Raw genomic sequence first — 461,373 nt, 5'->3', positions numbered from 1 at the left:
ACAGTCGGCACTAAGCTAAAAGTTACGCCGCAAATCAATGAAGGCGATTCCGTATTAATGGAAATTGAGCAAGAGGTGTCCAGTGTCGATTCTACGGCAACCTCATCCACTCTCGGCCCTACATTTAATACCCGTACTATTCAAAACGCCGTCCTGGTAAAAAGCGGTGAAACCGTGGTATTGGGCGGATTGATGGATGACTCAAGTAAACAAGAGGTTTCGAAAGTTCCCTTACTGGGTGATATCCCCCTCATTGGGCAACTTTTTCGCTATACCTCAAATGAAAAAAATAAACGCAACTTGATGGTGTTCATCCGACCAACCATCATCAGAGATGATGAAGTCTACCATTCGCTTTCGAGGGATAAATATACTGGCTTCAAGGAGATGCAACAAAACAGGAGTAGCAAGCAAAACGGTAGCCTGATTGATGTCGATGCCATTGAATCATTAGATGACCACGCATTTGACTCCTCTGTGGCCACACCAGCTAAGTCAAACAGCAAAAATCCGTTCCATAACGGCAGTGCAAAATGACAGCCTTTACGTGGAAAAAAGCACAGCGGTACGGTATTGCCGTACAGCAGGAAGAGCTGATTTATGCTGAAAATACCTCGCTTGAATCTATGCTGAACGTAGCCGCAACAGCGCCTGAATGTAGCCGGTTTACCCGGCTCTCTGCGCAACAGTTTGAGGAAAAACTCGAGCACCTGTATCAACAGAACAGCGGCACTGCCCAGTTGATCGCAGAAGATATGAATAACCTTGATGATCTCAACATTCTTTCTGAGGAGATCCAGTCCAATGAAGATCTGCTTAACGAACAATCCGATGCGCCGGTCATACGACTAATTAATGCCGTACTCAGTGAAGCAATCAAGGAACATGCATCCGATATTCATATCGAAGTATTTGAGAAAACGATGGGGATCCGCTTTCGCGTCGATGGCGTTCTGCGTCCAGTGGTTCAGCCTAATAAAAAGCTGGCGGCCCTGCTGATCTCACGTATCAAAGTGATGGCCAAGCTGGATATTGCCGAAAAGCGCCTCCCACAGGATGGCCGCATAACGTTAAAAATAGGCCAGCGGAATGTGGATGTGCGTGTCTCTACGCTCCCCTCACAGCATGGCGAACGTGTCGTTTTGCGTCTGCTGGATAAAACCAGCCTGCGGTTATCAATCGATAAGCTGGATATGTCAGCAGAAGACACATGCAGCCTGAAAGATCTGATTGCCCTCCCCCACGGCATTATTCTGGTCACCGGCCCAACGGGTTCAGGAAAAAGTACCACGCTATACGCCATCCTTTCCGCACTGAATAGCCCGGAGCGTAACGTCCTCACCGTTGAAGATCCGATTGAATATGAACTGGAAGGGATAGGTCAAACACAGGTCAATAGTCGCGTAGATATGTCTTTTGCCCGTGGGCTACGCGCCATTTTACGTCAGGATCCTGATGTCGTAATGGTAGGTGAAATTCGCGACGCCGAAACAGCGCAGATTGCTGTTCAGGCGTCGTTGACCGGACATCTGGTTCTTTCGACACTCCATACAAACAGCGCCAGCGGTGCCGTAACACGATTGCGGGATATGGGGGTGGAATCGTTTCTGCTTTCTTCATCACTTGTCGGGGTTATTGCCCAGCGTCTGGTAAGACGACTGTGTAACCACTGCAAAATACCGCGCCCCGCCACCCACCAGCAACAGCAACTCCTGCTGGCTCAAGGGATCAATACCTCTCAGGTCTGGCATGCCGGGGGCTGCGAGGCATGCAGGCATAGCGGCTATCAGGGGCGACTGGCAATTCACGAGCTGTTACTTGTTACGCCTGAACTGCGCGAAGCCATTCACACAGAGACCAACGAACAGCATCTGGAGCAAATTCAGCGTCGTCACCATCGTAGTTTGCTGGCAAACGGTCTCCGCGTCGCCGCAGAAGGCATTACATCGCTGGAGGAGGTGCTAAGAGTGACATCGGAAGGGCAAACACCGACGGAGCAGCCTGAATGAAATATTGCTGGACCGCAACAGATGTGAAGGGAAATCGTATTACGGGCGTTAGCGAGGCCGCAAGCGAACGGGACATGGTGGCGCAACTGCGTAGCCAGGCCCTATTGCCGCAAACGATAAAACCCCAACGACGCGGGCTCCCCCTGAAGACCCTCCCTGCACGAGTCAGTCACAGTGAATTAACGCTTTTTACGCGTCAGATTGCAACGCTAATCGCCGCAGCATTACCGCTGGATGAAGCCCTCGACGTGGTTCGGCAACAAAAAGAAAATAAGAAACTTGCCGATGTGATTACGACTCTTCGGCAGTCCATTCTTGAAGGACAATCACTGTCAACTGCGATGCAGGCGTATCCCCGCCTGTTTGATGCCGTCTTTTGTACGCTCGTTAAAGCGGGCGAAACGGTGGGTCAGTTAGGCGCGGTTCTGGAAAGACTGGCGGATTTTAACGAAGCGCGCCAGCGAATGCGCAGCAAGCTTACGCAGGCTTTAATCTATCCTTCCCTGCTCACTACGGTCGCTATTCTGGTGGTTATTATTTTGCTCACCACCGTGGTGCCTAAAGTCGCAGCGCAGTTTATCCACCTCAAACACGCATTGCCGCTCACCACTCGGATCCTGCTCGCGATCAGCAATTTTTTGTCGGCATATGGCCCTTGGATCCTGCTCACCCTCATTGGCGGTGGATGCCTGTTTTCTTTCTGGCTTAAACAAAAGGGAAACCGGCATCGATTTCACCGTTGGTTAATTCAATTTCGCTTAACGTCGCCTTTAGTATGCGCCATCAATAGCGCTCGCTACTTACGCGCCCTGAGCATTCTTAACAGCAGCGGCGTTCCTCTTTTACAAGCTATGTCGCTTTCCGCTGAGGGGGTGAGTAATCAGGAAATACGCCAGCGTCTGGGTGAGGCGGCTGAGAGCGTTCGCCAGGGCAACAGCGTTAGCCAGTCGCTGGAGAAGACGAAGATTTTTCCCGCGATGATGCTCTACATGATCGCCTCCGGGGAAAAAAGCGGTCAGCTTGGAGAACTCATGCAGCGGGCAACAGAAAATCAGGAAATCCAGCTACAAAACCGCATCGCACTGACGCTGGCAATTTTTGAACCTGCGTTGATCGTTGTGATGGCGATGATCGTTTTGTTCATTGTCGTTTCGGTTATGCAGCCAATTTTACAACTTAACTCATTAATGAACTAAGGAAAGGTTATGGAACAACAGACACGAGCCACAGAGCGTGGCTTTACCCTCATGGAATTGATGGTGGTCATTGTGATTTTGGGGGTTCTGGCAAGCCTGGTCGTGCCGAATCTGATGGGCAACAAAGATCGCGCGGACAGACAAAAGGCGGTCAGCGACATTGTCGCGCTCGAAAATGCGCTGGACATGTACAAGCTGGACAACCATCGCTACCCCACGACGGAACAAGGTCTGGAAGCACTCATCACCGCGCCGGAGCTCTCTCCCAAGGCCGAGAATTACAATACTGACGGTTATATCCGACGTCTGCCTGCAGACCCCTGGGGGAACGACTATATCCTGATAAGCCCCGGCGAACATGGCGCTATTGATATCAGCTCCGTAGGGCCAGATGGAGAAGCTGGAACGGCGGATGACATTAACAACTGGGATAATAACAAAAAATCGCAATAAACATGACGCATCAGAAAGGATTCACGTTGCTGGAAGTGATGCTGGTTGTGGTCATTATCGCCATCTCAGCTACGGGCATTATCGCCATGCAAAGTGACCGGCTGGGATCAGGCGGAAAGCTACTACAGCGGATCGACACCTTCAGGCAGACGGTGAAATACGCGTCAGACCTGGCGTTGCTGGAAAAGCATGTGGTCGGTTTGCGGTTGACCACTGAAGGCTGGACTTTTTACCTGCCGCAAAAGGATTCAACCCACAAATGGAACTGGCAAGAACTGGCCGACAGCGACAGTTTACCGCTTTACGGTGACTGGGCTGCGCCAGCGAAACCTGAAGTAACGCCTTCAGCAGAAAATGCAAATCCACAAATTATGATCTTACCCGATGGTCAACTGACGCCTTTTACCGTGATGTTCAGAGATGAAGACGGTGCAAAATTCGTGACTCTGCGGTGTGACGGATCGCTACCGCTGGATATCACTCGCCTTGAGGATGCGCAATGAAGCAACAAAGCGGAATGCTCCTGCTTGAGGTATTGCTGGCAATGGCAATATTTGCGACCGCTGTCATAGGGCTGATTAGCAGTATGCAATGGCAACTCTCTGCTCTCGACACGCTGAAGCAAGAAACTCTGGCACTCTGGGCTGCGGACAACGCCTTGATTGGAACCATTAACGACCAGACCACCTCGGGAAAAGGTCAGACAATACTGCTGAACGAGACTTTCTCCTGGCAGTTGTCGGGTAGCCTGCAAAACCAGTCAGCCATTAATCAAAAGCAAGCCAGCGTAACCTCCGCCAGCGGACGGACGCTTAATCTGTACTCCTGGACGCCAGAAAACGGAGACAAAAAATGAGTAAGATGCCGCGGGGCTTCACGTTACTGGAAGTGATGCTGGCAATTGCCATTTTCTCGACGCTCAGTTTTTTGGCCTCAATGGTTTTTTCCCAGGCCTCAGAGCAGCATCAGCGTGCGAAAAAGACAGCCGATAATTTTGATGCTATTCAGCATACGATGCTGCTGTTTGAAAACGATTTGATGCAGTACGTTCCGCGAAAAAACCGTCAGACGAATCAGCCTTTTTTCAGCGAAAAAGATGGCGCAATTTTCACTACCCAGACACGAGACCCAGCCATGCCTTTCGAGGCCGCTTTCATTCTCACTACCGTCCACTGGTATGTGGACAACGGCACGTTATACCGCGCGATGAGACGCTCGCCCGATGGCAAAAAGGAGGCACCGCCACAAGCGTTACTCTCCGACATCGCTCATCTGTCCGCAACAATGGCTCTCGCTGAGGGCGACAGTGCATCCACAACGGCTAAAATAACGCTGGAGCGTGAAAACGGAGAGATTCTTACTCGTCTTTTTATTCTGCCCGGCTGGTTCCCGGAGAAACAGAAATCCAGCCCGACTTCAGGGGCGGCTACAGGGACAGCTAAATGAGTAATCAAAGGGGATCGGCGTTACTGATCGTGTTGATGATTCTGGCGCTGATGGCCGCGCTGGCATCAGAAATGACGATCAGCTTTCAGACTCAGTTGCAGCGCAGCCGACGCACAAATGACAGTATCCAGGGGAAATATGCGCTGCTGTATGCCGAAGCGCAAGCCACTGCACAAACGTTGCAGAATGCCAAGGATAAGCTTAGCCAATTTGATGAGCTCCCCCAGTTTGCAGAACTTCGCGACAACACAACGGTAAGCTGGCAAACCAGCGATCTACAACATTGCTTCAATCTGAACGCATTAGCAGATGTGCCGACGGACCCGATGACCACTCTGCCCTATAAAATCGAGGTGTTCGCAGCCCTGTTGGAAAAAATCGGCGTGGAAAAGTATCGCGCAGACGAGATCGCTCAATCCGGCGCAGATTACATTGATGCTGACGTGACGCACCGTGTCAAAGGCGCTGAAGATGAGTATTACAAGTCCAGCCAACCGGGTTTTCTTACAGCAGGACAGATGATCTTTTTACCTGCCGAAATACGCAAGCTCAAAGGAATGACCGACGCTATTTATCAAAAATTATCCCCTTTTATCTGCGCGACATTCAGCAATGAACTCGCCATAAATATTAATACTCTTACTGAGCAGCAGGCCCCTCTATTAGCTGCGCTATTTCTCAATAACCTCAGTGACTCAGATGCAAAAACACTACTGAAGAAACGCCCTGAGGGTGGCTGGAAAACGGTAGATGCCTTTCTCTATCAGGCACAACAAGATTACAGCGCCGCCAAACCCCTGACGGATTCGCTTAAAAAACAGTTAACCGCCAATAGCACCTTTTTTTTGACCACATCTACAGCCCACGAGGGTGACCTTACTTCCGGTATGCGCACATTTTTCTTTTATGATGAAAAAAATAAAACAATTAAAATCTATTTACGCCAACTTACGGATGGCAGTAGCGAAGAGTAAAGCAGTTTCAGTGTCCTCACCAAAACTGCTTATCCGCCTGCAAAAACAGCCGTCAGCCCCCGTGGAATGGGTGGAATATACTGAAGGTGGCGGAGATGAAATCCAGCATCTGTCCATGGAACAGTTAGCGGAGCTTGGTACACTTCCAGCGGCGCAGTCCGCACATCTGCTTCTTTCCGCCAGTATGGCGACATGTAAAACAATCGTCATACCGGATGAAGAGTATGAACTGACTGACCAAAAGCTTCACTGGCTCGCTGATGAAACGCTCGACGAAGGGGCGCCCTCATTGCACTGGACATTACTGTCCCGTCAGGGGTCTCGTCTCACTGTTGCAGGCATTGATGCCGACTGGCTTGAGTCTCAGCTCCGAACCCTTGCCGATGCAGGTATTAACACTGCATGTGTCACGTTTGACGCCTGTTGCCTGCCGGCATGCGACAATGGCTGGACGGTATTAAGAGAGGGCGATCGGTGGTTGCTCAGAACACAGGAAAATTATCTCTCCTGCCTGACGGAGGCGTGGCTTACCCACCTGCTTACGCATTTCGGCCCTCCGCAGTTGGTAAACTACGGTTCGTTACCACTGGCCTGTTCCGGTACAGAGAGTCAACCTGAACGCCATATTCTGACTCTCTACCCAAACGGCAATGTACCTAATCTTCTACACGATAAGATTCGCGCCCCTTCTCCACGCTCGCCCAGGACCGCGCTCCTGAAGCGCGTCGCGCTATTCAGCATCATGCTGGCTGCGGGTGTCGCACTGCTTACCCGCTCTATTACCTACTGGCAACTCCATAGCCTGGAGAAGCAGCTCAGTCAGGATCTGGTACAGCAGTGGCAGCGATACATTCCTGAGAACAGACACAGTAGCAATTTGCGAACCTATCTGCCGAAACAGTTACAACAACATATCCCTGCCCCCTATTTGTTCTTGCAGCAGTTGCAGTCAAAGCTGTCAGCATTCCCGGGATTGGCGCTGGAAGGACTTAACTATGATCCGGCGAGTAAATCTTTGCAGCTTTTCATCTACGCCAGTGATGAAAGCCAGGTACAGGCATTCATCAAAGCGCGCATCTATGGCTTGCCATTAAAAGTCGAAAAACATGAACAGGGAATGTGGACACTTCGAAATGATTAAACGTGCTCAGATCTGGTTTCATCATAAAAATACGCATGAGCAACGCATCTTTATAACGTTGTTCGGATGCTGCCTGTTGGCCATTTTTTGGTTTGGCGCCTGGCAGCCTTTAGGTCAGGCTATCGATACAATGCAATCCCGGGACGAAAAGTTACAGCTCGACATACAGTGGCTTCACAAACAGGCTTCAGCAGCCGGTCTTCTTCCACAGCGGACGCAATCGGACTCCCTGGAAACGCTGGTGAAGCGCAGTCTTAAAAAATCGGGACTTAACGCAACACTCCAGCCGGCTCACGGTGGTGGACTCAATATCAGCGCCGCCACCATCAAGATGGACACCTTCGTACGCTGGTTGGCAGTGTTACAGAGCGAATATGGTCTGCACATCGTGGCGCTTGAGTTTCACGCCAGTAAAGACGATGCCGACAGTATTACGCTGACACGACTGACGATTGGAGCGAAAAAAAATGGATAACGGATTAGCAATATTGTTCCTTGTCGTTGGACTACTGGCGGGCAGCACCATGGGAATGCTCACCTGGCGCCTGCCTCTGATGGTGCTCCCCCCCACCCCCGCAGACGGAGCGCTCTCCCCTTTTAATTTATGGCTGCCTGGTTCGCATTGCTGCCACTGCCAAACCCCGCTGGCGTGGTATGACAACATTCCCCTACTGAGTTGGCTATGTCTGAAGGGGAAGTGTCGTCATTGTGGTCTTCCTGTCTCGAAACGCTATCCTTTGCTCGAAGCGCTCTGTGCTGTTATGGCCGTTTTCTGTTACGCCCTGCACCCCAACGAAATCCTGCTGGCGCTGGCGCTCTTTATCTATTTTTGGTTTGCGCTCGCACTCAGCGTAATCGACCTGCAGCATTATCTTCTGCCTGACAAACTCACGCTGCCATTGCTGTGGCTCGGGCTGTTATTCAACGCCAGTTTCGGTGTTATACCCGGCAAAGACGCCATCATTGGAGCCGTTGCGGGATATATGATTTTGTGGTTGATCTACTGGTTAGTCAGGTTGTTATGGCATAAAGAGGGGATCGGCTACGGGGACTTCAAAATGCTGGCCGCTGCCGGGGCCTGGAGCGGTTGGCAAAGTATACCAATGATCCTTTACGCAGCTTCAATCACAGGGATTATGTATGGTCTTCTGTTATGGGCAAAAAAAGGACGTCGCGGTGCGCTGATTCCTTTCGGCCCGGCACTGGCCGTAAGTGGGTGGGGTTACTTTTGTTGGATAAGTTGGTGAACTCAACAGGAAGGATTAACTCCTTCCTGTATTAACGACTCTGCTTCTACTCTTCTTCGCGAATTTGCGCCTGCAGATAATTCTGGATCCCCAGTTTATCGATAAGATCCAGCTCGGTCTCCAGCCAGTCGATATGGCCTTCCTCATCCGCCAGAATTTCAATCATCATGTCACGGCTGACGTAATCAAATACGCTGTCGGCATAGGCGATTGCTTCACGCAGGTCTTTTGCACCTTCCAGCTCAAGAGCCAGATCCGAACGCAGCATCTCTTCAACATCTTCACCGATGCCAAGTTTGCCCAGGTCCTGGAGATTGGGAATACCTTCAAGAAAGAGAATACGCTCAATGTACTTATCGGCGTGTTTCATCTCGTCGATAGATTCATGATATTCAACGTCATTCAGACGTTTGAAACCCCAGTTTTTGAACATTCTCGCATGAAGAAAATACTGGTTGATGGCGACAAGCTCGTTTCCCAATAATTTATTGAGATAATTTATTACCTTAACATCACCTTTCATTATATAGTCCCTCCGCTTCCACTCTTAGAGAGTAGATGGGGCTAGCGGGATGTCAAAAAAAAGAGTGTGACTCAGGCGATCTCTTTAAATTCTGGCATTTGCATTAATTCTTCCTGCATCACTTCGCGCGCGGCCCGAATACATTTACCACATTGATTTCCAACAGGAATAAACTTGCGTAACTGCTGAAATGACTGTGGGTGAAACTGGCGTACCGCCTGACGAATTTTTTTATCACTGATGCCGTTACATAAACAAATGTACATATATGCTCCCAACCATGAACACCATTATGATAAATGATTATTGTTCTCAACACAAATCAAACCTTAAAAATGCCGCCGACACATCCGTAAAGAAATGATAGTATTAATTTCAACATGTTAGATCAGAATATATGCTTATTCCTGTTGATTACTTCATAACGGCGGTACGCCAAAGCTAGAAAGTGCAGAACCTCGGTATTTGGGCTATATCCCAGTATATTCGATTCAGCCGGCTATAGATTAAGCGTTGCCGTTCTCCAATAAATAGAATCGGGCAGCCCGTTGTTACTACACTATTTTTGATAGATTTATTGCTATAACAGACAGAACTTTTCACAGGTTATGTGGAAGCAGGAGGCAATTACTCCTCTAAACAACCAATTCGACCAGAATCGGACCGACGGTATTGGTAGAAAGAGCGAGACTTCCTGACTCAACACTAACGATAATCTTATCACCCACTACCAGATTCGTTGAAAACCCCATCGTTGTGTTGAATAGGACCAAAGTTCAACCATACCAAATCACTGCTTGTGATCATGCCGGGCTAAACCCACCATTGGCTTTTCCAGTAGAACAATTGTCCCTGTCATAAATGACAGTAGAATCATAATCGACAGAATTAAGGCATTAGCATCCTTTTACGCTACTCAGATATTCGGTCTTCGGGCGTTATTCTTCTTGATATGTCACCACAACAAGCAGATCTAAAAGTTATTAATATTTGATTCGTTCAGTAAGAGTTACTCAAATATTATGGCTATTGTCCCTACAAAACTGGCGACAAAAAATCGATAACTTTGTATTTTTAGAGGTTCTGTAAAAAAGGGATGATAAAATCATCCCTTTGCGGTAACAACATCTGAACATATATTAAAATATCTATTCAGACTTACTTCAGCATATCGCTGCTAATTGTAACTTCTTGTAATACCGTTTCTTTACTATAGTCATCTTCAACTAATGTTACGGTATCACCCGCTTTCGGCGTAGAGTAGTAATAGAATTCGGCAACGGTATTTTCACCATTATCTGCAGACCAGTTGTGCCCATAATAGCTGAGGCCTTTTTCTGAATGCCCCATATACTTTTTGTTTGTTTTATAGTTTTGATATACAACAAACTTGCGGGTATTAAACGCTTCTTTCGTCAGTTTAATTTGTGCATGTCTGTTACCTGGCGCAGCTGTGACGGTGAAAGAAATCACACCGTCTGGCAATTCGCTTCCTGCTTTCGTAAACGGTGCAAAAACTTCGCTAAAGGCGTATTTCGCAGCCTGCTGTTCGGTCAGACCGCTGTGCTCAGGGGAAACCTGCCTGGCGACGCCAGGCTGATCGCGCATCATAGACCATATGCCAATCATGCCCAGACCACGATCAGTGGCATCCTGCATCACCAGTTTCGCATCAGACATATAAAACACTTCGCCCTGAACGTCGTTGTAACCGATCATCGGCGTCGTACCCATCATGGCGTTAATTTCCGCATCGCTCTTGTCAGTGAAAATCTGCTTCATCTGGCTATGGAGGTTTTCAATGGCGGATGTCGCACACTTGCCATGAATGTTTTGGCCTTCAGTACCATCAGACTGGCAAATGCTGTTACCGTAATCCATCGCCATGACGTTGACACCAGCCAGTTCAACGCCCTTGGCTTTCGCATCTTCAAGTACATAAAGACCTTCAGCCGTCAGGCCCGTCGGCAGAATAGGCAAGGTGTACCAAATTCCGACGCTACGACCTTCTGCTTTCCAGGTGTCCTGAACAGCCTTCACCGCTTCATTACGACGGTTTATGGATTCATGATCCGCAACCCAGGTGCCTTCAATATCGAAGTCCAGCACGTTAAGATTCAGGTTGTCTACGATATCGTAATAATGCTGCTTCAGGTCATTCACATTCTTACAAGACGCTGCCAGTGGGGAGTTATTCGCTCCGCCAATGGAAACCATGATGTCGCCACCTGCTTCACGCAGCGCTTTAATTTTGCTGTACTGAGCGTAGTCGTTAACGTTATATGCGGTACCCCATGTCGGCAGGCAGGTATCAGCATCTTTACTGACCACGAAAGCCATGGTGAAGTGGGTGACATTCTGGTTCTGCGCAAGGCTTGCCAGATCCGGCTGTGAGTTGAGGGTAAAATCGACATATGGGGCATAGACATGCGCAGGCCATGGTGACTTCGGCGTGCCTACTTTTTCTTTGGTGCCGGTCCAGTCGATAAACACGCGCCATGGATTGGTATCAGATGGGGAGACTTTCTGTACTTTGGACTGCGAAACGTAATTACCACCGTTATAGCGGATCAGCGTGCCGCTTTCATATACAGTGGAGGAATTATATTCTGGAGCTTTATTCAACTGGTCCTGAGTATAAGAGACAACAGCGCCCAGTGGTTTCCATGGACGACCATTTGTGCCAGTTGGGTTTTGATTAGCTGGAAGAGAAGGATCATCCCCTACGGTATAAAACAGGGCTTCATATTCCTGGCCATTTTTCTGAACTTTATCGCCTTTATTATAGACGGTCGAGGACGCCCATTGCGTGACAACGGCATAAGCCTCCCATGGATTTTCCTGACCAGGAGCAAAACCATAAGCGCTTTGCGCGACAGGCGTTTTATACGTCGCATTATTATAAATAACAATATCACCAGCATTATAAGCGATACTATTGTCATATGCTGGGTAAGTTACCGTACCGCCACCCGTATCGCAGGTTGTTGGATTACCATATTTCGTTATTTCATCAGCGGTCGCTGCTCGCTCGTAGCGCCATGGGTTATTCGCTTCGTCGCCCGCGGCGTTTCCCGGACAATCCGATGCACCTACCCACCACGCATTGCTATACACGCCGCTGTCGAAAATCACTTCATACGTACTGCCGCCTTCCTGACCGCTCCATGCTTCCAGGGCAAATGCTGGCAAGGCAGCACATGTCAGCCCCATACAAAATAAGGCTTTTGTTGCGAGATTTAATTGCATTATTAAACATTCCTGTTGTTATAAATCCATCAATTTATTACATATGTATGTAATAACGCATAAGGTAGATATAACAACAAACAAGTTCAATTAATAAAATACAAATCGCAATGCTTTAAGAAATGAACAAACTTATCCTACCAGATAAATTATTTATATATTGAGATTAACTAATATTTCTGAAATCTTTAAATAAACACAAATAAAAAAGCCCCGAAATATATTCGGGGCTTTTAAACTAACTACGTTAAATAAACGTAATATTAGCTCATTACTTTAGCAACAACGCCCGCACCTACAGTACGGCCGCCTTCACGGATTGCGAAACGCAGACCGTCGTCCATCGCGATCGGGTGGATCAGGGTAACAACCATTTTGATGTTGTCGCCCGGCATTACCATCTCTACGCCTTCCGGCAGTTCGATGGTGCCAGTCACGTCAGTAGTACGGAAGTAGAACTGCGGACGGTAGCCTTTGAAGAACGGAGTATGACGGCCGCCTTCGTCTTTGGACAGGATGTACACTTCAGATTCGAACTTGGTGTGCGGCTTGATAGAGCCCGGCTTAGCCAGTACCTGACCACGTTCGATTTCTTCACGTTTGATACCACGCAGCAGAACACCAACGTTCTCACCAGCACGGCCTTCGTCCAGCAGTTTGCGGAACATTTCAACGCCAGTACAGGTAGACTTAGCAGTCTCTTTGATACCAACGATTTCAACTTCTTCACCAACTTTGATGATACCGCGTTCTACACGACCGGTAACAACGGTACCACGACCGGAGATGGAGAATACGTCTTCGATAGGCAGCAGGAACGGCTTGTCAATCGCACGCTCTGGTTCCGGGATGTAAGAGTCCAGGAAGCCAGCCAGTTCGATGATTTTCGCTTCCCACTCTGCTTCGCCTTCCAGCGCTTTCAGAGCAGAACCACGAACGATCGGAGTGTCGTCGCCCGGGAAATCGTACTGAGACAGAAGTTCACGAACTTCCATTTCTACCAGTTCCAGCAGCTCTTCGTCATCAACCATGTCGCATTTGTTCAGGAACACGATGATGTACGGAACGCCTACCTGACGACCCAGCAGGATGTGCTCACGAGTCTGCGGCATCGGGCCGTCAGTCGCAGCAACAACCAGGATCGCGCCGTCCATCTGCGCAGCACCGGTGATCATGTTTTTAACATAGTCGGCGTGGCCCGGGCAGTCTACGTGTGCGTAGTGGCGAGTCGGGGTGTCATATTCAACGTGAGAAGTGTTGATGGTGATACCACGAGCTTTTTCTTCCGGCGCGTTATCGATCTGGTCGAATGCACGAGCAGCACCGCCGTAGGTTTTAGCCAGTACGGTGGTGATTGCAGCGGTCAGGGTAGTTTTACCGTGGTCAACGTGGCCGATGGTGCCGACGTTAACGTGCGGTTTTGTACGTTCAAATTTTTCTTTAGACACGGCTATATTCCTTACTATAGTGCTCTCCCCTATGGAGAGAGCACGGGACTTAGGTTTTAATCCTGTGGCTTATTTACCACGGGCTTCAATAACGGCCTGAGCAACGTTGTTCGGCGCATCGTCGTACTTCAGGAACTCCATGGAGTAAGAAGCACGGCCTTTGGTCAGAGAACGCAGCTGGGTTGCATATCCGAACATTTCAGACAGCGGAACTTCAGCATGGATAACAACGCCAGTGACGTTGGATTCCTGACCACGAAGCATACCACGACGGCGGCTCAAGTCACCGATAACGTCACCGGTGTTCTCTTCCGGAGTCTCTACTTCAACCTTCATGATAGGCTCAAGCAGAACTGGTTTCGCTTTCTTAAAGCCATCTTTGAAGGCGATAGAAGCGGCCAGTTTAAACGCCAGCTCAGAGGAGTCAACGTCATGGTAAGAACCGAAGTGCAGACGCACGCCCAGATCAACAACCGGGTAACCAGCCAGCGGGCCAGATTTCAGCTGTTCCTGGATGCCTTTATCAACGGCCGGGATGTATTCGCCAGGAATTACACCACCTTTGATGTCGTTGATGAACTCGTAGCCTTTCGGGTTTGAACCCGGCTCCAGCGGGTACATGTCGATAACAACATGACCGTACTGACCGCGACCACCAGACTGCTTAGCGTGTTTACCTTCGATATCGGTAACTTTCGCGCGAATCGCTTCGCGGTAAGCAACCTGAGGTTTACCGACGTTCGCTTCAACGTTGAATTCACGCTTCATACGGTCAACGATGATGTCGAGGTGCAGCTCACCCATACCAGCGATAATAGTCTGATTAGATTCTTCGTCAGTCCATACGCGGAAAGACGGGTCTTCTTTAGCCAGACGGCCCAGAGCCAGACCCATTTTTTCCTGGTCAGCTTTGGTTTTCGGTTCTACCGCGATGGAGATTACCGGCTCAGGGAATTCCATACGTTCCAGAATGATCGGGTGATCCGGGTCACACAGAGTGTCACCAGTGGTCACGTCTTTCAGACCGATTGCAGCAGCGATATCGCCCGCGCGAACTTCTTTGATCTCTTCACGTTTGTTGGCGTGCATCTGAACGATACGGCCAAAACGCTCACGTGCAGTTTTCACGGAGTTCAGGATGGTATCACCGGAGTTAACCACACCAGAGTACACACGGAAGAAGGTCAGGTTACCCACGAACGGGTCGGTAGCGATTTTGAATGCCAGAGCAGCAAACGGCTCATCATCGCTAGCGTGACGCTCAGCCGGAGTATCTTTACCGTCGTCCAGAATACCGTTGATCGCAGGTACGTCGACTGGGGATGGCAGGTAATCAATTACCGCATCCAGCATCGCCTGAACACCTTTGTTCTTAAATGCAGAACCACAGGTTACCAGGATGATTTCGTTGTTCAGAACGCGCTGACGCAGAGCTTTTTTGATCTCTTCTTCAGTCAGTTCTTCACCACCCAGGTATTTCTCCATCAGCTCTTCTGACGCTTCCGCTGCGGACTCGATCAGGTTCTGGTGCCATTCGTCAGCCAGTTCCTGCATGTCAGCCGGGATATCTTCATAAGTGAAGGTTACGCCTGCATCTTCTTCGTTCCAGTTGATGGCTTTCATTTTCACCAGGTCAACAACACCGGTGAACGCTTCTTCAGCGCCAATCGCCAGCTGCAGCGGAACAGGGTTCGCGCCCAGACGGGTTTTGATCTGACCAACAACTTTCAGGAAGTTCGCACCCATACGGTCCATTTTGTTAACGAACGCAATGCGCGGAACTTTATATTTGTTTGCCTGACGCCATACGGTTTCAGACTGAGGCTGAACACCACCAACTGCGCAGTAAACCATTACTGCACCATCAAGCACACGCATGGAACGTTCTACTTCGATAGTGAAGTCAACGTGCCCCGGGGTGTCGATGATGTTTACGCGATGCGGTTCATACTGCTTAGCCATACCAGACCAGAATGCAGTAGTCGCTGCGGAGGTGATAGTAATACCACGCTCCTGCTCCTGCTCCATCCAGTCCATGGTGGCTGCGCCGTCATGAACTTCACCGATTTTATGGTTTACACCGGTGTAGAACAGAATACGTTCGGTAGTAGTGGTTTTACCGGCGTCGATGTGCGCACTGATACCGATGTTACGGTAGCGCGCGATGGGTGTTGTACGAGCCATTTGATTCCTCGTTTATCTTTTAGGCGTTCAATTTAAGTAGCCCAAAGCGGGCTGCTTACTGGAAGCGCCCGCCTGGTGACTAAAACTCCGAAGGGATTACCAACGGTAGTGTGCGAACGCCTTGTTGGCTTCTGCCATACGGTGAACGTCTTCACGTTTCTTAACTGCAGTACCTTTGTTTTCTGCAGCATCAGAAAGTTCGTTCGCCAGGCGCAGAGCCATGGATTTATCACCGCGTTTACGAGCAGCTTCAACGATCCAACGCATTGCCAGGGCATTACGACGGACCGGACGGACTTCAACTGGTACCTGATAAGTAGAACCACCAACGCGGCGAGACTTAACTTCGACAGTCGGGCGCACGTTTTCGAGAGCTACTTCGAAAGCTTCCAGTTCGTTTTTACCAGAACGCTGAGCCAGGGTCTCCAGCGCGCTGTATACGATAGTTTCGGCAGTAGATTTTTTACCATCTACCATCAGGATATTTACAAATTTAGCCAGCAGTTCTGATCCGAACTTCGGATCCGGCAGAATTTTACGCTGACCAATGACGCGACGACGTGGCATGGAAATACTCCGTTGTTAATTCAGGATTGTCCAAAACTCTAAGAGTTTAGTTTGACATTAATATAAAACGTTTGGCCTTACTTAACGGAGAACCATTAAGCCTTAGGACGTTTCACGCCATACTTGGAGCGTGATTGCTTACGGTCTTTAACGCCGGAGCAGTCAAGCGCACCACGAACGGTGTGGTAACGAACACCCGGGAGGTCTTTTACACGACCGCCACGGATCAGGATCACGGAGTGCTCCTGCAGGTTGTGACCTTCACCACCGATGTAGGAAGTCACTTCAAAACCGTTAGTCAGACGAACACGGCAAACTTTACGCAGTGCGGAGTTCGGTTTTTTAGGGGTGGTAGTATATACACGAGTACATACGCCACGTTTCTGCGGGCATGCTTCCAGCGCAGGCACGTTGCTTTTTGCAACTTTGCGTGCACGTGGTTTGCGTACCAGCTGGTTAACTGTTGCCATTAAATAGCTCCTGGTTTTAGCTTTTGCTTCGTAAACACGTAATAAAACGACCTCATACAATATGAGGACGCAGAATTTTAGGTCGGTGTCGAAAAGGTGTCAAGAAATATACAACGATCCCGCAATTACCAGGACATCTGGTTGGGATGCTTCACCGTAAGTCTGACGAAGTCAGTATAGCTAACCCTGACGACACTGTCTGAAATTTGACCATCTAACCCGCGAGCTTTAATGTCTTCTTCCAGTACAGAGACCTTAATGGAGGCATTTTGCAGACTTTCAAGGAAACGGCTTCCTTCTATTGCGGCAGTCACGCCATCCTGGAGCAGTAAAAGCTCATCGTCTTTTTCAATCAGGCGAAGAAGAGAGGAGAAATCAGTAAGCCACGCGGAGCGGTGTAGTGTGTGCAGCATGAGAGTCTCAAAACCTTAAAATGACATCATAATTACCTAGCTCACGGCGCAAATCTTCAGGTTCCAACGGCGTGGCATCAACCACAAAATTAACACCCTGCTGAAGACCCCGCTCACGTAATGAGGCGGCACAAAGCCAACATTGATCGATATCGTACAACTCCAACAGCTTAAACGTTGCGATATAGTTGCGAGCCAGAACGACATCCGGTTGTTGACCCTGGAGGATCTGGAACACGCCATCGCCGATAAAAAACACGCCGAGACCTTCCGTTAGCGCAGATGTCGCCAGTAAGGCATCTAACCCTTCACGGCCGGATGCGCTGCCGTGCGGCACGGTAGAAAAGACAAAAGCAACCCGTTTCATTAAAACTGCACCACGCGATCGCAGGTCAGGGACGCCTCAGCCAGCGAACCCAGCCCGCTGAGATTGAAACCTGATTGTAGATTAGCACCTGCCAGCCCAAGCCGCTTTGCTTCAACTTCATCAACAACGCCGCGGCGCAACGCCGCTGCAACGCAGATATTTAGCGTCACGCCATGTTGTTGGTTCAGCTGTTGCCAGGCTCGTACCAGATCATACTCATCGCTGGCGGGCGAAGTCAGGAAGTTGGCGTTATACACACCTTCACGATAGAAAAATACGCTGCTTAACTCATGCCCTTCCTTAAGTAGCGCGTGGGCAAATTGCAACGCGCTACTCGCCTGCTGTGTACCATAAGCAGGTCCCGTCACCATGATGGTAAAGCGCATTACTTGTCTTGCCCCTGGAAATCGCCGCTTTTGAACTGGCGAATATAGAGGTAGACCGTGTGCTTGGAGATATTCAGCCGATCGGCGACCTGGTTAATCGCATCTTTAATATCGAAGATACCTTTCTCATACAGATTCAGGACAATCTGGCGGTTTTTCGCATTGTTGGATACATTGCGATCGGCATTCACTTCTTCGATCGTGAATTCCAGCGTCTGGGTGACCAGATCTTCGACTGAAGAAGCAAAGTTCACGGCAGAGCCCACTTCCGGGGTTTCCGGTGGGATAAAGGTATTCATTATCTGCGAGAATGGCACATCGAGGTTCATGTTGATGCACAGCAGACCAATCACGCGATGCTCTCGGTTACGAATGGCAATCGTCACCGACTTCATCAAGACACCGCTTTTCGCACGTGTGAAGTAACACTTCGACACGCTGCTATCCGCACCCGTCATATCATGCAGCATACGCAAAGCAAGGTCGGTTATCGGTGAACCAATTTTACGGCCCGTGTGTTCACCGTTCGCAATGCGGATAGCCGAGCATTTCAAATCCTGCAAAGAGTGCAATACGATTTCACAATGGGAACCAATGAGCATCGCCAACCCGTCCACTACCGCTTCATAGGATTTAAGGATATCGAAGTCAGTTTGATCGAAAGGACGTTGATCCAGTAAATCTAGCTCACTGGTTTCGTTGGTTAAAAGCGACCTGGACATGAAAAAAAGCACTCCTTTTCAGGAGCCTGTCGTTATGTTGTCAGGGCAGGCTCATCACTATTATAGGGGCATCTAAAGTAATACAGCGCACAAGGCGCTTTCCAGTATTAATTATATCCTGTCGATAATAAAAAACCGCCGCCCTGTGGGCGGCGGTTATTGTTCGCTTACTTTTTGCTGCTATCTGCAGCTTTATCGGCCGGTGCAGCATCTGGCTGTGCCTCGGCTTTCGGTGCCGGTTTGATGTCTAACAGTTCAACATCAAAGACCAGCGTAGAGTTGGCCGGAATACCCGGAACGCCGGTTTTGCCGTAAGCCAGATCCGGTGGGATAACCAACTGAATTTTACCGCCTTTCTTGATGTTTTTCAGACCTTCAGTCCAGCCAGGGATAACACCATCAAGACGGAAAGAGAGCGGCTCGCCACGGGTGTAGGAGTTGTCAAACTCTTTACCATCAATCAGCGTACCTTTGTAGTTTACAACCACGGTATCGCTGTCTTTCGGCGCAGCGCCGGTACCTTCTTTCTCTACTTTGTAGATCAAGCCGGTGGAAGAGGTTTTAACGCCTTTCTCTTTAGCAAATTTCTCGCGGTAAACTTTACCTTTGGCTTCATTGTCAGCCGCGTCTTTTTCCATTTTCGCCTGAGCGGAGCTCTTCACGCGCGCTTCAAACGCCTGCAGAGTTTGTTCGATTTCCTGGTCAGAGAGCTTGCTCTTGTCAGCAAACGCATCCTGAACGCCAGCGATCAGCTGATCTTTATCCAGTTTGATGCCCAGCTTTTCCTGCTCTTTCAGGGAGTTTTCCATATAACGACCCAGTGACGCGCCCAGCGCGTAAGCGGATTTTTGGTCGTCATTCTTGAATGCTGCTTTGCTGTCAGCAGTAGCGGCTGGTTTCGCAGCATCAGCAGCGAAGGTGATCGGGGCATGCAGAGCAACAGCCATTGTGGTCGCCAGCAGCGTTACTTTAAACAGTGATTTCATCCATATCTCCAGGGCCGGGGCATCTCACCCCAGGGTTATCTAACATAAAAATGTACTATAAAGCGTTGCAGAACAAATCAACATACAGGCACGCCCTATTATCACCACTTTTCAGACTCTTTTTGTTTAAATTAGTTTCGTTGCCGAAGATTGAGTGCTGTGCAAACAGGCAAAGTTAAGTAGAATTCGCCGCAGTCCGCGATCTGCCGGAGAAAAAAGAAAGAGGTGAATCATGCAGGATACAACATTGGAAACTCGCCTGGCCGAGCTGGAAAGCCGCCTGGCATTTCAGGAAATCACCATTGAAGAGCTCAACGTGACGGTAACTGCGCATGAACTGGAAATGGCTAAACTACGCGATCATCTGCGTCTGCTGACTGAGAAGCTGAAAGCCACGCAGCCGTCCCACATCGCGTCGCAGTCCGAAGAGACCCCACCGCCGCATTATTAAGACGTAAAAAAAGCGGGGATATCCCGCTTTTTTGTGCCCGATGGCGCGAACGCTTAGCAGGCCTACTCACATATACCCAAAGGATTTCAAATCACAGCAAGGCGGCAAGCTTGAGGAAGTCCCGGGAGCATAGATAACTATGTGACCGGGATTTGAAAGCGCAGCCAACACCGCTGTGGGTTGAAAGACGAAGGGTATTAGTGGCAACCGCAGCCGCCGTTACCTTTACCGCCACCGCCGCAGCAGCCTTCGCCACCGTGCTCGTGACCATGGTCGTGGCCGTGACCACCGCAGCAACCATCGTGACCGTGGTCATGATCGTGGTCGTGACCGTGCGCGCCGTGAACGTGGCCATGAGCCAGTTCTTCTTCGGTCGCTTCACGAATCGCTACAACTTCTACGTTGAATTTCAGGTTCTGGCCAGCAAGCATGTGGTTACCGTCAACCACAACGTGGTCGTCTTCCACTTCGGTAATTTCTACCGGTACTGGACCCTGGTCAGTTTCAGCCAGGAAACGCATGCCAACCTGCAGTTCGTCAACGCCCATGAAGACGTCTTTAGGAACGCGCTGCACCAGGTTTTCGTCGTACTGACCGTAAGCGTCGTTTGCGCCAACAGCAACGTCGAATTTGTCGCCAACTTCATGACCGTCCAGCGCTGTTTCCAGGCCAGAAATCAGGGAACCGTGACCATGCAGGTAGTCCAGCGGTGCACTCACCGGAGACTCATCAACCAACACACCGTCTTCTGTACGTACCTGATAGGCCAGGCTGACCACCAGGTCCTTTGCTACTTTCATGATATCTCCTGAGCATGGAAAGAATAGTGGCGCAGATTGTAGCGGAATTCTGCACCCGTGTACCCTCTAGCTTAAAAAAAGCTGCGCCATATCGCTAGTCCGGATGAAAAATCCCGATCACTTGCTCTTCTTTGCGAACATGTTCGCGCGCCTCTTTATCGGCTTCCCGCATCTGATGCCCGCACTTAACACACTCAACAATATCGATATTATTTTCGCGCCACATCGCCAGCGTATCCTGCGCCTGGCAGGACGGACATTTTGCGCCTGCAATAAAACGTTTACGAATTGCCATGATTACCTCTACTCAAATTCATCCCAGCCATCCAGCTGACGCCGCTCTTGCTGCATCTCACGTTGGAAAATTTCCTCCAGTTCACGCCGGGCTTCCCTGGCTCGCGAGATTTGTACCGTGTCTGTATGCATGGGAATCAATTCCCGCAACATGCGCATATCGAGCCGCCGAAAATGCAACTGAGCGCGCTGAGCCTGGTGCGGATGCATCCCCAACGTGACCAGCGTTTTACGCCCCAACTCCAGCGCACTGGAGAACGTTTCGCGGGAAAACTGCGTCACCCCGGCCTGTAATAACTCATGCGCCTCTACACGTCCGCGCGCTCGCGCAAGAATATGCAAATGCGGAAAGTATTGTTGGCAAAGCTCCACCAGTTTCATGGTGTCTTCGGGTTCATTACAGGTAATGACGATGGATTGCGCCGCCTCTGCCCCCGCAGAACGCAACAGATCCACTTGGGTGGCATCTCCGTAATAGACCTTATAGCCATATTTGCGCATCAGATTCACAGCGCTGATATCTCGCTCCAGGACGGTAATACGCATTTTATTGGCCATCAGTAAGCGACCAATAACCTGACCAAAGCGTCCAAACCCCACGACAATGACCTGCGGTTTATCATCCTCCACCCAGGGTTTTTCATCTTCTTCATCCGGGCCGTTAAACTGGCGGGAGAGCCATTTATCAATCAGCTTCATCACCAGCGGCGTGGTCATCATCGACAACGTGACGGTCACCAGCAGTAGCGCCATTTGATCGCCCTGAAACAATCGTTGCGAGGATGCCGTTGAAAACAGCACGAAAGCGAATTCACCGCCCTGGCTTAACACGCCGGCAAACTGCATTCGTTCAGAGCTTCTCATGCCGTTCAGTCGTGCCAGCACATACAGCACCAGCATCTTCACGACCACCAGCACGATTACGCTCGCCGCTACCCACAGAATATGGGTATAGAGCACGCCGAGATTGAGCGACATGCCGACGGAGATAAAAAACAGTCCGAGCAACAGGCCTTTAAAGGGATCGATTGCCGTTTCCAACTCATGGCGGTATTCGCTTTCCGCCAGCAGCACGCCCGCGATAAACGTTCCCAGCGCCATCGACAATCCCAGCGCATCCATAAATAGCGCGGAACCCAGTACCAGCAGCAGCGTAGCGGCGGTGAACACTTCCCGCACGCCAGAACCCGCAATGAAGCGGAAAACAGGGCGCAGCAAATAGCGTCCGCCAATCAACATGCCGGCGAAAGCCAACACCTTCATGCCCACTTTGATCCAGTCAAAATGTTCATCGGCAGACCCCGCCAGCAGTGGAACCAGCGCCAGTGCGGGGATCACTGCCAAATCCTGGAACAGCAGCACCGAAAAACCCAGTTGCCCGGATTCGCTGCGGTTCATGCCTTTTTCGCGCATCAACTGTAGCGCCATGGCGGTCGATGACATCGCCAGACCAATGCCGCCGACCACTGCCGCTTGCCAGGAGAATGCGGTCAGCATCAGCAAGCCAGCCAGTACCACTGCGCTCAACATCACCTGCGCGGCACCGACGCCAAAAATTGAACGCCGCAATTGCCATAACTTGGCCGGGTTAAGTTCCAGCCCAATGATGAACATCAAAAAGACGACGCCCAGTTCGGAAAAGTGCAGGATTTCATCTACATCGCTAATGAATCCTAATCCCCACGGGCCGATAGCGATCCCCGCCAGCAAGTATCCTAACACCGGGCCAATACCCAGCCGCGATGCCAGCGGCACCGCAGCGACCGCCGCGAAGAGGAACAACACTCCCGCGGTCAATAAATCAGAACCTTCCATCAGCGGCCTCCCACAGGAATCGGATTCGCCAGCCAGTCACCGTACGCTTTAGCATGGCTGTCCAGCTCCTGCTTCGTTTGCCGCCTTGCCCAGTAAACGATGATTGGGCTCATCCAGTGCATGCGGCACATACCGGCCGTTAGCTCAAAAGGGCGCAGTACATCGCTCATCGGATAACGGTTCAGCGCGTCATAACGGTACGCGCTTTCCGGTTCACCGGTGGTGATGACACTTCGCCAGTACTTTCCCGCCAGTTGATTCCCTCCGGGACCGCTGGCAAATCCGCGGCTCAGTACACGGTCAAGCCACTCCTTTAACAGCGCCGGGCAGCTATAGGTGTAGAGAGGATGCTGAAAAACAATCACATCATGCTCGCGCAACAGCGCCTGCTCATGCGGAATGTCGATGAAAAAATCAGGATAGTGCGCGTAAAGATCGTGCACGGTCACATTACTGAGCTGCATGGCCGGTTTAAGCAGAACCCGGTTCGCGACCGAGTCCTGAGATTCCGGATGGGCATACAGCAGCAACACTTTCGCTGGCTGGAACATCATCCCCCTCCCGGTTTTGTCTTTTGTCTATTTTCGACGTTTTGGGCTACCATGGCGCCTCAGTGCGGCAAACGGCCCACACATTACATTATCATAATGATAAATTAACATAGTCTGAACATACGGCGCCTTATGATTGTTTTCTCATCGTTACAAATTCGTCGCGGCGTGCGCGTCTTGCTGGACAATGCCACGGCCACCATTAATCCAGGGCAGAAAGTTGGTCTGGTGGGCAAAAATGGCTGCGGTAAATCTACTCTGCTGGCATTGCTGAAAAATGAACTCAGCGCTGACGCCGGAGGATTTACCTATCCGGGAAACTGGCAACTCGCCTGGGTGAATCAGGAAACGCCAGCGTTGCCACAGCCCGCGCTGGAGTACGTGATTGACGGCGACCGCGAGTATCGTCAACTGGAAGCGCAGTTGAACGATGCCAACGAACGTAACGATGGACACGCCATTGCCACCGTCCATGGCAAGCTGGATGCCATTGACGCCTGGACCATACGCTCACGTGCGGCAAGCCTGCTGCATGGCCTCGGCTTCTCCAATGAACAGCTTGAACGTCCGGTCAGCGATTTTTCCGGCGGCTGGCGTATGCGTCTTAACCTGGCGCAGGCGCTGATTTGCCGTTCAGACCTGCTGCTGCTTGATGAACCGACCAACCACCTCGATCTTGACGCGGTGATCTGGCTGGAAAGATGGCTGAAAAGCTATCAGGGCACGCTGATTCTGATTTCCCATGACCGCGACTTCCTCGACCCGGTGGTGGACAAAATTATTCATATCGAACAGCAAACCATGTTCGAGTACACCGGCAACTACAGCGCGTTTGAAATCCAGCGCGCCACCCGCCTCGCGCAGCAACAGGCGATGTACGAAAGTCAGCAGGAGCGTGTGGCGCACCTGCAAAGCTATATCGATCGTTTCCGCGCTAAAGCAACCAAAGCAAAGCAAGCGCAGAGCCGTATCAAAATGCTGGAACGTATGGAGCTCATTGCCCCGGCGCACGTGGACAACCCGTTCCACTTCAGCTTCCGTCAACCGGAAAGCCTGCCAAACCCGCTATTGAAGATGGAAAAGGTCAGCGCTGGCTATGGCGATCGCGTCATTCTCGATTCGATCAAACTGAATCTGGTGCCGGGTTCACGCATTGGCCTGCTCGGTCGTAACGGTGCGGGTAAATCAACCCTGATTAAGCTGCTGGCGGGTGAACTGGCCCCCATCAGCGGTGAAATCGGTCTCGCCAAAGGCATTAAACTGGGTTACTTCGCGCAGCATCAGCTGGAGTTTTTACGTGCCGATGAATCCCCCATCCAACACCTGGCGCGCATGGCGCCGCAGGAACTGGAGCAGAAACTGCGCGACTACCTCGGCGGATTCGGCTTTCAGGGCGATAAAGTCAGCGAACAGACCGCCCGCTTCTCCGGTGGTGAAAAGGCGCGCCTGGTGCTGGCATTGATCGTCTGGCAGCGCCCGAACCTGCTGCTGCTTGATGAACCGACTAACCACCTGGATTTGGATATGCGTCAGGCGCTGACCGAAGCGCTGATCGATTTCGAAGGCGCGCTGGTCGTGGTCTCGCACGACCGTCATCTGATTCGCTCCACTACCGACGACCTCTATCTGGTGCACGACAAGAAAGTCGAGCCGTTTGACGGCGATCTGGAAGATTATCAACAGTGGCTGAGCGATGTGCAGAAACAGGAAAACCAGAGCGACGAACCGGCGAAGGAGAGCGTGAACAGCGCCCAGGCGCGTAAGGATCAGAAGCGTCGCGAAGCTGAACTCCGCACCCTGACGCAGCCGCTGCGCAAAGAGATCACCCGTCTGGAAAAAGAGATGGAGAAACTACAGGCGCAGTTGGCGCAGGCGGAAGAGAAACTCGGTGATAGCGAACTCTACGATCAAAGTCGCAAAGCCGAACTCACTGCCTGTTTGCAGCAGCAAGCGAATGCAAAATCCGGGCTGGAAGAGTGTGAAATGGCCTGGCTGGATGCGCAGGAACAACTCGAACAGATGCTGGCCGACTAACGATGGGAAGACGATGATGAATCAGCTGACGACCAACGATATTACCTTCCGCAAGCTGAGCATCTTCATGACCTTTATGGAGAAGGGTAACATCGCCCGCACCGCCGAGGCGCTGAACATCAGCGGCGTTAGCGTTCACCGGGCGTTACACACGCTGGAAGAGAACGTTCGTTGCCCGCTGTTCGTTCACAAAGGGCGTAATCTTATCGCCCAGCCCGCAGCGTGGACATTGCTGGAGTACTGCCAGGAAGTCACCCAATTGATGGAACGCGGGCTGGAAGAGGCGCGCAAAACGGCAGGCGTGGGTCAGGGCCGTTTACGCGTTGGCACGCTCTACTCACTGACGCTGGAGACGGTACCGCACCTGATTATGGGCATGAAGCTGCGCCGCCCGGATCTGGAGCTGGATCTCACCATGGGCTCCAACGAAGCGCTGCTGAAGATGCTGGAAGACGGCGTGCTGGACGCCATCCTCATCTCCATTTCCGAAAGCGAAATCGACCGCAACAGCCTCGAAGTGCTGCCCCTGTTCCACGACGATATCTACCTCGCCGCACCGATGTCAGCTACGCTGGACGCCACCATGAAGGCGGACCTGCGCCACTATCGCAATGAGAAATTTGTCTCGCTGGCGGAAGGATTTGCCACCTACGCCGGTTTTCAGGAAGCATTTCATATCGCCGGGTTTGAGCCTGAAATCGTTACCCGCGTCAACGACATCTTCTCCATGCTCAGTCTGGTACAGGCAGGGGTGGGTTTCTGTTTAATGCCGGGGCGAATGAAGAAAATGTATGAGAATACCGTGAAGCTGCAAAAACTGGCTGAGCCCTATCAGATGCAGCAGCTTATCGCGATTGTCTTTGCCCGCAACCGCGAGCGCGACCCAAGCCTGTTAGCGCTGGCCGCCGAAAGACGCATGTACGCCAGGACGCTGAACCAGAACGTCTGAATCGCCGGATGGCGACGCTTCGCGTCTTATCCGGCCTACATCAGATGCGAGCCGTAGGCCCGATAAGCGCAGCGCCATCAGGCAATCACATCACGCACGAAGGCGTTTCGCCAGATGCACGGCAACATCGACGCCGCTGCGCTCCAGAGAAATAGACTCCCCTTCCCACGCGGCCTGACGCGTCAGGCAGGTCAGTACGCCACCGGGCGGCATTTCAATCGCCAGCCGCGCTTCACGTTCGTTAGCGGAAATCACCGCCTCCTGCCAACGCACCGTGCGCGCCATATTCATCGCCAGGTCATCAGCAATACGCTCCGGCTGCCACAGCACGCGTCCGGTACTGCCGCTCAGGTAGGCATAGCGCGGACGGGAAAGCATCACGCGGCTAAACGCTTCAACCAGCTTGTGCGCGGGCTCGGCCAGCAGTTCACAGTGCGACGGCACGCTCACCGCCAGACGAGAAGCCTTACTGGCCCCTTTGGCCATCGCGCGTTTTGCCACTTCCGCCATCGCTTCATCGGTACCCGCAATCACAATCTGCGTTTCGGCATTCAGGTTGGCAATATAGGTTTCGCTGCCTGCCACCAGGCTTTCCACCTGATTTAACGTTAGCCCCATAATCGCCGTCAGGCCGTAACCATGTGGGTATGCTTGCTCCATTAAGTCACCGCGCAGCGCCACCAGCGTCAGCGCATCGGCAAAATCGAGCGCACCGGCAACCACCGCCGCCGGGTACGCGCCAATGGAGAGTCCACTGAGGATATCAGGCGCGACACCACGACGTTCAAGCTCACGCGCCCAGGCAACGCCGGCAATCAGCAGAGACAGTTGAACGGCTCGGGTATGTTTCAACGCTTCAGGGCTATCCAGCGTATCCACCTCGGCCCCCAGCACTTCACGCGCCTGAGCGAGCTCCGCCCCCGGAAGGTTTTGCAGCATACCTTCGTGCTGTGTCCCCTGCCCCGGGAAGGTAAACAGAATTTTCATGACTCCTCCCTGCCCCACGGATCGCGCACCAGTTGCGGCCCCTTTGAGGTTTTTAACAGCGCTTTTCCATCACGCAGCCATTCATTGAGGGCAAAGCCGCCGCGCGGAGTATCCACTTGAGTATCTGCCCGGCACAGTTCGCCCGTCAGCTGCTGCTGCCACTTCTCCAGCGCTTGTCGGGAGAGCGGCTGAGGCGCGCGGATCAGCAGATCCAGATCGCTTGCCGCATGGATCACCGGGATCCCGGTCGCCAGCGCATAGCCGGTACTCCCGGTAATGCCCCACGTCCACGGCCACGACTGCTGGGCCAATAATAAAGCCACCTGAAGCGGCGGCTGAGAGATAAAGGGCGAACGCAGCAGCGTCTGCGGGTCCACCAGCGATTCCGGCGAGCAGACGCGAACGACCGCCTCCGCTTTCACCCAACCGGCGGCGCGCTGGTCGCGCTTCATCCCGCGGACGCCCACGGGAATACGCCCCTGCGCATCAACATCACGCCGCACGACCACCGGCAGACCGCTATGCCAGACGGTATCCACCCAGGATTCCGTGACATCCTCGAGCGCGTCGCGTGCGTTCAGCCAGATAAGATCGTGTGGACGTAATGTTGTGCTCATGATTTAGATTCCTGAAGTCAGCGAGATAAACAGCGGCAGCGACAGGATACACAGTACAGAGCTCAACAGCAGCACGGCTTCTGCATCTGGAGACTGCACGCCAAAGCGGTTACCGAACACCACGCCGAAGAAGCCCGCGGACAGTGCAATCATCAGGATGGCAGTGATAGCCACGGAACCATGCAGGCCGAAAATCAGCACGATACTCCAGGCAATAGCCGGTTGAATCAGCAACTTAGCGATGGTGGAAGTAATCACCACGGTATTGATTTGCAGTTTACGCGCAGAGAGGATAACACCGGTCAGGAACAGCGCCGCCGCAGTAGCAGACAGACCCAGCGGTTTGATCGCCGCCAGCACCAGCTCCGGCATTTTAATACCAATGGCGGAAAGGATAACCCCCAACAGCGGGCCCATTACGATTGGCTTTTTAATCGAACGCCACATCAGTACTGGCAGCATAGAGAGCGTAGAACCGGAATTACCGCCTTCCGCACGCGCTTTTTCGCGTTCGAGGATCAGCAGGCAGAACGGTGTCATCAGCACGGAGCCGCAGGCGATGGAAACGGCAACGGAAAGCGAGGTGGAAGAGGTTTCACCCAGCACGCTACCCAGAATCGGCAGACCCAGCGCGGCATAGTTTGGCAACGCAACGGTCAGGGTCAGCACGGCGGCATCCTGTGGAGATTTCTTGAAAACTTTGGTCGCCATAAAGTAGATAGCGGCATAGGTAATCCACATCGCCAGCGTCAACACCACAATCAGCGGTGACTGAGCCACGATACCGGCCCACGGCGTTTGTACCGTGGCGCTAAACAGCGCTGCGGGTAACGCAAAGTCCATCACAAAGATGTTGAGCAGGGAGACATTTTTGTTGTCGACCATTTTGGCCTTCCCGGCCCAGAATCCCAGCAACATAATGACGAAAATCGGAGCAAGAGCATGAACAATTACGTAAGTCATATTTCACCTGTAATCTTAAAAGAAGTAGCACTGACGCGATGATTGTTATTTTTCAGATGCAGCGACCCACGCGGGTGCAGTCACTGCACCCGCGGAGCCGTACATCCGGCAGGTCTCTTTTTTTACTTACCAGCTTGCTCGCATGCGTTCGCGTACGAGGGCAGAGCTGCGGCGATTGTCGGCACCCAGACGGCTTTTAAGCGTAGGGTCCTGACGCGCGTCGTTGATGGCCTGTTGCAGGGTATTTTTCACCAGCGCCAGGTCTTGTGCGGATGGGGCATCCGGGTTGCTGATATCCAGCAGATTTTCCAGCAGGCCCAGGGTGGCGTAGTTGCTGATGTCATAGGCCATCGGCGGAATGGTTGCCGCCAGTTTTTCCAGCGCCTCAACGGTACGCAGGGTAATGCGCGCCGCGGACTCTTTGCCCATCGCGTGAATCAGTACGCCTTTATCGTTGAAGGCGATCAGACGGTTTGCCTGGTAGCCGTGCGCCAGAAACGCACCGGACATCGCTTTACCGACGATAAGACCAATCACCGGGTGGCCTGCCAGACGCGCATTGGCATACGCCGCAGCCGCGCCAGCCAGCGCCTGATGAATGCCAAAGCCTTCTTCACGACGACCATAGGCCTGGCTGGCGACGTCAATCACCGCTACGATCGGGCGCTTCACGGCACTGTTGGCATCGGCGGCGATGGTTTCACTGACGACTTTCGCAAGCCACCAGCCTTCCAGCAGACCGACTTCACCTTTGGTGGCGCGCGGATAGTGGTTATGGGCATCCGGAACGACGGCGATAAAGCGCACGTTTTCACCGTTCAGCTCGCCATCAGCGGCCTGTACGGACGCGCACAGCCCTGCAATACGTTTGGCGCCTGGCGCCAGCGTTTCCAGCCATAATTCGCCACGGCTAATTACGTTACTCATCATTTCACCTCCCGGGCGAAGAGCGCTCTAATCTGTTCTGAATCGGCCTGTTTGCGGGTATCAAAATGGCTCAGGCGGTCGAGATACCAGTCGTAATTATCGGTGCGATGTTTTGCCGGAACGCCTTTCGCCAGCGCCTCGTTCATGGCGGCTTTCACCGCGTTCACACCGTCGTTGACCAGTGCTTCTACCAGCCCGCTTTCGTAGCGAACTTCACCACCGGTCATGCTCCAGATGAACGGACGGTCGCGGGAGTCATACTCTTCAATCCCGGCTTCTTGTTCGATTACCTGCGGGCCGTTCAGGCCGAGACGCGCTTCGCGGGTCACAATCAGATAGCTACACAGCGCCGCCGCGATGGACATCCCGCCGAAGCAGCCCACAGTACCGGCCACAATGCCAACCACCGGGGTGTAACGACGCAGATCCACAATCGCCGCATGAATATCGGCAATCGCCGCCAGACCGAGGTTCGCTTCTTGTAAACGAACCCCGCCGGTTTCCAGGCTCAGTACCGCCTGAGTAGGAATGCCGTTACGGTTATCTTCCGCCGCCAGCTCCAGCGCCGCTGCCATTTTGGCACCGGACACTTCGCCCATGCTGCCGCCCTGGAACGCGCCTTCAATCGCTACAACAACGGCCGGTTTACCATTGATGGTGCCTTTTGCCACCACCATGCCGTCATCGGCCTGTGGAACAATGCCCTGTGCACCGAGCCACGGCGACATCACGCCTTCAAATGGGTCGAGCAGTTCACGGTAGCTGCCTTCATCCAGCAGCGCATGCGCACGCTGGCGTGCTTTTAATTCGATAAAACTGCGGTCATCACGCATAGCTCACCTCTTCAAAAACCTGTTCGATACGGATGCGCGCCACGCCCGGCGTCGCGCCGAAGTCATGGATGGTCAGTTTGCCCGCAGGCAGGCTGCTGACCGTCTGCAGACGGTTGAACAGCGCTTCCCAGCGGCGGGTGCTGTTATCGACAGAAGTGGTGATATCAATGGTTAACGTCTGGCCCTGGTCGGCGGTGAATAACACCTCCATATCCCCGGAGCCCACAACGCCTGCCAGCGCTTTGCCGCTTAAGGTGCGGCTGGCCGGTACGGTTAACGTAATGTGTTCCATAACATCCTCTTAATGCTTTAAATACGGCGATTCGACGTGATTTCGACGCGATCGAGAAATAGCGTGGCGGCGAGCAGGTCAGCCGCGCCGCCCGGCGAGGCGTTTAGCGCCAGCATCTGGCTATCCAGTTCCGCTAATGCCGCCTGACCCGCCGGGTGCGCGCTGCCGCCTGCATTCAACACGGCGCGCGCGCCCTCCTGCATGGCATCAAGCCCTTCCAGCCCGGCACGAGAAAGTACGCAGGTATCGGTCAGCGAGGTCATGATGGCCATCAGCGCATCCAGCCTCGCGTGCGTCTCGCTACTACCGCGCAGGCGGCTTAAACGCAGCTGCGGCAGCGCGCGCTGCATCACGTGCGGAAACGCCTGCTGAGCTTCTTCACGAGCGCCCGGTACACGATAACGATGCGTTGCGCGAAGCCCTTTGCTGAACACCTTCGGCGCTGCGTCATCCGGCAGCTTCGCCAGTTCCGCTGCGGTAGCGGCTATCTGCTGCGCGCCACCGGCACCACCGTGCATCGCAACGGCGCTCACCAACAACCCCAGCGCCCAAATCGCGCCGCGGTGGGTATTCACGCCGTGGGTCGCGGCCATCATCTGCTGCTCGCCCTCACGGCCGAGTCGCCCTATGGTTTGTCTGAGCGCAATATCCGCTGGACGCTGCCAGCTTTGCTGCGCCAGCGCCTGAAACGTAGGGGTCAGGCTATGTGCGGAGCGCTCCATTAGCGAAAGCGTAAGATCGTGGTGCGCACCGTTCCCCCGACTGTCCACCAGACCGGGTTTCGGGCTTAATCGTGCTTCGTCAATCAGACACTGCGTGGCGGTTCGCGCCAGCCACTCGGCACCGCCTTCAACCTGAATCTGGGGCAGAAGTTTCATTACCAGCTCCGGAATTTCGCAGGTGGGTTGTAAAGACCGCCGGACCATTCCACCAGGTCCGCGACGCTACCGGCTGCCAGCAGCGAACGGGTGGCATCGGTACGACGAATGCCCATATCTTCCGGATAGACCACCTTGCCGCTCTGACGCAGCTCGGCAACGCGCTTAGCGTCAACGCCCAGCCCGATATCGGTGATCCCTGCTACCGCAGCCACCATCGCACGGCGCTCTTCAAGATCTTTGGCGCGGTAGAGGTAGGCGATACCTTCTTCGGTCAGCACGTGGGTTACGTCATCGCCGTAGATCATTACCGGTGCCAGCGGCATACCGGAGGCTTTCGCCACGTCAACCGCGTCCAGTTTTTCGACGAAGGTTGGCTTCACGCCCGCCTGGAAGGTTTCGACCATTTGCACCACCAGTTTTTTACCGCGCTGCATTGGGTCGGGTTCGGTGATCATATTCAGCCAGGCTGGCGTTGCATGACGACGACCGTGCGGGTCGTGACCCATGTTTGGCGCGCCGCCGAAGCCAGAAAGACGGCCGCGGGTCACGGTGGAGGAGTTGGCGTAGCCATCAACCTGCAGGGTGGAGCCAATAAACATATCTACCGCGTACTGGCCAGCCAACTGGCAGAAGGCGCGGTTAGAACGCATCGAGCCGTCGGAACCGGTAAAGAAGATGTCTGGGCGGGCGCGGATATACTCTTCCATCCCCAACTCGCCGCCGAAGCAGTGCACGCTTTCTACCCAGCCGCTCTCAATTGCCGGAATCAGCGTTGGATGCGGGTTCAGCGTCCAGTGTTTACAGATTTTGCCTTTCAGACCGAGCTGTTCACCGTAGGTTGGCAGCAACAGTTCAATCGCCGCGGTGTTGAAGCCGATACCGTGGTTCAGCGACTGTACCTGATGTTCCGCGTAGATGCCTTTAATCGCCATCATCGCCATCAGGATGTGTTCCTGTTTGATCAGGCGCGGGTCGCGGGTAAACAGCGGTTCGATAAAGAACGGTTTGTCGGCGACAACCACGTAGTCAATCCAGGAACCCGGAATATCCACGCGCGGCAGGTCGCATTCGTCGTCCACCAGCTCGTTCACCTGTGCGATGACGATACCGTCGTGGAACGCGGCGGCTTCCACCAGCGCCGGGGTATCTTCGGTACTCGGCCCGGTGTAGAGGTTACCTTTACGGTCAGCTTTATAACCGGCAATCAGCGCCACGTTCGGGGCCAGGTCAACATAAAGACGGGAATAGAGTTCGATGTAGGTGTGGATGGCGCCGATTTCCAGTTGGCCATCTTCCAGTAGCTGCGAAATACGCAGGCTTTGGGTACCGGAGAAGGAGAAGTCCAGCTTGCGGGCGATGCCTTTTTCAAAGATATCCAGATGCTCGCTACGCCCGACGCTTGGCATAATCATATGCAGGTCGTGCACAATCTGCGGATTGACTTCAGCCAGCATGCGGGACAGGAAATCTGCCTGCTTCTGGTTATTCCCTTCTAATACCACGCGGTCACCCGGCGCGATCAGTTTTTCCAGCATCGCGGTCAGGTCTGCGGTCGGCAGCACCTTACCCTGCACCGGAACGGAAGCCAGACGGCGCTGTTTTTCCGTGCGGCGGGTGTTCCAGACTCGTGCTGGCGTTTGCCCAGATAACATTATTAACCTCCTGATTCAGCTAATCATTTTGATTGCTTAACACTGGAAAGAGTGTGCACCCTGGTGAGAAAGTCATCAATTAAGCGTAGGAAAGAATCATTAGCTTGAGAGTAATAATTGAAGTAACCATTTGTGACGATGATCAATTCACGCCGGGAGGGAGGAGGAAGCGGGTAACGCAACCCGCTTGCGGAAAACTAGCTTTGTGCCGCCAGGCGCTGGCGGATCTGTTCGAAGTGCTCACGGTTAAACAACTTCCCGTTGAGAAAACGGGTTTTCAGCTCTCCTTCCTGCTCTTGCACCCAGGTTTGTTCATCATGCAGACGCAATTCTCCTTGCTCATCACGTACTACGCGAAGCAAACCTCGGGCCGAGCGCTTTAAGCCGTTATCGGTTTTCGGCTCTTTAAAAATCGTCCGACCCTTGCCGTCGACTTCGCCCCACGTTGCCTTCATCGCAAAACCGAAGGTGTCACGCGTGTTGTACTGATAGGTAAAAGAACCCACGCCAAACACCACATTTGAACTGGCAAATCCTTTCGCTTCCAGGCGGCGCAGGATCTCATTCGCCCGCTCAAGGGTGATGGAATCGCCATAAATTAGCCCCACATGTGGGTCGAGCACCTTGTAGCCTTTGGCGTTAACCGTGCCGCCAAATATCTCCCACAGCACCTCCACAGAGCCTTTCTCCTGTGCCGTACGATCGGCTCGTGTATCCTCATCCGCGCCAGTACCGCACAGGATCTCAACCGGATTACCGCTGTCCGGGCGGAAAACCACCCGTCCCTCGCGCGCCAGAATGATGTTCTTCAGCTCGCGGGTGTACTCCGTCAGTACCTGCCAGTAATCCCACGTATCAGAGACAATCGACACAAATCCCTGCGGGTAGAGATCGGCAATCAGGCGGCGGAAGGTTTCAATCTCATGCTCACGCTCCCCCATACACATCACGCTGTGCTCGGTCGCCGGAATGCTGGCGCCGATAAAATAGGGCTCGCCGTCGGTATAATAATCCCGGGCGTAGAGAAGCGACGGAATGCTGTCAGTGCCTTTAAAACTCAACAAGTGGCCGCTGCCCGCCTGCATGGTATCCTGCAATCCGGCCATACCGCGAAATGAAAAGTCATGGCACTGGAAGTCGAGGTGCGTCAGGTCGCTACAGGTTTTCTGTGCCCAGCGCGCGCAAATTTTACGATAGTGATGAGCAATGGTGGCGTTTGTTGACGCCTTCCACAGTTCTGCCGACAGCACGGTCTCCAGGTAATTCACCAGCCAGAAAAACTCAGGTTGGGTGTTGATGATAGTTAAAACGGGCACCGCCATCGGCACCTTGCTGCCTTCATCCAGCGCTTTGATGTGCAACGGCAGATAGCCCAACTGATGCAGGGCGCGGATATGATCAACCGCTACCGCATCTTTGCCGAGATAGCTGTCCATGACCTGTTTGTATTCGCTGACCACCTCGTCTTCCGGACGGGCAAAGAATGCCTCGTTAAACAAATCAACCAGAAACCACTGCAGAAAACCTTGCAGGCCAAAAAACACCAGTTTGCCATCCGCCAACGGCGAGGAGAAAAAGCGATCGCTGCGCGGGGTAAAGTTGGAATACACGCGGCTGGTTCCTTGCGGATACTGTACGCGGTGAGAAACTTTGTAGCCGTCGATAGCCAGAATCGGGTTCATTTTCATAATCAGTATCTCCCTCAGGCGCGGTAAATCGCGTCAATGTCGATAAGCTCAAGCTGCGGATGTTCCAGCGTCGGGGCAGCGAAAGAGGTGGTGGTGTAGATAGCATCAATACCGTTCGCAAACAGGTGTTCAACGCCCTTAGAGAAAATACCGTGGGTGATATACAGGTTGACGCTACGGGCACCTGCATCACGGAGTACCTGCGCAGAACCAATGAACGTACCGCCAGCGTCACACAGGTCGTCAACAATCAGCATATCCCGGCCCCTGACGTCTCCGGCGACTAAAGCAAACCCCGTCAGCTTGCCGCTTGCCACATCGCGTTTTTTGCTCAGGACGGCGTACTCCGCTACACCGACCGCTCTGGCAACGGCATCAATTTTCTTCAGCGATCCGGCATCAGGGGCGACCAGCATTAGCGCTTTTTGCCGGAACTGCCGCTGCAAGGTCGCGCTGTGCAGAAGGCAAGTCTCTTGTGAAATCGCCACAAAATTATTGATAGCTGCCGCCGCCGCGTCACTGTGCGGATCGAGCACCTTCACCCTATCGAATTGCAGCGTATTAAGCTGGCTGGCAAAGACTTTCAGCGCAAAGCTATCACCCGCCACCATATGGCGATCCTGACGAGCCCACGGTAACCAGGGAAGTTCGAGATGACTGACCAGCACATCCGTTTGATGGCGAACCGCTTCCACCAGTTGCGCCAACAGCATAAAGTCGTTCATATCGCGCATCGCCGTCGCACGAATGCGCATCAGGCGAGCAAAGGGTGGTAATGCTTCAGTAACCTTCAACCAGACGGCGCCATCAGGAAAAACACCGTGTGTCACTCCGTAGCCCTGGTCATCCAATGTTAGTGTCAGTTTTATGTTCATCACGCTCACCCCTTAATTGTGTCCCTTCGACACAATTAATAATGTCCTTAGGACACATATAAAGCAAGCAAAAATGCATTATTTTTAGGCCATCGCATAACCAACTGATAAATAATAAGAAAAAACGAACCTTGCCCCCCGGTATTGGGCTGGTACACTTGTGGGCGTTGCAAATCATCGTGAGTACCTTATGACCACCGAAGCCGACTACCTGAATCAATACGATGCCCGCCGCTTTCCCACACCACTGGTGACGGTCGATAGCGTGCTGTTTACCCTGCATCAACAGGCGCTGTGCGTATTACTGGTTGAACGAGCAAACCAGCCGCAAAAAGGGCGTTGGGGATTACCAGGTGGCTTCATTGATATCGCGCGCGATGACTCCACTCGCGCCACAGCGCTGCGCAAGCTCACTGAAAAAACAGGAGTTTTGCCTTCGTGGCTGGAACAACTGGATACTTTTTCCGGCCCGGATCGCGACCCGCGCGGCTGGAGTCTGACAGTCGCCTGGTTTGCGCTAATCGCCTGGGTAGACTGTGCGCCGCACATCGCCAGCGTCAGCAATGCCCGTTGGGTGCCGGTTGATGAGCTGAAAAATTATTCACTCGCGTTCGACCACGGAGACATCATTACGGCGGCCCTGCATCGCTTGCGGCAAAAAACAATGTACTCGCTACTGCCCGTATACTGCTTGCCGGAGACATTTACCCATGGGCAACTGCTCGAAGCCACCGAGGTGATCCTCGGTCAGTCGATCCAGCGTAAAAGTCTGATTCGCCGCTTTGAAGCGTCAGGAATGTTTGAAGATACCGGAGAAAGCGTGGCAACAGGGACGCGTAAAGCTCGCCTGTGGCGACGAAAGCCCGACGTCGATTTTCATTTTTTCTCGCGTAACCTGCTGACTGACTAGCGACAAAATCACATATTGGCTAACCCGCAAGCGCTGCGCGCGGTATAGTTATTCTTTCCGATTATTAATTGCTCTGGTGTTATGGTTGAAATCACGTCCACAGAAATGATCCCACCTACTGATGATTCGCGAGAATTCCGCCCTATGCGCGGTATCAGTAACCGCCATTTGCAGACAATGCTGCCGCGTTTAATTCGCCGCAAGGTGAAGTTCGACGCCCATTGGCAGCGTCTGGAATTACCCGACGGTGACTTTGTCGATCTGGCATGGAGTGAAGATCCGCAACAGGCGAAGCACAAACCGCGCCTGGTGGTTTTTCACGGTCTGGAAGGCAGTCTGAACAGCCCGTACGCACATGGCCTGATTGAAGCAGCGCAAAAGCGCGGCTGGCTGGGCGTGGTGATGCATTTTCGCGGCTGCAGCGGCGAACCAAATCGTCTCAACCGTATTTATCATTCTGGTGAAACAGAAGATGGCACCTGGTTTTTACATTGGCTGGAACGCGAGCTTGGTCGTGTGCCGACCGCGGCGGTCGGCTATTCACTCGGCGGGAACATGCTTGCCTGCCTGCTGGCCAAAGAAGGCAACGATATTCCCATTGATGCAGCGGTTATTGTCTCTGCGCCTTTCGTGCTGGAAGCCTGTAGTTACCATATGGAGAAGGGGTTCTCACGCGTCTACCAGCGCTATCTGCTCAATCTGTTGAAAGCTAACGCCTCGCGTAAGCTACAGGCCTATCCGGGTTCGTTGCCGGTGAGTCTGACCCAGTTGAAATCCCTGCGTCGCATTCGAGATTTTGACGATCTCATCACTGCCAAAATCCACGGTTTTGCCGATGCTATAGACTATTACCGCCAGTGTAGCGCCATGCCATTGCTTAATCAGATCGCCAAACCGACGCTGATTATCCATGCCAAGGACGATCCGTTTATGGATCATCACGTGATCCCTGAACCGGAAAACCTGCCCTCACAGGTGGAGTATCAGTTGACTGAACACGGCGGACACGTCGGATTTATTGGCGGCACAGTGCGCCGCCCTGAGATGTGGCTGGAATCCAGAATTCCCGACTGGCTGACAACGTATCTGGAGGCGTCATCATGATTATCCCCTGGCAAGACATCTCCCCGGACGCGCTGGACAATCTGATTGAAAGCTTTGTCTTGCGCGAAGGTACCGATTATGGTGAACATGAACGTTCGCTCGAACAAAAAGTCGCCGACGTCAAACGCCAACTACAATCAGGTGAAGCCGTCCTGGTGTGGTCCGAACTGCATGAAACGGTCAACATCATGCCGAGGAAGCAGATTCACGAGTAATTCGTAGCCGACGGCTGACTATAATAAAAAATCAACCTATTCATGGAGTTGTTATGTCTGCCAAACATCCGGTGATTGCGGTAACAGGATCCAGCGGCGCGGGGACCACCACCACCAGCCTCGCGTTTCGTAAAATTTTCGCGCAGCTAAATCTGCGCGCCGCCGAGGTGGAAGGTGACAGTTTTCATCGCTATACCCGTCCGGAAATGGATATGGCGATTCGCAAAGCGCGCGATGCCGGGCGACATATCAGTTATTTCGGGCCCGAAGCCAATGACTTTGGTCTGCTGGAACAAACCTTCATTGAATACGGCCAGACGGGAAAAGGTCAGTCGCGTAAATATCTGCACACCTACGATGAAGCCGTACCGTGGAACCAGGTCCCGGGAACGTTTACCCCCTGGCAGCCATTGCCTGAACCGACGGATGTCCTGTTCTATGAAGGGCTACACGGCGGCGTCGTCACCCCACAGCAAAATGTGGCCCGGCATGTCGACCTTCTGGTCGGTGTGGTGCCGATCGTTAACCTGGAATGGATCCAGAAACTGACCCGCGATACCAGCGAGCGTGGACACTCGCGTGAAGCGGTGATGGACTCGGTTGTGCGTTCAATGGACGATTACATCAATTACATCACGCCGCAGTTTTCCCGTACGCACATTAACTTTCAGCGCGTACCCACCGTCGATACCTCAAACCCCTTTGCCGCCAGGAGCATTCCGTCGCTGGATGAAAGCTTTGTGGTCATTCATTTTCGTAATCTGGAAGGGATCGACTTTCCGTGGCTTCTGGCCATGCTGCAAGGCTCATTCATTTCCCACATCAATACATTAGTCGTACCTGGCGGCAAAATGGGTCTGGCGATGGAATTGATTATGCTGCCGCTGGTCCAGCGATTGATGGAAGGTAAAAAGATAGAGTGAGGTACGGGATGTGCCCGACGGCGCTACGCTTATCGGGCCTACGAATCGGTATCGTCCTGTAGGCCCGATAAGGCCAAGCTGCCATCCGGCTTCACGTATTACGCAGCAACCACTTCATAGGAGTGGGTAATATTCACCGCCTTTTCCAGCATCAATGCCACAGAGCAATATTTTTCCGCCGAGAGATCAACAGCACGGGAGACCGACGCCTCTTTCAGATCGTTGCCGGTGACGATGAAATGCAGATTAATGTGGGTAAACAAACGCGGCGCTTCTTCACGGCGCTCAGAGGTGAGTTTCACTTCGCAGTTGGTCACATCCTGACGCCCTTTTTGCAGGATCGACACCACATCGATCGCGCTACAACCGCCTGCCGCCATTAATACCATTTCCATCGGGCTCGGCGCTTTATCACCGGAGTTACCGTCCATCAAAATTTGGTGGCCAGAGGCGGACTCACCGAGGAAGGTTAACCCCTCAACCCACTTTACACGCGCTTGCATAATTCGTAACTCCAATGTTTCAATTTTCCTGACAGATTACGCGTACATAACAATTCTCGCAACGGAAGGCGACCTGCGTCATGCTGAAGCGAGACACCAGGAGACACACGGCGAAAGCTATGCTAAAACAGTCGGGATGCTACAGTAATACATTGACGTACTGCATGTATGCAGAGGACATCACATTACAGGCTGCAGTATATTTTTAGTAGCCCCCTTCCCAGGTAGCGGGAAGCACATTTTTGCAAACCCAGAGGCAGCGTCGTTTTCTGGCTCTGGAGACAGCTTATAACAGAGGATAACCGCGCATGGTGCTTGGCAAACCGCAAACAGACCCGACTCTCGAATGGTTCTTGTCTCATTGCCATATTCATAAGTACCCATCGAAGAGCACGCTGATTCACCAGGGTGAAAAAGCGGAAACGTTGTATTACATCGTTAAAGGCTCAGTGGCAGTGCTGATCAAAGATGAAGAAGGGAAAGAAATGATCCTTTCTTATCTGAATCAGGGCGATTTTATTGGTGAATTAGGCCTCTTCGAAGAAGGCCAGGAACGTAGCGCTTGGGTACGGGCCAAAACCGCATGTGAAGTCGCTGAAATTTCCTACAAAAAATTTCGCCAATTAATCCAGGTCAACCCGGATATTCTGATGCGCCTGTCTTCTCAGATGGCTCGTCGCCTGCAGGTCACGTCTGAAAAAGTAGGCAACCTTGCCTTCCTCGACGTCACCGGTCGTATTGCCCAGACTCTGCTGAATCTGGCAAAACAGCCTGACGCGATGACTCACCCGGACGGTATGCAGATTAAAATCACCCGCCAGGAAATCGGCCAGATCGTTGGCTGCTCCCGTGAGACCGTTGGTCGTATTCTGAAGATGCTGGAAGATCAGAACCTGATCTCCGCTCACGGTAAGACCATTGTCGTTTACGGCACACGTTAATCCCATCGAAATGGCGCGTTACCCGGTAGCGCGCCATTTTTGTTTGTTCCGATGTGGCGAAGACTGATTTATCACCCCGAGATCAACTACGCACTACGGCAGACGCTGGTGCTGTGTTTACCTGTGGCCGTCGGTCTTATCATTGGTCAGCTTCATCTGGGGCTTCTGTTTTCCCTCGTCCCTGCCTGTTGCAACATTGCCGGTCTTGATACCCCGCATAAACGCTTTTTTAAACGTTTAGTTATTGGCGCATCGCTGTTTGCCGGTTGCAGCCTGATCATGCAGTTACTGCTGGCGCAAGAGATACCACTGCCGCTCATCCTCACCGGCCTGACGCTAATTCTTGGCGTAACCGCCGAGCTAAGCCCGTTGCATGCGCGACTGCTGCCAGCCTCACTCATCGCGGCAATTTTCACGCTAAGCCTTGCCGGGAACATGCCCGTCTGGGAGCCATTGCTGATCTATGCACTGGGTACGTTGTGGTACGGTCTGTTCAACTGGTTCTGGTTCTGGATGTGGCGTGAGCAGCCACTGCGTGAATCGCTTAGCCTGCTGTACCGCGAATTAGCCGATTACTGTGAGGCCAAGTACAGTCTGCTGACCCAGCATGCCGATCCAGAAAAAGCGCTGCCTCCGCTACTGGTTCGTCAACAAAAAGCGGTGGATTTGATTACCCAGTGCTACCAGCAAATGCACATGCTGTCGGCGCATCACAATAATGAATACAAGCGACTGTTGCGTGCCTTTCAGGAAGCGCTCGATTTGCAGGAACATATTTCAGTTAGCCTGCATCAGCCGGAAGAGGTGCAAAAGCTGGTCGAGCGAAGCCACGCGGAACAGGTGATTCGCTGGAACGCGCGCACCGTCGCCGCCCGCCTGCGCGTCCTGGCCGATGATATCTTGTATCACCGCTTACCGACCCGTTTCTCAATGGAAAAGCAAATTGGCTCGCTGGAGAAAATCGCCAACCAGCATCCGGATAATCCGGTAGGACAGTTTTGCTACTGGCACTTCAGCCGTATCGCCCGCGTGCTACGGACCCAGCGCCCGCTGTATGCCCGAGATTTGATGGCGGACAAACAGCGGCGGTTGCCGTTGATCCCGGCGCTGAAAAACTATCTGTCGTTGAAATCCCCGGCGCTGCGTAACGCCGGGCGCATTAGCGTCATGCTGAGTATCGCCAGCCTGATGGGCAGCGCCTTACATCTGCCTAAACCTTACTGGATTTTGATGACGATCCTGTTCGTCACGCAAAATGGCTATGGGGCGACCCGGGTGCGTATTTTGCATCGTTCGGTGGGTACGCTCGTCGGACTGGTGATTGCCGGCGTCACATTGCACTTTCATATTCAGGAAGGTTTCACGCTGGCAGGCATGTTGCTGATCACGTTAGGCAGCTATCTGATCATTCGCAAAAACTACGGCTGGGCCACCGTCGGCTTTACGGTTACGGCGGTATACACCCTGCAACTGCTGACGCTGAACGGGGAACAATTTATCGTGCCGCGGTTTGTCGACACGGTGATTGGCTGCTTAATCGCCTTTGGCGGCACGCTCTGGCTGTGGCCACAGTGGCAGAGTGGTCTGTTGCGTAAGAACGCCCACGATGCGTTAGAAGCCGACCAGGAGGCTATTCGCCTGATCCTCAGCAACGATCCGCAGGCCACGCCGCTGGCGTATCAACGCATGCGGGTCAACCAGGCGCATAACACGCTGTTTAACTCACTGAATCAGGCAATGCAGGAGCCGGGATTCAACGCGCACTATCTGGCGGATATGAAACTGTGGGTCACGCACAGCCAGTTTATTGTTGAACACATCAACGCGATGACCACACTGGCAAGGGAACATACGATGCTGACGCCGGATTTGGCGCAGCGGTATCTGGAGTCCTGCGAAATTGCGCTCCAGCGCTGTCAGCAGCGGCTGGAGTATGACGGACCGGGAAGCTCGGGCGATGTGAATATTCTCGAAGCGCCTGAAATGCTGTCCCACGGTCCATTAAGCACCCTGGAGCAGCATCTGCAGCGAATCTTGGGGCATCTGAACACCATGCACACCATTTCGTCGGTAGCATGGCGTCAACGACCCCACCACGGGATCTGGCTTAGCCGTCGGTTGCGGGACATGAAAGGTTAAGATCGGCTGCCGGATGCGCTACGCTTATCCGGCCTACGAATCACACCTTACCCTGTAGGCCGGATAAGGCGCTCGCGCCGCCATCCGGCAATCAGGCAATCAGGCAATCAACCAATCAGCCCACCACCTTCGCTACCGCCTGCGCGAAACGCAGCATCCCTTCCTCGATATCCGCGTCTTCCACCACCAGCGACGGCGCGAAACGCATCACGTCCGGCCCGGCATTCAGCACCATCACCCCTTCGTGCGCGGCGGCGTAGAGGAAATCGCGCGCCCGGCCTTTAAACTGCGGCTTCAGCTCGGTGCCAATCAGCAGCCCCATGCCGCGAATATCGCTGAAAATATCGAACTGCTGATTAATTTTCTGCAAATGATGCACAAACGTCTGACGTTTGCCCTGAATACCTTCCAGCACTTCCGGGGTGTTGATGATATCAAACGCGGCATCTGCAACCGCACAGGCCAGCGGATTACCGCCGTAAGTGGAACCGTGCGAACCCACGTGGAACGCGGAGGCAATTTCCTGAGTGGTCAGCATGGCGCTCACCGGGAAACCGCCGCCGAGCGCCTTGGCGCTGGTGAGGATATCCGGCGTCACGCCGTAGTGCATATAGGCAAATAAATCGCCGGTACGCCCCATCCCACACTGCACCTCATCAAAGACCAGCAGCGCCTGGTGCTGGTCGCAAAGTTCACGCAGACCTTGCAGGAATTCCGGGGTTGCCGCAGTGACGCCGCCTTCTCCCTGAATGGGCTCCACCACCACCGCGCAGGTGTGATCGTCCATCACCGCTTTTACCGCATGCAGATCGTTAAACGGCACATGGATGATATCCGCTGGTTTTGGTCCAAAGCCGTCGGAATATTTCGGTTGCCCACCAACAGATACGGTAAACAGCGAACGACCGTGAAACGCATTATGAAAGGCGATGATTTTGGTTTTGAACGGGCTGTGGCGTACGCAGGCATAATGACGCGCCAGCTTAAAGGCGGTTTCATTGGCTTCGGTACCGGAGTTCATGAACAGCACGCGTTCAGCAAAGGTCGCATCAATGATTTTACGACCTAAGCGCAACGCTGGTTCGTTGGTGAAAACGTTACTGGTGTGCCACAGGGTTTCACCCTGGGTTTTTAACGCCTCAACCAGCGCCGGATGGCAATGCCCTAACGCGGTAACTGCAATGCCGCCCGCAAAATCAACATACTCTTTGCCCTGTTGATCCCAGACTCGACTCCCTTTTCCTTTTACCGGGATAAACTCAGCCGGTGCATAAATCGGCAGAATTACTTCATCGAATGTCGCGCGCGTAATCGCAGTTTGTTCAGTTGCCATGTCATTACCACCCTGTTAAGCAGAAATGCTAGTGAAATTATAATCACAAAATATGAATAAAAAATCACTGAATAGCAACCACAAATCACCGTTGGAGGAAATTATCCAGCAGCTGATGCCCCTGTTCGCTGAGAATACTCTCCGGGTGAAACTGCACACCTTCCAGATCCCACTCGCGGTGGCGAATGCCCATTATCTCTTGTGTTTCACTCCAGGCCGTCACTTCAAAGCAGTCAGGAAGCGTTTCGGGGGCAACCACCAGAGAATGGTAGCGTGTCACGGTTAATGGGTTGGCGAGTCCCTGAAAAACCCCCTGCCCGTTATGCGTAATCGGCGAGGTTTTACCATGCATCACTTTTGCTGCCCGAACCACGGTCGCGCCAAACGCCTGCGCCATCGCCTGGTGACCAAGACATACACCCAGCAGGGGAATTTTGCCCGCAAAATGGCGAATAACATCCAGCGAGATACCGGCATCATCCGGCGTGCATGGGCCGGGGGAAATCACGATTTTTTGCGGATTCAGCGCGTCGATTTGCGACAGCGTCAGCTCGTCGTTACGCCTGACGAGGACATCAGCACCCAGTTCGCAGAAGTATTGGTACAGGTTCCAGGTAAAAGAATCATAGTTATCGATAAGCAGGATCATGGCGGCTCCGGTACATAAGAACCGCGCTATTCTACTCAGTTTCCGGGGCTTCGCTTACCACTTTACGAAATATCGCCCGCAGAGCGGTCAGGTCGCCCATCGCCCCGCTCTGGTTCGCCTGGTTCCACTCCTCAACCTGAATGTCATCCCAGCTCAGCATATACCCGGCATGGATCGCTAGCTGTTCGAAGAAAATACGCTGCGCGAGACCGCTACCAATACGAAACGGATGCAGCACATTGATTTCGCAATAATAGTGTGCAAGGCGGTCGACGAATTTTTCTTCCGGCAATCCCACCAGCCAGGACTCCTCTTCCAGGTCCTGCATCAACGCATTACCCTCTTTCTCGATATAGGCGAAATGGCAAAAGCGAGTATCACCCTGGTAGATATCAACTTCCCGCAGTTGTCCCGCCCAGTCGAAAAGATCCTGGTATAACTGGCGATGAATGGCGCACAGGTGTGGCAGGCCACGCTTTAAAGGCCCCAACTCAACCGTCGCGGCGCGCAGTGCTGTTAATTCGTATGCCGCTTGTGCCAGACGCTGGGCCTGATGAATCCCCAGGCGGTTACGCATCACATTCAGACCGGGGTACAGATAAGGGTCGCGTCCATCACCGAATTTATCGCTCATAGTGCCTCCTCAACTCGTCCAGACGCGCCAGGGCGTCTTCCGCACTCAGAGTAACCCGTGGAATATCCACGCCTTCCAGTCGTCGACTTCCCTGGAAATTGACATTACGCCGTTGCTCCCAGAGCCTGGACTTTTGTTTATCGGTGAGTTTTTTCACGTGACCTCCCTGAATGTAAGCGGCACTTGCCACAAGTATAAGCAGCAATTTCGGGTTACGCAGAGAAGGGAGAGAACGCGGGCAGGAACTGCCCGCGCAAAATACGATTACGGCAGGACTTTAGCAGAAAGGATAACAATCGGTTTTGACGGGACATTCTGGTAAGGGCCAACATCATGGGTCTGTACCTGAGAGATCTTATCTGCAACATCCATACCTTTCACAACTTTACCGAACACAGCATAGCCAAAGTCGCGTTGGCCATGATCGAGAAAAGCGTTGTCTGCAATGTTGATAAAGAACTGGCTGGTCGCGCTGTCTTTATCCGCTGTACGCGCCATCGCAATCGTACCGCGGGTGTTACGCAGACCGTTATCGGCTTCATTCTTGATTGGCGGGTTAGGTTTCTTCTGCTGCATCTGCTCGGTGAAGCCGCCGCCCTGTACCATAAAGCCTGGGATCACACGGTGGAACGTGGTGTTGTTATAAAAACCACTGTTCACATAATCGACAAAGTTTTGCACTGAAACCGGGGCTTTCTGGCTGTTCAGCTCCAGCTCGATGTTACCAGCTGAGGTGGTCAGCAGGACATGTGGGTCACCTTTTGCTGCCAGTGCTGCAGGAGAGAGCGCGGAAAGAGCGAGAACAGCTGCAACAGCCGCCAGAGTCGATTTGAGCATGAGAAGTCCTTAACAAGAGCAGAAATGAAGCAAGTGAAGTGATTCTAAAGAGCCTTCAAGGACAAGGCCATCCCTTTACTTAATTTTACGTATCTGAAACAAATGTAACTGCATAACCGGAATACTCATTGTGATCTAGCTCACATACAAAAATGTAACGGAGCAAGTTATTGCCATTAAACATTTAAATACGTCACTAAAACGCCTAAAATCTGCCCGCTCACGGCGCAATCAATGCGTCTTACACTTCTATACAGGCCAGTCATGACTAACAGCAATCGCATTAAGCTCACATGGATTAGCTTTCTCTCCTACGCCCTGACAGGCGCGTTGGTAATTGTCACCGGGATGGTGATGGGAAATATCGCAGATTACTTCCATTTGCCCGTTTCCAGTATGAGTAACACCTTCACCTTCCTGAATGCCGGCATCCTGATTTCTATCTTTTTGAATGCCTGGCTGATGGAAATTGTGCCCCTGAAAACCCAGTTGCGCTTTGGCTTTATCCTGATGGTTCTGGCGGTCGCCGGACTGATGCTCAGCCATAGCCTGGCCTTGTTCTCAGCAGCAATGTTTGTACTGGGGCTGGTGAGCGGTATCACCATGTCGATTGGTACGTTCCTGGTCACGCAGATGTATGAAGGTCGCCAGCGCGGTTCCCGCCTGCTGTTTACGGACTCCTTCTTCAGCATGGCTGGCATGATCTTCCCGATGGTGGCGGCATTTCTGCTAGCGCGCAGCATCGAATGGTACTGGGTTTATGCCTGCATCGGCCTGGTATATGTTGCCATTTTCCTGTTGACCTTCGGTTGCGAATTCCCGGCGCTGGGCAAACACGCGCAGCAGTCAGACGCACCGGTAGTAAAAGAAAAATGGGGCATTGGCGTACTGTTCCTGTCCATTGCGGCTCTGTGCTACATCCTCGGCCAGCTTGGTTTTATCTCGTGGGTGCCGGAATATGCCAAAAGCCTGGGCATGAGCCTGGGTGATGCGGGTAAACTGGTCAGCGACTTCTGGATGTCTTACATGGTTGGTATGTGGGCGTTTAGCTTTATTCTGCGTTTCTTCGATTTGCAGCGCATCCTGACGGTACTGGCGGGTTTGGCCACCGTCCTGATGTATCTGTTTATCACCGGTACGCCGGAGCATATGCCGTGGTTCATTCTGACGCTGGGCTTCTTCTCCAGCGCGATTTATACCACCATTATTACCCTCGGTTCCCAGCAGACGAAGGTCGCCTCACCTAAACTGGTTAACTTCATTCTGACCTGCGGCACCATCGGTACCATGCTTACTTTCGTCGTCACTGGCCCGATCGTCGCTCATAGCGGTCCAATGGCGGCACTGCAAACAGCTAACGGCTTGTATGCCGTTGTGTTTGTGATGTGCTTTATCCTTGGGTTTGTTACGCGCCATCGCCAGCATAACGCGCCGGCCACGCATTAATCACTCTGCCGGATGGTGTCCTCACCATCTGGCACATCCCTGGCATCCCTTCCTCCATTGGTGATGTAGGCCAATTCATACAAAAACCCCTTAATTTGTGCGCTTTTTATACAAACACGAAAAGCCAGTCAATTCCGTAACTTATAAAAATGTAGGTAAATCAGTTATATACCTCTTAAGGAGTATATGAGGGCGAATTTGATTTGTATCAATAAGCGGGGTAGCTGAATCGTTAAGGTAGGCGGTAATAGAAAAGAAATCGAGGCAAAAATGAGCAAAGTCAGACTCGCTATTATCGGTAATGGTATGGTCGGCCATCGCTTTATTGAGGATCTTCTTGATAAATCCGACGCTGCCAATTTTGATATTACCGTCTTCTGTGAAGAACCCCGCAAAGCGTACGACCGCGTACACCTGTCTTCCTACTTCTCCCACCACACCGCCGAAGAGCTTTCTCTGGTGCGTGAAGGATTCTACGAGAAGCACGGCGTTAAGGTATTAGTCGGCGAGCGCGCAATTACCATCAACCGCCAGGAGAAGGTGATCCACTCCAGCGCGGGTCGTACGGTTTATTACGATAAGCTGATCATGGCGACTGGCTCTTATCCGTGGATCCCGCCGATTAAAGGTTCGGAAACCCAGGACTGCTTCGTTTACCGCACCATTGAAGACCTCAACGCCATTGAGTCTTGCGCGCGCCGTAGCAAACGCGGTGCTGTCGTCGGCGGTGGCCTGCTGGGCCTGGAAGCCGCCGGTGCGCTGAAAAACCTCGGCGTTGAAACCCACGTGATTGAATTCGCTCCGATGCTGATGGCTGAACAGCTGGATCATATGGGTGGCGAGCAGTTACGTCGCAAAATTGAAAGCATGGGCGTGCGTGTGCACACCAGCAAAAACACGAAAGAGATTGTCCAGGAAGGCGTCGACGCGCGCAAAACCATGCGTTTTGCCGATGGTAGCGAACTGGAAGTCGACTTTATCGTTTTCTCTACCGGTATTCGTCCACGCGACAAACTGGCTACCCAGTGCGGTCTGGACGTCGCTCCGCGCGGTGGGATCGTGATTAACGACACCTGCCAGACTTCTGACCCGGACATCTATGCCATCGGCGAATGCGCCAGCTGGAACAACCGTGTATATGGTCTGGTGGCTCCCGGCTACAAAATGGCGCAGGTCGCCGTTGACCATATCCTCGAAACCGAAAATGCCTTTGAAGGCGCAGATTTAAGCGCCAAGCTGAAGCTACTCGGCGTTGACGTTGGCGGGATTGGCGACGCACATGGCCGCACACCGGGTGCGCGCAGCTACGTTTACCTCGACGAGAGCAAAGAAGTCTACAAACGCCTCATTGTCAGCAAAGATAACAAAACGCTGCTCGGCGCGGTTCTGGTGGGCGACACCAGCGATTACGGCAATCTGCTGCAACTGGTGCTGAACGCTATCGAACTGCCGGAAAACCCGGACTCGTTGATCCTGCCAGCACACGCGGGCAGCGGTAAACCCTCTATCGGTGTCGATAAACTGCCGGACAGCGCGCAGATTTGTTCCTGCTTCGACGTCACCAAAGGCATGCTGGTTGCTGCTATCAATAAAGGTTGCCACACCGTTGCGGCGCTGAAAGCTGAAACCAAAGCCGGTACCGGCTGCGGCGGGTGTATCCCGCTGGTAACGCAGGTCCTGAACGCTGAACTGGCGAAACAGGGTATTGAAGTTAACAACAACCTGTGTGAACACTTCCCGTACTCGCGTCAGGAACTGTTCCATCTCATTCGCGTAGAAGGCATTAAAACCTTCGAAGAGTTGCTGGCAAAACACGGGAAAGGCTACGGCTGTGAAGTGTGTAAACCTACCGTCGGTTCCCTGCTGGCCTCGTGCTGGAATGAGTACATTCTCAAACCTCAGCACACGCCGCTGCAAGACACCAACGACAACTTCCTGGCGAATATCCAGAAAGACGGCACCTACTCCGTGATCCCGCGCTCCGCTGGCGGTGAAATCACACCGGAAGGCCTGGTGGCCGTGGGACGTATCGCACGTGAATTTAACCTGTATACCAAAATCACCGGTTCTCAGCGTATTGGCCTGTTCGGCGCGCAGAAAGATGACCTGCCGGAAATCTGGCGTCAGTTGATTGAAGCCGGTTTCGAAACCGGTCATGCCTATGCTAAAGCGTTGCGTATGGCGAAAACCTGCGTGGGCAGCACCTGGTGCCGCTACGGCGTGGGCGATAGCGTCGGTTTCGGCGTCGAGCTGGAAAACCGCTACAAAGGCATTCGTACGCCGCATAAGATGAAGTTCGGTGTCTCTGGCTGTACCCGTGAATGCGCGGAAGCCCAGGGCAAAGACGTGGGTATCATCGCCACTGAAAAAGGCTGGAACCTGTACGTTTGCGGTAACGGCGGGATGAAACCTCGTCACGCCGATCTGCTGGCGGCAGATATCGATCGTGAAACGCTGCTGAAGTATCTCGATCGCTTCATGATGTTCTACATCCGCACTGCCGACAAACTGACCCGTACCGCACCGTGGTTAGACAACCTGGAAGGCGGCATTGAGTATCTGAAATCGGTCATCATCGACGACAAGCTGGGCCTGAACGAGCATCTGGAAGAAGAGATGGCCCGTCTGCGTGAAGCGGTGGTATGCGAGTGGACAGAAACCGTTAACACCCCATCCGCGCAGGTTCGCTTCAAGCACTTCATCAACAGCGACAAACGCGATCCGAACGTCCAGGTGGTGCCTGAACGTGAACAACATCGTCCGGCAACGCCTTATGAGCGTATCCCGGTGACTCTGGTGGAGGAGAACGCATGAGCCAGTGGCAAAACATCTGCAAAATCGATGACATTCTGCCTGCAACAGGCGTCTGCGCCCTGTTAGGTACTGAACAGGTCGCAATTTTCCGCCCGTATCACAGTGACCAGGTGTTTGCGATCAGCAACATCGATCCGTTCTTTGAGTCCAGCGTGCTTTCTCGTGGCTTGATCGCTGAGCATCAGGGCGAACTGTGGGTCGCCAGCCCGCTGAAAAAACAGCGCTTTCGTTTAAGCGACGGACTGTGCATGGAAGACGAACAGTTCTCCGTGAAACATTACGAAGCGCGCGTGAAAGACGGCATGGTGCAGTTGCGCGGTTAATAAACTTTTGGGAGGCGCAACGCCTCCCCTTTTTTGACGTATTTGTAGGTCTTTTATTGGTAGGCCTGATAAGCGTAGCGCCATCAGGCAATTGCAAAAGCACATTGCCGGATGGCGGCATAAATGCCTTATCCGGCCTACGGTTAAGATTTTTTTTATTTTTTTGTACTTCAAGGATAATCAAATGTTTACTGACACTATTAATAAGTGTGCGGCTAATGCTGCGCGCATCGCACGCCTGTCGGCTAATAATCCGCTCGGATTCTGGGTCAGTTCGGCAATGGCAGGGGCCTATGTCGGTCTCGGCATCATTCTTATTTTCACCCTCGGCAATCTGCTCGACCCGTCCGTACGTCCTCTGGTAATGGGTGCAACCTTTGGTATCGCCTTAACGCTGGTCATTATCGCGGGTTCTGAACTGTTTACCGGTCACACCATGTTCCTGACGCTCGGCGTCAAAGCGGGTACCATCAGCCACGGTCAAATGTGGGCAATTTTACCGCAAACCTGGCTGGGTAATCTGGTCGGTTCCGTGTTTGTCGCTCTGCTTTACGGTTGGGGTGGCGGCAGCTTGTTGCCGGTAGATACCAGCATCGTCCATTCGGTTGCACTGGCGAAAACTACCGCGCCTGCGACGGTACTGTTCTTCAAGGGCGCGCTGTGTAACTGGTTGGTTTGTCTGGCAATCTGGATGGCAATCCGTACCGAAGGCGCAGCGAAATTCCTCGCTATCTGGTGGTGTCTGCTGGCGTTTATTGCTTCCGGCTACGAACACTCGGTTGCCAACATGACGCTGTTTGCCCTCTCCTGGTTCGGCCACCACAGCGAAGCCTATACCCTGGCCGGAATTGGTCATAACCTGCTGTGGGTGACACTCGGTAATACTTTGTCCGGTGTCGTATTCATGGGATTGGGTTATTGGTATGCTACGCCAAAATCGGAGCGTCCGGCTCCGGCAAAAATCAATCAGCCAGAGGCTGCTGCCAATAATTAAGGGGTAATGTCGTGGATCATTTGCCTATATTTTGTCAACTACGTGACCGTGACTGCTTGATCGTCGGCGGTGGTGATGTCGCAGAACGCAAAGCGCGGTTATTGCTGGAAGCGGGCGCCCGTTTAACGGTTAATGCGCTGGCGTTTATTCCGCAGTTCACCGTATGGGCAAATGAAGGCATGCTGACGCTTGTTGAGGGGCCGTTCGATGAATCCCTGCTCGATCCTTGCTGGCTGGTTATCGCCGCCACCGATGACGATGCCGTCAACCAAAGCGTCAGCACCGCCGCAGAATCACGCCGTATTTTCTGCAACGTGGTCGATGCGCCAAAAGCAGCCAGTTTTATCATGCCCTCCATTATCGACCGCTCGCCGCTGATGGTGGCGGTCTCGTCTGGCGGCACTTCGCCGGTGCTGGCCCGTCTGCTGCGTGAAAGACTCGAATCCATACTGCCTCAGCATCTTGGCCAGGTCGCACAGTATGCGGGCAAGCTGCGTTCCCGGGTTAAAAACCAGTTTGCCAGTATGGGTGAACGTCGCCGCTTCTGGGAAAAATTGTTCATTAATGACCGCCTGGCGCAGTCGCTGGCAAACAACGATCGGAAAGCTGTCGAGGAAACCACCGAGCAGTTGCTCAGCGAACCACTGGATCACCGTGGTGAAGTGGTGCTGGTTGGCGCCGGTCCTGGCGATGCCGGACTACTAACGCTGAAAGGGCTGCAGCAGATCCAGCAAGCCGACGTAGTGGTTTATGACCGTCTGGTTTCCGACGATATTATGAACCTCGTGCGCCGCGATGCGGACCGGGTATTCGTCGGTAAACGCGCGGGTTACCACTGCGTACCGCAGGAAGAAATCAACCAGATCCTGCTGCGTGAAGCGCAACAAGGCAAGCGCGTGGTACGACTAAAAGGTGGCGACCCGTTCATCTTTGGACGCGGTGGCGAAGAGCTGGAAACGCTTTGCCACGCCGGTATTCCATTCTCCGTTGTGCCGGGTATAACCGCGGCTTCCGGTTGCTCCGCTTATTCTGGTATTCCACTGACCCATCGCGATTACGCGCAAAGTGTTCGTCTGGTTACCGGACACCTGAAAACCGGCGGCGAGCTGGACTGGGAAAATCTGGCGGCAGAGAAACAGACGCTGGTGTTCTATATGGGACTGAATCAGGCGGCCACAATTCAGGAAAAACTGATCGAATTTGGCATGCAGGCCAATATGCCGGTTGCGCTGGTAGAAAACGGTACCTCCGTGAAGCAACGCGTCGTCAACGGTGTGCTGACGCAGCTCGGGGAATTAGCGCAACAGGTTGAAAGCCCAGCACTGATTATCGTCGGTCGCGTGGTTGGACTACGCGATAAGCTGAACTGGTTCTCGAATCATTAATTGAATGTAAATACATGCCCTGATATTCAGGGCATGTATTTATCATCCAGCAGAAATAAATAATAAACGAAATACGCTACATGCTCACTTCAGCAAACCAATTATTAATTAAAATATAACCGCCCAGTAATCCAATTCATTAATTATATAATTTACATAAAGCTTGTTATGTCCTTATCCGGACTACTTAAATTTTATTTAAGTTGATATCTTAACCGTCGAGAAATGGATTTCATCCATTTTAAAAATAGGTATCTTACAAGGATTTTAACATGCTGAAATTTGCAAAAATCACCATTGTCGCTGGGGTTCTGGCTACACTGACCGCATGTACGGGTCATATTGAAAACAAAAAAAACAACTGCAGCTACGATTATTTCCTGCATCCAGCAATTTCAATTTCTAAAATTATTGGTGGCTGTGGTCCGGCTGCAGACCAGTAATAGATGCTATTGCGCAGATACAAAAAAACCGGGGATTCCCCGGTTTTTTTGCAACGCAGAAAATATTACGGTCTGGCGACAAAACCAATCGCTTCGTAAACGGCTTTCAGCGTAACAGACGCGCGTGCGCTGGCTTTTTCCGCACCGTCTTTCATTACTTTCTGCAGGAAAGCTTCATCGTTACGGAAACGGTGATAACGTTCCTGAAGCTCGGTCAGCATGCCGGAAACGGCCTCCGCGACTTCACCTTTCAGATGACCATACATTTTGCCTTCGAAGTGCTGTTCCAGCTCAGGAATACTCTGGCCGGTGACGGCAGAAAGGATATCCAGCAGGTTCGAAACGCCCGCTTTTTCTTTCACGTCGTAACGAACAACAGGCGGCTCTTCCGAGTCAGTCATCGCTCGTTTGATTTTTTTGACCACAGATTTAGGATCTTCCAGCAGACCGATCACGTTGTTGCGGTTGTCATCCGACTTGGACATTTTTTTCGTCGGCTCCAGCAGCGACATCACGCGCGCGCCGGATTTAGGGATGAACGGTTCCGGTACTTTGAAGATGTCGCCATACAGCGCGTTGAAGCGCTGAGCGATATCGCGGCTCAGTTCAAGATGCTGTTTCTGATCTTCGCCAACCGGTACCTGATTGGTCTGATACAGCAGAATGTCTGCCGCCATCAGCACCGGATAATCAAACAGACCGGCGTTGATGTTCTCTGCGTAACGTGCAGATTTATCTTTGAACTGGGTCATACGGCTCAGCTCGCCGAAATAGGTGTAGCAGTTCAGCGCCCAGCCTAACTGTGCGTGTTCCGGTACGTGCGACTGAACGAAAATGGTGCTTTTTTCAGGATCGATCCCGCATGCCAGATACAGCGCCAGCGTATCCAGCGTTGCTTTACGCAGTTGCTGAGCATCCTGACGAACGGTAATGGCATGTTGGTCAACGATGCAGTAGATGCAATGGTAGTCATCCTGCATGTTCACCCACTGACGCAGCGCACCCATATAGTTGCCAATGGTCAATTCACCTGAGGGCTGTGCGCCACTAAAAACGATGGGCTTAGTCATTTTTCGATTCCTGATTTTCGCTATGCGGAAGCCCGAGAGCGGGCAATAGTTCATTAATGCGGTTGTACATGACATCGGGCTCGCTCAATGCGATAGACTCACCGTAGTTGTAGCCATACGTCAGACCAACGGACGGACAACCAGCAGCCTTAGCCGCCTGAATATCATTACGAGAATCCCCTACGAAGAGCATTTGCTCAGGCTTGATGCCAAGCTTACTTGCCACCAGCAGCAGCGGATCCGGGTGTGGTTTTTTATTCTGCACGTCGTCACCACCGATGACCACGCTGAAGTATTTGGCGATATCTAACGCCTCGAGCAATGGCGCGACAAACGGGGTTGGTTTGTTGGTCACCAGACCCAGCGGCAAACCTTTAGCATGCAACGCGCCCAGCGTGTCGGCAACATCAGGGAACAGGAATGTCCCCTCTTCTGCGACATCGCCGTAGTACCTGTCGAACAGCTTACGCAAAATACGTACCTGTTCCTCGGCAGGAATATCATCATCAATGGGGGGTTTACCCATCGTTTTACGTAATGTCGCGCGCTCCTGACGAGACCATGCCAGCGCGCGCTCCATCAGTACATCTGCACCATTACCAATCCAGGTGATTACACGTTCTTCACCAGCAACCGGCAGTTCCAGCGCATACAGCGCCATATCCACCGCTGCGGCTAATCCCGGCGCGCTGTCGACCAGCGTGCCGTCGAGGTCAAAAGCGGCGCCCCGAATATCCTGAAACTTATCCATGACTTACCTTCGCCAGTTCATTGCGCATTTCATCAATGACTTTTTTGTAGTCTGGTTGGTCGAAAATAGCGGAGCCTGCAACAAACATATCTGCACCCGCCGCCGCGATTTCACCGATGTTGTTCACCTTGACGCCACCATCAACTTCCAGGCGGATGTCATAGCCAGATTCATCAATACGACGACGCACTTCACGCAGCTTATCCAGCGTTTGCGGGATGAAAGACTGTCCGCCAAAGCCTGGGTTAACGGACATCAGCAGGATCACATCCAGCTTATCCATGACGTAGTCCAGGTAGCTCAAAGGCGTTGCCGGGTTAAAAACCAGGCCCGCTTTACAGCCATGCTCTTTGATCAGCTGCAAGGTACGATCAACGTGCTCGGAGGCTTCTGGATGGAAAGTAATGATGCTGGCGCCAGCGGCGGCGAAGTCAGGGACAATACGATCGACCGGTTTCACCATCAGGTGAACATCAATCGGGGCGGTGATGCCATATTTACGCAGCGATTTCAGAACCATCGGTCCGATGGTCAGGTTCGGTACGTAGTGATTGTCCATGACGTCGAAGTGTACTACATCGGCACCGGCAGTCAGCGCTCTCGCGGTGTCTTCGCCCAGGCGGGCAAAATCAGCCGACAGAATTGAGGGGGCGATCAAATACTGTTTCATCCGCTTCTCCTTGAGAATTATTTTTTCGCAGGCGTTGCGACTCCTGGTTTATACAGCGCCAGCAGTTCGTTCACCTTTTTACGCGTGCCGCCATTGCTGCTGATGCTGCGCCGCACTTTGACCTGAAAATGTTTCGCTGCCCGGTACCACTCACGAGTATCAGGCGTGTCATGGTTCGAAATTAACACCGGAATCTGCTTACTGACCAGCTTTTCTGCCATCTCGGCCAAATGCGCCTGCTCTTTCGGGCTAAAGCTGTTGGTATGATACGCGGTGAAATTTGCCGTCGCCGAAAGCGGTGCATAAGGCGGGTCACAATAGACTACGGAGTTGATATCCGCACGGTCCATGCACTCTTCATAGGAAAGGCAATGGAACTCCGCATTCTGCGCTTTTTCAGCAAAATGGTATAACTCGGTTTCCGGGAAATAAGGTTTTTTATAACGACCAAACGGTACGTTAAACTCACCGCGCAGGTTATAACGGCACAACCCGTTGTAACCAAAGCGGTTCAGATACAGGAATAGCACTGCGCGGCGGAACGGGTCCTGGCAGGTATTAAATTCGTCCCGGAACTGGTAGTACACCTCAGCCTGATTAGTTTCAGGCATAAACAGCTCGCGCGAAGCCTGCACGTACTCATCGGTACGGGTCTTCACGATGTTATAGAGACTGATGAGGTCGCTGTTGATATCGGCAAGAATATAACGAGAAAAGTCGGTGTTGAGAAACACCGACCCGGCCCCTACGAAGGGTTCAATCAGACACTCACCCTGGGGTAAATGCCGTTTGATATCATCAAGCAGGGGGTATTTTCCCCCTGCCCATTTCAAAAAAGCGCGATTTTTTTTCATGCTGACTAACTAATTACACCTTCTCCGGCTGTGGAGAAAGCTCCGACAGCATCCTGCGCTTTAGTCTTTGTCCCGCAATTGGGCGAAACAGCAAACCATTGCAGAACATATCCTATCTTACTTCAAATCGGCCTGAACCTGGTGCAGCGGTTTTGCCCACGGATTTTTCGCCTGAATATCGGCGGGTAACGTAGACACTGCACGTTTCGCATCTTCTTTAGACGCATACACGCCCGTCACCAGAACATACCACGGTTGACCGTTACGCGTCGTCTGATACACCACGTAGTTCTTCAGGTTTTCTTTCTTCGCCCAACCGTTCAGGTTGTCGTAGTTAGAAGAACTGCTGAGCTGCAGCGTGTAATGGCCGGACGGCGCAGATTTTAACGCGCCAACATTTCCTGTACTTTTCGCTCCGCCAGCCACAGGCGTTGCCGTCGCGGTTGGCGCAGGTGTTGCAGTTTGTGCAGGCGTCGTCGTCGCGGTTGCTTTCGGTTCTGCTGTCGCTTTTGGCGCAGCGGTTACCACAGGCGCTTTAGTTGTAGTCGTCGGCGCAGTCGCGGCTGGTTTTGCCTGAGCAACAGGTTTAGGCTCTGTCGTCGTCGCTTTCACCGTGGTCTGCGGTTTGCTCTTCGGCTCAATGACGGCCTGTTTACGTTCCTGGTGCGTAGCAGCAGGACGTTCAACCGTTTCCGTTTTGGCAGTCTGGCGCGCAGCAGTACCATTACGAACTGGTGCGACGGTCGCAGGTTCGGTCGGCAGCGTAGAGTTCACCACGACGTTGTTAACCTGCTCCTGACCTTGCGGTTGCGTCAGCGCATTGTTCAGATCGCCCTGCACTTCAACACGCTGCTGACCTTCAGTTGCCGCAGGCGTCTGGCCTTGAGTTGGGGTAGAGGAAATCGGCGGCAGGGAAACATCCTGCTGGGTATTGCCCGCAGTCTGCTCAGCGCCCGTTGCAGGCGTATTCGTGTTCGCCTGATCCGTCGCATTGCTGCCAGAAAGATCGATGCTCTTCTCGCCAGACGCCGTCTGTTCACTGGAAGAAGATGAGGGGGCTTTCAGCGCAGAACCAATACCGATGATCAACAGCAGCAGCACCAGCACGCCCACACCCATCATCATATACTGACGAGAGGCAGGTTTACTGACCGCTTTCTTACGCTTGCGCGGACGACGTTCTACACGCTCTTCATCCACCGCATCGTCATCAGATTCATAGTCTTCTTCGATGTCCCGCTCTTCTTCACGCTCTTTACGTGCGCGCGCAGGACGGCGATCGTCAGCATCCAGATCAACATCATCAAAATTGATTTGCGGCTCATTATCGCGTTCAGACGATTGACGAGAACGACCAGTACGACGATCGCTGGGATCGGGTTTCAGCTCGTCTTCTGGTTTGAATTCATCCATTTAACACCCCACTCAAAGGTTAATGCTTACAACTTTGCACGTAACCTGAAGCTAAAAGACCTACGTTTCGCAACGTACGTCGGACCTTTCTTGTTGTTACGCCTGCTGGCAATCAGCAATAGCGTTAAGAACCACCTCGTGCGACACTCCGCCGCGCACTTCACTCTTCCCTATTGCCCGCGGAAGCACTAAACGAATTTCTCCCGCTAACACTTTTTTATCTCGCAGCATATGCGGTAAATAGGCCTCGGTGGACATTTCACGTGGCCCATTAACCGGTAAGCCTGCTCGCTGTAGCAGCGTAATGATGCGCTGCGTATCCGCAGAGCTAAACTGACCCAGACGTTCTGACGTACGAGCAGCCATTACCATACCTGCTGCGACAGCTTCACCATGTAACCAATTGCCATAACCCATTTCAGCTTCGATCGCATGGCCGAACGTGTGTCCCAGATTCAGTAAAGCACGTAAGCCCATTTCGCGCTCGTCTGCTGCGACAACTTCTGCTTTCAGCTCACAACAACGGCGAATACAGTACGCCATTGCCGGACCGTCCAGACGCAATAACGCGTCCAGATTGTCTTCCAGCCAGTTGAAAAACTCACCGTCAAGAATGATGCCGTATTTGATGACTTCCGCCAGCCCCGATGCCAGCTCACGCGCAGGAAGCGTTTTCAGACAATCGAGATCCACCACCACGGAGGCTGGTTGGTAAAACGCGCCAATCATGTTTTTACCGAGGGGATGGTTTACGGCGGTTTTGCCGCCGACGGAGGAGTCGACCTGCGACAACAGAGTTGTCGGGACTTGAATGAAACGAACACCGCGCTGGTAGCTGGCTGCCGCGAAACCGGTCAGATCGCCAATCACGCCGCCGCCAAGTGCGACTAACGTGGTATCGCGACCGTGCGGTTTTTGCAGTAACGCGGTGAAAACCGTATCCAGAACCGTCAGGCTTTTATACTGTTCGCCATCGGGAAGGATAACGCTATCAACGTTAACACCCGCCTGTTCAAGTACGCCGCGAACCTTATCGAGATACAGGGGAGCCAGGGTTTCGTTGGTCACCAACATAACCTGATCGCCCGATTTCAGCGGTAAGAATGAAGCTGGCTCATTGAACAAACCAGCCGCGATAGTGATAGGGTAACTACGTTCCCCGAGAGTGACTGTGATCCTCTCCATTACGCGACATCCACCTTAGTTACTTGTACCCGCAGACGAGTGTGTATTCGGCCAGAATTAGTTGCTTTCCAACATATGAATAATCTGGTTTGCTACGACTTTTGCGCTCTGATCGTCGGTGCGAATGGTCACGTCGGCAATCTCTTCGTACAGAGGATTGCGTTCGTCAGCCAACGCTTCCAGAACTTCACGAGGCGGTGATTCTACCTGCAGCAGCGGGCGTTTCTTGTCACGTTGAGTACGCGCAAGTTGTTTCTCAATTGTCGTTTCAAGATAGACCACGACGCCACGCGCGGAGAGACGGTTACGTGTTTCACGTGATTTTACAGAGCCACCGCCAGTTGCCAGCACAATACCCTGTTTTTCCGTCAACTCGTTGATGACTTTTTCTTCGCGATCACGGAAGCCGTCTTCACCTTCTACATCGAAGACCCAGCCCACATCAGCTCCGGTTCGTTTCTCAATCTCTTGATCAGAATCGTAAAATTCCATATTGAGTTGTTGAGCTAACTGCCGCCCAATAGTGCTTTTTCCGGCACCCATAGGCCCAACCAGAAAGATATTGCGTTTCTCTGCCATTTTTTCGGTACTACTAAGACTATTCGTTAATGGTAAACCCGCTTCGCAGACACCCAGCGCAGCAGGACATGAACTGAAACCTCATAAGATATTGCGAGAGTCAGACTGAAAATTATCTCAATACTCAAGCGGGTTTGGCAACTGAATAAATCACCAAACCCTACGCATTTCTGGTCGTGGCAGGCATGCAGCCCTGCAAACATCAGACATGGCGACGTATCGCGTAGTCCAATGACGGCAAAATAAGCCTATGACACACCACCAGAAAGGCAAAGCGTATTCATTGCCGCATAAGTAAAGAAAAGTACCGACGCTCAAATCGGTACTCCTTGTATGCTAAATACACCCCCACGTCAAATCCCTGAAACGTGTTCAGTGCAAAAACAACGGTTTTTCATGCATAAGTTATTCCGTTGACACCAGTCTGGGCGTAATAAAGACCACTAACTCACGACGCTCATCTTCTTTTCCATCGTGACGAAAAAGAGAGCCAAGCCAGGGGATGTCGCCTAACAACGGCACGCTGTCAGCCGCAGATTTATTTTTATGTGAAAAAATGCCGCCCAACGCAATCGTCTCTCCGCTTTTTACCTCAACCTGCGTTTCAATTTCCTGCTTATCGATAGCCAGAACTTCACCATCAGCTTGTTGTAGCACCTGCCCGGGGACATTCTGGCTGATATGCAGTTTCAGCCTGATTCGCCCTTTCTGCAAAACAGTGGGCGTAACCTCCATCCCCAGTACCGCTTCTTTAAACTCGACGGATGTCGCCCCGCTTTCTCCGCTGGAGACCTGATACGGGATCTCGCTGCCCTGCTTAATACTGGCAGGTTGCAGGTGAGAAGCCAGTAATCGCGGACTGGCGATGATATCAAGCTGCTGTTTTTGCTCCAGTGCCGACAGCTCCAGTTCCAGTAACCGACCGTTAATACGACCAATATTAAATCCCACACGGGATGTTGCTGTGGGCACCGAAAGATCGCTGGCAAGCGTAGTGACATTCCCCACCGCCCCCGGTTGTTGCCCGTCGGCCAGCGACCATTTAACCCCCAGCTCGCGCAAACTTTTTTCATTAATCGTGACGATATGCGCCGCCAGTTCGACCTGTTCAACGGGTAAATCCATTTGCGCCACCCACTTTTCCAGCGCGTTAAGCACAACGCTATTATCACGCAGCAGTAAGCGGTTGGTTCGTTTATCAACCGTCATACTGCCTTTAGCGCTCAGCAACTTCTCTCCGGCTTTTGCCAGCTCGGCGGCGTCAGCGTATTGCAAAATGATGCTGCGATGTTCCAGAGGCAGACTGGCCTGCATTCGTGCCTGCTCATTTTCCTGGTGGGCCGCATTTTCACTCTGCCATTGCATAGAATGCACATGCAGAATGTTGCCCTCCTGGCGTAGCACTAATCCGGCGCTTTTCACGACCGTTTGCAACGCCTGCTTCCAGGGCACATCTGTCAGATGCAGTGACAGCACCCCGCCGACATCCGGTGAAACCACCAGGTTTTTCTTTTCTTGTTCCGCCAGGGCCTGCAAAACCTGCACAACAGGCACATCATCCACCACCAGCGTTACGTTTTGCGGTTTTCCCGCCTGCCCGCTGAACACCGCGACCAGCAGCATCATGGCTATCCATCTCATCCATCGCTTCATTTACCGCTCCCTGTCGTTGCCACTGCCATTGAGCAGGCTCGCAGCTTTTCTCTGTGTTGAGAGTTAAGCTTTCAGCCGTTATCTGCGAAATCGTCCAGCCGTTTTTCAGGACGTCATTTCGCTCAACTCGCCGCCATTTGTGCTGCCCATCCTGCACGATGCCGATCGGTCGCTCACCCACGCTCACCATTCCCTGATAACGCCACGTGGACCACTCAGCTATCTGGCAAGGGTCCTCCGGCGGTAAGAAGGGATTACGCATACCGGTCAGGATCAGCACACTGATGCATGCCAACAGCCAGCGTTCAACCGTCATTCAGATGTTCCAGTTGTAGCGTTAACAGCAGGTCAGCGCCTTCTACACTGAGAGAAAAACGGCTGACGTTCATCCCTTGTTCCGCCAGTTGGACAAACACCGGCGGGATAGCCTCCCACGCAGGCCTCAGCGTCATCTCCCCGCCCTGAATGGCGGGTTGCCAGTGGACAAGACGTACAAGGGGCGTCTGAAACAGCAACGGAGAGAATGGAATAGACATCTCTTCAGCCTCTCCTGACGATGACGCCAGCAGATACAGGTTTCGCCATTGCGTCTGAATGGCAGCACGTTGCTGGTTTAGCGCCTCTTGTTGCATATCCCGCTGCCTGGCGGCGGGGTAAAGACATAGCGCGACCATCATAAGCAGCCCTAAAATCCAGCCGCATGCGCACATAACACGAAAGCGCAGCGACTGCGCGAGCCAGGCATCACAGAGCGTTATCATGCGTGTCACTCCGCGTCAGACGATAGTGGAATTGCCAACGCCCTTGGGCATCCTGCTGCGTTTCGCCGGGACGATTTAGCGTAAACAACGGCTGCTGGCGTAATTGCGTTTCCAGCGCCTTAAGGGCGGCAAAGTTCAGCGTATTTCCCGTCAGTTCCAGCGTCCCTTGCTGCCAGGTCATTTTGGTTAACCACGCCTGCTCCGGGAGTAATTCCGCCAGTTGTTGCAGAATCTTTTGCCAGCTTTGGGTCTGGTCACGCTGTTTGTTTCGCGCTTGTACCTGTTGCCATTGTTGCAGGCGCTGCTGCAAACGAGGCTTTAGCGCCGTCAGCGCCGCAATGCGCTTATTTTCAGCCTCTACCAGCAGGAGTTCGACCCGGTTTTCCACGCTAAAAACGCTGTTATAGATTAACGTCACGCCAATGCTCAGCAGTAGAGCAGCGCTAAAGAAGACGCCCCAGAAACGCAAACAGGTATACCGCCGAGTCTGACGCCAGGGCAGAAGATTGATGGTCGCTATCATCAATACGATCCTCCCATGGCCAGTCCTAATGCAATGGTAAAGCGGTGGCTGTGTGGTGGAATTGGCGGCTGGCGAACGGACACGACGTTTAAAGGATCGAATCCGCTGGGGTCGCATAGCGCAATAGCTGTCGGGGAAAGAGATAACGTTGCGGCGAGTTCGTCGAGACGGCCAATATCGCACGTCAATTTTCGCCCCCATGACGAGCGGGTCGCCCATAGCCACTGGGTCTCATCACGCCATACCAGACACTGTTGATGTTCGGGTAAATAAGGAATAAATCGTTGCAAGGCGCTGGCGTCCGGCGTAATCGCTTTAACCTGTACTTTCAGCGCTTGTATTAACGTCAGCAGCGTTGAAATCTCTTTGCTTTGCGCGGCAGTGACGTTAAACGCCGGGCTCAACGTGTCTTCGCTATAATCAAAATGCAGCGCATCCTGCGACATATCCAGTTCACGTGCCATCAAACCGGACAACCATGCGGTTTGCTCTGGCTCTCGCAAGGTCATTGCCGGACGAGGAAACTTTTTTTGTAACGTCCTGTTGGCGGGAAAGGAGAGATAAATATGATGTCGGCGAGGAAGCTCACGGCTCCACGGCAGTAGCGTTGCGACAAGCTGTTCTGGCTCACGAATGTGACCATCAACGATAACCTGAGGTGCCAACGGCATACGCCACCAGCGCTGTAGAAACCAACCGGTCGCGTCGCGAACGACAGCGACAGCCAGCGCTTCATGTTGCTGAATATGCAGACCAATTTTCCAGATATTAAAAGCCATTGCTGATGATCTCCGTATCACCCGTTGCTTTAACGGGTATATCAATGCGTCTGGCTTGCCTTTATACTACCGCGCGTTTGTTTATAAACTGCCCAAATGCCACTAAATGGGAAATCTCCAGTGAAGTTCGTAAAGTATTTATTAATCCTTGCAGTATGTTGCATCCTGCTGGGAGCAGGCTCGATTTATGGCCTCTATCGCTATATTGAGCCGCAATTACCTGACGTCGCGACGCTCAAAGATGTGCGTTTACAGATCCCGATGCAGGTTTACAGCGCTGACGGCGAGCTGATCGCGCAATATGGCGAGAAACGTCGAATCCCGGTCACGCTGGATCAGATGCCGCCAGTGATGGTCAAAGCTTTTATCGCCACAGAAGACAGCCGCTTTTATGAGCACCACGGGGTCGACCCGGTGGGGATCTTCCGTGCAGCCAGCGTCGCATTGTTCTCCGGTCACGCCTCACAAGGGGCGAGTACCATTACCCAACAGTTGGCGAGAAACTTCTTCCTGAGTCCGGAACGTACGCTGATGCGTAAGATCAAAGAAGTTTTCCTGGCGATCCGCATTGAACAACTGCTGAGTAAAGATGAAATCCTCGAGCTGTATCTGAACAAGATCTACCTGGGATATCGCGCCTATGGCGTGGGGGCGGCCGCGCAGGTCTATTTCGGCAAGACGGTCGATCAGCTCAGCTTAAGTGAGATTGCGGTGATTGCCGGTCTGCCAAAAGCGCCGTCAACCTTCAACCCCCTCTATTCGATGGATCGGGCCACCGCGCGACGTAACGTCGTGCTGTCGCGTATGCTGAGTGAAAATTACATTACGCAGGCCCAGTACGATCAGGCGCGCGGCGAGGCCATTGACGCCAACTATCACGCGCCGGAAATCGCCTTCTCTGCGCCGTATCTGTCTGAGATGGTGCGCCAGGAGATGTATAACCGCTATGGCGAGAAAGCCTATGAAGACGGGTATCGCATCACCACCACCATTACGCGCAAAGTGCAGCAGGCGGCCCAGCAGGCAGTACGTAACAACGTGATGGATTACGACATGCGCCACGGCTACCGCGGCCCGTCAAACGTGCTGTGGAAAGTGGGCGAAACCAGTTGGGACAGCAAGAAAATCACCGATACGCTGAAAGCGCTGCCAACATATGGACCACTGCTGCCGGCGGTTGTCACCAGCGCCAATCCGCAGGAAGCTATTGCCGCGCTGGCGGATGGCACATCAGTGTCATTACGGATGGATGGCATGCGCTGGGCGCGTCCTTACCGCTCGGATACTCAGCAAGGCCCGACGCCGCGTAAAGTGACAGATGTGGTACAGACCGGGCAGCAAATCTGGGTGCGCCAGGTTGGCGATGCCTGGTGGCTGGCGCAAGTGCCGGATGTTAACTCCGCACTGGTTTCTATTAATCCGCAAAACGGCGCGGTGTTGGCGCTGGTAGGGGGTTTTGACTTCAACCAGAGCAAGTTTAACCGTGCGACCCAGGCGCTACGCCAGGTAGGTTCCAACATCAAACCATTCCTCTATACCGCCGCAATGGATAAAGGTCTGACGCTGGCGAGCATGCTCAACGATGTGCCGATCTCCCGCTGGGATGCCGGTGCCGGTTCCGACTGGCAGCCGAAGAACTCACCGCCGCAGTATGCTGGTCCTATCCGTTTACGTCAGGGGCTGGGCCAGTCGAAAAACGTGGTGATGGTACGCGCCATGCGTGCTATGGGCGTGGATTACGCAGCAGAGTATCTGCAACGTTTCGGCTTCCCGGCACAGAACATAGTGCACACCGAGTCGCTGGCGCTGGGTTCCGCCTCGTTCACACCATTGCAGGTGGCGCGCGGTTACGCGGTGATGGCGAACGGCGGCTTCCTGGTCGATCCGTATTTCATCAGTAAGATCGAAAGCGATATGGGCGGCGTTATCTTCGAAGCGAAGCCAAAAATTGCCTGCCCGGATTGTGATATCCCGGTGATTTATGGCGATACTCAGAAATCTAACGTGCTGGAAAACAGTAATGTAGAAGATGTCGCCGTCTCGCAGGAGCAGCAGAATGCCGCCGTGCCTATGCCACAGCTTGAGCAGGCCAACCAGGCGTTGGTCGCGCAGAGTGGAACGCAGGAGTACGCTCCGCACGTGATCAACACGCCGCTGGCGTTCCTGATTAAAAGCGCGCTGAACACCAATATCTTTGGGGAACCAGGCTGGATGGGAACCGGCTGGCGTGCGGGCCGCGACCTGAAACGTCACGATATCGGCGGAAAAACCGGGACTACCAACAGTTCTAAAGATGCGTGGTTCTCCGGTTACGGACCAGGCGTAGTGACATCAGTATGGATCGGCTTTGACGATCATCGCCGCAATCTGGGTCACACGACAGTTTCCGGGGCGATCAAAGATCAAATCTCCGGCTATGAAGGCGGCGCGAAGAGCGCGCAGCCTGCGTGGGATGCTTACATGAAATCCGTGCTGGATGGTGTGCCCGAGCAGCCGCTGACGCCGCCGCCGGGTATCGTGACGGTCAATATCGATCGCAGTACCGGTCAACTGGCGAGCGGCGGTAACAGCCGCGAAGAGTATTTCATTGAAGGTACTCAGCCAACGCAACAGGCGGTACACGAGGTGGGGACAACCATTATCGATAATGGTGAGACACACGAACTGTTCTGATCAAAAAAGGCGCTTCGGCGCCTTTTTTATTGTTTGTGTATTAGTGGGATAGATATTAAAGCCGTCCCTGCCCTTTCAGCCATTCACGTACGAGGAACAACGCGCTCACATTACGCGCTTCGTGGAAATCAGGGTCTTCCAGCAAATCCATCATATGCGCGAGCGGCCAGCGTACCTGCGGTAATGGCTCAGGTTCATCCCCTTCCAGCGATTCAGGATAAAGGTCCTCTGCCACCACAATGTTCATTTTGCTGGAGAAATAAGACGGCGCCATGCTGAGTTTCTTCAAAAACGTCAGATCTTTCGCGCCAAATCCCACCTCTTCTTTCAGTTCCCGATTCGCCGCCTCAAATACGCTTTCACCGGGATCGATTAATCCTTTGGAAAAACCCAGTTCGTAGGACTCGGTCCCGACCGCGTATTCGCGGATAAGGATCAGGTGGTCATCCACAATCGGCACAATCATTACCGCTTCACGCGTGGAGGGCCGCATACGTTCATAAACGCGGCGTACGCCGTTGCTGAACTCAAGGTCCACGCTTTCGACCTTAAACAGCCGGGATTGGGCGACGGTTTCCACTTTCAAAATCGTGGGTTTTTGTAATGATTTGCTCATTGTGAGGGTCTTTGCTGTGAAATCTGGGGTCATTGTGCGATATACCGCACGGTTTCGGCAACGTGAATTGCCGTTTATTTACATTTATGTAACGTACTAAAAGTTAATCCCTATTTCAAATTAAAAGTCAATAGGTTGAAATAACTCCAGGAATTTGCTGATATTCCATTTTTAGTGATTTTGCTATGATTCGCATTTACTGGGCTGCGCTTTAAGATGCTCAAGTTCAACTCCACACTTGCCGATAGCCAACTAAAGAATCACGAATATTGAACAGGGTGCAACTGACCACGCCTGACAGACTAAGTAAGATGGGGAAAGCATGAGCACCATTCTGATTTTTTTAGCTGCTTTGCTGGCCTGCTCATTGCTTGCAGGGTGGCGACTCAGAACGAAATCCAGACAGAAAAATTTACCTTTGAGCAACGTCTTTTCAGACGCCTCTAAGCGTAAGCTTACGCCTGAAGAACGCAGCGCTGTCGAAAACTATCTCGAAAACCTGAGTCAAATTCAGCAAGTACCTGGTCCAACTGGCGCCAGTTCTGCGCCAGTATCGTTAACACTGAATGCCCAAAGTAACAGCGTTATTGTGCTTACGCACGCGATTACACGTTACGGTATTACCACCGACGATCCTAACAAATGGCGCTATTATCTTGATTCCGTTGAGGTGCATTTGCCGCCTTTTTGGGAACAATACATCAATGACGAAAACAGCGTTGAGTTGATTCACACCAATACGTTACCGCTGGTTATTTCGCTAAACGGCCACACCCTGCAGGAATATATGCAGGAAGCGCGTGGCTATGCGTTACAGCATACCGCCTCTACCCAGGCGTCCATTCGCGGTGAAGAAAGCGAACAAATCGAACTGCTGAATATTCGTCAGGAAACCCATGAAGAATATGCGCTCAGCCGCCCTTCTGGATTACGCGAAGCGTTACTGATCGCCGCATCATTCCTGCTGTTCTTTTTATGTTTAATCATCCCGGATACGTTTGTTCCGTGGGCAGTCGGTGGCGCGGTGCTGTTGCTCGGTGCAGGTCTGTGGGGGCTGTTCGCTCCGCCATCTAAAACCGCCCTGCGAGAAATTCATTGTCTGCGCGGGACGCCGCGTCGCTGGGGTTTGTTTGGCGAGAACGACCAGGAGCAAATTAACAATATTTCTCTGGGTATTATTGATCTGATCTATCCCCCTCACTGGCAGCCTTACATTGCGCAGGATCTTGGTCAGCAAACGGATATCGATATTTATCTCGATCGCCACGTTGTACGCCAGGGGCGTTTTTTATCCCTGCACGACGAGGTTAAAAATTTCCCGTTGCAACACTGGCTACGCAATGCCGTTATCGCTGGCGGTTCGCTGTTAGTGCTGCTGATGCTGCTGTTCTGGATCCCGTTGGATATGCCGATAAAATTCACCCTTTCCTGGATGAAAGGCGCACAGACTATCGAAGCCACCAGCGTGAAACAGCTTGAGAACGCGGGCGTCCGCGTGGGGGACACACTACACCTGAGCGGCACAGGTATGTGTAACATTCATACCCAGGGGAGCTGGAATACACAGCCCGCCACGCCGTTCATGCCTTTTGATTGCACGCAAATTATCTGGAATGACGCGCGCGCGCTACCGCTTCCGGAATCCGATCTGGTGAACAAAGCCACCGCGCTCACGCAGGCCGTAAGCCGTCAGTTGCACCCCAAACCAGATGATGATTCCCGCGTCAGCGCGTCGTTACGTTCGGCAATCCAAAAGTCCGGCATGGTGTTACTGGATGATTTTGGTGAAATTGTCCTGAAAACAGCCGATCTGTGCGCAGCCAAAGATGAATGCGTGCGCTTAAAAAATGCGCTGGTTAACCTCGGTAACAGTAAAGACTGGGCCGCTCTGGTGAAACGCGCTAACGCCGGAAAACTGGATGGCGTAAATGTGCTGCTGCGTCCGGTAAGCGCCGAGTCGCTGGATAATCTGGTCAATACCTCTACGGCGCCGTTTATTTCACGCGAGACGGCGCGAGCGGCCCAGGCGCTGAATAGCCCTGCCCCCGGCGGTTTTCTGATTATCAGCGACGAGGGCAGCGATCTGGTCGATCAGCCGTGGCCGTCAACCTCCCTGTATGACTACCCGCCGCACGAACAGTGGAACGCCTTCCAGCGTCTGGCCCAGATGCTAATGCAAACACCGTTTCGCGCGGAGGGGATCGTCACCAATATCTCTACCGACGCCAACGGTACCCAGCACATTGGCCTGCACCGAATCCCGGATCGTTCAGGATTATGGCGCTACCTTGGCACGACGCTGCTGATGCTCTCCATGCTCGGATGCGCTATCTATAACAGCGTTCAGGCATTCAGACGCTACCAGCGCCATCGCTCGCGCATCGCAGAAATTCAAAGCTATTACGAAAGTTGCCTCAACCCAACGCTGATTGACGACCCGGAAAGCCTGATTCGATAACACGCTCGCGCGCCAGGATATGCTACCCTGTCGCGCATCATGTTTTCTTCTGGGGGGGTTCCATGCATATCAATATTGCCTGGCAGGATGTCGACACCGTGTTGTTAGATATGGACGGCACGCTGCTCGATCTGGCATTCGATAACTATTTCTGGCAAAAACTGGTGCCGGAAACCTATGGCGCAAAGCAGGGTATCTCTCCCCAGGAAGCCCAGGACTATATTCGCCAGCAGTATCATGCCGTGCAGCATACGCTAAACTGGTACTGCCTGGATTACTGGAGCGAGCGCCTGGATCTGGATATTTGCGCTATGACAACGGCACAGGGACCACGCGCTGTTTTGCGTGAAGATACCGTACCGTTTCTTGATGCCTTAAAAGCCAGCGGCAAGCGCCGTATTTTGCTCACCAACGCGCATCCGCATAACCTCGCGGTGAAGCTGGAGCATACCGGTCTGGCCTCGCACCTTGATTTATTACTTTCCACCCACACATTTGGTTATCCCAAAGAGGATCAGCGGTTATGGCACGCTGTGGCTGAAGAAACGGGAATGAGTGCAGAGAAGACGCTGTTTATTGACGATAGCGAACCCATTCTCGACGCCGCTGCTCTGTTCGGCATTCGTTACTGCCTCGGCGTAACCAATCCCGACTCAGGTATTGCGGAAAAACAGTACGCACGCCATCCGTCATTGAATGACTACCGCCGACTGATCCCCTCACTGATGTGAAGGAGACGCCATGAAAGAAAAGCCCTCTGCTGAAGTCAGGCTGGATAAATGGCTATGGGCTGCGCGCTTTTATAAAACGCGTGCGCTGGCCCGTGAAATGGTTGAAGGCGGTAAGGTGCATTACAACGGCCAACGTAGTAAGCCGAGCAAGATTGTCGAGCTGAACGCCACCCTCACCCTGCGCCAGGGAAATGACGAGCGGACGGTCATTATCAAGGCCATTACCGAGCAGCGTCGCCCGGCCACGGAAGCCGTTACGCTGTATGAAGAAACCGCGGAAAGCGTGGAAAAACGCGAAAAAATGGCGCTGGCGCGTAAACTTAACGCGTTAACCATGCCGCACCCGGACAGACGACCGGACAAGAAAGAACGCCGCGACCTGTTACGATTTAAACACGGCGACAGCGAGTGACTGTCACCTGCAAGAGAGATGATTATGCCGCAACATGACCAATTACATCGTTATCTGTTTGAAAACTTTGCCGTGCGCGGCGAGCTGGTGACCGTTTCGGAAACCCTGCAACAGATCCTCGAAAACCATACCTATCCGCAGCCGGTCAAAAACGTGCTGGCTGAACTGCTGGTCGCCACCAGCCTGCTTACCGCTACGCTGAAGTTTGCTGGTGATATCACCGTACAGTTGCAGGGCGATGGTCCGCTGAGCCTGGCCGTCATCAACGGCAACAACAATCAGCAGATGCGCGGCGTGGCCCGCATGCAGGGTGATATTCCTGAAGGCGCGGATCTGAAAACGCTGGTAGGCAACGGCTACCTGGTGATTACCATTACGCCGGAAGAAGGCGAGCGTTATCAGGGTGTGGTCGGTCTGGAAGGCGACACGCTGGCCGCCTGTCTGGAAGATTACTTCATGCGTTCTGAACAGCTGCCGACACGGCTGTTTATCCGAACTGGCGACGTCGATGGCAAACCCGCCGCTGGTGGGATGCTGCTGCAGGTGATGCCGGCGCAAAACGCGCAGGCAGATGATTTTGATCACCTGACCGCCCTGACCGAAACCATCAAAACTGAAGAGCTGTTGACGCTGCCAGCCAACGAAGTACTGTGGCGTTTGTACCACGAAGAAGAAGTTACCCTCTACGATCCGCAGGACGTTGAGTTCAAATGCACCTGTTCACGCGAACGCTGCGCAGGCGCACTGAAAACGCTGCCGGACGAAGAAGTGGACAGCATTCTGGCGGAAGAAGGCGAGATCGATATGCACTGCGATTACTGCGGTAGCCACTATCTGTTTAACGCAATGGATATTGCCGAGATCCGCAGCAACGCTTCCCCGGCAGACCCACAGGTCCATTAAGTTTATCAGCCCGGTAGTGTGCTCTGCCGGGCTAACTCCCGCTTACTCAGCGCAATAATGCCTCTTTAGCCGTTCGCCAAGAATCACGATAACACGCCACACTCTGGGCGCTGAATCCAGTGACTGATTCGCTACCGCCTGCCGCAGGCCAATAGATTCCATGTCCCAGCGAGTAGTTTGTGAACGTTCAACACTAACCATGTCGTCATTCAGCATCAACAGAAAGCCTCATATCGCATCAACTTCACAATTTTGAATATTGACTGACCTTTTTCGGGCCATGACGACGGGAAGTGAATCGATATTGTTTATGTATGAGTTACGTATTTTTCTTACATGAATGCGATTACACTCACAAGATTTCCGCCAAAAACACTCTCCATTAACGTTTTAAGAACATTTTCCACAACAAAAAAGGGTTTCCTGCCATAATATCTGCCTCTTTGTGACAGGAGTCGCAGCGCATTCGGTCACCTGTGATTTTGCCCGATGCGTAAATCTATGAGCCTTGTCGCGGTTAGCAATCCCAAAAAAACCTTACTATTCCAGGTAATACATATTGGCTAAGGAGCAGTGAAATGCGTGTGAACAACAGTTTAACCCCGCAAGATCTCAAGGCTTATGGTATCAATGACGTTCAGGATATCGTTTACAATCCAGACTACGACACGCTTTTCCAGGAAGAACTTGATCCTTCCCTTCAAGGTTATGAGCGTGGTGTGTTGACGAATCTGGGCGCCGTTGCAGTTGATACCGGTATCTTTACCGGACGTTCGCCAAAGGATAAGTACATTGTCCGTGACGACACGACGCGTGATACGCTGTGGTGGTCCGACAAAGGTAAGGGTAAGAACGACAACAAACCGCTTTCCCCGGAAACCTGGCAACATCTGAAAGGGTTAGTCACCCAGCAACTTTCCGGCAAGCGCCTGTTTATTATTGATGCTTTCTGTGGCGCAAACGCCGATACCCGTCTTTCCGTGCGCTTCATTACCGAAGTTGCCTGGCAGGCGCATTTTGTCAAAAACATGTTCATCCGCCCAAGCGACGAAGAACTGGTTGATTTTAAACCTGATTTTATCGTGATGAACGGCGCTAAATGCACCAACCCGCAATGGAAAGAGCAGGGTCTGAACTCAGAAAACTTTGTGGCATTCAACCTGACTGAACGTATTCAGTTGATTGGTGGTACCTGGTACGGCGGCGAGATGAAAAAAGGTATGTTCTCCGTCATGAACTACCTGCTGCCGCTGAAGGGCATCGCCTCCATGCACTGCTCGGCAAACGTCGGGGAAAAAGGTGATGTGGCGGTCTTCTTTGGCTTGTCCGGTACCGGTAAAACCACGCTGTCCACCGACCCTAAACGCCGCCTGATCGGCGATGATGAACACGGTTGGGATGATGATGGCGTGTTTAACTTCGAAGGCGGTTGCTACGCTAAGACCATCAAGCTGTGTAAAGATGCCGAGCCGGAAATCTACAACGCGATCCGTCGTGACGCGCTGCTGGAAAACGTCACCGTGCGCGAAGATGGTTCTATCGACTTCGACGACGGTTCCAAAACCGAAAACACCCGAGTTTCCTACCCGATTTATCACATCGAGAATATCGTTAAGCCGGTGTCAAAAGCGGGTCATGCCACCAAAGTGATCTTCCTGACCGCTGACGCGTTTGGCGTGCTGCCACCAGTGTCTCGCCTGACGGCAGATCAAACGCAGTACCACTTCCTGTCTGGCTTCACTGCCAAACTGGCCGGTACCGAACGTGGCGTCACTGAACCTACCCCAACCTTCTCTGCCTGCTTTGGCGCAGCATTCCTGACGCTGCACCCAACGCAGTACGCTGAGGTGCTGGTAAAACGTATGCAGGCGGCAGGTGCGCAGGCGTATCTGGTTAACACCGGCTGGAACGGTACCGGTAAGCGTATCTCCATCAAAGATACCCGCGCGATTATCGACGCCATTCTGAACGGTTCACTGGACGACGCAGAAACATTCCGTCTGCCGATGTTCGACCTGGCTATTCCAACCGAACTGCCGGGCGTGGATACTCGCATTCTCGATCCGCGTAACACCTACGCGTCACCGGAGCAGTGGCAGGAAAAAGCCAACGCACTGGCGAAACTGTTTATCGAGAATTTCGAGAAGTACACCGATACCCCAGCAGGTGAAGCACTGGTTAGCGCCGGGCCGAAGCTGTAATTGACGTTGCCGGATGGCGGTTTCGCCTTATCCGGCCTGCAACAACAAAAAGGGAGGCATTTCGCCTCCCTTTCTTATGCGTCTTTTGTGGTGCCCTGCGCACGAGTGAAGGGAACCGGAAGCCAGGCGCGAATCGACAACCCACCCCGCTCGCTGGTGCCAATTTCCAGCATACCGTTATGGTTATCGATAATACGCTGCACAATCGCCAGCCCCAGGCCCGTACCGCTGGTACTACGCGCGCTGTCGCCGCGGACAAACGGCTGGAACAGATGTTTACGCTGTTCCGGCTTGATACCCGGACCATCATCTTCCACCTGGAACCAGGCGCGATGCTGCTCCATACCGCTACTGACCTTAATCCAACCGTTACCATAGCGGGCGGCATTCACCACCATATTGGCAACCGCACGCTTGATCGACAGCGGATGCATCTTCACCTGAATGTTGCCCGGCAGCAGCGCAGTCTCAATTTCCCGCTCATAGCCGCTTTCCGCCGCGACCACTTCGCCTAACACCGAGTTCAGATCCGCCATCTCCATCGGCATCTCCTGACCGGTACGCAGGTAGTCGATAAACTGCTCGATAATAGCGTTACACTCTTCGATGTCCTTATTGATGGACTCTGCGAGATAACCGTCTTCCTCGCCCATCATTTCCGTCGCCAGACGGATACGCGTCAGTGGAGTACGTAGATCGTGACTCACCCCCGCCATCAGCAGCGTACGGTCATCGGCCAGTTGCTTCACGCCTGCCGCCATATGGTTAAAGGCACGGGTAACGGAACGCACCTCAGAAGCGCCATACTCACGCAACGGCGGCGGAATAATACCCTTCCCCACCTGCAACGCCGCATGTTCAAGATCCACCAGCGGTCGGTTCTGAATACGAATAAACAGCCATGCGCCGCCGATGGCCAGCAGCATGATCGCCAACGTATAGCGGAACAGCGGCGAAAAATCACCCTGATGGATTTCAGTCAGCGGCACACGTACCCAGATATTGGGCGACAGCCAGGTTTTCAGCCACACGACCGGCGAGCTTTTGTTGACCTCAACGCGGACTTCGGTCGGGCCACCCAACTGCTGCGCCATCTGATGGCTTAAGAATTCATAGTGTTGCGCCCAACGCAGTCCGGCCTCTTCAGCGGCCTCGTTGGAATAGAGGGAAATACCCAACTCACGATAAATTTCCCGGCGGAACGCGGGCGGCACCACCAGTTGCGTACCGTCCTCCAGTTGCAGTTTATCGGTCATCAGCATACGAACTTCGTAAGCCAGGACCTTATTAAACTGCTGGAGGCTCGGCAAAATCGCGAAGTTCAGCACGACCAGGTAAGTCGTCACCAGGCTGGCAAACAGCAAGGTGACGATGAGCAATAATGTGCGGGCAAACGAACTTCGTGGCGAGAAGCGCATTCGCCTCATGCTTTAGAACCGTCCGGAACAAAAACGTAGCCCAGGCCCCATACGGTCTGGATATAACGCGGATGCGCCGGATCTTCTTCCACCATACGGCGCAGACGAGAAATCTGTACGTCGATGGAACGTTCCATCGCCGAGTATTCACGACCACGAGCTAGGTTCATCAGTTTGTCGCGAGACAGCGGCTCACGCGGGTGGCTTACCAGCGCTTTCAGTACCGCAAATTCCCCGCTGGTGAGCGGCATCGGTTCATCTTCGCGGAACATTTCACGCGTACCGAGGTTCAGTTTGAACTTACCAAAGGCAATAACCGCTTCTTCCTGAGAAGGTGCGCCCGGCAGTTCGTTCGCCTGACGACGCAGTACGGCACGAATACGCGCCAGCAGTTCACGCGGGTTAAACGGTTTCGGAATGTAATCGTCAGCGCCGATTTCCAGCCCTACGATACGATCAACTTCTTCACCCTTCGCGGTCACCATAATGATCGGCATCGGGTTGCTTTGGCTGCGCAGGCGACGGCAAATAGACAGGCCGTCTTCACCCGGCAGCATTAAATCCAGCACCATCAGGTGGAAGGACTCACGGGTCAGCAGACGATCCATCTGCTCAGCGTTTGCGACGCTTCGAACCTGGAAGCCCTGCTCGGTCAGATAACGTTCCAGAAGCGCACGTAAGCGCATGTCGTCATCGACCACCAGAATCTTATAGTTCTCTTGCATTGTTATTACTCCCAAAGGTTCGCAACAATTAAGTGTATATTCTTAAGAAAGCTCACGTGAGTCACCAGCGAATTCTGGTATGAATTCCAGGCTAAATTGTTACAAAGCATATTAAACAGCAGCTTAAGTATACAATGTTTCTCGCAATACATTATTTATTCTGTTGATATGCTCACGTAATACTAATTGTGCGCATCATCACAGAGTCGAAGGTAAAACAATAAGATGAAAACGCCCCTGATAACCCGTGAAGGGTATGAAAAACTCAAACAAGAGCTGAATTATCTCTGGCGTGAAGAGCGCCCGGAAGTCACCAAAAAGGTCACCTGGGCCGCAAGTCTGGGCGACCGCAGCGAAAATGCCGACTACCAGTATAATAAAAAGCGCCTGCGCGAAATCGACCGCCGCGTTCGTTATTTGACCAAGTGCATGGAAAATCTGAAAATCGTCGATTACTCCCCGCAACAGGAAGGCAAAGTCTTCTTTGGCGCATGGGTCGAGATTGAAAATGACGATGGCGACATCCGCAAATTCCGCATTGTCGGCTACGATGAGATCTTCGGCCGTAAAGATTACATCTCTATCGATTCGCCAATGGCGCGGGCGCTGCTGAAAAAAGAGGTCGGCGATCTCGCGGTAGTAAACACCCCAGGCGGCGAAGCCAGTTGGTACGTAAACGAGATCGAATACGTGAAGTGAGACCGGAACAATCCGAAGCCCCCGTAGATGACTGGCATTTTTGCCAGTCAATCCGTATAACTATCCCCTGATTTTTTATCCTATAGACGAAGCTATCCATGATGAATGATTCTTTCTGCCGCATTATCGCAGGTGAAATTCAGGCTCGTGCTGAACAGGTAGAAGCTGCCGTTCGCCTGCTTGATGAAGGGAACACCGTGCCGTTTATCGCACGTTATCGTAAGGAAATCACCGGCGGTCTGGACGATACGCAATTGCGTAATCTGGAGACCCGTCTGGGATATCTGCGTGAACTGGAAGACCGCCGTCAGGCGATCCTGAAATCTATCGGCGAGCAAGGCAAACTGACCGACGATCTGGCGAATGCGATCAACGGTACGTTAAGTAAGACCGAACTCGAAGATCTCTATCTGCCGTACAAACCCAAGCGCCGCACCCGTGGGCAAATCGCCATTGAAGCCGGGCTGGAGCCGCTGGCTGACTTGCTGTGGAACGAACCCTCCCACGACCCGGAAACGGAAGCCGCCAAATACCTCAACGCCGAAAACGGCGTGGCGGACACCAGAGCCGCTCTCGACGGCGCGCGCTACATTCTGATGGAGCGTTTCGCAGAAGACGCCGCGCTGCTGGCAAAAGTTCGTGATTACCTGTGGAAAAACGCGCATTTGGTTTCTACCGTGGTCAGCGGTAAAGAAGAGGAAGGGGCGAAGTTCCGTGACTACTTCGACCACCACGAACCGATTTCTACCGTGCCATCCCACCGCGCGCTGGCCATGTTTCGTGGTCGTAACGAAGGCATGTTACAGCTTTCATTGAATGCCGATCCGCAATTCGATGAGCCGCCAAAAGAGAGCCACGGCGAGCAGATTATCCAGGAACATCTGGGACTGCGCCTGAATAACGCACCTGCCGACAGCTGGCGTAAAGGCGTGGTGAGCTGGACGTGGCGCATCAAAGTGCTGATGCACCTTGAAACCGAGCTGATGGGTACCGTGCGCGAACGTGCGGAAGATGAAGCGATTAACGTCTTTGCCCGCAACCTGCATGACCTGCTGATGGCCGCCCCAGCCGGACTGCGCGCCACAATGGGCCTCGATCCGGGTCTGCGTACCGGGGTAAAAGTGGCTGTGGTTGATGGTACCGGCAAACTGGTCGCTACCGATACCATTTACCCACATACCGGTCAGGCCGCCAAAGCCGCCGTCGCCGTTGCGGCGTTGTGTGAAAAATACAACGTTGAGCTGGTGGCGATTGGTAATGGTACGGCGTCGCGCGAAACCGAGCGTTTCTTCCTCGACGTACAGCAACAGTTCCCGCAAGTCACCGCGCAGAAAGTAATCGTCAGCGAAGCCGGCGCGTCAGTGTACTCCGCTTCTGAGCTGGCGGCGCTGGAGTTCCCGGACCTTGATGTTTCGCTGCGTGGGGCGGTGTCTATCGCCCGTCGTCTGCAGGATCCGCTGGCTGAGCTGGTGAAAATCGATCCGAAATCTATCGGCGTAGGCCAGTATCAGCACGACGTAAGCCAGACGCAGCTGGCGCGTAAGCTGGATGCGGTAGTGGAAGACTGCGTAAACGCCGTCGGCGTGGATCTGAACACCGCCTCCGTACCGCTGCTGACCCGCGTGGCGGGCCTGACGCGCATGATGGCGCAGAACATCGTGGCCTGGCGTGACGAGAACGGCCAGTTCCAGAACCGTCAGCAACTGCTCAAAGTCAGCCGTCTGGGCCCTAAAGCCTTTGAACAGTGCGCGGGCTTCTTGCGTATCAATCACGGCGATAATCCGCTGGATGCCTCCACCGTTCACCCGGAAGCCTATCCGATTGTGGAACGCATTCTGGCCGCCACCGAGCAATCGCTGCGCGATCTGATGGGCAACAGCAGCGAACTGCGCAATCTGAAAGCCGCCGATTTTACTGACGAGCGCTTCGGGGTACCGACCGTCACCGACATCATCAAAGAGCTGGAAAAACCGGGTCGCGACCCGCGCCCTGAATTCAAAACCGCACAGTTTGCTGATGGCGTAGAAACCATGAACGATCTGCAACCGGGGATGATTCTGGAAGGGGCCGTCACCAACGTCACCAACTTCGGCGCGTTTGTCGATATCGGCGTACACCAGGACGGTCTGGTGCATATCTCTTCACTGTCGAATAAGTTCGTCGAAGATCCCCACACCGTGGTGAAAGCGGGCGATATTGTGAAGGTGAAAGTGCTGGAAGTGGACCTGCAGCGTAAGCGTATCGCGCTGACTATGCGTCTGGATGAGCAGCCAGGTGAAACCAACGCGCGTCGCAGTGGTGGAAATAACGATCGTACTCAGGGCAATCGCCCGGCTCCAAAAGCCGCGAAACCTCGTGGCCGTGACGCTCAGCCTGCGGGCAACAGCGCCATGATGGATGCGCTGGCAGCGGCAATGGGTAAAAAGCGCTAAGTTTAAACCATGTGCCGGATAGCGGTGTAAATACCGTATCCGGCATATTTACTATATTATCTTCTCTCTTCCTCATTATATTTATCACTTCATTAACAGATGAAACCTTAATTAAACATTAAGGATTTCAATAATTGCTAGCGCGAATCATTCGTCCCCAACCAGAATAAATATTGAGGAATATCAAAATTGGCTCAAATTATTATCTAATTGTACATTCCGTCACACTTATTCTATTGATGATAGAAACCATTCTCATTATCATTGGTTTGTTGATTATTTACTCTTTCCTTACGTTGGCTAATCATCTGGTCTCATGCCGCCCTGTCGCCCCATGAGGTAATCACCCAGTTAGCGAGATATAAGTAGGTCCCTATGCAATTCACTCCTGACAGTGCGTGGAAAATTACCGGTTTTGCCCGTGAAATCAGCCCGGCTTATCGTCAGAAACTGTTGTCACTTGGCATGCTACCCGGCTCATCCTTCAACGTGGTTCGCGTCGCCCCGCTCGGCGATCCTATCCATATTGAAACGCGTCGCGTAAGTCTGGTATTGCGTAAAAAGGATTTGGCGTTATTAGAAGTGGAAGCGGTGTCCTGTTAATACAGTGAGTCTATAAAAATGAAAAAACTAACCATTGGTTTAATTGGTAATCCTAATTCCGGCAAGACAACCTTATTCAACCAGCTCACCGGCGCGCGTCAGCGTGTAGGCAACTGGGCTGGCGTTACCGTTGAGCGTAAAGAAGGTCATTTCGCCACGACGGACCATCAGGTCACGCTGGTCGACTTACCCGGCACCTATTCACTGACGACAATCTCGTCGCAGACCTCTCTTGATGAGCAAATCGCCTGCCACTACATTTTAAGCGGCGACGCGGATCTGTTGATCAACGTGGTCGATGCCTCAAACCTTGAGCGCAACCTCTACCTGACGTTGCAACTGCTTGAGCTGGGTATTCCCTGTATCGTCGCTCTGAACATGCTGGATATTGCTGAGAAACAGCAAATCCGTATCGATATCGACGCCCTCTCCGCCCGTCTTGGCTGCCCAGTGGTTCCGCTGGTCTCCACCCGCGCCCGCGGCATTGAAGCGTTGAAGCTGGCGATCGATCGCTACAAGGAAAACGACACCGTCGAACTGGTGCATTATGCCCAGCCGTTGTTGCAGGAAGCGGATTCCCTCGCCGATGCGATGGCCAAAGATATGCCGCTTAAACAACGCCGCTGGCTGGGCCTGCAGATGTTGGAAGGCGATATCTACAGCCGTGCCTACGCCGGTGAGGCCGCGCAAAACCTCGATGCCGCCATTGCGCGTCTGAGTGAAACAATGGACGATCCCGCGCTGCATATCGCCGATGCGCGTTACCAATGCATCGCCGCAATCTGCGATACCGTCAGTAATACCCTGACGGCAGAGCCGAGCCGTTTCACCACCGCGGTGGATAAAATCGTCCTTAACCGCTTTCTCGGGCTGCCGATTTTCCTGTTCGTGATGTACCTGATGTTCCTGCTCGCCATTAACATTGGCGGCGCACTGCAGCCGTTATTCGATGTGGGTTCCGTGGCGCTGTTTATTCATGGTATTCAATGGATTGGCTATACGCTGCACTTCCCGGACTGGCTCACTATCTTCCTGGCGCAAGGTCTTGGCGGCGGGATTAACACCGTGCTGCCGTTGGTGCCGCAAATCGGCATGATGTACCTGTTCCTCTCCTTCCTTGAAGACTCCGGTTACATGGCGCGCGCTGCGTTTGTAATGGACCGCCTGATGCAGGCGCTGGGACTGCCGGGTAAATCGTTTGTCCCGCTGATCGTCGGCTTTGGCTGCAACGTACCGTCGGTGATGGGCGCCCGTACGCTGGATGCACCACGTGAACGTCTGATGACCATCATGATGGCACCGTTTATGTCCTGCGGCGCACGTCTGGCGATTTTCGCCGTCTTTGCCGCAGCTTTCTTTGGTCAGAACGGTGCGCTGGCGGTCTTCTCGTTATACGTACTGGGTATCATCATGGCGGTGCTGACCGGTCTGATGCTCAAACACACCATCATGCGTGGCGAAGCAACACCGTTCGTCATGGAGCTGCCGGTGTACCATGTGCCGCACATCAAGAGCCTGATTATTCAGACCTGGCAACGTCTGAAAGGCTTCGTGCTGCGTGCCGGTAAAGTGATTATCATCGTCAGTATTTTCCTCAGCGCCTTTAACAGCTTCTCGCTAAGCGGGAAAATCGTCGATAACATCAACGACTCTGCTCTGGCTTCCGTCAGCCGCGTCATCACCCCGGTCTTCAAGCCGATTGGCGTCCACGAAGATAACTGGCAGGCAACCGTCGGTCTGTTCACCGGTGCGATGGCAAAAGAGGTGGTTGTCGGTACGCTGAACACGCTTTACACCGCAGAAAACATTCAGGAAGAAGAATTCAATCCGGCAGATTTCCACCTCGGTGACGAGCTGTTCAGTGCGGTGGATGAAACCTGGCAAAGCCTGAAAGACACCTTCAGCCTGAGCGTTCTGGCCAACCCTATTGAAGCCAGCAAAGGCGACGGCGAGATGGCTACAGGCGCAATGGGCGTGATGGGCGAGAAATTTGGCAGCGCCGCCGCCGCGTACAGTTACCTGATTTTCGTGCTGCTGTATGTCCCGTGCATTTCAGTGATGGGTGCTATCGCACGTGAATCCAGCCGTGGCTGGATGGGCTTCTCGATCCTGTGGGGCCTGAACATCGCCTATTCACTGTCGACGCTGTTTTATCAGACCGTCAGTTACAAAGCGCATCCGACTTACAGTCTGGTCTGCATCTTAGCCGTCATCCTGTTTAACATCGTGTTGCTGGGTCTGCTGCGCCGTGCCCGCAGCCGAGTGGATCTCTCACTGCTGTCAACCAACAGAACGGCTAGCTCCTGCTGTTCCAGTACCACTGGCGATTGCCACTAAGGTCGTCAACGATGGCATCGCTTATTCAGGTTCGTGATTTACTGGCGCTGCGGGGGCGCATGGAGGCAAAGCAAATTAGCCACACGCTGCATACCCCGCAGCCAATGATTGACGCCATGCTGAATCAGTTAGAAAAGATGGGCAAAGCGGTGCGGATTCAGGAAGATGCCGATGGGTGTCTGTCCGGAAGCTGCAAGAGTTGCCCGGAAGGTAAAGCCTGCCTGCGCGAGTGGTGGGCTTTGCGCTAGTTTGCCGCTCCTGCCGGATGGCGCTACGCTTATCCGGCCTACAAATGGCAGCAAACATCCAGGCCATATTTTGGCTGCGGGCCATAAGAAACTCCCGTTGGTGATCCCCATACTTTTTTATCATGGCACCGTCAGCCCATATCCATATTCACTCTGCTGGCTGGGCGAATTTGACGACCCGGAGGCAGCCAGACCACTTTATGCCACAGCATTTCCATTGGTCGATATCACCGTTGTGCCCGATGACGAGATCATGCAGCACCGCCGGATGGCGCTATTGGAGCTCATCCAAAAACATATTCGTAAACGCGATTTGATAGGGTTAGTTGAAAAACTCGTCATCCTGCTTGTTAAAGGACATGCTAATGACAACCAGTTGAAAGCCCTGTTTAATTACCTGATGCAGGCCGGGGACACCGCACGTTTTAGCGAATTTATTCACCAGGTCGCCGAACGTTTACCTCAACACAAGGAAAAGTTGATGACTATTACCGAAAGATTACGTCAGGAAGGGCACCTTAATGGTCTTCAGGAAGGTCACAGGAAAGGGTTACGACAGGGGTTACGACAGGGTTTGCAACAAGGCAAACGAGAGGAAGCTCTGCGCATTGCAACAACCATGTTGGCAGATGGCACAGACCCGCTGACCATCTGCAGAATCACCGGCCTGACCGCTGAGGATCTGGCTACGTGCAGCCATTAATCACCAGCCCGGCAGTATGATTCCACCGGGCAAAACAGCGGATTTATAGCCGCTGTTTTAACGCCACCAGCACTGAGCAGAACTCCGTCGGATGTGAGATAAACGGCGCATGCGCCGCTTTGGCAAACACCAACGACTCGCTTTGCGGCCACAGGGTATCCAGCATCGGGACGACTTTACGTGGAACCAAACCATCAAGATAACCGTACATCCGCAGAAAAGGTATATCCACAGAACATAACGGCTCACGCAGATCGACCGTTTTCAGAATCTCCAGCCCGCCGTTGAGCACATCGACGTCCGGCATGGGTAATGCCAGCACCGTTTTCTTCAGCGCTCGCGCATCCTGACGCGCGGTTTCCGTACCCATCGTTTGCAAGGCCAGAAAACGTTCCACCGTACGCTGGAAATCTTCGCTCAACTGTTGCTGGAAACCGGCCAGTACTTCCGGTTTAATGCCCGGCCATTCGTCGCGCGCGCTAAAACAAGGTGAGGATGCCACGGTAACCAGCGCCTGAACACGCTCAGGATGCGTTAACGCCACCTGACTGGCGACCAGCCCCCCGAGACTCCAGCCGAGCCAGATGGCTTTCTCCGGCGCCTGTTTTAATACCCGCCCGGCCATCTCTTCCAGCGACATTGCGCCGAACCCCTGGCTGCGACCAAATCCCGGCAAGTCGACAAGATGCAGCGTGAAATGCGAGCTCAGTTCCTCACTTATGCAATGCCATACTTCCGCGTTCAGTCCCCATCCGTGCAGCAGCACAAGATGGCAATTTCCCGAACCCTGGGTCTGCCACCAGATGTCATTCATCAGTTATTGTTCTCTTTTAGCCTGAAAGGATGCATCTATGCTAACAGTACCAGGATTGTGCTGGCTATGCCGAATGCCGTTGACGTTGGGGCACTGGGGGATCTGTTCGGTTTGCACGCGGGCAACGCGTCAGCCTCTCTGCCGGTGTCCTCAATGTGGACTACCCGCCGCACATCCTTCGCTTCCCTGCGGTCGTTGCCTGCAAAAACCCCCGCCGTGGCAGCGTCTGATCGCCGTCAGCGACTATATTCCTCCGCTGAGCGGACTTATCCACCAGTTTAAGTTTTCACGCCGCAGCGAAATGGCCAGTGCTCTTTCACGTTTACTGTTGCTGGAGGTATTACAGGCCCGGCGCGTCAGCGCTCTTCCTCTGCCGGACATGATCGTTAGCGTCCCGCTCTGGCAACGCCGACACTGGCGCAGAGGATTTAATCAGAGTGATTTACTGTGTCGCCCTTTGGCGCGCTGGCTTGGATGCGACTGGGACAGGCAGGCCATCACACGGGTTCGGGCCACCGCCACACAACACTATCTCAGCGCCAGATTACGCAAACGTAACCTGAAAAATGCCTTTCGCCTTGAATTGCCGGTGCAGGGACTCCATATGGTTATTGTGGATGATGTCGTCACTACCGGAAGTACCGTCGCGGAAATCGCGCAGCTGCTTTTACGCAACGGCGCGGCGACTGTCCAGGTATGGTGCCTGTGTCGAACCTTGTAGAGCCTCGATGATGGGCGTATTATAACCAAGTAAAATAGTCAACTATTAGGCCATTACTATGATCCATATTTCCGATGCTGCACAAGCGCACTTTGCCAAACTGCTGGCAAATCAGGAAGAAGGGACACAAATTCGCGTATTTGTGATTAATCCCGGCACGCCTAACGCTGAATGCGGCGTTTCTTATTGCCCGCCCGACGCCGTGGAAGCAACCGACACCGCCATTAAATTTGACCTGCTGACCGCATATGTTGATGAACTGAGCGCACCGTATCTGGAAGATGCAGAAATCGATTTCGTTACCGACCAGTTAGGCTCCCAGCTGACGCTGAAAGCGCCAAACGCCAAAATGCGTAAAGTTGCCGATGATGCGCCGCTGATGGAACGCGTAGAGTACATGCTGCAATCGCAGATCAACCCACAGCTGGCAGGCCATGGCGGCCGCGTCTCTCTGATGGAGATCACCGATGAAGGCTACGCCATTCTGCAATTTGGCGGCGGCTGTAACGGCTGTTCAATGGTAGATGTAACGCTGAAAGAAGGTATCGAGAAACAGCTGCTGGCTGAATTCCCTGAACTGAAAGGCGTTCGCGATTTAACCGAACACCAGCGCGGTGAGCACTCTTACTACTAACGACCAGACCTACAAGGCCCGATCAGGCGCATCCGCGTCGCCATCGGGCATTGATGCCGGATGGCAGCATAAACGCTTTATCCGGCCTGCATCCTTACATTTCTCTGCATGTCCCCTGCAACAACACCGCTATAATTTGACCCGCCTCTCATAATTTAAATTTTGCCTGCTCAGGTGATTTTCAAGCGCCGCATGTTACCCGTATCATTCATATCAGCACCTAACACACCCATAACAACCAGCTAAACTAATTAGTTTTGACGGTAATCAGCATTGGTGCTGTGAATACTCGGTTCCCGGTCGGGACAATCGGAATTTGTCATCTAAACACTGACGTTACCCATAACAAAGTAAAGGCCAGGTAAATCATGCCATTAGTCATCGTTGCTATCGGTGTAATCTTGTTACTTCTCCTGATGATCCGTTTCAAAATGAACGGCTTCATCGCTCTCGTCCTGGTGGCGCTTGCTGTCGGATTGATGCAAGGGATGCCGCTGGATAAAGTCATCGGTTCTATTAAGGCCGGCGTCGGCGGAACCCTTGGCAGCCTCGCCCTGATTATGGGTTTTGGCGCCATGTTGGGCAAAATGCTGGCGGACTGCGGCGGCGCACAGCGCATCGCCACCACGCTGATTGCTAAATTCGGCAAAAAACATATTCAGTGGGCGGTAGTATTAACCGGTTTCACCGTCGGTTTTGCCCTGTTCTACGAAGTCGGCTTCGTACTGATGCTGCCGCTGGTGTTCACGATTGCCGCGGCGGCAAACATCCCGCTGCTGTACGTTGGTGTCCCGATGGCTGCTGCGCTGTCCGTCACGCACGGTTTCCTGCCGCCTCACCCGGGTCCGACTGCTATCGCCACCATTTTCCACGCAGATATGGGTAAAACCCTGCTGTTTGGTACGATTCTGGCCATCCCGACCGTTATTCTCGCCGGTCCGGTGTACGCGCGCTTCCTGAAAGGCATCGATAAGCCAATCCCGGAAGGTTTGTACAGCGCAAAAACCTTCACCGAAGAAGAGATGCCAGGCTTTGGCGTCAGCGTCTGGACCTCTTTGGTTCCGGTTATCCTGATGGCAATGCGCGCCGTCGCGGAGATGATTCTGCCTAAAGGTCATGCTTTCCTGACAGTTGCAGAATTCCTTGGCGACCCGGTCATGGCTACGCTTATCGCGGTGCTGATTGCGATGTTCACGTTTGGTCTGAACCGTGGACGTTCGATGGATCAGATTAACGACACGCTGGTGTCCTCAATCAAAATCATCGCGATGATGTTGTTGATCATCGGTGGTGGCGGTGCCTTCAAACAGGTTCTGGTTGATAGCGGCGTGGACAAATACATCGCTTCAATGATGCACGGTTCGAACGTTTCTCCGCTGCTGATGGCATGGTCTATCGCTGCGGTACTGCGTATCGCGCTGGGTTCCGCAACCGTTGCAGCTATCACCGCAGGTGGGATAGTGGCGCCGCTGATTGCGACGACCGGCGTAAGCCCTGAGCTGATGGTTATTGCAGTCGGTTCCGGCTCCGTCATTTTCTCCCACGTGAACGATCCTGGCTTCTGGCTGTTCAAGGAGTATTTCAACCTGACTATCGGTGAGACCATCAAGTCATGGTCAATGCTGGAGACCATTATCTCCGTCTGCGGTCTGGTAGGTTGTCTGCTGCTGGGCATGGTGGTCTGATAAAACGGTGCCGGGTGGCGCTTCGCTTACCCGGCCTACCGCAGTCATTGTAGGCCGGATAAGACGCATTCTGCGTCGCCATCCGGCAAACTAACACTATTTCTTCTTCGCAGCGGCTTTTCGGCGCTTATCCAAATCCTTAATCAGCTTGTTCACCCCGTCATCGGCAAACATCTGCTCCAACGTAGCGGTGAGCTTACGCCGCCAGTTTTTGTACTGGTCGCTGGTCCCCGGGATGTTGACCGGATCCGCCATTCCTAACCAGTCCTCCGGTTGCAGCCCCAGCAGCGCACTGTTGCTGTCAGCGATGTAGCGTTGCATGCCACGATTAAGCATCGGCGTCATCGACATCAGCGAGGCCTTGTGGCCCGCGCGTTTTGGCAGACAGCCATATTTGTGCAGCGCGTCCAGCAGCCCTTGTTTCGCCAACTCCCGGTCCTGATATAACCCTCGTAGCACAACCTCATCCGGGTACAGACCCAGCGCTCTACCCAGCGTCAGATCGCCGCTATCCCAATAACCTTTAAGCGTAGGAAGGTCATGCGTCGCCGCGACTGCCATTGATTGTTCCGGGTACGCTTTCGGCGCACGGAAGTTTTTCTCATGGTCATTCTCAAAATAAAGCACTTTGTAGGAGTACACGCCGCTATCGCGCAGCTTGCTGACGATCTCTACCGGCACAGTACCCAGATCTTCACCAATCACCATGCAGTGATGACGTTTACTTTCCAGCGCCAGAATTGAAAGCAGGTCGTCGACCGGATAATGCACGTAGGCGCCGTGATCGGCCGTTTCACCGTAAGGGATCCACCACAGACGCAGCATCGACATAACATGATCGATACGCAATGCGCCGCAGTTCTGCATATTGGCGCGCAGCAGCTCGATAAAAGGTTCGTAAGCGCGGGCTGTGATGATGTGCGGATCCATCGGCGGCAGCCCCCAGTTCTGACCCAGCGGACCGAGAATATCCGGCGGCGCGCCAACCGAGGCTTTCAGGCAGTACAGCTCACGGTCGCACCAGGTTTCCGCCCCCCCTTCTGCCACGCCGACCGCCAGGTCGCGATACAGCCCGACAGGCATCGCAAAACACTGACTCGTTTCCCAGCAGTCAGCGAACTGGGTATACGCCAGCCACTGAAGCCACAGGTAGAAGTCCACGTCATCACGATGCGCTTCGCAGAACTGTTTAACCTCTGGCGAGTCCACCGACTGGAAAGCCTCTGGCCACACCGGCCAGCCCCAGCGCAATGCGTCTTCTTTCACCTGATGCGCATGCAGGGCGTCAAAGGCCGCCTGCCAGTACAGGCTATCGCCTTCCTGAGCCACAAACTGGCGAAATGCCGCCATCTGCTCATCATCACGCGCAGAGAAGCTTTTCCACGCCATACGTAGAGCCGTCATCTTCAGTGCGGTAACGGTAGAGTAATCCACCCATACGGCATCTCGCGCCTTTTGCAGGGCTTGCTGAGTCGTGGGTTTCTGCCACCAGGCCTGTGCCTCTTTACTGTGGTGGAAATCGTCTACTGCGTTGACATCAATATAAATAATATTCAGCCAGCGACGTGACGACGGGCTGTATGGACTTGCACTTTCCGGGTTCGCCGGATACAGCGCATGAATAGGATTCAGGCCGATAAACGCGCCGCCGCGTTGTGCCACATCCACCAACATGGCGCGGAGATCGCCAAAGTCGCCAATCCCCCAGTTTTTTTCTGAACGTAGGGTGTAAAGCTGAACGCATGCCCCCCACAGCTTCTGCCCGGCCAACAACGCCTGCGGTTCGTAACAGCGCTTCGGCGCCACGATGATACGGCAATGCGTACGCAACTCCCCCTGGGTCAGGGTAAGCGTGTGATATCCCTCCGGCAGTTTCGCCGGCAGGTTGAAAGATTTACCGCCAACGGCATGCCCTTTGTACTGCACACCCTCTTCGGTGGTTAGCAGCCAGGTAAACTCTCCACTTCCCTCAACCGCCAACGGCATTTTTTTGCCCGCGGTATAAACCATGACGTTCGGCACCGGGGTCACCGCCACCTTCGTGGCGGCGGTGGTGCGATGCATGGCGTCAAGCAAACGCCGCTTGGTTTCGGCGCCAATAGACTGCGGTTTACCGTGGGCATTAATGTAATGTGGGCTGATCCCCGCCGCCAGCGCGGCATTATCCAGACGTTTGCTTTCCATCGCGCTTCCTTAACGTTTCGCCTGCCAGATACGAGCTTGATAATCGCGAATGGAGCGATCCGAACTGAACATGCCGCAACGTGCGGTATTCAGAATCGCCGCCCGGGTCCAGGCGTCCTGGTCACGGTACAACACGTCAACCTGCTTCTGGGCTGCAACGTAGGCCGCGAAGTCCGCCATGACCAGATACGGATCACCGCCCTGCTTACCAATACTGTGCAGCATCTGGTCAAAGGCATGTTTATCGCCGTCGCTGAATTTTCCGCTTTCCAACTCCTTCAGAACAGCATCCAGCACCTTATCTTTCTTACGCCATTTCACCGGGTCATAGCCTTTCGCTTTCAGGGCTTTCACCTCTTCCACGGTATGACCAAAGATAAAGATATTTTCGTCGCCCACCTTCTCGGCGATTTCGACGTTGGCGCCATCCAGCGTACCGACGGTTAACGCGCCGTTCAGCGCCAGTTTCATGTTACCGGTGCCGGAAGCCTCTTTGCCCGCGGTTGAGATCTGCTCAGAGATATCCGCCGCCGGAATCAGCATTTCCGCCGCCGAGACACAATAATCCGGCAGGAAGACGACTTTCAGCTTGTCGCCGATTTTCGGGTCGTTATTGATGGTTTCCGCCACCTTGTTGATAGCGAAGATAATATTTTTCGCCAGGTAGTAACCCGGAGCGGCTTTCGCGCCAAACAGGAAGACGCGCGGTACGCGATCCGCCTGCGGGTTTTCACGAATTTCTTTGTACAGCGCCAGAATATGCAGCAAGTTCAGATGCTGACGCTTGTACTCATGCAGACGTTTGATCTGAATATCAAAGATTGCCTGCGGATTGATTTCAATACCTGTCCGTACCTTCACAAACTCTGCCAGGCGCTTTTTATTCGCCAGCTTAATGTCACGATAAGTCTGACGGAACTTCGCGTCGTCGGCGTATTTTTCCAGGCTAATCAACTGGTCGAGGTCGTTGGCCCACTCTTTTTTCAGCGATTTATCCAGCAGCGCGGCAAGCGCCGGGTTGCACTGTTTGATCCAGCGACGCGGGGTAATCCCGTTGGTGACGTTATGGAATTTGTTAGGCCAGAGCTGGTGATATTCCGGGAACAGATCTTTCACCACCAGATCGGAGTGCAGCGCCGCCACGCCGTTAACTGCAAAACCGCTGACCACGCACATATTGGCCATACGTACCTGTTTATTATGCACCACCGCCAGTTTCGCCCACACTTCAGCATTACCCGGCCAGGTTTTATCGACCAGTTTCTTAAAGCGGTCGTTAATCTCTTTGATGATTTGCATATGGCGCGGCAGTAGCGCTTTCACCAACTTCTCATCCCAGCACTCCAGCGCCTCCGGCATCAGGGTATGGTTGGTGTACGCAAAGGTTTTGCTGGTAATGGCCCACGCATCGTCCCAGCTCATCTGGTGCTCATCAATCAGCACACGCAGCAGCTCAGGGATCGCGATGGTCGGGTGAGTATCGTTCAACTGAATCACTTCAAAATCGGCCAGCTCATGCAGTTTACGCCCGGCCAGATGATGGCGGCGCAGAATGTCGGCTACGGAGCAGGCGCACTGGAAGTACTGCTGCATCAGGCGCAGCTTTTTACCCGCGGTGTGGTTGTCGTTCGGGTACAGCACTTTGGTCAGTTTTTCGGCGTCGATGCCCTGCTGCTCTGCGCGCAGGAAATCGCCGTCATTAAATTTAGTCAGGTTAAACGGATGCGCGTGGCTGGCCTGCCACAGACGCAGCGGTTGCGCCACGCCGTTACGGTAGCCGAGAACCGGCAGATCCCAGGCCTGACCGGTGATGACAAATCCCGGCTCCCAGTGTCCCTCTTTGGTGACTTTACCGCCAATGCCTACCTGCACATCTAACGCCTCGTTGTGACGGAACCACGGATAGCTACCGCGATGCCAGTCATCCGGGGCTTCCATCTGCTGACCGTCGGCAAAAGACTGGCGGAACAGGCCGTACTGGTAGTTGAGACCATAGCCCATCGCCGACTGGCCGACCGTCGCCATCGAATCCAGGAAGCAGGCCGCCAGACGCCCCAATCCACCGTTACCTAACGCCGGATCGATCTCTTCTTCCAGCAGATCGGTCAGGTTGACGTCGTGCGCTTTCAGTTCATCGCTCACCGCCTGATACCAGCCCAGATTGAGTAAATTGTTGCCGGTCAGACGACCAATCAAAAATTCCATCGAGATGTAGTTAACATGGCGCTGATTTTTTGCCGGCTTCACCGCAGGCTGGGCGCTGAGTAACTCAGCCAACGCCCCACTCACTGCCTGCCACCACTGGCGCGACGTCATTTCGTGAGCCGACAGTAAACCGAAACGCTGCCACTGACGCGTCAGGGCTGCCTGAAATTGATCTTTGTTGAAGGTTGGCTGTGACATAGGGATTCCAGGTCCTTAGGTAATAAAACAACGTTATCGCTAGTTTGCCAGGCTCGTTGTTGACCTTCCTCATCCTGGCACGGATTAGGGAGGGAGGAGGAGCGGGGATGAGCATAAAAGTGTGATCGCCGCCACTTAAAGCAGAGAGGCATTGCCGGTCAATACGTAGTTTTCCCCCGCATCCCCCTGAAATGCATCACGGTTTTCGCATTAACCTAAAGAGATTAGCCAGACAATATCAAACAGTAAGATGATATTTAGAAAAAATATGTAAACAGAGAAATAGTTTCTCACCTGAAATACGCATTCTGCTTGAGTTATTTCACATGAAAGTTTTAAGTCGAGCACAAAACTCATCGTCTTTTTATTAAACGTTACAGTAACAACATAAAAAAGTGGAATCTTTCCGCTGGGTGAAAGTCACGCTGGATCCAGTCGCCACGCCTGTTGCGACTCTTTAAAGAAATTATTGCAATAGATGTATAGATTTGTGACATAGTGCAAAATCAGACACACAAAAAGCCCGCTTAGCTTGCATAAAATACCAATCTGGCCGACCTTATATCTATTAATTACGAAGCGCAAAAAAAATCATTCTTCCCCATTTTCACACAGTGAAGTGACTAACTTATGTTGATTCCGTCTAAATTAAGTCGTCCGGTTCGTCTCGACCATACGGTGGTTCGTGAGCGCCTGTTGGCTAAACTTTCCGGCGCGAACAATTTCAGGCTCGCCCTGATCACAAGTCCTGCTGGTTATGGAAAAACAACGCTTGTTTCACAATGGGCGGCGGGGAAGACCGAGTTAGGTTGGTACTCTCTGGATGAAGGCGATAACCAGCAGGAGCGCTTTGCCAGCTATCTGATTGCCGCGATCCAGCAGGCGACCGGTGGGCATTGCACCACCAGCGAAGCGCTGGTGCAAAAACGCCAGTATGCCAGCCTGACGTCACTGTTTGCGCAGCTATTTATTGAACTGGCCGAGTGGCATCGTCCACTCTACCTGGTGGTGGATGATTATCATCTAATCTCCAATCCGGCCATACACGAAGCAATGCGCTTTTTCCTGCGTCATCAGCCTGAAAATCTCACACTGGTCGTGCTGTCGCGTAATCTGCCGCAGTTGGGCATTGCCAACCTGCGGGTGCGCGATCAGTTGCTGGAAATCGGCAGCCAACAACTGGCCTTTAACCATCAGGAAGCGAAACAATTTTTCGATCGGCGTTTATCCTCCCCGATTGAAGCGGCTGAAAGCAGCCGGATGTGCGATGACGTTGCTGGCTGGGCCACAGCGTTACAACTGATTGCCCTTTCCGCCCGCCAGAACAATAACTCTGCGCACCAGTCTGCACGACGCCTCGCTGGGATCAACGCCAGCCATTTATCCGACTACCTGGTAGATGAAGTGCTGGATAGCGTTGACCTCGGCACCCGTCACTTTCTGCTCAAAAGCGCCATCCTGCGTTCGATGAACGATGCGCTGATCGTTCGGGTCACCGGCGAAGAAAACGGGCAAATGCGACTTGAGGAAATTGAGCGTCAGGGGTTATTTCTGCAGCGAATGGATGACGTCGGCGAGTGGTTCAGCTATCACCCGCTGTTTGGCAGCTTTTTACGCCAGCGTTGTCAGTGGGAACTGGCGAGCGAGCTGCCTGAAATACACCGCGCGGCCGCAGAAAGCTGGATGGCGCAGGGTTTCCCTAGCGAAGCTATCCACCACGCTCTGGCGGCAGGCGACGCCCATATGCTGCGCGATATCCTACTTAATCATGCGTGGGGCCTGTTTAACCACAGCGAACTGGCGCTATTGGAAGAGTCGCTGAAAGCCCTGCCGTGGGAAAGCCTACTGGAAAATCCGCGTCTGGTTCTGCTGCAAGCCTGGCTGATGCAAAGCCAGCACCGCTACAGCGAGGTTAATACCCTGCTGGCCCGTGCGGAACAAGAGATGAAAGGCGACATGGAGCCGACGCTGCACGCTGAATTTAACGCGCTGCGTGCGCAGGTAGCGATTAACGACGGTAACCCTGACGAAGCAGAACGTCTGGCAAAACTGGCGCTGGATGAATTACCCATCGCCTGGTTCTATAGCCGTATCGTTGCCACCTCGGTGCATGGTGAAGTCCTGCATTGTAAGGGGGATCTTACGCGTTCACTGGCGTTGATGCAGCAAACCGAGCAGATGGCGCGCCATCATGATGTCTGGCATTACGCGCTGTGGAGTCTGATCCAGCAAAGCGAAATTTTATTTGCCCAGGGCTTTTTGCAGGCCGCCTGGGAGACGCAGGAAAAAGCGTTCCAGCTGATCAAAGAGCAGCACCTGGAACAGCTGCCGATGCATGAGTTCCTGGTACGTATCCGCGCGCAGTTACTGTGGGCATGGGCACGTTTGGACGAAGCTGAAGCGTCTGCCCGCATGGGCATTGAGTTGCTTTCCACATTCCAGCCGCAGCAACAGCTACAGTGCCTGGCGCTGCTGATTCAGTGTTCGCTGGCCCGGGGCGATTTAGACAACGCGCGTAGCCTGCTCAACCGTCTGGAAAACTTATTGGGCAACGGTCGCTATCACAGCGACTGGATCTCAAACGCCGATAAAGTCCGGGTGATTTACTGGCAAATGGTGGGTGACAAAAACTCGGCCGCCAACTGGCTACGCCACACGCCGAAGCCGGAGTTCGCTAATAACCACTTCCTGCAAAGTCAGTGGCGCAACATCGCCCGCGCGCAGATCCTGCTGGGTGAGTTTGAACCGGCGGAAATCGTACTGGAAGAGTTAAATGAAAATGCGCGTAACCTGCGCCTGATGAGCGATCTGAACCGTAACCTGTTGCTACTTAATCAGTTGTACTGGCAGGCAGGACGCAAAAATGACGCGCAGCGCGTCTTACTCGAAGCGCTGCAACTGGCGAACCGTACCGGATTTATCAGCCACTTTGTTATCGAAGGTGAGGCGATGGCGCAGCAGTTGCGCCAACTGATTCAGCTCAATACGCTGCCAGAACTCGACCAGCACCGCGCCCAGCGCGTTTTGCGGGAGATTAACCAGCACCACCGCCACAAATTCGCCCACTTTGATGAAGGATTCGTTGAGCGACTGCTTACCCATCCGGAAGTGCCGGAGCTTATCCGCACCAGCCCGCTGACCCAGCGCGAATGGCAGGTTCTGGGACTGATTTATTCAGGTTACAGCAACGAGCAGATCGCCGGTGAGCTGGCCGTTGCAGCCACGACCATTAAGACGCACATCCGCAATTTGTACCAAAAACTCGGCGTCGCCCACCGCCAGGATGCGGTGCAGCATGCGCAGAAACTGCTGAAGATGATGGGCTATGGGGTATAGTTAATGCCTGATGCGCTACGCTTATCAGGCCTGGAGTTCACTTAACACAGCTCTAACTGAATATGGTGGTCGGCAATAACCTGCATCACGCCAGCAGGCGGCAACGTGTCGGTATAAACCGCATCCACCATGCTAATGCTGCCCATATTCACCATCGCGTTACGTCCGAACTTCGAGTGATCCACTACCAGCATGACGTGACGTGAATTCTCAATGATCGCGCGTTTGGTGCGCACTTCGTGATAATCAAATTCCAGCAGGGAGCCATCGCTGTCGATACCGCTGATCCCCAGGATGCCGAAGTCCAGACGGAACTGGGAAATAAAGTCGAGGGTCGCTTCGCCCATAATGCCGCCGTCACGGCTACGCAGTTCGCCCCCGGCCAGAATAATGCGGAAATCCTCTTTCGCCATCAGCGTGTTTGCCACATTGAGATTATTGGTCACAATGCGTAAGTTGCTGTGATTAAGCAGCGCATGCGCCACCGCTTCCGGTGTGGTGCCGATATCAATAAACAGCGTTGAACCGTTAGGGATCTGCGTGGCAACTTTGCGCGCAATGCGCTCTTTTTCCGCCGTCTGCGTCGCTTTACGGTCATGCCATGGTGTATTGACCGAGCTGGATGGCAACGCCGCGCCGCCGTGGTGACGCAAAATCATATTTTGATCGGCCAGGTCATTCAGATCCCGGCGAATCGTCTGCGGGCTGACGGAGAAATGCTCCACCAGCTCCTCGGTACTGACGTATCCCTGTTTTTTTACCAGCTCAATGATCGCGTCATGTCGTTGTGTTTGCTTCATTATTGTTCCCTGGAATTTTGCCGGATGCGCTGATGCTTACCCGGCCTACAAATTGGTCCAAACGCACACCGCCTTCCGGCACCACAAAACTTGAGTCAAGTTCGTTTTCGCACATGAATAGTATCGGCAAACGCCATTGCCAGACCCACGGCCAGCCCGGCGATATGTGCGCCGTTCGCCATCGACATGCCGAACAGATCAAACCAGCCGGCAACAATCCAGATCAAGGCAAAGATAATCAAACCACGCTGCAGGAAAATACCGCTTTGCGGATCGCGCTCGCCGCGCAACCACACGTAGCCCATCAGCGCATATACCACGCCAGACAGCCCGCCAAACCACGGGCCGCTAAATTTCTGCTGAACATAACCGCTCAGCAAGGCGCTGATCACAGTAATGACAATCAGCTTTCCGCTGCCCAGGCGCTTTTCAACCGCGCCGCCGAGATACCACCACCACAGCAGGTTGAACAAAATGTGCATGAGCGAGAAATGCATAAACGCGTGGGTGAAATAACGCCAAAACTCAAATTTCAGCGAAGGATCGAACGGCCAGGCCAGCCAGAGCATTACCGCCTGGTCGCCCAGCACATTCATCGCGATAAACACCAACACACACGCCGCCATTACCGCCCAGGTCACCGGGCCGGCACGTTCGCGCAATGTAGCCAGAAACGGATAACGTTGATAGCGCAGACCGCTGTCGGTATGACCTGACTGCCAACTGGCCGCGAGGTAACGCGGATCGCCCGGGTTATCGAGAAATCGCGCCAGTTCAGCACGCACGCGTTCAGCCTGGGACTCATCCGCCAGCCAGACATCCGTTTGCTGATGTTGTTGAATCGTCAGAATAACGCCCTGCGTCGCCATATAATCAACAAATGCCTGCGCCACGCGGGGGTTAGCAAAAGAGGTAATCATCAACATTATTGCTGTCGCTTATTCCACACAAAAGAGGACAGTATATATATCCTGTCCGTTTCAGGCTGCATCTTTGTTAGCTTACGAACCGTATGTCACTTCTGCAGGAAAATGTCGATGCCAGGCGTCGAAGCCGCCGTCAACGCTGTAAACCGCATCATAGCCCTGCTGAAGAAGATACTGCGCCGCGCCTTTACTGCTGTTGCCGTGGTAACACATCACCATCACGGCAGTATCAAAATCATGCTCACGCATAAACGTCCCCAACGTGTCGTTCGTCAGATGAAAGGCCTGCGGCGCGTGGCCCATCGCATAGCTTTGCGGATCGCGGATGTCCACCAGCACCGCCATTCCGTGCAGGAGTTTCTGATGGGCTTCTTCGACATTAATACACTCAAACTGATCCATGGCGTTCTCTTGTTAAGTTCTACTTATATTCTGGCAGGTAACCAATATTACCCTCCAGTGTACGTTGCCTGCGCAGGTAAACGCCATAATGTTATATGTATCACTGTAAATTGTTTATCCAATGTTACCAATGGCGCAATTCTTTGCTATTATGCTCGATAACGAACATTAATGAGCTATAACGAAAGTGCGAGAGGCCAGCATGGAAACCAAAGATCTGATTGTGATAGGTGGAGGCATCAACGGTGCCGGTATCGCGGCAGATGCCGCTGGACGCGGTTTATCCGTGCTGATGCTGGAGGCGCAGGATTTAGCCTGCGCCACCTCCTCCGCCAGCTCCAAACTCATCCACGGTGGCCTGCGCTACCTGGAACACTACGAATTCCGCCTGGTGAGCGAGGCGCTGGCAGAACGTGAAGTGCTGTTGAAAATGGCACCGCATATCGCCTTCCCGATGCGCTTTCGTCTGCCCCATCGCCCGCATCTGCGTCCGGCATGGATGATCCGTATTGGTTTGTTTATGTACGATCATCTGGGCAAACGCACCAGTTTGCCGGGTTCTACTGGTTTGCGTTTTGGCGCGGATTCCGTAATGAAACCTGAGATTGTGCGCGGTTTCGAATATTCTGACTGCTGGGTAGACGATGCGCGTCTGGTTTTGGCAAACGCCCAAATGGTCGTGCGCAAAGGCGGAGAAGTATTAACCCGCACCCGTGCCACCTCCGCTCGCCGTGAAAACGGCCTGTGGATCGTTGAAGCCGAAGATATCGATACCGGCAAAAAACACACCTGGCAGGCGCGCGGTCTGGTCAATGCCACCGGTCCGTGGGTGAAAGAGTTCTTTGATGACGGCATGCATCTGCCTTCGCCGTACGGTATTCGTCTGATTAAAGGTAGCCACATCGTGGTGCCGCGCGTACATACCCAGAAGCAAGCGTATATTCTGCAAAATGAAGATAAACGTATTGTGTTTGTTATCCCATGGATGGACGAATTCTCGATCATCGGGACGACTGACGTCGAATACAAAGGCGACCCGAAAGCAGTGAAAATTGATGAGAGCGAAATCAATTACCTGTTGAAGGTCTACAACGCGCACTTTAAGAAACAGCTTGGCCGTGACGATATCGTCTGGACTTACTCGGGCGTGCGTCCGCTGTGCGATGACGAGTCCGACTCGCCGCAGGCTATTACCCGTGATTACACGCTGGATATCCACGACGAAAACGGCAAAGCGCCGCTGCTGTCGGTCTTTGGCGGTAAGCTGACAACCTACCGTAAGCTGGCCGAGCACGCGATGGAAAAACTGTCGTCGTACTATCAGGGCATTGGCCCGGCATGGACCAAAGAGTGCATCCTGCCTGGCGGTGATATTGGCGGCGATCGCGAAGATTACGCGGCAAAACTGCGCCGTCGCTATCCGTTCCTGACCGAATCGCTGGCGCGCCACTATTCGCGTACCTATGGCAGCAATACTGAATGGATTATCGGCGACGCCACATCAATTGCCGAGTTAGGCGAAGACTTCGGCCATGAGTTCTATGAGGCCGAGCTGAAGTATCTGGTTGAGCATGAGTGGGTGCGTCGCGCAGAAGATGCGCTGTGGCGTCGTACGAAAGAAGGCATGTGGCTGAATGCCGAACAGCAGTCCCGCATGACCCAATGGCTGACGGAGTATGTCGAGAAGCACCAGCTGTCGCTGGCCTCCTGATAAAAATGCCGGATGGCGGCTAACGCCTTATCCGGCCTGCAAGAGTGCATAAACATAGGCCGGGCAAGCGAAGCGCCCCCGGCCTCGGATGTTACAACCGCACCGAATCAATATGCCAGATGTTCTCGGCATACTCTTTGATCGTCCTGTCCGAAGAGAAGTACCCCATATTGGCGATGTTTATCATCGACTTCGTGGTCCACTCTTCCGGATGGCGATACAGCTCATCAACCTTATCCTGGCAATCGACATAGCTGCGATAATCCGCCAGCACCTGATAGTGGTCGCCAAAGTTAATCAGCGAATCGACCAGATCACGATAACGTCCAGGCTCCTCAGGGCTGAACACGCCGCTGCCAATCTGCGTCAGCACCTGATGCAACTCTTCATCTTTCTCGTAATACTCACGCGGCTTGTAGCCCTGAATGCGTAAAGCCTCAACCTCTTCCGCCGTATTACCAAAGATAAAGATATTCTCCGCACCCACATGTTCCAGCATCTCAACGTTGGCGCCATCCAGCGTCCCGATGGTCAGCGCGCCGTTGAGCGCAAATTTCATATTACTGGTTCCGGAGGCTTCGGTCCCGGCCAGAGAAATCTGCTCAGACAAGTCGGCAGCAGGAATAATCACCTGCGCCAGACTGACGCTGTAGTTGGGGATAAACACGACCTTCAATTTATCGCCAATCTGCGGATCGTTGTTGATCACCTTCGCGACATCGTTGATCAAATGAATGATGTGCTTCGCCATGTAATAGGCTGAAGCCGCTTTACCCGCGAAGATATTCACGCGCGGCACCCACTCGGCGTCTGGATCGGCTTTGATGCGGTTGTAGCGGGTGATCACATGCAGCACATTCATTAGCTGACGTTTGTACTCGTGAATACGCTTGATCTGCACATCAAACAGCGATTTCGGGTTCACTACCACGTTCAACTGCTGGGCGATGAGCGTTGCCAGTCGCTTTTTGTTCTCCAGCTTCGCACGACGCACAGCCTGATTCACTAACGGGAAATCACAGTGCTGCTCAAGCTCGCTGAGCTGGCTGAGATCGGTACGCCAGGTGCGGCCAATGTTCTCATCCAGTACGTCAGAAAGCGATGGGTTCGCCAGCGCCAGCCAGCGACGCGGCGTCACACCGTTGGTCACGTTGCAGAAGCGGGTCGGGAAAATCTTCGCAAAGTCAGCAAACAACGACTGCACCATCAGGTTGGAGTGCAGTTCAGACACGCCATTAACCTTGTGGCTCACCACCACCGCCAGCCATGCCATACGCACACGACGACCGTTAGATTCATCGATAATCGACGTCCGTCCCAGCAGAGCGGTATCGTTCGGATACTGCTCCTGCAGCGTCTTCAGGAAGTAGTCGTTAATCTCAAAAATGATTTGCAAATGGCGCGGCAGGATTTTGCCCAGCATATCCACCGGCCAGGTCTCCAGCGCTTCGCTCATCAAGGTGTGGTTGGTATACGAGAAGACCTGACAGCACACCTCAAACGCGTCGTCCCAACTGAACTTGTGTTCATCGATCAGCAGACGCATCAGCTCAGGGATCGACAGCACCGGGTGGGTGTCGTTAAGGTGAATAGCAATTTTATCGGCCAGGTTGTCGTAGGTTTTATGCAGTTGATAATGGCGGTTCAGGATGTCCTGCACCGTTGAGGAGACGAGGAAATACTCCTGGCGCAACCGCAGCTCGCGTCCCGAATAGGTAGAGTCATCCGGATACAGTACGCGGGAGACGTTCTCGGAGTGGTTTTTATCTTCCACCGCCGCAAAGTAGTCGCCCTGGTTAAATTTACCGAGGTTGATTTCGCTACTGGCCTGGGCATTCCACAGGCGCAGCGTGTTGGTGGCGTCAGTGTCATAACCGGGGATAATCTGGTCGTAGGCCACTGCGAGGATCTCTTCGGTCTCAATCCAACGCGTTTTCTTGCCTTCCATCTGCACGCGGCCGCCAAAGCGCACTTTGTAGCGCGTGTTGTGGCGTTTGAATTCCCACGGGTTACCGTATTCCAGCCAATAGTCCGGGGACTCTTTTTGTCGACCATCGACAATGTTTTGTTTAAACATGCCATAGTCATAACGGATACCGTAGCCACGTCCGGGCAGACCCAGCGTTGCCAGTGAGTCGAGGAAGCAGGCTGCCAGGCGTCCGAGGCCACCGTTACCGAGACCGGGGTCATTCTCTTCGTCGATCAGATCTTCCAGATCTAATCCCATCCCTTCCAGCGCACTTTTAACATCGTCGTAAATCCCCAACGATAACAGCGCATTGGAAAGCGTGCGCCCAATCAGAAACTCCATTGACAGATAATAAACCTGACGGGTTTCCTGGGATAATTGCGCACGGTTAGAACGCAGCCAGCGCTCCACGAGACGATCGCGCACCGCGAATAACGTGGCGTTCAGCCACTCATGTTTGTTGGCAATGACCGGGTCCTTACCAATCGTGAACATCAGTTTGTAGGCAATAGAATGCTTAAGTGCCTCGACGCTGAGTGTGGGCGATGCATAAGTAAATGGAGCGTTCATATAGGTGATTCCTGGATATCTATTTCAAGCGGTAGTAAAGCTCGCGGTAAGACTTCGCCGCGACTTGCCAGCTAAAATCCATGGTCATGGCCTGGCGTTGTACAAACCGCCAAAGCGAAGGCCGGGACCACAATACGAAAGCACGCCGGATCGCGCGTAGCAGCGACCAGGCATTACTGTCTTCAAAGACAAACCCACTGGCGATACCGTCCGCCAGGTTTTCCAGCGAACTGTCAGAGACCGTATCCGCCAGCCCACCGGTACGCCGCACCAGCGGCAGCGTGCCATACTTCAGCCCATACAACTGCGTTAAGCCGCACGGTTCAAAACGGCTGGGTACCAGAATGACGTCGGCCCCGCCCATGATGCGGTGCGAGAAGGCTTCGTGATAACCAATTTGCACCCCTACCTGTCCGGGATGTTCCGCCGCAGCGGCCAGGAAGCCTTCCTGTAATACTGGATCGCCCGCGCCAAGCAGCGCCAGTTGCCCCCCCTGCTCTAACAGACCCGGCAGAGCCTCCAACACCAGATCCAGCCCTTTCTGACTGGTCAGACGGCTCACGACAGCAAACAGCGGCACTTTATCGTTAACCTTAAGTCCCATCGCAATTTGTAGCTGACGTTTGTTCTCCGCCTTCTCATCCAGCGTGTCGCGTGTATAACGCGAGGCCAGTAGCAGATCGGTTTCCGGGCTCCAGATTTTTTCATCCACGCCGTTCAGCACGCCGGAAAGTCGCCCTTCCCGATGACGCTGTTGCAACAGGCCTTCCATGCCGTAGGCAAACTGCGGCTCGGTAATCTCCCGCGCGTAGGTCGGACTCACCGCCGTGATGTGGTCGGCGTAGTACAACCCGGCCTTCAGGAACGAAATCTGCCCGTTAAACTCCAGCCCGTGCACATTAAAGAACGACCATGGCAATTGGATGTCATCCATATGCTTTGCATAAAACATGCCTTGATACGCCAGGTTGTGGACGGTGAACACCGATTTCGCCGGATGGCCGCGGGCCGCCAGATACGCCGGGGCCAGACCGGCATGCCAGTCGTGCGCATGCACCACATCCGGGCGCCAGAATGGGTCAAGCCCGCAGGCCATTTCACATCCGGCCCAGCCGAGCAACGCAAAACGCAGGACGTTATCGGTATAAGCGAACAGGTTGGTGTCGTGATACGGACTACCCGGACGGTCATAGAGATGCGGCGCGTCCACGAGGTAAATGCCGACGCCGTTGTAATGCCCGAACAGCAGCGTAATTCTGCCTGCAAAGGTATCGCGACGCGTCACCACCTGAGCATCAGGAATGCCGCGACGGATATCCGGAAACGCCGGGAGCAGCACGCGGGCATCTACACCGTCGGCAATTTGCGCGGCCGGTAACGCCCCAAGAACATCCGCCAGTCCCCCGGTTTTTAGCAGGGGGAACATCTCTGAACATACGTGTAAAACCTGCATTATCGCTCCTGTTTGATTTGCAGTTTGCGCAGCATTTCACGCGTGACCAGCACAATGCCTTCTTCTGAGCGGTAGAAGCGACGAGCATCCTCTTCCGCATTTTCACCAATCACCATGCCTTCAGGGATAACGCAGGCGCGGTCAATGATACAACGACGTAACCGGCATGAACGTCCTACCCATACTTCAGGCAACAACACTGCCGAATCAATGTTACAGAATGAATTCACCCGCACTCGCGGGAACAGAACGGACTGCACCACCACCGAACCAGAAATAATACAGCCGCCGGAGACCAGCGAGTTCAGCGTCATTCCGTGGCTACCGGAACGGTCCTGCACAAATTTCGCCGGCGGCAGAGATTCCATATGCGTACGGATTGGCCAGTCCTGGTCGTACATATCCAGTTCAGGCGTTACCGAGGCCAGATCGAGGTTGGCCTTCCAGTAAGCTTCCAGCGTTCCCACATCGCGCCAGTACGGCTCGGATTCCGGGTCAGACTGTACGCAGGACAACGGGAAGGGATGTGCATACGCCATGCCAGCTTCGGTTATTTTTGGGATGATGTCTTTACCGAAATCGTGACTGGAGTTTTCATCGAGGTCATCTTCCGCCAGTAATTCATACAGGTAATCGGCGTTAAAAACGTAGATCCCCATGCTGGCAAGAGATTTGGTCGGGTCGCCCGGCATGGCTGGCGGGTTGGCAGGTTTTTCAACGAACTCGATAATTTTGTCGCTGTCGTCCACGTCCATCACACCAAACGCGCTGGCCTCTTCGATAGGCACCGGCATACAGGCCACGGTGCAACGCGCGCCCTTCTCGACGTGGTCGATCAGCATACGCGAGTAGTCCTGCTTATAAATATGATCGCCTGCGAGGATCACCACATATTCCGCTTTGTAGCGGCGAATGATGTCCAGGTTTTGGGTTACCGCATCCGCCGTGCCGCGATACCAGTTTTCACCCTGCATTCTCTGCTGCGCAGGCAGCAGATCGACAAACTCGTTCATCTCTTCGCTAAAGAACGACCAGCCGCGCTGAATATGCTGTACCAGCGTGTGCGACTGGTATTGCGTGATCACGCCGATACGGCGGATGCCGGAGTTAATACAGTTGGATAAAGCAAAATCGATAATGCGGAATTTACCGCCAAAGTGCACGGCCGGCTTGGCACGTTTATTGGTCAAATCTTTCAGGCGGGTACCGCGGCCACCGGCCAGGATCAGGGCAACAGATTTTAATGGCAGCTGGCGCGCCAACATAACACGATCGTTCTTCTCTAAACTCACCATGACTAACTCCTTTTTTATCCTCTATGGAACACACACAGTCCGTGCGCAGGTCCCTGCCAGACAGCCGTAAGCACCGGATTGTCCTCTCCGGCAAATGGGGGAATAGCTCGCCATTCCCCTTCAGGTAAAACGATATCTGTCACCTCAAGCGTGGCGTTTATTGCAATCAGGAAACGGTCGGAAAGCAGGATTTGCATCTGCCTCGGGCCGTTTTGCCACTCATCCGCACTTAAGGGTTGTGCGTACTTATTCAGCCAATGAACATTGCCATCGCCCTCTTCCCACCAGCAATCGCCCGTTAATGCGGGGATTTGCTGGCGAAGATGAATCAACGCGGCGGTAAAGGTGGTTAGCCCACCGTTTGCCTGCTGCCAGTCCAGCCAGGTTAAGGCGTTATCCTGACAGTAAGCGTTATTGTTGCCGTGCTGGCTATGGCCATGCTCGTCACCGGCCAGCAGCATCGGCGTCCCTTGAGAAAGCAACAGCGTGCTCAACAGCGCATGAATGCTGTCGCGCCGCCGTTCAATCAGGTCCAGCGTGCCGCCTAACCCTTCTTTACCATGATTATCACTGTAGTTATTGCTAGTGCCGTCGCGATTTTCCTCACCATTCGCTTCATTGTGCTTATTTGTGAAGCACACACAGTCACGTAGGGTAAAACCATCGTGCGCGGTCACCAGATTGACCGTGGCGCTGGGTTTGCGGCCATTGCGTTTAAACACGTCGCTGGAGGCGGCAAAACGCCCGGCGAATTCTCCCAAAGAGAGATTACGCTGGAGCCAGAAACGTCGCGTCGCATCGCGAAAATGGTCATTCCACTCGGCAAACGGCGGTGGAAAGTTCCCCACCTGATACCCGCCTTCACCGATATCCCACGGTTCCGCAATCAGTTTGACGCGTGAGAGCAGCGGACAGTTTTGGATTGCAGTGAACAACGGCGCATCCTGACGAAACGTAGGCGTACGCCCCATAACGGACGCTAAATCAAAACGAAAACCATCCACGTGGCAAGTTTCAACCCAGTAACGCAGGCATTCACACGCATACTCGACCACGCCGGGATGGCTCAGATTGAGGGTGTTCCCACAACCGGTCCAGTTGTAGTAATCGCCATCATCCCTGATCCAATAATAGCTACGGTTATCGATTCCGCGCAGTGAGAAGACGGGTCCTTCAAGATCCAGCTCGGCGCTGTGGTTCAAAACGATGTCGAGAATGACCTCAATCCCCGCTTTGTGCAGCGCTTTCACCGCATCACGGAACTCATCCAACGCGCTCTCCGGCGAGCAGGCGTAAGCCGGATGCAGCGCAAACATAGCGACCGGGTTGTAGCCCCAGTAGTTCGACAAGCCCAGCCGCTGCAGACGCGGTTCGCTGGCGAAATGCGCCACCGGTAGCAGCTCAAGCGCAGTAATGCCCAGGCGTTTGAAATAGTCGATCATCACCGGATGACCCAGCGCTTTATAGGTTCCGCGAAGCTCTTCCGGCAGCTCAGGATGCAGATACGTCAGTCCTTTCACATGCGCTTCGTAAATCACGGTATTGCCCCACGGCGTACGCGGCGGGGCATCGTCTTCCCAGTCATAATGGTCAGACACCACCACGCCCTTCAGCGCGATGGCGGCATTATCATGATGATCAGGTTCATTTAGCCCGCCGTGCAGCAGCGGGTTATCTTTTAACTCGCCATCCACCCGGCGCGCATAAGGATCGAGCAACAGTTTCGCCGGGTTAAACCGGTGGCCTTGCTCTGGTTGCCACGGACCATGTACGCGATAGCCATAGCGCAGGCCCGGACGGGCGTTGGCCAGATAACCGTGCCAAATATCGCCGCTACGCCCCGGCAGGTCATAGCGGAGTTCACAGCCTTGCTCATCGAAAACGCATAATTCAACGCGTTCGGCGTGGGCCGAGAAAAGCGTGAAATTGACGCCATGGCCGTCATACGTTGCACCATGCGGGGTGGCGTTGCCGGTTGCCAGATGCGTCATTCCCCCTCCCGAACCAGCCAGATCGTCGCCAACGGCGGCAACGTCAGGCTCAGTGAGTGCTGGCGGCCATGACTGGCGATTTCATCGCTATGCACCGCGCCGCCGTTACCGGTATTGCTACCGTGGTAATGCATCGAATCGGTATTGAGGATTTCACGCCATTTGCCCGGCTGATTGATACCGAAGCGATAGCCGTGGCGAGGTACTGGCGTAAAATTGCTGATAACGATAATTTCGTTGCCGGCCTTGTCACGACGAACAAAAATCAGCACCGAACGTTCTTTATCGTCAACCACCAGCCATTCAAAACCATAGCTGTCAAAGTCGAGTTCATGCAGCGCCTTGTGATGGCGATAAGTATGGTTCAGGTCACGCACCAGACGTTGCACCCCGTGGTGCCAGTTATCGCCGCCTTCCAGTAAGTGCCAGTCCAGACTGACGTCGTGATTCCATTCACGTCCCTGAGCAAACTCGTTGCCCATAAACAGCAGTTTCTTACCCGGGAAGGCCCACATCCAGCCGTAGTAAGCGCGCAGGTTGGCAAACTTCTGCCATGCGTCTCCCGGCATGCGGTCGAGAATGGATTTTTTACCGTGCACCACTTCATCGTGCGACAGCGGCAGAACAAAGTTTTCGGTGTAGTTGTACAGCATGCCGAAGGTCAGCTTGTCGTGATGATACTGACGATAAACCGGATCCAGTTTCATGTAGTCCAGCGTGTCGTGCATCCAGCCGAGGTTCCACTTATACCAGAACCCTAAACCGCCCATGTCCTGCGGTCTTGATACGCCGGCAAAGTCGGTTGACTCTTCCGCCATGCTTACGGCGCCGGGCACCTGCTCGCCAAGAATACGATTGGTATTGCGTAAAAATTCAATCGCTTCGAGGTTCTCACGACCACCAAATTCATTCGGGACCCATTCCCCTTCTTTACGGCTGTAGTCGCGATAAATCATCGATGCCACGGCATCCACGCGCAGCGCGTCAATCCCAAAACGTTCAATCCAGTACAGGGCGTTACCCACCAGATAGTTGCTGACCTCACGGCGGCCGTAGTTGTAGATCAGCGTATTCCAGTCCTGGTGATACCCTTCACGCGGGTCACTGTGCTCATACAACCTGGTGCCATCAAACTCTGCCAGACCAAAATCATCCGACGGGAAATGGCCCGGAACCCAGTCCAGAATGACGTTCAGCCCCGCCTGATGCGCGGCATTCACAAAATAGCGGAAATCATCACGCGTCCCGAAACGACGGGTCGGCGCATACATGCCGGTTGGCTGGTAGCCCCAACTGCCGTCGAACGGATGCTCGTTAATCGGCAACAGCTCGAGATGAGTAAAGCCCATCCACTTGGCGTAAGGAATCAGTTGATCCGCCAGTTCGCGGTAGCTCAGCCAGAAGTTGTTATCAGTATGACGACGCCATGACCCCAGATGCACCTCGTAGATAGAGATCGGCGCATCAAACTGGTTGGCTTTTTTGCGCTCCTCGCTTTGCACCACTTTTTCGGGCAGGCCGCAGATAAGCGACGCGGTCTCCGGGCGCATCTGCGCTTCGAAGGCGTAAGGGTCAGCTTTAATGCGCAACTTACCGTTAGCATCGATCATCTCGTACTTATACAGCTGACCATGCTGTGCGCCGGGGATAAACAGCTCCCAGATACCGCTCTCTTTACGCAGACGCATCGGGTGGCGACGGCCATCCCAGTAGTTGAACTGCCCGACCACCGAAACACGTTGGGCGTTGGGCGCCCAGACTGAGAAACGCGTACCGGTTACGCCATCCATGGTATCCGCATGCGCGCCCAGCGTTTCGTAAGGACGCAGGTGCGTACCTTCAGATAGCAGCCAGGCATCCATATCCTGGATTAGCGGACCAAAACGATAAGGGTCATCAATAAGATTCTGCTGGCCATGCCAGACAACGGCTAACTGATAACGAAAGAAATTTTTACGGCGGGGAAGTACAGCACAGAAAAAACCGCGAGAGTCGAGGCAGTCCAGCTTGCCGACTTTACGTCCGGTTTTGGGTTCGATCACCCACACTTCTGTGGCGTCTGGAAGTAAGGCGCGGACTTCAAGTCCCGCGTCAGTTTGATGCATACCGAGTACGGAAAAAGGATCCGCAAAATGGCCTGCAATTAGCGCATTAATCACGTCTCTATCGATACGAACGGACATGGTTGTCATCCTGTTTTATGGTGTCACGCCTTCCAACTGATTTTCGACATCAGGTAGTGACACTTTTTTTGACCTGAACGGCGCAGCACAATTGTGCATCCTCTCTGCGTCGTCCCACCTTCAGGCAACAACTTAATACCTCCGGTACTAAGTCACCCTTAAAGAATAGCCAATGCTTTATCTTACTCCTGGTAAAAAATGAAACATCTGCGCTTACTCCTGTATTACGCAAAAAAAGGGGTGATTTCTCACCCCTTGATCGTTAACAAATTATTACGCCAACTGGCGCAGCATACGGCGCAATGGCTCCGCAGCACCCCACAGCAACTGATCGCCCACGGTAAAGGCTGACAGGAACTCCGGTCCCATATTCAGCTTACGCAGACGGCCTACTGGCGTGGTCAGCGTACCGGTAACGGCCGCCGGGGTTAACTCACGCATGGTGATCTCCCGATCGTTTGGCACCACTTTGGCCCACGGATTGTGCGCCGCCAGCAGCTCTTCCACGGTCGGAATAGACACATCTTTTTTCAGTTTAATGGTGAACGCCTGACTGTGGCAGCGCAGCGCGCCGACGCGCACGCACAGGCCATCAACCGGGATCACGGCAGAGGTGTTGAGAATTTTGTTGGTTTCCGCCTGTCCCTTCCACTCTTCACGGCTCTGACCGTTATCGAGCTGTTTGTCGATCCACGGAATCAGGCTCCCGGCCAGCGGTACGCCAAAGTTATCAACCGGCAGTTCACCGCTGCGGGACAGGGTCGTCACTTTACGTTCGATATCGAGAATAGCAGAAGAAGGGGTCGCCAGTTCATCGGCCACATGGCCATACAGATGGCCCATCTGGGACAGCAGTTCACGCATGTGGCGCGCGCCGCCGCCGGAAGCCGCCTGATAGGTCGCCACGGAAACCCAGTCGACCAGGTCATTGGCAAACAGGCCGCCGAGGGACATCAGCATCAGGCTAACGGTACAGTTACCGCCGACAAAAGTCTTAATACCTTTGTTCATACCGTCGGTAATCACATCCTGGTTAACCGGATCGAGAATGATGATGGCATCGTCTTTCATGCGCAGCGAGGAGGCCGCGTCAATCCAGTAACCCTGCCAACCGCTTTCACGAAGCTTTGGATAGATTTCGTTGGTATAATCGCCGCCCTGACAGGTCACGATGATATCGAGCGCCTTCAGCGCGTCCAGATCAAAAGCGTCCTGAAGCGTGCCGGTCGCGGTTCCACCGAACGTCGGTGCCGCCTGCCCGAGCTGGGAAGTAGAAAAGAAAACAGGGCGAATGGCGTCGAAGTCACGCTCCTCAACCATGCGTTGCATGAGAACAGAGCCGACCATACCGCGCCAGCCGATAAAACCAACATTTTTCATAGCGTTTTTTTCCTGCGAAGATGTGTGCTGTGTATGTATGCCAGTGTCCTGGTGGCATATCCTTCACCATACAAAATGCAGCCAAAGTCGCAAGTGAAATTAATCAATGATAGCGAAGCCATCAGTAATGCGACTTATCCCGCTGCGCAAGCAAGCAGAAAGTCCGCGGTAATTATCAGGGAATTTGAGTTATGAATGAAATCATTTCAGCGGCAGTTTTATTGATCCTGATTATGGATCCGCTCGGAAATCTGCCCATTTTCATGTCCGTATTGAAACATACCGAACCAAAACGCCGCCGCGCGATTATGATTCGCGAGCTGTTCATTGCGCTGTTGGTGATGCTGATATTCCTGTTTGCGGGCGAGAAAATTCTGGCATTTCTTAACCTGCGTGCAGAAACCGTCTCGATCTCCGGGGGCATCATTTTGTTCCTGATCGCCATTAAGATGATTTTCCCCAGCGCCACCGGCAACAGCACCGGCCTTCCGGCAGGCGAAGAGCCATTTATCGTACCGCTGGCAATCCCGCTGGTGGCCGGGCCGACAATCCTGGCCTCGTTGATGCTGTTATCACATCAGTACCCAAATCAGATGGGGCATCTGGTGATTGCGCTGCTGATAGCCTGGGGCGGGACATTTGTGATTTTGCTGCAGTCGTCGCTGTTTTTACGCCTGCTGGGCGAGAAAGGGGTGAACGCGCTGGAACGTCTGATGGGATTGATTCTGGTGATGATGGCGACCCAGATGTTCCTCGATGGCGTACGGATGTGGATGAAGGGGTGACCGTTTTGAAGCTGGAGAGCATGGCATTTCAGAGAACGATTCCGTTCACGTTATGTTCATTGCTTCTCTGTGATCTCGTCACCAGTGAACGTGCAAGGGAGGCGGCGGTGAGCCTCCCTTGCACGTTCACGGGCATCAGCGCTTCAGAGAAATGACACCACTGAGGTGAACGGAACCCTGAGCAATAATCACATGTTCACCCTACATGCTTAACTGAACGGCATTGCACTGTAATACCAGGTATTCCTTATGCTTTTAAACCGCTGAGAAAACGTATTTTCATTTCTGCGAAGCGCCTTCCGGAATACCCTCTTGTCAGCATCGCGGATAAGCATTATCTTCTCGCTGCACCTGCAAAATCAGGTGCCAGGATTGGTCCCCTGATTACCTCATTCGCGATAAAATTCACTTTTGTCGTGCGACCAGCTACACCTCAATGGTGGGCTGGACGGTGGCGTCACAAGACGCACCGGTATCCAATGAGGCCGGTAGGACCAACTCCGTTCAGCCCGCCACCCAAAGGTTGGTCCCTTCGGTGGTGGTAAATTTCACTCATTGGAGGCTGCCCTATGGCGACTACCCCTCTCTTTTCACACTCTTTATTTACCCTGCCCTTTAGCCATGCCACGGACTTCACCGAACTGGCGGATAACTGCGAGCGTTTTGTCGAAGGGCTGGTTGAATGTCATGACCCGGTTGAAAAACTGGCGATTTGTGCACGTCTGTCGGCCTGTCTCGCGTTATTGCAACCGACCTTAACGGAGCCTGTACCGCAGCATCTACAGGCCAGTCTGACGGTAGAAACATTCCCGACCCGTTTTCCCCTTTTCGAGCCTGAGCCAGATCAGATGGGGCGTTACTGCCAGCTTTTAACGCATTTGCTGATGAGCAAAACGCTTTCTGATGATATGGAGCGGGTGGCGGGTGATTTGCTGCAGGATTTGGTGGGGTATTTCGCCGACACACTGAAAGCGCCGCGTTGGTTGAAAACCGAGGATGGTGTGATGGTGCTGTAAAAAAGCCGGGTGGCGGCTTCGCCTGACCCGGCCTACGATGTGGATATGTGCTCGTTTCCAGGCCCGGTAAGCGCAGCGCCACCGGGCAACAAGACTCAGCTCAACAGTTGGAAGGCAATCATACCGACAATCGCGCCGACCGTACCGAGGATGGTTTCCATCATCGTCCAGGTCTTCAGCGTTTGCGCTTCGGTCGCGCCGGTGAATTTCCCGAACAGCCAGAAACCAGCGTCGTTAACGTGGCTGACGACGATTGAGCCGCCTGCGATACAGATAGACAGCGCCGCCATCTGCGCGCCGGAGTAGTTCAGTTGCTCAATCACCGGCATGACCAGACCGACCGCCGTTAAGCAGGCCACGGTCGCGGACCCCTGAATGATACGTACCGCCGCCGCCAGCACGAAGCAGGTAATGGCAATAGGCAGCCCCATACCGGTTAACGCTTCACCCAGGGCCGGGCCAACGCCGGAATCAACCAGCACCTGCTTGAACACGCCGCCCGCACCAATCACCAGCAGAATAATCCCCGCTGGTTGCAGCGCGTGACCACAAATCTCCATCACCCGATCTTTTGCCATGCCCTGGCGCACTGCCAGGCCGTAAATCGCCACCAGACAGGCAACCAGAATCGCGGTAAACGGGTGACCGATAAACTCGAACCATTCATAGGTTGAAGAACCGACCGGCACAAAGCGCGCGGCGATGGTTTTCAGGCCAACCAGTACTAACGGCAGCAGGATCAGCGCCAGACTGAAGCCAAAGGAGGGCATTTTGCCTTCGCCCAGATGCGGCTCGGTAATGTCTTCTGGTACATGCAGTTCAACGTAACGGCTGATGAAATTGCCCCACAGCGGCCCGGCAATAATCATGCCCGGAATGGCTGCGCACAGGCCAATCAGGATCATCCAGCCAAAGTCAGCGTGCATTTGGGATGCCAGCAGCATCGGCGCAGGTCCCGGCAGCAGGAACGCCGCAGCGGCCGCCACCCCCGCAAACAGCGGAATAACCAGCTTCACCAGGTTCGTTCCGGTGTGACGCGCCATTGAGAACGCCACGCTTATCAGCAGCACAATCGCCACTTCAAAGAACAGCGGTAGCGCGCAAATCAGGCCGGCCAGGCCAATCGCATAATGCGCGCGGCTGTGACCGAAAGATTTCAGCATCTTGACGGCAATCTGATCGACCGCGCCGGTCTCGTGCAAAATCTTGCCAAACATCGCTCCCAGCGCCACCACAATCGCCAGGAAGCCGAGCGTGCCTCCCATCCCTTTTTCCATGGTCGCCGCGATTTTATCAAGCGGCATACCGGAAAAGAGACCTGCACCAATAGACACCACCATCAAAGCAACAAAGGCATGCATACGCGCCTTCATCACCAAAAACAGCAGTAATAAAACAGACCCTACTGCTGTTAAAACAAGCGTTAATGTAGTCACTACTTACTGCCCTGGTTAATCACTTCAATGGTGCTAGCTACCACACCGTCCAGCGGCTGATCGATATCAACCACCAGAACATCTTTTTCATTCGCATCCGGTTCTTCCAGCGCTTCGAACTGGGTTACCAGCATTTGCGTTTTGAAGAAGTGCCCTTTACGTGCCTTCAGGCGGCTTTCGATTACGTCAAAATCGCCCTTCAGGTAAATGAATGAGAGGTTCGGGTTACCGTCACGCAGCTGATCGCGATAGACTTTTTTTAGCGCAGAACAGACGATCAGCGACACCTTATTGGTACGCTGCATCGCAAAAGCGGCGTCATTCAGCGCCTGTAACCACGGTTTACGGTCGTCATCGTTGAGTGGCTCACCGGAAGCCATTTTCATGATGTTGCTGCGCGGATGGAGAAAATCGCCATCAAGAAACGCGGCCTGCAGTTGATGCGCCACTTCACTTGCGACAGCAGATTTACCGCTGCCTGATACGCCCATCAGAACGTAAACGTGGTGATCATGATTAGTCGTGCTCAAAGCGTTGCCCCCACTGGTACAAGAATCAGGAAATTGTTACGGGTAACTGTTATCGGTAACATTGTCCAGCCGGATAAATAGAGAAGCAATATCCATTCGTGCCCGAAGTGAATAAGTGTGAGCTACTTCAAAGTTGTTGGCTTAAATAGATCCACCCGGTGACAAGGTGAAACCTAAATCTAACATTTTAGGTGTGACTGCTTCACCTCGGATGCGCGCCAGCAGGCGTTCTGCGCCAATGCTGCCCATTCGTTCACGCGGCGTGAGCACACTCGCCAGACGCGGCTCCATTACCTGACCGATATCATGGCCGTGGAAACCGGCAATCGCCATATCGTCAGGGATTCTCAGCCCTAAACGCTGACATTCAAAGGCCGCCCCTACCGCCAGGTCATCGTTGGTACAGAACACACCATCCAGTTGCGGATATTCACGCCGCGCCTGACGGATAAGTTCAATACCGGATGAGTAAGATGAAGACTGCTCCACCATCACGCTGTACGGCACCAGATTGGCATCGCGCATAGCCTGTTCGTAGCCCCTCTGTTTGATGATAGTACGTTCATCAAGACGCGCGCCAAGATAAGCAACATGACGGTGTCCACGGGCGATGATAGCGGCGGTCATCTGACGTGCGGCCTCGAAGTTATCAAAACCGACGGCGATATCCAGACACGGGGACTGACTGTCCATCAGCTCGACGACCGGGATACCCGCGACTTCGATCATTTTCAGCGTACGGGGTGTATGGCTACGTTCAGTGAGGATCAGACCATCGATATTCCACGACAGCATCGACTCCAGACGCTCTTGCTCCATTTCGGGCTTATAGCCGTAGTGCGCCAGCATGGTTTGATAACCATGCGCGTCGGTGACGGCCTCAATGCCGCGTAACACTTCCGCAAAAACCTGGTTGGTGAGAGAAGGTAACAGCACGCCGATAGCGCGACTGGTGGCGTTAGACAGGATATCAGGTGCGCGATTGGGAATATAACCCAGCTCATCAAGTGCAGCGGCAATTTTGCCCCGCAGCGCCACGGAGACCTGCTCCGGGTTACGCAAAAAGCGACTGACCGTCATTTTGGTCACGCCCACGCGGTCGGCTACATCCTGAAGTACGGGTCTTTTCTTTTTCATCGTCCTGAAGCGTTAAAAAGGGATAGATTTGCCCAGTTTACCACGGACGTGCGGAATTAATGACAAACGATGAAAAGCCGGATGTCGACGCTTTCGCGTCTTATCCGGCCTACAAAGGGCTACAGCACGTTAGACTGGCGGCAGGTCAAACAGTAACACTTCGCTGTCGCTATCGGCATGAATCGAAATTGCCTGCTCATCCCAGATTGCCAGACCATCGCTGGTGGTGGCTTTAGTTCCGTTAATGGTGATATTGCCTTTTACCACCTGGATCCAGACGCGGCGCTCGGCGGCAATCTGATGCACCGACTGCTCATCTTTGAGCAGCGCCCAGCGGTACAACTCCATATCCTGGTACACTTTCAGCGAACCTTCGCGGGCATCCGGCGACAGCACCAGCTGTTTGCCCTGCACCGCATCGAAACGGCGCTGTTCATAGCGTGGCGTAATCCCGTTTTCCTGGGGCATGATCCAGATTTGATACAGGTGTAGTTTCTCAGTATTGCTCGGGTTGTACTCCGAGTGACGGATCCCCGTCCCGGCGCTCATAATCTGGAATTCACCGGCCGGAACCTGCTCTTTGTTGCCCATGCTGTCCTGATGCTCCACCACGCCTTCCAGTACGTAGGTCAGGATTTCCATGTCTTTATGGGGGTGAGTGCCAAAGCCCTGACCTGCGTCGATCACGTCATCGTTAATCACGCGCAGTGCCGAGAATCCCATAAAGTTCGGGTCATAGTAGTTGGCAAAAGAAAAGGTATGCCAGGAATCGAGCCAGCCATGATTCGCATGACCACGGTCGTTCGCTTTGCGTAAATAGATCATTATGTTCACCCCCAGATGTTTTCGATGGAGTAAGTGTGGACCCAATCCGTCTGGGATCATAGAGGGTGAAAATTGACTCCTCTGTTCAAAAAATATGAACAAACTCAGAGGAGTCGGTAAGGGCTATTTGGCGAGGGTTATCGTCGCGGGAGACGCCTGTTCAAAGGCCCGTTCGAGGATTTCCAGGTTGGTAAGAACTTCAGATTCCTTGACGTAATTAGGCGTACCGACGGTCAGCGTCTGGTACAGCGCATCATAGACGCGACCGTAGTCCCCCACTTCCGGTTTCACCTCTTCTTTCACCGTAACGCCATCATCATTGACATACTCCAGCACACCAACAGAATCGTCAGCGGCGAAACCGGGTTCGCCGGGCATAATATTGGCCTTCAGGCTGGTTTCCTGCTGGTCAATGCCGTACTTCACGAACGAACCTTTGGTGCCGTGAACGATAAACTTCGGATAATCGATTTTCACCAGATGGCTGGTTTTCACAATGGCTTTCAGGTCACCGTAGAACAATTGCGCTTCAAAGGTATCATCCGGGTTCGCTTTGTTGCGCAGACTGCGAATGTCATAGGCTACATGGTCGGGACGCCCGAACAGCGAGATAATCTGATCCATGGTGTGTACGCCCAGACCATAGAATGCGCCGTCCTGTGGCAGGCCCGGTTTGGTTTCCGCCACCGGTCGGTAGTAGTCAAAATGGCTTTCAACTTCCACTATTTCGCCCAGTTTGCCGCTCTCGATCGCTTTTTTAGCAGTGAGAAAACAGGAGTCAAAACGACGATTCTGATACGGCGTGACGGTCAGCCCCTTATTTCGCGCCAGTTCGAACAACACTTTTGCTTCCGCCAGCGTCGGCGTGAACGGTTTCTCAACCAGCACGCTTTTACCCGCCTCCAGCGCGCGTTTGGCATATTCAAAATGGCTATCAGCATGTGTACAGACGATCACCAGTTTTACCTGCGGATCGCCCAGCACCTCATCCAGATCGCTGGTGAAGTGAATGTGGGAATAGATCGGCGCCTGCTCTTCCGGTTTAGCGTGACGACGGAAAATATGCGCGACATGCCAGGTATCTTTACGATTCAGAACGTAAGGGAGATGGTAACGGGTGGTGCTTTTACCGAATCCAATAAATGCGCAGTGTAAGGTCATGAGACGATCCTTTTGAAGGTGATTGTTTACACCATAGCGCAAAGCGTGAGGAGACTGAATGTTGGATTCTTTGCCGGGGACAAAATGGCAAGTAAGCCAGGCTGAAACAAAACCCAAAAAAAAGCCAGCAAAAGCTGGCTAAAATAATACTGGAAGCAATGTGAGCAATGTCGTGCTTTCAGGTTCTCCGTAGAGGTTCCCCTGAACGCAGAGCAATAATAATCATTCTCATTCGCACTTGTCTACTTCTTTTTGCAAAAAAATGCAGTTGACGGAATTTTCTTTCTCAGCGAGTGTAATTGCTCAATTAACCCTGCAGGAGATAAGGAATGAGTGAGATAGTGATACGCCACGCTGAACCGAAAGATTACGACGCCATTCGTCAGATTCACGCCCAGCCGGAGGTGTACCACAACACGCTACAGGTTCCTCATCCTTCCATGGAGATGTGGCAAACGCGACTTGCCGATCAGCCGGGGATCAAACAGTTGGTGGCCAGCATCGATGATATCGTCGTGGGACATCTTTCCATTGCAGTTGCCCAGCGCCCGCGCCGCAGCCACGTCGCTGATTTCGGTATTTGCGTTGACGCTCGTTGGCAAAACCGCGGCGTCGCCAGCGCGCTGATCCGCACCATGATCGATATGTGCGACAACTGGCTGCGCGTTGACCGCATTGAGCTAACGGTATTTGTTGATAATGAGCCCGCCGTGGCGGTCTATAAGAAGTACGGCTTTGAAATCGAAGGCACCGGTAAGAGATACGGCCTGCGCAACGGTGAGTATGTTGATGCGTACTTTATGGCGCGCGTGAAATAAATTTAAGGGCGAGCCTTATCGCCCTGCTTATTGAAAGGACGCAATAGTGAAAAAGTACCTTCCCCTGGTGTTGCTGGCTACACTCCCACCAGCCTTCGCCGCTACCGTACAAAATCTCGATTCCGTACCCAGTGCCATTCAACATTCGGAAGGTAAACAGATTTTTGCTGAACAAATGGCGGGAGCAACACCTGCGAAAGGATTTGGCGAACTTCCGCAGGGATTATCCGAGAACCAGTGGATTGCCTGGGTTGCACCGAATGAGGATCCTGACAACCTGATCCTCACGGGTGCCAAAGCCTGGGGCAAGGACGGCAAATATATTGGCGTGGCCTGTTTCGCTGACAATCAGGCCGATGCCGGGCAGGCAAGGAAATATGCGGATAACAACTGTCCGGAAAACTATAGTAACGGGCGCGCCAATAAATTATATCTCGGTGTTTTTTCCTGGCAGAACCAACGGCTAGTGCCGATTGCCCGCTCGGAAAAACCGTTAAATCAACTCTCAGAGTGGAATAAAGCCGCCGAAAAAGAGAGCGATGATGAGTCCATCAGACCGCTGGCTTATTATACAAAATTGGACCTGGCACCGTACCGGATCGCACCCGAGACTCTGGCGTTCGGGGTTCGCGGCGGATACTCTGAGGCATATTCCGGCGGTGGCGCATTTTATGAAGTGCTGGAGCTTTATGCGATCAAAGACAACAGAATGATCAACGTGTATTCCGACCTTGTTTATCAATATACGGACATCGCCGGAGACTGGAATAAAGACGGCACAAGGCAGCACGACATCAGCGAAAGCAAGTACATTCTCAAAATGCGCTCGGTAAAGACGCACGGATTTTATGATTTAGAGCGCGTTAACCTGCAGGATAAAAGCAGCCAAATATTCCGCTGGTCTGAATCACTGCAGCGATATGCGCCATAATTACCCCATCAGGCCCACACCGTTCAGAACGCTGTAGGCCATTGATATGGATAAAAAATATCGACCAATACTCCATCTATAACTCCAAATTATTGAATATATAAATTCTCATCTTACACATTATTTATATTCAGATTCCCCACAAAAAAACTCACTTAAAGTGAAAACTACCCGACAAGCCCTCTTCCATCGAAGAGGGCCGATCTGCTTAGTATCCCGCCGTTAAGTCATCCACGGAACGCGGGTCGGACGCGCCATACAGGGCGCCATCCGGCCCAACCATAATACTTTGCGTGCTGCCCATCGCCTCTTTCAGCGCCACTTTCTGTCCTTTTTGCTCCAGCAACTTGAGCGTGTCCGGGCTGAAGCCCTTCTCGACGCGAAGCTCATCCGGCAACCACTGATGATGGAAGCGCGGCGCGTTGGTCGCTTCGGCGACGTTCATTCCGAAATCAATGCTGTTCACTACCATTTGCAGCACAGTAGTGATGATTCGACTCCCGCCAGGGCTGCCGGTCACCAGCCAGGTTTTCCCGTCTTTTACCACGATAGTCGGCGACATCGACGACAGCGGACGCTTCTTCGGCCCGACCGCGTTGGCATCGCCGCCCACCAGTCCGTATACGTTCGGTACGCCCGGCTTGGCAGAGAAATCGTCCATTTCATTATTGAGCAGAATACCGGTATTACCCGCCACAATCCCGGTGCCGAAGGTTGTATTCAAGGTATAGGTCACCGCCACGGCATTGCCGTCTTTATCCACCACCGAGAAGTGGGTGGTCTGGTTGCTTTCATACGGGGCGAGCTTGCCCGGTTTTATCTGGCTGGAAGGTTTGGCCTTGTTGATATCAATTTGATCGGCCAGCGTTTTCGCATAGGCTTTGTTGGTCAGCGCCTGCCACGGCACTTTCACAAAGTCCGGGTCACCCAGATACTCTGAACGGTCGGCATAGGCGTATTTTTCCGCTTCCGCCATGATTTGCATGGCATCGGCGCTGCCAAAGCCGTACTTCTTCATGTCGAAGTTTTCAAGAATATTGAGAATTTGCACGATGTGAATACCGCCCGAGGATGGCGGCGGCATGGAGAAGACCTGATACCCGCGATAGTCACCACTGATGGGCGTACGCTCAACGGCTTTATAGCTGGCTAAATCCTCTTTGGTCATCAGACCGCCGTTCTTCAACATTTCCCCGGCAATCTGGTCGGCAATCGCCCCTTTATAAAATGCTTCCGGGCCGTTTTCGGCAATCATTTCCAGGCTTTTCGCCAGATTTTTCTGGACCAGCTTATCGCCCTTCTTCAGCGGCTCGCCGTCTTTCCAGAAAATGGCTTTGCTGTTCTCATGATTAGGGATCACTTCGCTGCCGTAAGTTTTTAAGTCGTCGGCCAGCGCATCGTTAACCACAAAACCCTCTTCCGCCAGCTTCATCGCCGGACGCACTACTTTATTCAGCGGCATCGTGCCGTATTTCTCCAGCGCCAGCGAGAAACCCGCCACGGTACCCGGCGTACCGGATGCCAGATGCGACGTCAGCGACTTTTTCGCATCGGCGTTACCCTGATCGTCGAGGAACATATCACGGGTCGCCGCAGCAGGCGCCATTTCACGAAAATCAATCGCCGTAGTGTTACCGTCTTTGGTGCGCAGCAGCATAAAACCACCGCCGCCCAGGTTCCCCGCCTGAGGATGCGTCACCGCCAGCGCGTAACCAACGGCGACGGCGGCATCAACGGCATTGCCCCCCTGTTTGAGGATATCCACCCCGACCTGGGTGGCTAACGCATCCACCGAGGCCACCATTCCCTGCTGCGCACGCACGGGATGGAACACATCTTCCTCGACACCGTAGGATACCGGCGGTGGCGCTGCCGGCGCGGCAGCAACGCTAAAACAACTTCCTGAGAGCAGAGCAGCAATGGCTACCCGGCGTAAAAACGTCGGTTTTATCATCGTTATTCTCCAGATGTATGGGGTCGGCCCCCACTAAGCCTGGTGCATAACTCTGAAATAATCATCGTAACGGCGAGAAAGGAGTAAACTTAAGCGATCCCCGAGAGGAGAAAAGCGATGAAACGACTCTTACTTTTAGCCATGCTATTGCCGTTTGCAGGCTTTGCACAGCCCATCAACACCATGAATAACCCGAATCAACCGGGTTACCAGATCCCGAGCCAGCAGCGTATGCAAACCCAAATGCAAACGCAGCAAATTCAGCAAAAAGGGATGCTCAACCAGCAGTTGCAAACGCAAACCCGCATGCAGCAACAGCATATGGAAAACCAAATCAACACCAATTCCCAGCGAGTCCTTCAGTCCCAGCCTGGAGAGTTGAATTCGGGTCAACAGCAGATGCTGCCCAACAGCAACGGTGGCATGTTGAACGGAACCCGCAACCCGGACAGTTCGCTGAATAAACAGCAACATATGCTGTCGGAGAAAAAGAACGGCGACATGCTGAAGCCCTCCAGCACGCCGCAGCCTAACGTTCCGTTAAAAACGATTGGGCCTTAATAGGGTTGAAAATCCGGTCCTATGGTATCAATCGCATCGGTACAGATGCAGTCCACTCCCCAGCGCAGCAGCTCTGCCGCGCGCTGGGGTCGGTTGACGGTATAAACCAAAATACGTAGCCCCGCGTCGCGCAACGCATCCACGCGCGTTTCATCCAGCAACTTATGATTAAAATGAATCGAGACGCAGCCGAGCCGGGTAGTGAGTTCGCGCCAGTCGTCACGCCATTCATCAAGCAGTAAACCGCGCGGCAGTTCTGGAACCGCCTGCTGCGCCGCTTCAAGCGCGTCAATTTCAAAAGACGACAACAGCGGCGGCGTCATTCCCGCCCACAGTTCACGCGCGGCCAGCGCCACGACTTTGCCGGTTAGCGTTCCGGTGCCGGTTGTGGGTTTAATTTCAATATTCGCTATCATGCCGTGCTGACGGCAGCGCGCGGCCACTTGCGAGAGCAGCGGCAGCGGTTCGCCTTTAAACTCGCCGCTAAACCAACCGCCTGCGTCCACGCGTAATAGATCCTGCCAGTTCAGTTCACCCGCCACGCCCCAGCCGTTACTGGTCCGTTCGAGATTGTCGTCGTGCAGCAAAAAGATCTCGCCGTCTTTCGACAACTTAGCGTCAAACTCAATCATGGTATGCCCGTATCGCGCCCCCACGTCGATCGCCGCCAGGGTGTTTTCCGGAGCCAGCTTACCGCCGCCGCGATGGGCGACAATGTGGGGATAAGGCCAGTTACTCATACGCGTTGTCCTGTTTCGCCATCAAAAAGATGCAAATGATTTTCTGGCAGATGCAGCCAAAGCGTGCTGCCTGCCGTCGGGCGATGCTGATGCGCCAGTCGCACCACCAGCTTTTGCTCGCCCCAGCGCCCGTGCGCGAGGTTATCCGCGCCCAGCATTTCCAGCGTGTCGACAACCAACGGCACACCGCCATCGGCCTGCGAGCTTAACGCAATATGCTCCGGGCGGATACCCAGCGTCATGTTACGCCCAATACACTCCCGGACGCTCCTGGCGATGGGCAAGGCCATGCCGTCATCCAGTTCAAAATGCGCACCCGAAGCGCTAATACGCCCATCCAGCAGGTTCATCGCCGGGCTGCCGATAAAGCTCGCCACAAAGCGGCTGGCAGGTTTCTCGTACACTTCAACCGGCGTACCGATCTGCTCGGCAATGCCTTTGTTCATCACCATCACCCGCTGGGCGAGGGTCATCGCTTCAACCTGATCGTGCGTCACATACAGCGAGGTGGTTTTCAGTCGGCGATGCAGATGTTGTAACTCCAGACGCATCTGGACGCGCAGCTTGGCATCGAGGTTAGAAAGCGGCTCATCGAACAGGAATACCGCCGGATCGCGAACAATCGCCCGTCCCATCGCCACGCGCTGACGCTGGCCGCCGGAAAGTTCGCGTGGGCGACGTTTGAGCAGTTCACCCAGTTCGAGAATACGTGCCGCCTCTTTCACCCGCTCGGCAATATGCTCCTTACCCATTCCACGGATCTTCAGCCCCCAGGCCATGTTTTCTTCTACGCTCATATGCGGGTAGAGGGCATAGTTCTGGAACACCATCGCAATGCCGCGATCTTTCGGCTCCATCTCGGTGACGCGCTTATTATCGATCCAGATATCGCCGCCGCTGACCCGCTCCAGCCCGGCCACCATCCGCAGCAACGTAGACTTGCCGCAGCCGGATGGCCCGACCATCACAATAAACTCCCCGTCCGCAACGTCCAGCGTCAGCGGTTTAATCACCTGGGTTTTGCCATCCCAGCTTTTGGTTACTGCCTGTAGTTTTAAACCAGCCATTTTATTTCTCACTGTCCACTAAACCACGCACGAAGGCACGCTGCATGGCTAACACGATGATTACCGGAGGGATGAGCGTCAGCAGCATGGCTGCCATCACCTGATTCCATTGGGTGGTACCTTCGCCGGTGGCGATCATGCCTTTGATGCCCGCTACCGCAGTGCCCAGGTTGACATCGGTAATAATTAACAACGGCCACAAATACTGGTTCCAGCCGTAGATAAAGGTGATCACGAACAGCGCCGCCAGATTGGTTTTTGACAGCGGAAGCACGATATCGCGGAAAAAACGCATCGGTGACGCGCCGTCAATACGCGCCGCTTCAACCAGCTCATCCGGTAGCGTCATAAAAAACTGACGGAACAGGAAGGTCGCGGTAGCCGATGCCATCAGCGGCAGCGTCAGACCCGCGTAGCTGTCGAGCATTTTCAGGTTGGCGATCACTTCCACCGTTGGGAAAATACGCACCTCAACCGGCAGCATCAGGGTGATAAAAATCATCCAAAAGAACAGGTTGCGCAGCGGAAAACGGAACCAGACGATGGCGAACGCGGAGAGCATAGAGACGGTGATTTTCCCCACCGTAATACTGAACGCCATGATGAAACTGTTGAGCATCATCAACCAGAACGGCGCGCTGTTGACGCCCACGCCGTTGACCCAGATGTATTTCATGTTTTCCAGCAACTGCGTGCCGGGAACAAGCGTCATCGGCGTTTCAAATACCGCTTTGTTGTCCAGCGTCGCCGCGACAAACGCGACGTACAGCGGGAACAGGATCACCATGATCCCCATAATCAGCATGGCATGGCTAAATATTGTCAGCCCACGACGGTTCTCAATCATTGGTAACGCACCTTACTTTCCACATAGCGGAACTGCACCACTGTCAAAATAATGACCAGGAACATCAGCACCACCGACTGCGCGGCTGACGCAGAGAGATCCAGGCCGACAAAGCCTTCACGATAGATCTTATAAATCAACGTCGTGGTCGCCTGTACCGGCCCACCTGCCGTGGCGGCGTCGATCACCGGGAAGGTGTCAAAGAAGGCATACACCAGATTCACCACCAGCAAAAAGAAACTGACCGGCGCAATCAGCGGCAATGCCAGCTTAAAGAAGCGGCGAATCGGCCCCGCGCCATCAATCGCGGCGGCTTCGATCAGCGATCGGGGAATAGATTGCAGTGCGGCAAAGAAGAACAGGAAGTTGTAACTAATCTGCTTCCAGACAGACGCGAATACCACCAGAAACATTGCCTGGCCGCTGTTTTGCGCGTGGTTCCAGTCATAGCCAAACTCACCGAGAAAATGGGTAATCAGCCCGCGACCCGGGTTGAACAGGAAGATCCACAGTACGGCGGCGACGGCGGGCGCAACGGCGTAGGGCAACAGCATCAACGTCTGGTAAAAACGGCTACCGCGCACGACATAATTCACCAGCGCAGCAAAAAACAGCGACACCAGCAGGCCGCTTACCGTAACCAGCGTACTGAACTTTATCGTCGTCCAGAACGAATCAAGGTAGTACGGGTCATGGAACAGCGCGACAAAGTTTTCCAGTCCGACAAACTGGCTGGAAAGGCCAAAAGGATCAACGCTTTGTAGCGAGTACCATAGCGCTTCACCAGCGGGCCAGATAAAGAAAATAACGGTGATAACCAACTGCGGGGCCACCAGTAAATAGGGAAGCCAGCGCGAGCGGAACACCGGACGGGATGAGGACATGAAGGTTCTTTTCCTGGAAGGTGCCGGATGGCGGTGCAAGCACCTTATCCGGCCTACAAAAGCTGTAGGCCTGATAAGCGCAGCGCCATCAGGCACTTATACACTTAAGATTTGGTCGATTGCTCAAAGCGGCGCAGTAACTGATTGCCACGCTCAACCGCGGCATCCAACGCCTGCTGTGGGGTTTTCTTTCCGGTCCACACGCTTTCCAGCTCTTCATCCACGATGGTACGGATCTGCGGCATGTTGCCCAGACGCAGCCCTTTAGTGAACGGCAACGGCGGTTTGTTCAGCATCTGACGAGTGGCGATATCGGCCCCGGGGTTCTTATCATAGAAGCCCTGCTCGCGAGTCAGATCGTACGCGGCGGTGGTGATCGGCAGATAGCCGGTCTTCTGATGCCATTCGGCAGCAATCTCTGGTTTTGCGAGGAAGTTAAGGAATTGCGCCACGCCTTCGTAGGTGGCTTTGTCTTTGCCCTGCATCACCCACAGACTGGCTCCACCGATAATCGCGTTCTGCGGTGCGCCCTTCACATCGGCATCGTACGGCATCATGCCGACGCCATAGTTGAATTTGGCGTAGTGGCGGATGTCGGCCAGAGAACCTGAAGAAGCGGTGGTAATGGCGCAATCCCCGTTGTAGAACTTCTCGGTGGATTCATCTTTACGTCCAAAGTAGCTGAAGTCGCCCTTTTTATTCAGCTCTTCCAGTAGTGCAATGTGTTTCACCTGCTCCGGTTTATTGAACTCCAGCACCGCATCAGTACCGTCAAAACCGTTGTTTTTGGTGGCGACCGGCAGGCCGTTCCAGGCGCTGAAGTTTTCAATCTGGATCCAGCCCTGCCAACCGCTGGCATAGCCACACTTCATACCTGCGGCTTTGAGCTTCGCGGTGTATTCCGCCAGATCCTGCCAGGTTTTTGGCGGCTGCTCAGGATCTAAACCGGCTTTTTTAAAGGCGTCTTTGTTGTAATACAGCACCGGCGTGGAGCTGTTAAAGGGCTGGGAGAGCAGATGTCCGCTTTTCGAGTCAGTGTAATAACCGGAAACCGTCGGCACGAACTGAGATTCATCAAAGTTAATACCGGCCTCTTTGAATACTTCATAGACCGGTTTAATGGCTTTCGAGGCCATCATCGTTGCCGTCCCCACTTCATAAACCTGCAGCAGCGCAGGCGCGTTTCCGGTACGGAAGGCGGCAATACCTGCGCTCAGGCTTTGCTCATAGTTGCCTTTATACTGTGGCACAATTTTGTAGTCGGGATTGGCGGCATTAAAACGTTGCGCCAGTGAATCAACTTCTTTACCCAGTTCGCCTTCCATTGAGTGCCAGAACGGGATGGTGGTGACTGCCAGCGCCTGACCTGCAAATGCCAGGCTAAGTGCCAGTCCTAAAGCTGTATGTCGTAACGATATCATCGGTTATCTCTCTTGTTGTGCCGGATGCGCGATATCACGCGTTTTATGCTCGCGGGGGTAACATGACATGCTCGAATGACAGAAAAATAACTTTTTTATTACAAAAAAAAGATAGTAAGGCGACAAACAGATGGCAAGGCGGTGAAAGCGGAGTGACAGGAAAATGCGGGGTGGAGCACAACAAAGCCGGGGAGGTGCCTTACCCGGCCCATAAAAAGATTTGCCGTACAGATGAGATCACTCAGGCTGTGCGAACGTAAACTCCAGCGCCAGACCCAGGACCTGCATACCGTGGATATTATCTTCCGGCGATATCGCCACCAGACTTTCCAGAAATTTGAGCCGTCGCGACTGGGCGTTAATGATGAGCTTTCCTCGTAACGCAGGAAGCTTCAGCGAAGTGATGGGATAAACCACACGGCCAACGACTTCAACCGGCAGCTTGCGTAAGTCGACCTGCTGTAGCACACCAACAGAAGAGTACAGCAATGCAACAGGCGTAACGGCAAGCAACGGCGCGCTACTGATACTCACGAAATCCAGAAGTAGCTCGGGGCGCAGATAGTGCAGTCCATTAAAAGAGACCGTGACACCGTCTATTGCGGGCATGGGCAGCACGTCAGTTTGACGCGGTAAATCATTCATTCAATTACCATTGACTCAAGATATACATCAAGCCGTTGATTATGCAGCAAATAACCTATACTTGCTGGGACAAGGCTCGCAATACCTGCAGATTTAGCTAGCGACGTTACCTGACACGCTGCCCATTTACTCCGGTAACGTTAATCCCGACGCCAGCGTCGCTCAAATTCATTCTGTAAACGCTGCTGTTCCCGCCGCTCACGTTCACGTTGGATATCTGATTTTTCATCTTCCCAGCCAGGGCATACCGAGCTGGTGAATACTTCGCAGGGCGAGCTGGATTGTGCCAACGGGTTGTTCGGTTTCTCTTCCCAGATAGACGGATCGCGCGGGTCGAACGTTTGCGGTTCCAGTGCCTGAACACCAGATGCAAACGCCAATAACAGAGTTCCAATCATCATGCAGGTACCTGAACGTATCATCCTTTCTCCATGTTCATGTTATTATTGATAACCATTCTCAATAATAACATAACGCGATAAAAAGGGGCCATCAGGCCCCTTAACTCTTAAGAGAAATCTTAACCGCCCAGATAAGCGCTACGCACCGCTTCATTCGCCAGTAGCGCATCACCGGTGTCTTCCAGTACCACATGACCGTTTTCCAGCACGTAGCCGCGGTCGGCGAGCTTCAGCGCCTGGTTAGCGTTCTGCTCGACGAGGAAGATGGTCATCCCCTGCTCGCGCAGCTGCTCGATGGTGTTAAAGATCTGCTGGATGATAATCGGCGCCAGACCCAGCGACGGCTCATCAAGCAACAATAGCCGGGGCTGGCTCATCAGCGCACGGCCTATCGCCAGCATCTGCTGTTCACCGCCGGACATGGTACCCGCACGCTGAATGCGACGCTCATGCAGGCGCGGAAACAGGTCATACACCCATTTGATACGTTCCTGAAACTGGTCCTTCTCGGCAAAGAAACCGCCCATCGCCAGGTTCTCTTCCACCGTCATGCGCGAAAACACACGACGCCCTTCCGGGACGATCGCCACCGCTTCACGCATGATTTTAGCCGTTTGCCAGTCGGTAATGTCTTTACCATCAAAGACAATGCGTCCGCTGGTCGCGCGTGGGTCGCCGCATAACGTACCGAGCAGGGTGGTTTTCCCCGCGCCGTTGGCACCGATAAGCGTTACGATCTCACCCTGATTGATATACAGGCTAACCTCGTGCAGCGCCTGAATTTTGCCGTAGTGGGCACTGACTTTATCGAACGATAACATCGCCTTATCCATAGTATGCCTCGCCACCATTATGCTTCACCTAAATAGGCGCGGATCACGTCCGGGTTATTACGAATCTGTTCCGGCGTCCCGTTCGCCAGCGGCGTGCCCTGGTTTACCACGTAAATACGGTCGGAAATGCCCATCACCAGTTTCATATCGTGCTCAATCAACAGAATGGTAGTGTTGTGATGATTGCGCAGCTCGGCAATCAGCTCGTCCAGCTCTTTGGTCTCTTTCGGGTTGAGGCCAGCGGCAGGCTCGTCAAGCATCAGGATCTCCGGTTGCGTCACCATGCAGCGGGCGATCTCCAGACGACGCTGGTCACCGTAGGCGAGGTTACTGGCCTGGCGGTTGGCATGCTCCAGCAAACCAATACGCGCAAGCCAAGTGGCGGCGCGATCCAGGGCTTCACTCTGCGCGCGACGGAACGACGGCGTTTTTAACAGGCCGGAAAAGACACCGGTTTTCAATTGCTGATGTTGCGCCACCAGCAAGTTTTCAATCACCGTCATTTCGCGAAACAGGCGTACGTGCTGGAAAGTACGCACCACGCCCATACGCGCGATTTGCTGACCCGGCAGCCCTTCCAGATGCTGGTCACGCAGCTTAATCGTCCCACCCGTCGGTTTATAAAAACCGGTCAGGCAGTTAAAGACCGTGGTTTTTCCCGCGCCGTTCGGCCCGATTAACGAGACGATTTCCTGCGGTCTCAGTTCCAGCTCAACGTTGTTCACCGCCAGCAGACCGCCGAAGCGCATCATCAGGCCGTTAACGGATAATAATGGCTGACTCATGCCTGCTCTCCTTTTGCTTCCCCGTTTTTCAGCTTCAACTGCGGACGGGTCATCGGTAACAAGCCCTGCGGACGCCAGATCATCATCAGTACCATCAAACCACCCAGCATTAACATGCTGTATTCATTGAAATCACGCATCAGTTCGCGTGACACCACCAGCAGGATAGCTGCGAGAATGACCGCAAACTGCGAGCCCATTCCACCCAGTACCACAATCGCCAACACAAAGGCCGACTCGGCAAAGGTGAACGATTCCGGGCTGACAAAACCCTGCCGCGCGGCAAACAGCGTGCCGGCAAAACCCGCGAACGCGGCGCTGATGGTAAAGGCGGTCAGCTTGATGCGTGTAGGATTTAAGCCCAGCGAACGGCAGGCGATTTCATCTTCACGCAGCGCTTCCCACGCACGTCCCAGCGGCATGCGCAGCAGACGGTTGATGACAAACAGCGAGAACACCACCAGCAGCAGCGCCACCAGATAGAGGAAAATCACGCGATCGGACGGGTCATACTTCACGTTAAAGAAGTTGCTGAAGGTATCCCAGCCGCCTTCACGCGCGCTGCGGCTGAACTCAAGACCGAAAAAAGTAGGTTTCGGGATCTGGCTAATACCGTTCGGGCCGCCGGTGATTTCGGTGTTGTTGAGCAGCAGGATACGGACGATTTCGCCGAAGCCTAAGGTCACAATAGCCAGATAATCACCGCGCAGACGCAGGACCGGGAAGCCGAGCAGGAACCCCGCAGCGGCAGAAACCAGCCCCGCCAGCGGCAGACAGGTCCAGAAACCGAGGCCGTAATAGTGGTTCAGCAGCGCAAAGGTGTAAGCGCCGATGGCATAGAAGCCGCCGTAGCCCAGCACCAGCAGGCCGGAAAGCCCCACCACCACGTTTAAGCCGAGGCCGAGGATGATATAAATCATCGTCAGCGTGGCGATATCGACCGTGCCGCGCGAGACCATAAACGGCCATGCCACGGCAATCACCAGCAGCGCCACCAGAAACAGTTTCTGTTTAACAGTGGAGCCGTCAATCGCTGGCAGAATAAACTTCGGCCCGGAGACGCTCTTCAGACCTTTCTGGAACGCCGGACGCAACAGTTGGAAAAGAAACACGACGCCAGTGCCGATAAACACCCACTGCCAGCGGATATCCGCAGCGGTGTCCACCACCAGTTTGGTGCCGTCCAGCTCTAACTGGACGCCCATGAAGACGCCCGCCAGGATGAAGAACATGGCGGCAGAGAGCAGCGCCATTGCAAAATGCATCGGTTTCATACTTTCTCTACCTCCGGACGACCCAGAATACCGGTCGGCATCACCAGCAGTACCAGAATCAGCAACGCGAACGACACCACGTCTTTGTATTCGGTACTCAGATAAGCAGAAGAAAGCGCTTCGGCAACGCCCAAAATCAGGCCGCCAATCATCGCGCCAGGAATGCTGCCAATGCCGCCCAGTACCGCCGCGGTAAAGGCTTTCATCCCGGCCATAAAGCCGATGTAAGGGTTAATTACGCCATAGAACTGACCGAGCAGCACGCCCGCAACCGCCGCCATTGCCGCACCGATCACAAAGGTCAGCGCAATCACACGGTCGGTGTTAATGCCGAGCAGGCTGGCCATTTTCAGATCTTCCGCACAGGCGCGGCAGGCACGTCCCATACGCGAATAGCGGATAAACAGCGTCAGTGCCAGCATCGCGAGGAAGGTTACAATCCAGATAACCAACTGCATAGTGGTGATAGATGCAGAGAAGTTATCACTACTGCCGACAGTCCACTGGCCGTTAAACAGGCTGGGCAGCGCCACGTCGCGTGAACCTTCCGTCAGGCTGACGTAGTTTTGCAGGAAGATGGACATCCCGATAGCGGAAATTAGCGCGATCAAGCGCTTGGAGCTGCGCACGGGCCGATACGCCACCCGTTCAATACTCCAGCCGTAGGCGCTGGCAATCACAATCGCGCCGACGAAGCCCGCCGCGACCAGTAGCCAACTGGAATCAATCCCCATCATCATTAGCGCAGCGATGATCATAAAGGAGACATAGCTGCCGATCATATACACCTCGCCATGGGCGAAATTGATCATGCCAATAATGCCGTACACCATCGTATAACCGATGGCGATCAGCGCGTAGGTGCTTCCCAGCGTGACGCCGTTAAACATCTGCTGCAAGAAATAGAGGAACTGCTCGGACATAAGGTAACCTTTCTTAACCCGCCCGTTTTGCACGGGCGGTGGGATAACTCGTCTTCAGGTATTACTTCGCGACGGTTGATGAACCATCTGCGTGCCACTGAAAGACACCAAACTCAAATCCCTTCAAATCGCCTTTTTCGTCCCATTTCAGCGGCCCAATCACGGTATCAGCCCCGTGTGCTTTCAGATCTTTCACCAGATCCAGCGGCTCTTTGCTTCCGCTGCGATCCATTGCGCTCGCCAGTGACTGGACGGCTGCATAAGTGATCCACACGTATGGTCCGGTTGGATCTTTCTTGTCAGCTTTGAGCGCATCGACAATCGCTTTATTCGCCGGATCCTGGTCATAACGTTTTGGCATCGTCACCAGCATGCCTTCTGCGGCATCACCGGCGATGTTAGACAGAGAGGCATTACCCACACCCTCTGGCCCCATAAACTGCGTTTTCAGGCCAACGGATCGCGCCTGGCGCAGCATTTGCCCCATTTCCGGGTAGTAGCCGCCGTAATAGACGAAGTCGATATTTTCTTTCTTCAGACGGGCAATCAGCGCAGAGAAATCTTTTTCCCCGGCGGTGATCCCATCAAAGAAGACGATGTTGGCTTTGCCCGCTTTCAGGCTGTCCTGCACCGAACGCGCCAGGCCTTCGCCGTATTGCTGTTTATCATGGATGATGGCGATGCGCTGCGGCTTCACCTTCTCCAGAATGTATTTCGCGGCGGTTGGTCCCTGAGAGGAGTCCAGACCCGCAGTACGCATAATGTGTGCGTAACCGCGCTGGGTCAGTTCCGGGTTAGTGGCGCCCGGGGAAATCATCAGGATCCCTTCGTCTTCATAGATGTCTGACGCTGGCTGAGTCGAAGATGAGCACAGGTGGCCAATAACATACTGAATACCGTCATTGACGATTTTGTTTGCTACGGCAACGGCCTGTTTTGGATCGCAAGCATCGTCATATTCCACGGCCACCAGCTTGTCGCCTTTGATCCCGCCTTTGGCATTGATATCTTTAATGGCCTGACGTGCGCCATTAAATTCCATATCACCCCACTGCGCGACCGGACCCGACATCGCCCCGACAACAGCCACCTTGATATCTTCTGCCATGACAGCATGCGACATTGCCAGTGCTATCACCCCTGCGATGATTGTTTTCGCATTCCGTTTCATTAACTGAATCCCCATTCGTGACGTAATTAATATTTTGTATTTATGTGGTTAAAAAGCAGACTGTGCTTTTTTTGAACTGCACTATTTTTACCAGTCTCATTAATGGGTTAGCGCAGTTTTTTAAGCAAAATCAGACTAAAATCTCTATATTTCAGTCGATTAAGAAAAGATAATATTCTGCTTTTCACTATAGATAAACAAAAAAAAGCACGTTTGTCAGCATAAAATAACGGTACAAAGAGCGGAATAAAATGCTGCATTCCAGGGTATTATCCTGCCTGTTTTTCAATCTCTAATGTTTCAAACTGTCATTACCGTTGTCGCAAAACTATTAACCTGGTTAATCGCATAAAAAAGAGAAAGCATCCGGGCGAATTATTTCGGTACACTGATCTCATCTTTTGTGATTTGGACATGCTACTAATGAAGCTGACCATCGTTCGTTTAAACAACTTTAGCGCCCAGGATCTGATTGATCTGGGCAAAATCTGGCCGGAATATTCCGCCTCATCATTAAGCGTAGATGAAACGCACCGGATCTACGCCGCGCGTTTTAACGAGCGTCTGTTAGGCGCAGTACGTGTCACCCTGAGCGGCACACAAGGTGCTCTGGATTCGTTGCGCGTACGTGAAATCACCCGTCGTCGCGGCGTCGGGCAGTATTTGATCGAAGAGGTGATCCGTGAAAACCCAAGTGTGAGTTCATGGTGGATGGCAGATGTAGGCGTTGAAGACCGCAGCGTGATGGCCGCGTTTATGCAGGCGTTAGGCTTTACAGCCCAGGCAGATGGCTGGGAAAAAAGATAAAAAAGCCGGATGGCGCTGACGCTTATCCGGCCTACATGCTGGGAGCAAAAGATAAAAAAACCACCTCGCAATTTTCCAGGTATGTAGGCCGGGTAAGGCGAAGCCGCCACCCGGCACTCAATTACTTGGCGTCTGTCGCCGTCCCATTAGCATGCCAGTCAAACACGCCGAATTCGAAGCCTTTCAGATCGCCCTTCTCGTCCCAGGACAGCGGCCCCATTACGGTTTCTACTGAGTTTGCTTTCAGGTACTTGGCAATTTCAGCCGGATCGTCAGACTGGTTCAGACCGGCCTGCAAGGATTGCAGCGCGGCGTAAGTGGTCCACACGAATGCGCCACTCGGATCCTGTTTCTTGGCCTTGATAGCATCCACAATCGGTTTGTTCGCTGGCACCTGGTCGTAGTTCTTCGGCTTGGTTACCAGTAAGCCTTCCGCAGACTCACCCGCAATGTTAGACAGCGACACGTTCGCTACCCCTTCCGGACCCATAAACTGGGTTTTCAGACCTGCGGCACGAGACTGACGCAGGATCTGCCCCATTTCCGGGTGATAACCACCGTAGTAAACGAAATCGATATTCTCTTTCTTCAGGCGCGCCACCAGCGTCGAGAAGTCTTTTTCACCGGCGGTAATACCGTCAAAGAACACCACGTTGGCGTTGCCTTTCTTCAGGCCGTCCTGCACCGCACGCGCCAGACCTTCGCCGTACTGCTGCTTATCGTGAATGATGGCAATGCGTTGCGGCTTCACTTTTTCCAGAATGTATTTGGCGGCAGTTGGCCCCTGATCGGAATCCAGGCCGGTGGTACGCATCACCAGCTTATAACCACGCGCGGTCAGCTCCGGCGCCGTCGCTGCCGGGGTAATCATCAGAATGCCTTCATCTTCATAGATATCTGACGCGGGCTGGGTAGAAGATGAGCACAGATGGCCGATAACGTATTTAATCCCGTCGTTGACCACTTTGTTCGCGACCGCTACCGCTTGTTTCGGGTCACAGGCATCGTCATATTTCACCACGACCAGTTTGTCACCTTTTACCCCGCCCTTGGCGTTGATATCCGCAATCGCCTGCTCTGCGCCAGTAAACTCCTGATCGCCATACTGCGCTACCGGACCGGACATTGCGCCGACAACGGCCACTTTAATATCCTTAGCAAACGCCATATTGCTCAAAGACAGGGCGATACATCCTGCCAATAACGCTTTACCCTTCATATTCATCCTGACAATCCCCATTATTGTGGTTATTACGTGTGTTGTGATGTTGTTGTTCAGCACTTTATTTCGATTATTGGATAGCCACCCGTGCTTTAGCAGCATACTCTGCTAAAACATACCCGATTTTTATTATTTTGGAATAGCTAAATTTGACATGCAGATAACAACTTGATGACAAAAAGCATAAACGTCAGGAGATAGAGGGAGAGATAAAAACAAAAAACCCCGGATTTTCATCCAGGGTTTATCAGCATTTCCAGGTTTACTGGAAGATTACGCTTCGATCGCCGCGCGCAGTTTTTTCATGGCGTTCTTTTCAAGCTGACGAACACGTTCAGCGGAAACGCCGTAGCGATCGGCCAGTTCCTGCAACGTTGACTTGTTGTCTTCGTCCAGCCAACGGGCGCGGATGATATCCTGGCTACGTTCGTCCAGACCTTCCATTGCGTGAGTCAGTTTGTTCGCGGCCTGATCTTCCCAGTTATCTTCTTCAATGCCATCGGCAAAGTTAGAGGATTTATCCTGCAGATACAGAACCGGCGCCATCGGCTGGCTGTCAGACTCGTCGTCTGAAGACATATCAAACGTCATGTCCTGCGCCGCCATACGGGATTCCATTTCGCGCACGTCTTTGCTGGAAACACCCAGCTCACGAGCCACCATTTCAACTTCGTCCTGGTTGAACCAACCCAGACGCTGCTTGGTTTTACGCAAGTTAAAGAACAGCTTACGCTGTGCTTTAGTGGTCGCGACTTTCACGATACGCCAGTTACGCAGAACGTATTCATGGATCTCAGCTTTGATCCAGTGCACGGCGAAAGAAACCAGGCGCACACCCACTTCCGGGTTGAAACGGCGCACGGCTTTCATCAGGCCGATATTACCTTCCTGAATCAGATCCGCCTGCGGCAGGCCATAGCCCGCGTAGTTACGAGCAATATGAACAACAAAGCGCAGGTGAGACAGGATCAGCGTTTTAGCTGCTTCCAGATCGCCCTGGTAATGCAGCTTTTCAGCCAGCGCCCGCTCCTCGTCAGCCGACAACATCGGCCACGCGTTCGCAGCCCGGATGTAAGACTCCAGGTTACCAACAGGGGCTAAAGCTAAATTTTGCATTTCTTTGGTCATTCAAATCCTCTCAATCTTTTCATCTGGCGCGTTGGCAAAAACTAATTAACAAAAACCAGTAGCAACAACCATGCCAGAGCTTATGAGCAACGAGAATATCATTCAATCTTTTATCAGACAGTGATTTTATCCACAAGTTCCATGTCGTAATGTGTATAGATTACGCACAAAATGTGACATCACAATGAATACGCCGGGAAGAGATAACAGGGACTCTTTCCCTGCAGAGCGAACTACTCAGTGCAGGGAAAGATTATACCAGAGATTTTTTAATCGGGGGTAAAGTGGCGTAAATGTTGAACCGTGGCAAGCCAGGCTGCCACCCAGCCGATCATTGAGCACACCAGCAGTAACAACAGGCACTCGTCGAATGATAAACCATTGATATCAAACTTAGTTCCAAAGACCTGCGCCACTTCAGTCACCGCTGACGACAGACGCATCACCAAAATCTCTGACAAAATCAGTGAAAGAAATGCGCCGGAAAAACCGAGCAGCGCGCCGCCGTAAAGGAATGGGCGCAGGATAAATCCGTCCGTCGCGCCAATCAGCTTCTGCACGTTAATGGTATCGCGACGCGCAAAAATACTCAGGCGCACGCTGTTACCAATGACGAGGAAGACCGCCGCCACCATCAGCACGCCAATCATCGCGGATACGCGCCCCACGAGTCCCGTCAGCGCCGCCAGACGAGCAAACCAGCTGTCATCCATTCGCACTTCATCAATACCGTTGATTTGTGCAATACGGTCGCGCAGGGTGTTCAGCGACTCCGTCCCCTGGAAGTCCAGTTTCGGGATAACTACCGCTACGGCAGGAAGCGGGTTCTCTTCCAGCATGTCCAGCGCGCCGCCAAAACCGGACCAGTTACGGAATTCGCCCAGCGCATCTTCGCGGGAAAGATAATTTACTTTCTCAACGCCCTGTTCGGCCTGCAACTGACCAACCACCCGCGCCGCCGCGTCATCATCCAGCGTTTTTTGCAGATAGACGGTGATTTGCGGCGAAGGATAATACTGGCTTGCCGCCTGGTTTACGTTTTTATAAACCATGTAGCACACGCTGGGCAGCGTCAGGGAGATGGCGATCACCATTACCGTGAGGAAGGTCGCCAACGGCTTACTTTTCAAGTCCTGCAACGCGCCATGGAACGCATAGCGCACCTGCTCGTTAAAAACGTTGGTTTTACGTGAGTTCGGTTTTGGTGCGGCTTTCGCTCGTTTTGGCGCATTGCGACCACCGTCACCCGGCGCGCCGCCTGATTTACGAAAACGATCCAGTCGGCCACCGAACTGTTTGATTTGATTGATAGCGTCACGTCTATTCATGCGCCAGGCCTCCATGCAGGTGTCCATCACTCAGGACCAGCTGGCGGTAGGAGCGACGGGAGATCAGTCCAATGTCATGCGTGGCCATTAATACCGTGACCCCGACGCGGTTAAACTCTTCGAACAGGCGAAGGATCCCTTCCGACAGCGCGTCATCCAGGTTCCCCGTCGGTTCATCCGCCAGCAGTACCGCAGGTTTATTCACCACCGCGCGGGCGATACCCACGCGCTGTTGTTCACCGCCAGAGAGCTGAATCGGGAAGTTTTTCGCTTTGTCCAACAGCCCGACCTTATCCAGTGCCGCTGACACGCGACGACGAATATCGTCACCGCTGGCGCCCGCGATGATCAGCGGGATTGCCACGTTGTCAAATACGGTTCTGTCCATCAACAGGTGGTGATCCTGAAAAATCATGCCAATCTGACGACGCAGAAACGGCACTTCACGGTTTTTCAAACGGCTGATGTCATGCCCGCTGAAGTAGATTTTCCCGGCGCTGGGCCGTTCAATTCCACAGATCAGCTTCAGCAGGGTACTTTTACCCGCACCAGAGTGGCCGGTCAGAAACGCCATCTCGCCAGGCTGCATATGGAAGGTCACTCCCTGCAGCGCTTGTCTCCCACCGAGATAGGCCTTGCTGACATGTTCAAAGCGAATCATTGTTAATCCTCTCGGGCAAAAAGTGCCTCTATAAAATCGTCCGCTTTAAACGGACGTAAATCCTCGATACGTTCGCCCACACCAATATAGCGGATAGGGATGCCAAACTGATCGGCAACCGAGAAGATGACCCCACCCTTCGCCGTACCGTCCAGCTTGGTCAGGGTGATACCGGTTAAGCCCACCGCTTCATGGAACAGTTTGGCCTGGCTTATCGCATTCTGCCCGGTACTGGCGTCGATAGTCAGCATAACTTCATGCGGTGCCTCTTCGTCGAGCTTCTTCATAACGCGAACGATTTTTTTCAGTTCTTCCATCAGGTGCGATTTGTTCTGCAAACGCCCTGCGGTATCAGCGATCAGCACGTCTACGTTACGTGCCTTCGCGGCCTGGATGGCATCAAAGATAACGGAGGCGGAATCCGCACCGGTATGCTGTGCAATCACCGGAATATTGTTACGCTGACCCCAGACCTGTAACTGCTCTACCGCTGCCGCACGGAAGGTATCGCCCGCCGCCAGCATCACCGTTTTACCCTGCTGCTCAAACTGACGCGCCAGCTTACCAATGGTAGTCGTTTTACCCACGCCGTTTACGCCAACCATTAAGATAACAAATGGCGTTTTACCCTCGACGTTCAGCGGCTCATCAACCTTCGCCAGGATCTCGCCCATCTCATCTTTCAGCAGGCCATACAGCGCTTCTGCATCTTTGAGCTGCTTGCGGCTGGCGCCTTCCGTCAGATTCGCAATAATCTTACGGGTCGTTTCTACGCCCACATCCGCAATCAGCAACTGCTCTTCCAGCTCTTCAAACAGATCATCGTCGATCTTTTTACCGCGAAACAGACTGATAAATCCGGAACCGAGGTTTTCTTTTGTTTTCAGCAGACTGCGTTTCAGACGCGCAAAGAAACCTTCTTTAGTTGGTTTTTCCTGCTCCTGGACCGCCTCTTCTTCTACCGGTTTTTCAACGGCAGGTTCTTCAACCGGCACCACCATGACGGCTTCTTCCGCCGCCTCGGCAGCCAGGGCCTGCGCTTCCAGTTCTTCGTCTGTCAGTTGCGGTTCGTTTTCGGCTTCTTCTTCAACCGCCTCGACGATTTCGACAGTTTCCGCTTCAGCCTGCCACTCTTCGGCAGAAACATCTGCGGTTTTCACCTCTTCCGGCAGCGGCAATTCTTCGCGTTCGATAACCGCCGCAGCAGGGGTTTCCACTTCAGGTTCAACAGTGGATTCAGCAACCGCCTCAGCCTCCGGCTGCGGTTGCCCGGCAACAGGCGCTGCTTCCGGCTGCAGTTTTTCGATTTCAGCAACTTGTTCCGTGACTTCAACAACTTCAGCAGCAAAGGCTTGTGTTTGTGACTCGCTACGGGTTTCCTCGGCGCGCGGCTGTTCGTCAACGACGGTAGTTTCTTCAGCAACCGGTTGTTGTTCTTCGTTTTTTAGTTCTGTCTCGTTTTCCGGTGCCTGCTCTTTTTGACCAAAGCCCAGCCAGGAAAAAAAGCCACGTTTTTTCTCTTTCGCCATTTGCGACTACACTCCCCCGCTGTTGCTTCATGGCACAGCGTCAACGCTATGTACATAGCAGCTAAAAAAATGATGAAATAGTCTATCACTTATACCCAATGAATTTCGAGTTACGTCAAGGCGGCAAGCGCACGAATCCCGATGAGCTTACTTTTAGTAAGTGATTCGGGTGAGTAAGTGCAGCCAACGAAGAGGTAACTTGAAAGGCGACGGGTTAACTTAACTCACATCACCGCCTGGCATGACATGCTATAGGCGGATTGAGCAATAATAGAAATGAAAAAACCGAATCACTCTGGTAGCGGCCAGATCCGCATTATTGGCGGGCAATGGCGTGGCCGTAAACTCCCGGTTCCGGACAGCCCCGGCCTGCGCCCGACCACTGACCGCGTACGCGAAACCTTATTTAACTGGTTGGCCCCGGTAATGGTCGATGCACATTGCCTGGACTGCTTCGCTGGCAGCGGCGCGTTGGGGCTGGAAGCTCTCTCTCGCTATGCGGCAAATGCGACGCTTCTGGAGATGGATCGCGCGGTATCGCAGCAGTTGCAAAAGAATCTTGCTACGCTGAAGGCAAATCATGCCCGCGTCGTCAACACCAATACGCTGGCGTTTCTCGCCCAACCTGGTACGCCGCATAACGTGGTGTTCGTTGATCCGCCGTTTCGCAAAGGATTACTGGAAGAAACTTTAACGCTTCTGGAAACCCATGGTTGGCTGGCAGATGAAGCGTATATTTACGTTGAGAGCGAAGTCGAAAACGGCCTGCCGCCGGTTCCGGTAAACTGGTCGCTATACCGTGAAAAAGTGGCAGGACAGGTCGCCTACCGCCTGTATCAACGTGAAGCACAAGGAGAGCACGATGCTAATTAATCTGGGACGTCTGTTGATGCTCTGCGTCTGGGCATTTTTATTACTGAATATTTTCCAACCCTTCCCACGCCCGCTTAACATCTTCGTTAACGTCGCGCTGATCTTTATGGTGCTGATGCACGGCATGCAATTGGCTCTGCTAAAAAGCACCATGCCAAAAGATGGCCCGCAGATGACCAGCGGGGAGAAAATCCGCATTTTCCTGTTCGGCGTCTTTGAGCTGCTGGTCTGGCAGAAGAAGATTAAGAACCAGTTGAAGAAGTAACTGTGATGTTTTCGCCCGGCGGCGCGTTGCGAGCCGGGGCGACAAAATTTGTAGGCCGGATAAGGCGTAACCGCCATCCGGCATCAGTCAGATGAAACCTTAGCGTTCAGCCGTAAAATCAATAAAACGCGAACCTTTATAACTCAGCGTGCCCTTGTCTCCGACCGTTAGCGCATGGTACTGCCGGGCATCCAGGCGAAACGTCTGCTCCAGACCGCCGCTTTGCGGCTTAAAGCTGGCTTCATAGCGCATGCTGGTTCCTGCCGGGCTCACTTCCTGTTGACGGGATCGCCGATCGTTAAGTGGTTTTTCCCGCTTATTACTCACTACCACCTGCTTTTGCACCAGCGGTGCTGCATCGTTATCCGCTTTTTCACGCCGCTGCTGGACAAAGCGAAACGACGCGGCGACAACAATTAAGACAATGATAACAATGAAAAAAAGTGGCGGTTTGCTCATAGTATTAACCCATCAGAAAATGCGGAAATAAGCATACATTGCCTGTTATGGTGTTGTCATCTGGCAGTGTCGACCTCTACACTGAACAATAGAGCCGTAAGCACCCCGCTTACGAAAAAATAACGAATTCAAGGAACTAAGATGCTTTGGTCGTTTATCGCTGTCTGCCTTTCCGCATGGTTGTTCGTGGATGCTTCCTATCGTGGGCCCGCCTGGCAACGCTGGGTCTTTAAACCCCTCACTTTACTCCTGCTGGCACTGCTGGCCTGGCAGGCGCCAATGTTTAACGCCATCAGCTATCTGGTGCTGGCAGGGCTGCTTGCCTCACTGCTGGGCGATGCGCTGACGCTGTTGCCGCGCCAACGTCTGCTCTACGCCGTGGGGGCGTTTTTCCTCTCGCACCTGCTGTATACCATCTACTTCGCCAGCCAAATGACGCTGTCGTTCTTCTGGCCTTTGCCATTGGTATTGGTAGTGCTGGGGGCGTTGCTGATCGCCATCATCTGGACACGGCTGGAAGAGCTGCGTTTAGCCATCTGTACTTTTATCGGCATCACGCTGATGATGGTCTGGATGGCGGGCGAACTGTGGTTCTTCCGTCCCACTGGCCCCGCGCTGTCGGCATTCCTCGGTGCCTCATTATTGTTCATCGGCAATTTTGTCTGGCTGGGTAGCCATTATCGCCGCCGCTTCCGCGCCGATAACGCCATTGCCGCCGCCTGCTACTTCGCCGGACATTTCCTGATTGTTCGTTCGTTGTATCTCTAATATCGCTTGACTCTGGAGTCGACTCCAGAGTGTATCCTTCGGTTAATACGAAATGATTATTAACCGGAGGATGCCATGTCGACGCCCGATGCCCCTGGCAAAAAAGCCCCACAATTTTCTTCTTTCAAGCCAGTGCCAGCCCCACAAAAGGCGGACGACTGCTGCTGCGAAGGAAGTTGCTCCACCCCAACCACCGTATCCGAAAGCGTAATGGGGACCCGTTATTCCTGGAAAGTGGCAGGAATGGACTGTGCCGCCTGCGCCCGAAAAGTGGAAAATGCGGTCCGCCAGGTGAGCGGCGTCAACCAGGTCCAGGTGCTGTTCGCCACCGAAAAACTGGTCGTCGACGCGGGTTATGATATCCGTCAGCAAATTGAAAGCGCGGTACAAAAGGCAGGTTATACCCTGCGCGATGAACAAGCGCCGGAAGCCGCCCCTGAATCACGTCTGAAAGAGAACCTGCCGCTGATTTCGCTGATAATCATGATGGCGATTAGCTGGGGGCTGGAGCAGTTCAATCATCCTTTCGGCCAGATAGCGTTTATCGCCACCACGCTGGTCGGCCTGTATCCCATTGCCCGCCAGGCCCTGCGTCTGATGAAAACCGGCAGCTACTTCGCCATTGAAACGTTGATGAGCGTGGCCGCGATTGGCGCACTGTTTATCGGCGCGACGGCGGAAGCCGCCATGGTGCTACTGCTGTTTTTAATTGGCGAGCGCCTGGAAGGGTGGGCCGCCAGCCGCGCCCGCAAAGGTGTTAGCGCATTGATGGCACTCAAGCCAGAAACCGCCACGCGCCTGCGTAATGGCGAACGTGAAGAGGTCGCAATCAATACCCTCCAGCCTGGCGATGTTATTGAAGTTGCCGCCGGTGGACGTTTACCCGCCGACGGTAAGCTGGTCTCCGGTTTTGCCAGCTTTGATGAAAGCGCCCTGACCGGCGAATCGATCCCGGTTGAACGCGCCACCGGCGAGAAAGTCCCGGCGGGCGCCACCAGCGTGGATCGTCTGGTTACGCTGGAAGTGCTCTCCGAGCCGGGCGCCAGCGCTATCGATCGCATTCTGAAGCTGATTGAAGAAGCGGAAGAACGCCGCGCCCCCATTGAGCGCTTTATTGACCGTTTCAGCCGAATTTATACCCCCGCTATTATGGCGGTTGCGCTGCTGGTTACCCTCGTCCCGCCGCTGCTGTTTGCCGCCTCGTGGCAGGAGTGGATTTATAAAGGACTGACGCTGTTGCTGATTGGCTGCCCGTGCGCGCTGGTTATCTCAACTCCCGCAGCGATTACCTCTGGTCTTGCCGCCGCGGCGCGTCGTGGCGCATTAATCAAAGGCGGCGCCGCGCTGGAACAGTTGGGCAGAGTCACGCAGGTGGCGTTTGATAAAACCGGCACCCTGACCATCGGTAAACCGCGCGTGACGGCGATTCATCCGGCAAGCGGTATAAATGAGGCTGAACTGCTGGCGCTGGCAGCGGCGGTAGAGCAAGGCGCGACGCACCCACTGGCGCAGACGATTGTTCGGGAAGCGCAAACGCGCGAGCTGACTATTCCTGTCGCGAAAGAACAGCGGGCGCTGGTTGGTTCCGGAATAGAAGCGCTGGTCAACGGCGAGCGCGTGCTGATTTGCGCCGCCGGTAAGCAGCCTGCCGATGCCTTTGCCGGACAGATAAGCGAGCTGGAAAGCGCGGGCCAGACGGTGGTGCTGGTGCTACGTAACGATACCGTTCTCGGTGTACTGGGCCTACAGGATACGTTGCGCGACGACGCCCGCACTGCCATCAGCGAGCTCAATCAGATCGGCGTGAAAGGGGTGATCCTGACCGGTGATAACCCACGCGCGGCAGCAGCCATTGCCGGGGAGCTGGGTCTGGAATTCAAAGCGGGGTTATTGCCGGAGGATAAGGTGCGAGCCGTTACCTCTCTCAACCAACAGTCGCCGCTGGCAATGGTCGGCGACGGCATCAACGACGCCCCGGCGATGAAAGCGGCGACCATCGGCATTGCCATGGGTAGCGGAACCGACGTCGCCCTGGAAACCGCCGATGCCGCCCTGACCCACAACCGTCTGCGTGGCCTGGTGCAAATGATTCAACTGGCGCGCGCCACCCATGCCAATATTCGCCAGAACATTGCGATTGCGCTGGGTTTGAAGGGGATTTTCCTCGTCACCACGCTGCTCGGGATAACCGGACTGTGGCTGGCGGTGCTGGCTGATACGGGGGCGACGGTGCTGGTGACCGCGAACGCGTTGCGGTTGTTGCGTAAAGGATAATGAGTGTGTCGGATGCGGCGTTGCCTTATCCGGCCTACAGGTTACACCGTCTTTGTAGGCCGGATGGCGCTTCGCTTAATGACCTTTGCGCACTAAATAGCGGTACGGCAGCGAGTCGGTCTCTTTGGCTACCAGTTCATGCTCCATAAAGGTACAGAAGCCGGGAATGTCGCGGGTTGTCGCCGGATCGTCGGCGACAATCAGCAGCGTTTCACCCGCCTGCATACCGCGCACGGTTTTACGCACCATCATTACAGGTTCCGGGCAGCGTAGTCCCTGGGCATCAAGCGTATGGTCGGGAGAGGTAAACAGATCGCTCATCGTAGTCTCATTCATGCAAAAACGGCGTTATTTTACGCTCTGTTGTGGCGTAAGCCAATCAGGTTAACGATTGCGTGAAAAACAACCATTGCAATGTGCTCTTAAAGCAGTATCATGCGACGGTTTTTTATTGGGTTCCCTCACCCCATCCAACAAAAAGGTCACAATATGACTCCGTTTACACAATCTCAGCGCGTAAAAGCGTTGTTTTGGCTATCGCTATTTCATCTGCTGGTGATCACCTCCAGCAACTATCTGGTACAGCTACCGATCTCCATTTTTGGTTTCCATACCACATGGGGCGCTTTTAGCTTTCCGTTTATTTTCCTCGCGACCGACCTGACCGTGCGTATTTTTGGCGCGCCGTTGGCACGACGTATCATCTTTGCGGTGATGATCCCCGCGCTGCTGATCTCCTATGTTGTTTCATCACTGTTCTATATGGGATCGTGGCAGGGATTCGGCGCGCTGCTGCACTTTAACCTGTTTGTCGCCCGTATCGCCGCCGCCAGCTTTATGGCTTACGCGCTGGGACAAATTCTGGATGTGCATGTCTTTAACCGCCTGCGTCAGAGCCGTCGCTGGTGGCTGGCGCCGACGGCTTCCACGCTGTTTGGCAACATCAGCGATACGTTGGCCTTTTTCTTTATCGCTTTCTGGCGCAGCCCGGATGCCTTTATGGCCGAGCACTGGATGGAAATCGCGCTGGTCGACTACTGCTTCAAGGTACTGATCAGCATTATTTTCTTCCTGCCGATGTACGGCGTGCTGCTGAATATGTTACTGAAAAGGTTGGCAGATAAATCTGAAATATCTGCATTGCAGACGAGTTAAAGGTTCATTTTCCGAGTTGTGATAATATGGTCGAATGAGCCGTTATGGCCGTTTATCGAAAGGAAGAAGTCAATGCGCAATCTGGTTAAATATGTCGGTATTGGCCTGCTGGTTATGGGGCTTGCGGCCTGTGATAATAGCGATACAAAAGCGCCAGCAGAAGGTGCTGCCGCAGAGAGTAGCGCCACCGGACAACCGGTCAGCCTGCTGGACGGCAAACTCAGTTTTTCCCTGCCAGCGGATATGACCGATCAGAGCGGCAAGCTGGGCACCCAGGCAAACAATATGCACGTATATTCTGACGCAACCGGCCAGAAAGCGGTGATTGTGATTGTCGGCGACAATACCAACGAAGATCTTGCCGTACTGGCAAAACGTCTGGAAGATCAGCAGCGTAGCCGCGACCCGCAGTTGCAGGTCGTCACCAATAAATCTATTGAGCTGAAAGGCCACACGCTGCAACAGTTAGACAGCATCATCTCGGCCAAAGGCCAGACCGCATACTCTTCCGTAGTGCTGGGTAAAGTGGACAACCAACTGCTGACGCTGCAAATCACGCTGCCTGCTGACGATCAGCAAAAAGCGCAAACGACCGCAGAAAACATCATTAACACGCTGGTTATCCAGTAACGGTTAAGACGATGACTCGGCCTCCGGTGACGCCACCTGAGGCCGTTTTTTTAGCCGCCAGGTCAGCAATAACGCCACCGCCACCAGCCCGGCCGCCGCCAGGTAGATAACCGGTACGCCCGCCCACGTCATGACCAGCCCGGCCAGCGGCCCGGTAACGCCCAACGATAAATCCATAAACACCGTATAGGTCGCCAGCGCGGCGCCCTGATTTTGCTGCGGGACGGCTTTTACCGCCACCACGCCCAGCGCCGGAAAGACCAACGAGAACCCGGCACCTGCCAGCAGAACGCCGATTTTAGCCATCCACGGCATGGAGGCCATGCCCACCAGCAACAGTCCAACAATCTCGACGCTAAAGCAGATCATCGCGACATTGAGCCCACCTAACCGGTTGATACCATTTGGGAATAACAAGCGAGTACCCACAAATGTACAGCTAAAAAGCGTCAGCGCAAAAGCTGCGCCGTCCCAGCCTTTAGCATCATAAAACAGCGTGATAAAGGTGGCGATCACACCAAATCCGGCGGAGGCCAGCGCCAGCGCCATCCCGTACAACCAAACGCGCCCGAGCACAGCGCGAAACGGTAACGGCTTGCCTTTGCTGGCCTTCACCGCCGGTCGAGGGAGCGCCAAAAGTATCGCCAGCAGCGCCACGCCCATCACGGTCAGCGCCAGTCCCTGTAAGCCACCCCAGGCGTAACACAGAACGCCCAGCGGAGCGCCTATCGCCATCGCGCCATAGGTCACGATGCCGTTCCACGAAATCACCCGTCCGATGTGCATTGAGCCAACAACCCCTACGCCCCATAGCGTAGAGCCGGTACCGGCAAAGCTTTGCCCGATGCCCAGAATCACCCGCCCGATGCATAACAGCAACAAACTTACCAGCGGCCAATCTTGGGTTGATCCTGCCAGCAGGTAACCCAGGCCACTTAAAAAGCAGCCGCACAGTCCGAATACCACGATTTTTTTCGGCCCCAGCAGATCGGCATAGCGACCGGCATGAGGTCGGCTCAGCAGCGTGGCGAAATACTGCAGGCTGATGACCAGTCCCGCCCAGAAGGCGCTAAATCCCATCACATCATGGACATAGCCGGGCAATACCGCGAGCGGCAGGCCGATGGTCAGATAGCTGGCGAAGTTAAACATCACCACCGAAACAATGCGCAGATTAAGGCGCAAACCGCTTAACGTCGGTTCAGCGACGGGTTCGGGCATGGAAGGTCACCACATTTTCACAACAGTGTTTCATTTCTACCATGTTGCAGACCATAAATCAGCAGCCAGTTTAGGAATAACAGACGCAAGCCAACCGCTACACTTAATGCAAAAACGCAAACAGGAAGAAAACATGACAACCGCTCAGCCCGATAAAACGGGTATGCATATTCTGCTCAAACTGGCCGCTTTGGTGGTGATCCTCGCGGGCATCCATGCCGCGGCGGATATCATTGTGCAACTGTTGCTGGCGCTCTTTTTTGCCATCGTATTGAACCCGCTGGTCACCTGGTTTATTCGCCGAGGGGTGCGTCGCCCGGTAGCCATTACGTTAGTGGTCGTGGTAATGCTGATTGTTCTTACGGCGCTGGTTGGCGTGCTGGCATCGTCGATCACTGAGTTCATGGCCATGCTGCCAAAATACAATAAGGAACTGACGCGCAAAGTTCTGTATCTGCAAGAAATGGTCCCCTTTCTGAACCTGCATATGTCCCCGGAGCGCATGTTGCAGCGTATGGACTCCGACAAACTGATGACCTTCACCACCACGCTAATGACGAGTCTTTCCGGCGCCATGGCCAGCGTCGTCCTGCTGGTAATGACGGTCGTCTTTATGCTGTTTGAAGTGCGCCACGTTCCCTATAAGCTGCGCTTCGCGTTAAACAATCCGCAGATTCATATTGCGGGGCTGCATCGGGCGCTGAAGGGCGTTTCACACTATCTGGCGCTGAAAACGTTGCTCAGCTTATGGACCGGCGCCATTGTCTGGCTGGGGCTGGCGTTGATGGGGATTCAGTTTGCTCTGATGTGGGGCGTGCTGGCATTCCTGCTAAACTACGTGCCCAACATTGGCTCGGTCATTTCCGCCGTCCCGCCCATGATTCAGGCGCTGCTGTTCAACGGCATTTACGAATGCGTGCTGGTTGGCGCGCTGTTTCTGGTCGTGCATATGGTGATTGGTAATATTCTCGAACCCCGTATGATGGGGCACCGCCTGGGATTATCGACGCTGATCGTCTTTCTCTCCCTGTTGGTATGGGGATGGCTGCTCGGCCCGGTCGGCATGTTACTCTCCGTGCCGTTAACCAGCGTGTGTAAAATCTGGATGGAAACCACCAAAGGCGGCAGCAAACTGGCAATTTTGCTCGGACCAGGCAGGCCCAAAAGTCGATTACCGGGATAAACTTGCAAATGGCACGTGAAGAATGATACACAACCCCATTATTACTAAAGGTTAGTCCTGATATGTATCAGCTCGTTCTTGGGAAAGTTTCTGTTTTAAGCGCTGGCGAACTGCCTGCCGCGATGAAAGAGCAAGCGCCGCAAGGTGCTCGCCGGGCACGCTGGCTGGCAGGCCGTGTGCTGCTTTCCCATGCCCTTTCGCCATTGCCGGACATTGTCTACGGCGAGCAAGGAAAACCCGCCTTTCCCGCTGACACGCCGCTGTGGTTCAATCTCAGCCATAGCGGCGATGACATCGTCCTGCTGCTCAGCGACGAAGGGGAAGTCGGCTGCGATATTGAAGTTATTCGCCCCCGCGATAACTGGCAGTCGCTGGCAAATACGGTATTCAGTCTTGGGGAACATGCTGAAGTTGAAGCCGAACGCCCGGAGCAACAGCTGGCGGCGTTCTGGCGCATCTGGACGCGCAAAGAAGCCATAGTAAAACAGCGTGGCGGCAGCGCCTGGCAAATCGTCAGCGTCGATAGCACCGCGCTGACCTCCTCACTCTCCGTCAGCCAGTGCCAGATCGATACCCTGAGCCTGGCGGTGTGCACCCCCACGCCATTTACCCTGACCGCCGACGCCGTGCAGCGTCTGGAAGCCTTAGCGTAAATTTTCCGGGAAGTTTTTCGGCAACTCACTCGCCGCGCAGGCAATCACGTCGTCATTATCTGCCCCGCAGTCGCGCACGAAGGTGATGGTCGCGAACTCATCAATCACCTCGGTTGGATACGCCGGACCCGCATCGCGATACGACATCATCAGCGGAATATGATCATTCTGGAAGCACACCGTTTTTTCCGGATTGTTGATCACCCAGCGCGGGAAAAAGATGGTGCCGTGAAAGAGTTTGTCGCCCAGGTTTACGATCAGGCTGACGTCGGTCCCGGTCGGTTCGGTCCAGGAAATTTTATAAACACTCGCCCCTACCCGCACAATATACGCCCGCTGATCTTTCACCCAACGATTACCCACAATACCGCTGTGGATGCGGTAATCCAGCGTGGTCTCATTTTTTACGTAAATCTCGTAATTCCAGCCATTATCGTAGGTATAGACCAGATGTTTGCCGACAAATCCGCTCAAATCATGTTTATCAAAAGCGCTCATATTCGTTCTCCTCTTACTTGATGCGAGGATCTTAACGCTTCAAAAATTGGATGAATAATGCTATGTTTACATCATATTCATTCAATTTTTAGATAAGTTATGCACAAAACAACCCTTGAGCAATGGGCCCTGTTGGAGAAAGTGGTGGAACTTGGCAGCTTTGCGAAAGCCGCGGAAGAGACCAACCGTAGCCAGTCATCGGTAAGCTACAATCTGGCGCTATTGCAGGAGCGACTCGGCGTGACGCTACTGACGCCGGAAGGCCGCAGGGCGGTGTTAACCCCGGCGGGCGAGCTGTTGCTAGCTCAGGTCAAACCGTTACTGAAGGCCTTTTTATGGGTGGAGACCCGGGCAGCAACGCTGCAAAACGGCACACGAACACGGCTGGATTTGCTGGTCGATAGCATCTTCCCACGCAGACGCCTGTTCGCAATCCTCAAACAGTTTCAGCAGGCGTGGCCGCAAACGCAGGTGCGGCTGACCGAGGTACTGGAAAATGCAGACGACAGGCTGGCAGCGCATGCCGATGCGGACGTAATGGTCCTGACCCGGCGTCAGGATGTGACCGGGCGTGGTGAATGGCTGATGAACATTGACTTCGTGGCCGTTGCCCATCGCGATCACCCACTCTGCACGCTGAATGCGCCGCTGGATGAAGACGCATTACGCGCGTGGCCACTGATTCGCATTGCCGATCGCGACAACCCGCAGCAACCGGTTCGCGATGCCTGGACCTTCTCTACCATTGATGCCGCGATTGATGCAGTGATGTATCAAGTCGGTTACGGCTGGCTGCCTGAGGAGCGTATTCAGACGCAATTGGCCCAGGGGCTTTTACGTCCGCTGCCGTTAAGCCATGGCGCTCGCCGCGCCACGCCGCTGCATCTGATCGTTAAAGATACTCTCGCGCCGCTGGATGAGCAGGTGAGCACGCTACTGCGTTTATTGCGGGAGCATTAACCTTTTCCCCAGAGGCCGAACGTGTGTTACAAAATACGCTAATTCCCGCATTCTCTGTGCGTCAACGCGCCACATGAAAGGTTAATTGCAGATGCAACGAGTCACCATTACCCTCGATGACGATTTACTGGAAACGCTCGACGGCCTGAGCCAGCGCCGTGGCTACAACAACCGTTCCGAAGCGATCCGCGATATTCTGCGCGGGGCGCTGGCGCAAGAAACCACCCAGGAGCACGGCACCCAGGGCTTCGCGGTACTCTCGTATGTTTATGAGCATGAGAAGCGCGACCTGGCGAGCCGTATTGTTTCCACCCAGCACCACCACCATGATTTATCGGTCGCCACATTACATGTGCATATCAACCATGACGACTGCCTGGAAATCGCCGTGCTGAAAGGCGACATGGGCGATGTACAGCATTTTGCCGATGACGTCATTTCCCAGCGCGGCGTGCGCCACGGTCATTTGCAGTGCCTGCCGAAAGAAGAGTGATTGCCTGTTTCGTTGCCGGATGGCGGCTGCGCCTTATCCGGCCTACGTCCGTTACCGTCTGTAGGCCGGGCAAGCGAAGCGCCCCCGGCAATGATGATTACGCCATTGTGCCGATCGTCTTGCGAAAACGCAGCAGCGCTATCAGGAAGAACGCCCCGCCAATCGCCAGCAGCGTCAGGAACTGCGGCCAGACGATGCTAAACCCGGCCCCGCGATAAAGTATCGCCTGCGCGAGGCTGACAAAGTGGGTGGTCGGCATGGTCAACATAATGTCCTGCACCGCCTGCGGCATGCTTTCACGCGGCGTGGAACCGCCGGAGAGCATCTGTAACGGCAGTAGCACCAGAATCATCAGCAGCCCCAGTTGCGGCATGGAACGCGCCAGCGTACCCATAAAAATGCCGATCGAGGTGGTGGCGAACAGGCTCAGCGCCACGCCCAGCATAAACAGCGGTATCGAGCCTTCAATTGGCACCCCGAGCACGCCTTTTACCATCAGCATCAGCGACAGACCGGAAACCACCAGCACCACCAGTCCCATCGACCAGATTTTCGCCATCATTATCTCAAACGGTGTCACCGGCATCACCAGCAGGTGCTCAATGGTCCCATGTTCGCGCTCGCGGATCAGCGCCGACCCGGTAAGCACAATCGCCAGCATAGTGATGTTGTTGATGATCGCCATTACCGCGCCAAAGCGGGCTGGCTCCAGATTGGGGTTAAAGCGCATGCGCATTTCAAGCGCCACCGGCGGCTCATTATTGTCGCGGTAACGCGCCACAAAACTGTTCACTTCACCGCTAATGATATTCTGGATATAGCTGTTGCCGGTGAAGGCCTGGCTCATCCGCGTGGCATCGACGTTAACCTGGATATCCGGCTGTCGCCCGGCCAGCACATCACGCTGAAAATCAGGCGGAATGTTCACGGCGAAGGTGTAGCGACCGGCATCCAGCCCGGCATCCATCTCATCGGCGGTGATCATCTCCGGCGGCAAAAACCACGGGCGATAAAAGCTGTTCACAATCCGGTTCGACAACTGCGACTGGTCCATATCCGCGATGGCAATCGGCGCCAGATGCAACGACCCCGGCAGGACAGTTGCGGAGGAGTAAACCGAAATCGTGAAGGCGAAAACGATCAGCGTCAGCATCGCTTTGTCACCCAGCAGACTGCGTAACTCTTTGATGCCAAGGTTATAAATATTGCGTAATCGGCGCATCACCCCTCCTGTTTTTTCAGCAGTAATACGCTCAGACCAACCACTACCGGAATAGCGATTGCCAGCGGGATAAATAGCTGCCAAAGATCCGCCAGATCCAGCGCCTTAGAGAACGTCCCGCGCGCAATGGTCAGAAAATGGCTGGTCGGATAAATTTCACCAATCCAGCGTCCCGGCCCTTCCAACGAGGCCACCGGATCGATCATCCCGGAAAACTGCGTCGCCGGGATCAGCGTAATAATCGCCGTACCAAAAATGGCCGCGATCTGGCTTTTCATAAACGTAGAGATTAACAAGCCCAGCCCGGTAGCAATGGTGACGTACAACAGCGCGGCCAGCGTCAGCGTTAAAAAGCTGCCCTTATGCGGGACGCCGAAGACAAACACCGACAGCGCACATAACAGCAGGAAGTTCAGCATTCCCAGCACGATGTAAGGCAACTGTTTGCCGAGCAAAAACTCGCTGCGGGTGGTGGGCGTAACGTACAGGTTGATAATCGAACCCAGCTCTTTTTCGCGCACCACACTGAGTGCGCTGAGCATGGAAGGAATCATCATCAACAGCAGCGGGATGACCGCCGGAACAATCGCCGGCAGGCTCTTCACATCCGGGTTGTAACGATAGCGCGTCTCGATGGTCATCAGCCCGTTTTGCCCGCTGGCATTGGGCTGACGCGCCATCACATCCTGCAGCCAGCTCTGGTGCATCGCCTGTACATAGCCTCTGACCGTTTCTGCGCGGCTCGGCATCGCCCCATCAACCCAGACGCCAATCTTCACCGGCGTTCCACGCGCGATGTCGCGGCCAAAATTGGGCGGGATTTCAATGGCTACCGCCACCTCGCCCGAACGCATCCGTTTGTCCAGTTCGTCATAACTGGTGAGCGGCGGCTGCTCGATAAAATAGCGCGACCCCGCCAGATTCAACGTCCACGCCTGGCTACTGACGGTCTGGTCACGATCGAGCACCGAAAAACGCAGGTTTTCCACATCCATACTGATGCCGTAGCCCATAATCAGCATCAGGATCACCGTCCCCATCAGCGCCAGCGTGGAGCGCACCGGATCGCGTCGCAGCTCCAGCGCTTCACGCCGGCTGTAGCTGAATAAACGCCGCAGGCTAAAGCCCTGGCGTGGCGGCTGATTATTTTCATGCACCACCGGCGCATCCGCTTGCGAAAGCGTCGTCTCCGGCGCCGGGCCTGCGGCCTCCTGTAACCAGGAGATAAACGCCTCTTCCAGACTGGCGGCACCGCGCTGCTTCACCAGTTCCTGCGGCGTGCCGCTGGCCAGCACTTTTCCGGCGTGCATCAGCGACATGCGATCGCAGCGCTCCGCTTCGTTCATAAAGTGGGTGGAGATAAAAATGGTCACTTTATCCTGCCGCGACAAATCGACCATCAATTGCCAGAACATGTCCCTCGCCACCGGATCGACCCCGGAGGTCGGCTCATCAAGAATGAGCATTTCCGGGCGATGAATCACCGCCACCGCCAGCGACAGGCGTTGACGGATCCCCAACGGCAGCGCGCCGGGCAACGCGTCTTCGACATCGGTCAGGCTAAAGCGCTCGCTCATCTCTTGTACGCGCTCAGGGATTTCTGCCTCAGGGATATGGAACAGCCGCGCGTGTAGTTCGAGGTTTTGCCGCACGGTCAGCTCGCTGTAGAGCGAGAACGCCTGTGACATATAGCCTACCCGGCGGCGGGTATCGATATTCTTCGGATCAACCGCTTGCCCAAACAGCCATGCCTCGCCTTCGCTTGCGGGCAGCAGTCCGGTGAGCATCTTCATGGTGGTAGATTTGCCGCAGCCATTGGAGCCGAGAAAACCGAAGATTTCCCCGCGCGGAATGCGAAAGTTAACGTGGTCAACGGCGACGAACTTGCCGAAGCGCATGGTCAAATCTTTCGCCTCAATGGCAATCTCTTCCCGCTCAGCGTGATACGGCGGGATCACCACCGGTTTGTGCGCCTGACGCTGGGCTTCAGGTAACAGCGCGATAAACGCCTGCTCCAGCGTGTCGCTGGCGGTTTTTTCGCGTAGCTGCTGCGCGCTCCCGGTGGCTAACACTTCCCCGGCGTTCATCGCCACCAGCCAGTCAAAGCGCTCGGCTTCTTCCATGTAGGCGGTCGCAACCAGCACGCTCATGTTGGTCTGGCGCTGGCGAATACTGTCAATCAGATCCCAGAACTGAGCGCGGGACAGGGGGTCGACCCCGGTGGTGGGTTCATCGAGAATTAATAGCTCCGGGTCGTGGATCAACGCGCAGCACAGCCCCAGCTTTTGTTTCATCCCCCCCGAGAGTTTCCCGGCAGGACGATCGCGAAACGGCGCCAGGCCGGTACTGTTCAGTAGCTCGGTAATCCGCGCTTCGCGCTCCGCTTTATCATGACCAAACAGGCGGGCAAAGAAATCGACGTTCTCATATACCGACAGCGTGTGGTACAGGTTTTTCCCCAGCCCCTGCGGCATCCAGGCAATGCGCGGGCAGACATCCCGGCGGTGCTGCGGGTCGCGCATATCGCCGCCCAGCACCATCACGTTGCCGTGTTCAATGACCCGCGCGCCGGAGATGAGCGACAACAAGCTCGATTTCCCCACGCCATCCGGGCCAATCAACCCCACCATGCAACGGGCGGGAATATCCAGCGTGATATTGTTCAGCGCGACCGTTTTCCCGTAATGCTGACTCACGCCGTCAAGGTGCGCCACGGGAGGAACAGGAACCAGCGCCAGATGCGTCATTGCGGCAACCTCACCATCAGGTCGTCAGGCCAGGCGCGATTTTCATCGACACGCACCCACGCCATGCCCGGCAGACCGGTTTTCACGTACTCGAGATGCTGCTGCAACAGCTCTGGCGGGATACGCGCTTTGACGCGGAACATCAGCTTCAGCCGTTCATCGCTGGTTTCCACCGTTTTCGGCGTGAACTGCGCGACGCTGGCCACAAAGCTGATGGTCGCCGGAATGCGCAGATCCGGCGCGGCATCCAGCACCAGTCGTGCTTCGCCGCCAATCTTCAGTAAACCAGCCTGTTCGGTAGGTAAGAAGAACGTCATGTAGACATCGCTGAGATCGACCATATTCAGCACGCGCCCACCCGCGGAAAGCACCTCGCCTGGTTCGGCTACGCGATACTGTACGCGACCGTCGCGCGGAGCTTTCAGCTCGCTGTCATCAATATCAGCGGCAATGCGACGTTCGGTAGCCTGTGCGGCCTCTACGCGGGTCTGCGCCTGAATGATGCTGGTACGAGCGGCTTCAATCGCCGCTTTGGCCGCAGAGACCTGCGCCTTTGCCGACTCCAGCGCGGCACGTGCGCTTTCTGCCGCGGCCCGATCGTCATCCAGCTGTTGCTCGGACACCGCCCCTCGCTGGGATAGCGAACGGGAACGCACGTGACGTTTAGAGACCGACTGCAGTTCCGCCTCACGCTGTTTTACCACCGACTGCGCGGCGCGCATTTCACTTTGCCGCTGTTCCAGCAACGCCCGCGCCGCCGCCACCGCGCTTTCGGCTTCTTTGATTTGCGCGATCGCCTCCAGCCGCTGTTCCTGCAGCACGCGGGTATCCATTTTCGCCAGCACCTCGCCCTGACGGACAAACTGCCCTTCCGAAACGAGGATGGTATCAATACGCCCGGCAATCTTAGTGGCAATATCCACTTCGGTGGCTTCAATTCTGCCGTTGCTGGCTGCAAACCCCTCCGGTATTCCCGCAGGGCGCAGCATCCACCAGGCTATCGCGGCCACCACCACTAGAACACCCGCTCCCCACCACATCAGATGACGCTTAAACTTATCCATATTCGACCCGCCGTAATCCCTGTTATCAAACGTTGCGTGTCACAAAGCCCACTGAACAGCTATTCAGCGGGAGATTCCATCCGGGATGAGAAGGAATGAAAAACAATGGCCATTGAGCGAGCAGGCGTTAAGGCAACGCGCGCCGCGAAGGAAGTGAATGACGAAAATGCTGTGAAATCGGGTAGTAATGTTGTCATCATCAGCGTTCCTGGCCGGAAATGAAACACGCATACTCATAACTGCTGTCTATTGAATACTAACACCTGGATTCAATATGTCTATTCGGTTGTAGTGGGGATATCGCCGCCGACAAAGCATGTCCGGTGATCCGCTCACCGGACACGTTCTGAGTTTAATAAGCCTGCTGGTAAAGCCGCAACGCATCATCTTCATTAAGCGTAACGGGATTATTGCCCAGCAAGCGGGTCTGCTGCATGGCATCCTGCGCCAATATCGCCAGACCGTCTGCGGGAACACCAACGTCACGCAGCCTGTTGGGCGCCCCGGTTGCCGCAATAATGCTTACCATCCCGGCAATAAACGACTGGGCATCGATATCCACGTTTCCTGTCACCTGCGCCCCAATGATGGGAGCCAGCTCGGCATAAAGTGGGGCCGTTACCGCCACGTTAAACTGCAGCACCGGAACCAACATTAGCGCATTCGACAAGCCGTGCGGGATATGGTGTCTGGCACCCAAGGGATAAGCCAGCGCATGCACCGCCGCCACCGGAGAGTTAGCGAAAGCCTGTCCCGCCAGCATCGCGCCCAGCAGCACATTTTCTCGCGCTTCACGGTTGTGCCCGTCACGACATGCGGTCACCAGATGGCGACTGATTAAACGTAACGCTTCGCGGGCCAGCGCGTCCGAGAGTGGGTTTTTCTTATGCTTGCCGGTATAGGCCTCAATCGCATGCACCATCGCATCTATCCCGGCGGCGGCAGTATGGACAGGAGGAAGTCCCAGGGTCAGTTGCGCATCCAATAGCACCAAATCGCCATACAGTTGCGGGGAGACAATGCCCATTTTGCTGTCATCGTTGGTCGTCAAAATTGCAATATTGGTAACTTCAGACCCGGTGCCGGCGGTGGTAGGAATGTTAACCAGCGGTAGGCGTTTCCCGGCGACCTTGTCGATGCCGTAAAGCTCCGGCAGGTCTTGTTCAGAGTTGATTAATACAGCCACCAGCTTTGCGACATCGAGCGAGGAACCGCCGCCCAGACCAATAACCATTTCGCAGTTACCATCGCGGGCAACCTGTAAAGCTTCGCGAACGAGGCGCTCGTGTGGATCGGGTTGGACCCGATCATACAGCGTCACCTGAAACCCTGCGTTGCGCAGACTGTGCAGAACCGGCGGCAAAACCCCAGCCTTGACCAGACCGGGATCGGTCACCAGCAATACACGACGTGCGCTAAACCGATGCTGAAGAATTTCCCCTAACCGTGACGCACCCGCCCACTCGACGATGATTTCCGCTACCGTGGTAAACGCAAAATCCTTCATGGCTTTGTTCATTGAGGTATTCCTTGCAGTGAAAATGGACAGCTTTTAGCAATGCGGTTCATCAGGAGGAATGTGAAAGCTTTTCACCTCTTTACGCTCCAACATCGGGGCAATAATGCCAGTGCCAATTCGTTGAAAATGTTCCGTTTTCCGGTGAAGTTCGAGCCCCTCTGCGCAACGATAGGTTTCAAGAATCACAAAGCGATCGCCGTCTTCCGTGGAACGGAAAAACTCATACGATATATTTTCAGGCTCCTGACGCGTTGCCTCTGCCAGCATTCTGAGCGCGTCGTTAACTTTGTGACCCATCGTCGGTTGGGCAAAATAATGTGCAACGACAAACAGCTGCGTGTTTTCCATTTTTGGCTCCCGGTGGTTTAACGTAGCAAATTCACATCCCATAACGCGCTGTCGCTGCTTGATACAGCTATCGCGCCGTGCAACAGCGCCGTCCGGGCATGTTCCTCATTGCAGACAAACCCGGAGGCCACAATCGGCGGCAACACATTACGATCGGCCTGCGGCAGCAACGGCAGCATCTGCGCAGGCATCAGTTGCACATAATCGGGTTCGCTTTGCTCCACGGCTTTCAGGCTGCGTAGCCAGGTAGAGCGGTCGGTGACGAAGATTTTCTGCATGGTGATCAACCCGCATTTTTTCGCGCGCTGTACGGTTTGCAGACGCGTGGAAAGCAACCCCATCGCCCCCGTTTCGGCCACATAATCAATGCCGCCTTTATCCTGGGACAGCCCATTACAACTGTCGATATTCACGATGACGTACTTTCCCGCCTTCGACAGCAGTTCGATCACCGGCTGGAGCTTAATCAGATCGATATTGGCAATGATGCAGACTTCAGCTGTGCTGGACAGTGCGGTTTTCAGTTGCTCAATGCCGTAAATCGCCATGATGACGGGCTGGCGTGCCAGGAGCACGCCAAGGTTTTTTATCATGATTGACCTGCCTGATGTGCGTAAAGCTGAGCGCTTAAGCCCAGCTTGCCCGGGTTAAGGATATTTTGCGGATCCAGCGCTTTTTTAATATCAGCCAGAACCGACAGCGATTCACCTAAAGAAGCCTGCATGTAGGGGGAACGGAGCAGCCCGATGCCATGGTGATGGCTAAGGGAAGTCTTGTGTTTAATCAGCACCGCATTTGCCGCGTCCCATGCCGCACGATACCAGGCCGCACGCTGCTCGACGGGCACATCGCCACGCAGTGAGAAGTAAAGACATGCGCCGTCGACGTAGGCATGGGACTGATGCGCTGACCCCGCCAGCGTGCCCGGTACGGCGTTGATCGCTGCCACCACATCATCATAAACCGCGCTGAGATCGCGCCAACGCCCCACCATTTCCAGCGTATCCGCCACCAGGCCGGGGCTTTTCTTAAAGCCTTCGGCGCTTTTTCCCGTCAGATACCGGGTATCCAGCCAGCGCTCAAAGATAGATTCACCGTCAAGTTCTTCTCCGCTCTGCTGACAAATACGTTCACTGATCGCCAGCACCGCGTCGACAATGTCGGGTTCTCCCTCATCCGCAATCAACAGGACGTTGGTCTCGGGCAGGCCAAACTGCACGCCGCTTTCCAGGTTATCGTACAAGCGCAGTGCCGCTGGATTAGCGCCATGCTGTAAGATTTCGCGACACGCCTCCAGCCCACTGGCGAAGCTGGAAAAACCCCAGGCGATAGCGCGGCCATAATCCGGCAGACGATGTAGCTTCAAACGCACACGTACTATCACGCCCAGCGTACCTTCCGAACCGATAAACATTTGCTGTAAATCAGGTCCGATAGCGCTGCGTGCATAACCGCCAACGGTGATTAAGCGCCCATCGGCCAGCACCACATCCATGCCAAAAACCATATCTTCAATTTTTCCGTAGCGGGTAGAAAGCTGTCCCGCACCGCGACAGGCGACCCAACCGCCGACGGTACTGATCCCAAACGATGACGGCCAGTGCCCCATGGTCATGCCATACTCTTTTTGGATAGTTTGCTCGAAAATATCGCCAAACATGCCGGCTTCTACCTCAACAATCTGGCTTTGTGGGTCAAAATCGAGCAATTTGTTGAGTTCGCAAACGTCGAGCACAATCCCTCCGCGCAGCGGCAATGCGGCTCCGGTAACGTTACTTCGCCCGGCAGAAACTGTAACCGGAATAGCGGATTCACTGGCGAGGCGCATTATGTCCTGAATCTGTTCTACGGTAGAAACGCGTACAATCACGCCTTTTGAGGTGGCAGGCGTGCCCTGGGTTTCCGCAATCATTGAACCGGCCCACCAGTCGCGGGTCCAGGTAATCACATCGGACTCCGACGTCAGCACCTCATCAGCAATCACCCGCAGCCGGTCAAACGTCGCTTCGCTAATCGCAACGGGATCTACCTGCATTCCTCTTGCGCCATTGCTGCTGGTGATCTCTGTTGCCCATGCGGGGCGAGTATGTGCGCCAATGGTATAGTTTCCACGGTTATAACCACGTTTAATCGCTTCTTTACTGATCATTCTGATGTCCCCATAAGCATTGATTTTTCATGTTTAATTGCGGCCTGATAGCTGGCTACCTGTTTTGCCACCTGTTCAGGCTGTAACCGGAGTTCTTGTTGCAGTATTTCCCCAACGCGTTCTGCGGCAATGGCTGACGCATCGCGTGCCATCAGGCGCGCGCGAATTCGACGCGACAGCACATCATCAACGGTGCTGGCAAGCTCATGGCGTACGGCATACACCACTTCCGCTTCGGTGTAGGGAAGCCCTTCCACGATAGGTTTAACCCGCGAGGGATCGGCCTGAATAATGTCACTGACAAAATGCGCTTCGGTGCCATAGCGCTCGCCCAGATGCGCAGACAGGCCGCCAGAGGCCAGAATGGCCTGTGGGTCATAGCCAGCCGCGCCCAGCAAATACGCAGTTTTCGTTGAGCAGGCTTTTTTACGGCCCAGTATTTTGCTGGCCGCATCAATGGTTTCTTCCGCCATGTGGCGCGATGTCGTCAGTTTGCCGCCGACAATGGTAATCAGTCCGTCCGCTGCAACCCTGATCTCATGGTTACGCTTCATCTCAACGGTTTTACCGCCCGCGGTACCGACAAGCGGGCGGCAACCAGCGATACTTCCCACCACATCTTCCGGACGCAGATCCGTTTTCAGCGCCGAGTTTGCGCCTTCCAGCAGAAAGTCCAGTTCAGTACGATTGCAGTGAATATCGTTCAAATCGCCCTGATAGTCTTCATCCGTGGTGCCCAGATAGGAGACGTTGCCCCAGCGCGTAATGGTCGCGCGCCGACTGCGTCCGGCCACCGGAATGGTCACCGTGCAATCATTGCGAATTTTCATCCACGGGATGGCGACATGAACCCCCTTCGCCGGACGGATATTCAGCGGCGATGATTCCCCTTTTTTCAGCCCACTCCAGTCACGCAACCAGACGCCCGTCGCCATAATGACCACCCGCGCTTTGACCCGGATTTCCCTGCCATCGGCATACACGATGCCCCCATTGACCTTGCCATGCTGGTCGCGTGTGGTTTCGATGACTTCGGCATGGTTTGTTACCGTCGCCCCATGAAACGCCGCCGTCCGCACCAGGGCCAGCGTTAACCTGGCGTCATCAACACGGGCATCGAAATACATAAAGCCGCCGGAGAGTTGCTCTTCTTTCAGCGTTGGGCAGTGCGATAACACTTCCGCCGGCGTTAATTTTTGGTGAAGAATACCTTCCCGCCATCCCCCGGCGAGATCGTAGGTCCAGAGCAGACTTTCAAACGCAGAGGACATGCGTTTATCAAACACGCCATTCTTATCGAGTACCGGAAATAAAAAGGGCAGCCGCTGCACCAGATGGCGAGCATTGCGGCGCATGCGCTGGCGCTCGAGCAAAGAATGACGTACCAGTCCGAGGTTCCCTTGCTCGATGTAACGCAGGCCGCCGTGCACCATTTTTGATGACCTGGATGACGTCCCCGAGGCAAAATCACTCTTCTCAATTAACGCGACCCGATAGCCGCGCAAGCTGGCATCCAGCGCCGCATAGGCCCCCGTCACTCCGCCGCCGACAATCAGAATGTCGTAGGTTTCGCTTTCCAGTCGGTCCAGTTGCTCAGGACGCTGAAGACGCAACGGTTCGGCGCCGTACATATCACTGCGTGTTTTGTTTGGCTTTCGCGAAGGGAAAAACTTCATGAGTCGGCGTGCTCCTGATTAGCGGTAGTGAGGCTGCTGGCGGTTTCCATTTCGAGCGCAATACGCATCTCCCAGCGGTTGATTTTTTGTTCGCGAAGGTCATGACTGATTTTGGGTTCAAACAGACGCGCCGTTTTCAGCGTGGCGCAGGCATCAGACAACGAATCCCACAGCAGCCCATCGGCTCCCGCCAGAAACGCCGCGCCGCGTAAGCTGGCCCTCGCCGTTTCGGCCATCCGCCGTACGGGGATCCCGCTAACATCGGCCTGGATTTGCAATAACGTGTCGCTATTGGACAACCCGCCGCCTACCACCAGCTCTTGCGTTGCGATGCCGGTTGCCGCTTCATTGGCGCGCATACAGGCGGCTACCGAATGCGCAATGCCTTCCAGAATGGCGTAGGCCACCTGCGGACGTGTGGTCGAGATTGAAATACCGTTAAGCGAGGCGCGGGCATGCGGCTGCAAATGAGGAACACGCAGCCCCGTTAATGCTGGAATGAAACTCACGCCGCCAGAATCATTGGCCTGCGCAGCCAGCTCGCTGATTTGCTCGGGTGAGTCGAACCAGCGCAGCTTTTCGCACACCCAGTTCAGGGCCGAACCGGTCGTCGGGACGAATGTTTCTACAGAGAAGTGCGAGCGTCCTTTTTGTCGGCGCGCGGTCATGGTGAGCGTACTTTCACAGCTTTTTTTCAATGTCGGCACCGTCGGCCCCATCATTAAATCAACAAAGCTGCCGGTCCCATGCATACACAACGCCTGCCCGCGCTCAGTGCAACCCAGCCCAATAGCCCCCGCAAACTGATCCCCGGCACAAGCCCGGATCGGGACGCTGATCCCGAGGATATCTTCACGCGTAGAGCCAAAATCATCGGTATCATCGTGCAATTCAGGCAGCAATGACGTCGGGAACTTCAGAGTCTGCAGCCATGGCAAATGGTACTGATGCTCGTTGAGGCAATACGCGCCCGCAGAGGTGGCGTTGGTGGGGGTGGTGACACATTTTTTTTCTTCCGCCAGATGCCAGAGCAACCAACTGTCAACGGTGCCAAAAACCAGGGTTCCGGCCTGGTGCGCCCTCTTCACTGCCGGTGTATTGGCGATATGGTATGACGCCCAGAGGTAAGGTGAACGTATCCCAACCGGTCGTCCAATTACTGGCAGCAGTTTCGCATCCCATTCGGGGGCAAGTCGCGCCAACTCATCCGTAAAACGCGCATCCTGCCAGACCATCGCAGGTGCCAGCGCCTTGCCAGTGATTGCATCCCAGAGCACCGCCGTTGAACGTTGCGTCGCAATCGCCAGCGCCACAATACGCATCTTGCTGTGCTGCGCATTGGCAATCGCTGTACGACACACCGCAATAGTGGCCTGCAAAATTTCATCAGCATCTTGTTCAACAACGCCATGGCGCTGGCTACTGACCTGAAGCGGCTGGTATTCAAGACAGTGGACCTGGCTATTTCGCCCCACCACTGCCGCACGCGTACCTGATGTACCTTCATCAATAGCCAGAATGACATCTTCATATTCAATCATTTTGTACTCCTGTTTGATTCCGGGGCCATCGACTCGGGATAGGGTGAATGGGGTGATTCAAACTGCGGGGCGCCAGGCTCGTTATCCGGCTGAATCGTGGTGCGAGTGGGATCCCATGGGATCACAAAGCAGACGATGCTGGCGAACAACGGCACGGCGGACATGATCAGGAAGGTCGTTTGCAGGCCGTAGAGATCACGGAAAACGGGGAAGATAAACAGACCGAGCGCCGCACCTATTGCCCCGAGCGCACCGACCACGCCATTTGCGCCAGCCCGCAGTTCACTGCGAAAAGAGAGGGATGAAAGGCTTTTCCCGTTTGCACCGGGTCCACCTGAGTGACAAAGAATAAACAACGCGGGAACCAGCAAAGAGGCCCACAGCGGCATACTGTCGCTGAACAGTCCCAGCGTGAGCAGTACGAGAAAAGCCACGGCAAAACCGATCGCCGAAGAGCGGCGCAAGCCAAGACGACGACCGATTACAGGAGACAAGAAACCACCAACAATACCAAATACGTTAAAAAATAGTGAACACAAGGTTGCGTACACAAAGTTTTTACCGAACATCGCGGCACTAATAACCGGCAAATACCAGCCGACGCCAAAATACTGGATTGACTGGCAGATCTGAACCGTAGAAGCCAGAATCGTACGCGGTAAATATACGCCACGGAATATTAGCAGTACATTTCTCGCTCCTTTTTCTGCTTGCCCAATGACAGGTTTTTGCTCCGCTTTTGACGCCAGAATAAAATTATCACCGTATATTTTATTCATAGCGATCACAGCATCAGAAAGCCGTGATTTTCTCGCCAACCATACCGGACTTTCTACTAAATAACGGAACTGGAAAAAAAGTACGATGAGTCCACATAACGCTGTCACGGCAATAGAATAACGCCAGATAGCATCCCCAACATCCCAGGAATAAAACATCAGCGCTAATGCCAGATTTAAACAAACCGCAACATACCAGACCCCTTGCCAGGTGTTTAAACGGCTTTTTAGTTTCACTGGCGTGAACTCTGCCAGCATCGCCATGGCCACGGCAAAATCCATCCCGTAAGACACGCCAACAAAGAAGCGGCCCACGATTATGGTGCTGAAACTGGAGGATGACATCACTAACAGCGCACCAATCACCGCCATTATTTTGGCGATTATCAGCGGTGGTACACGCCCCCAGCGATCGGCAATCCAGCCGCCAATAGGATTAAATAATATGGCAACCCACGATGAAAATGAGGTAAGTAACGCAACTTCAGTTGCGCTCAGATTTAAATTGCGGGTCATTGGATTTAATCCAGCACTAAGAGCTGAATTTGAAAAAGCATCAAGGAACAGGCCACCTAATGCCAACCACCAAATAACACCGGCTCTGCCACTGATTTTTCCGCGAGAGTCGATGCAATTGATAACATCATCAACGCCACGGATTTTTATCGGATTTGAGAATGAGCATGCGGACATGGCTTTCCCCTTCATGATATTCGGAAGAAGGTCGCCATTAGCTAAAAAAATGCAATAAGAGACCATCTTAATTTCACAGATAGTCTCTTATCTAAAATCTGTATTTTTCCACTCTAGAAGGTAAGGGAAAGCGTGTCAAAGCGACTTTTTGCCCCGTCGTTGATTCTGTGACTTGTAGCACATATGTTAATAAATCATTGCAAAAACAGGTCGCCATGAGCCAGTTTTCCGTTCTCAGCGGATGGGAGCGCCGCTGTGAGTGTACGTAGTCGATGCGCTGGTGGCTGATTTACGCTGAACGATCGCAGATCTTCCTGTGCAACGTTATTGCAATATTCATCAAAAATGGGTTTTGAATACGAAATTCGCTTTTACTCTAAACTCCACCACCAAAACAAAAGCATTAAAATTCATATAGATAACTGCAAAAACATTTGATATTAATCATTTAAAAAACTTATTTTTCGTTATGTTGATCACATTAACATCAAAAGAATGGTGATCTTAAAATAGGTTTTAAATATTGTGGTCAGGCCGCTAGACCACAATAAGAGGATATATCATGAAAAGAAAAACAATGGGATGGCTTATCGTTTTTCTTCTTTTTATAGTTTACATGCTTAACTATATGGATCGTTCAGCATTGTCGATCACCGCTCCACTCATCGAAAAGGAATTAGGATTCAATGCTGCTGAGATGGGTATGATATTCAGCGCATTCTTTGTTGGTTATGCTCTATTTAACTTTATCGGTGGCTGGGCCAGTGACAGATTTGGCCCCAAGACAGTATTTCTGGTCGCCGCGTTACTCTGGTCATTATTTTGTGGGATGACCAGTCTGGTTACTGGCTTATGGACTATGCTGGCTGTTCGCGTGTTATTCGGCATGGCTGAAGGACCGGTCAGCGCGGCCGGAAATAAAATCATCAATAACTGGATTTCACGCAAGGAATCTGCAACTGCGATTGGTATTTTTAGCGCAGGTTCACCGTTAGGTGGCGCGATTTCTGGTCCGGTAGTTGGCATGCTGGCGCTTTCATTAGGCTGGCGTCCGGCATTCGGTATCATTTTCCTGTTCGGTTTAGTCTGGGTATTACTATGGTATTTCACTGCCAGTGATAAACCTTCAAAAAGTAAACACCTCGCCCCGGAAGAACGTGTCGATTTTGAAAACCATGATGACATCATTTTAGCGGATGACGGTAAAGCGATGCCTTCTCTCGGTTACTACATGAAGCAGCCTATGGTGTGGGCAACGACACTGGCCTTCTTCAGTTATAACTACATACTCTTTTTCTTCCTGACCTGGTTTCCAAGCTATCTTAACCACTCTCTACACCTTGATATTAAAGAAATTAGTATTGCAACCGTCATCCCGTGGGTAATTGGCGCGATCGGTATGGTATTGGGCGGAGTATGTTCTGATTTTATCTATCGCATTACAGGAAATGCCCTACTTTCTCGCCGTCTTATTCTCGGTGTTTGCCTGGCTGGCGCGGCGATATGTGTGGCGGTTTCAGGAACGGTTACGACTATCGGCAGTGCCGTTGGACTGATGTCAGTCTCGTTATTCCTGCTGTATTTGACTGGACCTATATATTGGGCAGTTATTCAGGATGTCGTGCACAAAGATAAAGTGGGCAGCGTCGGTGGTGCCATGCATGGACTGGCAAATATATCCGGAATTATTGGCCCTCTGGTCACCGGGTTTATTGTCCAGTTTAGCGGTAAATATGATTACGCATTCTATCTGGCTGGGGCTATTGCGATTGTTTCCAGCTGTCTGGTATTCGTATTTGTCAAAAATAAAGGATTAAAAACAAATGAAAGTCAAAGCTGTTTACATCAATAAACCTGGTGAAATTGAAACCCGTTGGGTTGATTATCCAGAAAAGAAAGATAATGAAGTACTAATAAAAGTTGATGCTGCTGGGATATGTGGTTCTGATATTGGTGCATTTCGTGGCACTAACCCATTAGTAACCTATCCACGTATTATTGGACATGAAGTCACAGGCATTGTTATTCAACAAGGCAAGGGCATGCCAGCAAATATTAAAGAAGGTGATCGCGTTATTGTTGATCCTTATATTTATTGTGGTCATTGCTACCCTTGCTCAGTAGGCAGAACAAATTGTTGTGAAAATCTAAAAGTAATTGGCGTACATATTGATGGCGCAATGCAGGAGGTGGTTGCTCACCCCGCACATTTAATTCACAAAATCCCTGATGATGTCGCCTCAGAGATGGCTCCGTTAGCTGAACCACTGACTATCGCACTGCATGCGCTACATCGCGCCAAACTGACGGCCGGAGAGCATATCGCCATTATTGGTGCCGGTGCGATTGGCCTGATGGCGGCACTGAGCGCATTGCGCTACGGTGCGACACCCATTCTGATCGATATCGTGGACGAACGACTTCAGTACGCAAAATCACTGGGCGTGCCTTACGTCATCAATCCGTCGAACATCCGGGTTATTGAGGCGATCAAAGAGATCACGCAGGGGACGATGGCGCAGGTTGTAGTCGAAGCATCTGGCGCCAACAGTGCAATTCGCGAAACTCTGGATCTTGCGTCATTTGCAGGTCGTATTGCTTTCACCGGCTGGCCAAAACAGGAGACATCGTTACCCACTAACCTGATCACGTTTAAGGAACTGGATCTGCGCGGATCGCGTACCAGTGCAGGTGAATTCGAAGAGGCGTTACAAATGCTGGCCACGCTGAACATTAATCCCGCGGATGTCGTCAGCAAGGTAGTGAATATTGATGATGTGCCTGACGCCGTGAAGGAACTTGATCAATACCCGGAACGCTATCTGAAGATCAATGCGACCTTTCATTAATTTTTCCAGGAGATAAAGCGATGGAACAAACCTGGCGTTGGTATGGCCCAAACGATCCCGTATCGTTGTCCGATGTTCGTCAAGCTGGTGCAACGGGTGTGGTAACTGCGCTGCACCATATTCCAAACGGTGAAGTCTGGTCCGTAGAAGAAATTCTCAAACGCAAAGAGATCGTAGAAAAAGCCGGTCTGGTCTGGTCGGTCGTGGAAAGCGTGCCGATCCATGAAGACATCAAGACCCACACGGGCCAGTACGATCTGTGGATCAAGAATTACCAGCAGACGCTGCGCAATCTCGCCCAATGCGGCATCTTTACTGTGTGCTACAACTTCATGCCGGTTCTGGACTGGACCCGTACCGACCTGGAGTATGTGCTACCCGACGGTTCAAAGGCTCTGCGCTTTGACCAGATTGAGTTTGCCGCATTTGAATTGCATATCCTCAAGCGCCCTGGTGCGGAAGCGGACTACAACGCAGAGGAAATTGCCCAGGCTCACCAGCGTTTTGCGGATATGAGCGAAGAGGACAAAGCCCGGCTGACGCGCAATATCATTGCCGGTCTGCCAGGTGCCGAGGAAGGATATACCCTGGACCAATTCCGTAGCCACCTTGCAACCTATAAAGATATCGACAAAGCGGCCCTACGGGAAAATTTCGCCTGGTTCCTGAAAGCCATTATCCCAGTAGCTGAAGAGGTAGGAGTACGAATGGCGGTTCATCCTGACGATCCACCGCGCCCGATTCTTGGCCTGCCGCGCATCGTTTCTACTATAGAAGATATGCAGTGGATGGTGGATACCGTAAACAGTGCGGCCAACGGCTTTACGATGTGTACCGGATCTTACGGCGTTCGCGCAGACAACGATCTGGTTGAGATGATCAAACAGTTCGGTCCGCGAATTTACTTTACGCACCTGCGTTCCACACAACGCGAAGAGAATCCCAAAACCTTCCATGAGGCAGCACATCTCTCCGGTGATGTCGATATGTACAGCGTAGTGAAAGCGATAGTCGAAGAAGAACAGCGGCGTAAAGCTGAAGGCAACGCCTCACTTATCCCCATGCGACCCGACCATGGTCATCAAATGCTTGATGACCTGAAAAAGAAAACTAACCCAGGGTATTCCGCTATTGGTCGCCTTAAGGGCCTGGCTGAAGTACGCGGCGTTGAACTGGCTATCCAGCGCGCCTTCTTCAGTCAGTAACCACATTGCCGCATGGTATCCCCGCCATGCGGTTTTCACTTTCAGTCAGCACCAGTCTTTGATAGCGCATTATCAAAGAAGATCATCAATGACAGGAGTTTGTCATGGACAATAATCTCGCCACTGCACAGATTTCCACCCCACGCCCACGCAGGGATCGTTCACGCCTCGTTTCGCGCATCGTGCATCTTGGTTGCGGCGCTTTTCACCGCGCCCATCAGGCACTCTATACACATCATTTGCTGGAAAGCAGTGACAGCGACTGGGGCATATGTGAGGTCAACCTGATGCCCGGAAACGATGCCACACTGATTCAAAACCTGAAGGCGCAGGATCTGCTGTACACCGTTGCCGAACGCGGCGCACAAACGACAGAGCTTAAAATCATTGGCTCGATGAAAGAAGCGCTGCATCCTGAATTTGACGGTTGTGAAGCCATTATCCACGCAATGGCACGTCCAGAAACTGCCATCGTTTCGCTGACCATCACCGAAAAAGGATATTGCACAGATGCCGCCAGCGGCGAGCTGGATCTGAATCATCCGTTTATCCAGCACGACATTGCCCACCCACAGTCCCCCAAATCAGCAATTGGTTATATCGTTGAAGCCCTCGCGCTACGCCGCCAGCAGGGATTGAACGCTTTTACTGTGCTGTCCTGCGATAACGTGCGGGAAAATGGCCACGTCGCAAAAACCGCTGTCCTGGGTTTGGCCGCCGAGCGCGATCCGCACCTGGCTGAGTGGATTGCCGAACAGGCAACGTTCCCATGCACGATGGTAGACCGCATCGTTCCAGCAGCAACAGAAGAGACGTTAGGGCAAATCGCCGAACAGCTTGGCGTTTACGATCCCTGTGCCATTGCCTGCGAGCCATTCCGCCAGTGGGTTATCGAAGATAACTTTGTTAATGGACGTCCGGACTGGGATCGCGCGGGCGCACAGTTTGTGGAAGATGTGGTGCCGTTTGAAATGATGAAACTGCGTATGCTCAACGGCAGTCACTCATTCCTCGCCTACCTCGGTTATCTGGGCGGCTATGAGACGATTGCCGATACGATGACAAACCCGGCGTATCGCAACGCTGCGCTGGCGTTAATGCTTGACGAACAGGCCCCAACGCTGTCGATGCCTGAAGGTACAGACCTGGCAGGTTATGCGGAATTGCTTATCGCGCGCTTTACTAATCCAGCACTGAAGCACCGAACCTGGCAAATTGCGATGGATGGCAGCCAGAAATTACCGCAGCGTTTGCTGGATCCCATTCGGCTGCATCTGGCACGAGGGGAAGATTACCGTCATCTGGCTCTGGGTGTCGCAGCCTGGATGCGCTACGTCAGCGGTGTGGATGAAAAAAACAATCCGATTGATGTGGTGGACCCTCTGGCGGCACGGTATCAGGCGATAAATCAGCAATATCAGTCACCTGAAGAGCGTGTGCGGGCGCTGCTGACAATCGACACCATTTTTGGGACGGATTTGAGCGATAACACAGACTTTATCAAACGCGTAACCGCTGCCTGTCAGCAATTGCACAGCGTAGGAGCACGTGCAGCGGTAGCCGCTCTAAATCATTAAATATTTTACTTCAAAGACCCACGATCTGTCTGACATAAGCCAGATGTTCCAGTGATTTTTGGTAAGCACCGTCAGCATCAGCCTGGCGGATCGCATCCACAATCGCTTTATGCTGAGTATTCATGCTGGTTAATACATCCCGATTGCCGGAACGCTTGTCCAGTCCGGCATACGGGATGTTAACGCGTTGTTCCCACAGCATTCGCGACATATCAAGCAGTACGCGGTTCTGGCTGGCTTCAGATACCGTTAAATGGAACTGCTTATCGAGGGAGTAAAAAACATGGACATTGTTTTCACTAATGGCTTTTTCCATGCTGAGGTGCAGCGCTTCAAGCTGACTAATAAGTTCATCTTTGCCTGCTTCTGCAGCAAGACGCGCGCAATGACTGTCAACCAACTCTCGCGAATAGAGTATTTCTTCAACCGTATAATCACTGGCGGAATGCTTTTTATCAGTAACAATAACGCCATTACCGGACTGGATGGTGATCCATCCTGAGATCTCCAGCACAATCAGCGCTTCTCTGAGCGAGGCGCGACTCACGCCAAGTTGCTTCGCCAGTTCACGTTCAGGGGGCAAGAAGCTTCCTGGCGGAAAAATACTATCGTTGATGAGCTTAATGATGAGATTGGCTATCTTTTGATAGAGCCGCTCCTGTTTTACCTCAGGAATAACCATGTGCCTCCCGTTCTCTTATCTGTGCGATTTTTAACTGATTATCTTATCATTCCCGGAGTTAAGAAACGCATGCCTGAGTCAGTTCCTTGTAACAGCGGTAAACAAATTCACTCACCAGAGACCAAATCCTGCGCGCACGCCCAGGCGCTCGACCATGCCCACTGGAAGTTGTATCCACCCAGCCAGCCGGTGACGTCCATCACTTCACCAATAAAATAGAGTCCTGGCACTTTACGGGCTTCCATCGTGCGCGATGACAGCTCGTTGGTATCCACGCCGCCCAGCGTGACTTCAGCGGTACGATACCCTTCCGTACCGTTCGGCTGCACCCGCCACTCGGTCAGGGTCTCCACCAGCGTTTGCTGATCGCGCACGTTAAGCTGTTTCAGCGAGACATCCGGGATTTGCCCTAACTGCTGTAAACATTCCACCAGGCGTTTTGGCAACTGCATAGCAAGCGTATTCTTTAAGCTCTGATTAGGGTGGGCGCTGCGTTGTTCATCCAGGAAGCTCGCAAGGTCAACATCCGGCAACAAATTAATGCTGACAAATTCACCTGGCTGCCAAAAACTGGAAATCTGCAGCACGGCCGGACCAGAAAGCCCGCGGTGCGTAAAGAGCAGGTTTTCACGAAATACGGTGCCGTCCTCGGCGGTGATAACGGAGGAAACGGATACGCCAGAGAGCACCTGAAGCTGCTCCAGCAGCGGCTTGTGTAAGGTGAAAGGCACCAGACCTGCGCGCGTCGGCAACACGTTCAGACCGAATTGTTCGGCAATTTTATAGCCAAACGGCGTCGCGCCCAGACCCGGCATCGAAAGACCACCAGAGGCGATAACCAGCTTTTTCGTGCCGACCGTCATGCCGTTCAGCGCCAAGATGAAATCTTCCCCCTCACGCTCAACGCTGAGGACTTCGCTACGTAACCGCATAGTTACGTTACCTCTTTCACACTCGTCCACCAGCATATCGACAATTTGCTGGGCGGAATCGTCGCAGAACAGCTGACCCAACGTTTTTTCGTGCCAGGCGATGCCGTGCTTGCCCACCAGATCGATAAAATCCCACTGCGTATAACGCGCCAGCGCCGATTTGCAAAAATGCGGGTTTTGACTCAAATACGCGGCAGGTTCGACATAAAGATTGGTAAAGTTGCAGCGTCCCCCGCCAGACATGAGGATCTTGCGTCCCGGCTTTTTACCATTATCAATCAGCAGTACCCGGCTACCTGCTTGTCCTGCCTGCGCGGCACAAAACATACCCGCTGCGCCAGCGCCTATAATAACGGTATCAAACCTTTCCACGTTGCGATCCTCTCTAAAAAGCGGGGGTGAATTGTAAAGATTCCTCAGTGGTCGCACCAGCACCAAACTACCGATAAAGGGTATTTATCTGAAATATATAGGATAATTCTTTAGTGGTGTAAAACAAAGCAGGAGACAAATCAAAAAAACTCTATATTTCACTTTGCCCGCGCCGCCAAAGTCACTGATAATGCGCCGCGTTCATGTCCTCAAAATGGCGTAACGTCCTATGCTACATTTGTTTGCTGGCCTGGATTTACATACCGGGCTTTTACTATTGCTTGCTCTGGCTTTCGTGCTGTTCTATGAAGCAATTAACGGCTTCCATGACACAGCCAATGCTGTCGCAACCGTGATCTATACCCGTGCAATGCGTTCGCAATTGGCGGTGGTCATGGCTGCGTTGTTCAACTTCTTTGGTGTTTTGCTGGGTGGTCTCAGCGTAGCGTATGCCATCGTGCATATGCTGCCAACGGATCTGCTGCTAAATATGGGATCGTCACATGGCCTCGCCATGGTGTTCTCCATGCTGCTGGCGGCAATTATCTGGAACCTGGGTACCTGGTACTTTGGTTTACCTGCATCCAGCTCCCACACGCTGATTGGCGCGATTATCGGTATTGGTTTAACCAATGCGTTGATGAATGGCACCTCGGTGGTGGACGCACTTAACATCCCGAAAGTGATGGGTATTTTTGCCTCGCTAATCATCTCGCCGATTGTCGGTCTGGTGGTTGCTGGCGGCCTTATATTCATTCTGCGTCGCTACTGGAGTGGTACGAAAAAACGTGCCCGTATCCACCTGACCCCAGCAGAACGTGAAAAGAAAGATGGCAAGAAAAAGCCGCCGTTCTGGACGCGTATCGCACTGATCCTCTCCGCTATCGGCGTGGCGTTTTCTCACGGCGCGAACGATGGCCAGAAAGGCATTGGTCTGGTGATGCTGGTGCTGATTGGCGTAGCGCCTGCAGGTTTCGTGGTGAATATGAATGCTTCCGGTTACGAAATTACCCGTACCCGCGATGCTATCAATAACGTCGAAGTCTTCTTCCAGCAACGCCCAGACCTGCTCAAGCAGGCGACTGGCGTAGACCAGTTGATTCCGTCCCCGACGGAAACGGTCACAACGGCATCGACAGAGTTCCATTGCCACCCAGCGAATACCATCAACGCGCTTGAGCGTGCGAAAGGTATGCTGGCGAATCTGGAAACCTACGACAAGTTAAGCGTTGAACAGCGTGGCCAGCTGCGCCGTATTATGCTGTGTATCTCTGATACCACGGATAAAGTGGTGAAATTGCCTGGCGTAAGCGCTGACGATCAACGTCTGCTGAAAAAACTGAAAGCTGACATGCTGAGCACCATTGAGTACGCGCCTATCTGGATCATTATGGCCGTCGCACTGGCGCTGGGTATTGGTACGATGATTGGCTGGCGTCGCGTAGCCACCACCATTGGTGAGAAAATCGGTAAGAAAGGCATGACCTATGCCCAGGGGATGTCGGCGCAGATGACCGCCGCAGTCTCTATCGGTCTTGCCAGCTACACCGGTATGCCCGTTTCCACCACCCACGTTCTCTCCTCTTCCGTTGCGGGAACGATGGTTGTTGATGGCGGCGGTTTACAGCGTAAGACGGTAACCAGCATTCTGATGGCCTGGGTCTTCACCCTGCCGGCGGCGATTATTCTTTCCGGGGTGCTGTACTGGCTCTCCCTGAAGCTTATCTAAGCGGATGCACGGTAAAAAAGCGGGTCAGGAAACTGACCCGCTTTTTTTGTATCTGTCGTTGGTAATCAGTGCCAGATAATCAGCGCAACCATGCTGATTAGCACCAGTCCGCATAACGCGCTGGTAAGAATGAACTGACCGCGAACCCGCTCACAGCGGCGAATAAATTCATCATCATGGTGATCGCGGTAACGCTGAGCGTAGATATACCACACTAGACGCATCTGCTTGTTGGGTTGCCCATGCGAGGTAAAAAATCCCCCACCATCGACATACTGGTAAAGTAATGGATCGCAACCACGAAGTACCACTAACAGTGCGCGTAACGAAGAAAAATAGCGCGCCATATTAACAATGCAAACGACACACAAAGCCCAGAACAACGCAATGGTGCTTATCATATCTCCTCCCCGGCGACCCGCCCACGGAACTCCTTTCCGGGACTACCGCTCCCCGATACCCTACCAATCATTCAGTGAAGAGTGCTACCGAAACCGCTCGTGTTAGTATCACGCATCCGAGCGCCTCTCTAAATAGTGTAGGAGATCAGTTAATTTTTTTGCCAGAAGGTTAATCGCTATCAATGCAATTAACTAAAAAATTTGTTTAACTGCTTGGCAAGCAAGGCGGATTGACGGATTATCCTGGTCGCTATAATGTAAGGATAGTCCTTATATGGTACGTTTTTACGACTGGGCTAGCCCCGCGCATAAGGTTCGCAGGACGCGAATGACGCGGCGGCAAATAAACGCCAGCAGGCTAGTCATCGACAACTTATGGAAGGAGTAACACTATGGCTTATAAACACATTCTTATCGCGGTTGATCTTTCTCCGGAAAGCAAAGTTCTGGTTGAAAAAGCGGTCTCTATGGCGCGGCCTTACAATGCTAAAGTCTCCCTTATCCACGTTGACGTAAACTATTCCGACCTGTACACCGGGCTAATCGACGTGAATCTGGGCGACATGCAGAAACGTATTTCTGAAGAAACCCACCACGCGTTAACCGAGCTGTCCACCAATGCAGGCTACCCTATCACCGAAACCCTGAGCGGTAGCGGCGACCTGGGCCAGGTTCTGGTTGATGCCATCAAAAAATACGACATGGATCTGGTCGTTTGTGGTCACCACCAGGATTTCTGGAGCAAACTGATGTCCTCCGCACGTCAACTGATCAACACCGTCCACGTCGACATGCTGATTGTTCCGTTGCGTGACGACGAAGAAGCATAAAATGCTTGCCGCCGGGAGATAACCCGTCCCGCAGCAAACAGTAAAGCCTGTAAACGCCCGCCCGCGCGGGCGTTTTTGTTTTTATCATCCGGACACAATTAGTACATCAACCCAACAAATAAATCATAATTAGTGTGATCAACTAATTGGATCGAAAACTATCTGTATAATACTCTACCCGCACGGCTAATCGCCGCAGTCTATAACAAAATAAGACTTTTTCGGCGCGTTTAAGTATACGCGTTCATACTTTTCGGGATGGCTTTGAAAGGCGATGGAATATGAATAAAACTGCACCTACGGGCTTGCTGCAGCAACCTCGTCCGTTCTTCATGATCTTCTTTGTGGAATTATGGGAACGATTTGGCTATTACGGCGTTCAGGGCATCCTGGCGGTATTTTTTGTTAAGCAACTCGGTTTTTCTCAGGAACAGGCATTCGTCACCTTTGGTGCTTTTGCCGCACTGGTCTACGGCCTGATCTCGATCGGCGGCTACGTCGGCGACCACCTGTTAGGGACCAAGCGCACGCTGGTACTCGGTGCGATTGTGCTGGCGATCGGCTACTTCATGACCGGGATGTCGCTGCTCAAGCCCGATCTGATCTTTATTGCTTTGGGTACCATTGCCGTGGGTAACGGGTTATTTAAAGCCAACCCGGCAAGCCTGCTGTCAAAATGCTATCCACCGAAAGACGCCCGACTGGATGGCGCTTTCACCCTGTTTTATATGTCGATTAACATCGGTTCGCTGCTGTCGCTGTCGCTGGCGCCGGTGATTGCCGATAAGTTTGGCTACGCGGTGACCTACAACCTGTGCGGGGCCGGGCTTATCGTCGCACTGCTGGTCTACTTTGCCTGCCGTGGAATGGTGAAGAATATCGGTTCTGAGCCAGATCATAAGCCGCTGAATTTCCGTAATCTATTCTGCGTGCTGGCCGGTACGGTAGTGACGATATTTATCTGCGCCTGGCTGATGCATAACGTGAAGATTGCCAACCTGGTGCTGATTGTCCTGTCGATTGCCGTGACGATCATCTTCTTCCGCCAGGCCTTCAAACTGGATAAAACCGGGCGTAACAAAATGTTCGTAGCTTTTATCCTGATGCTGGAAGCGGTAGTGTTCTATGTGCTGTACGCACAGATGCCAACGTCACTTAACTTCTTTGCTATCAATAACGTACACCATGAAATTCTTGGTTTCGCCATCAACCCGGTAAGCTTCCAGGCGCTGAACCCGTTCTGGGTGGTAGTGGCAAGCCCGGTACTGGCCGCAATTTATACCCGTCTGGGAAACAAAGGTAAGGACCTGACCATGCCGATGAAGTTTACGCTCGGTATGTTCCTGTGCTCGCTGGGTTTCCTGACCGCCGCCGCTGCCGGGATGTGGTTTGCCGATGCGCAGGGACTGACGTCGCCGTGGTTTATCGTGCTGGTGTATCTGTTCCAGAGTCTGGGTGAACTGCTGATTAGCGCCCTGGGACTGGCGATGGTCGCCGCGCTGGTACCGCAGCACCTGATGGGCTTCATTCTTGGGATGTGGTTCCTGACCCAGGCCGCCGCTTTCCTGATGGGAGGTTATGTCGCGACGTTCACCGCAGTACCGGAAAACATCACCGACCCACTGCAAACGCTGCCTATCTATACCAATGTCTTCAGTAAGATAGGCCTGGTGACGCTGGCGGTAACGGTAGTGATGGCGATTATGGTGCCATGGCTGAACCGAATGATTAATACGCCAAGTACCGAACAGTAATACTCAGTGCCGGATGCGGCTACCGCCTTATCCGGCCTACAAATAATTGAGAATCGTAGGCCCGATAAGCTTAGCGCTATCGGGCAATCCGTTACTCCGTCAGAGGGGTTCCGGCATAAATATCAAACCGATGCCCTTTGGTCACCACTGCGTTAGGCGTGGCCACGTCAGCCAGCGGCGGCGCGTAGTCCGGGCGTTTCACCACCACACGTTTAGTCGCTAGCTGACGCGCCGGTTCCAGCAAGCCGTCAGCGTCGAGATCCGGCCCCACCAGCGACTGAAACACACGCATCTCTTTCTTAACCAGCGCGCTTTTTTGCTTGTGCGGGAACATCGGATCGAGGTACACCACCTGCGGGCGTGGCGTAATATCGGTTAACGCTGTCAGACTCGAGGCATGGATCAGCTGTAAACGTTCCTGAAGCCAGCCGCCAATTTCCGCATCGGCATAGCCACGCGCCAGGCCGTCATCGAGTAACGCAGCGACCACCGGATTGCGTTCCAGCATCCGCACACGGCAGCCGACGGAGGCCAGCACAAACGCATCTCGCCCCAGCCCGGCAGTGGCATCGACCACGTCCGGCAAATAATCGCCTTTAATGCCGACGGCTTTCGCCACCGCTTCGCCGCGACCGCCACCAAACTTGCGCCGGTGCGCCATTGCCCCGCCGACAAAATCGACGAAGATGCCGCCGAGTTTCGGTTCGTCTCGCTTACGCAATTCCAGATGTTCCGGCGTCATCACCAGCGCCATCAGGTTGTCTTCATCATGCTCCAGCCCCCAGCGGGCGGCCAGAACAGATAAGGCGCCGTCTCCGGCGCCCGTTTCATCCAGTAAACAAATTTTCACGCGAACAATCAGCCCTTGATGCCGTAATGCGCCAGCATGGCGTCGAGCTGAGGTTCGCGGCCGCGGAAGCGTTTGAACAGTGTCATCGGCTCTTCCGAACCACCGCGAGTCAGGATGCTATCGAGGAACGACCGACCGGTTTCACGGTTAAAGATGCCCTCTTCTTCAAAGCGGGAAAATGCGTCCGCCGCCAGCACGTCGGCCCACAGGTAGCTGTAGTAACCCGCTGCGTAGCCGCCAGCAAAAATGTGGCTGAAGGCGTGCGGGAAGCGGCCCCAGGTTGGGCCCGGCACCACGGCGACCTGTTTCTTAATTTCGGCCAGCGTCTCAAGGACTTTCGCCCCCTGCTCTGGGTTAAACTCCGCGTGCAGGCGGAAGTCGAACAGGCCGAACTCCAGCTGACGCAGAATAAACAGCGCCGCCTGATAGTTTTTCGCCGCCAGCATTTTATCCAGCAGTTCCTTCGGCAGCGGTTCGCCGGTTTCATAATGGCCGGAGATAAACGCCAGCGCTTCCGGCTCCCAGCACCAGTTTTCCATAAACTGACTTGGCAGTTCGACCGCATCCCACGGCACGCCGTTAATACCGGAAACACCGGCAGTTTCGATGCGGGTCAGCATGTGATGCAGGCCATGACCAAATTCGTGGAACAGGGTGATCACTTCGTCATGGGTAAACAGCGCCGGTTTGCCGTTCACCGGGCGGTTGAAGTTACAGGTCAGATAGGCAACCGGTTTTTGCAGCGTGCCGTCTGATTTACGCATCTGGCCGACGCAGTCGTCCATCCACGCCCCGCCGCGTTTGTGTTCGCGGGCGTACAGGTCGAGGTAGAAGCTGCCGCGCAGTTCGTTGCTTTCGTCATACAGTTCGAAGAAGCGCACTTCCGGATTCCACACGTCAACATCGGTACGCTCTTTCGCGGTGATACCGTAAATACGTTTTACCACTTCAAACAGACCGTTAACGGCTTTGTTTTCCGGGAAGTACGGACGCAGTTGTTCATCGCTGATGCTGTACAGATGCTGTTTTTGTTTCTCGCTGTAGTACGCGATATCCCACGGCTGCAGCTCTTCAACGCCACATTCGGCTTTGGCGAAGGCGCGCAGCTGGGCCAGCTCTTTTTCCCCCTGCGGACGGGCGCGTTTCGCCAGATCGGTCAGGAAGTCGAGCACCTGCTGCGGGTTTTCCGCCATTTTGGTGGCCAGAGATTTAAAGGCGTAGCTTTCGAAGCCCAACAGTTGCGCCAGCTCGTGACGCAGCGCGAGGATCTCTTCCATCACCGGGGTGTTGTCCCACTTGCCCGCGTTCGGCCCCTGATCGGAGGCGCGGGTGGAGTAGGCGCGGTACAGCTCTTCACGCAGCGCCTGGTTGTCGCAGTAGGTCATGACCGGCAGGTAGCTTGGGATATCCAGGGTCAGCAGGTAGCCTTCCTGCTCTTTGGCTTCCGCCTGCGCTTTCGCCGCCGCCAGGGCGCTTTCCGGCATGCCGGAGAGTTCAGCTTCGTCGGTCACCAGCTTGCTCCAGCCCATGGTGGCGTCGAGCACGTTGTTGCTGTACTGGTTACCCAGCTCGGACAAACGGGTGGCGATTTCGCCGTAGCGCTGCTGTTTCTCTTTCGGCAGGCCGATACCGGACAGTTCAAAATCACGCAGCGCGTTATCGACCGCTTTTTTCTGTGCAGTGTTCAGGGTGGCGTAATGGTCGCCATCACGCAGGTCGCGGTACGCTTTGTACAGACCTTCATGTTGCCCAACCCAGGTGCTGTACTCGGAGAGCAGCGGCAGCGTTTGCTCGTAGGCTTCACGCAGTTCCGGGCTGTTTTTCACCGAGTTCAAGTGGCTGACCGGAGAGAAAATACGCCCCAGCACATCGTCCACTTCCGCAAGCCTCTGGCAGAGATTTTCCCAGGTGTACGGCGCGCCCTGCGCAACGACTCGCTCAACGTTTTCGCGACAATCGTTCAGCGCCTTAGTAACGGCAGGCACAACATGTTCGGGCTGAATTTTAGAAAATGGCGGCAGTTCGAAGGGAGTCAGCAATGGATTGGTCATTAGCGCGGTCCTGTTGAAAAGAGTGAATGAAGCGCGTATCCGGCGCTGTGCATATTAATTTGTACAATGGGGTTAAGTGTAGAGGATTTCAATGCTAACCGTGACGGAAAGACGCCCGGTGGCGCTGCGCTTACCGGGCCTACGGGTAATCTGTGCCGATCTGCTGTAAACTGTGGCAAATCGTCATTTCAGCGGAATTTCATTACCCATGCTCAGTTATCGCCACAGTTATCACGCAGGCAACCACGCCGACGTCCTTAAACACACCGTTCAGAGCCTGATCATTGAATCACTCAAAGAGAAAGAAAAACCGTTTCTCTATCTGGACACCCACGCTGGCGCTGGCCGTTATCAGTTGAGCAGTGAGCATGCCGAACGTACCGGTGAATACCTGGAAGGTATCGCCCGTATCTGGCAGCAGGACGATTTGCCTGCCGAACTTGAACCCTATATTTCCGTGGTGCAGCATTTCAACCGTAGCGGCCAGTTGCGCTACTACCCGGGCTCTCCGTTAATTGCTCGTCAGTTGCTGCGCGAACAGGACAGCCTGCAATTAACCGAGCTGCACCCAAGCGACTTTCCTTTGCTGCGCGGCGAATTTCAGAAAGATGAACGCGCACGTGTGGCCAAGGCTGACGGTTATCAACAGCTAAAAGCAAAATTACCGCCGGTTTCCCGCCGCGGGCTGATCCTTATCGATCCGCCATACGAAATCAAAACCGACTACCAGGCGGTAGTGACCGGCATTAATGAAGGCTACAAACGCTTCGCAACGGGCACCTATGCGCTGTGGTATCCGGTGGTCCTGCGCCAGCAAATCAAGCGCATGATCCACGATCTGGAAGACACCGGTATCCGCAAAATTCTGCAAATTGAGCTGGCGGTGCGCCCGGACAGCGATCAGCGCGGCATGACGGCGTCCGGCATGATTGTGATTAACCCGCCGTGGAAGCTGGAGCAGCAGATGAACAACGTCCTGCCGTGGCTACATAGCAAGCTAGTTCCCGCAGGAACCGGCCACACTTCCGTAAGCTGGATCGTGCCGGAGTAATCGCAGCCATCGGTGGAACCTTTTAATTTCAGGTATACAATCGCGAATATTTTGGCGGATGGCGTAACGCTTCTCCGCCCTACAATGAACATGAAGGAGCGGTCATGACCAAGCACTATGATTACATCGCTATTGGCGGCGGCAGCGGCGGTATTGCCTCCATTAACCGTGCGGCAATGTACGGCCAGAAATGCGCACTGATTGAAGCCAAAGAGCTAGGCGGCACCTGCGTTAATGTTGGCTGCGTACCGAAGAAAGTGATGTGGCATGCCGCACAAATCCGTGAAGCGATTCATATGTACGGCCCGGATTACGGTTTCGATACCACCATTAATAAGTTCGACTGGGATAAACTGATCGCCAGCCGTACCGCCTATATCGATCGCATTCATACCTCGTACGACAACGTGCTGGGTAAAAATAACGTTGATGTGATTAAAGGCTTTGCCCGCTTCGTTGATGCCAAAACCATTGAAGTGAACGGTGAAACCATTACTGCCGATCATATTTTGATCGCTACCGGCGGGCGCCCGAGCCATCCGAACATTCCAGGCGTGGAATACGGTATCGACTCCGATGGCTTCTTTGAGCTGCCAGCGCTGCCAAAACGTGTAGCCGTTGTTGGCGCAGGTTATATCGCCGTTGAACTGGCGGGCGTGATTAACGGCCTGGGCGCAGAAACTCACCTGTTCGTGCGTAAACACGCGCCGCTGCGCAGCTTCGATCCGATGATCGTCGAGACGCTGGTCGAGGTGATGAACACCGAAGGTCCGACTCTGCATACTCACGCAATTCCGCAAGCGGTCATTAAAAACGCCGACGGCAGTCTGACCCTGCAACTGGAAGATGGCCGTAGCGAAACGGTGGATTGCCTGATTTGGGCGATCGGTCGTGAACCAGCCACGGATAACTTTAACCTGGCCGTTACTGGCGTGAAAACCAACGAAAAAGGCTACATCGTCGTTGATAAATACCAGAACACCAGCGTGCCGGGGATTTATGCCGTTGGCGATAACACCGGTGCTGTTGAGCTGACGCCGGTTGCCGTTGCCGCGGGCCGTCGCCTGTCCGAGCGTCTGTTTAATAACAAACCGAACGAGCATCTGGACTACAACAACATCCCGACCGTGGTCTTCAGCCACCCGCCAATTGGCACCGTGGGCTTAACCGAGCAGCAGGCTCGCGAACAGCACGGCGATGACCAGGTGAAAGTGTATAAATCCTCGTTTACCGCGATGTACACTGCCGTGACTTCACACCGCCAGCCATGCCGCATGAAGCTGGTTTGCGTGGGTCCGGAAGAGAAGATTGTTGGTATTCATGGCATCGGTTTTGGCATGGACGAAATGCTGCAAGGCTTCGCGGTGGCGCTGAAAATGGGCGCGACGAAGAAAGACTTCGATAACACCGTTGCGATTCACCCAACGGCGGCAGAAGAATTCGTCACCATGAGGGGTTAATGTCGAAAACCCACCTACACGCGTTCGTACTGTAGAAAAGCTGAGAGGCCAGAGCATCGTTCCCTGGCCTTTATTTATCGACTCATCGATATACTGCCTCTTCTAACGCGTTTATGCCCCAAATCTCACTAGCACAAGCTCATCGATAACGAGATTCAGTAGTGCTGGTAGCCAAGAAGATATCTTTCTCTTTGGCAAATTTAAGCTCTGATTTCGTCATATTGCTTAAACCAGCTTTGGTTGGCATCTTCGTGTGCCTGAACACCTTATCTTCCCTTGTCACCAGTCATAATGGCGATGATCACAAGAAACAAAACATTCACTAAATCATACTGTTAGATAATATCAAAGCGAGTTTCCAGCACTCCAAAGAAGTGATCAATTTTAGTTGACCATTACAGGGAAAGATTAGAAAATCATTGAAAAACTTGGAGTTAGTGAAAATGGAAAATAGAGTATATTACGGAGAATACTCACTACGTCACTGGATTGACTTAGTGTTAAAGAAAAATATTGTTTTACCTGACTATCAACGTTATTTCGTTTGGAATGAGAAGAAGGTCGAAACGCTCATTGAAACATTTAAAAACAAGCAGTTTGTTCCTCCTGTAACTATTGGCGCCTTCAAATTTGGAGACAGTAATGAAAACTTACTATTAGATGGCCAACAGAGGGTAACAAGTATTTTACTTGCATATTTAGGTCTCTATCCTGATGCCGCAAATTATAAATTAAAAGTTGATTCTTTTGCCAACGATAACGATGATGACAATAACGATGAACTTTATGACAACATTTTAGAGTGGAACTTCAAAAGTTTAGTTGAAAAGGGAACAAGCAAAGTAGAGATTTTAAGTAACATTCAGCCAGGAAACTATAAACACACTAATCTGAACATAACTGATGAGTTCTTAGATAGTAATTTCCTTGGGTTTTCATACTTAGTTCCTCAAACATCGGATGAAAAAACACAACAAAAATATTACTCATCAGTATTTAGAAACATAAATATTCAAGGTGAACCGTTATTACCACAAGAAAGTAGAGCTTCTTTATACTTTCTAGACCAAGAATTGGTTGGGTTATTTGATCCTGATTTTTCTAAAAAAATTATAATTAAGCTTGTTAGTAGTGAATCAAAAGCCGACTTCATTCGATATCTAGCACTATTATCACAATATTATATTGATGGAGATAGTTGGAAGATAGCTCGTGGCTACAAGCAGAAAATGGAGAAGCTATACGAAGAATATATTTTCTTTGCAATAAGTGGGAAGAATTCCGATATATTTGGAAGTTTCTTGAGTGTTTTTCCAGATAAAAAATATAAAGTTCACTTAGATAATCTAGAAAAAACGTTGACTGAGATGGATTTACTGAAAAAATACACATCCATTATTGAACTGGATACTTACCTTTTTGGTATTATCTATCACATTCTTTTCGAAAAGAAACAGATTGATACATCACAAAAGGAGAATATACTTGAAAAGTTGGAAAATAAAATAGCCGAATATAAGATGGACAATTCTCATTTAAAAAGCCCTAACAACTTAGGTCATCTTAGAAAGAGAATATCAGATTCTATTGCTATCTATGGGGTGCATACAATCAATGAATCATAATAAATTTATATTATCCCCTATAAAAGATATCCTCGTAGATGTAACCTCTGCATGTATTGGTATAGGTTCAGGTGTAGAAACCTATCCGCTATGTGATTATGTAATGCAGTCAGCTTTACTTAAGATGACAGGTGCTCAAGAACAAAAAATGAAATGCATCTGCTGGGAACTTGCCACAAATGATTATGAATATAGATATCAAAGATTCAATTTGAATCCTTTTGGCGAATGCTCAAATTATCAAGAAAAGAAAGAAATTTACAAAGATCTAGTTAAACAAATAGAAAAGCACAGTGAATTAAGATTCGAAAGCGGCTTGATAGATAATAGTCTAATATTACAAAACACCAATCATGCAATAATAAGTTCTTTTGAAAACACAAACTTATTAATTTGGGCTAAAAAATCTTACCTTGAATACAAATCTCTTTGGTCCAATATTAGTGAAAAATATTTCGCTAACAAAGAAAATCTTTTTGTAAATAAAAAAAATATTGAAAAGAATATTGAAAAAGATCTTGTCGATATGTACGAATATTTATATAAACACCGAAATAGAGTCGCTCATAACACTCTTTCATATCAACAAAACCTTCCAACTTTAAAGACTTTGTTAAACGAAAATTATCAATATGAAAATTACTTCATTTACTTTTCTATGCTGATACTGATTGATAACATCTTTATTTCATTATATGAGCACTATCTTAAAGCTATGAATCAGCCAGACCAGAATATGTAATTGAAATCATATAAAAGAACGCTGCTCGCTAAACGTAAGCCTCGTCATTGCTGAAGCGAGCGGTGTGATTAAATTGGTTCTTAAATAGCCCCATGTTAATTAAAAATGGACAGACTATCGCAGTACTATGCGCTAATTGCACAGGTGTAGACGCTATTCACTACACGCTCAAGTAACGCCCCTCCGGCAACCGGAGGGGTGTTATGTCACCTCCGCCCGCGCTATTCGGCCAACGCACGCATCTCTTTAATCAGATCAGATTTCCCTTCAAAACCGATGCCCGGCAGTTCTGGCATGACGATATGCCCCTCTTCCACCTTAACTGAATCCGGGAAACCGCCGTACGGCTGAAACAAATCCGGATAACTTTCATTCCCACCGAGGCCAAGACCCGCCGCAATGTTCAGCGACATCTGGTGACCGCCATGCGGTATGCAGCGTGATGGGGACCAGCCAAACTGCGCCAGCACGTCTAGGGTACGCAGATATTCGACCAGACCGTAGGAAAGCGCACAGTCAAATTGCAGGTAGTCGCGATCCGGGCGCATGCCGCCGTAGCGCAGCAGGTTGCGCGCATCCTGATGAGAAAAGAGGTTTTCACCGGTCGCCATCGGGCCTGGGTAAAATTCTGATAGCGCGGCCTGGAGAGAATAATCCAGCGGGTCGCCAGCTTCTTCGTACCAGAACAATGGATAATCCCGTAGCATTTTGGCGTAGGCAATACCGGTTTCCAGATCAAAGCGGCCATTGGCATCGACGGCAAGACGCGCTTCGTCGCCAATTTCAGTCAATACCGCTTCGATACGGCGACGGTCCTCTTCCAACGATGCGCCGCCGATTTTCATTTTAACTACGTTGTAGCCGCGGTTCAGGTAGCCTCGCATTTCCTGACGCAGCGCGCTCAGGTCTTTACCCGGATAATAGTAACCCCCCGCCGCGTAGACAAAGACGCGTGGATTCGCCTCAACGCCCTTCATCTCAGCCAGCAGACGGAACAACGGCTTGTTGGCAATTTTGGCAACGGCATCCCAGATAGCCATATCCAGCGTACCCACAGCCACCGAGCGCTCACCATGGCCCCCCGGCTTTTCATTACTCATCATGACGTCCCAGATTTTATGCGGATCCAGGTTATCGCCTGCGGCATTCAGCAGACTTTCCGGATCAGCATCCAGAATTCGGTTACGGAAGCGTTCGCGGATCAATCCCCCCTGGCCGTAACGACCATTAGAGTTAAATCCGTATCCCACCACGCGACGACCCTCTATCTCAACGTCAGTCACAACGGCCACCAGACTGGTCGTCATCTTGCTGAAATCGATATAGGCGTTACGAATAGGGGAAGCGATGGGTTTGGTAATTTCTACAACATCGAGGATACGCATGTTTTCTCCGGCGGGTTCTTAGTCAGTTATGCTCGCACTTACACGCCTGTAAAAATTGATAACTCATGCCGGTTTATTATTGGCATAATGCATCCAGGCAGCATTTAAGGACGCCATCGTCCTGTATTTCTCCATCTTAAGCAGTGCTCATTTACTGATCTAATGCCAAAGAGGCTGGCTGTAATGCAAAATCGGCATCACCTGGAACTCACCTGGTTTGAAGACTGCGTTGCGCTGGCGCAGTCACTCAATTTCTCCCGCGCAGCCGCTTCCCGATATGTGACGCAGCCCGCATTCAGTCGGCGCATTGTCTCGCTGGAAGAGTGGCTGGGAACGCCGATTTTTGAGCGTAATCGCCGTGGCGTTAGCCTGACTCGTGCCGGGGAAGTTTTCGTCGCTCAAGTGCCCGAACTGATCCGGGCGCTATATACCCTGAGAAATGAAACCATTGAAGCGGCGGGAAATACACGACCGGATGTTATTTTCTCCGCAACGCACTCCCTGTCGTTCTCATTTTTTCCGGCGCTGATGCGTAATAACGAAAAAATCGCCCGTTTCGGCTCATTTCGCCTGCTGTCAGACACGCTCAGCGCCTGTGAAAGGATGATTGAAAATGGGGATGCGCAGTTTCTGCTGTGTTATTACCACCCTCACATGCACATCAATCTTGATCAGACGAAATATCTCAGCGTTCGCCTTGGACAAGAAACGTTATTACCCTACTCCAAATGTGATCCCGGCTCTCATCAGCCGCTCTGGCAGGCTACGGGGGGCAAAAAATTTCCGTTCCTCTCCTTCTCTGCAGAATCCGGTCTGGGGAGGATCCTCTCGAACACGTCACCGGTGAATCATGCCCGACGCGGTATGGACATCGCCTTCACCGCCGATCTGGCCGCCACGCTGCTGGCGATGGTCAAAGCCGGGGACGGCATTGCCTGGCTGCCGGAAAGTCTGGCGGCTCCGGATGTTCAGGCCGGGACGATTGCCGCGGCGGCCCCACAGAAGAGCGGATTATGGATACCCATTGATATCCGACTGTTTCGGCCTGCGGGCAGAATGTCCAGAGCGGTAGAAGAATTGTGGGAAATATTCGTGGGCGAGCAGAGGTAACAAAATATCCGGATGGGAGGAAACGCGCCCATTTTGCATACAAACGAGCGCGTTAAACAACCGATCTTAGTAGGTATTAAAATAATGCTGAATGAGCTCAGGATTTTTCGTTTTTGTCAGGGCTGTCATCAGCAAAACCCGGGCTTTCGCAGGATTTAATGAATCAGACACCAATCCCGGCTGCCCTTTATCCTGTGGAACAATGCCGTTACCCGTTCGGGATGCACGCACCACAATGATTCCCGCTTTCTCTGCTTTTTTAATTCCAGCTTCACTTCTGACAGAAACCGACCCGGCACCGGTTCCGGCATAGACAATCCCATCTACATGATGCGCAATTGCAGCATCATACATATATTCAGGATCGTCCTGGTAACCATAAATAATCGCTACCTGCGGCAGCTTTTTAAGATTTCTTACATCAAAAACGGAACGCAGGGTATGCGTCTTTTCAATGCGAGTTTCAAACTCTGGTTTGCCATTGACGATAACCCCTAAATACCCCTGCTCAGGGGCTTTGAAGGTATCCAGCGTGGTCGCGTTTGTCTTGGTCACAAACCTTGCAGAACCTATGCGATCATTTAAAACCACCATAACCCCCCGACCCCTTGCATTCGGATCGGCGGCCACCGTGACCGCTTCCAGCAGATTCATTGCACCGTCTGCGCTAATGGCCGTCGCGGGTCTCATCGCCGCAGTGAACACCACGGGTTTATCGCTATTAACCGTCAGATTGAGAAAGTAGGCCGTTTCATCAAGCGTGTCGGTTCCGTGGGTAATAACGATACCGTCAACGTCATCACGCGCGAGCAGCGCATTCACCTGCTGAGATAGCTTTAAAATAATGTCACTGGTCATGTTTTCGCTGCCGATATTAGATATTTGCTGACCATCAACACTGGCAATCTTATTAATTTCAGGCACCGCTTTAATTAATGTCTGAACACCTATCTCACCAGATTTATATCCCGATGTTTGGGTGTTACTTTCAGCGGTACCAGCGATGGTTCCTCCCGTCGCCAGAATTATTATGTGAGGTTGCGTTATCGCACTAAAAACGTTTGAACTGATAAATAACATCGCCGCCGCGATGAATATTTTAATATTCATTTTCATCCTCTGAATTTAATTAATTAGGGATACAGGATATGCTTCAAAAAAATCAAGCCAGGATTATTTTCCCGATAATAAGGCCAACGACGACTGCAACAATAACATTCACTAAACCAGGCCGCATAAAACTATGGTTAAATACATATTTGCCTATGCGCGTAGTTCCCGTGTCATCAAAAGCGAGCGCAGCCAGACATTGACCCGCCACCGGAATGAAGAAATATCCATTCACCGCAGGCCATGCACCAATGAGCGCATATGCAGGTAAGCCTAATGCCAGCCCCAATGGTAGAAGAATGAGCGTTGTTGCCGCCTGGCTACTGACCATCGCAGAGACAAAAAACATCATGATGGCAATTAACCAAGTATGTTGCTGTAATAGCGTCTGAACCTCTGCCTTAATCAGATCAATATGCCCATTGACAAAGGTTTCGCTCATCCAGGCAAGGCCAAAGGCGCAGACAATCGCCAGTGCCCCCGCGCGAAACACAGTCCCGCTGATAATTTGGTCCACCGGAGGTCGGCATATCAAGACTATCAGACAGGCAAAAGAGAGCATTGTTATCTGGATCGCTGCCGACATCGATAACGGTTGCAGCCCTTTTGCCGTTTCCACTACCGGTCGTAATTGAGGAATAATCCCTAAGAGCACAATCACCACGGCACTCATCAAAAACAGTACGACAGAGAGCTTAGCGCGAAAGGTAACTTCAGTTTTATCGTGTTGTTTCTGAGCAGGCTTTATTAAACCCTCCGCAAGCCTGCGTTGATACTCTGGATCATCTTTTAGCTCTTTGCCTTTATTAAAGGTCGCTAAGGCCCCCATCGCGACACCCACTAACGTAGCGGGAACACAGATCATCATAATTGTAGAAATGGATATCCCTAATGGGGCCATTAAACCAATCATTGCCGCCATCGCCGCCGATATTGGACTGGCTGTGATAGCCTGCTGCGATGCAATAACAGAAATGGATAATGGCCGCTCAGGACGGATCCCCGAATCACGAGCGACTTCAGAAATAACCGGTAATAAACTATAAACAACATGCCCCGTTCCGGACATAAAAGTGAAGATATAGCAAATAAAAGGCGCCAGCAGCGTAATATAACGAGGATGACGGCGCAGAATTTTCTCTGCCAGTTTAACCAGTAAATCCAGACCACCGGCGGCTTGTAATGACGAGGCAGCTAAAACAACCGAAAGAATAATAAGAATAACGTCAATCGGTGGCGTTGATGGGGTCAGGCCAAAAACAAATACCATGACGCCAACACCGAGTCCACCGACCATGCCTAAAAACACACCGCCAATCCTGGCGCCAACCATTAAGGCTAAAAGAATAAAACACAATTCCGTCCAAAACATACTTCCTCCTGGCTTATCTGGAGTGAATGTTGGGTTACATGAGTGGAACAGCGTTAACAGGGTTAATACGGTTTACCAAAACCGAATGCACCGTAATCAGACAAAACATTCGCTGCAGATTTACCACCAGCCTGCATGGCGCACAGCACCCTTTCTCGATCGGGCTCAGCTGTACCTGATTGGATAATGGAGAGCATAAATCCGGTTAAAAAAGCATCACCTGCCCCCAGGGTATCTACTGGCTCAATATATTTCGGCGTCCAGTCAAGAAAACCACCAGCGGAAAAATAATAAACACGTTCATGCCCGCAGGTTGCAATAATATGTCGACAACCGTATTGGTAAAGCTTATTTATTTTTTCTTTGGTTTCATCTGGTGAGATGCCACTACAGGAAATGAAGCCATAATCTACCCATGGGCATACTCTTGCGAAATAATCATCGGTGCCACGTCCAGAAAAATCGAATGATATCATGATATTTTTCTGTTTTATTTTTTCCAGCTCACTTTCCAGATAACCATTAATACTGGTGTGAACTAAGTCAAAACTGGCTATGTATCGCAGATCATCCACCGTCAGCATGAAGGGATGTTCGCGTAAAACACCATTTTTATTACTGGTGACAAACTCACGATCGCCATTATTGAGGCGAATACAGGCGTAACCGTTCTCCCCCTCATAATGCCGACTATGGGTAATATCTATCTGTAACTTATGCAATACATCTTGTATATGTTTTGCCGCGTCATCATTCCCAAACGCCCCCATGAAGGCGCTTGAAGCACCGGCTTGCTTTGCGTAGACAGAAAAATTTAAGGCATTGCCACCTGGATACATCATTCCAGAATGAAGGTATTTATCGACGACATTGTCACCTATACCTATTACGCGAATACTCATAATAATACCCTGCTCTATAAAATCTTAAAAAGCGTCCCTGCTTTTACCTTAATCCTTTAGTAATCAGTATGCTACTTTCCACATATAGCGACGTGTAGTGAGCGGATGCTGGCGAGCTTCAGCAAGCGCTCGGTTGTAGACAGGGTAAACATTATTGAAAAGAGAATGGTTAAAGTAATCAATAACCGTAGTTTTGATAGTCGACAACCCTAACTCTTTCGCGTCTATCACTTCAATTCGCTGACCATATTTTTTCAGAAAATCTAATGCACGCTCATCGACCGGGCGGGTACTACCTTCAGAAAGCTGTACGAAAAATGGTGTATTAGCATCCGTAATTTCGAACGGTCCGTGGAAGAATTCACCGCTGTGAATACAGGCTGAATGAATCCACTGCATTTCCATAAATATGCAGATACTTTGTAAATATGACGCGCCATAGCCCGCCCCACTGGCAACAGTATAAATAACTTTATCGTCTTTATATTCTTGAGCAAATGCTTGTGCCCGTTCAGCCACATGCTCGCAAGCACGATATACAATACGGTTAATTTTACTGACGCCATCCAGGAAATCGTCATAGTGAACATAGCCTTCTGTTTGCTGAAGAAGCTCTACCGCGGTAAGCAAACATTGTATCGTCTTCTCTTCAGCGACATCTTTTCCCTCGCCGAAGGTATAGGTCTCAACATAATCACAATGCGCAACCAAAGGTGAATCCATAACCCAGGTAAGCCCAATAACGGTCGCGCCATGCAGGCGTGCAATTTCTGCCGCCTTCGTGGTTTCAGGGGTATTGCCTTTATGCGAAGCAACAACAACGACGGCATTTTCACCCAGCGCAACAGGCGGGTTACTGATAAATTCCCCACTGTTGTAAAGGCCCACGCTCAGCGTTTTTGACTCTTTTTCTAAGAATGCTTTTGCCGGGTAGAACGCGGCATAAGACCCACCACAGGCAACATAGTAAACATGTTTAGTCCCCCCTTTTTCCGCCTGGCTGGCCACAATATCGTTCACAATTTCTTTAATGCTCATTATGGTTCCCTCTGGTTCAATCAATCATACAGGCGGATATCGCCTACAAAATGACTCTTAATGTATTGGTGTTTTTATAATACATTTAAAGACATTTGATCAACGTAAGAACCATAAAAAATCGGGATCCGCGACACGGATCCCGATTTTAGCCAGTATCAAAGATGTAAGAGGAGGACCTATACGGTGAATCGAATCTTGTCGCCAACGATCAACTGACGGGACACACAAGATAATTCTCCTTTGTTATCAATCATTTCACTCTTAATTAAAATCAGAGGATAATTTTCACTCACCCCAAGATAGTGAGCAACCTCAAAGCTTGCATACACTAGCTCAATCATTTTGCGCGAATGGGTAAACCACAGCCCATATTTTTCACGTAAGCAAGCGTATAACGAATGATTATTGAGGTCCTCTTGCAGCAGAAAGGCAAAACGAGGAGGTAACTGGATGGTTTCCAGCGAAACGGGAATATCGTCAGCATAACGAATACGTTCAATGACTACCGCTTTCTCTTTTTCAGCCATTCCCAGCGAGGCGCTGGTCTCGTTATCCACCGATTCAAAAACCGATTTGATAGTCCGGGAGCCAGGCCGCCGCCCCTGGGACTGACACAACTCGCTAAAGCTCATAATCCCGGTCATGCTGCGCTGAAATTTTTCATTGCTGACAAACGTTCCCTTGCCAGAAACACGCGTCAGAAGATTTTCACGCGTTAGAGCATCCAGAGCTTTACGCACCGTTACACGACTAACCTGCCACTGGCTACTGAGTTCATTTTCTGTGGGGATCTGCTGACCGGGCTTGTATTCACCGCGCAAAATCGCCTCTTTCAAGGATGCCTCAAGCTGTTTATAGAGAGGTTTTGCGCTATTGCTGTCAGGTTGCTCCATCATTTGTATCCGTTTGTATTATTAGAATACCATGACATGTATTATAACTATTTACCTGACATTTGCTGGCATAAAAAAGAAAATCGGCCACAAAATCAATCTGGTGGCCGATTTATCATATTGAAATTACTGATGGTTCTGCATATACGGCGTATAAATCCCGTTCAAACTTTCGAGGAACGCCACGATATCGTCGATATCTTCCTGCGGCAGTTCCTTACCCACCTGATAACGCAGCATCAGTTTGACCGCACCATCGAGCGTAGGCACATCACCGCGATGGAAATAAGGCGCAGTCAGCGCAACGTTACGTAATCCAGGGACTTTCTGACGTAGCTTGTCACGTAGTTCATTGGTAACGTTCATCCGGCCAATATCTGCGGCAGTGACTTCGCCGAAATTAAAGTCCTTTTTCAAACCTAATGGTTCAAATGAGCGTCCGCCTAAAATAATACCGCCATGACAGGTCGCGCACTTATTTTCCTTAAACAACTGATAGCCATGTTTTTGCTGAGCCGTTAACGCCTCCTCATCACCACGTAACCACTTATCAAACGGTGAATTTGGCGTGATCAGCGTTTTCTCAAATTCAGCAATCGCATCGGTAATATTATCTCCGCTGAATCCCTGTGGATAAACCGCAATAAATTCTTGCTTCAAGAGCGGATCTTTATCCAGCTTCTGGATAATTTCATCCCAGGATTTAGATGCCATTTCAATCGGGTTCAACGGCGGACCACCGGCCTGCGCCTGTAATGTCGGCGCACGGCCATCCCAGAACTGTTCCACGTTAAAGACTGAGTTAAATACCGTTGGCGCGTTGATCGGCCCGACCGCTCCGCCTACGCCAATTGACGTTTTACGGCCATCCACACCACCCGCATTCAGGGCATGACAGTGCGCGCAAGAGATCGTGCTGTCGCCGGAAATACGCGGATCGTGATAAAGCGTAAAGCCAAGCGCCACCTTCCGGGCATCAGTCGGAATGCTTTCTGGTATTGGCTGTACGGGTTCATTACGATGCTGCGCGGCGGTATCTTTACTGGCGTAATACTGCTCACGCTGTTTGGCGACCCAGCCCAAAATGTCTTCGCGCTCCGCATCGCTCACCTTACCGGCCCAGTGCAGCGCGGTATAACGCGTCGGCGGCATGGTTTCGTACTGCATCACCCATTCAATTTTATTCAGGTCGCTTTGCGAACGGGTTTATCCGCGACCAGCGCCGCACGAACGGCCTCAAGATTGAAGGATTTATATCCCAGTTGAATGTCGTAATTCATCAACTGCTTAGCGACAGGAAAAGGAGAATAGAAAGGTAATTCAGCCGAAGGGGTGTGACAATAATCACATCCTTTTTCGCGCAAGAATCCTAAAACTTTATTATTTGCTTCCAGCGAAGAGGCCTGAACATCAGCCTGTTTGCTCCGTTGATTATCGTGATACCACACATAACCGGATAATCCAAAATAACAAATCACGATGCCAGCTATGGCAATCGCGGTAAGACGGGTAATGATTTTCATTATTTTACCCTCACCGTTGTGAGTTATTGTGACCCAGAAAAATTAGAATAATTAATGCACAGTCTTTGTCAGACTTGACCATCATAGGAAATGAGGGGATTACTATTTTGATAAGTATCAAGCAATTACATGGAGGAGAACTATCAATAGAATAGCCTGCGCCTATTATAGCGTTAAGCCATTAGCAGGTTTCGTTCACACCTCGTTGCAATCGAATGTTCTGAAAATGGAATATCTTCAGGTCGCGCACGATTCTGAATTATTCATTATTATCATTGGGATAGTTTAATTTTTTAAATAATGCTCAACACTAAAACGTGATCAACCGCACGCTTTACTCAGCCAATACCGAAGCGAATGTCTACGCTTAACTGACGACCGGGCAACAGCCTTACTATTTCACCGTCCATCGGAGGTCTTTCTCATTATGCTCAACCAGAAACTACCCCACGCCCCTTCTGAAGAACTGACGATCGACATCGATCTGCTTTATGAAATGGATCCGTGCGAGTTAAAGCTGGATGAAATGATTGAGGCAGAGCCTGAGCCGGAGATGATTGAAGGGCTGCCCGCCTCAGATGCGTTAACCCCGGCCGATCGTTACCTTGAGCTGTTCGAACATGTCCAGTCGTCGAAACTGTTTGCCGATAGCAAAACCTTCCCCGACTGTGCGCCCAAAATGGATCCGCTGGATATTTTGATCCGTTATCGCAAGGTCAAACGCCATCGGGACTTTGACCTGAAGCGCTTTGTTGAGAACCATTTCTGGCTCCCGGAAACGCCCTCCAGCGAATACGTTTCTGACCCGGCAAATTCGCTGAAAGAGCATATCGATCAATTGTGGCCAGTGCTGACGCGCGAACCGCAGGACCACATTCCCTGGTCCTCGCTGCTGCCGTTACCGCAGTCATATATTGTGCCTGGCGGACGTTTTAGCGAAACCTACTACTGGGATTCCTATTTCACCATGCTGGGTCTGGCGGAGAGCGGTCGCGAAGATCTGCTGAAATGTATGGCGGATAACTTTGCCTGGATGATCGAAAATTATGGTCACATCCCAAACGGTAATCGAACGTACTACCTGAGCCGCTCGCAGCCGCCGGTCTTTGCGCTGATGGTGGAACTGTTTGAAGAGGATGGCGTACGTGGCGCGCGCCGTTATCTTGATCATCTAAAAATGGAGTACGCGTTCTGGATGGATGGCGCCGATTCGCTGGTGCTCAACCAGGCCTACCGCCACGTAATCAGAATGTCGGACGGATCCTTGCTCAACCGCTATTGGGACGATCGTGATACGCCGCGCGATGAATCGTGGCTTGAAGACGTCGAGACCGCCAAGCATTCAGGTCGACCGCCCAATGAGGTGTATCGCGATTTGCGTGCAGGCGCGGCATCGGGATGGGATTACTCCTCACGCTGGCTACGCGATGCAGGCCGCCTTGCCAGCATACGCACGACACAATTCATCCCAATTGACCTGAACGCGTTCCTCTACAAGCTGGAGAGCGCCATCGCCAATATTTCGGCGCTGAAAGGTGACAAAGAAGCTGAAGCGCTGTTTCGCCAGAAAGCCAATGACCGCCGCGATGCGGTGAATCGCTACTTATGGGATGATGAAAACGGCTGCTATCGCGATTATGACTGGCGACGTGAACAAATGGCCCTCTTCTCTGCCGCCAGTATCGTACCGCTGTATGTCGGCATGGCAACGCATGAACAAGCCGACCGGCTGGCCAATGCGGTACGCAGCCGCCTGCTAACGCCAGGGGGTATTTTAGCCACAGAACATGAAACCGGTGAGCAGTGGGATAAACCCAACGGCTGGGCGCCGCTGCAATGGATGGCTATTCAAGGTTTCAAATTGTATGGCGACGACCATCTCGGGGATGAAATTGCCCGTAACTGGTTGAAAACGGTGAATCTCTTTTACCAGGAACACCACAAGCTTATCGAAAAATACCATATTGCCGACGGCATGCCGCGCGAAGGCGGCGGCGGGGAATACCCGCTGCAGGACGGCTTTGGCTGGACAAACGGCGTGGTGCGCCGACTCATCGGGCTGTATGGCGAACCTTAGCCGCTGGCGGCCTGACTCCTCAGGCCGTTAGTTAATCGCATCGTAGAGTTCTGAATGAATTTTTTGCCACTTCTTGTTCTCCGGGCTGGGTTCTGCACGAGCGCGCAGCTGAGCCTGCTCAAGATCATACTGTTGACGTGCGATAACCGCCGGAACCGAACAAAAACTTTGCAGGTAGCTTTTGTGCAAGGAAGTGAGTGACGCCCCATTCGACATGGCATGACTGAGCGTACTCATAAACTGTCTGCAAGGTTTGCTCTCGTTCATCTGCGCAGGATAACGCAGCAGCAGTCTCAACACCTCGGTATTGCCCGCAGAGAATGCTTGCTCCGTCCACGCCAGCTTCCAGTCCATCCCGCCCTGCAGGAACAGTGACGTCACACGGGTATCGTTGCGATCGATAGCCGCGCGCATGTTAAAGGCATCCCAGGTGATACCCATTCGGGTCACAGATTCCCGTGCGGAAGGTGCATCGCGGCGCGGTTCCTCCTGCACAATTTCAACGGATTGTCCGGATGACGCCTGTGGCGCTGGCGAAGTGAATAACCAGAACGCACCCAGCGAAATCACCAGCACCATCACGCCGACCGCGACCCACAACATGCCTGAAATCAGCTGTTCACGCTCCTCCGCGGTGCGCTTTGCTCGCTTCTCCGGCGGATCAATACTGTCGGCGATTTCCTGTTTGTCGCCCCCCGCCTGCTCATCCTTTTGCTTTGCCATTTCCCAGAACTGGCGGACGGTCGTCTCATCAGACTCCAGATATGACGCGGGATTAACACGCGTACGCCTTTCTGCAAATGCCCGTTGTACAGGGTGAGTAATCTGTCGGTACTGACAATCCAGCAACATCAGTTGTACTGAGGTCAGCGGCTGCTGCGCGATGACGCCGTTGCGGGCCAGCCGGCAATCATCCAGAAACATACGCAACGTAAGACGTGGTTCGACAAACAACGTCAGCACCGAGGTGTCGTTAAAAATCTGGGTAAAGTGGCGTACAAACAATTTCTTATCCACGACCATAAGCGCCAGTTCGCTAAACATCATGCCGTCCAGCGCATCCCGACTGTCACCCAGTTTTAACCAACGGCGCAGGCGTTCCCCACCGAAGTGCTGTTTCAGGAAGCTGTTGAGTGGATGTTGATCCGGCCATACCCGTGCGATAAGCGATTTGAGCGTTAATTCTATGGCACGAAGCTGACGCTGCGCGTGGATCTGTGCTTCCGGCTCTGCACGTTCAATCTCAGTTTCATACTTCAGGATGGGCTGTTGCTGACGCAATTGTTCCAGAGACGCCACGAAGCGTAGCGCAGAAATCAGCTGGTTTTCACTGACGTCCTGGCCATTTTCATACTGCGGCACGCTCTGCTGCAGATGACGCAGCCGCAGAGTGAACTGGCTCAATTGCGCATCATTCATCTGCAAACGTCTGGCGACAGCTCCCCAGCCGCCCAGATTCAATCTGGCCTGGTCAAGCTGCTCAAGGAACCATCGCGGCTCTTTACCCTCTGCGACATGCACGCCTAACAGCAGCAATATTTCTACCGATGCCTGACGGATGATCGCCAGACAACGTTCAAAGGGTGTACATGTCGCTTGTAATGCGCTATTGGTCATTATCTTCCCTAACAGGACCCAAAACGTGCGGCCTCACAATGGTATGTCGTTATTTTCTATAAAAGCAGATGTGTATCGACGTAGACTAAAACACATTCATATAGCAAATAAATCTGTTTTACAGTGACTTCCGCACAATCATGGAAAATTATTCAGGAGATATGTCCGTGCCCGTATTGAAAACATCGCGCCTGATCTGTCGTACATTGAATATTGAAGATTGGGCGTTCTTTTTAACGTTACAGCAGAACGCTGATGTGATGCGATTTGTCGCTGATGCGCGCACAGAACAAGAGATACAGGCAGCCTTTCATTCACGCTTACCAGAGTGGTCCCCCGGCAGCCCGCACTGGCTTTGCCTGGTGCTGTGCGATAAGGCATCGGGAACGCCGCTGGGGGTGACTGGATATATTCATGAAAACAATGAATGTGCCGAGGTCGGTTTTTTGCTTACTCCCGAGGCACAGGGTAAAGGTTATGGCACTGAATCCCTGCATGCCGTTTGCGATTACGCATTTACCCACGGCGGACTCCGCCGGCTGACGGCCTGCGTCACCGCAGGAAACGAAGCCTCAAGACGTCTACTGGAAAAGATTGGGTTCATTCACGAAGGTACGCTGCGGGAAAGCTACTGGCTACAACAAACCTGGCGCGATGACTGGCTTTTCGGCCTGTTAAAACGTGAATATCAGCCGCCAATGCCATAAGGCGTTTTGCTGTAAAAACTGGCTACATGGCAACTGGCGTAACGGAGTGGATTTCTTAAAATATATCTCTTTACTCAGAGAGTATTATGCCGCTCCGTTCAACGCACTTCACACCCGCCTGTGTCGCATTTATTAAGCAATGGCAAGGCCTGTCGCTGGAAAAGTATCAGGATAAACATGGAATTTGGGTGATAGGCTACGGGCATGAAATTGCCGCAGACGAAACCTTTGATACCCCGATTACGCTAATGCAGGCAGAAGCACTTCTGCTCGCCGATCTGCATCTCTGTGAGGCGTTACTATATGAAAAAAAACCGCAAATAAAAGATCGGTTTCAACAAGAGACGTTAATTGCGTGGATATTCAGCGTGGGAATGACCCGATTTAACGCGACAGAAATTTGGCCTTAAGCTATTTCACAGCCAGAAATTTTCTGACTGTGAAATTTACGTCAATTAAATAGCGTCGTTTAACATCATTGCCGCCTGCGTACGATTTTTTACCTCCAGACGCTGGTAAAGCGACTCAAGATGGGCTTTTACCGTTCCGGTACTGATATTTAACAGTCGGCCAATTTGTTTATTCGACTCGCCCGCGGCCAGCATAGTCAAAATTTCTCGCTGACGCGCACTGAGCGATCTTATATTTTGGCGGCTACTCTCAGCCGCTGTAATACAGTCTCTGGGGATAAACATCATGCCCATCGCGACACTATTGAGCGCCAGTGTGAAGGTTTCCGCGTCAGAGTCACGTGGAACAATGGCCAGCACGTTTAATTGCGTGACCTCCTGTAGCCATCTTTTCCGGCAATCCGTTGCTGTTACCAGCACTTTTACCGCCGAATTGCGTTGCGCGATCTGTTGCAGCAAGCTGCGGCAGAACTCAGCATCAAGATCGCCATCCAGCATTACCATTGCATCAGGGTTGTCTTCCAGCTTCTGCCACAGGTCATCTGTCTGACTGACACCCTGAACATCCACTCCTGGAATACGTTGCTGTAAACTTACATTCATTCCATGAATAAATATTGACTGCCTGTCAAACATTATTAACTGCATTATTTATCTCCGTCTGAATAAGATATTAGCCTTAGCGCGCGGAAGGGTATTACCCATAGGGTAAAATAAGAAGTCACCATTTGGCGGGTGGGCCATTGTACCGATAGTCGTAGAAGAAAGAAGCAGAAATTATGATTAGTTACAGCTCAATCAACAGAATCACACAAAGAAACAAAACCAACGAAATATATTAAGTAAATTCTTATATTTTGACGCTCATGTATATTAATTAATATTAATTATATGCAGTCTATATTTTTGTCGAAAAATAAGGAATGCCAACCATCATTCAAATATGTTACAAAATAAAAAATCGCATTAAATGCTTATTCAGCCAATATCTGGCTGAATAAGACACGACGGGTTACAGGAACATTCCGCCGGAGACCTCAACACGCTGCGCCGTCATCCACGCCAGCTCATCGCTGAGCAACGCGGCAATCGCGTCACCGATATCATCCGGCAAACCAACGCGCCCCAACGCTGTTTGCGAAGCAATGTACGCATTCAGTTGCGCGTTATCCCGCACATTTCCACCGCTAAAATCGGTTTCTATCGCGCCGGGGGCAATAATATTGGCCGTAATTCCGCGCTCCCCCAGCTCTTTTGCCTGATAACGGGTTAACACTTCCATCGCCCCTTTCATAGCCGCGTATGCGCTGTAACCCGGCAGCGCAAAGCGCGCGAGTCCGGTTGAAACATTGAGGATCCTGCCGCCTCTGTTCATCAGCGGTAAAAGGTTCTGCGTCAGGAAAAAAGGACCTTTAAAATGGATATTTAAAAGTTGATCAAATTGCGCTTCGGTGAACGCGGGATACGGCGCGTTAATACCAATCCCGGCATTGTTCAATAAATAATCAAAGGTGTCGCTTTGCCACTGGGTCTGTAAGGTTTCCCGCACTTGTTTTATAAACTGAGGGAATGTTGAAATATCCCCGACATTCAACGGTAATGCCGCTGCTTCACCGCCAGATTGGCGAATTTCATCCACAACCTGCAGCGCTTCTTTTTCATTGCTGTTCCACGTCAGGATGAGACCGATTCCTTTGCTTGCCAGCTTAAGCGCCGCGTTTTTACCGAGTCCACGACCACCGCCGGTCACCAATGCGATACGTTGCGTCATAAGAAACCTCATTTCATGTGTAGTGAAGATTGAGACAAAGCTTATTAGGTGGTAGAAAAACAATAAATATCGCTGATTGCGCATTACTGTTTCATACAGAACAACAATAGGGCATGAGAATGGATAAAATTCACGCAATGCAGTTGTTCATCCGCGTCGCAGAACTGGAGAGTTTTTCGCGTGCGGCGGACACCCTTGGACTACCTAAAGGTAGCGTATCGCGACAAATCCAGGCCCTGGAAAATCATCTTGGCACGCAGTTGTTGCACCGCACCACCCGACGCGTCCAGCTCACACAAGACGGCATGATCTATTATGAACGCGCGAAAGATCTGCTAAGCAATCTGGATGAACTGGATGGACTATTCCATCACGATTCGGCCAGTATCAGCGGCAAGCTGCGCGTGGATATGCCGGTGGGCGTCGCGAGAAATTTGGTGATGCCCCGCCTGGCAGCCTTCTTGCATCAATATCCGGGACTTGAACTCGAACTCAGCAGCAGCGACCGCCTGGTGGACTTGATCCGCGAAGGTTTCGACTGCGTCGTACGCGTAGGTACGCTGAAAGATTCAGGGCTGATTGCCCGTCCGCTGGGTAAACTCACGCAGATTAACTGCGCCAGCCCAGAATATCTGGCCCGCTTTGGCTATCCGGAAAGCCTGGAAGATTTAGCCTCGCATGCGGTGGTGCATTACTCGGTGAACCTGGGAACGCGTGCGCAAGGTTTCGAGGTGGCGACAGGCAACGGTACTCAATGGGTTAAAACCGGCGGCATGCTGACGGTGAACAGTACGGAAACCTATCATGCAGCGTGCCTTGCCGGCCTGGGCATTATTCAGGTGCCACGCGTCGGCGTACGCGACGCCCTGCGCGCCGGTACGCTGGTCGAGGTGTTAGGGCAGTATCGTGCCGAGCCGATGCCGGTTTCTCTGCTGTATCCGCATCGCCGCAACCTCTCCCGCCGGGTTCATCTGTTTATGGAATGGCTGACCGGCGTAATGAAAGATTATGTGGACTGACAAGCTATACTGTCCTGAGAATGAACAGAACAAGGAATACTGGCCTGATGACGCAGGAAAAAGAGATAAAACGCCCCATTCAGGAACTTGAGCACGCACCGATCCCAAAAATTGAGACCCAGGAGCGTGAAAAAACAGAAACCAACGGTACGACCAACCAGGCATTGCAAACAGCCCTGACCCTCGCCGATAAAATTCAACGCCAGCCCGTCATCGCCCATATGATTCGAGCCGCAGAGCGTTTTAATGACCGCATGGGAAACCAGTTTGGCGCCGCTATCACTTACTTCTCGTTCCTGTCGATGATCCCTATCCTGATGGTGTCATTTGCCGCCGCCGGTTTTATTCTCGCCTCCCACCCTACGCTGTTGCAGGATATCTTCAGCAAAATACTGCTTAACGTCAGCGACCCGACGCTCGCCTCCACGTTAAAAAACACCATTAACACTGCCGTTCAGCAGCGAACCACTGTGGGTCTGGTCGGGCTTGGGATCGCCCTTTATTCCGGGATTAACTGGATGGGCAATCTGCGCGAAGCGATTCGTGCCCAGTCGCGAGATGTCTGGGAGCGTACGCCGCAGGATCAGGAAAAAATTTGGGTTAAATACCTGCGCGATTTTGTTTCATTGATTGGTTTGTTGATTGCGCTGATTGTTACTCTGTCCATTACTTCTATCGCCGGTTCCGCCCAGCAGATGATTATCTCTGCGCTATATCTCGACGGCATCGAATGGCTGAAGCCCGCCTGGCGCCTGATCGGCCTGACCATCTCTATTTTCGCCAACTATTTGCTTTTCTTCTGGATTTTCTGGCGACTGCCGCGTCACCGACCACGTAAGAAAGCACTCATTCGCGGCACATTTATCGCGGCGCTGGGGTTTGAAGTTATCAAAATGATCATGACCTACATGCTGCCGTCACTGGTGCAATCGCCGTCAGGCGCGGCGTTTGGTTCCGTGCTTGGACTGATGGCGTTCTTCTACTTCTTCGCTCGTCTGACGCTGTTTTGCGCCGCCTGGATAGCCACGGCGGAATACAAAGATGACCCGCGGATGCCGGGGAAAACGCAATAGCCACCGCCGGATTAGTTGTGAATTGCCGGATGGCGACGCACGCGTCTTATCCAGCCTACGGGTGAGTTTGTAGGCCGGATAAGCGCAGCGCCATCCAGCAATTATAATGCCGCCTGTTCTTACTGATTTAGTGAATAAATCCAACCCGTAACTTTTATTTAACCAAAAACCAGTTTTATCATCCAAGTTTTAAATTATGTGAAGCATTTCATGGAAGTGAAATCTTCAGCCTGAATATTATCCCCTTTTTGCTCTTTTTTTGACCAATTGCAGGATTTGTTACAGATTGAAATATCGCTTTTGCTGTGCGTAATATGGCCTTTCGTTCGGCCAAAAATAAGAAAATATTATGCAAGCAACAGCCACAACACTCGACAACGAACAGGAACACACCCCGGTCAACTCGCGCAATAAAGTTGTCGTCGCCTCACTCATTGGTACCGCCATTGAGTTCTTCGACTTCTATATCTACGCGACCGCCGCGGTGATCGTGTTTCCCCATATTTTCTTCCCGCAGGGAGATCCGGCCGCGGCTACGCTGCAGTCCCTCGCCACCTTCGCTATCGCTTTTGTGGCCCGGCCAATCGGCTCCGCGGTGTTCGGCCATTTCGGCGATCGCGTAGGCCGTAAAGTCACGCTGGTTGCTTCACTGCTTACCATGGGGATTTCAACGGTTGTCATTGGCCTGCTGCCGGGCTATGAAACTATCGGCATTTTCGCCCCGTTGCTGCTGGCACTGGCGCGTTTTGGTCAGGGTTTAGGTCTGGGCGGTGAGTGGGGCGGCGCGGCGTTGCTGGCAACGGAAAACGCGCCGCCGCGTAAACGCGCGCTGTACGGATCATTCCCGCAACTGGGCGCGCCTATCGGCTTTTTCTTCGCCAACGGCACTTTTCTGCTGCTCTCCTGGCTGCTGACCGATGAACAGTTTATGAGCTGGGGCTGGCGCGTACCGTTCATCTTCTCTGCGGTACTGGTGATCATCGGCCTGTACGTTCGCGTTTCATTGCATGAGTCCCCGGTCTTCGCCAAAGTCGCTGCGGCGAAAAAACAGGTGAAAATCCCGCTGGGTACCTTACTGACAAAGCATATTCGCGTAACGATCCTCGGCACGTTCATCATGCTGGCGACCTATACGCTGTTCTATATCATGACCGTCTATTCGATGACGTTCAGTACAGCCGCCGCGCCTGTAGGGCTTGGCCTGCCACGTAATGAAGTGTTGTGGATGCTGATGATGGCGGTAATTGGCTTTGGCGTTATGGTGCCTGTGGCGGGTCTGCTGGCCGACGCGTTTGGTCGCCGCAAGAGCATGCTCATCATCACCACGCTTATCATTCTGTTTGCGCTGTTTGCCTTTAAACCGCTGCTCGGATCTGGCAATCCGGCGCTGGTGTTCGCTTTCCTGCTGCTGGGTTTAAGCCTGATGGGACTGACATTTGGTCCGATGGGCGCGTTGCTGCCGGAGCTGTTCCCAACCGAGGTTCGCTACACGGGCGCATCATTCTCATATAACGTTTCGTCGATTCTTGGCGCTTCCGTTGCCCCGTATATTGCCGCATGGCTGCAGGCTAACTACGGTCTGGCAGCGGTAGGAACGTATCTGGCGTCGATGGCGGCGTTGACATTGATCGCGCTGCTGTTAACCCATGAGACCCGTCATCAGTCATTATGATTCTTTTGCCGGATGCGGCGTAACCACCGCATCCGGCCTGACATCACTTCTTCATTTGCGACAGTATCGCCCGGCACTGGTTGGCTTCCCCTTCGGAAGGAGAAATCAGCGCCAACAGTGCCGCCGCTGGAGTGACTAACGTGGCTAATGCGGCGGCAACCGCACCACGCGCAATCAATGGCCCGGCTTTTACACCTGCCTGCGGGTTCTTGAAGGTCCCGCGAACATACAGCGGCGAACGCAGCGTAATAATACGAATACCTTTGCTCTCTGGATCGATGGTTAAATCCAGTTGCTCAGAGGCAAAACTCGCGGTCCCGGTCACATTGATCACCGCATTTTCCGTATCAAAAGCAAAGATTTGAGGACGCGCCACGCCGTTAACGATATCCAGATTCGCCGCCGCGCAGTTCACCCGGACCTCATCGTCACCAAATATCTGACCAACGAGATAGTTACCCAGATTTAATCCCACAATTTCCATCAGATTCCGGCTGATTAAGCCATCGTTCATCAGCAGCTTCAGGTTGCCATTGCTGTTCCCCAACAGCGCGGCCACCGAGTTTCCGCTGCCGCTAAATTTAGCGTCACCGTTCATTTCACCGAGCGTCTTCTGCATCAGTTCTACATCCGGCATGAGCTCTTTTAGCTTCAGGCGGCGAGCCTGAATATCCGCCTGCCCACGCATCGGCTTTTTATCCCCTTCCAGATGGATTCTGGAAACAATGCTGCCTCCCGCCAGGCCAAATTTCAGCGGCTGCAGGCGCAGGTCGGCATTTTTCAGGATGATATGGGTGGAGAGATCGCTAATCGGTAGGCTGCTGCCGTGTTCAATGCGCCGACCTTTGAAACGTACGTCAGCATCCATCACATTCCATTTGTCAGTTTCGAAACGGTCATACGGTAAGACTTTATCGGCAGGCTGGACGCTCTTCTCACCTTTGCGCTGTTCAGACTGTTTGGCCTTTTCCGCGCCTTTACCCGAATCCACACCAATCAGCGGTCCCAAATCAGCCAGTCTCAGCTGGCGTGATTCGACGTCCCCTTCCAGTTTCGGACGCGGCTTACCGGTCGTATAAGTTAGCGTCCCATGAATATCGCTGTCGCCAATACGGCCATTAAAATCGCGGTAATCAAAAACAGAGGATTTTTCCGGATCGATTTTCGCCACCAGACGCCCGTCGGTTTCAAACGGCGGCGTATCCGGGAGCAGCACCCCCGTCAAATCGTACAAATCCCCTAGCGAATCACCTGAGAATTTAAGCCGCAGATCCACGCCGCCCATATTCATCGGGTCATTTACCGTACCGGTAAATGCTACGCGCGTATTGCCCGACCGGAAATCAGCCTGCACCGGGAAAGGGGTTCCTTCGCCCCTCAGCGCCAGCATCCCGCCTATTTTTCCGCTACCGCTTAGCGGTTCGTCGTTATAGCGTCCTTTGGCCTGCAAACCAAATACGTAATCCTCAACGCGGGTTTGACTCTCTTTACTTTTTGCGCCCGTCACTTCGCTAAAAGGCAATGGCTTACCCAGCGGATCGACCAGGATCTCAAGCTCCGAGCGAGTCACCTTATCGTTAATAGCGATGCGTCCTTGATCGAACAGAATATTATCCAGCCGGAAAGACCACGCAGAGGGCGACGCATTAGGATCGCGGTTTTCATCTTCTGCGAGGGTAAAAGTCCAGTTATTGTTTTTTTCCGACAGGCGAATGAGGCGCGCATCAGGCTTTACCAGCTTGACCCACGGTAGCCAGACGGTTTTTGTCAGTAATGCCAGCGGCGCGAGCGTGGCTTCCACACGGGGAAGATGCACCATGGTGACGTCGGGAATGTCCGGCGGGTTGCCAAGGATAATATCCTCGGCATGAACGTGCGGCCACGGAACCCAGCTACGCCAGCCGGTTTCCTGCTTCTGGCGCTCCCAAACCACGCCCAGATCGCCCCGTATGGCGAAGGGCCGGTTGAGTTCTGTAGAGACTTTCTGGTTGATGGTCGGTTTGAGCCGGTTCCAGTCAAATGTCGCAATCACAATGATGAATACGACGATCAACAACAAGAAAACCCCTAATACGGATGTGGTTATTTTGCCTGCTTTTGTCATAGTTAGCGTCCTCACTTCCTTCCTTGCCTGTCCTAAAGATAGTCCAGCAGGGCAAAATGAGGGACGCTACATCCGAATCAAAGCGACAGGATCACCTCTTCGAGGGTATGCAGAGGTACTGGACGAGAAAGAAAATAGCCTTGCGCCGCGAAAGCCGGTGAGTTTTGCACATCACGCCACTCTTCAAGTGTTTCAACACCTTCAACAATTACCCCGCGGCAATAGCGGTTCATCAGCTGTAACAACAGCGTGAAGAGATTGCGGCCTTCCGGCGTCTGGCGCAGCATGACAAACAGATCCCGCGCCACTTTAATATAGTCGTAACTCACTTCGCTCAGGGCCGAGAAGTTCGCCATTCCGGTACCAAAATCATCCAGCCAGAGGGGACCAAACTCGCACATTGAGGCGAACGACGACCCCTTCGGCAGGCGGATATGCTCCACCAGCTCAAAACGCAGCCACGGCAGGCATTCGATGATTTTCAGGATTTCAGGATCCTGGCGCATCGCAATCAGCGTTGGGCCATCGACATTCACTGAAGCCAGCAGGTTATTGGCTCTGAAAAAGTCCTTTTTCAGCTCAAGCTGCAGGAGCTGCTCTTTCACGACCTCTATACGGTGTCGGACGGCCACTTCAGCAAAATAGCGATCTGGCGCAATACGTTGGGCAGGATTATCAGGATGGGTCACGACGGTCAGCAGTTCAACGGCCATCAGCCGTCCGTCGGTCTGGTAAATCGGCTGATAGGTGTAAGCACGCTCGCACTGCAGCCAATAGCGTCTCGCCTGCAAGCTTTCGATACTCGCATCGGGCGTAATGAGCTGCTGGGTAACCTGCTTTATCATCAAAGATGTCCTGTAAATAAGAGTGTGACTGACCGGACTCGTCAAAGGTTATCGGCGCTCAGGCGCAGAACTTTACGTTCCGCCGCAGGCAAAATAAAAACCAGGCGGCAAAAAACAACGCAGAACACGTGCTGGCTCAAAAAAATAATGGAACGTTGTTTTAATATAGTTGACCACTTAACACCCACAGCGCACACTAACGCTAATTTTTTTCAGAGCAGGTTACGACTATGTCCAGAAAGATTGCCGTGATTGGCGAATGCATGATTGAGCTGTCACAGAAAGGCGCCGACGTTCAGCGCGGATTCGGTGGCGACACGTTGAATACATCCGTTTATATCGCCCGCCAGGTCGATGCAGCGGCGCTTTCGGTACACTATGTGACTGCACTGGGTACTGACAGTTTCAGCCAACAAATGCTGGACTCCTGGCAGGGTGAAAATGTTGACACCTCATTAACCCAGCGTATGGAAAACCGCCTGCCGGGACTCTACTACATTGAGACCGACAGCACCGGCGAGCGCACCTTCTATTACTGGCGTAATGAAGCCGCAGCAAAATTCTGGCTGGAGAGCGAACAGTCCGCCGCGATTTGCGAAGAGCTGGCGACATTTGATTATCTGTATCTGAGCGGAATCAGCCTGGCGATTCTAAGCCCGGCCAGCCGTGACAAACTGCTGACGTTACTGCGTGAATGCCGCGCTAACGGTGGAAAAGTCATTTTTGACAATAACTACCGCCCACGCCTGTGGAGCAGCAAAGAAGAAACGCAGCAGGTTTATCAGCAGATGCTGGAATGCACCAATATCGCGTTCCTGACGCTGGATGATGAAGACGCATTGTGGGGTGAAAAACCTGTAGCCGAGGTGATTGCCCGTACTCACGCGGCTGGCGTTCAGGAAGTCGTGGTGAAGCGCGGCGCAGACTCTTGTCTGGTTTCTATCGAGGGTGAAACGCTGATCGACGTCCCGGCCGTTAAATTACCGAAAGAGAAAGTGATTGATACCACCGCAGCGGGAGACTCCTTCAGCGCCGGGTATCTGGCGGTACGTCTGACCGGTGGCAATGCCGCCGATGCCGCAAAACGCGGTCACCTGACGGCAAGCACGGTGATTCAGCATCGCGGGGCGATTATCCCACGCGACGCTATGCCGCAATAACGTGTTGTTCTTGTAGGCCGGGCAAGCGAAGCGCCCCCGGCCTACCCACCCAAGGCCGGATGGCGGCGTAATCGCCTTATCCGGTCTGGAGGTTACTGTACCGGCGGGATATCCGTCACTTCAGGATGTGATTCATCCGTTTCTACCGGCGTTGCCGCCGCGGTAACGGGCGCCATAATGCTATCCCACGTCGCCTGCAGCTCCTTCATATTGAATTCAGGCTCCCCCTTCGGCTGCAGCAGAATTAACGCCATATCTTGCGACAATTGCTGGCGCAGATCCTGATTCAGCATCTCCACGTTCAGACTGTTGAGGAAGCTCTGGCGTAAACGCTGATACTGTTCAGGCGCGATATCCACCACCTGATTTTGCAGCGAGCGCAAACGCTGGCTGATCAAAATGTCGGTATCGGTACGGCCATAGGTGGCAAACAGTTTCTGCAGTTCCAGATTTTTTTGCGCCACCAGCGCATTGAACTCTTCTTCCGGCAGGCCCTTATCACGCACTTTCGCCAGCTCACGCGCAACCGTACCGAGGTTCGCATTCAGCTTACCGTTCGGCGATTCCACGTTGATAGCGCACTGGGCACGCAGGAACAGCACCCGACAATCAAATCCAAGGCCGATATCTTTGGCATTGTTTTTGGTCAGTTCCTGCTGAATATGCCAGAACAGCGCTTCACGGGCTAAATCAGCGCGCCAGTAGCGCAACAGCGCGGCGGATTCACGGATTGGCTGCCATGGCGTGTCCCACATGATGGAAAGGCGATCCTGACGTACCGCATCGGTCATAATGCTCACGGCTTCTGCACGCAGCGGTGAAAGCGTCGGCACCGGCGCTGGGGTTTCCCGTTTTCCTTTTAACTCGCCAAAGGTTTTATTGATTTGTTCAGCCACGCTGCGCGCATCTACGTTACCCACGATAATCAGCGTCATCGCGTCCGGGGTATACCATTTCTGGTAGAAGGAGTGGATTTTCGCGGCATCGACAGGCGTTTTAAGCGGATCAGCTGGATCGTGCCCCAGCAGGGTTGATCCCTTCAGACGGTAACGCCACCACCCCTCTTTGGTATCTGACGGCCAGGTTGCGACCATATCTTCGCTACTCAGCGCATGATTAACCGTTTCAGGAGTGATGCTCAGATTGCCGGAAATATTCGCCAGGTAAGTAAGTGACTCTTTCAGCAAGTCGTTACGGCTGTTAGGCAGACTGAGGTTATATAGCGTGGAATCATAAGAAACGATAACGGGCGGCATGGGACGTTTGGGATCGAATCCCTGCTGCCACAGTGAACGGGCTTGCGTGGCATCGAGGCCACCGCTTTGCGTCAGCGCGATACGCGGGATCGCATGGCTGAAACCACTCTGTTGCGTACTTTCGGTGAGTGAACCGGTATTGACCAGCAGGCGAACCTCAATACGGTCGCTGGGGCGCTGGGGAGTAGCTAGCACTTGCCACTGTAGACCATTTGCCAGCGTGCCCTGTTGCCACGCCGGGTCAGGCTGGAGCGCATCTGCCTGCACATAGCCGGCAGTGGCCATCATCAGCAAGCCGCCCGCTAAAAGTCGAATTTTTGTGCCCTGCATGTGAACCCCTGATCAACTATCCTGGTAATAAAAAGACAGCCCGCGAAAGGACTCTCTGAATATGACGTTAAAAACACTTCGTGTTAGACCGCAAGAACATGAAAATGTCACGGAGGAAGTGAAAAAATCCCGACGCCGCCGAATCGACGGTTTCAGGCACAGGGGGTAATTATGCGCAAACACCCGCAGTCCTGGAAGGGACTACGGGCATAAGTGACGAGATTAAGAGGATAAATCGTGCGTTTTGCCATCCGGCGCACGATTATTCAGCGTGTCATCCAGCTTTTTGGTATCCAATTCTTTCACCCATTTAGCCACAACGACAGTTGCCACACCGTTACCAATCAGGTTGGTCAGCGCACGGGCTTCAGACATAAAGCGGTCAATACCGAGAATCAGCGCCAGGCCAGCGACCGGTAAATGCCCCACCGCAGAGATAGTCGCGGCCAGAACAATGAAGCCACTCCCGGTCACACCCGCAGCCCCTTTTGAGGAGAGCAGGAGCACGACCAGCAGGGTTATCTGATGGAAAATATCCATATGACTGTTGGTGGCCTGAGCGATAAACACCGCCGCCATCGTCAGATAGATGGATGTCCCATCAAGGTTAAACGAGTACCCCGTGGGTATAACCAACCCGACAACCGACTTCCGACAGCCCAGTTTCTCCATTTTATCGAGCATACGCGGCAGTGCGGATTCAGATGAAGACGTACCCAGTACGATCAGCAGTTCTTCACGGATATAGCGGATGAATTTGAAGATGCTGAAGCCAGTCGCGCGAGCAATGGAACCCAGTACCAGAACCACAAACAGAATACAGGTGATGTAGAAGCAGATTATCAGCTGCCCCAGTTGCACCAGCGTTCCGACGCCATATTTACCGATGGTAAAAGCCATGGCACCGAAAGCACCGATCGGCGCCAGGCGCATGATCATATTGATGATGCCGAAAATAACCTGCGAGAAGCTTTCAATTACGTTGAAAATCATCTGGCCTTTGCTGCCCAGACGATGCAGAGCAAAACCAAACATTACCGCAAACAGTAATACCTGCAGGATGTTACCGCTGGCAAACGCGCCAATGACGCTCGCAGGGATAATGTCCATCAGGAAACCTACGATCCCCTGGTCTTTTGCCTGTTCGGCGTAAATCGCTACCGCTTTGGCATCCAGCGTTGCCGGATCGACGTTCATCCCGGCACCGGGTTGCACCACGTTGACGATGATGAGGCCGATGATCAGCGCAATCGTACTGACAATTTCAAAATAGAGCAGTGCAACCGCACCGGTGCGGCCTACTGCTTTCATACTTTCCATGCCTGCAATGCCGGTCACGACAGTACAGAAGATGACAGGTGCGATGACCATCTTGATGAGCTTAACGAAAGCATCACCAAGCGGCTTCATTTGGGCGCCTAATTCAGGGTAGTAATGGCCAAGGAGAATACCAATGGCAATTGCTGTCAGGACCTGAAAGTAAAGGCTTTTGAATATAGAGGTCTTCATAGGGTGTCCTTAAAGTAAAAACCACAGGTCTTGTAAGGTTTTGTTTAACCTGCGGCCTTAAAGTAACACCCACTCAACATGACAGAAATGCACCTGGATCATAATTGATACAAAAATGTTAAAAATTTTGAGCTGGCTCGCACAAGCGAGACCTTTTTTAACTTTTGTAATCAGCGCCTTCCGGTGCCAGATAGCGTTCTTCAAAGATATTTGCCGGAACCGGTCGGGCAAACAGGAAGCCTTGCGCCACTTCCACCCCTGCTTGTGATAACCATTCGCGTTGCGCTTCCGTTTCAACGCCTTCGGCGATCATCTGCAAGTTGAGACTGTGTGCCAATTGAATGATGGCGGAGATCATGCTGCAATCTTCGGGCACGCCATCGACAAACATCTTATCGATTTTGAGTACATCCACCGGTAGCGACTTCATATGCTGTAGCTGTCGCAGACCCGCATACCCCATGCCAAAATCGTCCAGCGCGATGCGCACGCCCGCGTTGCGCAGCGGTCGCAAAATGGCCACCGCGGCATTGGGATCGTCAATATGTCGGCTTTCAGTCACTTCGAGGATCAATGTGCCAGGCTTAATGCGATAGCGCGTTAACAACTCCAGCAAATCAGATACCATATTGGGGTGCATCAACTGGAGAGCGGATAAATTCACCGAGAGCGGCAGCATCAGACCGCGTTCTTGCCAGGCTGACAGCTGGCGGCATGTTTCTTCCAGCACCCAATAACCGACTGTCACCATCAGACCACAAGACTCAATTCTGTCGATTAACCCTTCTGGCAGCTCCCAGCTACCGTCCGGCTGTTGCATTCGCAATAATGCTTCTGCGCTCAATACCTTGCCGCTGGACATTTCTACCTGGGGCTGCATCCAGAGCGCAAACTGCTGGTTATCCATGGCGGTTAAAATATCGTTCTCCTGGGTTAAACGCTGCTGCGCCTCTTCCATCTGCAACGGATCAAAGAACTGAATTTGGTTTTTACCTTTATGACGCGACGTTAACACGGCGGACAGGGCGCGGCGGTAGAGCTGCTCTGCAGTTAAATCACCATAAAACATCGCCACCCCGATGTTGCAGTTCGGACGTAGTTGAATGCCCTGAATCGGTAACCGCTCATTAACGATAGTGAGTACTTGCTGACCTAGTGTAATGGCATGCCAGGGCTCTTTTACACCATGCGCGATGATGGCAAAGTCATAGCCGCTCACCTGGGTAAGCACCATTCTGGGGGCCAATACCGATTTTAGTTTTTCGACTAACGTCAGCAGCAAGATTTCTCGCTGAGTTTCGGTTAACACGCCCGCGGTATCACGCAGGGTTTCACAGGTGACAATCATCAGCGCCGTCGTTTGCTGACGCGTCACCACCTGCTCCAGCAATCCCATTAAAAACGACTTGTTGGGCAATTCGGAAACCGGGAAGCGCATCGAATGGTCGCTTTGCTCTTCGCTATGGCGTTTGATGAGCTGCTGATTGAGGTTGTAGCTACGCACCAGCATACCAATCTCATCATCCTGATGCAGACGTGGTAATGCCAGTTGATAGCCAATCAGGTCCTGCTGTTGAATGTCGTTCAACTCACGAGCGATTTTGCGTAATGGATGCACAATCAAACGGTTAATACACCATGAGATGGCTACCGTGAGTATTAACGACAAAAGTAAGTAAATGGTCACTAACGTTGAGAGCGTGCTCATCACAAACTTGTACATGCGGTACGAATCCGCCTGCAGCACCAGATACGCCAGCGGTTGTGGGTTCGCTGAGCGCTCAAGTGAATAGACCGGCAGCGAAATTTGCACCGGAAGCTCAAACAGGCGGGTCACCGTAACGGGAACCGGGCGTTCGGGAATAAAGCTCATCCGCAGCGCCTGAAACTGATTAGGCAGCACCACATCAGCGCGGCTGACCACGCCCGCTGGCCGAATACTGCGTAAAATGGCTTCCGCTTCGGGAATATCCCCTTTCAGGATAGTGTCGGAAAGAGGTTCACGGACGGAGCGAGCGATACTTTCCAGTTGTGTAGCCGTGTTATAGCGGTTCTGCTGTACCAGATGGAACAACAAAACGGTGCAAAAAATGAAAACAAACACCATGACAACGGCCGCGACCATTGCCATCTGCTTAATTGTTAACGAGCGACTGACACGCAAACTGACTCTCCACGGATAGACGAAACTGCCGTCAGAGTATACCCGATCGTAGCGGTATTAAGAGAGACGGTATCTGAAAACTTCCCAGCGTGCATTATCGCGACAGGATAGGCACCTGACGACGAGATTTATCTGCATTTAAGCCGAAAAAGGCCGCAAGGTCACCCCTGCGGCCTGGTTCGGGCGCATATTGCCATCACGGCAGGCAGACGCCCACTAAGCGCATTACTTCCTGTTACGCAGCCAGCTCACAATCAGACTGGCAATAATACCAGCGATGATTGGAGCCGCTAAATCGTGCCAGAAGGCCACGCCTAACTGTACGAGCGTCATATAGCCGCCTGTGTTGCAATGGCAACTGTTCGCGGCTATCCTTAACTTGTCTGGAGTCAAGTTAGCCCCCGTTTTGTTGCCAGGTTTATACTGAACAACGTGCGGGGGTTTTCTCTTTCCAGCAACCGATGCCGCCGGGGATCAAGCCCCCGCAACATTGCGCCTCACCGGGAATTCCCGGCTTGCCCCTGATTCTACGGTAGCCCATTCGCCATATCACCGCGCAATATTCCGCTCTGCGTAGCGCCTCGCATTTCACCCGTTTCTCGCCAGTACGCTGGAAAGATTCTTGCCAGTTGGCAACATTCCTGCCAACCATCAATCAAGGGAAACACATAACCCATTGATATCTATTAATTCAATTTCTGGCACAGCGATTGCTATTTGAGTGTGAGCTGTTCTGTTCCGAATTAAAGGAGATATCATGTCTGACTGTCGTACTTACGGATTCAACACCCAGATCGTTCACGCCGGGCAACAACCCGACCCTTCAACTGGCGCGCTCAGTACGCCTATTTTCCAGACTTCAACGTTTGTGTTTGACAGCGCCGAACAAGGTGCCGCCCGCTTTGCGCTTGAGGAGTCCGGGTACATTTATACTCGTTTGGGTAACCCTACCACCGATGCGCTGGAGAAAAAGCTGGCGGTGCTGGAAAGAGGTGAAGCCGGGCTGGCAACCGCATCCGGTATTTCTGCCATCACCACAACGCTGCTGACATTGTGCCAGCAGGGTGATCATATCGTTTCCGCCAGCGCGATTTACGGCTGCACCCACGCGTTTTTGTCGCACAGCATGCCGAAGTTCGGGATTAACGTCAGCTTTGTCGATGCGGCGAATCCTGAAGAAATTCGCGCCGCCATGCGCCCGGAAACCAAAGTGGTGTATATCGAAACGCCCGCCAACCCGACGCTCTCATTGGTTGATATTGAAACGGTGGCCGGCATTGCCCATCAGCAAGGCGCAGTGCTGGTGGTGGATAACACCTTTATGTCGCCGTACTGCCAGCAGCCTTTGCAACTGGGCGCAGACATCGTGGTGCACAGCGTCACCAAATATATCAACGGCCACGGGGATGTGATTGGCGGCATTATCGTCGGCAAGCAGGAGTTTATTGACCAGGCGCGGTTTGTGGGGCTGAAAGATATCACCGGCGGCTGCATGAGTCCGTTCAACGCCTGGTTAACGCTGCGCGGCGTTAAAACACTGGGCATTCGAATGGAACGACACTGCGAAAATGCGATGAAAATCGCCCGTTTCCTGGAAGGGCATCCATCCATCACCCACGTTTATTATCCCGGCCTCTCTTCACATCCGCAGTATGAGCTTGGCCAACGGCAGATGAGTCTGCCAGGAGGAATTATCAGCTTCGAAATCGCCGGCGGCCTCGAGGCTGGCAGACGGATGATCAATTCTGTAGAATTGTGCCTCCTCGCGGTCAGTCTCGGTGATACCGAAACCCTCATTCAGCACCCAGCGTCTATGACACATTCGCCCGTTGCGCCAGAGGAACGGCTTAAAGCAGGTATTACCGACGGGCTTATCCGTCTTTCTGTGGGTCTTGAAGATCCAGAAGATATTATTAACGACCTTGAACACGCCATCGGAAAGGCAACATTCTGACCACTACAGTCTGAACCGACGCCGATCGGTTCAGACTGTTGAGAATCAAGGCACAACAGTCTGGCTATACGCGCAATCCTTTTCCGGGGAGAGCGTGTATTTTGGGCAGGGGGTTCTATGCAGGACAACACATTACAATTAAGCAACAATACAGCAACCGCCGTACCAATCTCAAAAAAGATACCGTTTACGAAATACGATTTTGGCTGGGTATTACTCTGTATCGGCATGGCAATTGGCGCCGGAACGGTACTGATGCCGGTACAAATTGGCTTAACAGGTATTTGGGTATTTATTGTCGCCTTTATTATTGCTTATCCCGCAACTTATATTGTGCAGGACATTTATTTAAAAACATTATCAGAGAGTGAAACCTGTAATGACTATACCGATATTATAAGTCATTATCTGGGGAAAAACTGGGGCGTATTTCTTGGCGTCATCTATTTCCTGATGATTATTCACGGCATATTTATTTATTCCCTATCAGTAGTATTTGACAGTGCCTCTTATATCAAAACTTTTGGCTTGACCGAGGCCGACCTTTCGCAGTCAATAATCTACAAAGTAGCCATTTTTGCCGTGCTGGTCGCCATTGCTTCCGGGGGAGAAAAGCTGCTGTTCAAAATCTCCGGTCCGATGGTAGTAGTAAAAGTGGGTATCATCATCGTGTTTGGTTTTGCGATGATCCCGCACTGGAACTTTAGCAATATCAGCGCGTTTCCTGAAGCCTCGGTTTTCTTTCGCAACGTGCTGTTGACCATCCCGTTCTGCTTCTTCTCAGCGGTGTTTATTCAGGTATTAAACCCAATGAACATCGCTTATCGCAAACGGGTGGCAGACCGGGTACTGGCGACGCGCATGGCGATACGCACGCATCGCATCAGTTACATTACGCTGATTGCGGTTATTCTGTTTTTCTCCTTCTCTTTTACCTTTTCTATTAGCCATGAAGAGGCCGTTTCGGCCTTTGAGCAAAATATTTCCGCCCTGGCGCTGGCAGCGCAAGTTATTCCAGGACAAATTATTCATATCACCTCAACGGTACTGAATATCTTCGCCGTATTAACGGCGTTTTTTGGTATTTACCTGGGATTCCATGAGGCCATTAAGGGTATTATTCTTAACATCCTGAGTCGCGTCATTGACGTTGAGAAAATTAATCCGCTGGTGCTCACGCTGGGTATTTGCACATTTATTGTGATTACTCTGGTTATTTGGGTGTCGTTCCGCGTATCGGTGCTGGTATTCTTCCAGTTGGGGAGCCCACTGTACGGGATTGTGTCGTGTATTATTCCATTTTTCCTGATCTATAAAGTGACGCAGTTAGAGAAATTGCGCGGTGTTAAAACCTGGCTGATTCTGCTGTACGGAATTCTGCTGTGCCTGTCGCCATTATTGAAGCTGATTGAATAACCCGTCTAACGCGCCGTCAGCCACTGGCGGCGCTTAACTCACACTCTCCAACTGATAGCTGCGAATTTTATTCAACACCGTGGTATGCGACACCCCCAACGCTTTAGCGATATGCCGCGACGACACATTATCTTCTACCATTTGTTCGATGAGCTGGCGCTCAGCACTAAGCACTTGTTCTTTAAAAGGGCGTTCCGTTGGGGCTTGTTCAACCGCAGGTAAATTCACCATTCCCAGTTCGTCCAGGGTAATGACATCCGATTCCGCCATCAGCATCAGACGAATAATGGTATTTTCCAGTTCACGAACGTTTCCCGGCCAGGCGTGATGATGCAAGGCCGCAAAACAGGCTTTATCCAGGATTATCCGGCGCTGGAACTCCTTCGCATACTTCTGCACAAAGTGGCGAATAAGCAGACTAATATCCTGCGGGCGCTCCCGTAAGGGAGGAATGGTGAGTGAAAGTACGTTGATGCGATAATAGAGATCGGCGCGCAACAGACGTTGTTCCACCATCTCTTCCAGATTAGCGTTGGTTGCCACAATAATACGTACATTAACCGGTATAATTTGTGCGCCGCCAACGCGACGAATCCCACCATCCTGAAGCACGCGCAGTAATTTAGCCTGTAAGCTCAGCGACATTTCACCAAACTCATCAAGAAAAAGGGTGCCTTTATCGGCCATTTCAAACAGCCCTTTTTTGCCTTTACAATCTGCGCCGCTAAAGGCTCCTTTCTCATAGCCAAAGAATTCACTTTCCATCAGCGACTCAGGCAATGCAGAGCAGTTGACCGGAATAAACGGATAAAAGCGCCGCTTCCCGGAATTATGGATAGCCCGGGCCAGTAGCTCCTTGCCGGTTCCCGTGTCACCGCGGATCAGAACGGTATATTTGCTGTCGGCAATTCTGATCGCCTTTTCGATAAGCAAGCGCATGCTCTGGCTAGTGCAAATAATGTCAGAGAAATAGCGCGGGCGTTCCGGCTCGGACGTTGACAGTTCGCTTATCTCTTCACACAGGTAAGCGACATTAATAATATCGGCTCGCTGGCTCAAACACGTTTGCACGCAGGAAATATCCTGCAGCTGACGGCACCAGGATTTAATCAGGATCCGTCCCGGTGTGACTTTCATTGAGATGATATTGATATCACAGCAGGAAAATTCCTTCAGGACATCCTCAACCATCGATAGTCGATCAATTGTTTTAATATCCCAGCGTATCGTGACCACATTTGCTCCTGATCGTTAGCAACTGCGAAATCGCTATTTCTGTGACAAAAGGGTATCTGACTACATTTTAGACGCTATGGAATAATGTTCTGCCAGAGGACTCACATTGTGGACGTAAAAACAAAATATAAAAAAACCGGAGCACAAGGCTCCGGTTATTAGGTCATAACCCACGTTTATCGCTGTGGGTTTTCATCCTGGTCCACGGCGAAACAGGCCACCAGTTGACCGCCATAATCTTTCAACTGCGGCTGAAGCTGGGTACACGGACCAAAACGACGGCGGCAGCGGGCGTTGAACGCGCAGCCCGGCGGCGGATTCAGCGGGCTCGGCAGCTCTCCGGTCAGCTTGATACGTTCGCGGCGGTCGTCCGGGTTCAGACGTGGCGTGGCTGAAAGTAGCGCCTGGGTATACGGATGACGCGGATTATTGAAGATCTGATCCTTAGTCCCTTTTTCCACACAGCGGCCTAAATACATCACCATCACTTCATCGGCAATGTGCTCCACCACCGACAGGTCGTGCGAGATAAAAACGTAGGACAGTCCAAGATCCTGTTGTAAATCCATCATCAGATTCAGGACCTGCGCACGCACTGAAACGTCGAGCGCCGAGACCGGTTCGTCGGCTATCACCACGTCCGGGTCCAGCATCAGACCCCGGGCAATGGCGATACGCTGACGCTGGCCGCCGGAGAACATATGCGGGTAACGATCGTAGTGCTCAGTTTTTAGCCCCACTTTCGCCATCATCGCCAGCGCTTTTTCACGCCGCTGCTCTTTGCTGAGCGTGGAGTTGATCAGCAACGGCTCTTCCAGAATCTGCCCCACTTTCTTACGCGGATTCAGAGAACCGTACGGGTTCTGGAACACAATCTGGATTTTCTGCCGACGCAACTTCTGCGCTTGCGGATCGTGCTTGAGCAGATCCTGCCCCTGGTAATACAGCTCACCGCCAGTTGGAACTTCAATCATCGTCAACAGACGGCCAAGCGTGGATTTTCCACAGCCAGACTCGCCTACTACCGCCAGCGTTTTACCGCGTTCAAGAGTAAAGGAGACGCCGTCCAGCGCCTTCACCAGGCGCTCAGGGGAAAATAATCCCTTCTTTACCGGGTAGTGTTTTTTCAGATCGATAGCCTGCAACAGTGGCTGTTGCAAGGTGGCCTCATGCGTACTCATAGTGTGGGCCTCCCGGCATCATCAAGTGGGTAGTGGCATTTCGACTGACGGCCGCCTTCCAGCAGATTCAGTTCAGGTTCTTCAGCGCGGCATTTGTCGGTTGCATACGGACAGCGCGGGTTCAGCAAACAGCCGTTCGGACGGTCATACTTACCTGGGACCACACCTGGCAACGAAGCCAGACGCGCTTTATCCTGCGCAAACTCCGGTAGCGCACGTAGCAATGCCTGGGTATACGGATGACGCGGCGCGCGGAAAATATCCTGCGCAGCGCCGGTTTCTACGACCTGCCCGGCGTACATCACGATGATTTTATGTGCCGCTTCCGCCACCAGCGCCAGGTCGTGGGTAATCAAAACCAGCGCCATATTCTCTTTTTGCTGCAACTCCAGCAGCAGCTCAATGATCTGCGCCTGAATGGTCACGTCCAGCGCCGTCGTCGGTTCGTCGGCAATCAGCAGCTTCGGACGACAGGCAATCGCCATCGCGATCATCACGCGCTGGCTCATCCCACCGGACAACTGGTGCGGATACACGTCCAGACGCGAGGCCGGATCGGGGATCCCCACCAACGTCAGCAGGTCAATCGCCCGCTGAACGCGCGTTTTTTTATTGCCGCCCTGATGCACTTTGATGGCTTCCATAATCTGATAGCCGACGGTGTAGCACGGGTTAAGGCTGGTCATCGGATCCTGGAAAATCATCGCCACTTCTGCACCGACTAACTGACGACGCTCTTTCTCAGAAATGCGCTTCAGGTCACGACCGTTAAACTCCAGATTTTCGGCCATCACGCGGCCAGGGTAATCAATCAACCCCATAATCGCCAGCGAACTGACAGACTTACCAGAGCCGGATTCACCCACAATGCCAACCACTTCCCCCTGGTTCACACTGTAGCTAATGCGGTCTACGGCGCGGAACTCGGCGCCTACGTCGCCGAAGTGCACCGATAATTTATCTACATTTAATAACGCCATCTCGAACCTCTTACTGCTTCAGTTTGGGATCGAGCGCGTCACGCAGACCGTCACCCATCAGGTTAAATGCCAGCACCGTCAGCAGGATCGCCAGCCCCGGGAAGGTCACGACCCACCAGGCGCTTTGGGCAAACTGCAGAACGTCAGAGAGCATGGTGCCCCATTCCGGCGTAGGCGGCTGTGCGCCCATCCCCAGAAAGCCGAGGGCAGCCATATCGAGAATGGCGTTAGAGAAACCAAGCGATGCCTGAACAATCAGCGGCGCAAGACAGTTAGGCAAAATATTGACGAACATCTGGCGCATCGCACCGGCACCCGCCACGCGCGAAGCAGTAACGTAGTCGCGGTTGACTTCCACCAGCACAGCGGCGCGCGTCAGACGCACATAGTGCGGTAACGCCACGAACGTCAGCGCCAACGCGGCGTTGCCAATCGAAGGACCAAATACCGCCACCAGCACCAGCGCCAGTAACAGGCTCGGCAGCGCCAGCATGATATCGACCACGCGCATGATGACGTTATCGATAATCCCGCCAAAATAACCGGCGACCAGCCCGAGAATTACGCCCATCAGCAGGGAGAGCACCACGACCAGACAGCCGACCAACAGCGACAGACGCGCGCCGTACATCAGACGCGAGAGCACATCGCGGCCCACATCGTCAGTACCAAACAGGTGCGCCATCGTGCCGCCTTCCTGCCACGCAGGCGGCGCCAGCAGCGCATCACGGAACTGCTCAGCCGGATTATACGGGGCGAGAACATTCGCAAAGACCGCAATCAGAATCATGATGACAACATAAACCAGCCCGACAACCGCGCCTTTATTACGCTTGAAATAGTGCCAGAACTCCTGCATCGGGGTCATTGGCACCGGTGCGGCAATAACTTTATTTTCAGTAACCTGTGACATGATGGCCCCTTACTTCTTATGACGAATACGCGGGTTCACCACGCCGTACAGCAGGTCTACCAGCAGGTTGACGAGAATAATCATCGTCGCGACCAGTAACACCCCGCCCTGCACCACCGGATAATCGCGGCGCTGTAGCGCATCGATCAGCCAGCGTCCCAGCCCAGGCCATGAGAAGATAGTCTCGGTCAGGATCGCCCCGGCCAGCAATGTCCCAACCTGCAGGCCGATAACGGTCACGACGGGCAGCATGGCGTTACGCAAAGCGTGAATAATGATGACGCGCATCCGGGTCAGACCTTTGGCACGGGCGGTACGAATGTAATCTTCACCCAGTACTTCCAGCATTGATGAACGGGTCATACGCACAATTACCGCCAGAGGAATGGTACCCAGCACCATCGCCGGCAGGATCATATGCGCCAGCGCATCAATAAAGTTACCCTCTTCGCCCCAGATAGCGGTATCTATCAGCATAAAACCGGTCAGCGGGTTGGAATCATCAAGGAATACCATGTCGCTCACCCGGCCGGAAACTGGGGTCAGGTTTAGCTGCACAGACACCAGCATGATCAGCATCATGCCCCACCAGAAAATCGGCATAGAGTAACCGGTCAGCGCCAGGCCAACGGCGGTGTGATCGAAAATGGAGCCGCGCTTCACGGCAGCAAGTACCCCCACCGGAATACCTACTGCGACGGCGAAAATCATCGCGCAGACGCCGAGTTCCAGCGTGGCTTTAAAACGAGGCACGAACTCATCCCACACAGGTAAACGGCTTTTCAGCGAGATACCTAAGTCACCATGCATAACCCCCCAGATATAATGGAGGTACTGCTGCCACATCGGTTTATCCAAACCAAGTTCGGCCAGCAGTTGAGCATGACGCTCAGGGGAGATCCCACGCTCACCCGCCATGATCATTACCGGATCGCCGGGTATCATATGGACGAAGGCAAAAGTGAGAAGAGTGATACCGATAAACGTGGGGATGACGAGTCCCAAACGTCGGAGAATGAACTGCAACATAACCCGGATTCTCTCTAATGACGCACGGCCTGGAACCGTGAGTCTGTATTGCTCACAAATCTTATCCCACGCAAACTGCATCGCGGGTAAAGCATTACGCCGGATGGCGCTGCGCTTATCCGGCCTACACAACACCGGGGCGCAGCGCTTCCTTGATTGCTTTTAATTATTCGACAGAGACGTTTTCGAAGTGATGTTTGCCTAATGGATCAACCACATAGCCTTTAACTTCTTTACGCACTGGCTCGTACACGGTGGAGTGAGCAACAATCAGAGCCGGAGCCTGATCGTGCATAACAACCTGAGCTTGTTTGTACAGTTCGATACGCTTGTTGTGGTCGTCGGTGGCACGCGCCGGCTGGATCAAGTCTTCAAACGGCTTGTAGCACCAGCGAGAGTAGTTGGAACCATCTTTCGCTGCCGCACAGCTGAACAGGGTGGCGAAGAAGTTATCCGGATCCCCGTTGTCACCGGTCCAGCCCATCATGACGGCCTGATGCTCACCCGCTTTGGCGCGTTTCAGATACTCGCCCCACTCGTAGGTCACAATCTTGGCCTGAACGCCAATTTTCGCCCAGTCAGCCTGAACCATCTCCGCCATACGGCGTGCGTTCGGGTTGTACGGACGCTGTACCGGCATTGCCCACAGCTCAACGGTAAAGCCTTTGTCTTGACCGGCTTCTTTCAGCAGCGCTTTCGCTTTCTCAGGATCGTAACTGTAGTCTTTAATGTCGTCGTTATAGCCCCACATGGTCGGCGGGATCAGGTTCTTCGCGGCCACGCCAGCGCCCTGATAAACGGCTTTGATGATCGCTTCTTTGTTTACCGCGTAAGTCAGCGCCTGACGAACTTTGACGTCATCAAACGGTTTCTTCTCGGTGTTGTAAGAGAGGTAGCCCACGTTCAGACCAGCCTGCTCCATCAGGTTGATGTTTTTATCCTGCTTCATGCGCGCGATGTCTGCCGGGTTCGGATACGGCATCACCTGGCACTCATTCTTCTGCAGTTTGGCGTAACGTACGGAAGCATCAGGCGTAATAGAGAAGACCAGACGGTCGATCTGCGGCTTAGTACCCCAGTAGCCCGGGAAAGCTTTATACAGAATACGGGAGTCTTTCTGGTATTGCTGCAGCTGGAACGGACCGGTACCAATTGGGTTGAGGTCTACTTTCTCCGGGGAACCGGCTTTCAGCATGTTGTCTGCGTATTCTTTAGAAAGAATAGAAGCGAAGTCCATCGCCAGATCGGCCAGGAAAGGAGCTTCCGGACGCGTCAGTACGAACTGAACGGTTTTATCGTCCACTTTTTTCACTTCGGAGATCAGATCTGGCAGACCCATCCCTTCGAAGTATTCATAACTGCCGCCAGAGACTTTGTGGTACGGGTTCTGGGCATTTTTCTGACGATCGAACGAGAACACCACGTCATCGGCGTTAAAATCGCGCGTCGGTTTGAAATCTTTATTGTCCTGCCACTTCACGCCCTGGCGCAGGTGGAAGGTGTAGGTTTTACCGTCTTCGCTGATTTCCCACTTCTCAGCAAGGCCCGGGATCACTTCGGTGGTACCGATTTTGAATTCAACCAGGCGGTTATAGATCGGTACGGAGCTGGCATCATAGGTGGTGCCAGAGGTGAAAAGCTGCGGGTTAAAGCCTTCAGGAGATCCTTCTGAACAATAAACCAGAGTTTTAGCCTGTACGCTTGCTGCGACGGTCATGGCCACCAGGCTCAGACCAAGCTTCAGCATCCCTGACTTCTTCAAGGAAATACTCATTCTTCTGCTCCAAATGTGATGTTTGTTGTTTTACCCTTTGCAGTGGGTTTGCACCGCCAGGCCTTTTTTGTTTTTTACCCGGCCGGGTCGGCGTTAAGAGGATGGGGATTCCGTTCACATAAGCGACTGAGTTGCAGTGCGGATTCTCCATGAAATGCCCCTCATGCCCTACAATCTGTCAACAGAATGTGAAAACGTCAATACAGGTAACCGTGATTTACACCAACGGTGAGAATTGACAAACAAAGATTAAAAAAAGTGCAGACGGCTATTTTCAGCAGGGAAATTTGTGCTACGCGCTCTGTACCAGAATAAATATCTTAATATTTAGCAACATTTGGTGATTAACATTTATGCAAATTCTTAAAACTTTCTAAATTAATGCTGCATATCTGAGCGATTAATACCATGAACGTTAAAACGCACAGCGGAAAATGCCAGGTTCAGCCATAAGTAGCGCAAAAAAAGTTTCATGCAAATATAAAAAAAGGCAATGGAATATGTCACAGAATCGTTAACAGTCAGTGGGAAGTGGCGCACAATTTTTGTAGACAAAATGAAGGTCAAAGATGGGGTTGGAAACGCCATACACGCCGGGGTGAAACTGAGCCTGTAGGCCGGATAGAGGATTACTCGCCACTGCGTGGCTCGCCCTGCGGGCCGTTGCTGGCGCAACGTTCTCTCGCTACGCTCGAGTCGAACCTCTTGCCCCCGGAGGTTCTCATCCTCACGGGCCATAATGCAAAAAACCCTGCTCGTTGAGCAGGGTTTTAAATTTGGTCGGTGATAGAGGATTCGAACCTCCGACCCCTTCGTCCCGAACGAAGTGCGCTACCAGGCTGCGCCAATCACCGAATGCGGGGCGCATCTTACTGCTCAGCAGCGCGCCCGTCAATCCCTTAGCATCAAAATGGCATTTGATCGGCGAGAAAGTCAGCAGCCTCCGTTACTGGGCTGCAACCTTCTTCGCGTCCGGGATACGGCACCAGTTGTTATTCTCGTTAATACCGCCATTTGGCGAGGTATAACCAAGGCAACCTAAAATAGTGTCGTACAGCTCCACGTGACGACGCGGCACCTTCATATCCGCTTCTTGCTTCAGATGGGCGAACGCCTTCGCGTGATCGGGGTCTTCCAGATACTTGTCAGACATCCACACCAGCATAGGAACGCGGAACTGCTCAGGCGGTGCCATTTTACGCGGCGTCCCGTGCAGGTGCTCACGCTCGTTAATTGACTCACCGTGATCGGCAGCGTAGAACACTATCGCTTTCTTATCGCGCAGTTGATCAAATACTTGAGTGATAAAGTGATCAACATAAGTTACCGAGTTATCGAATGAGTTGATCATCTCCGCTTTTGAGCAGCCACTATCAACATTGACGCATTCCGGCTTCCACTGTGCATATTCACGGGTGTAGCGCTGTGTATAGTTAAAATGCGATCCTTTGGTATGCAGAATAATCAAGTGATTACTACCGTCATCGTTCTGCTGCAGAGACTGCTGCATCTCGGGAATCAGCAGCATGTCATCAACGTTTTTGCCACGGTTACGCGGCTCAGCGCCGATCTGCTCACGGTAGGAGATATTCTCCGCCATGGTATTACTGTAAAACCACATCTCGCTTTGCATGGCGTAGAGATCTGTCTTGAACCCTAGCTGAGTAAGCACGGCGAAAACGTTTTGTTCTTTCAGCGTACGCTGCGGATTTTCTTCCGCCCCCCCCTCACGGACAAACATGCAGCGCAGAGAAAGTTTGGTTGCCGTATCGCAAGAATATCCACGGAACGCGGCCAGATTTTTCTCCTGGGCGAGCCTTGGCGTGGTATTTCGCTCATAGCCAAAAATTCCCATATGATCCCAGCGGGTCGTTTCCCCGATAATAAAGACCACATAGGTGTCGTCGAGGTTCTTCGGCGCGACATAGGTAAACTTTTTGGCCGGGTTCATCAGCGATTTGTTATCTGAAGACTCATCCACCTGCGCCCAGGCGTACAGGCCCAACGCTGAGAGCCAGTTTGACGGCAAATAAGAGTTCGCCACAACCCCGCCATAGCTGGGTAGATCGATGCCGGTTTCCCGTTCAACGCTTCTCTGTTGCATGCTCAACAGGCGAATCGGCACCCACACCATCAGGCCAGCCAGTAACACCACCGCCACGCTACGCCATCTCATGCCCGGGGTACGAATCTGTCTCATCAGCGTATAGCGGCAGCGGTTACTCCAAATAAGAACCAACGGCACAATACTGACTGAAACCAGCCACACGATAAAATGCCAGCCGACGACTTCTTTAGATAAATCAATATCCGTGGTCATGACGGAGGCAATAATACCGTAGCCAATTACCACGTTCAGGAAGGTCATATAATAGCTGGCGCCGGCAGAACACAGCACCACAAAGGTTGCCAGCACACGCCAGGCCCGGCGGCCGAATAAAGAGAGAATACGTAATAAAAAGAAGGTCACCAGCACAGTGCCAGCTAATTCAACAACCGCAGAGAGTCCTTTCCAGACGGTGAATTCGTGCGCATATCCGCTAAAGCGACGGAAAAATACAGCACAGTTCATAAACAAACCGATATAGATTGCCAGCAAGAAACTGAGTTTCTGCTGCGTCATCGACTTAATGTATCTCATGCAAACAAACCCTGGGGATCGGGATAAAAACTCCCTGTGCAGCGGCCAAACAGACCAAACAGGGGAAAAATGCGACAACAGCAGAGGTGAAATCTACGGGCGCGGGTAAGTAGACCACAGGAGGGAAGAAAAGTGCTTATAGAGAATGCAAATGACGCATATATTTTTGTAAATATATGCGCCAGGTATTAATCAGGCTACTAATAGATTTAGGCGTGCGCCTCGGTATATACGCTACGTTGCGGCTGGCGAATAGTGGTGGAAAGTGCCAGCGAGATGATTAACAGCGCAAAGATAACGCAGAAGGTCACATAGAATCCGCCAAACAGCGAGGCGATAATGGAACCACAAATACTGCCGATACCGAAGCCCAGGTAAATAACCCCGTAGTTTTTAGCCAGGTTATTGAGACCAAAGAACTCACTCACCAGTGACGGGAACACGGTGATGGTGCCGCCAAAGTTAAATGCCACGCAGGCAATCGCCGCAAAGAAAGTCACGTCATTGAGCGGGGCGAACAGCAGTGCCGCCATACCGACCAGCGAAACAACCTGACCAATGGTGATAACACGAATACGAGAGATTTTGTCGGACAGAATACCCAGTACCAGACGGCCTGACAGGTTAGCGATGGAGATGACGGTCACTGCATTTGCCGCCGTGGCTACATCCATATGCGCCAGGCTCTGCGCAATATCTTTCGCCACGCCAATTACATACAGCCCGCTCATACATGCAGTCAGGAACATCACGGCCAGCATCCAGTACTGTGGTTTACGCATGGACTGCGCCAGAGTGTAGTCGTTCTCGACCACGCCATTTTTCGCCTTCACTTCCTGATTCGGCGCATCTTTCATCAGCATGGAGCCAAAGACGATCATCACCAGCACAATTGCGCCCCAGATCATAAAGGTTTTTTCCAGACCCACGGTGCTGAGCAGTTGGCTGTCGATAAATTTAAAACCGAGGCTACCCAGGCCATAAGAGCCGATGGCAAAGGCGGAAATCAGCCCCTTACGCTCAGGGAACCATTTTACGCAGTTGGAAAGGGTTAACAGGTATCCTGCGCCATCCGCCAGGCCGACCAGTACGCCGGCGCTCAACCACAGCATAATCAGGCTGTCAGAGTGGGCGGTTAAGAAGAAGCCGACGCCCAGTAAGATACCGGAGGCCATGGTGACGCGTTTCACGCCAAAACGTTCTTGCAGTTTCCCGGCGACGGAAGAAGAAATCGCCAACCCCAGGCTCAGCAAACCAAAGGAAAATGCAACCTGACTCACCGGCGCGTCCAGTTTAGAAGAGAGCGCGCCATTAAACAGGCTCCAGGTATAAACAGAACCTAAGGCAAATTGGGTAATGATGGTGCCGATCAGTGTCAGCCAACGGGTACGCTGATAATCAGAAGTTTTCATGGCAGTCTTCCTGCATAAGCAAAATGGGAAATTCTCTGCCAACAACCATACCGAAGCGCCATTTATACCAGGAAAAAACGGCATGAAATGCCGCCAGGACGGAATGAAATGCCTGGATTACGGAATGAATGACGAGACAAAAAGTCGGGATACTGAATTTTATCGCAAGAGTTAGTACCCACTATCGCTGGAAGGCGTGTGATTATTGATCCTGATATGTAACTAAGATGTATAACCAATGATTTCTTTCGTTAAAATTTAGCGCTAACCCCCATGGTGTACATATAGTCGCTATTGTTGGTACTGTTTTCTGCCTGAGAAAGTGCGGCGTAAGCCGCCATATGCGGGTTCAACAGCATATCCGCACCGACGGTAACATCCAGCCAGTTACCGTCCTGTCCTGCTGTCGTCATGCGGCTGAGGCCCGACTGCGCCTTCCAGATATTCTCGCCAAACTGTTGGTTATAGCTGATTTGCGCCCATGGACGCACATCACCGAACTGCGAATTGACTCGCCAGCCTAACGTGCTGACGCTGGCATGCCACAACGGATCGGTCGGTGTTATCGAGGTCGCGCTATCACCAAACTCGTTGTAGGTAGACGTGGTTGAGCCGTCATAATGTAAGGCGGCGACCGGTCCGGTCGTTACCTGTCTGGAAAGCGGAAAGTTCCAGCCCATACTCATGCCGCTGGTCGTATCCATCAGCGTCTGATCGGCCAGATTCACCACCGGACCCGCCACGTTCTGCGTAGAACGAATACGTTCCTCCAGAATGTCGTTATAACGTGGTTGGTGATCGCTGTCCCATGTATAACGTTCAGCCGTATGCCCTGACATCGCATCAACGATATATTCTTGTTGCCAGCCATATGCTGTATTGATGGACAGCGCACAAACTACGACGCTCGCCAGAGTTAACCTTTGGCGACCACTACTGTTTCTTATAATCATCAACGCGACTCCAGAAAAGAGCCGAATTCGGCGATATTATTGTCATTGTGTGTAGGAAATCGGGCCCATCAGGCCCTGTATTAAATATTGTCTTTTTAGCTGGCGCGTCAAGGCGGGCCGAATGAAATTTTTACGCCAGTAAAAACAGCGAGGAAGTATATGCAGCGTTGCGGATGGGTCAGCCAGGACCCACTTTACATTGCCTATCACGACAAGGAATGGGGCGTCCCCGAAACCGATGGCAAGAAGCTGTTTGAAATGATCTGCCTGGAAGGCCAGCAGGCGGGATTATCATGGATTACCGTACTGAAGAAACGGGAAAATTATCGCCACGCCTTCCACCATTTTGATCCGGAAAAAGTGGCAGCCATGACCGAAGAGGATGTGGAAAGGCTGGTACAGGATGCCGGCATTATTCGCCATCGCGGAAAAATTCAGGCCATTATCGGTAACGCTCGCGCCTTTCTGACCATGGCGCAAAACGGTGAACCGTTTAGCGAGTTCGTCTGGTCATTTGTTGATAACCAACCGCAAGTGACCTGCGCCGCCAACCTGAGCGATATCCCCACCTCAACGCCTGCGTCAGATGCTCTGTCTAAGGCATTAAAAAAACGCGGGTTTAAGTTTGTCGGCACCACCATCTGTTACTCCTTTATGCAGGCCTGTGGTCTGGTCAACGACCATATCACCAGTTGCATCTGTTACCCAGGGGCACAACATGATTCGTGAATCTAAAGCTGACGATCTGCCGTCAATTCTGGCGCTGTGGATGGAAAGCACGATCCATGCCCATCCGTTTATCGACGAATGCTACTGGCGCGAAAGTGAACCCGTCGTGCGTGATATATACCTGCCCGCCGCGCAAACCTGGGTGTGGGAAGAAGAAGGTGTACTCAAAGGCTTTGTCAGCGTGATTGACGAACGCTTTCTAGGCGCGTTGTTTGTCGCGCCAGCGGCCATCAGAAGCGGAATTGGCACAGCGCTGGTGCAGCATGTCCAGCAGCGCTTTTCCCTGCTCAGCCTGGAGGTCTACCAGAAGAATCAGTCAGCGGTAAACTTCTACCATGCGCTGGGTTTTCGCATTGAAGACGGCGCATGGCAGGAAGAGACTCACCACCCCACGTGGATTATGGGCTGGCAGGCGGATCAAACGCCGTAAGCGTCAGGGCGGGTCCATTGTATTTTTCGAGCCACGCCAGCGCAGTGTTGCCCGCGCAGCCATTCCCCAGCTTCGAGCTGGGGAGATCTTTGGTCAGCACATTGACGGCGCCATTTTTACAAATACCACCGGCAGTAAGATCCAAATCAGGCCAGGCGCCTTCATGAATGCAGATGACGCCAGGTTTGATCCCTGTCGTCACGACGGCACCCGCCAGAATTTGCCCACGCGGGTTCCACACCCTCACCGTGTCTCCATGCTTAATACCACGAGCGTTCGCGTCCTGCGGATGGATCGTAACGGGCTCACGATCCGCCACCGCATACTGCTCACGCAACGCACTGTAATTCAACTGGCTGTGCAAACGGTGCGCCGGATGGGCGGAAAGCAGCTGTAACTGACCCGGCTCGGCGTTACCAAACCACTCATCAGGCGCCAGCCACATCGGGTGTCCCGCACAATCCGCATAGCCGTAACCCGCAATCTTCGCGGAGTAGATTTCAATTTTTCCGCTGTCCGTTTTCAGCGGATGCGCCTGTGGATCGCGGCGAAAATCCGCAAACCGAATAAATTGCGCGTTGGCGGGGTTTTCCGGCATTTCGATCAGGGCGTTGCGCTGCCAAAACTCGGTAAAGGGCGGCAGTGTAACCTGCTGGCTGGCCCCGCGCTGCCCGGCAATATTGTAAAAGGTCTCCAGCCACGCCAGCTCGCTTTTACCTTCGGTGAAGCGTTCATACCCACCCTTTTCCCAGCGCTCGCTCAGTTCGGCAAAAACATCAAAATCATTGCGCGCCTCATACTGCGGCGGCACAACCTGCTTCATCGGCACCAGGTGCTGGTTGCTGTAATCACCCGTCATGGTGAGGTCGTTGCGCTCAAACGAGGTGGTCGCCGGTAATACGATATCGGCATGCTTTGCTGCGGCAGTCCAGAAACACTCCGAGATAACCACCAGCTCCGGTTTTTGCCAGGCGCGAATCAGACGGTTGGTGTCCTGGTGATGAGTAAAGTTGGCCCCGCCGGCCCACCACAACATGCGGATGTCCGGGAAATGCCGGTCCATTCCATTGTGCTGGTAAAAACCCCCGGGGTTCTCCAGCGCTTCGACAATTCGCGCCACCGGGATTTTATCCACCGCGTCGGTGCCGCCTTTAACGCTGGCCTGCATTGAAGCCAATACAGCGGCACGACGCGTTGGGTTACCGCCGTTGGCAAAATGGTACGACAGCCCAAAGCCACCGCCAGGCGTGCCGATTTGCCCGAGCATGGCGGCCAGGGTGACAATCATCCAGTGTTTCTGCTCGCCATACTGTTGGCGCTGCATCCCCCACCCCGCCATCAACATGGTGGTGTTTTGGTGAAATATCGCCGCCAGTTCGCGTATTTTTTCCGCTGTTATCCCACAAATTTCAGCAGCCCACTCTGCCGTTTTTGCGACATTGTCAGTTTTACCCAGCAGATAGTCGGCAAAGCGGTCATAACCGGTGGTACAGCGGGCGAGAAAGTCCGCGTCGTGCCAGCCGTTTTCCACCAGCGTATGCGCGATGCCCAGCATCAGCGCCACGTCGGTTCCCATATGCGGGGCGATCCATTCCATCTTATCGCCAAAGAAATCCACGCTTTCCGATCGCATCGGATCGATACAGATCAAACGTTTGCCGCTATCACGCAATGCCTCGAAGTAAACGAGCCCCTGTTCGTCGGAAGCATTCCAGGCAATCTTCAGGGTATTCAGCGGATTGGCGCTCCATAACACCACCACATCGCTGTGTTCCAGCACGACAGGCCAGCTGGTCTGTTGCTGGTAAACTTCGTTACCGCCCACCACGTACGGCATGATGGCCTGCGCGGCGCCCGTGGAGTAATCCCCCAGATGCCCGGTATAACCCCCCGCCAACGCCATGTAGCGCTGTAACAGGGTCGCGGCTTTATGTAACACACCGTTGGAGCGCCAGCCGTAGGAACCAGCGAAAATCGAGGCCGGGCCATAGCTGTCACGGATGCGTTTATGCTGCGTATGGATAAGCGTCAGTGCGTCATCCCAACTGACGCGAACAAACTCATCCTGCCCGCGCACGCCTTGTGGGCTTTCCGGCGAGACGAGGAAGCCTTTACGTACCATCGGAAAACGTACCCGCGTTTTACTGTGTACCTGGTCACGCACCACAGTTTGCAAAGAGTTGGGATGAGTGGTGGGCAATGCGCCACGGGAGGAGAAAACGGTCTCGCCATCGGTTTCGACGCGAATAGGTCCCCAGTGGGCGGCGGTTAACACCGAGTAGTGTGCGGGTGAATTAGTCAAGATGGCGCTCCTGAATACGATGTGGCGGCTTATTTATTCTGCCGTTCAATGTTACTTACAAATTTCAGAGTCTTCCCTGGAATTTTCTTCATGTTCACACGTCATAATCAACCGCCACCGTCGCTGTGGCAAAGAAGAATAAGTCATTAAGGAATTGAGATGAAGAAACGTGTTTTTGTTATTGCTGCCATCGTGAGCGGCGCCCTGGCGGTTTCTGGCTGCACAACAAACCCTTACACCGGCGAACGCGAAGCGGGTAAATCCGGCATTGGCGCAGGCATTGGCTCTCTGGTCGGCGCAGGTATTGGCGCACTCTCTTCTTCGAAGAAAGATCGCGGCAAGGGCGCACTGATTGGCGCAGCGGCTGGCGCGGCCGTTGGCGGTGGTATCGGCTATTACATGGATGTGCAGGAAGCAAAACTGCGCGAAAAAATGCAGGGAACCGGCGTCAGCGTGACGCGTAGTGGCGATAACATCATTCTGAACATGCCAAACAACGTCACCTTCGACAGCAGTAGCGCTAACCTGAAACCTGCCGGGGCTAACACCCTGACCGGCGTGGCCATGGTCCTGAAAGAGTACAATAAAACCGCGGTTAACGTGCTGGGCTTCACCGACAGCACCGGCAGCCAGGATCTGAATATGCGTCTGTCGCAGCAGCGTGCGGACTCCGTCGCCAGCGCCTTGATCACTCAAGGGGTCGCGGCTAACCGTATCCGCACTCAGGGTATGGGTCCGGCAAACCCAATCGCCAGCAACAGCACGGCGGAAGGTAAAGCGCAGAACCGCCGCGTAGAGATCACCTTAAGCCCGATCCAGTAACGTTTTGAGCCGGAGACAGGCTGCGCCCGATCCGGCATGAAGCACTTGCCATCGTTGATTTTCGCGTTAAGGTGTTGTCACCAAATTCAGGGAAATCAGCGATGAGCAAATCAACACGGGCAACCATCAGCGATGTGGCAAAGGCCGCAAAAACCGGCAAGACCAGCATTTCACGCTACCTCAACGGTGAAAAGCACCTGCTTTCCGACGCGCTGCTGGCCCGCATTGAACAAGCCATTGCCGATCTCGACTACCGACCCAGCCTGATGGCACGCGGCCTGAAACACGGTCGCACCCGCCTGATTGGCCTGATCATCGCCGATATTACCAATCCCTACTCTGTCAACGTATTAAGCGGAATTGAAGCCGCCTGTCGCGATAAAGGCTTTACCCCGCTGGTATGTAACACCAACAACGAAGTGGATCAGGAGTTGCACTATCTTGACCTGTTGCGCAGTTACCAGGTCGAAGGGATTGTGGTCAACGCCGTTGGGATGCGTGAAGAGGGGCTGAACCGCCTGCAACAGTCTGCGCTACCGATGGTACTAATTGATCGTAAAATACCTGATTTCGCCTGTGATATGGTCGGACTGGATAACACCCAGGCCGCAACGATTGCCACGGAACACCTGCTTGAACAAGGCTTTGAAGCCATTCTGTTTCTCAGCGAACCACTCGGCATGGTGAATACCCGCCGCGAACGTTTGAGCGCCTTTCGCGCCACGCTCGCACGCTACCCCGGCGTTATCGCGCAAAATGCCGAAGTTCCGCTAACGGACAATGCGCAACTGGATGACACGCTGCGCCAGTTCCACCAGCAGCATCGAGGCATGCGCAAAGCCGTTATCTCCGCCAACGGCGCCCTCACGCTACAGGTTGCCCGCGCCCTGAAACGCATTGGCCTCAACTGGGGCAGCGATATCGGCCTGCTCGGGTTTGACGAGCTGGAATGGGCCGAGCTGGCGGGTGTCGGCATTACCACGCTGAAACAACCCACCTGGCAGATTGGCTACACCGCCGTGGAACAGGTTGTACGCCGGATCGATGGCGGTTCTGATGCCATTCAGGAGCAGGTTTTCTCTGGTGAATTGATCGTGCGCGGATCTACCGCCCGTTAAATTTCCTTCGTGATGGTGATCATAAATTCAGCATCATGGGCTTTTCTTTGGAACCGGTTCCATCTAGCGTTATAGCAAGAACGCTGGTTATGGAGTTTCCATGAAAAGAAAAATTATGGTGGTCACCGCCGCCTACGGCTATGAGCAGGTCCGCGCTGCGGGTGGCCAAACCGCCATGCTGCCCATCATTGCTGAAGCCGGTGCTGACGGCGTCGAAATTCGCCGCGAGATGTTAACTGACACCGAACTCACCACACTGTCAACGATGGCCTCAGCGATCGAAATCTTCGGCCTGCTGGCCTGTTATTCAGCGCCTGAGCCGCTGTTCCTTGAGGACGGTAACCTCAATCCCCGCCTTCCGGCGTTACTCGCGGAAGCGCAGGCCCTGCAAGCGCTGTGGTTAAAAGTCTCCCTTGGTCATTTTTCCCATACCGGCCAGTTCGACGTTTTACGTACATGGCTGGCTGACAGCGGGATGGAGCTGGTTGTCGAAAACGATCAGACCGCCTGCGGACGCCTGCAGCCGATGCAGTGCTTTAACGAAGCCTGTCAGGCGCAAAACCTGCCGATCTCTCTGACCTTTGATATGGGCAACTGGCTGTGGGTTGGCGACTCCCCGGAAGAGGCGGCGAAAAACCTGGCGCCAACCGTGGGATACATCCATGTCAAAGCCGCGGTTACACATCGCGACAGCTACCGCGCAGTGCCGCCTGATGCCGCCGAACCTCGCTGGCTGGCGCTGTTAAAAACGCTGCCTGACGATGCTCCGCGCGGCATCGAGTTTCCCCTGGAAGGGCAGGATTTGACGGCGGTTACCCGCCATTACGTCGAGCTGTTACGCGAGGAGTAACGCATGAAGAATTCACTGGATGTGGTCACCATTGGTGAAGCGATGGCGATGTTTGTCGCCACGCAAACCGGCGACCTGGCGGATGTAGAGCAATTTATCAAGCGCGTGGCAGGCGCTGAACTCAACGTGGCGACCGGTCTTGCTCGTTTGGGTCTGAATGTCGGCTGGGTAAGCCGCGTAGGTAACGACAGTTTTGGCCGTTTTATTATTAAGTCGCTGGAAAAAGAAGGGATTGATGCGCAGGGAGTCACCCAGGACGAGCGCTTCGCTACCGGCTTTCAGCTTAAATCTAAGGTCGAAAATGGAACCGATCCCATTGTGGAGTACTTCCGCAAAGGGTCCGCAGCCAGCCATCTCAGTATTGAGGATTACCACGAGAACTATTTTGCCAGCGCACGTCACTTGCACCTGAGCGGCGTGGCAGCCGCGCTTTCCGCCAGCTCCTATGAACTTCTGGCGCATACCGCCCGCACGCTGAAAGCCCTAGGGAAAACCATCTCCTTTGACCCGAATTTACGTCCGGTGCTGTGGAAAAGCGAAGCCGAGATGGTGGAAAAACTGAACCGGCTGGCGTTCCAGGCTGACTGGGTTTTGCCAGGCCTAAAAGAGGGAATGATTCTCACCGGACAACAAACGCCTGAAGCCATCGCCGACTTTTATCTGCGCCATGGCGTGAAGGCAGTCATTATCAAAACCGGGGCAGATGGCGCCTGGTACAAAACCGCCAGCGGCGAGCACGGCTGCGTCGCACCGGTAAAAGTCGACAACGTGGTTGATACGGTCGGCGCTGGCGATGGCTTTGCCGTGGGCGTGATCAGCGCTCTGCTGGAAGGCCGCTCGCTGCATCAGGCGGTGACCCGCGGCAATAAAATTGGCGCACTGGCCATTCAGGTTCAGGGCGACAGCGAAGGATTACCCACACGTGAACAATTAGGGGAATAAACCCCCGGCCAACTCTGTACCCTACATACAGAGGCGGCGTATCAGCATAACCAGAGGGCAGTCTATGAATAGCTCAACCAATGCAGCAAAACGCTGGTGGTACATCATGCCAATCGTGTTTATCACGTATAGCCTGGCGTACCTTGACCGCGCGAACTTCAGCTTCGCCTCCGCCGCAGGCATTAACGAGGATCTCGGCATTACCAAAGGGATCTCTTCCCTGCTGGGCGCTCTGTTTTTCCTTGGCTATTTCTTCTTCCAGATCCCGGGCGCAATTTACGCCGAGCGTCGCAGCGTACGAAAACTGATTTTTGTCTGCCTGATCCTGTGGGGGGCTTGCGCCTCGTTAACCGGGATGGTCAGCAATATTCCGATGCTGGCCGCTATCCGCTTTATTCTTGGTGTCGTTGAAGCTGCCGTGATGCCCGCAATGCTGATTTACATCAGCAACTGGTTTACGAAATCCGAGCGTTCACGCGCTAACACCTTCTTAATCCTCGGTAACCCGGTGACTGTCTTATGGATGTCCGTCGTTTCCGGTTATCTCATTCAGGCGCTGGGCTGGCGGGAAATGTTCATCATCGAGGGCTTCCCGGCCATCATCTGGGCGTTCTGCTGGTGGGTACTGGTAAAAGACAAACCGTCTCAGGTCGGCTGGCTGTCGGAATCCGAAAAAGCTGCGCTTCAGGCCCAACTGGAACAAGAGCAACAAGGGATCAAAGCCGTGCGTAACTACGGTGAGGCCTTCCGCTCACGTAACGTCATCCTGCTGTGTATGCAGTATTTCGCCTGGAGTATTGGCGTCTACGGTTTTGTGCTGTGGCTGCCGTCCATCATTCGCAACGGCGGCGCAAATCTGGGGATGGTGGAAGTTGGCTGGCTGTCATCCGTACCGTATCTGGCGGCGACGGCAGCGATGATTCTCGTCTCCTGGGCCTCTGATAAACTGCAAAATCGTAAGCTGTTTGTCTGGCCGCTGTTACTGATTGCCGCTTTCGCCTTTATCGGCTCCTGGGCCGTTGGCGCAGATCACTTCTGGGTGTCCTACACGCTGCTGGTTATTGCGGGCGCGGCAATGTACGCCCCATATGGTCCCTTCTTCGCCATCATTCCTGAAATGCTGCCGCGCAACGTGGCCGGTGGCGCCATGGCGCTGATTAACAGCATGGGCGCATTAGGCTCATTCTTTGGCTCCTGGTTTGTCGGCTACCTCAATGGCGCAACCGGCAGCCCATCCGCCTCGTACATTTTTATGGGGGTAGCGCTTTTTGCCTCAGTATGGCTAACTCTCATTGTTAAGCCTGCTAATAATCAACAGCTACCTGTTGGCGCACGCCACGCTTAAATTTTAACTTACGGAGATCCGCATGAAGCCGTCCATTATTCTCTATAAAGCGTTACCTGACGATTTACTGCATCGCCTGGAAGAGCATTTTACTGTGACTTCTGTACCGAACCTGCGCCCGGAAACGGTCGCACAGCACGCCGAAGCCTTTGCCAACGCCGAAGGCCTGCTGGGCTCCAGTGAAGCCGTCAATACCGCGCTGTTGGAGAAAATGCCCAGGCTGCGAGCGACATCCACAATTTCCGTAGGCTATGACAACTTCGATGTCGATGCCCTTAATGCGCGTAAGGTGCTGTTGATGCATACGCCAACCGTACTAACGGAAACCGTCGCCGACACGGTGATGGCGCTGATGTTAAGCACCGCTCGCCGTGTGGTGGAAGTTGCTGAACGGGTTAAGTCTGGCGAATGGACCAAAAGTATCGGACCGGACTGGTTTGGTACGGATGTCCACCACAAAACGCTGGGCATTGTCGGCATGGGTCGTATTGGGCTCGCGCTGGCGCAGCGTGCGCATTTCGGCTTTAGCATGCCGATTCTCTATAACGCCCGCCGTCATCATCACGAAGCGGAAGAACGCTTCAACGCGCGTTACTGCGATCTCGACACACTGTTGCAGGAGTCTGATTTTGTCTGCCTGATCCTGCCATTAACCAACGAAACACATCATCTGTTCAGTAGCGAGCAGTTTGCCAAAATGAAGTCTTCCGCCATTTTCATTAATGCCGGACGTGGCCCGGTGGTCGATGAAAAAGCGTTGATTAGCGCTCTGCAAAACGGCGACATTCATGCCGCAGGTCTGGATGTATTTGAGCAGGAGCCAGTAGCGACAGACTCTCCTCTGCTGTCACTGCCCAACGTGGTGGCTGTGCCGCACATTGGTTCAGCCACGCACGAAACGCGCTATAACATGGCGGCCTGCGCGGTGGATAACTTAATCGATGCGCTGCAAGGAAGAGTGGAGAAGAACTGCGTAAACCCGCAGGTCGCGCAATAAACAAAAGGCCGGGTAGTGTTTACGCTTACCCGGCCTCGCATGTATTACAGTACTCTTTTACTGAGTGGCATTCACCGCAGCAGTCCAGGCTTGAGTAAACGCCTGATGCTGAGCAGCCAACGGGCCAATCAACGTGTTGTACTGACTTGCCTGTTGTGAGGTTGGGAACTGGATACCGTTGGCGACAAAGCTCACCTGCGTATCCTGTTGCGCCACAAAATCACCGACCTGCACCAGTTGCTGCGTGAAGATTTGCGCGGCAGGGATCAGTGGCTGTAACGCCTCTGAAGGCGCAGTGACGACTTTATTGTAGACCTGATCAAAGACCGGCTTGAGATCCTCGCCCTGTTTCAGCGCGCCATGCGCAGCATCTGCCTGCAGTTTCGCATTCTGCAACTGTTGCCCTAACACACCCAGTGCGCCATTTGCCTGACGCAGCGGTTCACGCTGAGTCACATAATCCTGAGGAACACGAATCGCATTTACGCTATCAACGACCGGGCGCAGACCGGAGTCCATCGCCTGATTAATCTGTTGAGAATAGCCATACAGAATCGCGTAATCGGACACAAACGGGCCAAACTGTTTTTTCTGATCGGCGGTCAGCGTTGGTAAACGCTCCCCGCTACGCATTGCAGTATTCTGCAGAAAATCGATAAACGCCTTGCGCTGATCGCCTTCTTTATCAAAACACCCACTCAGGCCAACTACCATTAAGAGCGCCAAAACAGGCGCAAACCAGCGAGAGCAGGACTTACCTGTCGCCATTTTAATACTCCTTTCACCCAAAAATGCGCACAACGACACCCGCGTGCCAGACGTTGACAAGGATAGTCCAGGTCAGGCTCGCAAGATACCCTTTCCGCGTAATCTTGTGAGGGAAAATAACCGCTCCCGCCCCCCTTTTTTTTGCTAAACAATGCGCCATTCATTGCCCAGGGCCATATTTTCGTCATCTTTACAATCGGGAGCGATCGTTCGGAGATCGCGACCTTAATCAGTTTGTTAGCCTGTAAAGGCTGGTCGCTCATACTCTGCTGAAACGAATCCATCACGCAAACCTTAGATCCGACTTCATTTTTTCCGACTACTCTTAAGGAGCTTCGATGAAATTCACGATCCCGCTGTGTGATTTATAGGAGTTCTCAATGGAATACAAAGATCCAATGTTTGAACTGCTGAGCAGTCTGGAGCAGATTGTTTTTAAAGATGTATCGCAGACAGTTACTCTGACGCAAAAAACCAACCCTTTCACCGAATTTGAACAGCTACGACGAGGGACAGGTTTAAAAACAGATGATTTTGCCCGAGTGATGGGCGTGACGGTCGCGATGGTGCATGAATGGGAGTCTAAACGCGTTAAGCCTTCCACTACCGAATTGAAGTTGATGCGCCTGATCCAGGCCGATCCGAGATTAAGTAAGCAGTTGATGGATTGAACTATTTTTTAATTTTGCTGAAGAACGGTCCGGTAAAAGGGCCGTTCCCTTACGGAGGGTATCCACAAATAAGAAAATAGTAGTTGCATCCACAGGCGTAAAATGAGTTAATGCTCTCAACGGTTTGACGTACAGACCATTACAGCAGTTTAGTAAGGCAAGTCCCTTCAAGAGTTATCATTGATACCCCTCGTAGTGAGCATTTCCTTTACTGTTAAAAAATCTGTAGAGCACGCCATATCGCCGAAAGGCACACTTATTTTTTAAAAGGTAATACACTATGTCCGGTAAAATGACTGGTATCGTAAAATGGTTCAACGCTGATAAAGGTTTCGGCTTCATCACTCCTGACGATGGCTCTAAAGACGTGTTCGTACACTTCTCTGCTATCCAGAACGATGGCTACAAATCTCTGGACGAAGGTCAGAAAGTTTCCTTCACCATCGAAAGCGGCGCTAAAGGCCCGGCAGCTGGCAACGTAACCAGCCTGTAAGCTTAAAAAGCTCAAAATTCTGAATCCCTGCCAAACGGCGGGGATTTTTTTTACCTGTATTTCGCAATACATCCCACCGAAACGCGTCTTTGCATTACTTTACCCGCCGTACCTTTGACCTTTCCCTAAGGGCAAGCTTTATAGTGAGCCAGTCTGTATTCCATAATGTTCACAAGGAATTGAAGCTATGTCGAAATCCTCACTGCTGCTGGTTTTAGGTTTGCTCACAACGGGCACTGCATTCGCGGCGACCCCGGAAGCCACTTTTCTGGCGGAACATGGACTCAGCGGTAAATCCGTTGAGCAAATCGTAGAGACTATTGACCAGTCGCCGCAGAGTCGCCCGTTGCCTTACTCAGCGTCTGTCACCAGCACCGCGCTGAAACTCTCTTCTGGCGATCAGGTTTATACCCTGCCGCTCGGTGACAAATTCTACCTGTCATTTGCCCCCTATGAATGGCAAACACACCCTTGCTTCAACCATAGTCTGTCTGGCTGCCAGGGCGAAATGCCGGAGAAGACATTCAATGTCAAAGTGACGGACAGTAAGGGAGAGGTCGTAGTACAAAAAGCGATGAAGAGCGGTCGAAACGGCTTCGTCGGGGTATGGCTACCGCGCAATATGGAAGGCACCCTCGCAGTAAGCTACAACGGTAAATCAGCCGAGTATCCCATTAAGACTATGGAAGACAGCCAGACCTGCCTGACTAAGTTGCAGTTGCGCTAACAACATAAAAAAATGCCGGATAAGGCGGAGACGCCATCCGGCATTTTCTAAGTCAGCTCAGGACCGTTACTGTAGCAGCGAAATATCCGCCACGCGCAGGAACAGCTCGCGCAGTTTTTCGAGCATAGACAGACGGTTAATACGCAGTTCTTTATCTTCTACGTTAACCATGACTTTCTCGAAGAACGCATCGACCGGTTCACGCAGAGCCGATAGCTCAACCAGCGCTTCCTGGTAATGCCCGGCTGCAAAGACAGGCTCCAGCTTGTCGCGCAGCACCACAACCTGCATCGCCAGCGCAATTTCTTCCGGCTCTTTCAGCGTTGCCGCATTCACGCGGTCGTTCAGCGTTTCTTCAGACTTCGCCAGGATGTTCGATACACGCTTGTTCGCCGCAGCCAGCGCGGACGCGGCTTCCAGCGTACGGAAGTGCGATACCGCCTTCATACGTGCGTCGAAATCAGCTGGACGAGTCGGACGACGCGCCAGCACGGCCTGAATGGTATCAACGGTGTAACCTTCATCCTGATACCAGGCGCGGAAGCGACCGAGCATAAAGTCGATAACGTCATCCACGACTTTCGCGTTGGTCAGCTTGTCACCATACAGACGAACCGCTTCCTCGGTCAGCGTTTGCAGATCGAGATTCAGGTTCTTCTCAACGATAATACGCAGCACGCCCAGCGCAGCACGACGCAGCGCAAACGGGTCTTTGTCGCCTTTCGGATGCTGGCCGATACCAAAGATACCCGCCAGGGTATCCATCTTGTCGGCAATCGCCACGGCACAGGCTACCGGATTAGACGGCAGGTCATCGCCGGCAAAGCGCGGCTGATACTGCTCGTTCAGCGCCACGGCCACATCTTCCGCTTCGCCATCATGACGCGCATAGTGCATGCCCATCACGCCCTGGGTGTCGGTGAACTCGAAGACCATGTTGGTCATCAGGTCACACTTGGACAGCAGGCCCGCACGCGTTGCGTGGTTAACGTCGGCGCCAATCTGGCCAGCAATCCAGCCCGCCAGCGCCTGGATACGATCGGTCTTGTCGCGCAGCGTACCCAGTTGCTGTTGGAACAGCACGGTTTGCAGACGCGGCAGATGATCTTCCAGACGTTTTTTACGGTCGGTATTGAAGAAGAACTCGGCATCCGCCAGACGCGGGCGTACAACTTTCTCATTACCGGAGATAATCTGGCTCGGATCTTTCGACTCGATGTTGGCAACGAAGATAAAGTTCGGCAGCAGTTTGCCGTCGTTGGCGTAAACCGGGAAGTACTTCTGGTCGCCTTTCATGGTGTGAACCAGCGCTTCTGACGGAACCGCGAGGAATTTATCTTCGAACTTCGCGGTCAGCACTACTGGCCATTCCACCAGCGAGGTGACTTCTTCCAGCAGGCTTTCGCTCAGATCGGCGTTACCGCCAATCTTGCGCGCCGCTTCTTCAGCATCGGCTTTGATTTTCGCTTTACGCTCAGCGTAATCCGCAATCACTTTACCGCGCTCACGCAGGATTTCTGGGTATTGATCGGCAGAATCGATGGTGAATTCCGCTTCGCCCATAAAGCGATGGCCGCGAATCACGCGATCGGACTGAATGCCCAGAATCGTTGCCGGAATCACTTTGTCACCCAGCAGCAGAGTCACGGTGTGAACCGGACGCACGAAATGGACGTCAGACGCGCCCCAGCGCATCAGTTTCGGGATCGGCAGCTTAGCCAGCGAGGTGGCGATCATGTTCGGCAGCAGCGTTTCAACGCTTTCGCCTTTCACATGCGCGCGGTACAACAACCACTCGCCTTTATCGGTGGTCAGACGCTCGGCCTGGTCAACGGTGATACCGCAGCCACGCGCCCAACCTTCTGCCGCTTTACTCGGTTTGCCTTCGGCGTCAAACGCCTGAGCAATTGCCGGGCCGCGTTTTTCAACTTCACGGTCAGGTTGCGCTTCAGCCAGGTTCGCGACTTTCAGCGCCAGACGACGCGGTGCGGCGAACCACTCAACGTTGCCGTGCGCGATGCCAGCGTTATCCAGCTCCGCGGTAAAGTTCGCAGCAAAGGACTCAGCCAGGCTGCGCAGTGCTTTTGGTGGCAGCTCTTCAGTGCCGATTTCCACCAGAAAAGTTTTCTCAGACATGGCCGCCTCTTATTTCTCTTTGTTGCACATCGGGAAGCCAAGGGCTTCACGGGAAGCGTAGTAAGCTTCTGCCACTGCTTTGGTCAGGGTGCGAATGCGCAGGATATAGCGCTGACGCTCGGTGACGGAGATGGCTTTACGCGCATCCAGCAGGTTGAAGCTATGAGCGGCTTTCAGAATACGTTCATACGCAGGCAGCGGCAGTGGGTTTTCCAGCGCCAGCAGCTGCTGCGCTTCTTTCTCGTACTGCTCGAAGCAGGTGAACAGGAAGTCCACGTCGGCGTATTCGAAGTTATAGGTGGATTGCTCCACTTCGTTCTGATGGAACACGTCGCCGTAAGTGGTTTTACCCAGCGGGCCGTCGCTCCAGACCAGGTCGTAAACGCTGTCTACGCCCTGAATGTACATGGCCAGACGTTCCAGACCGTAGGTAATTTCCCCGGTCACAGGTTTACATTCCAGACCACCAACCTGCTGGAAGTAGGTGAACTGCGTGACTTCCATACCGTTCAGCCACACTTCCCAACCCAGCCCCCAGGCACCCAGCGTCGGGTTCTCCCAGTTATCTTCCACGAAACGGATGTCGTGAATGGTCGGGTCCATACCCAGCTCTTTCAGAGAACCCAGGTACAGCTCCTGAATATTGTCCGGAGACGGCTTAATCACTACCTGGAACTGATAGTAGTGCTGTAAGCGGTTCGGGTTTTCGCCATAGCGGCCGTCGGTCGGACGACGAGAAGGCTGCACATACGCAGTCGCCATCGGTTCCGGCCCCAGCGCACGCAGGCAGGTCATTGGGTGAGATGTCCCCGCGCCGACTTCCATGTCCAATGGTTGAACGATGGTGCAGCCCTGGCGAGCCCAGTAATCCTGTAAGGTCAGGATCAAGCCCTGGAAGGTCCTGGTATCAAACTTTTGCATATTATTTCGTGCTGGATACGTGTGGATTTAAAGGAAGCGGTCAGTATACCCGCTGGCTGCAAGATATACAGTACGAAACGGGAAAAAGGGGGAACTTAGCGCATGGAAAGGTGCAAAAACTGCCCGTCTGCATCAAAAGAGCAGACAAAACTCTCTTTACGGAAGGTCGAACCGCGCATTTCATAGCTGCCCTGGAATTGTTCCAGGCCGGCGATATCAATTTTCTGCGCGCCGGTGTTATAAAGCTCTGCCGCTTCACTTTTGCACAATGCCGCCATATCGAGCGAACGTGCGGCATTCACCTTTTGCGCCTTCTGCGCAGGTGCAGGCGGCTGTGTGTCGGCGCACGCCGCCAACAAAAAGATAGCGAGCGCGGGAAAGAAATACTTCATCATCATTTTATTACCTCCTGGTTTGCTGGTCAGTCTTATTATTAGTGTCTGGAAACGGATCTTATTTTGAGAATCTCATCAGACCATCTCAAGCTTTAGCGTAAAAACTCAGATTATTCCAGTGAGTTACGCTCGCAAAAAATCGGTCAGACTTTTTTTAATGGAGACAGAGGAACTGATGCAGCCCAAAATTTTCTGGATTGATAACCTGCGTGGAATAGCTTGTTTAATGGTCGTGATGATCCACACCACAACCTGGTACATCACCAATGCGCACAGCGTCAGCCCGTTGAATTGGGATCTGGCCAATGTGCTCAATTCCGCCTCTCGCGTCAGCGTACCGTTGTTCTTTATGATTTCGGGTTATCTGTTTTTTGGCGAACGCAGCGCCAAACCGCGCCATTTCACGCGCATCGCGCTGTGCATTCTTTTTTACAGCAGCGTGTCGCTGGCCTATATCCTGTTGTTTACCTCGATCAACGCTGAGCTGTCGCTGAAAAACCTGCTGCAAAAGCCGGTGTTCTATCACCTGTGGTTTTTCTTCGCCATCGCCGTCATCTACCTGGTTTCCCCGCTGATACAGGTGAAAAATATCAGCGGCAAGATGCTGCTGGCGCTCATGGTAGTGATTGGGGTGATTGCCAATCCCAACACCGTCTCGCAAAAAATTGGCGGTTTTGAGTGGCTTCCCATCAACCTGTACATCAGTGGCGACACGTTCTATTACATCCTGTACGGCATGCTGGGAAGGGCGATTGGCATGATGGATACACAGAAACGTTCGCTCACCTGGCTCTGTGCAGCGTTGTTCATCGTCGCCGTGTTTGTTATCTCTCGAGGCACGTTGCATGAACTGCGCTGGCGAGGCAATTTTGCCGATACCTGGTACCTCTACTGCGGCCCGGCAGTATTTATTTGCGCCGTCTCGCTCCTGACGCTGGTCAAAAACACGCTCAGCACGCACACTCTGCCGGTATTGGGCCTTATTTCCCGTCACTCGTTGGGTATTTATGGCTTTCATGCGCTGATCATTCACGCGCTACGCACCAACGGTTTAGAACTCAAGAACTGGCCGCCGCTGGATATGTTATGGATTTTTAGCGCCACGCTGGCGGGTAGCCTGCTGTTATCCATACTGTTGCAGCGCATTGATACACGCAGGCTGGTGAGTTAAGACTCACCGTTTTGTTCATTCCGCCCTGGACGCAGCAGTAAAACTTGTCCGACCAAACACACGAAGAATGCTGCCGGGTATAGCCCCTTTTCGATGGGCGCTAACGGAATATTCCATATCCCTACCAGCAGTAGTCCCAGCGTTATCAACGCCACCATCTTGCATATGGAGGTGAAGCATTCGTCATTCTGATTAAGATTTACAGCACGCTGATAAGCATACGTCACGAACATTCCCGTCATCAGCGCACCCAAAAAATAGCCTTTGCCACTCAATAACGGGCAGGCATGCCATAAGCCAACAACGTAAATCAGTATGCCAGAGAAGAATAATATCCATGGCAACAGCCTGGTCGTCTTCATTGGGATCTCCTTATCCATCATGGGTACAATATGAATAACCCGCTAAAGACAACACAGAAATATGCCACCACACTGGATTTTCAGAATAAATCCATGCGTATCAATTATTTATTAGATTGAAATATATATTAAATCAATCCCCTCTGTTATCCAGAGGGGAAGGTCGTCAGGACATCAGCGGCTGTAATTGCTGATAAATACGACGGAAGATTTCCCGACGCTGTTGGTAGAGCGCATGGCGCTCAGCATCAGGATAATGCGCCTGTTCCAGCGTAAGCTGAGGCAGTATGTCTGATAACGGCTTTTGCGGGTTCATGGCAATTTGCGCCAGGCGCGCCGCACCGAGTGCAGGACCGACATCGCCGCCGGTACGATAATCCAGCTGTAACCCGCTGATATCAGACAGCATCTGACGCCAGTATTCGCTGCGAGCCCCGCCGCCAATGAGCGTAATGCTGGCTGGCTGTACACCGCACGCATGCACGACATCCATGCCGTCGGCCAGCGCAAAACCCACACCTTCCAGTACCGCCCGCGCCAGTTCTGCCGGACCATGCTGATGCGTCAGACCGAAAAATACGCCCTTCGCCTGCGGGTTATTATGCGGCGTACGTTCACCGGACAGATAAGGTAAAAACCAGACTGGTTCGGCGTCTGCATTCGCTTGTTGCGCTGCGTCGATCAATGCCGGTACGCTCGCCAGTCCGGTTAATTTCGCCGCCCAATCCAGGCAGGATGCCGCACTCAGCATCACGGACATCAGGTGCCATCGCTCCGGCAAAGCATGACAAAAACTGTGGACCGCGCTTTCCGGCTTACTGAGGAAGCCGTCGCTTACCGCAAAATAGACGCCGGATGTACCCAACGAAAGCATCGCCTGACCGGCATTCATCATGCCTACGCCGACCGCTCCCGCCGCGTTATCACCGCCCCCGGCAACGACCGCAACCTCATTCATTCCCCAGTCCAGGGCGACTTCTGGCAGTAATGTTCCGGTAATCGCACAACCTTCGTATAGCGCAGGCATATGCGCACGAGACAGCTTACAGGCCGCCAGCATGACATCACTCCAGTCACGTTTGGCGACATCCAGCCACATCGTACCTGCCGCATCAGACATATCGCTGGCAAAATCGCCGGTCATACGCAGACGCAGGTAATCTTTCGGCAGCAACACTTTATCTACCCGGCTGAAAATCTCCGGCTCGTGACGTTGCACCCACAGCAACTTTGGCGCGGTAAAACCAGGCATCATCAGGTTGCCGGTGATAGCACGAGACTGCGGAACCAGGTTCTCCAGCATTACGCACTCTTCAGCGCAGCGGCCATCGTTCCACAGGATTGCGGGACGTAATACTTTCTGTTGCTTGTCCAGTAACGTCGCGCCGTGCATCTGGCCGGCAATCCCTAACGCTTTCACCTCACTGAGCGAATGCTGCTGGCCCAGCGCTTTTACGGCGCGATCCGTTGCCAGCCACCATTGTTCAGGGTCCTGCTCTGACCATAACGGATGCGGACGCGAGACCGTGAGTTTCTCCGTTTGCGAAGCGATCACATCGCCCTGCTCATTCAGCAGAATGGCCTTTACGCCTGAGGTGCCAAGATCTATCCCGATATACATAGCGTATCGTTCCTTAAAGAAAGGCCCGGCAGCGCGTGGCTTTCCGGGCTTACGGACGTTCTCAGAAACCTGTTATTTGTCGAACAAATAATGGTTTACCAGATTTTCCAGCAGTTCCTGATGGCCGCTCTGATGCACTGGCGCCAGATTATGTTGTTCAGCGTACTGCGCAATTTCCGTCAGCGTCATCTGCCCTTTCAGAATTTGCTGGCCCAGCTCACCATTCCAACCAGCGTAACGCTTGGCCACACGCTGATCCAGACCACCGTCCTCAATCATACGGGCCGCAATTTTCAGCGACAGCGCCATGGTATCCATTGCGCCAATATGACCATAGAACAAATCGTATTTATCGGTGCTCTGACGACGAACTTTGGCGTCAAAGTTCAGACCGCCGGTGGTGAAGCCGCCCGCTTTGAGGATTTCGTACATCACCAACGCATTCTCTTCTACGCTATTTGGGAACTGGTCAGTATCCCATCCCAACTGTGCGTCACCGCGGTTGGCATCGACAGAACCAAACAGACCCAGCGCGATAGCAGTGGCGATTTCATGATGGAATGAGTGACCCGCCAGCGTGGCGTGGTTGGCTTCGATATTCAGTTTGATCTCTTTTTCCAGGCCGAACTGCTTGAGGAACCCATAAACGGTCGCCGCATCGTAGTCGTATTGGTGTTTGGTCGGTTCCTGCGGCTTCGGTTCGATAAGCAAAGTGCCCTGGAAACCCGTTTTGTGTTTGTGCTCTACCACCAGCTGCATAAAGCGGCCAATCTGCTCACGTTCCTGACGCAGATCGGTATTCAGCAGCGTTTCATAGCCTTCACGGCCGCCCCACAGAACGTAGTTTTCACCGCCTAGCTTGTGCGTGGCATCCATCGCCGTGACTACCTGTGTGGCAGCCCAGCTGAACACTTCTGGATCCGGGTTCGTGGCCGCGCCCGCGCCGTAGCGTGGATTGGTGAAGCAGTTTGCCGTTCCCCACAGCAGCTTGACCCCACTTTGTTCCTGTTTTGCCGCCAGCACATCAACCATCTGCGCAAAGTTGTTTTTGTACTCTTTCAGCGACGCGCCTTCCGGAGAGACATCCACGTCATGGAAGCAGTAGTAAGGGACGTTCAGCTTGTGAAAGAACTCAAATGCGACATCCGCTTTGCGTTTCGCCAGCTCCAGTGCTTCTCCGGGCTGCTGCCACGGACGATCGAAAGCGCCCATGCCGAACATGTCCGCACCGTTCCAGCAGAATGTATGCCAATAGCAGGCGGCAAAACGCAGATGATCTTCCATGCGTTTGCCCAACACGATTTCGTCAGGGTTGTAATGGCGAAATGCGAGCGGGTTAGTAGTTTTAGTCCCTTCAAAACGAACACGATCGAGTTGGTCGAAATAAGCCTGCATAATAAGCTCCATAATCAGGTAATACGGCAAGTAAACTGCGATATAGCTATACTGGAATTTCCTGATTTATTGCTCAATTACGTTATTTCACACCGCCATTAAGAGAATACCCAAACGTGCGCTGGCTCCCAAAAAAGCGCATTGAAAAGAGAATTAAAAAAGCGATCGCGATCGAAGGTTAATCATTAAACAAAAAACCGTAATGCGCAGATAAAAAATGGCAATTGTCATCCCGCGTTCAGTATGTGAATTTTGCGTAGCATTAAGAAAATAAAAATTTGTCACGCTTCATCAAGCAGTCGTCCCTGCGGTTTTGCTAGTATCGACAGGCCACGTTAACCTTCCAGGACAGATTCTTATGTTTGATAAACGTCACCGCATCACTCTATTATTTAATGCCAATAAAGCCTACGACCGCCAGGTGGTAGAAGGGGTGGGTGAATATTTACAGGCATCACAATCAGAGTGGGATATATTCATTGAGGAAGATTTCCGCGCCCGCATTGATAATATTAAAGACTGGTTAGGCGATGGTGTTATTGCCGATTATGACGATGATGACATTGCACAATTACTTGCCGATGTGGATGTTCCTATCATCGGCGTCGGGGGTTCCTACCATGCGGAACAGGATTATCCGCCGGTGCATTACATTGCCACCGATAACCACGCGCTGGTAGAAAGCGCTTTCCTGCATCTGAAAGAAAAAGGGATCAACCGGTTCGCGTTCTACGGACTGCCCGCTTCAAGCGGCAAACGCTGGGCGGCTGAACGTGAATATGCGTTTTGCCAACTGGTCGCTAAAGAAAAGTACCGTGGTGTTGTCTATCAGGGACTGGAAACCGCGCCGGAAAACTGGCAGCACGCGCAAAATCGTCTGGCGGACTGGCTGCAAACTCTGCCGCCGCAAACCGGCATTATCGCCGTCACCGACGCGCGAGCGCGGCACATTCTGCAAGCTTGCGAACACCTGCATATTCCGGTCCCGGAAAAACTGTGCGTGATTGGAATCGACAACGAGGAACTGACCCGTTACCTGTCGCGGGTGGCGCTGTCATCCGTTGCTCAGGGGGCCAGACAGATGGGGTATCAGGCCGCTAAGCTTCTGCACCGGTTACTGGCGAATGAAGAACTACCGCTGCAACGCATACTGGTCCCGCCAGTGCGCGTCATTGAACGCCGTTCAACTGACTATCGTTCATTGACCGATCCGGCGGTGATTCAGGCGATGCACTTTATCCGCAACCATGCCTGCAAAGGCATTAAAGTCGAACAGGTGCTGGATTCAGTGGGGATTTCGCGGTCGAATCTGGAGAAACGTTTTAAAGAAGAGGTCGGAGAAACTATCCATGCGGTGATTCATGCCGAGAAGCTGGAAAAAGCGCGCAGCCTGTTGATTTCCACCACGCTGTCGATCAACGAAATTTCACAAATGTGCGGCTATCCATCACTGCAGTACTTCTATTCCGTCTTCAAGAAAGAGTACGACACGACGCCAAAAGAGTATCGCGATGTGAATAGTGAAGTGTTGCTATAGAGGGAATTACCGGATGGCGGCTTCGTCTGATCCGGCCTACGAGATGACTTGTAGACCGGATTAGCACACGTTACATATGCGCGGCAATTAAGCGCTGGTTATCCTGATACATTGCGAACAGATAGTTGTTGTAGCTCTGTCCCTTAGTGGAATAACCCTTCAGCTTATGGATCATCGCGGTAGCGGTGACTTCCTGATCGGCTTTACGCAGTTGCGCACGTGACTTCCGGAAAGAAGAGTAAGCTGGGTGCGTATTCAGGTTAATGACATAGGCATTGACTGACTCTTTCACTGATTCAAACTGTGAGTAGCCTTTCACCTTACCAGGGGCATTATTACAACGCCCTTTGCCACATTTCATGCCAAACAGGTTGTTGTTGCTCCGCGCCAGCTTCGACGTCCCCCAGCCGCTTTCAGCCGCAGCCATGGTTGCCACCATACTGGTCGGGATAATGTCTACACGCTCAAGCAGCGTGTTCCACGGAATTTTACGCGTGTTGCCAGACCAGCTCACCTTATAGCGCTTAGCGATGTCTTTCATCCGCGTACGCTCTGTCGGTGACCAGCGATTCTGGTACTGTTTTGAAATCAGCCAGTTACGATCCGCCGTAATGGCAGCATTTTGACTGGTAATATAAGGCATAACCGTCCGGAGAAACGCTTTTTTCCTTGGTGTTCCGGAAGGGTATTTTCGCAAATCAGGAAGTGAACTACTCTTTGCACTATTGCGAGAATACTCTTGTTTACTGCTAACCTGTTTATTACTTGCCTTGATTACCTGGGGCTTGTGACTCGTTGTCGCCGTGTGTGTCTTTGCCAGCGCCTCACCCGAAAATGCAACGGTGAGTAACATAAGAATCATTGCCCCATATCGTCGAATGGGAGTCAATATCATTAGGTCTCCTGGTCGGATTTATACATTCCAACACCTTATATTTTTCAAAAAAATGAGAGATGAATCTCAAATCATATCAAAAATAACGGTCAAGAGCACCCAAAGGAATAGTCCAATTCTGAAACTATGTCACGCGTTAACGATTCGGGCTGCCATTAATTTGATGAAAATGTGGGGGTTATCGCAAAATTAGTTCATTTTTTGCGCGCATTAGCTCACCCTCACTTCTCCTCCTGGCGGAATCACCTCAAAGGAGGAGTTTCCGGCCTGATTTCACTGGCAAACTGGCTAAAATCGCAGCATCAAGGACAGCATTATGAAACTTGCCGCCGTTGCGCTGGCGCTAATGCCCGGCATTGCCATCGCCTCAACATGGACTTCTCAGGGACTTCCCGCCTTCGAAGCGGAAGGTACGGGTAAATTCGTCAGCCATGCAGCGTTGACGAAGGGTACTCGTCCTTTAATTCTGAATTTTGACCAACAGTGCTGGCAGCCAGCTGACGCGATAAAACTCAACCAGATGCTGTCGCTTAAACCTTGTGAAGGCGCGCCGCCGCAGTGGCGTTTATTCAAGGACGGCGATTACACGCTGGAAGTCGATACCCGCTCCGGCACGCCAACGCTGATGCTCTCAGTCAAAAGCGCCGCAGACCCCGTCAGTAGCCAAATTCGCCAGTGTCCGAAATGGGATGGTTCGCCATTAACGCTGGACGTCAGTCAGACCTTCCCGGAAGGCGCCGTGGTGCGCGACTACTACAGCAACCAAACGGCGACGGTAAAAAACGGGTCGATTACCCTGCAGCCCGCCGCAACCAGTAACGGGTTGTTGCTGCTGGAACGAGCGGAAACCGACGCCCCCGCCGCTTTCGACTGGCATAACGCGACGGTGTATTTCGTCCTGACGGACCGCTTTGTGAATGGCGATCCGGGCAATGACCACAGCTACGGTCGGCGCAACGACGGTATGCAGGAAATTGGCACCTTCCACGGCGGCGATTTACGCGGTCTTGCCAGCAAACTCGACTATCTGCAACAACTGGGCGTCAATGCGTTATGGATCAGCGCGCCGTTTGAGCAAATCCACGGCTGGGTCGGCGGTGGCACCAAAGGCGATTTCCCCCACTACGCCTACCATGGCTACTACACTCAGGACTGGACCACGCTCGACGCCAATATGGGCAACGAAAACGATCTGCGCGCGCTGGTTGACGGCGCTCACCAGCGCGGCATCCGTGTCCTGTTTGATGTCGTGATGAACCATACTGGCTACGCCACGCTGGCGGATATGCAGGAATATCAGTTTGGGGCGCTGTACTTATCAGGCGATGAGCTGAAAAACACGCTCGGCGAACGCTGGACGGACTGGAAGCCATCTGCCGGGCAGAGCTGGCATAGCTTTAATGATTACATCAACTTCAGCGATAAAGCCGGTTGGGAAAAATGGTGGGGCAAAAACTGGATCCGCACCGATATTGGCGATTACGACAACCCTGGTTTTGACGACCTGACCATGTCGCTGGCTTTCCTGCCCGATCTGAAAACCGAATCCACCACGCCTTCCGGCCTGCCTAATTTTTATCAGCACAAACCGGATACTCACGCCAAAGCGATCGCCGGCTACACGCCCCGCGATTATCTGACCCACTGGCTCAGTCAGTGGGTGCGCGATTACGGAATTGACGGCTTTCGGGTCGATACCGCCAAACACGTCGAGCTTCCCGCCTGGCAGCAGCTCAAAACACAGGCCAGCGCGGCGCTGGTCGAATGGAAGAAAGCCCACCCGGACAAAGCCCTGGATGATAACCCCTTCTGGATGACCGGTGAAGCCTGGGGTCACGGCGTCATGCAAAGCGACTATTATCGTCACGGTTTCGACGCGATGATCAATTTCGACTATCAGGAGCAGGCGGCGAAAGCCGTTGATTGTCTGGCAAATATGGATCTCACCTGGCAACAGATGGCGGAAAAACTGCAGGATTTCAATGTCCTGAGCTATCTCTCCTCCCATGATACCCGGCTGTTTCGCGAGGGTGGAGACAAAGCCGCCGAGCTATTGCTGCTGGCGCCTGGGGCAGTACAACTGTTTTACGGTGACGAGTCGGCCCGGCCTTTCGGCCCCACGGGGTCCGATCCCTTGCAGGGTACGCGCTCAGAGATGAACTGGCAGGACGTGACCGGGAAATCTGCCGCCAGCGTGGCACACTGGCAACGTATCAGCCAGTTCAGGGCCAGACATACCGCCATTGGCGCCGGTCAACAAACCACACTGACATTGAAGCAGGGGTACGGATTCGTCCGTGAACATGGCAACGATAAAGTTATGGTGGTGTGGGCCGGTCAGCCCTGATCCTGACGGGCTTCTCGTACTCGCTGATGCGAGAAGCCAAATTCACGATAAAACACCAGCCCGACAAAAATTTGCAGCACAAAACATCAATCCAGCCTGATGCCCCTGATTTGCACCCCGCCATAGGTAGCGCTATGGTTAGCCACTTTACTACTCAGTTCGACAGACCACCTGCTATGACATTCTCACTTTTTGGCGACAAATTTACCCGCCATTCAGGCATCACACGCCTGATGGAGGACCTCAACGATGGTTTACGCACACCAGGCGCCATCATGCTCGGCGGCGGTAATCCGGCGCAAATTCCAGAGATGAAAAATTACTTTCAGTCTCTGCTGGCAGATATGCTGGAAAACGGCAAAGCCGCTGATGCGCTTTGCAATTATGACGGTCCACAAGGTAAAACCGAGCTACTGGCCGAGCTGGCGAAACTGCTACGTGAGAAGCAGGGTTGGGATATCGAGCCACAAAATATTGCACTGACAAATGGCAGTCAGAGCGCATTTTTCTACTTATTCAATCTCTTCGCCGGACGCCGCGCCGACGGAACAACCCAAAAAGTGTTGTTCCCATTAGCGCCGGAATATATTGGCTATGCCGATGCTGGGCTGGAAGAAGAACTCTTTGTCTCTGCACGCCCAAACATCGAGCTGTTACCAGAAGGCCAGTTTAAGTATCACGTTGATTTTGAACATCTGCACATCGGTGAAGAAACGGGGATGATCTGCGTGTCGCGCCCGACTAACCCGACAGGCAACGTGATCACCGACGAAGAGCTGATGAAGCTGGATCGGCTGGCCAACCAGCACGGCATCCCGTTGGTGATCGATAACGCATATGGCGTACCGTTCCCAGGCATCATTTTTAGCGAAGCCCGGCCGCTGTGGAACCCCAACATTGTGCTGTGCATGAGCCTTTCTAAGCTGGGTCTGCCAGGCTCCCGCTGCGGCATCATTATCGCCAATGAAAAAATCATCACCGCCATCACCAATATGAACGGCATTATCAGCCTTGCGCCCGGCGGAATGGGACCGGCGATGATGTGCGAAATGATTAAACGTAACGATCTTCTGCGCCTTTCTGAGACGGTGATCAAACCGTTTTATTACCAGCGCGTTCAGCAGACTATTGCGATCATTCGTCGCTATTTATCTGAAGATCGCTGCCTCATCCACAAACCAGAAGGGGCGATTTTCCTGTGGTTATGGTTCAAAGATTTGCCGATCACCACCGAGCTGCTGTATCAGCGCCTGAAAGCGCGCGGCGTACTGATGGTTCCCGGTGACTACTTCTTCCCGGGGCTGGATAAACCCTGGCCGCATACCCATCAGTGCATGCGCATGAATTACGTTCCGGAGCCGGAGAAAATCGAGGCTGGCGTGAAGATTCTGGCGGAAGAGATCGAGCGCGCCTGGCTGGAAGGCTAACGCAAATCCCGACCCGAGCGCGGGTCGGGTCGCTTCACAGCGGCAGCGAACGCAGACGCTGTCGCTGCATACTGACAGCATCAATACACTGCAAGGCACTGGTCGGGCAGGCTTCTACACATGCGGGTCCCGTCTCGCGATGCCAGCACAAATCACATTTTATCGCCTGCGCCCGTGACGTTCGTGCGACAACGTTCATCGCCCCAAACGGACACGCGATCATGCAGCTTTTACAGCCAATACACTGCGCCTGTTCAACGAAGATATGTCCATGTTCACGACGAATTGCGTGGGTTGGGCACACGTTAGCGCAGGGAGCATCTTCGCACTGATGACAGGCAACTGCCGTCGTAAAAGCGTCGTCTTTAATCACCCGAATCCGCGGGATAAATGCCCCGGAGGAGACCGATGCGCAATCCTGATTTTCCTGATGTGCGACAACGCAGGCAACTTCGCAGGTACGACACCCAATACATTTTGCCGCATCCGCCATTATAAACTCGTTCATTGCCCCCTCCGTCAGAGTGAAAACCACAGATTGCCAGAGAGAGACTCCCTGCTGCCTTGATCGGACAGGGGAAACGGTTAAATTTTGTCAGGTGACTGAACGATGCCAGGCATACGCCTAATCGCGAACGGTAAAGCCCAGCTCATTGGAAATTGCCTGAGCCGTTTCGCGTAGCGGCTTGAGTAAATTCTTTTCCCCTACCTGCTTCAGACGCGAGGTAGAAAGTGAAATCGACACCGAATATGGCACCCGACCGTGAATATCAAACACCGGTACGGCAATACAGGAAACCCCCAACTCGTTCTCTTCCCGATCCATCGCCATACTGCTTTCGCGGATTTGCGCCAGTTCATCGTACATCGCCGGTAAACCAGTAATGGTATTGCGGGTCAGCGGCTGAATCAGATCCTGATGACTCTCCCAGTAGGACGCCACGTAATCCGCATGCCCAAACGCCATATAGATTTTGCCCATCGCGGAGCAGTACAGCGGCATATGCTGGCCGATATAGGCGCGGGTACGCAGCATGCCCGTCGTCGGCTCGAGCTTATAGATCAAAATAGCGTGGTCATCTTCACGGCTGGAGAAGTTGATGGTTTCGCCGGTGGCAATATTCAGCGCTTCAAGGTGCGGCGCGGCGACATGGATGATATTCAGTGACGACAGCGCCTTCTGCCCAACGGCGATAAATTTAGTGGTCAGCCGATAGCTGCCCGCAGCGGGTGCGGGTGTGACATAGCCGCAGGATTGCAATCCTTGCAAGAGTCGATGCACGGTACTTTTGTTCAGCCCCGCCAGTTCAGACAGGTGGGCCAGCGGGCACCCATTCGGATAGTTGCTCAGGATCTCAATCAACATCAAACCACGGAACAGGCTCTGACTTCCGGCTGGCCTCTCTTTGTCTTGCGTCATTTCACTCTCTTTTGTGCCCATTTTTTCCGCTCCCCTTTTCGTCGCGCTCTGATGGTAGCGCAAAGTGTGTTTCAGTTCACGATCTGAACCGAAAAAACACAACTGTTTGATTTTGCAGATTTTAAAAAACAGGCCACCCCGTTGATCTGTTAAATTTTGATCGCTATATTTGAAATCAGATTTCGCATAGTGAAATTTAGAGATAAAAAAGCGATCAAATTTAAACAAGGAAACAGGAATGAAAGTCACCTTTGAACAGTTAAAAGATGCGTTCAACCGGGTACTGCTGGCACGCGGTATCGCCGCTGAAACCGCAGATGCCTGTGCAGAAATGTTCGCCCGCACCACCGAATCCGGCGTCTATTCGCATGGCGTCAACCGTTTTCCCCGCTTCATTCAGCAACTGGATAACGGCGACATCATTCCTGAAGCCAAACCACAGCGCATCACCAGCCTGGGGGCGATTGAGCAATGGGATGCCCGGCGTTCGATCGGCAATCTGACGGCGAAAAAGATGATGGACCGAGCCATTGAACTGGCCTCCGATCACGGTATTGGTCTGGTGGCGCTGCGTAACGCCAACCACTGGATGCGCGGCGGCAGCTATGGCTGGCAGGCCGCGGAGAAAGGTTACATTGGTATCTGCTGGACCAACTCAATTGCCGTCATGCCGCCGTGGGGTTCGAAGGAGTGCCGCATTGGTACTAACCCGCTGATTGTCGCGATCCCCTCCACGCCAATCACCATGGTTGATATGTCGATGTCGATGTTCTCCTACGGCATGCTGGAAGTGAATCGCCTGGCCGGTCGCGAACTGCCGGTAGACGGTGGCTTTGACGATGAAGGTAATCTCACCAAAGAGCCTGGCGTTATCGAAAAAAATCGTCGCATTCTGCCAATGGGTTACTGGAAAGGTTCAGGTCTGTCGATTGTGCTGGATATGATCGCCACCCTGCTTTCTGACGGCTCTTCTGTTGCGGAGGTCACTCAGGATAACAGCGACGAATATGGCGTTTCGCAGATTTTCATCGCCATTGAAGTGGATAAGCTGATCGATGGCGCCACGCGCGATGCGAAACTCCAGCGGATTATGGATTTCATCACCACCGCCGAACGCGCTGATGAAAACACGCCTGTTCGTCTGCCTGGCCACGAGTTTACAAAGCTACTGGAAGAAAATCGCCGTAACGGCATCACCGTTGATGACAGCGTCTGGGCAAAAATTCAGACGCTGTAAGGAGCAACTCCATGATCTTTGGACATATCTCACAGCCTAATCCGTGTCGTTTGCCCGAGGCGATTGAAAGAGCGCTCGACTTCCTGCGCACCACGGATTTCCGCAAACTTGAGCCGGGCGTGGTGGAGATCGAGGGTAAAAATATCTTCGCGCAGATTATCGATTTAACCACGCGTGACGCTGCCGAAAATCGCCCTGAAGTACATCGCCGCTATCTGGATATTCAGTTTTTAGCCTGGGGCGAAGAAAAAATCGGTATCGCCATTGATACCGGAAATAATCAAATCAGCGAATCGTTATTAGCACAGCGCGATATTATTTTTTATCACACCAGCGAACATGAATCTTTTATTGAAATGATTCCGGGAAGTTACGCCATATTTTTCCCGCAGGATGTTCATCGCCCCGCATGTCATAAAACTGTCGCCACGCCGATCCGCAAAATAGTCGTGAAGGTTGCTATTTCAGTTTTATAAAAGGAGCACAAAAATGAAAGCTAACACTACCGGTTATATTATCGGTGCGTACCCTTGTGCACCCTCATTTCACCAAAAGAGTGAAGAGGAAGAGAAGGAATTCTGGCGTCAACTCTCAGATACCCCGGATATTCGCGGACTGGAGCAGCCCTGCCTTGAGCATCTGCATCCGTTTGGTGACGAGTGGTTATTGCGCCATACGCCAGGCGAGTGGCAAATCGTGGTCACAGCGATTATGGAGACCATGCGCCGTCGCGGCATCAATAGCGGTTTTGGGCTGGCCTCCAGCGACGAAGAGCAGCGTCAGGCCTGTGTGGCGTATTACCGCCATCTGCACCAGAAAATCAACCGTATTAATGCGGCCAGCGCCGGGAAAATAATCGCCCTTGAACTGCATGCCGCTCCGCTGGCAAGCAACCCCAATGTCGCTCAGGCCACCGACGCGTTTGCCCGTTCGCTCCAGGAAATTACCCGTTGGGACTGGTCCTGCGATCTGGTGCTGGAACATTGCGATGCTATGACTGGCCCCGCGCCACGCAAAGGATTTTTGCCGTTAGAAAACGTACTGGACGCGATCGCCGGTTACGACATCAGCGTGTGTATTAACTGGGCGCGATCGGCGATTGAAGGGCAGGACCTCGCCCTACCGCTGGCCCACACGCAACAGGTCCAACGGGCCGGGAAACTGGGCGCGCTGATGTTCTCCGGCACGACGATTACAGGAGAATACGGCGAGTGGCAGGACCTGCACGCGCCGTTTGCTCCTTTCTGCCCGCAGAGCCTGATGACCGCCGATCATGCCCGCGAATTATTCACCTGTGCAGGAACCGAACTATTGCAATTTTCCGGTATTAAATTGCTGGAAATAAATGCCAATGCAGATGTGAACCATCGCGTAGCGATATTACGCGACGGCATCGCTGCATTAAACAAAGCAAAACTATAAAAATAACATACTACTCTACGAGAATATTAATATGAACATGACCTCTCGCCCTACACTCAAAGATATACCCCGTCAGCGCTGGCTGCGGATTATTCCCCCGATTCTGATCGCTTGTATTATCTCTTATATGGACCGCGTTAATATCGCATTTGCGATGCCCGGCGGTATGGATGAGGAATTAGGTATTTCCGCCACCATGGCCGGTCTGGCCGGGGGAATTTTCTTCATCGGTTATCTGTTTTTACAGGTTCCCGGCGGAAAAATTGCCGTACACGGCAGCGGCAAGAAATTTATCGGCTGGTCGCTGGTTGCCTGGGCGGTTATTTCCGTTCTGACGGGATTGATCACTAATCAGTATCAACTGCTGGTTTTGCGTTTCTTACTCGGCGTGGCCGAAGGCGGCATGCTGCCGGTGGTGCTGACGATGATCAGTAACTGGTTCCCCGACGCCGAACGCGGTCGCGCCAATGCGATTGTGATTATGTTTGTGCCTATTGCCGGGATCATTACCGCCCCGCTCTCGGGCTGGATAATCACCGTACTCGACTGGCGCTGGCTGTTCATCATTGAAGGTTTACTCTCCGTCGTCGTTCTGGTGCTGTGGGCCTATACCGTTTACGACCGTCCGCAGGAAGCGCGCTGGATCTCTGAGGCGGAGAAAAATTACCTGGTAGAAACTCTGGCCGCCGAGCAAAAAGCGATTGCCGGAACAGAGGTCAAAAATGCCTCTCTGGGCGCGGTGTTGTCCGACAAAACCATGTGGCAGCTTATCGCCCTGAACTTCTTCTATCAGACCGGGATTTATGGTTACACCCTGTGGCTGCCGACCATCCTCAAAGAGTTGACCCACAGCAGCATGGGGCAAGTTGGCATGCTCGCTATTCTGCCGTACGTCGGCGCGATTGCCGGGATGTTCCTGTTCTCTTCCCTCTCTGACCGGACTGGTAAACGCAAGCTGTTCGTCTGCCTGCCGCTGATTGGCTTTGCCCTGTGCATGTTCCTCTCTGTAGCGCTGAAAAATAACGTCTGGCTGGCTTATGCCGCGCTGGTTGGCTGCGGATTCTTCCTGCAATCAGCCGCGGGGGTGTTCTGGACTATTCCGGCGCGTTTGTTCAGCGCGGAAATGGCCGGTGGCGCACGTGGGGTCATCAATGCGTTGGGGAACCTTGGCGGTTTCTGCGGTCCTTACGCGGTCGGCGTACTTATCACCCTGTACAGCAAAGATGCTGGCGTTTACTGCCTGGCCGTCTCACTGGCTCTGGCCGCGCTGATGGCGCTGCTGCTGCCGGCGAAATGTGATGCGGGCGCAGCTCCGCTAAAGACACTGAATCCACATAAACGCACAGCCTGAAACAATGCCCGGGGGCGCTGCGCTCACCGGGCCTACAAAACCAATAAATACCCAAGGCCGGATACGCACAGCGCCATCCGGCAAAAATGAGATAACAAAGATGAGTGATAGAGAGACCTTTTGGCTGGGGATCGATTGTGGCGGTACGTATCTGAAAGCCGGTTTGTATGATGCCAAAGGTCATGAGCATGGAATTAACCGTCAATCGTTGCAGACCGTATCGCCATTACCGGGTTACGCCGAACGCGATATGCGCCAACTGTGGCAACAGTGTATCGCCACCATTGCCGGGCTGTTGAAACGCACCGGCGTATCCGGTGAACAAATCAAAGGCGTCGGTATCTCCGCTCAGGGCAAGGGACTGTTCCTTCTTGATAAACAGGATAAGCCGCTGGGCAATGCCATTCTCTCTTCCGACCGACGGGCGATGGACATCGTTCAGCGCTGGCAGCAGGATGGGATCCCCGCACAGCTTTACCCGATCACCCGCCAGACATTGTGGACCGGACATCCCGCATCCCTCCTGCGCTGGGTGAAAGAGAATGAACCGCAACGCTACGCGCAAATCGGCTGCGTCATGATGGGTCATGACTACCTGCGCTGGTGTTTAACCGGCGTGAAAGGCTGCGAAGAGAGCAACATCTCCGAGTCTAATCTCTACAACATGACGACAGGTCAGTACGACCCGTGTCTGACCCAGTGGCTGGGCATCAGTGAAGTCGACAATGCGCTACCGCCCATTGTCGGTTCAGCAGAAATATGCGGGGAAATCACCGCTCAAACGGCTGCCATAACCGGTCTGGCGGCGGGTACCCCCGTCGTCGGCGGTCTGTTTGATGTGGTTTCCACCGCACTCTGCGCCGGGATCGAAGATGAACACACCCTCAACGCGGTGATGGGGACCTGGGCTGTTACCAGCGGGATCGCTCACGGCCTGCGCGACCACGAAGCGCATCCTTACGTCTATGGCCGCTATGTCAATGACGGGCAGTACATCGTTCACGAAGCCAGCCCGACCTCTTCCGGCAATCTGGAGTGGTTTACCGCCCAATGGGGCGAACTCTCTTTTGATGAGGTCAACCAGGCCGTTGCCAGCTTGCCGAAAGCCAGTAGCAATCTTTTGTTCCTGCCTTTTTTGTATGGCAGTAACGCCGGGCTGGAGATGACCAGCGGTTTTTATGGCATGCAGGCTTTACACACTCGCGCCCACTTATTGCAAGCCATCTACGAAGGCGTGGTTTTCAGCCATATGACCCATCTCAACCGCATGCGCGAACGTTTTACGCAGGCGCATACCCTGCGCGTTACCGGTGGTCCGGCGCACTCCAACGTCTGGATGCAAATGCTGGCGGACGTCAGCGGTTTACGTATCGAACTGCCGCAGGTTGAAGAGACCGGCTGCTTTGGCGCAGCGCTCGCTGCCCGCGTCGGCACCGGTGTTTATCACAATTTCAGCGATGCCCAGCGCAGCTTACAGCATCCGGTACGCACCCTGTTGCCGGACGCCGCGGCGCATGCGAACTATCAGCGCAAATACCGCCAATACCAGAATTTAATTACCGCACTGCAGGGCTATCACGCCCGTATTAAGGAGCACGAATAATGAGTCGACCATTACTGCAACTGGCGCTTGACCACACGAATCTGCAAGCGGCCCAACGCGATGTCGCTCTGTTACAGGAAAGTGTCGATATCGTTGAGGCCGGCACGATTCTCTGTTTAACCGAAGGTCTGGGCGCGGTGAAAGCGCTGCGCGCTCAGTGCCCAAATAAAATTATCGTCGCCGACTGGAAGGTGGCCGACGCAGGTGAAACCCTCGCCCAGCAAGCGTTTGGCGCAGGCGCCAACTGGATGACCATCATCTGCGCCGCGCCCCTCGCTACCGTCGAAAAAGGTCATAGCGTCGCACAGTCCTGCGGCGGTGAAATTCAGATGGAACTGTTCGGCAACTGGACTCTGGATGATGCCCGCGACTGGTATCGCGTCGGGGTTCGCCAGGCGATTTACCACCGTGGACGCGATGCGCAGGCCAGCGGTCAACAGTGGGGGGAAGCGGACCTGGCGCGGATGAAGGCGCTTTCCGATATTGGTCTGGAGCTGTCGATTACCGGTGGTATTACGCCTGCCGACCTGCCGCTGTTTCGCGACATCAACGTCAAAGCCTTTATCGCCGGACGCGCGCTGGCGGGAGCACAAAACCCGGCGCAGGTGGCCGCCGAATTCCATGCGCAAATCGACGCCATCTGGGGAGCACAGTATGCGTAACCATCCGTTAGGTATCTATGAAAAAGCGCTGGCGAAAGACCTCACCTGGCCGGAACGGCTGGTGCTGGCGAAAAGCTGCGGTTTTGATTTCGTTGAAATGTCGGTAGATGAAACCGATGAACGTCTGTCTCGCCTTGACTGGACCCCTGCCCAGCGTGCATCGCTGGTGAGCGCGATGCTGGAAACCGGCGTGGCCATTCCCTCCATGTGCCTGTCAGCCCACCGCCGCTTTCCCTTTGGCAGTCGCGATGAAGCCGTCCGCGCCCGGGCACGCGACATCATGACCAAAGCCATCCGCCTGGCCCGGGATTTAGGTATTCGTACCATTCAACTTGCCGGTTACGACGTCTATTACGAAGAACATGACGAAGGTACACAGCAGCGCTTTGCCGAGGGGCTGGCATGGGCAGTTGAGCAAGCCGCCGCCGCGCAGGTGATGCTGGCGGTAGAAATCATGGATACCGCATTTATGAACTCGATCAGCAAGTGGAAAAAGTGGGATGAAATGCTCTCATCGCCGTGGTTCACCGTCTACCCGGACGTGGGCAACCTCAGCGCCTGGGGTAACGACGTCAAAGCTGAATTGACGTTGGGCATCGACCGTATCGCCGCTATCCATCTGAAGGACACGCTGCCGGTAACCGAAACCCATCCGGGCCAGTTTCGCGATGTACCCTTTGGCGAAGGATGCGTGGACTTTGTGGGCATCTTCAAAACGCTGCATGAGCTGAACTATCGCGGATCGTTTCTGATTGAAATGTGGACGGAAAAAGCAAAAGAACCGGTGCTGGAAATTATCCAGGCCCGACGCTGGATAGAAGACCGTATGCAGGAAGGAGGTTTCCCATGTTAGAACAACTGAAAGCCGAGGTGCTGGCGGCGAATCTGGCGCTGCCGGCACATGGTTTAGTCACCTTTACCTGGGGTAACGTCAGCGCAGTGGATGAAACACGCAAACTGATGGTTATCAAGCCATCCGGCGTGGAATATGACGTGATGACCGCCGACGATATGGTGGTGGTGGATATCGCCAGCGGCAACGTGGTTGAAGGCAGTAAAAAACCCTCGTCTGACACGCCAACCCATCTGGCGCTGTATCGCCGTTACCCTGAGATCGGCGGTATTGTGCACACGCACTCTCGCCACGCGACAATCTGGTCGCAAGCGGGTCTTGATCTCCCGGCATGGGGTACCACGCATGCCGATTACTTTTACGGCACTATCCCATGCACCCGACTGATGACCGTGGAAGAGATCAACGGTGAATATGAATACCAGACCGGCGAAGTCATCATTAAAACGTTCGAGCAACGGGACCTGAACCCGATGCAGGTTCCGGCGGTACTGGTGCATTCACACGGCCCGTTCGCCTGGGGTAAAAACGCCGCGGATGCTGTGCATAACGCCGTGGTACTAGAGGAGTGCGCCTATATGGGACTGTTCTCACGCCAGTTGGCCCCACAGTTACCGGATATGCAGCCTGAGTTGCTGGATAAACACTATCTGCGTAAACACGGCGCGAATGCCTATTACGGACAGTAGCATGTCAGGCGCTATTGATATGTTCTTTGCAATAGCGCCGTTTCCAGGCCGCGGGCGTCAGGCTGGTATGCTTGCGGAAGATTTTGCGAAAATAGCCCACGTCGTTAAATCCACATCTCCTCGCCACTTCAGTGAGCGACAGCGAATCGCTGATTAACAGTTTTTCTGCCGCCCTCACCCGTTGCCGATGCAACGCTTCGGTGAGGGTCAGCCGAAAAGCGCCACGGAAAACACGTCCCAGATAGTCTGCATTGCAATGCAGTTCTTTCGCCAGCGTTGAAGCGCCAATCGGCAGGTGGAACTGAGTGTGGATCATTTGCTGCGCTTTCCACGCCAGCGCATTCCCGGGGCGATCAACAGGTTGCTCGCTGGCGGCCGCGGATATTTGCTGCAAAATCAACAGCAGGATCAGTTCCAGCGCCATGCTGCGATGAATATTTTCCTGCTCGTGTAAGAACTGGCGGAACAGTGAAATAATATATTGCGGCTCGCTCACCCGGGTATGCTGGGGAATCGCAAGTAACGGTTGTGTTGATGAAGCATCGTTTCCTGTCGTTAACTCAAAGTGCAGCCAGTAAAATTTTAAATCGGGCGGAAATTGTCCCACGCCAATATGTAAGCGATGCGGCCACAGCAGCAGACTTTCCCCGGCACTAACAGAAAAAATGTTACTGCCTTCGCGAATCGTTAATGTCCCTTTTTCAACAAAGATTATTTCCCAGGATTGCAATTGCCGCGCAGGATGGCTACCGATGCCGCGTGAAATAAATAACCCACCGTTTTGCACTTTAATCGGCAGAGACATGGACAATTCGAGCATATATATTCAAATTCCCGCTTTTTGTATTAATTAAACCGGCCTTTACTTTTGATTATTCACGATAAAATTGCTTTTCGCCGGATCGAAATCACATTTTCCCAATGAAGTCGGAATTGTCATCTTTTTATACTTTTCTCTTCCCTTGTTGACCCAAACATAACGTGCAAAATTAATCATGTATTTTGCAAATTACATCCAAATAACCCGCGGCGTAGCGGGATACTTTCCGAATATCACTTCCGGGAGTTATTTATGACTTCGGCTCCGATTACGACATCTGATTTGGCACAGCGTGCGCAAGACGACAAATTATCCCTGCGTGAAAAAATAGGTTATGGGTTAGGCGATGCAGGCGGGACGGTCATTACCTGCCTGATCATGAATTTCCTGACGTTCTTCTACACGGATGTCTTCGGGCTAACGCCCGCGCTGGTCGGCACATTGTTTATTGCCCTGCGCGTGTTTGATGCGATTTCCGACCCCATCATGGGCGTTCTCGCCGACCGTACGCAAAGCCGCTGGGGACGCTTCCGCCCCTGGCAACTATGGGTCGCGGTTCCTATTGGCATTATTGGCGTGCTCACATTTACCGTCCCAGACGCCAGCATGGGCGTAAAAATCGCCTGGGCATTCTGCACCTATCTGTTGCTCTCCGTCGGCTATACCGCCATCAACGTACCGTACTGTGCGCTGATTAACACCATGACCACCCGCCACAACGAGGTGATCGCCTGCCAGTCCTGGCGCTTTGTGCTGTGCGGCGTGGCGGGTTTTCTTGTCTCCGTCGGCCTGCCGTGGATGGTGGATGTGCTGGGCCAGGGCAATGCCGCGCAGGGTTACCAGTTCGGTGTCGGCGTGCTCTGCGCCGTTGCAGTGGCCATGTTCCTGTGCTGCTTCTTCTGGGTACGTGAGCGTGTTCCGCTGGCGATGATGGGGAAATTTACCCTGCGCGAACATATTGGCGGCCTGCGCAAAAATGACCAGTTACTGCTGATGCTGGTGATGTCGTTCCTGCTGATCAACGTCTTTAATATTCGCGGCGGCGGGTACATGTACTTCATTACCTATGTGCTGGAAGGCAGCACCGCTTACACATCGCTGTTTTTCACCATGGTCACCTTCGCCTCTATCATCGGTTCAGTGCTCGTCAGCCCGCTGACCCGTCGGTTCGATACCGTCAAACTCTATTACTACACCAACCTGGTGTTGGCGGCGCTGGCGGTGCTGATGTGGTTCTTGCCAACCGGCCCGGCTTATCAAACATTGTGGCTGGCGGTTATCCTCGGGAACGGCATTATCCTGGGCTTCACGCTACCGCTGCACTTCTCGCTGATGGCCTTCGCCGATGATTACGGCGAGTGGAAAACCGGCGTGCGCTCTTCCGGCATGAATTTCGCCTTCAACCTGTTCTTCATCAAACTGGCCTGGGCCTCCAGCGCGGGGATCATCAGCCTGTTGTTTATCTTTGTCGCCTATCAGCCCGGCGCCGGTAATCAAACCGCCAGCTCGCTGCAAGGGATTACTGCCATGGAGACGCTGCTGCCCGCACTGTTCCACCTGCTGCTGGCGCTGTCTGTTCGCATCTGCAAACTCAATAACCCGATGATGTCGCGCATTGCCACCGATCTGCGTCAGCGTCATATACAGCCTTAAGGAGCACAAAATGAACGTACTGGAAGTCGACCTGCATAAGCTCACGGTCAGCGATCCGTTCCTCGGACAATATCAGCAACTTGTGCGTGACGTGGTGATCCCCTACCAGTGGGATGCGCTCAATGACCGCATTCCAGAAGCGGAGCCAAGCCATGCGATCGAGAATTTCCGCATCGCCGCAGGCCTTCAGGAAGGTGAGTTTTACGGGATGGTTTTTCAGGACAGCGACGTGGCGAAATGGCTGGAAGCCGTCGCCTGGTCGCTGTGCCAGAAACCCGATGCTGAGCTTGAGAAAACTGCCGATGAGGTTATTGAACTGGTCGCCGCCGCCCAGTGTGATGATGGCTACCTCAATACGTATTTTACGGTCAAAGCGCCGGATGAACGCTGGACTAACCTCGCTGAGTGTCATGAGTTGTACTGTGCGGGTCATTTGATTGAAGCGGGCGTCGCTTTCTACCAGGCGACGGGGAAACGTCGTCTGTTAGAGGTGGTGTGCCGCCTGGCAGATCATATCGACAGCGTTTTTGGGCTGGGAGAGGATCAACTGCGCGGCTACCCCGGACACCCGGAAATCGAGCTGGCATTAATGCGTTTGTACGAAGTCACTCAGCAACCACGCTATATGGCGCTGGTAAATTACTTTGTTGAGCAACGCGGTGCGCAACCTCATTTTTATGACGAAGAGTACAAAAAACGCGGCCAAACGTCTTACTGGCACACCTACGGTCCGGCGTGGATGGTGAAGGATAAGCCCTATAGCCAGGCACACCAGCCTGTTTCAGAGCAGCAAACGGCTATCGGTCACGCCGTCCGTTTTGTTTATCTGATGACCGGCGTGGCGCATCTGGCACGCTTAAGTCAGGACGAAAGCAAGCGTCAGGATTGTTTGCGTCTGTGGAACAATATGGCCCAGCGTCAGTTGTATATCACCGGCGGGATCGGCTCGCAAAGCAGCGGCGAGGCGTTTAGCAGCGATTACGATCTGCCCAACGATTCCGTATACGCCGAAAGCTGCGCCTCAATCGGGCTGATGATGTTCGCCCGCCGGATGCTGGAAATGGAAGCCGACAGCCAGTATGCCGACGTGATGGAGCGCGCCCTGTATAACACGGTACTTGGCGGCATGGCGCTGGACGGGAAGCACTTCTTCTACGTTAACCCGCTGGAGGTGCATCCTAAATCGTTAAAATTCAATCATATTTACGACCATGTGAAGCCCGTTCGCCAGCGCTGGTTTGGCTGCGCCTGCTGCCCGCCCAATATCGCCCGCGTACTCACTTCTATTGGCCATTACATCTATACGCCACGTCAGGACGCACTATATATCAACATGTATGTGGGCAATAGCATGGAAGTTCCTGTGGTAGACGGTGTGCTTAAACTGCGCATTAACGGAAATTACCCGTGGCATGAGCAGGTAACAATCGCCATTGAATCACCGCTGCCGGTCGATCATACCCTCGCGTTACGCCTGCCGGACTGGTGTACCACGCCGCAGATTTTGCTGAATGGTCAACCGGTTGCACAAGATATACGTAAAGGCTATTTGCACATCAGCCGAACCTGGCGGGAGGGGGATACGCTAAGCCTGACCCTGCCGATGCCCGTGCGTCGCGTATACGGAAACCCACTGGTGCGCCATGTTGCCGGTAAGGTCGCCATTCAGCGTGGGCCGCTGGTGTATTGCCTGGAGCAGGCCGACAACGGCGAAGAGTTGCATAACTTGTGGCTGCCAAAAGAGAGTGAGTTCAGGGTCTTTGAGGGTAAGGGACTGTTCAGCCATAAGATGTTAATTCAGGCGGAAGGCGTGAAGCAAAGTGCCCGCAATGCGGCACAACAAGCGTTGTGGCACTACGATGTTTCACCAGCTTCGCGTCAGGCGCATACGCTGACGTTCATTCCGTGGTTTAGCTGGGCAAACCGTGGTGAAGGCGAAATGCGAATCTGGATAAACGAGCAGTAATGATAACGATGGATGGCGGCAGTTAGCCCCATCCGTCAAGGCATCATGAAAAGATTGCCCTCCTCCCTGAGGACAAACGGGTGAGAATCAGAAACGCCAGGTCAGACCGGACATCAGGGTAAAGCTGTCATCGCGATCAACCATCGGGCTATTTTTAATGTCATCCGGCAGCACGCTATAGTTGGCGCTGGCCAGCAGCGTCAGGTTGCTGGTCAACGCGTATTTAGCGGACAGGCCAACATACGGTGTCCAGCTGTCCCCTGGGGAGTAGCTTGATAACCCACTACGGCGGGATTCATTGCCAGAGATGCCGTAGTAATATTCGTTGAAGTTTTCGTCATAGTAGAGCACGCCAATCGCCGGCGTCAGCGTCAGCTTGCCCATTGGCATTTGGCGGAACATAGACATTTCCGCCACCCAGCCATTGCTGTTATCCAGCACATCCGCTGCGGCAGAGACCTTCACGCTGCCCCATTTTTCATGGTGATACCATGCGGCACCCGCCATCGCGGTTGCATCACGCTTGTCCAGCTGCTTCATCGCATGATCGTCGTTATCACCGGGATCAAACTCAAGCGGCATGTAAGAAGCAGTAATGCTAAATTCATTACTTTCACTTTTTGAAAGAATATAGCCTAACGTTGTTTGCCTAAAATAAAATGATTCACTTTCATAACTGATAAGCGGTACTGCATGAACATTATCATTATATCCACGATAAGGAGATTCATTATATACAGCGCCACCGCCAATAGAAAACTCTGCGGCAGTTGCACTCGCCATAAAAGAAAAGGCGAACAGCGCCACAATATTGCGTTTAATTAACATGCCAACATTCCATTTTAAAATAAGCCACAAAGCGGGTGCATAATAATGCTTACAATTTCATCGATGCAACTTCCATATTTATATAGTAATATATACAAACATATATATATTGGGTTTGGCGATGAACAAATTACAACTCAAACACCGGGAACTGAAGATTATTTCGGTAATTGCTGCCAGTGAAAACATCAGTCATGCCGCTACGGTTCTCGGCATCGCACAGGCTAATGTCAGCAAGTACCTTGCTGATTTTGAATCAAAAGTTGGGCTAAAGGTCTTTGATCGCACCACCCGCCAGTTGACCCTGACGCCCTTTGGTGTAGCGCTGCTGCCTTACATCAATGACATGCTGGACAGAAACGATCAGCTAAATAGTTTCATCGCTGATTATAAGCATGAAAAACGTGGCAAGGTAACGGTATATGCACCAACCGGAATTATTGCTTACTTATCGCAACATGTTATTGCAAAAATTCAGGATATCGGTGGTATTACTCTCTCGCTGAAAACCTGCAATCTTGAACGGAAAGCATTTTATGAAGGTGTAGATTTCCCGGATGATTGTGACGTTTTAATTACCTATGCGCATCCCAAAGATGAATCACTGGTCGCCAGCTTTATTACCAAATATGCAGTGATGGCGTTTGCCAGCCCTGAATATATCAAACAGCATCCCATTAACAGCCCTGATGAGCTGGAAAATCATTCCTGTATTTTAATCGACTCCATGATGATTGATGATGCCAATATCTGGCGCTTCAGTTCTGCGGGCGGCAAGGAAATGCATGATTATCGGGTGACCGGAAACTACGTCTGTGACAATACGCAATCCGCGCTGGCGCTGGCGCGTAATCATCTGGGCATTGTTTTTGCGCCTTATGCGAGTATACAAAAAGACGTTCAGTCCGGATTGTTGGTTCCCTGTTTCTCCGAACAGCACGAATGGTGGCTGGATTTAGTGGCGATTTTCCGCAAGCGTGAATACCAGCCCTGGCGTGTACAGTTTATTCTCGACGCAATGTTAGCGGAGATACGTCAGCAGCTTACTCAGACGCTACAGCTGTCTGAGTAAGCTAAATAGCCTGCACCTAGTGGTCGAGATACAGGTAATGCACCCAGCTGGTCATCCGCAACAAGACTTTGCGCATGATTGACACATGTTCGAAGTGATCAGAGTAAACGGCGACCTGGGCGTAAATCCCATCGGGTAACGCGCTCACGTCCGCATTGTCGTTCAGCTCAATCGTGGCGATCACCCCTTCTGAACCGGGCGTAGAGTTTAAGGATTGCAACGCCCCGTTCGACTGGTATGTACCACCCGGTACAGCCGGGCTGATAGCCGCCAGTTTGCCGCTAAATACCTTCCCCGGCAGGGCGTTAAACACCACTTCCGCTTCATCGCCTGGCTCCAGTCGCAGCAGTGAGTTTTGACGGAACTGGGCGATAATTTGCCGTTTCTGTTCCGGGATAAACACCATCACCGGACGCATAGGCAGCGCGGCGGCATAGGTTCCGGGGCGCATCAGCACCTGCGTAACGTAACCATCGCTGGGCGCACGAACCACGGTCTGGTCAAGGTTAAACTCCGCTTCGGCGAGTTGTGCCTTCAGGCTGGCAATTTGCGAATTTTCACCCAGTACCAGGCTGTCTAACTGGCTCTGGATTTGCTGTTGCTCCGCAATAGACGATTTCACCGATGCTTCCTGCGCCAGATAGTTTTGGCGCGCCGCATCGATATCGCGTTCAGAAAAAGGGTTGACCTTCGCCTGACTCCCCTGCGCATAGCGCTGGTAATCTTTTGCCAGCTTGTCACGCGTGGCCTTTGCCTGCTGCGTGTTGGCTTTCATTTCGTCTAGCTGCGCAACCAGCGCCTGCTCTTTATGCTGAGCGGTGACAATATCGGCTTTCAGGCGATCAACCCGCGCCTGATAACGTCCAGGATTAAGTTTAAACAGAACTTCGCCTTTTTTGATCAGCGTATTCTTCTTATCTGTCACTTCCGTTACAACACCCGTGACCTGCGGCACGACGGGAATAGAAATTACCGCTTTTTGCGCCTTAAAGGTATACGGATGGTTATAATTCATCAGTAATATAAGCCCGCAAACAATGAAAATACCACCCAATGCTGCAGTGGGTACCGTCCATTTATTTACAGGAATTTTAAAAATTTTAAATATCGACCATGCGCATGCCACATAGGTCAGAACAATCAGTAAATCCATCGATATTACTCCGCCGGAGAGGTCTTAACCTCATCCAGTTTCTTTTCCAGGTCGGCAACCCGCGCCTGAAGCTGGATCAGGGAAGAATCCGCGCTCTGCATACCCCACCCGCGCTCCGGGCGATAAAGCGTTGCCCAGATCCATAAAAAGGGCCAAATAACATGTAAGGTAAACAAGCTAACCCAGCCCACAACATGTATTGCGTCGGCATGAGGATGGTTACGTTTCTTTGCAATAAGATAGGGAATATCATGCAGAATAATAATCCCGTAAAAAATAACCAGGAATACAAAAATAAGCACTCCTAATGCAAAATAATCAAGGAACATATTTGCCTCAGGGATTTAAATTAAAGAACTTGGCTGCTATTTATTTAAAAAATAGAGTTGATAATAGTAGTGGAATGACCAGATTGGATGCAATGGGGTTATTTATATAACGATATATGAGTTTCTATATATACCCGTCGTCTTTCGTGCTGCAGGACATAATTTACTGCCCGGTACGCTAAATGCGACCGGGCGGTAAGTGACGGGATATTAAAACAGCCCCAGCGGTTTATCCGAGTAGCTCACCAACAGGCATTTGGTTTGCTGATAGTGCTCAAGCATCATTTTGTGTGTCTCGCGCCCAATGCCCGACTGCTTATAGCCGCCGAACGCCGCATGTGCCGGATAAGCATGGTAGCAGTTGGTCCAGACACGCCCCGCCTGAATCCCGCGGCCCATCTTGTACGCGAGATTTCCGTTACGGCTCCAGACGCCAGCGCCAAGTCCATATTGGGTGTCATTGGCAATTTCCAGCGCTTCGTCCATGGTTTTAAAGGTCGTAACAGCCAGCACCGGGCCGAAGATCTCCTCCTGGAAAACCCGCATGTTGTTCTTACCAAACAGAATGGTCGGTTCGAGGTAATAACCCTCTTTTAACTCACCATCCAGTTGCTTACGCCGTCCACCGGTCAGGACATCCGCCCCTTCTTTCTTACCAATATCGATGTAATTCAGAATGGTTTCCAGTTGACCATGCGACACCTGCGCCCCCATTTGCGTCACACTGTCTAACGGGTTGCCGCTACGGATACTCTCCACCCGGCGAATGGCTCTTTCCATAAAGCGTTCATAAATGGATTCCTGTACCAGCGCGCGGCTCGGACAGGTACACACTTCGCCCTGGTTGAAGGCAAACAGCGCAAAGCCTTCCAGCGCCTTATCAAAGAACGCATCTTCTTCATCCATCACGTCCGCGAAGAAGATATTGGGCGATTTCCCACCCAGCTCCAGGGTGACGGGAATAATGTTCTGCGTAGCGTACTGCATGATCTGCTGGCCGACTTCCGTTGAGCCGGTAAACGCCACTTTCGCAATACGTTTAGACGTCGCCAGATATTCACCGATTTCCCCACCCGCACCGTTTACCACGTTCACGACACCAGGCGGGAGCAGATCGCCAATGACCTCCATCAGCAGCAGCACGGACAGCGGCGTCAGGCGCGCGGGTTTAAGCACCACGCAGTTACCCGCCGCCAGCGCGGGCGCCATCTTCCAACTGGCCATTAGCAGCGGGAAGTTCCACGGGATAATTTGCCCGACCACGCCAAGAGGCTCATGGAAATGATAAGCCACGGTCTCACTATCAACCTCGCTGATTCCCCCTTCCTGCGCACGAATACAGGAGGCGAAATAGCGGAAATGGTCAATCGCCAGCGGCACGTCTGCCGCGCTGGTTTCACGGATGGGTTTACCGTTATCCCAGGTTTCTGCCGTCGCCAGCAGTTCCAGGTTTTGTTCCATACGATCGGCGATTTTAAACAGAATCGCCGCTCTGTCCTGCACGGATGTCTGCGCCCATTTATCTTTTATTTTGTGCGCGGCATCCAGTGCCAGATCGATATCCTTCTTACCGGAAGAGGCCACTTCGCACAGCAATTGCCCGGTGACCGGCGTCAGGTTTTGGTAATACTCGCCGTCCACCGGCGCGACCCAGTCACCGCCGATAAAGTTATCGTATCGGGCCTTTAACTTCAGAGGGTAACCATACTCGCCGGGATAAATACGCGTTGAAGGGGGGTTATTGGTCATGACCGTCTCCTTGCTGTAGGGGTACTACAAGGGTAGACGGGGCTGGCGAATAATTCGCCAGCCTTTTACTGCTTTACGACAGGTATCACGAATTACATCGCAGCGCGATAAATCGCCATGATTTCGTCATGAGTCGCCTGAATCGGGTTAGTGAAACCACAGGCGTCTTTCAGGGCATTGGTCGCCAGAACGGCAAAATCTTCTTCCTTCACGTTCAGCTCACGCAGACCGGCCGGAATATTCACTTTCTGCGCCAGTTCACGGATCGCCGCGATACAGGCTTCCGCCCCTTGCTCTTCACTCAGTCCAGCCACGTTAACGCCCATCGCAGCCGCGCAATCACGCAGACGAGCGGCAGCCACTTTGCTATTGAAAACCTGTACATGCGGCAGCAGCACGGCGTTACATACACCGTGTGGCAGATCGTAGAAACCACCCAACTGGTGCGCCATGGCGTGCACGTAACCCAGAGAGGCGTTGTTAAATGCCATGCCTGCGAGGAACTGTGCGTAAGCCATGGCTTCACGTGCCTGAGCATTGCTGCCATCTTCAACGGCAACCGGCAGATTTTCCGCAATCATGGTGACCGCTTTCAGCGCACACGCATCGGTAATCGGGGTTGCAGCAATAGAAACGTAGGCTTCGATAGCGTGGGTCAGCGCATCCATACCGGTAGCCGCCGTCAGAGACTTCGGCATACCGACCATCAGCGAGGAGTCATTGACCGACAGCAGCGGAGTGACGTGCTTGTCGACAATCGCCATTTTGATATGGCGTTCTTCATCGGTAATGATGCAGAAACGGGTCATTTCAGATGCCGTACCCGCCGTGGTGTTGATGGCAATCATCGGCAACTGCGGTTTTGCAGAGCGGTCAACGCCTTCGTAATCGCCGATATAGCCACCGTTAGCGGCCACCAGCGCAATGCCTTTCGCACAATCGTGTGGCGAACCGCCGCCGAGAGAAATAACGCTATCACAGTCGTTTTCTTTCAACATTTTCAGGCCAGCAGCTACGTTACTGGTCGTCGGGTTAGGATGCGTACCATCGTAAATTACGCTGAAAATATCATGTTCCTGTAATGCTTTTTGAATCTCGCCAGCCATACCTAATTTGGTCAACATGGCATCCGTGACAATCAGCGTGCGGCGAAAACCATATTCAGCCATGGTATTCATCGCGTCTTTTAATGAATCAGCGCCGATTATATTCACAGAAGGAATAAAAAATGTTGAAGCAGCCATTGTACGATCCTTAATTACTCTAAAGAGTCAGGAAGCATACGTGTGCATTTTCCAGCAAAATATGATCGCGGTTGTTATTTTAATCACATTCAAAATAAAAAAGCACATTAGGTTCATAATCTAATGTGCTGATTGCAATCAATATATATTTTGTATTAATTCATTTAATCTCTGAATTAATTGTTTCATTGTTTTTCAGGAAACAGTAATGCATCGCGTAATAAATGATCATTCCCGCGACGACGCGTAAAACCAATGCGGTCAAAATATTCCAGAATCTGGATAGCCAATTTACGCCCCACGTTAAGCCTGTCGCGAAAATCGGCGGCGCAGGTCGATCCTTTCTCCTGGTCCAGCTCGCGGATCATATTGGCGAAAGACACAATGCGATCGTTACGATAATAACGATCTTTCACGATCGCAGTAATAATGCCTTGCTGCGCCGCTTGTCGTAATACCACGCGCATCATTTGCTCATCCGTCCCGGTCTGTTTTGCCAGGTCGCGCACCCACCACGGCTCATCGCCAAAAAGCGGTTCTGCTTTTTGCCAGATAGCCTGCTGTTCATCGCTGAAACCCGCCTTGTGATCCGGCAAATGCAGCCAACCGTGATGGCTATGGATAGCGCCGCTCTCACGCATCTTTTCAATCAGCAGCAATACCAGCGCTTCATCTTCCATCGGCAACGCCATACGACGCAGGCGTTCGCGCCCTGGCCCGGGCTCATCACGGTGCTGTTCGTGATAGGTCGCCAGCGTATCGAGGACTTTTCGCTGCCAACGCGCGGCAACGGGAGCATTCAACAGGCTATACCCCGCCTGAATAAAACCATGTTGCTCAATCAACGGACGCATACCGTTGCCATTGAGCTGACGCGCCCAGGCGAAGTCAGGAATATTCACCGCCCCGCGCGACAGATGCAGCGCCAGGGCGTCGCCGTCGGTGTGCGCATTTTCGAGCGCCGACAACCACTGCAGATATTCCGGTTTACGCTTTCCGCGGCGCGGTGGGTTGAGCGTGACGACGCGTGCGCCAGCCAGCGTCGTGCGGGCAGAAATATCGCGCAGCACCAGGCGGTCGTTATCGGCGAGCCACAACGGTGTATCAAACACCAGTTCCGCCAGCGTACCTTCAAGCAATGAGATGCGCCCGGTGACATGGCTGGCCGCGTGGTGAATATGTAGCGGTTGCCACTGCATCAGCGGCGCGGCATGCTCTAAAGAGACAATCACGCGGGTAAAAGCCTCTGGCGGGACATCTGAAAGCAGCCAGTCGCCGCGATTTAGCTCTTCTTTTTGCGCATCGCCGGCAATATTCAGCGCAATACGCTGCCCGGCATGAGCATGCTCAGTAGCCTGATTTTGCGCATGCAAGCTACGTACGCGCATTGGCTTGTTGACGCCCGTCAGCCACAGCGTATCACCGACATTCACTTCACCGCTGAGCGCCGTCCCGGTCACCACCAGCCCTGCGCCTTTAACCGTAAAAGCACGGTCAATCGCCAGACGGAAGCTGTGATCGCGGGCATGCTCGCGCGAGGTTAATTGCAATAAATGGTCGCGTAGTTCTTCGATCCCACGGCCTTCACTGGCGGCAGTCACAAACAGAGCCGCATCGGCAAAACCATAGTTTTCCAGCGTGGTGTGTACCTCTTCACGCACCGTATTGATGCGGTCCTCATCCACGCGATCGGCTTTCGTGAGCGCCACGGTGATTTGCGGATTGCCCGTCAGTTGCAGAATTTGCAAATGTTCACGCGTTTGCGCCATCACGCCATCATCACAGGCGACAACCAGCAGCGCGTGGTCGATACCGCCTACACCCGCCAGCATGTTGGACAAAAACTTTTCATGTCCGGGAACATCAATAAACCCCAGCACCTGCCCATCCGGCTGCGGCCAGTAGGCATAGCCGAGATCGATGGTCATGCCACGCTTTTTTTCCTCCGGCAGACGGTCGGCATTCACCCCCGTAATTGCCTGTAATAACGTTGTTTTTCCGTGGTCAACGTGTCCGGCGGTTGCAATAATCATTTCAGCATCATCTCCATAAACCGGGTCTCGTCTTCAAGGCAGCGCAGATCCAGCCACATGCGGCCATCATAAATTCGCCCAATGATCGGCACGGGCAACGCACGCCAGCGGGCGGCCAGCGCGTCGAGGCGACTACCGCGCCCGTCATGTGGGGTAAAGGTCAATGCCGCGCTGGGTAACCTGTCGACAGGTAACGAACCGCTACCAATCTGCGACAGGCAAGGCATCACATTCAAAGCAAACTCGTCGCAGTAACGATCGGCAAGCTGCGCCTGTAATTGCTGGGCCTGCGTGTGGATCGCCTCTTGCGAGCGGGTGAGCTGGCGTAATGTCGGCAACTTCGCCGCCAGCGCTTCCGGATGCAGATAGAGCCGCAGCGTTGCTTCCAGCGCCGCCAGCGTCATTTTATCTGCCCGTAACGCACGTTTCAGCGGATGGCTCTGTAAGCGCGCGATCATCTCTTTTTTACCGACGATAATTCCGGCCTGTGGCCCACCCAGCAGTTTATCGCCAGAGAAACTCACCAGACTCACGCCTGCGGCGATCAGTTGCTGCGGCATTGGCTCCTGCGGCAAACCATACTGACTGAGATCGACCAGCGAACCGCTGCCGAGATCCGCCACCACAGCTACATCCAGCTCCCGGCCAATGGCGGCCAACTCTGCCTCATCCACCGACTTCGTAAAGCCTTCAATGCTGTAATTACTGGTATGCACCTTCATCAGCAGGCCGGTATTTTCATTCACCGCCTGACGGTAATCCTTCGCGTGGGTCCGGTTGGTGGTCCCCACTTCGCGTAGCGTACATCCGGCCTGACACATCACATCAGGAATACGAAACGCGCCGCCAATTTCCACCAGCTCACCGCGCGAAACGACCACCTCTTTGCCGTTAGCCGTGGCGGCCAGCATCAGCAGAACCGCTGCCGCATTGTTATTCACGATACAAGCGTCTTCGGCCCCCGTCAGGCGACAGAGTAAATCCGCCAACGCCCGATCCCGATGTCCGCGCCCGGCATCATCCAGGCTGTATTCCAGCGTCACCGGCGTGCGCATCGCCTGCACCACCGCATCGATGGCTTCCTCGGCCTGCGACGCACGACCCAGGTTAGTATGCAGCACCGTTCCGGTCAGATTAATCACTGGGCGCAACGCGCTTTGCGATTCACGTTCCAGCCGGGCTCTGGCTTCTTGCGTCCAGTCCTCACACCATGCCGGGAGCGCGTGGGCGTCGCGAATGGCTTCTCTGGCTTCGTCGAGCATGTGACGCAGCAGGTCAACTACCCGGGTATGACCGTGGGATTCACGTAAGGCGGAGAAAGCGCTATCGCGCAATAGACGATCGATAGCAGGAAGCTGGCTGTAGAGTGAACGCATGTCGGTTGTCATGAAAGGGCCTGGCTGTTGGTGGCCCTCTCCACCGCGGAGAGGGCTATCGATATAGGAAGGATTGTATCGTGACTTTGCTCAGGCGGACATAACGTGTATCAAGCCTTTGGCGGTTCCGTACGGGCAAAACTTTCGCGTTGAAAGAGCGTTTCCACCAGTTTGACCAGACGCGGGCGGTCCACACACCAGCCGGGCGCGACCCGACGGAAATTGAGATAGCCGACAGCGCAGGCAATCGCAATGGTGGCCAGGTTAACCGTATCCGTTTTCAGCGTACCGTCCGCCAGATAGCCTTCCAGCACATCCAGACTGCGGGTAATTTTCTCCCGCTGGCGTAACAACTCTGTTTCTGACTGCTGTGCGGCGGGGCGAGCCTGTTCGCGTACCGAGACTAAACCGGCATCCATAATGCCGTCTGCCAGCGCTTCCAACTGACGCACCTTCAGCGCCGCCAGCGGTTCACGCGGCAACATAGCTGGCGCAATTTCCAGCAGCTCTATGTATTCCGCGATGATTGGAGAATCAAACCAATACTCGCCTTCATCAGTAACCAGCGCGGGCACTTTTCCTAACGGGTTATAGCGCGCCACGCCGCTATCCTCGTTGTAGGGGAGTTCATTTACAAATTCGAAGGTGATGCCCTTTTCCAGTAACAGAATAGAAATTTTACGCACAAAAGGGCTGGTATAGCTGCCAATGAGTTTCATGCCGGGTCCTTTTTGCCAACAAAAAGCTATGCCCAACGATTGGGGGGCACAGCTTAGTATGGCTCAGGTCAGCGCAAATGGCAGGTGATGACGGTCTCAATGATCCAAATAAAGGTAATGCATCCAGCTGGTCATGCGCAGCAGCACTTTACGCATCACCGACACATGGGCGAAATGGTCGGAATAGACCGCCACCTGGGCATAGATACCGTCCGGCAGCGCATCTACCTCGGCATTCGGATCCAGTTCAATGGTTGCCATTACGCCATCGGTACCCGGTACTACTGTTAAGGATTGTAATGCCCCCTGCGCCTGATAAGAACCTCCCGGCACAACGGGAAGGATACTGGTCAGCTTGCCGCTAAACACCTGGCCTGGCAGCGCGTTGAATACCACTTCGGCTTCATCGCCCGGTTCAAGACGCAGCAATGAATTCTGGCGGAATTGCGCCACGATTTGCCGTTTTTGTTCAGGAATAAATACCATCACAGGTCGCAGAGGCAACGCGGCGGCGTAAGTCCCCGGGCGAATAAGCACCTGCGTCACGTAACCGTTGCTGGGCGCACGCACAACGGTCTGTTCAAGATTATATTTGGCTTCGGCGAGCTGGGCGCGCAGGGAGGCGACCTGGGATTGCTCACCGTTGACCATACTGTCTAACTGGCTCTGAATCTGGGTCTGTTCCGCTACTGAGCCTTTTACCAGCGCATCCTGAGCCAGATAGTTCTGGCGGGCATTGTCGATATCACTTTCGGAAAACGGGTTAACCTTCGCCTGGCTACCCTTCAAATAGCGCTGATAATCTTTATACAGGCGGTCACGTTCAGCAGACACGCGAGTGGTATTAGCGACCGCTTCCGACAGTTGCGCTTTCAAATTGTCGATGTTGTGGGTCGCGGTGACCAGGTCGGCCTGCAGCCGGTCAACTCGCGCCTGATAACGCACAGGATCGAGTTTAAATAACACTTCGCCTTTTTTAATCAGCTGATTATTTTTATCTGTTACCTCACTAACAATTCCTGTGACCTGTGGAGTGACGGGAATTGAAATAACCGCTTTTTGCGCCGTAAAGGTATACGGATGGTTATAGTTCATTAATAAGATGAGTCCCGCCACAATAAACACCCCACCTAATGCTGCGGTGGCAAGCGTCCACTGGTTTACCGGAATACGGAATATTTTAAAGATGGCCCAGGCGAATGCCACATAAGTCAGGACAATTAACAAATCCATGATTAAATCTCCGGAAAGGTGGAGTTATCGATTTTTTTATCCCCATCCAGTTTTTTTTCCAACTGGGCCATGCGCGCGGCCAGCACGGCGATTTCAGGGTCAGGTTCCTTTCCGGTCGGCGTGATGTGCGACTGCATCCCCCACCCCTTTTCGGGCTGGTAGAGCGTGGCCCAAATCCACAGGAACGGCCAAATAACATGCAACGTAAAAAGACTTACCCACCCTGCCGTATGGATAGCGTCGGCATGCGGATGGTTGCGCTTTTTAGCGATGTTATAGGGAATGTCATGGATGGCGATGATTCCGTAAAACAGAACCAGAAAAACGAAGATCAGCACGCCTAACGCGAAATAATTTAGAAACATACCTGCCTCGAATTCACGCTAATTAGAGTTTTTTTATGCCGGCAGCCGTACGCATCCTGGCTGATGCTTTGAACATAACCGCAGTTTGCGGTTTTCGCCATAACACAAAAATAATATTTTTTCTGGTTTTAAGTTGCTTTATCTGGCAAGAAAAATGTGAGCTCCAGAACCCGTCGCAGATCACATTTGGTTAAACCGAGACAAAAATACTTTGTGAATCACATCACAAAAATTCAACAAACAGTAAATACAAAAACGTGAATAAGATCACGTTTAACCGCCATTTTTAGCGATTACTTGCACTGTGATGTTTTTTTGCACCGTTATTTTGTGATGAAAATCACATTAACTGGCACCACACACCCTATATTTACGTGACTAACATCACATTAAAGGCCGTCGACTGGACAGTTGAACGATTCAGTGCCAGATTTCGCAGTATCTACAGGGTCCGGCTACCTCCTGCCGCTACATTAACAAACCTCGGGCTTTCAGCCTGCGCGATAGCAAACATAAGAAGGGGTGTTTTTATGTCATCCGATATTAAGATCAAGGTGCAAAGCTTTGGTCGATTCCTCAGCAATATGGTGATGCCAAATATCGGCGCGTTTATCGCGTGGGGTATTATCACCGCATTATTCATTCCGACAGGGTGGTTGCCGAACGAAACGCTGGCGAAGCTGGTCGGTCCGATGATCACCTATCTGCTGCCGCTGCTGATCGGTTATACCGGTGGTAAGCTGGTGGGCGGCGAGCGTGGCGGCGTGGTTGGTGCTATCACCACCATGGGCGTTATCGTCGGCGCGGATATGCCGATGTTCCTTGGCTCCATGATCGCAGGCCCGCTGGGCGGCTACTGCATCAAAAAATTCGATAACTGGGTAGACGGTAAGATCAAATCCGGTTTTGAGATGCTGGTGAATAACTTCTCCGCAGGCATCATCGGTATGATCCTCGCCATCCTGGCTTTCCTCGGCATTGGTCCATTGGTTGAAGGTCTGTCCAAAATTCTGGCGGCAGGCGTTAACTTCATGGTTGTCCATGACATGCTGCCGCTGGCGTCTATCTTCGTTGAACCGGCAAAAATTCTGTTCCTCAACAACGCCATCAACCACGGTATTTTCTCACCGCTGGGTATTCAGCAGTCCCATGAGATGGGCAAATCCATCTTCTTCCTGATTGAAGCTAACCCAGGTCCGGGTATGGGCGTCCTGCTGGCGTACATGTTCTTTGGTCGCGGCAGCGCTAAGCAGTCTGCGGGCGGCGCGGCTATCATCCACTTCCTGGGCGGTATCCACGAAATTTACTTCCCGTACGTGCTGATGAACCCACGTCTGATTCTGGCCGTTATCCTTGGCGGTATGACTGGCGTATTCACCCTGACCATCCTGAATGGCGGTCTGGTTTCTCCGGCTTCTCCTGGCTCGATTCTGGCCGTGCTGGCGATGACGCCAAAAGGCGCTTACTTCGCAAACATCGCTGCTATCTGTGCCGCCATGGCGGTCTCCTTTGTGGTCTCAGCTATCCTGCTGAAAACCAGCAAAGTGAAAGAAGAAGACGATATTGATGCGGCGACCCGTCGTATGCAGGACATGAAAGCGGAATCTAAAGGCGCATCTCCGCTGGCGGCTGGCGACGTGACCAACGACCTGAGCCATGTACGTAAAATCATCGTGGCTTGCGATGCCGGTATGGGTTCCAGCGCCATGGGCGCAGGCGTACTGCGTAAGAAAGTGCAGGATGCCGGTCTGTCTCAGATTTCCGTCACCAACAGCGCGATTAACAATCTGCCGCCGGATGTGGATCTGGTCATTACCCACCGCGACCTGACTGAACGTGCGATGCGTCAGGTGCCTCAGGCACAGCACATCTCGCTGACTAACTTCCTCGACAGCGGTCTGTATACCAGCCTGACCGAACGTCTGGTCGCTGCACAGCGCCACAACGTGAACGAAGAGAAAGTCCGCGATCACCTGAAAGACAGCTTTGATGAGGGTGATACCCATCTGTTCAAACTGGGTGCGGAAAATATCTTCCTTGGCCGGAAAGCCTCTAACAAAGAAGAAGCGATTCGCTTTGCCGGTGAACAACTGGTGAAAGGCGGCTATGTTGAGCCGGAATACGTCGATGCCATGCTGGACCGCGAAAAGCTGACGCCGACTTACCTCGGTGAATCCATCGCAGTACCGCACGGTACGGTAGAAGCCAAAGACCGCGTGCTGAAAACCGGCGTGGTGTTCTGCCAGTACCCGGAAGGCGTACGCTTTGGTGAAGAAGAAGACGATATTGCCCGTCTGGTCATTGGTATCGCCGCACGTAACAATGAGCACATCCAGGTCATCACCAGCCTGACCAACGCGCTGGATGATGAATCCGTGATCGAACGTCTGGCCCATACCACCAGCGTGGATGAAGTTCTGGAACTGCTGGCAGGTAAAAAAGCTTAACAGTTAAGTATCTCCAAAATAGTTCGAGCTGCAGGAAGGCGGCAACGCAGTGAATCCCCAGGAGCGTACATAAGTACGTGACTGGGGTGAGCGAGGAGAGCCAACGCATCTGCAGTTCGAAATATGAAGGCGATATCCTCTCCCTTGTGGAGAGGGTTAGGTTGAGGGGAAAGCTATGCGGTCCCTCACCCCAGCCCTCTTGGGTAAAAACATTAATGAAGGTTAATACTATGAAAGCATTACATTTTGGCGCAGGTAATATCGGTCGTGGCTTTATCGGCAAACTGCTGGCGGACGCGGGGATACAGCTGACGTTTGCAGATGTAAACCAGGTCGTGCTCGATGCCCTGAATGCCCGTCATAGCTATCAGGTTCATGTTGTGGGTGAAAACGAGCAGGTTGATACCGTTTCCGGCGTCAACGCCGTCAGCAGCATCGGCGATGATGTCGTCGATCTGATTGCCCACGTTGATTTAATCACTACTGCCGTAGGTCCGGTTGTGCTTGAGCGTATCGCTCCGGCCATCGCTAAAGGGCTGGTAAAACGCAAAGCGCAGGGCATCTCTACCCCGCTGAATATCATCGCCTGTGAAAACATGGTGCGCGGAACCACGCAGTTGAAAGGCCACGTCATGAACGCGCTGGCAGATGAAGACAAAGCCTGGGTTGAAGAACATGTTGGCTTTGTCGATTCCGCCGTGGATCGCATCGTGCCGCCATCTGCTTCTGCGACCAACGATCCGCTGGAAGTTACCGTCGAAACATTCAGCGAGTGGATTGTCGACCAAACGCAGTTCAAAGGCGAGCTGCCAAACATCCCGGGAATGGAATTAACTGATAACCTGATGGCATTTGTCGAACGTAAACTCTTCACGCTGAACACCGGGCATGCTATAACCGCGTACCTCGGAAAATTGACCGGTCATCAGACCATCCGTGACGCGATTCTCGACGAGAAAATCCGCGCAGTGGTAAAAGGTGCAATGGAAGAGAGCGGCGCGGTACTGATCAAACGCTACGGTTTTGATGCCGATAAACACGCGGCTTATATCCAGAAGATCCTCGGTCGTTTTGAAAACCCGTATCTGAAAGATGATGTTGAGCGCGTTGGACGTCAGCCGCTGCGTAAACTGAGTGCAGGCGACCGTCTGATTAAACCGCTGCTGGGCACGCTGGAGTATGGTCTACCGCACGTTAATCTGGTTACCGGTATTGCTGCTGCAATGCATTACCGCAGTGAAGAAGATCCGCAGGCACAGGAACTGGCCGCGCTGATTGACGAAAAAGGTCCACTGGCCGCGCTGGCGCAGGTATCCGGTCTGGATGCCAACAGTGATGTGGTGGCGGAGGCGGTTAACGCATATAACGCGACCAAATGATAGAGAATGTGGCGCAGGTCAGCCTGCGCCCGAATGACAGATTGTCAGATATGCAGGCAATAATGGAACAAACGCAGGCCTTTGAAAATCGTGTGCTTGAGCGTCTGAATGCTGGCAAAACCGTACGCAGCTTCCTCATCACCGCCGTAGAACTGCTCACCGAGGCGGTGAATATCCTTGTGCTTCAGGTATTTCGCAAAGATGACTATGCGGTGAAATATGCCGTAGAACCGTTGCTCGACGGCGACGGTCCATTGGGCGATCTTTCGGTTCGTTTGAAGCTAATCTACGGTCTGGGCGTACTCAGCCGCCCGGAGTATGAAGATGCGGAGCTTCTGATGGCGCTGCGGGAAGAGCTGAATCACGACGGCAATGAGTATGCGTTTACCGACGACGAGATTCTTGGGCCGTTTGGCGAGCTTCACTGCGTGACGGCACTCCCACCGCCGCCACAGTTTGATACCTCAGACTCAGGTTTGCACGCCATGCAAATCCAGCGCTACCAGCAAATGGTACGCTCCACGATGGTACTTTCCCTGACCGAGCTGATTTCTAAAATCAGCTTAAAAAAAGCCTTTCAAAAATAAGGCCATGCAGGCTTATTTCTCTTCCTGCTGCGGTCGATAAAGCTGTCGATAGTACGCCAGACGTTGCAGATACAGCTGCGCATTCTCCTGCGGTATTTCAGAAGGGACAACGTTGCGCGGCGGTGTTTTATTCAGATACTCACGAAAAGCCTGGCTTGAGGCCATGAAATCAACAGTCTTATCAATAAGGACCGAAACATTCTCACCTATTTTCGCCATAATCTTCCCTCCTCCATGTATTAACCACGCTTAGCCTGCGCGGTTGATCATTTAAGTTTAGGATCGGTTGGGCAATTATATTGAGGAAAACGTGCTTCGCTATCAACCCGCCAACAGAAAGCGCCATCGCCGATCTTATTGCTTAAAATTCCTTATTAATCAAAAGCGTAATATTATCATTAGCTGATTAATACTTGCGGCATTTGATTATTTATCTTCGATTTGTTGTGAAGAATCCCGCTCTGCGCGCATACTATAGGATATACATTCTATTTTTTATCAGAAGCTATCCTATGAAAGAAGTCGAAAAAAACGAAATTAAACGCCTGAGCGATCGCCTGGACGCTATCCGCCACCAGCAGGCTGACCTGTCGCTGGTTGAAGCCGCAGACAAATATGCCGAGCTGGAAAAAGAGAAAGAAACCCTGGAAGCCGAGATCGCGCGCCTGCGTGAAGTACACGGCCAGAAGCTGAGCAAAGAAGCGCACAAGCTCACGAAACTTCCCTTCCGCCGCGCCATTACCAAAAAAGAACAGGCCGACATGGGCAAGCTGAAGAAAAGCGTGCGTGGTCTGATTGTCGTCCACCCGATGACCGAACTTGGCCGTGAAATGGGCCTGAAAGAGATGACAGGCTTCGCAAAAACCGAGTTCTGATCTCCTGCCGGGCAACATCCGTTTGCCCGGTCTTTCCCGCACCGCCAATTGGCCCTACCAATTATAACCAGATCCTACCATCACCTCACATTTCATTAAAATTCGCGTACAATACCGTTGCCAATAAATAACATCTGATTAACCATTCATTGTCATTACCCCTACACAACAATATTGGCAGGGCCACTTTTACACATAATGTGACGAAGAGATGAGCAAAGACTCATTTCATTATGTCTGAGGCCCCCAGGAGACCTGCAATGAATCTCTGGCAACAGAACTACGATCCAGCCGGTAACATCTGGCTTTCCAGTCTGATCGCATCGCTCCCAATCCTGTTCTTTTTCTTCGCCCTGATTAAGCTCAAGCTGAAAGGCTATGTTGCGGCGTCATGGACGGTGGTGATTGCTCTGGCTGTCGCCCTACTGTTCTACAAAATGCCGGTCGATCACGCTCTGGCCTCGGTGGTGTACGGCTTCTTTTATGGTCTGTGGCCGATTGCCTGGATAATCATCGCAGCGGTATTCGTCTATAAAATCTCGGTAAAAACCGGGCAGTTCGACATCATCCGTTCATCAATACTCTCCATTACCCCAGACCAGCGTCTGCAAATGCTGATCGTTGGTTTCTCCTTTGGGGCATTCCTTGAAGGTGCAGCTGGCTTTGGCGCGCCGGTCGCCATTACCGCCGCGCTGCTGGTGGGGCTTGGCTTTAACCCGCTGTATGCGGCGGGGTTGTGCCTGATCGTGAATACCGCGCCGGTCGCCTTTGGCGCAATGGGCATTCCGATTCTGGTTGCCGGCCAGGTTACCGGACTGGACAGCTTTGAGATTGGCCAGATGGTCGGTCGTCAGTTGCCGTTCCTGACGATTATCGTGCTGTTCTGGATTATGGCGATTATGGATGGCTGGCGCGGCGTGAAAGAAACCTGGCCTGCGGTAATGGTCGCTGGCGGCTCGTTTGCTATCGCCCAATACCTCAGCTCGAACTTTATTGGGCCGGAACTGCCGGACATTATCTCTTCGCTGGTCTCACTGGTGTGTCTGACGCTGTTCCTGAAACGCTGGCAGCCGGTACGTATCTTCCGCTTCGGCGACATGGGCGCTTCGCAGGTCGATATGGACCTGTCGCGCACCCGCTACACTGCGGGGCAAATCATCCGCGCCTGGTCCCCATTCCTGTTCCTGACAGCCACCGTCACGCTGTGGAGCATACCACCGTTTAAAGCGCTGTTTGCGCCGGGTGGCGCAATGTACCACTGGGTAGTGAATGTTCCGGTTCCGTTCCTCGACAAGCTGGTAGCCCGCATGCCGCCAGTCGTACACGAAGCCACAGCCTACGCGGCAGTGTACAAATTTGACTGGTTCTCCGCGACCGGTACCGCGATTCTGTTTGCCGCCCTGCTGTCTATCGTCTGGCTGAAGATGAAGCCGTCCGCTGCGCTGCAGACCTTTGGCAACACGCTGAAAGATCTGGCGCTACCGATCTATTCCATCGGGATGGTGCTGGCATTCGCATTTATCTCTAACTACTCGGGGCTTTCATCAACCCTGGCGTTGGCCCTGGCGCACACCGGCAGCGCGTTTACTTTCTTCTCGCCGTTCCTCGGCTGGCTGGGGGTATTCCTGACCGGGTCCGATACCTCATCTAACGCCCTGTTTGCCGCCCTGCAGGCCACCGCGGCTCAGCAAATCGGCGTTTCGGATGTGCTGATGGTGGCGGCAAATACCACCGGCGGCGTGACCGGCAAGATGATCTCTCCACAATCTATCGCTATCGCCTGTGCGGCAGTGGGATTAGTGGGGAAAGAGTCTGATCTGTTCCGCTTTACCGTGAAACATAGCCTGATTTTCACCTGCATGGTGGGAGTGATTACCACCCTGCAGGCCTATGTCTTAACCTGGATGATTCCATGATTGTGATGCCCAGACGCCTGTCCGACGAAGTCGCTTCTCGTGTGCGGGCGCTGATTGAAGAACAACAGCTGGAGGCGGGCATGAAGTTGCCCGCTGAGCGCCAGTTGGCCGTACAGCTCGGCGTATCGCGCAACTCGCTGCGCGAGGCGTTAGCAAAGCTGGTGAGTGAAGGCGTGTTAATCAGCCGTCGCGGCGGCGGGACGTTTGTTCGCTGGCAGCATGAAGCCTGGTCTGAACAAAACATCGTTCAGCCGCTGAAATCCTTGATGGCGGACGATCCTGATTACAGCTTCGATATTCTGGAAGCCCGCCACGCCATTGAAGCCAGTACCGCCTGGCACGCAGCCATGCGGGCCACCAGCGCCGACAAAGAGAAGATCAGACTCTGTTTCGAGGCCACGCAGAGCGAAGATCCGGATCTCGCTTCGCAAGCGGACGTGCGCTTTCATCTCGCCATTGCGGAAGCCTCGCATAACGTGGTGCTGTTACAGACCATGCGCGGTTTCTTCGACGTATTGCAGTCTTCGGTTAAACAGAGCCGCCAACGTATGTACCTTGTGCCGCCCGTATTTTCACAGCTTACAGAACAACATCAGGCCGTGCTGGACGCCATTGTCGCCGGTGATGCCGATGGCGCACGTAAGGCCATGATGGCGCACCTCAGCTTTGTCCACACCACGATTAAACAATTTGATGAAGATCAGGCCCGCCAGGCGCGTATCACCCGCCTGCCAGGTGACCCTGGTGAGAATAGCAGGGAGAACAACACATGATTATTTCAGCCGCCAGCGACTATCGCGCCGCCGCCCAACGTATTTTGCCCCCGTTCTTGTTCCACTACATTGACGGCGGCGCATATGCCGAGCGCACTCTGCGCCGTAACGTCGAAGACCTGTCGGAAGTGGCGCTGCGCCAACGTGTGCTGAAGAATATGTCCGATCTGAGCCTCGAGACAAAGCTGTTCAACGAAACGCTCTCCATGCCCGTGGCCCTCGCGCCTGTCGGCCTGTGCGGAATGTATGCGCGTCGGGGAGAAGTGCAGGCCGCCGCTGCCGCTGACGCCAAAGGCATTCCGTTTACGCTTTCCACGGTTTCCGTATGTCCAATTGAAGAAGTCGCTCCGACCATCAAGCGTCCGATGTGGTTCCAGTTATATGTTCTGCGCGATCGTGGTTTTATGCGCAACGCGCTGGAACGCGCCAAAGCGGCGGGCTGCTCCACGTTGGTCTTTACCGTCGATATGCCTACGCCGGGCGCACGCTACCGTGACGCCCATTCCGGTATGAGCGGTCCCAATGCCGCGCTGCGTCGTTACTGGCAAGCGGTTACGCATCCGCAGTGGGCATGGGACGTGGGCCTGAATGGTCGCCCACATGACTTAGGCAATATCTCAACCTATCTTGGCAAACCTACCGGCCTTGAGGATTACATTGGCTGGCTGGCGAATAACTTCGATCCGTCAATTTCGTGGAAAGACCTTGAGTGGATCCGCGAATTCTGGGATGGCCCGATGGTGATCAAAGGGATCCTCGATCCGGAAGATGCCCGCGATGCCGTCCGTTTTGGCGCGGATGGCATTGTTGTTTCTAACCATGGTGGCCGCCAGTTAGATGGTGTGCTGTCTTCTGCTCGCGCGCTGCCCGCCATTGCCGATGCGGTGAAAGGCGATATCACTATTCTGGCAGACAGCGGGATCCGTAACGGTCTGGACGTTGTGCGCATGATTGCGCTGGGCGCAGATAGCGTGCTGCTGGGGCGTGCTTATCTGTACGCACTCGCAACCCACGGCCAGGCCGGTGTGGCAAACCTGTTGAACCTGATCGAGAAAGAGATGAAGGTGGCGATGACCTTAACCGGTGCGAAATCGATTAGCGAAATCAGCCGCGATTCACTGGTACAGGAGCTGGGTAAGAACCTGCCTGCTGCATTAGCGCCTCTGGCCCAGGGTAGCGCAGCGTAACACTCTCCCCCGTAAAATCGCGTTTTCTGCATGGTCGGCCTGTTCTCAGTCCGACCATTTTTTATGCAAAAATAACGACCAGTTAACATTTACAACCAATATATTTGACAACTTTTTATCCAACTGCCAAATGTATATACAAGCTAATACAAGGACATTTTATACAGATACCCAAATAATTCGAGCTGCAGGAAGGCGGCAACGCAGCGAATCTCAGGAGCGTACATAAGTACGTGACTGGGGTGAGCGAGGAAAGCCAACGCACATGCAGCTTGAAGTATGACGGGTAGATAACAACCATCATAACGGGCGAGGGTGACATGGCTTATTCCGGTAAAGTGAATATCCAGCAGGCGATAGACGACAGTCCTTTTTCACGCTTTCATTGGGTGATTATTGTCCTGGGCTTTCTGGTGTTAGCCATTGACGGCTTCGATACGGCGGCGATGGGTTATATTGCGCCCACGCTCTCTGCTGACTGGGGCATCCAGAAGCAGGATCTCGGGCCTGTTTTAAGCGCCGCATTATTGGGTCTCTCATTTGGCGCATTATTAGCCGGACCGATTTCCGATCGGATGGGCCGTAAGCGCGTACTGGTCTTTTCCTGCCTGTTCTTTGGCCTCGCCAGTCTCGGCACCGCCTATGCACAGACGCTGAATATGTTAACGTTCTGGCGCTTCCTCACCGGGCTTGGACTCGGCGCAGCAATGCCCAATGCCATTACCCTGGTGTCAGAATTTGCGCCCAAACGCTGCCGTTCGATGGCAATAAACACCATGTATTGCGGCTTTCCATTAGGGGCTGCGGGCGGTGGCGTCATCTCGTCCTGGCTGATCCCCAACTACGGCTGGCACAGCGTGCTGCTCGCTGGCGCAATCGCCCCACTGACGCTCACCGTGCTGTTGGTGCTGTTCCTGCCGGAGTCGGTTAAGTATTTGGTGCACCGTGGCAAAAGCGTTGCGCAGGTGAAACGTATTGCCCAACGCTTTATGTCGGGCAGTCTGGAACAGGTCACCCAGTTTTATTTGGATGAAGACAAGGTTACGGTCAAAAAAGGCAGCGTGGCGCAGTTGTTCAGTATGCCCTGGCTGCCGGGCACGCTGATGCTGTGGATGACCTACTTTATGGGGCTGGTTATCTATTACGTACTGCTGAGCTGGATGCCCACCCTGATGTTGGGCATGGGCTATCCACTGGCGGAATCGGCCTGGTTAACTTCGCTGTTTACCTTCGGCGGTACGGCCGGGATCCTGCTGGCCGGTTGGTTAATGGATCGCTGGGAAGCACATAAAGTGGTATCACTCGGCTTTATTCTGACGATGCTGTTTGCCCTCGCCCTCGGGTTTGAGCATAACCATATCATCCTGTTCGGCGCCCTGATCTTCCTGATGGGGATTACCATGAACGGTGCGCAATCCGGGCTGCAGACGCTGGCCGCAACGTTCTATCCTACCCACTGCCGCGCGACGGGTATCGCGTGGATGCAGGGCGTGGGTCGATTCGGCGGCGTGGCCGGAACGATGATGAGCGCCCAGTTGCTTTCCCTGCAATGGCAGGCTGATAGTATCTTAATGTTCCTTAGCCTTCCCGCGCTACTGGCAGCTGCGGCCACGATTTACAAGCTGCAACGCTATAAACCGCGCGCGCTGACCGTCGCATAGTACCCGCTGTTTCTGCTATTCTGCCCCCCGTTATTAAGGGGGCAGTATGCTTAACATCGTTTTATTCGAACCAGAAATCCCGCCAAATACCGGCAATATTATCCGTCTTTGTGCCAATACCGGCTTTCGTCTGCATATTATTGAGCCAATGGGCTTTACCTGGGACGACAAGCGCCTGCGTCGCGCAGGCCTGGATTACCATGAATTTACCGCTGTGCTGCGCCACCCTGATTACGCCGCCTTCGTCGCCGCAGAAAACCCGCAGCGTCTGTTTGCCCTGACCACCAAAGGTACGCCAGCGCACAGCGCAGTAAGTTATCAGGATGGGGATTATCTTATGTTTGGCCCGGAAACACGCGGTCTGCCAGCCAGTATCCTCGACGCTCTGCCGACCGAACAAAAAATTCGTATTCCGATGATGCCGGACAGTCGTAGCATGAACCTGTCAAATGCGGTGTCAGTGGTGGTGTATGAAGCCTGGCGCCAACTGGGATATCCCGGCGCGGTATTACGCAGTTAATTTGTGTCGGATGGCGGCTACGCCTTATCCGGCCTACAAATCCCACGTAGGCCCGGTAAACGCAGCGCCACCGGGCATGGCTCGAAATCAGATGCCATCGCCGTATTCGAACGTATGATGTATCCCATTGAAATGCTGATCCATATCCATGGACGGCTTATCGCTGTCAGGCTTGCCGACAATGCGTGCCGGGACGCCTGCGGCGGTAGTATGTGGCGGTACGGGTTGTAAAACGACGGAACCCGCGCCAATCTTCGCGCCGCGCCCGACTTCAATGTTGCCGAGAATTTTCGCGCCCGCGCCAATCATCACCCCTTCACGAATTTTTGGATGACGATCGCCGCCCGCTTTACCGGTCCCGCCAAGCGTAACGGATTGCAAAATAGAGACGTCATTTTCAATCACAGCGGTTTCACCCACCACAATACCGGTGGCGTGATCGAGCATAATCCCACGGCCAATTTTTGCCGCCGGATGAATATCTACCTGGAAAGAAACAGATACCTGATTTTGCAGGAAGATTGCCAGCGCCTGACGCCCCTGATGCCATAGCCAGTGGCCGATGCGATAGGCCTGAAGCGCATGAAAGCCCTTCAGATACAGAAGTGGGGTGGAATATTTGTCGACGGCCGGGTCGCGCGTGCGTACCGCCTGGATATCACAAGCCGCCGAAGCAATCATTTCGGGATCGGCCGCGTAGGCCTCTTCCACAACTTCGCGAATCGCAATGGCAGGCATGATTGGAGACGCGAGCTTATTCGCCAGCATATAGCTCAGCGCGCTACCGAGGTTTTCATGCTTGAGCAGCGTTGCGTGGTAAAAACTGGCCAGCATAGGCTCACATTCCGCCAGTGCCCGGGCTTCCGCTTTAATGTTTTTCCAGACGATATCCAGTTCTTCACACGGCATTGCGTACTCCAGAAGGTAGCAAAACGACCGACCCGTTCTTCGCGGGCCGGGTCGTTATATTCAACAGTTCCTTACAGCTAGTGGCGGCTCAGCTCATCCTTGCGTGCACGGCCTAATAACGTTAATGCTGCCTCGCGCGCATTTTTTCCGCAATACAATACTTGATAAATTTCCTCGGTTATTGGCATCTCAACACCAAAACGGTGCGCCAATTCACGAACTTCTTTCGTATTGCGGTAGCCTTCCACCACCTGACCAATCTTGTCCTGCGCCCCCTGCACGTCCATCCCCTGGCCGAGCATCATGCCAAATCGACGGTTGCGCGATTGGTTGTCGGTACAGGTCAGCACCAGATCGCCTAAACCCGCCATCCCCATAAAGGTGGCAGGATCGGCACCCAGCGCCGCGCCAAGACGCGACATTTCGGTCAGTCCACGGGTGATCAATGCGGTTCGCGCATTGGCGCCAAAACCGATGCCGTCGGACATTCCCGCGCCAATCGCAATGACGTTTTTCACCGCGCCGCCAAGCTGCACGCCAATGAAATCCGGGTTGCTGTAAACGCGAAAGCTTTTGCCGCAGTGCAGCAACTGCTGGAGATCGTCAGCAAAAGTATCATCCGTTGAGGCCAGAGAAATCGCCGTCGGCATACCCGCCGCCAGCTCTTTGGCGAACGTCGGGCCGGAGATGACCGCCAGCGGAATAGAATCCCCCAGCGCTTCACGCGCCACATCCTGCAACAGACGCCCTGTTTCCGCTTCCAGACCTTTTGTCGCCCAGACCAGACGCGCATCAGGACGCATCAGCGGTTTGATGTTACGCAGCACTTCGCCAAAGACGTGGCTCGGCACCACCACCAGAATATTACGGCTGGCGGCCAGCGCAGTGGCTAAGTCACTTTCCAGGCGCAGCGTGTCGGGAAAAGGCACATCAGGGAGGAACGCGACGTTGCAGCGATCGTGCTCAAGGGTCGCGATATGTTTTGGATCATGGCCCCACAGGACAACCTGATGGCCATTTCTTGCCAGGGTAATGGCAAGAGCGGTGCCGTACGAGCCGGCACCAATCACAGTCATTGAAGCATTACGTTGGTTCATCAGGCATCCTGATGTTCTTCAGTACCTTCGCCAGCCTGCTGCTGTAAATAGTTCATGAACAGCGCATCAAAGTTGACCGGCGCAAGGTTCAGTTGCGGGAACGTACCGCGTGAAACCAGGCTAGTGATGCATTCGCGGGCATACGGGAACAGAATGTTCGGGCAGTATGCGCCGAGGCAATGCGCCATCTGAGTCCCTTCGATACCGCTGATGGAGAAAATACCGCCCTGCTGAACTTCACACAGGAACGCCGTTTCTTCGCCAAGAGCAGCCGTTACGGTGACACGCAGCACGACTTCATACACGTCATCTGCCAGTTGGGTAGATGCGGTATCAAGATCAAGTTTAACCTCTGGCTGCCAATCTTTCTGGAAAACATGTGGTGCATTTGGCGCTTCGAAAGATACATCCTTGGTATAGATACGTTGGATCTGGAAAGCCATTTCAGTGTTATTTTGTTCTGACATGTTTAGAAAACCCTTAGTGTTGTCCTTTAAATACTTTCAGTACGCCTTATCGCAGCAGGGGATCCAGTCCACCACGCGCATCCAACGCATACAAGTCGTCACAACCGCCAATGTGCTGTGCATCAATAAAAATCTGCGGAACCGTCGTACGGCCACTGCGTTTGATCATCTCTTCACGCTTTACGGCATCGCCGTCAATCGGAAGTTCCTGGAAACTCACACCCTTGCTGTTCAACAGCGCTTTTGCACGATGGCAAAACGGGCAGGTTGCTTTGGTGTAGATCTCAATATTGGCCATGACTTATCTCCAGTGTTCTTTTTACCCTGCGGCATGAAAGAAGACGGGTAAATTACTTGCCGCGAACCAGTGGCAGATTCTCACCACTCCAGCCCGCTACGCCGTCTTTCAGTACGGATACCTGCTCAAAACCGGCTTTAATCAGCGCAGTTGCTGAATCCTGGCACTGCATGCCTGAACCATCAACCACAATCACAGGTTTGTTTTTGTGTTTTTCAAGCTCGCCAAAATTGTTGGCTTTGATTTCGCTCGGCAGCAGGTTAGTGGAGCCTGCGATATGGCCTTTGCGGAAGTCGTCGCGCTGGCGTAAATCCACAACAACGGCGTCTTCTTTATTGATGAGACGTGTAGCTTCGCCGCGAGTAATCACCTTCACTTTTGAGGTCAGGCTCTTAAACGTGGTAAATAATACAGCCGCCAGTAACGCAATCCAGGCGATACTCAAGACAGGGTGGCGACTAACAAATTGCATAATTTCTTGCATGGGGGGTAACAACTCCCGACTAGTGATTAAAAAAACCAGGAAAGGAGTATACCTGCGCGTTGGCGCAAATACAGCCAGAGCGTGCATTGGATTGCATTTTTGCGGGGCGCTACGGAAAAAAAAATGTAAATCGGTGTTCCCCCTGGCACGCGATCCCCCATTATTTGATCTTCGGGGGCTACTTTATCGATTCAGCTGTAGTAAAATTACGCAATTATTTTTTATCTATGAGTGTGAGGTTGTCGCAATGTCGGTTTCTAAAAAACCTATGGTACTGGTGATTCTGGATGGCTACGGCTATCGCGAAGACAGCCAGGATAACGCCATTTTTACTGCTAAAACCCCGGTAATGGATGCGCTGTGGGCAAAACGTCCGCATACCCTGATTGATGCGTCTGGTCTGGAAGTCGGCCTGCCCGATCGCCAGATGGGCAACTCCGAAGTGGGTCACGTCAACCTGGGAGCGGGCCGTATCGTGTATCAGGACCTTACCCGTCTGGATGTCGAAATCAAAGAGCGTACGTTCTTCGCTAACCCAGTGCTGACCCACGCGGTCGACCAGGCAAAAAATGCCGGAAAAGCGGTACACATCATGGGTCTGCTCTCTGCTGGCGGCGTTCACAGCCACGAAGATCACATCATGGCGATGGTAGAACTGGCCGCTGAACGTGGTGCCGAAAAAATTTATCTGCACGCTTTCCTTGATGGTCGTGATACCCCGCCGCGCAGCGCTGAACATTCACTGCAGAAATTCGAAGAGAAATTTGCCGCGCTGGGCAAAGGTCGCGTAGCCTCCATCATCGGTCGTTACTACGCTATGGACCGCGACAACCGTTGGGATCGCGTAGAACAGGCTTACGATCTGATGACGCTGGCGAAGGGCGAGTTCCAGTTCGCTACGGCGGTTGAAGGCCTGCAGGCTGCTTATGCCCGCGACGAGAACGACGAATTCGTCAAAGCGACCGTGATCCGTGCCGAAGGTCAGGCAGAAGCTGCTATGGAAGACGGCGATACGCTGATTTTCATGAACTTCCGTGCTGACCGTGCGCGTGAAATCACTCGCGCATTCGTTAACGCTGACTTCGATGGCTTCGCCCGTAAGAAAGTCGTTAACCTCAACTTTGTGATGCTGACGGAATACGCGGCCGACATCAAAACTGCGGTGGCTTACCCACCAGCATCTTTGGCCAACACCTTCGGCGAGTGGATGGCGAAGAACGAAAAAACGCAGCTGCGTATTTCCGAAACCGAAAAATATGCGCACGTAACCTTCTTCTTCAACGGCGGCGTAGAAGAGCCGTTCACAGGCGAAGACCGTATCCTGATCAACTCGCCGAAAGTCGCGACCTACGATCTGCAGCCGGAAATGAGCTCTGCTGAACTGACCGAGAAGCTGGTTGCAGCGATTGAGAGCGGTAAATACGACACCATCATTTGTAACTACCCGAACGGCGACATGGTTGGCCACACCGGCGTGATGGATGCAGCGGTTAAAGCGGTTGAAGCGCTGGACCATTGCGTTGAGCAGGTAGCGAAAGCCGTTGAATCCGTTGGCGGACAGCTGCTGATCACCGCAGACCACGGTAACGCAGAGCAAATGCGCGATCCGTCTACTGGTCAGGCGCATACCGCGCATACCAACCTGCCGGTTCCGCTGATTTATGTCGGTGGTAAAAACGTTAAAGCGGTCGAAGGCGGTAAACTTTCAGATATCGCCCCAACGATGCTGACGCTGATGGGTATGGAAATCCCGCAAGAGATGACTGGTAAGCCGCTGTTCATCGTGGAATAATCCCTCCCCATGAGGGGAAAGGCGATTAATACCATCACTCGGGCCGTGAAACTGCCAAAGTTTTCAGTCAGGCCCTTGTTCTACGCCAGCGCGCTTAGCGCTGGCGTATTGCTGTGCGCCTTTTCCGCCCACGCGGACGAACGCGATCAGCTCAAATCTATTCAGGCCGATATCGCGGCAAAAGAACGCGCGGTACGCCAACAGCAACAACAACGTTCCACTCTCCTCGCTCAGCTTAAAGCTCAGGAGCAGGCCATTGCCGTCGCCGCAAGGCAACTGCGCGAAACGCAAAACTCACTGGCACAGCTGAACGCACAAATCGCTGAGATGAACGCCGCGCTCGCGAAGCTGGAAAAACAGCGGGCAGCGCAAGAGCGCAGCCTGGCAGCCCAGTTAGACGCCGCGTTTCGCCAGGGTGAACACACCGGTCTTCAGCTCATCCTTAGCGGCGAAGAAAGCCAGCGCGGACAGCGTCTGCAGGCCTATTTCGGCTACCTGAACCAGGCGCGGCAAGAAACTATCGCGCAGCTGAAACAAACCCGCGAAGAGGTCGACTCACAAAAAGCCGAGCTGGAAGATAAGCAGAGCGAACAGCAGACCCTGCTGTACGAACAACGCGCTCAGCAGGCTAAGCTGGAGCAGGCGCGTAACGAACGTCAGAAAACACTGTCGGGTCTGGAGTCATCGATTCAACAGGGCCAGCAGCAACTGGGCGAAATGCGCGCTAACGAATCCCGTCTACGCAACAGCATTGCTCGCGCTGAAGCCGCGGCCAAAGCGCGCGCGGAACGTGAAGCGCGCGAGGCGCAGGCCGTACGTGATAAGCAGAAGTATGCGTCACGAAAAGGCTCGACCTACAAGCCGACCGAAAGTGAAAAATCACTGATGTCCCGTACCGGCGGCCTGGGATCGCCGCGCGGCCAGGCATTCTGGCCTGTTCGCGGCCCAACGCTGCATCGTTATGGCGAACAACTGCAAGGTGAGCTACGTTGGAAGGGTATGGTTATTGGCGCATCCGAAGGCACCGAAGTTAAAGCCATTGCCGATGGTCGCGTCATTCTGGCGGACTGGTTGCAGGGCTATGGTCTGGTCGTCGTGGTTGAGCACGGTAAAGGCGATATGAGCCTGTACGGTTATAACCAGAGCGCGTTGGTCAGCGTCGGTACGCAGGTTCGCGCCGGGCAGCCTATTGCGCTTGTGGGTAGCAGCGGCGGTCAGGGCAGGCCGGCACTCTATTTCGAAATTCGTCGCCAGGGTCAGGCGGTCAATCCACAGCCGTGGTTGGGAAGATAAGTTTTGCCTCAATTTCGTCGTCTATTACTCTCTCTTGCCAGCGTGCTGGCCTTCGCAACACCTGTTTTTGCTGGCAAACTCGCCATCGTTATTGATGATTTCGGCTATCGTCCACAAACTGAAAATCAGGTACTGGCGATGCCTTCCACCATCTCCGTTGCCGTTTTACCCAATGCTCCACATGCGCGTGAAATGGCGATTAAAGCGCATAACAGTGGGCATGAGGTGTTAATCCATCTGCCGATGGCGCCGCTGAGCAAACAACCGTTAGAGAAAGATACTTTGCGCCCGGAAATGAGCAGCGAAGAGATTGAACGCATTATTCGCGACGCGGTAAGCAAAGTGCCGAATGCCGTGGGGCTGAACAACCATATGGGCAGTGCGATGACTTCCAGCCTGTTTGGCATGCAGAAGGTGATGCAGGCGCTGGAACGTTACGATCTCTACTTTCTGGACAGCATGACCATCGGCAACAGCCAGGCCATGCGCGCAGCGTCAGGAACCGGTGTGAAGGTCATCAAACGCAAAGTCTTCCTGGATGACACGCAAAATGAAGCTGACATTCGTCGTCAGTTTACTCGCGCCGTCGATCTTGCGCGCCGCAACGGCTCAGCGATCGCCATTGGACACCCTCATCCTTCCACGGTGCGAGTATTACAGCAGATGCTTTATAATCTGCCAGCCGATATTACGCTGGTTCGTCCGGGCAGCCTGCTCAATGAACCGCAGGTCGATACCTCCAGACCTACTAACCTCACGCAACCGAATAACGGCGCACCGCGTAATCCTTTCCGCGGTGTGAAATTGTGCAAACCGAAACAGCCGTTAGAACCCATTTACGCCAGTCGATACTTCACCGTACTCGGTGAAAGCATCGCCCAAAGCACGCTGGTGCAATATATGCGCCTGCAGTGGCAGGGCTGGCAATAATCAGTCGTTAAGATCCAACGTTAAATGGGCCAGGCGGCGCGGCGTCAGTGATTTATCGCGCCACTGGCTAAAGCGGATGGCCCACAGCAGCACCTGATAACCCAGCTTAACGCTGCAGATATTACTCACCATCCGTTTGAACATACCCGACACAAATACTTCAGCAATCATACGCTGGCGGATTTTTTCGTCCGGCTCTTTACGTATGCAATGACAAACGCGTAGCGCTTCGTAAATCACCTGCTGTTTGAATTCCGGGTAAATGGGAATGCGCCCGGCGTACTCATGATTCATTTTGTCGAGCAGGCGGGTAATCTTGATGTAGTGACGCTGATAGGCGAGGTTCTTCAGCCCGGTACGCGGCAGACGACTCACGGACGCGCCGTGCAGGAAGTATTTGTACAATGGGACTTCCGTGTAGCGTGCGCGTTTCGCATTAAACATAAACTCCGTGGTCCAGATGATATCCTGGTGATGCAGGCCAGACAGGAAGGTCAGCCCTGCGTCGCGGATGGTCTGATGACGGTAAACGCCCATCCAGACAACGTGCCGCCACCGACGACTGGCTAACGCTTTGCGTAACCAATCTGGCCCGGTCATCACGCCGGTAGAACGAATTCGATCGGTAGGAATAGATGTCCAGGTTTTACCCGTCTCGGCAATACACCAATCAGCGTTGCATTGCGCAACATCCAGATTGTCCTGCAACGCCATCTTCATCAACGTTTCATACATTTCCGGATAAGCAATATCATCACCGTCAACATAAGCGATGTACTCGCCCCTGGCGACTTCCATGCCGGTATTACGCGCCGCTGAGACTCCCCCGTTCTGCTGATGCAGTAGATGAACGTGCGGATAACGATCCGCATACGCCTGTGCGAGCTGTGCAGAGTTATCCGTAGAGCCATCATTAACAATGATGATCTCCAGATTTTTCCACGTTTGCGCAATCAGCGAATCCATACACGCAATGAATGGTTCACCCGTATTGTAAAGCGGCATAATGACGCTCAATAGGCCGGGGGTATAGGTCATATCAAATCCTGCCAAACAGTATAATTAACGGCAATTTCTAACATATTTAGCGGTAATTCTTCAGAGAAAATTTCTCAAACCTTTAGCGGAAAATGCGCCTGACGAATGAGCGCAGCAAACAAAAAAAATCCCCGGAGAGTTAACGATAGTCAACATCCGGGGACGGCGTGCAGAATCCACTACGTGGATACGGTTAATCCCAGCTCAGGATCACTTTCCCTGACTGCCCTGAACGCATCGCGTCAAAGCCTTGCTGGAATTCATCGATGGAGAATCGATGGGTGATAATTGGCGACAAATCCAGACCAGACTGAATCAGAGCGGCCATTTTGTACCAGGTTTCAAACATCTCACGACCGTAGATGCCTTTAATAAACAGCCCCTTAAAGATAACTTTAGTCCAGTCGATGGACATATCAGATGGCGGAATACCCAGCATAGCAATACGGCCACCGTGGTTCATGGTATCCAGCATAGCGCGAAACGCTGGCGGCGCACCGGACATCTCCAGGCCTACATCAAACCCTTCGGTCATGCCCAGCTCAGCCATCACGTCGGTCAGATTCTCTTTCGATACGTTGACCGCGCGGGTGATACCCATTTTGCGTGCCAGCTCAAGGCGATACTCATTCACGTCGGTGGTCACCACGTGGCGTGCGCCAACGTGCTTCGCAACCGCCGCCGCCATAATACCGATTGGGCCCGCGCCGGATACCAGCACATCTTCTCCCACCAGATCGAACGACAGCGCCGTGTGCACCGCATTACCGAACGGATCGAAGATGGACGCCAGATCATCGGAGATATTGTCCGGGATTTTAAACGCGTTAAATGCTGGGATCACCAGGTATTGTGCAAAACAACCAGGACGGTTTACACCGACACCGGTTGTATTGCGACACAGGTGCGTACGCCCACCGCGGCAGTTACGGCAATGCCCACAGGTGATATGACCTTCGCCAGAAACGCGATCGCCGATTTTAAAGCCTTTAACTTCCTGACCAATGCCAACAACTTCGCCGACATATTCATGCCCCACGACCATCGGAACCGGGATGGTTTTTTGCGACCAGTCATCCCAGTTATAAATGTGAACGTCAGTCCCGCAGATGGCTGTTTTACGGATTTTAATCAGCAAATCGTTATGGCCGACTTCCGGTTCAGGAACGTCGGTCATCCAAATGCCCTCTTCCGCTTTCAGTTTGGATAACGCTTTCATTTCACATCCTCAGGCAATAACGCCCAGTTGTTTACCAATGCGTGTGAACGCCTCAACAGCACGCGTAATCTGCTCAGGGGTATGCGCTGCAGACATCTGAGTACGGATACGCGCCTGGCCTTTTGGAACCACTGGATAGAAGAATCCAGTAACGTAAATCCCCTCTTTTTGCAGCTCACGGGCAAACTCCTGCGCCACCACCGCATCACCCAGCATAACCGGGATAATCGCGTGGTCCGCACCGGCTAAGGTAAAGCCTGCGGCAGACATTTGCTCGCGGAACTGGCGCGCGTTCGCCCACAGGCGATCGCGTAGTTCGCTATCTTGCTCGACCATTTCCAGCACTTTAATGGAAGCAGCCACAATCGCCGGAGCCAGTGAGTTGGAGAACAGATAAGGGCGGGAACGCTGACGCAGCCACTCAACGACCTCTTTACGGGCCGCGGTGTAACCACCGGATGCGCCGCCGAGCGCTTTACCCAGCGTACCGGTAATGATGTCCACACGGCCCATCACGTCACAGTATTCATGAGAGCCACGACCATTTTCGCCGACAAAGCCGACCGCATGGGAGTCATCAACCATGACCAGCGCATCGTACTTGTCCGCCAGATCGCAGACGCCTTTCAGGTTCGCAATCACGCCATCCATAGAGAACACGCCATCGGTGGCAATCAGGATATGACGAGCCCCCGCTTCGCGCGCCTCTTTCAGACGCGCTTCCAGCTCGACCATGTCGTTGTTGGCGTAACGGAAACGCTTCGCTTTACACAGACGAACGCCATCAATGATTGAAGCATGGTTCAGGGCATCGGAGATGATCGCGTCTTCTGCGCCCAACAGCGTTTCAAACAGGCCGCCGTTGGCGTCAAAGCAGGAAGAGTAAAGGATGGCATCTTCCATACCAAGGAAAGCCGCCAGTTTTTGCTCCAGTTGCTTATGGCTGTCCTGGGTACCGCAAATAAAGCGTACCGAAGCCATACCAAACCCGTGAGAATCCATACCCGCTTTTGCCGCGGCAATCAGTTCCGGGTGGTTAGCCAGTCCCAGATAGTTGTTCGCACAAAAGTTAATAACGTGGCTTCCATCTGCCACGGTGATATCCGCCTGCTGGGCAGATGTAATAATGCGCTCTTCTTTAAACAATCCTTCCGCACGTGCGGTTTCGAGATCGTTGGTTAACTGTTTGTAAAAATCCCCACGCATTTCAATTCTCCAGACTGGGCAAATTTCAGCACATATTACCCAAAGCTATACATTGATACGAGATGACGCATCATCACTTCTTCAAAATGAAGCATAAATCACGCGTACCCGCACAGCTTATCGGTGAATGGCTGAAGCCTGGACCATGTAGTGATATGATAGAAGTATTCGTGTCTGAGATTGTCTCTGACTCCATAATTCGAAGGTTACATTTATGATCATCGTTACCGGCGGCGCGGGCTTTATCGGCAGCAACATCGTTAAGTCCCTGAATGATAAAGGCATCACCGATATTCTGGTGGTGGACAACCTGAAAGACGGCACTAAATTTGTTAACCTGGTGGACCTGAATATTGCTGACTACATGGATAAGGAAGACTTCCTGATCCAGATTATGGCTGGCGAAGATTTCGGCGATATCGAAGCGATTTTCCACGAAGGCGCATGCTCTTCCACCACCGAGTGGGATGGCAAGTATATGATGGATAACAATTATCAATACTCCAAAGAGCTGCTGCACTACTGCCTGGAGCGCGAAATTCCGTTCCTGTACGCCTCTTCCGCCGCGACTTACGGCGGTCGTACGTCTGATTTCATCGAATCCCGTGAATATGAGAAACCGCTGAACGTCTATGGCTACTCAAAATTCCTGTTCGACGAATACGTGCGTCAGATCCTGCCAGAAGCCAACTCTCAGATTGTTGGCTTCCGCTATTTCAACGTCTACGGACCGCGCGAAGGCCACAAAGGCAGCATGGCAAGCGTCGCTTTCCACCTCAATACCCAGCTTAACAATGGCGAAACACCAAAACTGTTCGAAGGCAGTGAAAACTTCAAACGTGATTTCGTTTATGTTGGCGATGTGGCGGCGGTAAATCTGTGGTTCCTCGAAAACGGGGTATCCGGCATCTTTAACCTCGGCACCGGTCGCGCGGAATCTTTCCAGGCCGTTGCCGATGCAACGCTGGCGTACCATAAAAAAGGCAGCATTGAGTACATTCCATTCCCGGAAAAACTGAAAGGCCGCTACCAGGCATTTACTCAGGCAGATCTGACTAACCTGCGCGCAGCGGGCTATGACAAGCCGTTTAAGACCGTTGCCGAAGGCGTAACGGAATATATGGCCTGGCTGAACCGCGACGCGTAAGAAGTTAGCATGAAAATACTGGTGATCGGCCCGTCATGGGTGGGCGACATGATGATGTCGCAAAGTCTCTATCGCACGCTCAAGGCGCGCTATCCCCAGGCGATAATCGACGTGATGGCACCGGCGTGGTGCCGTCCGCTGCTGTCGCGTATGCCTGAAGTCAACGAAGCCATCGCCATGCCGCTGGGACACGGCGCGCTGGAGATCGGCGAGCGCCGTAAGCTCGGTCATAGCCTGCGTGAAAGACGCTATGATCGCGCCTGGGTGCTGCCGAATTCTTTTAAATCCGCTTTGGTGCCGTTTTTTGCTGGCATCCCCCATCGTACCGGCTGGCGTGGCGAGATGCGCTACGGCCTGCTAAACGATGCGCGCGTGCTGGATAAAGAAGCATGGCCGTTGATGGTCGAGCGCTATGTGGCTCTGGCCTATGATAAAGGCGTGATGCTGACGGCCAAAGATTTGCCGCAGCCTCTGCTATGGCCGCAGTTGCAGGTCAGCGAAGGTGAAAAATCCCTGACCTGTAGTCAGTTCTCTCTTTCTGCCGAACGCCCCATCATCGGTTTTTGCCCTGGTGCGGAATTTGGTCCGGCGAAACGCTGGCCGCATTACCACTATGCGGAACTGGCGAAACAATTAATCGATGAAGGCCATCAGATTGTGTTGTTTGGCTCTGCAAAAGACCACGAAGCCGGAAATGAGATCCTCGCTACGCTGAGCCTTGAACAGCAGGCCTGGTGCCGCAATCTGGCGGGTGAGACACAGTTGGAGCAGGCGGTCATTCTTCTCGCCGCCTGCAAAGCGGTTGTCACCAATGATTCTGGATTAATGCACGTTGCCGCCGCGTTGAATCGACCTCTGGTAGCATTATATGGCCCAAGTAGTCCGGACTTTACCCCGCCGTTGTCGCACAAAGCGCGAGTCGTCCGCCTGATTACGGGCTACCACAAAGTGCGTAAAGGCGATGCAGCAGAAGGCTATCATCAGAGCCTGATCGACATTACTCCTCAGCGCGTACTGGAAGAACTTAATGACCTGTTGTTACAAGAGGAAGCCTGACGGATGCGGGTTCTGATCGTTAAAACATCGTCTATGGGCGATGTGCTGCATACGTTGCCCGCATTAACCGATGCGCAGCAGGCCATACCGGATATTCACTTTGACTGGGTGGTGGAAGAAGGGTTCGCTCAGATACCCTCCTGGCATTCGGCCGTTGACCGCGTGATTCCGGTAGCGATCCGCCGCTGGCGTAAAGCGTGGTTTTCAGCGCCGATTAAAGCTGAGCGTAAAACGTTCCGCGATGCGGTCCGTTTACTGCAATATGACGCGATAATTGATGCGCAGGGGTTGGTAAAAAGCGCAGCGCTGGTTACTCGTCTGGCTCACGGGATCAAGCATGGTATGGACTGGAGCACGGCCCGTGAACCGCTGGCGAGCCTGTTTTATAATCGCAAGCATCATATTGCCAAACAACAGCATGCCGTAGAACGTACGCGTGAATTGTTTGCGAAAAGTCTGGGATATAACAAACCGCAATCGCAGGGTGATTACGCTATCGCTCAGCATTTTTTGACAGAAGTAAATGCTGATGCAGGGCAATATGCGGTGTTTCTGCATGCCACGACCCGTGATGATAAGCACTGGCCGGAAGCCAACTGGCGGGAGCTGATTGGCCTGTTAAACAATGCAGGCATACGCATTAAACTGCCCTGGGGAGCCGCGCATGAAGAAGCGCGTGCCAGGCGACTGGCGGAAGGGTTCCCTTACGTTGATGTCCTGCCACGAATGAGTCTGGAAGAGGTCGCCCGTGTTCTCGCAGGGGCCAAATTTGTAGTATCGGTTGATACAGGCCTAAGCCATTTAACCGCCGCATTGGATCGCCCAAATATTACGCTGTATGGCCCAACTGATCCGGGACTGATTGGGGGATATGGGAAAAACCAATATACACAACAGAGTCATTCCGGAAAATTGCAGGATCTGAATGCTAGTTTAGTCAACGCATCGCTGGTTGATAATAATTTGCTTTAACTTTAAGAGATGAACCATGCTTCACCAACACATGTTTTCTCGCTTTATATATAGTATAAAAAATAATCCATTCGATTTTGTATACTGCTTATTTTATGCTGGGATACTTGCTACTCTCGGGATGGTGCTGGTCAATCCAGATGAAGCGCTGAAGATATTTATTTTCTCCACGGCTCTGTCTCTGCCTCTTATAGGTAAAAACTTAAAGTATGTATGCAGTGAGAAAAAGAATCTGGTTTTGCCTTTTATGTTGCTGCTCTTCGGTTTGCTCCAGATTATTTGGGTAGAAATATTTAAACAACCAGGCTCGGCCTTTACCGGAGCCTACCGCTCATATCAGAACGGTGGCAAAGTGATGCTGTTTGCCGCGCTGGTGATGACCGCGCTAACATCACGAGCTCCGTGTGCCAATAAAACCCGCATCACCAGTATCTGGGTGATTCTTACGGCAATCGGTTTGTATCTTTTCGCGGGATATGAACTTGTGAATCAGCCTGATTTATTAAGCTATCGTTTGGCACTCGGATTTGAACACCAAACTGGTACAGCTTATGCACTAACATTGATTGGCTTATTGGCATCTCAGGCCATCATCAACCTGCGTATAAAACATACCGTTTCACTGTATCTGTTACATTTTTTGATATCGCTGGCGGTGATCATTACCACGCAAACTCGGGCGGCTATTTTGGTATACCCGATCCTGAGTATCGGCCTGTTTCTCATGTACTATCGTCATAACCGGGCCATGATGATCAAAGCGTTATTGGGCTTCGTGATACTGGTTGGGTTAGCGTCAATTCCGCTTAAATCAATTATTGAAAATCGTTACCAGAACATGATGGTCGATTTGCATTCCTACAGTCAGAACAATAGTAATACCTCTATTGGCGCGCGGCTTGCAATGCAACGAGCAGGTATTGAGTCAGGGAAAGTACATCTCGAGGGGCAATCACTTGAACAACGTGGTGCAGAAATTCAGCAACTTGCTGTGCAAGATACCTCGCTACAAGGGGCGCTTGAGTTCCTTAACGTTCACCTGCATAACGAAATCGTTGATACCTTTTCGCTAAAGGGCATCCCCGGAGTTGTTGTGCTACTCTTGCTCTATACCGCTATGTTTTTAAGAGCTTACTGGCAACGTAGTCCTCTGTTGTTTGTCATTTCAGGCGCTATCGCTATCTATGGCCTGAGTGATTTATTATTATATGCCAAAGGTGAAGCCTTGAGCAGCGTACTGGCGTTATGCGTAGCAGTAATGCTGAGTTCGAATTCCGACGAGAGAACAATGCCATGATTAACGCTTCAGGTTATTTGCTGAGCATAATTATTCCCACTTATAACAATGCTGAACTCATCACAGCGACGTTGGCGTCTATCCATCAGAGCATTACTGATGAAGTGGAGGTAATAATTGTGAATGATGGCTCAACAGATTTAACGGAAGAGCGTATCAAGGCATTTTATCGTGAGCATAACTGCAACAACGTTAAATATATAAACCAAAAAAATCAAGGTGTTGCAATCACCCGTAACGTTGGGCTTGCCCATGCAACGGGAAAGTATATTGGTTTTATCGACAGCGATGACATTGTCTGTAAGGATTATTTCACTATTCTCCTCCCTAAACTGAGGGAGGAAAAATATGATATCGTGGAATTCAACTTAACCAGGGATATCAAAAATCTGTATCAGAACAAACCTGGTGCAAAGCATGCTTTAGCCGAACACGAAATTATTTTGGCTGATGATAACTATGCTCCCCTGTTGCCAACTTTCCGTGCCGGGCAATGGCATCTTATGACAAAAATCTTTCATCGCGACATTATTGGCAACGATCGATTCGAAGAACATCGTCGATATGAAGACATGATTTTTTGTCCCTTTCAATACTTTAAGTGTCATTACATATTAAAGATAGAAAATAAATTATATTACTATCGGGTAAATGAAAAAAGCATTACCGAAAACATTATTGATAGCGATGCGGACAGCATCTTCTTTGCTATGCGAAAAATGTATAACTATGTGAATAAAAATAACGAAAAACGTACTGTCGCCACATTAATGATCATCAATTGTTTTCTGGAAGGCCGCAAACTTTTACGTAAAAAGAAAGGCTACTATCGTTATAACGAAAGTATGTTAAATGACATTCAGAATGCACTTGCATGCTGCGATACCAAAATCGTTAAAAACAAAATAATCCTTAAGATGAAATATCCGCATATCGACCGTTCAATTTCTGAAATAAGATACAAGATACTATCTGCATGCAAAAATTTATTTTTTCGAAAGGGATTTTAACATGTTTGATAAAGTCGACCGTGTTCTTATTTGCAAGCTCAAATTTTATGGTGATGTTCTATTAACAACACCTGTCATTGCCAGCATTCAGGCTCGTTATCCTCATGCTAAAATCGATCTGCTTCTTTATAAAGATACAAAATCAATTTTGGCAGCAAATGAAAGTATTAATGAGTTTTATCTCATTGAGAAAAAGAAAGGCCTTTTAGATACAGTAAAAAATTATCTTTCAGTGCGCCAACAGCTGAAAAAAAACCACTACGACCTGATCGTTAATTTAACCGAGCAGTGGCCGATTGGCGCTCTTATTGCCTCATTACGTCGCCCCTCAATTGCATTTGAGCGTGATAAGAAACAATGGAACAAGCTTTTTTCACGGGTTACACCGCTGACCGGTACGCACATAGTTGAACAAAATCTCTCCATTCTAAAAGGTGTTGGGTTTAGCGAGACTGATCTGAAAAAAGAGATGTCACTGCACTACCGCCGGGATGATTACCACTATTTGGTTTCCCAACTTCCGGCATTACCTTCACAAAAATATGTCGTTATTCAACCTACTGCCAGACAAGAATTCAAATGTTGGGATGATGATAAATTTGCCCATGTGATTGACTATCTGCATCAGCGTGGCCTGCATGTTTACCTAACCTGTGGGCCAGCATTGAGTGAACAACAGCAAGTCCAGCGTATTGCTGAACAGTGTCAATCATCACCTGACCTGACACTGGCAGGCAAAACAACCTTCCTGCAATTGGCCGCGTTGATCGACCATGCGGTTCTTTACATCGGGGTCGATTCTGCGCCTATGCATATGGCGGCAGCATTAGGAACACCACAGGTTTGCCTGTTTGGGGCAACCAATTATCAGCAATGGAGACCATGGTCAGATAATGCTGTATTGATTTGGGCTGGCGATTACCATCCCATGCCTCCCAGAGATGAACTCGACAGGTCAAAAAAATATTTAACATGGATACCGGAGCAAGCCGTGATTGACGCTATCGATAGGGTACTTCATGATAGTGGCGATAATAAAGGCAATGAGAAAGCATAGATGGACAACAAAAAAAACGTTATTAATATTGCTTACTGTACAGATGCCAATTATCTGGAATATGTAGCAGTGTCCATTATGTCTGTCATAATGAACAACCCTGGACAAGACTTGTCATTTTTCGTTTTTGTCTATGACGTCTCAGACGACGAAATCAATAAACTGCGCGCAACCAGCGATAAAATTCAGGTTATCAATATTGATAAAGAAGAGATTGAGAAATATAACAATGACTTTGCAATCAAACACCTGAACCGTTCAACCTATATGCGCCTTGCCGTTCCGCGCTTATTAAAAGATAAAGTTGAGTACTTTATCTATTTAGATGCAGACACTCTGTGTTTCGATAAACTCAATGATATTAACAGTATTGATATCAGTAACGTCATTTGCGCAGTCAGCCACGACTCGCTCGATATCCATGATACAAAAAATGCCAAACGCCTGGGTCTCAGTACGGGTCATTACTTCAATGCTGGTTTTTTGTATATTAATATCGCAAATTGGATTAAATTCGACATCGAAAACAAAGCTAATACTGTGCTATTTGAACAAGGGAAAACTCTACCTTACTTTGATCAAGATGCTCTGAATATTGCAATGGATGGCAACGTCAAATTTATTGATAATCGATGGAATTTTTTGTTTAACTGGTTTAACGACCAACAAAAAGAGAGTTTCTTCTATCGAAAAGATATCCTGCCACGCATTATCCATTTCACCGGTGGACGAAAGCCATGGTATAAAGAACACACTGGGCTTTCACAGCAACTGTATCTTTTCTACCATCATTTCACACCATGGCAGAACACAGAAATGCGCTCTTATGCTCCACGAATGAGACCTACTGATTATCGGGTTTACTCACGTCAGGAAGCCAAAAGAGGAAATTACTGCGCTTCTATCAAATGGTATCTGAAATATCTCAAGACAAAACTACGCTAAATAAAAAACTCCCTTTCGGGAGTTTTTTTACTTACTTTGTAACTTTGCACGTAAATAGCCGATATAGCTAATTACTGAAGCGAAATACTTTCCTTGTAGCCTTTCATGCCGTGATTTCTTTTTGTATTGCTTTGGTGTTCTGGCTGGTAACAAAGGAACATCAGCCCATGGAGAAGACTTCCACGCTTCAACAAAATACAGTGCTGAAGGATAGTTAGCCCATGAATTCCATGGCTTGGTAACGCCTATATAATGAATCAAAATGGTTTCAGGCGTTATAAACTCTTTATATTTTGAAATATCTTTGCTCTTAAGCTCTTGTTTAATACCATATATTGCATCATAAATTCGTGGTAAGAAAATAGTTTTCCCCAAAAACATGATATTCAAAACATCCTGGTCAAGAAACGCAAATTTCTTAGTTTTATCTAACAGAGTAGAAAATGCTTTAGAGAAAAATTGTTGTTCCTTCCATTCCTTTAAATTAGCAAAAATAACCCCAGCATTAAAATATTGCTCATTAAACTCTGGAACATTAAGACGAGTAGCGGCATATGAGCGACTATCATCAACATCCTGGATAACGGCAGCAACATGATGCTCAAATTTGATATTCGTTAAATCAATCAACGAACCCTTACATACCACATCGGCATCAATATAGAGCAAACTATCGATTTTTTCACTAAGATATTCAAATGCAATAAATCTAAAATAAGTCGCATGAGACCAGGCATTTCCACATGGCAAGACCTTTAGTCCTTCAGCATTCATTACATAGACAGTTATATTAGTAGCAAATTTTTTTGCTAGTTTTTCAAGCCGTTGTCGATAATCTGAATCAATATAATCAGTAAAAAGGTGAAAATGAATGCTGATATCTTGATTATGTAGTAAAACGGACGACATCGAAACTGCCGCCCCGAACATAAAATTCTGATCAACCCCCCATGCAATATTCAGCTGCGGGGTATGATCTGTTGGAGCACCAAAGATCTCAATGGTATCCTTGATAGACTGATGACAATCAAAATTCATGTACTACACCTTTTTTATGCTATCTGAAAATTATCTGCACAACAGACTAGTGCGACCGTGCATTATGTAGTTTATTTTTTATATACATAACATGACTTAGCACAGAACGGATATATTTTCGCTGCACTCTTTCATGTCGTGACTTACGTTTATACAACTTGGCTGTGTTTGCGTTTAACAGAGACTTTTCCGCCCATGCGGATTTCTGATATGCATCAATAAAAAACTTAGCCACCGGGTATTTAGCCCATGAATGCCATGGTTTAGTGACGCCCACATAGTGAATTAATACCGTATCATCGGTAATGAAATCCTGATAAATCTTATCGTTTTTATTTTTGAGCTCCTGATCAACGCCATAAATGCAGTTAAAGTCTCTTCTCAGGAAAATAACATTCCCGACAAACAAAATATTGAGTACGTCCTGGTCGAAATAAAGCAATTCTTTTTGGCGTTTGTCTAATATAGAAAATGCTTTAGTTAACAACTGCTGCTCACGCCATACTTCGAGATTCGCAAATACAACACCCGAATTAAAATACCCATTACTCAGTTCAGGGATACCGAGTCTGGTACCGGATTTAATTCGCACTTCATCAACATCATTAATAACAGCTGCATATTCCCCACAGAAATTAATCTCAGTAAGTTCCCGTAGAGAACCTTTACAAATGACATCGGCATCCAGATACAGTACCGAGCTTAATTCGGTGCTTAAATATTCAAATGCAAAGTAACGATAGTACATTGCATAAGTCCAGGCTTTCGTGCTCGGCAGTTCACGAAATGCAGCATTATCGAAAACAAGGACAGTCACGGTCGTACTGTACATTTGTGTCAGTCGTTTTATGCTTTCCAGATAGTCGTCATCAATATAGTCAGTGGCGATATAAAAATGGATATCAATATCAGGATTATTCACTAATACTGAGGTCATAGAAATGCCTGATCCAAACAAAAAATTACGATCAACACCATACGCAACGCTTAGTTTTTTACTCTTGTCATGCGTAGAGCTGTCGATGATATGTTTTTGAATGATCAACTTCTGGAAATCGATGTTCATAATAAAATAGCCTCAAACTTCATGTGTAATTTATAGCGCTTTTCTTATTGTTCTTTGTCTTATTTTTTGCGCTTTTGTGACAGCCTGTTCAAACAACCTGACTTCCTGACGAAAGATTTCACGTAATGGCATCGAAAAATAGACACGTAAAAAACGGTAGATATCTCTGGACGTTAGACCAATTTCCAGTGAGGAGAAATAGAGCCCGATCAAATCCTTATCCCGCCAGCGGCGTGGTACCTGCTGGCGTATTTGAGCACGATGTAGATCAATCACAGAAAGTTTGATATCCGCAACATCTGCTGGCATCGGCTGTTGGAGCAGGAAGTGGCAAATATAACAATCCCGATGATTTACCCCACCTCGATGCATTTTACCCACCATTTCCGCCACGCGGGTAATAATGGTCCGTTTTAATACAAAATCGGGCCGTTCAACTCCCCAGTTGGCGCAAAAATCTTCAAGACTGATGGCAGGAGAAAGATCCTCGGTGATAATAAATGAGGTTCGCTCTAACGGATTCAGCCCTTTCTGTCCAAAAGCAACCCCCGTCATTGTATCCACATTCAGTGCTTGCAAACGATGAATCGCCAGCCACTCCCGGTCGGCGCCAAGCACAGGCATGCGCAGAGAAATAAGGTTTTTCACCACTTCTTTAAGCGTGGTCCCATGATGATATTTAAGAAAGTAACCTTTTCCCATCATCTCAAAACGCAGGGTACGCCGAGTTTCCAGAGCGCGAAAAACCTCGCCATCCAGCTTAGTGACTTCCGTGAACGGGTCTTTTCCTTGCCATTGCGTGGCAAATGGTTCTTTCAATTCAATCATTTTCGAGACCTAAAATGATATCTGCAGCTTTATCTGCCAGACTGTAGAGATCTTCTGTATCAGCAAAATGTCGCGCATTTCCAGCCCAACGACTTCTCTGCTCATTATTTTGCAGCGCATCGAAAAGCGCTGTATTCAAATTTTCCTGCGCAAAAGGTTCAGGAATCACCACGCCGCATCGGGCGGCAGTGATATAACCTGCGTAGCCGCATACCTCAGTAGTTAATACTGGCAGCCCGGCAACTACGGCTTCTAGCAAGACAATACCAGCGGCTTCCTGAACTGCCGGGTGAAGCAATAAATCAGCAGCGGACATCAATTCAGCGACATCATCTCGCCCCGAGAAGAATTGCACATGCTTTTCAATACCCAATTGGCGGGCCAGAGCACGATAACGATCGGCCTTATCCTGACCAACAACCATCAACTGAGTACGGTGACGTATAGTCTCAGGTAAAGAAGCCAACGCGTGTAAGCTTCTTGGCACACCTTTACGCTTGAAATCTGATCCGACCTGCAGAAGCAGGAACTGATCGAGAGCAATACCATTCTTTTCTCTGACAATCTGCCTGCTGTTTTCAGGTTGCAGGCTGTATTTTCTGTCTGGGTAGATACCTGGCGGCAGAATACGAAAACGCTGGCTCTCGGTATGATAATGCTGTTTGAAATCACCGATTTGCTTATCGGTTAACATCAAAAGCGTGGTACCGGAACCTTGTTGAAACGTCGCTTTTTCAAATGCAGAGTAGTGCCGATACCGACGCGTCAACTTATAGAAGAAGCCCTTCTCGCGGGCGACCTTTTCCGCATAGCAAACGTCGGCGGCGTAATACACATCCAACCCAGGCATTTTATTAAAACCAACGATACGATCGACGGGATGCTGACTTAAATAATTCTGAACCCACTGATAATATTGCTCGTTTTTCCCATGATTAGTTCTGGCTGTGACGGGTACGAGTATAATTTCGAGTCCTTCCGGACGTTCGCCCTGCCATGACTGGGTAAACACCTGGACATGATGACCTCGTGCAGCAACCGTGAGCGCTACTCGCAGAAAATCACGCTGTAGCCCACCATAGGGAAAATACTTGTACAAACAAAAAGCAATATTCATGCATTAATATCCGCATCGCGTCGCCAGGCATAGCAGGTCTGATACATCCAAAGTTTACCGCCCATGTTTTCGAAACGTTTCTGCCGGCTAGCTACCTGAAATTGCGCAGTAGTATATCATTTATTATCACGCATTCCGAAACGAATATTTTTTGAACAAAATAAAGAAATAAATCATTAAAAACAAAAAGATATAAAATTAACGCATTCACCTTAAAACACGCGCCGCACAAGACGTTAAGCCGCGTCAGTACGTTCATAGGCATTTTTAAAAATGCCGCCGATTAAAACAGTGCCGCGACGATTCCATCGTTTTGCTGCGACCTGGATAAAAATGATGGTAAAGCCATAGTTAAATACATAGAATCCCCAGCACATTCATAAGTTAGCTACCATTATGCTCGAATTGCTTTACACCGCCCTTTTCTACCTTATTCAGCCTTTGATCTGGATACGGCTTTGGGTGCGCGGACGTAAGGCTCCGGCCTACCGTAAACGCTGGGGTGAACGCTACGGTTTTTACCGCCGTCCGCTAAAACCAGGCGGCATCATGCTTCACTCAGTTTCTGTGGGCGAAACGCTGGCAGCTATTCCATTAGTCCGTGCTCTGCGACATCGTTATCCCGACTTGCCGATCACGGTAACCACCATGACGCCAACCGGCTCTGAGCGCGTACAATCCGCGTTTGGTACTGACGTTCAGCACATTTATCTGCCATACGATCTACCGGATGCTTTGAACCGTTTCCTGAATAAAGTTGACCCCAAGCTGGTGTTAATCATGGAAACCGAGCTGTGGCCAAATCTGATCGCGGCACTCCATAAGCGCGGTATTCCTCTGGTCATCGCCAACGCACGGCTTTCTGCGCGTTCAGCCGCTGGCTACGCAAAATTAGGCAAATTTGTTGGTAAGCTACTGCGTCGAATTACGTTGATTGCCGCACAGAACGAAGAAGATGGCGCGCGTTTTATTACGCTTGGCGCCAGGAGCAATCAGGTCACCGTCACCGGCAGCCTGAAGTTTGATATTTCCGTCACGCCACAGTTGGCCGCCAAAGCGATTACGTTGCGTCGTCAATGGGCGCCTCATCGCCCGGTGTGGATTGCAACCAGCACGCACGATGGTGAAGAAAGCATTATCATTGCAGCCCACCAGGCGTTATTAAATCAGTTTCCTAATCTTTTGCTGATCCTGGTTCCCAGACATCCTGAGCGATTCCCGGATGCCATTAACCTCGTACGCCAGGCTGGGCTAAGCTATACCACACGCTCTTCTGGCGAAGTTCCATCCTCAGATACTCAGGTCGTTATCGGCGACACCATGGGCGAGCTGATGTTGCTTTACGGCATTGCTGACCTTGCTTTTGTCGGTGGTTCACTGGTTGAACGTGGCGGGCACAACCCACTGGAAGCCGCGGCACACGCCATTCCGGTACTGATGGGGCCACATACCTTTAATTTTAAAGATATTTGTGCTCGTCTCGAACAGGCAAGCGGATTAATCACCGTCACCGACGCAACCACGCTGGTGAAAGAGGTCTCTTCTTTACTGACCGATGCCGATTATCGTAATTTTTATGGCCGTCATGCAGTTGAAGTCCTGTATCAAAATCAGGGCGCGCTACAGCGCCTGCTGCAGCTGTTGGAACCTTATCTGCCACCCAAAACGCATTGAGGCAAATCATGCAAAAACGGGCGATTTATCCAGGAACCTTTGATCCCATAACTAACGGCCATCTTGATATCGTGACCCGTGCGACCAGCATGTTCGATCACGTGATCCTGGCGATTGCCGCAAGTCCCAGTAAAAAACCGATGTTTACCCTTGAAGAGCGCGTCGAGCTGGCGCAACAGGCAACGGCGCATCTCGGCAATGTGGAAGTTCTGGGATTCAGCGACTTAATGGCAAACTTTGCCCGTGATAATCAGGCTAACATTCTGATCCGTGGCCTGCGCGCGGTAGCAGATTTTGAGTATGAAATGCAGTTGGCCCACATGAACCGCCACCTGATGCCGCAACTGGAAAGCGTCTTTCTGATGCCGTCTAAAGAGTGGTCATTTATCTCATCGTCACTGGTGAAAGAAGTCGCCCGCCACCAGGGAGATGTGACGCACTTTCTGCCGGAAAACGTCCATCAGGCGTTAATGAGTAAACTAAAGTAATACGTCTGCCCGGATAAGACATACAGCTTATCCGGCCAGCAACGAATGTTATTTCTGACAGCGACGGCAGTAGAACGTCGTACGCTGGGCGTGTTTTGTCGCAATGATCGGCGCGCCGCATACGCGACAGGGTTCGCCTTCTCTCCCATAGACCTGCAGCTCCTGGGCAAAATAGCCCGGCTTACCGTCGCTTTGCAGGAAGTCCTTCAGCGTCGTTCCACCCTGTTCGATCGAACGCAGCAAAACCGCCTTAATGACGCGCACCAGTAGTTCGCACTCATCCTGCGACAAAGATGAGGCCAGACGGTCAGGATGGATACCCGCTGCAAACAGCGACTCGCTGGCATAGATATTACCTACCCCCACCACCAGCTTGTTATCCATCAGCCAGGGTTTAATCGCGGTTTTCTTCTTCGCGCATTTCTGCTGCAGATAACTGGCGTTGAAATCGTCGCTCAGTGGCTCTGGTCCAAGATGAGCGAGAACATTATGCCCATCGAGCTCTGTCGTCCACAGCCAGGCGCCAAAACGGCGAGGATCGGTATAGCGCAGAACTTTGCCGTTACTCATCACTAAGTCGACGTGGTCATGCTTTTCTGCCGGAAGCTCTTCAGGAAGGATACGCAAACTACCCGACATCCCCAGATGAATGATAATCCAACCATCCGACAGTTCCAGCAACAGGTATTTCGCGCGCCGCTGTACGCTGAGAACGGGTTTATCACTCAACCGGTAGATTTCCTCGGATACCGGCCAACGCAAACGACCGTTACGCACAGTCGCGTGCATAATCGTTGCCCCAACCAGATGCGGCTCAATACCACGGCGGCTGGTTTCGACTTCAGGTAATTCAGGCATAGTATCTCCGGCGATGTATCAGGTCACATTAATATGGGGACGGCCAGAAAACAAAAAACCCCGCCGAAGCGAGGTTTTTTATTACATCAAAGCGAGAATTACTTGATTTTCGCTTCTTTGTAGAGAACGTGCTGACGGACAACTGGATCGAATTTTTTCAGTTCCAGTTTTTCCGGCTTAGTACGTTTGTTCTTCGTAGTGGTATAGAAGTGACCAGTACCAGCAGAAGAAACCAGCTTGATTTTCTCACGAATACCTTTAGCCATGATTTATTTCCTCTTAGTACTTAGTACTTTTCGCCACGGGCACGCAGTTCAGACAGAACTGTTTCGATGCCTTTCTTATCAATAACACGCATACCTTTAGCAGATACACGCAGGGTGACAAAACGCTTTTCGCTCTCAACCCAGAAACGGTGAGAGTGCAGGTTAGGCAGGAAACGGCGTTTAGTCGCGTTCAGTGCGTGGGAACGGTTGTTACCGGTCACCGGACGCTTGCCAGTAACTTGGCAGACTCGGGACATGTCTATTCTCCAAAAATCAAATTAGCTCGAGCTTCGTATGGGGTATCGGCGCCTCGTCAGGCTTTACAGCCCGGTCATCGCGTAGTTCTAAGTGAACTCTCGATTGCCAGGCCCAAATGCCAAACCCGAGATTCTCAAAGGTGGCGTAGTATACGCTGACCCGGCGTTATGCTCAAGTCCCGAACAGACAAAGATCCCGATGGATCGCGTAAAGTGCGTTAAATCCAACCGCGTTCCGCAAAAGAAACGTACTCTCCGCGCCCAATGACCAGATGATCAAGCACCCGGATATCCATGAACTGACAGCATTTCACAACACGCTCGGTGATGAGTTTATCTGCTTTACTCGGCTCTGCACAACCCGAAGGGTGATTATGGGCAAGGATCACCGCTGACGCATTCATTTTTATCGCTTCACGCACAATTTCTCGTGGATGCACCTCAACATGGCTAAGCGTGCCGGAAAAAAGTTTGCTGTGTTTAATCACACGATGTTGAGAATCCATAAAGATCACCAGAAAGATCTCGCGTTCCTCTTGCGCGAGCTGGCTTTGCAGAAATTCTCGCGCCATTTCCGGGCTAAGTAACGCGCGCTCTTCCATCACTCGCACGTTATGGTAGCGCCTTGCCAGTTCGGCAATCCCTTTAAGCTGCGCATACTTCGCCAGGCCAATACCGTGAACGTGGCTAAACGCCATATAGTCTGCTGATAACAGGCCATACAGCGAACCAAAATGCTGGATCAACTCTTTTGCCAACGTCAGCACATCTTTACCCAGAATCCCGGTGCGTAAAAAAAGCGCCAGTAGCTCAACATCGCTAAGTGAACCAGCCCCCTGCGCCAACAGCTTTTCCCGGGGCATCATACGTCCTGTATTTTCCATGCTTCCCCCTCCTTTCGCGTCCGCATAGTGGCATAACGCTTGTCGCGAATCGACGCTCTGTTATCACTTCTTCGTAGCGGCTCGCAAACTGAAGCGCGGGCAAAAGCACGACTCATTGCGGATTGTGATAAAATATCCGCCTTCTGGTGAAACCCAACAGGAAAGATCATGATGAGCCTGGCCGGTAAAAAAATCGTACTTGGCGTCAGTGGCGGCATTGCTGCGTACAAAACCCCTGAACTGGTGCGTCGTTTACGGGAACGCGGCGCTGACGTCCGCGTGGCGATGACCGAAGCGGCAAAAGCGTTTATTACTCCCCTGAGCTTACAAGCGGTTTCGGGTTATCCCGTTTCCGACAGCCTGCTTGACCCCGCCGCCGAAGCCGCGATGGGCCACATTGAGCTGGGGAAATGGGCCGACCTGGTTATTTTGGCGCCTGCTACGGCAGACCTGATTGCCCGCGTCGCCGCGGGGATGGCTAACGATCTGGTTTCAACGATTTGTCTGGCAACGCCTGCTCCTGTTGCTGTGCTGCCAGCCATGAACCAGCAGATGTACCGCGCTGCCGCGACCCAGCACAATCTGAGCATTCTTGCCTCGCGAGGTTTGCTCATTTGGGGTCCTGACAGTGGTAGCCAGGCATGTGGCGATGTCGGTCCTGGACGCATGCTGGATCCGTTGACGATTGTCGATATGGCCGCAGAACATTTCTCGCCTGTCAACGATCTGCAACATCTCAATATCATGATTACGGCGGGCCCGACGCGCGAACCGCTGGATCCCGTGCGTTACATTTCCAATCACAGCTCCGGAAAAATGGGATTTGCTATCGCAGCCGCTGCCGCAAAACGCGGGGCAAACGTCACGCTGGTGTCGGGACCTGTTTCGTTACCCACACCGCCATTTGTGCAGCGCATTGATGTGATGACCGCACTGGAGATGGAAGCCGCCGTGCAATCTGTGGTGCAACAACAGCATATTTTTATCGGCTGCGCCGCAGTCGCTGATTATCGCGCCGAGACCGTCGCCCCCGAAAAAATCAAAAAACAGGCGACGCAGGGTGATGAATTAACAGTAAAAATGGTCAAAAACCCGGATATTATCGCCGGTGTTGCCGCACTGGATGCTAATCGTCCTTTTGTCGTTGGGTTTGCCGCCGAAACAAATAATGTGGAAGAATATGCCCGGCAAAAACGCATCCGCAAAAACCTTGATGTGATCTGTGCTAACGACGTTTCGCTATCAAATCAAGGGTTTAACAGCGACAGCAACGCATTACACCTTTTTTGGCAGGACGGAGATAAAATCTTACCGCTTGAGCGTAAAGAACTCCTGGGCCAATTATTACTCGACGAGATCGTGACCCGTTATGATGAAAAAAATCGACGTTAAGATTCTGGACCCGCGCGTAGGGCAACAATTTCCGCTCCCGACGTACGCCACTTCTGGCTCTGCCGGACTTGACCTGCGTGCTTGTCTTGATGACGCCGTAGAGCTGGCGCCGGGTGCAACTACGCTGGTGCCAACCGGGTTAGCCATCCACATTGCCGATCCCTCTCTGGCGGCGGTGATGTTGCCACGTTCCGGGCTGGGCCATAAGCACGGCATCGTACTGGGCAACCTGGTCGGTCTGATTGATTCCGACTATCAAGGACAATTGATGGTATCTATCTGGAACCGTGGTCAGGACAGCTTCACGATTGAACCGGGCGAACGTATCGCGCAGATGGTATTTGTACCGGTCGTGCAGGCTGAATTTAATCTGGTGCAAGAGTTTGAAGCCACCGATCGTGGCGAAGGTGGCTTCGGCCATTCCGGGCGCAAGTAACCCGCAGAAAAGTATCCCACAGCGTAATAACGCAATAACACACCGCAAACAGCCGTTTGCGGTCGCTGTGTGGATGCCTGCCTGGCAAGAGCTTATTTTCAGGGGTATTTTGTAACATGGTAGAAAAGCAAACTGCGAAAAGGAATCGTCGCGAAGAAATACTTCAGTCTCTGGCACTGATGCTTGAGTCCAGCGATGGAAGCCAACGCATCACGACAGCGAAACTGGCAGCCTCTGTAGGCGTTTCCGAAGCGGCGTTGTATCGCCATTTTCCCAGCAAGACTCGCATGTTCGATAGTCTGATTGAGTTTATCGAAGATAGTCTGATTACCCGTATCAATCTGATCTTAAAAGATGAAAAGGACACCAGCGCACGTCTGCGTCTGATCGTTCTGCTGATTTTAGGCTTCGGTGAACGTAACCCCGGTCTGACGCGCATTCTGACCGGGCATGCGCTCATGTTTGAACAGGATCGTCTGCAAGGCCGCATTAACCAGCTTTTCGAACGTATTGAGGCCCAGTTACGCCAGGTTCTGCGCGAAAAAAGAATGCGTGAAGGCGAAGGTTACACGGTGGATGAAACGCTGCTGGCCAGCCAGTTACTGGCTTTCTGCGAAGGGATGTTGTCCCGGTTTGTACGTAGCGAATTTAAGTATCGACCAACGGATGATTTTGACACCCGCTGGCCGCTGGTTGCCGCTCAATTGCAGTAACACAATTGCCGGATGGCGACTTTGTCTTATCCGGCCTGTGCAACCCGTAGGCCCGATAAGCTTAACGCCACCGGGCAATGCAGCGACGATTAAACCCCAAACTCTTCTCGGTATGCCCGCACTGCTGTCAAATGTTCTGCCATCTCAGGCTTCTCTTCCAGATACGCAATCAGGTCTTTCAGGGTAATGATCGAAATTACCTTGCAACCATAATCACGTTCCACTTCCTGAATCGCTGAAATCTCGCCACGACCGCGTTCCTGACGATCAAGAGAAATCAGTACCCCAGCAAGCGTAGCGCCATTAGCCTGAATAATCTCCATCGACTCACGAATTGCTGTTCCCGCGGTGATAACATCATCCACCAGCATGACACGCCCCTCAAGTGCGCTACCTACCAGATTACCGCCTTCACCATGGGTCTTCGCCTCTTTACGGTTAAAGCAGTACGGTAAATCTTTATCGTGGTGTTCCGCCAGCGCAACGGCAGTGGTGGTCGCAATCGGAATACCTTTGTAGGCTGGGCCAAACAGCAAATCGAACTCGATGCCGGAATCCACCAGCGCTTCGGCATAAAAACGGCCTAGCAGTGCCAGATCGCGCCCGGTATTAAATAGCCCGGCGTTGAAGAAATAGGGGCTTTTGCGCCCGGATTTCAGCGTAAATTCGCCAAACTTTAGTACCTGCTTGCTAAGCGCAAACTCAATAAACTGGCGCTGATACGGTTTCATGGATTCGCTCCTCATCTCACTTTATTACAGACAAAAAAAAGGCGACTCTTCAGTCGCCTTTAAAATCAATTTTCTAACGCCGCCTTCTGCGTCGCTACAATGGATTCGATTCCCCCTCGGGCCAATGCCAGTAGGGTGAGAAGTTCTTCATGGCTGAACGGCTCACCTTCCGCCGTGCCCTGCACTTCAATAATGCGACCATCTTCAGTCATCACTACGTTCATGTCTGTTTCTGCGGCGGAGTCCTCAACGTACTCGAGGTCACAGAGCGCTTCACCGTCGACAATGCCCACGGAAACCGCGGCAACCATCCCTTTCATCGGGTTAGTTTTCAGCTTACCGCTCGCCACCAGTTTGTTCAGCGCATCCGCCAACGCAACGCATGCGCCAGTAATCGATGCAGTACGCGTACCGCCATCTGCCTGAATAACATCACAGTCCAGCGTAATAGTGAATTCACCGAGCGTCTTCAGGTCAACAGCAGCGCGAAGTGCGCGGGCGATCAAACGCTGGATTTCCATGGTACGACCGCCCTGCTTACCTTTCGCCGCTTCACGGGCGTTACGGGTGTGCGTGGCGCGTGGCAGCATGCCATATTCTGCGGTGATCCAGCCCTGGCCCTGACCTTTCAGAAAACGTGGGACACCTTCATCGATAGAAGCGGTACACAGTACTTTAGTATCACCAAATTCGACCAGCACGGAGCCTTCAGCGTGTTTTGTATAATTACGGGTCAGGGTGACGGGACGCACCTGATTGGCACTACGACCTGCTGGACGCATGATAAAATCTCCGGCTTGAAACGAATGTGGCTGCGCATTATACGGACTTCCGACGGTTATTCCTATCCTGACAAGACGTGGATGGCTATAATCCTCCCATCTCATCTTTAAAAACAGGAACGTCTATGATCCGCAGCATGACCGCCTACGCCCGGCGTGAAATCAAGGGTGAATGGGGTAGCGCAACCTGGGAGATGCGCTCGGTAAACCAGCGTTATCTGGAAACTTATTTTCGCCTGCCGGAACAGTTCCGTAGTCTCGAACCCGTGGTTCGCGAACGCATCCGCACGCGTCTGACGCGCGGTAAAATCGAATGTACACTGCGTTTTGAGCCGGATGCCAGCGCGCAGGGCGAGCTGATTCTGAATGAAAAGCTCGCTAAACAGCTCGTGAGTGCTGCTAACTGGGTCAAAATGCAGAGTGATGAAGGTGAAATTAACCCGGTTGATATCCTGCGTTGGCCTGGCGTAATGGCAGCCCAGGAGCAAGATCTGGACGCCATTGCCGCCGAAATCCTCGCTGCGCTTGACGGTACGCTGGATGACTTTATCGTTGCGCGTGAAACCGAAGGTCAGGCGCTGAAGGCGCTGATCGAGCAGCGTCTGGAAGGCGTCAGCGCTGAAGTGACGAAGGTACGTGCGCATATGCCGGAAATTCTACAATGGCAGCGTGAGCGTCTGGTGGCCAAACTGGAAGACGCTCAGGTGCAACTGGAAAATAACCGCCTTGAGCAAGAGCTGGTGCTGATGGCACAGCGTATCGACGTGGCTGAAGAACTGGATCGCCTGGAAGCTCACGTCAAAGAAACCTACAACATTCTGAAGAAAAAAGAGGCGGTTGGCCGTCGTCTGGACTTCATGATGCAGGAATTCAACCGTGAGTCGAACACTCTGGCATCCAAGTCTATCAATGCCGAAGTGACTAACTCCGCAATTGAACTGAAAGTCTTGATCGAGCAAATGCGCGAGCAAATTCAGAACATCGAGTAATTTTGCGTACCATGCCTATGCTATCATAACGTACTAGATAGCCTGCTCAATGCAGGCTATCCGTACCTCCAGTAAGTACTGGCTTATATAAAATTGAACACTTATTTATCTGGCATATATTTGTCGTTATAAAGACTCTTCAGAATATCAACCCGAACAGCGTTGCTGCTGTTCATCTTCACGACTGTCAGTACTTCATCAGATCCCCTGAGGCGCCAGCATTCTGCCTCTATATCGCATTTTTCCTGTTTTTCATAGCCCACCATTGAGAGATATTCACTAATTTTCCACGTATCCCTGGTATTATGGAACGTCACACTCCATACATCAGCCTTAGGGCCAGAAATGTTCGTATAATTAAAGTCATATACTTGGGATATTCTCGGCATTTTTTTTAAAACTTGGGGAGTGTAATAATCATATTTGGCTTTATCAAACTCTGTATATTGTGCGTTACATGCAAGTCTCATTTTAATATTAGGCCAGAAATAAGAGCTACATATAGCTATTACCATCAGCACTATTATGACTGCCTGTTTCATATGTTTCCCTTTTTTACCAGTTAACGACCGTTCCATCTCTGGAAACTATTTTAACGTTACCAGACCTAAAGTCGCTGTAAGGTATCACTGTTCTCATGAATGAGGGTAAAACACCTTTTACAGGAAGAGCTAAAGCTGATTTCATCGGATCGGGAAATAAAATCGGTTGGAATGAGGTGTTTTTAAAAGAGCCGATTGGACCATAATAATCCCAACGTCTGAGGGCTTCCTCTTTGCTGACGGGTTGCAATAGCGGGAATGGGTTACTATATGAGACTACGCGGTAGAACCCCAGCAAATCGGATACTAAATCCTCACCACTGAAACCGCTGTCGGTGTAAAGATAAAAGGGGAAATTTGACTGTAAACCCTCAAAACGATGAGCAAGCGCCATCATCATGGAAAGCGCTATACTATATCGTTCAAATAAGCTACGCCCTTTTCTAATTCTCCATCTGATGAACTTCCCAATTATAAGCCCTCCTCTTCCCATACTTTGAGTGTATTTTACATCGTAATAATCCTTTCCTGAATGCTCGCCTTGGTGCATATCCGAGAGTAACTTTCTGACATCATCTCCTCGAGCATGTCCCATATCTATCCACCCCAAAACTTCGGTGTAGATTATCCCACTTCTTAAAATTCCAGCCTCTCTGCCATCCTGAATTTCTTCTCTGGCGCTCATATCCACCACTCCAACTGATAAAATACTGAAGATTTTGCTGTAAATGCCCCTACACACATAGAAGCGATAGCAGAGGGGGCCATTTTTCAGAATAGAGGCCGCTGAATATCAGAGTTTACTCATGATGACTTCCCTAATGGCTTCTGGCGTGTCAACTTGTCCTATGGCCGGGAAGTGATAGCTTGATGAAATATCATACGTGTCCCGCCAGTAAACGGCGGGACTACGTGTTTTTCCCGACGTTTCGCTTCCGCCTCTTCACTTCGAATTACATTTTCTCATCGTTTATTATTACACTCCACACTTTAGATAGCATGCCATAACGCATTTATGACAAATTCGCATTATCTATAGTTATTAAAATCGTTTCACCTTAGAAAATCTCAATCGTGACAATGCGCACAAATCGATAACCTTAGCCCCCAGCACATCAGGGGGAATACATGCTGTTACACGTTTTATATTTAATTGGTATTACTGCCGAAGCCATGACCGGCGCGCTTGCGGCAGGACGTCGCCGTATGGATACATTTGGCGTCATTATTATTGCCACTGCGACCGCCATTGGCGGAGGTTCGGTACGCGACATTCTTCTCGGCCACTATCCGCTTGGCTGGGTAAAGCATCCTGAATACGTCATTATTGTGGCGGCCGCTGCGGTACTCACCACCATTATTGCTCCTGTCATGCCCTACCTGCGTAAAATATTCCTTGTACTGGATGCGCTGGGCCTGGTGGTCTTTTCTATTATTGGCGCACAGGTGGCGCTGGATATGGGTCACGGGCCGATTATCGCCGTGGTCGCTGCGGTCACTACCGGCGTCTTCGGTGGCGTGTTACGCGACATGTTCTGCAAACGCATTCCGTTAGTGTTCCAGAAAGAGCTGTATGCTGGCGTTTCTTTTGCCGCTGCCGTGCTTTACATCGTGCTGCAACATTACGTCTCCAGCCACGATGTGGTGGTTATCTCTACCCTACTCTTCGGTTTTACCGCCCGCTTACTGGCGCTCCGCCTGAAGTTGGGCCTGCCAGTATTTTATTATCGCCATGAAGGCCATTAAGGCATAAAGCCCGTAATACGCTGAGCAGCCAGCCAGTTGCTCAGCGCTATGACCTCCCTGGCCTCCAGCCACTGAATAATCTGTCGTGCCCGGCGCCCCCCCATTAAAGGGAGTTGTCGCCAGCTTTGTTCATCACGGTCCTGCAATTGTTTCCACGAAGCATCCCGACTGGCATTCAGCGTTGCCTGTGTTAACGGTATTCCCATGGCTATAACCCAACGTGTGAACGGAAGATGGCGCGACAGGTTGAACTGATGCCACATCTTCTCCCCTTTGCTTACGCCTAATGTGGACTGGAGCTGCTCCTGAGTTAATCCGAGCCAGGAAAAGATATGTTCAAAGTGATACGCCTGATGAAGGTTACGCCATCCCGCCTCACCAATACCTTCTAATTCCAGCACTTCTTTCGCGCCCAGCCAAACCAGTCTGGCAATAAATTGCTCATAACACGCCGGCGTGGCATAAAAGCAGGTCATTGAATTGAAATGTCCCACAGGCGGCGTTGGCTTAGTGCGTTGAGTGCTACGCCAGACCACTTCGTCGATACGCGGGATCCCCTGTCCGGCCAGGCTTATCAGGATCCGATCTCCAGGCGCGATATCCCATTCATTCCAGCGGCGTACAGAGCCAATATTGACGCGTTGCACTCGTTTATCGTCCAGCATGACGGGTGCCAGCAGCGCGACTACGGCAATTTTCCCAGTTTTACCGACTGAAAACTGAATATCTGTGACCTCGGATACCTGAGACACGGGCGGATATTTCCATGCCGCCAGCCACTCTCCCTGCCCGGGTAACCAGTATCGCGCCTGCGGTTCTTTCCCCGATCGCACCACGACGCCATCCGTCACAAAAGGGAGTGCCGAAGTCCACCAACGGGTACGGGCATGCTCGACATCGTCCGCATTTTTCACGGGCTGGGTATAGCGTTGCGTGAAACTAAACCCGGCGGCAGTGAGTTGTTCCAGCCTTTCCGACATGACCGCCGGGCCATCAGGCCAGGCCCAGATGAAAATAGCCAACGAACGTAACAATTCCGGGTTGCTCTGGCGCATCATCATTCCAGCGACCTTTGAGCGGGCATTCATTCCCCCGCTCTGTTGCTGGATATGCCCTTCCTGCTGTAAAAATATCTCACCCTGCAACGTACTGTTTGCCAGCAGACCTTTGGAAGTGTGTGGTACGGAAGGTATCCGCAGCACCTTTTGCGTCCAGTCTTCACCTTTCAGGCCATTACCTCGGCTAATCGCTCTTACCAGATTGCCATTGCGATAGACCAGCGTGACCGCCACGCCGTCGACCTTTGGTTGTACCCAGAGATCGCTGCGCACACGCATCCATTGCTGTAACGCTTGCTTACCAGCCAGCTTGCGGACCCCCGTGTGAGGTACTGGATGCGAGACTGTGCCACTTATTGGGGGCGCAGACAGATCAGGTGGAGCTTCATCGCCAAAACAGCGCTGCCATTGGATGAGTTGCGCATTGAGCTGGTCATAAACGCCATCATCAACGGCGCTGACACCCTGTTTCCAGTAACTATCATTCCACTGTGTTATCTGCTGCTGTAATCGTGAAATTTCCTCGCTTGCCCGGGCTGGGGACCAGGCAGGGCATACCGCCCAGACCGGCAAATTCCAGACCAGTAAAACTATGCCAAGGCATTTCCATAGCCTCATGCTGCCTCCGCTAACCAATGTGTTTCCCGGCAGGTATAGCGCGGAGTGCAATCGAAACAGAGCGACAAAAATTCATCGTGCGAGCAGCCTTCCTGACATTTTCACGTGTTGCTGCAAATTGCCGATAAAACAGGAAACGGGTACGCAAAACGCAATAAACATGCGCAAAAAGTGTGACAAAGGCTACGTCACATAGCGGCTACGTGTATAATAAGCTCGTATGTAGGCTCTCTTTCGACAATCACATACATTAAGATACTCATGGCTCAAGGCACGCTTTATATTGTTTCTGCCCCCAGTGGCGCGGGTAAATCCAGCCTGATTCAGGCTTTATTAAAGACCCAACCGTTGTATGACACCCAGGTTTCTGTTTCGCACACCACGCGCGCACCGCGCCCGGGGGAAGTGCATGGTGAACACTATTTCTTTGTGAACCATGACGAATTCAGAGCCATGATTGGCAGAGACGCGTTCCTGGAACACGCTGAGGTTTTCGGTAATTACTACGGCACTTCGCGTGAGGCCATTGAGCAAGTATTAGCATCCGGCGTAGACGTCTTTTTAGATATCGACTGGCAAGGTGCGCAGCAAATTCGTGAAAAAATGCCGCATGCGCGCAGTATTTTTATTTTGCCGCCCTCTAAGATTGAGCTGGACCGCCGTCTGCGTGGTCGAGGTCAGGATAGCGAAGACGTGATCGCAAAACGTATGGCGCAAGCTGTTGCAGAAATGAGCCATTACGCCGAATATGATTATCTTATTGTGAACGATGATTTCGATACCGCCCTGGGCGATTTGAAAACCATCATTCGCGCCGAACGTCTGCGCATGAGCCGCCAAAAGCAGCGTCATGACGCTTTAATCAGCAAACTGTTGGCAGACTGAACCCACATTCAGTATCATGCCCAGTCATTTCTTCACCTGTGGAGCATTTTAAGTATGGCACGCGTAACTGTTCAGGACGCTGTAGAGAAAATTGGTAACCGTTTTGACCTGGTACTGGTCGCCGCGCGTCGCGCTCGTCAGATGCAGGTAGGCGGAAAGGATCCGCTCGTACCGGAAGAAAACGATAAAACTACCGTTATCGCGCTGCGCGAAATCGAAGAAGGTCTGATCAACAACCAGATCCTCGACGTGCGTGAGCGCCAGGAACAGCAAGAGCAGGAAGCCGCTGAATTACAAGCCGTTACCGCTATTGCTGAAGGTCGTCGTTAATCACAAAGCGGGTCGCCCTTGTATCTGTTTGAAAGCCTGAATCAGCTGATTCAAAACTACCTGCCGGAAGACCAGATTAAGCGTCTTCGGCAGGCGTATCTCGTTGCACGTGACGCTCACGAGGGCCAGACACGTTCAAGCGGTGAACCTTATATCACGCACCCGGTAGCGGTAGCCTGCATTCTGGCCGAGATGAAACTCGACTACGAAACGCTGATGGCTGCGCTGCTGCATGACGTGATTGAAGATACCCCAGCCACCTACCAGGACATGGAACAGCTTTTTGGTAAAAGCGTTGCAGAGCTGGTAGAAGGGGTATCGAAGCTTGATAAGCTTAAGTTTCGCGATAAGAAAGAGGCGCAAGCTGAAAACTTTCGCAAGATGATTATGGCGATGGTGCAGGATATCCGCGTCATTCTCATCAAACTTGCCGACCGTACCCACAATATGCGCACGCTGGGCTCATTACGCCCCGATAAGCGCCGCCGCATCGCCCGTGAAACCCTCGAAATCTACAGTCCGCTGGCGCACCGTTTAGGTATTCATCACATTAAGACCGAGCTTGAAGAGCTGGGTTTTGAAGCGCTGTACCCGAACCGCTATCGCGTGATTAAAGAAGTGGTAAAAGCCGCCCGCGGCAACCGCAAAGAGATGATTCAAAAAATCCTCTCGGAGATCGAAGGGCGTTTGCAGGAAGCAGGCATTCCGTGTCGCGTAAGCGGTCGCGAGAAGCACCTGTACTCGATCTACTGCAAAATGGTACTCAAAGAGCAGCGTTTTCACTCAATCATGGACATTTACGCTTTCCGCGTCATCGTTCATGACTCCGATACCTGCTATCGCGTACTCGGCCAGATGCACAGCCTGTACAAACCGCGTCCAGGTCGCGTGAAAGACTATATCGCCATTCCCAAAGCGAACGGATATCAGTCTTTGCATACCTCAATGATCGGCCCGCACGGCGTGCCTGTTGAAGTACAAATTCGTACCGAAGACATGGACCAGATGGCAGAGATGGGGGTCGCGGCACACTGGGCGTACAAAGAACATGGCGAAACCAGCACCACGGCACAAATCCGCGCACAACGCTGGATGCAAAGCCTGCTGGAACTGCAGCAAAGCGCCGGTAGCTCATTTGAATTTATTGAAAGCGTTAAATCTGATCTCTTCCCGGATGAGATTTATGTTTTCACACCGGAAGGGCGCATTGTCGAGCTGCCTGCCGGTGCGACGCCTGTCGACTTCGCCTACGCGGTACATACCGATATCGGTCATGCCTGCGTTGGCGCACGTGTCGACAGACAGCCTTATCCGCTTTCCCAACCGCTGTTTAGCGGTCAGACCGTTGAAATCATTACCGCGCCGGGCGCCCGGCCGAATGCGGCATGGCTCAACTTCGTCGTCAGCTCGAAAGCACGAGCAAAAATTCGCCAACTGCTGAAAAACCTTAAGCGCGATGATTCCGTCAGTCTGGGGCGTCGACTGCTTAACCATGCCCTGGGTGGTAGCCGTAAACTGGCTGAAATCCCGCAGGAAAGTATCCAGCGTGAGCTTGAGCGTATGAAGCTCGCTACGCTTGACGATCTGTTAGCGGAAATCGGTCTGGGCAACGCCATGAGCGTGGTGGTAGCGAAAAACCTTCAGCAGGGCGAAGCATCGGCGAACGTTCCTGCGCAATCTGGTCATGGTCATCTGCCGATCAAAGGCGCAGACGGCGTACTGATCACCTTTGCCAAATGCTGCCGTCCAATTCCTGGCGATCCGATCATTGCCCACGTCAGTCCGGGTAAAGGTCTGGTGATTCACCATGAGTCCTGCCGTAACATTCGTGGCTACCAGAAAGAGCCAGAGAAATTTATGGCGGTGGAATGGGATAAAGAGACAGAGCAGGAGTTCATCACCGAAATTAAGGTGGACATGTTTAACCACCAGGGTGCTCTGGCGAACCTGACGGCGGCAATCAACACGACGACCTCCAATATTCAAAGTCTGAATACTGAAGAGAAAGATGGTCGTGTTTATAGCGCCTTTATTCGCCTGACCGCTCGCGATCGCGTGCATCTGGCGAATATTATGCGCAAAATCCGCGTCATGCCGGACGTAATTAAAGTCACCCGCAACCGAAACTAGAGATATGAACTCAAAACGCTATGAGCGCATTTGCGAAATGCTTGCCAGGCGTCAGCCCGATCTGACCGTCTGCATGGAGCAGGTCCATAAACCTCATAACGTTTCTGCGATCATTCGTACCGCAGACGCAGTCGGCGTACATGAAGTCCACGCCGTCTGGCCGGGTAGCCGTATGCGTACCATGGCCTCTTCTGCCGCGGGCAGTAACAGCTGGGTGCAGGTTAAAACCCACCCGACCATTAGCGATGCGGTCACGCAGTTAAAAAGCCAGGGCATGCAGGTTCTGGCGACCTACCTCTCTGATAAAGCCGTCGATTTCCGCGAAATTGATTACACGCGACCAACCTGCATCCTGATGGGCCAGGAAAAAACCGGCATTACTCAGGAAGCACTCGCTCTGGCGGACCAGGACATCATCATTCCGATGATTGGCATGGTGCAGTCACTGAACGTTTCAGTTGCCTCTGCGCTGATTCTGTACGAAGCACAGCGCCAGCGACAAAATGCTGGCATGTACCGACGAGAAAACAGCATGTTGCCGGAAGATGAACAGCAGCGCTTGCTGTTTGAAGGCGGTTATCCGGTGCTGGCGAATGTCGCTAAGCGCAAAGGACTTCCCTACCCTCACGTAAACACGCAGGGCGAAATTGAAGCCGATGCAACGTGGTGGGCCACTATGCAGTCTGCGAAATAATCGCGATGAAAGGCCGTTTACTGGATGCCATCCCGCTCAACTCTCTGACGGGCGTTGGCGCAGCACAAAGCAGTAAACTGGCGAAAATTGGCTTGCACACCGTGCAGGACCTCCTGCTCCACCTCCCTCTGCGCTACGAAGACCGTACTCATCTGTACCCCATTGGCGAACTGCTGCCGGGCGTCTATGCCACCGTTGAAGGCGAAGTGCTGAACTGCAATATCACTTTTGGTGGCCGCCGGATGATGACCTGCCAGATAAGCGATGGCTCCGGCATTCTCACTATGCGCTTCTTCAACTTCAGCGCAGCAATGAAAAACAGCCTCGCCACCGGGCGTCGGGTACTGGCCTATGGCGAGGCGAAACGTGGCAAGTACGGCGCAGAAATGATCCACCCGGAATACCGCGTACAGGGCGATCTCAGCACGCCGGAACTGCAGGAAACGCTCACGCCGGTGTATCCGACCACGGAAGGCGTTAAGCAGGCAACGCTACGCAAGTTGACCGATCAGGCGCTGGATCTGCTCGATACCTGCGCCATTGCCGAGTTGCTCCCTCCGGAGTTACTACAAGGCATGATGGGCCTGCCGGAAGCGTTGCGCACATTACACCGTCCGCCGCCGACGTTACAGCTTAGCGACCTTGAAACCGGACAACACCCGGCTCAGCGACGCCTGATTCTGGAAGAACTCCTGGCGCACAATCTCAGCATGCTGGCGCTTCGCGCCGGGGCGCAACGTTTTCACGCCCAACCGCTGAGTCCTGACAATCGGCTGAAAGATCAACTGCTGGCGGCGCTCCCCTTTAAACCAACCGGCGCACAGGCCCGGGTCACTGCCGAAATTGAACGCGATATGGCGCTGGATGTCCCAATGATGCGCCTGGTGCAGGGCGATGTCGGTTCCGGTAAAACGCTGGTTGCAGCACTTGCCGCCCTGCGTGCGATTGCGCATGGTAAGCAGGTGGCGCTGATGGCCCCCACTGAATTACTGGCTGAACAGCACGCAAATAATTTCCGCAACTGGTTCGAACCTTTGGGCGTTGAAGTGGGTTGGCTGGCGGGTAAGCAAAAAGGTAAAGCACGCCAGGCACAGCAGGAAGCCATCACCAGCGGTCAGGTGCAGATGATTGTCGGCACACACGCAATTTTCCAGGAACAAGTTCAGTTCAACGGACTGGCGCTGGTGATTATCGACGAACAGCACCGTTTTGGCGTGCATCAGCGTCTGGCTCTGTGGGAGAAAGGCCAGCAGCAGGGTTTCCACCCACACCAGCTCATTATGACCGCCACCCCGATCCCGCGTACGCTGGCCATGACCGCCTATGCCGATCTCGACACGTCTGTCATTGACGAACTGCCGCCGGGGCGTACGCCGGTCACCACAGTGGCGATTCCCGACACCCGCCGTAGCGACATCATTGACCGTGTGCGCAACGCCTGCACCCACGAAGGACGTCAGGCGTACTGGGTTTGTACACTAATCGAAGAGTCTGATTTATTAGAAGCGCAGGCGGCCGAAGCCACGTGGGAAGAACTTAAGCTTGCCTTACCAGAGCTGAATATTGGCCTGGTGCATGGGCGCATGAAGCCCGCCGAGAAGCAGTCGGTGATGGCCGCCTTTAAGCAGGGTGAATTACATCTGCTGGTCGCCACCACGGTGATTGAAGTGGGTGTGGACGTGCCGAACGCCAGCCTGATGATCATTGAAAACCCGGAGCGATTAGGCCTGGCGCAGTTGCACCAGTTGCGTGGCCGCGTAGGCCGCGGCGCCGTCGCTTCCCACTGCGTCCTGCTCTACAAATCGCCGCTGTCAAAAACGGCGCAGAAACGCCTGCAGGTTCTGCGGGACAGCAATGACGGGTTCGTGATTGCACAAAAAGATTTAGAGATCCGCGGACCCGGCGAGCTGTTAGGTACGCGCCAGACCGGAACGGCAGAATTCAAAGTAGCGGATTTATTGCGCGATCAGGCCATGATTCCGGAAGTTCAGCGTATAGCCCGCCATATTCACGAACGTTATCCGCAACAGGCTGCCGCGCTGATAGAGCGCTGGATGCCGGAAACCGAACGTTACTCCAACGCATAATCGACTTATCGCGGCGGATGTTACTCCGCCGCACAGCCGTTATTGCGCAAAAATCGGCAGCAGCAGATACAGCTTAATCACTAACGCGTTGACGATATCGATAAAGAACGCCCCCACCATCGGCACCACCAGGAACGCCATATGGGATGGTCCGAAACGTTCGGTAATTGCCTGCATGTTAGCAATCGCCGTTGGCGTTGCGCCAAGCCCAAAACCGCAGTGGCCGGCTGCCAGTACAGCGGCATCGTAGTTTTTGCCCATCATGCGCCAGGTAACAAATACCGCGTACAACGCCATAAAAATCGTCTGCACAACCAGTATCGCCAGCATCGGCAGCGCCAGAGATGCCAGCTCCCACAGTTTCAGGCTCATCAGCGCCATCGCCAGGAACAGCGACAGGCTCACGTTGCCCAGCACTGAAACCGCCCGTTCGAACACCCGATAAAAGCCCATGAGCGCCAGGCCATTACTGAGGATCACACCAACAAACAGCACGCAGACGAAGGTCGGCAGTTCGAGCACCGTTCCGCCCAGCATTTGCGCAACGATTTTACCTACCGTCAGACAGATAGCGATCAGCGCGATAGTTTCAATCAGCACCAGCGAGGTGATTATGCGTCCAACGTCCGGCTTTTCAAACGCGGTCGGTACAGCCTGATCGTCCGGCATACCGTCAGGCGTGGTGGAGTGTTTAACCAGATAGCGCGCCACCGGGCCGCCAATCAGCCCCCCCAACACCAGACCAAAGGTCGCGCAAGCCATTGCGACTTCAGTCGCATTGGTAAAACCGTAGCGCTCAATAAATAACTTGCTCCACGCAGCCCCGGTTCCGTGTCCGCCAGAGAGCGTGATCGAACCGGCAATCAGGCCCATCAACGGATCCAGGCCCAGCAGGCTCGCCATACCGATACCGATGGCGTTCTGCATCAACAGCAGTCCCACAACGACAATCAGAAAAATACCCACCACGCGGCCACCGGCGCGCAGGCTGGCGATATTAGCGTTCAGGCCGATGGTAGCGAAGAACGCCAGCATCAGCGGATCGCGCAGGGTCATATCGAAGTTTACTTCCCAGCCCATGCTTTTTTTCAGCACCAGCAACGCAATCGCCACCAGCAATCCACCGGCTACAGGTTCGGGAATGGTGTATTTTTTCAGGAAGGAGACAGACTGGACGAGCTTACGTCCCAGCAGCAATACAAGGGTTGCCGCAACCAGAGTAGATAACGTATCGAGATAAAACATTTACAGCTCCATTAGTGCGTTTAGCACAATCACGCACGATGCATTCCAGACCGATTTTTTAGCTCTTATTGAGTTTTCGGGGTGGATTTTAAGCAGAAAATGATGAAAAGTTATATAAAAAAGTTTGTTTATCCGTTTTAAATATTAAGAATAACTGCTGGCAAACGTTTGCTTTTCCGCCCTGGTCAGATAAAATCACCGCTTTTCCACCATGGGATTGCCTCTGATGTCCGTTAACGCCGTAGAGTCAACAAATGCGCAACCGGTTGCGCAGACTCACAACAGTGAACTGATTTACCGTCTTGAAGATCGCCCCCCGTTAGCCCAGACCCTGTTTGCCGCCTGTCAGCACCTGCTGGCCATGTTCGTTGCGGTGATCACCCCGGCGCTGTTAATTTGCCAGGCGCTCGGTTTGCCGGCTCAGGATACTCAACACATTATCAGTATGTCGCTGTTCGCTTCCGGCGTAGCTTCTATCATTCAGATCAAAGCCTGGGGGCCGGTTGGTTCCGGGCTGTTATCTATTCAGGGCACCAGCTTTAATTTTGTTGCGCCGCTGATTATGGGTGGCACGGCGCTAAAAACCGGTGGCGCAGATGTCCCAACCATGATGGCGGCCCTGTTCGGTACGCTGATGTTAGCGAGCTGCACTGAAATGGTTATCTCGCGTGTACTGCACCTGGCGCGGCGTATTATTACCCCGTTGGTCTCAGGCGTGGTGGTGATGATTATCGGCCTGTCGCTGATTCAGGTGGGTCTGACGTCGATTGGCGGTGGCTATGCCGCAATGAGCGATAACACCTTTGGCGCACCGAAGAATTTACTGCTGGCTGGCGTTGTGCTGGCGCTGATCATCCTGCTTAACCGCCAACGCAACCCGTACCTGCGCGTTGCGTCCCTGGTGATTGCGATGGCGGCAGGCTACCTGCTGGCATGGTTTATGGACATGCTGCCGCAAAATACCGCACCGGTAAGCCAGGACCTGATCATGGTGCCAACGCCGCTGTATTATGGCCTCGGTATCGACTGGAGCTTACTGCTGCCGCTGATGCTGGTCTTTATGATTACGTCGCTGGAAACCATCGGTGATATTACGGCGACCTCCGATGTGTCCGAACAGCCGGTTTCTGGTCCGCTGTATATGAAACGCCTGAAAGGCGGCGTGCTGGCGAACGGTCTGAACTCGTTTGTTTCCGCCGTGTTCAATACCTTCCCGAACTCTTGTTTTGGTCAGAACAATGGGGTCATTCAGTTAACGGGCGTAGCCAGTCGTTACGTCGGTTTTGTGGTGGCGTTGATGCTGATAGCATTGGGCCTGTTCCCGGCAGTTAGCGGTTTTGTACAGCATATTCCTGAACCGGTATTGGGCGGCGCAACCCTGGTAATGTTCGGTACTATCGCCGCATCTGGCGTACGTATTGTCTCTCGCGAGCCGCTGAACCGCCGCGCTATTTTGATTATTGCGCTGTCGCTGGCCGTTGGCCTGGGCGTCTCCCAGCAGCCGCTGATTCTGCAATTTGCCCCGGATTGGGTGAAAAATCTGCTCTCCTCAGGCATTGCCGCAGGCGGTATCACCGCTATCGTTCTGAATCTGGTGTTCCCACCAGAGAAGCAATAAGCAAAATGCGGCGTTGGCTCTGAATCAACGCCGCTGTAACGCTCTTTCACCATTCCTGCCTTGAGCATTGCCTCTAAATCGTGCATAACTTGACTATGTGCACTTCGCGGGATGGAAGACCATGAAATTTATTGGAAAGCTGCTTCTTTACGTGCTGATCGCCTGTGCAGTGGCGATTCTCGGCCTTTATTTTCTACTGCAAACCCGTTGGGGCGCAGAGCACGTCAGCGCCTGGGTCTCAGAGAACAGCAGCTATCATCTGGCATTTGATGCTATCGATCACCGGTTTTCTTCCCCTTCCCATATTCTGCTGGAAAACGTCACCTTTGGTCGCGATGGTCAGCCCGCAACGCTGGTCGCTAAAACGGTCGATATTGGGCTGAGCAGCCGCCAAATCACCGACCCGCGGCACGTAGACACTATCCTCTTGCAAAACGGCACGCTGAATCTTTCCCAGCAAACCGCACCGCTACCGTTCCAGGCCGATCGCCTGCAGTTACAGGATATGGCGCTCAACAGCCCCGGCAGCGAGTGGAACCTGAGCGCCCAGCGCGTGAACGGCGGCGTGATTCCCTGGAGCCCTGAGGCAGGTAAAATTCTCGGCAGCAAAGCACAAATTCAGCTCAGCGCCAGCTCATTGACGCTGAACGATGTCCCCACCACCAACGTATTGATTGAAGGCAGCATTGACCATGGTCGGGTGATGCTAAGTAATATTGGCGCAGACGTCGCGCGTGGCGCATTAACCGGCGTGGCGCAGCGCAATACCGACGGTAGCTGGGTGGTAGAGAATCTGCGCCTGAACGATATCCGGCTGCAAAGTGACAAATCGCTGGCCGACTTTTTTGCGCCGCTAACCACTATTCCATCCTTGCAAATTGGTCGTCTGGAAGTGACGGATGCCCGTCTGCAAGGTCCTGACTGGGCGGTCACGGACCTTGATCTGAGCTTGCGCAACATGACGTTTAGCAAAGATGACTGGCAAACACAGGAAGGAAAACTGTCGATGAACGCCAGCGAGTTTATCTACGGTTCACTGCATTTCTTCGATCCGATTCTGAACGCCGAGTTCTCGCCGCAGGGCATTGCGCTGCGCCAGTTCACGACCCGCTGGGAAGGGGGAATGCTCAGAACATCCGGAAACTGGATGCGTAACAACAAAGCGCTGGTTCTCGACGATGCCGCGATTGCCGGCCTGGAATATACGCTACCGGAAAACTGGAAACAGCTATGGATGAAGCCTCTGCCAGCCTGGCTAAACAGCCTGACGCTGAAGAAATTCAGCGCCAGCCGTAATCTGGTGATCGACATTGACCCGGCCTTCCCGTGGCAACTCACCGCACTGGACGGTTACGGCGCTAACCTCGGGCTGGTACAGAACAACCAGTGGGGGATCTGGAGCGGTAACGCCACGCTCAACGCCGCTGCTGCCACCTTTAATCGCACCGACGTGCGCCGTCCTTCGCTGGCGCTCACGGCGAACAACAGTACCATCAATATCAGTGAACTAAGCGCCTATACAGAAAAAGGGCTGCTGGAGGCCACCGCCAGCATTTCGCAACTGCCTCAGCGTCAGGCACAGGTCAGCCTGAACGGGCGCGGCGTGCCAATGACCATCCTGCAACAGTGGGGCTGGCCAGCACTGCCGCTTTCCGGCGACGGTAACATTCAACTCACCGCCAGCGGCAACATTCAGGCCGATACGCCGCTCAAGCCCACAGTCAACGGTCAGTTACATGCGGTGAATGCAGAGAAACAGCAGGTCACGCAGACCATGCAGGCGGGTGTGGTATCAGGTAGTAACGTTGCCTCACCCGTTACGCAGTGATTATTGCCCGATGGCGCTTCGCTTACCGGGCCTACCGCTCATAACCGCTTATATTCACTGCATAACAACCACTTCACCGGCTCGTCTTCTTCTATCGTCGGGAAACGACCGCCCGGTTCAAGGAAGTGATTGTCATGCTGGTCGTCATTGACCATCGAGATTTCCCAGCCCAGAACAAAGGCTTTCTCAGCCCAGAAACGATGATACAGTCGCGGCGGCAGACACACTCCCTGCCCCGGTTTTAGCACCAACGTATCACCGGATTTAACGGTACGCCGCTGACCATCGACGCTAACATCAACAATGCGCTGGGGATCATACCCGTCATCGGGCGTGGACCATGCCAGCTGCATACACAAATCGCCGCCGCCGCGGTTAACGATATCTTCCATCTTATGGCGATGAAAATGCCACGGTGTTTGTTGATCCTGCTGAATTTGCAGCATCTTTTCGGCATACGGTTTGGGGTAATCGGCTGACCCCATCAGACCATTGCGCAACGTCAGTAACGTCAGCCCCGTTTGCGCAAAATCCCCGCGCCCAAAGTCAGTAACGTCCCAGCCCAGCTGGAGATCGCGCACTTCACGCCACAAAGAGTGGTCCTGTTGTCGCCAGGCGTCGACCGTTAAATACGCAAAATCAGGCAGACAGACCCGAAAGGTCTCGGCGATGGCATGCGCTTTATCGATGACATAATTAATATATGAACGCTTCATTGCACTTTTCCTTGTTGCGAAAGAGGCGGGTCACCCCGCCTGCATGCCGTTAGTAAAGTGACGCTTTGCCGGTTGAGCCAAACAGTTTCATTTTGTGGCGGATCACGTCCCGCGCGGCGCTGATGGCTTCCGGGTAGATGACGTTCGGGTCCCACCAGGTCTCTTTTGCCAGGATTTCGCGGACTTTCTGGAAGTAGGCGTATTTCATATCGCTGGAAATGTTGATTTTGCCCACGCCAAGCGTAACGGATTCAGCGATTTCCGCATCCGGATTCGCGGAACCACCGTGCAGCACCAGCGGAATGTCCACCCGCCCGGCGATATCGCGCAGGATGTTCATTTGCAGCTCTGGCTGCATCCCTTTCGGGTAGATCCCGTGCGCGGTACCAATCGCCACTGCCAGCGTATCGGCCCCGGTACGGGCGATAAAATCCTGCGCCTGGGCGGGATCGGTGTAAGTAACCTTCGACACACCGCCTTCCACGGACGTTCCGGTCTGACCAATCGTACCCAGCTCGCCTTCAACCGAAACGCCTACCGCATGCGCCAGCTTGACCACTTCGCGGGTCAGCGCCACGTTCTCTTCATACGGCAGCAGCGAGCCATCAATCATCACCGAGGTAAATCCACACTGAATTGCCCGCAGGACATGCTCTACCGAAGCGCCGTGATCCAGATGCAAAGTAAAGGGGACCGGGCTACGCAGGGTGATATCTCGCACATAGCTAAAGAACGCATCGCCGAGGAAATCATGTTCGCTGGGGTGAATGGAGATAATCGCTGGGGTGTTGGTCGCTTCCGCTTCTTCCACCACCGCACGCACAAAGCAGCTATCCGCTACATTGAATGCGCCGATGGCAAAACCGTGCTGACGGGTCGGTTGCAGTAATTCTTTCATCGAAACTAACATGTTAATTCTCCAGTTTCAGGGTGTAGAAAGCCCTGCCAGTGCGTCATCGCAGAGGCATAAAAGGCGTTACAGAAAATGAATCAGGCCTGGTCGATAGCGCCGCTGGCCTGTAGATACGGAATAATGGCTTCCTCGCATGCCTGCTCCATCAGGGCCAGAGCATCAACAAGTTCGCAGGATGTGTCGCGACACAAGGTGTGCAATAGCGCGGCCTTTCCGGCTTCGAAGACCGCCGCGCCAACATTAATCTTGGCGACGCCAAACGTCGGGCAACGCTGTAGCTGGTCAAACGGCGTCCCGCTACCACCATGCAGCGCCAGCGGCACCGTTGATAAACGGGCAATTTCCTCCAGCCGTTGAAAATCAATGGCTGGCGTTACGCCCGGCGCGTACATACCGTGCGCCGTACCGACCGACACCGCCAGTAAATCAATCCCGGTCTGTTGGATAAATGGCTCCACGTCAGCGGCCTGAGTCATCAAATCAGCGTTAGCGGCATGGCCATAGCGCGGGGCGTCGGCCAGGTGGCCCAGCTCGCCTTCCACGCACAGAGAAACGCTGGCTGCGAGCTCGACCACCGCCCGGGTCTGGCGAATGTTTTCTTCCAGCGCAAAAGCGGAGGCGTCGATCATTAACCCGCTGAATCCAGCGCGAAAAGCCTGGCGAATGCGTACAGGATCCTTTCCATGATCTAACGCCAGCGCGATCGGTACCGAAGCTTCCTCTGCCAGCGCTTTGACCACCGCCGCCGCTATCGGTGCCGGAAAATGGTCCAGATGCCCCTGATACAGATTCAGAATAATGGGCGCACGGTGTTTCTCTGCCACCCGCACCGCCGCACGGGCGCTTTCCAGGTTCATACAGTTGATAGCCAGCAGCGCATACTGCCCGCGCCAGGCTTTCGTCACCATGCTTTTCATATCGGCAAACATACGGCCTCCGGTTATTCCAGGGTGAAGGTGATCTCTTCGTCTTTCAGCTTTTGATCGCTGAGCTCATCAAACTCTTCGTCACGCTCGGTCACCGGTTTCTTCCACAGCGATAGCATGACGCCGCAAATCACCGTCCCGATCCCCAGCGCCAGGCAAAACAGCAGCGGATGCGTAAAGAGTGGAACCACAAACATGCCGCCGTGCGGTACCGGGCTTTCGACGCCCCATACCATAATCAGGCCACCCGCTATCGCCGAGGCCACCACGCAGGAGCCCACCACGCGCAGCAGATCACGCGCCGCAATCGGAATAACCCCTTCGGTTATCATGCAGATCCCCATCGGGAATGCCGCTTTCAGCGCCTCACGTTCCGCACGGGTGTACTTGTGACGCGTGAGCAGGAAGGAGAGCGTAATGCCGAACGGAGGGATTATCGAACCGACAAACTTCACCGCTTCGGGGCCATACACGCCGCTGACCAGCATGCCGTCAGCGAACAGTGACATGGTTTTATTCACCGGACCGCCGAAGTCGAATGTCGCCATTGCGCCGAGAATGGCGCCCATCAGGAAGCGTGACCCGCCTTGCATGGACTCCAGCAGATGAATTAGCGCGTCCTGCAGCCAGGCTATCGGCTTGCCAATCAGCGTCATCATCAGCAACCCGCCGATGATGGTGCTCAATACGGGCAGCACCATGATGGGCATCAGACCCTGCATCGACTGCGGTAAACGGATATAGCGTTTGAGCAGCAGGACGGTATAGCCAACCAGAAAGCCGCCCAGCATCCCGCCAATAAAACCGGTATGAATTTCGCCGCAGACAAAGCCGACAATCAGACCCGGCGCAAATCCGGGGCGATCGGCAATGGAGTACGCAATCGCCGCGCTAATCAGCGGCACGATTAACCCCATCCCCCAGCCGCCAATCTGATTGAGCATCCAGGGGATAGTTCCTGTTTTTTCGCCCACGTTAGTACCGCCAAGTATTTGTCCGAGGGCAATACAGATCCCGGCGGCTACAATTAACGGGATCATCCACGAGATCCCCGTTAATAAATGTTTTTTTATTTCCTGAGATAGCGGAATTTTATTTTCACTCATGTGAAATCCCTTCAGAATGAGGATCGCTACTGGTTATTATTAACTAATGATTTTTCGACCTTTTCAAGAAACTGAATGGGCGATTTTATGACGATTTCGGTTTTTACTCGCACAATGCGTTTATTTGAGAAGCGTTCCTCCCCTTTTATTTTGACATCGACGGCAAGAATCACGACATCCGCGGCAGAAATATCATCTGCCAGCAGTTCGTTTTCCGTACCGATGGTGCCCTGGGTTTCAACTTTTATATTATGCCCAAGCGCTTTAGCACCTTTTATTAATTTTTCACGGGCAATATAGGTGTGCGCAATACCTGCCGTACAGGCGGCAACACAAACAATATTCATAACATGCTCCACATTTTATTTAGCAGACGTTGGATTCAGCATATTGGCTAAACAGCTCAATAATTTTCTGTGGACTACTTTCAACTAAGAGTTGTTCAATAATGTCGTCATCCGCTAGCGCGCCGGCAACCTGCGAGAGCAGACGAATATGGGTAGTGTTTTGATCTTCAAGACGTACGGCAAACAGAATGATGCAGCGCACATTGCTGCCGTCCAGGGTTTCCCAGGGAATATCCTGACGGGTACGACCAATCGCCAGGGTGGTATTAACCACCGCCGAGGATTTCCCGTGGGGGATCGCAATATGATTTTCGAAGCCGGTCGAGCCTTCGGATTCACGCTGCCAGACATCCTGAATAAACGTTTCCCGGCAGCTAATTGCCCCATCCTTTTGCAGAATATCAGTAAGTTCCTCAATAGCCTCCGTTTTGTTCGTAGCCTTCATATCCAAAATAACGCGATTTGTATTGAGAATTTTCGTGATGTCCATCAATCATACCTCATGGAGTTCAGACATTAATTTTCAACGACCAGCGATGTCGCCCGATGTAATTTTTCCGTAATAACCGTTTCCGTTACCCGCTTAATATCCGCATCATTGAAAAAGGCGGTGACATAGACGACCGGCATGGCAATGGCGGGTAAATTAATGGTCGATACCACCAGCTCAATATCGTCCGTCAGTACGGAGGGCAAACTGCCAGCTGACACCACGCCGACAATTGTCCAGTCCGGAAAGGCGCGCAGAATGCGGCTCTTGAGTAAATGCGAAGTGCCAATCCCGGTTGAGCAGACTAACAACACCCGCTTACGCGCTATCTGGCGCTCCATTGCGGCCTGAAAATGGACGGTTAAGTATCCCACCTCATCTTCCGAAACGGCCCGCTCGCCCCAACCGCAAAATACCCGATTCACCGCACACTGGGTCAAACGCCAGACGTCCTGCAACTCGCCTTTGATATCCTCCAGTAGCGGATTACGAATGCGGATCTGGTAGTTCAGGCGGTTAATCAGCGGCTTAATATGGATCAGCAACCCGTCATACAGCGCAGTATCCTGGCTGAGATCGCTGTCGACCATCTCGGCGAAGATGGCAATCAGTCGATGGGTAATCAAGCGCGCTTCGTCACTGGAGTGCATATGACCAATCACGCTCACATCATTATGTTCCTCAATCACCACGCCGGACGAGATAATATATTGATAGATAAACCAGACCTCGTCTTCCGGCAGCGGGTGAGCGATGCGTTTTTCGATATGCTGAATCATACGACTGGCAATAGAAAAAATATTCTCGTCGCATGAGGTGATGTTTTCATCTTTTCTCGGCAGCGCATTTCCGCGTGTGATGCGGTACATCATGATCAAAATATGGGTGAAGATATTGACGTAATAAGGCTCCCCCAATGACCAACACAGGTCGTTCTCCATTTCCTGCAGCAGCGTCTGGACAAATAAAACGTCTTCCTCGCCGAAGTAATGCACCAACGCTTTATAGCTGCCGGGATCAAGGCGCGAATACACCATGCTGCCGGGTTCATTATGGTTAATAACACCGTTAATCAGCGATGCCATCGCCTGGCGCACGCTGCTCTCACTACCTTCAATGTGCGTGCCGCTTTGACTGCGGATAAGCGATAACCCCAATGGCGTTATCCAGGATTCAATCACTTTCAGATCGTTAACAATCGATGCGCTACTAATAAAATAACGCTCAGATAATTTACTGATCGACGTTTCGTGCGGCGTTTCGCTTAATAATTGCGATGCTATCTTAACGCGCCGCGAATTATTCATCATACCATCAGTATCATCACCCTCGTTCCCTAATAACTGGTCCAGATACAAAAGGTCTGTAATATTATCGGCACTTAATATTACGCCTGCGCCAGTACGTTTATCGATGGCTATTTTCCATTCCGCTAACCATGGTTCCAGTAACCGCAGATCGCGCTGCACGGTTTTCTCTGAAACCGATAAATATTCGGCAATTTTCAGCAGCGTGACATATTCCTTCCGGGACAGGAGGAATTTTAATAATCTGTTTTGTCGCGAGGTAATCATTTGCATTATTTACCCTTATCACACACCAGATTAAATATCTAAAGAAGCGTTTATGCTCCACGTGTAATCCGTGATGATAAATATAAGAGGACTACGATGCGCCAACAATACTAAATCGTGTCCTGTATTCCGGACAGAAATAAGACAAAACGGGGAAATAGTGAGATATTTACGGCGCAGATCACATTTTTTACGGGAATTAGAGTGATAGCGCTCGCAAATATGGGTAGGTAAAATTTTAAGTCAGAATATTTTTGATTTTCAGATCTGGAACGCTGCTCGCAGCGTGGGCCGGATAAAACACATCCGGCACCACGTAGACTGAATTTACAGGGTAATCGTCAGAGTATCACCTTCAGGCGTTACCACTACGCCCTGCTCACTGCCGGCATATGAACCGCCCTTCACGCCGCTAATTTGCGGGATATTACGTAGGCACAACGTCCAGTTACGCGCTTCACCGCGACCTTGTACGGTGATGATTTTACCCGCACGTATCGCCTTCAGCGTGAAGATAACCGACCCGTCAGCAGCCGGGACCTCACAGACCGCTTCCCTATCCTCTTGCAAATGGAACAACTGGAATGCGGTCCCTTCATGCCAGGCATAGTCCGGCTTCTGGTTATTACTGCCCAGCGCCAGCAGGGTGTTGTCGCGCACGTACACCGGCAGACTGAGGAAGTCATGCTGCTGTTTGTACCAGCGGCAGCCCTGCACTTCGTCGTTGTGCCACAGATGCGTCCAGCGGCCTTCCGGCAGATAAAACTGCACGTTACCGGCTTCGGAGAAGACTGGCGCCACCATTACCGAATCACCCAGCATATACTGGCGATCGAGATAGTCGCATGCAGGATCGTCCGGGAACTCCAGCATCATGGCGCGCAGCATCGGCGTGCCGTGTTCGTTCGCCAGCGCGGCCTGACGATACAAATACGGCATCAGGCGGCACTTCATTTCGGTGAAATAACGCACCACATCGCAGGACTCTTCATCGTACACCCATGGCACGCGGTAGGATTTGCTGCCGTGCAGGCGGCTATGGCTGGAGAGCAGCCCGAATGCACACCAGCGCTTGTAGACGTCCGCCGGAGCGGTGTTTTCGAAGCCGCCAATGTCGTGGCTCCAGAAGCCAAAGCCGGAGAGACCAATGGATAAGCCGCCGCGCAAGCTTTCGGCCATGGATTCATAGTTGGCGTAGCAGTCCCCGCCCCAGTGCACCGGAAACTGCTGCGCGCCCACGGAGGCGGAACGGGCGAACAGCACCGCCTCTTCTTCTCCGACGGTCTCTTTCAGCACGTTCCACACCAGTTCGTTGTAGATGTATGCATAATGGTTGTGCATTTTCTGCGGGTCTGAGCCATCAAACCACTGCACATCCGTTGGAATGCGTTCACCGAAATCAGTTTTGAAACAGTCCACGCCCATCTCCACCAGACCTTTCAGCTTGTTGGCATACCATTCGCAGGCTTGCGGGTTGGTGAAGTCATAAATTGCCAGCCCCGGCTGCCATTTATCCCACTGCCACAGGGAACCGTCCGGGCGTTTGAGCAGATAACCTTTCTCTTTCAGCTCCTTGAAAACAGGTGATTTCTGACCGATGTACGGATTGATCCATACGCAGACTTTCAGCCCTTTCGCTTTCAGGCGCTCAATCATGCCTTTCGGGTCCGGGAAGGTCACCGGGTCCCACTCGAAGTCACACCACTGGAAAGCCTTCATCCAGAAGCAGTCGAAGTGGAAAACGTGCAGCGGTAGATTGCGCTCGGACATGCCGTCGATAAAGCTGTTCACCGTCGCTTCGTCATAGTTGGTGGTAAACGAGGTGGTCAGCCACAGGCCGAACGACCAGGCGGGCGGTAGTGCTGGACGACCGGTAAAGCGGGTATAGCGATCCAGCACCGCTTTCGGCGTCGGGCCGTCGATGACGAAATATTCCAGATACTCGCTTTCGACGCTGAACTGCACTTTCGATACTTTCTCAGAGCCAATTTCAAACGATACGCACTGCGGATGGTTCACCAGCACGCCGTAGCCACGGTTGGTGATATAGAACGGGATGTTCTTGTAAGACTGCTCGGTACTGGTGCCGCCATCGCGGTTCCAGGTCTCTACCGTCTGCCCATTACGCACCAACGCGGTAAAGCGCTCGCCCAGCCCGTACACCGTTTCACCGACGCCCAGATCCAGGCGCTCGAACATGTAATTGCGTCCGCTGTTGGCGTCCTGTACATAGCCGTTGTTTTTCAACTGGCTGCCGGTAATGCGTTCACCGTTACGCAGGAAATGCAGCGACCAGAACTCGCCTTTGGTGACGCGAACGCTCAAATTACCGCTCTTCAGCTCAGCGAACTCAGCGGTGTTCTGCATTTCAACGTTTACGTCCTGCTGCACGTTCAGCGGGTAATGCGGACCGGTATCCAACGCGCCCTGGAAGTGTTCCATCCGGATACCCACCACGCCTTCCTGCGGCGAAAAAAGGCGCAGCGTGAACAACGGGGTATCGAGTTGCCAGGTCCGTTCACGCACGTCACGCGGCGCAACGTAGACCAGCATCTCATTACCTTGCTGTTCAACCTCGAACACCTGGACAGGGTTAATCACATTCAGGCCAGGCTGAATCAGCCAGTTTCCGTCGCTAATTTTCATAATCGGTTCCTTAGTTCTGTAATTCTTTCGTCGTAAAATCTTGCTGATTACGGTGCGCACCCTGCGCCAGCTGACGCATAATTTCAGTCAGATACGGGGTTTTCAGGGTGTAGAAGCGTTTGGCAATCACGGCACTCAGCAGGTAGCAAATAGCCGGAATAAGGGTGAACAATGCAATGATGATGGTGATGGTGGCGCTGTTTTGCGTTTTCGCCGCGGCATCGTAGCCACCGCCAGCCAGCATCCAGCCAATCAGCGCCCCGCCAAGCGCCAGACCCAGCTTGAGCACGAACAACGTTCCCGCAAAACTGATGCCCGTCAGACGTTTGCCGTTACACCACTCGCCGTAATCAACGGTGTCGGACATCATTACCCACTGGATTGGCGTTACGAGCTGATGCAGGACGCCAATCACGAAGATAAAGACGAACATGGTGATGTTGGCGTGCATCGGCACGAAGAACATCGCCACGCTGATGACGGCCAGCAGGGCATTCGTCCACCAGAAGACGCTGACTTTGCATTTCCAGTCAGTCAGCGGTTTTGCCAGCGCAGAGCCAATCAGATTGCCGACGCAATAGGTGGTAAGGAAAGCGACAAATACTTCCGGTGTGCCCAAAATCCAGGTGACGTAATACATCATCGCACCGCCGCGAATGCAGACCGCCATAATGTTGAGGATGGTGAGCAAGCCGACAATGCGCCACTGGTCGTTCTGCCAGATATCACGCAGGTCTTCACGCATTGAATTGTTAGTTGGCGGCGCTTCAACACGTTCTTTGGTGGTGAAAAAGCAGAATGCGAGCATCAGGAACGCCACAACCGAGAGCACTGCGATTCCACCCTGGAAGCCCAGCGCCTTGTTTTCGCCGCCAATCAGCTTTACCAGCGGCATCATCAGGACGGTGGAGAGCATGCCGCCCGCCGTTGCCAGCACAAAGCGCCACGATTGCAGGGAGATGCGCTGCGTCGGGTCATTGGTGATCACGCCGCCCAGCGCGCAATAAGGGATATTGACCACGGTATAAAGCAGGGTTAGCAGCGTGTAGGTGATGACGGCATAAATCATTTTGCCGTGCAGGCTGAAGTCCGGCGTGCTGTAGGCAAGCACACAAACCAGACCAAACGGCAGCGCGCCAAACAGCACCCACGGACGAAATTTCCCCCAGCGTGAACGGGTTCGGTCAGCAAGCAGCCCCATGCAAGGGTCTGAGATGGCATCCAACGCGCGGGCCAGTAAGAACATGGTGCCGACAAAGCCGGCTGGGATACCAAAGATATCGGTATAAAAGAACATCATATATAACATGACATTATCGAAGATGATGTGGCTGGCGGCATCGCCCATGCCATAGCCAATCTTCTCCTTAACAGACAGAATCTCACTTTTCATTACGCATCCTTGTTTGCACTTTCACACGCACTGGTACCGGTTACAGTTCTTGTAAACCATCCCTGTGAGCGCGGGTATTGCGATATCTCGTTATCAAATTACGATTCTTGTTTTCTGTGATCAGGGTAGCGTCTAAAAATGTGTCCAAGTGTAAGTAATGGATTTTGCGAGGATTTATTTGAAACGGGTCATGGTATGGAGAAACGGAAGTTAAAAAAGTGAGTGAGGGGGTGTGGAAACCCGAGGAAGTAGCTATAATGCGCCCCGCCTCCATGTAGCAATCGAGGCGCGGAAGATCGTCATCTCCGGTGAGGTGGCTGGACTTCAAATCCAGTTGGGGACGCCAGCGTTCCCGGGCAGGTTCGACTCCTGTGATCTTCCGCCAGTTTACCTCTTCTGAACTCTCCCAATGTCAATAAATCTCTTCTAATCCCTTGTATATCAGTATTTATTTGTATCCAGAGGTCAACCTACTTCACCCCGTATCAAGTTTCTTTTGGGGGTACTTTAGGGGGTGTTATTTCCTATTGAAATACCAGCACCCCCATAATAGGAAAAATGTGATATATAACAACGGCTTTTAACAACATCTTTGTTATACAAGGGGTGTATTGGGGGTATCAGGTTAGTTACTGGCAGAAATCCCCCTCAGGAACATGAATTCATCAAAAGCCGGAGGATGTCATGGCATTAACCGATATCAAAGTGAAAACCGCAAAACCCAAAGACAAACCCTATAAGCTTGCTGATGGCGGCGGTATGTATCTACTGATTAACACTAATGGTTCTAAATACTGGCGCATGAAGTACCGCTTTGCTGGTAAAGAAAAGATGCTTTCTATTGGCGTATACCCCGATGTAACGCTAGCCGATGCTCGCGAGAAACGCAGTGAAGCCAGGAAACTCCTCGCTGCTGGAGGCGATCCAGGGGAGGCAAAAAAGGAAGAAAAAATCGCGCAGCAAATGAGTCTGCAAAATACGTTCGAGGCTATTGCTCGCGAATGGCACCAGTCAAAAGCCGATCGGTGGTCATTACGCTATCGTGATGAAATCATTGATACCTTTGAAAAAGACATTTTTCCCTACATTGGCAAGCGCCCTATTGCCGAAATCAAACCAATGGAGTTACTGGAAGCACTGCGTAAAATGGAAAAACGTGGAGCTCTGGAGAAAATGCGCAAGGTCCGCCAGCGCTGTGGTGAGGTGTTCCGCTATGCAATTGTTACTGGCCGGGCAGACTATAACCCAGCCCCCGATCTTGCCAGTGCTTTAGCTACACCGAAAAAAGTACATTTTCCCTTTCTTACTGCTAATGAACTTCCCCACTTCCTCAACGATCTGGCGGGTTATACCGGAAGTATAATCACTAAGACAGCTACTCAGATCATTATGTTAACCGGCGTACGAACACAAGAACTGCGTTTTGCACGCTGGGAAGATATCGATTTTGAGACAAAATTGTGGGAGATCCCGGCAGAAGTAATGAAGATGAAGCGACCTCATATTGTGCCGCTCTCTGAGCAGGTCATTATGCTATTTAAGCAGCTTGAACCAATCTCAAAACATCATCCCCTAGTCTTTATCGGTAGAAATGATCCCCGCAAACCAATTAGTAAGGAAAGCATTAACCAAGTAATTGAATTACTTGGATATAAGGGAAGACTCACAGGGCACGGTTTCAGACACACCATGAGTACAATTCTGCATGAACAAGGCTTTAATTCCGCCTGGATTGAAATGCAGTTAGCTCATGTGGATAAAAATTCCATCAGGGGTACCTATAATCATGCCCTGTATCTCGATGGCCGCCGTGAAATGATGCAATGGTACGCTGATTACATTGATTCACTCTCCAGCCGGGAAAGTTAAGTCAAAAATACTTTTCCCTGATGTTTTCCTCAATTAAGTATTTTATCCTCTGGCCTACAAGGCTGGAGGATTTTTGTTATTATATTATTTTTTGCGTCTTCAAACTTATTACAAAAACATAATTAAAAGCAAATTGACATTTTTAAATTGGCAATTACAAAATACAGCCTTGCAGTTATTTCGATACCTTTAGCAAAGGAAAAGTTGATTCAGATATAATTTAGCATTTCAATCATCTGACATCATTATAAAAAATGAGATTCACATAAAGATAAAATTATTGTTCTCAAGGAAAGCATGAAGGGGCTTTGTAAGCAATATTCATTCAGTGCCAAGACAGGACTTGATACACAGAATCTCAACTTTTATGCTCTCAGACTATATCACCACATGTTTTACAGGCTCAGAAAATGAACGATAGATTATGCTTTGAAGTGCACGATAACCAGGGTTATTTCGTATTTCCGGATACCTGGTTTGGCCCATTGCTGGGGGAGTTTGAAGAAGTGCTTGATGCATACGACGCTGATGAAATCAGCGAGACGAGTTACATCAACAAACTCCGACGCCTTGCTCAACGGGAGCCGGACTTTATTGATATACACGCTCATCTGGCATATGCATTTCTGGAACAGAATGCCCCGCGTAAGGCACTGAACGCCGCTCTTAAAGGACTGGCGGCAGGTAATCGTATCATCCCGGAAAGTTTCTGTGGTGAAATAATCTGGATGCATCCCGAAAACCGGCCTTATCTGCGCGCGCTTTATGCAGCAATTCTCGCAAATGTGCACTTACAGCGCCATCAGGATGCGGTTATGCTCACTGATAAAATACTGGCATACAATCCTGAAGATAATCAGGGGGCTCGCTGGTTGTTGGGTTCAGAGCTGTTACGCACCGGCGATCATGAGCGAGCCTTCAGTGTACTGAAAGAGCATGCTGATGAATTTTCACCTTACTGGTATGAACTCGGTCTCCTGCATTTTCTGAACGGGGAACATGTTAAGGCCGCCACAGCTTTTCGCCATGGCTTTGCCACAAACACTTACATCGCAGAAATGCTGTGCGGAAATCTGCATCCATTTCCACTTGCTGTGTGGCATGACTTCTCCGGCTCTCTGGATACGGCAGAAGATTACTATGCAACATACTCACCATTATGGGGACAATATCCGGAAGCATTGCTGTTTGTAAACTGGCTCTATAATCATTCCTCTGTGCTGCATGAACGGGCAGAAATCATTAAATGCGCCGAAATGCTGATGCAGGAAGATGATTTCGAAATATGCGAAAGTATTTTAAGACAGCAGGAGAAGTTGCGTGAAAGAATTGATGAGACGCTTTCTGAGAAAATTGTACAGAAATGCAGAAATATGAATGGTGAATATGTCTGGCCCTGGATATTGCCGTTTTCAGCGGCAGGCATGAAACATACTGGCATACAGTATCAGTAGATATTGCATTAGTGTATCCTGCACACAAGTAATAATTTATCCACCAATAATAACACTGTTAATGTCCCCTTCCCCTGGTTGTCAGCCAGGGGTTATCTTCTGAATATTTCTTTTGAAAAGGATAACACAGTAAATTATTTTTATGAATTATCCCATGGACTCATTAACACCCTTTCATAATGCTTTATTGTCAAACACGTTATGGCTGACATCAAAAAAAACCGGATTTCCTCTGCCAGCGGGTAATCACCTTCCCGGTGTTTTCGGTTGGTCTGGTTACTCCTGTCTGGTTATTAGCAAGATAATTGCTATAAACAGTGGAAAACTCATCGTACATAATCTGGTGATGAACATTACGTTTATTTTCCCTTGACCGGAAGAATCAGAGGCTGTGGTTTCAGTCATACAGTCCATCTCCTTTAATCGGAGTTGGCTCTTTCCCTGGCCGTATACGGCGAACAGATTCTCGTATTACCAGTTTCCCATACAAAAGTAATGCACCAACAGTTGCATCAGGACGTACAAGTCTTTGTTGTAACATATGTACCGCTTCAGTACCCAGTTCATCGCGAGGTACATGTACTGCCGTAAGTGGCACATCTTCTATTGCAGCCAGATTAAACCCATCAATACTCATTACGGACACATCTTGTGGCACTCGTATATTACGTTTTTTTAAAGCGTTAATTATACCTGCAGCAATGAAGTCCCCACTTGCCAAAAAAGCAGTCGGTAGCATACTTTTCTCTGTCATATCCAGCCATGCTCCGACTTTTTCTTCGGCTTCTTTGGCGCTGAAACTATTAATAGTGAGTAAATCTCTGTCATCTTTAAAGTTCTGATTCTGTCTCTCCCATGCTTCTTTAATTCCGGCAAGTCGCAGTTCCATTGTGTATCGACGTAAACACATAATGTTCATTACTCTGCGATGCCCCATTTCAAACAGAAAGTGAGACGCAAAAGCACCAATGTTTTTGTGATCTGGAGCAACTGTGGGAAGACGCATACGTCGATCATGGCAGTTAATCATTACGCACGGCTTAGAAAAATCTGCTGCAAGATCATGTATATGAGGATCATCAATACCAAGCAATATTGCAGCCTGTGTTTCTGCCTCATTCATGCGCGCCAGGAATTTTGAAGGTGTACTATCGAACTCATCAAGGGCACAGTAACGCAACCGAACCTCATAATGCGATAATGCCTTGCTGATGCTTTGGATTACGCGGAAATAAAAAATGTCTGTTCGCTCATCAAAAGCCCGTTGAGGAGCAAAAATGACAAGGTTGTTTAACAACATACGGCCGGATGCCATTCCATCCATAACCCCAAGCTCTCTGGCACACGCCAATACTTTCTCGCGGGCACGATAACTGGTATTAGCTTTACCCGCTAAAACCCGTGACACGGTGCTGGATGAAAGGCCTGTTCGCATGGCAATATCAGCAATCTTTAGTTTTTTTTCCATATTGTGATCTATCTCTAATTTCAAAATGAAAAAATTCTCATGGGATGGAATAGCCTGACTGCAAGGACTTCTGACTATTTTTAGAATTTATATGAACTACTTATGAAAAAACGTGCACAATACCAACTTTTTTTCATCGCCCTCCTCTTTTATTGTGAATGAGTAGTTCCGGTTTAAGTATTAAGCCGAAAGGTAAAGTGGGATGTGGCAACCCCGAGCTGCGTTGTCGCTCGATCATTTATTACATCCGGTGGGGTGATTATGAGTCAGGATATAAATAATAATATAGCTGTCAGCAAACACCGTCGAATAATAAGACAACTACGGTGGTGGATGTTAATCCTTTTTCTAATGGGTGTCACTGTCAATTATATTACCAGAAACTCATTAGGTATTTTGGCACCAGAGTTAAAAGACAGCCTTGGAATTACAACTGAACAATACTCCTGGATTGTTGGTGGATTTCAGCTTGCATATACCCTTTTTCAGCCACTTTGTGGATGGCTAATTGATGTTATTGGGCTCAAGATTGGATTTATGATTTGTGCTTCATTATGGGGAATTGCTTGTCTTCTGCATGCAGGAGCAGGAAGCTGGATACAGCTTGCGTTGCTTCGTTTTTTCATGGGAGGTGCTGAGGCTTCTGCGACACCTGCAAATGCAAAAATTATAGGTGAGTGGTTTCCAAAATCTGAACGTCCTGTTGCTGCTGGCTGGGCGGGTGTCGGTTTTTCTATCGGTGCAATGCTTGCACCACCAATTATTTACTTTGCACATGCGTCATTTGGTTGGCAGGGTGCATTTATGTTTACAGGTGCACTTGCAATTCTTTGGGTTTTCCTTTGGTGGGCGTGTTATAACACACCAGAAGAGCACCCAAACTTAAGTAAAAATGAGCTCAACTTTATCCGACAGGATAACGAAGCTCCTCCGGTAAAAATGCCTTTTCTGACCGCGTTAAAAACAGTTAGTAAAAATAAACGCTTTTATGGAATCGCTATCCCTGCATTTATGGCAGAGCCAGCATGGGCTGTAATGAGCTTTTGGGTGCCATTATATCTTGCAAAAGCATATGGCATGGACCTTAAACAAATAGCTCTGTTTGCATGGTTACCATTTCTTTGCGCTGATTTAGGAAGTATTGCCAGCGGATATCTGACAAAACTCTATACCCGTCTGTTTGGGTTAAGCAGAGTAAATTCTGTTATTGCGTCCTCTGTAAGCGGAGCATTTCTAATGGTTTCGCTTGCTGTGATTGCTTTTATCGACAATCCATATATTGCTATTGTACTTATCTCCATTGGTGGTTTTGGTCATCAGATAATTTCCTGCATGTTAAGTGCCCTGGTCGTTGAATCTTTTGATAAGGGGCAGATGGCCACTGTTAATGGAATGCGTGGTTCAGCCGCATGGATTGCCAGCTTTTTGTTCTCACTGATTATTGGCGTTACTGCTGACAAAATAGGCTTTAACCCGCTATTTATCGCCATGGGATTTTTTGATCTTATTGGTGCTTTTTTTCTGGTTACTTTTATTGCAGAACGTCGCAAAAAACGCACCTGAGGGAGTATGTGGAGATGAAAACATTAAAAAACTGGAAACTACAAAATCAGTCAGCCCATCATATAGAGCTATTAGTTGATGGTCAGCATTCTCTTTGCCTGTATATACTCGAAGAAAATATGTTCCGGGTTCTATTAAAACGGAAGGGGGTTTTGTCGCTGGACCGAACCTGGAGCATTGCTCCGGAAAAGGATGTCCCGTGGGAAGGGCGTCATCGCGAAGATATTAGCGGTTTTTCACTGCCGACCTGGAACATGGAGCAGAATGATGAATTACTGACAATCACGACCAGTTCATTACGCGTAATTATTCACAAGCCTTTATGGCTTGAATGGCATTATAAGGATAATGCTGGTCAGTGGCAGGAACTTGTTAATGATCGCCCTACCAGTGCTTATCTGATAAACGCTCATGGTGATGGTGTTGCACACTATCAAAGTCGACGTAATGACGAGCGTTTTTATGGACTTGGTGATAAATCCGGGGATCTGCAACGCACAGGAAAACGCTATGAAATGCGGAACCTGGACGCAATGGGATATAATGCAGTAAGTACAGACCCTCTTTATAAACATATTCCATTTACAATTACTCACCGTAGCGATATTAGCTTTGGATTATTTTATGATAACCTCAGCAATAGTTGGCTGGATTTAGGTAATGAAATAGATAATTATCATACAACTTACCGCCGTTGGCAGGCTGAGGCGGGAGATATTGATTATTATCTTTTCACTGGCAGATGTGTACTTGATATCACCAAAGCCTTTGTTCGTTTGACGGGGAAAACACTCTTCGGTCCAAAATGGAGTCTTGGGTACAGCGGTTCCACGATGCACTATACAGATGCACCGGATGCTCAGAATCAATTGATGCAGTTTATTCGTCTTTGTAAGGAACATGCTATTCCATGTGATTCTTTCCAGCTATCTTCTGGTTATACTTCTATTAATGGTAAACGCTACGTATTCAACTGGAATTACGACAAAGTTCCACACCCTAAAATGATGAGTCAGGAGTTTCATAATGCAGGGATACACCTGGCCGCTAATATAAAACCATGTTTATTGCAGGATCATCCTCGCTATAACGAAGTAGCAGAACAAGAGCTCTTTATTCGTGACTCTGAATACAACGTCCCGGAACGCTCCAGCTTCTGGGATGATGAGGGTTCTCATCTGGACTTTACGAACCCACAAACAGTCGCATGGTGGCAGGAAGGTGTAACCACACAACTACTTGAAATGGGAATTGATTCCACCTGGAATGATAACAATGAGTTTGAAGTATGGGATGGGGAAGCGCGCTGTCATGGTTTTGGCAAAGAAATCGCCATTAAACACATTCGGCCAGTAATGCCTCTTTTAATGTGCAGAGCATCTATGGAAGCACAGCAAAAATTTGCACCGCACAAACGACCATATTTGATTTCCCGCTCTGGATGCGCCGGATTGCAGCGTTATGTTCAGACATGGAGTGGGGACAACCGAACTAACTGGGATACCCTTCGATACAACACCCGCATGGGGCTGGGAATGAGCCTCTCAGGATTGTATAACATTGGTCATGATGTCGGTGGTTTTTCTGGTGATAAGCCTGATCCAGAATTATTTGTTCGTTGGGTTCAGAACGGTGTTATGCACCCCCGATTTACGATCCACTCGTGGAATGATGATCATACTGTCAATGAACCATGGATGTATCCGGAAGTAACACCCGCGATTCGTAGTGCAATTGAGTTACGTTATCGTCTTATGCCTTATTTATATACATTATTGTGGCAGGCACATGCCGATGATGAGCCAATATTACGTCCAACCTTCCTTGATCATGAGCACGATGTTCAGACATTTGAAGAATGTGATGATTTTATGCTGGGACGCGATATTCTGGTTGCAAGTGTCGTGGAAGCAGGGCAACGACAACGACGAGTATGGTTACCCGACAACAAAACAGGATGGTACGACTTTTACAATGGCGAATGGTTCTGTGGTGGTCAATGGATAACAATCGACGCGCCACTGGAAAAACTACCATTATTAGTACGTGCAGGTGCAGGTATTCCTCTTAGTGAACGTATAACATACGTGAGTGAAGCGGAAGATAATCATCGTAAATTGAAATTATTCCCAATTAAAGGAACGGGTAAATCCACCGGACTTCTGTTTGAAGATGATGGCGAAACTTGGGGATATACTGAAGGTAATGCTCTGTGGCTTGAATGGGAGCTGGACTGCACAGCCACTACAATTGAGTTAAGAATAAACACTCATGGAGATTATCGCCCTGCATGGGAAACATTGAAAGTGATAATTCCTCAGGGAGAAAGTCGTCAACTACTAATTAACGGCATTGAGGCTTATGAATGGAATATGAACCTATCCTGTAATGATTAATTTATTGTAGAGGGTAAATCATGGCCAAATAAAGGCACTGTAAGAGTAAAACTTATAGTGCCTTTATATACAAGCCAGATTATAACGCCATGCAATGAAACGCCCCCATGCATACGTAGATTAACTATCTCTTACCATTTTACATATCCGAAAAAATATGTTTTAACAGAAAGGTAAAACATGAGCGATAATAAAAAAGAGCACTTCCACAATGTAATAATAAGATGGGTTATTATTTTCGCCACTATTGAATACATATATTTATTTATAAAGTTTCTCTAAAGTCTTAATACCCATCCCATCAAAAAACAATGCGGGGTTGTTAAAATAACAACATAACACTGTTTTCATGAGAATAGTAAAGCGTTTATTCAAAACCGTTTATAGCAACCCCATAAACCCAACATAGCAATTGAGTTTAAAAAGGAGATTTCATTGCCCCCTATCAATTAAACTTCATGTTTTTTAGTTTGTTTATAAAACAACATCATATCTCCTATAAAATACTCAGCAGTATTAAACCACCTTATCTTTAACCAAACTATTTATTCCGCAAGCCCACACTTATGGATATTTACCGTTATGTCAACCAGAACCAATAATTATCCACCGGGCGAAGGTAGAAATTCAAATACTGGAGTTAACTTATGGCCTCTAAAGGTATTAACAAAGTTATTCTGATAGGGTATCTGGGTCAGGACCCGGATATTCGCTATATGCCAAACGGCGGCGCTGTGGCCAGCATTGCGCTGGCCACCTCCGAAACCTGGCGGGACAAACAGACAGGGGAGATGCGGGAACAAACCGAATGGCACCGCGTGGTGCTGTTCGGCAAACTGGCGGAAGTAGCCAGTGAATACCTGCGCAAAGGAGCTCAGGTGTACATCGATGGTCAGCTGCGTACCCGAAAATGGACCGACCAGACCGGCCAGGAACGCTACACGACTGAAGTGGTGGTGCATACCGGCGGTACCATGCAGATGCTGGGCTCCCGGCAGAATAGTGCACAGGGTGGCCGGGGACAGCCTCAACAACCACAACAGGGCAGACAGTTTTCAGGTAATTCGCCATCTCCGGGCAATACCGCCATGTCCGGCAGTTTCAGCGACGATGACGACAGTATCCCGTTCTAACGTTCGGCCTCCTCAGTCCCCTGCTTCCTGCATTTTCATCCAGAAATTCAATCATGCAACACAAAGTCAACGAGCAGTTTATACGCCGCAGCGCGTGGCACTCCCCCGTCACCTCGCTGCTGCAGAATCCCGACTTCTTTGGCCCTGCCATCATGGCAATGATGATACTCCCGCTCTTTCTGCCGTTACTGACCCCGCTCAGTATCCTGGGCATGCTCTTTACAGGCGTCATCTTCAACAACCACCGCTGGCGCTGTCCCATGAGAATGCCCGCCACGCTGAAGTGTAACGACCCCAGCGAAGACCGTGAGGAGACAGCCCGCTTTCTTGGTGCGTGGAATTACACACGCATCAGGCCGGGTAAAGCACGGGGAGTATTCTTCCTCGGCACACAACGTGGCAGTGATGTCGGTCGCGAGCTCTGGTTATCCCAGGCGGACCTGGTCCGGCACATCATGTTCTTCTCCACGACAGGGGGCGGTAAGACAGAAACACTGTTCTCCCTGATGCTGAACTCACTCTGCCATGCCCGGGGCTTCACCATGATGGACGGCAAGGCACAGAACGACACGGCGAGGACCATCTGGTATCTGGCCCTGCGCTTCGGTCGTGAAGATGATGTGGAGTTCATCAACTATATGACCGGCGGACGCTCCCGCAGTGAACTGCTCCATGCCGGCGACAAATCCCTGCCGGAATCCAACTCCTTCAATCCCTTTGTCTACGCCACGGAGACACTGGTCACCGAAACGCTTCAGTCGATGCTGCCCCAGAACGTTCAGGGGGGCGAATGGCAGTCCCGCGCCATCGCAATGAACAAGGCTCTGGTGTCGGGTGTTAAATACCTGTGCGTCGCAGAAAAAAGGTGCATGTCAATGCAGCTGCTGCGCGAATACATGCCTCTGGAAAAGATGGCCGCGCTTTACGTGACCGGCGTCGATACCCGCTGGCCGGAAGAGGCGCTTTCCCCCCTGAAAAAATATCTGCAGAAGCTGCCCGGCTTCGACATGGCACATGTCAGGACACCGGCCATGTGGACCGAAGAACCGCGCAAACAGCACGGCTACCTGACCGGTCAGTTCTCGGAAACATACTCCACCTTTACCGAAACCTACGGCCACATTTTTGCCCAGGATGCGGGTGATATTGACCTGCGAGACAGTATTCACAGTGACCGTATCCTCATCACAATGATCCCGGCTCTTGAGCTGTCCTCGCATACCGCATCCGCGCTGGGGAAAATCATGGTGACGCAGCAGAGCATGATCCTCGCCCGTGACCTGGGTCACCGGATTGGCGGGACGGATGAAGAGGCACTCGAAGTCAAAAAGTACGCAACGACGTTTCCTTATATCAACTATCTTGATGAGATTGGTGCTTACTACACAGAGCGAATCACCGCAATGGCAACGCAGGTACGCTCTCTCTACTTTGCCCTGCTGATGGCAGCACAGGATGCGGAACGTATGGAAGGGACCGCAGGGGGAACAGCGTTTCCACCCTGATGCAGAATGCCGGCGTCAAGATCAGCGGGAAAATCGTCAGTGATGAGAAAACCATGAACATCCTGCGTCGTGCAGCCGGTCAGGAAGCTCACGCCCGGATGGATACGCTGAAGAGAAAGGATGGCCTGAACCGCCCCGGGTTTCCTGGAGAGTGTTTTATCTGTGAACTCAGGCTGCCAGATCATTGTTTCCGATGGAAGCATAATAAGCTTTTTCTGCTTCTGCCGGAGGAGTATGGCCCAGCCTTCCCAGCAATCGTCGATTGTTATACCAGTCCACCCACGTGAGTGTGGCCAGTTCCACTTCTGCACGGTTTTTCCAGCTTTTACGGTGTATTACCTCCGCTTTGTAAAGACCATTGATGCTCTCAGCCATCGCGTTGTCATACGAGTCGCCTGTACTCCCTGTTGATGCCAGTAATCCGGCTTCTTTTAGTCGCTCCGTATAGGCCAGTGACACATACTGAGAGCCTTTATCGCTGTGATGGATGGTGCCAGACGGACGACGGGCCCACAACGCCTGCTCCAGCGCATCCAGCACGAATGTCGTTTCCATAGACGATGAGACCCGCCACCCCACGATGTATCCGGCAAACACATCAATGATAAACGCCACATAGACGAAGCCCTGCCATGTGCTGAGTAGAGTAAGAGGCAGGGCGTAGTCGGACTATTTCCCTGCCTCTCCTCCCCGAACCGGACGTGCACCTTTCAGCGCATCCGGCTCTCCATTTAAATGCTGGCGAACGCCATTGCCACTTCTGTAAAGCGCGATGTATACGTGTTTCTGGTCTCCGTCCTCAGATAGGGATTACCTTCGGGTAGCCGCCAGCGGAACAGCTTCTTGCCTTGCCCCACCAACCGGTACAGTATTTCGCCGCTGAGCTTGCCGTGATTGGTTTTACCAAATAAAACCCACGTTTTGCTCTGACCCGGTTTCGGTGATTTACACCACCACCTCATCAGGGAAGCGATACCTGTACGGTATTTGCGGGCCAGCCAGTGAGCCAGCTTCCAGAACACGACACGGTCGATATAACTGAAGACTTTGGCCTTAAAATCAACGAACTGATAGAACATGGCCCAGCCTTTCATTTTTCGGTTGAGTTGTTCAGCCATATCGACTTTGCTTTCACTGTAGTTGCCTGATAACAGTGCTGTCAGCGATGCGGCGAAGTTTCTGGCTTTCTCCTGCGGGATCGTTGAGACCACTCGCATCTCGCCATAACGACTGCGTTTGCGAATGATCCTGTGCCCCAGAAAGATAAAGCCGTCATTAACATGGGTGATTTTAGTCTTATCCATGTTCAGCCTGAGTTTCAGACTGCCTTCGAGCACACCCCGACACTCCTCCCTGATGGCTTCCGCCTGTGCTTTGGTGCCTTTGACGATGAGGACAAAATCATCGGCATAGCGGCAGTACGCCACCGCGGGTTTCCACTGCCAGTTTTCTCTGACCGCCGTACTTCGGCCCCGTTGGATACTGTTATTCCAGTACCACCGATCTTTTCTGGCTTTCCCGCTCAGGTAGCGCTCATGCAGGTATTGATCGAACTCATTCAGCATGATGTTCGATAATAGCGGCGATATAACACCGCCCTGTGGCACACCTTCACTGGCCGCCCGAAAGAGACCGACATCGATATGTCCCGCCTTGATGGTTTTCCACAGCAGAGTCATGAAACGTGCGTCACTGATCCTGCGGCGTACAGCCTTCATCAGCAGTCGATGATGTACGGTGTCGAAGTAACTGGACAGGTCGCCTTCAATCACCCAGCGTCCCCGGGTTTCACCACAGTCTGTGAGCTGTAATTTCACCGTGCGGATAGCGTGGTGGACACTGCGCTCAGGCCGGAAGCCATATGAGAGCGTATGAAAATCACTCTCCCATATCGGCTCCATCGCCATCAGCATGGCCCGCTGAACAATACGATCCCGCAACGCGGGGATACCCAGTGGTCGCAGTTTGCCGTTGCTTTTAGGGATGTAAACCCGTCTGGCGGGCAAGGGCTGGTAGTGGCCTGAGAGTAATTCATCCCTGAGGATTTGCAGCTCAACAGCCAGTCTGGCCTGTAGCATTGTTTTGTTCACGCCATCAACGCCGGGGGTATGGGCCCCCTTTGATGAAAGCGTGATCCGCGCCGCTTCAGCCAGCCATTCTGGTTGTGTTATCAGACGCAGCAGCCGTTGAATCCGTAGGGACGGATCGGTGACTGCCCATGTGGCAAGCTTGCGTTGCATTTCGCTGATTATCAAAGGTCTTCACCTCGTTAGGTCAGTTAATTCACGTCGCAAACACATTCAAACTGCTTCCCTTCGCCATGTAATGGGCTTTCCCCATCGCGGACTACTACGGAAGCTCCGCCAGCCAGCGCGTCATCGGAGCCATGCCCCCTTAACATCCGTCGCTGACCTTCCCCGGTTTACCTGCCTGGACTCAGGCATACTGAGGAGGCTGCCCGTCGCACTCTTTATCCTTGCTTGCCGCAAGTTGGCAGAAGTCAGCAACGCAAGCGTGATAGACGCTGCTGCCCCGGTGTTTCGCATACATGTCAAAACACCTTCGACCGGCAGTGCTTACGTATCACTGCCAGTTCCTCCTGCACGGCCTGTCAGATCACGTAGGCCGTGGTGACGTTTTCAACCCACAGAGGCGGATTAACGGGTTCATGTTCTTCAGCCTTTCAGTACTTAACCTTGAGGATCATCTCGGCTTAGTGATCTCGCCTCAATCCCCGTTGTCAGCGGGTTACATCACCCTGCGGGCATGCCGCAGGTCACTGCCGCTCAGGTTCTCCACCGTCACACCCGGTGGGATTGTTGGGTTTCTCATCGTGAGTTACCGGCTCAATATTCCAGACAGACTCGCGGTTCATTTAAGCATCCATGCCCGCCCTGAACTCCGGGCACACCGTAAGTAAAATCAGCCACCCACAGCTGGTCAGGACGTTCTGCCACGAACTGACGGTTTACGCGGTCACCTGTGGCAACGGTTTTCCGGCTGACGGTAGTGCGGACCTTTTTACCCCGGAGAACACCGGCAAGTCCCATAACCGCCATGAGGCGCGCCACTGTACATCTGGCCACCCTGATTCCTTCCCGTAACAACTGACGCCAGACTTTACGCACACCGTACACCTGATGATTTTCATCGTATACGCGCTGTATCTCTCTCTTCAGCCAGTCATCGTGCTGCGCACGGGCACTGCGTTTATCCGGATGATGTCGCTGTTGCTGACAATGGTAATACGTTGACGGGGCAATATGCAGTTCGCTGCATACCGGTCCGACCCCGTACTGCTCACGCAGCTTATCCAGCAGTGGCATCATTTTTTCCAGAGGCGGTCGAACTCCGCCTTCGCAAAATAAGCGGAAGCCTGGCGAAGAATATCGTTACTGCGGCGCAGTTCACGATTTTCACGCTCCAGCTCTTTCAGACGCTGACGTTCAGCGGTGGTGAGCCCTCCATCACCGCCCCCGGTATCCCGCTCATGCTGGCGAACCCAGACACGCAGAGTCTCCGGCGTACAGCCAATCTTTGGAGCAATGGAACAAATTGCCGCCCACTGTGAGTCATATTCGCCCTGACTTTCCAGAACCATACGAATCGCCCTATGACGGACTTCGGGGAAAAACGAGTATTTTTAGTCATCCTGTTTACCTCTTTCTCAGGGAGTTTAGTCTCCAGGATTTCCGGGGCGGTTCATATAGAAAGAGGCCAGCTCACTGCGTAAATCGTCATGGGGCTAAAATCCCCGAATAAGAGTTTGTAAAATCCAAGATACAGTCTGACTGTTTCAGGTTCTTTAATCCGCGATATAACGAAGCTCCCGGAGCTGCGTAAGGTCTTTTTGGGCTCAATATTTGACAAAGGTCATAAGAATTTTTCTTCCCGAGACAGACTGCACGAAGCGCTCTTTCTGCTGCATTATTATCTACCTCAGCCAGGCCATCATCACAGAAGTTGCACAACGCAGCCCAGTGCTTCCTGATATACCGGAACGCATCTCTCAGACGGCATTTTTTCGATAACGTGTGTTCTTTCTCCTGCATCAGCTTATACAGGGAAGTCAGGAGCGGTCTACTCTGCATTTGCCTGACCGCCAGGCGTTCAGACACCGGTAACCCGCGTATATCGTGCTCGATGGCGTACAGTTCACCGATTAGTTTCAGTGCTTCTTCCGCCGTCGCGCTTTTAGTACTGATATATACATCGTGGATTTTGCGTCGCGCATGAGCCCAGCATCCTGCTTCCGTCAACGCGCCGCCTTCACGTTCGGCACTGAACAGCCGATCGTAACCATTAAACGCATCTGCCTGCAGGATACCCCGGAAGGGACGAAGGTGCTGCTCCGGATGTTTACCCTGATGATCCGGTGAGTAGGCGAACCAGACCGCCGGAGGCTCTGGCGAACCGGCATTCCTGTCATCCCGGACATACGTCCAGATATATCCTGTTTTCTCCTTCTTCCTGCCCGGTGCCAGTACCTTTACCGGTGTGTCGTCAGTGTGAACCTTGCGGGTGTTCATCACGTAACGGTACAGGACATCATTCAGCGGCGTCATTAACTGGCAGCACGCGTCAACCCAGTTGGAGAATAATGCACGGCTCAGTTCGACGCCCTGGCGGGCAAAGATTTCACTCTGACGATACAGTGGCAGGTGTTCGCAGTATTTTCCCGTTAACACGCGGGCAAGTAATCCGGAGCCCGCGATGCCGCGCTCTATCGGGCGGGACGGCGCTGGCGCTTCAACTATACAGTCACATTTTGTACAGGCTTTTTTTACCCGTTCTGTGCGGATCACTTTCAGGGCGCTGCTCACCAGTTCCAGCTGCTCAGCACTGACTTCACCCAGATAATCCAGCTCACTGCCACACTCCGGGCAACAACTTTCTTCAGGCTCCAGGCGGTGTATTTCACGGGGAAGATGTGCTGGTAACGGACGACGATGACGTGACTGTCGCAACTGGCGGGGAACCTGCGGGTCATCCTCACGCCCACTGTAACGATCGCTTTCCTGTTCGCGTTGTTTCAGTTGGGCCTCAGCCTGTTCAACTTCACGCTGCAGTTTTTCAGAACGGGTACCGAACAGCATCCGGCGCAGTTTTTCCACCTGGGCCCGCAGATGCTCTATTTCCCGCTAATCTTCTTCGATCTTTTCTTCGGCGCGGGCCAGCGCAGAGCGCAGGAAGGCCTCCGTCTCTTCAACCAGACTCAGTTGCTGGTCTTTCTGACGGAGGGCTTCAGCCTGCTCAGAGAGCAACCTTTCCAGTTCTGCAATGCGAATGAGGTATTTCTGACTCATGACCGTTTTTATAATGCGGTCAGGAGTTTTTTACAACATTGTCAGTGAGTTAAGGCGGGATGTTTTTGGCTGACGCCAGTCCAGCTTATCGAGGAGCATTGCCAGTTGCGAGCGGGTAATGGATACCTTGCCGTCACGTACCGCAGGCCAGATAAACTGGCCTTCCTCCAGGCGTTTGGTGAACAGGCACAGACCATCAGCATCAGCCCAAAGAATTTTGACGGTGTCACTCCGTCGGCCACGGAAGATAAACAGGTGACCGGAGAAGGGATTATCATTCAGCACATGTTGTACCTGTTCTCCCAGTCCGTTGAAGGATTTACGCATATCGGTAACGCCGGCAACGAGCCAGATACGGGTACCTGATGGGAGTGAGATCATCTTCCCCTCCCGGTCAGTTCACGGATCAACACCGTGAGCAGCTCTGGCGATGGATTTTCCAGCGTCATGTTACCGTGACGGAATTCCACCTTGCAGGAACTGGCACTGACTCTGGTCTGAGTGGAAGTGGATAAAGACGGCGCAATGGCCGCCACAGGTTCTTTCTGCTCATCCGGCGTTATTTCTACAGGTAATAATTCAACGCCAGTGTCAGAAGAGGTCGTTACCGGAAGATGCCGCGAAACACGCCCTTCGTTCTGCCAGAGCCTGAGCCATTTGAAAATAACATTATCATTGACGCCATTTTCACGTGCAATCTGTGCAACACAAGCTCCAGGTTGTGATGCCAGTTCCACCATACGAAGTTTGAATTCATTCGAATAGTTTTTACGAGGTTCTTTTCGCCAGTCCTGTAATTCCATACTTAGATGTCCGTCTATATCAGATGGGCGTCTAAGTTACCAATTCTCGTCTGATGGCTACATACGGCGGTCAGTTTACGCTTACATATGAAGCTTAAATTCATTAGAAAATATCCGGCGGGTCCCAGTGCGCCAGTCTGTAGATTTATCCATCAATAGAACTCCGTCTAATTTAGAAGGAGCTCTAATTTAGAGCTGCAAGGATCAGGTGTTACAGACGGCACTGGCTTTACGTTTACAAACAGTATGTGATGAGTATGAGGCTTTTTTATCTGTATATAATCCCTCATTCTGTAAATTGGGATAGGACAATTTCACAATCATCCTACTCCCATATCACCAGTATATGCTGAGCCGTGTTTATCTATTTGGTTAAAATTCGCTACAATCCCATTTTCTCTTTTGGGAATATAACAGTCTCCATTGTCTCTTTATTGGTTAATGGAGACTGTGTTTAAAGGAAGAAATCAGGAGTGATTGACAGGGTACCTGTCAGCAATCAATACAATTCAGATTCCAGTTTTCCGTTCCCTGTAATTTTATTTAGTCCGGGAGAGTTCAATCTCTCCAGACATAACGAAAACAGTTCAACACCTGTATCCAGCACATTTTCATCAAAATCAAAATCAACTTCGTGATGACCTGCTTTTAAATCACTGCCAAGTATTATATATGCAGCTTTTCCTCCTCTCTTCTGTACACGGCGAATAAGGATCGTTGCATCTTCACTGCCCCCAAATGATTTATCTGTCAAAGACATGTTCATATCTTCTTGTGCTATATAGTGTATCAGATTGACAAGTAAAGGGTCATTATGTAAATCCGTTGCTTCACCAACCACTTTGTACTCAAAACGTAAACCAAATATGGAAGAAATACCTTGTGCTATTTTTAGAGCATGTTCACGCATGTATTGATTTATTGTTTCCGTTTCTCCACGAACTTCAAGCTGCATCCTTGCAAAAGACGGGATTATGTTCCTTCCTTCACCTGCGTTTAGAGTGCCAATATTTATCCGGGACATACCTTCACCATGGCGTGGGATGGCAAGTAATTGCGTTGCACAGTGACAAGCTGCTGCCAGTGCATTATTTCCCAGGTGAGGATTTACACCAGCATGTGCCGGAGTACCATAGAAAAAGAAATCCATTTTTGTCGTACACAACAAATCTGTAGGTGAAGCGACAACATTTCCTGTAGGAACTCCCATACCAATATGTGCAGAAAGGAAGTAGTCGCAGTCATCAAGAATACCACCTTCTGCAATAGGTTTTGCACCGCGAACGCCTTCTTCTGCAGCCTGAAAAATTAGCTTAATTTTCCCGCATAACTTATGGTTATTTTCAGATACCCATTGTGCCAATCCTAAACCAATCGATATATGACCATCATGTCCACATGCATGCATTAAGCCAGAGTGTATGGATGCAAATCCCATTTTTTCAGGAATATGATCTTTCGATTTTGATTCACTTACCTGTACACAATCAATGTCAAAACGAAACGCAGTGACAGCTCCATTTTTTCCTGTATCCCATAAAGCAACACACCCTGTAAAGCCATCCATTTCATCCAGCAATTCATGGGGAACGCCTGAATCAACTGCACGTTTTATACTATCTGCAACTTCAGTTGCATTACGGCCCATAATATATTCTATTGACAGGTATTTATTCCCCGTAATAACCTGCCATCCCATACCACGCAGAATAGTAATTATCTTTGACGTTGTGATAAATTCGCACCACCCACTTTCCGGAATATGGTGAAATTCTCTCCGCCATTTTTGTAACTGATTCAGTTCAGACATATACGCCTCCTGTTAAAGGAATAATAATGCAATAAACAATACCGTCACAATCATTCCGGGGGCAGTGCGTTTTGCAATTTCAACTGGATTAACTCCAGCCAGACCGGCACAGATAATAGTTGCACCAGCCAACGGAGACATGTTTCTCCCCAGCGCAGAAGCCAGCATAACTGCAGCACCCAGAGTATTTGTATCGTAACCAAAATTGTTCGCATGTGGTGTGACAACTTCATTGAATGCGAATGCAGTCGCATCCCCTGTTCCGGTTATAAGTCCCATCAGGAATGGCCCCAATGTACCGCCCCAGCGGGCAAATTCTGGTGAGTCAATAAGAAATCTGATAAACACATCAATGATACCAACAGATTTTAAACCTTCAATGAAAACAGCTGCGGCAATTATGATCCCAAGAATATTTGCATATGATGTCCCCATACCCTCAAAGAAGCTGGAAACTAATTCTTTGGGATTGGATTTACTGACAATCAGGGCATAAAGACAACCGAGAATCATTGCGGCTGGAACGGTTATTTTAGTCTCTCCAAGAAAACCAAATTCAGCCAGCATAAGTAATGCTATGGGAAGAAATGGTGCTACAGATTTCAGATAAAAACAGATACCACGGTCAGTGAACTCAACCTGTGTTTGTTCTGATATGTTTCCTGCAGAATCACATTTTGTTTCTTTTCTTACAATAGCAACAACTGTAAGAATAACAGCACATATTACACCACATGTTATCGTAGTCGGAGTATGGAATACAACGAATTCCATTAATGGTGTTTGTGATATTTTAGATATAAATGCATTATGTGCAACACCGGGATTGAGGTAAGCACCTATAGTTCCTGAAAGGATAGCTGCCCCGGCTATTGCAGGATGAATACGTGCTGAAATAAGTAATGGTATCAACGTTGCACCAACAGCAGCTGATGCGCCAGCAGCAGATGGAATCGCGATGCAAATAATAAAACTGACGGTAACCGCAGCAGGAATAAGAAAGATACCAAGACGAGATAATCCTTTCGTTAGAAAATGAACCAGGCATGTATCACAACCAGTGAATTTCATAACACAGGCAAAGCCCATACTGGTACAAATAGCCTGAATAAGGCCGGACTCAGTCATTCTGCTTGCAAATGCCGAAAATGCGTTTAAAGGTGACATGGCAACTATACATAGCAGAAGACCTGCACCAATTAGTGTCGTTCGTGTGTCGTATCTTTTTATCAAAAGCACAACTGTGATTATCAGAATCACACATCCAGTTATCACGTTAAACATGAGATCCACCTCCTTCAAAGATAGATAATCTTTACTTTATGTGATTTGCTCAAATATTGATCATGAACAAAAAAAACAATTAACCGGGGATACTATTATGATGGAGGTGATAACAGAAAATTATCAGGCGAAAAAATGAAACATATGCCTAAACTTCAACAAATTAAATTTTTTAATGAAATAGTCCTGTGCGGAAGTTTAAGATCTGCCGCCCGTAAAATGAATATATCTCAGCCAGCATTAAGCAGAACGATAAAAGAATTGGAGAATGTATTAGGATGTAACCTTCTGATTCGAACAAGGGATGGTATCGTTTTAACAGAAGCTGGAAAGATATTCTCGATCCATTCACGTATGATTCTTGAAGAGGTTGAAACTGCAGCTCTTGAAGTTGCGAAAGTAAATATAGATAACACAGGAAAAGTAGCTTTTGGAATTTCTTCGCTGTTTGGCGTAACAATACTGAATAATGTACTTGATAACTTCCGGATGAAATATCCGAAAACGCGTGTGATGATAAGAGAGGGACAGTTGTCTTCCCTTATCCCTTACCTGAGAGAAGGTGTTCTGGATTTTGCAATGGGTACATTAACAAAAGACATGCCAGTTGGAGATTTTATTGCGGTTGAATTGTTTAACGCACCGTTCACTATAGTGGCAAGAAAACACCATCCTTTAAGGAACTGTACATCAATTGATGAACTTGCAACTGCAAGATGGGTATTCCCGGAAACTCAAATGGGATACTATCATTATATATCCCGTCTTATTCCCTTTGGACATCCTGATGAACCATATGCTCCAATATTTACCGATTCGGTAGTTTGTATTATGAATCTTGTTCTCTATGATGACTATATAACGGTTCTCTCCAGAGCAAGGTTACAGGAAGCAAGATTCAAAGAAATATTGTGTTCAATTCCTGTTAAGTATCAACTACCCGTTAGCCAGTACGGGCTTATTTATCCACGAAAAAGGCTAATGACGGCACCAGCACAAATAATGATTGAATATTTTCAACAAGAGATACAACGATATGACTGGAATGGATGAGCAATACACGGAATGATGGTGCTGTTACGGGGAAGTCATCTTCACAGAATTTTCAGTCCATTAGCATTCCGGTATTCGTACAACTTCCTTTGGTGGAGAGTAAACAATGACTAGGATGCGATGGACGCTTGACCAGAAAAAACATCACGTTGCTGCATGGCGTGCCAGTGGTCTTACACGCCAGCAATACTGTGAACTCAACGATATTCCCTTCACATCACTTCGCGAATGGCCGCAGGATGTCGCAAAAGCTGAACGCCGGGCAAATGAACCGACCGTTCTTCCCGTTCATATTGCGCCACCACTGCATGCTGATGTATCACAGCCCGTCACGAATGAGCCAGTCACGCTCTTCCTCCCCGGCGGAGTACGGATGTGCTGTCAGCCGTCACAACTTACCGATGTCTTCAGGGCGCTCAAATGTGCTCAGTCCTGATAATGTCTTCATCGCGATTAAACCTGCTGATATGCGCCGGGGCATCGACACACTGACGCAGTATATACAGGATGCACTCAGGTCGACATGGCATGAGGGAGCCGCCTTCGTCTTTGTTAACAAAGCCCGTTCGCGTATCAAAGTTCTGCGCTGGGATAAACACGAGGTGTGGTTGTGTACCCGTCGTCTGCATAAAGGCAGCTTCCGCTGGCCACGTACAAATGACGTTGCCTAGCACCTCACTCCCGACGAGTTTAATTGGCTTATTGCCGGTGTTGCCTGGCAGCAAGTTAAGGGACATGACCTGACGAAATGGGTCTGGCTGAATGAAGCTGAACTGCGTGCTATGGCACTTGCCATGGTGCAAAAAGTCATGTCGGAGAATGCCGAAAAAGAGCGGGAATTACTGGAGAAAAGCCGGCGCATCCAGCTTCTGGAAGAAATGCTGAAACTGGTTCGTCAACAGCGCTTCGGTAAAAAATGTGAGACGCTGGCTGGTATGCAACGCTCCCTGTTCGAAGAGGATGTTGATGCCGATATCGCCGCGCTCACCGCACATCTGGATAAACTGCTCCCGCAATCCCCTGAAGAAGACGAAAAAGCGCCCCGTTCATGCCCGATACGCAAACCCTTACCGGTCCATCTTCCACGGGTGGAAAAAATTATCCAGCCGGACACTGACCATTGCCCTGAATGTGACGAGCTGCTGCACTATATCCGTGATGCGGTGAGTGAAAAGCTGGAGTATATTCCCGCTCACTTCGTGGTGAACCGTTATGTCCGTCCGCAATACAGTTGTCCCTGTTGCCTGAAGGTGTTTAGCGGTGAAATGCCGGCACATATCCTCCCGAAAAGTGCCGTTGAGCCGGCAGTCATCGCACAGGTGATCATCAATAAATACAGTGACCACCTGCCTCTGTATCGCCAGCAACAGATCTTTGCCCGTTCAGATGTCGGGCTGCCCGTCAGTTCGATGGCTGATATGGTTGGCGCGTCGGGAGCCACATTATCCCCCCTGGCGGCGTTACTCCATCGCGAGTTGATAAGCCGTCAGGTGGTGCATGCAGATGAGACTACCCTGAAGATCCTGAACACGAAGAAAGGCGGTAAATCCTGCTCCTGTTATCTGTGGGCATACGTCAGTGGAGAAAGGACAGGACCGTCAGTTGTGTGCTTCGACTGCCGGACCGGACGTAGCCATGAGTATCCTGAAAACTGGCTTCAGAGCTGGGTCGGGACACTGGTTGTTGACGGACATAAAGCTTACCGGACTCTGGCAAACAAAGTGCCGGAGATCACGCTGGCCGGATGCTGGGCCCATGTCAGTTATGCCAGTGAAACTGGTGATGTAGTTCATGTCGATCAGTAGGGCGTTGGCACGCAGCAATACGCTGTCGTGGCTTGTTGTGGCCAACATGGTCAGAATGTCCTCTGTGAGATTTATGAAGGTTGTGCGAATGCGGGGGAATCTGCTGAACGGTGCTTTCAGAGCTGGCCTGCTACGGGATACCCGGGATTACCTGCGAGGTAATGGGCTTCCGGATCGCACACCTCACGACGATCGCAGGCGAAATCACTGAATGCTCTTTGAGTATATCTTCGCTGTCAGGTCACCAATGAACCCCGTGCCACATCCCGGGGGCTTCTGGTGCTGCGCGCTTCGTCCAGTGACACAAAGCGCTTACATTGGCTATGGCATCCATCATCAACTGATCCAGAACAGGGGCATCGAAATATGCCTCTCTGACCGTTATATTCCGGTGTATCGGGAGAAGCTCAGAAGTACCGCTCATCAGATCGAGCAGGATATTAATCAATGCAGCCCCCGGGTTTCACCCTCCTGAGGCAGGCAAAGGCTGAGACGACGCCCCGTGTGGTTGATTGACACCACCGTGCGACTTCGTCCCACCACTCACAATCAATCTCCCGGGTTTTATTCAGGTAAGCCAGCAGGGCTGGTGGACATCCGGTGTCGCACCGTGATGTCACGAACGGGGTTGGTGCGAAACACCGGATAAAATGCAGGTTGCGATACCTCTGAACGCCCTGCGCAGAGCGGAAATTTTGGATTAAGTACTCGCACCTCCGCAGTCCAGAAACAAGTCGGGCTGGTAGCTGTAAACAGACTTCGTACATACCGCTCTGCAATAAATCCCCGTACCACAGGCCTCACAGAACTTCTTCCCATGAAAAAACTGCCCGCACATCACACAATGCCACTCCAGCACGGTCGGTAATGGCGATAAAAACATCGCCATATCCTCAATGTAAGGGTGAGACTTTTCCGGATTCAGCACCACACACTCCGCCTTCTGTTGCTCGCTCAGGGCATGTAAATCATGCTCAAACCACGCCCCCTGAGCATCTGTCTGCAAAATCAACCGACCACGACAGGAAAGGCAGAAACAATGCCTGATATTTCTACTAAGGGCTGAGGCCGCACTGATAATGTGCTCACCCGGCGTGATCCCCAGCCCCGTTTTTAGACCGTTCATCCTGTTACTGTCTCCTCACTGAAGCGCCCTGTATGACAGTGTGTACAATAGCGTTCCCCAAAATAATCGTGGCGACATTGTCTGCAGTGCCAGCTGGCTTTACGCACCACGGGTAAGGCATCCGGTACGAATTGCTGCAGACGTTTAATCAACTGTATTTCTCTGCGCTCCGGCCTGACATAAGGGCACTGTTGACCGTGCTCTGTCAGCCTGTCGTCAGTGTGTTCAAACCAGGGAAGTTCAGTGTCGTATTGCGGATGGTATCTGAGTGCACTGCCACACAAGTGGCAGGTGTAGTTAGCATAAGGTGCGTCCTGTGCAGTACGGGCGCCCGTCAGCCGTCCGTTGCCATCAAGAGCGATAAAGGATTTTGCGTACATAGTCATATTCCTTAGCCGCCAGACGACACGCAGGCAACAGCCGTCCCGGTACGGGCAGCGTGGTCAGGGTGTGAATGGCGGTTCAGTTAAAATCTGGACTGGAGTTTGGGTAAAGCAGGCTGGTTGCTGTTACAGCACTGTGGTTGTCACACAATGGAACACTGACGTAAAAAACAGTCAGTGGGCGAGTGGATACATCGTTGCTGCCAGACAACAACCCATACTTTTGGTTTGCCGGATATTGGCGCGCCAGTCGTGCTCAACTCCGGCTACAGCCAAAATTGCGCTCACCGGTGCCGTTGACTTTGGTGTACTCTTTCGCGAGATAGTCAGCACGCTTCAGCATATCCCGTAAACCAGCATCATCGTCGCGTTCCAGCCACACCGCCGGCCAGGCCGGAAAATGTGCCAGCGTGTCATAACGTCCGGCATCCACTCCCAGGGCACTGCACCAGGCCTGTTTAATCATCCCGGCCAGTGACCCCGGAGCGCGGTAATCACCGGCACGACACCAGGTATCCCGGTTGACCAGCAGCAGCAGGTGATAGTGTTTTTTACCTTTGCACTCCCCAAACTCCCGGGCCCAGACGTAATGCAGGGTTGTGGGATGCACGCGTTTACCTTCCCGATGCTTACGTTTCTGGTAAGCGTCGATTCGGGCTTTCAGGGCATTGATGAAGCGGGATATCACAGCTGCGTCCGTTGCTGCCGGTACATCCGGGAGACGCAGGTCAACCCGCAATGCCGTCAGGCGGGGATGAACATTCAGTGCGTGCCGCACCGTCTCACGAATACGTTGCTGCCAGAAGGGGTTGTATTTGTAGGTCATGGTTAAATCTCCGTATGGTTCATACGGAATAGCCACGCTGTAAAAAATGTGCAGAGTCCCTGAGGTGACCTCCGGCAGGACACTGTCTCAGGCACTCTGTGATAACCCGACTGTCGTCTCCGGACTGACGATTGAATTCCCGGCGTTGTTTTTTTAATGTAAAAAACCGGTTACGGGTAAGGCTGTGAGGAGGCGTTATGGTGATACGCAAAACGGTGTGCAGGGATTGTGGCTTGTGCTGATTCTGGCTGTCGTTTCAGGCGTCAGTGTATTTGTACTGTTGCGGTAGGTTACAGGGGAGGAATTATCCGGAATCAGCGGAGCAAAGCGCCCCGCCGCCTCTGCGCTTGCTGTGCCAGACAGTGACAGTAACTCACCGGATCCCCAGAAATACGAGAAAACCTCAGCAGAGGTCGGTAATGCCCGAAAATCGGCCCATTACCGTCCACACCTCCGTACACCATTCCCTTTTGATTTCGAATTCTTTGTTGTCGTTATACAGCTTAACGTTCCCGACATTATCCTGGTTCCCGACAACAGGAACATATTCAGCTTTTAATAACCTGAGAAGAGCCAATAAGAATCACAAAGCGGATAACACCTGGCGCGATGCCGTTGTGATTACCGAACGCTCAGATGACATATTTCCAGACTGAAGCCGGCACGCGATCGTAAAGCTTGTTCATTGTCAGTTCTGCCAGCCGGTGATCGACCGCAGAGTTGAAGGCTTCCAGCTCCGCAGGGGTAAGTTTATAACGTGTGTGGGAAATCACTTTTTCCAGTGTCTCCCGGGATGAACAACGACGGAGCTGATACAGCCAGTCTTCTTTGGTTTTAACTTCCATTAGCCTCTCATTACTTTATGCTGCGGTTAACAGGATGCTGTCAGCATACCGCACCAACCTGGCATTCTGGTGCCCTCCCCAAACTCATTACTCCCGTGCCACCACTTAACCGGTCTCTCAGACTGTCACTCACCAGGTCGGATACGTTTACCGCTCAGACGGATGCTTAATGCACTCTGTTCACATGTGTTGCAGGTACGTTTTATATACGCAGGTTATACGCCAGCTATCAGAGATAACCCTGTGGGTACAACGCAATCTGTTGCTACTGCATTCTCATGCCCACTGATCGTACTCGCAGTGTTTATTTCACATATATGAACTCATGTATTTGATCTCATGTGTTTGATCTCTCTTATATATTTATAATACCAATCAGACAGTCTTATCCCACCAGTGATACCTGTCGCCTGCCCACAGGTCACAGGCTGATGCACCACAACCGCCTTCAAAAACAACTCTGCAATTATCAGAACGCCAGTTTTCCCCTTGTCTCACGAAAGTCCTCCCTCCTTTATCGCGTGCGCGTGCGGAAGCATCGTTTCGCAACAATCACCCGACGTACCGGTACGGCTCAGCCACCGCAATCCCCCCGTTTATCTCCTGACGGTCACATTCCCGATTATTTTTTACGTTTTTCCCCGGTTGTTATGCCGGGGAAGGTGGTGCGTTGTTTTCATCACCAACGCCGGTTGAGATTAACAACATCCGGAGGAACATTTTCATGAATACCCCAGTTTCACTGATGGATGACCAGATGGTCGACATGGCATTTATCACTCAACTGACCGGCCTGACCGATAAATGGTTTTACAAACTCATCAGGGATGGTGCCTTTCCTGCCCCCATCAAACTGGGCCGCAGTTCCCGCTGGCTGAAAAGTGAAGTGGAAACCTGGCTGCAGGCGCGTATTGCACAGTCCCGTCCGTAATTTCTGACCGTTATCCGTTCACCCGCAGCAGACGCAATCTCCGGCCTGCCGGCGGCGCTCTGCTGCCTGTTATCCCCCGTGAGGAATATAAAAATGAAACCACAGTATCAGACCCGTTACGAGCTGCTCCACGAAAGCTACCAGAAATGGCTGACCGGCTTCACCCGGCACGCCGTATCCTGGGGCGTGTGTCATCCGAATATCCACTACTTCCATAATCTGACGCCCGGGTGGGTGTCATTCAATGGTGAAAAACCGGAGATTGCCATCGTGCCCCAGAGTCTGTACAGGCTGATTTATGGCTCTGACAAACGGGCCACGCCGCCCCTGGATGATGATCTGGTGGTGAACTTATGCACCAGTGAACATCTGCTGGTTCATCATCCGATGCTGGAAGGCATTCTACTGTCTGAATGTGAACGTCTGAGGCAGCGTTTTCTGGCAAATAAACTGATCAGCCTCTTCCGTCAGTTTGGTGGCACGGAACTGCGCCTCAAACTGGTCTGGCTTTGCTGGCTTGATTTAATGACCGGAAACAGCCCTGAAGACTGGAAAGAGAACCTGAAACGGAAATCAGAAAAAGAGCTGGAGGAATGGATCATCAACCGTCAGAGGCAGAGCGCAGCACTGACGGATCTGATGGATCAGTACGTGCTCCTGGCATACCGCACAACGGTTGACGATAACCGCAACTGATGCCGGTTGCTTCCGGAAGGTGTGACAAAATACGGAAATGATGATGCTCCCGGCCCCCATGCTCACCTGCAGAGCGTGTTCGTCGTCATCATACTGAGCCATGACGGGCGTCTTAAGGGCATCCTGTCATTGCTGAGCAGGCAACACCACCAGAGTAGCCACGGATAGGGATGTTCTTTACAGCCCGATGCACGCCAGGTTCTCAGCAGACTGAATGTGCAGGTGCGGTTATTCACCAGAAATGGCATGCTGCGGTACATACCCATCCTGGTGACAATATGTACGTGGCGACAGCGATCCCGGCACTGTGGAAGAGACTCACTCAGCCTGCAGGATATTCTTTCCGGCATCCGGGAATGTCCGCCTGAATGCAAACAGGATGATATTTGAATCCGTAATACTGTTCTTTCATCATAAATAATTTATGCAGATACAGTTAACCGTCACAGTAGCAGGTTTGTTTTCCCGGGAAATAATATCCGTCAGACTGATGCCGGAACATATCTGAAACACGTTATGATGTTTTGTTATCAGAAATGTTGTATATTCTTATCCGTGACGACAGTTTAATGCCCTCTGGTATCACCTGATAATGCATATCCTGCGATGATTCGTTATATTTACGGGACACGTCTCTTTTCATAGTGCTCCTTTTCAGACTTCATTTTCCGTAAGTGTTCCCCGGCATAAAGGAGGTACCTTTCTGGCGTTTATAACTCTCTTTATCGGTGACGCCGGTAATACAGGGAATACCACACCGACAAACGAGGTATTAACAGACGATATTTCAGTGTCCATAATTTTTCTGTCCGGTTAAATAACGTCAGTCTGCTGCCCTCTGACTGTAATCATCAAAGCCGGAATGCATACCGGGTTACAACGTAAAAAAGTGATGCTGGCCCCCGGTGCAGCTGGCGGGCGAAACATGTTTACCTTTCAATACCCCCTGTCTGCAGTCTCCACTCTTCCATCCTCTTAAGCTACGTCGGCCACATGAGTGCACTTCCATGATAACAGGTATTCCTGTCAGCATAACGAAGCCGGTTACCTTCCCTTCCTCCTGCATTTCCTGTCAGAATGACTGTACAGCGCGCAGATTGCCTTTTTATTGACCACCTTAATATACCATTATAAACTTCTTTTTATCATGTTATTATCACCTTATTATGTTTAATTTTTAAGCAGACGGAGAAAGAGGATGGTTCAGAAAATTTTGTCGGATAAGGTTATGAATGAAAGAACAAATGCGTATTACTCTTATTATCTTGGAGAGCGTAATATCTCCGTACTACCCCTTAATGTTTATGATCCCCCGGAACGTTTTATCGCTTACATAAAAAAAAACAGAGAAAATCTGAACATCACACTTTCAGATTTTGAACTTGAACAAATAATTTCTGGTATGCGTCTGAAGGCCCTAGCCTTCCTGGTCCCCCTGGAAAAAATATCCTGGATCGCGGGCAGTGAACGCGCATGCTTATTTTCCTGGTATCTGTTGATGCAGTTTATCCAGAATAACAGGGCAAAAATAAGCGCAGACTTGCTTCAAAAGAATAAACTGTATCTTAAAGAAGAGTATCTGGAAGGGAATGCCTTCCCGTCGGACTCATCGACACAGTTCAGACAAATACTCAGAGTTCTCGATATTCTTTCTGATAAGAATTTGCGGGATGAGTGGATAATCCAGACCAAAGACAGATGGATGCGGGCATTTAAATCAAAGAGTCCTTTCAGTTACCTCCTCCCGGAGAACGAACATGAATGCATATGGACATGGAATTATTTGAAGGGAAAAAATATTGCACTGGAAAAACTGGCCAGTTTTCCTGGTTCTGCTGATATTTACCACGCAATTCACCTTTCATTTGACATATGGGTTACCTGTCCACTCACCTCACCTGACGATATAAAAAATTTCAGGAACAGTTTCAATAAGGCCAAGGCACAGCGCAAGTACAAAAAAATGCAGGAAGATAAAGTCAATGTACAGTTTTTTCTTGACGCAGAAACCAGGGCGCAGCTCAAAGAATTATCGAGGGCCAGAAGACTCAGTACCGGCGAAATGCTGCATGACCTGATTGTTGAAGAGTATAAAAGGTACCGACATTCCAGATAATTTCAGACATATATTATCTCCGTGAATCCCCCGCCACCTTTCCGGTGTGCGGGGTTTTGTCTTTTTTCACCGGGAATACATGTATGAATCCGTCTGATGCCATTGAGGCAATTGAAAAACCACTTTCTTCCCTGCCTTACTCACTTTCCCGTCACATCCTGGAACATCTGCGCAAACTCACCAGTCACGAACCCGTGCCTGGCATTATGGGTAAAAGCGGGGCCGGTAAATCCTCACTCTGTAATGCGCTGTTTCAGGGGGAGGTCACCCCGGTCAGTGATGTTCACGCCGGCACCCGGGAAGTGCAGCGCTTCCGTCTGAGTGGCCATGGTCACAGCATGGTTATCACTGACCTGCCCGGGGTGGGCGAGAGCCGGGACAGGGATGCAGAGTATGAAGCCCTGACGGAACTCCATTTTACATGAACTTGCACTGGCTGTGCTCTGTGAAGGAGTGGATAAAAGCGAGGGAAGAGTCGCCATCGGTTCTTTCGGCTCATCAGGCGTTATCTCTACAGGTAATAATTCAACGCCAACGCCAGAAGAGGTTGTTACCGGAAGACGCTGCGATATACGCCCTTCGTTCTGCCAGAGTCTGAGCTATTTGAACAGGAGGTTATCATTGATATCGTGTCCCCGGGCAATACGGGCAACAGAGGCTCCTGGTTGCAAAGCCAGTTTAACCATTTGAAGTTTAAACTCATTTGAAAATGATCTGCGGGGTTCTGCGGATAATGTTTTTGTTCCATAACAGGTGCCCACTAGTTTGAAAAGGTGGGCACCTACGTTACCAATACTGGCTTAATGGCTACATACGGCGGTCAGTTTACGCTTACCCATTCATAAATACGCGGTAATGTTAATACTACACTCTCCTTCGAGTAAACAGTTGCGAACTTCTGCTGTTCGCTCATAGCAGACCTTGCAGGTCTTCCGACGGTCCGCTTCGAGCCAGGAGCGGACATAGATAAAGCATGCTCTGCATGGGTGATGCTGCCAACTTACTGATTTAGTGTATGATGGTGTTTTTGAGGTGCTCCAGTGGCTTCTGTTTCTATCAGCTGTCCCTCCTGTTCAGCTACTGACGGGGTGGTGCGTAACGGCAAAAGCACCGCCGGACATCAGCGCTATCTCTGCTCTCACTGCCGTAAAACATGGCAACTGCAGTTCACTTACACCGCTTCTCAACCCGGTACGCACCAGAAAATCATTGATATGGCCATGAATGGCGTTGGATGCCGGGCAACCGCCCGCATTATGGGCGTTGGCCTCAACACGATTTTCCGCCATTTAAAAAACTCAGGCCGCAGTCGGTAACCTCGCGCATACAGCCGGGCAGTGACGTCATCGTCTGCGCGGAAATGGACGAACAGTGGGGATACGTCGGGGCTAAATCGCGCCAGCGCTGGCTGTTTTACGCGTATGACAGGCTCCGGAAGACGGTTGTTGCGCACGTATTCGGTGAACGCACTCTGGCCACACTGGAGCGTCTTCTAAGCCTGCTGTCGGCCTTTGAGGTCGTGGTATGGATGACGGATGGCTGGCCGCTGTATGAATCCCGCCTGAAGGGAAAGCTGCACGTAATCAGCAAGCGTTACACTCAGCGAATTGAGCGGCATAACCTGAATCTGAGACAACATCTGGCAAGGCTGGGACGGAAGTCACTGTCGTTCTCAAAATCGGTGGAGCTGCATGACAAGGTCATCGGGCATTATCTGAACATAAAACACTATCAGTAAGTTGGAGTCATTACCCCGAATTACACTTAAAACGACTCAACAGCTTAACGTTGGCTTGCCACGCATTACTTGACTGTAAAACTCTCACTCTTACCGAACTTGGCCGTAACCTGCCAACCAAAGCGAGAACAAAACATAACATCAAACGAATCGACCGATTGTTAGGTAATCGTCACCTCCACAAAGAGCGACTCGCTGTATACCGTTGGCATGCTAGCTTTATCTGTTCGGGCAATACGATGCCCATTGTACTTGTTGACTGGTCTGATATTCGTGAGCAAAAACGACTTATGGTATTGCGAGCTTCAGTCGCACTACACGGTCGTTCTGTTACTCTTTATGAGAAAGCGTTCCCGCTTTCAGAGCAATGTTCAAAGAAAGCTCATGACCAATTTCTAGCCGACCTTGCGAGCATTCTACCGAGTAACACCACACCGCTCATTGTCAGTGATGCTGGCTTTAAAGTGCCATGGTATAAATCCGTTGAGAAGCTGGGTTGGTACTGGTTAAGTCGAGTAAGAGGAAAAGTACAATATGCAGACCTAGGAGCGGAAAACTGGAAACCTATCAGCAACTTACATGATATGTCATCTAGTCACTCAAAGACTTTAGGCTATAAGAGGCTGACTAAAAGCAATCCAATCTCATGCCAAATTCTATTGTATAAATCTCGCTCTAAAGGCCGAAAAAATCAGCGCTCGACACGGACTCATTGTCACCACCCGTCACCTAAAATCTACTCAGCGTCGGCAAAGGAGCCATGGGTTCTAGCAACTAACTTACCTGTTGAAATTCGAACACCCAAACAACTTGTTAATATCTATTCGAAGCGAATGCAGATTGAAGAAACCTTCCGAGACTTGAAAAGTCCTGCCTACGGACTAGGCCTACGCCATAGCCGAACGAGCAGCTCAGAGCGTTTTGATATCATGCTGCTAATCGCCCTGATGCTTCAACTAACATGTTGGCTTGCGGGCGTTCATGCTCAGAAACAAGGTTGGGACAAGCACTTCCAGGCTAACACAGTCAGAAATCGAAACGTACTCTCAACAGTTCGCTTAGGCATGGAAGTTTTGCGGCATTCTGGCTACACAATAACAAGGGAAGACTTACTCGTGGCTGCAACCCTACTAGCTCAAAATTTATTCACACATGGTTACGCTTTGGGGAAATTATGAGGGGATCTCTCAGTGCATTGCCTCCAATTCCCATAATTTATTACGCCGATAATAACTTGGTGTAACCTTAAAAATGTACTTAAATCGACGTGTAAAAGATTGTTGGGAATCAAATTGATATTTTAATGCGATCTCAAGGATAGTTTTTTTCGTCAACCTCAACTCAACAGCCGCTTTCGTCAAACGACGAGCACGAATATAGCTAGCCAGTGTGACCCCTGTTACTTTTTTGAACAGCCGCTGAAAATACCACTTGGTATAACCCGCTTTATTCGCCACATCATCAAGCAGTAAAGACTGATCTAAATTATGTTCAATCCATAATAGAACATCTTTGATAACCGTTGTATGAAACTGCTTATCATCATATCTTAATTGGATGTTATTAGCTTTATTTTGATAGCGAGAATGCTGTTCAATATACATAAAATAACCTAAATGTTCTTAAGATTGTCACGACCACATCATCATGATACCATAAACATACTGACGGTATGTTATTTTAAATCTATCATGGAAAATAAAAATCATCAACAAGAAAATTTTAAGAGTACCTATCAATCACTGGTTAACTCAGCACGAATATTGTTTGTTGAAAAAGGCTATCAAGCTGTTTCAATAGATGAGATCTCGGGAAAAGCGTTGGTGACCAAAGGTGCCTTTTATCATCACTTTAAAAATAAAAAACAATTACTCAGTGCCTGTTATAAGCAGCAATTAATTATGATTGATGCCTACATCACAACAAAAACTGATTTAACAAATGGTTGGTCTGCCTTAGAAAGTATATTTGAACATTATCTTGATTATATTATTGATAATAATAAAAACCTTATCCCTATCCAAGAAGTGATGCCTATCATTGGTTGGAATGAACTTGAAAAAATTAGCCTTGAATACATTACTGGTAAGGTAAACGCCATTGTCAGCAAATTGATCCAAGAGAACCAACTTAAAGCTTATGATGATGATGTGCTTAAAAACTTACTCAATGGCTGGTTTATGCATATCGCAATACATGCGAAAAACCTAAAAGAGCTTGCCGATAAAAAAGGCCAATTTATTGCTATTTACCGCGGCTTTTTATTGAGCTTGAAAGATAAATAAAATAGATAGGTTTTATTTGAAGCTAAATCTTCTTTATCGTAAAAAATGCCCTCTTGGGTTATCAAGAGGGTCATTATATTTCGCGGAATAACATCATTTGGTGACGAAATAACTAAGCACTTGTCTCCTGTTTACTCCCCTGAGCTTGAGGGGTTAACATGAAGGTCATCGATAGCAGGATAATAATACAGTAAAACGCTAAACCAATAATCCAAATCCAGCCATCCCAAATTGGTAGTGAATGATTATAAATAACAGCAAACAGTAATGGGCCAATAACACCGGTTGCATTGGTAAGGCTCACCAATAATCCCTGTAAAGCACCTTGCTGATGACTCTTTGTTTGGATAGACATCACTCCCTGTAATGCAGGTAAAGCGATCCCACCACCAGCCAATAAAATTAAAACAGGGAAAACTAACCAACCTTCAGATATAAACGCTAAAAAGACAAATGCACTACTATCTGCAATAAATCCGAGCAGTACTGCCGTTTTTTCGCCCCATTTAGTGGCTATTCTTCCTGCCACAAAGGCTTGGAATACTGAGTGTAAAAGACCAAGACCCGCTAATGAAAAGCCAACCATCATGCTATTCCATCCAAAACGATTTTCGGTAAATAGCACCCACACCGTTGCGGGAATTTGGCCTATCAATTGCGCTGAAAAATAAATAATCAACAAAATGGGCATCGTTTTAAATAAAGTGATGTATACCGAATTCGATTGCGTCTCAACCCCTACTTCGGTATCTGTATTATCACGTGTATTTTTGGTTTCACGGAACCAAAACATAACCACAAGGAAAGCGACAATATTTAGCAACGCAGCGATAAAAAAGGGACTATGCGGTGAAATCTCTCCTGCAAAACCACCAATAATAGGCCCCGCTATTAAACCAAGCCCAAAACTTGCCCCTAACCAACCGAACCACTTCACGCGTTGAGAAGCTGAGGTGGTATCGGCAATGACCGATGCCGCGACAGCCCCAGTAGCTCCTGTGATCCCTGAAAGCAAACGGCCTAAATACAGCATCCAAAGCGCACTTGAAAAAGCCAGCAATAAGTAATCCAGCGATGCGCCTATTAATGACAACAACAGCACTGGGCGCCGACCAAATCGGTCAGACATTTTTCCAAGCCAAGGAGCAAAGATAACCTGCATTAACGCATAAAGTGCAAGCAATACGCCAAAGTGGTTAGCGATATCTTCCGAAGCAATAAATTCACGTAATAACGTTGGCAAGACTGGCATGATAAGGCCAATCCCCATGGCATCGAGTAACGTAATTACCAATGCGATCTTTGTCGAACTATTCATTTCACTTTTCTCTATCACTGATAGGGAGTGGTAAAATAACTCTATCAATGATAGAGTGTCAACAAAAATTAGGAATTAATGATGTCTAGATTAGATAAAAGTAAAGTGATTAACAGCGCATTAGAGCTGCTTAATGAGGTCGGAATCGAAGGTTTAACAACCCGTAAACTCGCCCAGAAGCTAGGTGTAGAGCAGCCTACATTGTATTGGCATGTAAAAAATAAGCGGGCTTTGCTCGACGCCTTAGCCATTGAGATGTTAGATAGGCACCATACTCACTTTTGCCCTTTAGAAGGGGAAAGCTGGCAAGATTTTTTACGTAATAACGCTAAAAGTTTTAGATGTGCTTTACTAAGTCATCGCGATGGAGCAAAAGTACATTTAGGTACACGGCCTACAGAAAAACAGTATGAAACTCTCGAAAATCAATTAGCCTTTTTATGCCAACAAGGTTTTTCACTAGAGAATGCATTATATGCACTCAGCGCTGTGGGGCATTTTACTTTAGGTTGCGTATTGGAAGATCAAGAGCATCAAGTCGCTAAAGAAGAAAGGGAAACACCTACTACTGATAGTATGCCGCCATTATTACGACAAGCTATCGAATTATTTGATCACCAAGGTGCAGAGCCAGCCTTCTTATTCGGCCTTGAATTGATCATATGCGGATTAGAAAAACAACTTAAATGTGAAAGTGGGTCTTAAAAGCAGCATAACCTTTTTCCGTGATGGTAACTTCACGGTAACCAAGATGTCGAGTTAACCACCCTTTAGATTCATAAAGCGAAAATAATGCGGCTCCAACGTACCCACCTAAATGGAAACGGCGTTCACTCCAATCTAAACACGCACAACAGATTTTACGTGAATGTTTGGAAGGAACGTCAATTCCCATTTCATGAAAATATTGAATACCACTTAATGTGATCATTGAACCATTTTCAGTGATCCATTGCTGTTGACAAAGGGAATCATAGATCTTAACGGCAACTTCGCCAGCTAAATGATCATAGCAAGTACGTGCTTTTCGTAAATGCACTGGCGTGGAAACTTTGGCATGTACGCCATGGTTTAAGGAGATCCCCATCATACTTTCCATCAATTCAGCAATATCTTTTCCTGCTAGCCGAAAATAACGATGCTTGCCTTGAGCTACTACTGTGATTAGCTGGCAATCTAATAATTTAGATAAATGACTGCTCGCCGTTGAAGCTGATATATTCGCCACAGAACTTAGCTCAGTGGCCGTCCAAGCTCGCCCATCCATCAAAGCACTGAGTATTTTAACTCGTGAAATGTCAGACATAGCCGCCCCTATCGCGGCTATTGAGGACTCAAAGGTAACCTCTTTTCGTATTAAATTAGCCATCGCAAGTTCACTTTATTGCCCAAGGGAGCGTAACAGATGCAGCCATACTATCATTGTCCGTTATTAATATCAGTTGGTTAGCATGGTCACTGTATTGCACTAAAATATTAATGTTATTCTCCGCCAATACTCGTGCTATTTCGCCAAGTTCCCCCGGTTTTTCCTGTTTTAACTTACGAATTAATGGTGTCCGGATCGCAAGTACTAACAGTCCAGCTTGCTCTAGCGCTATTTTAGCTTCCTTTCCTTGTTCAACAAGAAAATGAGCATGGCATTCATCACCAACCGTAAATATCCCTCCCCCTTCCAATCCAATACCTTTATTACCTAATGTTTTTCCTAGTAATGCTAATTGTCCTATTTGATTATCTAAAACAACGTGAACATCAAACATTATCCTTGTCCTTTTTAAATGAATATTCGCGAGTAATATGAGCAATACTAATTTTGTAAAAATCAAATATTGACTCTCGCCCTTCTTGTTGAGCTTTCGCATGTAAAACATGATTTTTCCATTGCAGAACTGCGTATTCGTTTTCCCACCAAGATAGCGATAACATTTTTCCTTCTGTAGCTAGACTTTGAAAACGTTCAATTGAAATAAAACCAGCTACATGACTTAATAGTGGTCGGTAATGACTCCAACTTATTGATAGTGTTTTATGTTCAGATAATGCCCGATGACTTTGTCATGCAGCTCCACCGATTTTGAGAACGACAGCGACTTCCGTCCCAGCCGTGCCAGGTGCTGCCTCAGATTCAGGTTATGCCGCTCAATTCGCTGCGTATATCGCTTGCTGATTACGTGCAGCTTTCCCTTCAGGCGGGATTCATACAGCGGCCAGCCATCCGTCATCCATATCACCACGTCAAAGGGTGACAGCAGGCTCATAAGACGCCCCAGCGTCGCCATAGTGCGTTCACCGAATACGTGCGCAACAACCGTCTTCCGGAGCCTGTCATACGCGTAAAACAGCCAGCGCTGGCGCGATTTAGCCCCGACGTATCCCCACTGTTCGTCCATTTCCGCGCAGACGATGACGTCACTGCCCGGCTGTATGCGCGAGGTTACCGACTGCGGCCTGAGTTTTTTAAATGGCGGAAAATCGTGTTGAGGCCAACGCCCATAATGCGGGCGGTTGCCCGGCATCCAACGCCATTCATGGCCATATCAATGATTTTCTGGTGCGTACCGGGTTGAGAAGCGGTGTAAGTGAACTGCAGTTGCCATGTTTTACGGCAGTGAGAGCAGAGATAGCGCTGATGTCCGGCGGTGCTTTTGCCGTTACGCACCACCCCGTCAGTAGCTGAACAGGAGGGACAGCTGATAGAAACAGAAGCCACTGGAGCACCTCAAAAACACCATCATACACTAAATCAGTAAGTTGGCAGCATCACCCGACGCACTTTGCGCCGAATAAATACCTGTGACGGAAGATCACTTCGCAGAATAAATAAATCCTGGTGTCCCTGTTGATACCGGGAAGCCCTGGGCCAACTTTTGGCGAAAATGAGACGTTGATCGGCACGTAAGAGGTTCCAACTTTCACCATAATGAAATAAGATCACTACCGGGCGTATTTTTTGAGTTATCGAGATTTTCAGGAGCTAAGGAAGCTAAAATGGAGAAAAAAATCACTGGATATACCACCGTTGATATATCCCAATGGCATCGTAAAGAACATTTTGAGGCATTTCAGTCAGTTGCTCAATGTACCTATAACCAGACCGTTCAGCTGGATATTACGGCCTTTTTAAAGACCGTAAAGAAAAATAAGCACAAGTTTTATCCGGCCTTTATTCACATTCTTGCCCGCCTGATGAATGCTCATCCGGAATTCCGTATGGCAATGAAAGACGGTGAGCTGGTGATATGGGATAGTGTTCACCCTTGTTACACCGTTTTCCATGAGCAAACTGAAACGTTTTCATCGCTCTGGAGTGAATACCACGACGATTTCCGGCAGTTTCTACACATATATTCGCAAGATGTGGCGTGTTACGGTGAAAACCTGGCCTATTTCCCTAAAGGGTTTATTGAGAATATGTTTTTCGTCTCAGCCAATCCCTGGGTGAGTTTCACCAGTTTTGATTTAAACGTGGCCAATATGGACAACTTCTTCGCCCCCGTTTTCACCATGGGCAAATATTATACGCAAGGCGACAAGGTGCTGATGCCGCTGGCGATTCAGGTTCATCATGCCGTTTGTGATGGCTTCCATGTCGGCAGAATGCTTAATGAATTACAACAGTACTGCGATGAGTGGCAGGGCGGGGCGTAATTTTTTTAAGGCAGTTATTGGTGCCCTTAAACGCCTGGTTGCTACGCCTGAATAAGTGATAATAAGCGGATGAATGGCAGAAATTCGAAAGCAAATTCGACCCGGTCGTCGGTTCAGGGCAGGGTCGTTAAATAGCCGCTTATGTCTATTGCTGGTTTACCGGTTTATTGACTACCGGAAGCAGTGTGACCGTGTGCTTCTCAAATGCCTGAGGCCAGTTTGCTCAGGCTCTCCCCGTGGAGGTAATAATTGACGATATGATCATTTATTCTGCCTCCCAGAGCCTGATAAAAACGGTTAGCGCCGGGGTTGGATTTTTCAGCGTTCCAGCTAAGGCTAAGGCATTCCTGTTCAAGCGCAAGCCGGGCTATAAAGCGCATTATCGCTTTACCCGTGCCCTTATTTCGATCGCACTGAGAAACATACAGCTCTTTAATATGCAGCTGACCGCTGTATCGGGGCGAGGGATAAAGAATATTGCAACATGCCAGGCCAGTAATGTTATTGCCGCAGCGCGCTCTGATCACCAGGGTACCGGAAAGCCGGTTGAATAACTTTTTACAGAGATAATCCTTCATCAACGCTTCCTGAATGATACCTTCGCCATAATAGGGGTCGTCTCAGAAAACGGAAAATAAAGCACGCTAAGCCGGTTGCAGAGGCCGTAGCGGCCTGAACTTCCCCGCGCCGATCTTGGCGCTGCTGCGCCATAGGTAATCACCGGTCAGGTTGATGTGCTCCCAGCCGAGTGGCGACAGGTACTGCAATAGCGAGTCATCGACGGCATGACCATTGCCGCGCAACGCATGCGCCGCACGCTCCAGGTAGACCGTGTTCCACAGCACGATGGCCGCCGTCACCAGGTTGAGGCCGCTGGCCCGGTAGCGCTGCTGCTCGAAACTGCGGTCACGGATTTCACCAAGGCGGTTGAAGAACACGGCACGGGCCAGCGCATTGCGCGCCTCGCCCTTGTTCAGCCCGGCATGCACGCGGCGGCGTAGCTCGACGCTTTGCAGCCAGTCGAGGATGAACAGCGTGCGCTCGATGCGGCCCAACTCGCGCAGCGCGACGGCCAAGCCGTTCTGGCGCGGGTAGCTGCCGAGTTTCCTGAGCATCAGCGAGGCCGTCACCGTGCCCTGCTTGATCGAGGTGGCCAGCCGCAGGATTTCGTCCCAATGGGCGCGGACGTGCTTGATGTTGAGCGTGCCGCCGATCATCGGCTTGAGCGCGTCATAGGCGGCATCGCCCTTCGGGATGTAGAGCTTGGTGTCGCCCAGGTCGCGGATGCGCGGCGCGAAGCGGAAGCCCAAGAGGTGCATCAGGGCGAAGACGTGATCGGTGAAGCCCGCCGTGTCGGTGTAGTGCTCCTCGATCCGCAGGTCGGATTCGTGGTACAGCAGGCCGTCGAGCACGTAGGTTGAGTCGCGCAGGCCGACATTGACCACCTTGGTGTGGAATGGCGCGTATTGGTCGGAGATGTGGGTGTAGAAAGTCCGTCCTGGGCTGCTGCCATATTTTGGGTTGATGTGCCCCGTGCTCTTTGCCTTGCTAGCGGTTCGGAAATTCTGTCCGTCCGATGATGATGTGGTGCCATCGCCCCAGTGCCCGGCAAAGGGATGCCGAAACTGAGCGTTGACCAGTTCAGCCAACGCTGTCGAGTACGTTTCGTCGCGGGTATGCCAGGCTTGCAGCCAAGCGAGCTTCGCGTAGGTCGTGCCGGGGCAGGACTCGGCCATCTTGGTCAGGCCCAGGTTGATCGCGTCGGCCAGGATCGTGGTCAACAACAGGTTCTTGTCCTTGGCCAGATCGCCCGATTTCAAGTGCGTGAAGTGCCGGGTGAAGCCCGTCCACTCATCGACTTCGAGCAGCAGTTCGGTGATCTTGACGTGCGGCAGGACCATGGCTGTCTGGTCTATCAGCGCCTGCGCGGTGTCGGGCACCGCCGCATCCAGCGGCGTGATCTTCAAGCCCGACTCGGTGATGATGGCATCCGGCAGGTCGTTGGCTGCCGCCATGCGGTTGACGGTGGCAAGTTGTGCTTCCAGCAGCGTCAGCCGCTCATGCAGATATTGTTCGCAGTCGGTGGCCACGGCCAGCGGCAATTCGCTGGACTGCTTGAGGCTGGTGAACTTCTCGGGCGGTACCAGGTAGTCCTCGAAGTCCTTGAACTGGCGTGAACCCTGCACCCAGATGTCGCCCGAGCGCAGGGAGTTCTTCAACTCGGACAGCGCGCACAGTTCGTAGTAGCGCCGGTCGATGCCGGCGTCGGTCATCACCAGTTTCTGCCAGCGCGGCTTGATGAAGCCGGTCGGTGCATCGGCTGGCAGCTTGCGGGCGTTGTCGGTGTTCATGCCGCGCAGCACCTCAATGGCATCAAGCACGTTTTTGGCGGCGGGCGCGGCCCGCAGCTTGAGCACGGCAAGGAATTCCGGTGCATAGCGGCGCAGGGTGGCGTAGCTCTCGCCGATGCGATGCAGGAAATCGAAGTCATCGGGTTGCGCGAGCTTCTGCGCCTCGGTGACGCTCTCGGCAAAGGAATCCCAGGACATGACGGCCTCGATGGCGGCAAACGCATCGCGGCCTGATTGCTTGGCGTCGATCAGCGCCTGACCGATGCGCCCGTACAGACGTACCTTGGCGTTGATGGCCTTGCCTGACGCCTGGAACTGCTGCTGATGCTTATTCTTGGCAGCGTTAAACAGCTTACCCAGGATGCGGTCGTGCAGGTCGATGATTTCGTCGGTGACGGTGGCCATGCCCTCGGTGGCCAGCGCCACGAGAGTGGCGTAGCGCCGTTGCGGCTCGAATTTGGCCAGGTCGGCGGGTGTCATCTGGCCGCCCTCGCGGGCAATCTTGAGCAGGCGGTTCTGGTGAACCAGCCGCTCGATGCCGGTAGGCAGATCGAGTGCCTGCCATGCCTTGAGGCGTTCGATGTGTTCCAGCATATGCCGCGAATTTGGCTTGGCCGGAGACTGGCGCAACCAAGCCAACCAGGTCGTCTTGCCGTTGTCCCGGCGCTTGAGCAGATCGTCGAGGCGGCGGCGATGCGCGTCCGCCAGTGGTTCGGCCAAGGCGTCGTAGATGCGCCGGTTAGCACGGGTGATCGCCTCGGCACTCGCCCGCTCGACGGCGTTGAGGGCGGGCAGAATGACCGACTGCCGCCGCAGGTGCCCGATCAAGGCGCTGGCCAGCACGATGCCTTTGTCGGTTTGCATCGCCAGCTCGGTCAGCATCTGGACGGCCTGCCGGTAATGGCTCATGGTGAAGGGCCGGAAACCGAACACGGTTTGCAGCTCGCTCAGGTGCTCGCGCCGGGTCTGCTCCCGCTGGCCGTACTCGTTCCAGCTTTCGACGCCGACCTTGAGCTGGTCGGCGACCAGCTTCAACAAGGGCGGGAACGGTAGTTCATCGACGCCCAGGATGACGCCGGGAAAGCGCAGGTAACAGAGCTGCACCGCGAAGCCCAGCCGATTGGCTGGCCCGCGCCGCTGTCGGATGATCGAGAGGTCGGTATCGTTGAATGTGTAATGTCGGATCAGGTCGTCCTTGGAGTCCGGCAACGCCAGCAGGCTTTCCCGCTCGGCGGCGGACAGGATGGAACGACGTGGCATATTTACTGATCCGTTCTCAAGTATTGATACAGGGTTTCGCGACTGATTCCGAATTCACGAGCAAGCTTGGTCTTTTGCTCGCCAGCCTCGACACGTTGGCGCAGTTCGGCAATACGCTCAGACGACAGGGATTTCTTCCTGCCACGGTAAGCCCCGCGTTGCTTGGCGAGCGCAATACCCTCGCGCTGACGCTCGCGGATCAGGGCGCGCTCGAACTCGGCGAACGCGCCCATCACCGAGAGCATCAGGTTCGCCATCGGAGAGTCTTCGCCAGTAAAACTGAGGTGTTCCTTGACGAATTCGATATGCACGCCGCGTTGTGTCAGCGTTTGCACGATCCGGCGCAAATCATCGAGATTGCGCGCCAGGCGATCCATGCTATGCACCACCACGGTGTCGCCGGTGCGGGCGAAGCTTATCAGCGCTTCCAGTTGCGGACGCTTGACATCCTTGCCGGATGCCTTGTCGCTAAAAGCGCGATCAACCTTGACGCCTTCCAGTTGCCGTTCCGGGTTCTGGTCGAAGGTGCTGACCCTGATATACCCAATGCGCTGTCCAGTCATGGAATTCCCTGCAAAATGTCAGGGAAGACTCTATGACCTTCAACGAGATATGTCAATAAATTCAAAATTCAATCCTATCCTGACGCAATTTACACATGGCATCTGACATCAGGTTAGGGTATGCCTCAACCTGACGGCGGCGAATCACAAGCGTCCGGTTTGACGCTGGTTTCGGTCGCAGTGCTGGCCCGCGCCTGGAAGCGCTGATAGCACTCCAGCCCGCAGAAATGCTCCACGTACTCGGCCCCTTCCGGCGTGAAGGCGGCATCGAGCGGGATTTCCTTGCAGCACACGCAGCAACTGGTGCTCGGTTCATTGGCGTTCATGGTGGTGTTCCTCCATTGGTTGACGAAGCCGACGAAGGCCGCCGCCGGCATCGGCCTGGCGAACAGGAAACCCTGCACCGTGTCGCAACCCGCCTGCCGCAACCACGCAAGGCAGTCGGGTGTTTCCACACCCTCGGCTACCACCTCCATTGTCGTTTTCAGAAGACGGCTGCACTGAACGTCAGAAGCCGACTGCACTATAGCAGCGGAGGGGTTGGATCCATCAGGCAACGACGGGCTGCTGCCGGCCATCAGCGGACGCAGGGAGGACTTTCCGCAACCGGCCGTTCGATGCGGCACCGATGGCCTTCGCGCAGGGGTAGTGAATCCGCCAGGATTGACTTGCGCTGCCCTACCTCTCACTAGTGAGGGGCGGCAGCGCATCAAGCGGTGAGCGCACTCCGGCACCGCCAACTTTCAGCACATGCGTGTAAATCATCGTCGTAGAGACGTCGGAATGGCCGAGCAGATCCTGCACGGTTCGAATGTCGTAACCGCTGCGGAGCAAGGCCGTCGCGAACGAGTGGCGGAGGGTGTGCGGTGTGGCGGGCTTCGTGATGCCTGCTTGTTCTACGGCACGTTTGAAGGCGCGCTGAAAGGTCTGGTCATACATGTGATGGCGACGCACGACACCGCTCCGTGGATCGGTCGAATGCGTGTGCTGCGCAAAAACCCAGAACCACGGCCAGGAATGCCCGGCGCGCGGATACTTCCGCTCAAGGGCGTCGGGAAGCGCAACGCCGCTGCGGCCCTCGGCCTGGTCCTTCAGCCACCATGCCCGTGCACGCGACAGCTGCTCGCGCAGGCTGGGTGCCAAGCTCTCGGGTAACATCAAGGCCCGATCCTTGGAGCCCTTGCCCTCCCGCACGATGATCGTGCCGTGATCGAAATCCAGATCCTTGACCCGCAGTTGCAAACCCTCACTGATCCGCATGCCCGTTCCATACAGAAGCTGGGCGAACAAACGATGCTCGCCTTCCAGAAAACCGAGGATGCGAACCACTTCATCCGGGGTCAGCACCACCGGCAAGCGCCGCGACGGCCGAGGTCTTCCGATCTCCTGAAGCCAGGGCAGATCCGTGCACAGCACCTTGCCGTAGAAGAACAGCAAGGCCGCCAATGCCTGACGATGCGTGGAGACCGAAACCTTGCGCTCGTTCGCCAGCCAGGACAGAAATGCCTCGACTTCGCTGCTGCCCAAGGTTGCCGGGTGACGCACACCGTGGAAACGGATGAAGGCACGAACCCAGTGGACATAAGCCTGTTCGGTTCGTAAGCTGTAATGCAAGTAGCGTATGCGCTCACGCAACTGGTCCAGAACCTTGACCGAACGCAGCGGTGGTAACGGCGCAGTGGCGGTTTTCATGGCTTGTTATGACTGTTTTTTTGGGGTACAGTCTATGCCTCGGGCATCCAAGCAGCAAGCGCGTTACGCCGTGGGTCGATGTTTGATGTTATGGAGCAGCAACGATGTTACGCAGCAGGGCAGTCGCCCTAAAACAAAGTTGGGCGAACCCGGAGCCTCATTAATTGTTAGCCGTTAAAATTAAGCCCTTTACCAAACCAATACTTATTATGAAAAACACAATACATATCAACTTCGCTATTTTTTTAATAATTGCAAATATTATCTACAGCAGCGCCAGTGCATCAACAGATATCTCTACTGTTGCATCTCCATTATTTGAAGGAACTGAAGGTTGTTTTTTACTTTACGATGCATCCACAAACGCTGAAATTGCTCAATTCAATAAAGCAAAGTGTGCAACGCAAATGGCACCAGATTCAACTTTCAAGATCGCATTATCACTTATGGCATTTGATGCGGAAATAATAGATCAGAAAACCATATTCAAATGGGATAAAACCCCCAAAGGAATGGAGATCTGGAACAGCAATCATACACCAAAGACGTGGATGCAATTTTCTGTTGTTTGGGTTTCGCAAGAAATAACCCAAAAAATTGGATTAAATAAAATCAAGAATTATCTCAAAGATTTTGATTATGGAAATCAAGACTTCTCTGGAGATAAAGAAAGAAACAACGGATTAACAGAAGCATGGCTCGAAAGTAGCTTAAAAATTTCACCAGAAGAACAAATTCAATTCCTGCGTAAAATTATTAATCACAATCTCCCAGTTAAAAACTCAGCCATAGAAAACACCATAGAGAACATGTATCTACAAGATCTGGATAATAGTACAAAACTGTATGGGAAAACTGGTGCAGGATTCACAGCAAATAGAACCTTACAAAACGGATGGTTTGAAGGGTTTATTATAAGCAAATCAGGACATAAATATGTTTTTGTGTCCGCACTTACAGGAAACTTGGGGTCGAATTTAACATCAAGCATAAAAGCCAAGAAAAATGCGATCACCATTCTAAACACACTAAATTTATAAAAAATCTAATGGCAAAATCGCCCAACCCTTCAATCAAGTCGGGACGGCCAAAAGCAAGCTTTTGGCTCCCCTCGCTGGCGCTCGGCGCCCCTTATTTCAAACGTTAAACATCATGAGGGAAGTGGTGATCGCCGAAGTATCGACTCAACTATCAGAGGTAGTTGGCGTCATCGAGCGCCATCTCGAACCGACGTTGCTGGCCGTACATTTGTACGGCTCCGCAGTGGATGGCGGCCTGAAGCCACACAGTGATATTGATTTGCTGGTTACGGTGACCGTAAGGCTTGATGAAACAACGCGGCGAGCTTTGATCAACGACCTTTTGGAAACTTCGGCTTCCCCTGGAGAGAGCGAGATTCTCCGCGCTGTAGAAGTCACCATTGTTGTGCACGACGACATCATTCCGTGGCGTTATCCAGCTAAGCGCGAACTGCAATTTGGAGAATGGCAGCGCAATGACATTCTTGCAGGTATCTTCGAGCCAGCCACGATCGACATTGATCTGGCTATCTTGCTGACAAAAGCAAGAGAACATAGCGTTGCCTTGGTAGGTCCAGCGGCGGAGGAACTCTTTGATCCGGTTCCTGAACAGGATCTATTTGAGGCGCTAAATGAAACCTTAACGCTATGGAACTCGCCGCCCGACTGGGCTGGCGATGAGCGAAATGTAGTGCTTACGTTGTCCCGCATTTGGTACAGCGCAGTAACCGGCAAAATCGCGCCGAAGGATGTCGCTGCCGACTGGGCAATGGAGCGCCTGCCGGCCCAGTATCAGCCCGTCATACTTGAAGCTAGACAGGCTTATCTTGGACAAGAAGAAGATCGCTTGGCCTCGCGCGCAGATCAGTTGGAAGAATTTGTTCACTACGTGAAAGGCGAGATCACCAAGGTAGTCGGCAAATAATGTCTAACAATTCGTTCAAGCCGACGCCGCTTCGCGGCGCGGCTTAACTCAAGCGTTAGATGCACTAAGCACATAATTGCGGTGATGCTGCCAACTTACTGATTTAGTGTATGATGGTGTTTTTGAGGTGCTCCAGTGGCTTCTGTTTCTATCAGCTGTCCCTCCTGTTCAGCTACTGACGGGGTGGTGCGTAACGGCAAAAGCACCGCCGGACATCAGCGCTATCTCTGCTCTCACTGCCGTAAAACATGGCAACTGCAGTTCACTTACACCGCTTCTCAACCCGGTACGCACCAGAAAATCATTGATATGGCCATGAATGGCGTTGGATGCCGGGCAACCGCCCGCATTATGGGCGTTGGCCTCAACACGATTTTCCGCCATTTAAAAAACTCAGGCCGCAGTCGGTAACCTCGCGCATACAGCCGGGCAGTGACGTCATCGTCTGCGCGGAAATGGACGAACAGTGGGGATACGTCGGGGCTAAATCGCGCCAGCGCTGGCTGTTTTACGCGTATGACAGGCTCCGGAAGACGGTTGTTGCGCACGTATTCGGTGAACGCACTATGGCGACGCTGGGGCGTCTTATGAGCCTGCTGTCACCCTTTGACGTGGTGATATGGATGACGGATGGCTGGCCGCTGTATGAATCCCGCCTGAAGGGAAAGCTGCACGTAATCAGCAAGCGATATACGCAGCGAATTGAGCGGCATAACCTGAATCTGAGGCAGCACCTGGCACGGCTGGGACGGAAGTCGCTGTCGTTCTCAAAATCGGTGGAGCTGCATGACAAAGTCATCGGGCATTATCTGAACATAAAACACTATCAATAAGTTGGAGTCATTACCAGATAGCCTGCAAAAAGCAACAACAAGGAATGGATCATGTCTACACCCGCTAATTTTAATGGCCAACGCCCAGTGATTGATGTCAATGACGCAGTTATGTTGCTTATCGATCATCAAAGCGGCCTGTTCCAGACCGTTGGCGATATGCCAATGACTGAACTGCGTGCAAGAGCTACGGCTCTGGCAAAAATCGCCACCTTATGCAAAATGCCGGTGATTACCACCGCCTCTGTGCCGCAGGGGCCAAACGGTCCGCTTATTCCGGAAATTCATGAGAACGCGCCTCACGCACATTATGTCGCACGCAAAGGTGAAATTAACGCCTGGGATAACAAAGAGTTTGTTGCAGCGGTAAAAGCGACAGGCCGTAAGACGCTGATTATTGCTGGTACCATCACCAGTGTATGCATGGCATTCCCGGCCATCAGCGCGGTAGCAGAAGGTTATAAAGTCTTTGCCGTCATCGATGCTTCCGGTACCTACAGCAAAATGGCGCAGGAGATCACCATGGCCCGCGTCGTACAGGCTGGTGTCGTGCCGATGGATACTGCCGCGGTTGCGTCTGAACTGCAGAAAACCTGGAATCGGGAAGACGCAGCGGAATGGGCTGAAGTCTATACCAAAATCTTCCCGGCTTATCAGTTACTGATTGAAAGCTATACCAAAGCCCAGGATGTTGTGAAAAATAACGAGCTGCTGGACTCTCAGCGCGCTTAACTTTTCCGATCTTGCACAAACGCCTGTTTCGTATAAGCAGGCGTTTTGTAATGCGCAGCATCAGCCCCTGTCAGCGATTACGTCCAGCCATAACACCGCCATCGACATCCCAGACAGCGCCAGTCACCCAACCCGCCTTGTCGGACAGCAGGAACGCGACGGTTTCGGCAACGTCAAGCGGCTTACCGACCCGACCGATCGGGTGGAAACTGTCAAAGCTGCTCAACACACCTTGTACATCTTCTTTCGGGATAAACCCTTCATAGATGGGGGTATGCACGACCGCTGGCGAAACGGCGTTCACGCGAATCCCATGCGCACCCAGCTCAATAGCCAGATTTTTGGTTAAAGCATGCAGACCCGCTTTGGCCATCGAATAGGCCGATGAAGGTGTCGCGCCCACCGCTTGTTGTGCCCACATTGAACCAATATTCACGATGGCGCCGTTTATATTGTCTGCTAACATATTGCGCACCACGTCGCGGGTGATGAAAAACGTCGCCCGATTGAGGCTCATATATAGCTCATAATCTTCAACTTCATGTTCAGTAAAAGGTTTCGGGAAAAACACACCAGCCGCATTCACTAACAGGTTGATGTCTTTATGATCAGCATTCACCGTTGCCATCACCTGCCTAACCCCCGCTTCCGACATCAGATCTGCCACAATGACGGAGACGTCACCCAGCTCCGCCAACGCCTGACGGGCCCGTTCCGCTTTCTCGGCGCGGTTGCCTACCAGCACCACGCTACCGCCGCCCTGGAGGATCAGTTTCGCCGTTTCGAACCCCATCCCACTGGTCCCACCCACCACTAATAATTTCTTTCCGGCAAAGAATGCGCTCATCGTTAACCTCGTTTAAAGAATTCGTTGACGCGCTAAAGATGCCACTCGGCTCAGGAGTTGACGACTGAGAAGAAATAGCATCTCAAGAAAGAAAATCTATCTCGCTGGCGTATACTGGAAACAGTTAATAAGAATGGAAAAAAGCAGATGCGTTCACTCAATCGGCTAAAATGGTTACACGCTTTTGAAGCCACCGCCCGCCATGGCAGCTTCACCGGCGCGGCGCAGGAACTGGGCGTGACGCCTGCAGCCGTTGGTCAACTGGTGCGTGCGCTGGAAGATTGGGTAGGCCATCCACTGTTACATCGCACCCGCACGGGCAAAGAACGTCTCACGCTGGTCAGCGAAGCACAGGACGCATTGCGCGACATCACTCTGGGACTGGATAACCTGGAATCCGGACTCAACAAACTGCGCGGCCGTCGGGCGCGCTCGGTGGTGATCATTACCGCGTCGCAGGTCCTGGTCATGAACTGGTTGATGAGTCGTCTCAATCGTTTCTCACAAACGCATGAAAACATCGAATTACGTTTGAATGTGACGGAAAAGCTGATGGATGTCGCCCACGGCGAAGCCGATCTGGGCGTACGCTGCGGCAAAGGTGACTGGCCCGGCGTCAATAAAACCTGGTTAATGGATGAAGAAGCCGTTCTGGTCTGCAGCCCACGAATTGTACCGGTAGATAAAATCGCCTGCGGGGAATGGCTGGCCGCGCAAAAGCTGATCCACGACGATACCCCCCACCCCGGCGCTCATTTTCCTGCCTGGGATGATGTCTTGCACGCTACCCATGCCCCGGCCGTCCGCGACAGTGGACTGCACATTAACTCCACCTCTGCGGTGATCCTGGCGGCAATCAGCGGTCAGGGGGTGGCTATCGTTCGTCGGGCGCTGGTTCAGCAGTTACTTACCGACGGACAGCTGGTGCAACTTCACCCCGACACCCGTTGGCCGCTGACGTGGTCATACTACATCGTCACGCCGCAGCATGCGGTAATGCGTCCGGAAGTGAAAATCTTTAATGACTGGCTGATTGCGGATGTGCTGGCAGAAATCGCAGCTATCTCTGCTATGATGCCTGCACACAAATAAAACAAAACAACATGCCGAGGGAAAGATGGGTTCCACCAGAAGAGGGATGATGAACGTCCTGATTGCCGCCGTATTATGGGGAAGTTCGGGCGTTTGTGCACAGTACATCATGGAGCAAAGTCAGATGTCATCTCAGTTCCTGACCATGACGCGTCTGATTTTCGCCGGACTTATTCTGCTGATGCTCTCTTTCGTTCACGGCGACAAAGTATTCTCCATTATCAAAAACCGCAAAGACGCGATTAGCCTGCTGATTTTCTCGGTGGTAGGCGCGCTTACCGTACAGTTGACCTTTCTGTTAACTATTGAAAAATCTAACGCCGCCACTGCGACGGTACTGCAATTTTTGTCACCAACCATCATCGTGGCGTGGTTTTCCGTAGTACGTAAAGCGCGACCAGGCATTTTGGTGCTAACCGCGATCCTGACCTCGCTCATTGGCACGTTCCTGTTGGTCACCCACGGTAACCCGACATCGCTGTCTATCTCACCTGCCGCGCTGTTCTGGGGAATTGCCTCCGCATTTGCCGCCGCGTTTTATACCACCTACCCTTCAACGCTTATCGCGCGCTACGGTACGCTGCCGGTTGTTGGCTGGAGTATGTTAATTGGCGGGATGATCCTGCTGCCGTTTTATGCCGGGCAGGGAACAAACTTTGTCGTCAATGGCAGTTTGATTCTGGCATTTTTCTATCTGGTGGTTATCGGTACGTCACTGACGTTTAGCCTGTACCTGAAAGGTGCGCAGATGATTGGCGGCCCGAAAGCGAGCATTTTGAGCTGCGCGGAACCGCTAAGCAGCGCGTTGTTGTCTCTGCTGCTGTTAGGCATTACGTTCACCCTGCCTGACTGGCTGGGCACGATGCTGATCCTCTCGTCGGTAGTGCTGATCTCAATGGACTCACGTCGCCGCGCCAGAGCGGTTTAACCCCAACCGGCGCGGCAACGGGTTAATTACCAGCCCGGAACCGCGCCGCCGTTGAAGATGGATCCCGCCGCTTTTGCCACTTCCGGTGATTGATAAGATTGCAGAAATTCTTTCACGTTTTCGGCATCTTTGTTGTCTTCTCGCGCCACCAGGATATTCACATACGGCGAGTTCTTATCTTCGATAAATACGCTGTCATGCACCGGGGAAAGTCCGGTTTGTTGGATATAAGTGGTACTGATAATCGCCACATCCACTTTCCGATCGTCCAGTACGCGTGGTAGCTGCGCGCCTTCCAACTCCATGATATTCAGATGCCGTGGATTATCAGTAATATCCAGTGCCGTAGGCAGCAGGCCTGTCCCCGCTTTCAGGGTGATTAACTTTTCTTTTTGCAGCAACAACAGCGCCCGCCCAAGGTTGGTCGGATCGTTAGGTATTGCAATCGTTGCGCCGTCTTTCAGTTCCGCTACCGTTTTGATTTTCTTCGAATAACCGGCCATTGGAAAAACAAAGGTATTTCCCACCGCCACCAGCTTATAGTTATGCGCTTTATTATCCTGTTCAAGGAACGGACGATGCTGGAAGACGTTGGCATCCAGTTCACCATGATTAGTGGCATCATTGGGTAATAATGAACCGCTGAAGCCCACCAGCTCGACGTCCAGGCCGTATTTCTCTTTGGCTACTTTCTTCGCGACCTCCGCCACGTCCTGCTCTGCGCCGTTAATCACGCCCACTTTAATATGTTTCGCGTCGTTGCTCTGCTGATCGCACCCTGCCAGCAATAATCCCGCCAGTAATACCACCGTCCCGGCTGCAAAATGAGGTATCTTCAGTTTCACGTTTTTATCCTTTTGAAATAACCGCCTGATGAGTAATGAAATGACTATAGCGGGAAGGCCACTGCGGTTTAAAAAACGAAAAAGCATCAGCAAGAAGAAAAAAGCATAATGGAAAAAAGGATAATTAGTCAGAATGTGCCGTGAGCTCATCAATGGAAAGCCCGGTAATCATCAGCACCAGTTCACGATCGATGCCCTTCTCAAGCATGGCATGGGCGATCCGCAACGCTTCATCCTTTTTGCCTTCGAGTTTGCCTTCCAGCAATCCTGTTCTTCGCCCCGACTCACGTAAGCATTCTGCAATCGTCATTAATTTCTCCTTATGCCTGGGAACACGCCTGGCAACCTCGCGAATAAACGCTTCAAAACGCGGTGCGCTGCCGGACTGTACCAGGTAATTAAATAGCGTTTCTACCTGACTGTCATTAGCGTGTCCCTTAATCAGCAGAGCAACCAGTTTATCGACCAGCACCATCAAATCGCGCTCACGTATATGCTTTTGGACAAGTTCCAGTAGCGCCATGCGCCGATGCTGCATAATCTCGTCATCAGACACCACTGTGATGTCTACCAGCGGGAAAGCCGCGCCATAAAGCTGCCGCGCAGTTTCTGAATCGTCAAACTCATCCAGCCAGCACAGTGAAAAAGGGTACGGGCTAGCAACGCCATGATAAAAAAGTATCGGCACCACTAGCGGCAGCGTTTTGTTTCCGGCATCAAGATGGCTCTGCATCGCGGCAATGGCATAACGCATCATCCGGAACGCCATATGCGCATCCGGCGAACTCTGGTGTTCAATCAACGCATAGATATAGCCTTTTCCAGTCCTTGTTTTTAGTGACCACAGTACATCGGAATAGCTGACACGCAGGTCTTCCTCAATAAAACTCCCGGATTCCGGCTTCAGTGTGTTCAGATCGCAAAGTTCACGCAATGACGCTGGGAGATAGGTATCAAGAAAATCCCTCGCCGTTTCTGGATGGTTTAAGAACTTTTTAAAAACTGCATCATGCGGGGTAGAAGTTGTAGGATTTTTCATGGCGATCCGTCACCAAAAGAACAAGATGACGGAACCTTACTCGCCAGCAGCGCAACCAACATCAGGGAAACTCTTCATCTGCGAGGCGCTTTGGCGAATAAATACATACTTTTGCAATGTATTCATTTTCCGGGAATGGTGTTCGCAAAAATGCCCGGTGAAACCTAACGCTTACCAGGCATCTTTTATGCACCATCCGGCGATAACAACGTCACACCATCTCTTTCACTATCTCCATTAACCTGGCGACATCTTCAGGCCGGGTATTACCCGTTTGTGGATCGATAATCGAGCTGTAAACATGCGGCATCACGCGGGGCACTCCCGCCTCCAGACAGGTTTTCAGGATAATGCCGAAGTTATCGAGATCGATCCCGCCCGTCGGTTCAATCAGCGTCATGCCGTTGCACGCAGCGGTCGTCGCCAGCGCATACAACTCAGGCAGCGACCGCTCTCCCCCCATGGGGAAAAACTTCGCCGCGTGCGCCCCTGAATCCAACATCATCCGTACCGCTGCATCACAGGAAACGCGGGCAGGCGTGCCCTGGCTACTGCAAACGCCCGTCGAGATCAGCACTTCCCCCGGTGTGCCCGTCGGGCTGACCAGCGCATTGATATGGGTTTGTTCGCCGCCCGTGGCCGCCAGCGCCCCTGCCGCAAACCCGCAGCCGGTAAAGGTCTGGTTGACGTGCGCCGGATGAACCGCTGAGGCTATCATCGCCGCTTTGTAATACTGTGCCGGGTCGCCAGCCCCCAATCCGACGGAGATCGACGGCACCTCCGTCATCCAGCGTTTAACTTCCCGAACGCCCTCATCAACTGAAGTAAACTGCGCGGAAAGCACGCCGATCACCGCATGGCCTTCAGCGGCATCATAGATTTCCCGGGCATTGGCGATATCCTTCGCCAGCACGTTAATGGCCACTTTATTCCGATAAAAATTAATGTGCTGCATGGTCTGCAATCTCCTTTAATCGCGCTACGATCAACGCCATTTCCCCTTCTGCGACCGTACGCGGGTCAAGACTAAAAACGCCCTGATGAAGGTTGTAACGACGAGCGTAAATCGCGATATCGCCCCCGCGAAGTTGCGCTTCGACAGCATAAGCATCCTGCCCCAGCGTCTGCGCGTTCACGCGGATCCGAATCCGCCAGATGGCGCGTCCGGCTTCGTCCTGCTCGATATCGGCGTCCAGTCCGGGAATCGCTGATATCGCCTGTGCCACGGGCTGGAGTTCCTCAGCAGTCACCACGACCTGCCCCTGATGATAGTTTTCCAGGGCATACACCAGTCCGACCATATTCTCTTTGCCGATTTTCATCGCCCGGGCAATCCCGTGGTGCTGCGCTTTACACGCGGCAATCCACTGTTTCTTACCGGTGATAAACCCGGAGGTCGGCGCGTTAAAGGCTTTTGCCCCGCTGTAGACCACCATATCCGCCCCGCTCGCCACCCAGGCGTGTAAATCCTCCTCGGCGGCGGCATCAACAATCAGCGGCAGATTGTGAACCTGCGCGACCTGCACAAAATCCGCAATGCTCAACATGCCCTTCTGCACGCAATGGTGCGATTTCACGTACAACAGCGCGGCGGTGTTATCGGTAATCGCGCTCTCCAACTGCCAGCGGGCCGCAAGATTACTTGAGCCGGCTTCCACCACGCGACCACCGCCCAGGCGAATAGCGCTGGTGATTGGCGCCCCGTAGTCAACGTTATGCCCGCGCAGCATGACCACTTCATTCGCCATACCTGTGCTATCAGGCATTAGCGAGACTCGCGCCGGGTCGCCGCGGGTAATAGCTGCGGCGACAGAGATAGCAATACCCGCCGACGCACAAGAGGTGATATAGCTGTCCTCCGCGCCGGTATAGCGGGAAACCAGCTCGCCGGTGCGGTCCACCAGCCGATCGATTTCAACAAAGGATGAGGCCGCCCGCGCGGTGGCCTGCATTACCTCCGGCGCTACGCTGGAAACACCCAGAATCGTCATCTTGCCGCAGGCGTTAATGACCTGTTTTAGCCCCAGTTGTTGATAAATATTCTGTGTCATGGCTTACAACACTCCCAACAGCGAACAAACCACGCTGAGCGCCACAATTGACAGCAGGATCGTGGTGTAACGTGGCCCTTTCTTCACCAGATAAAAGTAAATGGCGAACACCGCCGCCAGCGGCAACAAGCCGGGGGCAATAGAGTCGAGAATTTGCTGAACCACCACTTCAGAGCCTTTCAGGGCGCTGAGTTTGAGCGGGGTGGTGATCTTGACGTAACTCGCAGAAAGCGCGCCCATCATGATCAGACCCAGCACGTTAGCACCGTAGATAAGCTCCTTAATTCGCCCTCCCTGCAGCAGACCGATAATCGAGTCACGCCCCAGCGTATAACCTTTGTGGACCATGCCGTAGCTGATTGCCAGCGTAATAGCAGGATAGAGAATTAACGGTACAATTCCGCCCATTGCGCTGCCATTGGCGGCGAACGGGATGAAAATAGCGATTAACAGCGGCATAACGGCGGCCCAGATAATGGAGTCGCCCATCCCGGCCAGTGGTCCCATTAAGCCAGTTTTAATCCCGGTGATCGAAGCGTCGCTAATCGGCTCGCCGCGCGTTTTCTGCTCCTCCATCGCAATGGAAATCCCCTGAATCACCGCCCCGAACGTTTGCTCCGAGTTGAAGAAGTTCAGATGGCGTTTCAGCGCTTCCACCTGCTCCTCTTTTTGCGGGTATAGTTTTTTGATGATCGGTGTCATCGAGGCGCAGAAAATCAGGCTTTGCAAACGCTCATAGGAGCTGGAAACTTCCGCACCCAGCCAGTAGATAAACCAGGCTTTGGTGATATCTGCTTTGGTCAGCGTACCGCTTTCACGTGCACGCTCCACCAGTTCATGCTGCATTACATCGCTGCTCATCATGCTGCTCCTTCATTTTTCGCCAGACCTTTAATCAGGAAGGCCACGCAGGTACCAAAGATTGCCATCGCCATGATGTCCACCTTCAGGTACAGCACTGCAAAGAATCCGCCGATAAACCACGGCAGCAGGCTCTTTTTACCGATCACCATAATGGTGATGGCAAAGCCCAGCGCCGGCAGAATGCCGCCCATAATTTCAAAGGAGTGTGTGAGCCAGTGCGGCATCAGCTTCAGGAAGCTTTCCACCACGTCCTGACCAAAATAGTTAGCGGCAAAGACCACCGGGAAACGCAGCACCAGCCCGAGTAACGCCGGGTAGAGGAACGCACAGCGCATAATCCCCGCCATGTTGGCCGTTTCCGCGTGCTTGTCGGCCATATGTACCCACGCGGCGTTTAACGTACGACGCAACTGGTCGAGGAACACACCGATAACGCCAAACGGGATCGCCAGTGCGATGGCCAGGTTCGGGTCCATTCCGGCCTTCACGGCGATAGGAATTGAAATACAGGCAGCCAGCGCCGGATCCGACGGGACGTTGCCGCCCGGCGTAGAGGTCACGCCGAGGTAAACCAGTTGCATACCTGCGCCGATGATCATCGCCGTTTCCATGTTGCCTAACAGCAGGCCAACGAATACGGCAATCACCACCGGCTGTAGCAGCATGGCGGAAAAGGTGTAGCCAAGGCGTAATCGGGCAAACCAGTAATACAACCCCATCAGGCTTGCAAAGACTAAAGTATCCATAGTTAAGTACCCTGTTATCAAAGAATTAGAATTTTTTCAGGATATCGTCCAGCGACTGCGGCTTATCTTCCGGGATAGTCTGGAAGAACACCTGAATCCCACGATTTTTCAGGTCGCTCAGAATGCCGACGTCTTTTTCATCCAGCGTGATGTTCTGGAATACCGCTTTGCGGTTTGGCCCACCGCCCAGCCCACCGACCTGAATGGTGGAGACATCAAAACCCAACTGGACCGCCTCCAGGACCGCCGCTAGAGAGGGGAACAGCACCAGGACCTTGCCGTCACCAAGCTGATTTTCTTTCCATGCGGCGGCAAAACTCTGGTTACCGAAGCAATCCACTTTGATATTTGGCGGCGCTGCCATCAGGTAGATATTTTTCATAAATGGGTCGGCGTCCAGCTCATCGCTAACCACCGCAATCCGGTTTGCCTGAGATTGTCCAACCCACTTAGTCACAACCTGGCCATGAATCAGACGGCTATCGATACGACATAAAACGATGTTTGCCATGATGTTTAATCCTTATTGTGATTGTTGTAATTGACGTACGTGAGCAACAACGTCCAGGCAGCTGCTCCGCCCGGCCTCGACCAGTTCGGCCACACAGGCGGTCAGTTGACCGTGCTCGCGTTTGTCCAGCGCCTCCAGTAACAAAGAGGCATTCAGCCCGGAAATGACTGCCACCGGGTAATCGGCGCTCAGCCGCGCCGCAACATTAGAAGTGGTGCCGCCAATAAAATCGGTCAGGATCAGTGAGCCTTCCGGCATCGCTTTCACCACGACTTCGACGCGCTGATAAAACTCCCCGAGCGTATCAACGGGCATCAACGCAATTTCGGTCACGCCTTTGATTTCGCCCATCACCATGCGCAGGCTGTTGCAAAGCTGTTGCCCCCAGCCGCCATGGGTCAGCAGCAGGATCTGGGGCAAGGATTCAGTGGTAGTCAAAATGGCCTCCTGGCTCGATTACATAGACATAGGTAAACAGAGCAAAGGCTGTGCCAGAATTTGTGTCACGCGGGGGAGTAGTGGATGCTGGCGGGGCGCAAAGCCCCGCCAGACAAGAGATTAGCTATACAGCAGTTCGTAGATATAAAAATATTCCGCGTCCGATAAGCGAATGGCATAGGCCTCTTCGATCGGCAGGAAAGCCGATTTAATGACACTAAACGCGCGGATATCAAGATCCGGCTTGTTCTCTAACGCCATCTGTAACGGTTTGCGGTTAATCACGATACGCTCAACCATACAGCAGCAGTGGATCAGGAAGCGCAGTGTCACCTGGCGGCTCGGTTTTAGCGAAAGCGCGGTGGTCAGATGATTCAGCACACCTTCCATCTCTTTCAGAATGCGCTGCGGGTTAAGCACCGAAATGTGGTTAATGATGCTTTCCATGGTCAATGCGCTGATGAAACGCATTGCGCTGCGCTCCATCTCCAGACGACGCTCACTGCTGGAGAGATCCGGCGTCAGCAGGCTGAGCACCAGTTCGGGTCCCTGCTCAGAGAACAACTCCTCGAGCGAGATAAACGGAATGTCCGGCAGTCCCGGCTGGAAAGTGCCGACGATCCCCGCCAGACGCTCGCTGGCGTTAATCGCCTGCTGAACGCGCTCCAGGCTGCGGACTTCGTTGTAATCGAGTATCACCATCCGCGTGTCCTGCGACATCAGCTCGCCGAAGCTCTCTTCCAGCACCTTTTTGATTTTTTCCGCCGTACCCATACCGGTAATACAGGAGATGACCAGCACTTTACCGCAGTTTTCCTGCTGCGGCGTACAGAGCTGACAGGGAATATTTTTGCTCTGCATTAATGCCGCCAGCTGCGGTAACTCACTGGTTTCGTAGCTTAAATCCAGTCCTACCTCCAACAAGCTGGTGAGCGTAATATTTGGCATCAACAGAACGTCTATCTGGAATAATTTGCTGATCGTGCTGCCAAAATGGACCAATGAGCCAATATCCACCATCAGGATCAGTCGGCGATATTGCCGGGCCTGGATCATCTGCGTCAGGGCTTCCAGCGTATCATGCACCGACTGCTCGAAAGGCATATCGATAGCGCTGAACAGCTCGCGCTCCAGCACGCGATTCACATACTGCGCCTGGCTGGTGGCGGTCGTCGCGCCATGGGCAATCAAAATCACCCCGCAGTCCGGGCTGGCGTCAATTCGTTGGCGGTAATGCCGACACTCTTTGAGGAACAGACACAGCCAGACCACCTCCGTCGCCGGGCACTGAATATGCAGCAGTTCGTTGATTTTTCGGCATAACAGCGTGGCGTTTTCGTATTCATCTTTACAGCGATCGAGGATCAGGCTGGAAGAATAAAGCTGGGGAATAAGCCCGCGCTGCACGTAGCCAATCAGCGCCAGAAAGTGCTTGCGCAGCGGGTTAACCAGATTCTCCGGCAGCGTGAAACCAAGCACTTGCTCAACGCAGCCGATCAGCAGCGTCACGCGTTCTTCTATCTGATCGCCATAGCGCGGGGGATGCGCCACGCTGTCGCGGCTGTAGAGGCCGTATTCAAAAATCGAGCTGAGTTTGTTTTTAAGTATCGCCAGGGTTTCGGCTGGCGGTACGTTGCTGTTACGCAGGTTGATATATTCCCGGGTCAGGAAGCTGTAAAAGAGATCGCTCTCTTCAATTTCGGCTCCGGTCGCCAGCGAATTTTTCAGTGCGGGCAGCGTACGGGCGTCGATGCTTAGGTGCTCTTTGCCTTCAAACAGCGCTCCCACCAGCAGGCGTTGTTCCGGCGTGGCGTTAAACGGCATTTCTGCCAGACGTTTATCCAGCTGTAGCGTATCGCTGTGTTCCATCATCCCCGAGGCCCAGGCCTGGGCGCAGAGAAACTGAATGTCGCTCTTGAGCTGACCAATATTGCCTTCCAGCGGCTTATTCAGCAGCCAGAGCAGCAGGGTACGGTCGATGCTTATCGTGCGTTCGATTTTACGGCTCTCACGCTGTAAAAAGCCGACGATAAGTTCAACCTGCTCTTCCACCGAGCGCTGGCGGATGCCGGGTAAATCGATGCACACCTGAATACGTCGCTGGAAGGTGCGCAGCAGCGCCGAGCTGACCGGTTCGGTGGTCGCACAAATCAGACGGACCGAAATTGAGCGCGCCACGGCGCTGGAACCCAGCGGTCGGTATTCGCCTTTGTCGAGAATTGAGAACAGTTTTTCCTGACCTTCATACGGCAGACGATGCACTTCATCGAGCAGCAGATAGCCGCCGTCAGCCTGCTCGACCAGCCCCGGTTTATTCTCGTTTGCGCCGGTAAAGGCCCCCTGTCGATGGCCAAATAAATGTGAAGAGAGCAGCTCCGGGTTATGGGCGTATTCCGCGCAGTTAAAATAGACCAGCGGTGGCGGTGTTCCCGTCGCGCGTTCGCAGGCAAAACGGTGCATCAGTTCGGCGAAAAAGGTTTTGCCCACGCCGGAAGGACCGGTCAGCAGAACATGCAGCCCGTGGGGATAAAGCACCGCCGCGCGGCCTTTTTCCACCGCATCGCGCAGGCTGCGATCGTAACCAATCAGGCCGAAAAAGGGATCGTCTGTCGCCTGGGCTTCCTGAACAGGCAACAGATCGGCAACGGTTTGCACTTCGCGCTCGGACTCATCCAGTTTGCGTCCCAGCAGCGTTTCAATCGCCTGACGATGCAGAAAGAATACCGGACGTCCGCGACTTTTAATCGCCAGACCGTCATTCCAGAGTTGATTGAGATCTTTACTGACCGAGTTACGCGCCAGCCCAAGATTAAAGCCGATGGCCTCCGCGGTGAACGCCGTTTCCTGCGCCAGTTGGGCAAGATTCAGTCCTCGCGTCAGCCGTTCCAGCTCTCCCAGTATTATCTCAATCCGTCTCATCTCTTTACCGCTTAAGAAATAAATGATTGTTCAGAACATACACTATTCTGCTGCGCAAGAAAGTGAGGCGGCATCCAGACCTTCCGGTCATCAAAACGTTTTCGACAAATAATGGCGCGCGGCACCGGTTTCCGGGAAGTTATCGAGGGTCATTTGCAACTGATAGCCGTTTTTCTGATAAAACGGCAGCGCCTGGAAACTCATCGTATCCACCAGCGCATGCAGACACCCTCTCTCACGCGCGGTTTGTTCCGCCGCCTGCATCAATTTTGTGCCGTAACCGCCTTTACGCAGCGAATCATGCATCCATAAAAACTCAATGCATAGCCATTCGCCTTTAATTTTGCCGATCAACCCGCCCAGAATTTCATTGTGCTCATCGCGCCAGTACACCGCCAGGTCGCCAAAATTGGTGGTTCTGAGAAACTGGCGATTGTACGCACGCAATCCGGCCAGCAGCGCGTTTTGATCGTCTTCGGTAACCGTATCGGTAATCTGTATTTGCATCCTATCCTCCTGAAAAACTACAACGTCTGGCTGATTTAGTTTTAGGCATTAACACAGGCTGATGAGTGAGTCGTATGCCGTCTACACTTACTCTTGAGATGATGCGCATAGACAACAAGGATTATTATCATGAAACGAGTCATTTTTCCGATTATTGCCGTCCTTTTCACGCTACCCGCACTGGTACAAGCCGACTCGGCGTATGGCGGACTGCAGGCAGTACACGAAAAAAACACCGTTATGAAGGACTTACGTAAGATTTGCACCCCGCAAGGGTCGCCATCGGATGAGGTATGGGAAAAAACGATTATGGCTGATACGCGTAATCAGCAGCACATCCGCGAAGCCATTCTGGCAATACAAAGAAATAACCAGAACAACTACTGGGAAGCGCTTGGCAAAGTGGAATGCCCGGATTTATAGGCGTAAAGCGGGGAGCTTTACGCCACTGAGATAGCGTTAACGCTGAGGAATAATCAAGTCACCGCGCAGCACATACGAACCCAGCACACTCTGGGTTTTCTCGTTCAGCCAACTGACTATTCGAGCCGCCATGGCGTCCATTGAATATTCAATGGCCGGAATTGTCGGGATACCCGGCAAGTGCAATGACCCGGCCAGACTAAAGACCATAATGTCTTCCGGCACGGATTTATTAAACGCCTGCAGTTGCGGGATCACCCGCTGAGCCTGCTGCTCATCCGCTACCAACAGCGCATTAAAATTGAGCGTGGACGCGTTATTCAACAACTCCTGCAAAGCCACCGACGATGACGTTGCGGCCATAAACACCAGGTTACGGTTAAACGGCAGGAAGTTTTTTTCCAGCGCGTGCTTATAGCCCAACAGCACCTGCTCGGAGAAGCCCATGCCGTACGGGTGGATGAGTGCAATTTGCCGACGGTTCTGGCTTATCAGGTAGTTACAGGCGGTTTCGGTGGCGAACTCGTGATCGAACTGAATGCTGTTGACGTCATCGCCGGAGTCCAGGCAATCCACCAGAATGACGTTCTCCTGGTTGATATTTAGCGGGAAACGCGCGCCGATAATCAGGACGTCATCGCACAAACCGCAGCTTAGCTCATCAAGGGCGCTCATCACTTCCGCTTTGGTATTGGCAAACCGTAACAACAGATGTTTTTGGTGCTGACTAAGATGCTTTTCCAGCGCGTAGAGATAGCCCGTGGTCTGATTGATGTTGTCCTGCGCGCATATCACGCCAATACAGCCCGTAGACTGGCTGAGCAGCGACTGCGCAATCACGTTCGGACGATAATTGAGTTCATCCACGGCTTTTAACACGGCGAGGCGGCTGGCCTCTTTTACGCCACGCGATCCGCTCAACACGCGTGACACCGTGGCCTTAGAAACGCCAGCCAGACGCGATACATCGTTGATAGTAGACATCATTCTCCCCTGACAGGACCCGCCCGGCCCTTTAATCCTGAATTTAACATTGGCTCAAATAATCGCCATCCGCAGTATAGCTGTTTCCGTTTTTCATGGAAACCGATTTTCCATTTTGACTCAAAAAGAGACTTAAACAGCTAATTTCGTGAGCCAGATCGAAATAATTAGCCTCATAAGAATAAGATCTTGATGGTCATCACAATTCTATTTTCCATGAATGGAAACCGTTTTCCGTATGATATCAAATCAGACTCGCAATAAGTTTTTACACTTAAAGGATGGTTCATTATGGTCAGGATTATGTTGTGCTGCTCTGCAGGGATGTCCACCAGCTTGCTGGTTAGAAAAATGGTTGAAGAGGCGGAAACACGTGGGCTGGCTGTGCAGATTGAGGCGTACGGAGTTGCCGAATTTGACACGCAGTTTCCAAATTACCAGGTGGTGCTGCTCGGGCCCCAGGTGAAATACATGCTTAACACGCTCTCAGAAAAGGCTGCCACCCAGGGTATACCCGTAAAAGCCATAGATATGATGGATTACGGTATGCAACGCGGTGACAAAGTGCTGGATTATGCTCTGTCGCTAATTGAAGCGGCACACTAGAAGGGTGTCATTATGAGTTCGTTATATCAGTCAATGGTTGCCGTCATTGAACAATCCATTACCCCGCTCGCCGGAAAATTAGGCCAGCAAAAGTATGTGATTGCCATTCGTGACGGTTTTACGGCGGCGCTGCCGTTTATGATCATCGGCTCCTTCATGTTGGTGTTTATCTTTCCGCCGTTTTCCGCTGAAACCACCAACAGTTTTGCCCGCGGCTGGCTCGACTTTTCCGCCACGTACCGTGAACAGTTAATGCTGCCGTTTAACCTCAGCATGGGTGTTATGACGTTCTTCATCTCCGTTGGCATTGGGGCCAGCCTTGGCCGCCAGTTTAATCTCGACCCTATAATGTCTGGTCTGCTGGCATTTATGGCGTTTTTGCTGGTTGCCGCGCCCTATGCCGACGGGAAAATCTCGACGCAGTATCTCTCCGGACAAGGGATTTTTACTGCGCTCATCACCGCGATTTACTCCACCCGCGTTTACGCCTGGCTCAAGCAGAACAACGTGACGATTCGTTTGCCGAAGGAAGTGCCGACCGGCGTCGCCCGTTCATTTGAAATTCTGATCCCGGTTCTGGTCGTGATCGCGACACTGCATCCGCTGAACCTGTTTATCGAAGCGCAAACCGGAATGATCATTCCACAGGCCATTATGCATTTGCTGGAACCGCTGGTTTCCGCCTCTGACTCCCTGCCCGCCATTTTACTTTCCGTGCTGCTGTGCCAGATTTTCTGGTTTGCCGGGATTCACGGCGCATTGATTGTCACCGGCATCATGAACCCATTCTGGATGGCCAACCTTTCAGCCAACCAGGCCGCGCTGGCGGCAGGTGCGGCATTGCCTCACGTCTATCTGCAAGGCTTTTGGGATCACTACCTGCTGATTGGCGGCGTCGGCTCAACATTACCGCTGGCGTTTTTACTGCTGCGCAGCCGCGTCGCGCACCTGCGTACCATCGGAAAAATGGGAATTGTGCCTAGTTTCTTTAACATCAATGAGCCTATTCTGTTCGGTGCGCCAATCATCATGAACCCGATACTGTTCATCCCGTTCGTCTGCGTCCCGATGGTCAACGCCGTGTTGGCTTATACCGCCACCAAACTCGGCTGGTTGGCACAGGTGGTTTCGCTGACGCCGTGGACTACCCCAGCGCCAATTGGCGCATCCTGGGCCGCGAACTGGGCATTAAGCCCGGTGGTGATGTGCTTTATTTGTATGGCGATGTCGGCGCTGATGTACCTGCCTTTCCTGCGTGCTTACGAGCGTTCTTTGATCAAAACCGAAGAGCAAAAAGCCCAGGATACCGTCTCCGTGGCGAACGCTGCCCGTAGCAACTCATAATGAATCAAGGAGTCAGAACAATGAGATACCGTTTTCCTGAAAACTTTTGGTGGGGCAGTGCCTGCTCGGCGCTGCAAACCGAAGGGGATAGCCTGAACGGCGGCAAAAGCCAGACCACTTGGGATGTGTGGTTCGAACGTCAGCCAGGCCGTTTTCATCAGGGGGTTGGCCCGGCGAATACCTCAACCTTTTATCAGCACTGGCAGCAGGACATCGCGCTGCTCAAGCAGTTGAAGCACAACAGCTTCCGAACATCTTTGAGCTGGTCGCGCCTGATCCCGGACGGTACGGGTGAGGTTAATCCTGAAGCTGTCGATTTCTATAACAACGTCATCGACGAGCTGTTGGCGCAAGGCATCACGCCATTTATCACCCTGTTCCACTTCGACATGCCGATGGTGATGCAGGAGAAAGGCGGCTGGGAAAGCCGTGAAGTGGTCGAGGCATTTGGCCGCTACGCGCAGACGTGTTTCAAATTGTTCGGCAACCGCGTTAAGCACTGGTTCACCTTTAACGAGCCGATTGTGCCGGTTGAAGGCGGCTATCTGTATGACTTCCATTATCCTAACGTGGTGGATTTCAAACGTGCCGCCACTGTGGCGTACCATACCGTGCTGGCGCATGCGACGGCGGTGCGGGCGTATCGTGATGCAAACCATGACGGTGAAATTGGCGTAGTGCTGAATTTAACGCCTTCGTATCCGCGATCGCAGCATCCGGCAGATGTGAAAGCCGCGCACCATGCGGATCTGCTGTTTAATCGCAGCTTCCTCGACCCGGTACTGAAAGGGGAATATCCGGCGGATCTGGTGGCATTGCTGAAAGAGTACGATCAGCTTCCGGCCTGCCAGCCAGGCGATGCGCAGTTGATCGCCGACGGCAAAATCGACCTGCTGGGGATTAACTATTATCAGCCACGTCGTGTGAAATGCCGTGATACGGCAGTCAATCCGAACGCGCCGTTTATGCCGGAGTGGCTGTTTGATTATTACGAAATGCCGGGACGTAAAATGAACCCTTACCGCGGCTGGGAAATCTATGAGCCGGGTATTTACGATATTATTACCAACCTTCGTGATAATTACGGTAATCCGCGCTGTTTTATTTCAGAAAACGGTATGGGCGTTGAAAATGAGCAACGATTTATTCAGCAAGATCAAATAAACGATAGCTATCGTATTGAGTTTGTATCTGAACATCTTAAATGGCTACATAAAGGCATAAGCGAAGGCTGTAATTGTCTTGGCTACCATATGTGGACCTTTATTGATAATTGGTCATGGCTCAATGGCTATAAAAACCGTTACGGTTTTGTTCAGTTAGATTTAGCTACGCAAAAACGTACGGTAAAAAAGAGCGGCAAATGGTTTGCCCATACCGCCGAAAACAATGGTTTCGACTGAGAATAAAAGATCATGATTGCATTAGAAGAAGCAGTAATGGAAATTATCGTCAATGCCGGGCAGTCCCGTAGCCTATGCTTCGAAGCGCTGCATGCGGCACGCGCCGGGAATATTGATGAGGCGAAAAGCCTGCTTCGTGAGGCTGACGGCTATGCGCGTCAGGCTCATCACATGCAAACCAAATTGATTGAACAGGATGCCGGGGAAGCCCGGCAACCTATGACATTAATTATGGTGCATGCGCAGGACCACTTAATGACATCGCTATTAGCCCGCGAACTGTCGGAAGAAATTATTCATCTGTATCAGCGTTAATTGTTAATTAACCATTCAACAACGGAGAAAACATTACGATTAAATAACATAGTTCTGTACCCATAAATAAAACAGACAAATCAACTTGTTTTGGTGATAGCACATTCAACCGAGACGGGATGGTTATTATCTTAAAATAAATGAATACACACGCTTATTCAGAAGCCTGCGCGCAATCTGAAGGGTAAAGTGTCGATGAGATAACCATGAATATGATAAATAAGCTTCCAGTCACTCTGGCGGTCGTGGCCGCGCTGTGCCCAGGTTTTGCCTCCGCACAGGAATTTACGCAGGAACAAATCGACGCCATCGTCGCCAAAGCTGTCGATAAAGCACTGGCTGAACGCCAGGCAAAAATGGACGCCGCCGTCGCGAAAAAAACCGATGTCATTAACGAACCGCAAAGCGCGGCGCAATCACCGGATATGGCTATTCCGTTCGGTGTGAAATTCAGCGGCTATGCGCGTTACGGCGCGCACTTCCAGAGTGGCGATCAGAAATACGTTGGCGTCGATGGGTCCTACAACGGCGCATCCGCCATTGGTCGTCTCGGCAACGAAGGCAATGGCGGCGAGTTCCAGCTCTCCAAAGCGTTCAAAAGCGACAACGGCGCAATCTGGGACATCAACGTGATGATCGACCATTGGGGCGATGAAGTTAACCTCAAAAAAGCCTATGCGGGCGTAACCAACGTGCTGGAATCCAATCCTAACGCCTATATCTGGGCAGGTCGCGATTTCCACCAGCGTCCACAACAGGGGATCAACGACTACTTCTGGATGAACCACGACGGCCAGGGTGCCGGGGTGAAGAACTTCGACATCGGCGGCGTACAGTTTGACGTCGCGACCGTCGCCGCGGTTGAATCGTGCAGCCCGGAAGTGATGGAGGACGAAGCCAACCCGTCACGCATTACCTGTACCGGCGGTTCCGGCACCGGCGATAAGGGCAACTACGCCGTGACGTCGAAAATTCACAACATGAAGGTCGGCCCGCTGGATCTGGAGATCTACGCCAACTACGGTTTTGACTCTAAAGCCGTCGAGAGCGATGACCGCCTGAAAGCCTGGCAGGGCGCATTCGTGCTGAGCCACACCAACGACAGCGGCGTGAACAAAGTGATTGCCCGTTATTCTGATAATTCCGACAACAGCGTCTATAACAAAACTGACGATCTGACCACGGTTTATGCCAGCTTCGAGGGAAGCCATAAGTTTACCCGTCAGGCGCAGGTAGAATATCTGTTAGCGTTCCATGATTACGACAACAGCGCCGATAAGAGCGATAACCGTAAGAACTACGGCGCGATTGTGCGTCCAATGTACTTCTGGAACGATGTTCATTCCACCTGGCTGGAAGCGGGCTATCAGCGTGTTGATTACGACAACGGCGGGGATAACCACGGCTGGAAGCTGACCTTGTCGCAGAACATGTCAATTGCGATGGGACCGGAGTTCCGCCCGATGCTGCGCTTCTACGTCACCGGCGGCAAGGTGGACAACGACCGTACTGCGCGCGTCAACGGTACGTCAGACGAAACGCTGGACGACTTCAACCTTGGCGCAATGTGGGAAGCGTGGTTCTGATTAGTGAGTCGTGAATTGCCGGATGCGGCGTTAACGCCTTATTCGGCCTACGGTTAGAGCCTGTAGGCCGGATAAGCGCAGCGCCATCCGGCTGAGATTATTGCATATTTTTTATGCGAACTTTCGCTGCCACCAGAAGCGCTGTCAGCAGCATCAGGCTGCCCGAGAGCATCAGGGGCGACAGCAGTCCGAGGTTATCGAGCGCATAGCCTCCCACCGCAGCCCCGCAGGTATTGGCAAGCTGGATCACGGCGACCTGGACGGATCCAGCTTTTTCTGCCTGATCGGCAAGCGAGCGGGTGATCCACGTCGACCAACCAACCGGTACCAGCGCAAACGCCAGCCCCCAGATTATCGCAATGCCCGCGGCCACCACTTTATCGCTACCCCACAGAATCAGGACCAGCGCGCTGAGCGCCAGCACCAATGGCGCACCGGCCAGGGCCAGTTTGACCGAGCGCTTCAGAATCACCGAAGAGAACGACGTCCCGACAAAGCTGGCGATACCAAAACTCAACAGCACCAGCGTCAGGCCATCAACATCAAAGCCCGCCAGATTCATATAGACAGGGCGAATATAGGTAAAGAAGGCGAACTGCCCGGCGAAGGACATGAAGATGGCAATCATCCCGGCCATTACTCCGGGGCGCTGCAGCAGGCTGAACATATTTTGCTTGTGATGCGCAGGTTCGCCCGGCAGCGAAGGCAGCGCTCTCACCACCCAGATGGTGCACAGCACGCCCATTACCGCCGCCGCGTTAAACACGTTGCGCCAGCCGATGATGCCGCCCAAAAAGCTCCCCAACGGCGCGGCAATCACCAGCGCGATGGACACCGCGCCAAATATCACCGACAGCGCTTTCGGTACCGTACGCGCGGGAACCAGACGCATGGTCAGCGACGCTGACATCGCCCAGAACCCGCCGAGCGCCAGCCCCAGACAGGCACGACCGATCAGCAGGAGCGTAAAAGAGTTAGTAAATGAAACCAGCAGGCAGGAAAGCGTCAGCAGAACCGAAAACAGGATCACCACATAGCGACGATCGGTCGCCTGGATAATTTGCGTCACAAACAGGCTGGCGAACATGGCGACAAACGCCGTCACGGTCACTGATTGTCCGGCAACGCCTTCCGAAATGCCCAGATCCTGCGCCATTGGCGTCAGCAGGCTAACGGGCAGAAACTCAACGGTTATCAGGCAGGCAACACAGAACGCCACGGCGAATACCGCCGACCAGTTTGGCCGGGTATTTACCTCAGCGCGGGATTTTTGTTCAACAGCGTCACTCATTTTGTTACCTGCGTGGGGTTATTGTAGAAAAGTTACGCATTGTAACATTAAAAATGTGACGTATTTAACGTTTTGACAACTCTCACCGCCGGATGGCGGCGTCGCCTTATCCGGCCTACGGCTGAGCTCTTTTGTCGGCCTGATAAGCGTAGCGCCATCAGGCATCACTATCAGTGCAGCCAGTGCACGCCATCTTCAGGTTGGAAAAAGGCGTTATAGCGCATCTGGAACGCGTTAAGCTCCTGCATATCCGGCTCCATTTCACGTAGAAACCCGAGCGCCAGACGCACCTGCGCGTCGGTGATCGGAGCGGCCAGTCGAGATTTTTGCAACAAGCGGTGCCACTGCAGCAGGTTCTGCTCGCTGCCGTCAACAATGACGATTTGCCAGATTAACAATACCTGGGCGGCATTTTGCAGATGCGATTCATCAGGGCGGTGCAGGTACTGTAAAAACGCCTCCCCCTGTACTTTTCCCATCTGGTCAATCATCGATTCTACTGGTACTACATCAATACTCAGTCGCTCACTCAGACGGCGAATGGCCCGTCGTGATCCGGACGTCAGCACCCGGAAACCCACTACAAAAACAACCACCAACGTGGCCAGCATTATCCAAATCATTAATAACGATACCGCCCGCTTAAACTAATTTTTCCGAGAGTGACTGACAGGCTTCGCGCACCCACTGCGAATATTGTGGAATACAATTTTTTGGCATTTGTAGTTCAACGCCGCTGATACTTATTGCCGCAATCACGTCTTTATTACGGTTAAAAACCGGTGCGGCAATGCAATAGATGCCAGGGGAGTCTTCGGCGTTATCAAAGACCCAGCCTTGCTCGCGGATTCTGGCAAATTCCTTCATTAATGCTTTTTTGCTGGTAATGGTGGTTTCGGTATACCGTGGCAACACTTCATCAGGCAACAGCTCATCAATTTTATCTTGCGGCAGCCAGGCACAAAGCGCTTTGCCCACACCGGAGCTGTGCATCGGTAATTTTTTACCGACCCAGGTCCGAATGCCAATCGGCTGGGTATTCTCCAGCTTCATAAGATAAATTGGCGCGACTTCATCCAATATACCTAAGTGACAGGTCAGGTCCGTTTGCTGACGCAGTTTTTCCAAAACAGGAAGTGCCGCATTACGAATATCAAATTGTTCCAACGAACGATTTCCCCATTCGTACAGCTTCAAGCCCAAAAAGAAACGTCCCTTTTCCAGGCGCAAAAGATGATGCGCAACCAGTGCATTTAGCAGGGAAGACGTGCTGCTTTTTGGTAATGCCAGATCCTGCTGAATCTGACTGAAGGTCGCTCCTGGGGAGTTAAAAAGATAATTACAGATTTTTACTGTCTTATCCAATGCGGGAACAGAGGTCGTAATGTCTTGGTTCATGCGCTATTAATCTTTTTTATTCATAGACTCTGCACAGTATACCGCAATCACTTTTCTCAGGAATGCGGCTTTTTTGCACATACGCAAACTGGGCTCTATTACCTAAATTTTATACCCACAAACCCGATCCATCTCACAGTTGTTCATTTGTTCTGCAAAAAACGTTGACGAACGATTTGGATATTTGCTGTACTAACTTCAATATACAGAACATGAGTTCCATATATAGAACTAAAGGAGTGGCAATGTTGAACATTTTTAAGGGCATCTTCCCGCCAGTACCGACTATCGTTGACGAAAGCGGGGAATTGGATCGCGCTGGAATGGCAGTAATGATTGACCATGTGATTAGCAATGGTGCCGACGGAATGCTCATTCTGGGCAGTGGCGGCGAATTTTCCCATTTCTCGTCCGAACAAAGAAAGCAAATTGCAGAGTTTAGCCTGCAGCATGTTGCCGGTAGAGTTCCTGTTCTTATTGGTATCGCCTGCGCCAGCACAGCGGAAACTATCCAACTTGGAAGGCATGCTGAAAACGCGGGCGCAAAAGGAGTACTGGTAGTCAATCCTTATTATGCAAAACTCAGCGATGAGGCCCGCTTTACGCATTACAAACGAATTGCTGAAGCGCTAAGCATTCCCGTCTTCTTATATAATTTTCCAGAACTAACTGGCCAGGATATTGGTATAAATGTCATCACTCGCCTTGCCCGCGAAGTACCAAATATCGTTGGCATTAAAGATACAATTGATAACATTAGCCACACCAGGGAAGTTATCAATCAGGTTCATAGTTTCCGCCCAGATTTTATCATTTTTAGCGGCTATGACGAATATTTACTTGATACATTATTACTCGGTGGACATGGCGGCATTCCGGCAACATTTAACTTTGCGCCTCATATTACACGCGGAATTTATCAGGCGATTCAGCAGAACGATCTCGCTACCGCCAAAGCACTTCAACAACAACTTGCCGGATTATCACCTTTATATGCCTTAGAACAACCTTTCTTTGCCGTTATCAAGACCGCCATTAAATTAAGTGGCGTGGATATATCAACTGCAGTTGTCCCGCCAGCATTACCGTTAAATGAAGAAAAAAGAGAACAGGTTAAAAATATTTTATCCCGTATTACGGTATAAACCAGCATGAGAGCAAAGATAATGAACATCAACCCTGTATTAAAATTGAATCCCAAAGATGATGTGGTTATCGCAAGGCAGGCTGTCCCCGCAGGCACCCGGCTTGAAGAAGAGCACATTACTGTACTCAGTGATATTCCCGCAGGGCATAAAATCGCCCTGCATGCACTGAAGGTTGGCGATGCGGTCAGACGTTATGGGCAAATTATTGGCTTCGCAACTCAGCCCATTAAGCCTGGCGAACACATCCACATGCATAATTTGGGAATGGGTGACTTTGAACGCGACTATGCCTGGGGTGAAGATTGCCATTCACCCTCTCCAGCCCCTCAACAGGATACCTTTATGGGTATCCGCCGCGCCGATGGCCGTGCAGCTACACGTAATTACATCGGTATTTTAAGCTCCGTAAACTGTAGTGCCACGGTCGTAAGAGCTATTGAGGATCACTTCCGTCTGCAGGGTCTTGCAGATTACCCGAATGTTGATGGCGTGGTGTCATTACCACAAAGTTTTGGCTGTGCTATTGGCTCTAAAAGTGAATCAATGGACGTCATGAGACGTACGATGGCCGGTTATGCCACCCATGCCAACTTTGCCGGAGTAATCATCGTTGGACTGGGATGCGAATCCAGTCAAATTCAAGACATGATGAATGCCCATGGACTAGCCGATGGCCCAATGATGCACAGTTATACCATTCAGGATGTGGGCGGTACACGTCACGCCATTGAGAAAGGAATTTCCCTGGTTAACCAAATGTTGCCCGTTGCTAACCAGGTAACACGTCAACCTATCCCTGCATCAGAAATCATACTCGCGCTCGAATGTGGCGGTTCCGACAGCTATTCCGGGATCTCAGCCAATCCAGCTCTGGGCTATGCGGTAGATAAACTGGTGCAACAAGGCGGAACAGCGATTTTATCTGAAACCTCCGAAATTTATGGTGCAGAACATCTTCTTACCCGCCGCGCCGTTTCTCGCGAGATAGGTGAAAAGCTCATTGCCCGTATTCACTGGTGGGAAGAGTATTGTCGCCGCACCGGAAGCGAAATGAACAACAACCCCTCGGCGGGTAACAAAGTCGGCGGACTGACGACAATTCTGGAAAAATCACTTGGTGGTATTGCGAAAGCGGGTACAACCAATCTGACAGAAGTGTATGAGTATGCTGAACCGGTAACCGCGAAAGGTTTTGTCTTTATGGATACCCCTGGATATGACCCTATTGCTGTCACGGGGCAAATCGCCGGAGGAGCAAATCTTCTGTGTTTCACCACAGGCCGAGGTTCTGCCTTTGGTTCCAAGCCAACCCCAAGCCTGAAGCTGGCTACCAATAATGCGCTTTGGCAACGCCAACAGGAGGATATGGATATTAATTGCGGAACCATTGTCGAGGGGGAAGAATCCATTGCAGAAGTCGGTGAACTTATCTACCAGATGATCCTTGAGATGGCATCAGGTAAAAAAACGAAGAGTGAGGAATTTGGCTATGGCAGTCAAGAATTCGTCCCCTGGACTGTTGGCTCCATAATGTAACACTCCACAAGATAATAATACCTCGTACCGCCATACTCATTATGAGTATGGCAAGGAGCCCTTATGTCTATTGTTAACGTAAATACTGAAGAAGAAAAATTAAAGGCAACAACAGTAAGGTGGCGCATATTTATTATTATGCTCTTATTAGGTGCTATTAACTATATTGACCGCACCTCTCTTTCTATTGCTATGCCTTATATTACAGATGAATTTGGTATTACCGATACTCGCGTTGTTGGTGTGATTCATAGTGCCTTTTTCTGGGCTTATGCATTAATGCAAATCCCCAGTGGGGTCATTGCTGATAAATTCAAAGCCAGACATATCATTGCGCTGGCCACTATCTTATGGGGAGCATTTCAAGCCGTTGCGGCTCTGTGTCACTCTATTTTCACCCTTTCACTTTCTCGTCTGGGGTTAGGCGTCACTGAATCTCCAATCATGCCCGCCGGCGCGAAGTTAATGGGCACATGGTTAACGCCAACCGAACGCGGACGTGGTTCGATGCTACTTGATGGCGGCGCGCCATTGGGTACGGCGCTGGGTGCGGTGATCATCGCCGGACTTATTGCCTTTTTCGACTCATGGCGTATGGCATTCGTGGTGGCTGGTGTGGGAACAATGATTGTCGGTTTACTGGCCTGGTGGTACATCCGCACTTATCCATCAGAACACCCCAGCATCAATAAAGCTGAACTAGACCATATTGTTGCGGCAAACGGTGCTGAAACCAGTAGCAAGAAATACCGTCTGGCCGATATCAAACCTTACCTGAAACAACGTAATGTGATTGCACTTATCTGTGGCTGGGTCTGCTATAGCTTCGTGTTCTATGGCCTGATGACATGGCTACCGCTCTATTTCCAGGCCACCTACGGTTTTGATATCAAATCGATGGGCGGAGCAATGGCGCTGATCTTCCTGCTGTGTTTTGTCGGCCAACTGACTGGCGGCTACATTATGGATAAATGGCGCAGCAAAGGAGCAAAAACAAGCCGCGTTATGCATACGATGTTGGCGATTTCGGCTACCACCGCTGGTGTTGGTATTTTCCTTTGCGCACAAAGCTCGACGCCAGCCGTCGCAATTACCTTGCTCACTATTGCCCTTTTTCCCCTGCGATGGGCCAGCGTTTACTGGTCAATACCCGGACTACTGGGCGCACAATCAGTTGCAGGCACCATTTGCGGAACCATGAACTTCACCAGTAATTTGTTTGCAGCCATCCTGCCTATTTTTATCGGTTTCCTGGTGCAATCCACGGGGAACTATTACGCAGCGATGATGTTCTTTGCGCTGGCTGCTGTGGGTTATCTCATCTGCTCGCTGCTGATCAACTTTGATAAAAAAATGGTCATTACCGACGAGTAATCCGCCTGAATCTGGCCCGTTTACGGGCCATCTTTCAACATCAGGAACGATGTATGTTCAATTCAGAGAATTTCATTGCCGTAGACTGGGGCTCAAGCAACCTGCGCATTTGGGTCTATCAACAGAATCAATGTGTCTGGCAACACGTCAGTCAGAATGGGGTACTCAAACATCAACCAGGTGTATTCAAAGACACCTGGTTAACACTGCTCAGTTTGTGTCCGCGGCCATTAAACACAGATACAACCGTCATAATGAGCGGAATGGTGGGCAGTAATATCGGGTGGGTAGATAGCTACTATTTACGCTGTCCAACCCCGTTAAATGCATTATCACAGCACCTAACAAAGGTTGAAGATGCGGGCCCTTTTCCCACTTTCATCGTTCCTGGCCTGCAAATTGCCGGGCCGGAAAACTACAACGTCATGCGTGGAGAGGAAACTCAGCTTTTTGGCGCCTTAGCTGATGAGAACTGGTACGTATTCCCGGGAACACACAGCAAATGGGTGCAGGTACAAGAGAGTAACGTCTGCGATTTTCAAACCGTCATGACCGGCGAATTTTTCCACTTACTTTCACACTACTCCATCGTTGGGAAAAACGCCGAGGAACAAAACAAGAACGAACAGGCTTTTTTAGCAGGAGCCGAACGCGGCTGGCAGGAAACATGTTTATCCCGCAGCCTATTTGATCTGAGAGCCAGAATACTCACCCATGCGTTGTTACCCGATACGCTTTACGAATCTCTGTCAGGGTTATTGATTGGCCATGAAATAGCACAAATGCTACAGCACTATGCCATTAACACTGAAGAAGAAGTCATTCTGGTGGGCAATGACGATTTGCTCAGCCGCTATCAAAGCCTGTTTCATCATTTCGGTTATCGCTGTCGGCTGTGTAACGGTGAAAAAGCATTTATTAATGGCATCAGGAGACTTTTAAATGAATAGTCGTAACCCTTTGGTCGCTATTTTACGTGGGGTGAAGCCCGATGAAGTGCTGGCCCATATTGATGCACTTATCACAGCCGGATTCAGCACAATAGAAATACCGCTGAATTCGCCAGACTGGCAACGTAGTATTGCTCTTGCCGTGGAACATTATGGTCATACAGTAAAAATCGGTGCCGGAACGGTCACTAATGTCAGTGATGTCAGCACACTCTCTTCGCTGGGATGTGCATTTATCCTTACGCCCAACACCGATCCGGAAGTAATTGATACTGCGCGAGCGGCCAAAATGACCACCTGTATCGGCTGCCAAACAGTCAGCGAAGCATTTGTTGCATTCCGGCATGGCGCGGACGGATTGAAAATTTTCCCTGCGGGGGAACTGGGACCGAATTACATCCGGGCATTAAAAGCCGTTTTGCCTCCTCAAGTCCCTTTGTATGCCGTTGGCGGAATTAGGCCAGACAATTTGTCCCATTACCTGAAGGCAGGTTGTTTCGGTGCCGGCTTAGGCAGCGATCTGTATCGTGCCGGACAATCTATCCACCAAACAGCCGCAAATGCGAAGGCATTTATCGAGGCTTATAATACTTTCTGTCAGTCTCAGGCATAAAAAAGCCCGCCATTAAGGCGGGCAAAAGTTACCAATGCACACTTAACTCAAGCAACTTTCAATTGTTGAATCTTTTTCTCACGGCGAATTTTACGTTCTTCAAACACGGCCACGATGGCCATCAGGCAGATACAGCCGATGGCGGCGGTATCCAGCGCGGCAAAGGTGCCCGCCCAGCCGGTGAGACCGAAAATCGGCGTGCCGTCGGCAATCATCCCGAGCCCCAGCTTGGCGAAGCTGTCGCCAATCAGGTAGGCGAAGGTGCCTTTAATCCCGTCGGCCGCGCCGATCGCTTTTTTCGGCACAAATCCGACGGCGGCAACGCCGATTAACAACTGCGGGCCAAACACCAGGAAGCCGAGCGCAAACAGCGAAGCCAGATAGACGTACTGGTTGCTGGCGTGCTGGTAAACACCCAGCGTCGCGATGATGAGTGCCAGCGCCACGCAGGCCACCAGCGCACGACGCCCGTTAGCGAGATCGGAGAGCCAGCCCCACAGCAGCGTGCCGACCAGCGCGCCCACTTCGAACAGGGTAAAGCCCTGAATTGCCACCTCTTTGGAGAGTTTTAGCTCCTGGAAGGCGTAGACGGTGGACCACTGGTCGATACCGATACGCACCACGTACAGGAAGATGTTGGAGAAGCACAGCAGCCAGATCACTTTGTTTTTCAGCACGTACTCAACAAAGATCTGCCATTTGGTCATCTCGTTTTCTTCGGTCTCTTTGTCCTCTTCGCTGATCTCCTCGCCGAACAACTCTTCGGCTTTACCGAGGCCATAAGATTCCGGAGAGTCGCTGCCGTAGCGCAGGCCGATAAAACCGACAATCAGGGCAATAATCGACGGGAAGATAAACATACCGATGACGTGGCCATCGAACAGGTAATTCGCGCCGAACAGCGCGACGCCCGCCGCACCCGCACCGCCGAGGTTGTGGGAGATATTCCACATGCCGAGGTAGGAACCGCGCTTACGGCGTGGCGTCCACTTGGTGATGGTTGAATAGCTGCACGAGCCGCCGGTGCTCTGGAAGAAACCGCTCAGCGCGTAGAAGGCGATCATCAGGAACAGGCTGGTTGACCCCGCGCCCATGCTGGCGCTGAAGCCGAGCATACAAATTGCGGAGAGGATCAGCATAAACGGCAGGAACTGCTTGGTATTTTTGCCGTCCGCGTAGTAGGAAACCACGGTTTTACCCACGCCATAGGTGATGGAGAAGCCGAGGCCAATCATCCCCAACTGCGTCATGCTCAGCCCGTAGGTGGAGATCATGTCGTTTTGCGCGATGTTGAAGTTTTTGCGGATCAAGTACATGGTCAGGTAGCCGATAAAGACCACCAGATAGGACTGCATGAACGGTTTGAACCACATTTTGCGCCGCACATCGAGCGGCAGATCCAGGGTCGGCTTGCGCACCTGGTTGAGAAAGGCCAGCATTTGACACTCCCGAGCTGATTTTTTTACCTGCGAATGGCAGGCATTGTAAAAATCAGACGGGAGACACGCCTGAGACAGCGTCCAGGTGAAACCGGGAATATTTCTTAGTTTTGCCTAACTCGGGGCAAAAAGGTGAGGTGCATCACGCTTCGTTGAGATCGCGCGGTGCCTGGGCGTTTAAGAACGGCAGCAACAGCAGTGCTGAGATGCCGGCCGCGATGGCGATCACCACAAAGAATCCGCTCCAGTGCCAGACCTCCATCACTTTCGCCAACGGCCAGCCGGAGAGCGAGGCCCCCAGATAAGCAAACAGGCCGACAAAGCCGGTCGCCGCACCCGCCGCCTCCTTGTGCGAGCACTCCGCCGCCGCCATGCCAATCAGCATCTGCGGGCCAAAGACGAAGAAGCCGGTGGTGAAGAAGCACGCCGCCTGCATCACGTAACTGGCAAACGGCATCAGCCACAGCGAGCCCACGGAGAGCAAAATTCCGGCGGCGAAAATCAGGTTCATCGGCCCACGATTGCCGTTGAATAGCTTGTCCGAGCCCCAACCTGCAACCAGCGCGCCGATAAACCCGCCCAGTTCAAACATGGTGACGGCGGTGTTGGCGGTGACCAAATCGACGCCGAGCGTCTCCGACATATACAGATTGCCCCAGTCGTTGATCGCCGCGCGTACCACGTACACCAGCACATAGCACAGCGACAACAGCCAGATATATGGATTGAGCAACACATATTTGGTGAGGATCTCTTTACGAGTTAACCCCGCGCCCTCCTGCTGCTGGGCGATTTCCAGCTCATCGTGCCGCCAGTCGCCAATCGGCGGCAGACCAATCGCCTGCGGCCTGTCGCGCAGCCACCAGCAAAGAAAAACGCCCACCACGATCGCCAGCGTACCGGCAATCATCATCCCGGCGCGCCAGCCGTAATGCAGCGCTGCCGCCGCCATGACGATCGGAATCAGCGCGCCGCCGACGTTGTGCGCGGTGTTCCAGATTGCCCACCAGCCGCCGCGCTCGTTGCGCGAATACCACGCGGTGAGCAGTCGGGCGCACACCGGCGCGCCCCAGCCCTGGAAGAAGGCGTTCAGCGCCCACAGTACGGCAAAGGCCCAGACCGAGGTTGAGAAGCCGAACAGGATGTTAACCACGCCGGTAGCGATAAGCCCAATGCCCATAAAATAGCGGGCGTTGGAGCGATCGCTAACAATGCCGGAGACAAATTTCGACAGCCCGTAGGTGATGTAAAACAGCGTCGCCAGCAGGCCAATATCGCTGCGGGTCAGCACGCCGCTGGTGATAATTTCCGGCACCGCGGCGTTAAAGCTTTTGCGCGTGAAATAAAACAGCGCGTAGCCGAGCCAGATAGTCAGCAGGATATGCCGCCGCCAGTAACGGTAGCGGGCGTCCACTTCCTGCTTGTCGGTGATAAGCGGCGCGCTGGCCGGAGCTTTTAAAAACTGAAACATGGCCGTTCCTTAGGCGTAGCGCTGGGGCAGCGACACGCTGACGCGCGTACCGTGCATACAGGAAATCGTGAGTGAACCGCCGAGCGCCGTCACCCGCTCGCGCATACCGGTGAGGCCGAAACCCTGCTGGTTCGACCCCGGCGGCAGGCCGCTGCCGTCATCTTCCATCACCAGCATCAACCGCTCATCCTGCTGCCAGCCCTGGAGAGTCACCGCGCTGGCGTTGGCATGCTTCACAATGTTGTTCAGCCCTTCCTGACAAACGCGAAACAGCGTCACGCGCTGGCTTTCGCTCAGCAATGACTCATCAATTCGCCAGTCAAGGTGGCTGACGATACCGCGACTTTCCAGCTCCATTTCGCGCATCAATGAACGGATGGCCTGTTCCAGCGTGAGATCGTCAAGCTGGCGCGGTCGCAGGCGACCCAGCAGGCGGCGCACCGAATCGTACACGCCCAGAGACAACTGCTCGATATGCGCCCCGCTTTGCTTAACGCCCGCGTTCTCGGGGGCCAGGCGCTGTACGATACCCGCCTGCGTACGAATGGCGGTGATGGTCTGGCCGATATCGTCGTGCAGCTCGCGCGCCACGTCGCGGCGCACGCTCTCTTCGGTCTCCAGCAGACGTTCCGCCAGCCGATGATTACGCGCCAGCTCGTTTTGCAGCGACTGGTTAAGCTCACGCAGCCGCTGAATACCCGCGCCGAGCAGCAGTCCGGTCAGGCTTTGCACCAGCAGCGAGAGCAGTAAATCGACCGGGTGATCGTGCCAGGTCTGGCTGGCAATCAGCGCGATGGCGTTCATCAACGTCGCAATCAGCGCGCCTTGCCAGCCGTAATGCCAGGCGAGCGCAATAATCGGTAAAGCGAGACAAAACGGCGTAAAGCGCGAAAGTTCGGCGGGCAAACCGAGCTGTAGCCACAAGCTGACGGTGAACAGCAGCAGGTACCAGACCAGATGTCGCCCGCGCCAGTTCACCGGCTGTGACACCAGCGCCGGGCCGAGCGGCAGCCAGGTGGTGCTGGTGAGGTAGTGCCAGAACACCAGGCAGATCGGCGCCAGCGTTAATCCGCCGGTCAGGGTCAGTAACAGCGCATTCCACGCTTCCTCCCCCTGCCCCAACCACGGCAGCGATTGCAGCAGCGCCGCCGCCGTCAGCGCTGCGCCCTGCAACAGCAACGTGCGCCAGTCGCGTTGATGGCGGTATCGCGAAATCAGCATCACCGGGAGTAGCGTGAGGGCGCTTCCGATCATCAAAAGTAGCAAATGGGCCAGCGCCACCTCCTGCGCCAGCCAGTACATCAACAGCCATTCCGCGCCCAGCAGCACCGGCCAGTAACCGCGCGGGCATTGCAGCATTAATCCCAGACGCAGGCCAAACGGAAACAGCAGAACCGCCAGCTCCGGGCGTTCGACCAGATGCAGGCTGATGCTCCACAGGCAAAACCACGCGGCGGAAAAGATAAAGAAACAGGCGACAACGGTAATCAACCGGGAGAAAAGTGCGTTCATTGCCAGCCGTCAAACATCCGGCGCGCCAGTTCAACATCGTTGCTGACGTTCAGCTTTTCCATCAGGTTGGCGCGATGAACGTGCACCGTTTTCGGCGACAGCCCCAGCTCGGCGGCAATCTCTTTCACCGCCATCCCCTGCGCCAGCTTCTCCGCCACCTGACGCTCACGTTTGGTCAACGGATCCTGACGCCCGGCCGCCAGCTTGACGGCGATGTCCGGCGTCAAATAGCAACCGCCGGTCGCCACGGTATGCACCGCCGCAATCAGTTCATCCGGGCTACAGCGTTTTGAAAGAAAGCCACGCGCGCCTGCGTTGAGCGCCTGCTCGACCAGTGCCGGGCTGTCGTGGACGGAGAGCATGATGATCGCCATCCCTTTTGGCAGTTGGCTGAGTAGCTCCAGGCCCGAGATATCGGGCATCGAGATATCGCAAATACACACCTGCACGCCGCGCCCCGGTAAACCGGCCAGCGCCTCGCGCCCGGAGCCAAATTCCGCCACAACCTGCAAATCAGCTTCCAGCCCCAGCAGTTGGGCAAAGCCGGAGCGGACGATAGTGTGGTCGTCGATAAGGGCGATGGTGATCATGGGTTTGTCCTGGGGCCGGGAAACGCCTGATGGCGCTGCGCTTATCAGGCCTACGGGAAGGTAGGCCTGATAAGGCGTTTATGCCGCCATCCAGCAAAAGCGCTTACCTTAACGATAAGCGCTTTGGTGTTCAAGCCTTGAGCGATCAGGCTATGCCTGTCGTGACGGTAAATGTCCGGGTGTGCTGCGGTTCTATTTCAATCAAGGTGCCATTGTGTTGTGCCGCCAGGAATCCTTCGGGTCGACAGGTTGCAGGCAAGGCGAATGCCGCAACCTGTTGATCGCCGTTATACAGGATCCATCGCGTCACATAATTCAGCTCCGCGCTGGAGAAACGTGTAACGAACGTGGTGCCATCTGGTGCTATCATGCTAAATTCTGGCTTATCTGTGTACCTGTCCAGTTGGTCAGCAAAGAAGACAATTTCCGGATCGTAAAAATGGGGTTCATTGAGCCGCGCCAGAGAAGCCTCGCCCTGCACAATCCGCTGATTAAACGCCAGCCATTGCTCAGTCGGCTTAACATGCGCGGGTATCGACTCACGCAGCTTCATGGCCTCATCCGGAATATTCTGGCTGAAGGAGGCTTCCGGTACGTAGGCATAGTTCATATGGCACATGTACTGCAACGGCATTGCCACTGAGGCGAGGTTGGTAACCGCCATCTGAATATCAAACAGCGCGCTCGCTTTGTGCATTACCACCGCAGGATGCGCCTGATAATGATGACCGAACCCCATCACATACTCATAGCGTCCACCCACGTGCAAATTCTCACCCTCCAGATCCAGCCAGGCTTCATCCATCGCGGCACAAGCCATTTCACCGTGCAAAGGATGTGAATCTTCTGGCGATGGGCAACCATTAGCCAACAGACCTGAGTGGAAGGCAAAACAGCCATAGGTCGCCACCACTTCCGCCGCCGGTTTCGGCTGACTGAACATGTTACGCATGGTCAGGTCATGGCCATCAAACTGAGCATCCCAGATCATTTGCCCCATCCAGGGCAGAATAACCAGATGTCCACGACTGTTTTCTACCTTCAGCCCTTCCACTCCGCTGGCGTAACGAAATGCGGTAACCGTGAAGTCGCTATTCTTCAGTAAGATTCGCGGATGCTCTGCAAAGAGTTCTCGCCACAGCGTTATACGTGTTGTCATGATCGCTCTCCTCAGGAAACTGTCGCTTCAGCCAGGTTGTTGCGCACTTTGCTTTCACGCCAGAAGTAGATACCGACGTACACGAAGCAGAGCATGGAAACCAGGAACGAAAGTTGCAATGAATGGAACATATCAGCCACATAGCCTTGAATCGCCGGAACCACCGCCGCGCCGACAATCGCCATAACAATGACGGCACCTGCCATTTCGGTATGTTCGTTATCCACGGTATCAAGCGTACCGGCATAGATTGTCGCCCAGCAGGGTCCAAACAGGACACTTACCAGCACTGCGACATACACAGCGCTGAAACTTGGCGCCAGTGCAACATAGATGAGGAACAGGGCACCAATGATGGAATAGAGAATCAGCACTTTTTCCGGATTGAAGCGTGTCATCAAAATGTTGGCGATAAACTTGCCGATAAAGAAGCAGGCGAAGCTATAGACCATGAAGGTTGAGGCGTCGCGCTCGTTGATATCACCTAATTCCAGTGCCAGACGGATGGTGAATGACCACACCGCGACCTGCATCCCCACATAAAGAAATTGCGCCACAATTCCACGACGGAAACGGGCATTGCTGGCCAGATAACGCAGTGTATCCATCGCTGACGGGCGTTTACGACTCGTGGTTTGCGCGACTTTACAGGTCGGGAAGCGGGTCAGCAGGAATAACACCATCACCACAACCAGCACCATAATCATGTACTTGTATGGCTCAAGAGTATTTTCCAGCATCATCACTTTAAAGTTATGGATCTGCTCGGCGTTCATCCCGGCCATCTGTTTTTCCAGGCTTTCGCCTTCAGAGAAGACCAGATATTTACCCAGCAGAATACCAGCCGCTGCGCCAATAGGATAAAAGGTCTGGCTGATGTTCAGGCGTAAGGTCGCATAGGCTTTTGGGCCTATCATTGAGCTGTAGGTGTTGGCTGCCGTTTCCAGGAAACTCAGGCCAATCGCAATCGCGAAAATCGCCGCAAGGAACATGGTGTAGGTGGCCATGTGCGATGCCGGGAAAAAGAGCGTACACCCAACGATATAAAGGGTCAGCCCCATTAAGATGGCGATTTTATAACTGGTTTTTTTAATCACAAGAGATGCCGGGATCGCAATTAAAAAATAGCCGCCATAAAAGGCACTCTGAACTAATGCCGAGGCAAAGTTACTGAGTGAAAATACACTTTTGAATTGCGTAATCAGAATATCATTTAATGCGGCTGCGCATCCCCATAACGGGAATAAACAGGATAACAAAATAAACTGGAACAGAGGGGTCTTATTCAAATAGCCGTCAGGCATCTGAATGATGTTTTTATCGTTCATAGTGCTACCTTTTACAGTGCAGGAGTATTATTCGTTTAAGGTAAGAAACTCATTAAATTGTTCGATGCTTGGATAAGATGATTGAGTGCCTTTCCCGGTAACGCTGAAAGCAGCGAAGAGAGCGGCTTTTTTCATGGCGGTTTCCACATCACCGCTTTGAACGTAATAGTGAGCAAAACAACCGATGAAAGCGTCGCCTGCGCCACTGGTATCGGCAGCGTTCACTCTAAACGCCGGAACATGGACTTCCTGGTCACGCGTCATCCACAACGCACCTTTCTCACCCATGGTGACGATAATATTGTTCAGACCTTTATCAACCAGAGAACGTGCTGCTGCGCGAATATGGTCATAGGTATCTACTGGCATACCGGTTAATATTTCCAGCTCGGTTTCATTCGGCACGAAAAAATCACATTTACAGGCATAAGACATATCTAATTCCCGTAATGCAGGGGCGGGATTTAGTAACACTTCAATACCGTGCTTTTTGCCGAATTCAATCGCGTGATAAACGGTTTCCAGCTGCACTTCCAGTTGCAGGATAATAAGCTGACATTTTTTCAGATCTTCCGCCGCACGATCGATATCTTCCGGGGAGAGAAATTTGTTCGCTCCTTTAATAATCAGAATGCTGTTGCTGGAGTTGGCATTAACAAAGATCGGTGCGACACCGCTGCTGGTGCAGGGTACCTTTTCGACATAGGTGGTATTAATTCCCCAGGATTCGAGATTACGAATAGTGTTATCCGCAAAAATGTCATCACCGACTTTTGTCAGCATCAGCACTTTGGAATTGAGCTTAGCGGCCGCAACGGCCTGATTTGCGCCTTTGCCCCCGCAGCCAATTTTGAACGCCGGCGCTTCCAGCGTTTCCCCTTCTTTGGGCATCTGGTTGATGTAGGTGATGAGATCCACCATGTTGGAGCCAATAACCGCGATATCCATTTTACTACCTCTCAGAAACAATCACACAACAATGATATTAAAATAACATTATCATGTTACTTTTGTATCATTTGTGACTAGGATCGCGATTGGAAGATCATTTTATTGTTTATTTATTACGCTAAATGTTGCTATCCGATCACACTAAAAATGATGAAGTTGCTTACAATTGACTGAAAGTTAACTGGATATAATCAATAAAACGTGAAAAAACACGCTTTTATTTCCGAATAGTCAGACGTATAGTAATGCGGCAATGTCATGTTCTCAGAAACACAAAAATGTTACTGAAGGAACATGGAAATATGATTCGTGGAGAAGCACATGGAAACCAAGCAGAAAGAACGTATTCGACGTCTGATGGAATTGTTGAAGAAGACCGACCGAATCCATCTGAAAGAGGCGGCACGAATGCTGGAAGTTTCCGTGATGACTATTCGTCGGGATCTCAGTCAGGATGACGAGCCGTTACCCCTCACGCTGCTCGGTGGTTACATTGTGATGGTGAACAAACCTGCTGCCATCGTTAACGCGCCACTCCCCGTGCAAAAGCAGTATCACCGCGACGATTTACCGGTTGCCATTCTGGCAGCGGGACTGGTGAGTGAAAATGATCTGGTCTTTTTTGATAATGGTGCGGAAATGCCGTTGGTGGTCAGCATGATCCCGGACGATATTTCCTTTACCGGGATTTGCTACTCGCATCGGGTGTTTGTAGCGCTAAATGAAAAACCCAACGCCACAGCGATTCTTTGCGGAGGAACCTACCGGGCGAAAAGTGACGCCTTTTACGACACCAGCAATCCCTCCCCGCTGGATGCACTCAACCCACGGAAAGTCTTTATCTCCGCCAGCGGAATCCATGAGCATTTCGGCGTTAGCTGGTTCAATCCGGACGATCTGGCCACAAAACGCAAAGCGATGGAACGCGGATTACGTAAAATTCTGCTGACGCGCCACGCCCTGTTCGATGAGGTCGCCCCCGCCAGCATTGGTCCACTCTCCACCTTTGACGTACTGATAAGCGACCGTCCGTTACCGGCAGATTACGCAACCCACTGCCGGAACGGCTCTGTCAAAGTGATTACCCCGGATTCAGACGGCGACTAACTCACTCGAAGAAGACGGAGATTTTATTAAACATCGACGGGTCTGACTGGTTGCGGGCGACTTTCACCACATCTTCCAGTTTGTCGATCTGGCTTATCATCTGTTCCAGACGCTGATCGTCGTTGACCAGTAGCCAGATACGGCTCTTATCGCTGTCCTGGATCGGTAGGCAAAGAATACCTTCCACGTTGAACGCGCGGCGGGCAAACAGCCCGCAGACGTGGGTCATTACGCCCGGATGGTTGCGTACGGTGAGTTCCAGGATTACGTTGTCATGAGTCTGCTGTTGCATGGCTTATTCCCCCACCATTTCAGTGTTTGCCGCGCCCGGCGGCACCATCGGGTACACTTTTTCTTCCGCGTCGATACGCACGTGGATCAGCGCAGGTCCAGGACGATTAATCATTTCCTGCAACGCTGCCTGTGGATCCGCTTCGTTATTCAAATCACAAGTTTCCAGACCAAATCCGGCTGCGATCTGCATAAAGTTAATCATCCCCGGATAGGTCGCGGCAAAAACACCCTGCTTATAGAACAAGCTCTGCTGCTGATATACCAGACCCAGCGCTTCGTTATTCATCAGAATGATTTTAATATCCAGCTGATTTTCGCTGGCCGTCGCCATTTCCTGAATATTCATCATCAGGCTACCGTCGCCAGAGAAGCACAGGACTTTTTTATCCGGGTTCGCCAGCGCCGCGCCAATGGCCGCCGGCAGACCAAATCCCATGGTGCCCAGACCACCAGAGGTCAGCCACTGACGCGGACGGTTCAGCGGATAAGCCTGCGCCGCCCACATCTGATGCTGGCCGACGTCGGTGGTGATAATGGCGCTGTCATCCACGCAAGCCGCCACAGCGTTGATCAGCCCATAGTGACTGAGCGGGTCGCTTTCCTGCGGAATAGCGCAAGGAAACTCACGTTGTAAATCGGCCACCATCTGATGCCATGCCTCTCGCGGCTGGGCTGCAACCAATGGAATCAGTTGCGCCAGAACCTCATCGACATCCGCCTGAATCGCGACATGCGGCTGTTTGATTTTACCCAGCTCCGCACGATCGATATCCACGTGGATGATTTTTGCGTTCGGGCAGAACTGTTCGGTTTTACCAATCGCCCGGTCATCAAAACGTGCGCCCAGAACAATCAGTAAGTCCGCTTCTTGCAGAATAAAGTTGGTGCTGCGCGCGCCGTGCATACCCAGCATGCCTAACGACAGCGGATGCGCCTTTGGCAGCATGCCCAGCGCCATCAAGGTCATGGTGGTAGGCAGCATGGCTTTTTCGGCCAGTTCACGCACGCGTGCGGGCGCGTTAATCACGCCGCCGCCGAGGTACAGCACCGGACGCTGTGCGGCATTAATCATGGCCGCGGCATCGCGAATGCTGTCCTGACTGAACGCCGGCGCCGCCATTTTCTGCCCGGGTTCCGGCATCTCTTCAATTTCAAATACGGCGGTTTGAATATCCTTAGGAATGTCTATCCACACCGGGCCTGGACGTCCGGACTGCGCAATGCGGAACGCATCGCTCATGACCTGCGGTAATTCATTGATATGGCGGACCAGATAGTTGTGTTTGGTGATGGGGATAGAAATACCGTAGGTGTCGACTTCCTGGAAGGCGTCGGTACCGATCATCGAGGCCGGAACCTGCCCGGTGATACACACCAGCGGGATGGAATCCAGACGAGCATCGGCAATCGCGGTAACCAGGTTGGTGGCGCCCGGCCCGCTACAAGCCATACACACGGCGGGTTTACCATCGGTTCGCGCCATGCCTTGCGCGATAAACCCCGCACCCTGCTCGTGGCGCGCCAGGATATGACGGATTTTCGTGCTTTGGCTTAACGCGTCATAGACGGGAAGGATCGATCCGCCAGGGATACCGGTGACTACCTGGATTCCCTGACGTTCCAGGAAATGAACGATGAATTCTGCGCCCGTAAAACGCGTACGCTTGGATGTTATGCCCGAACTTGCCATGCTCCAGTCCTTTTATTCTGGGCCGTTGCTCCGGGCAGGTCTCTTAAACGAAAAACCCCGCCCGGTTTGCGCCGGCGGGGTTTTGGAATCGTGTGTTGATCCGGACCCTACGGCGCATTGCCGACGACCACCACCACACGCACGACGACCGCTGCGCGAGATGGCGCAGTTTTTAGTAGGGTCGCAGTCAGCATGGAAGGGTTCATTAGGGACCTGTCTGTTTGTTGATTAACTGGATTTATACAAACACAGGTTTTTCAGCGTGACAATGGAAAAATTTTCATCTGCACAAAAATGCGTCAAAGATCACATTTCGCTATGTGATGATGAAAAACAAAAAACCCCGCCGGAGCGAGGTTCTTTTCAGCGTTGTGCGGTTGGTAGCCGCCGGGCACACTGTGTTATGTCAACGAGAAAAGTATACGCGTTCTGCGAAGAACACGCAATTTCGGCACGAATTTTGATGATGTTGAGTATGGCCTAATGTTGACGTCTCGTCCATAAAATACTGTTAATTTATACAGTATTTATCTATAATATTTCGGTACGCAATGTGTTATGCGGGGGCCGCATCGTAAACCGGCGCATCAAAGTCCTGGCTGAAACGGGTGGTGCCGTCAGCGCCTTAACCCCCGTGTGAGCACACTGTGTTATGTCAACAAAGGTGCTGGCAACAGGCAGCGGCGAGGTACGCCAGCACCGTGCTCCTTGTACCAAAAGGAGAGCGTATGAGCCTCGTGGATATCGCTATTCTTATCCTCAAACTCATTGTTGCAGCACTGCAACTACTTGATGCCGTTCTGAAATACGTTAAGTAATTCAGATTCAAGTCGCACCTAAGGGGAGCGGGTAACACTCCGCTCCCCTTTCACCTTTTCCCAGGTGCTTGTCACACGTCAATATGTTACGTTTTTATGATATTCTCAGGGAAGAATTCCGCCATGACGCTTTCTGTTTTCTGCATTTTGCTGTTCGCCGCGTTGCTGCATGCCAGCTGGAATGCCATTGTTAAGGCTGGAAACGATAAACTGTACTCGGCGATCGGCGTCAGCGGCTCGGCTGCGATTATGGCATTGATCTGCTTACCCTTTGCGCCTCAGCCTTCTGCCGCCAGCCTGCCATTTTTGGCTGTCTCAACGACCTTACAAGTGGTGTACACGGTTCTTGTCGCCAAAACCTATCAGGTTTCGGATATGAGTCAGACCTATCCTTTAATGCGCGGCACCGCACCGTTGCTGGTTGCGATTATCAGCGTCCTGTTCCTTGGCGATAGTCTCTCTATGCTTGCCTGGGTGGGGATTGCCACTATCTGCCTGGCTATTCTCGGCATGGCGTTTAACGGACGCAGCAGCTCGCAACGCGGGATCGTTCTGGCGCTCATTAACGCCTGTTTTATTGCCGGTTACACGCTGGTCGACGGCACCGGGGTACGCTTATCAGAAACCGCGTTGGGTTATACGCTGTGGACCTTCTTTCTGAACGGTTCTTGCCTGCTCACCTGGGCGATGATCGCCAGACGCCGGGAAGCGTCACGCTATCTGGTACAGCAGTGGAAGAAAGGTATTCTTGGCGGGATTGGCACGATGGGTTCCTACGGACTGGCGCTGTGGGCCATGACCCAGGCGCCGTTGGCGGTGGTCGCTGCGCTGCGTGAAACTTCCATCCTGTTTGGCGCGCTGCTCGCCTGGCTGCTGCTGAAAGAGAAGGTCGCAGGGATACGTCTTGTCGCAGCCGCAGGTATTGCCATAGGCGCGGTTTTGCTACGCTTGTCATGATCTGTTGGTCGACCTGATGCAATCCGGCAACATTTGTTGCCGTTTTTTGTTTACATTTCCTGCCGTTCATCGCTTAAGCATTCCAGCCTACTATCTGGCCTTCTTTTTCCGTTGTGGTAGATTCCACGCGCATTTACGGGAAAGTGCAGCACCTTATTCTTATTTTTTCACTTTTTGAAAAGTTATCAGCGAAATGAAAAGGCATAGAAGCGTCAATTTGTTGTTGATGTTGGTATTACTGGTGGCGGTTGGACAGATGGCGCAAACCATTTATATCCCCGCTATTGCTGATATGGCGCGTGAACTGAACGTTCGCGAAGGGGCGGTGCAGAGCGTGATGGCCGCCTATCTACTGACCTACGGCCTGTCACAACTGTTTTACGGCCCACTTTCCGATCGTGTTGGCCGCCGTCCGGTGATCCTCGCCGGGATGTCTATTTTTATGCTGGCCACGCTGGTCGCCATCACCACCCACAGCCTGACGGTACTGATTATCGCCAGTGCAATCCAGGGGATGGGAACAGGCGTCGGCGGTGTGATGGCGCGAACCTTGCCGCGAGACCTGTATGAAGGTACGCAGCTTCGTCACGCCAACAGTTTGCTGAATATGGGGATCCTGGTCAGTCCGCTGCTGGCGCCGCTGATTGGCGGTATGCTGGATACCGTGTGGAACTGGCGCGCTTGTTATATTTTTCTGCTGATTCTGTGCGCGGGCGTCACGTTTAGCATGGCGCGCTGGATGCCGGAAACGCGCCCGGCAGGCGCGCCGCGTCCACGGCTTATCGCCAGCTACAAGACGCTGTTTGGCAACAGCTCTTTCACCTGTTACGTGCTCATGCTGATCGGCGGCCTGGCGGGCGTTGCGGTCTTCGAAGCCTGCTCCGGGGTATTATTGGGCGCAAGGCTGGGTTTAAGCAGCATGGTGGTCAGTATCCTGTTTATTCTGCCTATTCCGGCGGCGTTTTTCGGTGCCTGGTTCGCCGGTCGCCCGAACAAGCGTTTCTCAACGCTGATGTGGCAGTCGGTCATTTGCTGTCTGGTCGCCGGTTTGATGATGTGGATCCCAGGCCTGTTCGACGTGATGAACGTCTGGACGCTGCTGGTTCCCGCCGCGCTGTTTTTCTTCGGCGCCGGGATGTTGTTTCCACTGGCAACCAGCGGCGCAATGGAACCTTTCCCGTTCCTGGCGGGCACTGCCGGCGCGCTGGTCGGGGGATTACAGAACATTGGTTCCGGTGTGCTGGCGTGGTTCTCTGCGATGCTGCCGCAGACCGGACAAGCCAGTCTGGGCCTGTTGATGACCCTTATGGGGCTGCTGATTTTTGTATGCTGGCTTCCACTGGCGTCACGCGTGTCGCATCAGGGGCAGGCGGTTTAAGCGCATGATGGCCCGGTTTATCGCCGGGCTTGTCACATTCAGGCGCAACCATCGTCGTCAGTAACGGCTCCAGCGCCGGACGCCAGGCTCCCTCCTCGCCATCATAGAACTGCGTATCCGCATTGACAGCATAGGGAATCTTCGCTTTCTTCAGCTCGCACGCCATAAAACGGGCGAAGGCCATTTGCGCTGCAGAAGGTCCATTTTTAATGGTTTCTCCCAGCGACCAGCCGCCTACCCAACTCACATGACCGGTTTTCTGCTGCCAGCGAATGGCGGTATTGATACGGGCGCGAATAGCCGTCTTTTCCGCTGCAGTCCCTGACGTCCATGGGTATTTGCCGTTATTTTTCAGCGGCCCCCACGGGAAGATATGCCATTCGGCCAGCACGGTATTCTGGCTTTGCGGCGGCAACTTCAGGTTTGGCAGTTCTTCCGGCGCGGCACGCAGTCGCGGCGCGATGAAGATCATCCGTTGCGGGTCAATAGCGTGGATGGTACGAATCGTTTTGTCATACACCCGGTTGAGCGATGCCTGATTATGGTTGAGCTTATCCGCAGGTTCATAAATCAGGTCAAAACCCAGAAGCGGCGAACGTTGACCAAAGTAATGCGCCACCGCCACCCACCAGTTAACCACCTCTTTTTCATTACCGGCGCTGGGATCTTGTTTATATTCATCCGCCTGGTAAGCAATAATCGGGATTACGCCATACTGCTCGCAGGCTTCGACCAGCTTGCGCAGATGAATCAGTCTGGCTTCTGTCGGTTCTCCCGCCACGCGAATACGCACATGGGAAATGCCTTTCGCCCTGAAATCCCGCACCACCAGCGGATCGAACTCGCGGATGCCACGCTCGGTTCGCGCCCAATCTACGTCCATCCCGACCCCAAGCTGCTGCGCATACGACGCCGCCGTCAGCGCAGGTTGCGCAGCGCACACGGTGGCGCTGGCGAAGAGTAACAGGGAAACAATCGACTTTAACACGGTCGTCCTTACGCAAATCATCAGGAGTGATATCACGTATTTAGCATGCTTTTTTACTTTCCGTGTAGAGAGAAAGCGTAAAAAATATGCATGACCCGCTTATTTAACCTGCTCCTGTAGCCAGCCAATAAACGCCTCGATTTTCGGCCACTGCCTGCCGGGCAGCGTGGTGATGTAGTAATGCTGATGGCATTTCAGCGCCATATCGCCAAAAGGCGCGACCAGCTCTCCGCTATCGAGGCGTTTTTGTACCAGTCTCTTACGGCCCATCGCTACGCCGATGTGATTCATTGCCGCAATCACCGCTAAATCAGAACGATCGAAACCAATGCCCGACGATGTCGGCAAATTTACCGCAAAATGCTGCGCCCAGCTGTGCCATTCATCGGTCCCGGAATCGTTGCTCCACGCCTGTCTGTCATGCAGCAACGTACAGTGCGGCAAATTCACCAGCGAGCCAGTGAGACCATAACGAGAGGCATAGTCCGGGCTGCAGACCGGCAAAATCTCTTCATCCATCAGGAAATGATGCGTGAGCTGCGCGGAGGGCGCATCATCAAAATAGATCGCCAGGTCGATGCCGGCACGCTGCAGGTTGACGTTGTCGTTCCCAGTCAGCATGGTCAGCGAAATCGACGGGTAGCGACGGGTGAAGTCGCCGAGCGCCGGAACCAGCCAACACTGGGCGATAGAGGGCCGTGAGTATACGGTGAGCGTCCCCGACAGTTCCTGATTTTTGATATCAAGAATTTCCTGGTTAAGCGTGTCCAGCGACGATTTCAGCGCCCAGAACACCCGTTTACCCTCGTGAGTCAGTTCCACTTTGCGGTGAGAACGGACAAACAGTTGAATACCCAACTCATCTTCCAACTGATTAATGCGATGGCTGACAGCGCTGGGGCTTAATGACAACTCCTCTGCCGCCAGCGCAAACGACTGATGGCGGGCCGCCACTTCAAAGGTATACAGCTTTGACAGCTGCCAGCCGTTAAGTAGTCGGTTTCTGACTTCGCGTAGGGGATCCATATTCATCTCTGTCATCCTGAATCATGCGTCGGAGTGTAAAAAAAACCGCTGTAAAAATCAGCACAAAGATGATTCATAGTGAACCATATCGCACTAATGGCGTGTAATTAGACGTAAATCACTCACTTGATGCAATCTGGCTCATGTGAAAGAGGATTTATATCGTTTGTCAGACCCTGCCTTATTTTTGTCCAATAACCTCAGGTTAATCACAGGGCAAGGTGAGTTATGCACTCTCAAATCTGGGTTGTGAGCACGCTGCTGATAAGCATCGTGTTAATCGTTTTGACCATCGTGAAGTTCAAATTCCACCCGTTTCTGGCGCTGCTGTTAGCCAGCTTCTTCGTGGGTACGATGATGGGTATGGGGCCGCTGGATATGGTCAATGCCATTGAGAGCGGCATTGGCGGTACGCTGGGCTTCCTCGCCGCGGTTATCGGCCTCGGGACCATTCTGGGCAAAATGATGGAAGTGTCCGGCGCGGCAGAACGCATTGGCCTGACGTTACAGCGCTGCCGCTGGCTTTCCGCTGATGTCATTATGGTGCTGGTCGGGCTGATTTGCGGGATCACGCTGTTTGTTGAAGTCGGCGTGGTACTGTTGATTCCGCTGGCTTTTTCGATTGCCAAAAAGACCAATACTTCACTGCTGAAGCTGGCGATCCCACTGTGTACGGCGCTGATGGCGGTGCACTGTGTGGTGCCGCCGCATCCGGCCGCTCTGTTCGTCGCGAATAAGCTGGGTGCGGACATTGGCAGCGTAATTGTTTACGGTTTACTGGTGGGCTTAATGGCCTCGCTTGTCGGCGGGCCGCTGTATCTGAAATTTCTCGGTAACCGCCTGCCGTTTAAACCGGTGCCGGCTGAGTTTTCCGACCTTAAAGTGCGCGACGAAAGTACGCTGCCGTCGCTGGGCGCAACGCTGTTTACCGTCCTGTTGCCGATTGGCCTGATGCTGGTCAAAACTATTGCTGAGTTGAACATGGCGAAAGGCAGCACGCTGTATACGCTGCTGGAGTTTATTGGTAACCCGATCACCGCGATGTTTATTGCCGTCTTCGTGGCCTACTACATTCTCGGCCTGCGTCAGCACATCGGCATGGGCGCGCTGCTGACCCACACTGAAAACGGGTTTGGTTCGATTGCCAACATTCTGCTGATTATCGGCGCAGGCGGCGCATTCAACGCTATCCTCAAGAGTAGCGGGCTGGCGGATACCCTCGCGCTAATCCTTTCAAACATGCATATGCACCCAATTCTGCTGGCGTGGCTGGTGGCGTTAATTCTGCATGCTGCGGTGGGCTCTGCCACAGTGGCGATGATGGGCGCGACGGCAATCGTGGCACCAATGCTGCCGCTCTATCCCAACGTTAGCCCGGAGATCATCGCTATTGCAATTGGTTCCGGCGCCATTGGCTGCACGATCGTCACAGATTCCCTCTTCTGGCTGGTGAAGCAGTACTGCGGCGCCACCCTGAATGAGACGTTCAAATACTATACGACCGCGACATTTATCGCGTCCGTGATTGCACTGGTGTGCACATTCCTGCTTTCCTTTATTATTTAAGCGCGAAGAGACTGACTATGGAAAACATTCAAACACTTATCGGCCAGTATCCTTTAGTGGAAGATCTGGTGGCTCTCAAAGAGACGGCCTGGTTTAACCCTGGCACCACCTCTCTTGCGGAAGGTTTACCCTATGTTGGCCTGACCGAACACGATGTTCAGGATGCCCATGCCCGGCTGAAGCGCTTCGCGCCTTACCTGGCACAGGCCTTCCCGGAAACCGCAGCCACCGGCGGCATTATTGAGTCTGAGCTGGCTGCAATCCCATTGATGCAAAAACGACTGGAAAAAGCATTCGGACAGCACATCTGCGGCGAACTGTTGCTGAAAAAAGACAGCCACCTGCCGATTTCCGGCTCAATTAAAGCGCGTGGCGGCATTTATGAAGTCCTGACCCACGCGGAAAAACTGGCGCTGGAAGCCGGTCTGCTGACGACAGAAGATGATTACAGCATTCTGCTTTCACCTGAATTTAAACAGTTTTTCAGCCAGTACAGCATCGCGGTAGGCTCCACCGGCAACCTCGGGATGTCGATTGGCATCATGAGCGCCCGTATCGGCTTTAAGGTGACGGTACATATGTCTGCCGACGCGCGCGCATGGAAAAAAGCCAAACTACGCAGCCACGGTGTGACGGTCGTCGAGTATGAAGAAGATTACGGCGTGGCGGTTGAACAGGGCCGCAAAGCGGCAGAGTCCGATCCGAACTGCTTCTTTATTGATGATGAAAACTCCCGCACGCTGTTTTTAGGTTACGCGGTGGCTGGTCAGCGTCTGAAGGCGCAGTTCGCGCAGCAGGGTCGCGTGGTGGATTCGGACCATCCGCTGTTTGTCTACCTGCCGTGCGGCGTCGGCGGCGGTCCTGGCGGGGTGGCGTTTGGTCTGAAGCTGGCGTTTGGCGATAACGTACACTGCTTCTTCGCCGAGCCGACCCATTCACCCTGCATGCTGCTGGGGATTTATACCGGGCTGCACGATACCATTTCCGTGCAGGACATTGGTATCGACAACCTGACGGCGGCGGATGGGCTGGCGGTGGGCCGCGCTTCGGGGTTTGTCGGCCGGGCGATGGAACGTCTACTCGACGGTCTGTACACCCTGGACGATCAGACGATGTACGACATGCTGGGCTGGCTGGCGCAGGAAGAAGGGATTCGCCTTGAGCCTTCAGCGCTGGCGGGGATGGCCGGTCCGCAGCACGTTTGCGCCTCTGCTGACTATCAGCAGATGCACGGCTTCAGCGCCGACCAGCTCAATAACGCCACTCATCTGGTGTGGGCGACCGGCGGCGGCATGGTGCCGGAAGCCGAAATGGCGCAGTATCTGGCCAAAGGGCGATAACGCCGCTGTGCTTAACGCAGCATCGCCATCAGTTCCATCGGTGAGCGATGCTGCTTAAGCAGATCGCGCATCACGCGCATATGCGGGGCGGTATGGTTGAAGAAAGCCTGATATCCTGTACACAGCACGCCCTTTCCATTCTCCTCGCGATACGCAGGACAATCTCCATGGTAGTACTGAAACAAAGAGCATGCCTGACAGCGTGTATTCTGCAGTGTCATCGTCTGGCATTCAAACAGTGCAGTCCGACCACACCACTGGCGTAGCGTATTATCGAAAAGCTGAATAGATATTTGATTAATATCTTCACGTACCCAGATATCAAATATCGCAATTAAAAATCGCCCCCACCCGTCCGGCGTCACTGAATCTTCAGTCAGGTAACCTGAAGCATCGCGCTTAATCAAAGGAGTAAACTGTACGAGGCGAACTTTTCCTTGTTGCAAACCACGATACAATTCAACCGGTTGTAAACTTTTCTGGTGGTTAATCACCATTTCTAAAACGTCATCACTAACATCCATGTTCTCACATCCTGTCATGCATAATTCTCGATAAATACGATAAGTTGGCGAACATGCGTTACAGCAAACAGTATTGCGAGGGATAACACCGCGAGGGAGATCATAAATTTGTCACGCACCGCGCGAGATTCAGAAAAATCACTATCACTCACATCCATGAGATTACGGCTGCGGGTATAACGCCAGAGAATAATCGCCACCAACGTCAGTATGACGATCGATATCCAGAACAGTGCCCCAGCCTGATGCCAGTTGTGCTTAATCGCCAGCGCCATTAACGCGCCATAACCCAACAACGTACGAAACCATGCCAACGATGTGCGCTCCGGTTGTAGTCCCGGATCGGCGATACGTCGCGATTTACGGCTATCCGGCATACAGCACCAGCACCATAACAATCACCGCTACAATCGTCAGCATTGCGCTGATAATGAGCAAACTGTGGGTGTAAGGCAAATCCTCTTTCAAGCGCATTGCCTTTTCATTACGTAACCAGCGCAAATAACCATAAATAGCCAGACCGCCAGCAAACAGACACAGCAACAGGGCCAATACTTCGCGAATAACCGGCGTGGCGAAATCCGGAGCCAGTTGATCCAGACCAACGCCTGCGGCCAGAAAACCTAACGAGGTGCGTATCCATGCCAAAAATGTGCGTTCATTTGCCAGCGAGAAGCGGTAATCCGGCGCTTCCCCTAGGCGGGAAATCTTCATGACGACTCCTTCAATATTGTTGTCTGGTCGTTATACCGGAACAGTTCAGCAGTATGAACCTGATTCGCAAACGGAAGAGAACGTAATGTGATGAGACAATGGAAAAAAGATGTGGCGAATGGCGACTTGCACCGTATCCGACCTACAGGAGATGCAGGCCGGATACGCTGTTACTAACCTATTCCCCAGAAAATCACCGCCAGCAGCTGTGGGGTAATAATCCTCAGGAACATCACCAGCGGATAAACGGTAGCATAGGAGAGCGCCGCCGCCCCGCTGGTGGCATGCAGGTTGTTAGCAAACGCCAGCGCGGGGGGATCGGTCATCGAACCCGCCAGCATACCGCACAGCGTCAGATAGTTCATTTTGGCGAAGATACGCGCCAGCAGTCCCACGGTAATCAGCGGAATGGCGGTAATAAAAATACCGTACCCGACCCAGCTCAGCCCATCGCCCTGGGTCAGCGTATTAACAAAATCACCGCCAGATTTCAGGCCAACCACCGCAAGAAACAGCACAATACCTAACTCTCGCAGCGCCAGGTTAGCGCTGGGAGGCATAAACCAGTACAGCTTACCAATGCTGCCAATACGCCCCAGAATCAAGGCCATGATCAGCGGTCCACCGGCCAAACCCAATTTTAACGCCACCGGGAAACCCGGGATGAACAGCGGGATGGAACCCAGTAGAACACCCAGTCCGATACCGATAAATACCGGCAGCATCTGCACCTGTTGCAGTTTTTGCTGCGCGTTGCCGACAACATTGGCAACGGCATCAATGGACGCGGGACGCCCCACCAGATTGAGGATATCCCCGAATTGCAGGCTGGCATCGCTGCTGGCCACCAGCTCAACGCCAGCACGGTTCAGACGGGAGATAACCACGTCGTAACGTTCTTTAAAATGCAGGTCGCGGATACGTTTACCCAGCACCTGTTCGTTGGTCACCACCACGCGTTCAACGCGTAAATCAGTACCTCGTGTCGACAGCGATGTGTCCACCTCCTGCCCAATCACCACCTGCGCGTTATGCAGGTCACCGGGCTGGCCGACCAGGTGTAGCAGGTCGCCCATCTGGATAATCGTCCCTGGCGACGGCACCATTAATGTCTCTTCACGCTTCAGACGCGAGCAGATGATTTTATCGCTGTTCAGAATTGGGACATCCTGAATCGCCATATTGTTGAGGTTCGGGTTTTCCACGCGGATGTTCATGGTCTGAATCAGCGCGTGTCCGTTGGTCAACGTGGATTCATGCTGCTGAGCTTCAGCATCGACGTTAACGCGGAAAATAAGGCGCATCAGCCACATCGTGAGCAAAATACCGCAGATACCAAAAGGATAAGCCATGGCATAGCTCATCCCCATCTGGTCTACAATATCTGCTGGTGTCCCCAGATCGCGCAGAATTTGCTGCCCCGCCCCCAGCGCCGGCGTATTGGTGACCGCGCCGGAGAAGATCCCCAGCACCACCGGAAGGGGAATGGCAAAAATCTTATGCAGGATCGCGGTGACCAGCCCCCCCATGATGACAATCAGTACGGCAAACAGATTCAGCCGCAGCCCGGAAACGCGCAGTGACGCAAAAAAGCCCGGCCCCACCTGAATACCGATGGTGTAGACGAAAAGAATCAGGCCAAATTCCTGAATGAAATGCAGCATGTCGCCGCTCAGGGTCATCCCTGCCTGATCGACAAAATGTCCGACGATAATACCGCCGAACAGCACCCCTCCGATGCCAAAACCAACGCCACGTATTTTTATGTTGCCGATCCATAATCCGACAACCGCCACCAACGCCAGAACGCTGACCGTCAATGCTATATCACTCATTATCCTGTTCCCTGTGAATAACATCATTAAGTAAATGGATTCTCGCAGAGTACAGTCGCAATGTATGGGTGGTAAAGCACAAAAAAGCCCCGTCATTTCTGGCGGGGCAAAGGCATGGAGCTATTTAGCTATTTAATGCGGGACGTTCGCTGATGGCGATACGTTGTGGGGCAATGGTTTCAGGTTCATTACGGGTCAAATCGATATGCAGCAAGCCGTTAGTAAAGCTTGCGCCGGAGACCTCCATATTTTCAGCCAGCGTAAAGCTCAGACTGAACGACTGAGTAACCAGCCCCTGGTGCAACCATTTTGTCTCTTTTTCCGGCTGCTGCGGTGTACCTTTCACCGTCAGGCGTGTGCCTTCCAGTTGAATATCCAGATCTTCCTGGCGGAAACCGGCTAACGCAAGGGTAATGCGATAGTGGTTATCATCGCTCTTTTCGATGTTATAGGGTGGGAAGCTCTGGCTTTCACCGGCGTTTTGTAACGCATTGGCCAGTTTGTCAAAACCGATCCATTGACGCAGCAGTGGGGATAAATCGTAGTTACGCATAATAATCTCCTTCTAAGAAGCGAGTAGGTACCTTTCGGCTCCCTGACGGCAAGCCGATTGCTTAGCAGGGCCGCCTGAAGCGGCCCACAGAATTAGTTGATTTCGATGCGGCGCGGTTTGTTCGCTTCGGGAATAACGCGCTCAAGATCGATATACAGCAGACCATTCACCAGGTTTGCGCCGCGAACATGAATGTTCTCCGCTAACTGGAACTTACGTTCGAAGTTGCGCTCGGCAATACCCTGATACAGGTAAGTACGTTCTTTTTGCTCATCCGCATGAGCGCCTTTTACCACCAGCAGATTGTCCTGCGCGGTAATTTCCAGCTCGCTTTCAGCAAAACCGGCAACGGCAATCGCAATGCGGTAATGGTTTTCGTCTACCAGCTCAACGTTGTACGGAGGGTAGCCGCCATTACTCTGGCTCTGGTTGTTTTCCAGCAGGTTAAACAGACGGTCAAAACCAATAGCAGAACGGTACAGCGGGGATAAATCAAAGTTACGCATAATCAATAGCTCCTGAAATCAGCGAGAATGTGAGACCTTCCATCATGGACAGGTCAGGTAGCCAGGACACCCATCAGGCATGCCCTTCTGTTGTCTACATCCTAAAAATGGGTCTTAACACAAACTTTTCAAGTGTATTTATCTGACTTTTTTTGCAGTTTGTTGTCTATTGCATACACTGGGGAGAGCAGTTGTTATCGATAAATCGCGATAGCCGCCACAGTGCGACGAAATGGTGATGTTATTTTCGCAACGGATCGCTTTAACTCACCATGCAAACACGATGAAAACAGATGAATAAACGATGATAAAAAAAATGTTGGTAACACTGACAATGTGCAGCGGGATGGCGGTTTTGAGCGGTTGTTCCAGCATAATGTCGCATACCGGAGGCAAAGAAGGGACGTATCCTGGCACACGCGCCAGCGCCACCATGATCAGCGAAAGTGATACGAATTGGGGAACGAAGTCGCTGGCGATTCTGGATATGCCTTTTACTGCGGTGCTGGATACCGTATTGCTTCCGTGGGATCTCTTTCGTAAAGATAACTCGGTGAGATCCCGCGTAGAAAAGAGCGAGGAGAGAACGCAGGCCACGAACGCCGTTATCCCCCCGGCGAAAATGACTGCACCTTAATTAACGCCCTGTTTCAGTCATCCACAGTTGGCGGAAACCTTCGACCTCTTCCATCCACGCAACCAGTCGCCCATCAGGAGAGAAGACAACCGCATCGGCCGACGGAGGGTTGCCGTGACGCGCCGTTAAAAAATCAATCTCTCCCGTCTGAGCATCACAACAGGCTATTCTGTTTTCCAGCACAAACCCCAGCCATTTCCCTGATGGATGCCAGTTGAATGCCGACTGAATACCCGTGGCGCAACGGGTGAGCTGACGCGGCTCACCACCCTGCGGTGGAATTAACCACAGTTGCACAACGCCATGGTTGTCGCGCATTAAAAACGCAATTTCAGACGTCTGCGGATTACTGCGCACCCAGTGGCGCGGCTGATTCACCAGCCCCGGAAAGGTGCGCTCATGAGTAAACGTCAGGCGACGTTGGCGAATACCGGATGGCGGCGCAGGCATTGTCGCCTCTGTGCCCTCCAGCGGAGCATCACCCGGTTGTTTCCAGCCGCTTTCATTCTGAGGCAAATCAACAATAAACAGCTCCGGCACTTTCTCACCGGTCACTGACAACGTATCGCCGATAAACGCCAGTGTGCTTTCGCCCACCCAACCTTCTTCATAGGCGCGGTTTATCTCATCGCTCCCCGGTTTTGGCGCCGGCGTCGTTTGACTCACCAGCACGCACCAGCGGCTCCCGCTATATTCACGTGGATGCTGCGCGGATACGTTCACCGGACCATACGGCGCAGCCACGCCGACGTTACGTAAATCCAGCGCCGGAGAGCGTTCATGCAGCACATGGTCGTTATAAGTAAAACTGACAAACTCACCGTTCGGGCTAAAGACATGCACATGACTGCCGCCGCGTAACGCGCCAGGCGTGTACGGCGCGGTGATATCCATCGCATCCAGATTCGTCACCTCTGCCTGCGAAACAATCACCCCACGGCGATGATGAAAGTCGTAATCCCATGTCTCATCAGGATTTTCTGGGCCATGAATAAAAACATACTTTTCCGACTTTGGATGAACGGTCACCACGCCCACATGTGCCCTCTGAGTGGCCCGGTAAATCACCTCCAGTTCGCCAGTATGAACATTGACGCGTTCAATCGTTTCCCCCGTAAAAGAGGCGCCGGAAGGACGCACGTCGAAGACCAGCCACTGACTGTCCGGGGTCCAGGTGTTGATATTGGTAAGCTGATGATTACGCGGCGTAAAGGTGATTTGCTTCATGGGATGCCCTGATACAAGACGATTTAAGCAATCATACTTCACAAGCACTTCACTTTCAGGATTTAGCGTAGCGATTATCGGATTGGGTCCGGCATGTGCAGAAAACCTCCGCCAGTGAAGTTCTGGTGGAGGTTTTTTAATAAAGGAATGAATGAATGCTCATCCACTTTCGACAGATTATCCCTGGCACCTGCAAGCGTAGCCAGCGCAGGGAAATTAGCATCGCTATACCAGGATTGTGGTAAAGGTAGCCGCACCATGTTACTTCCGGGCCGGAGTTGAAGTTGCGCCAGCGAATCAAGGGAATAATTTCGCCAGTGATGCGGTAATGACAGGCGTAGCGGCGCGGCTTTTTCGCCCGGCACTGGCGTTGGCAAACGCGAATCACTTACATCGTAGTTTCTGTGCAGCACCAGATATTTCTCCGGCACCCGACGCTGGCTGTTCCACCACTTGCCATCCAGCATATCAAACTGAAAACGGGTTATTGTTTCTGACTTAGCTCCCAACTGCGTTAACGCCTGACGCAGTGCATTGTTCATTGCCGCATCGTACATCCCTGATGTTGCCAGTTGCCCATCAAGGATCAGCGACACCGCAATTCTTGCCCCCAACAGGTTGGAGTAGAGATCTTCCGGTGAAAATGCGGAAACTTCCTCAGAAAACCCAGGAACTGACTCAAAACCGTACCATTGTGCAATTTCATGCCAGGCCGCGAGCTGAAAGGCCAGATGTGCTGCCAGCCAGGCAGCTAATGCGTAACGTTCGCCCGCCGTTTCAGGTGGTGTGAAGGCGTTGAAAACGATATGCCGCTCCGCCAGTTCATCTTCGAGTCGCAACGTAAAAGGCTGACCTAACTGTGGAAGTAGATGGCTAAAAAGCCAGACCGTCATATCTGCGGTATCTCGTACATGCGCGATATCGATGAAACCGCCGCGAGAGGTGTACACAATGCCATTGTGTTCATGCCCGATGCCGGCCAGGTTCACTAACCCTAACAGCAGGCTATCGTTATAGCGATGCTCGCCAATACCATTAGCTGCCACGACGTTATTAAGTTCATAAAACGGTACTGGCATATCCAACACCTGCGCGTGCAGGTCGTAACCAAAAGCGCAGCACGGACGTAACCCTTGGGGCGCAGGGAGCGGCGAAACAACTGGCCAGGCGGTGCTTTCGACCTTGTCATCTTCATTTACCAACTGCAAAGGTACAGATATCGCAGCATGGACCCCGACCGTTGCCAATAACAAGGTCGTCATCAGCAGCACTTTATTGATCAAAACGCCTCTCCTACCTGAAAATAAAAACCGCTGCTCCCTTTGCCAATGCCATAATCCAGACGCACATTCACCCGCGGCTTAAATTCAAAACGATACCCCACCCCCGCCGAGGGTAGCCAGCGTCCGTCATCCAGCGCGCTAAATGATGGCCCCATCGTCCCTGCGCCCAGCCAGCCGACCACGCCATGCCGCCAGTCAAGTTTGCGGCGATACTCTACCTGCCCGCTGACGGCGTTTTTATCGCGATAGCGTCCTTCGTAATAGCCGCGCATCCGCTGATTGCTACCGAGCAGCGGCATCATGCTCCACGGCACATCCCCCTGAGTAAAGGCACCGTCCATCTCCCAGGCAAGCACATTCTTCTCGTCCAGAGAGTGGTAGCGGCTGTAGTGCAACTGGTATTCATCAAACCGGGTATCGCTCCCCGCATCGGGCGTATAGCGGGTATAGCGTACGTCGGCATATTGTCCCTGACGTGGGTTAGGAACAAAGTCGCGGTCATCCCAGCTAAGTTCGACACTGCTGCCGGAACTTAGCACCGACGCGCCCTGCCCGGTATTTTCAATTTTTGGCGGATCGTTACCATCCATTTGCGCAGCATGTTGCGCGTTCAGCGACCAGCCGACGCCCAGATAGATATTAGACGCTACCCGACGATATAACGTGGGGTGCAGATCCAGATCCTGAGCCGTATATTGCTGTTTCTGGCTGTCTTTATCTCCGGCACTAAATCCCTGCCCCCAGTACCAGGTTGGCGTATCGGTTAATGCGCCATTGAGAAAGAAACGCCAGCGATCGTCGGCAAAAAAGGCATAATTTTGCATAGTGACGCCGAAAGCGCCCGTTGAGTTAAAGTAGCCGCTGAGGGTCAGCGTCGAGTTCTGACTCACCGTGTCGTTTGGGTCTGGGCGATACATTCCCACCACCGCGGTGCCTATCCCCAGCCCCAGTTCCGGAGTGTAAAACGGCCCCGGCATTACGCCCCAATCGATACCTTTGCTGGCGTTAAAGTTATCGCTGGCGCCCAGTGTATTCAGCCAGCCGTCAACTTCGTCGCGGGTCGGTAATTCTGCCTGCGCAATGCAGGCGAACAGACTCACCAGCAACAAGAAAGCGAGGCGGATCAAAAGCGGTACTCTCCAGCCATGAAAAAGCTGTTACGGTCGGCAAAGCCAATTTCGGTCGTCACGTTAAAGTTTCGGGTCAATTCATACTGCGCCCCGACCAGTACGTTCCAGGGGGATTGCAGATGCTGTTTAACGTCGAAACGGCCATTGCCGTCCTTATTCGCGATATCCACCATTTTCTGCAGCGTCTCAGACGGCATATTGAGATCGCTAAGGCTACCCCTGAATTCTTGCTGCACGTCCTGATACATACTGCCAATCCACAGATTCAGCTTGCCGGACGGCAAGTACAGTGCTTCCACACCCGGGGTGGTAAAGCGATAACCGACTCGCGGAGAAACCGTGAAGGCATCAATACTACCGTCAAGAATGTCAAACTGCGTCTGAGTATAATTGGCATCAAAAGCCGTAAACCAGTTACCCACACCACCCACCAGTGTCGTCCCCACACCGTAGGTTGTGCCTTTAAAGTCGAGCTGAAACGCCAGGTTTTGCAAATTGTCTGGCGTGTGAACTTTGCGTGGCCCTTTAATGCCTACACCAATCTGCGAAACGGAGTGACCGTCGGTATAGCCCACCAGGCCATAGACGTTCATAAACGGCAGCAGCCAGGCATCCAGTTTCAGGGTTTCTGTTTTGCTTCTCTCGCGCGTATTGCCAACGTTAATTTTGAATGCGTTATCCAGCGAATGACCACCCAAAGAAAGGCCATTAAAGTTAATACTGTCTACATTAATATTCTGCCTGATATTCATGTAGTTAATATTTACACCAAACGGCTCAGGCAGGTCGTAACCACGTTTACGCGCCTCGTCGCCTAAAAAGGGCAAAACGGAGTGGCTTGCAGCAGGTTTAGTCGCCGGTTTTACCGGCAATGAAGCGGCCTGACCATCATCCTGATAATCATACAAAGGTGTTAACGTTGAGCCAGAATCCGTCGCAGCACAGGCTTGAAAAATCAAACAGGAAGACGTCATCAACACCAGGCGAATGCTTGTGTTAGTCATAAGAAAACATAGTTGCAGGCAGGAACCGCCTGAATATAAAAGAAGGTGGGAGAGTATAGAAGTTGCGTACTAAATGGGGGGATTAATGTGCGGTTTCACATCTGATAATACAAACGTGATTTTTATAACATTCTTAATGTTTTATGCCTGGCCGAAGCCAGGCATAACGCACATCAGGAGAGGACGTACTTCTCAATGGCCCAGGCAACACCGTCTTCCAGATTAGATTTCGTCACAAAGTTGGCGATCTCTTTCACCGTTGGAATGGCGTTATCCATCGCAACGCCCACGCCGGCGTATTCAATCATCGCGATGTCGTTTTCCTGATCGCCAATCGCCATAACCTCTTCGGCTTTAATTCCCAACGCATCGGCCAGCGATTTTACGCCAGTCCCTTTGTTGACGCGTTTATCAAGGATTTCGAGGAAGTACGGCGCACTTTTCAGCACGGTGTACTTTTCTTTCACTTCCGCCGGAATGCGCGAGATGGCCTTGTCGAGGATCTCCGGCTCATCAATCATCATCACTTTCAGGAACTGGGTCGCCGGATCCATTTTTTCAGCCTCACAGAACACCAGCGGAATCGTCGCGACAAACGATTCATGCACCGTGTAATAACTGATATCACGGTTAGCGGTATACAGCGTGTTGCGATCGAGCGCGTGGAAATGTGAGCCAACTTCCCGGGAGAGTTGCTCCAGATAGCGATAATCATCATAGCTCAGCGCGGTTTGCGCCACAGTACTGCCATCGCCCGCTTTCTGCACCAGCGCACCGTTGTAGGTAATGCAGTAGTCACCGGGTTGTTCCATGTGCAGTTCTTTCAGATAGCTGTGAACGCCGGCATACGGGCGTCCCGTGGTCAGCACTACGTTCACGCCACGCGCGCGTGCCGCGGCAATTGCCGTTTTGACTGCAGGTGAAATGGTGTGATCGGGCAGCAGAAGTGTGCCATCCATGTCGATAGCAATAAGTTTGATAGCCATGAGTTCCCCGGATTAAATGAGTCCGCCCTCATGCTAACGCGATTCCGCTCAAAAAACAGCTATGAAAAGGAGGATAGAAAGGGGAATCAAGATTCCCCTTTTGTGGTTCGGTTGTAGACAGAAAAGGTCTAAGCCGCCATCCGGCAAAGACAAAAAACTGCCTGATGGCGCTTCGCTTATCAGGCCTACAGGAGCAGGCCCGGGATACACGTCAGATATCGATGTTCGCCGCTTTCAGGGCGTTTTCTTCGATAAATGCGCGGCGTGGTTCGACGGCATCGCCCATCAGGGTGGTGAACAGCTGGTCAGCGGCAATCGCATCCTTCACAGTAACGCGCAACATGCGACGGCTTTCCGGATCCATGGTCGTTTCCCACAGCTGTTCCGGGTTCATCTCGCCCAGACCTTTATAACGCTGGATAGCGAGACCGCGACGAGACTCTTTCTGCAGCCATTCCAGCGCCTGCTCAAAGCTGGCCACCGGCTGGCGACGCTCGCCACGTTCGATAAACGCATCGTCTTCGATCAGCCCGCGCAACTTCTCACCGAGCGTGCAAATACGATGGTACTCGCCACCGGTCACAAACTCGTGATCCAGCACATAGTCGGTATCCACACCGTGAGTACGTACGCGTACAATCGGCTCAAACAGATTCTGCTCTGCGTTATGGTGAACATCAAACTTCCACAGGCTACCGTGCTGTTCTTTTTCGTTCAGCTCGGTAATCAGCGCGTTAACCCAACGGGTAACGTTCTGTTCGTTCGCCAAATCAGCTTCCGACAGCGTCGGTTGATAAACCAGCTCTTTCAGCAGCGCTTTCGGGAAACGACGTTCCATACGGCCAATCATTTTCTGCGTCGCGTTGTATTCAGAAACCAGTTTCTCTAACGACTCACCTGAAAGGGCAGGCGCGCTGGCGTTGGTGTGCAGCGTTGCGCCATCCAGAGCGATAGAGATCTGGTATTGATCCATCGCTTCATCGTCTTTGATGTACTGTTCCTGCTTGCCTTTCTTCACTTTGTACAGCGGTGGCTGCGCAATGTAAACGTGGCCGCGTTCAACGATTTCAGGCATCTGACGATAGAAGAAGGTCAACAGCAGCGTACGAATGTGCGAGCCGTCGACGTCCGCATCGGTCATGATGATGATGCTGTGATAACGCAGTTTGTCCGGGTTGTACTCGTCACGACCAATGCCGCAGCCGAGCGCGGTAATCAGTGTTGCCACTTCCTGAGAGGAGAGCATTTTGTCGAAACGCGCTTTCTCGACGTTAAGGATTTTACCCTTCAGCGGCAGAATCGCCTGGTTTTTACGGTTACGCCCCTGCTTCGCAGAACCGCCCGCGGAGTCCCCTTCCACCAGGTACAGTTCGGACAGCGCCGGGTCACGTTCCTGACAGTCCGCCAGCTTGCCCGGCAGACCGGCTAAGTCCAGCGCGCCTTTACGACGGGTCATTTCACGCGCGCGACGTGCTGCTTCACGGGCACGCGCCGCATCGATAATCTTGCCGACGACGATTTTCGCGTCAGACGGGTTTTCCAGCAGGTATTCGCTCAACAGTTCGTTCATCTGCTGTTCAACCGCCGATTTCACCTCAGAGGAGACCAGTTTGTCTTTGGTCTGCGAGGAGAATTTCGGGTCCGGCACTTTCACGGAAACCACCGCAATCAGGCCTTCACGGGCATCGTCACCGGTGGCGCTGACTTTGGCTTTTTTGCTGTAGCCTTCTTTGTCCATGTAGGCGTTCAGGGTACGGGTCATCGCCGCACGGAAGCCTGCAAGGTGAGTCCCGCCGTCACGCTGCGGAATGTTGTTGGTGAAGCAGTAGATATTTTCCTGGAAGCCGTCGTTCCACTGCAGCGCAACTTCAACGCCGATACCGTCTTTTTCGGTGGAGAAGTAGAAGATATTCGGGTGGATCGGCGTTTTGTTTTTGTTGAGATATTCAACAAACGCCTTAATGCCGCCTTCGTAGTGGAAATGATCTTCTTTGCCGTCGCGCTTATCGCGCAGACGAATAGAGACGCCAGAGTTCAGGAATGACAGCTCGCGCAGACGCTTCGCCAGAATGTCGTATTCGAACTCGGTCACGTTAGTGAAGGTTTCATGGCTTGGCCAGAAACGGACCTGAGTACCCGTTACTTCCGTTTCGCCTGTTACCGCCAGCGGCGCCTGCGGCACACCATGCACGTAAGTTTGCTGATGCACTTTGCCTTCACGACGAATCACCAGCTCCAGTTTCTGCGACAGGGCGTTAACGACGGAGACACCTACGCCGTGCAAACCACCGGAAACTTTATAGGAGTTATCATCGAATTTACCGCCTGCGTGCAGAACAGTCATGATAACTTCCGCCGCCGAAACGCCCTCTTCCGGGTGAATACCGGTTGGGATACCACGGCCATCATCGGTAACAGACACGGAGTTGTCCGCGTGAATCGTTACCACGATATCTTTACAGTGACCCGCGAGCGCTTCGTCGATAGCGTTATCTACCACCTCGAATACCATGTGGTGCAGACCGGTGCCGTCATCCGTGTCGCCGATATACATACCCGGGCGCTTACGCACCGCATCCAGCCCTTTCAGGACTTTGATACTGGAGGAGTCATAAGAATTCGACATCAACGTTTCTCGCTCATTTAATCTTGGGTTAATCCGTTATTTTACCCTTTTCCACGGTAAACATCTTCGAATTTTCATCGGACATGTCTATAACGTGTTCAGCGCTGATTGCGCTGACAAAGACCTGAGATTGCGTGGCTTTTAAGCGGCTGGCCAGCAGCCCGCGACGCGCATCATCCAGTTCAGAGGCAAAATCATCTATCAGGTACAGGCAGCGCCGTCCGCTTTCACGGGTCAGGAACTCCCCTTGCGCCAGACGTAAGGCGCACATTAGCAGTTTTAGCTGCCCACGCGACAACGTGTCTTCTACCGGCGCACCGTCGGCACGAATGCGGAAATCCGCCTTATGCGGGCCGTGTGCGGTGTAGGTCAACATGCGATCGCGTTCAAAACTGCGTTCCAGCACCTCGGCATAATCTGTCTCCTTCTCCCAACCACGCTGGAAAGAGAACGAGAGAGAAAACTCGGGAAGAAACTGCTGGCAGGTATCCGCCATATCCTGCGCGATACCCGCGCTGTACTCCGCGCGCCAGGTGCTGATTTGTTCCGCCAGCGGAATAAGTTCTCTATCCCACGGGCGCAGTTGCTCATAACGACTCACCTGGCGCAGTGCCGCATTGCGCTGCTTGAGCAGTCGCTTCAGGTTGCTCCAGGCGGTGAAAAATCCGGCTTCATTGTGAAAGCATCCCCAGTCAAGAAATGCTCTTCTGTATTTGGGGCCGCCGTTGAGTAAAGTAAACCCCTCTGGCGTGATCAGCTGCATCGGCATCAGGTGCGCCAGTTCAGCGACCTTGTGCCCGTCAGTGCCGTCAATGCGCACTTTGCTGTCGCCCAGTTTGTCTTTCGTCAGACCAATCGATGTCTCGCGCTCTTCTCCCTGCAATCGTCCGTGTAAAACAAACGACTCCTGCTCGTGGCGAATCACGCGGCCAATCTGCAAACTGCGAAACGCCCGGCCATGGCCGAGCGTATAGATGGCTTCCAGCACACTGGTTTTGCCGCTGCCGTTCGCGCCAACCAGGAAGTTAAAGCCAGGGGATAAAGCGAGATCCGCGCTTTCGATATTGCGAAAATCGCGGATCAACAGGCGGGTGAGCGACATTACAGTCTCATTGGCATAACAACATAGGCAGCCGACTGTGATGCGGCATCTTCAATCTGTACGCTCGATACGGAATCGGTCAGCAAAATACGCACGTTCTCGCACTTCAGCGCGTTCAGAACGTCAAGCACGTAGCTCACGTTAAAACCGATTTCCAGTTCTGTACCAGGATAGGAGACATCCAGAATTTCTTCTGCTTCTTCCTGCTCCGGGTTGTTGGCGGTGATTTTGAGCTGATTTTCGCTGACATACAGACGCACGCCGCGGAATTTCTCGTTAGAAAGAATTGCCGCACGGGCAAACGCCTGTTTAAGGATATCGCAACCGGCTTCCAGATGTTTGTCCGGATTCTTCGGCAATACGCGGCGATAATCCGGGAAACGGCCATCAACCAGCTTGGAGGTGAAGATGAAATCGCCCACGTGCGCACGAATGTTGTTGCTGCCAATCTGCACGCGCAGCGGGTTGTCACCGCCGTCGAGCATACGCATCAGTTCAATCACGCCTTTACGCGGTACGATCACCGAATGGCTGGGCAACGGCTGACCGACAGGCATTGAACAAACCGCCAGACGGTGACCGTCGGTCGCCACGGTACGCAGCTCTTCCCCTTCGGTTTCAAACAGCATGCCGTTTAAGTAGTAACGCACGTCCTGATGCGCCATCGAAAACTGCGTGGCTTCAATCAGGCGCTTCATCGTGGCCTGCGGCAGGGTGAATTCGACTTCGCTCTGCCAGTCATCCAGATTAGGGAAGTCGGCGGCAGGCAGCGTGGACAGCGAGAAACGGCTGCGACCAGAGCGTACCAGCATGCGGTCGCCTTCCAGTTGAACGGCAATTTCCGCGCCTTCCGGCAATCCGCGGCAAATGTCGAAGAATTTACGCGCCGGAACGGTAGTAGCACCAGGTTCATGAGGCTGGATCAACGCCACGCGCGCCACCATCTCCATTTCGAGATCGGTACCAGTCAGAGAAAGCGCACCGTCAGCGACCTGCAGCAGCAGGTTTCCGAGGATCGGCAGTGTAGGACGTCCACCCAGCGGGCCGCTGACCTGCTGAAGCGGTTTTAATAAATGTTCACGTTCAACGGTAAATTTCATAGCGTCACGAAGATAATGTTCTGATTAAATTGGAGAAATCTTCTTTAATATCATGGCTTTCTTCACGCAACTGCTCAATCTTGCGGCAGGCATGAAGCACGGTAGTATGGTCACGCCCACCAAACGCGTCGCCAATTTCCGGCAGACTGTGGTTAGTGAGCTCTTTTGCCAGCGCCATCGCCATCTGGCGCGGACGAGCTACCGAGCGAGATCGACGCTTTGACAGCAGATCCGCAATTTTGATTTTGTAATACTCCGCCACCGTCTTCTGAATATTGTCGATGGTGACCAGCTTTTCCTGCAAAGCCAGCAGATCGCGCAGCGCTTCGCGCACGAAATCGATGGTAATCGCCCGGCCGGTAAAATTGGCGTTGGCGATCACGCGGTTCAGTGCGCCTTCCAGTTCACGCACGTTAGAGCGTAGACGCTTGGCAATAAAGAACGCCACTTCACCCGGCAGACGAATGTCGTTTTCGTCAGCTTTTTTCATCAGGATCGCCACGCGGGTTTCCAGCTCAGGCGGTTCGATCGCAACAGTCAGCCCCCAGCCAAAGCGGGATTTCAGTCGATCTTCAACGCCATTGATCTCCTTCGGATAACGATCCGACGTCAGGATGATCTGCTGATTACCTTCCAGCAGGGCGTTGAAGGTGTGGAAGAATTCTTCCTGCGAGCGCTCTTTGTTGGCAAAGAACTGGATGTCATCGATCAGCAGCGCGTCGACGGAGCGGTAGTAGCGTTTAAACTCTTCGATCGCATTGTTTTGCAGAGCTTTAACCATGTCCTGCACGAAACGCTCGGAGTGCATATACACCACTTTCGCGTTCGGTTTACGCGCCATAATGCCGTTACCGACAGCATGCAACAGGTGGGTTTTACCCAGACCCGTACCACCATAAAGGAATAACGGATTGTAGGCGCCGCCAGGGTTGTCCGCCACCTGACGTGCCGCCGCGCGCGCCAGTTGGTTAGATTTACCTTCAACGAAATTATCAAACGTATGTTTGACGTTGACGTTAGAGCGATAGGTAGGTTCTGCCGGAGCCGGGACGTTGTCCCAGCCTGGACGCGCCGCCGGAGCAGCACGTTGCGGTTGTACTTGTTGCGCCACATGGGCAGGCGCGACAACGTTGTTCACCGGCGTCTTCAGCGTTTGCGTGACGGGTTTAGTTCCGACCTCAAAACGCAGCTGTGGGGCATCCGCTCCGCAGAAGTTATTTAGTAATCCATTAATATTATTAAGGTATTTGTCCCTTACCCAATCGAGCACAAAACGGTTTGGCGCATACAAAGCCAGCGTGTTATCGCTCAGTTCCGCCTGCAACGGGCGTATCCACATACTGAATTCTGTGGCTGGTAACTCATCCTGCAATCGGGCAAGACACTGCTGCCAAAGCGAAAGTGACAC

The 461,373-nt window shown here is 52.3% G+C and carries 418 protein-coding genes, 2 tRNA genes, 1 other RNA gene, 18 pseudogenes and 2 other annotated features (1 of these 441 only partly in view); of the genes and pseudogenes, 187 read left to right on the top strand and 252 right to left on the bottom strand.

Going from position 1 to position 461,373, the window contains the following annotated elements; all coding sequences use genetic code 11:
* The 11 genes in view from gspD to ICA20_RS02145 are tightly spaced (at most 10 nt apart) and all read left to right on the top strand, a layout consistent with a single transcriptional unit that may run on beyond the window.
* A protein-coding gene (gspD, locus tag ICA20_RS02195; RefSeq protein WP_038634719.1) for a type II secretion system secretin GspD crosses the window boundary here: on the top strand, positions 1-537 show its 3' portion. Its footprint begins 1,458 nt before the window's first position; only the last 537 of its 1,995 coding nucleotides appear in the window; the start codon falls outside the window, past its left edge; its stop codon occupies positions 535-537.
* Entirely contained in the window at positions 534-2,009 is a 1,476-nt protein-coding gene (gene gspE / locus ICA20_RS02190; RefSeq protein WP_038634722.1) for a type II secretion system ATPase GspE, read from the top strand. The genes gspD and gspE overlap by 4 nt, the downstream gene beginning before the upstream one ends.
* Positions 2,006-3,205, top strand: a complete 1,200-nt coding sequence (gspF, locus tag ICA20_RS02185; RefSeq protein WP_038634725.1) for a type II secretion system inner membrane protein GspF — start codon at positions 2,006-2,008, stop codon at positions 3,203-3,205. The genes gspE and gspF overlap by 4 nt, the downstream gene beginning before the upstream one ends.
* A 9-nt stretch (positions 3,206-3,214) precedes the next feature.
* Positions 3,215-3,658: a type II secretion system major pseudopilin GspG gene (gene gspG / locus ICA20_RS02180; RefSeq protein ID WP_038634727.1), complete on the top strand. Its 444-nt coding sequence runs from the start codon at positions 3,215-3,217 to the stop codon at positions 3,656-3,658.
* Positions 3,659-3,660: 2 nt separating this feature from the next.
* Positions 3,661-4,161, top strand: a complete 501-nt coding sequence (gene gspH / locus ICA20_RS02175; protein WP_038634730.1) for a type II secretion system minor pseudopilin GspH — start codon at positions 3,661-3,663, stop codon at positions 4,159-4,161.
* Positions 4,158-4,514: a type II secretion system minor pseudopilin GspI gene (gene gspI, locus ICA20_RS02170; protein ID WP_038634734.1), complete on the top strand. Its 357-nt coding sequence runs from the start codon at positions 4,158-4,160 to the stop codon at positions 4,512-4,514. Before gspH ends, gspI begins: the two co-directional genes overlap by 4 nt.
* Positions 4,511-5,104 carry a prepilin-type N-terminal cleavage/methylation domain-containing protein gene (locus ICA20_RS02165; RefSeq protein ID WP_051594490.1) on the top strand — a complete coding sequence of 198 codons (594 nt, stop codon included), beginning with the start codon at positions 4,511-4,513 and terminating at the stop codon, positions 5,102-5,104. The genes gspI and ICA20_RS02165 overlap by 4 nt, the downstream gene beginning before the upstream one ends.
* A complete protein-coding gene (gene gspK / locus ICA20_RS02160) occupies positions 5,101-6,078 on the top strand; it encodes a type II secretion system minor pseudopilin GspK (RefSeq protein ID WP_038634737.1) in 978 nt (325 codons plus the stop codon). The genes ICA20_RS02165 and gspK overlap by 4 nt, the downstream gene beginning before the upstream one ends.
* A 10-nt stretch (positions 6,079-6,088) precedes the next feature.
* Positions 6,089-7,219, top strand: coding sequence for a type II secretion system protein GspL (gene gspL / locus ICA20_RS02155; RefSeq protein WP_038634740.1), 1,131 nt, complete (start codon positions 6,089-6,091; stop codon positions 7,217-7,219).
* Positions 7,212-7,694, top strand: a complete 483-nt coding sequence (gene gspM, locus ICA20_RS02150; protein ID WP_038634742.1) for a type II secretion system protein GspM — start codon at positions 7,212-7,214, stop codon at positions 7,692-7,694. Before gspL ends, gspM begins: the two co-directional genes overlap by 8 nt.
* On the top strand, positions 7,687-8,466 hold the full coding sequence (locus ICA20_RS02145; RefSeq protein ID WP_071888048.1) for an A24 family peptidase: 780 nt from the start codon (positions 7,687-7,689) through the stop codon (positions 8,464-8,466). The genes gspM and ICA20_RS02145 overlap by 8 nt, the downstream gene beginning before the upstream one ends.
* Before the next feature lie 46 nt (positions 8,467-8,512).
* Here the strand turns inward: ICA20_RS02145 and bfr are convergent, their stop codons facing one another.
* The 12 genes from bfr to fkpA all read right to left on the bottom strand — a co-directional run bounded on the left by bfr (position 8,513) and on the right by fkpA (position 19,781).
* Positions 8,513-8,989 carry a bacterioferritin gene (gene bfr / locus ICA20_RS02140; RefSeq protein ID WP_038634748.1) on the bottom strand — a complete coding sequence of 159 codons (477 nt, stop codon included), beginning with the start codon at positions 8,987-8,989 and terminating at the stop codon, positions 8,513-8,515.
* 71 nt (positions 8,990-9,060) lie between these two features.
* Positions 9,061-9,255, bottom strand: coding sequence for a bacterioferritin-associated ferredoxin (gene bfd, locus ICA20_RS02135; protein ID WP_038634750.1), 195 nt, complete (start codon positions 9,253-9,255; stop codon positions 9,061-9,063).
* 892 nt (positions 9,256-10,147) lie between these two features.
* Positions 10,148-12,238 carry a glycosyl hydrolase family 18 protein gene (locus tag ICA20_RS02130; RefSeq protein ID WP_320205382.1) on the bottom strand — a complete coding sequence of 697 codons (2,091 nt, stop codon included), beginning with the start codon at positions 12,236-12,238 and terminating at the stop codon, positions 10,148-10,150.
* A gap of 263 nt (positions 12,239-12,501) precedes the next feature.
* Positions 12,502-13,686, bottom strand: coding sequence for an elongation factor Tu (gene tuf, locus ICA20_RS02125; RefSeq protein ID WP_003031109.1), 1,185 nt, complete (start codon positions 13,684-13,686; stop codon positions 12,502-12,504).
* A 69-nt stretch (positions 13,687-13,755) separates the two neighbouring features.
* Positions 13,756-15,870 (bottom strand): elongation factor G, encoded by a 2,115-nt coding sequence (gene fusA / locus ICA20_RS02120; protein ID WP_038634754.1) that lies wholly within the window; start codon positions 15,868-15,870, stop codon positions 13,756-13,758.
* A 96-nt stretch (positions 15,871-15,966) separates the two neighbouring features.
* On the bottom strand, positions 15,967-16,437 hold the full coding sequence (gene rpsG / locus ICA20_RS02115) for a 30S ribosomal protein S7 (protein ID WP_003023657.1): 471 nt from the start codon (positions 16,435-16,437) through the stop codon (positions 15,967-15,969).
* Positions 16,438-16,532: 95 nt separating this feature from the next.
* Entirely contained in the window at positions 16,533-16,907 is a 375-nt protein-coding gene (gene rpsL, locus ICA20_RS02110) for a 30S ribosomal protein S12 (protein WP_003023654.1), read from the bottom strand.
* 125 nt (positions 16,908-17,032) lie between these two features.
* Positions 17,033-17,320, bottom strand: coding sequence for a sulfurtransferase complex subunit TusB (tusB, locus tag ICA20_RS02105; protein WP_038634759.1), 288 nt, complete (start codon positions 17,318-17,320; stop codon positions 17,033-17,035).
* Between the two features lie 7 nt (positions 17,321-17,327).
* Entirely contained in the window at positions 17,328-17,687 is a 360-nt protein-coding gene (tusC, locus tag ICA20_RS02100; protein WP_038634761.1) for a sulfurtransferase complex subunit TusC, read from the bottom strand.
* A complete protein-coding gene (gene tusD, locus ICA20_RS02095) occupies positions 17,687-18,073 on the bottom strand; it encodes a sulfurtransferase complex subunit TusD (RefSeq protein WP_038634764.1) in 387 nt (128 codons plus the stop codon). Before tusD ends, tusC begins: the two co-directional genes overlap by 1 nt.
* The gene (locus ICA20_RS02090; protein ID WP_003023643.1) at positions 18,073-18,795 is read right to left on the bottom strand and encodes a transcriptional regulator; all 723 of its coding nucleotides are present in this window, start codon (positions 18,793-18,795) and stop codon (positions 18,073-18,075) included. Before ICA20_RS02090 ends, tusD begins: the two co-directional genes overlap by 1 nt.
* 167 nt (positions 18,796-18,962) lie before the next feature.
* Positions 18,963-19,781 carry an FKBP-type peptidyl-prolyl cis-trans isomerase gene (gene fkpA / locus ICA20_RS02085; protein ID WP_038634767.1) on the bottom strand — a complete coding sequence of 273 codons (819 nt, stop codon included), beginning with the start codon at positions 19,779-19,781 and terminating at the stop codon, positions 18,963-18,965.
* Between the two features lie 232 nt (positions 19,782-20,013).
* Here fkpA and ICA20_RS02080 point away from each other — a divergent pair, with 232 nt between their 5' ends.
* On the top strand, positions 20,014-20,232 hold the full coding sequence (locus tag ICA20_RS02080) for a protein SlyX (RefSeq protein WP_038634770.1): 219 nt from the start codon (positions 20,014-20,016) through the stop codon (positions 20,230-20,232).
* Between the two features lie 197 nt (positions 20,233-20,429).
* Here ICA20_RS02080 and slyD read toward each other — a convergent pair whose 3' ends face one another.
* The 4 genes from slyD to kefG all read right to left on the bottom strand — a co-directional run bounded on the left by slyD (position 20,430) and on the right by kefG (position 23,692).
* Positions 20,430-21,032: a peptidylprolyl isomerase gene (slyD, locus tag ICA20_RS02075; protein ID WP_006687368.1), complete on the bottom strand. Its 603-nt coding sequence runs from the start codon at positions 21,030-21,032 to the stop codon at positions 20,430-20,432.
* Between the two features lie 94 nt (positions 21,033-21,126).
* Positions 21,127-21,327, bottom strand: a complete 201-nt coding sequence (locus ICA20_RS02070) for a YheV family putative zinc ribbon protein (protein WP_016154768.1) — start codon at positions 21,325-21,327, stop codon at positions 21,127-21,129.
* Positions 21,328-21,335: 8 nt separating this feature from the next.
* Complete coding sequence (kefB, locus tag ICA20_RS02065; protein ID WP_038634774.1) at positions 21,336-23,141, bottom strand: glutathione-regulated potassium-efflux system protein KefB; 1,806 nt, start codon at positions 23,139-23,141, stop codon at positions 21,336-21,338.
* A complete protein-coding gene (kefG, locus tag ICA20_RS02060) occupies positions 23,141-23,692 on the bottom strand; it encodes a glutathione-regulated potassium-efflux system ancillary protein KefG (RefSeq protein ID WP_003023629.1) in 552 nt (183 codons plus the stop codon). The genes kefB and kefG overlap by 1 nt, the downstream gene beginning before the upstream one ends.
* A 132-nt stretch (positions 23,693-23,824) precedes the next feature.
* On the opposite strand from kefG, the gene ICA20_RS02055 reads away from it, so the two are divergent.
* A complete protein-coding gene (locus ICA20_RS02055; RefSeq protein ID WP_038634776.1) occupies positions 23,825-25,726 on the top strand; it encodes an ABC transporter ATP-binding protein in 1,902 nt (633 codons plus the stop codon).
* Positions 25,727-25,742: 16 nt separating this feature from the next.
* Positions 25,743-26,675, top strand: a complete 933-nt coding sequence (locus tag ICA20_RS02050; RefSeq protein WP_038642912.1) for a LysR family transcriptional regulator — start codon at positions 25,743-25,745, stop codon at positions 26,673-26,675.
* Positions 26,676-26,765: 90 nt separating this feature from the next.
* On the opposite strand, the gene mdcH is transcribed toward ICA20_RS02050, so the two are convergent.
* The 10 genes from mdcH to prs all read right to left on the bottom strand — a co-directional run bounded on the left by mdcH (position 26,766) and on the right by prs (position 36,390).
* Positions 26,766-27,662, bottom strand: coding sequence for a malonate decarboxylase subunit epsilon (gene mdcH, locus ICA20_RS02045; RefSeq protein ID WP_038634778.1), 897 nt, complete (start codon positions 27,660-27,662; stop codon positions 26,766-26,768).
* On the bottom strand, positions 27,659-28,279 hold the full coding sequence (locus ICA20_RS02040; protein ID WP_038634780.1) for a malonate decarboxylase holo-ACP synthase: 621 nt from the start codon (positions 28,277-28,279) through the stop codon (positions 27,659-27,661). The genes mdcH and ICA20_RS02040 overlap by 4 nt, the downstream gene beginning before the upstream one ends.
* Positions 28,280-28,282: 3 nt before the next feature.
* Positions 28,283-29,242 carry an AEC family transporter gene (locus ICA20_RS02035; RefSeq protein ID WP_038634783.1) on the bottom strand — a complete coding sequence of 320 codons (960 nt, stop codon included), beginning with the start codon at positions 29,240-29,242 and terminating at the stop codon, positions 28,283-28,285.
* Between the two features lie 126 nt (positions 29,243-29,368).
* Positions 29,369-30,169 (bottom strand): biotin-independent malonate decarboxylase subunit gamma, encoded by an 801-nt coding sequence (mdcE, locus tag ICA20_RS02030; protein ID WP_038634786.1) that lies wholly within the window; start codon positions 30,167-30,169, stop codon positions 29,369-29,371.
* On the bottom strand, positions 30,169-31,002 hold the full coding sequence (locus tag ICA20_RS02025; RefSeq protein WP_038634789.1) for a biotin-independent malonate decarboxylase subunit beta: 834 nt from the start codon (positions 31,000-31,002) through the stop codon (positions 30,169-30,171). The genes mdcE and ICA20_RS02025 overlap by 1 nt, the downstream gene beginning before the upstream one ends.
* Positions 30,995-31,294 carry a malonate decarboxylase acyl carrier protein gene (gene mdcC / locus ICA20_RS02020; RefSeq protein WP_032945188.1) on the bottom strand — a complete coding sequence of 100 codons (300 nt, stop codon included), beginning with the start codon at positions 31,292-31,294 and terminating at the stop codon, positions 30,995-30,997. The genes ICA20_RS02025 and mdcC overlap by 8 nt, the downstream gene beginning before the upstream one ends.
* A gap of 17 nt (positions 31,295-31,311) precedes the next feature.
* On the bottom strand, positions 31,312-32,172 hold the full coding sequence (locus ICA20_RS02015) for a triphosphoribosyl-dephospho-CoA synthase (protein WP_038634790.1): 861 nt from the start codon (positions 32,170-32,172) through the stop codon (positions 31,312-31,314).
* Entirely contained in the window at positions 32,172-33,827 is a 1,656-nt protein-coding gene (mdcA, locus tag ICA20_RS02010; protein WP_038634792.1) for a malonate decarboxylase subunit alpha, read from the bottom strand. The genes ICA20_RS02015 and mdcA overlap by 1 nt, the downstream gene beginning before the upstream one ends.
* A gap of 197 nt (positions 33,828-34,024) precedes the next feature.
* Complete coding sequence (locus ICA20_RS02005; protein WP_038634794.1) at positions 34,025-35,515, bottom strand: nicotinate phosphoribosyltransferase; 1,491 nt, start codon at positions 35,513-35,515, stop codon at positions 34,025-34,027.
* A gap of 14 nt (positions 35,516-35,529) precedes the next feature.
* Positions 35,530-36,390 (bottom strand): ribose-phosphate diphosphokinase, encoded by an 861-nt coding sequence (gene prs / locus ICA20_RS02000; RefSeq protein WP_038634796.1) that lies wholly within the window; start codon positions 36,388-36,390, stop codon positions 35,530-35,532.
* A gap of 190 nt (positions 36,391-36,580) precedes the next feature.
* Here prs and ICA20_RS01995 point away from each other — a divergent pair, with 190 nt between their 5' ends.
* From ICA20_RS01995 to ICA20_RS01980, 4 genes are all read left to right on the top strand, one after another.
* Positions 36,581-37,300 (top strand): NUDIX domain-containing protein, encoded by a 720-nt coding sequence (locus tag ICA20_RS01995; RefSeq protein ID WP_038642914.1) that lies wholly within the window; start codon positions 36,581-36,583, stop codon positions 37,298-37,300.
* 81 nt (positions 37,301-37,381) lie between these two features.
* Positions 37,382-38,404, top strand: a complete 1,023-nt coding sequence (locus tag ICA20_RS01990) for a hydrolase (RefSeq protein WP_038634798.1) — start codon at positions 37,382-37,384, stop codon at positions 38,402-38,404.
* On the top strand, positions 38,401-38,619 hold the full coding sequence (locus ICA20_RS01985; RefSeq protein ID WP_003023615.1) for a YheU family protein: 219 nt from the start codon (positions 38,401-38,403) through the stop codon (positions 38,617-38,619). The genes ICA20_RS01990 and ICA20_RS01985 overlap by 4 nt, the downstream gene beginning before the upstream one ends.
* 53 nt (positions 38,620-38,672) lie before the next feature.
* Positions 38,673-39,542, top strand: a complete 870-nt coding sequence (locus ICA20_RS01980; RefSeq protein WP_038634800.1) for a phosphoribulokinase — start codon at positions 38,673-38,675, stop codon at positions 39,540-39,542.
* A 98-nt stretch (positions 39,543-39,640) separates the two neighbouring features.
* Here the strand turns inward: ICA20_RS01980 and ICA20_RS01975 are convergent, their stop codons facing one another.
* Positions 39,641-40,045, bottom strand: coding sequence for an OsmC family protein (locus tag ICA20_RS01975; RefSeq protein ID WP_006687378.1), 405 nt, complete (start codon positions 40,043-40,045; stop codon positions 39,641-39,643).
* A gap of 308 nt (positions 40,046-40,353) precedes the next feature.
* Here ICA20_RS01975 and crp point away from each other — a divergent pair, with 308 nt between their 5' ends.
* Positions 40,354-40,986, top strand: coding sequence for a cAMP-activated global transcriptional regulator CRP (crp, locus tag ICA20_RS01970; RefSeq protein WP_000242758.1), 633 nt, complete (start codon positions 40,354-40,356; stop codon positions 40,984-40,986).
* 51 nt (positions 40,987-41,037) lie between these two features.
* Complete coding sequence (locus ICA20_RS01965) at positions 41,038-43,125, top strand: YccS/YhfK family putative transporter (RefSeq protein WP_038634805.1); 2,088 nt, start codon at positions 41,038-41,040, stop codon at positions 43,123-43,125.
* A 115-nt stretch (positions 43,126-43,240) separates the two neighbouring features.
* Here ICA20_RS01965 and ICA20_RS01960 read toward each other — a convergent pair whose 3' ends face one another.
* The 5 genes from ICA20_RS01960 to ppiA form a co-directional block, all read right to left on the bottom strand.
* Entirely contained in the window at positions 43,241-44,458 is a 1,218-nt protein-coding gene (locus tag ICA20_RS01960; protein ID WP_038634808.1) for an aspartate aminotransferase family protein, read from the bottom strand.
* Positions 44,459-44,543: 85 nt separating this feature from the next.
* A complete protein-coding gene (gene pabA / locus ICA20_RS01955; RefSeq protein WP_038634811.1) occupies positions 44,544-45,107 on the bottom strand; it encodes an aminodeoxychorismate synthase component 2 in 564 nt (187 codons plus the stop codon).
* Positions 45,108-45,138: 31 nt separating this feature from the next.
* Positions 45,139-45,741 carry a putative adenosine monophosphate-protein transferase Fic gene (locus ICA20_RS01950; RefSeq protein ID WP_038634813.1) on the bottom strand — a complete coding sequence of 201 codons (603 nt, stop codon included), beginning with the start codon at positions 45,739-45,741 and terminating at the stop codon, positions 45,139-45,141.
* Positions 45,731-45,898 carry a YhfG family protein gene (locus tag ICA20_RS01945; protein WP_069323810.1) on the bottom strand — a complete coding sequence of 56 codons (168 nt, stop codon included), beginning with the start codon at positions 45,896-45,898 and terminating at the stop codon, positions 45,731-45,733. The genes ICA20_RS01950 and ICA20_RS01945 overlap by 11 nt, the downstream gene beginning before the upstream one ends.
* A 107-nt stretch (positions 45,899-46,005) precedes the next feature.
* Positions 46,006-46,578, bottom strand: a complete 573-nt coding sequence (gene ppiA / locus ICA20_RS01940; protein ID WP_003023595.1) for a peptidylprolyl isomerase A — start codon at positions 46,576-46,578, stop codon at positions 46,006-46,008.
* 264 nt (positions 46,579-46,842) lie between these two features.
* On the opposite strand from ppiA, the gene tsgA reads away from it, so the two are divergent.
* From tsgA to ICA20_RS01910, 6 genes are all read left to right on the top strand, one after another.
* The gene (gene tsgA / locus ICA20_RS01935; RefSeq protein WP_038634817.1) at positions 46,843-48,024 is read left to right on the top strand and encodes an MFS transporter TsgA; all 1,182 of its coding nucleotides are present in this window, start codon (positions 46,843-46,845) and stop codon (positions 48,022-48,024) included.
* A 270-nt stretch (positions 48,025-48,294) separates the two neighbouring features.
* Complete coding sequence (gene nirB, locus ICA20_RS01930) at positions 48,295-50,838, top strand: NADPH-nitrite reductase large subunit (RefSeq protein WP_038634820.1); 2,544 nt, start codon at positions 48,295-48,297, stop codon at positions 50,836-50,838.
* The gene (nirD, locus tag ICA20_RS01925; protein ID WP_038634824.1) at positions 50,835-51,161 is read left to right on the top strand and encodes a nitrite reductase small subunit NirD; all 327 of its coding nucleotides are present in this window, start codon (positions 50,835-50,837) and stop codon (positions 51,159-51,161) included. The genes nirB and nirD overlap by 4 nt, the downstream gene beginning before the upstream one ends.
* 184 nt (positions 51,162-51,345) lie before the next feature.
* Entirely contained in the window at positions 51,346-52,155 is an 810-nt protein-coding gene (nirC, locus tag ICA20_RS01920; protein WP_038634827.1) for a nitrite transporter NirC, read from the top strand.
* Positions 52,156-52,166: 11 nt separating this feature from the next.
* Complete coding sequence (gene cysG, locus ICA20_RS01915; RefSeq protein WP_038634829.1) at positions 52,167-53,540, top strand: siroheme synthase CysG; 1,374 nt, start codon at positions 52,167-52,169, stop codon at positions 53,538-53,540.
* Between the two features lie 272 nt (positions 53,541-53,812).
* Positions 53,813-53,983: a YhfL family protein gene (locus tag ICA20_RS01910; protein ID WP_006687392.1), complete on the top strand. Its 171-nt coding sequence runs from the start codon at positions 53,813-53,815 to the stop codon at positions 53,981-53,983.
* Between the two features lie 65 nt (positions 53,984-54,048).
* Here ICA20_RS01910 and trpS read toward each other — a convergent pair whose 3' ends face one another.
* From trpS to ICA20_RS01850, 12 genes are all read right to left on the bottom strand, one after another.
* Positions 54,049-55,053: a tryptophan--tRNA ligase gene (gene trpS / locus ICA20_RS01905; RefSeq protein WP_038634836.1), complete on the bottom strand. Its 1,005-nt coding sequence runs from the start codon at positions 55,051-55,053 to the stop codon at positions 54,049-54,051.
* The gene (gene gph / locus ICA20_RS01900) at positions 55,046-55,804 is read right to left on the bottom strand and encodes a phosphoglycolate phosphatase (protein ID WP_038634839.1); all 759 of its coding nucleotides are present in this window, start codon (positions 55,802-55,804) and stop codon (positions 55,046-55,048) included. The genes trpS and gph overlap by 8 nt, the downstream gene beginning before the upstream one ends.
* Positions 55,797-56,474: a ribulose-phosphate 3-epimerase gene (rpe, locus tag ICA20_RS01895; RefSeq protein ID WP_003023561.1), complete on the bottom strand. Its 678-nt coding sequence runs from the start codon at positions 56,472-56,474 to the stop codon at positions 55,797-55,799. Before rpe ends, gph begins: the two co-directional genes overlap by 8 nt.
* A gap of 17 nt (positions 56,475-56,491) precedes the next feature.
* Positions 56,492-57,328 carry an adenine-specific DNA-methyltransferase gene (dam, locus tag ICA20_RS01890; RefSeq protein WP_038634842.1) on the bottom strand — a complete coding sequence of 279 codons (837 nt, stop codon included), beginning with the start codon at positions 57,326-57,328 and terminating at the stop codon, positions 56,492-56,494.
* Between the two features lie 117 nt (positions 57,329-57,445).
* Entirely contained in the window at positions 57,446-58,741 is a 1,296-nt protein-coding gene (damX, locus tag ICA20_RS01885) for a cell division protein DamX (RefSeq protein WP_038634845.1), read from the bottom strand.
* Positions 58,742-58,837: 96 nt separating this feature from the next.
* Positions 58,838-59,926: a 3-dehydroquinate synthase gene (gene aroB, locus ICA20_RS01880; RefSeq protein WP_038634848.1), complete on the bottom strand. Its 1,089-nt coding sequence runs from the start codon at positions 59,924-59,926 to the stop codon at positions 58,838-58,840.
* A 57-nt stretch (positions 59,927-59,983) separates the two neighbouring features.
* Entirely contained in the window at positions 59,984-60,505 is a 522-nt protein-coding gene (gene aroK / locus ICA20_RS01875; RefSeq protein WP_003023552.1) for a shikimate kinase AroK, read from the bottom strand.
* Positions 60,506-60,910: 405 nt separating this feature from the next.
* Entirely contained in the window at positions 60,911-62,146 is a 1,236-nt protein-coding gene (gene hofQ, locus ICA20_RS01870; protein ID WP_173781825.1) for a DNA uptake porin HofQ, read from the bottom strand.
* A complete protein-coding gene (locus ICA20_RS01865; protein WP_038634853.1) occupies positions 62,061-62,474 on the bottom strand; it encodes a HofP DNA utilization family protein in 414 nt (137 codons plus the stop codon). The genes hofQ and ICA20_RS01865 overlap by 86 nt, the downstream gene beginning before the upstream one ends.
* Positions 62,464-62,919, bottom strand: coding sequence for a hypothetical protein (locus ICA20_RS01860; protein ID WP_038634856.1), 456 nt, complete (start codon positions 62,917-62,919; stop codon positions 62,464-62,466). The genes ICA20_RS01865 and ICA20_RS01860 overlap by 11 nt, the downstream gene beginning before the upstream one ends.
* A complete protein-coding gene (locus tag ICA20_RS01855; RefSeq protein WP_038634859.1) occupies positions 62,903-63,442 on the bottom strand; it encodes a PilN domain-containing protein in 540 nt (179 codons plus the stop codon). The genes ICA20_RS01860 and ICA20_RS01855 overlap by 17 nt, the downstream gene beginning before the upstream one ends.
* Complete coding sequence (locus tag ICA20_RS01850) at positions 63,442-64,221, bottom strand: DNA utilization protein HofM (RefSeq protein ID WP_038634862.1); 780 nt, start codon at positions 64,219-64,221, stop codon at positions 63,442-63,444. The genes ICA20_RS01855 and ICA20_RS01850 overlap by 1 nt, the downstream gene beginning before the upstream one ends.
* Before the next feature lie 120 nt (positions 64,222-64,341).
* On the opposite strand from ICA20_RS01850, the gene mrcA reads away from it, so the two are divergent.
* The gene (gene mrcA / locus ICA20_RS01845; protein ID WP_038634865.1) at positions 64,342-66,894 is read left to right on the top strand and encodes a peptidoglycan glycosyltransferase/peptidoglycan DD-transpeptidase MrcA; all 2,553 of its coding nucleotides are present in this window, start codon (positions 64,342-64,344) and stop codon (positions 66,892-66,894) included.
* Between the two features lie 55 nt (positions 66,895-66,949).
* On the opposite strand, the gene nudE is transcribed toward mrcA, so the two are convergent.
* Positions 66,950-67,510: an ADP compounds hydrolase NudE gene (nudE, locus tag ICA20_RS01840; RefSeq protein ID WP_038634868.1), complete on the bottom strand. Its 561-nt coding sequence runs from the start codon at positions 67,508-67,510 to the stop codon at positions 66,950-66,952.
* A gap of 322 nt (positions 67,511-67,832) precedes the next feature.
* Between nudE and igaA the strand changes: the two genes are divergently transcribed.
* The 5 genes from igaA to pckA all read left to right on the top strand — a co-directional run bounded on the left by igaA (position 67,833) and on the right by pckA (position 74,215).
* A complete protein-coding gene (gene igaA, locus ICA20_RS01835) occupies positions 67,833-69,968 on the top strand; it encodes an intracellular growth attenuator protein IgaA (protein ID WP_038634871.1) in 2,136 nt (711 codons plus the stop codon).
* Between the two features lie 62 nt (positions 69,969-70,030).
* Complete coding sequence (gene yrfG / locus ICA20_RS01830; RefSeq protein ID WP_038634874.1) at positions 70,031-70,699, top strand: GMP/IMP nucleotidase; 669 nt, start codon at positions 70,031-70,033, stop codon at positions 70,697-70,699.
* Positions 70,700-70,709: 10 nt separating this feature from the next.
* Entirely contained in the window at positions 70,710-71,111 is a 402-nt protein-coding gene (gene hslR, locus ICA20_RS01825; RefSeq protein WP_003837900.1) for a ribosome-associated heat shock protein Hsp15, read from the top strand.
* A gap of 24 nt (positions 71,112-71,135) precedes the next feature.
* The gene (hslO, locus tag ICA20_RS01820) at positions 71,136-72,014 is read left to right on the top strand and encodes an Hsp33 family molecular chaperone HslO (RefSeq protein WP_016157640.1); all 879 of its coding nucleotides are present in this window, start codon (positions 71,136-71,138) and stop codon (positions 72,012-72,014) included.
* 578 nt (positions 72,015-72,592) lie between these two features.
* Positions 72,593-74,215: a phosphoenolpyruvate carboxykinase (ATP) gene (gene pckA, locus ICA20_RS01815; protein WP_149282296.1), complete on the top strand. Its 1,623-nt coding sequence runs from the start codon at positions 72,593-72,595 to the stop codon at positions 74,213-74,215.
* A 74-nt stretch (positions 74,216-74,289) separates the two neighbouring features.
* Here pckA and envZ read toward each other — a convergent pair whose 3' ends face one another.
* Positions 74,290-75,642, bottom strand: coding sequence for a two-component system sensor histidine kinase EnvZ (gene envZ / locus ICA20_RS01810; RefSeq protein ID WP_038634884.1), 1,353 nt, complete (start codon positions 75,640-75,642; stop codon positions 74,290-74,292).
* Positions 75,639-76,358, bottom strand: a complete 720-nt coding sequence (gene ompR, locus ICA20_RS01805; RefSeq protein WP_001157751.1) for a two-component system response regulator OmpR — start codon at positions 76,356-76,358, stop codon at positions 75,639-75,641. Before ompR ends, envZ begins: the two co-directional genes overlap by 4 nt.
* 225 nt (positions 76,359-76,583) lie before the next feature.
* Here ompR and greB point away from each other — a divergent pair, with 225 nt between their 5' ends.
* The 6 genes and pseudogenes from greB to ICA20_RS01775 all read left to right on the top strand — a co-directional run.
* Complete coding sequence (gene greB / locus ICA20_RS01800; RefSeq protein ID WP_003023524.1) at positions 76,584-77,057, top strand: transcription elongation factor GreB; 474 nt, start codon at positions 76,584-76,586, stop codon at positions 77,055-77,057.
* Between the two features lie 98 nt (positions 77,058-77,155).
* Positions 77,156-79,489: a Tex family protein gene (locus ICA20_RS01795; protein ID WP_038634889.1), complete on the top strand. Its 2,334-nt coding sequence runs from the start codon at positions 77,156-77,158 to the stop codon at positions 79,487-79,489.
* Positions 79,490-79,864: 375 nt separating this feature from the next.
* Positions 79,865-80,092 carry a ferrous iron transporter A gene (feoA, locus tag ICA20_RS01790; protein WP_003023519.1) on the top strand — a complete coding sequence of 76 codons (228 nt, stop codon included), beginning with the start codon at positions 79,865-79,867 and terminating at the stop codon, positions 80,090-80,092.
* Positions 80,093-80,110: 18 nt separating this feature from the next.
* A complete protein-coding gene (gene feoB / locus ICA20_RS01785) occupies positions 80,111-82,429 on the top strand; it encodes a Fe(2+) transporter permease subunit FeoB (RefSeq protein ID WP_038634892.1) in 2,319 nt (772 codons plus the stop codon).
* A gap of 11 nt (positions 82,430-82,440) precedes the next feature.
* Complete coding sequence (feoC, locus tag ICA20_RS01780; RefSeq protein ID WP_038634895.1) at positions 82,441-82,677, top strand: [Fe-S]-dependent transcriptional repressor FeoC; 237 nt, start codon at positions 82,441-82,443, stop codon at positions 82,675-82,677.
* Positions 82,678-82,721: 44 nt separating this feature from the next.
* Positions 82,722-83,380, top strand: a pseudogene (locus ICA20_RS01775) (Rpn family recombination-promoting nuclease/putative transposase); the annotation flags it as partial.
* A gap of 43 nt (positions 83,381-83,423) precedes the next feature.
* Here the strand turns inward: ICA20_RS01775 and bioH are convergent.
* Positions 83,424-84,194, bottom strand: coding sequence for a pimeloyl-ACP methyl ester esterase BioH (gene bioH, locus ICA20_RS01770; protein ID WP_038634898.1), 771 nt, complete (start codon positions 84,192-84,194; stop codon positions 83,424-83,426).
* A 37-nt stretch (positions 84,195-84,231) separates the two neighbouring features.
* Here bioH and gntX point away from each other — a divergent pair, with 37 nt between their 5' ends.
* The 3 genes from gntX to gntT all read left to right on the top strand — a co-directional run bounded on the left by gntX (position 84,232) and on the right by gntT (position 87,234).
* Entirely contained in the window at positions 84,232-84,915 is a 684-nt protein-coding gene (gntX, locus tag ICA20_RS01765) for a DNA utilization protein GntX (protein WP_038634901.1), read from the top strand.
* Positions 84,916-84,973: 58 nt separating this feature from the next.
* Positions 84,974-85,549 carry a Fe-S biogenesis protein NfuA gene (gene nfuA / locus ICA20_RS01760; RefSeq protein WP_003023509.1) on the top strand — a complete coding sequence of 192 codons (576 nt, stop codon included), beginning with the start codon at positions 84,974-84,976 and terminating at the stop codon, positions 85,547-85,549.
* A gap of 368 nt (positions 85,550-85,917) precedes the next feature.
* Entirely contained in the window at positions 85,918-87,234 is a 1,317-nt protein-coding gene (gene gntT / locus ICA20_RS01755) for a gluconate transporter (RefSeq protein ID WP_003023507.1), read from the top strand.
* A gap of 96 nt (positions 87,235-87,330) precedes the next feature.
* Here gntT and malQ read toward each other — a convergent pair whose 3' ends face one another.
* A complete protein-coding gene (malQ, locus tag ICA20_RS01750) occupies positions 87,331-89,418 on the bottom strand; it encodes a 4-alpha-glucanotransferase (RefSeq protein WP_038634904.1) in 2,088 nt (695 codons plus the stop codon).
* A gap of 9 nt (positions 89,419-89,427) precedes the next feature.
* Entirely contained in the window at positions 89,428-91,821 is a 2,394-nt protein-coding gene (gene malP / locus ICA20_RS01745; RefSeq protein WP_038634907.1) for a maltodextrin phosphorylase, read from the bottom strand.
* 630 nt (positions 91,822-92,451) lie between these two features.
* Here malP and malT point away from each other — a divergent pair.
* Positions 92,452-95,157, top strand: a complete 2,706-nt coding sequence (gene malT, locus ICA20_RS01740) for an HTH-type transcriptional regulator MalT (RefSeq protein WP_038634910.1) — start codon at positions 92,452-92,454, stop codon at positions 95,155-95,157.
* Between the two features lie 41 nt (positions 95,158-95,198).
* On the opposite strand, the gene ICA20_RS01735 is transcribed toward malT, so the two are convergent.
* From ICA20_RS01735 to glpE, 3 genes are all read right to left on the bottom strand, one after another.
* The gene (locus ICA20_RS01735) at positions 95,199-95,957 is read right to left on the bottom strand and encodes a DeoR/GlpR family transcriptional regulator (protein ID WP_003023499.1); all 759 of its coding nucleotides are present in this window, start codon (positions 95,955-95,957) and stop codon (positions 95,199-95,201) included.
* Between the two features lie 95 nt (positions 95,958-96,052).
* Complete coding sequence (gene glpG / locus ICA20_RS01730; RefSeq protein WP_038634914.1) at positions 96,053-96,883, bottom strand: rhomboid family intramembrane serine protease GlpG; 831 nt, start codon at positions 96,881-96,883, stop codon at positions 96,053-96,055.
* A gap of 75 nt (positions 96,884-96,958) precedes the next feature.
* The gene (glpE, locus tag ICA20_RS01725) at positions 96,959-97,285 is read right to left on the bottom strand and encodes a thiosulfate sulfurtransferase GlpE (protein ID WP_038634917.1); all 327 of its coding nucleotides are present in this window, start codon (positions 97,283-97,285) and stop codon (positions 96,959-96,961) included.
* 202 nt (positions 97,286-97,487) lie between these two features.
* On the opposite strand from glpE, the gene glpD reads away from it, so the two are divergent.
* Positions 97,488-98,996, top strand: coding sequence for a glycerol-3-phosphate dehydrogenase (glpD, locus tag ICA20_RS01720; protein WP_038634920.1), 1,509 nt, complete (start codon positions 97,488-97,490; stop codon positions 98,994-98,996).
* A 91-nt stretch (positions 98,997-99,087) separates the two neighbouring features.
* On the opposite strand, the gene glgP is transcribed toward glpD, so the two are convergent.
* From glgP to asd, 6 genes are all read right to left on the bottom strand, one after another.
* Positions 99,088-101,535, bottom strand: a complete 2,448-nt coding sequence (glgP, locus tag ICA20_RS01715; protein WP_038634923.1) for a glycogen phosphorylase — start codon at positions 101,533-101,535, stop codon at positions 99,088-99,090.
* A 19-nt stretch (positions 101,536-101,554) separates the two neighbouring features.
* The gene (glgA, locus tag ICA20_RS01710; protein ID WP_038634926.1) at positions 101,555-102,988 is read right to left on the bottom strand and encodes a glycogen synthase GlgA; all 1,434 of its coding nucleotides are present in this window, start codon (positions 102,986-102,988) and stop codon (positions 101,555-101,557) included.
* Positions 102,988-104,283, bottom strand: coding sequence for a glucose-1-phosphate adenylyltransferase (gene glgC / locus ICA20_RS01705; protein ID WP_006687433.1), 1,296 nt, complete (start codon positions 104,281-104,283; stop codon positions 102,988-102,990). The genes glgA and glgC overlap by 1 nt, the downstream gene beginning before the upstream one ends.
* A 14-nt stretch (positions 104,284-104,297) precedes the next feature.
* A complete protein-coding gene (gene glgX / locus ICA20_RS01700; protein ID WP_038634931.1) occupies positions 104,298-106,274 on the bottom strand; it encodes a glycogen debranching protein GlgX in 1,977 nt (658 codons plus the stop codon).
* The gene (gene glgB / locus ICA20_RS01695) at positions 106,271-108,457 is read right to left on the bottom strand and encodes a 1,4-alpha-glucan branching enzyme (RefSeq protein WP_038634934.1); all 2,187 of its coding nucleotides are present in this window, start codon (positions 108,455-108,457) and stop codon (positions 106,271-106,273) included. Before glgB ends, glgX begins: the two co-directional genes overlap by 4 nt.
* Positions 108,458-108,730: 273 nt before the next feature.
* Entirely contained in the window at positions 108,731-109,837 is a 1,107-nt protein-coding gene (gene asd, locus ICA20_RS01690) for an aspartate-semialdehyde dehydrogenase (RefSeq protein WP_038634937.1), read from the bottom strand.
* A 191-nt stretch (positions 109,838-110,028) separates the two neighbouring features.
* Between asd and yhgN the strand changes: the two genes are divergently transcribed.
* The 3 genes and pseudogenes from yhgN to ICA20_RS01675 form a co-directional block, all read left to right on the top strand.
* Complete coding sequence (gene yhgN, locus ICA20_RS01685) at positions 110,029-110,622, top strand: NAAT family transporter YhgN (RefSeq protein WP_003023480.1); 594 nt, start codon at positions 110,029-110,031, stop codon at positions 110,620-110,622.
* 569 nt (positions 110,623-111,191) lie between these two features.
* Positions 111,192-111,638 carry a hypothetical protein gene (locus ICA20_RS01680; protein WP_038634939.1) on the top strand — a complete coding sequence of 149 codons (447 nt, stop codon included), beginning with the start codon at positions 111,192-111,194 and terminating at the stop codon, positions 111,636-111,638.
* Positions 111,632-111,811: pseudogene (locus ICA20_RS01675) on the top strand (MarC family protein); the annotation flags it as partial. The gene ICA20_RS01680 and the pseudogene ICA20_RS01675, both read left to right, overlap by 7 nt.
* Here the strand turns inward: ICA20_RS01675 and gntU are convergent.
* The 5 genes from gntU to ICA20_RS01650 form a co-directional block, all read right to left on the bottom strand.
* Complete coding sequence (gene gntU / locus ICA20_RS01670) at positions 111,734-113,074, bottom strand: gluconate transporter (protein ID WP_032940610.1); 1,341 nt, start codon at positions 113,072-113,074, stop codon at positions 111,734-111,736. The pseudogene ICA20_RS01675 and the gene gntU sit on opposite strands and share 78 nt — an antisense overlap.
* Complete coding sequence (gntK, locus tag ICA20_RS01665) at positions 113,074-113,604, bottom strand: gluconokinase (RefSeq protein WP_038634945.1); 531 nt, start codon at positions 113,602-113,604, stop codon at positions 113,074-113,076. The genes gntU and gntK overlap by 1 nt, the downstream gene beginning before the upstream one ends.
* A gap of 141 nt (positions 113,605-113,745) precedes the next feature.
* Positions 113,746-114,741 (bottom strand): gluconate operon transcriptional repressor GntR, encoded by a 996-nt coding sequence (gntR, locus tag ICA20_RS01660; protein WP_038634949.1) that lies wholly within the window; start codon positions 114,739-114,741, stop codon positions 113,746-113,748.
* 129 nt (positions 114,742-114,870) lie between these two features.
* Positions 114,871-115,566, bottom strand: coding sequence for a quercetin 2,3-dioxygenase (gene yhhW, locus ICA20_RS01655; protein ID WP_038634951.1), 696 nt, complete (start codon positions 115,564-115,566; stop codon positions 114,871-114,873).
* Positions 115,567-115,689: 123 nt separating this feature from the next.
* Positions 115,690-116,727, bottom strand: coding sequence for an oxidoreductase (locus ICA20_RS01650; RefSeq protein ID WP_038634954.1), 1,038 nt, complete (start codon positions 116,725-116,727; stop codon positions 115,690-115,692).
* Between the two features lie 329 nt (positions 116,728-117,056).
* Between ICA20_RS01650 and yhhY the strand changes: the two genes are divergently transcribed.
* Together yhhY and ICA20_RS01640 are read left to right on the top strand one after the other, a co-directional pair.
* The gene (yhhY, locus tag ICA20_RS01645; protein ID WP_038634956.1) at positions 117,057-117,545 is read left to right on the top strand and encodes an N-acetyltransferase; all 489 of its coding nucleotides are present in this window, start codon (positions 117,057-117,059) and stop codon (positions 117,543-117,545) included.
* A 46-nt stretch (positions 117,546-117,591) separates the two neighbouring features.
* Complete coding sequence (locus ICA20_RS01640; protein ID WP_038634959.1) at positions 117,592-118,476, top strand: hypothetical protein; 885 nt, start codon at positions 117,592-117,594, stop codon at positions 118,474-118,476.
* A 208-nt stretch (positions 118,477-118,684) separates the two neighbouring features.
* Here the strand turns inward: ICA20_RS01640 and ggt are convergent, their stop codons facing one another.
* Positions 118,685-120,430 (bottom strand): gamma-glutamyltransferase, encoded by a 1,746-nt coding sequence (ggt, locus tag ICA20_RS01635; RefSeq protein WP_038634962.1) that lies wholly within the window; start codon positions 120,428-120,430, stop codon positions 118,685-118,687.
* A gap of 117 nt (positions 120,431-120,547) precedes the next feature.
* Here ggt and ICA20_RS01630 point away from each other — a divergent pair, with 117 nt between their 5' ends.
* On the top strand, positions 120,548-120,991 hold the full coding sequence (locus tag ICA20_RS01630) for a DUF2756 family protein (protein ID WP_038634965.1): 444 nt from the start codon (positions 120,548-120,550) through the stop codon (positions 120,989-120,991).
* On the opposite strand, the gene ugpQ is transcribed toward ICA20_RS01630, so the two are convergent.
* The 12 genes from ugpQ to livK all read right to left on the bottom strand — a co-directional run bounded on the left by ugpQ (position 120,988) and on the right by livK (position 131,982).
* Positions 120,988-121,731: a glycerophosphodiester phosphodiesterase gene (gene ugpQ, locus ICA20_RS01625; protein ID WP_038634968.1), complete on the bottom strand. Its 744-nt coding sequence runs from the start codon at positions 121,729-121,731 to the stop codon at positions 120,988-120,990. The two genes, ICA20_RS01630 and ugpQ, sit on opposite strands and share 4 nt — an antisense overlap.
* The gene (locus ICA20_RS01620; RefSeq protein WP_038634970.1) at positions 121,728-122,798 is read right to left on the bottom strand and encodes a sn-glycerol-3-phosphate import ATP-binding protein UgpC; all 1,071 of its coding nucleotides are present in this window, start codon (positions 122,796-122,798) and stop codon (positions 121,728-121,730) included. The genes ugpQ and ICA20_RS01620 overlap by 4 nt, the downstream gene beginning before the upstream one ends.
* A gap of 1 nt (position 122,799) precedes the next feature.
* Positions 122,800-123,645 carry a sn-glycerol-3-phosphate ABC transporter permease UgpE gene (gene ugpE / locus ICA20_RS01615; RefSeq protein WP_003023450.1) on the bottom strand — a complete coding sequence of 282 codons (846 nt, stop codon included), beginning with the start codon at positions 123,643-123,645 and terminating at the stop codon, positions 122,800-122,802.
* Positions 123,642-124,529 (bottom strand): sn-glycerol-3-phosphate ABC transporter permease UgpA, encoded by an 888-nt coding sequence (gene ugpA, locus ICA20_RS01610; protein WP_038634974.1) that lies wholly within the window; start codon positions 124,527-124,529, stop codon positions 123,642-123,644. Before ugpA ends, ugpE begins: the two co-directional genes overlap by 4 nt.
* A 104-nt stretch (positions 124,530-124,633) precedes the next feature.
* Positions 124,634-125,950, bottom strand: a complete 1,317-nt coding sequence (gene ugpB / locus ICA20_RS01605) for a sn-glycerol-3-phosphate ABC transporter substrate-binding protein UgpB (RefSeq protein ID WP_016154831.1) — start codon at positions 125,948-125,950, stop codon at positions 124,634-124,636.
* 237 nt (positions 125,951-126,187) lie between these two features.
* Entirely contained in the window at positions 126,188-126,595 is a 408-nt protein-coding gene (locus tag ICA20_RS01600) for a hypothetical protein (protein WP_038634978.1), read from the bottom strand.
* Between the two features lie 140 nt (positions 126,596-126,735).
* Positions 126,736-127,017: a hypothetical protein gene (locus ICA20_RS01595; protein WP_038634981.1), complete on the bottom strand. Its 282-nt coding sequence runs from the start codon at positions 127,015-127,017 to the stop codon at positions 126,736-126,738.
* Between the two features lie 98 nt (positions 127,018-127,115).
* Positions 127,116-127,829 (bottom strand): high-affinity branched-chain amino acid ABC transporter ATP-binding protein LivF, encoded by a 714-nt coding sequence (livF, locus tag ICA20_RS01590; protein ID WP_087856271.1) that lies wholly within the window; start codon positions 127,827-127,829, stop codon positions 127,116-127,118.
* Between the two features lie 17 nt (positions 127,830-127,846).
* Complete coding sequence (gene livG / locus ICA20_RS01585; RefSeq protein ID WP_003827578.1) at positions 127,847-128,614, bottom strand: high-affinity branched-chain amino acid ABC transporter ATP-binding protein LivG; 768 nt, start codon at positions 128,612-128,614, stop codon at positions 127,847-127,849.
* Positions 128,611-129,888, bottom strand: a complete 1,278-nt coding sequence (livM, locus tag ICA20_RS01580; protein WP_038634986.1) for a branched chain amino acid ABC transporter permease LivM — start codon at positions 129,886-129,888, stop codon at positions 128,611-128,613. Before livM ends, livG begins: the two co-directional genes overlap by 4 nt.
* A complete protein-coding gene (livH, locus tag ICA20_RS01575) occupies positions 129,885-130,811 on the bottom strand; it encodes a high-affinity branched-chain amino acid ABC transporter permease LivH (protein ID WP_003827575.1) in 927 nt (308 codons plus the stop codon). Before livH ends, livM begins: the two co-directional genes overlap by 4 nt.
* A 61-nt stretch (positions 130,812-130,872) precedes the next feature.
* Entirely contained in the window at positions 130,873-131,982 is a 1,110-nt protein-coding gene (gene livK / locus ICA20_RS01570; protein ID WP_038634989.1) for a high-affinity branched-chain amino acid ABC transporter substrate-binding protein LivK, read from the bottom strand.
* Between the two features lie 423 nt (positions 131,983-132,405).
* Here livK and panM point away from each other — a divergent pair, with 423 nt between their 5' ends.
* On the top strand, positions 132,406-132,789 hold the full coding sequence (panM, locus tag ICA20_RS01565) for an aspartate 1-decarboxylase autocleavage activator PanM (RefSeq protein WP_038634992.1): 384 nt from the start codon (positions 132,406-132,408) through the stop codon (positions 132,787-132,789).
* Positions 132,774-132,869 (top strand): annotated as a pseudogene (locus ICA20_RS01560) (hypothetical protein); the annotation flags it as partial. The gene panM and the pseudogene ICA20_RS01560, both read left to right, overlap by 16 nt.
* 41 nt (positions 132,870-132,910) lie before the next feature.
* On the opposite strand, the gene livJ reads toward ICA20_RS01560, so the two are convergent.
* The 5 genes from livJ to ftsY form a co-directional block, all read right to left on the bottom strand.
* Positions 132,911-134,014: a branched chain amino acid ABC transporter substrate-binding protein LivJ gene (livJ, locus tag ICA20_RS01555; protein ID WP_139815584.1), complete on the bottom strand. Its 1,104-nt coding sequence runs from the start codon at positions 134,012-134,014 to the stop codon at positions 132,911-132,913.
* A gap of 270 nt (positions 134,015-134,284) precedes the next feature.
* Entirely contained in the window at positions 134,285-135,139 is an 855-nt protein-coding gene (gene rpoH / locus ICA20_RS01550; protein ID WP_038634997.1) for an RNA polymerase sigma factor RpoH, read from the bottom strand.
* A 269-nt stretch (positions 135,140-135,408) separates the two neighbouring features.
* Complete coding sequence (ftsX, locus tag ICA20_RS01545; protein WP_038635001.1) at positions 135,409-136,467, bottom strand: permease-like cell division protein FtsX; 1,059 nt, start codon at positions 136,465-136,467, stop codon at positions 135,409-135,411.
* Positions 136,460-137,128 carry a cell division ATP-binding protein FtsE gene (gene ftsE / locus ICA20_RS01540; RefSeq protein ID WP_006687468.1) on the bottom strand — a complete coding sequence of 223 codons (669 nt, stop codon included), beginning with the start codon at positions 137,126-137,128 and terminating at the stop codon, positions 136,460-136,462. The genes ftsX and ftsE overlap by 8 nt, the downstream gene beginning before the upstream one ends.
* Before the next feature lie 2 nt (positions 137,129-137,130).
* Positions 137,131-138,657 carry a signal recognition particle-docking protein FtsY gene (ftsY, locus tag ICA20_RS01535; protein WP_038635004.1) on the bottom strand — a complete coding sequence of 509 codons (1,527 nt, stop codon included), beginning with the start codon at positions 138,655-138,657 and terminating at the stop codon, positions 137,131-137,133.
* A gap of 276 nt (positions 138,658-138,933) precedes the next feature.
* Between ftsY and rsmD the strand changes: the two genes are divergently transcribed.
* Positions 138,934-139,530 (top strand): 16S rRNA (guanine(966)-N(2))-methyltransferase, encoded by a 597-nt coding sequence (gene rsmD, locus ICA20_RS01530; RefSeq protein ID WP_038635007.1) that lies wholly within the window; start codon positions 138,934-138,936, stop codon positions 139,528-139,530.
* A complete protein-coding gene (locus tag ICA20_RS01525) occupies positions 139,520-139,795 on the top strand; it encodes a DUF1145 family protein (RefSeq protein ID WP_038635009.1) in 276 nt (91 codons plus the stop codon). Before rsmD ends, ICA20_RS01525 begins: the two co-directional genes overlap by 11 nt.
* Before the next feature lie 99 nt (positions 139,796-139,894).
* On the opposite strand, the gene ICA20_RS01520 is transcribed toward ICA20_RS01525, so the two are convergent.
* Positions 139,895-140,254, bottom strand: coding sequence for a DUF2500 domain-containing protein (locus ICA20_RS01520; RefSeq protein ID WP_038635012.1), 360 nt, complete (start codon positions 140,252-140,254; stop codon positions 139,895-139,897).
* Positions 140,255-140,395: 141 nt separating this feature from the next.
* On the opposite strand from ICA20_RS01520, the gene ICA20_RS01515 reads away from it, so the two are divergent.
* Together ICA20_RS01515 and zntA are read left to right on the top strand one after the other, a co-directional pair.
* Positions 140,396-141,022: a lysoplasmalogenase gene (locus ICA20_RS01515; protein WP_038635015.1), complete on the top strand. Its 627-nt coding sequence runs from the start codon at positions 140,396-140,398 to the stop codon at positions 141,020-141,022.
* A 75-nt stretch (positions 141,023-141,097) separates the two neighbouring features.
* Positions 141,098-143,296, top strand: coding sequence for a Zn(II)/Cd(II)/Pb(II) translocating P-type ATPase ZntA (zntA, locus tag ICA20_RS01510; protein WP_038635018.1), 2,199 nt, complete (start codon positions 141,098-141,100; stop codon positions 143,294-143,296).
* Between the two features lie 75 nt (positions 143,297-143,371).
* On the opposite strand, the gene tusA is transcribed toward zntA, so the two are convergent.
* Positions 143,372-143,617, bottom strand: coding sequence for a sulfurtransferase TusA (tusA, locus tag ICA20_RS01505; RefSeq protein WP_038635021.1), 246 nt, complete (start codon positions 143,615-143,617; stop codon positions 143,372-143,374).
* A 168-nt stretch (positions 143,618-143,785) separates the two neighbouring features.
* On the opposite strand from tusA, the gene ICA20_RS01500 reads away from it, so the two are divergent.
* Both ICA20_RS01500 and ICA20_RS01495 read left to right on the top strand, forming a co-directional pair.
* A complete protein-coding gene (locus tag ICA20_RS01500; RefSeq protein ID WP_038635023.1) occupies positions 143,786-144,451 on the top strand; it encodes a 7-cyano-7-deazaguanine/7-aminomethyl-7-deazaguanine transporter in 666 nt (221 codons plus the stop codon).
* 72 nt (positions 144,452-144,523) lie between these two features.
* Positions 144,524-145,081: a DcrB family lipoprotein gene (locus ICA20_RS01495; RefSeq protein ID WP_016154847.1), complete on the top strand. Its 558-nt coding sequence runs from the start codon at positions 144,524-144,526 to the stop codon at positions 145,079-145,081.
* A 3-nt stretch (positions 145,082-145,084) separates the two neighbouring features.
* Here the strand turns inward: ICA20_RS01495 and ICA20_RS01490 are convergent, their stop codons facing one another.
* Positions 145,085-146,302 (bottom strand): MFS transporter, encoded by a 1,218-nt coding sequence (locus tag ICA20_RS01490; protein WP_038635029.1) that lies wholly within the window; start codon positions 146,300-146,302, stop codon positions 145,085-145,087.
* A gap of 133 nt (positions 146,303-146,435) precedes the next feature.
* Here ICA20_RS01490 and ICA20_RS01485 point away from each other — a divergent pair, with 133 nt between their 5' ends.
* Both ICA20_RS01485 and acpT read left to right on the top strand, forming a co-directional pair.
* Complete coding sequence (locus ICA20_RS01485; protein ID WP_032940622.1) at positions 146,436-147,485, top strand: AI-2E family transporter; 1,050 nt, start codon at positions 146,436-146,438, stop codon at positions 147,483-147,485.
* Positions 147,486-147,547: 62 nt separating this feature from the next.
* Positions 147,548-148,138, top strand: coding sequence for a 4'-phosphopantetheinyl transferase AcpT (acpT, locus tag ICA20_RS01480; RefSeq protein WP_038635032.1), 591 nt, complete (start codon positions 147,548-147,550; stop codon positions 148,136-148,138).
* Here acpT and ICA20_RS01475 read toward each other — a convergent pair.
* Positions 148,130-148,636 (bottom strand): phenolic acid decarboxylase, encoded by a 507-nt coding sequence (locus ICA20_RS01475; protein ID WP_038635035.1) that lies wholly within the window; start codon positions 148,634-148,636, stop codon positions 148,130-148,132. The two genes, acpT and ICA20_RS01475, sit on opposite strands and share 9 nt — an antisense overlap.
* A gap of 99 nt (positions 148,637-148,735) precedes the next feature.
* Here ICA20_RS01475 and ICA20_RS01470 point away from each other — a divergent pair, with 99 nt between their 5' ends.
* The 3 genes and pseudogenes from ICA20_RS01470 (at position 148,736) to nikR (ending at position 150,089) form a co-directional block, all read left to right on the top strand.
* Positions 148,736-149,596: a LysR family transcriptional regulator gene (locus tag ICA20_RS01470; protein WP_038635037.1), complete on the top strand. Its 861-nt coding sequence runs from the start codon at positions 148,736-148,738 to the stop codon at positions 149,594-149,596.
* Positions 149,593-149,673: pseudogene (nikE, locus tag ICA20_RS01465) on the top strand (nickel import ATP-binding protein NikE); the annotation flags it as partial. The gene ICA20_RS01470 and the pseudogene nikE, both read left to right, overlap by 4 nt.
* A gap of 14 nt (positions 149,674-149,687) precedes the next feature.
* Positions 149,688-150,089 carry a nickel-responsive transcriptional regulator NikR gene (gene nikR, locus ICA20_RS01460; RefSeq protein ID WP_006687486.1) on the top strand — a complete coding sequence of 134 codons (402 nt, stop codon included), beginning with the start codon at positions 149,688-149,690 and terminating at the stop codon, positions 150,087-150,089.
* A gap of 97 nt (positions 150,090-150,186) precedes the next feature.
* Here the strand turns inward: nikR and ICA20_RS01455 are convergent, their stop codons facing one another.
* The 10 genes from ICA20_RS01455 to ICA20_RS01410 all read right to left on the bottom strand — a co-directional run bounded on the left by ICA20_RS01455 (position 150,187) and on the right by ICA20_RS01410 (position 163,650).
* Positions 150,187-151,311: an ABC transporter permease gene (locus ICA20_RS01455; protein ID WP_038635040.1), complete on the bottom strand. Its 1,125-nt coding sequence runs from the start codon at positions 151,309-151,311 to the stop codon at positions 150,187-150,189.
* Positions 151,311-154,058 (bottom strand): ribosome-associated ATPase/putative transporter RbbA, encoded by a 2,748-nt coding sequence (gene rbbA, locus ICA20_RS01450; RefSeq protein WP_038635043.1) that lies wholly within the window; start codon positions 154,056-154,058, stop codon positions 151,311-151,313. The genes ICA20_RS01455 and rbbA overlap by 1 nt, the downstream gene beginning before the upstream one ends.
* Entirely contained in the window at positions 154,055-155,122 is a 1,068-nt protein-coding gene (locus tag ICA20_RS01445; RefSeq protein WP_038635046.1) for an HlyD family efflux transporter periplasmic adaptor subunit, read from the bottom strand. The genes rbbA and ICA20_RS01445 overlap by 4 nt, the downstream gene beginning before the upstream one ends.
* A gap of 352 nt (positions 155,123-155,474) precedes the next feature.
* Positions 155,475-156,641 (bottom strand): iron-containing alcohol dehydrogenase, encoded by a 1,167-nt coding sequence (locus ICA20_RS01440; RefSeq protein WP_038635048.1) that lies wholly within the window; start codon positions 156,639-156,641, stop codon positions 155,475-155,477.
* A gap of 33 nt (positions 156,642-156,674) precedes the next feature.
* Positions 156,675-156,989, bottom strand: a complete 315-nt coding sequence (locus ICA20_RS01435; protein ID WP_038635050.1) for a putative quinol monooxygenase — start codon at positions 156,987-156,989, stop codon at positions 156,675-156,677.
* 17 nt (positions 156,990-157,006) lie between these two features.
* Positions 157,007-157,582, bottom strand: coding sequence for a glycerol-3-phosphate responsive antiterminator (locus ICA20_RS01430; protein WP_038635052.1), 576 nt, complete (start codon positions 157,580-157,582; stop codon positions 157,007-157,009).
* A complete protein-coding gene (locus ICA20_RS01425) occupies positions 157,579-159,138 on the bottom strand; it encodes an FAD-binding oxidoreductase (RefSeq protein WP_038635055.1) in 1,560 nt (519 codons plus the stop codon). The genes ICA20_RS01430 and ICA20_RS01425 overlap by 4 nt, the downstream gene beginning before the upstream one ends.
* On the bottom strand, positions 159,135-160,814 hold the full coding sequence (locus tag ICA20_RS01420) for a glycerol-3-phosphate dehydrogenase/oxidase (RefSeq protein ID WP_038635058.1): 1,680 nt from the start codon (positions 160,812-160,814) through the stop codon (positions 159,135-159,137). The genes ICA20_RS01425 and ICA20_RS01420 overlap by 4 nt, the downstream gene beginning before the upstream one ends.
* Positions 160,811-162,355: an FGGY family carbohydrate kinase gene (locus ICA20_RS01415; RefSeq protein WP_038635060.1), complete on the bottom strand. Its 1,545-nt coding sequence runs from the start codon at positions 162,353-162,355 to the stop codon at positions 160,811-160,813. Before ICA20_RS01415 ends, ICA20_RS01420 begins: the two co-directional genes overlap by 4 nt.
* Positions 162,352-163,650 carry an MFS transporter gene (locus ICA20_RS01410; protein WP_230592265.1) on the bottom strand — a complete coding sequence of 433 codons (1,299 nt, stop codon included), beginning with the start codon at positions 163,648-163,650 and terminating at the stop codon, positions 162,352-162,354. Before ICA20_RS01410 ends, ICA20_RS01415 begins: the two co-directional genes overlap by 4 nt.
* 739 nt (positions 163,651-164,389) lie before the next feature.
* On the opposite strand from ICA20_RS01410, the gene ICA20_RS01405 reads away from it, so the two are divergent.
* From ICA20_RS01405 to ICA20_RS01390, 4 genes are all read left to right on the top strand, one after another.
* Positions 164,390-165,679 (top strand): MFS transporter, encoded by a 1,290-nt coding sequence (locus ICA20_RS01405; RefSeq protein ID WP_038635066.1) that lies wholly within the window; start codon positions 164,390-164,392, stop codon positions 165,677-165,679.
* Positions 165,651-166,676, top strand: coding sequence for an alcohol dehydrogenase catalytic domain-containing protein (locus ICA20_RS01400; RefSeq protein ID WP_038635069.1), 1,026 nt, complete (start codon positions 165,651-165,653; stop codon positions 166,674-166,676). Before ICA20_RS01405 ends, ICA20_RS01400 begins: the two co-directional genes overlap by 29 nt.
* Positions 166,677-166,696: 20 nt before the next feature.
* Positions 166,697-167,881 carry a mannonate dehydratase gene (gene uxuA, locus ICA20_RS01395; RefSeq protein ID WP_038635071.1) on the top strand — a complete coding sequence of 395 codons (1,185 nt, stop codon included), beginning with the start codon at positions 166,697-166,699 and terminating at the stop codon, positions 167,879-167,881.
* A 104-nt stretch (positions 167,882-167,985) separates the two neighbouring features.
* Positions 167,986-169,458: a fructuronate reductase gene (locus ICA20_RS01390; RefSeq protein WP_038635074.1), complete on the top strand. Its 1,473-nt coding sequence runs from the start codon at positions 167,986-167,988 to the stop codon at positions 169,456-169,458.
* Between the two features lie 10 nt (positions 169,459-169,468).
* On the opposite strand, the gene ICA20_RS01385 is transcribed toward ICA20_RS01390, so the two are convergent.
* Entirely contained in the window at positions 169,469-170,140 is a 672-nt protein-coding gene (locus ICA20_RS01385; protein ID WP_038635077.1) for a FadR/GntR family transcriptional regulator, read from the bottom strand.
* 107 nt (positions 170,141-170,247) lie between these two features.
* Entirely contained in the window at positions 170,248-171,444 is a 1,197-nt protein-coding gene (locus tag ICA20_RS01380; RefSeq protein ID WP_038635079.1) for an NAD(P)/FAD-dependent oxidoreductase, read from the bottom strand.
* 229 nt (positions 171,445-171,673) lie between these two features.
* On the opposite strand from ICA20_RS01380, the gene pitA reads away from it, so the two are divergent.
* The gene (gene pitA, locus ICA20_RS01375; RefSeq protein ID WP_038635082.1) at positions 171,674-173,173 is read left to right on the top strand and encodes an inorganic phosphate transporter PitA; all 1,500 of its coding nucleotides are present in this window, start codon (positions 171,674-171,676) and stop codon (positions 173,171-173,173) included.
* Positions 173,174-173,238: 65 nt separating this feature from the next.
* On the opposite strand, the gene uspB is transcribed toward pitA, so the two are convergent.
* Entirely contained in the window at positions 173,239-173,574 is a 336-nt protein-coding gene (uspB, locus tag ICA20_RS01370) for a universal stress protein UspB (RefSeq protein WP_003023371.1), read from the bottom strand.
* 392 nt (positions 173,575-173,966) lie between these two features.
* On the opposite strand from uspB, the gene uspA reads away from it, so the two are divergent.
* A complete protein-coding gene (gene uspA / locus ICA20_RS01365) occupies positions 173,967-174,404 on the top strand; it encodes a universal stress protein UspA (protein WP_003023368.1) in 438 nt (145 codons plus the stop codon).
* A 281-nt stretch (positions 174,405-174,685) separates the two neighbouring features.
* Complete coding sequence (gene dtpB, locus ICA20_RS01360) at positions 174,686-176,158, top strand: dipeptide/tripeptide permease DtpB (protein WP_038635084.1); 1,473 nt, start codon at positions 174,686-174,688, stop codon at positions 176,156-176,158.
* A gap of 91 nt (positions 176,159-176,249) precedes the next feature.
* On the opposite strand, the gene rsmJ is transcribed toward dtpB, so the two are convergent.
* Positions 176,250-177,008, bottom strand: a complete 759-nt coding sequence (gene rsmJ, locus ICA20_RS01355; protein ID WP_038635086.1) for a 16S rRNA (guanine(1516)-N(2))-methyltransferase RsmJ — start codon at positions 177,006-177,008, stop codon at positions 176,250-176,252.
* 8 nt (positions 177,009-177,016) lie between these two features.
* Positions 177,017-179,059, bottom strand: a complete 2,043-nt coding sequence (gene prlC / locus ICA20_RS01350) for an oligopeptidase A (protein WP_051594491.1) — start codon at positions 179,057-179,059, stop codon at positions 177,017-177,019.
* A 208-nt stretch (positions 179,060-179,267) separates the two neighbouring features.
* Here prlC and ICA20_RS01345 point away from each other — a divergent pair, with 208 nt between their 5' ends.
* The 4 genes from ICA20_RS01345 (at position 179,268) to ICA20_RS01330 (ending at position 183,937) form a co-directional block, all read left to right on the top strand.
* Positions 179,268-180,110 (top strand): 23S rRNA (adenine(2030)-N(6))-methyltransferase RlmJ, encoded by an 843-nt coding sequence (locus ICA20_RS01345; RefSeq protein WP_038635089.1) that lies wholly within the window; start codon positions 179,268-179,270, stop codon positions 180,108-180,110.
* Positions 180,111-180,214: 104 nt separating this feature from the next.
* Complete coding sequence (gene gorA, locus ICA20_RS01340) at positions 180,215-181,570, top strand: glutathione-disulfide reductase (protein WP_038635091.1); 1,356 nt, start codon at positions 180,215-180,217, stop codon at positions 181,568-181,570.
* Positions 181,571-182,013: 443 nt separating this feature from the next.
* Positions 182,014-183,195, top strand: coding sequence for a DUF262 domain-containing protein (locus tag ICA20_RS01335; RefSeq protein WP_038635093.1), 1,182 nt, complete (start codon positions 182,014-182,016; stop codon positions 183,193-183,195).
* Positions 183,185-183,937 carry a hypothetical protein gene (locus tag ICA20_RS01330; protein WP_218948764.1) on the top strand — a complete coding sequence of 251 codons (753 nt, stop codon included), beginning with the start codon at positions 183,185-183,187 and terminating at the stop codon, positions 183,935-183,937. Before ICA20_RS01335 ends, ICA20_RS01330 begins: the two co-directional genes overlap by 11 nt.
* 221 nt (positions 183,938-184,158) lie before the next feature.
* On the opposite strand, the gene ICA20_RS01325 is transcribed toward ICA20_RS01330, so the two are convergent.
* On the bottom strand, positions 184,159-185,322 hold the full coding sequence (locus ICA20_RS01325) for a mandelate racemase/muconate lactonizing enzyme family protein (protein ID WP_038635097.1): 1,164 nt from the start codon (positions 185,320-185,322) through the stop codon (positions 184,159-184,161).
* A gap of 183 nt (positions 185,323-185,505) precedes the next feature.
* On the opposite strand from ICA20_RS01325, the gene ICA20_RS01320 reads away from it, so the two are divergent.
* Entirely contained in the window at positions 185,506-186,432 is a 927-nt protein-coding gene (locus ICA20_RS01320) for a LysR family transcriptional regulator (protein WP_038635099.1), read from the top strand.
* Positions 186,433-186,498: 66 nt separating this feature from the next.
* Here the strand turns inward: ICA20_RS01320 and fraE are convergent, their stop codons facing one another.
* The 6 genes and pseudogenes from fraE to ICA20_RS01290 form a co-directional block, all read right to left on the bottom strand.
* Positions 186,499-187,542, bottom strand: coding sequence for a fructose-asparagine asparaginase (fraE, locus tag ICA20_RS01315; RefSeq protein WP_038635101.1), 1,044 nt, complete (start codon positions 187,540-187,542; stop codon positions 186,499-186,501).
* Between the two features lie 52 nt (positions 187,543-187,594).
* Complete coding sequence (locus ICA20_RS01310) at positions 187,595-188,914, bottom strand: anaerobic C4-dicarboxylate transporter (protein ID WP_038635104.1); 1,320 nt, start codon at positions 188,912-188,914, stop codon at positions 187,595-187,597.
* 62 nt (positions 188,915-188,976) lie between these two features.
* Positions 188,977-189,816 (bottom strand): fructoselysine 6-kinase, encoded by an 840-nt coding sequence (locus ICA20_RS01305; RefSeq protein WP_038635106.1) that lies wholly within the window; start codon positions 189,814-189,816, stop codon positions 188,977-188,979.
* Between the two features lie 63 nt (positions 189,817-189,879).
* Complete coding sequence (gene fraB, locus ICA20_RS01300; protein ID WP_087857266.1) at positions 189,880-190,857, bottom strand: 6-phosphofructose-aspartate deglycase; 978 nt, start codon at positions 190,855-190,857, stop codon at positions 189,880-189,882.
* A gap of 176 nt (positions 190,858-191,033) precedes the next feature.
* On the bottom strand, positions 191,034-191,753 hold the full coding sequence (locus ICA20_RS01295) for a GntR family transcriptional regulator (protein WP_087857176.1): 720 nt from the start codon (positions 191,751-191,753) through the stop codon (positions 191,034-191,036).
* A gap of 123 nt (positions 191,754-191,876) precedes the next feature.
* Positions 191,877-193,273: pseudogene (locus ICA20_RS01290) on the bottom strand (cytochrome-c peroxidase).
* Between the two features lie 427 nt (positions 193,274-193,700).
* On the opposite strand from ICA20_RS01290, the gene ICA20_RS01285 reads away from it, so the two are divergent.
* Entirely contained in the window at positions 193,701-195,350 is a 1,650-nt protein-coding gene (locus ICA20_RS01285; RefSeq protein WP_032940627.1) for an alpha,alpha-trehalase, read from the top strand.
* Positions 195,351-195,377: 27 nt separating this feature from the next.
* Here ICA20_RS01285 and ICA20_RS01280 read toward each other — a convergent pair whose 3' ends face one another.
* Positions 195,378-196,967 carry an STY4199 family HEPN domain-containing protein gene (locus ICA20_RS01280; protein WP_038635111.1) on the bottom strand — a complete coding sequence of 530 codons (1,590 nt, stop codon included), beginning with the start codon at positions 196,965-196,967 and terminating at the stop codon, positions 195,378-195,380.
* Between the two features lie 167 nt (positions 196,968-197,134).
* On the opposite strand from ICA20_RS01280, the gene ICA20_RS01275 reads away from it, so the two are divergent.
* Positions 197,135-197,674 carry a GNAT family protein gene (locus ICA20_RS01275; protein WP_038642919.1) on the top strand — a complete coding sequence of 180 codons (540 nt, stop codon included), beginning with the start codon at positions 197,135-197,137 and terminating at the stop codon, positions 197,672-197,674.
* Positions 197,675-197,760: 86 nt separating this feature from the next.
* The gene (locus ICA20_RS01270) at positions 197,761-198,084 is read left to right on the top strand and encodes a lysozyme (protein ID WP_038635112.1); all 324 of its coding nucleotides are present in this window, start codon (positions 197,761-197,763) and stop codon (positions 198,082-198,084) included.
* A 45-nt stretch (positions 198,085-198,129) separates the two neighbouring features.
* Here the strand turns inward: ICA20_RS01270 and ICA20_RS01265 are convergent, their stop codons facing one another.
* Positions 198,130-198,732 carry a response regulator transcription factor gene (locus ICA20_RS01265; RefSeq protein ID WP_038635114.1) on the bottom strand — a complete coding sequence of 201 codons (603 nt, stop codon included), beginning with the start codon at positions 198,730-198,732 and terminating at the stop codon, positions 198,130-198,132.
* Positions 198,733-199,096: 364 nt separating this feature from the next.
* The gene (locus ICA20_RS01260) at positions 199,097-199,855 is read right to left on the bottom strand and encodes an SDR family oxidoreductase (RefSeq protein ID WP_038635116.1); all 759 of its coding nucleotides are present in this window, start codon (positions 199,853-199,855) and stop codon (positions 199,097-199,099) included.
* A gap of 119 nt (positions 199,856-199,974) precedes the next feature.
* Between ICA20_RS01260 and ICA20_RS01255 the strand changes: the two genes are divergently transcribed.
* The 3 genes from ICA20_RS01255 to ICA20_RS01245 all read left to right on the top strand — a co-directional run bounded on the left by ICA20_RS01255 (position 199,975) and on the right by ICA20_RS01245 (position 203,619).
* Complete coding sequence (locus ICA20_RS01255; RefSeq protein ID WP_038635118.1) at positions 199,975-200,874, top strand: LysR family transcriptional regulator; 900 nt, start codon at positions 199,975-199,977, stop codon at positions 200,872-200,874.
* 47 nt (positions 200,875-200,921) lie between these two features.
* Positions 200,922-201,947 carry an inner membrane protein YhjD gene (gene yhjD / locus ICA20_RS01250; protein ID WP_038635120.1) on the top strand — a complete coding sequence of 342 codons (1,026 nt, stop codon included), beginning with the start codon at positions 200,922-200,924 and terminating at the stop codon, positions 201,945-201,947.
* 349 nt (positions 201,948-202,296) lie between these two features.
* Entirely contained in the window at positions 202,297-203,619 is a 1,323-nt protein-coding gene (locus ICA20_RS01245; protein ID WP_038635123.1) for an MFS transporter, read from the top strand.
* A 43-nt stretch (positions 203,620-203,662) separates the two neighbouring features.
* On the opposite strand, the gene ICA20_RS01240 is transcribed toward ICA20_RS01245, so the two are convergent.
* Both ICA20_RS01240 and pdeH read right to left on the bottom strand, forming a co-directional pair.
* Positions 203,663-205,723, bottom strand: coding sequence for an AsmA family protein (locus ICA20_RS01240; protein ID WP_038635124.1), 2,061 nt, complete (start codon positions 205,721-205,723; stop codon positions 203,663-203,665).
* Between the two features lie 77 nt (positions 205,724-205,800).
* Entirely contained in the window at positions 205,801-206,568 is a 768-nt protein-coding gene (pdeH, locus tag ICA20_RS01235; protein ID WP_038635128.1) for a cyclic-guanylate-specific phosphodiesterase, read from the bottom strand.
* 230 nt (positions 206,569-206,798) lie between these two features.
* Here pdeH and ICA20_RS01230 point away from each other — a divergent pair, with 230 nt between their 5' ends.
* Positions 206,799-207,728 (top strand): sugar kinase, encoded by a 930-nt coding sequence (locus tag ICA20_RS01230; protein WP_038635130.1) that lies wholly within the window; start codon positions 206,799-206,801, stop codon positions 207,726-207,728.
* Between the two features lie 92 nt (positions 207,729-207,820).
* Here ICA20_RS01230 and ICA20_RS01225 read toward each other — a convergent pair whose 3' ends face one another.
* The 4 genes from ICA20_RS01225 to ICA20_RS01210 all read right to left on the bottom strand — a co-directional run bounded on the left by ICA20_RS01225 (position 207,821) and on the right by ICA20_RS01210 (position 213,320).
* On the bottom strand, positions 207,821-209,314 hold the full coding sequence (locus ICA20_RS01225; RefSeq protein ID WP_038635132.1) for a pitrilysin family protein: 1,494 nt from the start codon (positions 209,312-209,314) through the stop codon (positions 207,821-207,823).
* Positions 209,315-209,536: 222 nt separating this feature from the next.
* The gene (gene dctA, locus ICA20_RS01220; protein WP_006687518.1) at positions 209,537-210,823 is read right to left on the bottom strand and encodes a C4-dicarboxylate transporter DctC; all 1,287 of its coding nucleotides are present in this window, start codon (positions 210,821-210,823) and stop codon (positions 209,537-209,539) included.
* A 157-nt stretch (positions 210,824-210,980) separates the two neighbouring features.
* Positions 210,981-212,987, bottom strand: a complete 2,007-nt coding sequence (gene hmsP / locus ICA20_RS01215) for a biofilm formation regulator HmsP (RefSeq protein ID WP_038635134.1) — start codon at positions 212,985-212,987, stop codon at positions 210,981-210,983.
* Between the two features lie 225 nt (positions 212,988-213,212).
* Positions 213,213-213,320 carry a type I toxin-antitoxin system toxin Ldr family protein gene (locus tag ICA20_RS01210; protein WP_038635136.1) on the bottom strand — a complete coding sequence of 36 codons (108 nt, stop codon included), beginning with the start codon at positions 213,318-213,320 and terminating at the stop codon, positions 213,213-213,215.
* A 424-nt stretch (positions 213,321-213,744) separates the two neighbouring features.
* Between ICA20_RS01210 and megL the strand changes: the two genes are divergently transcribed.
* On the top strand, positions 213,745-214,941 hold the full coding sequence (megL, locus tag ICA20_RS01205; protein ID WP_038635138.1) for a methionine gamma-lyase: 1,197 nt from the start codon (positions 213,745-213,747) through the stop codon (positions 214,939-214,941).
* A gap of 117 nt (positions 214,942-215,058) precedes the next feature.
* On the top strand, positions 215,059-216,357 hold the full coding sequence (locus ICA20_RS01200) for an aromatic amino acid transport family protein (protein ID WP_038635139.1): 1,299 nt from the start codon (positions 215,059-215,061) through the stop codon (positions 216,355-216,357).
* 33 nt (positions 216,358-216,390) lie between these two features.
* Here ICA20_RS01200 and ICA20_RS01195 read toward each other — a convergent pair whose 3' ends face one another.
* The 11 genes from ICA20_RS01195 to ICA20_RS01145 form a co-directional block, all read right to left on the bottom strand.
* Positions 216,391-217,593, bottom strand: coding sequence for a sigma 54-interacting transcriptional regulator (locus ICA20_RS01195; protein WP_038635141.1), 1,203 nt, complete (start codon positions 217,591-217,593; stop codon positions 216,391-216,393).
* A gap of 176 nt (positions 217,594-217,769) precedes the next feature.
* A complete protein-coding gene (dppF, locus tag ICA20_RS01190) occupies positions 217,770-218,774 on the bottom strand; it encodes a dipeptide ABC transporter ATP-binding subunit DppF (protein ID WP_038635143.1) in 1,005 nt (334 codons plus the stop codon).
* Complete coding sequence (gene dppD / locus ICA20_RS01185; RefSeq protein ID WP_038635145.1) at positions 218,771-219,754, bottom strand: dipeptide ABC transporter ATP-binding protein; 984 nt, start codon at positions 219,752-219,754, stop codon at positions 218,771-218,773. The genes dppF and dppD overlap by 4 nt, the downstream gene beginning before the upstream one ends.
* A 10-nt stretch (positions 219,755-219,764) precedes the next feature.
* Entirely contained in the window at positions 219,765-220,667 is a 903-nt protein-coding gene (gene dppC / locus ICA20_RS01180) for a dipeptide ABC transporter permease DppC (RefSeq protein WP_038635146.1), read from the bottom strand.
* Between the two features lie 9 nt (positions 220,668-220,676).
* Positions 220,677-221,696, bottom strand: a complete 1,020-nt coding sequence (gene dppB, locus ICA20_RS01175; protein ID WP_032940634.1) for a dipeptide ABC transporter permease DppB — start codon at positions 221,694-221,696, stop codon at positions 220,677-220,679.
* Between the two features lie 166 nt (positions 221,697-221,862).
* Positions 221,863-223,470 carry a dipeptide ABC transporter periplasmic-binding protein DppA gene (gene dppA, locus ICA20_RS01170; RefSeq protein ID WP_038635147.1) on the bottom strand — a complete coding sequence of 536 codons (1,608 nt, stop codon included), beginning with the start codon at positions 223,468-223,470 and terminating at the stop codon, positions 221,863-221,865.
* A complete protein-coding gene (locus ICA20_RS01165) occupies positions 223,385-223,621 on the bottom strand; it encodes a hypothetical protein (protein ID WP_162267364.1) in 237 nt (78 codons plus the stop codon). Before ICA20_RS01165 ends, dppA begins: the two co-directional genes overlap by 86 nt.
* A 460-nt stretch (positions 223,622-224,081) precedes the next feature.
* A non-coding RNA gene (locus ICA20_RS01160) (RtT sRNA) lies at positions 224,082-224,215 on the bottom strand.
* A gap of 32 nt (positions 224,216-224,247) precedes the next feature.
* Positions 224,248-224,324: transfer RNA gene (locus ICA20_RS01155), tRNA-Pro, on the bottom strand.
* Positions 224,325-224,416: 92 nt separating this feature from the next.
* A complete protein-coding gene (eptB, locus tag ICA20_RS01150; RefSeq protein WP_038635149.1) occupies positions 224,417-226,111 on the bottom strand; it encodes a kdo(2)-lipid A phosphoethanolamine 7''-transferase in 1,695 nt (564 codons plus the stop codon).
* A 209-nt stretch (positions 226,112-226,320) separates the two neighbouring features.
* On the bottom strand, positions 226,321-227,523 hold the full coding sequence (locus ICA20_RS01145) for an MFS transporter (RefSeq protein WP_038635150.1): 1,203 nt from the start codon (positions 227,521-227,523) through the stop codon (positions 226,321-226,323).
* Between ICA20_RS01145 and ICA20_RS01140 the strand changes: the two genes are divergently transcribed.
* Positions 227,522-227,698 (top strand): hypothetical protein, encoded by a 177-nt coding sequence (locus ICA20_RS01140; RefSeq protein ID WP_155268624.1) that lies wholly within the window; start codon positions 227,522-227,524, stop codon positions 227,696-227,698. The genes ICA20_RS01145 and ICA20_RS01140 overlap by 2 nt on opposite strands.
* A 76-nt stretch (positions 227,699-227,774) precedes the next feature.
* Here ICA20_RS01140 and ICA20_RS01135 read toward each other — a convergent pair whose 3' ends face one another.
* A complete protein-coding gene (locus tag ICA20_RS01135; RefSeq protein ID WP_038635151.1) occupies positions 227,775-228,476 on the bottom strand; it encodes an autotransporter outer membrane beta-barrel domain-containing protein in 702 nt (233 codons plus the stop codon).
* 159 nt (positions 228,477-228,635) lie between these two features.
* Between ICA20_RS01135 and tag the strand changes: the two genes are divergently transcribed.
* Together tag and ICA20_RS01125 are read left to right on the top strand one after the other, a co-directional pair.
* Positions 228,636-229,205 carry a DNA-3-methyladenine glycosylase I gene (gene tag / locus ICA20_RS01130; RefSeq protein WP_038635153.1) on the top strand — a complete coding sequence of 190 codons (570 nt, stop codon included), beginning with the start codon at positions 228,636-228,638 and terminating at the stop codon, positions 229,203-229,205.
* The gene (locus tag ICA20_RS01125) at positions 229,195-229,635 is read left to right on the top strand and encodes an N-acetyltransferase (protein WP_038635163.1); all 441 of its coding nucleotides are present in this window, start codon (positions 229,195-229,197) and stop codon (positions 229,633-229,635) included. The genes tag and ICA20_RS01125 overlap by 11 nt, the downstream gene beginning before the upstream one ends.
* Here the strand turns inward: ICA20_RS01125 and ICA20_RS01120 are convergent.
* Complete coding sequence (locus ICA20_RS01120) at positions 229,604-231,937, bottom strand: molybdopterin guanine dinucleotide-containing S/N-oxide reductase (RefSeq protein ID WP_038635166.1); 2,334 nt, start codon at positions 231,935-231,937, stop codon at positions 229,604-229,606. The two genes, ICA20_RS01125 and ICA20_RS01120, sit on opposite strands and share 32 nt — an antisense overlap.
* Before the next feature lie 159 nt (positions 231,938-232,096).
* Here ICA20_RS01120 and ICA20_RS01115 point away from each other — a divergent pair, with 159 nt between their 5' ends.
* The 6 genes from ICA20_RS01115 (at position 232,097) to ghrB (ending at position 238,011) form a co-directional block, all read left to right on the top strand.
* Positions 232,097-232,759 carry an OmpA family lipoprotein gene (locus ICA20_RS01115; RefSeq protein ID WP_003827397.1) on the top strand — a complete coding sequence of 221 codons (663 nt, stop codon included), beginning with the start codon at positions 232,097-232,099 and terminating at the stop codon, positions 232,757-232,759.
* Positions 232,760-232,860: 101 nt separating this feature from the next.
* Complete coding sequence (locus ICA20_RS01110) at positions 232,861-233,877, top strand: LacI family DNA-binding transcriptional regulator (RefSeq protein ID WP_038635169.1); 1,017 nt, start codon at positions 232,861-232,863, stop codon at positions 233,875-233,877.
* Positions 233,878-233,977: 100 nt separating this feature from the next.
* The gene (locus ICA20_RS01105) at positions 233,978-234,727 is read left to right on the top strand and encodes a xylose isomerase (protein ID WP_038635172.1); all 750 of its coding nucleotides are present in this window, start codon (positions 233,978-233,980) and stop codon (positions 234,725-234,727) included.
* Positions 234,728-234,730: 3 nt separating this feature from the next.
* Entirely contained in the window at positions 234,731-235,669 is a 939-nt protein-coding gene (locus ICA20_RS01100) for a sugar kinase (protein WP_038635175.1), read from the top strand.
* 64 nt (positions 235,670-235,733) lie between these two features.
* Positions 235,734-237,014 carry an MFS transporter gene (locus ICA20_RS01095; protein WP_038635177.1) on the top strand — a complete coding sequence of 427 codons (1,281 nt, stop codon included), beginning with the start codon at positions 235,734-235,736 and terminating at the stop codon, positions 237,012-237,014.
* Between the two features lie 22 nt (positions 237,015-237,036).
* The gene (gene ghrB / locus ICA20_RS01090; protein WP_038635185.1) at positions 237,037-238,011 is read left to right on the top strand and encodes a glyoxylate/hydroxypyruvate reductase GhrB; all 975 of its coding nucleotides are present in this window, start codon (positions 237,037-237,039) and stop codon (positions 238,009-238,011) included.
* A gap of 57 nt (positions 238,012-238,068) precedes the next feature.
* Here ghrB and ICA20_RS01085 read toward each other — a convergent pair whose 3' ends face one another.
* Positions 238,069-238,779 (bottom strand): DUF3053 domain-containing protein, encoded by a 711-nt coding sequence (locus ICA20_RS01085; RefSeq protein ID WP_038635187.1) that lies wholly within the window; start codon positions 238,777-238,779, stop codon positions 238,069-238,071.
* Positions 238,780-239,159: 380 nt separating this feature from the next.
* Here ICA20_RS01085 and ICA20_RS01080 point away from each other — a divergent pair, with 380 nt between their 5' ends.
* The 3 genes from ICA20_RS01080 to cueP all read left to right on the top strand — a co-directional run bounded on the left by ICA20_RS01080 (position 239,160) and on the right by cueP (position 240,670).
* A complete protein-coding gene (locus tag ICA20_RS01080) occupies positions 239,160-239,450 on the top strand; it encodes an HTH-type transcriptional regulator (RefSeq protein ID WP_003024273.1) in 291 nt (96 codons plus the stop codon).
* Positions 239,451-239,730: 280 nt separating this feature from the next.
* Complete coding sequence (gene cspA, locus ICA20_RS01075) at positions 239,731-239,943, top strand: RNA chaperone/antiterminator CspA (protein WP_000014594.1); 213 nt, start codon at positions 239,731-239,733, stop codon at positions 239,941-239,943.
* Positions 239,944-240,130: 187 nt separating this feature from the next.
* Positions 240,131-240,670, top strand: coding sequence for a copper-binding periplasmic metallochaperone CueP (cueP, locus tag ICA20_RS01070; RefSeq protein ID WP_038635199.1), 540 nt, complete (start codon positions 240,131-240,133; stop codon positions 240,668-240,670).
* Between the two features lie 66 nt (positions 240,671-240,736).
* Here the strand turns inward: cueP and glyS are convergent, their stop codons facing one another.
* From glyS to ICA20_RS01055, 3 genes are all read right to left on the bottom strand, one after another.
* A complete protein-coding gene (glyS, locus tag ICA20_RS01065) occupies positions 240,737-242,806 on the bottom strand; it encodes a glycine--tRNA ligase subunit beta (protein ID WP_038635201.1) in 2,070 nt (689 codons plus the stop codon).
* A 9-nt stretch (positions 242,807-242,815) separates the two neighbouring features.
* A complete protein-coding gene (gene glyQ, locus ICA20_RS01060) occupies positions 242,816-243,727 on the bottom strand; it encodes a glycine--tRNA ligase subunit alpha (protein ID WP_001168552.1) in 912 nt (303 codons plus the stop codon).
* A gap of 95 nt (positions 243,728-243,822) precedes the next feature.
* Entirely contained in the window at positions 243,823-244,125 is a 303-nt protein-coding gene (locus tag ICA20_RS01055) for a YsaB family lipoprotein (RefSeq protein ID WP_038635204.1), read from the bottom strand.
* Positions 244,126-244,297: 172 nt separating this feature from the next.
* Here ICA20_RS01055 and ICA20_RS01050 point away from each other — a divergent pair, with 172 nt between their 5' ends.
* A complete protein-coding gene (locus ICA20_RS01050) occupies positions 244,298-245,293 on the top strand; it encodes an acyltransferase (RefSeq protein ID WP_038642921.1) in 996 nt (331 codons plus the stop codon).
* On the opposite strand, the gene yiaB is transcribed toward ICA20_RS01050, so the two are convergent.
* From yiaB to xylA, 3 genes are all read right to left on the bottom strand, one after another.
* Positions 245,290-245,655, bottom strand: coding sequence for an inner membrane protein YiaB (gene yiaB / locus ICA20_RS01045; protein ID WP_038635205.1), 366 nt, complete (start codon positions 245,653-245,655; stop codon positions 245,290-245,292). The two genes, ICA20_RS01050 and yiaB, sit on opposite strands and share 4 nt — an antisense overlap.
* Before the next feature lie 166 nt (positions 245,656-245,821).
* Entirely contained in the window at positions 245,822-247,276 is a 1,455-nt protein-coding gene (gene xylB, locus ICA20_RS01040; protein ID WP_038635206.1) for a xylulokinase, read from the bottom strand.
* A gap of 72 nt (positions 247,277-247,348) precedes the next feature.
* Positions 247,349-248,671, bottom strand: coding sequence for a xylose isomerase (gene xylA / locus ICA20_RS01035; protein WP_038635208.1), 1,323 nt, complete (start codon positions 248,669-248,671; stop codon positions 247,349-247,351).
* 358 nt (positions 248,672-249,029) lie between these two features.
* On the opposite strand from xylA, the gene xylR reads away from it, so the two are divergent.
* A complete protein-coding gene (gene xylR, locus ICA20_RS01030) occupies positions 249,030-250,208 on the top strand; it encodes a D-xylose utilization transcriptional activator XylR (RefSeq protein WP_038635210.1) in 1,179 nt (392 codons plus the stop codon).
* Between the two features lie 70 nt (positions 250,209-250,278).
* Here xylR and ICA20_RS01025 read toward each other — a convergent pair whose 3' ends face one another.
* Positions 250,279-251,103, bottom strand: a complete 825-nt coding sequence (locus ICA20_RS01025; RefSeq protein ID WP_038635213.1) for a protein bax — start codon at positions 251,101-251,103, stop codon at positions 250,279-250,281.
* Between the two features lie 316 nt (positions 251,104-251,419).
* Between ICA20_RS01025 and malS the strand changes: the two genes are divergently transcribed.
* Together malS and avtA are read left to right on the top strand one after the other, a co-directional pair.
* Entirely contained in the window at positions 251,420-253,450 is a 2,031-nt protein-coding gene (malS, locus tag ICA20_RS01020) for an alpha-amylase (RefSeq protein WP_038635215.1), read from the top strand.
* Between the two features lie 134 nt (positions 253,451-253,584).
* Positions 253,585-254,877, top strand: a complete 1,293-nt coding sequence (avtA, locus tag ICA20_RS01015) for a valine--pyruvate transaminase (protein ID WP_223851226.1) — start codon at positions 253,585-253,587, stop codon at positions 254,875-254,877.
* A gap of 34 nt (positions 254,878-254,911) precedes the next feature.
* Here the strand turns inward: avtA and ICA20_RS01010 are convergent, their stop codons facing one another.
* Positions 254,912-255,385, bottom strand: a complete 474-nt coding sequence (locus ICA20_RS01010) for a 4Fe-4S dicluster domain-containing protein (RefSeq protein ID WP_038635221.1) — start codon at positions 255,383-255,385, stop codon at positions 254,912-254,914.
* Between the two features lie 117 nt (positions 255,386-255,502).
* Positions 255,503-256,318 (bottom strand): IclR family transcriptional regulator YiaJ, encoded by an 816-nt coding sequence (yiaJ, locus tag ICA20_RS01005; protein ID WP_038642923.1) that lies wholly within the window; start codon positions 256,316-256,318, stop codon positions 255,503-255,505.
* Positions 256,319-256,535: 217 nt separating this feature from the next.
* Between yiaJ and yiaK the strand changes: the two genes are divergently transcribed.
* The 8 genes from yiaK to araD all read left to right on the top strand — a co-directional run bounded on the left by yiaK (position 256,536) and on the right by araD (position 264,114).
* Positions 256,536-257,534: a 3-dehydro-L-gulonate 2-dehydrogenase gene (gene yiaK, locus ICA20_RS01000; protein ID WP_038635224.1), complete on the top strand. Its 999-nt coding sequence runs from the start codon at positions 256,536-256,538 to the stop codon at positions 257,532-257,534.
* Between the two features lie 11 nt (positions 257,535-257,545).
* Positions 257,546-258,010, top strand: coding sequence for a YhcH/YjgK/YiaL family protein (locus ICA20_RS00995; RefSeq protein WP_038635226.1), 465 nt, complete (start codon positions 257,546-257,548; stop codon positions 258,008-258,010).
* Between the two features lie 13 nt (positions 258,011-258,023).
* Positions 258,024-258,956, top strand: a complete 933-nt coding sequence (locus ICA20_RS00990) for a DUF4862 family protein (protein ID WP_038635229.1) — start codon at positions 258,024-258,026, stop codon at positions 258,954-258,956.
* Between the two features lie 31 nt (positions 258,957-258,987).
* Positions 258,988-260,307, top strand: a complete 1,320-nt coding sequence (locus ICA20_RS00985) for an MFS transporter (protein ID WP_038635232.1) — start codon at positions 258,988-258,990, stop codon at positions 260,305-260,307.
* A 100-nt stretch (positions 260,308-260,407) separates the two neighbouring features.
* Positions 260,408-261,910, top strand: a complete 1,503-nt coding sequence (locus tag ICA20_RS00980; protein ID WP_038635234.1) for an FGGY-family carbohydrate kinase — start codon at positions 260,408-260,410, stop codon at positions 261,908-261,910.
* Positions 261,910-262,572, top strand: a complete 663-nt coding sequence (ulaD, locus tag ICA20_RS00975; RefSeq protein WP_038635237.1) for a 3-keto-L-gulonate-6-phosphate decarboxylase UlaD — start codon at positions 261,910-261,912, stop codon at positions 262,570-262,572. The genes ICA20_RS00980 and ulaD overlap by 1 nt, the downstream gene beginning before the upstream one ends.
* A complete protein-coding gene (locus ICA20_RS00970; RefSeq protein ID WP_038635239.1) occupies positions 262,565-263,425 on the top strand; it encodes an L-ribulose-5-phosphate 3-epimerase in 861 nt (286 codons plus the stop codon). The genes ulaD and ICA20_RS00970 overlap by 8 nt, the downstream gene beginning before the upstream one ends.
* Positions 263,419-264,114, top strand: coding sequence for an L-ribulose-5-phosphate 4-epimerase (gene araD, locus ICA20_RS00965; protein WP_038635242.1), 696 nt, complete (start codon positions 263,419-263,421; stop codon positions 264,112-264,114). Before ICA20_RS00970 ends, araD begins: the two co-directional genes overlap by 7 nt.
* A 4-nt stretch (positions 264,115-264,118) precedes the next feature.
* On the opposite strand, the gene ICA20_RS00960 is transcribed toward araD, so the two are convergent.
* Positions 264,119-264,934 carry a helix-turn-helix domain-containing protein gene (locus ICA20_RS00960; RefSeq protein ID WP_038635243.1) on the bottom strand — a complete coding sequence of 272 codons (816 nt, stop codon included), beginning with the start codon at positions 264,932-264,934 and terminating at the stop codon, positions 264,119-264,121.
* A gap of 252 nt (positions 264,935-265,186) precedes the next feature.
* Between ICA20_RS00960 and ICA20_RS00955 the strand changes: the two genes are divergently transcribed.
* Positions 265,187-266,587 (top strand): MFS transporter, encoded by a 1,401-nt coding sequence (locus ICA20_RS00955; RefSeq protein WP_038635246.1) that lies wholly within the window; start codon positions 265,187-265,189, stop codon positions 266,585-266,587.
* A gap of 10 nt (positions 266,588-266,597) precedes the next feature.
* The gene (locus ICA20_RS00950; RefSeq protein WP_038635249.1) at positions 266,598-268,553 is read left to right on the top strand and encodes a glycoside hydrolase family 127 protein; all 1,956 of its coding nucleotides are present in this window, start codon (positions 266,598-266,600) and stop codon (positions 268,551-268,553) included.
* Positions 268,554-268,640: 87 nt separating this feature from the next.
* On the opposite strand, the gene ICA20_RS00945 is transcribed toward ICA20_RS00950, so the two are convergent.
* Positions 268,641-269,381: a MipA/OmpV family protein gene (locus ICA20_RS00945; protein ID WP_038635252.1), complete on the bottom strand. Its 741-nt coding sequence runs from the start codon at positions 269,379-269,381 to the stop codon at positions 268,641-268,643.
* A gap of 121 nt (positions 269,382-269,502) precedes the next feature.
* Between ICA20_RS00945 and ICA20_RS00940 the strand changes: the two genes are divergently transcribed.
* Complete coding sequence (locus tag ICA20_RS00940) at positions 269,503-270,453, top strand: LysR family transcriptional regulator (RefSeq protein WP_038635255.1); 951 nt, start codon at positions 269,503-269,505, stop codon at positions 270,451-270,453.
* 16 nt (positions 270,454-270,469) lie between these two features.
* Here the strand turns inward: ICA20_RS00940 and ICA20_RS00935 are convergent, their stop codons facing one another.
* The 9 genes from ICA20_RS00935 to ICA20_RS00895 all read right to left on the bottom strand — a co-directional run bounded on the left by ICA20_RS00935 (position 270,470) and on the right by ICA20_RS00895 (position 280,654).
* Positions 270,470-271,606 carry an HlyD family secretion protein gene (locus ICA20_RS00935; RefSeq protein WP_038635258.1) on the bottom strand — a complete coding sequence of 379 codons (1,137 nt, stop codon included), beginning with the start codon at positions 271,604-271,606 and terminating at the stop codon, positions 270,470-270,472.
* Between the two features lie 5 nt (positions 271,607-271,611).
* Positions 271,612-271,935 (bottom strand): DUF3302 domain-containing protein, encoded by a 324-nt coding sequence (locus tag ICA20_RS00930; RefSeq protein ID WP_149282297.1) that lies wholly within the window; start codon positions 271,933-271,935, stop codon positions 271,612-271,614.
* A gap of 210 nt (positions 271,936-272,145) precedes the next feature.
* The gene (aldB, locus tag ICA20_RS00925; RefSeq protein ID WP_038635264.1) at positions 272,146-273,684 is read right to left on the bottom strand and encodes an aldehyde dehydrogenase AldB; all 1,539 of its coding nucleotides are present in this window, start codon (positions 273,682-273,684) and stop codon (positions 272,146-272,148) included.
* Positions 273,685-273,776: 92 nt separating this feature from the next.
* Positions 273,777-274,928 (bottom strand): L-threonine dehydrogenase, encoded by a 1,152-nt coding sequence (gene yiaY, locus ICA20_RS00920; RefSeq protein ID WP_038635267.1) that lies wholly within the window; start codon positions 274,926-274,928, stop codon positions 273,777-273,779.
* 185 nt (positions 274,929-275,113) lie between these two features.
* Positions 275,114-276,961 (bottom strand): selenocysteine-specific translation elongation factor, encoded by a 1,848-nt coding sequence (gene selB / locus ICA20_RS00915; RefSeq protein ID WP_038635270.1) that lies wholly within the window; start codon positions 276,959-276,961, stop codon positions 275,114-275,116.
* Positions 276,958-278,349, bottom strand: coding sequence for an L-seryl-tRNA(Sec) selenium transferase (gene selA / locus ICA20_RS00910; protein WP_038635273.1), 1,392 nt, complete (start codon positions 278,347-278,349; stop codon positions 276,958-276,960). Before selA ends, selB begins: the two co-directional genes overlap by 4 nt.
* 98 nt (positions 278,350-278,447) lie before the next feature.
* Positions 278,448-279,056, bottom strand: a complete 609-nt coding sequence (locus ICA20_RS00905) for a glutathione S-transferase (RefSeq protein WP_038635275.1) — start codon at positions 279,054-279,056, stop codon at positions 278,448-278,450.
* A gap of 96 nt (positions 279,057-279,152) precedes the next feature.
* Positions 279,153-280,289 (bottom strand): HlyD family secretion protein, encoded by a 1,137-nt coding sequence (locus tag ICA20_RS00900; RefSeq protein ID WP_038635278.1) that lies wholly within the window; start codon positions 280,287-280,289, stop codon positions 279,153-279,155.
* A 2-nt stretch (positions 280,290-280,291) separates the two neighbouring features.
* On the bottom strand, positions 280,292-280,654 hold the full coding sequence (locus ICA20_RS00895; protein ID WP_038635281.1) for a DUF3302 domain-containing protein: 363 nt from the start codon (positions 280,652-280,654) through the stop codon (positions 280,292-280,294).
* A 530-nt stretch (positions 280,655-281,184) separates the two neighbouring features.
* Here ICA20_RS00895 and mtlA point away from each other — a divergent pair.
* From mtlA to mtlR, 3 genes are all read left to right on the top strand, one after another.
* A complete protein-coding gene (mtlA, locus tag ICA20_RS00890) occupies positions 281,185-283,101 on the top strand; it encodes a PTS mannitol transporter subunit IICBA (RefSeq protein WP_038635284.1) in 1,917 nt (638 codons plus the stop codon).
* Positions 283,102-283,331: 230 nt separating this feature from the next.
* Positions 283,332-284,480 (top strand): mannitol-1-phosphate 5-dehydrogenase, encoded by a 1,149-nt coding sequence (mtlD, locus tag ICA20_RS00885; RefSeq protein WP_038635287.1) that lies wholly within the window; start codon positions 283,332-283,334, stop codon positions 284,478-284,480.
* Positions 284,477-285,067: a mannitol operon repressor MtlR gene (gene mtlR / locus ICA20_RS00880; protein WP_005120486.1), complete on the top strand. Its 591-nt coding sequence runs from the start codon at positions 284,477-284,479 to the stop codon at positions 285,065-285,067. The genes mtlD and mtlR overlap by 4 nt, the downstream gene beginning before the upstream one ends.
* 12 nt (positions 285,068-285,079) lie before the next feature.
* Here mtlR and ICA20_RS00875 read toward each other — a convergent pair whose 3' ends face one another.
* Complete coding sequence (locus ICA20_RS00875; RefSeq protein WP_003827334.1) at positions 285,080-285,286, bottom strand: hypothetical protein; 207 nt, start codon at positions 285,284-285,286, stop codon at positions 285,080-285,082.
* 293 nt (positions 285,287-285,579) lie between these two features.
* On the opposite strand from ICA20_RS00875, the gene ICA20_RS00870 reads away from it, so the two are divergent.
* From ICA20_RS00870 to trmL, 6 genes are all read left to right on the top strand, one after another.
* Positions 285,580-285,942 (top strand): YibL family ribosome-associated protein, encoded by a 363-nt coding sequence (locus ICA20_RS00870; RefSeq protein ID WP_038635293.1) that lies wholly within the window; start codon positions 285,580-285,582, stop codon positions 285,940-285,942.
* Positions 285,943-286,202: 260 nt separating this feature from the next.
* Entirely contained in the window at positions 286,203-287,858 is a 1,656-nt protein-coding gene (gene lldP, locus ICA20_RS00865) for an L-lactate permease (protein WP_038635296.1), read from the top strand.
* Complete coding sequence (lldR, locus tag ICA20_RS00860; RefSeq protein ID WP_006687599.1) at positions 287,855-288,631, top strand: transcriptional regulator LldR; 777 nt, start codon at positions 287,855-287,857, stop codon at positions 288,629-288,631. Before lldP ends, lldR begins: the two co-directional genes overlap by 4 nt.
* Complete coding sequence (lldD, locus tag ICA20_RS00855) at positions 288,628-289,818, top strand: FMN-dependent L-lactate dehydrogenase LldD (RefSeq protein ID WP_038635300.1); 1,191 nt, start codon at positions 288,628-288,630, stop codon at positions 289,816-289,818. The genes lldR and lldD overlap by 4 nt, the downstream gene beginning before the upstream one ends.
* Positions 289,819-290,138: 320 nt before the next feature.
* Positions 290,139-291,479 (top strand): aromatic acid/H+ symport family MFS transporter, encoded by a 1,341-nt coding sequence (locus ICA20_RS00850; RefSeq protein WP_038635303.1) that lies wholly within the window; start codon positions 290,139-290,141, stop codon positions 291,477-291,479.
* Between the two features lie 46 nt (positions 291,480-291,525).
* The gene (gene trmL / locus ICA20_RS00845) at positions 291,526-291,999 is read left to right on the top strand and encodes a tRNA (uridine(34)/cytosine(34)/5-carboxymethylaminomethyluridine(34)-2'-O)-methyltransferase TrmL (protein ID WP_038635307.1); all 474 of its coding nucleotides are present in this window, start codon (positions 291,526-291,528) and stop codon (positions 291,997-291,999) included.
* A gap of 87 nt (positions 292,000-292,086) precedes the next feature.
* Here the strand turns inward: trmL and cysE are convergent, their stop codons facing one another.
* The 5 genes from cysE to ICA20_RS00820 form a co-directional block, all read right to left on the bottom strand.
* Entirely contained in the window at positions 292,087-292,908 is an 822-nt protein-coding gene (gene cysE, locus ICA20_RS00840; RefSeq protein WP_016154965.1) for a serine O-acetyltransferase, read from the bottom strand.
* 77 nt (positions 292,909-292,985) lie between these two features.
* On the bottom strand, positions 292,986-294,005 hold the full coding sequence (gene gpsA, locus ICA20_RS00835) for an NAD(P)H-dependent glycerol-3-phosphate dehydrogenase (RefSeq protein ID WP_038635310.1): 1,020 nt from the start codon (positions 294,003-294,005) through the stop codon (positions 292,986-292,988).
* Positions 294,005-294,472 (bottom strand): protein-export chaperone SecB, encoded by a 468-nt coding sequence (gene secB / locus ICA20_RS00830; protein WP_038635313.1) that lies wholly within the window; start codon positions 294,470-294,472, stop codon positions 294,005-294,007. Before secB ends, gpsA begins: the two co-directional genes overlap by 1 nt.
* 46 nt (positions 294,473-294,518) lie before the next feature.
* Positions 294,519-294,770 (bottom strand): glutaredoxin 3, encoded by a 252-nt coding sequence (grxC, locus tag ICA20_RS00825; protein ID WP_003024152.1) that lies wholly within the window; start codon positions 294,768-294,770, stop codon positions 294,519-294,521.
* A 52-nt stretch (positions 294,771-294,822) separates the two neighbouring features.
* Entirely contained in the window at positions 294,823-295,254 is a 432-nt protein-coding gene (locus tag ICA20_RS00820; protein WP_003024148.1) for a rhodanese-like domain-containing protein, read from the bottom strand.
* A gap of 247 nt (positions 295,255-295,501) precedes the next feature.
* Here ICA20_RS00820 and gpmM point away from each other — a divergent pair, with 247 nt between their 5' ends.
* From gpmM to ICA20_RS00805, 3 genes are read left to right on the top strand one after another with little or no spacing between them, the layout of a single operon-like run.
* Entirely contained in the window at positions 295,502-297,046 is a 1,545-nt protein-coding gene (gene gpmM, locus ICA20_RS00815) for a 2,3-bisphosphoglycerate-independent phosphoglycerate mutase (protein WP_038635319.1), read from the top strand.
* A gap of 33 nt (positions 297,047-297,079) precedes the next feature.
* Positions 297,080-298,339 carry a murein hydrolase activator EnvC gene (envC, locus tag ICA20_RS00810; RefSeq protein WP_230592282.1) on the top strand — a complete coding sequence of 420 codons (1,260 nt, stop codon included), beginning with the start codon at positions 297,080-297,082 and terminating at the stop codon, positions 298,337-298,339.
* A 3-nt stretch (positions 298,340-298,342) separates the two neighbouring features.
* Positions 298,343-299,269: a divergent polysaccharide deacetylase family protein gene (locus tag ICA20_RS00805; protein ID WP_038635324.1), complete on the top strand. Its 927-nt coding sequence runs from the start codon at positions 298,343-298,345 to the stop codon at positions 299,267-299,269.
* Here ICA20_RS00805 and ICA20_RS00800 read toward each other — a convergent pair whose 3' ends face one another.
* The 3 genes from ICA20_RS00800 to kbl all read right to left on the bottom strand — a co-directional run bounded on the left by ICA20_RS00800 (position 299,270) and on the right by kbl (position 302,732).
* On the bottom strand, positions 299,270-300,307 hold the full coding sequence (locus ICA20_RS00800; RefSeq protein WP_038635327.1) for a glycosyltransferase: 1,038 nt from the start codon (positions 300,305-300,307) through the stop codon (positions 299,270-299,272).
* 193 nt (positions 300,308-300,500) lie between these two features.
* The gene (gene tdh / locus ICA20_RS00795) at positions 300,501-301,526 is read right to left on the bottom strand and encodes an L-threonine 3-dehydrogenase (protein ID WP_038635329.1); all 1,026 of its coding nucleotides are present in this window, start codon (positions 301,524-301,526) and stop codon (positions 300,501-300,503) included.
* 9 nt (positions 301,527-301,535) lie between these two features.
* The gene (gene kbl, locus ICA20_RS00790; RefSeq protein ID WP_038635332.1) at positions 301,536-302,732 is read right to left on the bottom strand and encodes a glycine C-acetyltransferase; all 1,197 of its coding nucleotides are present in this window, start codon (positions 302,730-302,732) and stop codon (positions 301,536-301,538) included.
* Positions 302,733-302,946: 214 nt separating this feature from the next.
* Here kbl and rfaD point away from each other — a divergent pair, with 214 nt between their 5' ends.
* The 7 genes from rfaD to ICA20_RS00755 are packed head-to-tail and all read left to right on the top strand — an operon-like array spanning position 302,947 to position 310,216.
* Positions 302,947-303,879, top strand: a complete 933-nt coding sequence (rfaD, locus tag ICA20_RS00785) for an ADP-glyceromanno-heptose 6-epimerase (RefSeq protein WP_003827312.1) — start codon at positions 302,947-302,949, stop codon at positions 303,877-303,879.
* Between the two features lie 9 nt (positions 303,880-303,888).
* Positions 303,889-304,935 carry an ADP-heptose--LPS heptosyltransferase RfaF gene (gene rfaF, locus ICA20_RS00780; RefSeq protein ID WP_038635335.1) on the top strand — a complete coding sequence of 349 codons (1,047 nt, stop codon included), beginning with the start codon at positions 303,889-303,891 and terminating at the stop codon, positions 304,933-304,935.
* 3 nt (positions 304,936-304,938) lie between these two features.
* On the top strand, positions 304,939-305,907 hold the full coding sequence (rfaC, locus tag ICA20_RS00775) for a lipopolysaccharide heptosyltransferase RfaC (protein ID WP_038635338.1): 969 nt from the start codon (positions 304,939-304,941) through the stop codon (positions 305,905-305,907).
* Between the two features lie 16 nt (positions 305,908-305,923).
* The gene (locus ICA20_RS00770; RefSeq protein ID WP_129694900.1) at positions 305,924-307,204 is read left to right on the top strand and encodes an O-antigen ligase family protein; all 1,281 of its coding nucleotides are present in this window, start codon (positions 305,924-305,926) and stop codon (positions 307,202-307,204) included.
* Positions 307,201-308,214: a glycosyltransferase family 2 protein gene (locus tag ICA20_RS00765; RefSeq protein ID WP_038635340.1), complete on the top strand. Its 1,014-nt coding sequence runs from the start codon at positions 307,201-307,203 to the stop codon at positions 308,212-308,214. Before ICA20_RS00770 ends, ICA20_RS00765 begins: the two co-directional genes overlap by 4 nt.
* A 1-nt stretch (position 308,215) precedes the next feature.
* Complete coding sequence (gene rfaQ / locus ICA20_RS00760) at positions 308,216-309,271, top strand: lipopolysaccharide core heptosyltransferase RfaQ (RefSeq protein WP_038635343.1); 1,056 nt, start codon at positions 308,216-308,218, stop codon at positions 309,269-309,271.
* Positions 309,272-310,216 (top strand): glycosyltransferase, encoded by a 945-nt coding sequence (locus ICA20_RS00755; RefSeq protein WP_038635346.1) that lies wholly within the window; start codon positions 309,272-309,274, stop codon positions 310,214-310,216.
* Positions 310,217-310,243: 27 nt separating this feature from the next.
* Here ICA20_RS00755 and ICA20_RS00750 read toward each other — a convergent pair whose 3' ends face one another.
* From ICA20_RS00750 to ICA20_RS00735, 4 genes are read right to left on the bottom strand one after another with little or no spacing between them, the layout of a single operon-like run.
* On the bottom strand, positions 310,244-311,254 hold the full coding sequence (locus tag ICA20_RS00750) for a glycosyltransferase (protein ID WP_038635348.1): 1,011 nt from the start codon (positions 311,252-311,254) through the stop codon (positions 310,244-310,246).
* A gap of 46 nt (positions 311,255-311,300) precedes the next feature.
* Positions 311,301-312,320 carry a glycosyltransferase gene (locus tag ICA20_RS00745; RefSeq protein ID WP_038635351.1) on the bottom strand — a complete coding sequence of 340 codons (1,020 nt, stop codon included), beginning with the start codon at positions 312,318-312,320 and terminating at the stop codon, positions 311,301-311,303.
* Positions 312,321-312,350: 30 nt separating this feature from the next.
* Positions 312,351-313,148 (bottom strand): lipopolysaccharide core heptose(I) kinase RfaP, encoded by a 798-nt coding sequence (gene rfaP / locus ICA20_RS00740; protein WP_038635354.1) that lies wholly within the window; start codon positions 313,146-313,148, stop codon positions 312,351-312,353.
* Entirely contained in the window at positions 313,141-314,265 is a 1,125-nt protein-coding gene (locus ICA20_RS00735) for a glycosyltransferase family 4 protein (RefSeq protein WP_069323707.1), read from the bottom strand. Before ICA20_RS00735 ends, rfaP begins: the two co-directional genes overlap by 8 nt.
* A 396-nt stretch (positions 314,266-314,661) precedes the next feature.
* Between ICA20_RS00735 and waaA the strand changes: the two genes are divergently transcribed.
* Both waaA and coaD read left to right on the top strand, forming a co-directional pair.
* Entirely contained in the window at positions 314,662-315,939 is a 1,278-nt protein-coding gene (gene waaA / locus ICA20_RS00730) for a lipid IV(A) 3-deoxy-D-manno-octulosonic acid transferase (RefSeq protein ID WP_069323706.1), read from the top strand.
* Positions 315,940-315,947: 8 nt separating this feature from the next.
* Positions 315,948-316,427, top strand: coding sequence for a pantetheine-phosphate adenylyltransferase (coaD, locus tag ICA20_RS00725; protein ID WP_003024099.1), 480 nt, complete (start codon positions 315,948-315,950; stop codon positions 316,425-316,427).
* Between the two features lie 48 nt (positions 316,428-316,475).
* Here the strand turns inward: coaD and mutM are convergent, their stop codons facing one another.
* From mutM to radC, 4 genes are all read right to left on the bottom strand, one after another.
* Complete coding sequence (gene mutM, locus ICA20_RS00720; RefSeq protein WP_038635364.1) at positions 316,476-317,285, bottom strand: bifunctional DNA-formamidopyrimidine glycosylase/DNA-(apurinic or apyrimidinic site) lyase; 810 nt, start codon at positions 317,283-317,285, stop codon at positions 316,476-316,478.
* 98 nt (positions 317,286-317,383) lie between these two features.
* Positions 317,384-317,551: a 50S ribosomal protein L33 gene (rpmG, locus tag ICA20_RS00715; protein WP_003024094.1), complete on the bottom strand. Its 168-nt coding sequence runs from the start codon at positions 317,549-317,551 to the stop codon at positions 317,384-317,386.
* 20 nt (positions 317,552-317,571) lie between these two features.
* On the bottom strand, positions 317,572-317,808 hold the full coding sequence (gene rpmB, locus ICA20_RS00710; RefSeq protein WP_003024071.1) for a 50S ribosomal protein L28: 237 nt from the start codon (positions 317,806-317,808) through the stop codon (positions 317,572-317,574).
* Positions 317,809-318,026: 218 nt separating this feature from the next.
* Complete coding sequence (radC, locus tag ICA20_RS00705; protein ID WP_038635368.1) at positions 318,027-318,692, bottom strand: DNA repair protein RadC; 666 nt, start codon at positions 318,690-318,692, stop codon at positions 318,027-318,029.
* A 171-nt stretch (positions 318,693-318,863) separates the two neighbouring features.
* Between radC and coaBC the strand changes: the two genes are divergently transcribed.
* From coaBC to slmA, 3 genes are all read left to right on the top strand, one after another.
* Positions 318,864-320,084 carry a bifunctional phosphopantothenoylcysteine decarboxylase/phosphopantothenate--cysteine ligase CoaBC gene (gene coaBC / locus ICA20_RS00700; protein ID WP_129694987.1) on the top strand — a complete coding sequence of 407 codons (1,221 nt, stop codon included), beginning with the start codon at positions 318,864-318,866 and terminating at the stop codon, positions 320,082-320,084.
* Positions 320,062-320,520 carry a dUTP diphosphatase gene (dut, locus tag ICA20_RS00695; protein ID WP_038635373.1) on the top strand — a complete coding sequence of 153 codons (459 nt, stop codon included), beginning with the start codon at positions 320,062-320,064 and terminating at the stop codon, positions 320,518-320,520. Before coaBC ends, dut begins: the two co-directional genes overlap by 23 nt.
* Before the next feature lie 116 nt (positions 320,521-320,636).
* The gene (gene slmA, locus ICA20_RS00690) at positions 320,637-321,233 is read left to right on the top strand and encodes a nucleoid occlusion factor SlmA (protein WP_003024060.1); all 597 of its coding nucleotides are present in this window, start codon (positions 320,637-320,639) and stop codon (positions 321,231-321,233) included.
* A gap of 89 nt (positions 321,234-321,322) precedes the next feature.
* On the opposite strand, the gene pyrE is transcribed toward slmA, so the two are convergent.
* Both pyrE and rph read right to left on the bottom strand, forming a co-directional pair.
* Positions 321,323-321,964, bottom strand: a complete 642-nt coding sequence (gene pyrE / locus ICA20_RS00685) for an orotate phosphoribosyltransferase (protein WP_038635376.1) — start codon at positions 321,962-321,964, stop codon at positions 321,323-321,325.
* Between the two features lie 65 nt (positions 321,965-322,029).
* Complete coding sequence (gene rph / locus ICA20_RS00680) at positions 322,030-322,746, bottom strand: ribonuclease PH (protein ID WP_038635379.1); 717 nt, start codon at positions 322,744-322,746, stop codon at positions 322,030-322,032.
* A gap of 125 nt (positions 322,747-322,871) precedes the next feature.
* On the opposite strand from rph, the gene ICA20_RS00675 reads away from it, so the two are divergent.
* Complete coding sequence (locus ICA20_RS00675) at positions 322,872-323,735, top strand: YicC/YloC family endoribonuclease (protein WP_006687630.1); 864 nt, start codon at positions 322,872-322,874, stop codon at positions 323,733-323,735.
* Between the two features lie 101 nt (positions 323,736-323,836).
* Here the strand turns inward: ICA20_RS00675 and ICA20_RS00670 are convergent, their stop codons facing one another.
* Together ICA20_RS00670 and ICA20_RS00665 are read right to left on the bottom strand one after the other, a co-directional pair.
* Positions 323,837-324,277: a hypothetical protein gene (locus ICA20_RS00670; RefSeq protein ID WP_038635404.1), complete on the bottom strand. Its 441-nt coding sequence runs from the start codon at positions 324,275-324,277 to the stop codon at positions 323,837-323,839.
* A gap of 13 nt (positions 324,278-324,290) precedes the next feature.
* Positions 324,291-324,962 (bottom strand): hypothetical protein, encoded by a 672-nt coding sequence (locus ICA20_RS00665; protein WP_038635407.1) that lies wholly within the window; start codon positions 324,960-324,962, stop codon positions 324,291-324,293.
* 443 nt (positions 324,963-325,405) lie between these two features.
* Between ICA20_RS00665 and ICA20_RS00660 the strand changes: the two genes are divergently transcribed.
* Positions 325,406-326,023: a trimeric intracellular cation channel family protein gene (locus ICA20_RS00660; RefSeq protein ID WP_038635410.1), complete on the top strand. Its 618-nt coding sequence runs from the start codon at positions 325,406-325,408 to the stop codon at positions 326,021-326,023.
* Here the strand turns inward: ICA20_RS00660 and ligB are convergent.
* Entirely contained in the window at positions 326,020-327,699 is a 1,680-nt protein-coding gene (gene ligB / locus ICA20_RS00655; protein WP_038635413.1) for an NAD-dependent DNA ligase LigB, read from the bottom strand. The genes ICA20_RS00660 and ligB overlap by 4 nt on opposite strands.
* 261 nt (positions 327,700-327,960) lie before the next feature.
* On the opposite strand from ligB, the gene gmk reads away from it, so the two are divergent.
* The 5 genes from gmk to recG are packed head-to-tail and all read left to right on the top strand — an operon-like array spanning position 327,961 to position 333,825.
* A complete protein-coding gene (gmk, locus tag ICA20_RS00650; RefSeq protein WP_038635416.1) occupies positions 327,961-328,584 on the top strand; it encodes a guanylate kinase in 624 nt (207 codons plus the stop codon).
* 54 nt (positions 328,585-328,638) lie between these two features.
* Complete coding sequence (rpoZ, locus tag ICA20_RS00645) at positions 328,639-328,914, top strand: DNA-directed RNA polymerase subunit omega (protein ID WP_000135058.1); 276 nt, start codon at positions 328,639-328,641, stop codon at positions 328,912-328,914.
* An 18-nt stretch (positions 328,915-328,932) separates the two neighbouring features.
* Positions 328,933-331,044 (top strand): bifunctional GTP diphosphokinase/guanosine-3',5'-bis pyrophosphate 3'-pyrophosphohydrolase, encoded by a 2,112-nt coding sequence (gene spoT / locus ICA20_RS00640; RefSeq protein ID WP_038635422.1) that lies wholly within the window; start codon positions 328,933-328,935, stop codon positions 331,042-331,044.
* A 4-nt stretch (positions 331,045-331,048) separates the two neighbouring features.
* On the top strand, positions 331,049-331,738 hold the full coding sequence (gene trmH / locus ICA20_RS00635; RefSeq protein ID WP_038635425.1) for a tRNA (guanosine(18)-2'-O)-methyltransferase TrmH: 690 nt from the start codon (positions 331,049-331,051) through the stop codon (positions 331,736-331,738).
* Positions 331,739-331,743: 5 nt separating this feature from the next.
* Positions 331,744-333,825, top strand: a complete 2,082-nt coding sequence (recG, locus tag ICA20_RS00630; protein ID WP_038635428.1) for an ATP-dependent DNA helicase RecG — start codon at positions 331,744-331,746, stop codon at positions 333,823-333,825.
* A gap of 39 nt (positions 333,826-333,864) precedes the next feature.
* Here recG and gltS read toward each other — a convergent pair whose 3' ends face one another.
* Positions 333,865-335,070, bottom strand: coding sequence for a sodium/glutamate symporter (gene gltS, locus ICA20_RS00625; RefSeq protein WP_038635431.1), 1,206 nt, complete (start codon positions 335,068-335,070; stop codon positions 333,865-333,867).
* A gap of 226 nt (positions 335,071-335,296) precedes the next feature.
* Between gltS and xanP the strand changes: the two genes are divergently transcribed.
* Both xanP and ICA20_RS00615 read left to right on the top strand, forming a co-directional pair.
* The gene (gene xanP / locus ICA20_RS00620) at positions 335,297-336,688 is read left to right on the top strand and encodes a xanthine/proton symporter XanP (protein WP_038635433.1); all 1,392 of its coding nucleotides are present in this window, start codon (positions 335,297-335,299) and stop codon (positions 336,686-336,688) included.
* Between the two features lie 121 nt (positions 336,689-336,809).
* Positions 336,810-338,516 carry an AsmA family protein gene (locus tag ICA20_RS00615; protein WP_038635436.1) on the top strand — a complete coding sequence of 569 codons (1,707 nt, stop codon included), beginning with the start codon at positions 336,810-336,812 and terminating at the stop codon, positions 338,514-338,516.
* 38 nt (positions 338,517-338,554) lie between these two features.
* Here the strand turns inward: ICA20_RS00615 and ICA20_RS00610 are convergent, their stop codons facing one another.
* From ICA20_RS00610 to ICA20_RS00570, 9 genes are all read right to left on the bottom strand, one after another.
* The gene (locus ICA20_RS00610; protein WP_038635440.1) at positions 338,555-339,232 is read right to left on the bottom strand and encodes a D-lyxose/D-mannose family sugar isomerase; all 678 of its coding nucleotides are present in this window, start codon (positions 339,230-339,232) and stop codon (positions 338,555-338,557) included.
* Between the two features lie 49 nt (positions 339,233-339,281).
* Positions 339,282-340,142, bottom strand: a complete 861-nt coding sequence (locus ICA20_RS00605) for a ketose-bisphosphate aldolase (RefSeq protein ID WP_006687642.1) — start codon at positions 340,140-340,142, stop codon at positions 339,282-339,284.
* Between the two features lie 80 nt (positions 340,143-340,222).
* On the bottom strand, positions 340,223-341,074 hold the full coding sequence (locus tag ICA20_RS00600; RefSeq protein ID WP_038635444.1) for a class II fructose-bisphosphate aldolase: 852 nt from the start codon (positions 341,072-341,074) through the stop codon (positions 340,223-340,225).
* Positions 341,075-341,085: 11 nt separating this feature from the next.
* Entirely contained in the window at positions 341,086-342,177 is a 1,092-nt protein-coding gene (locus ICA20_RS00595; RefSeq protein ID WP_006687644.1) for a PTS fructose transporter subunit IIC, read from the bottom strand.
* Positions 342,178-342,203: 26 nt separating this feature from the next.
* Positions 342,204-342,524: a PTS fructose transporter subunit IIB gene (locus tag ICA20_RS00590; RefSeq protein ID WP_006687645.1), complete on the bottom strand. Its 321-nt coding sequence runs from the start codon at positions 342,522-342,524 to the stop codon at positions 342,204-342,206.
* Positions 342,525-342,543: 19 nt separating this feature from the next.
* Positions 342,544-343,014 (bottom strand): fructose PTS transporter subunit IIA, encoded by a 471-nt coding sequence (locus ICA20_RS00585; RefSeq protein WP_003024008.1) that lies wholly within the window; start codon positions 343,012-343,014, stop codon positions 342,544-342,546.
* A 26-nt stretch (positions 343,015-343,040) separates the two neighbouring features.
* Entirely contained in the window at positions 343,041-344,594 is a 1,554-nt protein-coding gene (locus ICA20_RS00580) for a PRD domain-containing protein (protein WP_038635450.1), read from the bottom strand.
* 321 nt (positions 344,595-344,915) lie between these two features.
* Positions 344,916-347,234, bottom strand: coding sequence for an alpha-xylosidase (yicI, locus tag ICA20_RS00575; protein WP_038635453.1), 2,319 nt, complete (start codon positions 347,232-347,234; stop codon positions 344,916-344,918).
* A 10-nt stretch (positions 347,235-347,244) separates the two neighbouring features.
* Entirely contained in the window at positions 347,245-348,627 is a 1,383-nt protein-coding gene (locus ICA20_RS00570) for a glycoside-pentoside-hexuronide family transporter (RefSeq protein WP_038635456.1), read from the bottom strand.
* A gap of 290 nt (positions 348,628-348,917) precedes the next feature.
* On the opposite strand from ICA20_RS00570, the gene ICA20_RS00565 reads away from it, so the two are divergent.
* The 3 genes and pseudogenes from ICA20_RS00565 (at position 348,918) to ICA20_RS00555 (ending at position 351,950) form a co-directional block, all read left to right on the top strand.
* A tRNA-Sec gene (locus tag ICA20_RS00565) sits at positions 348,918-349,012 on the top strand.
* Between the two features lie 271 nt (positions 349,013-349,283).
* A pseudogene (locus ICA20_RS00560) lies at positions 349,284-350,496 on the top strand (integrase arm-type DNA-binding domain-containing protein).
* 410 nt (positions 350,497-350,906) lie between these two features.
* Positions 350,907-351,950 carry a hypothetical protein gene (locus ICA20_RS00555; protein WP_000999850.1) on the top strand — a complete coding sequence of 348 codons (1,044 nt, stop codon included), beginning with the start codon at positions 350,907-350,909 and terminating at the stop codon, positions 351,948-351,950.
* Between the two features lie 397 nt (positions 351,951-352,347).
* Here ICA20_RS00555 and ICA20_RS00550 read toward each other — a convergent pair whose 3' ends face one another.
* A complete protein-coding gene (locus ICA20_RS00550) occupies positions 352,348-353,418 on the bottom strand; it encodes a LacI family DNA-binding transcriptional regulator (RefSeq protein ID WP_000412404.1) in 1,071 nt (356 codons plus the stop codon).
* A 261-nt stretch (positions 353,419-353,679) separates the two neighbouring features.
* Between ICA20_RS00550 and ICA20_RS00545 the strand changes: the two genes are divergently transcribed.
* The 4 genes and pseudogenes from ICA20_RS00545 to ICA20_RS00530 form a co-directional block, all read left to right on the top strand.
* A complete protein-coding gene (locus tag ICA20_RS00545; RefSeq protein WP_001329026.1) occupies positions 353,680-354,981 on the top strand; it encodes an MFS transporter in 1,302 nt (433 codons plus the stop codon).
* 14 nt (positions 354,982-354,995) lie between these two features.
* A complete protein-coding gene (locus ICA20_RS00540) occupies positions 354,996-357,377 on the top strand; it encodes a glycoside hydrolase family 31 protein (RefSeq protein ID WP_038635468.1) in 2,382 nt (793 codons plus the stop codon).
* 647 nt (positions 357,378-358,024) lie between these two features.
* Complete coding sequence (locus ICA20_RS00535; protein WP_000157061.1) at positions 358,025-358,510, top strand: single-stranded DNA-binding protein; 486 nt, start codon at positions 358,025-358,027, stop codon at positions 358,508-358,510.
* A gap of 50 nt (positions 358,511-358,560) precedes the next feature.
* Positions 358,561-360,143 (top strand): annotated as a pseudogene (locus tag ICA20_RS00530) (conjugal transfer protein TrbC); the annotation flags it as partial.
* 40 nt (positions 360,144-360,183) lie between these two features.
* Here ICA20_RS00530 and ICA20_RS00525 read toward each other — a convergent pair.
* From ICA20_RS00525 to dcuC, 8 genes and pseudogenes are all read right to left on the bottom strand, one after another.
* Positions 360,184-360,657 (bottom strand): annotated as a pseudogene (locus ICA20_RS00525) (IS3 family transposase); the annotation flags it as partial.
* 89 nt (positions 360,658-360,746) lie between these two features.
* A complete protein-coding gene (gene ltrA / locus ICA20_RS00520; RefSeq protein ID WP_038635474.1) occupies positions 360,747-362,255 on the bottom strand; it encodes a group II intron reverse transcriptase/maturase in 1,509 nt (502 codons plus the stop codon).
* 672 nt (positions 362,256-362,927) lie between these two features.
* A pseudogene (locus ICA20_RS00515) lies at positions 362,928-363,666 on the bottom strand (IS3 family transposase); the annotation flags it as partial.
* Positions 363,270-363,386, bottom strand: a sequence feature (AL1L pseudoknot). Its footprint overlaps the pseudogene before it by 117 nt.
* 230 nt (positions 363,667-363,896) lie before the next feature.
* Positions 363,897-365,321: pseudogene (locus ICA20_RS00510) on the bottom strand (IS66 family transposase); the annotation flags it as partial.
* A gap of 30 nt (positions 365,322-365,351) precedes the next feature.
* Positions 365,352-365,702 (bottom strand): IS66 family insertion sequence element accessory protein TnpB, encoded by a 351-nt coding sequence (tnpB, locus tag ICA20_RS00505; protein WP_038635488.1) that lies wholly within the window; start codon positions 365,700-365,702, stop codon positions 365,352-365,354.
* Positions 365,699-366,124 (bottom strand): transposase, encoded by a 426-nt coding sequence (locus tag ICA20_RS00500; RefSeq protein ID WP_038635492.1) that lies wholly within the window; start codon positions 366,122-366,124, stop codon positions 365,699-365,701. Before ICA20_RS00500 ends, tnpB (ICA20_RS00505) begins: the two co-directional genes overlap by 4 nt.
* Before the next feature lie 499 nt (positions 366,125-366,623).
* Entirely contained in the window at positions 366,624-367,934 is a 1,311-nt protein-coding gene (locus ICA20_RS00495) for an amidohydrolase (protein WP_087901759.1), read from the bottom strand.
* A 12-nt stretch (positions 367,935-367,946) separates the two neighbouring features.
* Entirely contained in the window at positions 367,947-369,218 is a 1,272-nt protein-coding gene (gene dcuC, locus ICA20_RS00490) for a C4-dicarboxylate transporter DcuC (protein WP_040235202.1), read from the bottom strand.
* A 135-nt stretch (positions 369,219-369,353) separates the two neighbouring features.
* Between dcuC and ICA20_RS00485 the strand changes: the two genes are divergently transcribed.
* The 4 genes and pseudogenes from ICA20_RS00485 to ICA20_RS00470 all read left to right on the top strand — a co-directional run.
* Complete coding sequence (locus ICA20_RS00485) at positions 369,354-370,271, top strand: LysR substrate-binding domain-containing protein (RefSeq protein ID WP_087901758.1); 918 nt, start codon at positions 369,354-369,356, stop codon at positions 370,269-370,271.
* 106 nt (positions 370,272-370,377) lie between these two features.
* Entirely contained in the window at positions 370,378-370,707 is a 330-nt protein-coding gene (locus ICA20_RS00480) for a hypothetical protein (protein WP_040235205.1), read from the top strand.
* Positions 370,694-371,029 (top strand): annotated as a pseudogene (gene tnpB, locus ICA20_RS00475) (IS66 family insertion sequence element accessory protein TnpB); the annotation flags it as partial. The gene ICA20_RS00480 and the pseudogene tnpB (ICA20_RS00475), both read left to right, overlap by 14 nt.
* A gap of 24 nt (positions 371,030-371,053) precedes the next feature.
* Positions 371,054-372,028: pseudogene (locus ICA20_RS00470) on the top strand (IS66 family transposase); the annotation flags it as partial.
* Here ICA20_RS00470 and ICA20_RS00465 read toward each other — a convergent pair.
* The 5 genes and pseudogenes from ICA20_RS00465 to hha all read right to left on the bottom strand — a co-directional run.
* Positions 372,029-372,124, bottom strand: a pseudogene (locus tag ICA20_RS00465) (AlpA family transcriptional regulator); the annotation flags it as partial.
* A gap of 652 nt (positions 372,125-372,776) precedes the next feature.
* On the bottom strand, positions 372,777-373,202 hold the full coding sequence (locus ICA20_RS00460) for a putative zinc ribbon protein (RefSeq protein WP_087901757.1): 426 nt from the start codon (positions 373,200-373,202) through the stop codon (positions 372,777-372,779).
* Complete coding sequence (locus ICA20_RS00455; protein ID WP_143361722.1) at positions 373,199-373,582, bottom strand: putative zinc ribbon protein; 384 nt, start codon at positions 373,580-373,582, stop codon at positions 373,199-373,201. Before ICA20_RS00455 ends, ICA20_RS00460 begins: the two co-directional genes overlap by 4 nt.
* A 259-nt stretch (positions 373,583-373,841) precedes the next feature.
* The gene (locus tag ICA20_RS00450; protein WP_123001625.1) at positions 373,842-374,411 is read right to left on the bottom strand and encodes an inovirus Gp2 family protein; all 570 of its coding nucleotides are present in this window, start codon (positions 374,409-374,411) and stop codon (positions 373,842-373,844) included.
* A 632-nt stretch (positions 374,412-375,043) separates the two neighbouring features.
* Entirely contained in the window at positions 375,044-375,256 is a 213-nt protein-coding gene (gene hha / locus ICA20_RS00445) for a hemolysin expression modulator Hha (RefSeq protein ID WP_087901481.1), read from the bottom strand.
* Between the two features lie 724 nt (positions 375,257-375,980).
* On the opposite strand from hha, the gene ICA20_RS00440 reads away from it, so the two are divergent.
* Both ICA20_RS00440 and ICA20_RS00435 read left to right on the top strand, forming a co-directional pair.
* Positions 375,981-376,187 carry an AlpA family phage regulatory protein gene (locus ICA20_RS00440; RefSeq protein ID WP_179957931.1) on the top strand — a complete coding sequence of 69 codons (207 nt, stop codon included), beginning with the start codon at positions 375,981-375,983 and terminating at the stop codon, positions 376,185-376,187.
* A 93-nt stretch (positions 376,188-376,280) separates the two neighbouring features.
* Positions 376,281-376,883 (top strand): hypothetical protein, encoded by a 603-nt coding sequence (locus ICA20_RS00435; protein WP_149282298.1) that lies wholly within the window; start codon positions 376,281-376,283, stop codon positions 376,881-376,883.
* On the opposite strand, the pseudogene ICA20_RS00430 reads toward ICA20_RS00435, so the two are convergent.
* Positions 376,789-376,985, bottom strand: a pseudogene (locus tag ICA20_RS00430) (hypothetical protein). The gene ICA20_RS00435 and the pseudogene ICA20_RS00430 overlap by 95 nt on opposite strands.
* A gap of 1,096 nt (positions 376,986-378,081) precedes the next feature.
* Between ICA20_RS00430 and ICA20_RS00425 the strand changes: the two are divergent.
* Both ICA20_RS00425 and ICA20_RS00420 read left to right on the top strand, forming a co-directional pair.
* Complete coding sequence (locus ICA20_RS00425) at positions 378,082-378,999, top strand: hypothetical protein (RefSeq protein ID WP_135113592.1); 918 nt, start codon at positions 378,082-378,084, stop codon at positions 378,997-378,999.
* 83 nt (positions 379,000-379,082) lie between these two features.
* Positions 379,083-379,403, top strand: a pseudogene (locus ICA20_RS00420) (GTPase); the annotation flags it as partial.
* A gap of 195 nt (positions 379,404-379,598) precedes the next feature.
* Here the strand turns inward: ICA20_RS00420 and ICA20_RS00415 are convergent.
* Complete coding sequence (locus tag ICA20_RS00415) at positions 379,599-379,685, bottom strand: transposase (RefSeq protein ID WP_089627921.1); 87 nt, start codon at positions 379,683-379,685, stop codon at positions 379,599-379,601.
* Between the two features lie 354 nt (positions 379,686-380,039).
* On the opposite strand from ICA20_RS00415, the gene ICA20_RS00410 reads away from it, so the two are divergent.
* A protein-coding gene (locus ICA20_RS00410) for an IS1 family transposase (protein ID WP_151884388.1) occupies positions 380,040-380,737 on the top strand; the annotation gives its coding sequence in 2 pieces (ribosomal slippage) (positions 380,040-380,289 and positions 380,289-380,737; 699 coding nt in all).
* A gap of 14 nt (positions 380,738-380,751) precedes the next feature.
* Positions 380,752-381,915: pseudogene (locus ICA20_RS00405) on the top strand (IS4-like element ISVsa5 family transposase); the annotation flags it as partial.
* Between the two features lie 9 nt (positions 381,916-381,924).
* Here the strand turns inward: ICA20_RS00405 and ICA20_RS00400 are convergent.
* On the bottom strand, positions 381,925-382,341 hold the full coding sequence (locus ICA20_RS00400) for a helix-turn-helix domain-containing protein (RefSeq protein ID WP_000275180.1): 417 nt from the start codon (positions 382,339-382,341) through the stop codon (positions 381,925-381,927).
* 87 nt (positions 382,342-382,428) lie between these two features.
* On the opposite strand from ICA20_RS00400, the gene tetC reads away from it, so the two are divergent.
* Positions 382,429-383,022 (top strand): tetracyline resistance-associated transcriptional repressor TetC, encoded by a 594-nt coding sequence (gene tetC / locus ICA20_RS00395; RefSeq protein WP_000428546.1) that lies wholly within the window; start codon positions 382,429-382,431, stop codon positions 383,020-383,022.
* 112 nt (positions 383,023-383,134) lie between these two features.
* On the opposite strand, the gene tet(B) is transcribed toward tetC, so the two are convergent.
* Positions 383,135-384,340, bottom strand: a complete 1,206-nt coding sequence (gene tet(B) / locus ICA20_RS00390; protein WP_129694983.1) for a tetracycline efflux MFS transporter Tet(B) — start codon at positions 384,338-384,340, stop codon at positions 383,135-383,137.
* Positions 384,341-384,421: 81 nt separating this feature from the next.
* Between tet(B) and tetR(B) the strand changes: the two genes are divergently transcribed.
* Entirely contained in the window at positions 384,422-385,045 is a 624-nt protein-coding gene (tetR(B), locus tag ICA20_RS00385) for a tetracycline resistance transcriptional repressor TetR(B) (protein ID WP_000088605.1), read from the top strand.
* Here tetR(B) and ICA20_RS00380 read toward each other — a convergent pair.
* From ICA20_RS00380 to ICA20_RS00365, 4 genes are all read right to left on the bottom strand, one after another.
* Positions 385,023-385,709, bottom strand: a complete 687-nt coding sequence (locus ICA20_RS00380; RefSeq protein ID WP_001284954.1) for a winged helix-turn-helix domain-containing protein — start codon at positions 385,707-385,709, stop codon at positions 385,023-385,025. The two genes, tetR(B) and ICA20_RS00380, sit on opposite strands and share 23 nt — an antisense overlap.
* Before the next feature lie 7 nt (positions 385,710-385,716).
* Positions 385,717-386,103, bottom strand: a complete 387-nt coding sequence (locus ICA20_RS00375; RefSeq protein ID WP_000460651.1) for a hypothetical protein — start codon at positions 386,101-386,103, stop codon at positions 385,717-385,719.
* Complete coding sequence (locus ICA20_RS00370; protein WP_049802299.1) at positions 386,096-386,359, bottom strand: antibiotic biosynthesis monooxygenase; 264 nt, start codon at positions 386,357-386,359, stop codon at positions 386,096-386,098. Before ICA20_RS00370 ends, ICA20_RS00375 begins: the two co-directional genes overlap by 8 nt.
* Positions 386,356-387,053 (bottom strand): IS1-like element IS1B family transposase gene (locus ICA20_RS00365; protein WP_095033700.1). Its coding sequence is split into 2 segments (ribosomal slippage): positions 386,356-386,804 and positions 386,804-387,053, totalling 699 coding nucleotides; the frame shifts between segments, so codons are not numbered across the junction. Before ICA20_RS00365 ends, ICA20_RS00370 begins: the two co-directional genes overlap by 4 nt.
* A gap of 278 nt (positions 387,054-387,331) precedes the next feature.
* On the opposite strand from ICA20_RS00365, the gene ICA20_RS00360 reads away from it, so the two are divergent.
* Positions 387,332-387,991 (top strand): type A-1 chloramphenicol O-acetyltransferase, encoded by a 660-nt coding sequence (locus tag ICA20_RS00360; protein WP_000412211.1) that lies wholly within the window; start codon positions 387,332-387,334, stop codon positions 387,989-387,991.
* Positions 387,992-388,191: 200 nt separating this feature from the next.
* Here the strand turns inward: ICA20_RS00360 and ICA20_RS00355 are convergent, their stop codons facing one another.
* The 5 genes and pseudogenes from ICA20_RS00355 to intI1 all read right to left on the bottom strand — a co-directional run bounded on the left by ICA20_RS00355 (position 388,192) and on the right by intI1 (position 393,857).
* Complete coding sequence (locus ICA20_RS00355) at positions 388,192-388,569, bottom strand: GNAT family N-acetyltransferase (RefSeq protein ID WP_000656305.1); 378 nt, start codon at positions 388,567-388,569, stop codon at positions 388,192-388,194.
* 66 nt (positions 388,570-388,635) lie between these two features.
* On the bottom strand, positions 388,636-391,602 hold the full coding sequence (locus ICA20_RS00350) for a Tn3-like element TnAs3 family transposase (RefSeq protein ID WP_001138064.1): 2,967 nt from the start codon (positions 391,600-391,602) through the stop codon (positions 388,636-388,638).
* Between the two features lie 2 nt (positions 391,603-391,604).
* Positions 391,605-392,165, bottom strand: coding sequence for a recombinase family protein (locus ICA20_RS00345; protein WP_000147567.1), 561 nt, complete (start codon positions 392,163-392,165; stop codon positions 391,605-391,607).
* 125 nt (positions 392,166-392,290) lie between these two features.
* Positions 392,291-392,641, bottom strand: a pseudogene (locus ICA20_RS00340) (DUF3330 domain-containing protein); the annotation flags it as partial.
* Positions 392,642-392,843: 202 nt separating this feature from the next.
* Positions 392,844-393,857 (bottom strand): class 1 integron integrase IntI1, encoded by a 1,014-nt coding sequence (intI1, locus tag ICA20_RS00335; protein ID WP_000845048.1) that lies wholly within the window; start codon positions 393,855-393,857, stop codon positions 392,844-392,846.
* Between the two features lie 209 nt (positions 393,858-394,066).
* Between intI1 and ICA20_RS00330 the strand changes: the two genes are divergently transcribed.
* The 4 genes and pseudogenes from ICA20_RS00330 to ICA20_RS00315 all read left to right on the top strand — a co-directional run bounded on the left by ICA20_RS00330 (position 394,067) and on the right by ICA20_RS00315 (position 397,366).
* Positions 394,067-394,897, top strand: coding sequence for an oxacillin-hydrolyzing class D beta-lactamase OXA-1 (locus tag ICA20_RS00330; RefSeq protein WP_001334766.1), 831 nt, complete (start codon positions 394,067-394,069; stop codon positions 394,895-394,897).
* 112 nt (positions 394,898-395,009) lie between these two features.
* Positions 395,010-395,848 (top strand): annotated as a pseudogene (gene aadA1, locus ICA20_RS00325) (ANT(3'')-Ia family aminoglycoside nucleotidyltransferase AadA1).
* An 88-nt stretch (positions 395,849-395,936) separates the two neighbouring features.
* Positions 395,937-396,634, top strand: a protein-coding gene (locus ICA20_RS00320) for an IS1-like element IS1B family transposase (RefSeq protein WP_095033700.1) whose coding sequence is annotated in 2 segments (ribosomal slippage) — positions 395,937-396,186 and positions 396,186-396,634 — 699 coding nt in all. Because the reading frame shifts where the segments join, the coding sequence is not laid out codon by codon here.
* 51 nt (positions 396,635-396,685) lie between these two features.
* Entirely contained in the window at positions 396,686-397,366 is a 681-nt protein-coding gene (locus tag ICA20_RS00315; RefSeq protein WP_038635572.1) for a hydrolase, read from the top strand.
* Positions 397,367-397,436: 70 nt separating this feature from the next.
* Here ICA20_RS00315 and ICA20_RS00310 read toward each other — a convergent pair whose 3' ends face one another.
* A complete protein-coding gene (locus ICA20_RS00310; RefSeq protein WP_038635575.1) occupies positions 397,437-398,213 on the bottom strand; it encodes an SDR family oxidoreductase in 777 nt (258 codons plus the stop codon).
* Positions 398,214-398,360: 147 nt separating this feature from the next.
* On the opposite strand from ICA20_RS00310, the gene ICA20_RS00305 reads away from it, so the two are divergent.
* Together ICA20_RS00305 and ICA20_RS00300 are read left to right on the top strand one after the other, a co-directional pair.
* Complete coding sequence (locus tag ICA20_RS00305; RefSeq protein ID WP_038635578.1) at positions 398,361-399,305, top strand: LysR substrate-binding domain-containing protein; 945 nt, start codon at positions 398,361-398,363, stop codon at positions 399,303-399,305.
* A 25-nt stretch (positions 399,306-399,330) separates the two neighbouring features.
* On the top strand, positions 399,331-400,233 hold the full coding sequence (locus ICA20_RS00300; RefSeq protein WP_038635581.1) for a carboxylate/amino acid/amine transporter: 903 nt from the start codon (positions 399,331-399,333) through the stop codon (positions 400,231-400,233).
* A 26-nt stretch (positions 400,234-400,259) separates the two neighbouring features.
* On the opposite strand, the gene nlpA is transcribed toward ICA20_RS00300, so the two are convergent.
* The 10 genes from nlpA to ICA20_RS00250 form a co-directional block, all read right to left on the bottom strand.
* A complete protein-coding gene (gene nlpA / locus ICA20_RS00295) occupies positions 400,260-401,078 on the bottom strand; it encodes a lipoprotein NlpA (protein WP_038635584.1) in 819 nt (272 codons plus the stop codon).
* 124 nt (positions 401,079-401,202) lie between these two features.
* A complete protein-coding gene (locus ICA20_RS00290; protein WP_038635587.1) occupies positions 401,203-402,117 on the bottom strand; it encodes an Rpn family recombination-promoting nuclease/putative transposase in 915 nt (304 codons plus the stop codon).
* A gap of 211 nt (positions 402,118-402,328) precedes the next feature.
* Positions 402,329-403,072 (bottom strand): 2-dehydro-3-deoxy-phosphogluconate aldolase, encoded by a 744-nt coding sequence (locus ICA20_RS00285; RefSeq protein ID WP_038635590.1) that lies wholly within the window; start codon positions 403,070-403,072, stop codon positions 402,329-402,331.
* Positions 403,059-404,168 carry a D-glucosaminate-6-phosphate ammonia lyase gene (gene dgaE / locus ICA20_RS00280; RefSeq protein ID WP_038635594.1) on the bottom strand — a complete coding sequence of 370 codons (1,110 nt, stop codon included), beginning with the start codon at positions 404,166-404,168 and terminating at the stop codon, positions 403,059-403,061. Before dgaE ends, ICA20_RS00285 begins: the two co-directional genes overlap by 14 nt.
* Before the next feature lie 3 nt (positions 404,169-404,171).
* The gene (locus tag ICA20_RS00275) at positions 404,172-405,032 is read right to left on the bottom strand and encodes a PTS system mannose/fructose/sorbose family transporter subunit IID (RefSeq protein ID WP_005121522.1); all 861 of its coding nucleotides are present in this window, start codon (positions 405,030-405,032) and stop codon (positions 404,172-404,174) included.
* Positions 405,029-405,778, bottom strand: a complete 750-nt coding sequence (locus tag ICA20_RS00270; RefSeq protein WP_003023960.1) for a PTS sugar transporter subunit IIC — start codon at positions 405,776-405,778, stop codon at positions 405,029-405,031. The genes ICA20_RS00275 and ICA20_RS00270 overlap by 4 nt, the downstream gene beginning before the upstream one ends.
* Before the next feature lie 25 nt (positions 405,779-405,803).
* Positions 405,804-406,289 carry a PTS system mannose/fructose/N-acetylgalactosamine-transporter subunit IIB gene (locus ICA20_RS00265; RefSeq protein WP_038635597.1) on the bottom strand — a complete coding sequence of 162 codons (486 nt, stop codon included), beginning with the start codon at positions 406,287-406,289 and terminating at the stop codon, positions 405,804-405,806.
* 12 nt (positions 406,290-406,301) lie between these two features.
* A complete protein-coding gene (locus tag ICA20_RS00260) occupies positions 406,302-406,727 on the bottom strand; it encodes a PTS sugar transporter subunit IIA (protein ID WP_038635600.1) in 426 nt (141 codons plus the stop codon).
* A 120-nt stretch (positions 406,728-406,847) separates the two neighbouring features.
* Complete coding sequence (gene dagR / locus ICA20_RS00255) at positions 406,848-409,646, bottom strand: transcriptional regulator DagR (protein WP_038635603.1); 2,799 nt, start codon at positions 409,644-409,646, stop codon at positions 406,848-406,850.
* 90 nt (positions 409,647-409,736) lie between these two features.
* Positions 409,737-410,153, bottom strand: a complete 417-nt coding sequence (locus ICA20_RS00250; protein WP_038635605.1) for a GNAT family N-acetyltransferase — start codon at positions 410,151-410,153, stop codon at positions 409,737-409,739.
* 129 nt (positions 410,154-410,282) lie between these two features.
* On the opposite strand from ICA20_RS00250, the gene ICA20_RS00245 reads away from it, so the two are divergent.
* On the top strand, positions 410,283-410,576 hold the full coding sequence (locus ICA20_RS00245) for a YicS family protein (RefSeq protein WP_038635608.1): 294 nt from the start codon (positions 410,283-410,285) through the stop codon (positions 410,574-410,576).
* Positions 410,577-410,612: 36 nt separating this feature from the next.
* Here ICA20_RS00245 and ICA20_RS00240 read toward each other — a convergent pair whose 3' ends face one another.
* Complete coding sequence (locus ICA20_RS00240) at positions 410,613-411,560, bottom strand: LacI family DNA-binding transcriptional regulator (RefSeq protein ID WP_038635610.1); 948 nt, start codon at positions 411,558-411,560, stop codon at positions 410,613-410,615.
* A 291-nt stretch (positions 411,561-411,851) separates the two neighbouring features.
* On the opposite strand from ICA20_RS00240, the gene ICA20_RS00235 reads away from it, so the two are divergent.
* The 5 genes from ICA20_RS00235 (at position 411,852) to ICA20_RS00215 (ending at position 416,814) form a co-directional block, all read left to right on the top strand.
* A complete protein-coding gene (locus ICA20_RS00235) occupies positions 411,852-412,166 on the top strand; it encodes a PTS sugar transporter subunit IIB (RefSeq protein ID WP_038635614.1) in 315 nt (104 codons plus the stop codon).
* 12 nt (positions 412,167-412,178) lie between these two features.
* Complete coding sequence (locus ICA20_RS00230) at positions 412,179-413,510, top strand: PTS sugar transporter subunit IIC (RefSeq protein WP_038635618.1); 1,332 nt, start codon at positions 412,179-412,181, stop codon at positions 413,508-413,510.
* Positions 413,511-413,530: 20 nt separating this feature from the next.
* Positions 413,531-414,913, top strand: coding sequence for a glycoside hydrolase family 1 protein (locus ICA20_RS00225; protein WP_038635623.1), 1,383 nt, complete (start codon positions 413,531-413,533; stop codon positions 414,911-414,913).
* A gap of 12 nt (positions 414,914-414,925) precedes the next feature.
* The gene (locus ICA20_RS00220) at positions 414,926-415,228 is read left to right on the top strand and encodes a PTS lactose/cellobiose transporter subunit IIA (RefSeq protein WP_008786514.1); all 303 of its coding nucleotides are present in this window, start codon (positions 414,926-414,928) and stop codon (positions 415,226-415,228) included.
* Between the two features lie 206 nt (positions 415,229-415,434).
* A complete protein-coding gene (locus ICA20_RS00215) occupies positions 415,435-416,814 on the top strand; it encodes a carbohydrate porin (RefSeq protein ID WP_038635629.1) in 1,380 nt (459 codons plus the stop codon).
* A gap of 97 nt (positions 416,815-416,911) precedes the next feature.
* Here ICA20_RS00215 and nepI read toward each other — a convergent pair whose 3' ends face one another.
* The 3 genes from nepI to ICA20_RS00200 form a co-directional block, all read right to left on the bottom strand.
* A complete protein-coding gene (gene nepI, locus ICA20_RS00210) occupies positions 416,912-418,105 on the bottom strand; it encodes a purine ribonucleoside efflux pump NepI (RefSeq protein ID WP_038635632.1) in 1,194 nt (397 codons plus the stop codon).
* A gap of 170 nt (positions 418,106-418,275) precedes the next feature.
* The gene (locus tag ICA20_RS00205) at positions 418,276-418,728 is read right to left on the bottom strand and encodes a DUF1198 family protein (RefSeq protein WP_038635635.1); all 453 of its coding nucleotides are present in this window, start codon (positions 418,726-418,728) and stop codon (positions 418,276-418,278) included.
* 19 nt (positions 418,729-418,747) lie between these two features.
* Positions 418,748-419,503 (bottom strand): IclR family transcriptional regulator, encoded by a 756-nt coding sequence (locus ICA20_RS00200; RefSeq protein WP_038635638.1) that lies wholly within the window; start codon positions 419,501-419,503, stop codon positions 418,748-418,750.
* Positions 419,504-419,748: 245 nt separating this feature from the next.
* On the opposite strand from ICA20_RS00200, the gene ICA20_RS00195 reads away from it, so the two are divergent.
* From ICA20_RS00195 to ICA20_RS00175, 5 genes are all read left to right on the top strand, one after another.
* Positions 419,749-420,648 (top strand): dihydrodipicolinate synthase family protein, encoded by a 900-nt coding sequence (locus tag ICA20_RS00195; protein WP_038635641.1) that lies wholly within the window; start codon positions 419,749-419,751, stop codon positions 420,646-420,648.
* A 21-nt stretch (positions 420,649-420,669) separates the two neighbouring features.
* Positions 420,670-422,187 (top strand): altronate dehydratase family protein, encoded by a 1,518-nt coding sequence (locus ICA20_RS00190; RefSeq protein WP_038635644.1) that lies wholly within the window; start codon positions 420,670-420,672, stop codon positions 422,185-422,187.
* 63 nt (positions 422,188-422,250) lie between these two features.
* Positions 422,251-423,561, top strand: coding sequence for an MFS transporter (locus ICA20_RS00185; protein WP_051594496.1), 1,311 nt, complete (start codon positions 422,251-422,253; stop codon positions 423,559-423,561).
* A gap of 53 nt (positions 423,562-423,614) precedes the next feature.
* Complete coding sequence (locus ICA20_RS00180) at positions 423,615-424,511, top strand: 2-dehydro-3-deoxygalactonokinase (protein WP_038635647.1); 897 nt, start codon at positions 423,615-423,617, stop codon at positions 424,509-424,511.
* Positions 424,504-425,124 carry a 2-dehydro-3-deoxy-6-phosphogalactonate aldolase gene (locus ICA20_RS00175; RefSeq protein ID WP_038635651.1) on the top strand — a complete coding sequence of 207 codons (621 nt, stop codon included), beginning with the start codon at positions 424,504-424,506 and terminating at the stop codon, positions 425,122-425,124. Before ICA20_RS00180 ends, ICA20_RS00175 begins: the two co-directional genes overlap by 8 nt.
* A 47-nt stretch (positions 425,125-425,171) precedes the next feature.
* On the opposite strand, the gene uhpT is transcribed toward ICA20_RS00175, so the two are convergent.
* From uhpT to rbsK, 7 genes are all read right to left on the bottom strand, one after another.
* A complete protein-coding gene (uhpT, locus tag ICA20_RS00170; RefSeq protein ID WP_038635654.1) occupies positions 425,172-426,563 on the bottom strand; it encodes a hexose-6-phosphate:phosphate antiporter in 1,392 nt (463 codons plus the stop codon).
* 142 nt (positions 426,564-426,705) lie between these two features.
* Complete coding sequence (locus ICA20_RS00165; RefSeq protein ID WP_038635657.1) at positions 426,706-428,034, bottom strand: MFS transporter; 1,329 nt, start codon at positions 428,032-428,034, stop codon at positions 426,706-426,708.
* A 9-nt stretch (positions 428,035-428,043) separates the two neighbouring features.
* Positions 428,044-429,546 carry a signal transduction histidine-protein kinase/phosphatase UhpB gene (gene uhpB, locus ICA20_RS00160; protein WP_038635661.1) on the bottom strand — a complete coding sequence of 501 codons (1,503 nt, stop codon included), beginning with the start codon at positions 429,544-429,546 and terminating at the stop codon, positions 428,044-428,046.
* Positions 429,543-430,136, bottom strand: coding sequence for a transcriptional regulator UhpA (uhpA, locus tag ICA20_RS00155; RefSeq protein WP_038635664.1), 594 nt, complete (start codon positions 430,134-430,136; stop codon positions 429,543-429,545). The genes uhpB and uhpA overlap by 4 nt, the downstream gene beginning before the upstream one ends.
* Before the next feature lie 145 nt (positions 430,137-430,281).
* The gene (locus ICA20_RS00150) at positions 430,282-431,295 is read right to left on the bottom strand and encodes an aldose 1-epimerase family protein (protein WP_038635667.1); all 1,014 of its coding nucleotides are present in this window, start codon (positions 431,293-431,295) and stop codon (positions 430,282-430,284) included.
* Between the two features lie 11 nt (positions 431,296-431,306).
* Positions 431,307-432,623, bottom strand: a complete 1,317-nt coding sequence (gene fucP / locus ICA20_RS00145) for an L-fucose:H+ symporter permease (protein ID WP_038635670.1) — start codon at positions 432,621-432,623, stop codon at positions 431,307-431,309.
* Between the two features lie 27 nt (positions 432,624-432,650).
* Positions 432,651-433,571 carry a ribokinase gene (rbsK, locus tag ICA20_RS00140; protein ID WP_149282268.1) on the bottom strand — a complete coding sequence of 307 codons (921 nt, stop codon included), beginning with the start codon at positions 433,569-433,571 and terminating at the stop codon, positions 432,651-432,653.
* A 324-nt stretch (positions 433,572-433,895) separates the two neighbouring features.
* Between rbsK and ICA20_RS00135 the strand changes: the two genes are divergently transcribed.
* Positions 433,896-434,681, top strand: a complete 786-nt coding sequence (locus tag ICA20_RS00135; RefSeq protein ID WP_038635675.1) for a DeoR family transcriptional regulator — start codon at positions 433,896-433,898, stop codon at positions 434,679-434,681.
* 1 nt (position 434,682) lies between these two features.
* Here ICA20_RS00135 and ilvN read toward each other — a convergent pair whose 3' ends face one another.
* From ilvN to ivbL, 3 genes are all read right to left on the bottom strand, one after another.
* Positions 434,683-434,973: an acetolactate synthase small subunit gene (gene ilvN, locus ICA20_RS00130; protein ID WP_038635677.1), complete on the bottom strand. Its 291-nt coding sequence runs from the start codon at positions 434,971-434,973 to the stop codon at positions 434,683-434,685.
* Positions 434,974-434,976: 3 nt separating this feature from the next.
* Positions 434,977-436,665 carry an acetolactate synthase large subunit gene (gene ilvB, locus ICA20_RS00125; RefSeq protein ID WP_038635679.1) on the bottom strand — a complete coding sequence of 563 codons (1,689 nt, stop codon included), beginning with the start codon at positions 436,663-436,665 and terminating at the stop codon, positions 434,977-434,979.
* Between the two features lie 107 nt (positions 436,666-436,772).
* Positions 436,773-436,871 (bottom strand): ilvB operon leader peptide IvbL, encoded by a 99-nt coding sequence (gene ivbL, locus ICA20_RS00120; protein WP_003827118.1) that lies wholly within the window; start codon positions 436,869-436,871, stop codon positions 436,773-436,775.
* Between the two features lie 522 nt (positions 436,872-437,393).
* On the opposite strand from ivbL, the gene tisB reads away from it, so the two are divergent.
* The 3 genes from tisB (at position 437,394) to emrD (ending at position 439,818) form a co-directional block, all read left to right on the top strand.
* A complete protein-coding gene (tisB, locus tag ICA20_RS00115; RefSeq protein ID WP_003023909.1) occupies positions 437,394-437,483 on the top strand; it encodes a type I toxin-antitoxin system toxin TisB in 90 nt (29 codons plus the stop codon).
* A 123-nt stretch (positions 437,484-437,606) separates the two neighbouring features.
* On the top strand, positions 437,607-438,440 hold the full coding sequence (locus tag ICA20_RS00110; RefSeq protein ID WP_038635683.1) for a DMT family transporter: 834 nt from the start codon (positions 437,607-437,609) through the stop codon (positions 438,438-438,440).
* 193 nt (positions 438,441-438,633) lie between these two features.
* Positions 438,634-439,818 carry a multidrug efflux MFS transporter EmrD gene (gene emrD / locus ICA20_RS00105; RefSeq protein WP_038635685.1) on the top strand — a complete coding sequence of 395 codons (1,185 nt, stop codon included), beginning with the start codon at positions 438,634-438,636 and terminating at the stop codon, positions 439,816-439,818.
* Here emrD and ICA20_RS00100 read toward each other — a convergent pair.
* Positions 439,745-440,806 carry a cellulase family glycosylhydrolase gene (locus tag ICA20_RS00100; RefSeq protein ID WP_038635688.1) on the bottom strand — a complete coding sequence of 354 codons (1,062 nt, stop codon included), beginning with the start codon at positions 440,804-440,806 and terminating at the stop codon, positions 439,745-439,747. The genes emrD and ICA20_RS00100 overlap by 74 nt on opposite strands.
* 99 nt (positions 440,807-440,905) lie before the next feature.
* Positions 440,906-441,832: a DNA-binding transcriptional regulator DsdC gene (gene dsdC, locus ICA20_RS00095; RefSeq protein WP_038642948.1), complete on the bottom strand. Its 927-nt coding sequence runs from the start codon at positions 441,830-441,832 to the stop codon at positions 440,906-440,908.
* A 228-nt stretch (positions 441,833-442,060) separates the two neighbouring features.
* Between dsdC and dsdX the strand changes: the two genes are divergently transcribed.
* Positions 442,061-443,398: a D-serine transporter DsdX gene (gene dsdX, locus ICA20_RS00090; RefSeq protein ID WP_038635692.1), complete on the top strand. Its 1,338-nt coding sequence runs from the start codon at positions 442,061-442,063 to the stop codon at positions 443,396-443,398.
* 17 nt (positions 443,399-443,415) lie between these two features.
* Positions 443,416-444,738, top strand: a complete 1,323-nt coding sequence (dsdA, locus tag ICA20_RS00085) for a D-serine ammonia-lyase (protein ID WP_038635695.1) — start codon at positions 443,416-443,418, stop codon at positions 444,736-444,738.
* Between the two features lie 11 nt (positions 444,739-444,749).
* Here dsdA and ICA20_RS00080 read toward each other — a convergent pair whose 3' ends face one another.
* From ICA20_RS00080 to ibpA, 6 genes are all read right to left on the bottom strand, one after another.
* Positions 444,750-445,262, bottom strand: coding sequence for a radical SAM protein (locus ICA20_RS00080; protein WP_038635697.1), 513 nt, complete (start codon positions 445,260-445,262; stop codon positions 444,750-444,752).
* Between the two features lie 14 nt (positions 445,263-445,276).
* On the bottom strand, positions 445,277-445,639 hold the full coding sequence (locus ICA20_RS00075) for a DUF202 domain-containing protein (RefSeq protein ID WP_038635699.1): 363 nt from the start codon (positions 445,637-445,639) through the stop codon (positions 445,277-445,279).
* Positions 445,629-445,976 carry a YidH family protein gene (locus ICA20_RS00070; RefSeq protein WP_038635701.1) on the bottom strand — a complete coding sequence of 116 codons (348 nt, stop codon included), beginning with the start codon at positions 445,974-445,976 and terminating at the stop codon, positions 445,629-445,631. The genes ICA20_RS00075 and ICA20_RS00070 overlap by 11 nt, the downstream gene beginning before the upstream one ends.
* Positions 445,977-446,149: 173 nt before the next feature.
* Positions 446,150-447,811, bottom strand: a complete 1,662-nt coding sequence (locus ICA20_RS00065; protein ID WP_038635704.1) for a putative transporter — start codon at positions 447,809-447,811, stop codon at positions 446,150-446,152.
* A gap of 124 nt (positions 447,812-447,935) precedes the next feature.
* Complete coding sequence (gene ibpB, locus ICA20_RS00060; RefSeq protein WP_005121488.1) at positions 447,936-448,364, bottom strand: small heat shock chaperone IbpB; 429 nt, start codon at positions 448,362-448,364, stop codon at positions 447,936-447,938.
* Positions 448,365-448,456: 92 nt separating this feature from the next.
* Complete coding sequence (gene ibpA / locus ICA20_RS00055) at positions 448,457-448,870, bottom strand: small heat shock chaperone IbpA (RefSeq protein WP_006687722.1); 414 nt, start codon at positions 448,868-448,870, stop codon at positions 448,457-448,459.
* Positions 448,864-448,936: a sequence feature (ROSE (Repression Of Heat Shock gene Expression) occurs in the 5'-region of heat shock genes and acts as an RNA thermometer to modulate expression.), on the bottom strand. (Overlaps the previous gene by 7 nt.)
* 238 nt (positions 448,937-449,174) lie before the next feature.
* Between ibpA and ICA20_RS00050 the strand changes: the two genes are divergently transcribed.
* Positions 449,175-449,507: a YceK/YidQ family lipoprotein gene (locus ICA20_RS00050; protein ID WP_038635710.1), complete on the top strand. Its 333-nt coding sequence runs from the start codon at positions 449,175-449,177 to the stop codon at positions 449,505-449,507.
* Here the strand turns inward: ICA20_RS00050 and ICA20_RS00045 are convergent, their stop codons facing one another.
* From ICA20_RS00045 to dnaA, 9 genes are all read right to left on the bottom strand, one after another.
* The gene (locus ICA20_RS00045; protein ID WP_038635713.1) at positions 449,508-450,734 is read right to left on the bottom strand and encodes a DUF3748 domain-containing protein; all 1,227 of its coding nucleotides are present in this window, start codon (positions 450,732-450,734) and stop codon (positions 449,508-449,510) included.
* A gap of 74 nt (positions 450,735-450,808) precedes the next feature.
* Positions 450,809-452,017, bottom strand: a complete 1,209-nt coding sequence (locus ICA20_RS00040) for a DUF4056 domain-containing protein (protein ID WP_306669609.1) — start codon at positions 452,015-452,017, stop codon at positions 450,809-450,811.
* Positions 452,014-453,099, bottom strand: a complete 1,086-nt coding sequence (locus ICA20_RS00035; RefSeq protein ID WP_230592285.1) for a BamA/TamA family outer membrane protein — start codon at positions 453,097-453,099, stop codon at positions 452,014-452,016. Before ICA20_RS00035 ends, ICA20_RS00040 begins: the two co-directional genes overlap by 4 nt.
* A gap of 41 nt (positions 453,100-453,140) precedes the next feature.
* A complete protein-coding gene (locus ICA20_RS00030) occupies positions 453,141-454,121 on the bottom strand; it encodes a hypothetical protein (RefSeq protein WP_038642952.1) in 981 nt (326 codons plus the stop codon).
* 203 nt (positions 454,122-454,324) lie between these two features.
* Complete coding sequence (gene yidA, locus ICA20_RS00025; RefSeq protein WP_038635719.1) at positions 454,325-455,137, bottom strand: sugar-phosphatase; 813 nt, start codon at positions 455,135-455,137, stop codon at positions 454,325-454,327.
* A gap of 211 nt (positions 455,138-455,348) precedes the next feature.
* Positions 455,349-457,763 carry a DNA topoisomerase (ATP-hydrolyzing) subunit B gene (gene gyrB, locus ICA20_RS00020; RefSeq protein WP_038635722.1) on the bottom strand — a complete coding sequence of 805 codons (2,415 nt, stop codon included), beginning with the start codon at positions 457,761-457,763 and terminating at the stop codon, positions 455,349-455,351.
* Between the two features lie 28 nt (positions 457,764-457,791).
* Positions 457,792-458,865, bottom strand: a complete 1,074-nt coding sequence (recF, locus tag ICA20_RS00015) for a DNA replication/repair protein RecF (RefSeq protein WP_038635725.1) — start codon at positions 458,863-458,865, stop codon at positions 457,792-457,794.
* Entirely contained in the window at positions 458,865-459,965 is a 1,101-nt protein-coding gene (dnaN, locus tag ICA20_RS00010; protein ID WP_005121477.1) for a DNA polymerase III subunit beta, read from the bottom strand. The genes recF and dnaN overlap by 1 nt, the downstream gene beginning before the upstream one ends.
* A gap of 4 nt (positions 459,966-459,969) precedes the next feature.
* A complete protein-coding gene (dnaA, locus tag ICA20_RS00005; RefSeq protein WP_003827078.1) occupies positions 459,970-461,373 on the bottom strand; it encodes a chromosomal replication initiator protein DnaA in 1,404 nt (467 codons plus the stop codon).

This window comes from Citrobacter sp. C5_2 (assembly GCF_014596845.2).
Taxonomy (GTDB): domain Bacteria; phylum Pseudomonadota; class Gammaproteobacteria; order Enterobacterales; family Enterobacteriaceae; genus Citrobacter; species Citrobacter werkmanii.
This window is presented reverse-complemented; position numbering and strand designations above follow the sequence as displayed.

Bases quoted from the DNA above. Each gene is read 5' to 3' on its own strand.
- gspE (WP_038634722.1), top strand. From the start codon at position 534: ATGACAGCCTTTACGTGGAAAAAAGCACAGCGGTACGGTATTGCCGTA.
- gspF (WP_038634725.1), top strand. From the start codon at position 2,006: ATGAAATATTGCTGGACCGCAACAGATGTGAAGGGAAATCGTATTACG.
- gspG (WP_038634727.1), top strand. From the start codon at position 3,215: ATGGAACAACAGACACGAGCCACAGAGCGTGGCTTTACCCTCATGGAA.
- gspH (WP_038634730.1), top strand. From the start codon at position 3,661: ATGACGCATCAGAAAGGATTCACGTTGCTGGAAGTGATGCTGGTTGTG.
- gspI (WP_038634734.1), top strand. From the start codon at position 4,158: ATGAAGCAACAAAGCGGAATGCTCCTGCTTGAGGTATTGCTGGCAATG.
- ICA20_RS02165 (WP_051594490.1), top strand. From the start codon at position 4,511: ATGAGTAAGATGCCGCGGGGCTTCACGTTACTGGAAGTGATGCTGGCA.
- gspK (WP_038634737.1), top strand. From the start codon at position 5,101: ATGAGTAATCAAAGGGGATCGGCGTTACTGATCGTGTTGATGATTCTG.
- gspM (WP_038634742.1), top strand. From the start codon at position 7,212: ATGATTAAACGTGCTCAGATCTGGTTTCATCATAAAAATACGCATGAG.
- ICA20_RS02145 (WP_071888048.1), top strand. From the start codon at position 7,687: ATGGATAACGGATTAGCAATATTGTTCCTTGTCGTTGGACTACTGGCG.
- bfr (WP_038634748.1), bottom strand. From the start codon at position 8,989: ATGAAAGGTGATGTTAAGGTAATAAATTATCTCAATAAATTATTGGGA.
- bfd (WP_038634750.1), bottom strand. From the start codon at position 9,255: ATGTACATTTGTTTATGTAACGGCATCAGTGATAAAAAAATTCGTCAG.
- ICA20_RS02130 (WP_320205382.1), bottom strand. From the start codon at position 12,238: ATGCAATTAAATCTCGCAACAAAAGCCTTATTTTGTATGGGGCTGACA.
- fusA (WP_038634754.1), bottom strand. From the start codon at position 15,870: ATGGCTCGTACAACACCCATCGCGCGCTACCGTAACATCGGTATCAGT.
- rpsG (WP_003023657.1), bottom strand. From the start codon at position 16,437: ATGCCACGTCGTCGCGTCATTGGTCAGCGTAAAATTCTGCCGGATCCG.
- rpsL (WP_003023654.1), bottom strand. From the start codon at position 16,907: ATGGCAACAGTTAACCAGCTGGTACGCAAACCACGTGCACGCAAAGTT.
- tusB (WP_038634759.1), bottom strand. From the start codon at position 17,320: ATGCTGCACACACTACACCGCTCCGCGTGGCTTACTGATTTCTCCTCT.
- tusC (WP_038634761.1), bottom strand. From the start codon at position 17,687: ATGAAACGGGTTGCTTTTGTCTTTTCTACCGTGCCGCACGGCAGCGCA.
- tusD (WP_038634764.1), bottom strand. From the start codon at position 18,073: ATGCGCTTTACCATCATGGTGACGGGACCTGCTTATGGTACACAGCAG.
- ICA20_RS02090 (WP_003023643.1), bottom strand. From the start codon at position 18,795: ATGTCCAGGTCGCTTTTAACCAACGAAACCAGTGAGCTAGATTTACTG.
- fkpA (WP_038634767.1), bottom strand. From the start codon at position 19,781: ATGAAATCACTGTTTAAAGTAACGCTGCTGGCGACCACAATGGCTGTT.
- ICA20_RS02080 (WP_038634770.1), top strand. From the start codon at position 20,014: ATGCAGGATACAACATTGGAAACTCGCCTGGCCGAGCTGGAAAGCCGC.
- slyD (WP_006687368.1), bottom strand. From the start codon at position 21,032: ATGAAAGTAGCAAAGGACCTGGTGGTCAGCCTGGCCTATCAGGTACGT.
- ICA20_RS02070 (WP_016154768.1), bottom strand. From the start codon at position 21,327: ATGGCAATTCGTAAACGTTTTATTGCAGGCGCAAAATGTCCGTCCTGC.
- kefB (WP_038634774.1), bottom strand. From the start codon at position 23,141: ATGGAAGGTTCTGATTTATTGACCGCGGGAGTGTTGTTCCTCTTCGCG.
- kefG (WP_003023629.1), bottom strand. From the start codon at position 23,692: ATGTTCCAGCCAGCGAAAGTGTTGCTGCTGTATGCCCATCCGGAATCT.
- ICA20_RS02055 (WP_038634776.1), top strand. From the start codon at position 23,825: ATGATTGTTTTCTCATCGTTACAAATTCGTCGCGGCGTGCGCGTCTTG.
- ICA20_RS02050 (WP_038642912.1), top strand. From the start codon at position 25,743: ATGAATCAGCTGACGACCAACGATATTACCTTCCGCAAGCTGAGCATC.
- mdcH (WP_038634778.1), bottom strand. From the start codon at position 27,662: ATGAAAATTCTGTTTACCTTCCCGGGGCAGGGGACACAGCACGAAGGT.
- ICA20_RS02040 (WP_038634780.1), bottom strand. From the start codon at position 28,279: ATGAGCACAACATTACGTCCACACGATCTTATCTGGCTGAACGCACGC.
- ICA20_RS02035 (WP_038634783.1), bottom strand. From the start codon at position 29,242: ATGACTTACGTAATTGTTCATGCTCTTGCTCCGATTTTCGTCATTATG.
- mdcE (WP_038634786.1), bottom strand. From the start codon at position 30,169: ATGAGTAACGTAATTAGCCGTGGCGAATTATGGCTGGAAACGCTGGCG.
- ICA20_RS02025 (WP_038634789.1), bottom strand. From the start codon at position 31,002: ATGCGTGATGACCGCAGTTTTATCGAATTAAAAGCACGCCAGCGTGCG.
- mdcC (WP_032945188.1), bottom strand. From the start codon at position 31,294: ATGGAACACATTACGTTAACCGTACCGGCCAGCCGCACCTTAAGCGGC.
- ICA20_RS02015 (WP_038634790.1), bottom strand. From the start codon at position 32,172: ATGAAACTTCTGCCCCAGATTCAGGTTGAAGGCGGTGCCGAGTGGCTG.
- mdcA (WP_038634792.1), bottom strand. From the start codon at position 33,827: ATGTTATCTGGGCAAACGCCAGCACGAGTCTGGAACACCCGCCGCACG.
- ICA20_RS02005 (WP_038634794.1), bottom strand. From the start codon at position 35,515: ATGAAAATGAACCCGATTCTGGCTATCGACGGCTACAAAGTTTCTCAC.
- prs (WP_038634796.1), bottom strand. From the start codon at position 36,390: ATGAACATAAAACTGACACTAACATTGGATGACCAGGGCTACGGAGTG.
- ICA20_RS01995 (WP_038642914.1), top strand. From the start codon at position 36,581: ATGACCACCGAAGCCGACTACCTGAATCAATACGATGCCCGCCGCTTT.
- ICA20_RS01990 (WP_038634798.1), top strand. From the start codon at position 37,382: ATGGTTGAAATCACGTCCACAGAAATGATCCCACCTACTGATGATTCG.
- ICA20_RS01985 (WP_003023615.1), top strand. From the start codon at position 38,401: ATGATTATCCCCTGGCAAGACATCTCCCCGGACGCGCTGGACAATCTG.
- ICA20_RS01980 (WP_038634800.1), top strand. From the start codon at position 38,673: ATGTCTGCCAAACATCCGGTGATTGCGGTAACAGGATCCAGCGGCGCG.
- ICA20_RS01975 (WP_006687378.1), bottom strand. From the start codon at position 40,045: ATGCAAGCGCGTGTAAAGTGGGTTGAGGGGTTAACCTTCCTCGGTGAG.
- crp (WP_000242758.1), top strand. From the start codon at position 40,354: ATGGTGCTTGGCAAACCGCAAACAGACCCGACTCTCGAATGGTTCTTG.
- ICA20_RS01965 (WP_038634805.1), top strand. From the start codon at position 41,038: ATGTGGCGAAGACTGATTTATCACCCCGAGATCAACTACGCACTACGG.
- ICA20_RS01960 (WP_038634808.1), bottom strand. From the start codon at position 44,458: ATGGCAACTGAACAAACTGCGATTACGCGCGCGACATTCGATGAAGTA.
- pabA (WP_038634811.1), bottom strand. From the start codon at position 45,107: ATGATCCTGCTTATCGATAACTATGATTCTTTTACCTGGAACCTGTAC.
- ICA20_RS01950 (WP_038634813.1), bottom strand. From the start codon at position 45,741: ATGAGCGATAAATTCGGTGATGGACGCGACCCTTATCTGTACCCCGGT.
- ppiA (WP_003023595.1), bottom strand. From the start codon at position 46,578: ATGCTCAAATCGACTCTGGCGGCTGTTGCAGCTGTTCTCGCTCTTTCC.
- tsgA (WP_038634817.1), top strand. From the start codon at position 46,843: ATGACTAACAGCAATCGCATTAAGCTCACATGGATTAGCTTTCTCTCC.
- nirB (WP_038634820.1), top strand. From the start codon at position 48,295: ATGAGCAAAGTCAGACTCGCTATTATCGGTAATGGTATGGTCGGCCAT.
- nirD (WP_038634824.1), top strand. From the start codon at position 50,835: ATGAGCCAGTGGCAAAACATCTGCAAAATCGATGACATTCTGCCTGCA.
- nirC (WP_038634827.1), top strand. From the start codon at position 51,346: ATGTTTACTGACACTATTAATAAGTGTGCGGCTAATGCTGCGCGCATC.
- ICA20_RS01910 (WP_006687392.1), top strand. From the start codon at position 53,813: ATGCTGAAATTTGCAAAAATCACCATTGTCGCTGGGGTTCTGGCTACA.
- trpS (WP_038634836.1), bottom strand. From the start codon at position 55,053: ATGACTAAGCCCATCGTTTTTAGTGGCGCACAGCCCTCAGGTGAATTG.
- gph (WP_038634839.1), bottom strand. From the start codon at position 55,804: ATGGATAAGTTTCAGGATATTCGGGGCGCCGCTTTTGACCTCGACGGC.
- rpe (WP_003023561.1), bottom strand. From the start codon at position 56,474: ATGAAACAGTATTTGATCGCCCCCTCAATTCTGTCGGCTGATTTTGCC.
- dam (WP_038634842.1), bottom strand. From the start codon at position 57,328: ATGAAAAAAAATCGCGCTTTTTTGAAATGGGCAGGGGGAAAATACCCC.
- damX (WP_038634845.1), bottom strand. From the start codon at position 58,741: ATGGATGAATTCAAACCAGAAGACGAGCTGAAACCCGATCCCAGCGAT.
- aroB (WP_038634848.1), bottom strand. From the start codon at position 59,926: ATGGAGAGGATCACAGTCACTCTCGGGGAACGTAGTTACCCTATCACT.
- aroK (WP_003023552.1), bottom strand. From the start codon at position 60,505: ATGGCAGAGAAACGCAATATCTTTCTGGTTGGGCCTATGGGTGCCGGA.
- hofQ (WP_173781825.1), bottom strand. From the start codon at position 62,146: ATGAGATGGATAGCCATGATGCTGCTGGTCGCGGTGTTCAGCGGGCAG.
- ICA20_RS01865 (WP_038634853.1), bottom strand. From the start codon at position 62,474: ATGACGGTTGAACGCTGGCTGTTGGCATGCATCAGTGTGCTGATCCTG.
- ICA20_RS01860 (WP_038634856.1), bottom strand. From the start codon at position 62,919: ATGATAACGCTCTGTGATGCCTGGCTCGCGCAGTCGCTGCGCTTTCGT.
- ICA20_RS01855 (WP_038634859.1), bottom strand. From the start codon at position 63,442: ATGATAGCGACCATCAATCTTCTGCCCTGGCGTCAGACTCGGCGGTAT.
- ICA20_RS01850 (WP_038634862.1), bottom strand. From the start codon at position 64,221: ATGGCTTTTAATATCTGGAAAATTGGTCTGCATATTCAGCAACATGAA.
- nudE (WP_038634868.1), bottom strand. From the start codon at position 67,510: ATGAGCAAATCATTACAAAAACCCACGATTTTGAAAGTGGAAACCGTC.
- igaA (WP_038634871.1), top strand. From the start codon at position 67,833: ATGAGCACCATTCTGATTTTTTTAGCTGCTTTGCTGGCCTGCTCATTG.
- yrfG (WP_038634874.1), top strand. From the start codon at position 70,031: ATGCATATCAATATTGCCTGGCAGGATGTCGACACCGTGTTGTTAGAT.
- hslR (WP_003837900.1), top strand. From the start codon at position 70,710: ATGAAAGAAAAGCCCTCTGCTGAAGTCAGGCTGGATAAATGGCTATGG.
- hslO (WP_016157640.1), top strand. From the start codon at position 71,136: ATGCCGCAACATGACCAATTACATCGTTATCTGTTTGAAAACTTTGCC.
- pckA (WP_149282296.1), top strand. From the start codon at position 72,593: ATGCGTGTGAACAACAGTTTAACCCCGCAAGATCTCAAGGCTTATGGT.
- envZ (WP_038634884.1), bottom strand. From the start codon at position 75,642: ATGAGGCGAATGCGCTTCTCGCCACGAAGTTCGTTTGCCCGCACATTA.
- ompR (WP_001157751.1), bottom strand. From the start codon at position 76,358: ATGCAAGAGAACTATAAGATTCTGGTGGTCGATGACGACATGCGCTTA.
- greB (WP_003023524.1), top strand. From the start codon at position 76,584: ATGAAAACGCCCCTGATAACCCGTGAAGGGTATGAAAAACTCAAACAA.
- ICA20_RS01795 (WP_038634889.1), top strand. From the start codon at position 77,156: ATGATGAATGATTCTTTCTGCCGCATTATCGCAGGTGAAATTCAGGCT.
- feoA (WP_003023519.1), top strand. From the start codon at position 79,865: ATGCAATTCACTCCTGACAGTGCGTGGAAAATTACCGGTTTTGCCCGT.
- feoB (WP_038634892.1), top strand. From the start codon at position 80,111: ATGAAAAAACTAACCATTGGTTTAATTGGTAATCCTAATTCCGGCAAG.
- feoC (WP_038634895.1), top strand. From the start codon at position 82,441: ATGGCATCGCTTATTCAGGTTCGTGATTTACTGGCGCTGCGGGGGCGC.
- bioH (WP_038634898.1), bottom strand. From the start codon at position 84,194: ATGAATGACATCTGGTGGCAGACCCAGGGTTCGGGAAATTGCCATCTT.
- gntX (WP_038634901.1), top strand. From the start codon at position 84,232: ATGCTAACAGTACCAGGATTGTGCTGGCTATGCCGAATGCCGTTGACG.
- nfuA (WP_003023509.1), top strand. From the start codon at position 84,974: ATGATCCATATTTCCGATGCTGCACAAGCGCACTTTGCCAAACTGCTG.
- gntT (WP_003023507.1), top strand. From the start codon at position 85,918: ATGCCATTAGTCATCGTTGCTATCGGTGTAATCTTGTTACTTCTCCTG.
- malQ (WP_038634904.1), bottom strand. From the start codon at position 89,418: ATGGAAAGCAAACGTCTGGATAATGCCGCGCTGGCGGCGGGGATCAGC.
- malP (WP_038634907.1), bottom strand. From the start codon at position 91,821: ATGTCACAGCCAACCTTCAACAAAGATCAATTTCAGGCAGCCCTGACG.
- malT (WP_038634910.1), top strand. From the start codon at position 92,452: ATGTTGATTCCGTCTAAATTAAGTCGTCCGGTTCGTCTCGACCATACG.
- ICA20_RS01735 (WP_003023499.1), bottom strand. From the start codon at position 95,957: ATGAAGCAAACACAACGACATGACGCGATCATTGAGCTGGTAAAAAAA.
- glpG (WP_038634914.1), bottom strand. From the start codon at position 96,883: ATGTTGATGATTACCTCTTTTGCTAACCCCCGCGTGGCGCAGGCATTT.
- glpE (WP_038634917.1), bottom strand. From the start codon at position 97,285: ATGGATCAGTTTGAGTGTATTAATGTCGAAGAAGCCCATCAGAAACTC.
- glpD (WP_038634920.1), top strand. From the start codon at position 97,488: ATGGAAACCAAAGATCTGATTGTGATAGGTGGAGGCATCAACGGTGCC.
- glgP (WP_038634923.1), bottom strand. From the start codon at position 101,535: ATGAACGCTCCATTTACTTATGCATCGCCCACACTCAGCGTCGAGGCA.
- glgA (WP_038634926.1), bottom strand. From the start codon at position 102,988: ATGCAGGTTTTACACGTATGTTCAGAGATGTTCCCCCTGCTAAAAACC.
- glgC (WP_006687433.1), bottom strand. From the start codon at position 104,283: ATGGTGAGTTTAGAGAAGAACGATCGTGTTATGTTGGCGCGCCAGCTG.
- glgX (WP_038634931.1), bottom strand. From the start codon at position 106,274: ATGACGCATCTGGCAACCGGCAACGCCACCCCGCATGGTGCAACGTAT.
- glgB (WP_038634934.1), bottom strand. From the start codon at position 108,457: ATGTCCGTTCGTATCGATAGAGACGTGATTAATGCGCTAATTGCAGGC.
- asd (WP_038634937.1), bottom strand. From the start codon at position 109,837: ATGAAAAATGTTGGTTTTATCGGCTGGCGCGGTATGGTCGGCTCTGTT.
- yhgN (WP_003023480.1), top strand. From the start codon at position 110,029: ATGAATGAAATCATTTCAGCGGCAGTTTTATTGATCCTGATTATGGAT.
- ICA20_RS01680 (WP_038634939.1), top strand. From the start codon at position 111,192: ATGGCGACTACCCCTCTCTTTTCACACTCTTTATTTACCCTGCCCTTT.
- gntR (WP_038634949.1), bottom strand. From the start codon at position 114,741: ATGAAAAAGAAAAGACCCGTACTTCAGGATGTAGCCGACCGCGTGGGC.
- yhhW (WP_038634951.1), bottom strand. From the start codon at position 115,566: ATGATCTATTTACGCAAAGCGAACGACCGTGGTCATGCGAATCATGGC.
- ICA20_RS01650 (WP_038634954.1), bottom strand. From the start codon at position 116,727: ATGACCTTACACTGCGCATTTATTGGATTCGGTAAAAGCACCACCCGT.
- yhhY (WP_038634956.1), top strand. From the start codon at position 117,057: ATGAGTGAGATAGTGATACGCCACGCTGAACCGAAAGATTACGACGCC.
- ggt (WP_038634962.1), bottom strand. From the start codon at position 120,430: ATGATAAAACCGACGTTTTTACGCCGGGTAGCCATTGCTGCTCTGCTC.
- ICA20_RS01630 (WP_038634965.1), top strand. From the start codon at position 120,548: ATGAAACGACTCTTACTTTTAGCCATGCTATTGCCGTTTGCAGGCTTT.
- ugpQ (WP_038634968.1), bottom strand. From the start codon at position 121,731: ATGAGTAACTGGCCTTATCCCCACATTGTCGCCCATCGCGGCGGCGGT.
- ICA20_RS01620 (WP_038634970.1), bottom strand. From the start codon at position 122,798: ATGGCTGGTTTAAAACTACAGGCAGTAACCAAAAGCTGGGATGGCAAA.
- ugpE (WP_003023450.1), bottom strand. From the start codon at position 123,645: ATGATTGAGAACCGTCGTGGGCTGACAATATTTAGCCATGCCATGCTG.
- ugpA (WP_038634974.1), bottom strand. From the start codon at position 124,529: ATGTCCTCATCCCGTCCGGTGTTCCGCTCGCGCTGGCTTCCCTATTTA.
- ugpB (WP_016154831.1), bottom strand. From the start codon at position 125,950: ATGATATCGTTACGACATACAGCTTTAGGACTGGCACTTAGCCTGGCA.
- ICA20_RS01600 (WP_038634978.1), bottom strand. From the start codon at position 126,595: ATGAATGATTTACCGCGTCAAACTGACGTGCTGCCCATGCCCGCAATA.
- ICA20_RS01595 (WP_038634981.1), bottom strand. From the start codon at position 127,017: ATGATACGTTCAGGTACCTGCATGATGATTGGAACTCTGTTATTGGCG.
- livF (WP_087856271.1), bottom strand. From the start codon at position 127,829: ATGGATAAGGCGATGTTATCGTTCGATAAAGTCAGTGCCCACTACGGC.
- livG (WP_003827578.1), bottom strand. From the start codon at position 128,614: ATGAGTCAGCCATTATTATCCGTTAACGGCCTGATGATGCGCTTCGGC.
- livM (WP_038634986.1), bottom strand. From the start codon at position 129,888: ATGAAACCGATGCATTTTGCAATGGCGCTGCTCTCTGCCGCCATGTTC.
- livH (WP_003827575.1), bottom strand. From the start codon at position 130,811: ATGTCCGAGCAGTTCCTCTATTTCTTGCAGCAGATGTTTAACGGCGTC.
- livK (WP_038634989.1), bottom strand. From the start codon at position 131,982: ATGAAACGGAATGCGAAAACAATCATCGCAGGGGTGATAGCACTGGCA.
- panM (WP_038634992.1), top strand. From the start codon at position 132,406: ATGAAGCTGACCATCGTTCGTTTAAACAACTTTAGCGCCCAGGATCTG.
- livJ (WP_139815584.1), bottom strand. From the start codon at position 134,014: ATGAATATGAAGGGTAAAGCGTTATTGGCAGGATGTATCGCCCTGTCT.
- rpoH (WP_038634997.1), bottom strand. From the start codon at position 135,139: ATGACCAAAGAAATGCAAAATTTAGCTTTAGCCCCTGTTGGTAACCTG.
- ftsX (WP_038635001.1), bottom strand. From the start codon at position 136,467: ATGAATAGACGTGACGCTATCAATCAAATCAAACAGTTCGGTGGCCGA.
- ftsE (WP_006687468.1), bottom strand. From the start codon at position 137,128: ATGATTCGCTTTGAACATGTCAGCAAGGCCTATCTCGGTGGGAGACAA.
- ftsY (WP_038635004.1), bottom strand. From the start codon at position 138,657: ATGGCGAAAGAGAAAAAACGTGGCTTTTTTTCCTGGCTGGGCTTTGGT.
- rsmD (WP_038635007.1), top strand. From the start codon at position 138,934: ATGAAAAAACCGAATCACTCTGGTAGCGGCCAGATCCGCATTATTGGC.
- ICA20_RS01525 (WP_038635009.1), top strand. From the start codon at position 139,520: ATGCTAATTAATCTGGGACGTCTGTTGATGCTCTGCGTCTGGGCATTT.
- ICA20_RS01520 (WP_038635012.1), bottom strand. From the start codon at position 140,254: ATGAGCAAACCGCCACTTTTTTTCATTGTTATCATTGTCTTAATTGTT.
- ICA20_RS01515 (WP_038635015.1), top strand. From the start codon at position 140,396: ATGCTTTGGTCGTTTATCGCTGTCTGCCTTTCCGCATGGTTGTTCGTG.
- zntA (WP_038635018.1), top strand. From the start codon at position 141,098: ATGTCGACGCCCGATGCCCCTGGCAAAAAAGCCCCACAATTTTCTTCT.
- tusA (WP_038635021.1), bottom strand. From the start codon at position 143,617: ATGAGCGATCTGTTTACCTCTCCCGACCATACGCTTGATGCCCAGGGA.
- ICA20_RS01500 (WP_038635023.1), top strand. From the start codon at position 143,786: ATGACTCCGTTTACACAATCTCAGCGCGTAAAAGCGTTGTTTTGGCTA.
- ICA20_RS01495 (WP_016154847.1), top strand. From the start codon at position 144,524: ATGCGCAATCTGGTTAAATATGTCGGTATTGGCCTGCTGGTTATGGGG.
- ICA20_RS01490 (WP_038635029.1), bottom strand. From the start codon at position 146,302: ATGCCCGAACCCGTCGCTGAACCGACGTTAAGCGGTTTGCGCCTTAAT.
- ICA20_RS01485 (WP_032940622.1), top strand. From the start codon at position 146,436: ATGACAACCGCTCAGCCCGATAAAACGGGTATGCATATTCTGCTCAAA.
- acpT (WP_038635032.1), top strand. From the start codon at position 147,548: ATGTATCAGCTCGTTCTTGGGAAAGTTTCTGTTTTAAGCGCTGGCGAA.
- ICA20_RS01475 (WP_038635035.1), bottom strand. From the start codon at position 148,636: ATGAGCGCTTTTGATAAACATGATTTGAGCGGATTTGTCGGCAAACAT.
- ICA20_RS01470 (WP_038635037.1), top strand. From the start codon at position 148,736: ATGCACAAAACAACCCTTGAGCAATGGGCCCTGTTGGAGAAAGTGGTG.
- nikR (WP_006687486.1), top strand. From the start codon at position 149,688: ATGCAACGAGTCACCATTACCCTCGATGACGATTTACTGGAAACGCTC.
- ICA20_RS01455 (WP_038635040.1), bottom strand. From the start codon at position 151,311: ATGCGCCGATTACGCAATATTTATAACCTTGGCATCAAAGAGTTACGC.
- rbbA (WP_038635043.1), bottom strand. From the start codon at position 154,058: ATGACGCATCTGGCGCTGGTTCCTGTTCCTCCCGTGGCGCACCTTGAC.
- ICA20_RS01445 (WP_038635046.1), bottom strand. From the start codon at position 155,122: ATGGATAAGTTTAAGCGTCATCTGATGTGGTGGGGAGCGGGTGTTCTA.
- ICA20_RS01440 (WP_038635048.1), bottom strand. From the start codon at position 156,641: ATGAACAAAGCCATGAAGGATTTTGCGTTTACCACGGTAGCGGAAATC.
- ICA20_RS01435 (WP_038635050.1), bottom strand. From the start codon at position 156,989: ATGGAAAACACGCAGCTGTTTGTCGTTGCACATTATTTTGCCCAACCG.
- ICA20_RS01430 (WP_038635052.1), bottom strand. From the start codon at position 157,582: ATGATAAAAAACCTTGGCGTGCTCCTGGCACGCCAGCCCGTCATCATG.
- ICA20_RS01425 (WP_038635055.1), bottom strand. From the start codon at position 159,138: ATGATCAGTAAAGAAGCGATTAAACGTGGTTATAACCGTGGAAACTAT.
- ICA20_RS01420 (WP_038635058.1), bottom strand. From the start codon at position 160,814: ATGAAGTTTTTCCCTTCGCGAAAGCCAAACAAAACACGCAGTGATATG.
- ICA20_RS01415 (WP_038635060.1), bottom strand. From the start codon at position 162,355: ATGATTGAATATGAAGATGTCATTCTGGCTATTGATGAAGGTACATCA.
- ICA20_RS01410 (WP_230592265.1), bottom strand. From the start codon at position 163,650: ATGACCCGCAATTTAAATCTGAGCGCAACTGAAGTTGCGTTACTTACC.
- ICA20_RS01405 (WP_038635066.1), top strand. From the start codon at position 164,390: ATGAAAAGAAAAACAATGGGATGGCTTATCGTTTTTCTTCTTTTTATA.
- ICA20_RS01400 (WP_038635069.1), top strand. From the start codon at position 165,651: ATGAAAGTCAAAGCTGTTTACATCAATAAACCTGGTGAAATTGAAACC.
- uxuA (WP_038635071.1), top strand. From the start codon at position 166,697: ATGGAACAAACCTGGCGTTGGTATGGCCCAAACGATCCCGTATCGTTG.
- ICA20_RS01390 (WP_038635074.1), top strand. From the start codon at position 167,986: ATGGACAATAATCTCGCCACTGCACAGATTTCCACCCCACGCCCACGC.
- ICA20_RS01385 (WP_038635077.1), bottom strand. From the start codon at position 170,140: ATGGTTATTCCTGAGGTAAAACAGGAGCGGCTCTATCAAAAGATAGCC.
- pitA (WP_038635082.1), top strand. From the start codon at position 171,674: ATGCTACATTTGTTTGCTGGCCTGGATTTACATACCGGGCTTTTACTA.
- uspB (WP_003023371.1), bottom strand. From the start codon at position 173,574: ATGATAAGCACCATTGCGTTGTTCTGGGCTTTGTGTGTCGTTTGCATT.
- uspA (WP_003023368.1), top strand. From the start codon at position 173,967: ATGGCTTATAAACACATTCTTATCGCGGTTGATCTTTCTCCGGAAAGC.
- dtpB (WP_038635084.1), top strand. From the start codon at position 174,686: ATGAATAAAACTGCACCTACGGGCTTGCTGCAGCAACCTCGTCCGTTC.
- prlC (WP_051594491.1), bottom strand. From the start codon at position 179,059: ATGACCAATCCATTGCTGACTCCCTTCGAACTGCCGCCATTTTCTAAA.
- ICA20_RS01345 (WP_038635089.1), top strand. From the start codon at position 179,268: ATGCTCAGTTATCGCCACAGTTATCACGCAGGCAACCACGCCGACGTC.
- gorA (WP_038635091.1), top strand. From the start codon at position 180,215: ATGACCAAGCACTATGATTACATCGCTATTGGCGGCGGCAGCGGCGGT.
- ICA20_RS01335 (WP_038635093.1), top strand. From the start codon at position 182,014: ATGGAAAATAGAGTATATTACGGAGAATACTCACTACGTCACTGGATT.
- ICA20_RS01330 (WP_218948764.1), top strand. From the start codon at position 183,185: ATGAATCATAATAAATTTATATTATCCCCTATAAAAGATATCCTCGTA.
- ICA20_RS01325 (WP_038635097.1), bottom strand. From the start codon at position 185,322: ATGCGTATCCTCGATGTTGTAGAAATTACCAAACCCATCGCTTCCCCT.
- ICA20_RS01320 (WP_038635099.1), top strand. From the start codon at position 185,506: ATGCAAAATCGGCATCACCTGGAACTCACCTGGTTTGAAGACTGCGTT.
- fraE (WP_038635101.1), bottom strand. From the start codon at position 187,542: ATGAATATTAAAATATTCATCGCGGCGGCGATGTTATTTATCAGTTCA.
- ICA20_RS01310 (WP_038635104.1), bottom strand. From the start codon at position 188,914: ATGTTTTGGACGGAATTGTGTTTTATTCTTTTAGCCTTAATGGTTGGC.
- ICA20_RS01305 (WP_038635106.1), bottom strand. From the start codon at position 189,816: ATGAGTATTCGCGTAATAGGTATAGGTGACAATGTCGTCGATAAATAC.
- ICA20_RS01295 (WP_087857176.1), bottom strand. From the start codon at position 191,753: ATGATGGAGCAACCTGACAGCAATAGCGCAAAACCTCTCTATAAACAG.
- ICA20_RS01285 (WP_032940627.1), top strand. From the start codon at position 193,701: ATGCTCAACCAGAAACTACCCCACGCCCCTTCTGAAGAACTGACGATC.
- ICA20_RS01280 (WP_038635111.1), bottom strand. From the start codon at position 196,967: ATGACCAATAGCGCATTACAAGCGACATGTACACCCTTTGAACGTTGT.
- ICA20_RS01270 (WP_038635112.1), top strand. From the start codon at position 197,761: ATGCCGCTCCGTTCAACGCACTTCACACCCGCCTGTGTCGCATTTATT.
- ICA20_RS01265 (WP_038635114.1), bottom strand. From the start codon at position 198,732: ATGCAGTTAATAATGTTTGACAGGCAGTCAATATTTATTCATGGAATG.
- ICA20_RS01260 (WP_038635116.1), bottom strand. From the start codon at position 199,855: ATGACGCAACGTATCGCATTGGTGACCGGCGGTGGTCGTGGACTCGGT.
- ICA20_RS01255 (WP_038635118.1), top strand. From the start codon at position 199,975: ATGGATAAAATTCACGCAATGCAGTTGTTCATCCGCGTCGCAGAACTG.
- yhjD (WP_038635120.1), top strand. From the start codon at position 200,922: ATGACGCAGGAAAAAGAGATAAAACGCCCCATTCAGGAACTTGAGCAC.
- ICA20_RS01245 (WP_038635123.1), top strand. From the start codon at position 202,297: ATGCAAGCAACAGCCACAACACTCGACAACGAACAGGAACACACCCCG.
- ICA20_RS01240 (WP_038635124.1), bottom strand. From the start codon at position 205,723: ATGACAAAAGCAGGCAAAATAACCACATCCGTATTAGGGGTTTTCTTG.
- pdeH (WP_038635128.1), bottom strand. From the start codon at position 206,568: ATGATAAAGCAGGTTACCCAGCAGCTCATTACGCCCGATGCGAGTATC.
- ICA20_RS01230 (WP_038635130.1), top strand. From the start codon at position 206,799: ATGTCCAGAAAGATTGCCGTGATTGGCGAATGCATGATTGAGCTGTCA.
- ICA20_RS01225 (WP_038635132.1), bottom strand. From the start codon at position 209,314: ATGCAGGGCACAAAAATTCGACTTTTAGCGGGCGGCTTGCTGATGATG.
- dctA (WP_006687518.1), bottom strand. From the start codon at position 210,823: ATGAAGACCTCTATATTCAAAAGCCTTTACTTTCAGGTCCTGACAGCA.
- ICA20_RS01210 (WP_038635136.1), bottom strand. From the start codon at position 213,320: ATGACGCTCGTACAGTTAGGCGTGGCCTTCTGGCACGATTTAGCGGCT.
- megL (WP_038635138.1), top strand. From the start codon at position 213,745: ATGTCTGACTGTCGTACTTACGGATTCAACACCCAGATCGTTCACGCC.
- ICA20_RS01200 (WP_038635139.1), top strand. From the start codon at position 215,059: ATGCAGGACAACACATTACAATTAAGCAACAATACAGCAACCGCCGTA.
- dppF (WP_038635143.1), bottom strand. From the start codon at position 218,774: ATGAGTACGCATGAGGCCACCTTGCAACAGCCACTGTTGCAGGCTATC.
- dppD (WP_038635145.1), bottom strand. From the start codon at position 219,754: ATGGCGTTATTAAATGTAGATAAATTATCGGTGCACTTCGGCGACGTA.
- dppC (WP_038635146.1), bottom strand. From the start codon at position 220,667: ATGTCACAGGTTACTGAAAATAAAGTTATTGCCGCACCGGTGCCAATG.
- dppB (WP_032940634.1), bottom strand. From the start codon at position 221,696: ATGTTGCAGTTCATTCTCCGACGTTTGGGACTCGTCATCCCCACGTTT.
- dppA (WP_038635147.1), bottom strand. From the start codon at position 223,470: ATGAGTATTTCCTTGAAGAAGTCAGGGATGCTGAAGCTTGGTCTGAGC.
- ICA20_RS01165 (WP_162267364.1), bottom strand. From the start codon at position 223,621: ATGGAGAATCCGCACTGCAACTCAGTCGCTTATGTGAACGGAATCCCC.
- eptB (WP_038635149.1), bottom strand. From the start codon at position 226,111: ATGAGATACATTAAGTCGATGACGCAGCAGAAACTCAGTTTCTTGCTG.
- ICA20_RS01140 (WP_155268624.1), top strand. From the start codon at position 227,522: ATGGCAGTCTTCCTGCATAAGCAAAATGGGAAATTCTCTGCCAACAAC.
- ICA20_RS01145 (WP_038635150.1), bottom strand. From the start codon at position 227,523: ATGAAAACTTCTGATTATCAGCGTACCCGTTGGCTGACACTGATCGGC.
- ICA20_RS01135 (WP_038635151.1), bottom strand. From the start codon at position 228,476: ATGATTATAAGAAACAGTAGTGGTCGCCAAAGGTTAACTCTGGCGAGC.
- tag (WP_038635153.1), top strand. From the start codon at position 228,636: ATGCAGCGTTGCGGATGGGTCAGCCAGGACCCACTTTACATTGCCTAT.
- ICA20_RS01125 (WP_038635163.1), top strand. From the start codon at position 229,195: ATGATTCGTGAATCTAAAGCTGACGATCTGCCGTCAATTCTGGCGCTG.
- ICA20_RS01115 (WP_003827397.1), top strand. From the start codon at position 232,097: ATGAAGAAACGTGTTTTTGTTATTGCTGCCATCGTGAGCGGCGCCCTG.
- ICA20_RS01110 (WP_038635169.1), top strand. From the start codon at position 232,861: ATGAGCAAATCAACACGGGCAACCATCAGCGATGTGGCAAAGGCCGCA.
- ICA20_RS01105 (WP_038635172.1), top strand. From the start codon at position 233,978: ATGAAAAGAAAAATTATGGTGGTCACCGCCGCCTACGGCTATGAGCAG.
- ICA20_RS01100 (WP_038635175.1), top strand. From the start codon at position 234,731: ATGAAGAATTCACTGGATGTGGTCACCATTGGTGAAGCGATGGCGATG.
- ICA20_RS01095 (WP_038635177.1), top strand. From the start codon at position 235,734: ATGAATAGCTCAACCAATGCAGCAAAACGCTGGTGGTACATCATGCCA.
- ghrB (WP_038635185.1), top strand. From the start codon at position 237,037: ATGAAGCCGTCCATTATTCTCTATAAAGCGTTACCTGACGATTTACTG.
- ICA20_RS01085 (WP_038635187.1), bottom strand. From the start codon at position 238,779: ATGGCGACAGGTAAGTCCTGCTCTCGCTGGTTTGCGCCTGTTTTGGCG.
- ICA20_RS01080 (WP_003024273.1), top strand. From the start codon at position 239,160: ATGGAATACAAAGATCCAATGTTTGAACTGCTGAGCAGTCTGGAGCAG.
- cspA (WP_000014594.1), top strand. From the start codon at position 239,731: ATGTCCGGTAAAATGACTGGTATCGTAAAATGGTTCAACGCTGATAAA.
- cueP (WP_038635199.1), top strand. From the start codon at position 240,131: ATGTCGAAATCCTCACTGCTGCTGGTTTTAGGTTTGCTCACAACGGGC.
- glyS (WP_038635201.1), bottom strand. From the start codon at position 242,806: ATGTCTGAGAAAACTTTTCTGGTGGAAATCGGCACTGAAGAGCTGCCA.
- glyQ (WP_001168552.1), bottom strand. From the start codon at position 243,727: ATGCAAAAGTTTGATACCAGGACCTTCCAGGGCTTGATCCTGACCTTA.
- ICA20_RS01055 (WP_038635204.1), bottom strand. From the start codon at position 244,125: ATGATGATGAAGTATTTCTTTCCCGCGCTCGCTATCTTTTTGTTGGCG.
- ICA20_RS01050 (WP_038642921.1), top strand. From the start codon at position 244,298: ATGCAGCCCAAAATTTTCTGGATTGATAACCTGCGTGGAATAGCTTGT.
- yiaB (WP_038635205.1), bottom strand. From the start codon at position 245,655: ATGAAGACGACCAGGCTGTTGCCATGGATATTATTCTTCTCTGGCATA.
- xylB (WP_038635206.1), bottom strand. From the start codon at position 247,276: ATGTATATCGGGATAGATCTTGGCACCTCAGGCGTAAAGGCCATTCTG.
- xylA (WP_038635208.1), bottom strand. From the start codon at position 248,671: ATGCAGGCTTATTTCGACCAACTCGATCGTGTTCGTTTTGAAGGGACT.
- xylR (WP_038635210.1), top strand. From the start codon at position 249,030: ATGTTTGATAAACGTCACCGCATCACTCTATTATTTAATGCCAATAAA.
- ICA20_RS01025 (WP_038635213.1), bottom strand. From the start codon at position 251,103: ATGATATTGACTCCCATTCGACGATATGGGGCAATGATTCTTATGTTA.
- malS (WP_038635215.1), top strand. From the start codon at position 251,420: ATGAAACTTGCCGCCGTTGCGCTGGCGCTAATGCCCGGCATTGCCATC.
- avtA (WP_223851226.1), top strand. From the start codon at position 253,585: ATGGTTAGCCACTTTACTACTCAGTTCGACAGACCACCTGCTATGACA.
- ICA20_RS01010 (WP_038635221.1), bottom strand. From the start codon at position 255,385: ATGAACGAGTTTATAATGGCGGATGCGGCAAAATGTATTGGGTGTCGT.
- yiaJ (WP_038642923.1), bottom strand. From the start codon at position 256,318: ATGGGCACAAAAGAGAGTGAAATGACGCAAGACAAAGAGAGGCCAGCC.
- yiaK (WP_038635224.1), top strand. From the start codon at position 256,536: ATGAAAGTCACCTTTGAACAGTTAAAAGATGCGTTCAACCGGGTACTG.
- ICA20_RS00995 (WP_038635226.1), top strand. From the start codon at position 257,546: ATGATCTTTGGACATATCTCACAGCCTAATCCGTGTCGTTTGCCCGAG.
- ICA20_RS00990 (WP_038635229.1), top strand. From the start codon at position 258,024: ATGAAAGCTAACACTACCGGTTATATTATCGGTGCGTACCCTTGTGCA.
- ICA20_RS00985 (WP_038635232.1), top strand. From the start codon at position 258,988: ATGAACATGACCTCTCGCCCTACACTCAAAGATATACCCCGTCAGCGC.
- ICA20_RS00980 (WP_038635234.1), top strand. From the start codon at position 260,408: ATGAGTGATAGAGAGACCTTTTGGCTGGGGATCGATTGTGGCGGTACG.
- ulaD (WP_038635237.1), top strand. From the start codon at position 261,910: ATGAGTCGACCATTACTGCAACTGGCGCTTGACCACACGAATCTGCAA.
- ICA20_RS00970 (WP_038635239.1), top strand. From the start codon at position 262,565: ATGCGTAACCATCCGTTAGGTATCTATGAAAAAGCGCTGGCGAAAGAC.
- araD (WP_038635242.1), top strand. From the start codon at position 263,419: ATGTTAGAACAACTGAAAGCCGAGGTGCTGGCGGCGAATCTGGCGCTG.
- ICA20_RS00960 (WP_038635243.1), bottom strand. From the start codon at position 264,934: ATGCTCGAATTGTCCATGTCTCTGCCGATTAAAGTGCAAAACGGTGGG.
- ICA20_RS00955 (WP_038635246.1), top strand. From the start codon at position 265,187: ATGACTTCGGCTCCGATTACGACATCTGATTTGGCACAGCGTGCGCAA.
- ICA20_RS00950 (WP_038635249.1), top strand. From the start codon at position 266,598: ATGAACGTACTGGAAGTCGACCTGCATAAGCTCACGGTCAGCGATCCG.
- ICA20_RS00945 (WP_038635252.1), bottom strand. From the start codon at position 269,381: ATGTTAATTAAACGCAATATTGTGGCGCTGTTCGCCTTTTCTTTTATG.
- ICA20_RS00940 (WP_038635255.1), top strand. From the start codon at position 269,503: ATGAACAAATTACAACTCAAACACCGGGAACTGAAGATTATTTCGGTA.
- ICA20_RS00935 (WP_038635258.1), bottom strand. From the start codon at position 271,606: ATGGATTTACTGATTGTTCTGACCTATGTGGCATGCGCATGGTCGATA.
- ICA20_RS00930 (WP_149282297.1), bottom strand. From the start codon at position 271,935: ATGTTCCTTGATTATTTTGCATTAGGAGTGCTTATTTTTGTATTCCTG.
- aldB (WP_038635264.1), bottom strand. From the start codon at position 273,684: ATGACCAATAACCCCCCTTCAACGCGTATTTATCCCGGCGAGTATGGT.
- yiaY (WP_038635267.1), bottom strand. From the start codon at position 274,928: ATGGCTGCTTCAACATTTTTTATTCCTTCTGTGAATATAATCGGCGCT.
- selB (WP_038635270.1), bottom strand. From the start codon at position 276,961: ATGATTATTGCAACCGCCGGACACGTTGACCACGGAAAAACAACGTTA.
- selA (WP_038635273.1), bottom strand. From the start codon at position 278,349: ATGACAACCGACATGCGTTCACTCTACAGCCAGCTTCCTGCTATCGAT.
- ICA20_RS00905 (WP_038635275.1), bottom strand. From the start codon at position 279,056: ATGAAACTCATTGGCAGCTATACCAGCCCTTTTGTGCGTAAAATTTCT.
- ICA20_RS00900 (WP_038635278.1), bottom strand. From the start codon at position 280,289: ATGGATTTGTTAATTGTCCTGACTTATGTGGCATTCGCCTGGGCCATC.
- ICA20_RS00895 (WP_038635281.1), bottom strand. From the start codon at position 280,654: ATGTTTCTAAATTATTTCGCGTTAGGCGTGCTGATCTTCGTTTTTCTG.
- mtlA (WP_038635284.1), top strand. From the start codon at position 281,185: ATGTCATCCGATATTAAGATCAAGGTGCAAAGCTTTGGTCGATTCCTC.
- mtlD (WP_038635287.1), top strand. From the start codon at position 283,332: ATGAAAGCATTACATTTTGGCGCAGGTAATATCGGTCGTGGCTTTATC.
- mtlR (WP_005120486.1), top strand. From the start codon at position 284,477: ATGATAGAGAATGTGGCGCAGGTCAGCCTGCGCCCGAATGACAGATTG.
- ICA20_RS00875 (WP_003827334.1), bottom strand. From the start codon at position 285,286: ATGGCGAAAATAGGTGAGAATGTTTCGGTCCTTATTGATAAGACTGTT.
- ICA20_RS00870 (WP_038635293.1), top strand. From the start codon at position 285,580: ATGAAAGAAGTCGAAAAAAACGAAATTAAACGCCTGAGCGATCGCCTG.
- lldP (WP_038635296.1), top strand. From the start codon at position 286,203: ATGAATCTCTGGCAACAGAACTACGATCCAGCCGGTAACATCTGGCTT.
- lldR (WP_006687599.1), top strand. From the start codon at position 287,855: ATGATTGTGATGCCCAGACGCCTGTCCGACGAAGTCGCTTCTCGTGTG.
- lldD (WP_038635300.1), top strand. From the start codon at position 288,628: ATGATTATTTCAGCCGCCAGCGACTATCGCGCCGCCGCCCAACGTATT.
- ICA20_RS00850 (WP_038635303.1), top strand. From the start codon at position 290,139: ATGGCTTATTCCGGTAAAGTGAATATCCAGCAGGCGATAGACGACAGT.
- trmL (WP_038635307.1), top strand. From the start codon at position 291,526: ATGCTTAACATCGTTTTATTCGAACCAGAAATCCCGCCAAATACCGGC.
- cysE (WP_016154965.1), bottom strand. From the start codon at position 292,908: ATGCCGTGTGAAGAACTGGATATCGTCTGGAAAAACATTAAAGCGGAA.
- gpsA (WP_038635310.1), bottom strand. From the start codon at position 294,005: ATGAACCAACGTAATGCTTCAATGACTGTGATTGGTGCCGGCTCGTAC.
- secB (WP_038635313.1), bottom strand. From the start codon at position 294,472: ATGTCAGAACAAAATAACACTGAAATGGCTTTCCAGATCCAACGTATC.
- grxC (WP_003024152.1), bottom strand. From the start codon at position 294,770: ATGGCCAATATTGAGATCTACACCAAAGCAACCTGCCCGTTTTGCCAT.
- ICA20_RS00820 (WP_003024148.1), bottom strand. From the start codon at position 295,254: ATGCAAGAAATTATGCAATTTGTTAGTCGCCACCCTGTCTTGAGTATC.
- gpmM (WP_038635319.1), top strand. From the start codon at position 295,502: ATGTCGGTTTCTAAAAAACCTATGGTACTGGTGATTCTGGATGGCTAC.
- ICA20_RS00800 (WP_038635327.1), bottom strand. From the start codon at position 300,307: ATGACCTATACCCCCGGCCTATTGAGCGTCATTATGCCGCTTTACAAT.
- tdh (WP_038635329.1), bottom strand. From the start codon at position 301,526: ATGAAAGCGTTATCCAAACTGAAAGCGGAAGAGGGCATTTGGATGACC.
- kbl (WP_038635332.1), bottom strand. From the start codon at position 302,732: ATGCGTGGGGATTTTTACAAACAGTTAACCAACGATCTCGAAACCGCA.
- rfaD (WP_003827312.1), top strand. From the start codon at position 302,947: ATGATCATCGTTACCGGCGGCGCGGGCTTTATCGGCAGCAACATCGTT.
- rfaF (WP_038635335.1), top strand. From the start codon at position 303,889: ATGAAAATACTGGTGATCGGCCCGTCATGGGTGGGCGACATGATGATG.
- rfaC (WP_038635338.1), top strand. From the start codon at position 304,939: ATGCGGGTTCTGATCGTTAAAACATCGTCTATGGGCGATGTGCTGCAT.
- ICA20_RS00770 (WP_129694900.1), top strand. From the start codon at position 305,924: ATGCTTCACCAACACATGTTTTCTCGCTTTATATATAGTATAAAAAAT.
- ICA20_RS00765 (WP_038635340.1), top strand. From the start codon at position 307,201: ATGATTAACGCTTCAGGTTATTTGCTGAGCATAATTATTCCCACTTAT.
- rfaQ (WP_038635343.1), top strand. From the start codon at position 308,216: ATGTTTGATAAAGTCGACCGTGTTCTTATTTGCAAGCTCAAATTTTAT.
- ICA20_RS00755 (WP_038635346.1), top strand. From the start codon at position 309,272: ATGGACAACAAAAAAAACGTTATTAATATTGCTTACTGTACAGATGCC.
- ICA20_RS00750 (WP_038635348.1), bottom strand. From the start codon at position 311,254: ATGAATTTTGATTGTCATCAGTCTATCAAGGATACCATTGAGATCTTT.
- ICA20_RS00745 (WP_038635351.1), bottom strand. From the start codon at position 312,320: ATGAACATCGATTTCCAGAAGTTGATCATTCAAAAACATATCATCGAC.
- rfaP (WP_038635354.1), bottom strand. From the start codon at position 313,148: ATGATTGAATTGAAAGAACCATTTGCCACGCAATGGCAAGGAAAAGAC.
- ICA20_RS00735 (WP_069323707.1), bottom strand. From the start codon at position 314,265: ATGAATATTGCTTTTTGTTTGTACAAGTATTTTCCCTATGGTGGGCTA.
- waaA (WP_069323706.1), top strand. From the start codon at position 314,662: ATGCTCGAATTGCTTTACACCGCCCTTTTCTACCTTATTCAGCCTTTG.
- coaD (WP_003024099.1), top strand. From the start codon at position 315,948: ATGCAAAAACGGGCGATTTATCCAGGAACCTTTGATCCCATAACTAAC.
- mutM (WP_038635364.1), bottom strand. From the start codon at position 317,285: ATGCCTGAATTACCTGAAGTCGAAACCAGCCGCCGTGGTATTGAGCCG.
- rpmG (WP_003024094.1), bottom strand. From the start codon at position 317,551: ATGGCTAAAGGTATTCGTGAGAAAATCAAGCTGGTTTCTTCTGCTGGT.
- rpmB (WP_003024071.1), bottom strand. From the start codon at position 317,808: ATGTCCCGAGTCTGCCAAGTTACTGGCAAGCGTCCGGTGACCGGTAAC.
- radC (WP_038635368.1), bottom strand. From the start codon at position 318,692: ATGGAAAATACAGGACGTATGATGCCCCGGGAAAAGCTGTTGGCGCAG.
- coaBC (WP_129694987.1), top strand. From the start codon at position 318,864: ATGAGCCTGGCCGGTAAAAAAATCGTACTTGGCGTCAGTGGCGGCATT.
- dut (WP_038635373.1), top strand. From the start codon at position 320,062: ATGATGAAAAAAATCGACGTTAAGATTCTGGACCCGCGCGTAGGGCAA.
- slmA (WP_003024060.1), top strand. From the start codon at position 320,637: ATGGTAGAAAAGCAAACTGCGAAAAGGAATCGTCGCGAAGAAATACTT.
- pyrE (WP_038635376.1), bottom strand. From the start codon at position 321,964: ATGAAACCGTATCAGCGCCAGTTTATTGAGTTTGCGCTTAGCAAGCAG.
- rph (WP_038635379.1), bottom strand. From the start codon at position 322,746: ATGCGTCCAGCAGGTCGTAGTGCCAATCAGGTGCGTCCCGTCACCCTG.
- ICA20_RS00675 (WP_006687630.1), top strand. From the start codon at position 322,872: ATGATCCGCAGCATGACCGCCTACGCCCGGCGTGAAATCAAGGGTGAA.
- ICA20_RS00670 (WP_038635404.1), bottom strand. From the start codon at position 324,277: ATGAAACAGGCAGTCATAATAGTGCTGATGGTAATAGCTATATGTAGC.
- ICA20_RS00665 (WP_038635407.1), bottom strand. From the start codon at position 324,962: ATGAGCGCCAGAGAAGAAATTCAGGATGGCAGAGAGGCTGGAATTTTA.
- ICA20_RS00660 (WP_038635410.1), top strand. From the start codon at position 325,406: ATGCTGTTACACGTTTTATATTTAATTGGTATTACTGCCGAAGCCATG.
- ligB (WP_038635413.1), bottom strand. From the start codon at position 327,699: ATGAGGCTATGGAAATGCCTTGGCATAGTTTTACTGGTCTGGAATTTG.
- gmk (WP_038635416.1), top strand. From the start codon at position 327,961: ATGGCTCAAGGCACGCTTTATATTGTTTCTGCCCCCAGTGGCGCGGGT.
- rpoZ (WP_000135058.1), top strand. From the start codon at position 328,639: ATGGCACGCGTAACTGTTCAGGACGCTGTAGAGAAAATTGGTAACCGT.
- trmH (WP_038635425.1), top strand. From the start codon at position 331,049: ATGAACTCAAAACGCTATGAGCGCATTTGCGAAATGCTTGCCAGGCGT.
- recG (WP_038635428.1), top strand. From the start codon at position 331,744: ATGAAAGGCCGTTTACTGGATGCCATCCCGCTCAACTCTCTGACGGGC.
- gltS (WP_038635431.1), bottom strand. From the start codon at position 335,070: ATGTTTTATCTCGATACGTTATCTACTCTGGTTGCGGCAACCCTTGTA.
- xanP (WP_038635433.1), top strand. From the start codon at position 335,297: ATGTCCGTTAACGCCGTAGAGTCAACAAATGCGCAACCGGTTGCGCAG.
- ICA20_RS00615 (WP_038635436.1), top strand. From the start codon at position 336,810: ATGAAATTTATTGGAAAGCTGCTTCTTTACGTGCTGATCGCCTGTGCA.
- ICA20_RS00610 (WP_038635440.1), bottom strand. From the start codon at position 339,232: ATGAAGCGTTCATATATTAATTATGTCATCGATAAAGCGCATGCCATC.
- ICA20_RS00605 (WP_006687642.1), bottom strand. From the start codon at position 340,142: ATGTTAGTTTCGATGAAAGAATTACTGCAACCGACCCGTCAGCACGGT.
- ICA20_RS00600 (WP_038635444.1), bottom strand. From the start codon at position 341,074: ATGTTTGCCGATATGAAAAGCATGGTGACGAAAGCCTGGCGCGGGCAG.
- ICA20_RS00595 (WP_006687644.1), bottom strand. From the start codon at position 342,177: ATGAGTGAAAATAAAATTCCGCTATCTCAGGAAATAAAAAAACATTTA.
- ICA20_RS00590 (WP_006687645.1), bottom strand. From the start codon at position 342,524: ATGAATATTGTTTGTGTTGCCGCCTGTACGGCAGGTATTGCGCACACC.
- ICA20_RS00585 (WP_003024008.1), bottom strand. From the start codon at position 343,014: ATGGACATCACGAAAATTCTCAATACAAATCGCGTTATTTTGGATATG.
- ICA20_RS00580 (WP_038635450.1), bottom strand. From the start codon at position 344,594: ATGCAAATGATTACCTCGCGACAAAACAGATTATTAAAATTCCTCCTG.
- yicI (WP_038635453.1), bottom strand. From the start codon at position 347,234: ATGAAAATTAGCGACGGAAACTGGCTGATTCAGCCTGGCCTGAATGTG.
- ICA20_RS00570 (WP_038635456.1), bottom strand. From the start codon at position 348,627: ATGAAAAGTGAGATTCTGTCTGTTAAGGAGAAGATTGGCTATGGCATG.
- ICA20_RS00555 (WP_000999850.1), top strand. From the start codon at position 350,907: ATGAACGATAGATTATGCTTTGAAGTGCACGATAACCAGGGTTATTTC.
- ICA20_RS00550 (WP_000412404.1), bottom strand. From the start codon at position 353,418: ATGGAAAAAAAACTAAAGATTGCTGATATTGCCATGCGAACAGGCCTT.
- ICA20_RS00545 (WP_001329026.1), top strand. From the start codon at position 353,680: ATGAGTCAGGATATAAATAATAATATAGCTGTCAGCAAACACCGTCGA.
- ICA20_RS00540 (WP_038635468.1), top strand. From the start codon at position 354,996: ATGAAAACATTAAAAAACTGGAAACTACAAAATCAGTCAGCCCATCAT.
- ICA20_RS00535 (WP_000157061.1), top strand. From the start codon at position 358,025: ATGGCCTCTAAAGGTATTAACAAAGTTATTCTGATAGGGTATCTGGGT.
- ltrA (WP_038635474.1), bottom strand. From the start codon at position 362,255: ATGCAACGCAAGCTTGCCACATGGGCAGTCACCGATCCGTCCCTACGG.
- tnpB (WP_038635488.1), bottom strand. From the start codon at position 365,702: ATGATCTCACTCCCATCAGGTACCCGTATCTGGCTCGTTGCCGGCGTT.
- ICA20_RS00500 (WP_038635492.1), bottom strand. From the start codon at position 366,124: ATGGAATTACAGGACTGGCGAAAAGAACCTCGTAAAAACTATTCGAAT.
- ICA20_RS00495 (WP_087901759.1), bottom strand. From the start codon at position 367,934: ATGTCTGAACTGAATCAGTTACAAAAATGGCGGAGAGAATTTCACCAT.
- dcuC (WP_040235202.1), bottom strand. From the start codon at position 369,218: ATGTTTAACGTGATAACTGGATGTGTGATTCTGATAATCACAGTTGTG.
- ICA20_RS00485 (WP_087901758.1), top strand. From the start codon at position 369,354: ATGAAACATATGCCTAAACTTCAACAAATTAAATTTTTTAATGAAATA.
- ICA20_RS00480 (WP_040235205.1), top strand. From the start codon at position 370,378: ATGACTAGGATGCGATGGACGCTTGACCAGAAAAAACATCACGTTGCT.
- ICA20_RS00460 (WP_087901757.1), bottom strand. From the start codon at position 373,202: ATGAACGGTCTAAAAACGGGGCTGGGGATCACGCCGGGTGAGCACATT.
- ICA20_RS00455 (WP_143361722.1), bottom strand. From the start codon at position 373,582: ATGTACGCAAAATCCTTTATCGCTCTTGATGGCAACGGACGGCTGACG.
- ICA20_RS00450 (WP_123001625.1), bottom strand. From the start codon at position 374,411: ATGACCTACAAATACAACCCCTTCTGGCAGCAACGTATTCGTGAGACG.
- hha (WP_087901481.1), bottom strand. From the start codon at position 375,256: ATGGAAGTTAAAACCAAAGAAGACTGGCTGTATCAGCTCCGTCGTTGT.
- ICA20_RS00440 (WP_179957931.1), top strand. From the start codon at position 375,981: ATGAATACCCCAGTTTCACTGATGGATGACCAGATGGTCGACATGGCA.
- ICA20_RS00435 (WP_149282298.1), top strand. From the start codon at position 376,281: ATGAAACCACAGTATCAGACCCGTTACGAGCTGCTCCACGAAAGCTAC.
- ICA20_RS00425 (WP_135113592.1), top strand. From the start codon at position 378,082: ATGGTTCAGAAAATTTTGTCGGATAAGGTTATGAATGAAAGAACAAAT.
- ICA20_RS00415 (WP_089627921.1), bottom strand. From the start codon at position 379,685: ATGGTTAAACTGGCTTTGCAACCAGGAGCCTCTGTTGCCCGTATTGCC.
- ICA20_RS00400 (WP_000275180.1), bottom strand. From the start codon at position 382,341: ATGTATATTGAACAGCATTCTCGCTATCAAAATAAAGCTAATAACATC.
- tetC (WP_000428546.1), top strand. From the start codon at position 382,429: ATGGAAAATAAAAATCATCAACAAGAAAATTTTAAGAGTACCTATCAA.
- ICA20_RS00380 (WP_001284954.1), bottom strand. From the start codon at position 385,709: ATGGCTAATTTAATACGAAAAGAGGTTACCTTTGAGTCCTCAATAGCC.
- ICA20_RS00375 (WP_000460651.1), bottom strand. From the start codon at position 386,103: ATGTTTGATGTTCACGTTGTTTTAGATAATCAAATAGGACAATTAGCA.
- ICA20_RS00360 (WP_000412211.1), top strand. From the start codon at position 387,332: ATGGAGAAAAAAATCACTGGATATACCACCGTTGATATATCCCAATGG.
- ICA20_RS00355 (WP_000656305.1), bottom strand. From the start codon at position 388,569: ATGAAGGATTATCTCTGTAAAAAGTTATTCAACCGGCTTTCCGGTACC.
- ICA20_RS00350 (WP_001138064.1), bottom strand. From the start codon at position 391,602: ATGCCACGTCGTTCCATCCTGTCCGCCGCCGAGCGGGAAAGCCTGCTG.
- ICA20_RS00345 (WP_000147567.1), bottom strand. From the start codon at position 392,165: ATGACTGGACAGCGCATTGGGTATATCAGGGTCAGCACCTTCGACCAG.
- intI1 (WP_000845048.1), bottom strand. From the start codon at position 393,857: ATGAAAACCGCCACTGCGCCGTTACCACCGCTGCGTTCGGTCAAGGTT.
- ICA20_RS00330 (WP_001334766.1), top strand. From the start codon at position 394,067: ATGAAAAACACAATACATATCAACTTCGCTATTTTTTTAATAATTGCA.
- ICA20_RS00315 (WP_038635572.1), top strand. From the start codon at position 396,686: ATGTCTACACCCGCTAATTTTAATGGCCAACGCCCAGTGATTGATGTC.
- ICA20_RS00310 (WP_038635575.1), bottom strand. From the start codon at position 398,213: ATGAGCGCATTCTTTGCCGGAAAGAAATTATTAGTGGTGGGTGGGACC.
- ICA20_RS00305 (WP_038635578.1), top strand. From the start codon at position 398,361: ATGCGTTCACTCAATCGGCTAAAATGGTTACACGCTTTTGAAGCCACC.
- ICA20_RS00300 (WP_038635581.1), top strand. From the start codon at position 399,331: ATGGGTTCCACCAGAAGAGGGATGATGAACGTCCTGATTGCCGCCGTA.
- ICA20_RS00290 (WP_038635587.1), bottom strand. From the start codon at position 402,117: ATGAAAAATCCTACAACTTCTACCCCGCATGATGCAGTTTTTAAAAAG.
- ICA20_RS00285 (WP_038635590.1), bottom strand. From the start codon at position 403,072: ATGCAGCACATTAATTTTTATCGGAATAAAGTGGCCATTAACGTGCTG.
- dgaE (WP_038635594.1), bottom strand. From the start codon at position 404,168: ATGACACAGAATATTTATCAACAACTGGGGCTAAAACAGGTCATTAAC.
- ICA20_RS00275 (WP_005121522.1), bottom strand. From the start codon at position 405,032: ATGATGAGCAGCGATGTAATGCAGCATGAACTGGTGGAGCGTGCACGT.
- ICA20_RS00270 (WP_003023960.1), bottom strand. From the start codon at position 405,778: ATGGATACTTTAGTCTTTGCAAGCCTGATGGGGTTGTATTACTGGTTT.
- ICA20_RS00265 (WP_038635597.1), bottom strand. From the start codon at position 406,289: ATGGCAAACATCGTTTTATGTCGTATCGATAGCCGTCTGATTCATGGC.
- dagR (WP_038635603.1), bottom strand. From the start codon at position 409,646: ATGAGACGGATTGAGATAATACTGGGAGAGCTGGAACGGCTGACGCGA.
- ICA20_RS00250 (WP_038635605.1), bottom strand. From the start codon at position 410,153: ATGCAAATACAGATTACCGATACGGTTACCGAAGACGATCAAAACGCG.
- ICA20_RS00245 (WP_038635608.1), top strand. From the start codon at position 410,283: ATGAAACGAGTCATTTTTCCGATTATTGCCGTCCTTTTCACGCTACCC.
- ICA20_RS00240 (WP_038635610.1), bottom strand. From the start codon at position 411,560: ATGTCTACTATCAACGATGTATCGCGTCTGGCTGGCGTTTCTAAGGCC.
- ICA20_RS00235 (WP_038635614.1), top strand. From the start codon at position 411,852: ATGGTCAGGATTATGTTGTGCTGCTCTGCAGGGATGTCCACCAGCTTG.
- ICA20_RS00230 (WP_038635618.1), top strand. From the start codon at position 412,179: ATGAGTTCGTTATATCAGTCAATGGTTGCCGTCATTGAACAATCCATT.
- ICA20_RS00225 (WP_038635623.1), top strand. From the start codon at position 413,531: ATGAGATACCGTTTTCCTGAAAACTTTTGGTGGGGCAGTGCCTGCTCG.
- ICA20_RS00220 (WP_008786514.1), top strand. From the start codon at position 414,926: ATGATTGCATTAGAAGAAGCAGTAATGGAAATTATCGTCAATGCCGGG.
- ICA20_RS00215 (WP_038635629.1), top strand. From the start codon at position 415,435: ATGAATATGATAAATAAGCTTCCAGTCACTCTGGCGGTCGTGGCCGCG.
- nepI (WP_038635632.1), bottom strand. From the start codon at position 418,105: ATGAGTGACGCTGTTGAACAAAAATCCCGCGCTGAGGTAAATACCCGG.
- ICA20_RS00205 (WP_038635635.1), bottom strand. From the start codon at position 418,728: ATGATTTGGATAATGCTGGCCACGTTGGTGGTTGTTTTTGTAGTGGGT.
- ICA20_RS00200 (WP_038635638.1), bottom strand. From the start codon at position 419,503: ATGAACCAAGACATTACGACCTCTGTTCCCGCATTGGATAAGACAGTA.
- ICA20_RS00195 (WP_038635641.1), top strand. From the start codon at position 419,749: ATGTTGAACATTTTTAAGGGCATCTTCCCGCCAGTACCGACTATCGTT.
- ICA20_RS00190 (WP_038635644.1), top strand. From the start codon at position 420,670: ATGAACATCAACCCTGTATTAAAATTGAATCCCAAAGATGATGTGGTT.
- ICA20_RS00185 (WP_051594496.1), top strand. From the start codon at position 422,251: ATGTCTATTGTTAACGTAAATACTGAAGAAGAAAAATTAAAGGCAACA.
- ICA20_RS00180 (WP_038635647.1), top strand. From the start codon at position 423,615: ATGTTCAATTCAGAGAATTTCATTGCCGTAGACTGGGGCTCAAGCAAC.
- ICA20_RS00175 (WP_038635651.1), top strand. From the start codon at position 424,504: ATGAATAGTCGTAACCCTTTGGTCGCTATTTTACGTGGGGTGAAGCCC.
- uhpT (WP_038635654.1), bottom strand. From the start codon at position 426,563: ATGCTGGCCTTTCTCAACCAGGTGCGCAAGCCGACCCTGGATCTGCCG.
- ICA20_RS00165 (WP_038635657.1), bottom strand. From the start codon at position 428,034: ATGTTTCAGTTTTTAAAAGCTCCGGCCAGCGCGCCGCTTATCACCGAC.
- uhpB (WP_038635661.1), bottom strand. From the start codon at position 429,546: ATGAACGCACTTTTCTCCCGGTTGATTACCGTTGTCGCCTGTTTCTTT.
- uhpA (WP_038635664.1), bottom strand. From the start codon at position 430,136: ATGATCACCATCGCCCTTATCGACGACCACACTATCGTCCGCTCCGGC.
- ICA20_RS00150 (WP_038635667.1), bottom strand. From the start codon at position 431,295: ATGACAACACGTATAACGCTGTGGCGAGAACTCTTTGCAGAGCATCCG.
- fucP (WP_038635670.1), bottom strand. From the start codon at position 432,623: ATGAACGATAAAAACATCATTCAGATGCCTGACGGCTATTTGAATAAG.
- rbsK (WP_149282268.1), bottom strand. From the start codon at position 433,571: ATGGATATCGCGGTTATTGGCTCCAACATGGTGGATCTCATCACCTAC.
- ICA20_RS00135 (WP_038635675.1), top strand. From the start codon at position 433,896: ATGGAAACCAAGCAGAAAGAACGTATTCGACGTCTGATGGAATTGTTG.
- ilvN (WP_038635677.1), bottom strand. From the start codon at position 434,973: ATGCAACAGCAGACTCATGACAACGTAATCCTGGAACTCACCGTACGC.
- ilvB (WP_038635679.1), bottom strand. From the start codon at position 436,665: ATGGCAAGTTCGGGCATAACATCCAAGCGTACGCGTTTTACGGGCGCA.
- ivbL (WP_003827118.1), bottom strand. From the start codon at position 436,871: ATGAACCCTTCCATGCTGACTGCGACCCTACTAAAAACTGCGCCATCT.
- tisB (WP_003023909.1), top strand. From the start codon at position 437,394: ATGAGCCTCGTGGATATCGCTATTCTTATCCTCAAACTCATTGTTGCA.
- ICA20_RS00110 (WP_038635683.1), top strand. From the start codon at position 437,607: ATGACGCTTTCTGTTTTCTGCATTTTGCTGTTCGCCGCGTTGCTGCAT.
- emrD (WP_038635685.1), top strand. From the start codon at position 438,634: ATGAAAAGGCATAGAAGCGTCAATTTGTTGTTGATGTTGGTATTACTG.
- dsdC (WP_038642948.1), bottom strand. From the start codon at position 441,832: ATGGATCCCCTACGCGAAGTCAGAAACCGACTACTTAACGGCTGGCAG.
- dsdX (WP_038635692.1), top strand. From the start codon at position 442,061: ATGCACTCTCAAATCTGGGTTGTGAGCACGCTGCTGATAAGCATCGTG.
- dsdA (WP_038635695.1), top strand. From the start codon at position 443,416: ATGGAAAACATTCAAACACTTATCGGCCAGTATCCTTTAGTGGAAGAT.
- ICA20_RS00080 (WP_038635697.1), bottom strand. From the start codon at position 445,262: ATGGATGTTAGTGATGACGTTTTAGAAATGGTGATTAACCACCAGAAA.
- ICA20_RS00075 (WP_038635699.1), bottom strand. From the start codon at position 445,639: ATGCCGGATAGCCGTAAATCGCGACGTATCGCCGATCCGGGACTACAA.
- ICA20_RS00070 (WP_038635701.1), bottom strand. From the start codon at position 445,976: ATGAAGATTTCCCGCCTAGGGGAAGCGCCGGATTACCGCTTCTCGCTG.
- ICA20_RS00065 (WP_038635704.1), bottom strand. From the start codon at position 447,811: ATGAGTGATATAGCATTGACGGTCAGCGTTCTGGCGTTGGTGGCGGTT.
- ibpB (WP_005121488.1), bottom strand. From the start codon at position 448,364: ATGCGTAACTACGATTTATCCCCACTGCTGCGTCAATGGATCGGTTTT.
- ibpA (WP_006687722.1), bottom strand. From the start codon at position 448,870: ATGCGTAACTTTGATTTATCCCCGCTGTACCGTTCTGCTATTGGTTTT.
- ICA20_RS00050 (WP_038635710.1), top strand. From the start codon at position 449,175: ATGATAAAAAAAATGTTGGTAACACTGACAATGTGCAGCGGGATGGCG.
- ICA20_RS00045 (WP_038635713.1), bottom strand. From the start codon at position 450,734: ATGAAGCAAATCACCTTTACGCCGCGTAATCATCAGCTTACCAATATC.
- ICA20_RS00030 (WP_038642952.1), bottom strand. From the start codon at position 454,121: ATGACGTCTTCCTGTTTGATTTTTCAAGCCTGTGCTGCGACGGATTCT.
- yidA (WP_038635719.1), bottom strand. From the start codon at position 455,137: ATGGCTATCAAACTTATTGCTATCGACATGGATGGCACACTTCTGCTG.
- gyrB (WP_038635722.1), bottom strand. From the start codon at position 457,763: ATGTCGAATTCTTATGACTCCTCCAGTATCAAAGTCCTGAAAGGGCTG.
- recF (WP_038635725.1), bottom strand. From the start codon at position 458,865: ATGTCGCTCACCCGCCTGTTGATCCGCGATTTTCGCAATATCGAAAGC.
- dnaN (WP_005121477.1), bottom strand. From the start codon at position 459,965: ATGAAATTTACCGTTGAACGTGAACATTTATTAAAACCGCTTCAGCAG.